This is a genomic window from Croceibacterium sp. TMG7-5b_MA50, from assembly GCF_039830145.1.
In the GTDB taxonomy this organism is placed as follows: Bacteria; Pseudomonadota; Alphaproteobacteria; order Sphingomonadales; family Sphingomonadaceae; genus Croceibacterium.
Map to the genome: position 1 here is coordinate 2,693,866 of NZ_CP156082.1, position 347,117 is coordinate 3,040,982.

Annotated in this window: 254 protein-coding genes, 4 tRNA genes and 1 pseudogene (1 of these 259 running past the window's edge); 138 read left to right on the forward strand and 121 right to left on the reverse strand. The window is 67.2% G+C overall.

Annotated features, from left to right (window positions below; genetic code table 11):
* Positions 1-163 carry the 3' end of a TonB-dependent receptor gene (locus V5740_RS12570; RefSeq protein WP_347302818.1) on the forward strand. Its footprint begins 3,071 nt before the window's first position, so only the last 163 of its 3,234 coding nucleotides appear in the window; the start codon falls outside the window, past its left edge; its stop codon occupies positions 161-163.
* 154 nt (positions 164-317) lie between these two features.
* On the opposite strand, the gene V5740_RS12575 is transcribed toward V5740_RS12570, so the two are convergent.
* Positions 318-1,130: an ATP-binding protein gene (locus V5740_RS12575; RefSeq protein ID WP_347302819.1), complete on the reverse strand. Its 813-nt coding sequence runs from the start codon at positions 1,128-1,130 to the stop codon at positions 318-320.
* Between the two features lie 26 nt (positions 1,131-1,156).
* Here V5740_RS12575 and V5740_RS12580 point away from each other — a divergent pair, with 26 nt between their 5' ends.
* Both V5740_RS12580 and V5740_RS12585 read left to right on the forward strand, forming a co-directional pair.
* On the forward strand, positions 1,157-2,098 hold the full coding sequence (locus V5740_RS12580) for an L-threonylcarbamoyladenylate synthase (protein WP_347302820.1): 942 nt from the start codon (positions 1,157-1,159) through the stop codon (positions 2,096-2,098).
* Positions 2,099-2,244: 146 nt separating this feature from the next.
* On the forward strand, positions 2,245-3,024 hold the full coding sequence (locus tag V5740_RS12585) for an SDR family oxidoreductase (RefSeq protein ID WP_347302821.1): 780 nt from the start codon (positions 2,245-2,247) through the stop codon (positions 3,022-3,024).
* Positions 3,025-3,070: 46 nt separating this feature from the next.
* Here the strand turns inward: V5740_RS12585 and clpA are convergent, their stop codons facing one another.
* Positions 3,071-5,431, reverse strand: a complete 2,361-nt coding sequence (gene clpA, locus V5740_RS12590) for an ATP-dependent Clp protease ATP-binding subunit ClpA (protein ID WP_347302822.1) — start codon at positions 5,429-5,431, stop codon at positions 3,071-3,073.
* Between the two features lie 192 nt (positions 5,432-5,623).
* The gene (locus V5740_RS12595; protein WP_347302823.1) at positions 5,624-5,842 is read right to left on the reverse strand and encodes a DUF1192 domain-containing protein; all 219 of its coding nucleotides are present in this window, start codon (positions 5,840-5,842) and stop codon (positions 5,624-5,626) included.
* Positions 5,843-5,955: 113 nt separating this feature from the next.
* Between V5740_RS12595 and V5740_RS12600 the strand changes: the two genes are divergently transcribed.
* The 5 genes from V5740_RS12600 to V5740_RS12620 all read left to right on the forward strand — a co-directional run bounded on the left by V5740_RS12600 (position 5,956) and on the right by V5740_RS12620 (position 10,444).
* Entirely contained in the window at positions 5,956-6,957 is a 1,002-nt protein-coding gene (locus tag V5740_RS12600) for an NAD(P)H-quinone oxidoreductase (RefSeq protein ID WP_347304526.1), read from the forward strand.
* Positions 6,954-7,580 (forward strand): glutathione S-transferase C-terminal domain-containing protein, encoded by a 627-nt coding sequence (locus tag V5740_RS12605; RefSeq protein WP_347302824.1) that lies wholly within the window; start codon positions 6,954-6,956, stop codon positions 7,578-7,580. Before V5740_RS12600 ends, V5740_RS12605 begins: the two co-directional genes overlap by 4 nt.
* Before the next feature lie 165 nt (positions 7,581-7,745).
* A complete protein-coding gene (locus tag V5740_RS12610; protein WP_347304527.1) occupies positions 7,746-8,585 on the forward strand; it encodes a UDP-2,3-diacylglucosamine diphosphatase in 840 nt (279 codons plus the stop codon).
* A gap of 12 nt (positions 8,586-8,597) precedes the next feature.
* Positions 8,598-9,638 (forward strand): glycosyltransferase family 1 protein, encoded by a 1,041-nt coding sequence (locus V5740_RS12615; RefSeq protein ID WP_347302825.1) that lies wholly within the window; start codon positions 8,598-8,600, stop codon positions 9,636-9,638.
* 95 nt (positions 9,639-9,733) lie between these two features.
* Positions 9,734-10,444 carry a DUF1013 domain-containing protein gene (locus V5740_RS12620; RefSeq protein ID WP_347302826.1) on the forward strand — a complete coding sequence of 237 codons (711 nt, stop codon included), beginning with the start codon at positions 9,734-9,736 and terminating at the stop codon, positions 10,442-10,444.
* Between the two features lie 28 nt (positions 10,445-10,472).
* Here V5740_RS12620 and V5740_RS12625 read toward each other — a convergent pair whose 3' ends face one another.
* On the reverse strand, positions 10,473-10,970 hold the full coding sequence (locus V5740_RS12625) for a DUF2141 domain-containing protein (protein ID WP_347302827.1): 498 nt from the start codon (positions 10,968-10,970) through the stop codon (positions 10,473-10,475).
* Positions 10,971-11,218: 248 nt separating this feature from the next.
* Between V5740_RS12625 and V5740_RS12630 the strand changes: the two genes are divergently transcribed.
* The gene (locus tag V5740_RS12630) at positions 11,219-12,412 is read left to right on the forward strand and encodes a glycosyltransferase family A protein (protein WP_347302828.1); all 1,194 of its coding nucleotides are present in this window, start codon (positions 11,219-11,221) and stop codon (positions 12,410-12,412) included.
* Here V5740_RS12630 and V5740_RS12635 read toward each other — a convergent pair.
* Positions 12,383-12,459: transfer RNA gene (locus tag V5740_RS12635), tRNA-Arg, on the reverse strand. The genes V5740_RS12630 and V5740_RS12635 overlap by 30 nt on opposite strands.
* A 93-nt stretch (positions 12,460-12,552) precedes the next feature.
* Here V5740_RS12635 and V5740_RS12640 point away from each other — a divergent pair.
* Positions 12,553-13,056 carry an MmcB family DNA repair protein gene (locus V5740_RS12640; RefSeq protein ID WP_347302829.1) on the forward strand — a complete coding sequence of 168 codons (504 nt, stop codon included), beginning with the start codon at positions 12,553-12,555 and terminating at the stop codon, positions 13,054-13,056.
* Here the strand turns inward: V5740_RS12640 and V5740_RS12645 are convergent.
* The gene (locus V5740_RS12645; protein ID WP_347302830.1) at positions 13,053-14,099 is read right to left on the reverse strand and encodes a DUF3667 domain-containing protein; all 1,047 of its coding nucleotides are present in this window, start codon (positions 14,097-14,099) and stop codon (positions 13,053-13,055) included. The genes V5740_RS12640 and V5740_RS12645 overlap by 4 nt on opposite strands.
* Before the next feature lie 116 nt (positions 14,100-14,215).
* Here V5740_RS12645 and V5740_RS12650 point away from each other — a divergent pair, with 116 nt between their 5' ends.
* A complete protein-coding gene (locus V5740_RS12650) occupies positions 14,216-14,449 on the forward strand; it encodes a DUF3072 domain-containing protein (RefSeq protein ID WP_347302831.1) in 234 nt (77 codons plus the stop codon).
* Between the two features lie 22 nt (positions 14,450-14,471).
* Here the strand turns inward: V5740_RS12650 and V5740_RS12655 are convergent, their stop codons facing one another.
* The 3 genes from V5740_RS12655 to V5740_RS12665 form a co-directional block, all read right to left on the reverse strand.
* Complete coding sequence (locus tag V5740_RS12655) at positions 14,472-16,001, reverse strand: family 43 glycosylhydrolase (RefSeq protein ID WP_347304528.1); 1,530 nt, start codon at positions 15,999-16,001, stop codon at positions 14,472-14,474.
* 89 nt (positions 16,002-16,090) lie between these two features.
* Entirely contained in the window at positions 16,091-17,104 is a 1,014-nt protein-coding gene (locus V5740_RS12660) for an alpha/beta hydrolase (RefSeq protein WP_347302832.1), read from the reverse strand.
* A gap of 10 nt (positions 17,105-17,114) precedes the next feature.
* Positions 17,115-19,940, reverse strand: a complete 2,826-nt coding sequence (locus V5740_RS12665; protein ID WP_347302833.1) for a TonB-dependent receptor — start codon at positions 19,938-19,940, stop codon at positions 17,115-17,117.
* Between the two features lie 174 nt (positions 19,941-20,114).
* Between V5740_RS12665 and V5740_RS12670 the strand changes: the two genes are divergently transcribed.
* Both V5740_RS12670 and V5740_RS12675 read left to right on the forward strand, forming a co-directional pair.
* Positions 20,115-21,455 carry a pectate lyase gene (locus V5740_RS12670; RefSeq protein WP_347302834.1) on the forward strand — a complete coding sequence of 447 codons (1,341 nt, stop codon included), beginning with the start codon at positions 20,115-20,117 and terminating at the stop codon, positions 21,453-21,455.
* A 92-nt stretch (positions 21,456-21,547) separates the two neighbouring features.
* Positions 21,548-21,892 (forward strand): cupin domain-containing protein, encoded by a 345-nt coding sequence (locus V5740_RS12675; RefSeq protein ID WP_347304529.1) that lies wholly within the window; start codon positions 21,548-21,550, stop codon positions 21,890-21,892.
* Between the two features lie 42 nt (positions 21,893-21,934).
* Here the strand turns inward: V5740_RS12675 and V5740_RS12680 are convergent, their stop codons facing one another.
* The 4 genes from V5740_RS12680 to V5740_RS12695 are packed head-to-tail and all read right to left on the reverse strand — an operon-like array spanning position 21,935 to position 26,357.
* Positions 21,935-23,488: a carboxylesterase family protein gene (locus V5740_RS12680; RefSeq protein ID WP_347302835.1), complete on the reverse strand. Its 1,554-nt coding sequence runs from the start codon at positions 23,486-23,488 to the stop codon at positions 21,935-21,937.
* Positions 23,475-24,503 carry a sugar kinase gene (locus V5740_RS12685; RefSeq protein WP_347302836.1) on the reverse strand — a complete coding sequence of 343 codons (1,029 nt, stop codon included), beginning with the start codon at positions 24,501-24,503 and terminating at the stop codon, positions 23,475-23,477. Before V5740_RS12685 ends, V5740_RS12680 begins: the two co-directional genes overlap by 14 nt.
* Positions 24,500-25,270 (reverse strand): 2-dehydro-3-deoxy-D-gluconate 5-dehydrogenase KduD, encoded by a 771-nt coding sequence (gene kduD / locus V5740_RS12690; RefSeq protein WP_347304530.1) that lies wholly within the window; start codon positions 25,268-25,270, stop codon positions 24,500-24,502. Before kduD ends, V5740_RS12685 begins: the two co-directional genes overlap by 4 nt.
* Before the next feature lie 58 nt (positions 25,271-25,328).
* Positions 25,329-26,357, reverse strand: coding sequence for a LacI family DNA-binding transcriptional regulator (locus tag V5740_RS12695; protein WP_347302837.1), 1,029 nt, complete (start codon positions 26,355-26,357; stop codon positions 25,329-25,331).
* 163 nt (positions 26,358-26,520) lie between these two features.
* On the opposite strand from V5740_RS12695, the gene V5740_RS12700 reads away from it, so the two are divergent.
* The 4 genes from V5740_RS12700 to V5740_RS12715 all read left to right on the forward strand — a co-directional run bounded on the left by V5740_RS12700 (position 26,521) and on the right by V5740_RS12715 (position 30,193).
* Positions 26,521-27,324, forward strand: coding sequence for a 2-keto-4-pentenoate hydratase (locus V5740_RS12700; protein ID WP_347302838.1), 804 nt, complete (start codon positions 26,521-26,523; stop codon positions 27,322-27,324).
* Positions 27,325-27,468: 144 nt separating this feature from the next.
* A complete protein-coding gene (locus tag V5740_RS12705) occupies positions 27,469-28,605 on the forward strand; it encodes a fumarylacetoacetate hydrolase family protein (RefSeq protein ID WP_347302839.1) in 1,137 nt (378 codons plus the stop codon).
* Positions 28,602-29,339, forward strand: coding sequence for an SDR family oxidoreductase (locus V5740_RS12710; protein WP_347302840.1), 738 nt, complete (start codon positions 28,602-28,604; stop codon positions 29,337-29,339). The genes V5740_RS12705 and V5740_RS12710 overlap by 4 nt, the downstream gene beginning before the upstream one ends.
* Positions 29,336-30,193, forward strand: coding sequence for an aldose 1-epimerase (locus V5740_RS12715; RefSeq protein WP_347302841.1), 858 nt, complete (start codon positions 29,336-29,338; stop codon positions 30,191-30,193). The genes V5740_RS12710 and V5740_RS12715 overlap by 4 nt, the downstream gene beginning before the upstream one ends.
* A 3-nt stretch (positions 30,194-30,196) precedes the next feature.
* Here the strand turns inward: V5740_RS12715 and mutS are convergent, their stop codons facing one another.
* From mutS to dksA, 5 genes are all read right to left on the reverse strand, one after another.
* Positions 30,197-32,794, reverse strand: a complete 2,598-nt coding sequence (gene mutS / locus V5740_RS12720; RefSeq protein WP_347302842.1) for a DNA mismatch repair protein MutS — start codon at positions 32,792-32,794, stop codon at positions 30,197-30,199.
* A 40-nt stretch (positions 32,795-32,834) separates the two neighbouring features.
* A complete protein-coding gene (locus V5740_RS12725) occupies positions 32,835-33,236 on the reverse strand; it encodes a DUF4112 domain-containing protein (RefSeq protein ID WP_347302843.1) in 402 nt (133 codons plus the stop codon).
* Positions 33,237-33,241: 5 nt separating this feature from the next.
* A complete protein-coding gene (locus V5740_RS12730; protein ID WP_347302844.1) occupies positions 33,242-34,759 on the reverse strand; it encodes an ABC transporter substrate-binding protein in 1,518 nt (505 codons plus the stop codon).
* Between the two features lie 71 nt (positions 34,760-34,830).
* The gene (locus V5740_RS12735) at positions 34,831-35,211 is read right to left on the reverse strand and encodes a PilZ domain-containing protein (RefSeq protein WP_347302845.1); all 381 of its coding nucleotides are present in this window, start codon (positions 35,209-35,211) and stop codon (positions 34,831-34,833) included.
* Positions 35,212-35,405: 194 nt separating this feature from the next.
* Positions 35,406-35,864, reverse strand: a complete 459-nt coding sequence (gene dksA, locus V5740_RS12740; RefSeq protein WP_347302846.1) for an RNA polymerase-binding protein DksA — start codon at positions 35,862-35,864, stop codon at positions 35,406-35,408.
* Positions 35,865-36,231: 367 nt separating this feature from the next.
* Between dksA and V5740_RS12745 the strand changes: the two genes are divergently transcribed.
* Complete coding sequence (locus V5740_RS12745) at positions 36,232-36,804, forward strand: HNH endonuclease (RefSeq protein WP_347304531.1); 573 nt, start codon at positions 36,232-36,234, stop codon at positions 36,802-36,804.
* Between the two features lie 78 nt (positions 36,805-36,882).
* Entirely contained in the window at positions 36,883-39,144 is a 2,262-nt protein-coding gene (locus V5740_RS12750) for an NADP-dependent malic enzyme (RefSeq protein WP_347302847.1), read from the forward strand.
* Positions 39,145-39,168: 24 nt separating this feature from the next.
* Here the strand turns inward: V5740_RS12750 and V5740_RS12755 are convergent, their stop codons facing one another.
* Both V5740_RS12755 and V5740_RS12760 read right to left on the reverse strand, forming a co-directional pair.
* Positions 39,169-39,948 (reverse strand): sulfite exporter TauE/SafE family protein, encoded by a 780-nt coding sequence (locus V5740_RS12755; RefSeq protein WP_347302848.1) that lies wholly within the window; start codon positions 39,946-39,948, stop codon positions 39,169-39,171.
* Between the two features lie 106 nt (positions 39,949-40,054).
* Positions 40,055-40,753 carry a tRNA (guanine(46)-N(7))-methyltransferase TrmB gene (locus tag V5740_RS12760; protein ID WP_347302849.1) on the reverse strand — a complete coding sequence of 233 codons (699 nt, stop codon included), beginning with the start codon at positions 40,751-40,753 and terminating at the stop codon, positions 40,055-40,057.
* A 116-nt stretch (positions 40,754-40,869) separates the two neighbouring features.
* Here V5740_RS12760 and V5740_RS12765 point away from each other — a divergent pair, with 116 nt between their 5' ends.
* From V5740_RS12765 to V5740_RS12805, 9 genes are all read left to right on the forward strand, one after another.
* Positions 40,870-41,541, forward strand: coding sequence for a glutathione S-transferase family protein (locus V5740_RS12765; RefSeq protein ID WP_347302850.1), 672 nt, complete (start codon positions 40,870-40,872; stop codon positions 41,539-41,541).
* Positions 41,542-41,742: 201 nt separating this feature from the next.
* The gene (locus V5740_RS12770; protein ID WP_347302851.1) at positions 41,743-45,240 is read left to right on the forward strand and encodes a TonB-dependent receptor; all 3,498 of its coding nucleotides are present in this window, start codon (positions 41,743-41,745) and stop codon (positions 45,238-45,240) included.
* A gap of 94 nt (positions 45,241-45,334) precedes the next feature.
* Positions 45,335-48,451: a sugar-binding domain-containing protein gene (locus V5740_RS12775; protein ID WP_347302852.1), complete on the forward strand. Its 3,117-nt coding sequence runs from the start codon at positions 45,335-45,337 to the stop codon at positions 48,449-48,451.
* Positions 48,448-49,443 (forward strand): pectinesterase family protein, encoded by a 996-nt coding sequence (locus tag V5740_RS12780; protein ID WP_347302853.1) that lies wholly within the window; start codon positions 48,448-48,450, stop codon positions 49,441-49,443. Before V5740_RS12775 ends, V5740_RS12780 begins: the two co-directional genes overlap by 4 nt.
* Positions 49,440-50,282 (forward strand): rhamnogalacturonan acetylesterase, encoded by an 843-nt coding sequence (locus V5740_RS12785; RefSeq protein ID WP_347302854.1) that lies wholly within the window; start codon positions 49,440-49,442, stop codon positions 50,280-50,282. Before V5740_RS12780 ends, V5740_RS12785 begins: the two co-directional genes overlap by 4 nt.
* 1 nt (position 50,283) lies before the next feature.
* Complete coding sequence (gene pelA / locus V5740_RS12790) at positions 50,284-51,585, forward strand: pectate lyase (protein WP_347302855.1); 1,302 nt, start codon at positions 50,284-50,286, stop codon at positions 51,583-51,585.
* A gap of 49 nt (positions 51,586-51,634) precedes the next feature.
* Positions 51,635-52,033 (forward strand): peptide-methionine (R)-S-oxide reductase MsrB, encoded by a 399-nt coding sequence (gene msrB / locus V5740_RS12795; RefSeq protein ID WP_347302856.1) that lies wholly within the window; start codon positions 51,635-51,637, stop codon positions 52,031-52,033.
* A gap of 115 nt (positions 52,034-52,148) precedes the next feature.
* Complete coding sequence (locus V5740_RS12800; protein ID WP_347302857.1) at positions 52,149-54,347, forward strand: PBP1A family penicillin-binding protein; 2,199 nt, start codon at positions 52,149-52,151, stop codon at positions 54,345-54,347.
* 14 nt (positions 54,348-54,361) lie between these two features.
* On the forward strand, positions 54,362-55,030 hold the full coding sequence (locus tag V5740_RS12805) for an HAD family phosphatase (protein ID WP_347302858.1): 669 nt from the start codon (positions 54,362-54,364) through the stop codon (positions 55,028-55,030).
* Between the two features lie 76 nt (positions 55,031-55,106).
* On the opposite strand, the gene V5740_RS12810 is transcribed toward V5740_RS12805, so the two are convergent.
* The 3 genes from V5740_RS12810 to V5740_RS12820 form a co-directional block, all read right to left on the reverse strand.
* Positions 55,107-56,636 (reverse strand): Do family serine endopeptidase, encoded by a 1,530-nt coding sequence (locus V5740_RS12810; RefSeq protein ID WP_347302859.1) that lies wholly within the window; start codon positions 56,634-56,636, stop codon positions 55,107-55,109.
* Positions 56,637-56,731: 95 nt separating this feature from the next.
* Positions 56,732-57,580, reverse strand: a complete 849-nt coding sequence (locus tag V5740_RS12815; RefSeq protein WP_347302860.1) for a protease modulator HflC — start codon at positions 57,578-57,580, stop codon at positions 56,732-56,734.
* The gene (locus V5740_RS12820) at positions 57,580-58,749 is read right to left on the reverse strand and encodes a protease modulator HflK (RefSeq protein ID WP_347302861.1); all 1,170 of its coding nucleotides are present in this window, start codon (positions 58,747-58,749) and stop codon (positions 57,580-57,582) included. Before V5740_RS12820 ends, V5740_RS12815 begins: the two co-directional genes overlap by 1 nt.
* A gap of 136 nt (positions 58,750-58,885) precedes the next feature.
* On the opposite strand from V5740_RS12820, the gene V5740_RS12825 reads away from it, so the two are divergent.
* The 3 genes from V5740_RS12825 to hemH are packed head-to-tail and all read left to right on the forward strand — an operon-like array spanning position 58,886 to position 63,136.
* Entirely contained in the window at positions 58,886-59,863 is a 978-nt protein-coding gene (locus tag V5740_RS12825; RefSeq protein ID WP_347302862.1) for an Mrp/NBP35 family ATP-binding protein, read from the forward strand.
* 4 nt (positions 59,864-59,867) lie between these two features.
* Positions 59,868-62,117, forward strand: coding sequence for a molybdopterin cofactor-binding domain-containing protein (locus V5740_RS12830; RefSeq protein ID WP_347302863.1), 2,250 nt, complete (start codon positions 59,868-59,870; stop codon positions 62,115-62,117).
* Positions 62,114-63,136, forward strand: coding sequence for a ferrochelatase (gene hemH, locus V5740_RS12835; RefSeq protein ID WP_347302864.1), 1,023 nt, complete (start codon positions 62,114-62,116; stop codon positions 63,134-63,136). The genes V5740_RS12830 and hemH overlap by 4 nt, the downstream gene beginning before the upstream one ends.
* A 9-nt stretch (positions 63,137-63,145) precedes the next feature.
* Here the strand turns inward: hemH and V5740_RS12840 are convergent, their stop codons facing one another.
* Positions 63,146-63,307, reverse strand: a complete 162-nt coding sequence (locus tag V5740_RS12840) for a DUF1674 domain-containing protein (protein WP_347302865.1) — start codon at positions 63,305-63,307, stop codon at positions 63,146-63,148.
* Between the two features lie 53 nt (positions 63,308-63,360).
* On the opposite strand from V5740_RS12840, the gene V5740_RS12845 reads away from it, so the two are divergent.
* Positions 63,361-64,650, forward strand: coding sequence for an RsmB/NOP family class I SAM-dependent RNA methyltransferase (locus V5740_RS12845; protein ID WP_347302866.1), 1,290 nt, complete (start codon positions 63,361-63,363; stop codon positions 64,648-64,650).
* A gap of 263 nt (positions 64,651-64,913) precedes the next feature.
* Here the strand turns inward: V5740_RS12845 and rplL are convergent, their stop codons facing one another.
* The 6 genes from rplL to V5740_RS12875 form a co-directional block, all read right to left on the reverse strand.
* On the reverse strand, positions 64,914-65,291 hold the full coding sequence (rplL, locus tag V5740_RS12850; RefSeq protein WP_347302867.1) for a 50S ribosomal protein L7/L12: 378 nt from the start codon (positions 65,289-65,291) through the stop codon (positions 64,914-64,916).
* Positions 65,292-65,370: 79 nt separating this feature from the next.
* Complete coding sequence (rplJ, locus tag V5740_RS12855; RefSeq protein ID WP_347302868.1) at positions 65,371-65,886, reverse strand: 50S ribosomal protein L10; 516 nt, start codon at positions 65,884-65,886, stop codon at positions 65,371-65,373.
* 321 nt (positions 65,887-66,207) lie between these two features.
* Positions 66,208-66,498, reverse strand: coding sequence for a hypothetical protein (locus V5740_RS12860; protein WP_347302869.1), 291 nt, complete (start codon positions 66,496-66,498; stop codon positions 66,208-66,210).
* A 73-nt stretch (positions 66,499-66,571) separates the two neighbouring features.
* Positions 66,572-66,796 (reverse strand): helix-turn-helix transcriptional regulator, encoded by a 225-nt coding sequence (locus tag V5740_RS12865; RefSeq protein WP_347302870.1) that lies wholly within the window; start codon positions 66,794-66,796, stop codon positions 66,572-66,574.
* The gene (locus tag V5740_RS12870; protein WP_347302871.1) at positions 66,796-67,347 is read right to left on the reverse strand and encodes a DUF2975 domain-containing protein; all 552 of its coding nucleotides are present in this window, start codon (positions 67,345-67,347) and stop codon (positions 66,796-66,798) included. Before V5740_RS12870 ends, V5740_RS12865 begins: the two co-directional genes overlap by 1 nt.
* A 21-nt stretch (positions 67,348-67,368) precedes the next feature.
* Positions 67,369-67,509: a hypothetical protein gene (locus V5740_RS12875; RefSeq protein ID WP_347302872.1), complete on the reverse strand. Its 141-nt coding sequence runs from the start codon at positions 67,507-67,509 to the stop codon at positions 67,369-67,371.
* A gap of 341 nt (positions 67,510-67,850) precedes the next feature.
* On the opposite strand from V5740_RS12875, the gene rpoB reads away from it, so the two are divergent.
* The 6 genes from rpoB to V5740_RS12905 all read left to right on the forward strand — a co-directional run bounded on the left by rpoB (position 67,851) and on the right by V5740_RS12905 (position 81,733).
* Complete coding sequence (gene rpoB, locus V5740_RS12880) at positions 67,851-72,032, forward strand: DNA-directed RNA polymerase subunit beta (protein WP_347302873.1); 4,182 nt, start codon at positions 67,851-67,853, stop codon at positions 72,030-72,032.
* A gap of 70 nt (positions 72,033-72,102) precedes the next feature.
* Positions 72,103-76,413 carry a DNA-directed RNA polymerase subunit beta' gene (gene rpoC / locus V5740_RS12885; protein ID WP_347302874.1) on the forward strand — a complete coding sequence of 1,437 codons (4,311 nt, stop codon included), beginning with the start codon at positions 72,103-72,105 and terminating at the stop codon, positions 76,411-76,413.
* 162 nt (positions 76,414-76,575) lie between these two features.
* Positions 76,576-77,688: an NADH:flavin oxidoreductase gene (locus V5740_RS12890; protein WP_347302875.1), complete on the forward strand. Its 1,113-nt coding sequence runs from the start codon at positions 76,576-76,578 to the stop codon at positions 77,686-77,688.
* A 39-nt stretch (positions 77,689-77,727) separates the two neighbouring features.
* On the forward strand, positions 77,728-78,144 hold the full coding sequence (locus tag V5740_RS12895; protein WP_347302876.1) for a hypothetical protein: 417 nt from the start codon (positions 77,728-77,730) through the stop codon (positions 78,142-78,144).
* A 37-nt stretch (positions 78,145-78,181) separates the two neighbouring features.
* Positions 78,182-79,513, forward strand: coding sequence for a glutamate--tRNA ligase (locus V5740_RS12900; RefSeq protein WP_347302877.1), 1,332 nt, complete (start codon positions 78,182-78,184; stop codon positions 79,511-79,513).
* 69 nt (positions 79,514-79,582) lie between these two features.
* The gene (locus tag V5740_RS12905; protein WP_347302878.1) at positions 79,583-81,733 is read left to right on the forward strand and encodes a TonB-dependent receptor; all 2,151 of its coding nucleotides are present in this window, start codon (positions 79,583-79,585) and stop codon (positions 81,731-81,733) included.
* A 9-nt stretch (positions 81,734-81,742) separates the two neighbouring features.
* Here the strand turns inward: V5740_RS12905 and V5740_RS12910 are convergent, their stop codons facing one another.
* On the reverse strand, positions 81,743-82,333 hold the full coding sequence (locus V5740_RS12910) for a DoxX family protein (protein WP_347302879.1): 591 nt from the start codon (positions 82,331-82,333) through the stop codon (positions 81,743-81,745).
* A 124-nt stretch (positions 82,334-82,457) separates the two neighbouring features.
* A complete protein-coding gene (pelA, locus tag V5740_RS12915; RefSeq protein WP_347302880.1) occupies positions 82,458-83,744 on the reverse strand; it encodes a pectate lyase in 1,287 nt (428 codons plus the stop codon).
* A gap of 368 nt (positions 83,745-84,112) precedes the next feature.
* On the opposite strand from pelA (V5740_RS12915), the gene V5740_RS12920 reads away from it, so the two are divergent.
* Positions 84,113-86,902 (forward strand): TonB-dependent receptor, encoded by a 2,790-nt coding sequence (locus V5740_RS12920; RefSeq protein ID WP_347302881.1) that lies wholly within the window; start codon positions 84,113-84,115, stop codon positions 86,900-86,902.
* A gap of 35 nt (positions 86,903-86,937) precedes the next feature.
* Here V5740_RS12920 and V5740_RS12925 read toward each other — a convergent pair whose 3' ends face one another.
* Positions 86,938-87,651, reverse strand: coding sequence for a FadR/GntR family transcriptional regulator (locus tag V5740_RS12925; protein ID WP_347302882.1), 714 nt, complete (start codon positions 87,649-87,651; stop codon positions 86,938-86,940).
* A gap of 247 nt (positions 87,652-87,898) precedes the next feature.
* Between V5740_RS12925 and V5740_RS12930 the strand changes: the two genes are divergently transcribed.
* Positions 87,899-90,349, forward strand: a complete 2,451-nt coding sequence (locus V5740_RS12930) for a glycoside hydrolase family 95 protein (RefSeq protein ID WP_347302883.1) — start codon at positions 87,899-87,901, stop codon at positions 90,347-90,349.
* A gap of 23 nt (positions 90,350-90,372) precedes the next feature.
* Here V5740_RS12930 and dcd read toward each other — a convergent pair whose 3' ends face one another.
* The 8 genes from dcd to trxB all read right to left on the reverse strand — a co-directional run bounded on the left by dcd (position 90,373) and on the right by trxB (position 101,743).
* Positions 90,373-90,927, reverse strand: a complete 555-nt coding sequence (dcd, locus tag V5740_RS12935) for a dCTP deaminase (RefSeq protein ID WP_347302884.1) — start codon at positions 90,925-90,927, stop codon at positions 90,373-90,375.
* Between the two features lie 38 nt (positions 90,928-90,965).
* Complete coding sequence (locus tag V5740_RS12940; protein WP_347302885.1) at positions 90,966-91,448, reverse strand: hypothetical protein; 483 nt, start codon at positions 91,446-91,448, stop codon at positions 90,966-90,968.
* Between the two features lies 1 nt (position 91,449).
* Positions 91,450-93,213 (reverse strand): rhamnogalacturonan lyase, encoded by a 1,764-nt coding sequence (locus V5740_RS12945; RefSeq protein WP_347304532.1) that lies wholly within the window; start codon positions 93,211-93,213, stop codon positions 91,450-91,452.
* A gap of 402 nt (positions 93,214-93,615) precedes the next feature.
* Positions 93,616-96,735 carry a bifunctional proline dehydrogenase/L-glutamate gamma-semialdehyde dehydrogenase PutA gene (gene putA, locus V5740_RS12950; RefSeq protein ID WP_347302886.1) on the reverse strand — a complete coding sequence of 1,040 codons (3,120 nt, stop codon included), beginning with the start codon at positions 96,733-96,735 and terminating at the stop codon, positions 93,616-93,618.
* Positions 96,736-96,792: 57 nt separating this feature from the next.
* Positions 96,793-99,138 (reverse strand): xanthine dehydrogenase family protein molybdopterin-binding subunit, encoded by a 2,346-nt coding sequence (locus tag V5740_RS12955; protein WP_347302887.1) that lies wholly within the window; start codon positions 99,136-99,138, stop codon positions 96,793-96,795.
* A complete protein-coding gene (locus V5740_RS12960) occupies positions 99,135-100,121 on the reverse strand; it encodes a xanthine dehydrogenase family protein subunit M (protein ID WP_347302888.1) in 987 nt (328 codons plus the stop codon). The genes V5740_RS12955 and V5740_RS12960 overlap by 4 nt, the downstream gene beginning before the upstream one ends.
* Positions 100,118-100,630, reverse strand: coding sequence for a 2Fe-2S iron-sulfur cluster-binding protein (locus tag V5740_RS12965; RefSeq protein ID WP_347302889.1), 513 nt, complete (start codon positions 100,628-100,630; stop codon positions 100,118-100,120). The genes V5740_RS12960 and V5740_RS12965 overlap by 4 nt, the downstream gene beginning before the upstream one ends.
* 117 nt (positions 100,631-100,747) lie before the next feature.
* A complete protein-coding gene (trxB, locus tag V5740_RS12970; RefSeq protein ID WP_347302890.1) occupies positions 100,748-101,743 on the reverse strand; it encodes a thioredoxin-disulfide reductase in 996 nt (331 codons plus the stop codon).
* A 216-nt stretch (positions 101,744-101,959) separates the two neighbouring features.
* Between trxB and V5740_RS12975 the strand changes: the two genes are divergently transcribed.
* The 9 genes from V5740_RS12975 to V5740_RS13015 all read left to right on the forward strand — a co-directional run bounded on the left by V5740_RS12975 (position 101,960) and on the right by V5740_RS13015 (position 120,045).
* Positions 101,960-102,487 (forward strand): MarR family transcriptional regulator, encoded by a 528-nt coding sequence (locus V5740_RS12975; RefSeq protein ID WP_347302891.1) that lies wholly within the window; start codon positions 101,960-101,962, stop codon positions 102,485-102,487.
* Between the two features lie 101 nt (positions 102,488-102,588).
* Positions 102,589-105,603 carry an alpha-1,4-glucan--maltose-1-phosphate maltosyltransferase gene (locus V5740_RS12980; RefSeq protein ID WP_347302892.1) on the forward strand — a complete coding sequence of 1,005 codons (3,015 nt, stop codon included), beginning with the start codon at positions 102,589-102,591 and terminating at the stop codon, positions 105,601-105,603.
* On the forward strand, positions 105,600-108,848 hold the full coding sequence (gene treS, locus V5740_RS12985; RefSeq protein WP_347302893.1) for a maltose alpha-D-glucosyltransferase: 3,249 nt from the start codon (positions 105,600-105,602) through the stop codon (positions 108,846-108,848). The genes V5740_RS12980 and treS overlap by 4 nt, the downstream gene beginning before the upstream one ends.
* Positions 108,849-108,853: 5 nt before the next feature.
* On the forward strand, positions 108,854-111,019 hold the full coding sequence (glgB, locus tag V5740_RS12990; RefSeq protein WP_347304533.1) for a 1,4-alpha-glucan branching protein GlgB: 2,166 nt from the start codon (positions 108,854-108,856) through the stop codon (positions 111,017-111,019).
* Positions 111,016-113,154, forward strand: coding sequence for a glycogen debranching protein GlgX (glgX, locus tag V5740_RS12995; protein ID WP_347302894.1), 2,139 nt, complete (start codon positions 111,016-111,018; stop codon positions 113,152-113,154). Before glgB ends, glgX begins: the two co-directional genes overlap by 4 nt.
* Positions 113,155-113,156: 2 nt before the next feature.
* Positions 113,157-114,854, forward strand: coding sequence for a malto-oligosyltrehalose trehalohydrolase (gene treZ, locus V5740_RS13000; RefSeq protein ID WP_347302895.1), 1,698 nt, complete (start codon positions 113,157-113,159; stop codon positions 114,852-114,854).
* On the forward strand, positions 114,851-116,866 hold the full coding sequence (gene malQ / locus V5740_RS13005) for a 4-alpha-glucanotransferase (RefSeq protein ID WP_347302896.1): 2,016 nt from the start codon (positions 114,851-114,853) through the stop codon (positions 116,864-116,866). Before treZ ends, malQ begins: the two co-directional genes overlap by 4 nt.
* Complete coding sequence (treY, locus tag V5740_RS13010) at positions 116,863-119,283, forward strand: malto-oligosyltrehalose synthase (protein WP_347302897.1); 2,421 nt, start codon at positions 116,863-116,865, stop codon at positions 119,281-119,283. Before malQ ends, treY begins: the two co-directional genes overlap by 4 nt.
* Before the next feature lie 102 nt (positions 119,284-119,385).
* Entirely contained in the window at positions 119,386-120,045 is a 660-nt protein-coding gene (locus tag V5740_RS13015) for a hypothetical protein (RefSeq protein WP_347302898.1), read from the forward strand.
* Positions 120,046-120,105: 60 nt separating this feature from the next.
* Here V5740_RS13015 and V5740_RS13020 read toward each other — a convergent pair whose 3' ends face one another.
* From V5740_RS13020 to V5740_RS13035, 4 genes are all read right to left on the reverse strand, one after another.
* Positions 120,106-120,498, reverse strand: coding sequence for a response regulator (locus tag V5740_RS13020; RefSeq protein WP_347302899.1), 393 nt, complete (start codon positions 120,496-120,498; stop codon positions 120,106-120,108).
* A 62-nt stretch (positions 120,499-120,560) separates the two neighbouring features.
* A complete protein-coding gene (locus V5740_RS13025; protein WP_347302900.1) occupies positions 120,561-122,978 on the reverse strand; it encodes an ATP-binding protein in 2,418 nt (805 codons plus the stop codon).
* A gap of 59 nt (positions 122,979-123,037) precedes the next feature.
* Positions 123,038-126,034 carry a S8 family serine peptidase gene (locus V5740_RS13030; RefSeq protein ID WP_347302901.1) on the reverse strand — a complete coding sequence of 999 codons (2,997 nt, stop codon included), beginning with the start codon at positions 126,032-126,034 and terminating at the stop codon, positions 123,038-123,040.
* Positions 126,035-126,140: 106 nt separating this feature from the next.
* Positions 126,141-127,433, reverse strand: a complete 1,293-nt coding sequence (locus V5740_RS13035) for an EAL domain-containing protein (RefSeq protein WP_347302902.1) — start codon at positions 127,431-127,433, stop codon at positions 126,141-126,143.
* Positions 127,434-127,513: 80 nt separating this feature from the next.
* Between V5740_RS13035 and V5740_RS13040 the strand changes: the two genes are divergently transcribed.
* Positions 127,514-128,470: an AEC family transporter gene (locus V5740_RS13040; protein WP_347302903.1), complete on the forward strand. Its 957-nt coding sequence runs from the start codon at positions 127,514-127,516 to the stop codon at positions 128,468-128,470.
* Between the two features lie 132 nt (positions 128,471-128,602).
* Here V5740_RS13040 and V5740_RS13045 read toward each other — a convergent pair whose 3' ends face one another.
* The 3 genes from V5740_RS13045 to V5740_RS13055 are packed head-to-tail and all read right to left on the reverse strand — an operon-like array spanning position 128,603 to position 131,524.
* Positions 128,603-129,223 (reverse strand): exopolysaccharide biosynthesis protein, encoded by a 621-nt coding sequence (locus V5740_RS13045; RefSeq protein ID WP_347302904.1) that lies wholly within the window; start codon positions 129,221-129,223, stop codon positions 128,603-128,605.
* Positions 129,224-129,254: 31 nt separating this feature from the next.
* Positions 129,255-129,440, reverse strand: coding sequence for a CstA-like transporter-associated (seleno)protein (locus V5740_RS13050; RefSeq protein ID WP_347302905.1), 186 nt, complete (start codon positions 129,438-129,440; stop codon positions 129,255-129,257).
* Positions 129,437-131,524, reverse strand: coding sequence for a carbon starvation CstA family protein (locus V5740_RS13055; RefSeq protein ID WP_347302906.1), 2,088 nt, complete (start codon positions 131,522-131,524; stop codon positions 129,437-129,439). Before V5740_RS13055 ends, V5740_RS13050 begins: the two co-directional genes overlap by 4 nt.
* A gap of 133 nt (positions 131,525-131,657) precedes the next feature.
* Here V5740_RS13055 and V5740_RS13060 point away from each other — a divergent pair, with 133 nt between their 5' ends.
* Genes V5740_RS13060 through V5740_RS13070 form a run of 3 tightly spaced genes read left to right on the forward strand, consistent with a single transcriptional unit; the run spans position 131,658 to position 134,475 of the window.
* On the forward strand, positions 131,658-132,725 hold the full coding sequence (locus V5740_RS13060) for a type III polyketide synthase (protein ID WP_347302907.1): 1,068 nt from the start codon (positions 131,658-131,660) through the stop codon (positions 132,723-132,725).
* Positions 132,722-133,411 (forward strand): methyltransferase domain-containing protein, encoded by a 690-nt coding sequence (locus tag V5740_RS13065; protein ID WP_347302908.1) that lies wholly within the window; start codon positions 132,722-132,724, stop codon positions 133,409-133,411. The genes V5740_RS13060 and V5740_RS13065 overlap by 4 nt, the downstream gene beginning before the upstream one ends.
* On the forward strand, positions 133,390-134,475 hold the full coding sequence (locus V5740_RS13070; RefSeq protein ID WP_347302909.1) for an FAD-dependent monooxygenase: 1,086 nt from the start codon (positions 133,390-133,392) through the stop codon (positions 134,473-134,475). The genes V5740_RS13065 and V5740_RS13070 overlap by 22 nt, the downstream gene beginning before the upstream one ends.
* A gap of 4 nt (positions 134,476-134,479) precedes the next feature.
* Here V5740_RS13070 and paoC read toward each other — a convergent pair whose 3' ends face one another.
* From paoC to V5740_RS13095, 5 genes are all read right to left on the reverse strand, one after another.
* Complete coding sequence (gene paoC / locus V5740_RS13075) at positions 134,480-136,708, reverse strand: aldehyde oxidoreductase molybdenum-binding subunit PaoC (protein WP_347302910.1); 2,229 nt, start codon at positions 136,706-136,708, stop codon at positions 134,480-134,482.
* A gap of 2 nt (positions 136,709-136,710) precedes the next feature.
* On the reverse strand, positions 136,711-137,664 hold the full coding sequence (locus V5740_RS13080; protein WP_347302911.1) for a xanthine dehydrogenase family protein subunit M: 954 nt from the start codon (positions 137,662-137,664) through the stop codon (positions 136,711-136,713).
* A 1-nt stretch (position 137,665) separates the two neighbouring features.
* Positions 137,666-138,298 (reverse strand): aldehyde dehydrogenase iron-sulfur subunit PaoA, encoded by a 633-nt coding sequence (paoA, locus tag V5740_RS13085; protein WP_347302912.1) that lies wholly within the window; start codon positions 138,296-138,298, stop codon positions 137,666-137,668.
* 136 nt (positions 138,299-138,434) lie between these two features.
* Positions 138,435-141,200 (reverse strand): glycosyl hydrolase 115 family protein, encoded by a 2,766-nt coding sequence (locus V5740_RS13090; protein WP_347302913.1) that lies wholly within the window; start codon positions 141,198-141,200, stop codon positions 138,435-138,437.
* 114 nt (positions 141,201-141,314) lie between these two features.
* Positions 141,315-142,262 carry an aspartyl protease family protein gene (locus V5740_RS13095; protein WP_347302914.1) on the reverse strand — a complete coding sequence of 316 codons (948 nt, stop codon included), beginning with the start codon at positions 142,260-142,262 and terminating at the stop codon, positions 141,315-141,317.
* A gap of 161 nt (positions 142,263-142,423) precedes the next feature.
* Here V5740_RS13095 and V5740_RS13100 point away from each other — a divergent pair, with 161 nt between their 5' ends.
* Together V5740_RS13100 and V5740_RS13105 are read left to right on the forward strand one after the other, a co-directional pair.
* Positions 142,424-143,194, forward strand: coding sequence for an SDR family oxidoreductase (locus tag V5740_RS13100; RefSeq protein WP_347302915.1), 771 nt, complete (start codon positions 142,424-142,426; stop codon positions 143,192-143,194).
* A complete protein-coding gene (locus V5740_RS13105; protein ID WP_347302916.1) occupies positions 143,191-144,153 on the forward strand; it encodes a glycosidase in 963 nt (320 codons plus the stop codon). Before V5740_RS13100 ends, V5740_RS13105 begins: the two co-directional genes overlap by 4 nt.
* A gap of 69 nt (positions 144,154-144,222) precedes the next feature.
* Here the strand turns inward: V5740_RS13105 and V5740_RS13110 are convergent, their stop codons facing one another.
* A complete protein-coding gene (locus V5740_RS13110; RefSeq protein ID WP_347302917.1) occupies positions 144,223-147,813 on the reverse strand; it encodes a TonB-dependent receptor in 3,591 nt (1,196 codons plus the stop codon).
* Between the two features lie 587 nt (positions 147,814-148,400).
* Between V5740_RS13110 and V5740_RS13115 the strand changes: the two genes are divergently transcribed.
* Together V5740_RS13115 and V5740_RS13120 are read left to right on the forward strand one after the other, a co-directional pair.
* Positions 148,401-149,609, forward strand: coding sequence for a glycosyltransferase (locus V5740_RS13115; RefSeq protein ID WP_347302918.1), 1,209 nt, complete (start codon positions 148,401-148,403; stop codon positions 149,607-149,609).
* Positions 149,610-149,717: 108 nt separating this feature from the next.
* Complete coding sequence (locus V5740_RS13120; RefSeq protein WP_347302919.1) at positions 149,718-150,914, forward strand: glycosyltransferase; 1,197 nt, start codon at positions 149,718-149,720, stop codon at positions 150,912-150,914.
* On the opposite strand, the gene V5740_RS13125 is transcribed toward V5740_RS13120, so the two are convergent.
* From V5740_RS13125 to V5740_RS13135, 3 genes are all read right to left on the reverse strand, one after another.
* Positions 150,901-152,010 carry a glycosyltransferase family 4 protein gene (locus V5740_RS13125; protein WP_347302920.1) on the reverse strand — a complete coding sequence of 370 codons (1,110 nt, stop codon included), beginning with the start codon at positions 152,008-152,010 and terminating at the stop codon, positions 150,901-150,903. The two genes, V5740_RS13120 and V5740_RS13125, sit on opposite strands and share 14 nt — an antisense overlap.
* Before the next feature lie 111 nt (positions 152,011-152,121).
* Positions 152,122-153,069: a UDP-glucuronic acid decarboxylase family protein gene (locus tag V5740_RS13130; RefSeq protein ID WP_347302921.1), complete on the reverse strand. Its 948-nt coding sequence runs from the start codon at positions 153,067-153,069 to the stop codon at positions 152,122-152,124.
* 156 nt (positions 153,070-153,225) lie between these two features.
* Positions 153,226-154,176, reverse strand: coding sequence for a glycosyltransferase family 2 protein (locus V5740_RS13135; RefSeq protein ID WP_347302922.1), 951 nt, complete (start codon positions 154,174-154,176; stop codon positions 153,226-153,228).
* 189 nt (positions 154,177-154,365) lie between these two features.
* Here V5740_RS13135 and V5740_RS13140 point away from each other — a divergent pair, with 189 nt between their 5' ends.
* Positions 154,366-155,190: an ABC transporter permease gene (locus tag V5740_RS13140; protein ID WP_347302923.1), complete on the forward strand. Its 825-nt coding sequence runs from the start codon at positions 154,366-154,368 to the stop codon at positions 155,188-155,190.
* Positions 155,190-156,467: an ABC transporter ATP-binding protein gene (locus V5740_RS13145; RefSeq protein WP_347302924.1), complete on the forward strand. Its 1,278-nt coding sequence runs from the start codon at positions 155,190-155,192 to the stop codon at positions 156,465-156,467. Before V5740_RS13140 ends, V5740_RS13145 begins: the two co-directional genes overlap by 1 nt.
* Here the strand turns inward: V5740_RS13145 and galE (V5740_RS13150) are convergent.
* The gene (galE, locus tag V5740_RS13150; protein WP_347302925.1) at positions 156,433-157,416 is read right to left on the reverse strand and encodes a UDP-glucose 4-epimerase GalE; all 984 of its coding nucleotides are present in this window, start codon (positions 157,414-157,416) and stop codon (positions 156,433-156,435) included. The genes V5740_RS13145 and galE (V5740_RS13150) overlap by 35 nt on opposite strands.
* Before the next feature lie 347 nt (positions 157,417-157,763).
* Between galE (V5740_RS13150) and V5740_RS13155 the strand changes: the two genes are divergently transcribed.
* Positions 157,764-158,792 (forward strand): glycosyltransferase family 2 protein, encoded by a 1,029-nt coding sequence (locus V5740_RS13155; RefSeq protein ID WP_347302926.1) that lies wholly within the window; start codon positions 157,764-157,766, stop codon positions 158,790-158,792.
* A 65-nt stretch (positions 158,793-158,857) separates the two neighbouring features.
* Here V5740_RS13155 and V5740_RS13160 read toward each other — a convergent pair whose 3' ends face one another.
* Positions 158,858-160,804 carry an acyltransferase family protein gene (locus tag V5740_RS13160; protein WP_347302927.1) on the reverse strand — a complete coding sequence of 649 codons (1,947 nt, stop codon included), beginning with the start codon at positions 160,802-160,804 and terminating at the stop codon, positions 158,858-158,860.
* A gap of 347 nt (positions 160,805-161,151) precedes the next feature.
* Between V5740_RS13160 and V5740_RS13165 the strand changes: the two genes are divergently transcribed.
* Positions 161,152-163,044: an acyltransferase family protein gene (locus tag V5740_RS13165; protein WP_347302928.1), complete on the forward strand. Its 1,893-nt coding sequence runs from the start codon at positions 161,152-161,154 to the stop codon at positions 163,042-163,044.
* A gap of 56 nt (positions 163,045-163,100) precedes the next feature.
* Here the strand turns inward: V5740_RS13165 and V5740_RS13170 are convergent, their stop codons facing one another.
* Both V5740_RS13170 and V5740_RS13175 read right to left on the reverse strand, forming a co-directional pair.
* On the reverse strand, positions 163,101-164,501 hold the full coding sequence (locus tag V5740_RS13170; RefSeq protein ID WP_347302929.1) for a lipopolysaccharide biosynthesis protein: 1,401 nt from the start codon (positions 164,499-164,501) through the stop codon (positions 163,101-163,103).
* Between the two features lie 29 nt (positions 164,502-164,530).
* Positions 164,531-165,583, reverse strand: a complete 1,053-nt coding sequence (locus tag V5740_RS13175) for a polysaccharide pyruvyl transferase family protein (protein ID WP_347302930.1) — start codon at positions 165,581-165,583, stop codon at positions 164,531-164,533.
* Positions 165,584-165,972: 389 nt separating this feature from the next.
* Here V5740_RS13175 and V5740_RS13180 point away from each other — a divergent pair, with 389 nt between their 5' ends.
* Together V5740_RS13180 and V5740_RS13185 are read left to right on the forward strand one after the other, a co-directional pair.
* The gene (locus V5740_RS13180; RefSeq protein ID WP_347302931.1) at positions 165,973-166,845 is read left to right on the forward strand and encodes a glycosyltransferase; all 873 of its coding nucleotides are present in this window, start codon (positions 165,973-165,975) and stop codon (positions 166,843-166,845) included.
* Between the two features lie 226 nt (positions 166,846-167,071).
* Positions 167,072-169,381 carry a hypothetical protein gene (locus tag V5740_RS13185; RefSeq protein ID WP_347302932.1) on the forward strand — a complete coding sequence of 770 codons (2,310 nt, stop codon included), beginning with the start codon at positions 167,072-167,074 and terminating at the stop codon, positions 169,379-169,381.
* A gap of 398 nt (positions 169,382-169,779) precedes the next feature.
* Here the strand turns inward: V5740_RS13185 and V5740_RS13190 are convergent, their stop codons facing one another.
* Positions 169,780-171,372: a hypothetical protein gene (locus V5740_RS13190; RefSeq protein WP_347302933.1), complete on the reverse strand. Its 1,593-nt coding sequence runs from the start codon at positions 171,370-171,372 to the stop codon at positions 169,780-169,782.
* Between the two features lie 154 nt (positions 171,373-171,526).
* Between V5740_RS13190 and V5740_RS13195 the strand changes: the two genes are divergently transcribed.
* A complete protein-coding gene (locus V5740_RS13195; protein ID WP_347302934.1) occupies positions 171,527-172,483 on the forward strand; it encodes a glycosyltransferase family A protein in 957 nt (318 codons plus the stop codon).
* Between the two features lie 35 nt (positions 172,484-172,518).
* On the opposite strand, the gene V5740_RS13200 is transcribed toward V5740_RS13195, so the two are convergent.
* From V5740_RS13200 to V5740_RS13225, 6 genes are all read right to left on the reverse strand, one after another.
* On the reverse strand, positions 172,519-173,814 hold the full coding sequence (locus V5740_RS13200; RefSeq protein WP_347302935.1) for an outer membrane beta-barrel protein: 1,296 nt from the start codon (positions 173,812-173,814) through the stop codon (positions 172,519-172,521).
* 112 nt (positions 173,815-173,926) lie between these two features.
* On the reverse strand, positions 173,927-174,517 hold the full coding sequence (locus V5740_RS13205) for a polysaccharide biosynthesis/export family protein (protein ID WP_347302936.1): 591 nt from the start codon (positions 174,515-174,517) through the stop codon (positions 173,927-173,929).
* A gap of 73 nt (positions 174,518-174,590) precedes the next feature.
* A complete protein-coding gene (locus tag V5740_RS13210) occupies positions 174,591-176,729 on the reverse strand; it encodes a polysaccharide biosynthesis tyrosine autokinase (protein ID WP_347302937.1) in 2,139 nt (712 codons plus the stop codon).
* 67 nt (positions 176,730-176,796) lie between these two features.
* On the reverse strand, positions 176,797-177,789 hold the full coding sequence (locus V5740_RS13215) for an NAD-dependent epimerase/dehydratase family protein (RefSeq protein ID WP_347302938.1): 993 nt from the start codon (positions 177,787-177,789) through the stop codon (positions 176,797-176,799).
* A 109-nt stretch (positions 177,790-177,898) separates the two neighbouring features.
* Entirely contained in the window at positions 177,899-179,263 is a 1,365-nt protein-coding gene (locus tag V5740_RS13220; protein WP_347304534.1) for a UDP-glucose/GDP-mannose dehydrogenase family protein, read from the reverse strand.
* A gap of 251 nt (positions 179,264-179,514) precedes the next feature.
* Positions 179,515-181,428, reverse strand: coding sequence for a hypothetical protein (locus V5740_RS13225; protein WP_347302939.1), 1,914 nt, complete (start codon positions 181,426-181,428; stop codon positions 179,515-179,517).
* A 366-nt stretch (positions 181,429-181,794) separates the two neighbouring features.
* Between V5740_RS13225 and V5740_RS13230 the strand changes: the two genes are divergently transcribed.
* The 5 genes and pseudogenes from V5740_RS13230 to V5740_RS13250 all read left to right on the forward strand — a co-directional run.
* Entirely contained in the window at positions 181,795-182,802 is a 1,008-nt protein-coding gene (locus V5740_RS13230; protein WP_347302940.1) for a hypothetical protein, read from the forward strand.
* 65 nt (positions 182,803-182,867) lie between these two features.
* Positions 182,868-184,220: a hypothetical protein gene (locus V5740_RS13235; protein ID WP_347302941.1), complete on the forward strand. Its 1,353-nt coding sequence runs from the start codon at positions 182,868-182,870 to the stop codon at positions 184,218-184,220.
* Between the two features lie 217 nt (positions 184,221-184,437).
* Positions 184,438-185,514 (forward strand): glycosyltransferase family 4 protein, encoded by a 1,077-nt coding sequence (locus V5740_RS13240; protein ID WP_347302942.1) that lies wholly within the window; start codon positions 184,438-184,440, stop codon positions 185,512-185,514.
* Positions 185,495-186,667: a glycosyltransferase gene (locus V5740_RS13245; RefSeq protein ID WP_347302943.1), complete on the forward strand. Its 1,173-nt coding sequence runs from the start codon at positions 185,495-185,497 to the stop codon at positions 186,665-186,667. Before V5740_RS13240 ends, V5740_RS13245 begins: the two co-directional genes overlap by 20 nt.
* A 104-nt stretch (positions 186,668-186,771) precedes the next feature.
* A pseudogene (locus V5740_RS13250) lies at positions 186,772-186,912 on the forward strand (IS3 family transposase); the annotation flags it as partial.
* A gap of 114 nt (positions 186,913-187,026) precedes the next feature.
* Here V5740_RS13250 and V5740_RS13255 read toward each other — a convergent pair.
* The 3 genes from V5740_RS13255 to V5740_RS13265 all read right to left on the reverse strand — a co-directional run bounded on the left by V5740_RS13255 (position 187,027) and on the right by V5740_RS13265 (position 189,990).
* Positions 187,027-187,117 (reverse strand) — tRNA-Ser (locus tag V5740_RS13255).
* A gap of 76 nt (positions 187,118-187,193) precedes the next feature.
* Positions 187,194-188,267 (reverse strand): ribonucleotide-diphosphate reductase subunit beta, encoded by a 1,074-nt coding sequence (locus V5740_RS13260; RefSeq protein WP_347302944.1) that lies wholly within the window; start codon positions 188,265-188,267, stop codon positions 187,194-187,196.
* A 226-nt stretch (positions 188,268-188,493) separates the two neighbouring features.
* Positions 188,494-189,990 (reverse strand): PAS domain-containing protein, encoded by a 1,497-nt coding sequence (locus V5740_RS13265; RefSeq protein ID WP_347302945.1) that lies wholly within the window; start codon positions 189,988-189,990, stop codon positions 188,494-188,496.
* Positions 189,991-190,123: 133 nt separating this feature from the next.
* Between V5740_RS13265 and V5740_RS13270 the strand changes: the two genes are divergently transcribed.
* From V5740_RS13270 to ftsH, 3 genes are all read left to right on the forward strand, one after another.
* Entirely contained in the window at positions 190,124-191,296 is a 1,173-nt protein-coding gene (locus V5740_RS13270) for an acyl-CoA dehydrogenase family protein (protein WP_347302946.1), read from the forward strand.
* Entirely contained in the window at positions 191,293-192,894 is a 1,602-nt protein-coding gene (locus V5740_RS13275; protein WP_347302947.1) for a carboxyl transferase domain-containing protein, read from the forward strand. Before V5740_RS13270 ends, V5740_RS13275 begins: the two co-directional genes overlap by 4 nt.
* Before the next feature lie 76 nt (positions 192,895-192,970).
* Positions 192,971-194,947, forward strand: coding sequence for an ATP-dependent zinc metalloprotease FtsH (gene ftsH / locus V5740_RS13280; protein ID WP_347302948.1), 1,977 nt, complete (start codon positions 192,971-192,973; stop codon positions 194,945-194,947).
* A gap of 68 nt (positions 194,948-195,015) precedes the next feature.
* Here ftsH and V5740_RS13285 read toward each other — a convergent pair whose 3' ends face one another.
* Positions 195,016-196,143, reverse strand: coding sequence for a M14-type cytosolic carboxypeptidase (locus V5740_RS13285; RefSeq protein WP_347302949.1), 1,128 nt, complete (start codon positions 196,141-196,143; stop codon positions 195,016-195,018).
* Positions 196,140-196,772: a DUF4136 domain-containing protein gene (locus V5740_RS13290; RefSeq protein ID WP_347302950.1), complete on the reverse strand. Its 633-nt coding sequence runs from the start codon at positions 196,770-196,772 to the stop codon at positions 196,140-196,142. Before V5740_RS13290 ends, V5740_RS13285 begins: the two co-directional genes overlap by 4 nt.
* A gap of 105 nt (positions 196,773-196,877) precedes the next feature.
* Between V5740_RS13290 and galE (V5740_RS13295) the strand changes: the two genes are divergently transcribed.
* From galE (V5740_RS13295) to V5740_RS13315, 5 genes are all read left to right on the forward strand, one after another.
* Positions 196,878-197,885 (forward strand): UDP-glucose 4-epimerase GalE, encoded by a 1,008-nt coding sequence (gene galE, locus V5740_RS13295; RefSeq protein ID WP_347302951.1) that lies wholly within the window; start codon positions 196,878-196,880, stop codon positions 197,883-197,885.
* An 88-nt stretch (positions 197,886-197,973) separates the two neighbouring features.
* Entirely contained in the window at positions 197,974-198,099 is a 126-nt protein-coding gene (ykgO, locus tag V5740_RS13300; protein ID WP_003046794.1) for a type B 50S ribosomal protein L36, read from the forward strand.
* A gap of 8 nt (positions 198,100-198,107) precedes the next feature.
* Positions 198,108-198,728 (forward strand): HAD family phosphatase, encoded by a 621-nt coding sequence (locus V5740_RS13305; RefSeq protein WP_347302952.1) that lies wholly within the window; start codon positions 198,108-198,110, stop codon positions 198,726-198,728.
* Between the two features lie 276 nt (positions 198,729-199,004).
* Complete coding sequence (locus tag V5740_RS13310) at positions 199,005-201,200, forward strand: hypothetical protein (RefSeq protein WP_347302953.1); 2,196 nt, start codon at positions 199,005-199,007, stop codon at positions 201,198-201,200.
* Positions 201,201-201,379: 179 nt separating this feature from the next.
* A complete protein-coding gene (locus V5740_RS13315) occupies positions 201,380-201,730 on the forward strand; it encodes an endonuclease domain-containing protein (RefSeq protein ID WP_347302954.1) in 351 nt (116 codons plus the stop codon).
* A 207-nt stretch (positions 201,731-201,937) separates the two neighbouring features.
* Here the strand turns inward: V5740_RS13315 and V5740_RS13320 are convergent, their stop codons facing one another.
* Both V5740_RS13320 and V5740_RS13325 read right to left on the reverse strand, forming a co-directional pair.
* On the reverse strand, positions 201,938-203,422 hold the full coding sequence (locus tag V5740_RS13320) for a YifB family Mg chelatase-like AAA ATPase (RefSeq protein WP_347302955.1): 1,485 nt from the start codon (positions 203,420-203,422) through the stop codon (positions 201,938-201,940).
* 48 nt (positions 203,423-203,470) lie between these two features.
* Positions 203,471-204,514 carry an LD-carboxypeptidase gene (locus tag V5740_RS13325; protein WP_347302956.1) on the reverse strand — a complete coding sequence of 348 codons (1,044 nt, stop codon included), beginning with the start codon at positions 204,512-204,514 and terminating at the stop codon, positions 203,471-203,473.
* A 93-nt stretch (positions 204,515-204,607) separates the two neighbouring features.
* On the opposite strand from V5740_RS13325, the gene V5740_RS13330 reads away from it, so the two are divergent.
* Together V5740_RS13330 and V5740_RS13335 are read left to right on the forward strand one after the other, a co-directional pair.
* Entirely contained in the window at positions 204,608-205,156 is a 549-nt protein-coding gene (locus V5740_RS13330; protein ID WP_347302957.1) for a GNAT family N-acetyltransferase, read from the forward strand.
* A gap of 142 nt (positions 205,157-205,298) precedes the next feature.
* Positions 205,299-207,731, forward strand: coding sequence for a TonB-dependent receptor (locus tag V5740_RS13335; RefSeq protein ID WP_347302958.1), 2,433 nt, complete (start codon positions 205,299-205,301; stop codon positions 207,729-207,731).
* 4 nt (positions 207,732-207,735) lie between these two features.
* Here the strand turns inward: V5740_RS13335 and V5740_RS13340 are convergent, their stop codons facing one another.
* Genes V5740_RS13340 through V5740_RS13350 form a run of 3 tightly spaced genes read right to left on the reverse strand, consistent with a single transcriptional unit; the run spans position 207,736 to position 213,692 of the window.
* A complete protein-coding gene (locus tag V5740_RS13340) occupies positions 207,736-209,220 on the reverse strand; it encodes an efflux transporter outer membrane subunit (RefSeq protein WP_347302959.1) in 1,485 nt (494 codons plus the stop codon).
* A complete protein-coding gene (locus V5740_RS13345; RefSeq protein ID WP_347302960.1) occupies positions 209,217-212,477 on the reverse strand; it encodes an efflux RND transporter permease subunit in 3,261 nt (1,086 codons plus the stop codon). Before V5740_RS13345 ends, V5740_RS13340 begins: the two co-directional genes overlap by 4 nt.
* A gap of 3 nt (positions 212,478-212,480) precedes the next feature.
* Positions 212,481-213,692 carry an efflux RND transporter periplasmic adaptor subunit gene (locus V5740_RS13350; protein ID WP_347302961.1) on the reverse strand — a complete coding sequence of 404 codons (1,212 nt, stop codon included), beginning with the start codon at positions 213,690-213,692 and terminating at the stop codon, positions 212,481-212,483.
* Between the two features lie 21 nt (positions 213,693-213,713).
* Between V5740_RS13350 and V5740_RS13355 the strand changes: the two genes are divergently transcribed.
* Positions 213,714-214,421 (forward strand): TetR/AcrR family transcriptional regulator, encoded by a 708-nt coding sequence (locus tag V5740_RS13355; protein ID WP_347304535.1) that lies wholly within the window; start codon positions 213,714-213,716, stop codon positions 214,419-214,421.
* Between the two features lie 52 nt (positions 214,422-214,473).
* On the opposite strand, the gene V5740_RS13360 is transcribed toward V5740_RS13355, so the two are convergent.
* Positions 214,474-216,612, reverse strand: coding sequence for a M3 family metallopeptidase (locus V5740_RS13360; RefSeq protein ID WP_347302962.1), 2,139 nt, complete (start codon positions 216,610-216,612; stop codon positions 214,474-214,476).
* A gap of 334 nt (positions 216,613-216,946) precedes the next feature.
* On the opposite strand from V5740_RS13360, the gene V5740_RS13365 reads away from it, so the two are divergent.
* Complete coding sequence (locus tag V5740_RS13365) at positions 216,947-218,695, forward strand: ABC transporter ATP-binding protein (protein ID WP_347302963.1); 1,749 nt, start codon at positions 216,947-216,949, stop codon at positions 218,693-218,695.
* Positions 218,696-218,711: 16 nt separating this feature from the next.
* Here the strand turns inward: V5740_RS13365 and V5740_RS13370 are convergent, their stop codons facing one another.
* The 4 genes from V5740_RS13370 to V5740_RS13385 form a co-directional block, all read right to left on the reverse strand.
* Positions 218,712-219,728, reverse strand: coding sequence for a glycosyltransferase family A protein (locus tag V5740_RS13370; RefSeq protein ID WP_347302964.1), 1,017 nt, complete (start codon positions 219,726-219,728; stop codon positions 218,712-218,714).
* Positions 219,725-220,789: a polysaccharide deacetylase family protein gene (locus V5740_RS13375; protein ID WP_347302965.1), complete on the reverse strand. Its 1,065-nt coding sequence runs from the start codon at positions 220,787-220,789 to the stop codon at positions 219,725-219,727. Before V5740_RS13375 ends, V5740_RS13370 begins: the two co-directional genes overlap by 4 nt.
* A 201-nt stretch (positions 220,790-220,990) precedes the next feature.
* Positions 220,991-221,743 carry a methyltransferase domain-containing protein gene (locus tag V5740_RS13380; protein WP_347302966.1) on the reverse strand — a complete coding sequence of 251 codons (753 nt, stop codon included), beginning with the start codon at positions 221,741-221,743 and terminating at the stop codon, positions 220,991-220,993.
* A 58-nt stretch (positions 221,744-221,801) separates the two neighbouring features.
* On the reverse strand, positions 221,802-223,055 hold the full coding sequence (locus V5740_RS13385; RefSeq protein ID WP_347304536.1) for an aspartate kinase: 1,254 nt from the start codon (positions 223,053-223,055) through the stop codon (positions 221,802-221,804).
* An 82-nt stretch (positions 223,056-223,137) separates the two neighbouring features.
* Here V5740_RS13385 and ubiG point away from each other — a divergent pair, with 82 nt between their 5' ends.
* Positions 223,138-223,872 carry a bifunctional 2-polyprenyl-6-hydroxyphenol methylase/3-demethylubiquinol 3-O-methyltransferase UbiG gene (gene ubiG, locus V5740_RS13390; protein WP_347302967.1) on the forward strand — a complete coding sequence of 245 codons (735 nt, stop codon included), beginning with the start codon at positions 223,138-223,140 and terminating at the stop codon, positions 223,870-223,872.
* A gap of 9 nt (positions 223,873-223,881) precedes the next feature.
* The gene (locus V5740_RS13395; protein WP_347302968.1) at positions 223,882-224,775 is read left to right on the forward strand and encodes a bestrophin family ion channel; all 894 of its coding nucleotides are present in this window, start codon (positions 223,882-223,884) and stop codon (positions 224,773-224,775) included.
* Between the two features lie 23 nt (positions 224,776-224,798).
* On the opposite strand, the gene V5740_RS13400 is transcribed toward V5740_RS13395, so the two are convergent.
* Positions 224,799-225,860, reverse strand: a complete 1,062-nt coding sequence (locus V5740_RS13400; RefSeq protein WP_347302969.1) for an SDR family oxidoreductase — start codon at positions 225,858-225,860, stop codon at positions 224,799-224,801.
* A gap of 92 nt (positions 225,861-225,952) precedes the next feature.
* Between V5740_RS13400 and V5740_RS13405 the strand changes: the two genes are divergently transcribed.
* A complete protein-coding gene (locus V5740_RS13405) occupies positions 225,953-226,333 on the forward strand; it encodes a helix-turn-helix domain-containing protein (RefSeq protein WP_347302970.1) in 381 nt (126 codons plus the stop codon).
* 73 nt (positions 226,334-226,406) lie between these two features.
* A complete protein-coding gene (locus tag V5740_RS13410) occupies positions 226,407-226,805 on the forward strand; it encodes a hypothetical protein (protein WP_347302971.1) in 399 nt (132 codons plus the stop codon).
* Between the two features lie 286 nt (positions 226,806-227,091).
* Here the strand turns inward: V5740_RS13410 and V5740_RS13415 are convergent, their stop codons facing one another.
* Entirely contained in the window at positions 227,092-228,009 is a 918-nt protein-coding gene (locus V5740_RS13415; RefSeq protein ID WP_347302972.1) for a LysR family transcriptional regulator, read from the reverse strand.
* Positions 228,010-228,150: 141 nt separating this feature from the next.
* Here V5740_RS13415 and V5740_RS13420 point away from each other — a divergent pair, with 141 nt between their 5' ends.
* Genes V5740_RS13420 through V5740_RS13435 form a run of 4 tightly spaced genes read left to right on the forward strand, consistent with a single transcriptional unit; the run spans position 228,151 to position 230,534 of the window.
* Positions 228,151-228,639 carry a cupin domain-containing protein gene (locus tag V5740_RS13420; RefSeq protein ID WP_347302973.1) on the forward strand — a complete coding sequence of 163 codons (489 nt, stop codon included), beginning with the start codon at positions 228,151-228,153 and terminating at the stop codon, positions 228,637-228,639.
* A gap of 4 nt (positions 228,640-228,643) precedes the next feature.
* Positions 228,644-228,898: a tautomerase family protein gene (locus V5740_RS13425; protein ID WP_347302974.1), complete on the forward strand. Its 255-nt coding sequence runs from the start codon at positions 228,644-228,646 to the stop codon at positions 228,896-228,898.
* Positions 228,895-229,788 (forward strand): aldo/keto reductase, encoded by an 894-nt coding sequence (locus V5740_RS13430; RefSeq protein ID WP_347302975.1) that lies wholly within the window; start codon positions 228,895-228,897, stop codon positions 229,786-229,788. Before V5740_RS13425 ends, V5740_RS13430 begins: the two co-directional genes overlap by 4 nt.
* The gene (locus V5740_RS13435; RefSeq protein WP_347302976.1) at positions 229,785-230,534 is read left to right on the forward strand and encodes a glucose 1-dehydrogenase; all 750 of its coding nucleotides are present in this window, start codon (positions 229,785-229,787) and stop codon (positions 230,532-230,534) included. The genes V5740_RS13430 and V5740_RS13435 overlap by 4 nt, the downstream gene beginning before the upstream one ends.
* A 96-nt stretch (positions 230,535-230,630) precedes the next feature.
* On the opposite strand, the gene V5740_RS13440 is transcribed toward V5740_RS13435, so the two are convergent.
* Positions 230,631-232,574 carry a TonB-dependent receptor gene (locus V5740_RS13440; RefSeq protein WP_347302977.1) on the reverse strand — a complete coding sequence of 648 codons (1,944 nt, stop codon included), beginning with the start codon at positions 232,572-232,574 and terminating at the stop codon, positions 230,631-230,633.
* Between the two features lie 89 nt (positions 232,575-232,663).
* Positions 232,664-232,984, reverse strand: coding sequence for a hypothetical protein (locus V5740_RS13445; protein WP_347302978.1), 321 nt, complete (start codon positions 232,982-232,984; stop codon positions 232,664-232,666).
* Positions 232,985-233,479: 495 nt separating this feature from the next.
* Here V5740_RS13445 and V5740_RS13450 point away from each other — a divergent pair, with 495 nt between their 5' ends.
* Positions 233,480-235,711 carry a hypothetical protein gene (locus tag V5740_RS13450; RefSeq protein ID WP_347302979.1) on the forward strand — a complete coding sequence of 744 codons (2,232 nt, stop codon included), beginning with the start codon at positions 233,480-233,482 and terminating at the stop codon, positions 235,709-235,711.
* A gap of 329 nt (positions 235,712-236,040) precedes the next feature.
* Here V5740_RS13450 and V5740_RS13455 read toward each other — a convergent pair whose 3' ends face one another.
* Together V5740_RS13455 and V5740_RS13460 are read right to left on the reverse strand one after the other, a co-directional pair.
* The gene (locus tag V5740_RS13455; RefSeq protein WP_347302980.1) at positions 236,041-236,250 is read right to left on the reverse strand and encodes a hypothetical protein; all 210 of its coding nucleotides are present in this window, start codon (positions 236,248-236,250) and stop codon (positions 236,041-236,043) included.
* The gene (locus tag V5740_RS13460; protein ID WP_347302981.1) at positions 236,247-236,720 is read right to left on the reverse strand and encodes a CBS domain-containing protein; all 474 of its coding nucleotides are present in this window, start codon (positions 236,718-236,720) and stop codon (positions 236,247-236,249) included. Before V5740_RS13460 ends, V5740_RS13455 begins: the two co-directional genes overlap by 4 nt.
* 431 nt (positions 236,721-237,151) lie before the next feature.
* Here V5740_RS13460 and V5740_RS13465 point away from each other — a divergent pair, with 431 nt between their 5' ends.
* From V5740_RS13465 to V5740_RS13480, 4 genes are all read left to right on the forward strand, one after another.
* Entirely contained in the window at positions 237,152-238,144 is a 993-nt protein-coding gene (locus V5740_RS13465) for a chemotaxis protein CheB (protein ID WP_347304537.1), read from the forward strand.
* Between the two features lie 64 nt (positions 238,145-238,208).
* On the forward strand, positions 238,209-241,760 hold the full coding sequence (locus V5740_RS13470) for a CheR family methyltransferase (protein ID WP_347302982.1): 3,552 nt from the start codon (positions 238,209-238,211) through the stop codon (positions 241,758-241,760).
* A gap of 1 nt (position 241,761) precedes the next feature.
* On the forward strand, positions 241,762-242,154 hold the full coding sequence (locus V5740_RS13475) for a response regulator (RefSeq protein ID WP_347302983.1): 393 nt from the start codon (positions 241,762-241,764) through the stop codon (positions 242,152-242,154).
* On the forward strand, positions 242,151-242,849 hold the full coding sequence (locus V5740_RS13480) for a Crp/Fnr family transcriptional regulator (protein ID WP_347302984.1): 699 nt from the start codon (positions 242,151-242,153) through the stop codon (positions 242,847-242,849). Before V5740_RS13475 ends, V5740_RS13480 begins: the two co-directional genes overlap by 4 nt.
* A gap of 88 nt (positions 242,850-242,937) precedes the next feature.
* On the opposite strand, the gene V5740_RS13485 is transcribed toward V5740_RS13480, so the two are convergent.
* Positions 242,938-243,678 carry an SDR family oxidoreductase gene (locus V5740_RS13485; RefSeq protein WP_347302985.1) on the reverse strand — a complete coding sequence of 247 codons (741 nt, stop codon included), beginning with the start codon at positions 243,676-243,678 and terminating at the stop codon, positions 242,938-242,940.
* Between the two features lie 251 nt (positions 243,679-243,929).
* Entirely contained in the window at positions 243,930-244,592 is a 663-nt protein-coding gene (locus V5740_RS13490; protein ID WP_347302986.1) for a hydrolase, read from the reverse strand.
* Between the two features lie 147 nt (positions 244,593-244,739).
* Between V5740_RS13490 and V5740_RS13495 the strand changes: the two genes are divergently transcribed.
* The 5 genes from V5740_RS13495 (at position 244,740) to V5740_RS13515 (ending at position 250,456) form a co-directional block, all read left to right on the forward strand.
* Positions 244,740-245,648 (forward strand): LysR family transcriptional regulator, encoded by a 909-nt coding sequence (locus V5740_RS13495; RefSeq protein WP_347302987.1) that lies wholly within the window; start codon positions 244,740-244,742, stop codon positions 245,646-245,648.
* Between the two features lie 236 nt (positions 245,649-245,884).
* Positions 245,885-247,729, forward strand: coding sequence for an amidohydrolase (locus V5740_RS13500; protein WP_347304538.1), 1,845 nt, complete (start codon positions 245,885-245,887; stop codon positions 247,727-247,729).
* Between the two features lie 35 nt (positions 247,730-247,764).
* Entirely contained in the window at positions 247,765-249,153 is a 1,389-nt protein-coding gene (locus V5740_RS13505) for an alginate export family protein (protein WP_347304539.1), read from the forward strand.
* Positions 249,154-249,171: 18 nt separating this feature from the next.
* On the forward strand, positions 249,172-249,867 hold the full coding sequence (locus V5740_RS13510) for a YoaK family protein (protein WP_347302988.1): 696 nt from the start codon (positions 249,172-249,174) through the stop codon (positions 249,865-249,867).
* Between the two features lie 19 nt (positions 249,868-249,886).
* Complete coding sequence (locus tag V5740_RS13515; RefSeq protein WP_347302989.1) at positions 249,887-250,456, forward strand: TMEM175 family protein; 570 nt, start codon at positions 249,887-249,889, stop codon at positions 250,454-250,456.
* An 8-nt stretch (positions 250,457-250,464) separates the two neighbouring features.
* On the opposite strand, the gene V5740_RS13520 is transcribed toward V5740_RS13515, so the two are convergent.
* Positions 250,465-250,962, reverse strand: coding sequence for a hypothetical protein (locus tag V5740_RS13520; RefSeq protein ID WP_347302990.1), 498 nt, complete (start codon positions 250,960-250,962; stop codon positions 250,465-250,467).
* A gap of 328 nt (positions 250,963-251,290) precedes the next feature.
* On the opposite strand from V5740_RS13520, the gene V5740_RS13525 reads away from it, so the two are divergent.
* The gene (locus V5740_RS13525) at positions 251,291-252,256 is read left to right on the forward strand and encodes an aspartyl protease family protein (protein WP_347302991.1); all 966 of its coding nucleotides are present in this window, start codon (positions 251,291-251,293) and stop codon (positions 252,254-252,256) included.
* A 50-nt stretch (positions 252,257-252,306) separates the two neighbouring features.
* Here V5740_RS13525 and V5740_RS13530 read toward each other — a convergent pair whose 3' ends face one another.
* The 3 genes from V5740_RS13530 to msrA all read right to left on the reverse strand — a co-directional run bounded on the left by V5740_RS13530 (position 252,307) and on the right by msrA (position 254,413).
* On the reverse strand, positions 252,307-253,326 hold the full coding sequence (locus V5740_RS13530) for a glycerophosphodiester phosphodiesterase family protein (RefSeq protein ID WP_347302992.1): 1,020 nt from the start codon (positions 253,324-253,326) through the stop codon (positions 252,307-252,309).
* Positions 253,327-253,343: 17 nt separating this feature from the next.
* Positions 253,344-253,685: an ArsC family reductase gene (locus tag V5740_RS13535; RefSeq protein WP_347302993.1), complete on the reverse strand. Its 342-nt coding sequence runs from the start codon at positions 253,683-253,685 to the stop codon at positions 253,344-253,346.
* A 191-nt stretch (positions 253,686-253,876) separates the two neighbouring features.
* Positions 253,877-254,413 carry a peptide-methionine (S)-S-oxide reductase MsrA gene (gene msrA / locus V5740_RS13540; RefSeq protein WP_347302994.1) on the reverse strand — a complete coding sequence of 179 codons (537 nt, stop codon included), beginning with the start codon at positions 254,411-254,413 and terminating at the stop codon, positions 253,877-253,879.
* Positions 254,414-254,519: 106 nt separating this feature from the next.
* Here msrA and V5740_RS13545 point away from each other — a divergent pair, with 106 nt between their 5' ends.
* The 5 genes from V5740_RS13545 (at position 254,520) to V5740_RS13565 (ending at position 257,301) form a co-directional block, all read left to right on the forward strand.
* Positions 254,520-255,347: a hypothetical protein gene (locus tag V5740_RS13545; RefSeq protein ID WP_347302995.1), complete on the forward strand. Its 828-nt coding sequence runs from the start codon at positions 254,520-254,522 to the stop codon at positions 255,345-255,347.
* Positions 255,348-255,349: 2 nt separating this feature from the next.
* The gene (locus V5740_RS13550; RefSeq protein WP_347302996.1) at positions 255,350-255,823 is read left to right on the forward strand and encodes a DUF4440 domain-containing protein; all 474 of its coding nucleotides are present in this window, start codon (positions 255,350-255,352) and stop codon (positions 255,821-255,823) included.
* 38 nt (positions 255,824-255,861) lie between these two features.
* Positions 255,862-256,728, forward strand: coding sequence for an N-carbamoylputrescine amidase (gene aguB / locus V5740_RS13555; RefSeq protein ID WP_347302997.1), 867 nt, complete (start codon positions 255,862-255,864; stop codon positions 256,726-256,728).
* A complete protein-coding gene (gene folK / locus V5740_RS13560) occupies positions 256,725-257,213 on the forward strand; it encodes a 2-amino-4-hydroxy-6-hydroxymethyldihydropteridine diphosphokinase (RefSeq protein WP_347304540.1) in 489 nt (162 codons plus the stop codon). The genes aguB and folK overlap by 4 nt, the downstream gene beginning before the upstream one ends.
* Positions 257,214-257,225: 12 nt before the next feature.
* Positions 257,226-257,301 (forward strand) — tRNA-Lys (locus V5740_RS13565).
* A 22-nt stretch (positions 257,302-257,323) separates the two neighbouring features.
* On the opposite strand, the gene kduI is transcribed toward V5740_RS13565, so the two are convergent.
* Positions 257,324-258,157, reverse strand: coding sequence for a 5-dehydro-4-deoxy-D-glucuronate isomerase (gene kduI / locus V5740_RS13570; RefSeq protein ID WP_347302998.1), 834 nt, complete (start codon positions 258,155-258,157; stop codon positions 257,324-257,326).
* 180 nt (positions 258,158-258,337) lie between these two features.
* Between kduI and V5740_RS13575 the strand changes: the two genes are divergently transcribed.
* Positions 258,338-258,411 (forward strand) — tRNA-Gln (locus tag V5740_RS13575).
* A 170-nt stretch (positions 258,412-258,581) separates the two neighbouring features.
* On the opposite strand, the gene V5740_RS13580 is transcribed toward V5740_RS13575, so the two are convergent.
* The 8 genes from V5740_RS13580 to V5740_RS13615 form a co-directional block, all read right to left on the reverse strand.
* The gene (locus V5740_RS13580; RefSeq protein ID WP_347302999.1) at positions 258,582-259,631 is read right to left on the reverse strand and encodes a DUF3616 domain-containing protein; all 1,050 of its coding nucleotides are present in this window, start codon (positions 259,629-259,631) and stop codon (positions 258,582-258,584) included.
* Between the two features lie 217 nt (positions 259,632-259,848).
* Complete coding sequence (locus tag V5740_RS13585) at positions 259,849-261,450, reverse strand: alkaline phosphatase D family protein (protein WP_347303000.1); 1,602 nt, start codon at positions 261,448-261,450, stop codon at positions 259,849-259,851.
* 10 nt (positions 261,451-261,460) lie between these two features.
* On the reverse strand, positions 261,461-263,644 hold the full coding sequence (locus tag V5740_RS13590) for a TonB-dependent receptor (RefSeq protein ID WP_347303001.1): 2,184 nt from the start codon (positions 263,642-263,644) through the stop codon (positions 261,461-261,463).
* Positions 263,645-263,784: 140 nt separating this feature from the next.
* Positions 263,785-266,061, reverse strand: a complete 2,277-nt coding sequence (locus V5740_RS13595; protein WP_347303002.1) for a hypothetical protein — start codon at positions 266,059-266,061, stop codon at positions 263,785-263,787.
* A 219-nt stretch (positions 266,062-266,280) separates the two neighbouring features.
* The gene (locus tag V5740_RS13600; protein WP_347303003.1) at positions 266,281-266,940 is read right to left on the reverse strand and encodes an alpha/beta fold hydrolase; all 660 of its coding nucleotides are present in this window, start codon (positions 266,938-266,940) and stop codon (positions 266,281-266,283) included.
* 45 nt (positions 266,941-266,985) lie between these two features.
* Positions 266,986-268,287 (reverse strand): CitMHS family transporter, encoded by a 1,302-nt coding sequence (locus tag V5740_RS13605; RefSeq protein WP_347303004.1) that lies wholly within the window; start codon positions 268,285-268,287, stop codon positions 266,986-266,988.
* A 34-nt stretch (positions 268,288-268,321) separates the two neighbouring features.
* Positions 268,322-269,812, reverse strand: coding sequence for a porin (locus tag V5740_RS13610; RefSeq protein ID WP_347303005.1), 1,491 nt, complete (start codon positions 269,810-269,812; stop codon positions 268,322-268,324).
* A complete protein-coding gene (locus tag V5740_RS13615; protein ID WP_347303006.1) occupies positions 269,809-270,882 on the reverse strand; it encodes an ABC transporter substrate-binding protein in 1,074 nt (357 codons plus the stop codon). The genes V5740_RS13610 and V5740_RS13615 overlap by 4 nt, the downstream gene beginning before the upstream one ends.
* Positions 270,883-270,983: 101 nt before the next feature.
* Here V5740_RS13615 and V5740_RS13620 point away from each other — a divergent pair, with 101 nt between their 5' ends.
* The 5 genes from V5740_RS13620 (at position 270,984) to V5740_RS13640 (ending at position 277,436) form a co-directional block, all read left to right on the forward strand.
* Positions 270,984-271,649: a response regulator transcription factor gene (locus V5740_RS13620; RefSeq protein WP_347303007.1), complete on the forward strand. Its 666-nt coding sequence runs from the start codon at positions 270,984-270,986 to the stop codon at positions 271,647-271,649.
* A complete protein-coding gene (locus tag V5740_RS13625; RefSeq protein WP_347303008.1) occupies positions 271,639-273,054 on the forward strand; it encodes a sensor histidine kinase N-terminal domain-containing protein in 1,416 nt (471 codons plus the stop codon). Before V5740_RS13620 ends, V5740_RS13625 begins: the two co-directional genes overlap by 11 nt.
* A 176-nt stretch (positions 273,055-273,230) precedes the next feature.
* Entirely contained in the window at positions 273,231-274,916 is a 1,686-nt protein-coding gene (locus V5740_RS13630; protein ID WP_347303009.1) for an ABC transporter transmembrane domain-containing protein, read from the forward strand.
* Positions 274,900-275,970 carry an HlyD family efflux transporter periplasmic adaptor subunit gene (locus V5740_RS13635; protein ID WP_347303010.1) on the forward strand — a complete coding sequence of 357 codons (1,071 nt, stop codon included), beginning with the start codon at positions 274,900-274,902 and terminating at the stop codon, positions 275,968-275,970. Before V5740_RS13630 ends, V5740_RS13635 begins: the two co-directional genes overlap by 17 nt.
* Positions 275,970-277,436 carry a TolC family protein gene (locus V5740_RS13640; RefSeq protein ID WP_347303011.1) on the forward strand — a complete coding sequence of 489 codons (1,467 nt, stop codon included), beginning with the start codon at positions 275,970-275,972 and terminating at the stop codon, positions 277,434-277,436. Before V5740_RS13635 ends, V5740_RS13640 begins: the two co-directional genes overlap by 1 nt.
* Here the strand turns inward: V5740_RS13640 and V5740_RS13645 are convergent, their stop codons facing one another.
* From V5740_RS13645 to V5740_RS13655, 3 genes are all read right to left on the reverse strand, one after another.
* Positions 277,437-278,900, reverse strand: a complete 1,464-nt coding sequence (locus V5740_RS13645) for a Gfo/Idh/MocA family oxidoreductase (RefSeq protein WP_347303012.1) — start codon at positions 278,898-278,900, stop codon at positions 277,437-277,439.
* 38 nt (positions 278,901-278,938) lie between these two features.
* Positions 278,939-281,941: a TonB-dependent receptor gene (locus V5740_RS13650; RefSeq protein ID WP_347303013.1), complete on the reverse strand. Its 3,003-nt coding sequence runs from the start codon at positions 281,939-281,941 to the stop codon at positions 278,939-278,941.
* A 152-nt stretch (positions 281,942-282,093) separates the two neighbouring features.
* The gene (locus V5740_RS13655; protein WP_347303014.1) at positions 282,094-283,476 is read right to left on the reverse strand and encodes a glycoside hydrolase family 88 protein; all 1,383 of its coding nucleotides are present in this window, start codon (positions 283,474-283,476) and stop codon (positions 282,094-282,096) included.
* A gap of 134 nt (positions 283,477-283,610) precedes the next feature.
* Here V5740_RS13655 and V5740_RS13660 point away from each other — a divergent pair, with 134 nt between their 5' ends.
* A complete protein-coding gene (locus V5740_RS13660; RefSeq protein ID WP_347304541.1) occupies positions 283,611-285,005 on the forward strand; it encodes a glycoside hydrolase family 28 protein in 1,395 nt (464 codons plus the stop codon).
* Here the strand turns inward: V5740_RS13660 and V5740_RS13665 are convergent, their stop codons facing one another.
* Both V5740_RS13665 and V5740_RS13670 read right to left on the reverse strand, forming a co-directional pair.
* Complete coding sequence (locus tag V5740_RS13665; protein ID WP_347303015.1) at positions 285,006-286,595, reverse strand: glycoside hydrolase family 28 protein; 1,590 nt, start codon at positions 286,593-286,595, stop codon at positions 285,006-285,008.
* Positions 286,595-289,687 carry a TonB-dependent receptor gene (locus tag V5740_RS13670; protein WP_347303016.1) on the reverse strand — a complete coding sequence of 1,031 codons (3,093 nt, stop codon included), beginning with the start codon at positions 289,685-289,687 and terminating at the stop codon, positions 286,595-286,597. Before V5740_RS13670 ends, V5740_RS13665 begins: the two co-directional genes overlap by 1 nt.
* A gap of 202 nt (positions 289,688-289,889) precedes the next feature.
* Here V5740_RS13670 and V5740_RS13675 point away from each other — a divergent pair, with 202 nt between their 5' ends.
* The 7 genes from V5740_RS13675 to V5740_RS13705 all read left to right on the forward strand — a co-directional run bounded on the left by V5740_RS13675 (position 289,890) and on the right by V5740_RS13705 (position 308,332).
* Positions 289,890-291,470, forward strand: a complete 1,581-nt coding sequence (locus V5740_RS13675) for a glycoside hydrolase 43 family protein (protein ID WP_347303017.1) — start codon at positions 289,890-289,892, stop codon at positions 291,468-291,470.
* Positions 291,471-291,592: 122 nt separating this feature from the next.
* Positions 291,593-299,320 (forward strand): autotransporter-associated beta strand repeat-containing protein, encoded by a 7,728-nt coding sequence (locus V5740_RS13680; protein ID WP_347303018.1) that lies wholly within the window; start codon positions 291,593-291,595, stop codon positions 299,318-299,320.
* A 155-nt stretch (positions 299,321-299,475) separates the two neighbouring features.
* Positions 299,476-300,051, forward strand: coding sequence for a sigma-70 family RNA polymerase sigma factor (locus tag V5740_RS13685; protein ID WP_347303019.1), 576 nt, complete (start codon positions 299,476-299,478; stop codon positions 300,049-300,051).
* Entirely contained in the window at positions 300,035-301,003 is a 969-nt protein-coding gene (locus tag V5740_RS13690; RefSeq protein ID WP_347303020.1) for a FecR domain-containing protein, read from the forward strand. Before V5740_RS13685 ends, V5740_RS13690 begins: the two co-directional genes overlap by 17 nt.
* Positions 301,004-301,092: 89 nt before the next feature.
* On the forward strand, positions 301,093-303,978 hold the full coding sequence (locus tag V5740_RS13695; protein WP_347303021.1) for a TonB-dependent receptor: 2,886 nt from the start codon (positions 301,093-301,095) through the stop codon (positions 303,976-303,978).
* Between the two features lie 28 nt (positions 303,979-304,006).
* On the forward strand, positions 304,007-305,608 hold the full coding sequence (locus V5740_RS13700) for an alkaline phosphatase D family protein (protein ID WP_347303022.1): 1,602 nt from the start codon (positions 304,007-304,009) through the stop codon (positions 305,606-305,608).
* Between the two features lie 111 nt (positions 305,609-305,719).
* Positions 305,720-308,332, forward strand: coding sequence for a TonB-dependent receptor (locus V5740_RS13705; RefSeq protein ID WP_347303023.1), 2,613 nt, complete (start codon positions 305,720-305,722; stop codon positions 308,330-308,332).
* 47 nt (positions 308,333-308,379) lie between these two features.
* Here the strand turns inward: V5740_RS13705 and V5740_RS13710 are convergent, their stop codons facing one another.
* The 6 genes from V5740_RS13710 to V5740_RS13735 all read right to left on the reverse strand — a co-directional run bounded on the left by V5740_RS13710 (position 308,380) and on the right by V5740_RS13735 (position 316,372).
* Entirely contained in the window at positions 308,380-310,086 is a 1,707-nt protein-coding gene (locus V5740_RS13710) for a beta-xylosidase (protein WP_347303024.1), read from the reverse strand.
* A gap of 20 nt (positions 310,087-310,106) precedes the next feature.
* On the reverse strand, positions 310,107-311,507 hold the full coding sequence (locus V5740_RS13715) for a family 43 glycosylhydrolase (RefSeq protein WP_347303025.1): 1,401 nt from the start codon (positions 311,505-311,507) through the stop codon (positions 310,107-310,109).
* A 120-nt stretch (positions 311,508-311,627) separates the two neighbouring features.
* The gene (locus V5740_RS13720; RefSeq protein ID WP_347303026.1) at positions 311,628-314,135 is read right to left on the reverse strand and encodes an FtsX-like permease family protein; all 2,508 of its coding nucleotides are present in this window, start codon (positions 314,133-314,135) and stop codon (positions 311,628-311,630) included.
* A gap of 43 nt (positions 314,136-314,178) precedes the next feature.
* A complete protein-coding gene (locus tag V5740_RS13725; RefSeq protein ID WP_347303027.1) occupies positions 314,179-314,859 on the reverse strand; it encodes an ABC transporter ATP-binding protein in 681 nt (226 codons plus the stop codon).
* Between the two features lie 2 nt (positions 314,860-314,861).
* Entirely contained in the window at positions 314,862-316,178 is a 1,317-nt protein-coding gene (locus V5740_RS13730; protein ID WP_347303028.1) for an HlyD family efflux transporter periplasmic adaptor subunit, read from the reverse strand.
* The gene (locus tag V5740_RS13735; protein WP_347303029.1) at positions 316,175-316,372 is read right to left on the reverse strand and encodes a hypothetical protein; all 198 of its coding nucleotides are present in this window, start codon (positions 316,370-316,372) and stop codon (positions 316,175-316,177) included. The genes V5740_RS13730 and V5740_RS13735 overlap by 4 nt, the downstream gene beginning before the upstream one ends.
* A gap of 150 nt (positions 316,373-316,522) precedes the next feature.
* Between V5740_RS13735 and V5740_RS13740 the strand changes: the two genes are divergently transcribed.
* The 11 genes from V5740_RS13740 to rodA all read left to right on the forward strand — a co-directional run bounded on the left by V5740_RS13740 (position 316,523) and on the right by rodA (position 329,482).
* Positions 316,523-317,908: a sigma-54 dependent transcriptional regulator gene (locus tag V5740_RS13740; protein WP_347303030.1), complete on the forward strand. Its 1,386-nt coding sequence runs from the start codon at positions 316,523-316,525 to the stop codon at positions 317,906-317,908.
* Complete coding sequence (locus V5740_RS13745) at positions 317,898-319,244, forward strand: HAMP domain-containing sensor histidine kinase (protein WP_347303031.1); 1,347 nt, start codon at positions 317,898-317,900, stop codon at positions 319,242-319,244. The genes V5740_RS13740 and V5740_RS13745 overlap by 11 nt, the downstream gene beginning before the upstream one ends.
* Before the next feature lie 117 nt (positions 319,245-319,361).
* A complete protein-coding gene (locus V5740_RS13750; protein ID WP_347303032.1) occupies positions 319,362-320,729 on the forward strand; it encodes an amino acid permease in 1,368 nt (455 codons plus the stop codon).
* Positions 320,730-320,908: 179 nt separating this feature from the next.
* Complete coding sequence (locus tag V5740_RS13755) at positions 320,909-322,687, forward strand: SLC13 family permease (RefSeq protein WP_347303033.1); 1,779 nt, start codon at positions 320,909-320,911, stop codon at positions 322,685-322,687.
* A 65-nt stretch (positions 322,688-322,752) separates the two neighbouring features.
* On the forward strand, positions 322,753-325,491 hold the full coding sequence (gene mbhE, locus V5740_RS13760; protein ID WP_347303034.1) for a hydrogen gas-evolving membrane-bound hydrogenase subunit E: 2,739 nt from the start codon (positions 322,753-322,755) through the stop codon (positions 325,489-325,491).
* A gap of 2 nt (positions 325,492-325,493) precedes the next feature.
* A complete protein-coding gene (locus V5740_RS13765; RefSeq protein WP_347304542.1) occupies positions 325,494-325,868 on the forward strand; it encodes a sodium:proton antiporter in 375 nt (124 codons plus the stop codon).
* Entirely contained in the window at positions 325,861-327,336 is a 1,476-nt protein-coding gene (locus tag V5740_RS13770; RefSeq protein ID WP_347303035.1) for a proton-conducting transporter membrane subunit, read from the forward strand. The genes V5740_RS13765 and V5740_RS13770 overlap by 8 nt, the downstream gene beginning before the upstream one ends.
* The gene (locus V5740_RS13775) at positions 327,333-327,668 is read left to right on the forward strand and encodes a Na+/H+ antiporter subunit E (protein WP_347303036.1); all 336 of its coding nucleotides are present in this window, start codon (positions 327,333-327,335) and stop codon (positions 327,666-327,668) included. The genes V5740_RS13770 and V5740_RS13775 overlap by 4 nt, the downstream gene beginning before the upstream one ends.
* A complete protein-coding gene (locus V5740_RS13780; protein ID WP_347303037.1) occupies positions 327,665-327,931 on the forward strand; it encodes a monovalent cation/H+ antiporter complex subunit F in 267 nt (88 codons plus the stop codon). The genes V5740_RS13775 and V5740_RS13780 overlap by 4 nt, the downstream gene beginning before the upstream one ends.
* A gap of 2 nt (positions 327,932-327,933) precedes the next feature.
* The gene (mnhG, locus tag V5740_RS13785; protein WP_347303038.1) at positions 327,934-328,290 is read left to right on the forward strand and encodes a monovalent cation/H(+) antiporter subunit G; all 357 of its coding nucleotides are present in this window, start codon (positions 327,934-327,936) and stop codon (positions 328,288-328,290) included.
* 64 nt (positions 328,291-328,354) lie between these two features.
* Complete coding sequence (rodA, locus tag V5740_RS13790) at positions 328,355-329,482, forward strand: rod shape-determining protein RodA (protein ID WP_347303039.1); 1,128 nt, start codon at positions 328,355-328,357, stop codon at positions 329,480-329,482.
* 10 nt (positions 329,483-329,492) lie between these two features.
* Here the strand turns inward: rodA and V5740_RS13795 are convergent, their stop codons facing one another.
* From V5740_RS13795 to V5740_RS13805, 3 genes are read right to left on the reverse strand one after another with little or no spacing between them, the layout of a single operon-like run.
* The gene (locus V5740_RS13795) at positions 329,493-330,827 is read right to left on the reverse strand and encodes an MFS transporter (protein WP_347303040.1); all 1,335 of its coding nucleotides are present in this window, start codon (positions 330,825-330,827) and stop codon (positions 329,493-329,495) included.
* Positions 330,824-333,682 (reverse strand): family 78 glycoside hydrolase catalytic domain, encoded by a 2,859-nt coding sequence (locus V5740_RS13800; RefSeq protein ID WP_347303041.1) that lies wholly within the window; start codon positions 333,680-333,682, stop codon positions 330,824-330,826. The genes V5740_RS13795 and V5740_RS13800 overlap by 4 nt, the downstream gene beginning before the upstream one ends.
* Positions 333,679-334,629, reverse strand: a complete 951-nt coding sequence (locus V5740_RS13805) for a dihydrodipicolinate synthase family protein (RefSeq protein ID WP_347303042.1) — start codon at positions 334,627-334,629, stop codon at positions 333,679-333,681. Before V5740_RS13805 ends, V5740_RS13800 begins: the two co-directional genes overlap by 4 nt.
* 240 nt (positions 334,630-334,869) lie before the next feature.
* Between V5740_RS13805 and V5740_RS13810 the strand changes: the two genes are divergently transcribed.
* The gene (locus V5740_RS13810; RefSeq protein WP_347303043.1) at positions 334,870-337,764 is read left to right on the forward strand and encodes a TonB-dependent receptor; all 2,895 of its coding nucleotides are present in this window, start codon (positions 334,870-334,872) and stop codon (positions 337,762-337,764) included.
* A 26-nt stretch (positions 337,765-337,790) separates the two neighbouring features.
* Here V5740_RS13810 and V5740_RS13815 read toward each other — a convergent pair whose 3' ends face one another.
* A complete protein-coding gene (locus V5740_RS13815; RefSeq protein ID WP_347303044.1) occupies positions 337,791-338,498 on the reverse strand; it encodes a FadR/GntR family transcriptional regulator in 708 nt (235 codons plus the stop codon).
* Positions 338,499-338,596: 98 nt separating this feature from the next.
* Here V5740_RS13815 and V5740_RS13820 point away from each other — a divergent pair, with 98 nt between their 5' ends.
* From V5740_RS13820 to V5740_RS13830, 3 genes are read left to right on the forward strand one after another with little or no spacing between them, the layout of a single operon-like run.
* Entirely contained in the window at positions 338,597-340,114 is a 1,518-nt protein-coding gene (locus tag V5740_RS13820) for an altronate dehydratase family protein (RefSeq protein ID WP_347303045.1), read from the forward strand.
* Positions 340,115-340,145: 31 nt separating this feature from the next.
* Positions 340,146-340,598, forward strand: a complete 453-nt coding sequence (locus V5740_RS13825) for an RbsD/FucU domain-containing protein (protein ID WP_347303046.1) — start codon at positions 340,146-340,148, stop codon at positions 340,596-340,598.
* Entirely contained in the window at positions 340,595-341,680 is a 1,086-nt protein-coding gene (locus V5740_RS13830; RefSeq protein ID WP_347303047.1) for a sialidase family protein, read from the forward strand. The genes V5740_RS13825 and V5740_RS13830 overlap by 4 nt, the downstream gene beginning before the upstream one ends.
* Positions 341,681-341,691: 11 nt before the next feature.
* Here V5740_RS13830 and V5740_RS13835 read toward each other — a convergent pair whose 3' ends face one another.
* Together V5740_RS13835 and V5740_RS13840 are read right to left on the reverse strand one after the other, a co-directional pair.
* The gene (locus tag V5740_RS13835) at positions 341,692-342,402 is read right to left on the reverse strand and encodes an anti-sigma factor (RefSeq protein WP_347303048.1); all 711 of its coding nucleotides are present in this window, start codon (positions 342,400-342,402) and stop codon (positions 341,692-341,694) included.
* Positions 342,392-343,018 (reverse strand): sigma-70 family RNA polymerase sigma factor, encoded by a 627-nt coding sequence (locus tag V5740_RS13840; protein ID WP_347303049.1) that lies wholly within the window; start codon positions 343,016-343,018, stop codon positions 342,392-342,394. Before V5740_RS13840 ends, V5740_RS13835 begins: the two co-directional genes overlap by 11 nt.
* Before the next feature lie 111 nt (positions 343,019-343,129).
* On the opposite strand from V5740_RS13840, the gene V5740_RS13845 reads away from it, so the two are divergent.
* The 4 genes from V5740_RS13845 (at position 343,130) to rpsT (ending at position 346,673) form a co-directional block, all read left to right on the forward strand.
* Complete coding sequence (locus tag V5740_RS13845) at positions 343,130-344,110, forward strand: ferritin-like domain-containing protein (protein WP_347303050.1); 981 nt, start codon at positions 343,130-343,132, stop codon at positions 344,108-344,110.
* Between the two features lie 49 nt (positions 344,111-344,159).
* Positions 344,160-345,215 (forward strand): ferritin-like domain-containing protein, encoded by a 1,056-nt coding sequence (locus V5740_RS13850; RefSeq protein WP_347303051.1) that lies wholly within the window; start codon positions 344,160-344,162, stop codon positions 345,213-345,215.
* Positions 345,216-345,349: 134 nt separating this feature from the next.
* The gene (locus V5740_RS13855; protein WP_347303052.1) at positions 345,350-346,270 is read left to right on the forward strand and encodes an LOG family protein; all 921 of its coding nucleotides are present in this window, start codon (positions 345,350-345,352) and stop codon (positions 346,268-346,270) included.
* Positions 346,271-346,412: 142 nt separating this feature from the next.
* On the forward strand, positions 346,413-346,673 hold the full coding sequence (gene rpsT, locus V5740_RS13860) for a 30S ribosomal protein S20 (RefSeq protein WP_347303053.1): 261 nt from the start codon (positions 346,413-346,415) through the stop codon (positions 346,671-346,673).
* Positions 346,674-347,117 lie beyond the last annotated feature (444 nt).

Genomic DNA, 347,117 nt, shown 5'->3' on the forward strand with positions numbered 1-347,117 from the left:
CCTCGCCGATATCCTGGGCCGCGACAACCTGCCCACCGTGACGGTGAACGTCATCAACATCACCAACGAACCGCTGTCGAGCTACTTCCAGTTTCCGAACGCGACCTACAACGAATACAAGCCGGGCACGACGTTCCTGCTCGGCATTCGCGGCCGGCTGTAAGCTGAATATCCTCCCCATGCGCAGCATGGGGAGGGGGACCAGCCGCAGGCTGGTGGAGGGGAGGGGCGCGGCGCCCGCAAGGTCGCGCATGCCTCTTCACCATTCGCTGCGCGGGTGGCCTCCTCCCCATCTGCGATGGGCAGGACCAGGATGCCTACGCCCCCTGCCGACCCGCCAGTTCCGTGACGAAGTGCATCGCGACCCGTCCCGACCGGGCGCCCCGGCGCTTGGACCATTCCAGCGCCTCGCCCCGGTCCCAGTCCAGGCCCTGCGCCTCGGCGTAGCCCGCCACCATGGCGAGGTAATCGTCCTGGTTGCAGGCGTGGAAGCCCAGCGACAGGCCGAACCGGTCGGCCAGCGCCAGCTGGTCATCCACCACGTCGCGCGGGTTCAGCGGGTCGTCCTGCTCGTCCAGGTGGCGCGCCACCACAGCGCGACGGTTGCTGGTCACCGCCAGCCGCACATTGGCGGGCCGCGCTTCGACCCCGCCATCCAGCCACGACCGCAACCGTCGTGGCCCGTCGCTGTCGCCGTCGGCGAAGCCGAGATCGTCGATGAACACGACGAAGCGGCGCTCCACCACCGCCAGCGCGGCGAATAGGTCGGCCAGGGTGGCGAGGGCGTCCGCCCCCACCTGCACCAGCGCCAGCGTGTCGCCGTGCGCGCCTTGCGCGGTGGCGACGCTGGCGCGGACCAGCGCGGATTTGCCCATGCCGCGCGCACCCCACAACAGCATGTCGTGCGCGGGCAGGCCGGCGGCATGGCGCCGCACATTCTCCGCCGCCGCCGCCTTCTGCTTGTCGATCCCCTGCAGCAGGTTCAGCGGCGGGGCGACGATCTGTGGCACGGCCCGTGCGCCGGCGCCCGTCCAGACATAGGCGGGTGCGTCCAGCCAGTCGGCGGCCGCGGGCGGCGGCGGGGCCAGCCGCTCCAGCGCGGCGGCGATGCGCTTCAGGGTGTGCTTCATCGCGCCGTCGCCTATAGGCTCCCCCCATGAGCGACAAGCCGCAGCTGCTTGCACCTGATACCACCGGCATCGCGCAGGCAGCGGCGTTGCTGTGCGCGGGCACGCCGGTCGCCCTCCCGACGGAGACGGTCTATGGCCTCGCCGCGCGGGCCGACCAGCCGCAAGCGGTGGCGGCGATCTACCGGGCGAAGGGTCGGCCGGAGTTCAACCCGCTGATCGTGCATGTGCCCGACCTTGCCGCCGCGCGCGCGCTGGCGGTGCTCGACGACCGGGCAGAGGCGGTCACGGCCGCGTTCTGGCCCGGCGCGCTGACGCTGGTCCTGCCGCTGCGCCCCGGCGCAGACGTCGCCCCCGCGGTGACTGCCGGACTGCCGACCATCGCGCTGCGCTGCCCGGCGCACCCGTTGATGCGCGCGGTGCTGCGGGAAAGCAGCCTGCCGCTCGCCGCCCCGTCCGCCAATCGCAGCGGCGGCGTCAGTCCGACCAGCGCCGCGCATGTCGCCGCATCGCTGGGCGACCGGGTGGCGGCGATCCTGGATGGCGGGCCATGCGATCAGGGCGTGGAATCGACCATCATCGCATTGCGGGCGGAAGGGCACTGGCAGGTGCTGCGCCATGGCCCGGTGACGCAGGATGCGCTCGCCGCCCTGCTCGGTCCACCGGTCCCGGTGGCGGACCAGCGGATCGAGGCGCCCGGCCAGCTCGCCAGCCATTATTCGCCCGGCAAGCCGCTCCGTCTCGATGCGGTCACGGCCCGGCGGGACGAATACCTGATTGGCTTCGGCCCGGTCGCCGGCGCCATCACCCTGTCCGCCAGCGGCGACCTGGCGGAGGCCGCCGCCAACCTCTACGCCGCCCTCCACGCCGCCGCCGCCGCACCGCAGCCCAGGGTTGCAGCGGCGCCGATCCCGGCAGAAGGAATCGGCGCCGCCATCAACGACCGGCTGCGGCGGGCCGCCGCCGGCTGACAGGGTGGCCTTGCCGGACCGGCGGCCCGCGCTATGCTGCGCCGGGTTCAGGAGTGTGTTGAGATGATCCAGCGTCACCGCTGATGCGGAAACAGGCACCGACGGCGGAACGAACCGCCTGATCGCACTCCTGATACGGGATCATCATGCCCACATTGCAGAACAAGATTTGCGTCGTCACCGGCGCCGCGCGCGGCATCGGCCTTGCCATCGCCGCCCGCTTCCATGCTGACGGCGCCGCCGTCATCCTCACCGATATCGACGAGACCGCCGGCCGGGCCTCCGCCGCCCGGATCGGCTGCCGGTTCGAACCGCTCGACGTCGGCGACGAAGCCGCCTGGGCGCGGCTCGCCCGAATCGCTCCCGTCGCCGATGTGGTGGTGAACAATGCCGGCGTGACCGGGTTCGGGAGTGGGGGCGCGTTGCACGACCCCGAACATGCCAGCCTGGCCGATTGGCAGGCGGTCCACCGCGTCAATCTCGACGGCACCTTCCTCGGCTGTCGCTATGCGATCGGGGCGATGAAGGCGGCGGGGACCGGGTCGATCATCAACATTTCGTCCCGCTCCGGCCTCGTCGGCATTCCCGGCGCGGCGGCCTATGCCTCGTCCAAAGCGGCGATTCGCAATCACAGCAAGACGGTGGCGCTGTATTGCGCGCAGCAGGGATGGCGCATCCGCTGCAACTCGATCCATCCCGCCGCCATCCTCACGCCGATGTGGGAACCGATGCTGGGGGATGGACCGGACCGGGCCGAGCGGATGCAGGCGCTGGTTGCCGACACGCCCTTGCGGCGCTTCGGCCAGCCGGAGGAGGTCGCCGCGATCGCGGCGATGCTCGCCGGGAATGAGGCGACCTATCTCACCGGCACGGAAATCAACGTGGATGGCGGATTGCTGGCCGGCTCCGCGGCCGCACCCGGATGACATGCGTCTGGCGGCCCCGGAACGTGTCCGGGGCCGCCATTCGCCATCACTCCTCGCCGGCTTCCAGGCCCGGCTCCTCCGCGGCGGAGGCGGCACCCCGGCGCTTCTTGCGGCCGGGCTTCGCCGCACCCGGCGCGGCCGGGGTCAGCTGGAATTGCAGCTTGTCGTCCTTCAGGCTGACATGGACCTCGCCGCCACCGGCCAGCTTGCCGAACAGCAGCTCCTCCGCCAGCGGCTGCTTGACCTTGTCCTGGATCAGGCGAGCCATCGGGCGGGCGCCCATCAGCTTGTCGTACCCGTTCTTGGCCAGCCATTCGCGCGCATCGGTGTCGAACTGGATGTGCACGTTCTGGTCGGTCAGCTGCAGCTCCAGCTGCAGGATGTACTTGTCGACCACCCGGCTGACGGTCTCCCGCTCCAGGTAATCGAACGGCACGATCGCATCCAGCCGGTTGCGGAACTCAGGCGCGAACATCTTCTTCACCGCCTCTTCCGCCGCCTCGACGCGGGTGCCGGAGCCGAAGCCGATCCCCTGCTTGGCCGCGTCCGCCGCGCCCGCATTGGTGGTCATGATCAGCACCACGTTGCGGAAATCGACGGTCTTGCCGTGGTGATCGGTCAGCCGGCCATTATCCATTACCTGCAGCAGGATGTTGAACAGGTCAGGGTGCGCCTTCTCGATCTCGTCCAGCAGCAGCACGCAATGCGGATGCTGGTCGATGGCATCGGTCAAGAGGCCGCCCTGGTCGTATCCGACATAGCCCGGAGGGGCGCCGATCAGCCGGCTGACCGAATGCCGCTCCATATATTCGGACATGTCGAACCGCTTCAGCTCGATGCCCATGATGTTGGCGAGCTGCTTGGCCACCTCCGTCTTGCCGACGCCGGTCGGGCCGGAAAACAGGAAGCTGCCGATCGGCTTGTCCGCATCGCGCAGGCCCGCACGGCTCAGCTTCATGGCGGTGGCGAGCACGTCGATCGCCTTGTCCTGCCCGAACACGACCCGCTTAAGGTCCTTCTCCAGGCTGGCGAGCACGGCCTTATCGTCCTTGCTGACGGACTTGGCCGGGATCCGCGCCATGGTGGCGATGACCTTCTCGATCTCCTTCGCGGTGATCGTGCGCCGGCGGCGGCTGGGCGGCACCAGCATCTGCATCGCGCCAACCTCGTCGATCACGTCGATCGCCTTGTCCGGCAGCTTGCGGTCGTTGATGTAGCGCGCGCTCATCTCCACCGCCGTCTTGATCGCATCGGGCGTGTACTTGACCTTGTGGTGCTCCTCGAACGCGCTCCGCAGCCCGCGCAGGATCTTGATCGTATCCTCCACGCTCGGCTCGTTCACATCGATCTTCTGGAACCGCCGCAACAGCGCCCGGTCCTTCTCGAAGTGGTTGCGGAACTCTTTATAAGTCGTCGAACCGATGCACCGGATCGCTCCGCTGGACAGCGCCGGCTTCAGCAGATTGCTGGCGTCCATCGCCCCACCACTGGTCGCGCCGGCGCCGATCACCGTGTGTATTTCATCAATGAACAGCACCGCCTCGGGCATCTTCTCCAGCTCCGACACGACCTGCTTCAGCCGTTCCTCGAAATCGCCGCGATACCGCGTGCCGGCCAGCAGCGCGCCCATGTCGAGGCTGTAGATGACCGCATCCTCCAGCACCTCGGGCACCTCGCCCTCCACGATCTTGCGCGCGAGACCTTCCGCGATGGCGGTCTTGCCCACGCCAGGATCACCCACGTAGAGCGGGTTGTTCTTGGACCGGCGGCACAGGATCTGGATCGTCCGGTCCACCTCCGGCCCGCGGCCGATCAGCGGATCGACCTTGCCATCCAGCGCCTTCTTGTTGAGGTTGACGGTGAACTGGTCGAGCGCGGATTCTTTCTTGTTCTTGTCCGGCTTCTCCTCGTTCTTCGCCTCCCGCTCCTGCCCGCTGCCGGTCGGCGTGCGGCCGTCGACGGGCTTGCCGCCCTTGCCGATGCCGTGGCTGATGAAGCTGACCGCATCCAGCCGGCTCATGTCCTGCTGCTGCAGGAAGTAGACGGCGTAGCTGTCGCGTTCGGAGAACAGCGCCACCAGCACGTTGGCGCCGGTCACCGTGTCCTTGCCGCTGGACTGGACATGCAGGATCGCGCGCTGGATCACCCGCTGGAAGCCGGCGGTCGGCTGCGGGTCGGCATCGTCCTGCGTCTTCAGGCTCTGATATTCCTGGTCCAGGTACTGGCGCACCACGTTGCTCAGTTCGTCAAGCTCGACGCCGCAGGCGCGCATCACCTCCGATGCCTCGGGATCGTTCACCAGCGCCAGCAGCAGATGCTCCAGCGTGGCGTATTCATGGCTGCGCTCCGTCGCGTTCTGCAACGCGGCATGCAGCGTCTTTTCGAGGTTCTGGGCGAAACTAGGCATAGAAGGGGTGCTTTCGTGCGGGGGTGCGGTCCGAAGGTCGGCGATAGGGATGAGGCGGGCGTGAATACCCGGCGAGGGGGACCTCGCGGCCGCTCGCGCACTCGCCTTTGCGCGCGGCGGCGTTCTCAACATGATGGAATATGGTGCGCGTTCGCGCCGCTGGAAGGGGGTGCGGGGCGGGGCCGCGCCCCATCAGTCGCCTGACCTTGGACTGAAGATCGAGTCGGCCAGTCGCCGGTGATCGGCCGAGCGCGCGGCATGCGCCTTCACGCGGGCGATCTCCGCCTCCAGCGCGGCGATACGGTCAGTCAACTCGTGCTGGGAGTAGCTGTCGAGCGGCTCCCCGGCCAGTTGGCCGGCATGCCCCAGGGGATGGCTGGGGCCGCGCGACAGAGGGCGGTCATCGTCCATTGCAGCGCAGCATCACCGCCCGCCCGCTTGCTGTCAATGGTCCGAATCCCCTACACGCACAGGATTGTTTCGTAAGAAAGATGCGCGCCGTGACCAGCCAAGTACCTGAAAAGATGATCGCCATCACCATCGACGCTGCGGCCGGCGGCGCGCCCGAGGCCCTGGTGCCAACCGATGCGCCGGTGCCGGTGCCGGGCGTTTGCGAGGTGCTGATCCGGGTGGCGCATGCCGGGGTGAACCGCCCGGACGTGCTGCAGCGGCAGGGCAACTATCCGCCGCCGCCGGGCGCTTCCGAGATACCGGGGCTGGAGATCGCCGGCACGGTCGTCGCCTTGGGCGAGGGCGCCGACCCCGCTCTGCTGGGGCAGGTGGTCTGCGCGCTGCTGCCGGGCGGCGGCTATGCCGAATATGCGGCGGCCGACGCCGGGCTGTGCCTGCCGGTGCCGGCCGGCCTGTCCCTGGCGGAGGCGGCCGCTCTGCCGGAAACGGTGCTGACGGTGTGGCACAATGTATGGCAGCGGGGGGCTGCGCAGCCTGGTCAGCGGTTGCTCGTGCATGGCGGCACCAGCGGCATTGGCACGACGGCGATCATGCTGGGTGCGCTGAAAGGCATGGAGGTCTTCACGACCTGTGGCAGCGACGACAAATGCGCCGCCGCGCTGGAGATCGGGGCCGACCACGCGATCAACTACCGCACGGCCGACTTTGCTGAGCGGGTGCTGGAACTGACCGATGGCGAGGGTGTGGACGTGGTGCTGGATATGGTGGCCGGCAGCTACACCCAGCGCAATCTCGACTGCATGGCACCAGACGGCCGCCTGGTGACGATCGCGACGCTGGGCGGCGCCAAGGTGGAGGTGAACATGGCCAAGGTGATGGTGAAGCGCCATACCCTGACCGGCTCCACCCTGCGCGCCCGGCCGGTCGCCTTCAAGGCGGCGCTGGTCGCCGATGTGCTGCAGCAGGTATGGCCGTTCGTGGTGGATGGAGCCTTGCGCCCGGTCATGGACGAGGGCTTCCCGCTGGCTCAGGCGGCGGCCGCGCACCGCCGGATGGAGGCGGGGGACCATGTCGGCAAGATCGTGCTCAACATGGCGCCGGAGGGGACGTCGTGACGCCCATCCTGCATGAGGATCCGGTCAGCGGCAATTGCTACAAGATTCGCCTCACAGCGGCGTTGACCGGACAGCCGATCGAGCGGGTCGCCTACGACATCCGCAAGGGCGAGACGCGCACGCCGGCGTTCCTGGCCGGCATCAACCCAGACGGCCGCATTCCCGTGCTGCAGGTCGGGGCTGAAGGCGCCTGGCGCTTCCTGCCTGAAAGCAATGCCGCCTGCTGGTGGCTGGCAACTGGCAGCGCGCTGATCCCGGCCGACCGCTTCATGCAGGCGGAGGTGCTGCGATGGATGTTCTGGGAACAGTACAGCCACGAACCCAACGTGGCGACGCTGCGCTTCTGGCGCCGCTATGTGGGCGAATGTGCGCTATCGGACGCACAGCGTGCCGCCATACCCGGCAAGCACGCCGCGGGGCAGGCGGCGCTGGCGCTGATGGACCGGCATCTGACCGGCCGCGACTGGTTCGTGGGCGATGGGCCGACATTGGCCGACCTCGTGCTTTACGCCTATACGCACCTGGCGGACGAGGCGGATTTCATGCTGGCCGACTACCCGGCTGTGCAGGACTGGCTGGCACGGGTGGCGGCGATGCCGGGTTACGTGCCGATGGAAGCCTGACCGACAAACGTCATACAGTCGCGGGACTGTCCACGAACTTGCCGCAGCGTGTCACATGCGCGTGCCATTGGCGGGCCCTGCAGGGCAGCAAGGGGCAGGCGTATGTTCGGCGGCTATCTGGAGCGGGAGGTGGGCAACAGCCCGATCGGGGACCTGATCCCCGCGATGCTGGCGGCGGAACCGGCGCTGCCCGAACCCACGAGCCCGGGGGAGCGGCGGCGTTATCGCACCATCTGGATCAGCGATGTGCACCTGGGCACCCGCGGCTGCAACGCGACCATGCTGCTCGACTTCCTGGACCGGACCGACAGCGACACGCTGTTCCTGGTCGGTGACATCATCGACGGCTGGCGGCTGAAGAAGAAGTTCTTCTGGCCGGCCGCGCATAACGAGGTCGTGCGCCGCATCCTTGCCCGCGCCCGCCGCGGTACCCGCGTCGTCTATATTCCCGGCAACCACGACGAGATGTTCCGCCAGTTCACCGGCATGAATTTCGGCGGGGTGGAAATCAAACGTGCCGCGTTCCACACCACCGCCGATGGCCGCCGCCTGCTGGTGACGCATGGCGACGAATTCGACGCGGTGATGCTGGCGCATCGCTGGCTCGCCTTCGTGGGTGACACGCTTTACGGCCTGATGATGGAGCTGAACCGGTGGACCAACGCGGTTCGTCGGCGGCTGGGCATGCCGTACTGGTCGCTCAGCAAGATGGCCAAGCACAAGGTCAAGAACGCCGTCGAATTCATCAGCCGGTACGAGGAGGTGGTGGCGCGCGCCGCACGCGACCGGGGCGTCGACGGGGTGGTCTGCGGCCATATCCATACGGCCGAGTTCCGCACCATCGACGGTGTTGAATACTGGAACGACGGCGACTGGGTCGAAGGCTGCAACGCGCTGGTGGAACATGCCGATGGCCGCATGGAGATCCTGCACTGGGCCGACGAGATGGAGCGCCGCCGCAACATCGAGGCAAGCGCCAGCGTCACCCAGTTGCGCGCCGCTTAAGGCCCTGCGGCCATGCGGATCGCAATGGTCACCGATGCCTGGGCGCCGCAGGTCAACGGCGTGGTCCGCACGTTGGCGGCGGTCACCGCGCAACTGCGTGTCGCCGGACACGAGGTCGGCATCGTCTCGCCCGATCTGTTCCGGTCCGTGCCCTGCCCGACCTATCCGGAGATCCGCCTGGCGCTGGCACCTCAGCGCCGCGTCGACTGCTTGCTGAACGAGATCCGGCCCGATGCGCTGCATATCAGTACCGAGGGACCGCTCGGCTGGGCGGCCCGGCATTGGGCGCTGCGGGGCGGGCGCGCCTTCACCACCGCGTACCACACGCAGTTTCCGGAATATCTCGCCCGGCGCACCGGCATGGACGCACGGCTGTTCTGGCCAATGATCCGCCGGTTCCACCGGCCGGCCGCCGGCATCATGGTGGCGACCGACACGATCCGCCAGCAGTTGCAGGAACAGGGACTGGCGCGGGTCCGGCCGTGGAGCCGCGGCGTCGATCTCGCCTGCTTCTCTCCGGACGTCGCCCCGCCGGACCTGTTCTTCGACCTGCCGCGCCCGATCCAGCTGTATGTCGGGCGGGTGGCGCCGGAAAAGAACGTGGAGGCGTTCCTGGCCAATGGCCATCCCGGCAGCAAGGTGGTGGTGGGCGACGGGCCGGCGCTGGCCCGCCTGCAGGCGCAGTTTCCAGCCGCGCATTTCCTGGGCCGGCAGAGCGGGGCGGCGCTGGCGGCCTGTTATGCCGGCGCGGACGTGCTGGTGTTTCCCAGCCGGACCGACACATTCGGGCTGGTGATGATCGAGGCGCTGGCCTGCGGCACGCCCGTCGCCGCATATCCCGTGGCCGGTCCGCTGGACGTCCTGAACGAGGCGAGCGGCGCCATGGCCGACCAGCTGGAGGATGCGATCGCCGCCGCCCTGACGCGCGACCGCGATGCCTGCCTGGGGCATGGCCGGTCCTTCAGCTGGGCAGCCAGCGCCGACCAGTTTCTGCGCGCGCTGGAGCCGGTCGGCACCGGCCGTGCGGCCGTGACCGGGGCGGCCTTCGCCTGATTATCTTGCCGCCGCGCCTGAAAGCGCCTACATCTCTCCGGTGACGGCCGCTCCGCGATGGGGCGGCCCTTTCTTTATCGAGCCGGAGAGCCGAAATGGCCCAGCCCACCCCTCTGATGCCTCATGCGACCGCCAGCTGGCTGGTCGACAACACCGCGCTGTCGTTCGAGCAGATCGCCGAGTTCTGCGGGCTGCACATCCTGGAGGTGCAGGCCATGGCGGATGACCTGACCAGCACCAAGTATACCGGCCGCGATCCGGTCCATTCTGGCGAACTGACCCATGCGGAGATCGAGGCGGGTCAAGCCGATCCGGCCTACCGCCTGAAGATGCACCGCGCGCCGGTGGATGTCAGCCGCACGAAGGGGCCGCGCTACACGCCTGTGTCGAAGCGGCAGGACAAGCCGGACGGCATCGCCTGGATCATCCGCAACCACCCGGAGATCAGCGACGCCCAGATCGGCAAGCTGATCGGCACGACCCGCACGACCATCGGCGCGATCCGTGATCGCAGCCACTGGAACATCTCCAACATCCAGCCCAAGGACCCCGTGACGCTGGGCCTGTGCTCCCAGCGGGAGTTGGACGCTGCGGTGGCGAAGGCGGGCAAGAACCTTCCTCAGGAAGACCTCGCCGATGATGGGGCCGAGCCGGTGGTCGCGCAGCGCGATGACCGCGCCCTGCTGATCGAGGAATTGCGGGCGGAACGTGATGCTGCCGCCCGCGCCGCCTCGGAAGCGGCGCAGGAGGCCGAGGCCGAGGCATGGCTGGAGGCGCGCCGCGCCGCGGAGGCGGGCGAGGCCTGATCCGCCCCGCCCCGCCGGTCCGCCTGGGCTACATGTACTTCATGGTGATGGTGATCGCCTTGACCTCACCCGCGGCGACCGGGAAGGCGGTGCGGGTATAGCTCGGCCGGCCAAGGTTGAAGATGTTGATGGACGGGTTGTTGCTCATGCCCCCGCCATCCGTGGTCAGGTCGGTCTTGCCGTTATTGTTGATGTCGTGCCGGATCGCGATGGCATAGGTACCCGCGACCGGCACCGGCATGCAGACCTGCATCGTGCCGGCGCGCGCAGGCAGCTCGATCCGGTTGACCCAGCGCCCGCTCTCCAGCCAGTCGGCCCGGATGCCCCGATAGAGCTGCACCCGCAGGGTGCCGCCACCTGACTTAACGCCTGATACCGTGATGTTCACCGCCGGTCCGGCACCTGCCCGGCAATAGGCGGTGTTGTGTCGCAATTCGTTGCGGAACTGGGCGGCGGCGGGCGTCGCCGTTCCGGCCAGCAGGCCGATCCCTGCCAAGGTGGCGACGATCGGGCGGAGAGTATTCATGGCAGACAACGCAAGGTTCCGTAAACTGTTGGGCAGATAAGGCGAGGGCATCAGGTACGTGCCGGCCACAAATCCCCGCGTCCCTAACGGTCGGAGACAAGTGATGGTGGCGCGATTGCCGCAGGGGCAGTGAACTCGTGCTTAATCGTGCATTCTCCAGATGGGCAGATCGGGGCAGACGCACTACACCTTCCACTCCGGGGGCCGTGCCCCGCGGCGAAATGTTCGCCTTAGATAGGGAAGGCCCAGTGGACCCGCAAATTCGTTTCACGCACTGGCCGGGTCCGCTGCCGCATGTGACGGTGGTGATTCCCGCGTGGAACATGGCGCGTTACCTCGCGCGGTCGGTCGCCAGCGCGCTGGCGCAGACCTGGCCGGCGCTGGACGTGTTGGTCGTCGATGACGGATCGACCGACGACACGCTCGCCCTGGCGGAGGCGATCGCCGCGCGCGAGCCGCGGGTGACCGTTCGCTCCTTCCCCAATGGCGGCGTCGCGCGTGCACGCAACCGCGGGACGGAGGCGGCGCGCGGCACCTATGTCGCCTATCTGGATGCCGACGATCTATGGCATCCGACCAAGATCGAGAAGCAGATGGCAGCGCTGCGCAGCCATGCGGACGATGACGGCTGGGTGGGCTGCTATGCCCTGTTCCGCATGGTGGATGACGGTGATCGCGTGCTGGCCAGCGGCTACGGCGCGGGGAAGCGGGGATCGTTCTTCTTCGATCACCTGCTCGTCAACCATGTCGGAAATGGGTCCAGCCTGCTGGTCTTGCGGGAGGCGGCGTTGGCGGTGGACGGATTCGACCCATCCTATGCGGAGGCGGGGATCGGCGGTAGCGAGGATTTCGATTTCCAGCTGCGTCTGCTGATGCGCTACAAGCTGGAATATGTACCGGAATACCTGGTGGGGTACCGCCTGCATGCCGCGCAGATGTCGGCCGACCAGACGCGCATGGCATTGGGTCACATCGCAGTGGTCGAACGCTTCGTCCATCTGGCGCAGCTGGACGGGCGGCAGGCGCAGTTCGCGCTGGTGGCGGCGAACCGCGCGGCAGCGATCGCAATGGCGCGCTCTGGCGATTGGCGCAACGCCGCGCGGGCGGCGCGGCAATTGTGGAGCGACGACCGCTCCGCCGCGGTGGGCTTCGCCGCGGAACGGCTGCGCTTTGGTGCGAAACGCGCGCTGGCGCGCCTGGGGCACAGCTGGGGCAGCCATGCACGGCTGTCGCCCCGGTCGTGGCATTTCGCTGAATGCGATCCCTTGCCCGGCATCCTGCCGGACGGGCGGCAGGCACGACCGGGATCGCCGCTCTACCCCGCGCCGCTGGATACCCTACAGGGCCCGCTGGCAGAAGACGAGGCGGTCGAGGACGCGATTGCCGCGTCGCCGGATCCAGTGGAAAGTGAGTGGCGCACCCGACAGGATTCGAACCTGTGACCCCTGCCTTCGGAGGGCAGTACTCTATCCAGCTGAGCTACGGGTGCTGGGTGGCCGTGCCCCTACATCGGCAGTGGCAGCGGGGTCAAACGCAATCGTGCAGGGCTTGACGTTGTTCTCCATGCGTTCCAGCAAGGGGCATGGTTGATTCCCTTGCCTTGTTCGCTGCCGGGGCCCTGCAGAACGATGCGGAGCGTCGATCGCGCGCGGTGACGCGGGGCATCTGCCGGCTGTTCGCCCGCAACGATATCTGGGTGCTGGCCGAAATGCCGCTGCGCAACGGCCGTCGGGCGGACCTGATGGGGGTGGATGCGCAAGGGCGGATCGTGATCGTGGAGATCAAGACCGCCCGCAGCGATCTGCTGGGTGATGGCAAGTGGCCCGATTACCTGGACTTCTGCGACCGCTTCTATTGGGGCCTGCCGCCGGAACTGGACCGGTCCGTGCTGGAAGGCGCCGATTACCGGCCTGATTGCTGCGGCATCATCGTTGCCGACGGCTACGATGCGGAAATCGTGCGCCCTGCCCCCAGCCATCCGCTGAACGCCGCCCGCCGGCGGGTCGAGGTGGAGCGGCTGGCGCGTGCCGCGCTGAGAAGGCAGGTCGTGGCGCTCGATCCCGAATGTGCGGCCTTCGGTTCTTAGCCCATCAGCCCCAGCACCAGCAGCAACGATACGAACAGGGCAATGATGACCTGGATGAACACGCACAGCGCCAGCGTGCGCCACAGGGCGGAGCCGCGCGACAGGCCATAGGCATGGCGCAGCTGCGTTGCGATGTGCCACACCGGGATTACCGAACCTGCCACGAACAGCCAGTCGAGCGTCACGCCAGCGATGCCAAGCACGGTCAGCACCATAAATAGCAGTGACATGAACGACAGCGAGTAGGTGACGAACACCGCGTGGTCATACATGCCGTAACGCGGCCGCCACAGGAACAGCAGCGCCACGAACGGGATCGATAGGGGGATCAACAGCCAGCTGAACTTGTAGCTGTTCGATTGCAGCTTGTAGAGGGCGAGGCCAGGATTCCGGCGTGCCTTGGCGATGCCCTTGTCCAGCCGCTTCCAGCCGGTGTGGACCTCCTCCAGCCCTTCGATCGTGTCCGGCCCGGTGCGTGCCGCCTCCATGGCGGTGATGCGGCCGTTCAGTTCGTCCAACTGCCCCTGCAATTGTGGACGCTGCGGATCACCGGCGGGCAGGGCGGCAAGGTCGCGCGTGACCCTGGTCCGATCCGCTTCCGCCTGGCTTTGTACCTGCTTCATCTGCGCCACCGCATCGTCCGGGAGACCAATGTCGGCCGGCGGGCTGAGGCCGATGATCTGGAACACCGCGAACATGATGAAGATGGTGAACAGGAACAGGCCCATCGGGGAGACGAAGCGCGCCCGTTCCCCTTCGATGTAGCGGCGAGTCAGTTGCCCCGGCCGGCGTAGCAGCAGCGGCAGCGTGGCGAAGGTCCGTCCTTCAAAATGCAGTGCCCCGTGCAGCAGGTCATGCAGGAAGGCGCCCGCTGTACGATGGACATGCGCCTGTTGGCCGCAGGCATGGCAATGGCTGCCGATCAGCGCGGTCCCACAATTGAGGCAGGCATGTTCCGCCGTGTGCCCGTCCGATGTCACCGGAGCGGAAGGCTCCGCCACCAATCCGCCGGCCGGTATGGCCGCCTGCAAGACTTCGCTCATGCCCCAACCCCCTGGCTGCAACCGCATGATACCGCCGGGCGGTGCCCTGTCGAGCGGAACAGAGGCGGAACAGGGTGCACATGTCGGCGTTGATGTCGACAAAGGAGCATCATGCCGTGATTGCAGAAAAGCCTGACGAGAACCCGAAGTCGCACCCGGTCTCCAATGCGGAGAAGGATCCGGACACCTGGACCACCGGTGACGAGCCAATGACCGGCGCGCAGGCCAGCTATCTCAAGACGTTGAGCGAGGAAGCGGGCGACGAAGGGCAGTACGACACCGAACTGACCAAGGCGGAGGCATCGAAGCGGATCGATGCGCTGCAGGAGAAGACCGGGCGCGGCCAGTAACGGCCACGCCCGGCTGAGGTCCTCAGTCCAGCGCGGTGAAGCGGAAATTGCGGAACCGCGCCTCTCCCGGCCCGGCGGCGTAGAGGCCGGGCCGCAGCATCAGGAAGCCGCCGCGCACATTGTGGTGGTAGCCCGACACCTCCATGCCGCGGTCGAACCGGTGCCAGGTCTGCCCGCCATCGCCGCTGGTATCGAACGTGATGATGTGGGCGTCGTTGGTTACGCGCAGCCGCATGCGCCGCCCGTGCGGATTGGCCGGGCGTCCACGCTCGATCCCGTATTGGTGGGTGACGAACCGCTGCTCGTCAAAGCCTAGCCCGGCATAAAGCTTGTCGTCATAGAACAGGATCAGGCCTGCCCGACCACCGGGCGCAACCTCGATATCGCATTCGAAGGTGTAGCGGGTATCGCCCGCCGTCAGCAGCAGCGGCGACCCGCTGGACGGTGCCTCCCCCTTGCCAGCCAGGTGCAGCGTGCCATCCGCCACCCGGATGCGGCTGGCCTCGTCGGCAGATGGGCGGAAGAAGGCCCACTTGCTGCCCAGCACGAGCGGCTGGGAGAAATCGTCCGACAGCGCCATGCCATGCGGCTGCGCGGCTCCGCCGCCTGGCTTGGTGATCGGCTGCGACAGGTCGCCGCCGGTCATGTCGAACCAGCCATCGTCGGTGAAGCGGACCGGATCCATCAGGCACTGCCGGCCCAATGTCCAGAACCCGTTCTCGAACCCGTGATAGACGGACCACCAGCTGTCATCGGGTGCCTGCACCAGACTGGCATGACCGCGTGACCACCACGCCTCCTCCGCGCTGGTGGTGCGCACCAGCGGGTTGCGCGGATGGTGTTCCCATGGCCCGTTGATGGATCGCGACCGGGCCGCGATCACCATGTGGCCGGTCGGCGGCCCGGCGGTGCCGCCCACCGCCGTCAGCATGTAGAACCAGTCGCCGATCCGATGGATCTTGGGCCCTTCCGGGGCGAAGCCTTCCACCACCCAGTCGGACGGATAGCGCCAGGGGTCGTAGACATGCTCCACCGGGCCGGCGAGCGAGAGGTTGTCGTCAGCCAGGCGCACACGGTCCCCGCCGGACAGGAACAGCCAGCGGCTGCCGTCCTCCCCCACCGCATGGCACGGGTCGATATGGTTCGGCAGGCCGAGCGGCACGGGGTCGCTCCACGGCCCCTCGATGTTCTCGGCCCAGGTGACGAAGGTGTCGTTCGGTTCCGCCTTGACCGGAATGAACAGGTAGTAGCGGCCGTTATCCTTGTGCAGCGATGGTGCCCAGACCGAACCGATATTGCGGGTGAGCGCCGCCTTCAGCGGGCGCCAGTTCACCAGATCGCGCGAATGCCAGATGGTGAGGCCGGGATAGGCGTCGAAGGTGGAGAAGGTCATGTAGTAATCCTCCCCATCCTTCAGGATCGCCGGATCAGGCCGATCGCCGGAAATCAGCGGGTTGAGGAAGGTACCGTTACCAAGATCGGACACGCGTTGATTGTCGAAGCCGCGCCGGTAAGCCTTTGACGACGGGGCGGGGGATGCGGTCTGCGCCATCGCGCCGCCACCCGGGATCAGTGTCGCAAGGCCGGCGGCTGCGGTGCCGGCGAACAGGGAACGGCGATCGGTCTGCATTCTCGTCTCCATCAACCCAGTGGTGTAGTGCGCGCCCAGGCGCGCCAGAGTTCGGGCCAGATCTCTACCGGCTTGCCGGTCGTGCCGCGCAGGCCGAAGCCGTGGCCGCCGACCTCGAATAGATGGGTTTCCACCCGGACACCTGCTGTCTTCAGCGCCTCCCGCAGGCGCAGCGTGTTGGCGACGGGCACGACGTTGTCGTCTTCCGCGTGGAGCAGGAAGAACGGCGGCGCATCGGCCAGCACGACACGGTCTGGCGAATGCGCCGCCTCCAGTTCCGGTGAGGGGTTCGGCCCCAACAGCAGGTCGCGCGATCCGGCATGGGCGATTGCCGGGTCCATGGAGATGACCGGATAGATCGGCGCCGCCGCGGAAGGGCGGGCGGACAGCCGGTCCGCCGCGTCGATCGGCTGGTAGGCCGGGTGGGCGAAGCGGGTCGACAGGTCGGCGCACAGATGTCCGCCGGCGGAGAAGCCCATCGCGCCGACCCGTTCGGGATCGACGCCGTATTCGGCCGCGCGGTGGCGGATCAGCCGGATGGCGCGCTGCGCGTCGGCCAGCGGCGCGTCTGCGCGGTTCTGCCAGCCATCACCGGGCAACCGATAGAACAGGACGAATGCCGTGAAGCCGCGCGCATTCATCCAGCGGGCGAGCTCGTACCCTTCCTTGTCGATCACCACGCGGGAATAGCCGCCGCCGGGCGTCAGCAGCACGGCGGCGCCGTTCGGCTGCTGCGGCCGGAACACCACCATGCGCGGCGTGGCGGTCCGCTCGACGTAACGGTCCGACAAGGCCGGGTCGGTCGAACGCTGCGTGATCTTTTCCGCCGGCAGCGGATCGGGCGCGCCGGGCACGCCGCCGGGCCATAATTCGATCACCTCCGCCGGATCAGGTGTCGGCACCGGCAGGTCGCTGCCGGGCGCGGTAGCCTGCGCTCCGGCGGCGGAATGGGTGACGATGGCCCCAGCCGACAATGCCAGGCTTGCTGCCAGCAGCGATCGGCGGTCGGTGGAGGCCATCGTCATTCTCCCGTTTTTACAATTGGACGCGTACGCCGGCCATGATGATGCGGCCGAAGCGGTTGTTCTCATAATTGCGGCGGGTGAAATCATCCACCCAGCGCTTGCGCGCCGCGTCCGTCAGGTTGGTACCCTCGACCGTCAGCGACACCTGTTCGGTCAGGTTGTAGCGGACCGATGCATCGACGTTCAGGATGTCCTCGAACCCTTCGAACACGTTGCGGTTGCCGCTGACGCCGTCGATGTACTCGTCCCGCCAGGCGAGCGAGGTGCGAATGGAGATCTTGTCGTTCTCCCAGTACAGGGTGCCGTTCGCCGCCTTCTTCGCCATGTCGAGCAGCGGACGGGTATACACCTCCGAGATGCCGGTCGGGTTGCCGCTGCGGTCAAGGCCTGTGCCGGCGGACGGAACGGTGTAGTCCACGTCGCTGTCGATCAGCGTGACGTTGCCGAGCACGCCGAAGCCGCCGAGGAACGTGCTGTCGGTGAACACGCTGAACGGCAAGTTGAGTGAGAACTCCACGCCGCGCAGGCTGCCGCCGGGATTGTTGATCTGCGTGCGATATTCGATCGGCACGTTGATGTTCGTGCCGCCGACGATCGCCTCGTACAGCGGTGTCCCCGGGGTCAGCAGCGATGTCGGCAACTGGCTGTCGGCAAAGGTGCCGTTCTGACTGCCGGCGATCGGGAAGTTGTCAATCTCCTTGGAGAAGACAGCGACGGAGGCCAGCGCACCGGGGGCGAAGTACCATTCCAGCGCCGCGTCATAGGCCATGGCCCGGAACGGCTCCAGGAACGGGTTGCCGGTGGTGATGCGGAAGTTGAACGGATCGACCGATCCGCCCGGCGTCAGCGCCCCCAGCGACGGACGGGTGATGACCCGGCTCATCGCGCCGCGCAGGATCAGGTCGTCGGTCAGGAACAGATTGGCGTTCAACGCCGGCAGGAAATCATCATAGTCACGCTCGACCGTTACCTGCTGCGTGCCGACGAAGCCGGTGGACGACTGGTCCGTGCGGACATAGCGCAGGCCCAGATTACCGGTGAAGCGCAGGCCGAAGAAGTCGCTGTCCCAGTTCGCCTGGACATAGCCGCCTGTTGTCTCCTCCCGCACGGAACGGGTATCGCCGGGGAAGGCGGCGGGATCGCGGCCGAACAGATTGACCGCATCGGCCGCGGGGCCGAGCAGCGGCACGACCCATTCATTAGTGTTGCCGGCCGGCTGTCCCGCGCTGCCCAGCTGGAACAGCTCGGCAATATCGGCGGTCACCGGCAGGCCGTACTGACCCGGGGCGCAGGCGTAGGCCGCGCAATAGGTGCTGTCCGCGCGATAGCCGATCGTGTCGAAGTCGAACCGGCGATACACGCCGCCCACCTCGAAGTTCAGCTCCGGCGTCGCCTGCCAGTCGATATTCCCGGACACGGTGCGGAACTTGTTGGTGGTTTCGGATGGGCGATCACGGAACTCAGCCAGCTGGAACTGCGCGGGATTGCTGATCCCGTTGTTCCCGAAGCTTAGCTGCGGGTTGTCCATGTCGCTGTAATCGTAGCTGTAGCCGTTGAAGTCACGGTCATCGAAGATGATCGTCGCCTCGCGCGTGATCGGCGCTTCCGACTTGGAGAAGCCGCCCAGCAGGTCAATCTTCACCGTGTCGCTGAGTTCGTGCTCCAGCCGTGCGGAGACCTGGTGAAATTTCGTCTCGCTCTCGCGCTGGTAACGCTCGGTCCGCACCCAGGCATTGTTGAACGTGCCGGAGATCAGGTTGTTGTCCGCATCGATTTCGTAATCGACGACATCGATGGTCCGCTCGTTGGAACGGAACAGCACCTCGCCCCAATATTCGTCACGGCTGGCCTTGAAAGTCGAATACAGGCCATCGACCGACAGCTTGGTGCGATCGGTTGGGGCCCACTGGACCGAACCCGTCAGGCCCAGCCGCTCACGGTCATGCTCCACCGCGCCGTAACGCGGAATGCGCGGGTGAAAGGCGAGGCCAACGGCGTTGCACGCACTGTTGGGCGTGTAGGTGGTGCCGGTATAGCACGACGATCCGCCGACGGAGCGGAACGCGCCTTGCGTCCAGCGCACGGAATTGTTGCCGAGTTCGCTGGTCTTGTACTGGGAATAGGCGGCCGACGCGCTAACGCCGAAGGTGCCGTCCTCGTTCGTCCAGCCGATCAGGCCGGCGAGCCGCGGCCCGGCATCTTCGCTGAGATCGTTGTAGCGGACCTGGGCGGACGCGACGGCGCTGAAGCCGGTGTCGAGCGCCAGCGGGTTGCCGGTGTTGAGGTCGACCACCGCGCCCAGCGATCCTTCGTCCAGCGACGCCTCGGCAGTCTTGTGGACAACCAGGCTGCTGAACAGTTCGGACGCGAAGACGTTGAAGTCGAAGCCGCGTTCACGGTTTGCGCCGGCATCGGCGGTGGCGGTGGCGACCGCCTCCATCCCGTTCACGCGCACGCGGGTGAACTGCTGCCCCAGGCCGCGCACGGTGATCGCACGCCCTTCGCCAGCCTCGCGCTGAATGGACACGCCCGGCACGCGCTGCAGTGATTCGGCGAGGTTGGTGTCGGGGAACTTCGCGATATCCTCCGCCACGATCACGTCGACCTGGCTGGCGGACTGCCGCTTGGCGGCGATGGCGGCGTCCAGCGCCTGCCGGAAGCCGGTGACGACGATCTCGTTCCCGGCGGCGGCGTCCACCACCTCGTCTGTCTCGTCCTGCTGCACGGACGCGCCCGGCGTGACTTCCTGCTGCGCCTGCGCGACCTGCGGCAGCGAGATTGCGCTGCCCAGCAGCAACGCAGCCTTGAGCTTGCCCGTGAATACCCGCTTGTTCATGATATGCATCCCACTTGTACTAGCGGTGTCATTAGAAAAGGGATGCAATGGGCCTTTCGGCCACGCTCCCAGGACATCCGCCACGCTCCATTCACCCGGTCTTTTCGGAAACCGGTGTCATTTGGTCTTGTCCGGTGCTGCCGTCGCTGTCAAGACTGACGGCGGGAGAATGCCATGAACATCTTTGCAAGATTGAGCCTGTCCGCAGCCGCCATAACCGGCGTGCTCTGCAGCCTGCCCGCAGCGGCCCATCCGGACGATCCGACCCAGGGCGGCACTGGCGGGCGGATCATCCGCGTGACCACCCTAGCGAAGGACGGCCCCGGCAGCTTGGCGGAAGCGCTGGCGACCAAGGGCAAGCGGATCATCGTGTTCGAGGTCGCCGGCGCGATCGACCTGGAAAAGTCATCGCTCACCATCACCGAACCCTTCGTCACGATCGCGGGCCAGACCGCGCCATCTCCCGGCATCACCCTGATGCGCGGCGGGATCGACGTGACCACGCATGACGTGATCCTGTCCAACATGCGCATCCTCAACGGATCGAACGGCGAACCGTTGCTGAGCGGGTGGGAGGCGGACAGCTTCTCCACCGTGGGCGCGTACAATGTGGTGGTGGAGAACAACACGTTCCTGTGGGCGGTGGACGAGAACATGTCCGCCAGCGGCCCGCGCTTCACCGGCGACACGGTGGAGGAATGGCGGGAGGGCACCAGCCACGATATCGTGTTCCGCCTGAACCTGGCGGCGGAAGGCCTGGCGAACTCCACCCACCCCAAGGGGGAGCATTCGAAAGGTTCGCTGATCCACGACAATGCCACCGGCATCGTGTTCGACCGCAACATCTGGGCCCACAATGTGGAGCGCAGCCCGCTGGTGAAGGGCGGGGCCCAGGTGCTGATGGTCAACAACCTGATCTACAACCCGCAGCACCGCGCGGTGCACTACAACCTGATGGACCTTGAGTGGGCGGGACACGAGCCTGTCACCGGGGAGATCACCGCGGTCGGCAACGTCCTGCGCGGCGGCAACGACACGGACGAGAACATGCCGTTCCTGATGCTGGGCGGCGTGGGGGACCTCGCCTATCATGCCAGCGACAACATCGCGGTGGACCTGCACGGCAACCCGCTGCCCGCCTTCGGCCGGTACGGCAACACGGCGGCCAAGCTGATCGAGGCGCCGCAGCCGCTGGCCAGCCTGGCAGGGTACGACATCATGCCCGCCGCCGATGTCGAGACTACGGTGCTCGCCACGGCGGGCGCGCGGCCATGGGATCGCGGGCCGCAGGAAGTGCGCGTGCTGTACTTCATCGCCGAAGGGCGGGGCGACGTGATCGACAGCGAGGTCGAGGTGGGCGGCTATCCCACGATCGCGCCGACCGCTGCCCCGTTTGTGGACCGCGACTGGGACCTTGCCACGATGCGGCCGAAGAACGGCGTCTATCCGGGCCAAAAGGAAGGCGCGCAGGAACATCTGTCGCCCCGCGACCGGGCCATGCGGGAGTCACGCTGATGCGCCGGTTCGCACCGCTGCTGGCCCTGCTCGCCAGCCCTGCCGTGGCGCAGGACCATGCCGCGGCGCCTGCCGCATCCTCCGCCCCGCCGATGGTGGTGGTGCGAGAGGCGGATGTGGAGAAGCGCGAGCCAGTGCCCCACGGCGCGATCGGCATGTCCACATCGTATCGCATCAGCGATGCGGCGCCGCAGCCGCGCACCATGGAGTTCCGCCGCCGTGTGCTGGACGTGGGCGCCGCCATCGGCGAACACCCGATCGCGCATGACGAGGTGTATTACGTCACCGTCGGCGAAGGTGTGGTGATCTCCGACGGGGTGGAGGCGACGCTGACCCCCGGCATGACGGCCTACCTGTACGATGGCGCCGTGGTCGGCATCCGTCAGGTGGGCGAGGAGCCACTATCGCTGATCATCGCCTATCCGGTGAAGAAGTGAGTGGACGGGCACTCCGGGGCTGACCGGGGTGCCCGTCGATTTTCAGGTGCCTGGCTGGATGTAGGGCGCCTTGGCCCATAGCTCCCGCTCCCACCGGCGCGGATCGCTGACAGCAGCGATGGATTCCTGCCCGACGACCAGAGTTTGCCGATCGGGCAAGGTGTAGGGCTGCCAGTCCACTTGGCCCGTACGGGCGAGCCCGGTGAATGCGCCCATCATCCGCCGGCTGATCTCCCGTGCACGGGCATCATTGCCGGAGAAACTGCCCTTCGCTTCCAGCGTGCCGAAGACGTAGGGTATGTCGTCCGTATGCGCGGCCCCGCGCAGCGGATCGACGGGGGATGGGCGGTCGAGCTGGTAGACCCAGGTCTTCTCCGCCCCGGCGGCGGCGCGCGCATCCGCCTCCAGCACCTGGCCCGGCCAGCTGCGCCCGGCGGTAGTCGCGGCGTAGAACGCCTGCTCCACTGTCCAGTCAGGATACTGTGCGCGATATTGCGCCGCGACCCAGCACGGATCGAGGTCGATGATGATGTTGGACGCCAGCCGCTCCGCCAGATTGTCCCAGGTCAGGCCCTGCAACACCGGCCCGCGCGGATTGATGAAGGCGCGTGTCTCGTCATGCGTGTTGCCCAGGATCATGGGAATGTCGTGCGACTGCGCCGGCGCATCGGGCCAGAAGGGGTGGCGCGGCAAGTGCACCATATCGAGCACCGGGCCGAAATAGACCCGCCCGCCGCGGATCGGGTCCTCCGCCTGCAAACCTTCCATCAATCGTTCCACCGGCATGGCCAGCAGCGCGTCGGTGCCGCCTTCGGCCACGCCGACCTTCGCCATGAAGGCGCGCATCCGTGCGGTGGCGTTGGCAGGTCCGGTGGCGGTGACCTGCTGCCCGCTCATGGTGGCGGCAGCGTGGAACAGGCCGGCGGCGGCGGGCATCGCCATCAGCGTGGCGATCTTCGCGCCCCCGCCCGACTGGCCGAACACCATCACGCGGGCGGGGTCGCCGCCGAACGCGGCAATGTTGTCGCGCACCCACTTTAGCGCGCAGATCAGGTCCAGCTGCCCCAGATTGCCGCTGTCGCGGAAGCGTTCGCTCCATGGGGACAGCCAGCCATAGCCGAGCACGTTCAGCCGCTGGTTGACCGTCACCACGACCACATCGCCATCCGCTGCCAGGTGCGGCCCCTGGGTCAATGGGTCGGTGACCGTGCCGGTGGTGTAGGCGCCGCCATGGAAGTAGACCATCACCGGCCGCCTGGCCGCGGGCGCGATCTCCGGCGTCCAGACGTTGAGGTACAGGCAATCCTCGCTCTGCGGCTCGTCCGTCTGGCCCTGCTGCGGCGCGATCGGGCCGAAGGCGGTGGCCGTCAGCCGCTCCGTAGAGGAAGGCACCGCAACGGGAGGTGCCCAGCGCGCCGCCGTGGCAAAGCGGATGCCGAGAAAGGCAGGTACGCCGCGGTCGACCAGCCCGGTGTAGCGTCCTGCCCGGACGGAGCGGCCGAGCCGCTGCGCCAGTGCCGGACCTGCTGCCAGCGCTGCGCCGGCCACGCCGCCGGCGATTACCGCGCGGCGGCTGATGCCGTCAGCGGCGGACATCGCCGCCGCCGTCGAAGGCGTCCAGCTCCGCCCGCGTGATTGCAATCGTGTCGCCCGGCACGCCGTGCTTCATCGCCGCCATGGCCAGCGCGCTGCGCGCCATTTCGCGGGCAGAGGCCCCTTCCAGGTAGCGCAGCAGCAGGCCCGCGGCGAAGGCGTCGCCGGTGCCGATACGGTCGACGATGTTCTCGATCCGCATGTCGTCGGTCTGCCAGTGGTCGTTCCGAAGATCGACCCGAGCCGCCAGTTCGTGCGTGGAGGCGGCGGCGACATGGCGCGCGGTGGAGGCGATCAACTTGAGCTTCGGGAAAGCATCGAACGCCGCCTCCGCCGCCTGCCGCCGCCGGTCGGGCCCATCGCCGCTGAACTGTTCGCCCAGCAGCAGCGAGATGTCGCGGTGATTGCCGATCAGCACCTCTGCCTCGCGGACGAGGCCGGTCAGGATCTCGCGCGGATTGCTGTCCCAGGCGGACCACAAGTTCGACCGGTAATTGCCGTCGAAGCAGATCGGCACGCCCGCCGCATTCGCCGCATCCACCGCCGCCTGCGCCAGCGCCACGCCGCCCGGCCCGAGAGCGGGGGTGATGCCGGAGATGTGCAGCAAGGCCGCGCCATCCAGCGCGCCGGCGAAATCGAACTGGTCGGGCGTCGCCGCGACGAAGGCGCTGTGGGCCCGGTCATACGTCACACGGCCCGCGATCGGGCCGGACGGCTGTTCGAAGAAGTACAACCCCATGCGCCCGGGTCCCGTGGCGATGCGGCTGATGTCCACGCCCGCCGATCCCAGCGCCCCGCTTGCCATGCGGCCCAGCGGATTGTCCGGCACCAGGCTGACCGCGCGCACCGGCCGGCCGAGGGAGGACAAGGCGATGGCGACGTTCGCCTCCGCCCCGCCGACATCGATGCCCAGCAACGGCGTGCGCGCCAGCGGCACCTGACCCGGCGGGGTCAGGCGCAGCAGCAACTCGCCAAAGGTGACGACCGGAGCGTGTGGGGCGGCGGACTGGTTGCTCACCGGCCCATCCAGCCGCCATCGACCGCCAGGACCTGACCCTGCACGTAATCGGCCGCCTTGCTGCCCAGGAACACGGCGGCGCCGCCGATGTCCTCCGGCGCGCCCCAGCGCCCTTCGGGGATACGTTCCAGGATCTGCCGGTTGCGCGTCTCGTCCGCCTGCAGCGCGGCGGTGTTGTTGGTGGCGATGTAGCCGGGGGCGATGGCATTGACGTTGATGCCCTTGGCCGCCCACTCGTTCGCCAGCAGCTTGGTCAGGCCGGCCACGCCGCTCTTGCTGGCGGTGTAGCTGGGGACTCGGATGCCGCCCTGGAAGGACAGCAGGCTGGCGACGTTGATGATCTTGCCACGCTCGCCCGTCTGGCTGGCCCAGCCGGTCATGTGGCGCGCCGCCGCCTGGCACAGGAAGAACAGCACCTTCAGGTTGGTGTCCATGACCGCGTCCCAATCGGCTTCGGTGAAGTCCAGCGAGTCCGCGCGGCGGATGATGCCGGCATTGTTGACCAGGATGTCGATGCGGCCGAACTTCGACGCCACCGTGTCGACCACGCCCGCGACCGGGGCGGTGGAGCTGAGGTCGGCGCCGACCAGTTCGCACCGGCGGCCCATCGAACGCACCTTGGCGGCTGTTTCCTCCGCCGCGCTGCGGCCGACGGCGGCGATGTCGGCCCCGGCGGCGGCGAGCGCCAGCGCGATGCCTTGCCCAATGCCCGTATTGGCACCGGTGACCAGCGCCACGCGGCCGGTCAGGTCAAACAAAGCCATAATCCATTCACTCCAAGGAAACCGGTGTCACAGACAGTGTAGGCGTGTTCGCCGGGTCAGATCAACCCGCCGGACCGCCCGGAACGGGCGGCTGGACGGAGGCGCGCTGCACCAGATCGGCGGGGAAGCGGCTCGGCTCGTCCGCTGCCCGGTCGGGCTGGATCAGCTTCACCGCGGCGGCCCGCGCCATCAGCGTGATGGGCCAGCGCACCGTCGTCATCGGCGGCCAGATATGCTTGGCGATCGGGGAATCGTCAAAACCGATCAGCGACAGGTCGCCCGGCACCTCCAACCCTCGACGCTGGGCAGCATGGAGGGCGCCCGCCGCCATTTCGTCGTTTGAGCAGAAGATGGCGGTCGGCGGCTGATCGACGCCCAGCAATTGCTGCGCGGCGAGCACGCCGGAATCGAATCGGTAATTGCCCGGTGCGACGTATTCGCCGGGGACCGGCAGACCGTGGCGGGCCATCGCCTCGCGAAAGCCAATTGCGCGTTCATGCGCGGACCGGAAGCCTTGCGGCCCCAGGATCAGCGCGATGCGGCGATGCCCCTCCGCAACCAGATGATCGACTGCGGCGGCGACGGCCTCCTGATCGTTGGAGCCGACCATGTGCGCGCTTTCGTCCAGCTGGGCTGAGCCCATCCGGACGTAGCCGCAGCCGACCTGCTGGCACATGCGGGCAAGATCGTCATTCTCGCTGATCGGCGGCAGGAACAGCACGCCATACAGCCGCTGGCGCTCGATAAAGCGGCGGCAATCGTCCACCAGCGTCGGCGAGTGGCGATCGACCGGGCGCACGACCAGCGCAAAATCGGTGTCGCGGATCACGTCGAGCACGCCTTCCTGCACGTTCAGCACCGTCTGCGCATTGGGATTGTCGTGCAGCAGTCCGATCAGGAAATTGCGCCGGAGCGCCAGTGCGCGCGCCTGCGGATTGGGGACGTAGCCCAGCTCGGCAATGGCCTGGTTCACCCGCTCCCGCGTGTCGGTACGCAGCAGGGGGGAGGCGTTGATGACGCGGCTGACCGTCTTCTTGGACACGCCGGCGACCCGCGCAACGTCATTGATTGTCGGCTGACCCTTGCTCATGGCAGTGCCGTTCTCCCCTCCGGCATGGTCATAGCCGCGGCAATGACCGATCCACAATCGGCATTGTTGAACTGCCAATCGCCCAACAAAGATTTTGACACCGGTTTCCGGCTGCGTCATCTGCCGTGGCATAAGTTTGACGGACGGGAAGGGACATTCCGCCATGAGCGGCGACCAGATCAGCGCAACCACCGGTGCGACCGAAATCGCGCGCGCCTTTGTCGATGCCCGGCGCGAGGGCATCTCGCTGCCGGCCTATCCGGGCGAGCGGCCGGAGACGCTGGCGGAAGCCTACGCTATCCAGGACCAGGCGCTGGAACTGTGGGGCGACCGGGCAATCGGCGGCTGGAAGGTCGGCAAGGTACCCCCGCAGCATCAGGAACGCCTCGGTGCCGACCGACTGGCCGGGCCGATCTTCACCGATACGATCTTCGAAGCGACGTCCGGTCTGTCGCTGCCCATCTTCGCCGGCGGCTTCGCCGCGGCGGAGGCGGAGTTCATGCTGCGCCTGGCCCCGCCGGCCGGCGCGACGCAGCCGCCGGCCACGAATGCCGAGGCACGCGGATGGGTCGATCAGGTGCGTCTCGGGATCGAGCTCGCCTCCTCCCCCTGGGCGGGCATTAATGCCGACGGGCCGTGCGTCACCGTGTCCGACCACGGCAACAATCACGGCCTGGTGTTGGGCCCGGTTCTGGCCGAGGCCGAGTGGGACCGCCTGGACGAGATCGAGGTGGCCGTGCTGTTCGACGATGACCTCGTCGCCACCGCCACTACCGCCACGATGCTGGACGGGCCGTTCGGCGCGATCCGCTTCCTGCTGGCGAACCTGGCGGCACGCGGCATCACGCCGCAGGCCGGCTGGTGGGTGTCGACCGGTGCGGTGACCGGCGTGCACGAGGTTGCCGCAGGCACGCAGGTTCGCGCGACCTTTGCCGGCGCCGGCGAGGTGGAGATGCGGGTCGGCTGATCAGCCGCTCACAGGGTCAACAACCAGTATCAGACGTTGCGAGCGACGATTACCTGTTGAGGCGCGTTGGTGATAGCGTTATCAAACCTCCTACTATTCACGGGATCGCTGCCGCGGGGCAGCCGCACTGTTGGGAGAGGGTGAATGAGGGCTTTTGATCCGGCTTCGCTGCCGGACGACCACGCCGGGGCTGTGCTGGCCGGGCGCGTGCTGCTGGCGGATGGGCCGGTGCCGGTCATCGTGCGCGGCGGGCAGGTGTTCGACGTGTCGGCCACCGCGCCGACCAGCGCCGACCTGTTCGACCTGGCCGATCCCGTCGGTGTCTCCGGCCCGCTTCTGTGCGCGGTCGAGGACCTGACAATCGGCGGTGGCCCCTACGAACTGCTCGCCCCGATCGATCTGCAATGCGTGAAGGCCTGCGGCGTCACCTTCGCGGTCTCCGCAATCGAGCGTGTGATCGAGGAACGCGCGCGGGGCGATGCCGGCGCTGCCGCGGCAATCCGGGCAGAGCTGGAGGAACGCGTGGGCGGGGGTATCCGCAGCGTGGAGCCGGGTAGCGAATCCGCCGCCCGGCTGAAGGCCGCGCTGATCGAAGCCGGCATGTGGTCGCAATATCTGGAGGTCGCGATCGGCCCGGATGCGGAGGTGTTCACCAAGGCACCCGTCCTGTCGAGCGTCGGCTGGGGCGCCGAGGTCGGCATCCGCAGCGATTCCCACTGGAACAACCCGGAGCCGGAGATCGTGCTGGTGGCCAATGCCGCGGGCGACGTTATCGGCGCCACGCTGGGTAACGACGTCAACCTGCGCGATTTCGAAGGGCGCAGCGCGCTGCTGCTGGGCAAGGCGAAGGACAACAACGCCTCCTGCTCCATCGGGCCGTTCGTGCGCCTGTTTGATGACGGCTTCACCATCGACGATGTCCGCAATGCGGAACTCGACCTGGTGATCGACGGGCCCGAAGGCTACCGCCTGCACGGGCACAGCTCCATGTCGCAGATCAGCCGTGATCCGCTGAACCTGGTCAAGCAGACGCTGTCCGAACACCAGTATCCCGACGGCTTCGTGCTGTTCCTGGGTACGCTGTTCGCGCCGGTGCAGGACCGCGACGATGCCGGGCGCGGCTTCACGCACAAGGTGGGTGATGTGGTGCGGATCACCACGCCGCGGCTCGGCACGCTGGAGAACCCGGTCACCACGTCCGCGGATGCCGCGCCGTGGAGCTTCGGCATCCGCGACCTGTTCCGCACGCTCGCCGCGCGGCAGCGGGCGGGTGCGGCATGAGCACGGCGACCTATCCCAGCCTTGCCGGCAAACGCGTGCTGGTGACGGGCGGCGGCTCCGGCATTGGGGCGGGCCTGGTCGAAGGCTTCGTGCGGCAGGGCGCGCATGTCACCTTCTTCGACATCGCGGAGGCTGAATCTCAGGAGCTGGTGGCGCGGCTGGATGGCAAGCCCGTGTTCGAGCGGGTGGACCTGACGCAGATCGGCCAGCTGAAAGAGGCGATCGCGCGGCACGGGCCCTTCGACGTGCTGGTCAACAATGCCGCCAACGATGACCGGCACGAAGTGGCCGATGTGACGGAGGAGTACTGGGACAACCGCATCGCGGTGAACCTGAAGCACACCTTCTTCTGCGCGCAGGCGGTGATCCCCGCCATGCAGGAGGCGGGCGGCGGGGTGATCGTCAATCTGGGCTCGATCTCCTGGCACCTGGGCCTGCCGGATTTGCCGCTTTATCAGACCTGCAAGGCCGCGATCGAGGGGCTGACCCGCAGCATGGCGCGCGATTTCGGGCGCGACAACATCCGTGTCACCAGTGTGATCCCCGGCAATGTCCGCACCCCGCGGCAGCTGCAATGGTACACGCCCGAAGGCGAGGCGGAGATCGTGGCGGCGCAATGCATGGATGGGCGGCTGCTGCCGCACGACATCGCCGCCATGGTGCTGTTCCTGGCCTCGGACGATGCGCGGCTGGTGACCGGCCACAGCTACTTCGTGGACGCCGGCTGGCGGTGAGCGCGCCGGCGATGGAACTTGCGGCGCATGGCTGGCGGATGGTGCTGCTGCCGGCCATCGGCGGCAGCATCGGCGCGCTGGAGCATGACGGCCGCGCCGTGCTGCGGACCGGCGGTGCCGCTGCCGATCACGTGCTGGAAACTGCCTGCTTCCCGCTGGTGCCATACGCCAATCGCATCGCGGACGGCCACTTCGCCTTCGGCGGTGCGGAGTACACGCTGCCGCGCAACTTCCAGCCGGATCATCCACACACGCTGCACGGCACGGCCTGGCTGCGCGGGTGGGACGTGGCGGAGGCGGGGAGCGATACGGCGCTGCTGACGCACACCCATACAGGTGACGAGCACTGGCCTTGGCCGTTCCGGGCGGAGCAGCGCTTGACGCTAGCGCCGGACCGGTTCTCGCTGGAACTGACGATGCAGTCCATGGCGGAACAGCCGGTCCCCGCCGGTGTGGGGCTGCACCCCTATTTCCCGTGCGCCGAGGCCACGCGCCTGACTTTCCATGCGGAACAGGCTTGGCTGGCGGACGGGCAGGACCTGCGCACCGATGCGGTTCCGGCGAAACGCTTCGGCGACTGGGCGGCCGGGGCGGCGGTGCGCGGCGACACGCTGATCGACAACAGTTTTTCCGGGTGGAACGGGCAGGCGGTGATCGGCCAGCATGACCACACGGTGCGCCTTGCGACAGATGGCGCGACCGACTGCCACCTCTATCGCCCACCGGCAGGCGCGTTCTTCTGCCTGGAGCCGGTCAGCCACCTGCCCGACGCCATCAACCGCGAAGGCATGGCGCTGCTGGCGCCCGGCGCCACCCGCACCGTCAGCATGACGTTGACGGTGCCGGACGAATAGCCGCTACTCCCCCGCCAGCCGGCGCAATTCGTACAGCAGATCCAGCGCCTCGCGTGGGCTCAGCGCATCGATGTCGAGGCCGTTCAACCGGTCACGTAGGGCATCGCTGCGTTCCTCCGCCGCCTCCAGCGCGGCGGCGAACAGCGGCAGTTCGCCCAGACCCGCCGCCAACCCGCCCGTTTCCGCCCGGCCCTTCTCCAGCCGGGCGAGCACGCCCTTGGCCCGCTTCAGCACCGGGGCGGGCACGCCCGCGAGGCGCGCGACCGCGATGCCGTAGGACCGGTCGGCTGCCCCCGGCGCGACCTCGTGCAGCAGGACCAGATCGCCCTTCCATTCGCGAGCGCGAACATGGTGGAGGCTTAGCGCCTCGCAGCTCTCGGCAAGACGCGCCATCTCGTGATAGTGCGTCGCGAACAGGCAGCGACTGCGATTGATGCCGTGGATCGCCTCCGCCACCGCCCAGGCCAGTGCCAGCCCATCATAGGTGGAGGTGCCGCGCCCGACCTCGTCCAGGATCACGAAGCTGCGCTCCGTGGCCTGGGACAGGATCGCGGCGGTCTCCACCATCTCTACCATGAAGGTCGATCGCCCGCGCGCCAGATTGTCCGCCGCGCCCACCCGGCTGAACAGCCGGTCGATCAGGCCGATGCGGGCGGAGGTCGCGGGCACGAAGCTGCCGCAATGCGCCAGCACCGCGATCAGCGCGTTCTGGCGCAGGAAGGTGGACTTGCCGCCCATGTTGGGGCCACCGATCAGCCACAGGCGATCGTCCGCGGAAAGCTGGCAATCATTGGCGACGAACCGCTCCCCCGCCTTGCCCAGCGCATCTTCCACCACCGGGTGCCGGCCGCCTGCAATCGCCAGGCACGGATCGTCCGCCAGAACAGGCCGGGTCCAGCCACCTTCCGCTGCGCGTTCCGCGAGGGCGGAGGCGACGTCCAGTCGGGCGAGTGCGGCGGCGGTCTCCGCGATCTGCTGCCTGGCGGCGCTGGCCCGCTCGATCAGCTCCTCGAAATGCGCCTCCTCCGCCGCCAGCGCGCGGCCGCCGGCCTCTGCGATGCGGCTCGCCTCCTCGTGCAGTGTCAGCGAATTGAAGCGCATCGCGTTGGCGGTGGTCTGCCGGTGCGTGAAGCCGCCTTCGCCGTGCAGCAGCACCTCGCCATGGCGGGTCGGCACCTCGATAAAATAGCCGAGCACGCCGTTGTGGCGGATCTTCAGCGCCGCGATGTTGGTCTCGTCGCGATAACGGGCCTCCAGCGCGGCGATCGCGCGGCGGGCATCGCCCGATGTGGCACGCAGGGCATCCAGCGCCGCGTCATAGCCCGGCGCGATGAAGCCGCCGCTGCCCCGTTCCGTCGGCGGGGTAGCGACCAGCGCGCGGGCGAGCAGATCCGTCAGCAGTTCGTGCCCACCCAGCGCCGGCAGCAGCTGGCGCAGCAGCGGCGGGTGGTCTGGCCGCGGCCCCAGCAAACCGGCGATCCACGCCGCCTCGCACAACCCATCGCGCAATTGGCCAAGATCGCGGGGGGAGCCGCGCCCGGCGACGATGCGCCCCAGCGCGCGGCCGATATCGGGCAGGGAACGCAGCGCCACCCGCAAGTCCGCCCGGCCGAGCGGATCGGCGCTGAACCAGTGTACCAGGTCCAGCCGCGCCTCGATCCCCGTGCGCTCGGCCAGCGGGGCGGACAAATCCTCACAAAGCAGGCGTGCGCCGGCGCCGGTGACGCAGCGATCGATGCTGGCCAGCAGCGATCCCGCCCGGCCCCCACCCTGCGCTTCCGTCAGTTCCAGGCTGGCGCGGGTCGCCGCATCCATGAACAGCGTGCCGGTGGCGGCGCGCGCCACGGGGGGCAGCAGCAGCGGCAGCGTGCCGCGACCCACATGGTCCAGATAGGCGAGCAGGCCGCCCGCTGCCGCCAGCATCGGCCGGGTGAAGCTGCCCCAGCCATCCAGCGTCGCCACGCCATGGGCGCTGCGCAGCCGCCGCTCGCCCTCCTCGCTGGTGAAGGCGGTGCGAGGGCGGACGATGCTGCCGGCGGGCGCGTCCTCCATCCCCTCGACCGCCAGCACCTCGCTCGGGCTCAGACGGGCGAGCGCGGCGGGCAGGTCGGCGGCGGCGCAATCCTCCAGTTCCATGCGGCCGGTGGAGATGTCGATGCCGGCGATGCCGATCCGGTCACGCTGCGCCGCCAGCGCCACCAGCAGGTTGGCGCGGCGGGGTTCCAGCAGCGCCTCTTCCGTCAGGGTGCCCGCCGTGACGAAGCGGATGATCTGGCGCGCGACCAGCGCCTTGGACCCGCCGCGCTTCTTCGCCTCCTCCGGCGTTTCCACCTGTTCCGCGATCGCCACACGGTTGCCCGCGCGGATCAGCCGGGCGAGGTAGCTTTCGGCGGAATGCACGGGAACGCCGCACATCGGGATAGGCGCGCCGTCATGTTCGCCGCGGCTGGTCAGCGCGATGTCCAGCACCTGCGCGGCGACTCGCGCATCGTCGAAGAACAATTCGAAGAAATCGCCCATGCGGTAGAACAGCAGGCATTCGCCCGCCTCCGCCTTCAGGGCGAGGTATTGTGCCATCATCGGGGTTGGGGTGTCGGCCATTGCCCCCGCCGCTACCCGCTCCGCGCTTGTGGGAAAAGCCTCAGCGCTGCTCGATTACCGGATGGTGCTTGTCGAGATGCTTGCGGATGATGCGCAGGTTGCGGGTGTTGGAGCGAAAGGCGAGGTCGAGGAGGTCGCCCGCGATCGGGACCAGACCGATCGCGCCGTCGACTGCGACATTGCCCGCCATGCGCGTCAATTGCCAGCGCGACATGCCCAGATTGCGGGCTTCCCATATCAGATACGATCCCATGGCCGCGGCGATCAGATCGCCGGCGACCGGCACCAGACCGATGATCGCGTCGAGCCCGACCGGCCGGTTGATGCCGGGAATCGTGAAACTGCGTTCCAGCACCCGTTCCATCGCCTCCACCCGTGCGCGCACCGAATGCGGGTCACGGCCGGTGGGAAGCGGCATGGGGCGGGGGCGCTGGGTTTCCATGGTCCCTATCTGTTGATCTGGGCCATCGGCGGCAAGGGGTGGAAGCCCCAGGCATTGGGGGTGTAGCCGGTCACGTTGCTGCGCACCTGCGACCAGCGGATCGGCTGGCCGAAGGGAATGAAGACGTTCGCCGCGGTCAGCGTCTCTTCCGCCTGCGCCAGCAATTGTGCTCTGGTGGCCGGATCGGCCGCCGCCATCGCATCGGCCACCAGGGCGTCCGCGGCCGAGACGCACAGCCCGCCGCTGCGCTGCACGCGGCAGTCGAACTGGTGCAGGAACCATTCGGGCGCGGCGTAGCGGGCGACGCGGTCCACCAGCATCAGGTCCGCCGACGGGTCGCCGGGTGTGCCGCGTTCCAGCACAATGCCGGCTGCGCCCATCTGGCTGACCAGGGCGGCGAACAGGCGATCAAGGCCGGGCAGATCGGCGGAGGGGGCGGGCAGCGCCAGCCGCAGACGTGGCCGCTGCCCGCCATTGCCGGCACTCCACCGGGCGACCCGCAGCGCGGCTGCCGCCTGCCGCGCGGCCAGCGTGGTGCCGGCCCACCGTTCCCCCACCAGCCCTGCATCCCCTGGCAGATCGGGCGCGACCATCCGGGTGGTGGGTGTCCACCCGCCGATGCCCAATTGCTCGATCAGCGCAGCCCGGTCGATAGCCAGCGCCAGCACCTCCCGCCCCAGATCGGTTGCCAGCAGCCCTTCGGACCGGCGGACCTGCAGGCCGAACAGACCGACGACCGGATCCAGCCGCACTGTCCCGCGCGACAACGGCCCGGTGCTGGCCAGCGGCCATTCGGCGATCCCGGCGCCGAGCACGACGTCGATCGTCCCCTCGGCAAAGCCGGACAATGCCTGTCCCATGGTCATCGGCTGCAGCAGCAGCGGGCGGACATGCTCGTTCCAGTCCACTTCTTCGGGCAAGCCGCGCAGTTCCGGCGGGCGCATCACCAGTACCGCCGATCGGCCCTGCTGCTGCAGCAGCATGTCGCCGGTGCCGCCGCCTTCGTGCAGCAGCACCATTTCGGGCTGGGCCAGCATCTGCAGCAGATAGGGCATCGGCGCGGCCAGGCGCAGTTCGACGACCCGCCCCGCCATGGCGCGCACCTCCTCCACACCTGCAAGATCGAGGCCGAGCGGCGTCCCGTCCAGCCGGCGCAGCGCGGCTCGCAGGCGGCGGCGGACGCTCTCTGCGGTGAGATCGGTGCCGTCCGGCCATTGCCCTTCGCGCAGACGGAAGATGAAGGACAGGCCGTCTTCCGTCACGATCCAGCGATCGGCCAGCGCTGGCACGACCTCCCCCGCGGCATTGAGCGTCACCAGCCCGGATTCGGTCGCCGCCCGCATGTGCGCGGCGGCGGACGTCAGGCGAAGATCGCGCGCGGTCGCCGCCCCGCCGCCGGCATTGCCGCCCTGGTCCACGAAGGCGATGTCCAGCGCGCCCTCGTTATCGCCACGACAGCCGCCCAGCAGCAGCGCGGGGGCAAGCAGCAGGCACGAAAGGCGAAGGACAGGCTGCGGCAGCACGATGCGTCCGGCTTACGGACGCATGACGGTACGTTCAACCACCCAGCCGCGCGTGCCGGGCGACTTGCCGGTCAGACGCGGCGCAGCTTGCTGGGATCGACCGTCGGCTTCGCCGCGGCGGGCGTGCGGGTATAGCGCGGGCTTTCCAACTCCGCCGTGTTGCCGACCGGGACGCGCACGACCGACGGATCGATCTCGTGCGTGAAGGCGATGCCGAAACGGTTCGCCTGCCGCCAAGCGACGGTTCCGCGAATCCAGCCGATATTGCGCAGCTCCACACTGATCGCCATGCCGCGGACGACGTCCACCGGCGCCTCGGCCATCATGCCGCCGGCCGACAGGTTGCGAACCCGCACCTGGTACTCGGTCTCCGTACCGCCTTCCTCCACCCGCAGCCGTGCGAGCAGAAACAAGCTGTCACGTTGGACCTGGCGTGTGTCGACATTGGTCATTGCGAACTTGTACTCCCGTGCACGACCCTGCGGCAACTCGCATGCGTTGTCCGCTTGCGGACCGTTGCCCAGCCGGTTCAGGCGCCTCCTCCGGCTCACAATGCCGGCATATAGTTAACGATTGCTGCAGGTGCCATGCGGCTGGTTGCGCATCGGCGATCAGGACTGTGCCGTTTTCGGGCGTCCTGCAGGCATCAATCGTCGCGGCTGACCTTCTCGCGCCGCTCGTGCGCCTGCTGCGCCTCCACCGTCATGGTGGCGATCGGCCGGGCAATCAGGCGGTTGATGCCGATCGGCTCCCCGGTGACTTCGCACCAGCCATATTCGCCCTCGTCGATGCGGCGCAGGGCAGAATCGATCTTGGCGATCAGCTTGCGTTGCCGGTCGCGCGTGCGCAGTTCGATGCCCCAGTCGGTCTCGCTGCTGGCGCGATCGGTCAGGTCCGCTTCCCGCAACGGACCGTCCTGCAGCGATTGCAGCGTGTTTTCCGACGCGGACAGGATCGACCGCTTCCATTCCAGCAGCAGGACCCGAAAGTAGTTCAGCTGTTGCGGCGACATGTATTCTTCATGGTCGCCAGGGGCATAATCCCGGTCCAGGGCCCGCTTGGCCTTGGCAAGGATGTCGATGTCGTCGCCCGATATCGCGGCCATTATGCGCTCACTCCGCCCCGCCCGCCGCCATGCCCCAGCCGCATGACGCTGCCCGGTTCAGGATCGGGAAGGGTGCCCGAACGTGCCCCCCGCCTGTTTCCCGTCTCCCGCCCGGTGCAGGCTGGCGCGCCTATAAGCGGGCCCAAAGGGGCGCACAAGCGGCAATGCATCGAGGCGCGGAGCGGAACAGATGTAGACCGCACGCCAAGTCCACAGTGCGGCAAGCTGTGGATAAACTGTGCACACCTTTGTGGATCGTCAGTGTGTAACAGGGTTGACGCTTGCCGGTGCAAGTGGTCCTTTCCGTAACATCAGGGAGGACACCGCAACCGTGTTCAAGGCCGAACTGATCGATCACGCCACCGCGCTGCGCGCCCGGCCGGACGATGCGCCGCGTTCGCTGGAAAATTGTCCGGCTCTGGTACTGAACGCCGACTATACGCCGCTGTCGTACTATCCGCTCAGCCTGTGGCCCTGGCAGACGGCGATCAAGGCGGTGTTCCTGGAACGGGTGGACATCGTCGATTCCTACGACCGGCATGTCCATTCGCCATCGCTCGACATGAAGATTCCCAGCGTCATCGCACTGCGCCAGTTCGTGCGGCCGTCCGAGTTCCCGGCCTTCACCCGCTTCAACCTGTTCCTACGCGACCGCTTCTCCTGCCAGTATTGTGGCAGCGGAAAGCATCTGACGTTCGACCATGTGGTGCCCCGCCGGCTGGGTGGGCGAACCACGTGGGAGAACATCAGCACCGCTTGCGCGCCATGCAACATGAAGAAGGGCGGCCGGACCCCGGCACAGGCCGGCATGCAATTGCGCCTGCGCCCGCACCGGCCGACCAGCTGGCAATTGCAGCAGCACGGCCGCTCGTTTCCGCCCGGCCATCTGCACGAAACCTGGCGCGACTGGCTCTACTGGGATGTAGAGCTGGAGGACTGATCGCGTACCAGCATGTGGAATACGCCCCTTCCCCCGGAGCGATGGCAGCGCTAACGGACAGCCGAACGGAGAGATAGCTTGTCCGAAAACAATATCAGCTTCACCGAACGCGAAGCGCTGTTCTACCATTCGACGATCCGCCCCGGGAAGATCGAGATCGTCGCCAGCAAGCCGATGGCGACCCAGCGGGATCTCTCCCTTGCCTATTCGCCGGGCGTCGCCGTCCCGGTGCAGGCGATCGCCGCCGACCCCGCCTGCGCCGCCAAGTACACCGCCCGGTCGAACCTGGTGGCGGTGATCTCCAACGGCACCGCCATCCTGGGCCTGGGCAATCTGGGCGCGCTCGCCAGCAAGCCGGTGATGGAAGGCAAGGCGGTGCTGTTCAAGCGCTTCGCCGACGTGGATTCGATCGACATCGAACTGGCGACGGAGGATCCGGACGCCTTCGTCAACGCCGTCGCGCTGATGGAGCCGACCTTCGGCGGCATCAACCTGGAGGACATCAAGGCCCCCGAATGCTTCATCATCGAGCAGGCGCTGCGCGAACGGATGAAGATCCCGGTGATGCACGATGACCAGCACGGCACCGCGATCATCGCCACTGCCGGCCTGCTGAACGCCTGCCACCTGACCGGCCGCGACCTGAAGGACGTGCGCATGGTGGTGAACGGCGCCGGCGCCGCCGCCATCGCCTGCGCGGCGCTGATCAAGGCGATGGGCGTGCGGCACGACAACGTCACCATGCTCGACCTCGACGGTGTGATCTATCGCGGTCGCACGCAGTCGATGGACCAGTGGAAGAGCGCGCACGCCATCGATACCGAGGCCCGCACGCTGGAGGAGGCGCTGGCGGGCGCCGACATCTTCCTGGGCCTGTCCGCCGCCGGCGCGCTGAAGCCCGAATGGGTCGCGAACATGGCGGCAAAGCCGATCATCTTCGCCATGGCCAATCCGGAGCCGGAGATCCGGCCCGAACTGGCGAAGGCCGTGCGCCCCGACGCCATCATCGCCACCGGCCGGTCGGATTATCCGAACCAGGTCAACAACGTGCTGGGCTTCCCCTTCATCTTCCGCGGCGCGCTGGACGTGCAGGCGACCACGATCAATGAAGAGATGAAGATCGCTGCGGCCGAGGCGATCGCCGCGCTGGCGCGTGACCAGGTGCCGGAGGAGGTTGCCGCCGCCTATGGCCGCAATCATCGCTTCGGCACCGAATACATCATCCCCGCGCCGTTCGATCCGCGCCTGATGGAAACGGTCAGCGCGGCGGTCGCGCAGGCGGCGATGGACAGCGGCGTGGCGCAGGCCCCGATCGAGGACATGGTCGCGTACCGCCACTCGCTGAAGGCGCGGCTGAACCCCACCACCAGCGTTCTGACCAAGGTGTACGAGGACGCGCAGAAGAACCCCAAGCGGGTGATCTTTGCCGAGGCGGAGGAGGAGGTGGTGCTGCGCGCCGCCATCCAGTTCCGCGATTTCGGCTATGGCACTCCGGTGCTGGTCGGCCGCACCCAAGCCGTGCGCGACAAGCTGGTGGAATTGGGCGTCCCGTTCCCCGATCAGTTCGAGATCGAGAACAGCGCCACCTCGCTCCACGTGCCGGCCATGGTGGAGCACCTCTATGCCCGCTTGCAGCGCCGCGGCTATACCGAGCGGGACGTGCGCCGGGTGGTGAACCAGGATCGCAACGTGTTCGCATCATTACTGCTGGCGCTGGGTGTCGGCGATGCGATGATCACCGGCACCACGCGGCCGTTTGGCCAGACCATGCGAGAGGTGCAGCTGGTGCTGGGCCCGAAGGCCGGGCACCTGCCGTTCGGCGTGCATGCGATGATCGGCAAGAACACGACCGTATTCCTGGCCGACACCACCATCAACGAACGCCCGGATGCGGCGCAGCTCGCCCACATCGCGCGGGAAACCGCCGCCTTTGCGCGGCGGCTGGGGCATGAGCCGCGCGTCGCCTTCCTGTCCTACTCCACCTTCGGCAATCCGTCGGGCAAGTGGCTCGAAAGCATCCGCGATGCGGTCCACCTGTTGGATGCGGAACAGCCCGGCTTCGAATATGAGGGCGAGATGGCGCCCGATGCCGCGCTGAACCCCAAAGTCATGGCGCAATATCCGTTCAGCCGGCTGTCGGCGCCCGCCAACGTGCTGATCATGCCGGGCCTGCAATCGGCCAATCTGTCGGCCAAGCTGCTGCGCGAACTGGGCGGCAACGCCACGATCGGCCCGGTGCTGCTCGGCATGGAAAAGCCGGTGCAGATCGCGCCGATGACGGCGATCGCCCCCGACCTGCTGACCCTGGCGGTGATGGCCGCCGCGGGCGTGGTGGGGTGACGCTCGCGGGCGGTTACGGCGCGCTCAGGCGGTGAGCGCGCTGTAGACGCCGTAGGCGCTGGTGGCGGTCAGGATAATCCCGACCAGGATCATCAGCTTCCTGGCCGGCACCCGCTTCGCCACGAGCGCACCGAACGGCGCGGCCACGACGCCGCCGATCAGCAGGCCGGCGACCGGGTTCATGAACTCGGCATCGAAGCCGTCGGTACCCAGGTGCCACAGGAAGCTGGCGGAAATCGTCATCGTCAGGAAGAACTCGGTCGCGCTGACCGTGCCGATCGTGGTGCGCGGCGGCGATCCCTGGATCAGCAGGTTGGACGTGACCACCGGCCCCCAGCCGCCACCGCCCGCCGCGTCCAGGAACCCGCCGGCAAGGCCCAGCGGCTCCACGATATGCGGCTCCTTGGGCTTCAGCGGGAAGCCGAAGCCGCGATACAGCAGGTAGAGCCCGATCAGGGTAAGATATGCCATGACGAACGGCCGGGTGATGCCCGCATCAAGGGATGTCAGCACATAGGCGCCCAGCGCGCCGCCGATGACGCCTGGCACCAGCAGCCGTCCGAACAGCCGCCAGTTGATGTTGCGGTGCAAGGCATGGCTGATGCCCGACACGCCGGTGGTGAAGGTTTCCACGATATGCGTGCCGGCGCTGGCCGTCGCGGGCGGCACACCCAGCACGCTGACCAGCAGGGTGGAGGAGATGACCCCGAACGCCATGCCCAGCGCGCCATCCACCAGCTGCGCCGCGAACCCGACCGCGATGAAGGGCAGCATGGTGGAGAAATCGAGTAGGCTCAGATCCATTTGTCTACCATGTTGGTGATGTTTGAACCTGTTTGCGGGGAGCGGTCGGGGCGCGAAAGATAGTTTTTCTTGGGGCCTGAACCGGGAACGAAATCGTCAGGTCGGATCAGCGCCGGCGATAGCGGAAATACCAGACCTCATGTCCCTGCGCCCGCGCCTTGGCCTCGTACCGGGTTTCGCACCATCCGCCCGGCCGCTGCTGGAACGATCGCGGACCTTCGGCCAGCCAGTCGAACTGGTGGGTGTGGCGGCGCATCACCATCAGCGCGTGCCGCAGGTAGATCGGATGGTCGGTGCCGAAGCGGAACTCGCCGCCCGGCCGCAGCTTGGCGGCGATCATGTCCAATGGCCCGTCATTCATCATCCGCCGCTTGGCATGGCGCGCCTTGGGCCAGGGGTCGGGATGCAGCAGGTAGGCGAAGGACAGCGCACCATCGGGCACCCGCGCCAGCACCTCCAGCGCATCGCCATGGTGCAGCCGCACATTGGCGAGGGCGCCGTCCTCCACATGGCCCAGCGCGGTGGCGACGCCGTTCAGGAATGGCTCGGCCCCGATGAAGCGGTGATCGGGCAGCAGGTCGGCGCGGTAGGCCAGGTGCTCCCCGCCGCCGAAACCGATCTCGAAATGCAGCGGCCCGTCGCTGCCGAACAGCGCCTGCGCCGTCACCGGACCATCCGCCGGGACCGCCAGCCGCGGCAGGAGCGTTTCGACCAACTGGTGCTGCCGGTCGCGCAGCGCCTTGCCCTTGGATCGGCCGTAAAGGCGGTTCAGCGTGGTGGGATCACCGGATTTGTAGGCGGTCATGGCAGCGCGCCGCTAACGGGCCGTTGCTCCGGGTGCAAGCGCCCGGCGTGCCGCAATGGCATGGCGGCATGAACGGTGCTGGCGCCGGCTCGTGCTTCATGGCAGGGACGGGGGCTATGTGGCAGCTGTTTGCCTTTCCCCTGTGCCCTTTCAGTCGCAAGGTCCGCCTGGCGTTGAGCGAGAAGGGTGTCGCCTACGAGATCCTGCGGGAGCACCCTTGGGATCCGTCCGACTTGTTCGGCCACGTGAATCACGCGCGCCGCACGCCGGCGCTGTGGCTGGAAGAGAAGAACCTCGCCCTCGCCGACAGTCAGGCGATCTGCGAATATTTCGAGGAGACGGTGGAGCGCAGCCCGCTGATCCTTGGCACCGCCGCGGCGCGGGCGGAGATCCGCCGGCTGGTCGCCCTGTTCGACGAGGTGCTGTACGCCGATGTCGTCCACCCGCTGCTGCACGAGAAGATGACGAAGCGCATCGTGCTGCGCCAGCCGCCAGATTCGCAGGCGCTGCGCGGCGCAATGCGGGCTGCGCACGAACATCTCGACTATCTGGATTGGCTGGTCGACACGCGTCGCTGGCTGGCGGGCGCGCAGCTGAGCCTGGCCGATTTCGCCGCCGCCGCGCAATTGTCGGTCGCCGATTACCTCGGCGGCCTGGACTGGAGCGGGCACGAGGGGGCGCATGGCTGGTATCGCGTCATGAAGAGTCGGCCGAGCTTCCGCCCATTGCTGCTGGAGAAGATGGAAGGCGTACCCGGCGCCAGCCACTACGCCGACGTGAACGCCTGAAGACAGTGGCCAATGGGCCGCAGTCTCGAGGTTAATTCCGGTCGTAATCGTTAACGTTGCACTCTTACTCATCTGCCTTGCGGTTGAAGGGTTGCGTTACCATTCGGCCTACGTACTATCGGTGTCATAGGAGCCGCTGACAGGTTCCATGGCAGGGCGGCAAGGTCATCAGACCTGCCGGTCAGGGAGAAGGATTGAGGGATGAAGGCATTGTCCGCCAGCGTTGACACCGGTGTCCGCTATCTTCTGGTGAGTGCTAGTGCCGGGGCGTGTGCCGTCGCGCTCTTGGCCGGCACGGCGCAGGCACAGACGGTGCCGCCAGCTAATACCGCCGGCGAACAGCCGGATGGGTCCACAGTGCCCGCCGATCAGACGCTGGGCGACCAGGCGGACGCAGTGGCTCCGGACGAAGGGACTGGTAACGATATCGTCGTGACCGGCTATCGCGCATCGCTGCGCAACGCCATCGAACAGAAGCGTATCGCCAACGTGCAGGTGGATGCCATCACGGCGGAGGACATTGCCGACTTCCCCGACTCCAACCTTGCCGAATCGCTGCAGCGCCTGCCGGGCGTCTCGATCGACCGCGACAATGGCGAAGGGCGTTCCATCTCCGTGCGTGGCCTGGGCGGCGACTTCAACCGAACCCGTCTGAACGGGCTGGAGGCGCTTGCGACTGCCGGGTCCAACGATGCCGGTACCAGCCCGAACAGAAGCCGCTCCTTCGACTACAACACCTTCGCCTCCGAACTGTTCAGCAGCCTCAAGGTGCAAAAGACCCCGTCGGCGGAGACGGACGAGGGTTCGCTCGGTGCCAATATCGACCTCGAGACGGGCAAGCCGTTCGACTATTCCAGCGGCGCGCTGGCCCTGTCGGTGGAAGGCAACTACCAGCAGAACTCCAAGGAATTCTCGCCGCGCATCGCCGGCCTTGTGTCCAAGCGGTTCATGGACGGCGACATGGGCTTCCTGATCTCGGGTGCGTACAGCCAGTCGCGCAACGAACTGGACCAGTATCGTCGCGGCGTCGGCTCTTCCGACTACCTCTATCGTGGCGCGGACTTCGCCGGCAACGAGACACCGCAGCGCGGCGGCTTCGCCGCGCCGACCGGGACCAATCTGGGCACCGCGATCACCAATCCGGAGGTCATCAACCTGCAGACCGGCTCCAACGCCGCCGCGTATGCCAACCTGTTCCCCGGCGCGCCATTCAACACGCCCGGCCGGTTTGACGATTCGCAGGTCCGCATTCCGGCGCTTGGTGCGCTGGAGCAGCAGAATGTGGAATATGAGCGGCTGGGCGTCACCGCGGCCTATCAATGGCAGGTCAGCGACCGCACCCGGCTGACGGTGGATGGCGTCTACTCCCGGTTTGAGAATACCAGCCGCTACAATCAGGTGTCGTCCGTCGGCCTCAACCGCAACAACACCAACGCGGCCTTCAACACGGCGGGCAACAACCTGACCCCCTCCGCCGCGCGTGCGCTTTATCCAGGCCAGTGCGTGCCGGCGACGGAAACCGACCTCACGCCGGCGGTGGATTGCGGGCAGCAACTCTACGGCACGACGCCCGCCTTTGCGACCTCGTTGAATGCGGCCGGCCAACTGGTGCCATCGGTACTGGCCCCATCGGCCATCGTTCCGGGTGCCGTGGCGGCGAATAACCCCGCCGACGCCAACATCTTCTCCACCAATCCCAACAACCTCGACCCGTACGACTATTACAACAATCCGGGTTCCGTCGGGTACATCCCGTCCAGCAATCGGCTGGCGTTCCGCGGGCAGCTGATCGGCCGTCCGGCGGTGAAGGTGCTTGAATCGGAGGTCAATAACGGCGTCGCCGAATACCTGGTGCTGCAGAATGTGGATTTCCGGTCCGCGCAGGACCAGAACAGCTACACCACCGAATTCCGGCAGGTGTCGGGCAACATCCAGCACGAATTCTCCGACCGACTGCGCGCGCAGGTGATCTACGGCGAATCCAAGTCGACCAACCGGTCGCAGGGTCTGCTGGTGGAATTCAACCGCATGGATAGCCCCGGCCGGTTCGTCTATGACGAGCGGGAGGGCGGCGACATGCCGGTGATCGATTTCGGTTTCGATGCCGCCGATCCGAACAACTGGGATACGGTGAAGGGCTTCTCCGCGATCCGCAACTACACCCGCGACACCACCAACAAGCTGTCCACCGGCCGGCTCGACCTGACCTACGATCTGGACGACATCTTCGTGTTGAAGGGTGGCATCACCCAGCGCAAGTACAGCTTCTTCACCGATCAGTACGAGCGGGTGAACGACCTGCTCAATCCCACGCTGAAGGAAGCGGGGGTGAACGTCGCCGACGTATCGGAGACCGTCCAGTTTGGTCAGGGCCTGAACGTGCCGGAAGGCACGGTGACGGAATTCGTCGTCCCCTCGATCGAGGCGTTTGACGAACTGTTCGATTTCACCTGCAATTGCGTGAACGAATGGGGCGACTGGCGCATCACGCGCAAGCGCAACCGCACGGCTAGCTTCGGCGTCGACGAGACGGATACCGGCGCCTACCTGCAGCTGGACTGGGATACCGAGCTGCTGGGCCAGCCATGGCGCGGCAATATCGGCCTGCGCGTCATGCGGACGGAAGTGGAATCGCAGGGCGAGACCACGGCCGGGCGCCCGATCATCGGGCGCAACGACTACACCGACTGGCTGCCGTCGCTGAACTTCGTGTACGAGCCGGTGAATGACCTGATCGTCCGCTTCGGCGCGTCCAAGGTGATGGCGCGGCCGCTGCTGGGCAATCTGTCACCGTCCATCTCGTCGATCTCCGTCCCCAACAATGGCGACAATACCGGCGGCTCGCTGACCATCGGCAATCCGCAGCTCGCGCCGTTCCGGGCCACGAATTACGACCTCAGCGTGGAATGGTACTTCGCGCCGGGCGGCCTGTTCTCCGTCGCGCTGTTCAACAAGGATATCGGCAGCTTCCCGCAAACGGTGAATTTCGAGGCGCAGCTGTCGCAGTTCGCCGACGCCGCGACGATCCAGGCGATCCGGGCGCAGTTCAACAACCCGTTCCAGTTGGCCTACATCGATGCCAACAATCCGTTCGTGGCGCGGCAATTCCGCGATGCGCCGGGTGGTTACCTGCGCGGCATCGAGGTCAATTTCCAGACCGACCTCACCTTCCTGCCGGGCCTCCTCAGCAACCTCGGTGTGCAGCTGAACGGCACCTACATCGACAGCGAGCTGACCTACATCCTCGACCCCGGCACCGCGACGATCCCGCAGACGGTGGATCAGGCGCCGTTCCTGGGCGTGTCGCCCAAGGCGGTGAACGGCACGCTGTATTACGAGACGGAGCGGATGCGCCTGCGCGTGTCGGGCGCCTACCGTGAAGGCTACAGCACCACCTATCCGCTGGCGGCGGGCAGTTGCGCGCCGGGCATCACCACTAGCCCGCTGCCGGCCAGCCCGAACGGGGCAGTCAGCTATTGCGGCAGCCCGCTGATCAACGACTTCGTGACCAGCGCGTCCACCTTCAACCTGGACGCCGCAGCCAGCTTCAACGTGACCGAATATCTGTCGATCACGGCGGAGGGGCTGAACCTGACCAACCAGACCAGCAACCGCTTCGCGTACCAGGGCAATCCGGTAGTGTCGCAATACGCCAGTTCCGGGCCGATCTACCGCGTGGGCGCCCGGGTCCGGTTCTGACACGCTTCGTGCCGGTGGCAGGTCCCCGCCAGCGGCAATCCTCGCGCCGGCGGCCATCGTGCCGCCGGCGGCTTTCCCCGACTGGAGATCACCGATGACCGGCACCCTGCCGATCACCCGCCGCGGCTTCGTCGCCGGCAGCGCCGGCGTGCTGGCCGCCGCGGGCCTGCCGTTCATTCCCAGCGTCCATGCCGCGCCGTTGCTGGCGGATGTGCCCGATACCGGCTGGCAGCTGTGGCTGGATCGGGATGCATCGTGGGAGCAGGACCGGATCTGGTTGCCGGCCGATGTCGATCTCGCCGCCTTGCCGCGCAATGCGCCGACCGGCGGGTGGGGCGCGCTGGGCAGCGTGGCGGCGAACACCGTGTCGCTGCCGACCACGGTGGAGGAGCATCACTGGGGTGTTGCCGGCCTGCGCTCATACACCGCCGACGAATACCGCTATGCGGAGGATGACAGCGTCCCGCAGAACGGCGCGTATCGCGGCGTGTCCTGGTGGTGGCGTGACATCGACATTCCGGCGGAAGCGGCCGGGCGCCGGGTGGTGCTCAATATCCGCGGCGCGCGCCTTCGGGCGGAGGTGTTCCTGAACCGGCAACTCGTCGGCTATTCTATCATGAGCGAGCTACCGATCCATTGCGACCTGACGGCGGCGATGCGCCCGGGCGCCGCAAACCAGCTCGCCATCCGCATCACCAACCCCGGCGGGCGGTATGACTGGCGCGATTCCACCACCATGATGTGGGGCGCGGCCAAGCTGTTCGCCTCTCACGGGTTCGGCGGGATCGATCGCGGCATGACGTTGAGCGTGCATCCCATGGATGCGCGCATCGCCGATGCCTGGGTGTTCAACACGCCCGATCCCCGCGTGGTGACGGCGCACATGGAAATCGCCTTCACCACCCCGCCTGCGAACATCGATGGGCTGCGCAGCCGTGCCACGCTTGCCCTGCTGGACAGCGCCGGCACGGAATTGCCGGCGCAGGTGACGCTGGAGAGCCTGACGCTCACTGGCAATGTCGCCACCGCCGTGTTCCGCCTGGCCAAGCCTGACGCCAGGCTATGGACGCTGGCCGACCCGGTCGTGCACCGCCTGCGCTTCGGCTGGGGCGATGACACGCGGTTGGCCGAATTCGGCTTCCGCTGGATCGGCATCGACGGCGTGGGCACCGATGCGATGCTGCGGCTGAATGGCGAGCGGGTGAAGCTCTATTCCGCGATCTCGTGGGGTTACTGGGGCTTCAACGGCCTGTGGCCCACGCCGGAGCTGGCGGAGCGGGAGGTGACGTCGGCCAAGGCGCTCGGCCTCAACTGCCTCCACTTTCACCGCAACGTGGGCAAGGAGGAGGTGTTCGCCGCGCAGGACCGCATGGGCCTGCTGCGGGTGATGGAGCCGGGCGGCGGGCGCCACGCCGTCGGCCGGGATCGCGCCGCGGGGGAGGAGCTGTCCTACGCCGACCGCTTCAGCGTGGAGTTCATGGTGGCCAAGTGCGTCGCCATGGCCCGCACCTTCCGCTCCCGCCCCAGCCTCGTTCATTACACGCTGCAGAACGAGATCGGCGCGAACCTCGCCAACCCCGATGTTGAACGCGTGCTGCGCGCGATCCATGCCGCCGATCCCAGCCGTTGCGTCATCCTGAACGACGGCTTCGTGGAACGCGGCGCGGCCCAGGCCATGCTGCTGCCCTACAGCGACCACCTCTACCGTTCCGACGTGGAGCAGCACGGCGGCTGGTGGGTCAATCACCAGGGCGCGGGCGACCAATGGTACGACAAGTTCTACCAGGGGCCGGACAATTACATCCACCGTCAGACCGGCAAGCCGTTCATCGTCGAGTTCGGCGAGATGCAGGGCTGCGCCGTCGCCGACAATCATGCCGCCATGGTGCGCGAGCTGGAGGAGCACGGGCAGAGCTACGATCTGGCCGACCACCAGGCGATCCTGCAGCGCACCGGCGCGTTCCTGGATCAATGGGGCTTCCGCCAGGCCTTCCCGACGGATGACGCCTTCTACCTGTCGGTCGGGACCAAGGTGTATGATGCGTGGGAGAACTACCACGAGAACATCCGTATCGGCGACAGCGTGGATATCGCTGCGATCAGCGGGTGGGAGACGACCGCGATCGAGAACCATTCGGGCATCGTCGACAATCTACGCGGCTTCAAGGCCGATCCGGAGATCGTCCGCCGCAGCCTGCTGCCGCTGCGCCCATGTGCGAAACAGCGGCGGCTGGTCTACGATGCGGGCGAGGCGGCCGAGCTGGACCTGTATCTGTTCAACGACACCAACCGCCCCGCACCCGGCGAACTGGTGCTGAGCGTGCTGGCCCCCGGCGGGCAGGAGCAATCGGTCGCGCGCTGGCCGGTGCCGGCGCATCAGCTCGACGTGTTCTCGCAATTGGTGGCGGCCGGGGTGAAGCTGCCGGCGTTCGATCGGCCCGGCACCTGGCAGGTGCGCTTCGCCCATTCGGGCGCGCGTGATGCGGTGTTCACCCGCGACCTGCTGGTGGTGCCGCCCGCGGCGCCGGTCTCGCGGCCGCTGCGCATCGCCGCGTCCGGCATCGCGCGATCGGTACAGCGGCAACTGGCGCAATTGCCGGGCGTCACGCTCGAACCGTTCCGCGCCGGCGCCACTTACGACGGGATCATCGCATCCGGCCTCAGCGCGGACGAGATCACCCGCCGCCAGGTGGGCGAACAGACCGGGCTGGAAGCGCGCCCACCCGGAGAGGAGGCGGTGACCCTGCGCGGCCAGATACCGGATGCCGTGCTGGCGGCGGTGCGCGCCGGCACGCCGCTGTTCGCACTGGTGCCGGAAGATGGGCTTGCCGAAGGTGTCGCGCGGCAGCTCGCCGTGCTGGGCCTGTTCGACTATCACGGGCAGGTCGGCACCTTGCGTGCTCCGTGGATGGGCAACTGGAATTACCTGCGCGCGCATCCTTTGTTCGCCGGCATCCCGGTCGATTGCGCCACCAGCGTGTACCATCAGGTGGAAGGGCAGCCGTCCAACGGCCTGCTCGTCACCGGCGAGGGCCTGGAGATCATCGCCGGCTACAGCCGCGACCATGACCGGTTCAACGGCGCGGCCACGCTGATCGCGCAAAAGCAGGGCATGCGGGTGGCGGTGCACCGTCTGCCCGACATGGTGGCGCCGCTGCAACGGCGGCTCTACGCCAATGCCGTGCGTTGGCTTGCGGGAGAGAATGCATGAGGATGGTGGCACGTTGGTGCGCCGCACTGCTGCTGATCGCCGGGTGGCCGACCGCGGCGCAGGTGGTACTGGACGTTTCGGCGGAGGCGCCCGGTGCCCAGCGCAGCGTGCAGGCGGCGATCGACGCGCTGCCGGCGGAGGGCGGGACCATCCGCATCGCGCCCGGCACCTGGCGCGAGAAGCTGACCATCGCCAAAAACGGCGTCACCCTGATCGGCATGGGGCGCCGGCCGGAAGACACGGTGCTGGTCTATGGCGACAGCAGCATCAGCGCGGGCGGCACGGGCAAGTCCGCCTCCATCACCGCCAGCGGCGATGACCTGGCGGTCGGCAACCTCACGATCCAGAACGACTGGTGGCTCGACCCGGCCCATCCGCCATCGCAGGCGGTGGCGCTGCTGCTGACGGGCGACCGCGCCGTGCTGCACCGGGTGCGGCTGCTGGGCCATCAGGACACCCTGTATGCCAACAAGGGGCAGGGCGGCCGCATGTCCCGGCAATACTTCTTCGACTGCTATGTCGAAGGGCATGTCGACTTCATCTTCGGCAATGCCAACGCCTATTGGGAGAACTGCCGCATCCACGGCCTCGCCGGGGCGGAGGTGATGATCACCGCGCAAAGCCGCAACGCGGCGGATGAGGACAGCGCCTATGTCTTCGACCGCGCCACGATCACCGCCGATCCCGCCGCCGGGCAGATCTGGTACGGCCGTCCATGGCGCGATTATTCGCGGGTGATCTTCCTCGACACACTGGTCGATGCGAACCTGCACCCGGACGGCTGGCGCGAATGGACGCCGGGCACCACCAACAAGCTGCCGACCACCTGGTACGCCGAGCACGCGACCGCCGGGCGCGGCGCCTCCCCCGCTACACGGGCACCCACCTCGCACCAGCTGACGGCGGAAGAGGCGGAGCCCTGGCGGCTGGAATCCTTCTTCGATGGTGACACCGGCTGGATCCGCGCCGGGTTGGAAAGGCTTCGCCAATGATGCTGCGCCCTCTGCTTGCCGGCCTGCTGCTGGCCTGTTCCGGAGCGGCAATGGCGCAGGAGGCGGCGCCGGTCGCACGGGAGTTTCCGCGCGACATCCGACCCGCCAAGATCATCCTGGTCGGCGATTCCACCACCGCCGTCGTGGGTGGCTGGGGGCCGAGCTTCTGCGAACGGCACGTCACCTCCTTCGCCGCCTGCCTGAACCTGGCGCGCGGCGGCCGGTCCAGCCGCACCTACATGCAGGAACGCTCGTGGGAGCTGGCCCTGAACGAGGCGCGGGTGCCCGGATACGACAAGGTCTGGGTGCTGATCCAGTTCGGCCACAACGACCAGCCGGGCAAGACCCGTTCCACCGAATTGGCGCAGGAGTTTCCGGGCTACATCCGCCGCTATGTGGAGGATGCGCGCCGCGCGGGTGCGATCCCTGTGTTGGTGACGCCGCTGACCCGCCGCATCTTCGAGGGCGGCCAATTGCAGAACGACCTCGCCCCGTGGGCGGAGGCGGTGCGCCGCGTGGCGGCGGAGACGGACACGCCGCTGGTCGATCTCAACGCCGCCAGTTCCGCGGCGGTGCAGCAGATGGGGGAGGCGGCGGCGGACCGCTTTGCGCAATTGCCGCCCGGCTCCACGCCGACCGGCACTGCACCCGCCCCCGCCACCGCTGCCGCGACGGAGGTGGACGACCTGCCGACTGCCGTGCCGCGCCTGTCGTTCGATCGTACGCATCTGGGCCGCGAAGGCGCCGACTACTTCGCCGTCATGATGGCGAAGCTGCTGGCGACAACCGTCCCGGCCATGCGCCCGCTGCTGATCCTCGACCCTGAACCGGAGGGCTGACATGCGCCACCTCACCCCATTCGCTTTGCTGCTGGCCGCTGCCGCCATGCCCGTCACCGCCGCCGTGGTTGGCACCACCGTGCCGCCCAAGTCGCTCGATGCCGCGCAGATCCGCGCCGCGCTGCCCGCCGGGCCGGCGCGGGCGACATGGCTCGCCTGGCTGCAGCAGTCCGAACAGGCGATGGTGCTGGACAAGGCGGTGCTGGAGGCGGAGCGGGCCGCGCTGCGCAAGACCGGGCGGCCGATCCCCGATCCGGCGCCGGAGGGGGACAGCGCCGCCAGCGCGCCGCTCGATCGGGATGCGGCATGGTATGCCGGGGCGGAGGCACGCGCCGTCGCCGACAACATCGTCAGCTTCCAGACGCCGTCCGGCGGCTGGGGCAAGAACCAGGATCGCAGCGGCCCACCCCGTGTGCCGGGTCAGGGCTGGATCGTGCATGACGGGAAGGGCGGCCCGTATCTGGCGCAGGACGGCGCCGGCGGGTGGAGTTTTGTCGGCACGCTCGACAACGATGCCACCATCACCGAATTGCGCTTCCTCGCCCGCGTGCAGGCGGCGCTGCCCGGCGCACCGGGGGAGGCCTATCGCCGATCCTTCCTGAAAGGGGTGCGCTACGTCCTGCGGGCCGAACTTCCGGGTGGCGGCTGGCCGCAGACCTGGCCGTTGCAGGGCCTGTATCACGACGCGCTGACGCTGAACGACAACCTGCTGGTGAACGCCGCCACCCTGCTGCAGGAGGTGGGACGCGGGGCCGAGCCCTACGCCTTCGTGCCGGCGGACCTGCGCGTCGATTCCGCGGCGGCTGCGGCGCGTGCGGTGGATGTGCTGCTGGCGACGCAGGTGCAGGTGGCGGGGCAGCCGACCATCTGGGCGCAGCAATACGACCCGCTGACCCGCCAGCCCATCGCCGCGCGCAACTTCGAACCCGTCGCGCTCTCCACCGGGGAAAGCGCCAACGTGCTGTCGTTCCTAATGCGGCAGGACCGCAGCGATCCGCGCATCGCCCGGTCGGTTGAGGCGGCGACCCGCTGGTTTGCCGATCATGCGCTGACTGACGTGGCATGGCGCGATGCGGGTGAAGGGCGCGGGCGTATGCTGGTGGCGGAACAGGGCGCCGGGCCATTGTGGGCGCGGTTCTACGACACCGCTACGGGTCGGCCGATCTTCGGCGACCGTGACCTCACCATCCATGACGACGTGGGGGAGATCAGCCTGGAACGGCGCAACGGCTATAGCTGGTTCAACACCAGCGGGACCAATGTCGCCCGCGCGCACGAACGCTGGGCCGCTGCCCGGCCCTAGCGGCATGACCCGCAGCCACCCATATCTCCCGCAAAGGAGACATGCCGCCATGACCGACAAGCTGAACCTGACCGATGCCGAATGGCGCGAACGCCTCAGCCCCGAACAGTACCAGGTGCTGCGCCATGGCGGGACGGAGCGGGCGTTCACCGGCAAGTACGACAAGAACAAGCAGGAAGGCGAATATCGCTGCGCCGGGTGCGGGCAGCCCCTGTTCGAATCGGATGACAAGTACGATTCCGGCTCCGGCTGGCCGTCCTTCACCCAGCCCGCGGCGGACGATGCGGTGGAGGCGCACCGCGATATCAGCCATGGCATGATCCGTACCGAAGTGGTGTGCAGCAAGTGCGCCGGGCATCTCGGCCATGTCTTCCCCGACGGTCCGGGGCCGGAAGGGCTGCGTTACTGCATCAACAGCGCGGCGCTGGACTTCCAGCCCAAGGAGTAGGCGGAACGTCGCCGCGCTTGCGTCCATCCCGTTAAGCCGCCATTCCGGCAGGCGGCCGCATGGCGCGCGGCTGACCGGGGCCGTTCTGGACCTGCTGGCAGGATAAAGGCTTTTCATGGCGCAAGCGCGGCGCAGGCGCTCCTCAACTTCTGGATCAGGCTCTTCCCGGTCAGGTCAGCGGCCGCCCCCGCCCGAACGTTCGCGCGCGGGCAAGTGGCTGCGGCGCATCCTGATCGGCGGCGGACTGGTCGTGCTGCTGGCGCTGATCGCCCTCGGCACCTCCGTCTATTTCGCGGCCCGATCCATGCCCAGCTACGGCTCGTTGATGAGCAGCCAGAACGGGCAGACCATCGTGGTCCGCGCGCGCGATGGCAGCGAGATCGTCAATCTCGGCCCGTCCTACGGCGAATGGCTGAGCAGCGACGAGATCCCGCAGGTGATGAAGGACGCGATGGTCGCGGTGGAGGATCGCCGCTACTACTCGCATCCCGGCATCGACCCGATCGGCCTCGCCCGCGCGCTGTACGTCGCCTGGCGCTATGACACGTCGGTCCGCGCGACCAGTACGATCACGCAGCAGCTGGCGCGCAACATCTTCCTCAATTCCAACCGCACCATGGACCGCAAGGCGCGGGAGGCGGTGCTGGCGCTGGCGCTGGAGGCGAAGTTCTCCAAGCAGCAGATCCTGGAGCTGTACCTCAACAAGGTCTATTTCGGCGGCGGCGCCTACGGCATCGATTCCGCCAGCCGCAAGTTCTTCAGCCATTCGGCGAAGGACTTGTCCGTGGGCGAAGCCGCGATCATCGCCGGCCTGGTGAAGGCGCCCAGCCGCTATTCCCCCACCGCCGACACCGATGCCGCGGTCGCCCGCGCCCGCGTGGTGCTGGACGCCATGCAGCGCTACGGCGCGATCAGTTCGTGGGAGGCGGAGGTCGATGTCGACGCCATCCGTCTGAAGGAGGAGGAAGGGCAGAACTCCATCCGCTATTTCACGGACTGGGTGCTGCCGCAGCTCGACCTGCTGCTGCCATACGACAACACCGAACCGGTGGAGGTCTGGACCACGATCGACCCGGCCATGCAGCGCGCGGCGCAGCGGGCGATCAGCGCCAATGCGCCTGGCGGGGCGCAGGGCGCGCTGGTCAGCCTGGACCGCGACGGCGCGGTGCTGGCGATGGTGGGCGGCACGGATTACGTCCGCTCCAACTACAATCGCGCGACGGAGGCGTTGCGCCAGCCCGGCTCCGCCTGGAAGCTGTTCGTCTACCTCGCCGCGCTGGAGAACGGCTACACCCCCGATGATGCGGTGGTGGACAGCCCCGTCACCATCAACGGCTGGAGCCCGCGCAACAGCAATGGCCGCTTCACCGGGCAGATCGATGTCCGCACCGCGTTCGCCTATTCGGTCAACACCGTGGCGGCGCAGCTCGGCAACGAGGTCGGCTTCTCCAGCGTCGCCGCCATGGCGCGCCGGTTCGGCATCACCACGCCCATCGCCACCAACCCGGCCATGGTGCTGGGCGCGTCCGAAGTGCGCCTGATCGACATGACGCGCGCCTTCGCCGCCGTGTCCGCCCGGGGCGAGTCGATCGAACCCTACGGCATCACCCGCGTCACCACCGGCGGCGGTGAGCTGCTTTACGCGCGGGAGCCGGAACGCCGCGACCTGCTGGTCCCCGAATATGTCGCTGCCGGCATCACCGACCTGCTACAGACGGCGGTCAGCACCGGCACCGGCCGCGCGGCGCAGATCGGCCGCCCGGTGGCGGGCAAGACCGGCACCACCACCAGCAACAAGGATGGCTGGTTCGTCGGCTTTTCCAGCGGCATCACCACCGGGGTGTGGATGGGCCGCGACGATGCGCGCGCCGTGGGCGGCCTGCAGGGCGGCACCGCGCCCGCCCGCGCCTTCGCCGATTACATGCGCGTCGCCGTAGCGAGCCGCCCGATCGAACAGTTCCAGACCGAGCTGAAGCTGCCCGGCTGGCAGCTCGAGCCGGATGACGAGTACCTGTTCGGCGGCGATCCGGAAGACGGCTACTTCATGTATGACGAGCAGGGTAATCCGATCGGCCCCTATCCCGAGGAACCGGGATATGACGATGGATCGGGCGTGGAGCTGCCGCCTGCCGGCGACCCCCGTCGCCCGGTGCAGGTGCGCCCTCCGCCACCCGGCCAGCAGCCGCCCGCCGCCGTGGGCGACGACTTCCTGGACCAGGCGCTCGGCCGGGAGGAATCCGCGCCGCCGCAGCGTTACCGCCGACCGCCCCCGCCGCGGGAGCGGGACGATACCCGCCTCTACACCTCCAACTAGGATCGGGTCGCCTGATGCCTGAATTGCGGCCGCCACAGGCGGTGATCTTCGACATGGACGGTACGCTGCTGGATACGGAGGCGGTGGAGCATGCCGCCCACGCCGCGGCGGCGAAGGCGATCGGCCGCGACCTGCCGGCGGACGTGCTGCTGCAATTCGTCGGCGTGCACCGTGAAGGCAACCTCGCGCGGCTGGCCACCTTGTGGGACGATGCGGAGGCGCCGCTCGCCTTCTACCGCGAATCCGACCGGCTGTTCGGCGAGATGTGGCGACGGGGCGTGCCGTTCCGTCCGGGCGCCATCGAGTTGCTGGACGCCTTGCGCGCAATCGGCCTGCCATTGGGCCTGTGCACCTCTACCCGCGCGCCCCACGCGCAGGAACGGCTAGCCGGCGCCGGCATCCTGGACCGGTTCGCCACGGTGGTGACGGTCAGCGACGTGACCAATCCCAAGCCCCATGCAGAGCCGTACCTCCTGGCGGCGGAGCGCCTCGGCGCTGACCCGACCGCCTGCGTGGCGGTGGAGGATTCGCCCAACGGCCTCGCCGCCGCGGCCGCTGCCGGGATGATGGCGCTGCTGGTGCCGGACCTGGCGCCGGTCACGCCCGTCACGCGCGATATGGCGACGGCGGTGCTGCCCGACCTTGCCGCCGTGGGCCGTTGGATCGCCGCTCTGCCGGGCTGATCCAGCCGCGCGATACGAAAAAGGGCGCCGCAGGTTGACCCCGCGGTGCCCTTCTGCCTGTCAGCGGAGGCGCGGTTTACTGCGCGCTCAGCCGCACCGGGATGGAGGTGGACGGTGCGCCCCGCGCCCGGACACGCAGCAGGATCGCTTCGCGCCCTTCGCTGCGGGCGGAGCGGATGGCCCCTTCCAGATCGCCGACGGTGGCGACGGGATTGCCGTTTGCCGCCTCGATGATGACGCCGCGGCGAATGCCCTTGCGCGCCGCATCGGCCGATTGCGCCGTAGCCAGCACCACTAGCCCGCGGGTGTCATTGGCAACGCCCAGCTGGCGCGCGATCACCGGCGTGATCGGCGTCACCTGCAGCCCCAGCGCCTGCGGCACCAACCCGTCGCCGCTCGGCGCCGGCTGCTGCTCGGGCGCTTCCTCGTCCATGTTGAACTGCTGGGCGTTCAGCTCCTCGGCACTCGGTCGGCGGCCGACAGTGACCTGCACGGTGCGACGCTGTCCGTTGCGGATGATCTCCAGCGGGATGCGCGTGCCGGGCGCGGTGTTCGCCACCAGGTAGGACAGCGACTGTTCCGGGGTGACTTCCTCACGGTTCACCGTCAGCACCACGTCGCCCGCCTGCAGTCCGGCCTGCTCCGCCGCCTCGCCGGGCTGTACGCCCTGGATGAACTCGCCACGGTTGGCGGCGATGCCCAGCGCCGCGGCCAGATCCTCGTTCATCGGCTGGATCTGCACGCCCAGATAGCCGCGCACGATTTCCTCGCCCGCGATCAGCTGCTGCACGATCGGTGCGGCGATGTCGGCCGGGATGGCGAAGCCGATGCCTACGCTGCCGCCGCTGGGGCTGAAGATGGCATTGTTGATGCCGATCACGTTGCCCTGCATGTCGAACAACGGCCCGCCCGAATTACCCCGGTTGATGGAGGCATCGGTCTGGATGTAGCGATCATAGGCGGCGCCGCCGCCAATGGACCGCAGCACGGACGAAATGATGCCGCTGGTGACCGTGCCGCCGAGGCCGAACGGGTTGCCGATCGCGACCACCCAGTCACCCGCGCGCGCGGCGGTAGAATCGCCGAACTTCACGAAGGGGAACGGCTCGCTGCGGGCAATCTTCAGCACGGCAAGGTCGCTCTCGGCATCATTGCCGACGACTTCCGCCTGGTATTCGTTGCCGTCGGGCAGCGTCACCGTTACCTGCTCCAGCTCCGCATTGCTGTCGGGCGGGTTGATGACGTGGTTGTTGGTGACGACGTAGCCGTCAGCGCTGATCAGGAAGCCGCTGCCCAGCGACTGCGCCTCCCGCGTCTGCTGCCCGCCCTGGTTGCCGAACATCCCTTCGAACGGGGTACCGGCGAAGGGATTGTTGTTCACCGTTACCCGCTGCCGGGTGGAGATGTTGACCACCGCCGGCTGCAACTGCTCCGTCAGGTCGGCGAAGCTGGCGGGGGCACCGGCGCGCGGGACGACATTGGTCATCCGTCCCGCATCGTTCTGCGCCACCTGGGCGCCGGCGGGGAAGCCGGAGATCAGCGAAAGGCTGGCGGCGCCAGCCAGCAGGGCGGCGGTGATACCGTAGGAATAACGGGCGGGCTTCACGTTGGTGGGGGTCCTCTGCGAAAATACGGCGGCCGGGACCGCCGATCAGGTGTGCCACGATAGCAGCACACCCGGTGAACTGCATTTGAACGCTGCTACTGGTTTCCGTTCCGGAATTGTCGCAGATAGTCGTTGTCGGGCGACAGGATGATGTTGCTCTCCCCCTCGCCCATCTCGAACGTGCGGCGGTACGACTGCATCGCGCGGTAGAAGTCGTAGAAGTCCGGGTCCTTGCCATAGGCATCGGCATAGGTGCTCGCGGCGTTGGCCTCCGCCGTCGCCCGGATGATCTGCGCGTCGCGCTGGCCGCCCGCTCGGATGGAGGCGGCCTCCTGCTCCCGATCGGTTTCCATCCGCGTGAAGGCGGCCTGCAACGGCGTGCCGTCGGGCAGATCGGCGCGCTTGATGCGCACGTCGATCACCTGGGCGCCATATTGCCGCGCCTGCCGGTCAAGCTGAGTGCGGATGTTGCTCATCGCGTTGCCGCGTTCGGGCGTCAGCAGGCTGGCGAAGCTGCGCCGGCCCAGTTCCTGCCGCAGTACGCTGGTCAGGATGGGAGACAGCTGCGTGCGCAGGTTCTCCTCCGTACCGGCATTGCGGACCATGGCCACCGGGTCGATGATCCGGAACCGGGCATAGGCATCGACCTGCAGGCGCTGCTGGTCACTGGACAGGACCTGCTGGCGCTCCATGTCGAGGTCCAGCACACGCCGGTCGACATACTGCACCCGCTCCAGGAACGGGATGCGGGCGGAAATGCCGGCGCCAGTGTCGCCGAACGGCACGTCCGGGCGGAACCGGTTGATGACCCGCACCGGCTCACCCGTGCGGACGACGACCGCCTGCTGCGTTTCGGGCACGATCACTAGGCTGCTCAGCGCGGCGACCAGCAGCACGGCGGCCGCGATGATGGCGAATTTGTAACGGCTCCAGACGACGTCCATCACTGGTCTCCCGGCTGGGTGCGGGCGGCGGGTGCGGGCTGCCGCGGCGGCTGCGGGTTGCGGCGGTTCACCTCCGGCAACGGCAGGTATGGGGTCACGCCGTTCGATTCGACGATCGTCTTGTTGGTCTTGCCCAGCACGCTTTCCATGGTCTCGTAATACAACCGCCGCCGGGTCACTTCGGGCGCCTGGCGGTATTCCTCGTAGATCTTGTTGAACTCGGTCGCGTCACCCTGCGCGCGGGCGAGCAATTGCTGCGAATAGGCTTCTGCCCGGTTGATTTCCGCATCGGCGTCCTGCTGTGCGGCGGACACGTCCTTGAACGCCTCCACCACCCGCTCGGGCGGCTCGGTCCGGCCGATGTCGACACCCTGCACCGCGATGCCGGAGCGATAGGCATCCAGGATCTGCTGCATCCGCGTACGCACCCGCTCCTCCACGGTGGCACGCCCGGCGCCGGACACGACGCTGTCGAAGGTCTGTTCCGCCACCGACGCGCGCATCGCCGCCTCGGCCACCTCGCGCAGCGTCTCCTGCGGTTCGGCAAGCTGGTAGCGGAAGAGCTTCAGGTCCTTGATGTTCCAGCGGATCAGGTAACTGAGGTCGACGAGGTTCTGGTCGCCCGTCAGGATCAGCTGCTCCGCATTGCCGTCAGGCATCTGCTCGGACTGGATGGAGGTCACGTCCGTCACCTCCACGTTCTGCAGCGGCCAGGGCAGCGTCATGTTGAGGCCGGGGTTCAGCGTGTGGCTGTACTTGCCGAAGGTGGACACGATGCCCTGTTCCTTGGGCCCGACCTGGTGGATGGACGTGGCGAGCACCAGCGCGGCGACCACGCCGCCCACGATGATCGGCACCCAGCTGCCGCCATTGGCGCGGCGCGGCATGCGGAAGCCGGGACCGCCCGGCCCACCCGGGCCGCCGCTGCGACGGCGCGGCCCTTCGGGGCCGCGATTGCGGAAGATGTCCTCTATGCTGGCCGGCCGGCGCGGACGATCCGCCCCGCCGGTGCCGCCTTCGCCGCCGCCGGGCAGCCATGGATTGCGCGGGCCGCGTGGTGGCGGGGTCGGGTCTTCGCTGCGCGGACCTTCCCCGCTGGACGGCTCCCCGCCGGACGGTGTTCCGTCACCTTCGGGCGTGCCGCCCCACGGGCTGCGCTTGCCCGCCATTGCCAAAGTCCACCTGCCCAACCGACCACGTCTGTCCATCATGCAAACATTTATAGAAGGCGAAGCGGCAAAAAACAGGGGCGCGACGGCGCATTTTCGCTGCAGCGCTCCGTCTGACGCGATAGAGGCGGCGCCCATGGCCGCCATCGACCCCGCTTCCGACCACCCGCTCGCCCGTGCCGTGCCGGCCGAACTGCAACCCCGCATCCGCTCCCTCCGGCAGGCGGAGGACGGCACCGTCACCGCCATCGTCGATGCCGCCGGGATGGATCGCGGCGCGGCGGGCAAGCTGCAGGAGAGGCTGGAGCAGGCGCTGGCCGCCGTGCCGGGCGTCGCCGCCGTGCGCGTGGCGCTGATGGCGGACAAGGTGGAGCGGCGGATCATTGCCGTCGGATCGGGCAAGGGCGGGGTGGGCAAGTCCACCCTGACCGCGAACCTGGCGGTTGCGCTGGCCCAGGGCGGGCTGAAGGTCGGTGTCGTCGATGCCGACATCTACGGCCCCAGCCAGCCCACGCTGCTCCATGCCGAAGGGGTGAAGCCCACCGCAACGGGGCAGCAGCTGAACCCGGTCGAATGCGCCTGGGGCCTGCGCATGCTGTCCATGGGCCAGCTTGTCGAGCCGGGCCGCGCCATCGCCTGGCGCGGGCCGATGGTCGGCAACGCGCTGGCGCAGATGATGGACGCGGCGTGGGGCGATACGCAGGTGCTGCTGGTCGACCTGCCGCCGGGCACGGGCGACGTGCAGCTGACCATGCTGCAACGTTTCAAGCCGGCGGGGGCGGTGATCGTGTCCACCCCGCAGGATCTGGCGCTGATCGACGCCACCCGCGCGCTCGACCTGTTCCGCACCGCGGGCGTGCCGATCGCCGGCCTGGTGGAGAATATGGCCGGCTATGCCTGCCCGCATTGCGGGGAGGTGTCCGATCCGTTCGGGCGCGGCGGCGCGGAGGCGACCGCGGCTGAGCTGGACGTCCCGTTCCTGGGCCGCGTGCCGCTGGCAATGGCGATCCGCGCCGCCAGCGATGCGGGCCAGCCGCCCGCCGCGATGGCGGGCGCGGAAGGCGACGCGTTCCGGGCGATCGCCGCGCGACTGGCGGGCTGGCTGAAGGGCTGAGCGGATGGTGACCCGGCGGCAGCTGATCGGCGGCGCGGCGGCCGGCGGCGGGCTGCTGCTCGCCTGGCAATTGCTCGACCGCGATCACCTGCCGCCGCTGCCCGGCCGTGATGGGGAGGCGGTGTTCGGCCTGTGGCTGAAGATCGACCGGCACGGAATCGTCACCGTCGCCATCCCGCAGCTGGAGATGGGGCAGGGCATCACCACCCTGCTGGCGCAGATCGCGGCGCAGGAACTGGGCGCGGACTGGCGGCAGGTCGCGGTGGAGCCCGCGCCGGTCAGCGCCGGCTACGCCAACCTGCCGCTGGCGGCGCGCTGGATCCCGCTGCGCGACCCGCTTGTACCAGCGCTGGCACGATCGCCTGACGATGCCCTGCTGCGCCGCTGGGCGCGCACCCACCGCTTCACCGCCACGGCGGAGGGGACCTCGCTTCCCGCCTACGAGCAGCCGCTGCGCGATGCCGCCGCCGCCGCGCGCGCCCTGCTGTGCATGGCCGCAGCGGAGCGGTGGAAGGTCGCGTGGGAGGAGTGCGAGGCGGCGGACGGCTTCGTCACGCACGAAGGGCGCCGTATCGGCTTCGGCGCGCTGGCCGATCGGGCGGCGGAACTCAGCCCGCCGGACCCGCCTCCCTTGCGGGCGGAACCGCCGACCGACCCCACCCCGGCGGGGGAGCCGACTGCCTTCCCCCGGCTGGACGCGCCGGCGAAGGTCGATGGCAGCTGGCTGTTCGCCGGCGACGTGCGCCTGCCGGGCATGCTGCATGCGGCCATCCGCCATGGTCCGCTGGACCGGGCGGCGCTGGGCAGCTTCGACCGCGCGGCCGCCGCGAACGTGCCGGGAATCGTCGGCGTGGTCGCGAACCGCCGCTGGCTGGCCGTGGTCGCGCGCGACTGGTGGAGCGCGGAGGCGGCGCTCGCCGCCATGGCGCCCCGCTTCCGCGCCGAGGATCCGGTGGACAGCGGGCGGATCGCGCAACTCCTCGACACCGCCTTGCGCGAAGGGGAGGGGCAGGAGGTCGCCGCCCGCGGCGCCGCTGAAGCGTCCGCCGGCCGCCCGACGCTGGCCCACCGCTACGACATCGCGCCTGCCGCGCATGGCACGGTGGAGACCGCCAGCTGCACCGCGCGGCTGGCCGATGGCCGGCTGGAACTGTGGCTGGCGACCCAGGCGCCGGAGCAGGCGCGCGCCGCCGCGGCGAAGGCGGTGGGCGTGTCGCTCGGCCGGACGGTCCTCTATCCCATGCCCGCGGGCGGCAGCTTCGACCGGCGGCTGGAGCATGAGCATGCGGTGGAGGCGGCGGTGATCGCGCAGGCGGTCGGCCGCCCGGTGCAACTGACCTGGAGCCGCTGGCAGGAACAGCTGCGCACCCGTCCACGTCCACCCGCCGCCATCGCGCTGACCGCCCGGCTCGGGCCGGATGGTACGCTGGCAAGCTTCGCCGCCCGCATCGCCACGCCGCCGGCGGCGCTGGAATTCGGGGAGCGCCTGCTGGAGAACCGCACCGCCTGGGCTGCACGCGAGGCGGCCGCGGGGCGTGCCGATCCGCTCGCCTGCACCGGCCTGCTGCCGCCCTATCGCGCCGGGCATGCCCTGGTGGAACATGTGCCCGTCACCCTGCCGCTGCCCGCTGGCCGCCTGCGCGGCAATGCCGACGGGATCACCTGCTTCGCCGTCGAGAGCTTCATGGACGAACTGGCCCGCGCCGCCGGGCGGGAGCCGCTGTCGTTCCGCATCGCGCTGCTGGGCGACGATCCACGGCTGGCACTGTGCCTGCAGCGCGCCGCGCGACTGGCCGGGTGGGATGGCGGCGCACCCGGCAGCCGGATGGGCCTGGCCTGCCATCGCATGCAGCTCGGGCCCGCCAGCGGGCGCATCGCGCTGGTCGCCAGCGTGGCGCCCGGTGGCGGCCACGTCACGCGCCTCGCCGCCTCGGTCGAGATCGGCCGGGTCATCAACCGCGATATCGCCCTGCAGCAGATCGAGGGCGGGCTGCTCTACGGCCTCGGCCTCGCGCTCGGCTCTGCCCTCTCCTACGAAGGGGGCGTCGTGCGGCAGGGGCGGCTGCGGGACCTCGGCCTGCCGCGGCTGGCCGAATGCCCGGAGATCGGCATCGACCTGCTGGAAAGCGACGGGCACCCGTTCGACCCTGGAGAGCTGCCGGTGGCGCCGGTCGCGCCGGCCATCGCCAACGCGCTGTTCGCCGCCACTGGCAATCGCCTGCGTGCCCTGCCGCTGGTAGGGAGCACAACATGACGCTCCAGCCGCAATCGCTGCCCCCCGCTCACCCGCCTGTCCGCACCGGCCGCATCGGCGTGCTGCTGGTCAATCTCGGTACCCCCGACGCGCCCGACACCCCGTCGGTCCGCCGCTACCTGGCGGAGTTCCTATCGGACCGGCGCGTGGTGGAGATCCCGCCGATCGCCTGGCAGCCGATCCTGCGCGGCGTGATCCTGACCACCCGGCCGAAGAAGAGCGCGCATGCCTACCAGCAGGTATGGACGGAGGCGGGATCGCCGCTGGCGGCGATCACCGCCGACCAGGCGAGCCGGTTGCAGCAGGCGCTGGGTGACGCGGTGCAGGTCGCCTGGGCCATGCGTTATGGCCGGCCGGCGATCGCGGCGGAGCTGCAGCGGCTGCACGATGCGGGGTGCGAGCGGATCCTGCTCGCGCCGATGTACCCGCAATATTGCGCCGCCACGACCGCCACGGTTGTGGACAAGGCTGCGGACAAGCTGCGGACGATGCGTTGGCAACCTGCGCTGCGCACCCTGCCGCCCTACCATGACGACCCGCTCTACATCGATGCGCTGGCGCAGGATCTCGGACGGCAGCTGGACGCGCTGGAGTTCGTGCCGGAGGTATTGCTGCTGAGCTTCCACGGCATGCCGCAACGCACGCTGGAGCTGGGCGACCCCTACCATTGCCACTGCCGCAAGACCGCACGCCTGCTGGAGGCGGCGCTGGCCCGCCCAGCCTTGCGCTGCGTCACCACTTTCCAGTCGCGCTTCGGCCGGGCCAAATGGCTGGAACCGGCGACGGATAATGTGCTGGCGGCGGAAGGGAAGGCCGGAACCAGGCGCCTCGCCATCGCCGCGCCCGGCTTCGCCGCCGATTGCCTGGAAACGCTGGAGGAGTTGGCGATCCGCGGGCGGGAGCAATTCATGGCGGCTGGCGGCGAGCAGTTCCATGCGCTCGACTGCCTCAATGCCGGCTCGCCCGGCATGGCCATGCTGGAGGCGCTCGTCAGGCGCGAGCTGTCCGGCTGGCTGTAACCGGGCGGATCAGGAGAAGTCGATCGCGATCCCGTCCTTGACCCAGTCGCCATACCGGGTCGGGCTCAGCTCGTCATGCTCAGTGCCTGGCTTGGGGGCCGGGGGCGGGGCGTCGCTCCAGTAAGCGGGCTTGGCGAAGCTGTCGGGTCGCTGGGTGGCACGCTCTGTCATATGAAGCAGTTGGGACGACTGGCCCTGACGCGCAAGGGCCATTAGGGGGTGCCATGGCCCAAAGCCCCACTCAAGAGAACCGCAGCAACAATCCTCCCGCCGCCGGCCTGCCCGCGCGCCGCGCCGCGCTGAAGCTGCTCGATGCCGTGCTGCGCCGTGGCGAGACGCTTGATCAGGCGGAGGCGGGCGCCCTGCGCGGGGTGCAGGCGCCGGCCGACCGGGCACTCGCCCGCGCCATCGCCGGGGAGACGCTGCGCTGGATGGTCGATCTCGATGCGCTGATCGACAGCGCGACCCGGCTGCGGCTGGCCGACGATGCCAAGGCGCGCGGTGTGCTCCGCCTGATGCTGGCGCAATGGCTGCGATTGGGCACGCCGCCCCATGCGGTGGTGGCGACCGGGCTGGACCTGCTGGCGGGCGGGCCACGGCGGCTGGCGCATGGCGTGTTCGGCGCGTTGGTGCGACAGGGCGCCGCTCTGCCCGACGTGCCCACCTTGCCGCCGCTGGTGGCGGAGCGGTGGGGCAGCCGCGCCCCGGCGATCGCCGCAGGTCTCGCCGTCCCGCCGCCGCTCGACCTGACGCTGCGCGATCCCGCCGCGACCGGCGAGTGGACCGAACGGCTTGGCGGCACCAGCCTCGCCCCCGGCCATGTCCGCCTGCCGCGCGGCAGCGCGGTGGAAACGCTGCCCGGCTTTGCCGAAGGGGCATGGTGGGTGCAGGACCTCGCGGCCTCCATCCCCGCGCGCCTGTTGGGTGCGGGTGACGGGCGGCGCGCACTCGACTTGTGCGCCGCGCCGGGTGGCAAGACGTTGCAATTGCTGGCGCAGGGGTGGGAGGTGACCGCCCTCGACATCAGCCGCCGCCGACTGGGCCTGCTGGGCGACAATTGCGCGCGTCTGGGCCTGTGGGCGAAGATCGTGGTGGCGAACGCCCTCGACTGGACGCCGGAGGAGCCGTTCGACGCCATCTTGCTCGACGCGCCCTGCACCGCAACCGGCACCGCCCGCCGCCACCCCGACGTGCTGCACCGCGTCAGCCCGCAGCAGATCGAAGGCATGGTGGACCTGCAGGCGAAGCTGCTCGACCGCGCCGCCGGCTGGCTGAAGCCCGGCGGCACGCTGGTCTACGCCGTCTGCTCGCTGGAGCGGGAGGAGGGCGAGGCGCAGGCCCCGCGCATCTCGCTGCAGGCGGTGCCGGTCACCGCGGACGAACTGCCCGCCGGTGTCTCGCCCACCGCAGAAGGCTGGGTCCGCACCCATCCGGCGCTGCTGTCAGACCAGGGTGGCATGGACGGCTTCTTCGTCGCGCGCTGGCGGGCGGGCGGGGTAGCGGCCACTGGGTAAGTAGCCACAAGGCAGCGCTGTCCTACACGGCGCGCATCTGTCATCGCGCGGGGTATGCCTCGCCACCCCCTCCAGCAGTCCGGATCCCGACCCGTCCGGCGTGTCATTCCGCCTGCCGCCGGCAGGCGTGGGAGGTGTCAACTTAGTGTCAACTTCCAGCACGGACGGATCGCCGACGCCCATGAAAAAGGGCGGCAACCCCACGGGGTGCCGCCCTTTTCCTGAACCGGGCCGGCCCTTGTGCAGGGCCGGCGCCAGGCCGATTACTTCAGCTCAATCGTGCCGCCGGCGGCTTCGATCTTGGCCTTGATGTCCTCGGCCTCGGCCTTGTTCACGCCTTCCTTGATCGGCTTGGGCGCGCCTTCGACCAGCGCCTTGGCTTCGGTCAGGCCCAGGCCGGTGATGGCGCGGACTTCCTTGATGACCTGGATCTTCTTGCCGCCGTCGCCGGTCAGGACGACGTCGAACTCGGTCTTCTCTTCCTCAGCAGCGGCACCGGCGCCACCGGCGGCCGGGGCGGCCACGGCAACGGCGGCAGCGGCGGAAACGCCCCATGCTTCTTCCAGCGCCTTGGCGAGCTCGGCAGCTTCCAGCACGGTCAGGGCGGACAGGTCTTCAACGATCTTGGCGATATCGGCCATGATAATACTCCGTTCGATAAGGTTGCCCCACGGGCCGGCCTATCGCCGTGCCCGTGGATATTCGCATTGGTGTCGCGGCTTACGCGGCTTCCTTGTCGCCATAGGCGGCAAAGACGCGGGCAAGCTTGGCGGCGGGCGCGGTGGTCAGCTGGGCGATCTTGGTCGCCGGTGCCTGCACCAGGCCGATGATCGTGCCCCGCAGCTCGTCCAGCGACGGCATGGAGGCGAGCGCCTTCACACCTTCGGGGTCGAGCACCTGCGCGCCCATGGAACCGCCGACGATCTCGATCTTGTCCGTGCTCTTGGCAAAGTCGACCACGGCCTTCGCCGCGGCGACCGGATCGGTCGAGTAGGAGATCGCGGTCGGGCCGGACAGGAAGCTGTCCAGACCCGAATAGTCGGTATCCTTGATGGCGAGCTTGGCGAGGCTGTTCTTCGCCACCTTATAGGTCGCACCCACTTCACGCATCTTCGTGCGCAGTACGGTCGACTGCGCGACCGACAGGCCGAGGTTGCGGGTGATCACCACCACGCCGGCCTCGCCGAAGACTTCGCTGAGCTGGGCGACCGAATCGGCTTTCTGCGAGCGATCCATGCCTTACTCCTTCACTTGTGGCTGCACGGCGGACACGACGGCCCGCCGGGCGACCGGCTGCGTTGTCCCGCACCGCCAGGGCGGCACGGGGCGGGTCCGTTGCGACAAGGGAAGGAGACGCCACGGTGGAACCGATGGCGCGAACGGGTGCGATGACCCGGTATGATCCTGTTCCCCATCTCGGCTGGCAATTAAGGGGCGAACCCCACCAGCTGTCTCGGACGGTCGATTCGGTGGACGCGAAAAGGCCCGCCGGATCGGGGCGGGCCTTTAGCGTGCCGGCGGCAAACGTCAAGCCGCGGCATGGCAGGCGGGCTGCCTTTACATCTTGTCGGCCTGGTCCTCCAGGACCTCCGCCTCGTTCTCCATCCGCTGGGCGGCGGCCGGGTTCGTATCCTCTAGCGCATCGGCCCGCTCGTCCAGCCGTTCGGAGGCTTCGTCGATCATCTCGCCCTGTGCTTCCAGCTGGCGGTCGATGACCTCGCCCGTAGCTTCGGCCTGGCCGTTCACATTGTTGATGTTGTCGATCTCCTCGCCTGCCTGTTCCGCCGGGCCGTCACAGGCGGCCAGGCCAAGGGCGAGCGGGAGCGCGCATAGGATCAGCTTCGTCATGTCTTCTAGTCCCCACTGCTTTGAAGCTGATACAACATATTGCAAAAGCAGTAGTTCCGGCGGACGCTCCTCCTCAGTGCCGGTCGTAGCCCAGGATGTCGCCGGGCTGGCATTCCAGCTCGCGGCAGATCGCCTCCAGCGTGGAGAAGCGGATCGCCTTGGCCTTGCCGGTCTTCAGGATCGACAGGTTGGCGAGCGTCAAGCCGATCCGCTCGCTGAGTTCCGTCAGTGTCATGCGGCGGGCGTGCAGCAGGTCGTCGAGCTTCACCACGATGTTCCCTCCTTCTTCCGCCGGCATCACACGATTCCTTCAAGGTCGGCGCGCATCGCGGCACCTTGGCGGAACACGCGGGCGAGGATGAACAGGGTGAGGATCAGGATCGGGCCGCTGAAATCCAGGCCGAAACCATGATCCGCCTGCACCGGGTCCGCGTCGGTCGCCGGCAGCATGGACACCAGGCGGTAGCCGACGCCCATCATGAACAGGCTGAGCATCTCGGCCCCCAGCATGATCCACGCCATCCCGGTCAGGCGATCGGCATTTGCCGGCACGAAAGGATCACCCTGCCCGACCGTGCGAATGATCCGGCGAAGGTTCTGAAGGAACAGGAACAGCAGCACCACGATCCCTAGCGCCATGATCAACAGCGCCGTGACCGGCACCAGCGGCAGCACGAATGCAGGATCCGCCATCTCGGTCCGGACGCCGGCGATGATGTCATCCCAGAAGAACTGGACCGCGGGAAGGGCGATGAGGAGGGCCGCAGTGGCCAGCACCAGCGCCGCCTGGAACAGCAGGACGATGGCATTGGCGATCGCGAGCAGTGGATCGATCTGACGGATGGACATGGTCATTACTCCCTCGGGCGATCAGGCGAGCAGCGGGGCGGCGGCAAGCAGGGGCTGGGCGGCGGATGCAGGCAGCAGCGCAATGGTGGCGATGAGCAGGGCGGCAAGTGCCGCGCCGGTATGGCGAATAGACAGGTTCATATCGATCTCCGGCAATGTCATTGTTGTTTATCGATACGTCAGGTCGGGCATATCGTCAATCAATAATATTGCTTTTCGATATGTCGCCGTAGCCAATGCCGGGATCGGGCCGGATGGTTGACCACCTGCGGGACTCCCCTTATATGCGCCCTCTGCCGGACAGCTTCGAGAAAGCCGGGCCTTGCGCGGGGGCCTGTGCGATGGATGGACATCCGGCACCCCGTGAGACGAAGCCAGTGCTGCCACGACCATCCCATGGGGGTGAGTCGCCGGGCGGCCTTCCGTGCGTCTCGCGTCCCCGCCAGCAAGATTCATCTGCCGGCGCAAGCGTGCCGGCTTTATCCGAAGAGGCACCACCCTTCATGGCCACCGACTTCTCCGAGGCGACCGGCACCAGCACCGGCACCACGATCGCCAGCAAGAAGAAGCGCATCCGCAAGATTTTCGGCGACATCCACGAAGTGGTGCAGATGCCGAACCTGATCGAGGTGCAGCGCGAAAGCTACGAGCAGTTCCTGCGCTCCGACGCGTCGATCGGCTATGTCTCGGGTCTGGAGAAGACCCTGCGCTCGGTGTTCCCGATCCGCGACTTCGCCGGCACGGCGGAACTGGACTTCGTCCACTACGAGCTGGAAGACCCCAAGTACGACACCACCGAATGCCGCCAGCGCGGCATCACCTATGCCGCGCCGATGAAGGTGACGCTGCGGCTGATCGTGTTCGAGGTGGATGCCGAGACTGAGACCCGCTCCGTGCTCGATATCAAGGAGCAGGACGTGTACATGGGCGACATGCCGCTGATGACAGAGAACGGCACGTTCATCGTCAACGGCACGGAGCGCGTGATCGTCAGCCAGATGCACCGTTCGCCGGGCGTGCTGTTCGACCATGACCGCGGCAAGACGCACAGCAGCGGCAAGTTCCTGTTCGCCGCGCGCGTGATCCCATATCGCGGTTCGTGGCTGGATTTCGAGTTCGACGCCAAGGACATCGTCAACGTCCGTATCGACCGCAAGCGCAAGCTGCCGGTAACGGCGCTGCTCTATGCGTTGGGCATGGATGGCGAGGATATCCTCAACCACTTCTATCAGACCGTGACGTGGAAGCGCGGCCCCAGCGGCTGGCAGATTCCCTTCGTGGCGGAAGCCTGGCGCGGCCAGAAGCCGACCTTCCCGCTGGTGGATGCCAAGACGGGCGAGGAGGTGTTCCCCGCCAACCAGAAGGTCAGCCCCCGTGCCGCCAACAAGGCGGCCAAGGATGGTCTGGAGACGCTGCTGATCCCGACGGAAGAGGTGTTCGGCCGCTATTCCGCGCGCGACCTCATCAACGAGAGCACCGGCCGCATCTACATCGAGGCGGGCGAGGAAGTTTCGCCGGAGAACCTCGAAAAGCTGGACGCTGCCGGCATCGACCAGCTGGAGCTGCTGGATATCGACCACGTCAGCACCGGCGCGTGGATCCGCAACACCATGCAGGCCGACAAGGCGGAGAACCGCGACGAGGGCCTGGAAGCCATCTACAAGGTGATGCGCCCCGGCGAGCCGCCGACGAAGGAGACGGCCGAGGCTCTGTTCGAAGGCCTGTTCTTCGATGGCGAGCGCTACGACCTGTCGGCCGTGGGCCGCGTCAAGCTGAACATGCGCTTGGGTCTCGATGCCGAGGACACCGTCACCACGCTGCGCAAGGAGGATATCCTTGCCGTGGTGAAGGAGCTGGTCGACCTGAAGGACGGCAAGGGCGAGGTCGACGACATCGACAACCTCGGCAACCGTCGCGTGCGTTCCGTTGGCGAGCTGCTGGAGAACCAGTACCGCGTCGGCCTGCTGCGCATGGAGCGTGCGGTTAAGGAGCGGATGTCGAGCGTCGACGTCAGCACCGTCATGCCGAACGACCTGATCAACGCGAAGCCGGCGGTTGCCGCGGTGCGCGAGTTCTTCGGCTCGTCACAGCTGTCGCAGTTCATGGACCAGACCAACCCGCTGTCCGAAGTGACGCACAAGCGCCGTGTCTCGGCGCTTGGGCCGGGTGGTCTGACGCGTGAGCGCGCCGGCTTCGAGGTGCGCGACGTTCACCCGACGCATTATGGCCGCATCTGCCCGATCGAAACGCCGGAAGGCCCGAACATCGGCCTGATCAACTCGCTGTCGACCTTCGCCCGCGTCAACAAGTACGGCTTCATCGAGACACCGTACCGCCTGGTCGAGGGCAACCGCGTCACCGGCGAGGTCAAGTACCTGTCGGCGATGGAGGAGCAGCGCCACACCGTCGCACAGGCCTCGGCCGAGCTGAACGGCGATGGCGGCTTCGTGGAGGACCTGGTGTCCACCCGCCAGAACGGCGAATTCGCGATGAGCCCGCGCGAGCAGGTCACGCTGATGGACGTGTCGCCCAAGCAGCTGGTTTCGGTCGCCGCATCGCTGATCCCGTTCCTGGAGAACGACGACGCTAACCGCGCGCTGATGGGCTCCAACATGCAGCGTCAGGCTGTGCCGCTGGTGAAGGCGGAAGCGCCCTTCGTCGGCACCGGCATGGAAGAGACCGTCGCGCGCGATTCCGGCGCGGCGATCTCCGCCACCCGGTCGGGCGTGGTCGATCAGGTGGATGCGACCCGCATCGTGATTCGCGCCAGCGGGGAGGTCGACACGACCAATCCGGGCGTCGACATCTACACGCTGCAGAAGTTCCAGCGATCGAACCAGAACACCTGCATCAACCAGCGTCCACTGGTGAAGGTGGGTGACGTGGTGTCGCAGGGCGACATCATCGCCGACGGTCCCTCGACCGATCTCGGCGAGCTGGCGCTGGGTCGCAACAGCCTCGTCGCGTTCATGCCGTGGAACGGCTACAACTACGAGGACTCCATCCTGATCTCCGAGCGGATCGTGAAGGACGACGTCTTCACCTCGATCCATATCGAGGAGTTCGAGGTGATGGCCCGCGACACGAAGCTGGGGCCGGAGGACATCACCCGCGACATCCCGAACGTGGGCGAGGAAGCGCTGCGCAACCTCGACGAGGCGGGCATCGTCTATATCGGCGCCGAAGTGCATCCGGGCGACATCCTGGTGGGCAAGATCACGCCCAAGGGCGAAAGCCCGATGACGCCGGAAGAGAAGCTGCTACGCGCCATCTTCGGCGAAAAGGCGAGCGACGTGCGCGACACCTCGCTGCGCCTTCCGCCGGGCGTGTCCGGCACGATTGTCGAGGTGCGGGTGTTCAACCGCCACGGCATCGAGATCGACGACCGTACCCGCGCGATCCAGAACGAGGAGATCGAACGTCTCAAGAAGGACAGCGAGGACGAGCGCGGCATCCTGAACCGCGCCACCTACAATCGTCTGCGCGAGATGCTGGACGGGCAGGTCGCCGCGGCGGCGCCCAAGGGCATCAAGAAGGGTACCGCGATCGACGGTGCGCTGCTGGACGGTGTCGACCGCCACGACTGGTTCAAGTTCGCGGTGGCCGACGACAACGTGCAGGCGCAGCTTGAGGCGGTGAAGGGCCAGTATGATGAGGCCGTGAAGCGCATCAAGGACAAGTTCGAGGACCGCAAGGAGAAGCTGGAGCGCGGCGACGAGCTGGCGCCGGGCGTGCTGAAAATGGTCAAGGTGTTCGTCGCGGTGAAGCGCAAGCTGCAGCCGGGCGACAAGATGGCCGGCCGTCACGGCAACAAGGGCGTCATCAGCCGCATCCTGCCGATCGAGGACATGCCGTTCCTGGAGGACGGCACCCATGTGGACCTGGTGCTGAACCCGCTGGGCGTGCCGTCGCGCATGAATGTCGGCCAGATCTTCGAAACCCACCTGGGCTTCGCCGCCCGCGGCCTGGGCATGGAGATCAGCCGGATGCTGGACGATTGGCGCGAGGCCAATCCCGACCCGCAGGCGGCGCCCCCGCCGGCGGCCATCGTGGACCGGCTGAAGGACATCTATGGCGACCAGTACCATGAAGACCTCGACAGCCGTTCCACGGCCGAGGTGGTGGAACTGGCCGGCAACCTGCGCACTGGCGTCCCGATGGGCACACCGGTGTTCGACGGCGCGCGGGAACAGGACGTGTCCGACATGCTGATCAAGGCGGGCTATGCCTCGTCCGGCCAGTCGACGCTGTATGATGGCCGCACCGGCGAGGCGTTCGATCGCCCCGTTACCGTGGGCATCATCTACATGCTGAAGCTGCATCACCTGGTGGACGACAAGATCCACGCGCGTTCCATCGGCCCCTACTCGCTCGTCACCCAGCAGCCGCTGGGCGGCAAGGCGCAGTTCGGCGGCCAGCGCTTCGGCGAGATGGAGGTGTGGGCGCTGCAGGCATACGGTGCGGCCTACACGCTGCAGGAAATGCTGACGGTGAAGTCCGACGACGTGGTCGGCCGAACCAAGGTGTACGAGGCGATCGTCAAGGGCGACGACACGTTCGAGGCCGGCATTCCCGAAAGCTTCAACGTGCTCGTCAAGGAGATGCGCTCGCTGGGTCTTAACGTCGAACTCGCCTCCATGGACGAGGGCGAGGATGACGACGGCCTGCAGATCGCGGCGGAGTGACAGGTGGCCGGGCGGCAGCGATGCCGCCCGCCGCTGTCCCAAGATTTTCCCCCTCATGGGATGAAAACAGATGAATGAACTGACCAAATTCACGAACCAGCTGGCCAAGCCCGAGACGTTCGACCAGATCCAGATCGGCATCGCCAGCCCGGAGAAGATCCGGTCCTGGTCCTTCGGCGAGATCAAGAAGCCGGAGACGATCAACTACCGCACGTTCAAGCCCGAGCGTGACGGCCTGTTCTGCGCGCGCATCTTCGGTCCCGTGAAGGATTACGAGTGCCTGTGCGGCAAGTACAAGCGCATGAAGTACAAGGGCGTGGTGTGCGAGAAGTGCGGCGTCGAGGTGACCGTCACCAAGGTCCGCCGCGAGCGCATGGGCCATATCGAGCTGGCCGCGCCCGTTGCGCACATCTGGTTCCTGAAGTCGCTGCCGAGCCGCATCGGCCTGCTGCTCGACATGCAGCTGAAGCAGCTTGAGCGGGTCCTGTACTTCGAGGCGTATATCGTCACGGAACCTGGCCTGACGCCGCTGGAGAAGTTCCAGCTGCTGTCCGAGGACGAGCTGCTCGACGCGCAGGACGAGTATGGCGAGGACGCCTTCACCGCCGATATCGGCGCGGCGGCGGTCAAGACCATGCTGATGGACCTGGACCTGGAGCAGGAGCGCAAGGACCTGCTGGGGGAGCTGGAGACCACCAAGTCGACGCTCAAGCCCAAGAAGATCATCAAGCGGCTGAAGGTCGTCGAAAGCTTCATCGATTCCGGCAACCGTCCGGAATGGATGATTCTGGAGGTCGTGCCGGTCATCCCGCCCGAACTGCGCCCGCTGGTCCCGCTGGACGGCGGCCGGTTTGCGACGTCCGACCTCAACGACCTGTACCGCCGCGTCATCAACCGCAACAACCGCCTGAAGCGGCTGATGGAACTGCGCGCGCCCGACATCATCGTGCGTAACGAGAAGCGCATGCTGCAGGAGGCGGTCGACGCGCTGTTCGACAACGGCCGTCGCGGCCGCGTCATCACCGGTGCCAACAAGCGTCCGCTGAAGTCGCTCAGCGACATGCTGAAGGGCAAGCAGGGCCGTTTCCGCCAAAACCTGCTGGGCAAGCGCGTCGACTACTCGGGCCGTTCAGTTATCGTGACCGGGCCGGAGCTGAAGCTGCACCAGTGCGGCCTGCCCAAGAAGATGGCGTTGGAGCTGTTCAAGCCGTTCATCTACGCGCGCCTCGACGCCAAGGGTCTGTCGATGACCCTGAAGCAGGCCAAGAAGTGGGTCGAGAAGGAGCGCAAGGAAGTCTGGGACATCCTGGACGAGGTGATCCGCGAGCACCCGGTGCTGCTGAACCGCGCGCCCACGCTCCACCGTTTGGGCATTCAGGCGTTCGAGCCGGTGCTGATCGAGGGCAAAGCGATCCAGCTGCACCCGCTGGTCTGCTCCGCCTTCAACGCCGACTTCGACGGCGACCAGATGGCCGTTCACGTTCCTCTGTCGCTCGAAGCGCAGCTGGAAGCGCGCGTGCTGATGATGTCGACCAACAACATCCTCAGCCCCGCGAACGGCAAGCCAATCATCGTGCCTTCACAGGACATGGTGCTGGGACTGTACTACCTCTCGATGGACCGCGAAGGCGAGCCGGGCGAAGGTAGCGTGCTGGCGGACCTGGCAGAGGTGCACCAGGCGCTGCATGTCGGCGCGGTCACGCTGCACACCAAGATCGTCAGCCGCGTTCCGCAGACCGACGAGAAGGGCAAGCAGTACATGGCCCGCGTGGAAACCACGCCCGGTCGCATGCTGATCGGCGAGTGCCTGCCCAAGAGCCACCGGGTGCCCTACAGCGTCATTAATCGCCTTCTGACCAAGAAGGAGATCGGCGACGTGATCGACCAGGTGTATCGCCACACCGGCCAGAAGGACACGGTGCTGTTCGCCGACGCCATCATGGCGCTGGGCTTCCGCAACGCGTTCAAGGCCGGCATCAGCTTCGGCAAGGATGACATGATCATCCCCGACAGCAAGGTGCAGCTGGTGGACGAGACCAAGGCGCTGGTTGCCGATTACGAGCAGCAGTACCAGGACGGCTTCATCACGCAGCAGGAGAAGTACAACAAGGTGATCGACGCCTGGAGCCGTTGCGGCGACCAGGTGGCGAACGCCATGATGGACGAGATCCGCGCGGCGCCGCTGGACGAGAATGGCCGGCAGAAGCCGATCAACTCGATCTACATGATGAGCCATTCGGGGGCGCGTGGTTCGCCGGCGCAGATGAAGCAGCTCGCCGGCATGCGCGGCCTGATGGCGAAGCCTTCGGGCGAGATCATTGAGACGCCGATCATCTCCAACTTCAAGGAGGGCCTGACCGTCCTTGAATACTTCAACTCCACCCACGGCGCCCGCAAGGGGCTGGCGGACACGGCGTTGAAGACGGCGAACTCCGGCTACCTGACGCGCCGCCTCGTCGACGTGTCGCAGGATTGCGTCATCGGCGAGATCGATTGCGGCACCGAACGCCTGCTGGAGATGCGCGGCATCATCCAGGGTGGCAGCGTGATCGCCTCCCTAGCGGAGCGTATCCTGGGGCGCACCGTGGGCGAGGACATCGTCAACGCCACCACCGGAGAGGTGATCGCCAAGGCCGGCACCCTGCTGGACGAACCGATGGTGAAGATCATCGAGGATGCCGAGGTGCAGGTGGCGAAGATCCGGTCGCCGCTGGTGTGCGAGGCGAAGGTCGGCGTGTGCGCCACCTGCTACGGCCGTGACCTGGCCCGTGGTACGCCGGTGAACATCGGCGAGGCGGTCGGCGTCATCGCGGCGCAGTCCATCGGCGAGCCCGGCACGCAGCTGACCATGCGTACGTTCCACATCGGTGGCGCGGCACAGGTGAACGAGACCAGCCATCTGGAATCGATCAGCGACGGCCGCGTGGAGTATCGCGACATCCCGACCATCACGGACAAGCGCGGCCGTCGGCTGTCGTTGGCCCGCAATGGCGAGATCGCGGTGATCGACGCCGAGGGTCGCGAGCGCGCCATCCACCGCGTGCCCTACGGTACCGTGCTGATGCACGAGAACGGCGGGACCGTGAAGGAAGGCGATCGCCTGGCCGAGTGGGACCCGTTCACCCTGCCGATCATCACGGAAACCGCCGGTATCGTCCGGTATCAGGACCTGGTGGAAGGCAAGACGCTGGAAGAGCGGGTGGACGATGCCACCGGCATCGCCCAGCGCGTGGTGATCGAGTACCGGGCGGCCGGCCGTTCCAAGAAGGAGGACCTGCGTCCGCGCCTGACCCTGCTGAACGAGGCAGGTGGCGAAACGGAGGCTGCGCGCTACATGCTGGCGCCCGGCACCACCATGTCGGTCGAGGACGGGCAGCAGGTCGAGGCGGGCGACATCCTGGCGCGTGCCAGCCGTGAAGCCGCCAAGACCCGTGACATCACCGGCGGTCTGCCGCGCGTGGCCGAACTGTTCGAGGCGCGGAAGCCCAAGGACAACGCGATCATCGCCAAGATCAGCGGCCGGGTGGAATTCGTCCGCGACTACAAGGCGAAGCGCAAGATCGCGATCATCCCGGAAGAGGGCGATCCGGTGGAATACCTGATCCCCAAGACCAAGGTGATCGACGTCCAGGAAGGCGACATGGTCCGCAAGGGCGATACGCTGATCTCGGGCTCCCCCGATCCGCACGACATCCTGGAAGTGCTGGGTGTCGAGGCGCTGGCCGAGTACCTGGTGAACGAGATTCAGGAGGTCTATCGTCTGCAGGGCGTGAAGATCAACGACAAGCACATCGAGGTGATCGTTCGCCAGATGCTGCAAAAGGTCGAGATCAGCGATGGTGGCGACACCACCCTGCTGCCGGGCGAGCAGCTTGACCTGGCGGAGATGCTGGAGGTCAATGCCGGCCTGCCCAAGGGTAAGGCGCCGGCGGCTGGCTTCCCCATCCTGCTGGGCATCACGAAGGCGAGCCTGCAGACACGGTCGTTCATCTCGGCCGCGTCGTTCCAGGAGACCACCCGCGTGCTGACGCAGGCGGCGGTCGAAGGGAAGAAGGACATGCTGAACGGTCTGAAGGAGAACGTGATCGTCGGACGCCTCATCCCTGCCGGTACCGGTGCGGGCATGAATCGACTGCGGGTCACCGCCACCAGCCGTGATGCCGCCATCCGTGCGCAGTGGAAGCGGGCGCAGGAGGCTCTGATCGCTGCCAATACGGCGGAGGAGGAGCACGCTGCCGAGCTGCTGCAGGGTGAAGAGGCGGCGATCGGCGACGATCCGCTGGCCCGGATGGAAGGGGAGACGCATGGCACCGATGCCGATGCCGGCGACTACCTGATCCAGAGCGACGAGACGCCTGAAAGCGAGCCCGACGCCGAATAAGCGTCGCAGCCGCGGCCAGGATCAACCCCGTCGGGCCTTTGGGTCCGGCGGGGTTTTTCTTTGCCCCGGCCAAGCGGTTGTGCGCTGCACCACCGCTTGATCCGGCGCGGCCACGGTCCACATACCGCTCGGTACGTAATTCTTTCTGGAGCCGATTTCCGCATGACCGACACCGCCGTCCTGTTTCAGCCGTTCCGCAGCCCCAAGCTGGAACTCGCCAACCGCATCGTCATGGCGCCGATGACGCGCAACAAGGCGCCCGACGGCGTGCCGGGTCCGGCGAACGCCGCCTATTATCGCCGCCGGGCGGAGGCGGATGTCGGGCTGATCCTGACGGAAGGCACGGTGATCGACCGGCCATCCAGCCGTAACCTGCCGCACATCCCGGACTTCCATGGCGATGCCGCTCTTGCCGGATGGCAGGTGGTCGCGGATGAGGTCCACGCCGCCGGGGGCAGGATCGGGCCGCAGATTTGGCACACCGGGGGCACGCCCAGCAGCGATCCTGATTACCGGCGCGGTCCGCTCGACAGCCCGTCCGGCCTCAATGGTCCGAACGATCCTGCCGGCGAGCCGATGAGCGAGGAGGCCGTCGCCGACACGATCGCCGCCTTCGGCCGCGCGGCCGGCGATGCGCAGCGGCTGGGCTTCGATACGCTGGAGCTGCACGGGGCGCACGGCTACCTGATCGACCAGTTCTTCTGGGCGGCGACCAACCAGCGCACCGACCGGTTTGGCGGCGCCACCATTGGCGAGCGTGCGCGCTTCGGCGCGGAGGTCGTGGCAGCGGCGCGTGCCGCGGTTGGGCCGGACTTCCCGATCATCCTGCGCCTCAGCCAGTGGAAGCAGCAGGATTACACTGCCCGACTGGCCAATGATCCGGCGGAGCTGGAGCAGTGGCTGGCACCGCTGGTGGATGCCGGCGTCGACATTCTGCACTGTTCGCAGCGGCGTTTCTGGGAGCCGGAGTTCCCGGAGCTGGACGGCGAAGATGGCCTGAACTTCGCCGGCTGGGCCAAGAAGCTGACCGGCCTGCCGACCATCAGCGTCGGCTCCGTCGGGTTGTCGGGTGAGTTCCTCGGTTCCTTCGCGGGCGAAGGTTCGCAGGTGACCGAGCTTGACCGGCTGATCGCGCGCATGGAGCGGGACGAGTTCGACCTGATCGCCGTCGGCCGCGCGCTGCTGGCCGATCCACACTGGGTGGAGAAGATCCGCGCCAACCGGGCGGACGAACTGCGGGACTTCGACGTGGCGGCGCTGAAGGAACTCGCCTGACGCTTGGCGGCGGGGCGGGCGGGGGGTAGGGTGCGGGTCATGCGCATCGCTCCCCTGCTCGCCCTGTCGACTGGCCTAACACTGCTGGCCGCGTGCCAGCCTGCCGATCCGCCCGGCAGCGCACCGGTGGTGAGCGCAGCCACCATCGCCGGCGAATATCGCGTGACCACGCTGGATGACACACCGGCCGACTTGCCGGAGCCGATGCAGGCGGCCATCACTCCGACCCGCATCGATGTGCGATCGGGCTGCGTCCGCTTTGCTTTCGACTACCAGCTGGAAGGCGATGTCCTCAACCTGACCCCCGCTCCGGTCCCCTCCTGCCGCCGCGCATTGCTGCCGGCGGAACAGAAGGTGCAGGACGTGCTGGCGACCGGGCCGACGATCACCCGTCTGGCTGACGAGAGCCTGAAGGTCGGCGGCGCGACGGCCAGCTTCGTTCTCGCGCCCGGCTGACCTTCCACGCGGGCCACGATCTGCTAGCGGGCGGGGCATGAACGTCACCACCCGTTTCGCCCCGTCCCCCACCGGCCGGCTGCATGTCGGCAATATCCGTACCGCGCTGCACAACTGGCTGCTGGCGCGGGCGGCAGGCGGACGCTTCCTGCTGCGCATCGACGACACCGATGCCGCGCGCAGCGAGGAGCAATTTGTCGATAAGATCCGTGCCGATCTCGCCTGGCTGGGACTGGTGCCGGATGGGGAGGAGCGGCAATCGGCCCGGCTGTCGATCTACGAGCAAGCGTTCAATCGGCTGCGTGCGGCCGGACGGATCTACCCGGCCTATGAGACGCAGCAGGAGCTGGAGCTGAAGCGCAAGGTGCTGCTGGGCCGCGGATTGCCGCCGATCTACGACCGGGCGGCGCTGCACTTGAGCGAGGCCGAGCGGGCGGAGAAGGAGGCTGCGGGCATCGCGCCGCACTGGCGCTTCCTGCTCGACCATGCGGAGCCGATCAGGTGGCAGGACGGTATTCGCGGCGCGCAGCACTTCGACCCGGCCGCCTTGTCCGATCCGGTGGTGCGGCGCGCCGACGGATCGTGGCTGTACATGCTGCCTTCCGTCATCGACGACATCGAAATGGGCGTGACGGACGTGCTGCGGGGCGAGGATCACGTCAGCAACACCGCCCTGCAGATCCAGATGTTCACCGCCATGGGTGCCGGGCCACCCCGCTTCGCGCACGAGGCGCTGCTGGTCGGAAGCGAGGGCAAGTTGTCCAAGCGACTGGGCTCGCTCGGCTGCGATGCGCTGCGGGATGACGGCATTGAACCCGAAGCGTTGCTGTCGCTGCTGGCGCGGCTCGGCACCTCGCAACCGGTCGAGCCACAGCCGGACATTGCGGCGCTGGTGCCCGGCTTTGACCTCGCAACGTTCGGGCGGGCGCCGGCCCGCTTCGATGCGGAGGAACTGGCGCGGGTGAACGCGGCTGTGATTCACCAATTGCCGTTCGCTCGGGTCGCCGACCGGCTGCCCGCAGGCATGGGGGCACAGGCGTGGGAAGCGGTGCGGCCGAACCTGCATCGCATCGGCGAGGCAGCCGATTGGTGGCAGGTGATCGAGGGGCCGGTGACCCCGCCCCCCTTTGATGAGGAAACGCGCGCGTTCCTGCAGCTCGCCGCCGATCTCGACAGGTGGGGCGATGATCCGTGGGCTGTGCTCACTGCGGCGCTGAAGGAGGCAACGGGGCGCAAGGGGCGCGCATTGTTCCTGCCATTGCGTCAGGCACTGACGGGCCTTGATGCAGGGCCCGACATGCATCGGCTGCTGCCGTTGATCGGGCAGGTGCAGGCGCGCAGGCGGCTGCTTGCTGCTGCAGCGCAATAATTTTGGCTTGGCAGCATGATATATTGATACTAGCGGGCGTGTAACAGAATTACATAGCGGACTCGCCTCATGCCTCGCCAACTGCTCCTTGCCGCGTCCTGCCTTGCCGGCAGTCTCCTCGTCACGCCGGTTCTGGCGCAGCAGCAGGTGGATGGTGATCGGGCGGAGGTATTGCGCGGACCGATCATCGTCACGGCCCCGGGACTTGCGCGACTGGACCTGCTGGCCGGGACCAGCGTGATCGAGGGCGAGGACCTGCAGCGCAACTTGAAGGGGCAGATCGGCGACGTAATTGCCAAGCTGCCCGGCGTCAGCACCACCGCCTTCGTCCCCGGTGCCTCCCGCCCGATCCTGCGCGGCCTTGGTGGCGACCGCGTGCGCGTGCTGGTCGATGATCTCGGCACGGCCGACGCCGGCAATGTGTCGGACGATCACGCCGTTACCGTCGATCCGCTGATCGCGCAGCGGGTGGAGGTGCTGCGCGGGCCGGCGGTGCTGCTGTATGGCAGCCAGGCGATCGGCGGCGCGGTCAATGTGGAGACCAGCCGCCTGCCCGACCGGGTACCTGATGCGCCGCAGGTCAATGCGCTGGTCGGGGCTGACACGGCCTTCAACCGCTTCCAGGGTGGGGCCAGCTTCGACCTGCCGCTATCGCAGAGCCTGTCGTTCCATGTCGATGGCGCATATCAGGAGACCGGCGACCTGGAGATCCCCGGCTACGCCGTGGCGCCCGACCTCCGGACCGACCTGCTGGCCGATGCGGCCGAGCATGCGGCAGAAGGCGAGGCGGAGGAAGCGGCCGAGCTGACCGAGGCGGCGAGCCGCCGGCGGCGGGTGCCCAATTCCGCCAGCGAGCAGAAGAGCGCCGCCGCCAGCCTCAACTGGTTTTCCGGCAATAGCAGTCTGGGTGCCGCCTTCAGCTGGTATGACACCGCCTATGGCGTGCCGGAGCGGCCCGGCGCGGGGCACGCGCACAGCGAGGAGGCGGAAGACCACGACCACGACCATGATCACGCTGAACACGAGCACGAGGAAGGGCACGAACATGGCGATGTTACCATCGGCATGCAGCAGTACCGGGGCGACCTGAAGGGCGTCCTGGACCTTGGCACCGGCTTTTTCGATGAATTGCGCACCCGCTGGGCCTACACCGATTATCGCCATACCGAGTTCGAGGGTGACGAGGTCGGGACCGTGTTCACCGTGGAGACCGTGGAAGGGCGCGCTGAGCTGGTCCAGACGCCGCGGGATGGCTGGTCGGGATCGATCGGCGCGCAGTACCTGCATACCGATTTCGGTGCCGTCGGGGCCGAGGCGTTCGTTCCGCCGAACGTGACCGAGACCTTCGCCCTGTTTGCGCTGCAATCAGTAGAGCTTGGCCTGGCCGAGTTGCAGGCGGGCGCGCGCTACGACAACACCTCCATCGATGTGGAGACGCTGGGTGAGCAGCGTGACTTTGACGGCTTTTCCGGCTCGCTCGGCCTGTCGCTGCCGCTTGGCGGGACCGGCCTGCGCGCGGGTGTCGTCGGCAGCCATGCGGAACGGGCGCCCACCACGACGGAATTGTTCGCGGAAGGGCCGCATATCGCCACGCAGCAGTTCGAGATTGGCAATGCCGATCTCGACAAGGAGCGTAGCTGGGGATTGGAAGGCTATGTCCGCGGCAGCTTCGGCGGGGCGCAGCTATCGGCGTCGGTATATCATAGCTGGTTCGACAACTTCATCTATCTGACCGACACGGGTGTGGAGGAAGATGGTCTGCCGGTGTCGACCTTTGCGCAAGGGGGCATGAACCTGTTCGGCGCGGAAGGGGAGGTGCAGTTCCCGCTGGTCGATACAAGCCGGTTCGATCTGGCGGCGGATCTGCGCGCCACCTATACCCGCGCCACGCTGGACGAAGGTGGTCCGGTGCCGCGCATCCCGCCACTCAGCCTGCTGGGCGCACTGCAGGCCGGCCTTGGCCCGGTGGACGCACGAGCGGAGGTACAGTGGTTCGATGATCAGGACCGTCTGGCCGACGGCGAGACGCCGACCGACGGATTCACCTTCGTGAACCTGTCGCTCGGCTATCACCCGCTGCCGCAGAACGAGAACGTGCTGATCCTGCTGCAACTCGATAACGTCTTCGCGAAGGAAGGGCGTAACCACGCCAGCTTCACGAAGGACTTCGTGCCGCTGGCAGGTCGTAACTTCCGGGTCAGTGCACGGATCAGCCTGTAGGCGACAAGCTCAGTACCGCCACCAGGCCCGGCGCTTGGTGTCCGGCACGCCGTCGCCATCCGTATCCACATAGCCGCCGGGCGTAGCCGGGGCGGTGACGAAGGGCCGGTCGCCCGCGCCGTTGGTGGCGCGGCCTTCCGCCAGGCCTTCTGCCCGAGCCTGGGCGAGCTCCGCCTCCCGCGCGCGCAGTTCCGCCTTGTGCGTCTCGATCTCGCCCTTACGCACGGTGCGGATATGGTCGTAGTGCCAGCGCATCTGGCCGTAGGCGAACACCGCTAGCAGGCCGCCGATGATTGCCAGGTTCTTCATGGCTGCCTGCGCCTGCATCGGATCGCTGATCTGCGCGTGGAACAGCAGGATGGTCAGCGCGGTGAAGCCGGCGAGCAGCAGCGAGATCAGCCGGCTTGCCAAACCCAGCGCCAGCAGCGCGCCCGCGACCAGTTCGAAGATGGCGGTCGGCAGCGCGAGCGATGGCGACAGCGTGCTGCTGGAGGCGATGTAGCTGGCGGTGCCGGGCAGGTCGGCCAGCTTCTGGATACCTGATACGAAGAACAGCGCACCCAGCAGGACGCGCCCGATGGCAACGGCGATGGCGGACATTGGCGATACTCCCCTTGATCTTTGTTGCAGGGGAACGCGCGGAATGCGGGTAAGTGCCTTTATGCCCGAATGACCCGCGCCACGCCTGTCGCCGGTTGGCAGGCGCGGCGGGGAGGCCGGTGCTCTACCGCTTCCAATCCTCATATTCGTCGAGCACACGCTGCGGCTGCGTGACCCACCAATTATAGCCGTTGCGCCGCCCTTCGGAGATGTTGTTCACGTCATCGTGGATGGTGCGGTCCTTGTCCCCGAAGATCGGCTGACCGGTGACGATGTCGTAATTGCGCGACCACAGCGGGCCGGCGCCTTCGCGCGGGAACAGCTTGCGCCCCTCGTTACCCACGCGCTCCCACGCGAAGCCACGCACGGCCGCCGATTGCAGCCAGGCGATGCCACCCTCGACGGAGGCGCGGATCGCGGGGCTGGGATCGGGCCGGCTCATCAGGAACTCCAGCACCTCCGTCGTCTCGCCGCTGGCAATGGAGCGCGGCTCGTAATTGCGGGCGGAGATCGGCTCCAGCGTCAGGGGATCGACCTGTTGCGGCCAGCCCAGCAGCGCGCCGTCGCGGCGGACCTGCGATGCCAGGATCACCGCCACCGCGCGATCGACCGCGCCGGCCGCCTGCTGGCGCAGGCGCTGGGGCACGAAATCATATTGCGGCTGGGCCGCCACCTCCCCCAGGAGCATCGCCGCCTTGGCCACCGCATTGTCGTTGAAGGTGATGCCGTCGTGGAAGCCGCCTTCCAGCGGCCAGTTCTGCGGCCAGCCGCCATTGGGATATTGCGCAGCCAACAGGTACTCGACCCCGCGAACGAAACTGGCCCGGTACGCGTCGCCCTCATCACCCGGCAGGGCGGCGGCGACACGCTGCAGGAAGCGCATCTCCGTAGTGGTGGCGTTGTTGTCCAGCGAGCCGACGAACGTCCAGAACCGATCGGTCGGGGCGTCGAAATTGGCCGGGTCCTGCGCCATAGTCTCCGCATCATTGGCGTAGCGCTGGCCTGGCAGGCGCGCTGGTCCGCGACGATCCTGGTTCTTGCTCCACCCGCCGGCCGGCGTCTGGAAGCTGACCACCGTGTCCGCGATCGCGCGCGCTTCCGCCGTGCGATACCAGCGCGCTGGTCGATCGAGCGGCATGGTGTCGCTGCCGCCACCTGCGACCGGCGGCGGCGGCGGGGTCTGGCCTTGCGCCAGTTCCGCCGGCAATGACTGGCGATCAATCTCCATCTGCAGCTTCGAGCGCAGCAGGTATGCGCGCCAAACGTCCTGCTGATCGTCGGGCAGGGTAGCGATCCGCTGCTCCGTCAAGGGCAGGGCCGGCTGGTTGATGGCGATCACCTTGCCCTGCGTGGCACCTGCATGAAGGGTACAGCCTGCGAGCAGCAGGGCGGTCAGAATGCGTATGGTCAAGCCTGTCTCCCGTGGCTCGTCCCGGGCGCGGCGCGACCGGGCTTCCTGTAAGCCGGACCATTTTCCCCGGCATGGCGACCAAGGCCGCAGCGTACCTGTTACATGTCATATAAGTGGATGCAAGAGAACCGCAGGGGATTGCGGGCTCCAGCGTTGCGAACGTCACCTTCCGCTCCCTACCCGATCAAGATGGGTGTGACAGGCTTGAAGCAGCGAACGAGACGAGCCGTGCATCCAGTGCGTTGCGTTGCGGCATCATGATGGCTTCATTCGGGAAAAACGAAGCCCGCTGCGCTTGTCACCGGTGTCAGGTTATCATACAGGTTCGGCAAGACCAGCTGTCAGGCTGGCGATCGGAGTAGCGAAACATGCCTGAATCCGCCACTTCGCGGGCCCGCCTGGGCCTGCGGGTATCTGCGCTTGCCATCATGGTGGCTGCCACGCCGGCGCTGGCGCAAGTCGCGCCGTTGCCAGGCGGCACCAGCGAGCAACCCGCCACGCAAGGCACGCCTCAGACGTCAGTGGACGCCGCGGCACAAGGCGTCTCGGGTGCCGACACGGCCAGCACCGATGCGGGAACGGGCGAGATCGTGGTCACCGGTTTCCGCGGCAGCCTGGATCGCGCACTGGATATCAAGCGGAACGAGGCGGGTGCCGTCGATGCCATCCTGGCGGAGGATATGGCCGACTTCCCCGACCTGAACCTGGCGGAATCCATCCAGCGGCTACCCGGTGTCACGATCGAGCGTGATGGCGGGCAGGGTCGCACGATCAGCGTGCGTGGTCTGGGTGCCGATTTCACCCGCGTCCGGATCAACGGGCTGGAGGCGCAGGCTGCGGTCGGCGGCAATCGTGGTCGCGGTTTCGACTTCTCGATCTTCGCATCGGAACTGTTCAACTCGATCACCGTGCGCAAGACGCAGTCGGCGGAGATCGAAGAAGGTTCGCTGGGCGCTACGGTGGACCTGCAAACCGGTCGCGCGCTGGACTTCGGCGCGGGCATCCATGGCGCGGTGGCGGGTCAGGCGTCCTACAACGACCTGTCCGAAAAGACCCTGCCGCGCCTTGCCGGCCTGTTGAGCTGGGCCAACGAGGACGAGACCTTCGGCGTGCTGGCGTCTGTCGCCTACAGCGAGCGGCGCCCGACCAGCGAAAGCTTCAACACCACGCGCTGGCAGAGCGGCAATCCGGCCGAGGCCTACGGCGCCGGCAACAATTTCGCCGGTTGCCTGACCTGTACCACCGACGCTGAGCGGTCGGAGGCTCTCTCCGCCTTCTACCCGCGCATCCCGCGCTACACGATCGGGCTGTTCTCGGAAGACCGGCTGGGCCTGACCGGGTCGGTGCAATGGCAGCCGACCCCGGACACCGAGATCGTGCTGGACGGCCTGTATTCGAACTTCAACCAGAGCGGGGAAAGCCCGAATATCGAGGCGATCAGCTTCAGTCGCGCCGCCGGCGGCGTGCGTGAGACGGTCTTGCGCGAATACGAGATCGATCGGGACAAGAACACGTTGTCCTATGGCGTCTTCGACAATGTCGATGTCCGCAGCGAGAATGGGACCACCCGCAACGAAAGCCGTTTCACGCAGCTGTCGCTGAACGCGCGTCACGCCTTCACCGACCGGTTCCGTGCCAGGGTAAAGGTGGGTACTTCGCACTCGCGCGCCCGCACGCCGCTATCTGTCGCTTACATGTTCGACGCGTTGAACGTGGACGGCTTCACCTACGATTTCCGCGACAATGATCGCCTGCCGAAGATCTCCTACGGTTTCGACGTGACCGATGGGCGCAATTTCACCCTTACGGAATGGCGGCGGAGCAGCGGAGGCGCCGACTACCGCCTGAAGACCGCCGCTGGTGCGTTCGAATACGACCTGACGGACGATCTCACGATCAAGGCGGGCGCCGAATACCGCACCTATGACTTCGAAACGTTCGGCTTCCAGCAGGAGGTGTCCGCGCTGTCGGGCGCCGACCGGGCCACGGACGTGACGAACTTGGGCAAGATCGAGACGATCGCCGGCGGGCTCGACATCCCGGCAGGAACCGACCTCAACTACATCGTCCCCGATATCGAGGCGATCAGCGCCGTCCTCAGCCGGTATGACGATCCGCTGGTTCCCGCGTTCAACGGTACGCGCGAGGTGGAGGAGAAGGATACGGGCGGCTTCGTCCAGGTCGACTTCGACACGGTGGCGGCAGGCTTGACGGTGCGCGGCAATGTCGGCCTGCGCTATTCCCACACCGACACGACCTCCTCCGGCTTCCTCAGCACGGAATATGTCGACGTGGACAACAGCTACAGCAACTGGCTGCCGTCCTTCAACCTGGCGGTCGAGCCGGCTGACGATCTGGTGGTCCGGCTCGGCGCGGCAAAGGTGATCTCGCGCCCTGGCCTGGGCGACCTGACCCCCGGTGGCACGCTGTCTACCCCGACCCGGCGCGTGTCCTACGGCAATCCGCTGCTGACCCCGTTTCAGGCGACGAACTACGACGCCGCCATCGAATGGTACTTCGCACCGGAGGCGTTGCTGGCGGCGGCGGTGTTCTACAAGAAGATCGACAGCTTCCCGACCTCCGTCACGGAGATGGTGCCATGGCGCAGCCTGGGCCTGCCCGACAGCTTGCTCGCCGGCTCGCCCGCCTCTCCCGACGAGGATTTCGAGGTTACCCGCCTAACCGACGGCAGCGGTGGCGAACTGAAGGGGCTGGAACTGCAGTACCAGCAGCCGTTCAGCTTCCTGCCCGGCGTGCTCGATAATTTCGGCTTCATCGGGAACATGACCTTTGTCGATTCAGAGGTCGATTACGGCGCGTTCGGCAAGAACCGGCTGCGCGGCCAGTCCAACTTCATGTACAATGCCACCCTGTATTACGAAGATGACCGGTTCAGCGCGCGGGCGTCCGCCGCTTACCGGGATGACTACCTGGTCGATTTCCCCGGCGGCAACGGCAACACCGAAGAAGGCGTCAATGCGACGCTGAACCTCGATGCATCCATCTCCTACGAGGTGGCGGACGGCGTGCGCCTGTCGGTTGAGGCGATCAATCTGACCGACGAGTACAACGACCGCTACGTCGATGTGACGAACCGCGTCTCCAACTATCGCCACTTCGGGCGCGAGTTCCTGTTCGGGGCGCGCGCTTCGTTCTGACGATCAGGGCGGGGTGGCGATGCCTGCGGGCGACGTCACCCCGTCGTCATCGCCGCGCCCAGCTCCGAATGGCGCGACAGGCTTTCGGTCATATGATGCCGCGCCGCGTCCCGCGCGCCGGTGATGTCCATGCGGACGATTGCGGCCAGGATCGCCTCGTGCTCGGCCCTGACCTTGGCGACGTAGTGATCGTGCGCCTCCCCCGGCTGGTCGCGCAGGTACAGGTTGCGGGGCGGCACCAGCCGTATGCCCAGAAAGTCGATGAAGCGGGCGAAGTAGGGGTTCTTCGTCGCCTGTGCGATCGCCATGTGGAACTGCGCATCCGCGCTGGCATAGGCCGCCGGGTCTTCGCAGACCTCCGCCATCTGCCGCATGGCCGCCCGCATCGCGTCCACATCGGCCTGGTCCCGGCGCGCTGCGGCCAGGCCCGCCATCTCCGTCTCGATCGCCAGCCGCATCTCCAGCAGGCGAACGATCTCGCCTAGTTCGCTCAGTTCCTCCCGCGTGACCTGGAAGGCACGATAGCGCGCACCTTCGGTCACGAACACGCCTGACCCTTGCCGCGACCGGGCGAAGCCCTGCGCTTCCAGCCGGGCGACGGCCTCGCGCACCACGGTGCGGCTAACTTCCTGGGTGGTCGCGATGCTTTTCTGCGATGGCAGTCTGGTTCCGGGGGCGATGGTGCCGCTGATGATCTCGGCCTTCAGCTTGTCGTACAGCTCGTCGGCGAGTGAAACGGCCCTTGCCATAGACAATCCTTTGCACTGGCGCCCGCGGCGCCGGGATCATGTCGTATCGCATTGTCAGGGCCATGAACAACGACTGTTAGAGCATCGGCCGAATGAGGCGGAACGCCCGAGGCATCACGCGAGCGCGCGGCATGCCGCTTGAATGCCGACCTGAACCAGTGACGCATATGGAAGTAGATTGCGTATATGAAAGAAGCCGTCCATACCTGCTGCCATAAACGGCGTAACGGGCGGAGAGGACAAGGCGATGGCAGGTTGGCAGCCACACATGGACCGACGGGACGCGCTGGCGACGTTGGGCGCCGGACTTGCGCTGGCTCCTGGCGGTGCGGCAGCGGTCGCCAATGCGGGATCACAGGCGACCGGTGGCTCGCCCGCCAGCGACAGTGTGCTTTGGTATGCGCAGCCCGCCGCCAGCTGGGTGGAGGCGCTGCCGGTCGGCGCGGGGCGCATCGGCGCCATGGTCCATGGCGGCACCACCCGCGAATACCTGCAATTGAACGAGGATACACTGTGGTCGGGCGGCCCCTACGATCCTGCCAGTCCGGATGCACGCGATGCCCTGCCGACTGCGCGTGAGCTGATCTTCGCTGGACGCTTTGCGGAAGCGGAGACGCTGCTGAGCGAGAAGGTCATGGCCCGCCCGTTGAAGCAGATGCCATACGGCACCGTCGGCTGGCTGGTGCTGACCCGCCTCGGCAGCGTGCCCGGCCCGCCGCCTTTCAGTGCGGAGCGGGCGATCCGCAGCGTGGTGACGCCGTCGGTCCCGCCCATGCCGCTGCCCGGCTACCGGCGCGAACTGGACCTCGACAGTGCGGTCGCCACCACCAGCTGGACCGCCGACGATGGCACGATCCACCGGCAGGACGTGCTCGCATCCCACCCGCACCAGGTGATCGCCGTGCGGATCACCGCCGATCGACCGGGCGCGGTGTCGCTGGCGCTGGCCTTCGTGTCGCCGAACAAGGACGCAGCCGTTGCCGCCGGGCGGGCGGGCGAACTGATGCTGTCGGGCGCCAATGCTCCGGCACAGGGGGTGGCGGGGGCGCTGACCTACAATGCGCGCGCATTGATGCAGCACAAGGGCGGTACGTTGCGGCAGGAGGGCGATCAGCTGATCGTGACCGGTGCTGACGAGGTGGTGCTGCTGGTGGCCATGGCGACCAGCTATCGCCGGTACGACGATGTCTCCGGCGATCCCGCCGCGATCACCGCCACGCAGATCGACCGCGCCCGCCCGCTGGGATGGCGCCGGATCGCGGAGGACAGCAGCGCCGATCATCGGGCGCTGTTCCGCCGGGTGTCGCTCGATCTCGGGCGCACGCCGCACGCGGACCTGCCGACCGATCAGCGCGTGCGGCGCGGGGGGGCGGGGGATGATCCGTCGCTGGCGGCGCTGTATTTCAATTATGCCCGCTACCTGCTGATCGGCAGTTCCCGCCCGGGCAGCCAGCCGGCCAACCTGCAGGGTATCTGGAACGATTCCACCAGCCCGCCATGGGGCGGCAAGTACACGATCAACATCAACACGCAGATGAACTACTGGCCGGCGGAGCCTGCCGCGCTGCCTGAATGCGTGGAGCCGCTGGTGGCGATGCTGCGGGACCTGTCCGTTACCGGCGCCCGCACCGCGCGGACGATGTATGGCGCCCGCGGCTGGGTCTGCCATCACAATACGGATCTGTGGCGCGCGACCGCGCCGATCGACGCGCCAAGCTACGGCATGTGGCCCATGGGCGGCGCGTGGCTGACCACACATCTGTGGGACCACTACGATTACGGCCGCGACCGCGCCTTTCTGCAATCGGTCTACCCGATCATGCAGGGTGCGGCACTGTTCTTCGTGGACACGCTGGTCCGCGATCCGCTGACCGGTGCCATGGTGACGAACCCGACCACTTCGCCGGAGAACCGACATGGCGGGATGAGCGCGCTTTGTGCCGGCCCGACGATGGATGCCGGCATCCTGCGCGACCTGTTCACCCAAGTGGCGGATGCGGCCGACATCCTTGGCACGGATGCCGACCTCGCGCGGCAATTGCGCGCCTTGCGCGAAGAGCTGCCGCCATTCCGCATCGGTGGGCAGGGCCAGTTGCAGGAATGGCAGCAAGATTGGGATGCGCAGGCGCAGGACATCAATCACCGGCACGTCAGCCACCTCTATACGGTCTATCCGGCCCGGCAGATCAGCGTGGAGACGACCCCCGACCTGGCGAAGGCGGCGATGCGATCGTTGGACATTCGCGGAGACGAGGCCACCGGGTGGGCGACTGCGTGGCGCATTGCCTTGTGGGCGCGCCTGCGCGACGGCAATCGTGCGCACGGCATCCTGCGGTTCCTGATTGGGCCGCAGCGTACCTATCCCAACATGTTCGATGCGCACCCGCCCTTCCAGATCGACGGCAATTTCGGGGGCGCCGCCGCCATCGCGGAAATGTTGCTGAGCAGCGCGGACGAGACGATCCTGCTGCTGCCCGCCTTGCCCGACGCATGGCCTGCCGGTTCGGTCAGCGGCCTGCGCGCGCGGGGCGCCTGTACCGTCGACCTGACCTGGCGCCGCGGCGCCCCTGACAGCGTGACGCTACGCAGCACGATCGGCGGACGCCGGATCGTCCGGTTCGGGGATGTGACCCGGGCACTCGATCTCGCGCCCGGTCAGGAGGTACGGCTGGCCGGGCCGCATTTGCGGCCGGCCTGACCGGCCGGCCGGACTACTGTACGCTACAGCTTGGGCAGGGTTACACCCTGCTGGCCCATATACTTGCCGGCCCGGTCAGCGTAGCTGACCTCGCACGGCTCGTTCCCCCGCAGGAACAGGAACTGGCACGCGCCTTCGTTGGCGTAGATGCGGGCGGGCAGCGGCGTGGTATTGCTGAATTCCAGCGTGACGTGCCCCTCCCACTCCGGCTCCAGCGGGGTCACGTTCACGATGATGCCGCATCGGGCGTAGGTCGACTTGCCAAGGCAGATCACCAGCACATCGCGCGGGATGCGGAAATATTCGACGGTGCGCGCCAGCACGAAGCTGTTGGGCGGGATCACGCAGACGTCCGTCTTGCGATCGACGAAGCTGTTGGCGGAGAAATCCTTGGGATCGACCACAGCATTGTCGACATTGGTGAAAATCTTGAACTCGTCCGCCACCCGCGCATCGTAGCCGTAGGAGCTGAGGCCGTAGGAGATGCACCCTTCGCGCTGCTGGCGTTCCACGAAGGGTTCGATCATGCCGGCGCCCTGCGCCTGTTCGCGGATCCAGCGGTCGGAGAGAATCGTCATGGCGGCGGGCATAGGGCCACTGGCGACGCTGGCAAGCGTCAGCCGGCCTTGCAGTAGACCTCCCCGCTGATGCCCAGATACAGGCACGGGCGGTCGCCCGCGCGTACCTGCAGCCAGTCGCCATCGATCCCACGGGTGAAATGAACCCGTCCGTCGCTGACGATGCCGTCATATGTCTCGGACCCGCCATCCCCGGCATAGGCCAGCACCAGTGCATACCGGTCGGGCGCGGTGCGTCTGACCGTCAGGCGGTTGCCGCCGGCATCGCCCCACTGCCCGACATAGGCGTCGGGCGGAGCGGACGCCGCGGCGGGCAGTGTGGGTGCCGTGGGCGGTTCCAGCAACGGTGTTGCCGATGGGCTCGGCAGCGGCGATCCGGTTGGGGCGGGCACCACTGCCGACGGGGCGGAGGTGGCGGTGCCGCCATCCCCAGCCCACCAGCCGCCGGGGCGCAGCAGCGCAATGGCAAGTATCCCTGCCAGCGCCGCACCTGCGCCCAGCCATGCCCGTGGCGACTGCATCCTACTTGCCGATCAGGTTCGCGCCATCGCCCAGATGGAAGCCGGGATGCGGCGGCTGGTTGTAGGCGACGTTCTGCCAGGCGATCGCCAGGCGGTAGACCGGATCATGCATCAGCGTTCGCAGGCGATAAGGCGTGGAGTACGGGGTGGCATAGATGCGCAGCTCCGTACCGTCTGCCGATGGCAGGATCAGCTCCTCCCGCCAGTCGCCCAGGATGTCGCCCGACAGGGTGGGCGTGGCCTTCGTACCGTTATTGCTGGTCATCCCGGTCGGCGACAGCAGCGGGGTGGCCGCGTTCGTCTCCCAGTTCCACTTGCTGATCGTGAAGCCGTCCTGCAGTTCCCGCAGCAGGTCGCCATCCCACCAGATTGCGAAGTTGATAGCGCTCGGCCGCCGGGTGCCGATCAGCTGCCCAGCGGAATTGTACAGGTTGTTGCTGCTGGCGGCCCATGCCTCCGACCCCGGATGACGCGGGTCGATGTCGATCGCGATACCGCGGCCAATGTCGCGGGTGGACGGGGTGCTCCAGATCACCTCCCCCGTGCGGGCGTCCAGCATGGAGGAGCCGACCCCGCCATTGCCACGATAATCCTCATGCACGCCGAACTTCTCCAGGCCCGGACGCGATGGCAGATGGTCGGTCACATGCATGGCATCGCCATGCTTCAGGTTGCTGTTCCACAGCGCCGCGCCAGTGTCGTCGACCGCCATCGCGCCATAGACGATCTCGTCCCGCCGATCCCCGTCCACATCGGCGATGGCCAGCTGGTGATTGCCCTGGCCGCGATACTCTTCGCCGGCCACGTCGCTGTCGAAGAACCAGCGCTGCGTCAGCTGGCCATTGCGCCAATCCACCGCCCACAGCGTGGTGCGGGTGTAATAGCCGCGGGCGAACACGGCGGACGGGCGGCTTCCATCCAGATAGGCGACCCCCGCCAGGAAGCGGTCTACCCGGTTGCCATAGCCATCGCCCCAGACGGCGTTCAGCTGGCTGGAACTGGGCGATAGCGTATCAGGATGGCGCGGCGGGTTGTAGTCGATCGTCGCCATGGCCGCACCTGTCAGTCCGTTGAAGACGGTCAGGTATTCGGGACCGGCGAGTACGTAGCCGTTGCTGTTGCGATAATCGGCAGTGGCATCGCCGATCACTTGCCCGGTGCCGTCCACCGTGCCGTCGGCGGTCTTCATCATGACCTCAGCCCGGCCATCCCCGTCGAAGTCATAGACCATGAACTGCGTGTAGTGGGCGCCGGCGCGGATGTTGCGGCCCAGGTTCATGCGCCACAGCCGGGTGCCATCCAGACGATAGGCGTCCATGTAGACATCGCCGGTATACCCGCTCTGCGAATTGTCCTTGGCGTTGGTCGGGTCCCACTTCAGCACGATCTCGTACTGCCCGTCACCATCCAGATCGCCGACGCTGGCGTCGTTGGGCATATAGCTGAAGGCTGCCCCGCCCAGCGTGCCGCCCGGCGGCGGCGACAGCGGAATGGAGCGGTAGCCCTCGCTCCATACCCCCGCGGCAGCGGATGGGGCTTGCGGCACGCCCTTCAGCACCGCACGCACGGTGTAGGTGGAAGCGGCGGTTCCGCCGGCATCGACCAGATTGGTGCGGTCGGCGATCGGCTGGGCATTCAGCAGCGTGCCGTCGCGATAGACGTTGAAGCGCGCGGCCATGCTGTCCGTGGCCATCATCCGCCAGGAGACGAGATTGCCCCCTTCAACCGCCGGGACGACCACGACGCCCCGGTCTAGTGCCTCCATCTGCCGCTGCTGCACGGTGACGGGCGTCCCGGCAAAGGCCGTGGTTCCGACTGCCAGCAGGCCAGCACTCGCCAGCAGGGTTCGACCGATCTTTGTGAAACGCATCACCACGCTCTCCCTCGTCGTGCCGGTCCGCGCGTCGCAGCCGGCATGGTCCATTGGCAGAAGCAGGGCGCACGCCCGCAACCCGCGAAGCAGGTTGCATCGGTGATTGTCTGACGGATGGAAGGTCGCGCCTTCTGATGCCATTACGGCACCAGGCCCCTGCGCAGACCTCCCGAACCCAGCTTCCTCTCGATTATGCGATTATTGTTACCAGCCTAATTGGCAGGGCAACGGCTGTCGAGCGGTTCTTTGCACTATGTGGTCGAAGTGGTCAGATGCTGGTGAGTTCGACAGACCTCAAAGGGTGGCCAGCAGGGTCGCATTTCCGCCTGCTGCCGTCGTATCGACGGTGGTCACCCGCTCCGTGGCGAAGCGGGCTACATAATGCGGCCCGCCTGCCTTGGGTCCGGTACCGGACAGACCTTCCCCGCCGAATGGCTGACTGCCGACGACTGCGCCGATCTGGTTGCGATTGACGTAGAAATTACCGACACGCGCGCGTGCCTCCACCAATCGGCGGTTCGCCTCGATCCGGCTGTGCAGCCCCAAGGTCAGGCCGAAACCGGTGGCGTTGATCTGGTCCACCACCTGCGCCAACTCGCCGGCGCGAAAGCGGGCGACGTGCAGGATCGGACCGAAATTCTCCGCCTGTAGGTCGCCGATCGCCTCAATCTCCACGATCGCGGGCGCGACATAGCTGCCATTCGCGCACGGTCCGGGCAGCATGGCCTGCCACACATTGCGGCCGGCGGCGCGCATCTCCGCCAAGTGATCGGACAGCTGGCCCTGGGCCTGCCGGTCGATCACGGGGCCGACGTCGGTGGCAAGCTCCGCCGGATCGCCGATCACCAGCGCATCGAACGCGCCGCGGATCATTGCCAGCATCGGTTCGGCCACATCCTCCTGCAGGTACAGGACGCGCAATGCGCTGCAGCGTTGCCCCGCGCTCTGGAATGCGGAAGCGATCACGTCACGCGCGACCTGTTCGGGCAGGGCGGAGCTATCGACGATCAGGGCGTTCTGTCCGCCGGTCTCGGCGATGAATTGCCCGATCGGGCCGGGCCGCATGGCCAAGGCACGGTTGATCGCCTGCGCCGTGGCGGTCGAGCCGGTGAAGGCGACCCCGGCGACGCGCGGATCGCCTGTCAGCATGCCGCCCACCCGCCCGTCACCGGGCGCCAGTTGCAGCACGTCGTCCGGGATGCCGGCCGCATGGCACAGCTGCACCGCGAAGCCCGCGATCAGCGGGGTTTGCTCCGCCGGCTTGGCGATCACGCTGTTGCCCGCAGCCAGCGCAGCGGCGGCGGGGCCGATGAAGATCGCCAACGGAAAGTTCCACGGGCTGATGGTGACGAACAGGCCACGACCATGCAGCCGCAGGCGGTTTTCCTCCCCCGTCGGACCGGGCAGGGGTAGGCCGGGGCCGCTGAAATGACGGCGCGCCTCCCCGGCGTAATAGCGCAAGAAATCCACCGCCTCGCGCAGTTCCAGCACCGCATCAGGCAGCGTCTTGCCCGCTTCGCGCCGGCACAGCTCCAGGATCTCGTCCGTGTGTTCCTCGAACAGGTCGGCCGCCCGGTCGAGCAGTTGGGCACGGTGCGCGCCGCCAGCCGCGTCCCACGCACCCTGTGCCGCGACGCCGCGTGCCAGCATGGCATCGACATCCTCCGCCTCCGCCTCCAGCACGTGGCCGACCAGCGCGCCGTCATGCGGGCTCATCACCGGCCGGGTGCGCTCGCCCGCGCCGGAACCGTCGACCAGCACCGTCGGCGTCGCCGCCCATTCACGGCTATCAAGCGCGGCAAGGCGGTCCAGCAGTGGGCGCCGCACCAACGGGTCGGCGAGATCGACACCCGCCGAATTGCGTCGGCCGGGAAAAATGTCGCCAGGCAGCGGGATCGACGGATTGCGCTGCGGCACCAGCGCCACCAGCTCCGCCACGGGGTCGGTCGCCAGGTCCGCTGCGGGGATGCCGGCATCGGCCATGCGGTTGACGAAGGAAGAATTGGCGCCGTTCTCCAGCAGTCGGCGCACCAGGTAGGCGAGCAGTTCCTTGTGCCCGCCCACCGGCGCGTAAATGCGGACCCGACGGGTGTGGCCTTCTGCGGCAAGGGCTGAATACACATCCTCCCCCATGCCGTGCAGCCGCTGGAACTCGAATTCGGGGCTGCCCTGTTCCCGCGCCAGCGCCTCGATCGCGCCGATCGTGTAGGCGTTGTGCGTCGCGAATGCGGGATACAGCACGTCGGCCGCTGCCAGCAGCCGGCCGGCACAGGCGAGATACGACACATCGGTCGCGATCTTGCGGGTGAATACCGGGTAATCGGGGAAGCCGCCCACCTGACTGGCTTTCACCTCCGCATCCCAATACGCGCCCTTGACCAGGCGCACCATCAGCCGGCGCCCATGCGCGCGGGCGAGCCGCGCGACCCAGTCGCACAGCGGCACGGCGCGCTTCTGGTAGGCCTGCAGCGCCAGACCGAAGCCTTCCCAACGGCGACCGTCCGCGCGCGTGAACAGCACGTCGTCCGTCACCAGTTCTTCAATGATGTCGAGGCTCAGCTCCAGCCGCTCCGCCTCCTCCGCATCGACGGTGAAGTGGATGTCCGCATCGCGCGCCGCGATGGCCAGTTCGCGCACGATCGGCACCAGCGCGGTTCGCGCCGCCTCCGCATGGAGGTAGTCATAGCGCGTATAGAGTGCCGACAGCTTGACCGAGATGCCGGGGCTATCAGCGACGCCCGCGCCGCTCTCGCGCGCCAGTCGGCGAATGGCACCGAAATAGCTGGCGCGGTATCGTTCGGCATCGGCGAAGGTCATCGCCGCTTCGCCCAGCATGTCGAAGCTGTGGGTCAGGCCACGGCGCCGCTCGGGCTCCGCGCGCTTCAGCGCTTCGTCCATGTCGCGGCCGAACACGAACTGCCCGCCCAGGATGCGCATCGCCTGCAGGGTGGCCTGGCGGATCACCGGTTCGCCCAGCCGTCCGACCGCGCGCCGCAGCGAATTGGCGATGCCCGCTGCCGCCTGGCTGCCGCGCAGCACCTGCCCCGTCAGCATCAGGCTGAAGGTCGCCGCGTTGACGAAGGTGGAGGAGGACTCACCCAGATGCTCCGCCCAGTCAATGCCGGCCAGCTTGTCGTGGATCAGCGCATCAGCCGTCTCCGGATCGGGCACCCGCAGTAGCGCCTCCGCCAGGCACATCAGCGCGATCCCCTCCTGCGTCCCGAGGCCGTAGCTCTGCAGGAAGGCATCGAGACCGCTGGCCTTACGGGCGCGCGCACCCTCGATCAGGCGGATGGCGAGGGCGCGCGCCTCACCATGCAGTGCCCGCGCGGGCGCCGCCTCCCGCAGGCGATCGGCGATGCAGGAGGTCTCTTCCTGGCGGTAGGCGGTGCGGAGCGCGGAACGGTCGATCATTGCGCGCCCTTGGACCTGCCGCAATCGCGCTGCAAGAGGTTGCATTTGTTCCTTGTCTTAGAGCAGCTTGTCCAACGTGATCGGTAGGTCACGGACCCGTTTGCCGGTGGCGTTGTAGATTGCGTTGGCAACGGCTGCGCCCACCCCGGTGATGCCGATCTCCCCCACGCCATGCGCACCCATCGGGCTGTGCGGATCGGGGATGTCAGTCCAGATCACCTCGATTGGCGGCACGTCCATGTGCACGGGGACATGATATTCCGCCAGGCTGGGGTTCATGATCCGCCCGGTGCGTGGATCGACCTCCGTCTCCTCCATCAGCGCCAGGCCCAGCCCCATGATGATCCCGCCGCGGAACTGGCTGCTGGCGGTCTTGGGATTGAGCACGCGGCCCACATCGAAACTGCCGAGCACGCGGCTGACGCGCGGCTCCCCTGTTATGGCGTTGACCCGCACCTCGCAGAAGATGGCCGAATGGCTGTGCATCGACCAGTGCATCGTCTCCATCGGCGGTGATGATGATGCCTCCACGCTGACCTCTTCCCGACCGGCACGGGCGAGGATGGACGCATAGCTTTCGTGGCGAGCGGGATCGCTTAGCGCGGCAAGCCCGCCCTCGAACCCGCCGACCTCCTCCACCGTCAGTCCGGCGAGGGGGGAATCATTGCCGGCCAGCTTCAGCAGTTCGGTCACCAGCGCCTTGTGCGCGGCGATCACCGCCGCGCCGATCGAGGCGGTCTGCTGCGATCCGCCAGCCAGCACTTCGCCCGGCAGCGTGTTGTCGCCATAACGGAAGTCCACTCTGTCCATCGGCAGGCCCAGCCGGTCGGCGGCGACCTGCGTCTGCACGGTGCTGGTGCCCATGCCCATCTCGTGCGCGGCGATGTCCACCTGCACCGCGCCATCACGCCGCAGCGTCATGCGCGCCGCGCCGCCGGGCATCCGGTAATAAGGGTAGGTGCCGCCCGCGCAGCCGATGCCGACCAGCCATTCGCCTTCGCGCCGGATACCGGGCGCCTGCCGCCGGTCCCATCCGAAGGCGGCGGCGCCGCTGCGCCACATCGTTTCGGTCTCCCGCATGGAGAAGGGCAGACCCTTCAATGGGTCCTTCTCCGGCTCGTTCTTCAGGCGCAGCTCGATCGGGTCCATGCCCAGCCGTTCGGCGAGTTCATCCAGCGCGATCTCCGTCGCGACCGTACCCACGGCTTCGCCCGGCGCGCGCATGAAGATGTTGCTGATGACGTCCAGTTCGACATGCTGCACGTCCAGCAGCATCGTCTCCGGCCCGTACATCGACATGCTGGCCAGGATAAATGGTTCGGGCATGGCGCCATGACCGGGCTGCAGCGTAGTGCCGGTATGGATCATGGCGGTGATCCGCCCGTCCTCCGTCGCACCCAGCGCCACGCGCTGTTCCGTTGGCGCGCGGCCTCCCACCAGGCGATACACGCCCTCCCGGCTCAGCGTGATGCGCACCGGGCGGCCCGCCAGCTTCGCCGCGGCGGCGCCCAGCACATGGTGGTGCCACATGCCCTTGCTGCCGAAACCGCCCCCCACGAACGGGCTGGTGACGCGGACCTGCGCCTCCTCCAGTCCGAAGATCTGGGCCATGCTCCAGGCGGTGTTGTCGACCATCTGCGTGGTGTCGTGCAGCCGCAGGATCTCCCGCCCATCCGCATCCTCCTGCCACGCGAGCGTCACCGCGTGGAGTTCGATCGGATTGTGGCTGTGCGGCGGCGTGGCGTAGGTGTGATCGACCTTTACCGGCGCGGCGGCGAACGCCGCCTCCGCATCGCCGACAGCGGCGTGCAGCGGGTGGCCCATGAACTGGCTGGGGATGGTGCCGCTCGCCTTCGCCTCGTCGAAGGAGGTCTTCGCCTCCTCCACCTCGTAAGTGACGGCGATCAGCGATTTCGCATGGTCGGCCTGTTCCTGCGTCTCTGCCAGGACCAGCGCCACTGGCTCCCCGTTCCAGTGGATGCGGGCGTCCTGCATGATCGGCGAACTGTCGCCCATGCCCGCCTTCGCGGCGGTCATGAACAATGGCGGGTCCTTCAGCCGCGGCGCATTGCGATGCGTCATCACCAGGATCACGCCGGGCGCCGCCTCCGCCGCCACGGTATCGATGCTGGCGATCCGGCCCCTGGCGATGGTGCTGTAGGAAAGCGCGGCGTAGCACATGCCCTCCAGCGCGAACTCGGCGGCGAAGGTCGCCTGCCCGGCCACCTTCTGTGGTCCATCCAGCCGGCTGACCGGCTGCCCGATATGGCCATGCTGGCGGCGGATCAGCGGATCGGGCTGGCCCCCCGGCACCCAGCTGTCGGGCGCCAAGGCAACCGCTTTCTCCATCACGCCGCTGACCGCGCCCTGCACCACTTGCTTGGCATCACCCAGAATGCTCATTGTCCGTTCTCCGCAAGGTCGGCCAGCGTCGCAGCGATGGTCCGCCGGGCAAGTTCGATCTTGAAGGCGTTATCGGCCAGCGGCCGCGCCGCGGCGAGTTCCGCGTCGGCCGCTGCCAGAAAGGTTTCCTCGCTGGCGCTGCGGCCTACCAGGTGCCCTTCCGCGACGCGGCAGCGCCATGGTCGGTGCGCGACGCCGCCCAGCGCCAGCCGCACACCGGAGACGAGGCCGTGCTCCACCTCAAGCGCGGCAGCGACGGAGACCAGCGCGAAGGCATAGCTCGCCCGGTCGCGCACCTTGCGATAGGTGGACCGGGCCGCCAGCGGAGAGGATGGCAGGGTGATAGCGGTGATCAGCTCGCCCGGCTGCAGCACGGTCTCGATATGCGGGGTGTCGCCTGGCAGCAGGTGGAAATCGGCCAGCTCCACGCTGCGCGGCCCCGTTGGCCCGTCCAGTTCCACGCTGGCGTCCAGCGCCGCGAGCGCGACGCACATGTCCGATGGATGCGTGGCGATGCAGGCGTCGGACGCGCCCAGGATCGCGTGGCCGCGGTGGAACCCGCCGATTGCATCGCAACCCTGCCCCGACTGGCGTTTGTTGCAGCGCGACCCTTCGTTGTCGTAGAAATAGGTGCAGCGGGTGCGCTGCAGCAGGTTGCCGCCCGCGGTTGCCATGTTGCGGATCTGTGCGGAGGCGCCGGCTACGATGGCGCGGGTCAGCACGGGGTAGCGGGTGCGGATCAGCCGGTGTTCGGCGATCGCCGTGTTCCTGGCGGCCGCGCCGATCCTGATCGAGCCGTCGGCAAGTTCTGTGATCGCCTGATCAAGCCCTGTCACATCGACCAGAGCGGCAGGCTGCTCGATCGTCTCCCGCATCAGATCGACCAGGTTCGTGCCGCCACCCAGGTAACGGGCGCCATCGGCAGTGGCGCGGGCGATCGCGGCGGCGGGATCGGCGGCGCGGGTGAAGGTGAAGGGCGTCATTCCGCCGGCTCCTTCTGCGCGAAGGTTTCCATGATCGCATCGACCATGCCGTTGTAGGCGCCGCAGCGGCACAGATTGCCGCTCATCCGTTCGCGCAGTTCGTCGGCGGTGAAGGGGATGTCGGTGGCCGACAGATCGCCGGTCACGTGGCTCGGCACGCCGCGGCGTAACTCCTCCACCATTGCCATCGCCGAACACAATTGCCCCGGCGTGCAATAGCCGCATTGAAAGCCATCATGCTCGACAAAGGCAGCCTGCAGCGGGTGCAGGTCGCCCGGCGTTCCCAGACCCTCTACGGTGGTGACGCTGCACCCGTCATATTGCACGGCGAGCGCCAGGCAGGACAGAATACGCTCCCCATCCACAAGCACGGTGCAGGCGCCGCATGCGCCCTGGTTGCAGCCCTTCTTGGTGCCGGTCAGCCCCTCATGCTCGCGCAGCAGGTCCAGCAGGGAGACACGGGGATCGGTCGGCGGAGCAACTGCACGGCCGTTGACGATGATGCTCATCGGGCGAAAGGTCCTCTGTCCCAGCCGGCCGAACTTTACCGGCCGGTACAGATTACCCAAACAGCTTAGCGGTGCAATGGTGCCCCGCGGAATCGTCCGCTGGACGCGCGTCTCGCGCTATTCGGCAGGCTCCGCCTGCCGTGCCTGGGCGGCCTGTTCGTTGCGGACAAATTCCAGCGTCGCCAGGAAGCGTTCGGCATCGAGAGCCGCCATGCAGCCGCTGCCGGCGGCGGTCACCGCCTGGCGGTAGGTATGGTCGGCCACGTCGCCGCAGGCGAACACGCCGGGGCGGTTGGTCTTGGGCGTCCCCGGCTCCACCACGATGTACCCGCTGTCGTCCATCTCCAGCTTGCCCTGGAACAGGCTGGTCGAAGGCGCGTGGCCGATCGCGACAAAGGCGCCGTCGCAGTGGAAGTCGCTGAACTCGCCGGTATCGCTGTCGGCCAATACCAGATGGGTGAGGCCGCCGTTCAGCGGATCGCCTTCGAAGCTCTCGACCCGCTTGTTCCACAGCACCTTGATCTTGGGGTGGACGAACAGGCGATCCTGCAGGATCTTCTCCGCGCGCAGATCGCCGCGTCGATGGATCAGCGTCACCTCATCGGCATGGTGGGTCAGGTACAGCGCTTCTTCCACGGCGGTGTTGCCGCCGCCGATCACAGCGACCTTCTTCCCGCGATAGAAGAACCCGTCGCAGGTCGCGCAGGCGGACACGCCCTTGCCGCCCAGCGCCTGTTCCCCCGGAACGCCCAGCCACTTCGCCTGCGCGCCGGTTGCGATCACCAGCACGTCGCCGACATATTCGTCACCGCTGTCGCCCTTTGCCCGGAACGGAGGGCCGTGTTCGATGTCCACCTCCGTGATGGTGTCCCACAGCATGCGCGTGCCGACATGTTCCGCCTGGGCCTGCATCTCCTGCATGAGCCACGGCCCCTGCACCACGTCGCGGAAGCCGGGATAGTTCTCCACATCGGTGGTGATGGTCAGCTGCCCGCCGGGCTGCAGGCCCTGCACCACGATCGGCTCCATGCCCGCGCGCGCGCCATAGATGGCGGCGGTAAGTCCCGCCGGGCCACTGCCGATGATCAGCATGCGGGTGGTGTGCGTGGTCATGTACGAAATCCCGTATCCGTCCTGTGATATGCCCCGGAGGGCAGGTGGCCCCTTGTGGCCATCTGATCAAGATGCGGCCGGCCCCGATGCGTAACAGCGCTGGACTTGTTAGCCTTCTATGTCCAGAGGGACGCAACGGAACAGTTGGGGATGGATGCTGCAGGTCCCGGCGCGGGTGTCGCGCCGGTGATTATGCCGTGTGCCACTGGATCGATTATGAGCGAAGACACAACCCCCCCGAACCCCTCTGCCGACACCGGCGGATCGACCTTCCCCGTCTATCGGGAAGGCGGGACCACCCCCGCCATCCGGCTGTCTATCAACCTGGTGCTGGTCGCCCGCCGTTGGCGCGCTTTGCTGGACGAGCGGTTGCGGACCATCGGGCAGAGCTCCGCCCGGATGGAAGCGATGAGCGCGATCATGAACGCGCCCGACCCCAATGCACAGATCGACATCGCCAAGCGGCTGCGCATCGAAGGCCCGACCATGACGCGCATGGTCGACACGCTGAGCCGCGACGGCCTGGTCGCACGCGAGCAGGCGCCGCATGACCGGCGGACCAACTACCTCAGCATCACGGACGAGGGGCTGGCCGCGCTAGAGCAGATCTTCGCCGTGGCGGACCCGATGCGCGACCGGATGTTCGCCGGTTTTTCGGAGGCCGAGATCGCCACGCTGAACGAGCAGTTGCAGTTGATGCTGGCCCGCCTGGATGAAGGGCTGCCGGCAGGCGAGCCCGAATAACGCCCACATCGTCGGCGTCGGGCAGAGGGCCGGAACGATGGCGGCAGGCGGATTGTTTGGAGCCAGACACCGCCTGACCCACTTTCCGGGAGACAATGCCCTTGCCCGCTGCCCCCCTGCAGATCGTCCGCGCTCTCGACCATACGCAGACCGGGGCCGGCGCGGCATCTGGTGATGGACCCGGCGACGGCTGGCTGATCGAACTGCCCGCGCTGTTCGATGCCGCGACCGATATGGCGATCGCCGAATGGGGCGCGGCCGCGCGCAAGGCGGGTGCCCAGCTGCTGCTGCAGGCGGATCCCGCGCGCTTCGCGTACGATCACCCCCTGGTATCCGCCAATCCGGGGGCATTTTCCGTCCGGACGGCCGGTGCTCCCGGTGCGGTGATCGACCCGCGCAAGCCGCTGCCGCTGACGGGGGAGGCGCGCGCCCGGCTGCGCGATCCCGCACGCCAGGACCTGTTTGCCGACGCGTTGGCCGCACGGCTGATCGAACTGGCGGGGCACGGCCTGGCAGGCTTGCGACTGGCGGCCGATGCGCTGCCGCCGGCCTTGTTCGCGGCCATGCGCCGGCAGGTGCTGGCAAAGGTTCCGGACTTCATCTTCATCGCCGGACCGGCGGGCGGGGACCGGGCCGCGTTGCTGGCTCTGGGGGAGGCGGGTGCCGACTACCTCGTTACCTCCCTTCGCTGGTGGAATGGCACGGCGCCCTGGCTGGTTGATGAAATCAATGCGCTTTCCCGCGTAGGCGGGCTGCTGCATGAGATCGGGCCCGACGGCACCGAGGCGCAGATGCAGTTGGCGCAGGCATTGGGCGGCGGGGTGATCGTGCCGACCGGCAGCGCCGCAGCGATCCGCCCGGCACTTGCCAGCAGCGGCCCGCTGGTGCGTCTGTCCTCCAGCTCCGATCCGGTGCTGGCACTGCTGCGCCCGGACGGTGCCGATCCGCGGTTGGCCTCACGGGCGGAGCTTATCCTCGCCAATGGCAGCGGCGCCGAGCAGGTCGTAACTCCGGCGCAGCTCTCCGCTGCTGGCGCCCGCTTTACCGGCAGCATCGTGCCGCTGACCCTGGCTGCGGGCGAGGTGCGCCGGATCACGATGGACGCTGCCGCCCCCATCACCTCCGCCCCGATGAGGACCGATCCGGCGGCGATGGCCGCCATGCCGCGGCTTGTGCTGGAAGGGATCGAACCGTCGGTGGAGGGTGGCGCCTTCGCGGTGAAGCGTGTCGTGGGGGAGGAGGTGGCGGTCACGGCCATCCTGTTTGGTGATGGGCATGAACAGCTCGCCGCCGAACTGCTGTGGCGTGCGGGCGATGGTGACGCCTGGCAGCGGGCCCCCATGCAGCAGCTTCCAAACGATCGCTGGAGCGCCCGATTCCCGCTGCAGCGCATGGGCCGTCATCTGTTCGCCGTCGAAGGCTGGCTGGACCGCTGGGGCGGGTTCCGGCGCGACTTCCGCAAGAAGGTGGATGCAGGCGTCGCGCAGGCTGTTGATCATGCGGAGGGCCGCGCGCTGGTGGCGGACGCCATCGGCCGTATGTCGGGCGCGGTGAAGCAGCAGCTGACCGGCCTGCTGCCGCAGCTGGAAAAGGCGAGCGAAGCTGACAGCGTGCAGCTGTTGCTGTCGGATGAACTCGCGGAGCTGATGGCGGCGGCGGACGACCGCCCGTTCCGCATCGTCAGCGAACCGCAGATCGTGGATGCGGAGCGGGTCGAGGCGCGCTTCTCCAGCTGGTACGAGATCTTCCCCCGCTCCATCACCGACAGCAAGAACCGGCACGGCACCTTCGCCGACGTGATCGGCATCCTGCCGCATGTACGCGACATGGGGTTCGACACGCTGTACTTCCCGCCCATCCATCCGATCGGCACGGCCAATCGCAAGGGGCCGAACAACACGCTGACGCCCGGCCCTGACGATGTCGGCAGCCCCTATGCCATCGGCAGCCCCGATGGCGGCCACGATGCGCTGCACCCGGAACTGGGCAGCTTCGCCGATTTCCGCAAGCTGGTCGCCGCGGCGCACGAACATGGGCTGGAGATCGCGCTGGACTTCGCCATCCAGTGCTCCCCCGACCATCCGTGGCTGCAGGAACATCCCGGCTGGTTCGCCTGGCGGCCGGACGGCAGCATGAAATATGCGGAGAACCCGCCCAAGAAGTACCAGGACATCGTCAATGTCGACTTCTACGCGCCCGACGCGATCCCGGGTCTGTGGCTGGCGCTGCGGGATGTGATCCTGCTGTGGGTCAAGGAAGGCGTGAAGACCTTCCGCGTGGACAACCCGCACACGAAGACGCTGCCCTTCTGGCAATGGATGATCGGTGAAGTCCGCGCTGCCCATCCCGAAACGATCTTCCTGTCGGAGGCATTCACCCGGCCGACCATGATGTACCGGCTGGCCAAGGTCGGCTTCAGCCAGAGCTACACCTATTTCACCTGGCGTGACCACAAGGCGGAGCTGACCGAGTATATCACGGAGCTGACGACGACCGCGCCGAAGGAGTTCTACCGCCCGCACTTCTTCGTCAACACGCCCGACATCAACCCGCACTTCCTGCAGACCGGCGGCCGCCCGGCGCACCGCATCCGCGCGGTGCTGGCGGCGACCCTGTCGGGCCTGTGGGGCGTCTATTCCGGGTTCGAGCTGTGCGACGCGACCCCGCTCGGGCCGGGAAAGGAGGAATACCTCGACAGCGAGAAGTACGAAATCCGCCCCTATCAGGCGCGCAGGCCCGGTGACATCGTCGATGACGTGACGCTGCTGAACCGCCTGCGCCGCGCGCATCCGGCCTTGCAGACGCATCTCAACACCCGCTTCTACGCCGCCGATAGCGACCAGATCATCTGGTACGGCAAGTCCGCGCCCAACAGCGGCGAGACGCTGGCCGAGATGATCATGGTCATGGTCAACATGGACCCGCACAACGCCCATGGCTGCACCTACGAGGTGCCGCTGTGGCAGTTCGGCCTGGCCGACGATGCCGCGATCGAGGTGGAGGACCTTGCCCACGGCAACAGCTTCCGCCTGTATGGCAAGAACCAGACCATCCACATCACGCCCGACGAGCCCTACCGCATCTGGCGCTTTACCCTGCCCAAGGACGCATCGTGACCGAACTCGCCCCGCAAACCGCCAGTGCCACCACCACCGCCGTCCTCGTCGACCCGGCGGACGATCCGCAGTGGTACAAGGATGCGGTCATCTACCAGCTGCACGTCAAGTCGTTCTTCGATGCGAACAATGACGGGATCGGCGATTTCGCCGGGTTGATGCAGAAGCTGGACTATGTCGCCGATCTCGGCGTCACGGCGATCTGGCTGCTGCCGTTCTACCCCTCCCCCCGGCGCGACGACGGCTATGACATCGCCGAATATCGCGACGTGTCGCCCGATTACGGCACGATTGAGGATGTGCGCGCGCTGATCGACGCGGCGCATGACCGCGGCATCCGCGTCATCACCGAACTTGTCATCAATCACACCAGCGACCAGCACCCCTGGTTCCAGGCGGCGCGCAAGGCGCCCCCGGGAAGCCCGGAGCGGGACTTCTATGTCTGGTCGGACGACGACAAGCTGTATTCGGGCACCCGCATCATCTTCCTCGATACGGAAAAGTCGAACTGGACCTGGGACGAGGAGGCGGGTGCCTATTTCTGGCACCGCTTCTACTCGCACCAGCCGGACCTCAATTTCGACAATCCGGCGGTCTTACAGGAGGTGCTGGACGTCATGCACTTCTGGCTCGATGCCGGGATCGATGGGCTGCGGCTGGACGCCATCCCCTACCTGATCGAGCGGGACGGCACGTCGAACGAGAACCTGCAGGAGACGCACGACGTCCTGAAGAAGATCCGCGCCGATCTGGACCAGCATTACCCCGGCCGCATGCTGCTGGCCGAGGCGAATATGTGGCCGGAGGATACGCAGCAATATTTCGGCCAGAAGGAAGAGGTGACGGAGGAATGCCACATGGCGTTCCACTTCCCGCTGATGCCGCGCATGTACATGGCGGTGGCGCAGGAGGACCGGTTCCCCATTACCGACATCATGCGCCAGACGCCCGCCATTCCGGGCGATGCGCAATGGGCGATCTTCCTGCGCAACCATGACGAGCTGACGCTGGAAATGGTCACGGACGCGGAGCGGGACTACCTCTGGAACACCTACGCCGCCGACCGACGCGCGCGCATCAACCTTGGCATCCGCCGCCGTCTGGCCCCGCTGATGGAGCGGGACCGCCGCCGGATCGAGCTGATGAACGCCCTGCTGTTGACCATGCCCGGCACGCCTGTGCTATATTATGGTGACGAGATCGGCATGGGCGACAACATCTTCCTGGGCGACCGGGACGGTGTAAGGACGCCGATGCAGTGGTCGCCCGATCGCAATGGCGGCTTCTCCAAGGCGGATCCCGCCACGCTGACGCTGCCGGCAATTCAGGACCCGCTCTACGGCTATGCTGCGGTGAACGTGGAGGCGCAGGAGCGGGACCGGCATTCGCTGCTCAACTGGGTCAAGCGCGCCCTGGCCGTGCGCAAGCGGTACCAGGCATTCGGCCGTGGGGAGCAGATCTTCCTGCGCCCGGCCAACCGCCGCATCCTCGCCTATCTGCGCCAGTTCGGTGACGAGACGATCCTCTGTGTCGCCAATCTGGGCCGCAATGCACAGGCGGTGGAGCTGGACCTGCACGAATATGAAGGCTTCACCCCGGTAGAGCTGACCGGCGGCGAGGCGTTCCCGGCGATCGGCCACTTGCCTTACCTGCTGACCCTGCCGCCCTACGGCTTCCTGTGGTTCGAGCTGACGCACGGCGACGCGCCTGCCTGGGCCAGTTCGGCGCCCTCGCTCGACAGCGAGCGGCACACCTTTGTCCTGCGGCCGGAGCTTGCCGACGTGATGCAGGGCGCCAGCCGCTCCATGCTCGAGGGCGACCTGCTGCCGGCCTATGTGGGGCAACGGCGCTGGTTCGGCGGCAAGGATGCTGGCGTCGATGGCCTGCGGGTGGTGCGCACCACGCCGATGCCTGGGGCGGACGACCTGCTGCTGGCGGAACTCGCCGTCACCAGCGGGGGTGAGGAAGCGATCTACACGCTGCCGCTCGGCATTGCGTGGGAGGGCGAGCGGACCGGCCCCTTCGCCAGCAATCTGGCGCTGGCGCGAGTCAGGCGCGGGCGCCATGTCGGCCTGCTGACCGATGGCTTCGCCACTTCGCAATTCGCCGCCGCGGTCCTTTCCGCGATGCGCGACGGGGCAGAGGTCGCATCGGAAGGCGGCACCTTGCGCTTTGCCGCGACCCCGGCCTTCGAGCTTGATCCGGATGGTGAACCCGAATGGCTGGCCGCCGAACAGTCCAACAGCACGGTCGTGGTAGGCCAGCAGGCGGTGCTGAAGCTGCTGCGCAAGCTGGCGCCGGGCGTCCATCCCGATGCGGAAATGGCCCGCCATCTGGGGGAGAACGGCTTCGCCAACGTGCCCGCCGTGCTCGGCACGGTGACGCGGGCGGAGGATGACGGCACCGAAACGCTGGTGATGCTGGCGCAGGCCTTCGTCTACAACCAGGGCGATGGCTGGCAGTGGACGCTGAATGCGCTGGAGCGGTTGTCGACGGACACCGACTGGTCGTTCACCAATTACGAGAACTTCGCCGCAAATCTGGGTCGCCGTCTGGCGGAGATGCATGCGGTGCTCGCCCGTCCGACCGACAATCCCGACTTCGCGCCGGAGATGCTGTCGGCTGCTAATGCGACAGCGTTGGGAGAGCGGGTGGTCCGTGAGGTCCGCCAGGCGATCGCGCGCCTCGCCGATGCCGATCTGCCGGAAGAGGCTCGGGCCGATGCGGAATGGCTGGCGGGGAAGGGTGATGCGATCGCCGATGCCGTCGCCAGTCTCGCCGCCACGGCGGAAGGGCAGCAGCGCACCCGCATCCATGGCGACCTGCATTTGGGGCAAGTGCTGATGACCGGGCACGACGTCATGATCATCGATTTCGAAGGGGAGCCGGCCCGGCCGCTGGAACAGCGCCGGGCGAAGGATCTGCCGGCCCGCGACGTCGCCGGCATGCTGCGCAGCTTCGACTACGCCGCAGCCGTCGCCGCCAGCAACCGGCCCGCAGCGTCCGACAGCCTGGAGGAGCGTGCGGGCGAGGGCGCCGAGATGTTCCGCCGCCGCGCGATCGAGGCGTTCCTGGAAGGCTATCACGGCAGTGAGGAGCGCGGGCCGCTGCTGCTGCTCTTCGTGCTGGAGAAGGCCGCGTACGAGATCGGGTACGAGGCGGCGAACCGGCCCGACTGGATCGGCGTGCCGACCCGCGGCCTGGCGCAGGCTGCGCGTGAACTGCTGCGGGAGACGGGCGAATGACCGACATGATGCCCGCCGCCGCGGCGGCCATGCTGGAAGGCCGGCTGGACGATCCCTTCGCCTTCCTTGGCGCGCATCGAGAAGGGTCCAGCACGGTGGTCCGCACCTTCCAGCCGGGTGCCGAGAAGGTCGAGGCGGTGCAGGGGCGCAAGGTCTGCCCGCTGACCGAAGCCGCGCCCGGCCTGTTCGCCGGGCCGCTGGCAGCCGAAGGACCCTATCTGCTGCGGATCACCTGGCCGGGCGGATCGGTGCAGGAGACGGAGGACCCGTATACGTTCGGTCTGGTCCTGTCCGATTTCGACCTGCACCTGTTTGCGGAAGGGCGCCACCTGGACCTGCCGCGCGTGTTCGGCGCGCAGCCGACCAGCGTGGACGGTGTCAATGGTGTCAACTTCTCCGTCTGGGCACCCAACGCCCGGCGCGTCAGCGTGGTGGGCGACTGGAACAGCTGGGACGGCCGCCGCCATCCGATGCGCGCCCGCCACCCAACAGGCGTGTGGGAGCTGTTCGTGCCCCGACTGGCGGTCGGCACCCGCTACAAGTTCGAGATCGCCGGCGCGGACGGATCGGTGGTGCAGAAGGCCGACCCGCTCGCCCGAGCCACCGAAGTGCCGCCGGCTACCGCCAGCATCGTCGCCGCCGCGCCCGATTTCGCCTGGACCGACAGCGACTGGATGGCGGAGCGTGCCCGTCGGCAGGCGGCCGATGCGCCGATCAGCGTGTACGAGGTCCATGTCGGATCATGGATGCGCGACCGGGGCGAGGAAGGCGAGGCGCTAGACTGGGCGGGCCTGACCGACCGGCTGGTGCCTTACGTCGCCAGCATGGGCTTCACGCATGTGGAGCTGCTGCCGATCATGGAGCATCCGTTCGGCGGATCGTGGGGCTACCAGCCGCTTGGCCAGTTTGCGCCGTCTGCCCGCTTCGGCAATCCGGAGGATTTCGCCGGCTTCGTCGATGCCTGTCACCGGGCGGGGATCGGCGTCATCCTGGACTGGGTGCCGGCGCATTTCCCGACGGACGCCCACGGCCTCGCGCGGTTCGACGGTCCGCCGCTGTACGAACATGCCGACCCGCGCGAAGGGTTCCACCAGGATTGGAACACGCTGATCTACAATCTCGGCCGCAACGAAGTGTCGGGCTTCCTGCTGGCGAGCGCGATCTGGTGGCTGGAGACGTTCCATGTCGACGGTCTGCGCGTCGATGCCGTCGCCTCCATGCTGTACCGCGACTACAGCCGCAAGCACGGCGAATGGGTGCCCAACGTCCATGGCGGGCGGGAGAATCTGGAATCGGTTGCATTCCTCAAGACCATGAACGGCCTCGTCCACCAGCGCTGCCCCGGTGCAATTACCGTGGCGGAGGAAAGCACCGCTTGGCCGGGTGTCTCCGCCCCGCTGGAGCATGGCGGCCTCGGTTTCGACTACAAGTGGAACATGGGCTGGATGCACGACACGCTCCAGTATTTCGAACGTGATCCGATGTATCGCCGCTGGCACCATGGGGAGCTGAGCTTCCCGATGGTCTATGCCTATTCGGAACGCTACGTCCTGCCGATCAGCCATGACGAGGTGGTTCATGGCAAGGGTTCGCTGTGGAACAAGATGCCGGGCGATCCCTGGCGCAAGAGCGCGAACCTGCGCGCGTACCTCGCCTTCATGTGGACCCATCCCGGCAAGAAGCTGCTATTCATGGGCTGCGAGCTGGGCGCCCCGGCGGAATGGAACCATGATGCCACGCTGCCCTGGCACCTGCTGGATCGGCCCGACCATGCGGGCGTCCAGGCGCTCGTTCGCGACCTCAACCGGCTATATTCGACCGAGCCCGCTCTACATTCGTTGGATACGGAACCCGGCGGCTTCTTCTGGCTTGTGCCTGACGATGCACACAACAGCGTGTACGCCTTCGTGCGGTCAGGCGGCGGCGGGGCTCAGGTGGCGGTGATCGTCAACCTGACACCCCAACCGCAGCATGGCTATCGCGTCGGCTTGCCGCAGGGGGGGCGCTGGATGGAAGTCCTGAACACCGATGCCGCCATCTACGGTGGCAGCAATTGGGGCAATGACGGGGTGGTGCTGGCCGATGGCGATGGCTGCCATAATCAGTCGCATTCCGCCGCAGTCAATATCCCGCCGCTGGGCGTAGTGGTGTTGAAGGCGGCGGGCGTTTGAGCCCGCTGCCCGACCGGCTGCAGGCGGGATCGCCCTATCCGCTGGGTTCCACGTTCGACGGGCTCGGCGTCAACTTCGCCGTGTTCTCCGCAAATGCGGATGGCATGGACCTGTGCCTGTTTGATCCGCAAGGCGGCAAGGAGATTGCCTGCCTGCCGCTGAACGAGTGCACGGATGAGGTTTGGCACGGCTATCTGCCCTACGCCAAGCCGGGCCTTCTCTACGGGTACCGCGCGCATGGCCGGTACGAGCCGGAGGCGGGCCATCGCTTCAACCCTAACAAGCTGCTGCTCGATCCCTATGCCAAGATGCTGCACGGCGATGTGCGCTGGAATGAATCGCTGCACGGCTATCGCCTGCGCTCCCCGCGCAAGGACCTGAGTTTCGACAAGCGCGATTCCGCGCCCGCCATGCCCAAGGCGGTGGTGGTGGCCGATCGGTTCGATTGGACGGGCGATATGCGGCCCAACGTGCCGTGGTCGGAGACGGTCATCTACGAAGCGCATGTGAAGGGCCTGACCCGCCTGCTGGAGGAGGTGCCCCGGCGCGAGCGCGGGACCTACGGCGCGCTGGCGCACCCTACCGTCATCAACCATCTGAAGCGGATCGGCGTCACCACGCTGGAACTGCTGCCGATCCATTCCTTCGTGCAGGACCAGCGCCTGCAGGAGGCGGGCCTCGCCAATTACTGGGGCTACAACACGCTGGGCTTCTTCGCGCCCGAACGCCGCTACATGGCGGGCGGCGGAGACGAGCTGCGCATCGCCATCCGCCGGCTGCATGCCGCCGGTATCGAGGTGATCCTGGACGTCGTCTACAACCACACCGCGGAAGGCAGCGAGCTGGGCCCGACGCTGTCGTTCCGCGGCCTCGACAACGCGACCTATTACCGGCTGGTGCAGGATCAGCCGCGTTACTGCGTCAACGACACCGGCACCGGCAACACGCTGGACCTCAGCCATCCGCGAGTGATCCAGATGGTGGCGGACAGTCTGCGCCACTGGGTGCAGAGCTACCATGTGGACGGTTTCCGATTCGACCTTGGCGTCACGCTGGGGCGCGATGGCAATAACGGATTCGACCCCCGCAGCGGCTTCTTCGACGTGTTGCGGCAGGACCCGGTATTGGGGCAAGTGAAGCTTATCAGCGAGCCGTGGGATATCGGCCCCGGCGGCTACCAGCTTGGCAACCACCCGCCGGGCTTCGCCGAATGGAACGACAAGTTCCGGGACGTGACGCGCAGCTACTGGAATGGCGCATCCGGCACTCGACCCGAATTCGCCAATCGCATCGCGGGCAGCGCCGACCTGTTCGACCGCCGCGCGCGCCGGCCTTGGGCCAGCGTCAACTTCGTGACCGCGCATGACGGTTTCACCCTCACCGACCTCGTCAGCTACAACGACAAGCACAACGAGGCGAATAACGAGGACAACCGGGACGGTCACAGCAACAATCATTCACGCAACTGGGGCGTGGAAGGGCCAAGCGACGACCCGCAGATCATCGAGACCCGCGACCGGGTGGCACGGTCCATGCTGACCACCCTGTTCGCCTCGCTCGGCACCCCCATGCTGCTGGGCGGGGACGAGTTCGGGCGCACCCAGAACGGCAACAACAACGCCTATTGCCAGGACAACGAGCTGAGCTGGTTCGACTGGAACCAGCTGAACAGCGAGCGCGGCCACGCGATGAGCGACTTCGTCCGTCGCCTGACCGCAGTGCGCAAGCATTACCCGCTGCTGCGCGCCGGCCACTTCCTGCACGGGGAGGAGGAGATCGCGCCGGGCGTGCTCGATATCGACTGGTTCGACGAGCGTGGCGAGCATCTGACGAACGACGATTGGCATAATCCCGAAGGGCGCGCCTTGCTGATGCGGCGGGTTCGACGGCGCAAGGACGGCGTGCTGCAGGCGGTGTCCATGCTGATGAACGGCGGTGACACGCCGCTCACCTTCACCCTGCCGAAGCCATCGCTGGAACGGCGGCTGGTGATCGACAGCGCGGAGCCATTGGCGGAAGAGCGCGTGGTTGGCGACACGGTGGAGGTGCAGGCCCATGCCGTCGTCCTGATCGTCGGTACGGAAAAGCACGGGGACGCGCCGCACGACGACGCCGATCCTGACGGCGGGGAGTGACCATGCACTGGGGACCGGAAATACTGGGCGACGGGCGCGCCCGCTTTGCCCTGTGGGCGCCCGATCGTGACGGCATCACGCTGGAACTGGATGGCGCCCCGTCCTTGCCGATGGCGGCTGCGGCGAACGGCTGGTTTGTCGTGGAGGCGCAGGCCGCCCCCGGCGCCCGCTACCGTTTCCGACTGGATGCCGATCTCGCCGTCGCCGATCCCGCGTCGCGCCGGCAGGCTGACGGCGTCCATGGGTGGAGTGTGTTGTGCGATCCTGCGGGCTATAGTTGGCAGAACGACTGGCAGGGCCGCCCGTGGGAAGAGGCGGTGATCCTGGAGGTTCATGCCGGCGTGCTGGGCGGCTTTGCGGGCGTGGCGGAGCGATTGCCGGAATGGCGCGACCAGGGCATCACCGCTGTTCAATTGATGCCGATAAACGCCTTCGCCGGTACCCGCAACTGGGGCTATGACGGCGTGCTGCCCTATGCCGTGGCGGAGGCCTATGGCTCACCCGACGATCTGCGCGCGCTGGTCGACCGGGCGCATGGGCTGGGGCTGATGGTGTTCCTGGACGTGGTGTACAACCACTTTGGTCCTGACGGGAATTACCTCAGCGCCTATGCCGCCGGCTTCTTCGACGAACATGCCCATACGCCATGGGGCGGGGCGGTCGCGGTCAGCAAGGACCCGGTGCGCCGCTTCTTCATCGACAATGCGCTCATGTGGCTGAGCGATTACCGGCTGGACGGGCTGCGCTTCGATGCGGTGCATGCCATCGCCGACAACGGCTTCCTGGACGACATGGCGCGGGAGATCCGGGCGGCGTTGCCCAATCGGCAGACGCATCTGGTGCTGGAGAACGAGAACAACGATCCCGATCGCCTTGCCCCCGGCCTGTACGATGCGCAGTGGAACGACGACTTCCACAACGTGCTGCACGTCATCCTGACGGGCGAGCAGGAGGGCTATTACAAGAGCTTCGCCGACAACGCGACCGAGCGGCTGGCGCGCTGCCTGGCGGAGGGGTTCATCTACCAGGGCGAGGATGGCGGCCACGGGCCGCGCGGCAAGCCCAGCGGGCATCTGTCGCCCGGCCACTTCGTCAGCTTCCTGCAGAACCACGATCAGGTCGGCAATCGCGCCTTGGGCGAACGGCTGATCAGCCTGACCGATGCTGACCGGCTGCGCGCCGCGACCGCGCTGCAATTGCTGTGCCCGCAAATCCCGCTGCTGTTCATGGGGGAGCCCGAAGGGAGCACGACGCCTTTCCTGTTCTTCACCGATTTCCATGATGAACTGGCCGATGCGGTACGCGAAGGCCGGCGCAAGGAATTCGCCCATTTCGCCGCCTTCTCCGATCCCGCCGCGCGGGAGGGTATCCCCGATCCGAACGACGGGATGACCTTTGCCCGCTCCGCGCCCGAACCCGGCCCCGACAACGCCGCCTGGCGGGCGTTCTACGCCGACCTGCTGGCGCTGCGTTCCCGGCATGTGGTGCCCGGCATAGCGGGTGCCCGATCGACGGGGGTAGAGGTGCTGGGCGATGGCGCCGTGGCCGCGCGCTGGCTGCTGGGTGATGGCTGCACATTGGGACTAAGCATCAATCTGGGTCGAGCCCCTGTGACCTTCCCCGGTGCGGAGGGCCGCGTCCTGCTGGAGCTTGGCGACAGCGGCGCACCCGACAGCTTCGCCGCATGGATCGCCAAATGAGTGCGGTCGCCGATCTGGCGCGTGCCGCCGGACTACAGCCCGAATGGGACGACGCCCATGCCCGGCCGCAGGTCACCGCGGACGAGGATCTCGCCCGCGTGCTGGCGGCGCTCGGCTATCCGGCGGGCAGCGGGGCGGAGATCGCGGCCGCGTACGAGAAACTGGCGGCGGAGCGCGCGCAGCGTGACTTTCTGTCCGTCGACCTGGGTGACGACCTGCTGGTCAACGATGTCGGTACCAGCCACGCAGACCTGACGCTGGAGGACGGCGGCGGCATGACCCTGCCGCTGGTGCCGCACGGTGACGGGCGGCTGCGCCTGGGAACGTCGCGGGTGATGACGACCGGCTACCACCGGCTCCGCATAGGAGCGCGCGACTACACGCTGGCAGTGGCGCCGCGGCGTTGCTTCAGTTTCGACGATGCGGCGCCCGGCCGCCGTTTGTGGGGCAGCGCGGCCCAGATCGCCAGCCTGGTCGATCCCGAACCGAGTGCGTTCGGTGATTTCGGCACGCTGGCTCAGGCAGCGCGTGCACTGGGGCAGGCAGGTGCCGATGCGCTGGCGATCAGTCCGGCCCATGCGCTGTTCCCCGCCGATGCCAGCCGGTTTTCACCCTATGCGCCATCCAGCCGGCTGTTTCTCAATATCCTCTACGCCGATCCGCGGCTGGTCGGCGGCGCATTGCCTGCGTCGGCAGGCGCGGGCGAGCTGATCGACTGGGAAGCGGCCATTCCAGCACGGCTGGCGGCTCTGCGCGCTGCTTATAATCTGAACAGTGACAGCGTGCGTCAGCGGGTCGCCCAATATGCGGCGAAGGGCGGTCGCGAGCTTGCGCTGCATGCGACCTTTGATGCGCTCCATGCCCACTTCTTCCACTCCGGGGCCGGCGGTTGGCAAGGCTGGCCAGAGCATTTTCACAATCCTGATGACGACACGGTGGGTGAATTCGCAGACGCACATGCGGACGAGGTCGGCTTCTACCTGTTCGCGCAATGGCTGGCGGAGGAGAGCCTGGCGCATGCGCAGGCCGCCGCCAAGGACGCAGGCATGGCGATCGGCCTGATCGCCGATCTCGCCGTCGGCATGGACAGCGGCGGCAGCCATGCGTGGAGCCGGCCGGATGACCTGCTGAAGGGACTTTCGATCGGCGCGCCGCCTGACCTGCTGGGGCCGCAAGGGCAGGATTGGGGCATCACCAGCTTCGCGCCGATGGCCTTGCAGCGCACCGGCTTTGCCGGGTTCATCGGCACGCTGCGCGCCGCGATCACACATGCGGGCGGCATCCGCATCGACCATATCCTTGGCCTCAACCGGCTGTGGGTGGTGCCCCATGGGCAGGCGTCGAAGCATGGCGCGTACCTGACCTATCCGCTGGACGACTACCTGCGCATCCTGGCGATCGAAAGCCACAAGAAACAGGCGGTGGTGATCGGGGAGGATCTGGGCACCGTGCCGGAAGGGCTGCGCCCGCGGCTGGCGCAGCGCGCAGTCCACGGCATGAACGTGCTGTGGTTCGAACAGGCCGACGACAAGAGCTTCATCCAGCCGCGCGATTACCGGCCCACCGCGGTGTCGATGACTGGCACGCACGACCTCGCCACCGTAGCCGGCTGGTGGAAGGCGCATGACATCGACTGGGCCTGGCGGCTCGGCCGGTCGGGCGCCGACAGCGAGGCTGCGGACATGCAGGCGCGCGATGCCGATCGCGACCGGCTGTGGCGGGCGATGCAGGACAGCGCCGCGGCGCAAGGTTCGCGGCCGGCGGATTGGGACCGCGACCCGGTGGTGGACGCCGCCGCCGCGCATATCGGCACCGCCTCCGGCCCGCTGGTGATCCTGCCGCTGGAGGACCTGATCGGATTGGAGGAACAGCCCAATCTGCCCGGCACCACGGACGAGCATCCCAATTGGCGCCGTCGCCTGCCCGCTCCGATACCGGAACTGCTGGACCGCCCGCAGATCGCCGACAGAGCCCGCCGGATCGGCGCGGCCCGCAAAGGACACATGGCTTGAGCATCCCCCGCGCCACCTACCGCCTGCAGCTGCACCGCGATTTTCCATTCAGCGCGGCGGAAGCCATCGTGCCGTACCTGCACGATCTCGGCATCAGCCACGTCTATGCATCCCCGATCACCACGGCGGTCGCGGGGTCCATGCACGGCTACGACGTGACCGACCCCACCCGGGTCAATCCCGAGCTAGGCGGGGAGGATGGCCTGCGTTCGCTGGTCGCCGCCTTGCGCGCGCATGGCATGGGCCTGATCATCGACATCGTCCCCAACCACATGGGCATCGCCGGGGGCGAGAACTCCTGGTGGCAGGACGTGCTGCGGAATGGCGAAGCAAGTCGCTACGCCCGCTTCTTCGACATCGACTGGACCGGCGGCAAGCCGCTGCTGCCGATCTTGGGCGCCCGGCTGGAAGATGTGCTGGCCGAGGGGCAGATCACCGTCGACCGCGATGGAGCCGAACCGGCCCTGCTGCTGTATGGCGAGCAACGCGTTCCGATCCGTGCAGAGGATCACGGCGATCTGCCGGCGGACGGGGATATCGGTCGCCTGCGGGCGCTGCTCGACCGGCAGCATTACCAGCTGGCCTGGTGGCGCACCGCGGATGACGAGCTGAACTGGCGCCGCTTCTTCACCGTCAGCGAACTCGCCGGTCTCCGGGTCGAGGACCCGGAGGTGTTCGAGGAAACGCACGCGCTCTACTTCCGCCTCTATGCCGAAGGGCTGGTGGATGGGCTGCGTGTCGATCACGTCGACGGCCTGGCCGATCCGGGCACCTATTGCCGCATGGTGCGCGAGCGGCTGGAGGCGATCCAGCGTCCGGCTGATGCGCCGGCCGGCCCGGCCTATCTGGTGGTCGAGAAGATCCTGGGCGCTGGCGAGAAGCTGCCGACCAGCTGGCAGGTGGACGGCACCAGCGGGTACGACTTCATGGAGGAGGTCAGCGCGCTGCTGCACGATCCCGCCGGAGAGGCACCGCTCACCGCGCTGTGGCACGAGTTCAGCGGACGCGACCTCACCTGGCATCAGGAGGAGTTGCTGGCGCGGCAGCAATTGCTGTCGTGGTCGTTCGATGCGCAGTTCCGCGCCTGTGCCGACCTGTTCGCAGACCTCGCCGCCGCACGACCGGAAAGCCGCGGCTGGACCACCGGCATGATGCGCCGCGCGATCGAGCGGCTGCTATGGGTGTTCCCGGTCTATCGTACCTACCGTCCGCGCGACAACGCACCTACGCAGGACGCCATGCTGGACCGCGTGCGCGCGGCGGTGAAGCCCTATGCCCCGCCGGGCGAGGCCGAGGTGGTGGAACAGGTGCTGCAATGGCTGGTCGAGCCTGCGGAAGGCGACCGGCTGCTGCAGGCGGCCCGACGCCGCTTCTGGCAATTATCCGCGCCGATCGCCGCCAAGGCGGTGGAGGACACCGGCTTCTACCGGTACTGCCGGCTGCTCAGCCGGACCGATGTGGGGTTCGACGCCGGACGCTGGAGCCAGAGCGCGGAGGAGTTCCACGCCGGCAATGCGGAGCGGGCCGAGCATTTCCCTCACGCGATGCTCGCCACTGCCACCCACGACCACAAGCGGGGCGAGGATGTACGCGCCCGGCTGGCCGTGCTGAGCGGCGTGCCCGATCTGTGGCGGCAGGAAGTGACCGGCTGGGACTGGCTGGCCGGCGGGGAGGGTACGAGCGTGGACCCGGCCGACCGCTACGCCTTGTGGCAGACGCTGTTCGGCGCATGGCCGGCCGGGCTGAACGTGGACGATGCCGACGGGCGCGCCGCCTTTGCCGAGCGCGTGAATGCCTGGCAGCAGAAGGCGCTGCGCGAAGGCAAGCTGCGCTCGTCGTGGGAGGCGCCGGACGAGGCTTACGAGCAGGTATGCGCCGACCTTGTGACCGCCGTGCTGACGGACGATCGCCATCAGCCGCTGGTACGGGCGATCGCCGCATTTGTGGACCGGGTCGAGCCGGCCTTCCGCGCGGTGGCGCTGGTGCAGATGGCCCTGCGGCTGACCGTGCCGGGGATGCCCGATACATATCAGGGGACGGAGCGCGAGGATCTGAGCCTGGTCGATCCCGATAATCGTCGTCCGGTCGATTACACGGTTCGCGAGATGGGCGGCCACTGGAAGGGTGACGTGCTGCGCCGTCTGCTGCATCTGCGGCGCGACCATCCGGCGATGTTCACCGGCGGCGGCTACCAGCCGGTGGAGGTCAGCGGTGCCAAGGCGGACCATGTCCTGGCGTTCCGCCGCGAAGGCGATGGCGAGGCCCTGATGCTTGCCTTCGCGCTGCATTGTTCCGCCGCGATCATGGATGGGGACGGCACCATGCCATCGGCCGAATGGTGGGGCGACACGCGCATCGGCGAGTTGCCGGCGGCCGAGGCATTCGCCGGCGGGCCGGTGCATGTGGCGCCGGCCTGAGGCATCCCTTTCGCAACCCTATGTCTCCGCAATTCTACGAACTGCACAGGGGGAGGAGCTGCCGGTAGGCTGACCAGTCATTGCAACAGGACGGTTCAGCATATGAGGGTATCGGCACTTCTTCTTTTCTGCGTCATCGCGGCCAGCCCGGCCGCGGCGCAGGATAAGGCCAGCCGTGTTATGCTGGGCGTGACCGGCGGCACGCTGGGCATCGGGCCGGAGGTGACGTTCCGCGCCTCTCCGGTCGTGGGTGTGCGCGCCAACGCGACCTTTCTCGGCTTCGGGCATGAGGTGGACTCGAGCGACATCACCTATGATGGCGACCTGGGGCTGAAGTCGGGCGGCGTGATGCTGGACCTGCATCCGCTGCGCAATGGCTTCCGCATCTCCGGCGGTGCGCGGATCGGCGACAACCGGGTGGACCTGCTGGCAACGCCATCGAGGAGCGTGCAGATCGGCAATGATGTTTACACCGAAAACCAGATCGGCACCGTGCGCGGCCATGTGGCGGCGGACGATTTTGCGCCCGTAGCGACGATCGGCTGGTCGGGCGGGCTGACGCGCGGGGTGAAGCTGGGGTTCGAGGCCGGCGCCATGTTCCACGGCACGCCGCGGGTGAACGACCTCGTCGTGACAGGGCCGTTCGCGAACAATCCCGCGGTGCTCGCCAGCCTGGTGGAGGAAGAGGCCGAGATCGAGAGCGATATTGACGGCTACAAGGTCTATCCGGTGGTGCAGGTGTCGCTCGGCTACGCCTTCTGACAATCACGCAAACGCGCGAGGTAGGGGCGCCGGTCCGGTCGGACCGGCGCCCTTGTCGTGTCAGTCGATCAGGAAATCGTCGTCCGTTACGCTGGGTACCAGCCGCGCCATGGTGTCGAGCAGCGTGGCCATGGCGACTGGCTTCACAATCACCTCATCCGCCCCTGCCGCCAGGCAGCGGTCGCGCAGGTCCGGGGCCATGTCCGCGGTGATGACCACCACTGGCGCCGCCTGGTTGGGGCCGGGCTGGTCGCGCAGCTTCCGAATGGCGGTGATGCCGTCCATGCCCGGCATGCGCAGGTCCATCAGCACCATGTCATACGGCGTGGCGGCCAGCATGCGCAGCCCGGTCTCCGCCTCCTCCGCTTCTTCCATGGCGGTGTCGACGACGCGCAGCATGTCACGCACGACACGGCGGTTCATGGCGTCGTCCTCGACAAACAAGACCAGCATTCATTGCACTCCATCGACCTTGCCGGGACGGTAGGCGACCAAGGTAAACAGGCTGTTGACCGTCACGCGACGGCGGCCAGCGGATGGGCGAAACTGTCTCTCAGCGCACCAAGCACGCGGGTGGCGGGCACCGGCTTCGCCAGCACGGTGGCGGCAGGCATGGTGGCGAAGGCCGGCAGATCGCCCTCGCCCGCCAGCACGATCGCCGGCACTCCCGATTCGGCCAGCGCCGCCAGCAGCGCCGGGGTGCAGCCGGCGCCGTCGGCCAGCAGCCCGTCCAGCAGGCCGTCGGCCAGCGAGTCTAGGGCAGCCGCGGCATCGTCCAGCGGCACTGCCGCCGCACAATGGGCGCGCAGCAATCCGGCGAGTTTCAGGCGCCGGGCGCCATCGGGATCGACGATGCCGATGCGTGCATCGGCAAGGCTGGCCGGCACGACGCGCGGTGCCGCCGCGACTTCGCGCAGCGGCAGTTGCAGGGTGAAGGTGCTGCCGATCCCCGGTGTGCTCGCCAGCGTGATCGCACCGCCCAGCGCCTCGGCCAGATTGCGGCTGATGGCGAGGCCCAGGCCCGTGCCGCTGAACTGGCGGGTCATGGCGCTGTCCACCTGGTGGAACGCCTCGAACACCGCGGCCTGGTCTTCCGGCGCAATGCCGATGCCGGTGTCCGACACCGAGAGGATCAGGGTGCCGGCGCTGCGGTCCGTCGCGGCCACCAGCCGTACCTCTCCGCTTGCGGTGAACTTGATCGCGTTGGACAGGAGGTTGTGCAAGATCTGCCGCACGCGCGCGCCATCGGTCTCGATCGCGCCGGCCGGCAGGTCCAGTTCGGCCACCAGCCGCAGGCCCTTGGCCGCGGCGCGCGCGCGCCACAGGGCCAGCGCATCGTCCACGATCGGGCTTAGGCGGGTGGGCGCGGGCTCCACCGTGATCTCCCCCGCCTCCATCTTGGCGAGGTCGAGGATGTCGTCGACCAGCACGCGCATGGTTTCGCCCGCGCCATGCACCAGTTGTACCTGCTCGCGCGTCTCGCCCGCCACGTCCGGGCGCGTCAGCATGACCTGCGTCATGCCCAGGATGCCGTTCAGCGGGGTGCGGATCTCGTGGCTGGTCATGGCCAGGAAATCGGTCTTGGCGCGCAGCGCGCGTTCCAGGTCGGTGTTGACGCGGGTCAGCACAGTGTTCGCGCTGCGCACCTGGTTGCGGCTGCGGCGGATCGACAGGGTGGTCCAGCCCATCAGGCCCAGCAGCACGGCGGCGCCCGCGCCCAGCAACGCGAAGATGGTCGTGCGGAAGGTGCCGCGCTGGCGTTCCAGCTGCACGTCGCGCTGCAACTGATCCTCGCGCAACTGGGCGATGCGCAGGTTCTGGTTGGCGAAGTCGAACTGCGCGGCCATCAGCTGCGAGCTGGCGGTGGCGGTCAGTTGCCGCGCCTCGCTGTCGATGCGGTTGAACGCGGCCAGGTGGTCATAGGCGCGCTGCACCTGCCCTTGCCGGTGGTAGATGCGTGCCGCCAGCTCGTGGAACTCGCGCGCGGTCATGTCGGTGCGGGAAAGGTCCCGGCCGGCAAAGGCCCGGTCCAGCAGCTCGACCGCGCCGGCATCGTTGCCGCGCGCCGCGGCGATCTTGGCCAGAACGCCGAACAGGGTCCAGCGCCATTCGGCGGCATCCGGCGTCTGGCTCAGCGTCAGGGCGCGATGGATGTTGCGGGTTGCATGGCTCAGCTTGCCGCCATCCACCTGCACCAGCGCCAGATTGCCCAGGATGCGCGCCTCCAGCAAGGGGCTGCCCAGCTTGCGCGCATCGGTCAGGGCGGCGGCGAACTCCCGTTCCGCCTCCTGCCAGCGGCCCAGTGTGCGCAACGCCTCCCCATTGTTGTTGTGCGCCGCCAGCGTCACCGCCGGGTCGTCGTCATACAGGTCCAGCGCCTGCGAGTTGTAGCGCAGCACCCGGCTGTAATCGCCGCCTTCGCCATACAGCTGAGCGATGTCCATCAGGGCAATGGCTTGGCTGCGCGGCTCGCCTGCGATGCGGAACACGTCATGCGCGGCCAGAAGGTCGGCCAACGCCGCCTGCACCTGCCCCTTGATGCTGGAGAGGGAGCCTCGCGCCCGCAGCAGGTCGCCCATCAGCTTGGTGCGCGGGGCATGCGCCTCGGCCAGTGCCAGTGCCTCATCGACCTCGCTCTGCGCCTCGGTCATGCGGTTGAGGCCGATCAGCGCCTCCGTCCGCAGCCACAGGGCCGTCGCCCGCGCGATGGCGCCCTGTGATCCGGGAAGAGCGGCGGCACGGACCAGCGCCCGGTCCGCCGCCGCCAGCGCCGTTCGCGGGTCGGCCATCATCGCCGCCTTGGCATCGGTGATCGCCCGGTCGAAGGCGGTGGCGGCGGCGGAGGTCGCCGCCGCGGAGCCCTGAGCCGGCACTGCCTGCACGGGTGCGGCGAGCAGGAGCAGGGCGGGCAGGAACAGGCGCGTGCTGGTCATCGCGCCATCATGGAGGCGGGGCGGTTAAGCCTTGGCAAAGGCTCGCCGCCCCGCACCGATCAGAAGCCGAGGCGGAGATTGCCGCCCACGGTCCATGATGCCCGGTCCACCTGCACTGCCCCCAGTTCCGCGCTGGTGAACAGGCTTGCGGCCCCGCGTCCGTCAGCGACCTCGGCGCCATACAGCGCCTCCGCTACCAGCCGGCGCTGTTCGGGTGCACCGATCCGGGCATCGCGCGCAACCAGGCCGATCTCGCCCGTCTGGCGGTCGATCACCTCCCGCTGACGGTACTGGAACGTGCCGTCCTCAGTCGTCAGCGGCTGAGCCAGTGACAGGCGCAGCCGGTCACTGCCGCCCAACAGGGCCTGCTTGGCGATGCCGAGCTGGAAGGCGGTGCTGCGGGTGTTCGACAATTGCAGCGCCGCATCACGCCCGCTGGTGCTGTTCGCCACTGTGCCGCTGGCGAACAAGCTGAACCCCGCCGCGAGAGCCGCATCGGCTGCCAGCGTCACGCCGGTGCTGGTGGCGCCGCGGCCGAAATCGCCGGGATTGACGGAACGAACGCCCAGAAAAGCGCCATCTTCCTGCAGCCGAGTGGCGGATGCGGACAAGGCGATCGCCTGCGCCGGCCGCCAGGTGAGCTTGGCCTGCGTGGCCATCGCACGGTAGTCGCCCATGCGTTCCAGCAGAACGGTGTCCGCCGGATCGAAGAACGCCCCTGCCAGGTCCTGCTCGATCGCGCGGTCCTGCCGCGTCACGCCGACTTGCAGGTCCACCCCGCGCATCAGCCGCACAGTGCTGGCGACATGCGCGCCGCCGCTGGCGAAGCCGAGCAGCGGGTTCGCGCCGCCGGTCTGCGGATTGAAGTCGCCCGTCATCTGCAGGCCGGCCGTGCCGCCCAGCAGCAACGCGCCGTCACCATGACCGAAGCCGACGGAGAAGGCGCTGTCGGGCGCGGTCAGTTCCATGCTGGTGCGCAATTGCAGACGGTCGATGCCCTGCGATCCCGGCACCTGCTGCTGCCGGCCGCGCATGGTGAGCGTCCAGCCATCAGCCAGCGGCGCGGTCGTCCCCGGCATGCTGTCGGTCAGCGCCGCGATGTGCCGGTTGCTGGCGCCGCCGCCAATCCATCCGATCATCCGGTGATAGACGAATTCCTGGAATGAACGACCGGCCAGGCTGGCGTTGAACAGGCGGTTCGTCAGCGGGATCAGGAAGTCACGCTCCGCGCTGTCGACCTTTTCGAAAGCGGTGAAGTAGGCGTCGCGTGCCGTCCAGGATGCCTGTACGCCATTGCGGCGCAGCGTGACGGCGGCAACCTCCTGCGTCTGGAAACCGTTGACGAGGTAGTATTTCAGGGTGCTGAAATCGAGCGGCGCCTGCGACGCCTCGATATCCAGCAGGCCATGGCCGTAGACCGGATCGACGCCCGGCGCGCCCAGGTCCTGTGCGCTTTCCAGGATGATCTTGGCCGTGGCGCGTGGTGCGTTCTTCAGCCAGGGCCAGCGATCATGCAGCAGCGCGATCGCACCCGATACCAGCGGTGCGGCGAAGGAGGTGCCGGACATGCGGGTGACGCCGCCGTGGCCGTCGGACACCAGGATCAGTTCGCCCGGCGCCACCAGGAAGCGGTTCATCAGAAGGCCGCTTTCCTTCAGGTAGTCCGCCTTCTCGAACGTACCGCGTCCGCGTGCCCAGACGGCGGTGTTCTTGCAGATGCCGCCATCGGTCAGGCACGCGGTGCCGGGAGTGTTGCTGAAGGGGGAGATCACGCCACCCGGCCCGACCGAACCGACCACCAGGAAGGTGGAATCGAGCGCGCCGTTCATTTCGATATTGGTCGGCTGAGCGACGCCGTCATTGCCGGCGGCGATGACGTAGGTGACCTTGTCCTTGTGGCTGTCGATCGACGAATGGCGGAACACGCCCCGCCATTCACCCGGCAGCACCTGTCCGCTGACGCCCAGCGACAGGTTGACGACGCTGGCCCCGGCACGGACGACCGCCTCGACCCCCGTGCGGACATCGGTCCAACTCGCGGTCATGGTGTGGTCGAACGGGTTGTAGGCGGCAATGCGCGCATCGGGCGCGATGCCCATCACGCCATGCCCGTCATGCGATGCGACCATCAAGCTGCCGACGGCGGTGCCATGCGGGTTGGCGACATCCTCGTACCCGCCGTCATACACCACCTTGGATGCGACATCGCTGTCCGCCGCGGCGAAGAAGTCGACCAGGCCGATCGTGGTATTGCGCCCGCCGCCCTGCACCTGCGTCAGCGCCGGACGCCAGTTGACCGCGTTCATCCAATGATCCGCGCTGTCGAGGCCGGAGAACAGCAGCAGATTGTCATGCCAGTCGAGCAGCATCAGCTGCCGTTCGACCGGTTCCAGCGTGGCGAGCGATTGCGGGTCCGCGGGATCGAGACCCCATTTGGTCCAGAACGCATCGGCGAAGCCGCCCGCGAAGGACTGGCCCGTCTTCGCGGTGACACGATCCCCCCAGATGCCGGCGGCGTCCTGCTGCATCTGTTGCAGCAGGCTGGCGACCGCCGCGTAGTCGCCGCTGGTGCCGGCCCCGGCCCAGGCCTGCAGAGTGGCGGTGCTGTGCGGGAAGAACTGGTCGCTGAACGCCCGGATATAGCCGGTCTGCGGCGACAGATCGCCGCCTTCCGGCGTCAGCGTGCCCCAGAACGCGCGGATGTAGCCGGTGTAGGGGTCCAAATCGCCGCCGAATGCGCGAATGTAGCCGGTATGCGGATCGACACCGCCCGCAAAGGCGCGGATGTAGCCGGTATAAGGCGTGATGTCCCCGTCGAACGCACGGATATAGCCGGTGTGCGGATCGAGAGCCCCCTCGAACGCGCGGATATAGCCGGTCTGCGGATCGACCGAATGGAAGGCGCGGATATAGCCAGTCATCGGCCGGATCGGCCCGGTCATCGCGGCGGCATTCGTGTCGCTGCTCTGCGCTGCCGCCGGACTGCCCGCTGCCAGCGGCAGCATCATCATGCCGGCCGTCGCCAGCAGCCCTACCCTGTTGAACCGTGTGCGCACCCGTGCCCTCCTGTTGCATGACCCGACTCGGCTGCGGGACATGGGATGATCATGGGCGGGCGCCGGTATGCGGCGGGCAAAGGATCGGGGTTAACGGCGGGTTACCTCAGCCCTGCGTGCTTCCACCCCGTACCAGCCGGACCGTGCCTGCCGGCGCGCGTCGCGCCGGGCGTTCCTCGCCCCGCGTGCGCAGGAAGGCGATCAGGTCGGGCAAGGGCACGGGCCGCGATATGTGGTAGCCCTGCAGCGCGTCGCAGCCCATCACCTGCAGCAGCGACTGGCACATGGCGTCCTCCACCCCCTCCGCGGTGACGGTCATGTCCATGGCATGGGCAAGGTCGATGGAGGCGCGCACGATCAACGGGTCGCGGTTGCTGCTTGTCAGCTGGCTGACGAACATCTTGTCGATCTTCAGTTCGTTGACGGGCAGCCGCTTCAGATAGGCGAGGCTGGACAGCCCCGATCCGAAATCGTCGATCGCCACCGGGATCTGCGCGGCGGCGAGCGCCGCCAGCGTCTCGATCGCAGCCTCCGGATCCTCGATCACGCTGGTTTCGGTGATCTCGATCCCGACCCGTGGGGGCGTCCCGGCGATCAGCCGCATCACCTCCGTCATGAAGGCCTGATCCGCTAGCAGCGGACCGGACATGTTGACGAACACCGTCAACGGCTGGCCCGCCGCCTCCAGCACGGCAAGGTCGCGCAGCACCTGGCGGATGACCCACAGCGTCACGTCGCGGATCATGCCGGTGCGTTCGGCCAGCGTGATCATGCGCAGCGTGTTGACCGCGCCGAACCGGGGGGAGACCCAGCGCAGCAGCGCCTCCGCCGACAGGTGCAGGCCGGTGCGGCAGTCCAGCTTCGGCTGGTAGACCAGCGTCAGCTCGTTACCGGCCAGTGCCCCCGGCAGGGCGCGCAGTAGAGCGAGGTCGTCGAGTTGCACCGGAATGGGCAGTGCGGGATCGACATGGCGGATGCGCCCGCTGCCGGCGTCGTCACCCGACAGGGTGGCGATTACCGCATCGAACAGCTCGTCCGTGATGGCGGCCTGCCCGGTCGGGATCGCGGCGAAAGCGACGGTGCCGGTCAGCTGGAAACTGACGCCGCCGATCTCCAGCCGGCGTTCCAGCAGTGTAAGGCATCCCGCCAGATCGTTGCGCGCGGCGGCGGCGTCGGCTGCGCGGAAGGTGAATTCGATGGTGTCATGCCCGATCCGGCCGACCGATCCCGCCTGCATCGCCGCCAGGATGCGGTCGGCGGCGCGAACCAGGATGCGGTTGGCGATCTCGAACCCGACCGTGCGACGGGCTGCGATGAACCGTTCAAAGCTCATCACGGCGAAGTACCGGGTGCGCCGGTCGGCATCGTGCCGGGTGCGGGGGGCCGATCTGCGCGTCATGTCCGCCATCGTGCGGCGGCAATGGTAAAGGGCGGGTTGACGCGGTGCCCTGCGCCTTTGCGCATCGGCGGGGCGCGGCTATGCGCACCGGCAGCGTGCTGGCGATCCTGTTCATCATCCTGCCGATCTTCGGGCTGATCGCTGCGGGCTGGGCGCTGCGACGGGTCGGCGTCTTCGGCGCGGGTACCACGGCCGAACTCAATCGCTTCGTCATCTGGCTGGCCCTGCCGGCGCTGATGTTCGACATCGTGGCGACCGCGCGGTGGGCGGATATCTGGCAGCCGGGCTATATCGGCGCGTTCAGCGGCGGGATCGCCGTGATCTTCTGCGCCACGATACTGGTCGGCCGCGCGCTGCGCCGGTCCCTGCCCGATGCGGTGGTGGACGGACTGAACGCCGGTTACTCCAACACCGCCTATGTCGGCTTCCCCCTGGCGGCAGCGGCGCTCGGGCCGGGGTCGCGCACGGGGGTGCTGATCGCCTGCATCCTGACCATGACCATCCTGTTCGCGATCTCCCTGGCGCTGGTGGAGTTGGGCCTGCACGGCCGCGGCGCAGGAGGCGGGATCGGCGCCATCGCGCAGCGGGTCGGCACGCGGCTGGTGCGCAGTCCGCTGGTAGTGGCGCCCGCAATCGGGGCGCTGGTGCTGGCGAGTGGTCTCGGCCTGCCGGCGCCGCTGCATGCCTTTGCCAGCCTGCTGGGCGCCGCGGCCAGCCCGTGTGCGCTGGTGGCGCTGGGGCTGTTCCTGGGGGAGCAGCGGCGCGAAGGGGAGCAGGCGCTGCCGACGGTGGCGGCGCTCACGGCGCTGAAGCTGATCGGCCAGCCGCTCGTCACCTGGGTGCTGGCGGTGCAGGTCTTCGCGCTGGATGCGCGTACGACGACGCTGGCGGTGCTGATCGCGGCATTGCCGACGGGCACCGGCGCGTGGATGGTCAGCGCCATCTATACCCGCGATCCGGCGGTGACGGCGAGGGTGCTGCTGGCGACCACAATCGGTTCGGTACTGACGCTGACGGTGCTGCTGAGCGTCATCTAGGCCCCTGGGCCAGCCGGAAGTTTACACTAAGTTGACACCTCCCGCGATCGCTCCTGCCGGCGACGGCGCTGCATCGGCAGATGGTTCACCGAACCGCTTGGGCGTAATTGGGCGGTGTAGGAAAGCGGTTTGTCACCCCCCGCTGGCACCGCTGCCCAGCATCGACAGGCCGAAGCCGATCGCGGCGATGCTGGCGGCAAAGGCGATCAGCATCAGCAGCCCGTCGCGCACCAGCATGGCGAGGCCGAAGGCGGCGATCGCCGCCATCGGCGCCGTGGTGGCGAGGGGGATAAGCTCCAGCGGGGGGATGGTGAAGGTGAGGCCGATGATCACCAGCGCCGCGATCTTCTGGAACAGGGGGCTGGTCAGCATCGGCAGGCGGCCGTGAAACCAGCGGTCGAGCCAGCGGGCGAGACCGCCCAGCTTGTCCGCCGCCTTCCTGACCTTTTCCGCCTTGGCGGAGCGGTTGGTGATGAAGCCGGGCAGCCACAGATGCTTGCGCCCCAGCAGCAGTTGCACCGCCGTGATGACGATCATCACCGCCAGCAGCGTGGGGAGGGTGGGGATGGAGCCGATCGGGCTGATGTCGATCAATGCCGGGATCAGCAGGAACGGGCCGAAGCTGCGCTGGCCCATGGCCTGCACCACGTCGCCGATGCTGACCTTGTCCTGCCGGTCGGCCAGTTCCTTCAGCCGGGCGAGGATATCTTCCACATTGTGGACCTCGCCGCCCTGTTCATCCTGTTCAGCCATTTCGGCAGAATGGCCAGCCCTGCGGAAGGTTTCAGCAGCAGCGCCCGCCGCCCTTGCCGCCGTAGCGGGCCTGCTGCCGGTCGCGGAAGAAGGCGGTGCGATCCATCACCGGCGCGCCCGGATGGTGCTGCGCCATGTGCCGGCAATAGGTGTCGTAATCGGGCAGCCCGACCATCGCGCGTGCCGTGCGCGCCAGCGTGGACCAGAGCGCGCTCACGCGGCGACGCCCGCGGCGTCGAGCGCGCGGTCTTCCGCCGTGATGGGTGCGGACGCGCCGCCGATCTCCTGCGTGGTCGGCCTTGCCGCCACCCGCGCAGCCAGTATGGTGCGGATCGTGAAGCCGGCCAGTGCCAGCACGATCAGCAGGAACAGGCCGACCAGCGCCGCATCGATCCGGTCGTTCAGCACGATCGCGCGCATTGCATCCATGTCGCGCGCCGGGGCCAGCACCTGCCCCCGGTCGATCGCATCGGAGAAGCGGGCGGCGTGGGACAGGAAGCCGATTGCCGGATCAGCGCTGAACAGCTTCAGCCACCCGGCCGACAATGTGCAGACCAGCAGCCAGACGGTCGGCACGGCAGTGACCCATGCGAAGCGGTCACGCTTCATCCGGAACAGCACCGCGGTGCCCAGCATCAGGGCAATGGCCGCGAGCATCTGGTTGGAGATGCCGAACACCGGCCACAGCGTGTTGACCCCGCCCAGCGGGTCGGTGACGCCCTGGTACAGGAAATACCCCCATGCAGCGACGCACAGCGCGGTGCACAGGATGCCCGCCACCTGCCCACGCTCCGCCACGAAGCGCGGGGCGGCGAGCGCCAGCAGGTCCTGCAGCATGAAGCGGCCGGCGCGGGTGCCGGCATCCACCGCGGTCAGGATGAACAACGCCTCGAACAGGATGGCGAAGTGGTACCAGAACGCCTTCATCGCCGGCCCGCCGACGACGTGGCTGAAGATCTCCGCCATGGCGACCGCCAGCGTCGGCGCGCCGCCGGCACGGCTGATGATCGTCGCCTCGCCCACCTCCTGCGCGGGGCGGGCGATGGCGGTGGCATCGATGGGGAAGCCCATCGCCGTGACCGCCGCCGCCGCGCTGATCGGATCGCTGCCGATCAGCGCAGTCGGGCTGTTCATGGTGAAGTAGATGCCGGGGTCGAGGATGGAGGCGCCGACCAGCGCCATGATCGCCACGAACGCCTCGGCCAGCATCGCGCCATAGCCGATCAGCGGCGCGTCCGTTTCCGCCGCGATCAGTTTAGGCGTGGTGCCGCTGGCGATCAGCGCGTGGAACCCGCTGACCGCGCCGCAGGCGATGGTGATGAACAGGAACGGGAACAACGCGCCTGACCAGACCGGCCCGCCGCCCGCGATGAAGCGGGTCAGCGGGGGCATCTGCAATGGCGGCGCCATGATGACGATGCCGATCGCCAGCGCCACGATCGCGCCGATCTTCAGGAAGGTGGACAGGTAATCACGCGGGGCCAGCAGCAGCCACACCGGCAGCACGGACGCGACCGCGCCATAGCCGATCAGCACGAAGCACAGCGCCTGCGGGCTGAAGGTGAAGGCCGGACCCCAGGTGGAGCTGGCGGCGACCTGTTCGCCATAGACGATCGCCAGCAGCAGGCCGACCAGGCCGATCAGCGACACCTCGCCCACCCGGCCCGGCCGGATCCAGCGGGTGTAGATGCCCATGCCGATCGCCAGCGGCACGGTGGCGGCGACGGTGAACAGGCCCCACGGACTTTCGGCGAGCGCCCGCACCACGATCAGCGCCAGCACCGCCAGGATGATGACCATGATCATGAAGGCGCCGACCAGCGCCAGCGTACCGGCGGTCTGCCCCATCTCCATCCGCACCAGTTCGCCCAGGCTGCGCCCGTCGCGCCGCATGGAAAGGAACAGGACGATGAAATCCTGCACCGCGCCGGCGAAGATCACCCCGAAGATGATCCACAGCGTGCCGGGCAGGTAGCCCATCTGCGCCGCCAGCACCGGCCCGACCAGCGGCCCCGCGCCCGCGATCGCGGCGAAATGGTGGCCGAACAGCACGGTGCGGTCCGTCGCCACATAATCGAGGCCATCCGCCCGCCGGATCGCCGGGGTCGGCCGCGCGCCGTCCAGCCGCATGACGTGCCGGGCGATGAACAGCGCATAATAGCGATAGGCGACGATGAAGCAGCCGAGAGCGGCGGTGACCACCCACAGCGCGTTGACCGGCTCCCCCCGCGACAGCGCGACCTGCGCCAGCGCGGCGAGGCCGACGGTGCCGATGGCGATCCAGGGCAGATGGCGCAGCATGGTCGTGTCTCCCGGTTTGCTCCCGCACATAGCCTTTGCAGATGGGCGGGCGGGGGCCAACCGGCAAAATCGCGTGGCGTCCGGCCCGTTGTCACGCCCCGTGCGTTGATGAGGTCACAGCAAGGGTCGATTATTGCAAGCTTTCCTCCACTCCATCGGCACCGCGGTGCCGCCCCATGATGTCCACGAGGCGTTTCTCGGCTGGGCGCGCCGGCAGCTCGCCGGCCGCCGGGAGGCCGCGTTGTTCGACCGGATGGCGGGGCGCGCCGGGATCGACCGGCGCTGGTCCGTGCTGCCCGATACCTCCTTCGATGCCGACGCCGACGGCTTCTACCGCGCGGACGAATGGCCCGGCACGGCCGCACGCATGGCGGTGTATGCCGAAGAGACGCCCGACCTTGCCTGCGCGGCAATCGCCCGCTTGGGGGAGCAGGTGCCGCTCACCGGCATCACCCATGTCGTGCTGGCGAGCTGCACCGGCTTCGTCGCGCCCGGCATCGACCAGATCATCGCCCGCCGGCTGGGTCTTGCCCCATCGGTGGAGCGGCTGCTGGTCGGCTTCATGGGCTGCTACGCCGCGGTGGCCGCGCTGCGCAGCGCGCGGCACATCGTCCGGTCGGAGCCGGCGGCGCGCGTGCTGGTGGTGACGGTGGAATTGTGCACGCTGCACCTGCAGGACACGGCGGAGCTGGAGCCGGTTCTGGCCATGCTGCAGTTCGGCGACGGCGCGGCCGCCGCGCTGGTGACGGGGGAAGCCGGGGAAATGTCAAAGGGCGGCCTGCTGCTTGACCGGCCGTTCTCCACCACGCTGGCTGACAGTCACGAGCTGATCCGCTGGGACATCACCGATCAGGGCTTCGCCATGCACCTGTCGGGCGCGGTGCCGAACCGCATCGCCGGCGCCCTGGCGGAGGAGGCGTTCGCCAGGGCGTTGGGCTGCGACCCACACGGAGTGGATGGCTGGGCCGTGCATGCCGGGGGCCGCTCCATCCTGGACGCGGTGGAGCGGGCGCTGACGCTGGACGGGCATGCGCTCGACCATTCGCGCGCCGTGCTGGCGGACAATGGCAACATGTCGTCGGCCACGCTGATGTTCGTGCTGCAGCGCTTGCTGGCGGGCCCGCCGGTGGCCAACGGTGTGGCGCTGGCCTTCGGGCCGGGGCTGGCGGCGGAGGGGCTGACCTTCCGCAGCGCGCCATGACCCTCGCCGTCCGGTCCACCCAGCCGGAGCTGATGGATGCGGACGACCTGCCGGCCGATACCTACGTGGCGGTGATGCGCGATCTGGCGCGGGTGAACACGGTCACGCTGGCGGCGCGGCCCACCTCGCGCTTCCTAGATAGGGCGGCACGTGGGCGAGGGAGTTTGCGCATCCTCGACGTCGGCTTCGGCGATGGCGACATGCTGCGCCGGATCGAAGGCTGGGCGCGGCGTCGCGGCATTGGCGTTGAACTGACAGGCGTGGACCTGAACCCGCGCAGCGAGGCGGCGGCGCGCGCGCATACGCCGGCGGGATCGCGCATCCGCTGGGTCACGGGCGACTATGCCGATCTGGCGGGGCAGAGGTGGGACGTGATCCTGTCCAGCCTGGTGGCGCACCACATGACTGATGAGGAGCTGATCGCCTTCCTCCGCTTCATGGAGCGGGAGGCCGCCATCGGCTGGTTCGTGAACGACCTGCTGCGGCACCGCTTCGCCAAGCGCGGCTACCCCCTGCTGGCGCGGATCGCGGGATGGCACCCGATCGTGCGGCATGACGGGCAGGTGTCGATCGCCCGCTCCTTCCGCCCCGCCGAATGGCAGCCGCTGTTGGCGGCGGCCGGCGTCACCGACGCACGGGTGCAGCGCGCCTTCCCCTTCCGACTATGCGTCGCACGCCTGCGCTGATCGTGGGCGGCGGGCCGGCCGGGGCCAGCCTGGCGCTGCGGCTGGCGCGGGCGGGGGCGCCGCACCTGCTGCTGGAGCGGAGCCGTGAGACGGGCGACGCGCTGTGCGGCGGGTTCCTCAGCTGGCGCACGCTAGCGATGCTGGACCGGCTGGGCATCGCGGCGGACGCGCTGAACCCGCAGCCCGTTACCCATGTGCGCCTATTCGCAGGCGGACGCATGGCGGAGGCGGCGCTGCCGCAGCCGGGGCGCGGCGTGTCACGCCGCCATCTCGACACGCTGCTGCTGCACGCGGCGGAGCAGGCCGGCGCGGGGGTGGAGCGTGGGATTACCGTGCGCGCGATCGACGGCCTCACCGCGCGGCTAGGCGACGGGGCGGAGCTGGCGGCGGATGCCCTGTTCCTCGCCAGCGGAAAGCATGATGTGCGCGGGGCGATGCGGCCGGAGGCGGCGCGCGGCGGCGATCCCACGCTGGGCCTGCGCGTCCGGCTTGAGGCCGCGCCCGCCATGCAGCGCAGCGTCGGCGCGGCGGTGGAGCTGCATCTGTTCGACCGCGGCTATGCCGGGCTCGTGGTGCAGGAGGATGGGACGGGCAATCTGTGCCTCGCGGTCCATCGTTCCCGCCTGACCGAGGCGGGCGGGGCGGACGGGTTGCTTGGCGCATGGGCCATGGAGAGCGCGCCCTTTGCCGAACGGCTGGCCTGGCGCATGGCGGGCGTGCCGGATGCGGTCGCCAACGTCCCGTATGGCTGGCGAGCGACCCGGACCGGACCCGGCCTGTTCCGGTTGGGCGATCAGGCTGCCGTGATCCCGTCGCTGGCGGGGGAGGGCATGGCCATAGCCATCGCCAGCGCGGAGGCGGCGGCGAGTGCCTACACCGGCGGCGGACCGGCGGCGGCGATCCGCCACCAGCAGGACTTCGCCCGCCGTGCGCACCGACCCGTGGGGGTGGCGCGCACGGCGTGGCAGGTGGCCGAGCGGCCGGCAGCCGCGCGGATCGGCGTCACGCTGGCGCGTGGCTTCCCCGCCTTGCTGCCGCTGATCGCACGGCTGACGCGGATCTGATCGCTCAGGCGATCTGCGGCAGGCGGTCCAGGTACTTGTCCAGTGTCAGCGGATATTCGCGCACGCGGATGCCGGTCGCGTTGTAGATCGCATTGGCGATCGCCGCGCCGGGGCCGCAGATGCCCAGTTCGCCCACGCCCTTCGCCTTCAGCGGGGTCGCCACCGCATCCGCCGTGTCGAGGAACACGACCTCCTGCTGCGGGATGTCGAGGTGCACCGGCACCTCGTACCCGGCGAGGTCGTGATTGACGAAGAAGCCGAAGCGGGTGTCCACCGCCAGCTCCTCCATAAGTGCGCCGCCCGCCGCCATCACCATGGCGCCGATCACCTGGCTGCGCGCCGACATGGGGTTGAGGATGCGCCCCGCATCGCACACCGCCAGCATCCGCCGGATGCGGGTGACGCCGGTGAAGGCATCCACCGCGACCTCCGCGAAGTGGGCGGCATAGGTGCCGATGTCGTAGTCCTGCTGGAACTTGCCGAAGGTGATGCCGTCTTCCGCCACCTGCGTACCGGCGTCGGTCAGCGCCCAGCTGCGGTCGCCCGCGCTGATCCGCCCGCCGGCGAAGGTGGCGCCGTCGGCGGCGAAGCCCAGCCTCTCGCCGATCTTCTGCCGCAGCGCCACGCAGGCGGCATAGACGCCCGCGGTGGAGGAGGCCGCACCCCATTGCCCACCCGATCCGGCGGCGGCGGGGAAGGCGGAATCGCCCAGCCGGACACTCACCCGGTCGAGCGGCACGCCCATGGTTTCCGCCGCGGTCTGGGCGATGATGGTGTAACTGCCGGTGCCGATATCGGTCATGTCGGTCTTGACCACCAGCGATCCGTCCGCCTGCAGCCGCACGCGCGCGGCGGATTTCTGCGTCGGGGCTCCACGATAGCCGGCGGCGACACCCATGCCCACCAGCCAGCGCCCGTCACGGTTCGCCGCCGGCGTGGCGTTGCGCCGCGACCAGCCGAACCGCTCCGCCCCATGGGTCAGGCAGCGGGAGAGATTGCGATCGGAATAGCGCTTGCCCGGGGAACCGGGCACCTCGCCGGTCGGCTCGTTGGCGAGACGCAGGGCAATCGGGTCCATGCCGGCCGCCTCCGCCAGCTCGTCCATCGCGACCTCCAGCGCCAGGTGGCCGACCGCCTCCCCCGGTGCGCGCATGGCGTTGCCTTCGGGCAGGTCCAGATGGGCCACGCGGCTGGCGATCAGGCGGTTGGCGCCGGCATACAGCACGGGGGTCTGGGCCGTCCCGTCCTCGCCCGACTGGCCGTCGAGATTGCCGGACCAGCATTCATGGCCGATCGCGGTGATCTTCCCGTCGCGCCCCGCGCCCAGCCGGATACGCTGGATGGTGGCGTGGCGGTGCGCGGTGTTGTTGGCGATCAGCGGGCGTTGCAGGGCGATCTTCACCGGGCGCCGCGCCTGCTTTGCGGCCAGGGCGGCGCAGACCGCATCGGCGCGCACGAACAGCTTCGAACCGAAGCCGCCGCCGATATAGGGCGAATCCAGCCGGATGTTCGCCTCCGGCATGTCCAGGATTTTGGCCATGGAGCGCTTGGACCAGGCGATCATCTGGTTGGACGTCCACAGGGTCAGCCTGTCGCCGTCCCACGCCGCGATGGTCGCATGCGGTTCCATCATCGCATGGCTTTCGTCGGGTGTGGTGTAGGTGGCATCCACCTTCACCGGCGCGGCGGCGAACGCACCGGCGAAGTCGCCGATCAGCTTCGGCGTTTGCTGGCTCTGCGGATCGCCGCCATCGCCCGCGCCGTCATCCTGCTCGTTCCCGTCAGCCGACGGGGCGACCCGGGCGAGGTCGAAGGCGCCGGACGCACGTTCATAGTCGGTGCGGATCAGCGCGGCGGCGGCGCGCGCCTGCTCGAACGTCTCGGCCACGACGACTGCGATCGCCTGGTGATAATGGGCGATGTCCCGCCCGCCGAACAGCGGGGCGACATTGCCCTGACCCTTGCCCACCGGCGCCACGTCGGGCGCAGCGACCACCGCGACCACGCCGGGCGCCCGCCGCGCCGCCGCGACGTCCATCGACGCGATCCGGCCCTTGGCGATGGCGGAGCCGACGATGTAGCCATAGGCCTGGTTGGCGACGGCATCGTGCCGTTCGTAGGCGTAGGGCGCCATGCCGGCGGTCTTCAGCGGCCCGTCGATGCGCGGGGTCGACTTGCCCAAAACAGTGGCATTGTCGAACAGGTTTGCCCCTGCGGGCTGGTTGAAGTCCATGGTCATCCCTTGGCGTCGGCCAGCACGCCCGCCAGCGTGCGGGTGGCGAGCGGAACCTTGAAAGCGTTGTGTTCGGTCGGGCGCGCATCGGCGAAGACGCGGGCCGTGACGGCGGCGGCGCCTTGCGGCATGGCGGCCTCTGCCGCCTCCACCCGCCACGGCTTGTGCGCGACGCCGCCGAAGGCGACGCGGCCAGTGCCGTCGGGCTGCACCACCGCCGCCACGGACACCAGCGCGAAGGCGTAGGACGCGCGATCGCGCACCTTGTGGTAGAAGTGCTGCCCGCCCAGCGGCCGGGGCAGGGTGACGGCGGTGATCAGTTCGCCGTGGACCAGCACATTGTCCTTCTCCGGCTCGTCACCGGGCAGGCGGTGGAACTCGCCGAAGGGGATGGTGCGGGTCTGCCCATCAGGCTGCACCGTCTCCACCGTGGCGTCCAGCACCCGCAAGGCGATGGCCATGTCGCCGGGATAGGTGGCGATGCACTTGTCGCTGGTGCCGACAACGGCGAGCTGGCGCGAATACCCCTCCAGCGCGGCGCAACCGCTGCCGGGGTTGCGCTTGTTGCAGGGCAGGTTGGGGTCGTAGAAATACGGGCAACGGGTCCGTTGCAGCAGGTTGCCGGCGGTGGTCGCCTTGTTGCGCAACTGTCCGCTGGCGCCGGCCACGATCGCGCGGGTCAGCACGCCATAGTCGCGCCGCACCCGCTCGTCCGCTGCAAGGGCGGTGTTGCTGACGAGCGCGCCGATGCGCAGCCCGCCCTCCTCCGTCGCCTCGATGGTGGAGAGCCCTTCGATATCCTGCACGTCCACCAGATGGGTCGGCCGCTCGATCTCCAGCTTCATCAGGTCGAGCAGGTTGGTCCCGCCGGCCAGGAACTTGGCGCCCGGCTTCCCGGCCACGGCGGAGGCGGCCTCCGCCGGGGTGGCCACGCGTTCGTAGGTAAAGGCGCGCATGTCAGACTCCCGCCACTTCGGTCATGGCATCGACGATGTTGCTGTAGGCGCCGCAGCGACAGATATTTCCGCTCATCCGCTCGCGGATCTCCTCCGCGTTCATGGCCGGCCGCCCAGTGATGTCGCCCTGCACATGGCTGGGGATGCCGGCGCGGATCTCCTCCAGCACGGCCACGGCGGAGCAGATCTGGCCGGGCGTGCAATAGCCACACTGATAGCCGTCATGCTTCACGAACGCCGCCTGCATCGGGTGCAGGTCGTCGGGCGTGCCGAGTCCTTCGATCGTCGTGACCTCGTCCCCGGTGTGCTGGACGGCGAGCGACAGGCAGGAATTGATGCGCTGCCCGTTCACCATCACCGTGCAGGCGCCGCACTGGCCATGGTCGCAGCCCTTCTTAGTGCCGGTCAGCTGGAGATGTTCGCGTAGCGCATCGAGCAGCGTGACGCGCGTATCCAGCTCCAGCTCCGCCGGCTTGCCGTTGACGGTGAAACGCACCGGTATCTTCGGCGGATCGCCGGCGGGCGCGCCGCCGTCCTGCGCCTGCACACTGGGCGCCTGCGTCAGCGCCACGGCGGCGCCGCTGCCCGCCAGCACCGTGCGGCGAGTGACCTCGAAATTGCCTGGACCAGTCATTGAACCCTCTGTCGCACCGGGTCGCGCGACGGCGACCCTCATCATCGGTTATGATGGAAAACGGTCGAGAACGGAAATGATCCATTCTCAACGAATGGATGAGCAATCCGCAGGTGTTCGGGCGGTCAGCGCAGGATCATGCCGTCGGACCTGCCCCATACTCGTCGATCGCCCCGTCGCCGCGCACTTCCACCCGGTCCAGCAGCACGCCGGGGTCCTGCGCGATGATCTCCACCCGGTGCTCGCCGGCGGGCAGGCGGGGCAGGGGGATGGCGCGCACGGCGGTGTTGGACAGGACGTTGGCCTTCCATTCCTCGCTGCGGCCATGAGTGGCGAAGTCCAGCATCGCGGCCGCCCCGCCATCGATCGAGACGGCGATGCGCACCCGGTCGCGCCCGGTCAGCATGTGGGCGGGAAGGGCCACGATCCGCAGTTCCGCATCCTGCTCCGCCTGCGTGGCGAAGCGGTAGGTAAGCGAGGCGCGGGCCCGGCCGGCGAGGTCGAGCCGGCTGCGCAGCGCGGTTCCATGGCTGCCGAGGCCGGGGACCGGCTCCCAATCCGGGCTGCGCACGCTCGCGGCGGGCAGGCTGATGATGCCGTTGATGGCCGGCGCGGGCTCCGCGGGCAGCAGGGTCGGGCTCAGCGGCATCTGCCGGTCGCCGCAGGTGATCGTGCCGCCGGTCACGGCATCGCTGCCATCGTAGGCGAGCGTGATCCGCGCCCGGTAGCCATTACCCTCGTCAAGTCGGCCGCCGGTGGTGGAGGCGGCAAGGCCGGCAGGCGTGGACAGCGTCCAGTCCGCCGCGCCGCCGCCGGTATACAGCGTGAACGCGCGAGTTGCCGGCCGTCCGTCAACGAAGGCGAGGTCGGTCATCTCCAGCCCGCAAGCCGTGCCCTGCGGCAGTGTGTAGCCAGGCCAGGCGGGTACCTGGAACACCGGTAGGCGGCGCGGGGCGGCGTCCATCATGCCGGCCCACTTGCCATTGCCCAGCGCATTGTAGGCGGCGGTATCCTCCGCGATGCGGTCCTGCGCCGCGCGGGCCTGCCGCGCCAGCGCATTCATGTCCGCGCGGGGCACGCCGGCATGGCGGCTGGCGACGCCGCCGGGGTCGGTCAGCGGCACCGGCGCCCGCTGCGCGCCCGCATGGACCGACGCAAGGTCCAGCTTCAGGATTCGTTCGTTGAGGCTCGCCGCCCCGCGCACGGGGTAGAGCACCAGCTGGAAGAAGGCGTCCTGCCGATCCGCCGGCAGCGTGGCGCCCAGTGCCTCCGCCCGTGCGACCAGCGCGGCGTAGGCATCCAGCCGCCGCTCCGCCTCAGGCCCGCCGGTGCGGACATAGGCACTGGGCTGGTTGGGCCGGGTCGGTTCCGTCTGGCCCCAGCCCATGAATTCGGGCCGACGTTCCCAGGCAAGGTCGTACCAGTCGCTCATGATCGCCGCGACCTCTGCCCCGACCTCCGCGCCGAACTGGCGGGTCGCCCAGCCGCGCAGGTGCTCCGCCGGGGTTTGGGCGAGACCGTCCGCGTCGAAGGCGAGGTCGAGGAAATACTGCGTCAGGTACTCGCCCGGCTTGATGTCGCCGACATTGGCGATCCAGATGCGTCGCGCGCCCGTTTCCCACGCCCGCTGCAATTGTTCGCGCACCAGCGCCGGGTGCGTGCTCGCCAGCCACAGGTAATCGTGCGGTCGGCCCCAGTATGACAGGTGGTAGTAGATGCCGTGACCGCCGCCCCGCCGCCGCTCGTCGACGTCGGGCAGTTGGTGGAGGTAGCCGTAATTGTCGTCCGGCCACACCAGCGTGACATCCTCCGGCACCTCCAGCCCGGCATTGTAGGTGTCGAGCACCTCCTTGTAGAGGGTCAGCGCCTGCGGCACCTCGCCCGCCGGGCGCTGCTGCACCCCGGCCAGCAGGTCGCGCTGCGCGGCGATCACCGCCGCGGTGGCGTCGCGCGCCTGTTCGGGGGTACTCGCCCCCTCCATCCCGCTGTCGTGCTTGCCGCGCAGGCCGATGCTGGTGATCGTCTCCAGCCCTTGCGCCTCGACCGCGCGTTCCTGCCAGTAGCGGAGCAGCGCGTCGCGGTTGGTGAACCAGTTGAACGGTCCACGCTCCGCCTCCTCCCATTCCCGCACATTGTTGCGGTGCATGGGTTCGGCGTGGGAGGTGCCGAGCACGATGGCATGGTCGCGCGCCGCGTCGGCATTGCCGGGCACCTGCCAGAACGGCCGGGTACTGTCGTGCATCGCCGGCCAGATGGTGTTCGCCTTCAGCCGCCACAGCAATTCGAAGATGCGGCTGTAGGTCTTGGGGCCGATGTCCCCCACCTCCGGCTCGTGCGTCCTCGCGGCCCATGGTTGCAGGCCCCAATCCTCGTCATTCAGGAACACGCCGCGATAGCGCACCGATGGTTCGGCGGAGCGGACGGGTCCTGCATCCACCGCCAGCCGGCTGGTGCGACGCGGCGTCACGTCGGCCCACCATTCCCACGCGGACACGCCCAGTTCGCGCGTCAGGTCGATCACGCCCCACACCGCGCCGCGTGTGTCCGATCCGGCCAGCAGCAGGATCCGTCGACCGGCACTGTCGGTGATGGCGGCGCGGCGATATTGCTCCCACCCGCCGGCAAGATCGGCGGTGTCGGCGGCGAACGGCGCCAGCAATGCGGCATCGTGCCGGCCGACCACGATGCAGGTGACGGTGCAGCGGGCAAGATCGGTGGCGATGGCGGGAGCCGCCCCGGTCAGGGCCGTCAGATCGCGTGCCAGCAGTTCGGCGGCGAGGCGCATGGCGGGATCGTCCGCATGGACGATGACCGGCGCTGCGCCGCCATCGAACAGCACCATCTCCGCCGCGCCCGCCGGTGCGGCCATGGCCAGGGCAGCCGGCAGCACCAGCCATCGCATGCGCCCGTCCAGCAATCCCGTTCTCCCGTATCCGCTCACGTCCCGGCCCTTGTGCGGGAGGCGGTCAGGCCACGCAAGCCGTGGTCTGATAATTGGTTGACCGGGCAGGGCGCCTCAGGGTTCCAGCAGCCGCGCCCACGCCTCGGCGATCTCGCGGTCGGAGGTCGGCACGTCGAACAGGATGCGCCTGCTCCTGAAGTCGATCGCAACCCGGCGGAGCAGCCGCAATTCCCGCATGCCGAGGAACATCGCGGGCCGATCCTCCAGGTCGAGCGCCTGGAAGGCGGGCGACTGGGCGAACACGATCGGCACCTTCGACATGGCCAGCCGGCCGACCTCCGCCCGCTCCGCAACGTGCAGATGTCCGTAGGCAAGCGTCCCGTTGATGTCGCTGAGCTCGGTCTGCTCCACTTGCTGCGCGCGTAGCCGGCGGGCCAGCGCCGCATTGCCGACGCTCAGCTGCGCGCCGGTATCGATCACGATCGCGGTGCGGACCCCTTCCACCGTGGCATCGGTGATGATGAGCTGGCCGGCCCGTGCACGGGCGCGCACGACAATCTCGTAACCGCGATTGCTCCTCGCTTCGCCGGCGGCCGCGATGCTCATGGTCCGGCGGACGAAGTCGAACAGCACGCGCTGGCCCTGCAGCGCGTCCAGGCCAAGCACTCCGTCGGTGCCGCCGATGTTCTGCCCGTCCACCAGCACCGCGCGCGGCACGTCGGTTCGCCGCTGGCCGATGCCCAGTCCGGTAAGCGCAACCGTGTGTGTGGTGACCCGGCTGGCCATGCCGATCAGGGTGGCCGGCCGCCGGTCGAACAGCGCCAGCGCATCGGCCAGTTCGCGCGACAGGACGGTCGCCTGCGCCCCGGTATCGATCAGGAAGCTGTACGGGCCGGCATCGCCGATCATCACGGGCAGGGTCGGACGGCTGTGGCGGTCGTAGCCAAGCTCCATCAACTCGGCCGCAGGCGCCGGCGCAGGCGTGGCGATGATCGGCTCCTGCGCGAGGGCAGGAATGCCGAGGCCGAGCACGAGCCCGGCGGTGAGCGCAAGAACGCGCATGATCCTCTCCTGCCCGGATCGCGGTGCCCGGGCTTGGCAGGAGAATACCATGGCTGCGGGCGCCGCCATACTGCCAATCTTGGCCGAAGAGGCGGCGTCAGCCCTTGCCGGAGGCCGAATGCGGCGGCCGTGAGTTTCCCCTGGCAAGGTAGCCAGGAGCTGTGACGGCCGTGCGGACCATTCTTGTAACCGGGGCGGAGTCCGGCATCGGTGCCGCCTGCGCCGCCGCCTTCGGCACATTGGCGGACCGGGTGGCGGTCCTGTATCACACCGACCTCGATGCTGCCGAGCGCACGGCCGATCTGGTGCGGCGAGCGGGCGGCCAGGCGATGACGGTTCAGGCCCATATCGACGATGAAGGCTCGGTCGGCGCCGCGTTCGATGCCGTGGAGACGGCTTGGGGCCCGGTCGACGTGCTGGTGAACTCCGCCGGCCTCAACATGAGCGGCGTACCCGTACGGACCATGACGCTGGATCAATGGCAACGCCTGATCGCCACCGACCTGACCGGCGCCTTCCTGGTCTCGCGCCGCTTCCTGGTCGGCCGGGGGGAGCAGGTGGGCGATGCGGCGATCATCCACATCTCGTCCATCCATGCCTATGCGGTGCGATCGGGCGGAGCGGATTATTGCGCAGCCAAAGGCGGGCTGTCGAACCTGGTCGAGACGCTGGCGATCGAGGAGGCGGCGCGCGGCATCCGCGTGAACGCGATTGAGCCCGGCATGATCCTGACCCCGATGAATGCGCGGGCGCAGGCGGACGAGGCTTACAGGCGAACGCTGGAAGGGAACATACCGCTGGGCCGGGCCGGCGAACCCGAGGAGGTGGCGGCCCTGGCGGTGTTCCTCGCCTCCGCCCAGGCACGCTACATCACCGGGGCGCGCATCCCGATCGATGGCGGGCTGTCGCTGATGCAGGCACTCGGCGCATGAACGGGCAGGAGAATAAGGGCAGCATCGACGATCCGCACCGGCGCGATAGCGTCCAGCCGGCCGAGATCGCGCTCGACTTCAACGTGAAGCGTATTGAGACGGTCACCATCGACGGCCCGCCCGAACTGATGCGCCGCGACCTGATGAGCCCCTATGTCTGGCGGGAGGATGACGGGCGCTGGGGCATGATGGTCCGCGCGACGGTCCGGCCGGGAGAGGTGCTGACGGACACCGGGCAGATCTGGGCCGGGTGGAGCGATGACGGCGTACGCTTCGCCATGCTCGACTCTCCCTCCATCGTGCCGGGTCCGGACGACCATGACGCTGGCGGGGTCGAGGACCCGACCGTGGTACGGCAGGCCGACGGCTATGTGGTCTATTATTCGGGCGTGCTGGCGGATCATGCCCGCGGGGAACTGTCCTATGCAATGGGTCCGTCGCTCGACCGCTTGCGCAAGAGCGGCGTGGCGCTCGCATCCTCCAAGTCGGAGAGCAACACCAAGGAGGCGACGGTCGATCGCTCCGCCGACGGGCGCTGGCGGATGTTTTACGAATATGCCGCCGATGCCGCGTCGCGCATCGGGCTGGCGATCGGGTCGGGCATCGCGGGACCATGGGTGGAGCAGCCCACGCCGTTCATGCCGCGCCACGACAGCTGGGACGACTGGCACCTGTCACCCGGACCGCTGCTGACCGACGATCCCGCCATGCCCGTGATGTTCTACAATGGCGCTACGCGCGACGCGCGCTGGCGGATCGGCTGGATCGCCTTTGACGCGAACTACGAACGCATCGTTGCCCGGGGGATCGAGCCAATGCTGACACCGCCGCCGGTGGACGATCGCAGCGCGACCGACATCGCCTTCGCCGCGTCGGTCGTCGTCGAGCAGGGGGCGATCTGGCTCTATTACTCGCTGGAGGACCGCCGCCTTGCCCGGGCGCTGATCCGGCGCAGCTAGCCTAAGCGTAAAGGGCGGTCCGCCGGCATCCGGCCGCGCGAGCGCGTGGATGCCGGCGAGTGGCCTGCGTCAGAGCGTGAAGCGCAGGCCGAAGGTGTAGATCGTCCCCGCGCCTGCATTGTACCCGCGTACCACGCTGGGCTCGTACACCCACAACCGGTCGGTCTCCCCGAAGATGTTCTGGATGCCAAGGTCGGCCTTGATGTGGTCGCCAAAGGCATAGGACGTCTTGAAGTCGACGTAGGTGGCGGCCTCCGTCCCGGCGAAGTCGTTGAACGGTGCGTTGCATACGCCGCCATTGTTCGTCGTCAGCCCCGGTACGCAGGTTCCCGACGATTGCGGGAAGGACGATGCGAACCGGTCACGCCAGCTATAGGTCACGCGCGCCTCGAACGGGCCGCGTTCGTAGAACACGGTACCGTTGAAGGTGTAGGGGGAGGCGAACGGCCAGGGCGCCTTCGCCAGCACGCCCGTCTGCGTCAGGAAGCTCAGCTCTGACTTGATGTGCGTGAAGTTGCCCTGCAGGCCGAAGCCGCTGAGGAAGCCCGGCAGGAAGGTGAGCCGCTGCTGGTAGGTGACTTCGATGCCCTTCACGAAGCCACCGGGGCTGTCGTTCACCGACGTCACCTGCCACAGGTTCTCGCCATTCAGGTACGCCTGCTGCGCGGGCAGCTGGGCCGCCGCAACGATCAGCGCATATTGCTCCGGTGACAGGAACTCGTCGAGCTTCTCCTGGAAGGTCTGGCTGCGCGGGAAGGAGCCGAGATCCTTGTAGAACGCCGCGACCGAGATCAGCGCGTCGCGTGCGAAGTACCATTCCACCGCCGCGTCGTAATTGGTGGAGCGGAACGGCTGCAATTGCGGGTTGCCGACGGTCACTCGGGGGATGCTGCCGGTGCTGTCCGGCGTCGCGCCCAGCGAGAACGACGTAATGCCAGGTGCCAGGTTGCCGAGCTGCGGGCGCGCCATCGTCTTCGCCGCGGCAAAGCGCAGGACCAGCGTGTCCGTGGGTTCGTAGTTGAGGTTGATCGACGGCAGCCAGTCGACATAGTCGTTGTCGGCGGTGGTCTCCTGCCCGGCGAGCACGCCGGTCGTGCTGACGGAGCGGCTGTCGAGCAGCGTCTTGGCGACGCGCAGGCCGACATTGCCGCGCAGCGGACGGCCGAACACGTTGACGTCGTAATTGGCCTGCAGGTACGCTGCCAAATCGCGCTCCTGCACAAACAGGGTGCCGCCATTGTCGCTGTTGAGGCGCCAGTCGCCGAATTCGTTCACGCAGTCGCATTCGTAACCGAACACGTCGGCGAAGGTCTGCCGGTCCGGGCTCCACCAGGATGTCGGCGTACCCTCCGGCACGTCGAGGCCCGCGCCCCAGTTGACGATGCTGCCCATCTGGCCGAGCGTCAGGTTGGCATATTGCGGCAGGTTCTTGTCGCGGCCGTACTTGTTCAGCTCCGCGATGGTCGGGATGACCGCCAGGCTGCGGCCCGCCTCCCGCTGTTCGTAGTTGAACTTCTTCCAGCTGAGGCCGAACGCCAGCTCGAATTCGGGCGCCAGCGACCACAGGAAATCGCCGCGTGCCGTCTGGTACCGGTTCTTGTTGTAGCGGAAATAGCGGGAGATGCCGGCATAGCCCTTGGCCAGCTCGCCGCCGGTATATTCCAGCGGGTTGGTGACGTCGAAGCCGGGGATGAAGGTCGGCATGTCGCCGCCCTCCCGCTCGTCGAAGATGTAGCCGTTCTTGTCCAAGCCGTAGACATCGGTGCGGCCGCCATCGATGCTCAGTTCGGACTGCGACCGGCCATACAGGAACTGCGACGTCAGGTTGTCCGACCATTCGTGATCGACGATGGCATCGATCTGGTAGAACTTGGACCGGTTTTCGGCGTAGGCATTGTTCGTCATCCAGTCGACGCGGTCGAGCGCAATGTAATCGGCCTGGTTCGCATCGTTCAGGTTCACGTCCCGCACCGCGACATGTTCCTTGCCGACGAGCTGGTCGTAGAACTGGATGCCGCGCCGGTCGACCGCGGCCCGCGCCGCATTGTACCCGACCGACAACGGGTTGTTGTAATAGTCGTAGGTGTCGAGGTTGTACGGGTTGGTCGAGAACGTCGTGGTGCCAAGCACGCCGGGCACCGAGATGTAGCTGCTGCCGTTCCACACCTGCGCGGTCGGCAGCACGCCCACCGTCGGATCGCCGAGGGAGCCGGCGCAGTTCAACGTCGCGGTGGTGTTGCAGACATTGGCGTAGGCCGCGCGGCGATCGACGAAATAGTTGGAGGGCGACTGGCCCGCGACATACGGACGCAGCCCCGTGGTGGTATTGGTCAACCCGATGGATGCGCGCGCCTGGTCGCCGTGGCGGTTGAGGCCGAACGGGCTCAGGATGCGTGATTCATTGTCCTGGTTGAACTTGGCGTACAGTCCGTCGACCGTGAAGCGCGTGCGGTCCGTCGGCTCCCATTGCAGCGTGCTGGTCAGGCCCAGGCGTTCGTACTGGGTCCGGCGCTGCTGCAGACCGACCAGCGCCGGCACGATGGCGGTGGGATTGGCATCCAGCAGCGAGAAGGCCGCCGGGTTCGATCCGAACATCAGCGAATTGGCATCAATGCCGTTCGCCACCTGGCCGACGCCCGACGGCGCCGGGGTCAACGGGCCACGGTCGCCCAGCGCGAAGCCGTAGTAGCAGTTCAGTGGCGAGGTGTTGGTGGTCGCGTTGACCGTGTTGACGGTTGTCGAACAGGTCGGCCGGACCGAACTGCCCGTACCGTTGCGCACCGGCCCTGCCAGGTCCGATCCGCGATAGTTGAATTCGAACTGGCCGGGATTGCGGTCGTACACGCTGATCTGGCTGTCGCGCTCCTGATAGGCGCCCGAGATCAGGAAACCCAGCGTACCGTCGAAGAAGGTATCGGAGAACATGCCGGCGATGCGCGGATTGTGGCGCTCGTCATTCTCGAAATAGGTGTCCTGGACGGACACCACCAGGGTGAGCTTGTCGTAATCAAGCGGCCGGCCGGTGTTGAGATCGACTGTGGAGCCGAGCGACCCTTCCTCCACCGATGCTTCGGCCGACTTGCGCACGGTCAGCTTGCTGAACAGGTCGGACGCGAACACGTTGTAGTCGAAGCCGCGCGTGCGGTTGATGTTGCTCTGACCCTCCTGCGAACCGGCGCTGGCGATCGTCTCCATGCCGTTCAGCCGGGTGCGGACGAAGTCACCGCCCAGGCCGCGCACGGTGATGGTGCGGCCCTCGCCGGTGCTGTCACGCTCGATCGTGATGCCGGGCAGGCGCTGGAGCGATTCGGCAAGGTTTGTATCGGGGAACTTGCCGACATCCTCCGCCGTGATCACGTCGATCAGCGAGTTGGACGCGCGCTTCTCGTTCAGCGCCTTGCGCAGCGATGCGGCGTAGCCGGTGACGACGATCTCACCGCTGTCGGTGGCCTGCTCGGCCGGCTCCTCCGGGTTGCGGGCGGCGTTGGCGGCCTCTTCCTCCTGCTCCTGCACACTCTGGCCCGGATCGGGCGTGGTCGTCGCCGGCGGCGCCGTGGTGACCTGCGCCCAGGCCGGTGCGCCGGTCAGCGCGATCGCCAATGCGGCGGCGGATACTGTCAGATGCGCAGCCGCACGGCTGCTACTAAAGATGTCGCCCATATTCCTCCCCCTCTTGCGCCCTCGAATCGTAAGGAAGCGCAAGGCCGTCTTTCGCAGCCATTTGAATGGCTGCCTTATCGTTCCGGCAGGAGCAACGTTTATTTGCGGTTTCGTCCGCTTCGGTTCGTTTCGATCCGGGAAAGATCCATAGGGTAGGCGCGCTGCGCAAGCGCTGCTCGCCCGTTCAGGCCTGCTCGGAACGGGTCACCTTGTTGTCGGGCAATGGGTATTCTCCTCCATGGGCTGGGTCACAGCCACCGATGGTGATCAGCGCTTCCATGTCGATCGGACGGTCTCCCGCCACCTGCGACAGGGGCGAGGTGCAGGCGGTCACCGCCGAGCCGGGACAGGCCAGCACAGCCGGAGGCCGTATGCATCTGTTTAATGCGGAGAGCTTTTCTTAACCTCTATTTGCTCAAAATGGCACAGTTTGAGCGGCCGGGCGTACCTCCTGCTGGTTGACGATCAAATGTCTGATATCGCACAATAGCGATTGCGCCTAACGCCCACCCCTATGCCCAGCTGCGACTGATGAGGGGTTTCAAGCGGCTGCAAAGAAGTAACCGGTCGCGAGGAGTTTCGCATCAATGTGGACAGGCTCATCTGGCGCCGACAAGTTCGTGGACGTGATCGCTCTGCCGGCCGATCCCGATACCGCCGTCACTGTGTCAAAGCGCACCTTGGCCATCTTCATTGCGGGTGACCTTCCGGTCGGGCAGGTCTGGCTTGCGCCCGGTGCAAGCACGGGGCTGCCCAGTGACATCGTCGACCGGGTGGCACGGCGCGGGGCGTCACGCCCGCAGCCGTTGCGACGCCCGACGACCAGCCTTGTCGTATGCACGCGGGACCGGCCGGAGGAACTGCGCCGTTGCCTGGCAAGCCTTGCCGGGCAGAGCATGCCGGCAGACGAGATCATCGTGGTCGACAATGCCTCCAAGGGGCCGCAGACGCGGCGTGTCGCGGAAAGTGCCGGTGTCACCTACGTGCGGGAGGATCGGCCGGGCCTCGATTTCGCGCGCAACAGCGGTGTTCTCGCCTCCACGGGAGAGATCATCCTGTATGCCGATGACGACACCGAGATCCACCCGCGGTGGATCGAGAACGTGGTCGCCGCATTCGATCGCCCGGATGTGGCGGCCGTCACCGGGCTGGTGCTACCCGCCACCCTGATCACCGAAGCGCAGTGGCTGTTCGAACGCGACTGGAGTTTCGGCCGGGGATACGACCGGATCGATTACGATCGTGACTTCTACCGGTCCACCCGCAGGCGCGGTTGTCCCGCCTGGACCGTCGGCGCCGGGGCGAACATGGCCTTCCGCCGCAGCGTGTTCGACCAGATCGGCCTGTTCGACGAACGGCTGGATGTCGGGCAGGCGGGCTGTTCCGGTGACTCGGAGTACTGGTACCGCATCCTCGCCGCCGGCCTGACCTGCCGATACGAACCGACGGCGGTTGTCTGGCACCACCACCGACTGACCATCGATGGCCTGAAAAGCCAGATCTTCCATTATCTGCGGGGGCATACGGCGGCGCTGATGGTGCAGTACGAACGCACCGGCGACATCGGCAATCTGTACCGGGCGTTCTTCGCGATGCCCCGCTACTATCTTGGCGGGTATGTGAAACGGCTGCTCCGTGGCGTAACCCCCAACACGCGCTTTCTGGGTCAACAGGTGAGCGGGGCCATATCCGGGCTGGTGTTCTATGCTCGCACCCCGCGTTCCGCGCGTGGCGAAGGGCGTCCTCCTCAGGAAGTGATGTCCGGCGCGGCAAGGACCGCGCGCCGCGCTGCCTGACGCCTGCGCGCTACGGGCACGGCGGGGCCTGCCGCCCGCCGATGCCCCGTTCGGCGCGGACCCGAAAGCCGCTGGTTGAAGGTGATCGACCGCCGTATGGCTGGAACCATGTCGAAGTGTACCGGCGCGGACCGGCCGAGCAACAGGCGGCGTATTGCCTTCGTGATCAACTCCATCGGCTATGGCGGGGCCGAGCGGGCACTGGCCAATATCCTGGAGGCGGGGCTATCGAAGCGGCCGGACTGGGATATCCACCTGGTCATCCTGGACGACATGGCGCATCGCCGACAGATGCCCGCCGGCATCGTCGTGCATACGCTGGACGCGCGGGAGCGGACCGGGCGTTCGATCAGGGTCCTGCGCACCTGCCTGGCTGAACTGCGCCCGAACCTGGTGGTGAGCTTCCTCGTCCGCGCCAATGTGGCATCCGCCTGCGCTGGCCGGCTGCTCGGTATCCCGGTGATCGTATGCGAACGGATGCACCTGACATCCCATTTTCGCCTGAAGTATCGTGGTTGGCGCCATCTTGCCGCCCGCGTCGCCCCGCGCCTGTGCTACCGTCTGGCGACCCGCATCCTGGGCGTTTCGGAAGGCGTCAGCGAGGATCTTGCGCTGAATTTCGGTGTCGATCGGTCCAAGCTCGCCACGATCAACAACCCGTACGACATCGCCGCCATCCGCCGCGACGGGGAGAAGGAGCCGGAGTTTGCCTTGCCTGACCGCTTCATCGTTGCGGCCGGCCGGTTGGAACTAGGCAAGAACTTCGCCGGCCTGATCCGGGCCTTTGCCGCTAGCCGTATAGGCGGGCAACTGGTCATCGTGGGGGAAGGGGGGCAGCGGAGCGAACTGCAACGCCTCGTCACGGATTTGAACCTGACCGATCGCGTGATACTGCCTGGTTACGCATCCAATCCGTTCGCCATCATCGCCCGTGCGAAGTTCTTTGTTTCCTCTTCTCTCAACGAGGGGTTCCCCAATGCGCTGGTCGAGGCGATGGTTCTGGGCAAGCCCATCGTCGCGACGGATTGCCCATCCGGCCCGGCGGAGATCCTGCGTGGTGCGGCGCCCACCGCCGCCGGCGAGGTCGCCCTGGCGGAATATGGCATGCTGGTCAGGCCTCAGGACGATGCGGCCCTTGCCCATGCGATAGACTTGATGGCGGCCAACCCCATGCTGGAGCGATACAGGCAGAAATCTATCCAGCGGGCCGGCGATTTTGCGGCTCCGATCATCAGCGGCCAGTATTGGCGGTTGTTTGACGGTGTCGCCGCGGGATCAGGCCGGGATCGCGCTAGTCAGCCATGATGGCGGTATACAGCGCGATGTGGTCACGCGCGGCAATCGACCAGTCCGTACGATGGTGTGCAATGGCTTCGCGCGACAGGTATGCGCTGTAATCCTGCACCGTCAGCGCGGCGGTGAGCGCATCGACATCGCCCACCGGCAGGTAGCATTGTGGTTCAAGCCCGAACTCTCGATGCGGCGGTATGTCGCTGAGCAGGATGGGAATCCCGGCCGACAGGGCTTCCGCCACCACCAGTCCAAAGCCTTCCATGTGGGAGGGGTGGACGAACAGGGCCGCCCCTTCGTAGAGTTGCCGAAGATCGGCGCCGGACCGATAGCCGGCGAACACGACGTTTGCCGGGGCCTGTTCCTGCAATGCCTCGGCATAGGCAGTGTTGCCCGCGGCAGATCCGACTATGGCAAGCTTGTACCCGTCGAGACCGGCACCGGCGAACGCGGCGACCAGTTCATGGAAGCCCTTGGTGGCTTCCAATCGCCCGACGGCCAGCAGGTATCGACCCGCTTCCAGATCGAGATCGTCCAGGACTGTCGAGGAGCCGCCGGTGGCTATATCATCGAGGCTGCCGGCATGGCGGATGGCAACGGTGCGGCGCCGGGCCGCCGGAACCCGTTGGAGGAAGTCGTCGCGGAGCCAGTCGCTGACGCAGACTACGCGATTGGCGAAGCGGCCGGCCAGCCGTTCCCCCGTCATCAGGAACAGGCGGCCCAGGTGACCCCACTTGGGGCGCTGGTAGTCGGGGGCGTGGTGGGTCACGACCGTACGGACGCGCAGCAGCCATGCCAGCGGGGTGAAGAATGCCGGCCCTATCCCGTGGATGTGGATGATGTCGGGCTTCAGCCGCAGCCAGGCATAGAGGATGGCCCATGCCGTATGCACCACGGTGTCGACGCCCCAGATGAACGGCGACCAGAGCGACAGCACCTGCGTGCCGCGAAAATCGAAGCGGTCTTCCGGTCCGTAGCCGCGCCGGATCAGCAACGTGACCCGCACGTCCGCATCGTTTGCCACGATCGCGGGATACAGGCGCTCGCACTGCGCCTCTATCCCGCCGATCACGTTGGGCACGCCGCGCAGCCCTATCACGCAGACGTGCATCACCGCTTCCCGAACGCTGCCGGGATGCGGCGACCGCCCGCCATCCTGTCAATCATGTGATCGGAGCCGCGCAAGGCACGACGCCATGATCGGGCGCCTTCATGACGCGGATTATCGCTGCGCCAGCAGAGAGCGGAAGTAGGACACGGTTTCCACCAGCCCGTCACGCAAGGCGACGCTTGGCGCCCAGCCCAGAGCGGTGCGGGCACGTTCAATCTCTGGCTGGCGCTGGCGTGGATCATCCTCGGGGAGCGGCCGGAATTCGATCGGGGATCGGCTGTCGGTCAACTCCACCACCAGTTCGGCCAGTTGCAACATCGTGAACTCACCCGGATTGCCGAGGTTGATCGGCCCGGTGACATCCTCCGGTGTATTCATCAGGCGGATCAGGCCGTCTATCAGGTCTGATACGTAGCAGAAGGAGCGGGTCTGCGAGCCGTCGCCATAGATCGTGATGGGAGAGCCGGACAACGCCTGGACAATGAAGTTCGACACGACCCTGCCATCGTCCGGCTGCATTCGCGGGCCATAGGTGTTGAAGATCCGCGCGACCTTGATCTCGAGCTGATATTGCCGGTTGTAGTCGAAGAACAGCGTTTCCGCACACCGCTTCCCTTCGTCATAACAGGACCGGAACCCGGTCGGGTTAACCTTGCCCCAGTATGACTCCGGCTGCGGGTGCACCTCCGGGTCGCCATACACCTCCGACGTTGACGCCTGCAGGACGCGGACGTGCAGCCTGCGGGCGAGGTCGAGGACGTTGATCGCGCCGTGTACGCTGGTCTTGGTGGTCTGGACCGGGTCGCGCTGGTAGTGCACCGGGCTGGCGGGGCAGGCGAGATTGTAAATCTCGTCCACTTCCAGATGGATCGGCTGCGTGACGTCGTGACGGACAACGTCGAACAGATCGTGCGACAGCAGGTGCCGGATGTTGTCGCGCGATCCGGTGAAGAAGTTGTCGAGGCAGATGACCTCGTTGCCGGCCGCGATTAGCCGGTCACACAGGTGGGAGCCCAGAAAGCCGGCGCCCCCCGTCACAAGTATCCGCTTCCGATGCATGCCTCGCCCCCTTAGTCACACCTGCCTGTGGCATGGCTGAAAGAGCAGAATCTTCAAGCGCCTGCGGCGATAGCGTCTCGACTTGAACCACCCGGTCGGCCAGCCTGGACAACCGGGAGCGCCAGCGGAGCCGACCGATGGACAGCGGATCGCCGCCTACATGAACCGGATATCCTTGAACACCTTGCGATCGTCCAGACGATACTTGAGGAAGCGGGCACCCAGTCTTGCGCGTTCTTTCGCGCGTCCGAGCACGCTGCCGTCACGGGTCTTTTCCTCCAGCACGGACGATGCGCGCTGCCAGTTCCGGTTTGTCAGCGATTCGCGTATCAGCCAGTCGATGTAGAACCGGCGGCCATAATCCAGTTCGTAGATGGAATGGGGGTGCCTTTCGAGCATCTCGGCACGCACGATCGCGTCGGATCGCAGCATCTGCGCCGCGTCGCCCGACATCGATCCTGCCAGTGCCCGGTAGCCGACAAGATGATCGCGGATCACGGTGAACAGGCTGCGTTCCGCAAGCAGCAGGTACAGCTTCCAGTCCTCGCACCCTTGTGCCCTTTGCGCCCGCAGGCCCGGGTCATAGCCGCCCGCTTCGATCACGAGATCGCGCCGCATCAACGCGCAACTGCCATTCCCCACGAAGTTGCCGACGAACAATTGCGGCAGCACATCGCCTTCATGGACCGGCCTGCCACCGCGGGAGGTGATGGTGCCATGTCCGTCGATCACCGCGCTCCAGCAATAGACTAGCCCCGTTTCCGGCCCGCCGGCGCGCATCGCCCGCATCTGACGTTCAATCTTGCGCGGACGCCAGAGGTCATCCGCGTCCACAGGCGCGACAAAGGCCCCTTGCGACACGTCCAGTCCGTGGTTCCGGGCTGCCGCCACCCCCCCGTTCTTCTGCGTGATGACGCGGATGCGCGGATCAAGGGCTGCCTGCGCCTCCGCCAAAGCGCGCGTGTCATCGGACGAGCCATCATCGACCACGATAATGTCGAGCGCCCGGTATGTCTGCGCGCGAACGCTTTCCAGCGTTTCCGTTATGGTCGCGGCCGCATTGTAGGCCGGTATGATTACGCTGACCAATTCCTCGCGCACGTCCACCCGCAACACTCCTCAGATTTGGCACAGCCATATTGATTGACCAGCGGTTCGGCCAAGTGATGAACCCTGCATTGTCTCATTACCATGCATGCGGCAGCGTCACAGGACAAGACAGGCAGGTCAGAGGGCGCTAGCAAGTTGCCGGGGAAATCCATCGATGTGATGGACGGCCGAGCGGGAAGCACATTGATGAGTAGCGGGCGGTCGGACGCACCCGGTATTTCCACGCGGACAGGCGCGGGTGCAGGTGGCGGCACCCTGGTGCGACTGTGGGATGTAATCGTCGTCCTCGTCACACGGGATTACAAGGGCCGGTACAAGAATACCGTCATCGGCCTGGGCTGGTCCCTCATCAGCCCCCTGATGTACCTGGCGGTTTTCTATACGGTTTTCCGGATTGCCTTTGCGATCTCCGTACCGTTCTACGCAACTTACGTCTTTATCGGCGTCCTTGCATGGATGTGGGTCCAGTCGGCGTTGAATGATTCTGTCGGCAGCATCACGTCGCGGCCGAACTTGATCATGCAACCGGGTTTTCCCGTGGCCGCGCTGCCGATTGCGGCGATCGCCACCAACCTGATTACCTTTGCCGCTGCCACTCCGGTTCTGATCCTGATCGCCCTGATCGAAGGGGCCGGGCTGCATGTATCGATCCTGCTTATGCCGCTGATCGCGGCGGTGCAGTTCCTGCTGATGCTGGGCTTCGCCTATATCGTCGCGGCTTTGAATGTCGTGTTCCGGGATACGCAATATATCCTGCCGGTGGTGCTGCAGCTTGGCTACTACATCTCCCCAATATTCTATGATCCGGCTTCCATTCCGGCAGAATACCGTTCCCTCCTCCAGCTCAACCCCTTGTACCATATCATCGCCGGGTATCGGGCCGTGGTGATCGACGGGGTGGCGCCGCAATTCCTGCCGCTCGCGATCGTGGCTGCCGCATCGATCGTACTGCTGGTCATCGCGCACCGCTATTTCATGCGCGCGAGTGCCAATTTCCTGGAGGAGATTTGATGCAAGGTCGCATTTCGGCCAGCGGTGTCGGCAAGCGGTTCCGCGCACGGCACGAAGACGCGCCCCGCACCGCCAAGGAGTGGTTGTTGCGCCTGGGGTCGCACAAGCGCTCGACCGACCATTTCTGGGCGCTGCGTGACCTGTCGATCGAAGTCCCGGCCGGCGAGATGCTGGGGGTCGTCGGCCACAATGGCGCCGGCAAGTCGACCTTGCTGCGGCTGCTGGGCGGCGTGATGCAGCCGGACGAGGGACAGCTGCTGACGGGCGGCCGCGTGGGGGGCATGCTGGCCCTGAATTCCGGCATGCACGAGGATCTGAGCGGTCGCGACAATATCCTGATCAACGGCGTCATTGCCGGGCTGTCACGAACCGAGATCAGGGAGCGACTGGACGAGATCATCAGCTTTGCCGAGCTGGAGCAGTTCATCGACAATCCGGTCCGCACCTATAGCAGCGGGATGAAGCTGCGTCTCGGCTTCGCCACGGCGGCTCACGTTCAGCCCGACATCCTGCTGATCGACGAGGTGCTATCGGTCGGCGATGTCGCCTTCCAGCAGAAATGCCTCGATCGCATCCAGTCATTCCGGGCCCGGGGCTGCACGATCGTATTGATCAGTCACGATCTGGGGCAGGTGGAAAAGCTGTGCGATCGCGTGCTGTGGCTGAGCGGCGGCCATGTCGCGGCACTTGGCGCAGCGGCCACGGTGGTGCCGGATTACCGCGTCACGATGATGAACCGGACGCGTGTGATGACCAGGGACGACTTTCCAACCGTGATCTCCACCGATGGGGTGACTCTCGAACCGATGAAGAACCGGTTCGGCTCCTTTGAAGCCAGGATCTCCGGGGTCCGTGTCAGTGGTCCGAATGGCGATGGCTCGAAGATTTTCTCGCCCGATCAGCCCATCGTCATCGACATCGACATCGACGGCGCCGGGCTGCAGAAGCGTGGCATCGTCGCCGTGGCGTTCGGAAATGACGAGCGCGGCAATCCGCTGGACCTGAATACGTGGGGCGAGGGCATCGACCTGCCCGAACTGGGTCAGCTTCGCTCCGTGCGGCTCACCATCGACAGGCTGGACCTCGCCCCAGGCGACTATTTCCTGACGATCGGATTGTACGAGGCAGGCTGGGCCTACGCTTATGATTACCAATGGCGTGTCTCCCACATCACCATCAGCAACGGCGTGGCCACCACCGGGCCGTTGAGCCCGCCTCGGCGGTGGGATGTCCAGTACCAGGTCAGGGATGCTGCAACCGGCTCTGTTGCCACCTGAGCGCCGTCTCCACGATGAAGTCGATGGATGATCGCGACGGCATCCAGCCGAGCTTCGCCTGGGCGCGGGCCGCCGAGGCCACCAGCATCGCCGGATCGCCGGGCCGGGGCGGGGCATGGACGACCTGCAGCCCGCCCCCTGTCGCCCGGTTCACCGTATCGGCCAGTTCCAGCACCGATGTTCCGGTGCCGGTGCCCAGGTTGAAAATCTCCACCCCGGTTGCATCCAGCAGCTTTTCCGCTGCCAGAACATGCGCATCGGCAAGGTCGGCGACATGGATGTAGTCGCGGATGGCGCTGCCGTCCCGCGTGTCGAAGGCGGTGCCGTTGACGCGGAAGACGCCACCCTCCTTCAGCGCGGCCGCGATGGCGAGGGGGATGGCATGGGGCTCCGGCTCATGCCGTTCGCCGATCTCCCCGTCAGGGTCACAGCCGGCCGCATTGAAATAGCGCAGGATCGTGGATGAGAAGCCATATGCCTGGCAGTAATCTTCCAGCATGCGTTCAATGATGAACTTCGACCAGCCGTACGGGTTGATCGGCGCCTGCGGGTGATCTTCATCGATCGGCAGGCGCACCGGATTGCCGTAAGTCGCACAGGTGCTGGAAAACAGGATCCGCGCCACGCCCTTGGCACGCATCGTTTCCAGCAGAGCAAGCGTCCCGGCGGTGTTGTTCGAGTAATAGAGATCCGGCTGCTCGACGGATTCCCCGACATAGGCGTAGGCCGCGAAGTGGGCGACGAGATCGGGTGCGTAGCGGTCGATCGCCGCGCCAACCGCGTCCCGGTCCGCGATATCCGCCTCCACCAGCGGGCCCCACTTCACCGCATCGCGCCAGCCCCGGCTTAGATTATCCAGCGTGACAACGTTCCACCCGGCTGCGGCGAACGCCTTGCAGCAATGCGAGCCGACATAACCGGCACCACCTGTCACCAGAACCGTCTTCATGCAGCCTCCATAAGTTTCAGGCGCCGTGCGCCGCATCCAGTCGAGCGTCGGATCGACCAGCCGGCTCCGTCAACCACGATACCCCGCGATCAAACCGACACCTCCCGCAGCCACGCCGAATTCGTCGCTTCACGCTACCACTTCCTCCTGCCAGCACCAGCGTCTATGGCGTGATTGTCTAGGCTGCGACATCTCACCCCAGGGGCGATACGCTGTTTGTCACGACGCGCTGTTTGGGCAAGGATCGGATGCAGGCGACCAATCGGGGTATGATGGCGATGGCGGCAATTGCATCACCTCCGCCCATGTCGTGCCTGCCGGACCTGCATGGGTGGGCAGGCTGAGCCGTGGGCACCTACGACCCCCAAGAGCTCGTTTCCGTAATCGTGCCAGCGTTCAACGCCGGTCATTTCATCCATCGCACGCTGCAGAGCATCGTCTCGCAAACACACCGGGCGATGGAGATAATCGTGGTGGACGATGGGTCGACCGACGATACTGCGGCCCAGGTGGAGCGATGGAGCCGCAGCGATCCGCGCATCCGCCTCGTCCGGCAGGACAATGCCGGCGTCGCAGCCGCGCGCAATGCGGGGATTGCGCAGGCGCGGGGTCGATACGTTGCCCCGGTCGATGCCGACGATCTCTGGGCTCCGGACAAGCTGGAACAGCAGTTGACCGCCGCATCGGGGGCCGACCGGACGATCGGCCTGGTCTACGGCTGGTACGTCCAGATCGACGAAGCTGATCGGGTAGCCCGCAAATATGCCGACATGCCAGATGCCGATGCGCTGTTGCCCGCGATGTGTCGCAACAACATCCTGGGGTCCGGCAGTCTGCCGCTGCTGCTGCGGGAAGCCGTCATCGAAGTGGGCGGGTACGACGCATCGCTGCGGGCGCGCAACGCGCAAGGGTGCGAGGATTACCGGCTCTATTTCAGCATCATCGAGCGATACGCGACCGCGATTGTTCCAGCCTATCTGCTGGGTTACCGTATCCATGGTTCCGGAATGTCAACGAATGTCGATGCGATGATGCGCTCCCGCGCCATCGTCACCGCAGAGATCGCGGAGCGCCATCCGCTTTGGCGAAGGAAGCTGCAGCGCGGCAATATCAGAGTGATGCGTTTTACCCTGTCGCGGCTGATCCGCCATCGGCGCTGGAATGAAGCGCGCGTTATGATTGCCCGGATGATGCGTCTGGATGCAGCCGGGACGATGGCCGAATTGGGCAGCGGGGCGTGGCTCGCCTGCCGCCTGCTCGCCACGAAGATCGCCCACGCAGCGGGTGCTGTGACCGAGCGGCGTTTTGCGATCGGGGCAATGCCCTATGTTCTCGACGAGGCGGCACCCCGGGGGCACGGCACGCGTCACGACTGACCGACGCGTTCCACTCCCGGCCGGGCTTCGCCGGCAGACGCCGGATGGTCCGCAGTGCTTGCCGTTTACTGCGTACGCTGCACGAAGGGCAGCATGGCGGCCGCCACCTTCTTTGACCCATAGACGCTGAAGTGCCCGTTATCGCTCATGATCGTCTCGCCATTTTCATAGACCAGACAACCATCCTTCCGGCACAGCACCTCCGCCGGGTCGAAGTAGTCTCGCGGCCCCACCATCTGCTGCAAGGTCCTGTTGGTCCGCCAATCGTTGCGCGGCTGCATGTAGAATGGCGCAAGCGGCTTGTCCCGCTGCTGCAGACGGTGGGCCAGATATTCGGGATTGGAGAAGCTGTATTCCGGGCTGTCCGCCACGATCATCACACGCAAACCCCACTTCCTCAACTGTCGCACGGTCTGCGCCACATCGCTGAGCGGCATGCCGCTCTCCTCGCTGGCATATTCCCAATGCCCTGACAGGATGACCTGCTGCACGCCGAATTGGTCGATGATGTCCGGCACCCGGGCATTGACCGCATCGCAATAGGGGCGCGGTTCGCCGGTATTGTGCAGCACCGGCAGGCACGCAGCGGACGAATACAGCAGGATGTTCGCATCGACGGGCGAAGATGCGGAGATGCCGTGCTTGTAATGGTTGGCATGCGAGTCCCCCCACAGCAAGGTGACGGGCGCAGCGGCCTTGCGCGTGATAAAGCAGGCATCCCCGCCCCATGCCTCTTCAGCGTCATTGAGAAAGCAATTTGCTGCCGTCGCCGCAGGCTGCGTCGTTTCCGTGATCTGCAGGTTGGCGAACCGCCGGGGCAGCCCGTCGGTCAGATAGAGGGTCAATCCGGCACCGGCGAGCGCCGCAAGCCCAATCGCGGATCCGATCCAGATCACCCGATCAGGAACTTTCTCGCGGTTGCGAACGGGCTGTTCGACAAATCGCCAGAACAGGGCGGCCAGCGCGATCATCCCGGCAAGCAGGCCCACTTTTTCCGCCAATGTGGCGGGTCGGATCAGCGCGTATTCGAAGAACACGATGACCGGCCAATGGACCAGGTAAAGCGAATAGGAGATGAGGCCGATGGCGATGAGCGGCGCGGTACCGACCAGCGCGCCCATCCGGGTTTCATGCGCGCTGTTGGCGTGGATGAACATCGCCGCACCAAGGCAGGGCCACAGGGCGTTGTAGCCTGGGAAGGGGCTGCTGGAATCCAGCCACACCGAAGCGCCCAGGATCAGCGCAATGCCGGTGGCCGAAAACATCTCCGCCTGCGCGGCGGAGCGGTGCGGCGGCACATAGCCGAGCGCAACGACGGAGCCGGCCAGCAATTCCCATGCGCGGGTTGGCAGCAGATAGTAATTGGCTTCCGGCGCGAGCCACACAGCAGCGATGCCGCCGGCGAATGACACCACCAGGAGCGCAAGCAAGGGCACCCGGTAACCACCCGGTCCTTTTTTGCCGAGCAGCAGAAGCAGCAGCGGCAAAAAGAGATAAAATTGCTCCTCGACGGCCAACGACCACGTGTGAAGCAGCGGCTTCAGCTCGACCGCGCCGTTGAAGTAGTCAATCTGCTGCCAGAACAGGACGTTGGACGAGAACGTCGCCACTCCGACCAGGCTAGTCCCCACATCGCGCAGTTCGTCCGGCATGAAGATCAGCAGGCCGGCGACAAGGACCAGCAGGCAAGTGGCGAACAGCGCAGGCAGGATGCGCCGTGCCCGGCGTTCGTAAAATTTCAGGATGGAGAACCTGTTCTCCTCCATCTCGCGCGCGATCACTCCCGTGATGAGGAAGCCGGAGATGACAAAGAAGACGTCGACACCGATGAACCCGCCGCTGAACAGACCGCTGCGCAGGTGGAACAAGATGACCGGCAGCACCGCCAGCGCGCGCAGCCCGTCAATGTCTCGCCGATGGCCGACCGTGGCGCGCGCAGCCGAAGAGCCGAATAGCGGCAGCGATGACGAGGGGCCTAAGGCCGAGGCACCTTTCATGGCAAGTTCATCCATCTATTACGGAGCGAATGCCAAATAAATAACAAGGAAGGCCTGCGTGAATGCACGCAAATTCAGGCAGATAACTTGGAATATCTATCGTCAGGCAAACAACGTCGAGCGTAAAACTTATTCAAGGCTTCAAAATCGCTTCCAAAGCTTCAACTATTAACCTATATGAGGGAGGTGTGGCTGCAAAGTGTTTTCTTGCTGCGCTGCAGCATGTCATCCCGGTCGGGGCACAGCCCGTCGCATGTGGCGCAACGTGATTTCTGCTTGGCAGGCCACCTTGCACGGACGGTTGAAGCGCCGGGCCTCACGCAAGGCGGCTATCTCGACCATGCAGCACAGTGAGGGATAGAATGAGCAGTCTTCAGCGGTTCCGCGGCGACATTCAGGGACTGCGCACGCTCGCGGTCATTCCCGTGGTGCTCTTCCATGCGTATCCGCACCTGATTCCGGGCGGCTACGCCGGGGTCGACGTATTCTTCGTCATTTCCGGCTATCTCATCTCCCACATTCTCCTTCGGGAGATCGCCGCCGGCCAGTTTTCCATCGCCCATTTCTACGTACGGCGCGTGAGGCGGCTTTTTCCCGCGCTCTACCTGGTGCTGGCCACGACGCTCATCTGCGGTCTAGTGCTGCTCCCGCCGGAGCAACTCGCCACGCTTGCGCGCACCACGCTGGGCACGATCTTCTTCGTCTCGAACATCGTCCTGCAGCGACAGACCGGCTATTTCACTGACAGTGCCGAGCTGAACGCCCTGCTGCACACCTGGTCGTTGGCGGTGGAGGAGCAGTTCTACCTCTTCTTCCCCATCTTCCTCTACCTTGTCTCGCGCTATTGGCGCCGGTGGCTCAAGCCGCTCCTGTGGCTGGGGTTGCTTGGCTCGCTCGTGATCTGCGAGGTGCTGCTGCGCACGGGTCACGCGTCACCGGCCTTCTACTCGGTCGCGACCCGCGCCTGGGAGCTGCTGGTCGGCTGCATCATCGCCGCAGGCCTGCCGAAGCCGCGCTCCGAGCGCATGCTTGACGTGCTATCGTGGGTTGGTCTTGCGCTGATCGCCGGGGCTTACGCGTTGCTAACCCCGACGTCGGTTTTCCCAGGCCTGGCGGCGCTACCGGCCTGCGTCGGTACCGCGCTGGTGCTCTACGCGGGCGAGGGACGGGACTCGGCCGCCGGCCGTTGGCTGTCCATCAGGCCATTTCTGTTCGTCGGCGGTCTGTCCTATTCGCTGTATCTGTGGCACTGGCCGGTCTTCGTATTCCTTCGTTGGGCGACGCTGAACGACGCTACGCCGGTCCAGCTGATCGCAGCTGTCGCCGTCGCCTTTGCCCTGTCCGTACTGAGCTGGCGCTTCGTCGAGCAGCCAATGCTGCGCCTCGCGCTTCCGGATCGCCGGGTGCTCGCGGGTGGGGTCGCGGTCATGGCCGTTGTCGCTGCTGCTTGTCTTGTCCTCATTGGAGGGCGCGGCCTGCCGAACCGCTTCGCTGACGAAGACCGCGCAATACTTGCCGCCGCCAAGGACAGCAATCCGCGCCGCTTGCAGTGCCACAGCAATGAGGAGGAGAAAACCGAAGTAAGCTATGCGCAAAGCTGCACGTTCGGAGCCGAGCCCGCCCGATATCAGGTGGCTGTCTGGGGAGACAGCTTTGGCGCCGAGCTCGCGGTCGCACTAGGCGAGAATTTGCGTGCGAGCGGCGGCCAGGTCATCCAGATCACCTCCTCCTCCTGCCCGCCTTCGGTCGGCTTCTTGCCTTCAAACCGTATCGGTTGCCCGGCGCATAACGCGAAGATACTTGATGCGCTCCTCCGCGATCCAAGTGCCACGCACGTCGTGCTGGTCGCGGATTACTTGATCTACCGAACGGACGATCCCCGTTACGGGGCCCGGTTTCTGCAGGGCTTCGCCGCCGCGGCGGAGCGGCTCAGCGCTGCGGGCAAGCGGCTGACCATCGTCTATCCTGTCCCACGGCAGCGATTCAGCGTGCCACTTGCGCTGGCGCTCGTCCCGGTCGAGCGACGCTCCTCATATGGTCTCGACGTCGCTGACTTCGATGCACAGCTGGGTTCGGTGACGGCCTTCCTCGACGAGCTGACCGCGCGCCTGCGCGCAGACTCCATCAAACCCGCTGACCGCCTGTGCGTCGAAGGCATTTGTCGCGCCTATTTGCCCGATGAAGGCGTTCTGTATTTCGACGACAAGCATCTAAGCCTGGCAGGTGCCCGCTTCGTTCTGGCAAGCGAGCGCTGAAACCCCGAACTCTGCAGGGTTTCAGCACCGCCCGGGTGCATTCCCTTTCAACCAGATCAGCCGCGCGCCTGCCTGACGATCTGGATTAACAGACGACGACGCTCTGGCATCAGGGCAATCAGCAGGCCGGTGTACAGGCATGCCAGCAAGGGGCCGAGGAAAAGACCGGGTATACCGCCGATGACGAACCTCAGCACCGAAAAGGTGATCGCTGCTGCCGGCAGGCCGATCACAGCGGCGGTCATGATGCCGTTTACGGCCAGTTTCCTCACATCGATTCGCGCCACGCTTTGTGCGGTCCACATCTGCATGGCCCAGAAAATGCCGTAGCCGATGGTGCCCCCCCACGCGACGCCGATGCTGCCGAAGGACAAGCCGCCGACGATGCAGGCGATGATGATCGGTTGGCCTACAAGGTACAGCTTGAACTGACGGCCAGACGCGCCGTAAGCGACGAAAATCCAGTATGGCACCTGTCCGAGCAGCTTGAACACCGCGCCGGCAGCGAGCGCCTGCGAGATCGGTGCCGCGGCCAGCCACGCCGATCCGAGCAGGATGCCGATGATCACATCCGCAGTCCCGGCCAAGCAGCCAAAGAACAACGCGCCCCCGGCAATTACGACCGTTTGCGCCGCGACGAGGTAGCGCAGGAACTGCTGGTCATCATCGACGATGCGAGCAAATACCGGCAGGCTGACCCGGCTCATCGGCGACATCATCTGGAGCAGGGGGGTGGTAACAAGCTGGAACGCCCGGCTGTACACGCCCAACTCGTAAGCGCCGAAGCGCATGCCGATCAGCACATTATCGACATTCTTGGACACATAGGCGAGCAATTGGGTGCCGGAGAGGCCCGCGCCGAAGCGGACGATATGCCGGATCGAGGTCGTGCGGCTGGGCCAGGAAGGCCACCATTGTGTCTTTGCAAGCTGGAACAGGAAGAAGGTCACGGACTGGACGATCGCCTGGGTAAGCAGTGCAGCCACGGTCGGCGTCTGCAAAGCGACCAGAATAGCCGCGGCCACGCCGACAGCCTGTGCGGTCAACTCGATCGCACCCATGGTGGAGAACCGCAGGTTGCGCTGCAGTTCCGCTTGCAGCTGCGTTGAAAGGCCGCTGATCAGGAACGTGACTGAAAGTATGCGGGTGATGTTTACCAGTTCAGGTTGATCGTAGAAATTCGCGATGGGAACTGCCAGCAAGAAGCAGATGGCCGCAATGCAGGAGCCAAGTAGGCCATTCACCCAGAAGAGGTTGGACTTTTCTTCATGTGACAGGTTCTTGAGCCGCACCGATCCGACCGAGAGTCCAAAATCTCGTAGCAGGCCGCCAATCCCAGTGATCGCCACGACCATGGACATCAGGCCGATCTCCCGTGGCCCCAGCAGGCGCGACAGGACAATCAGCGAGCCGATCTGCAACCCGGTTCTCAGCATTTGCCAGAACAGGGTCGTCATCGCGCCCCGCGAGGCAGATCGCGCCAGGCTCACCGGCGATCTCCGGCGCGCACGATCTTCTGCAGGCGCGCCTCCATCTCCCTTATTGCGCCTTTGGCGGCGGCGCGCTTCTCGCTCAGTTCTTCGGTCCTGGTGATTTGCTGGTCCAGCAGCCGGGCCGCTGCATCGTCAGTCGACGGCAGGACGGAACTAACATCCTCAAACCCGATCGCCTGAAAATGCCGCTCGATCTTCTCTTCCGGCCAGTCTGTCAGGCACAAGGGCACCGCACCTTCGTTCGCCGCGACGATTAGAACGTGCATGCGATCGCTGACGACGAGCCGCGCGCGTTGGTAGAGCGTGCGCAGGGCACGTTCCTGGGCCGCGTAATCTCCCGTCATCCACGGCATCGGAGCGACGCCGAGACGCGCGGCGATTTCGCCCGACCGTGTCTCGTCACGCCCGACCTGCGTTACGACTTGCACCTGTAGTCCATGCCGCTGCGCGAACTCACCGAGCAGATTGAACCAGCGGGCACTCGGCGATGGGCGATCCCCCCGCATGGACACGATCAGCAGGTTGCGATCGCCCTCCGATTCGTTCGTCGCCTCCTCGGCAAATGCCCAATCCGGCATGACCTGCCCAACGCCGAGTTCCTTGTGCGAGCGCACGTCACGCCATCCGATCAGCAGATAATCGCTGAAGGCGGCGCGCAGCGCGATGCGCCTAAGCAGCGGCAGAGAATGTCGCAGTCCGACACCCAGCAGGACGGTCCGGCCCCCGCGACGGGTGAGCAGGCGTCGCCGCAAATGACTTTTCAATTGTGACCGCACGGACCTCCAGCTGGTCTGCAATTCACCAGGCTTGTCAAAGAGGAGCACTGGTCCTTGTTTGGCGGCGGAGAGCATGGCCGACCACCAGAGGCGATGAGAGGAATAGTACTTCGCATCGGGAAATTGCAGGCTTTCGAGATATGCCGCGCTGTGTTCACCGGCAAAAAGATGCAAGGACCCGTAACTGGCTGCGGTTTGCAGATATTGTCTTCTCAGCACGATGTCGCCGATGTTATCTTCCTGACCGACAACCCTCGCAAACACCTGCATCTGCCGCCTCCAAACAGGCGCAGATCGGCTGCGCATCCGAATTACGCAGATGCAGCAAAAGACCATCGGGTGGCAAGCTGCCCGTGCTGAGAAATCCCGGTTTGCGACGCACGCGCCGAAGGAAAGCGTGCAAGGCACCCGATGGTGCATTGCGCAAAAGGAAGCAGAGCTTGTAACAGGTACGCTGTTCGTTCCGACCGTGGCGACGACCTACCTGATTCGAGGGGCCGGGTGAGCAGTAAGATTAGATCGAAGGGCATTGTCGGTCCGGGCGGGTGCGCTTCAGGCGCAAACTTGTGTCGTCTGCAGCGGGCGATCGGCCGCCTAAGCTGTGCATCGATTGCACCTGCGCAGCCAGCGCCCTGGGCTACCGTCGGGCGGCTTGACTGATGCAGGAACGGCCAGTTGTCAGCGTGATCGTCCCCGTCTGGAACGGCGAGGCAACGATCGAGGACACGATCCGGTCGCTGCTGCAGCAGAGCTACCCGGCAGCGGCAGTGCAGATCATCGTGGTGGACAACGGGTCCACTGACCGCACGGCTGAAATCATCGGCCGTTACCCGGAAGTGACCCTCTTGCGTGAGGAGAAGCCGGGCTCCTATGCCGCGCGAAATACCGGCCTGAAGATCGCCACGGGAACCTATGTTGCGTTCACCGATGCCGACTGCATGGCGCATGCCGCTTGGCTGTCCTCCGCCATCCCGCTGATCGAGGGCGACGCGCAGACCGGAATCGTGGCGGGCCGGATAGAGGTCATCCCCAGCGAAGGGGGATCGCAGCGGGCCTACCTGATCGAGAAGGAACTTTCGTTCAAGCAGCACGAGGCAGTCAAACGCGGAACATGCGTCACCGCCAACTGGGTGAGCCGCACCAGCGTCATCAGGGATGCGGGCGGTTTCGACGAACGGGTCAAGTCGGGCGGCGACTACCTGCTGTCGTCCAGGCTGTCCGGGCAGGGGCTGCGCATCGTCTATGCCGAGAACGCAGTGGTGTACCATCCCTCACGCGGCGACGTTTCCGAGTTGCTGAGAAAGCGGCGACGGGTCGCAGGCGGGGCCTGGGCGCGCAAGGACAAAAGCCTGTACCGGTTAATCCGCGCGGAGATCGCCGGATGCCTGCGCCGCCTTTCAGCCATGGCCCGCGCACCAGGCCTGCGATTGGGGCAGAAGATCAGCGTCATGCCGCTGGTGGTGCTGATGGCGACGACCTCCATCTCGGAGTTGCTGAGATTGTCCATGGGTGGCGATCCACGTCGGGCCTAGTCGGCCAGGCGCCTTTTTGGCTTTCCTACAGGCATATCCATCTTTAGCTGATCTTGGGTCTCGCGAAAAAGGAGGCCCCGATGCCCTACAACCAAACCAGCAATGAACGATTGTTCTGCCGTATTCCCGCCTCGCCGGCCGACGAGGTCGCCGCCACTCACGCCGGTTCCGAGAATCGTGTGCAGCACCAATCCTGCACTTCGTTCAAGTCGCGCGGAGTGGCGCCATGAGCGCGATCGATTTCGTGGCGCGTGCGATCGCCACGCAGGCCACAGCCGCGGTGCCGCAGACCTTTGCCGATCACCTGCGAGCAGCGGAGCGCACCGGGCTGAACCGGATCGACAGTATCGGTCATTCTGAAAGTGGGCTGGGCGCCGCGACTTATCTGAGCGACCTGCTGGCCGACGAGGCGCTGTTCCGGGACCATCCTGCGGCGGTGATCGCCATGGGCAAGGGCAAGTTCCTGCGCCTTGCGGGAGATGCGAGTGGCTATGTCACTCCCGAGCAGCTGGGCTGTCCGCGCTCCGCACCCGGCGTCAATCAGCAACCCTATATTCAAGCGGCGATCGCCTATGCCGAAGCCGTCGGCTTGCGCGGCGTGCTGCTGTCGCAGCCGCGTTACGAATTGTGGGCGCCGGTGCGGCCTGATGGCCTAAACTGGTTGCACCCGGCGGGATCGTGCCTGGTCGTGAGCAAGGGGATCGTCCTGCGCGGCAGCGGCGCGGGGCGCGTGATCTTGGAGTGTCGCAACGCCGTTGGCGGTCGCAATGACAACGTGGTGCAGCAGGCCGCCATTTCCGACTGGCAGGCGGATTGGCAACCGCGCGCCGCGAACGGCAAGGTGCCCTGGATCGGCAGCGCGATCCTGGTCGATCCCGCGGCGCCAGTCATCGATGAGCTCCTGATCGAGAATATCGAGATCGACGGAACTGCCGCCGAAGCTAGCGAGCCTAACCGGACCCATTGCGGGTTGCATTTACAGGGCAATGTTCGCCGCCTGCACCTGCGCGACTTCGCCATTCATGACTGCGCCGGTGATCTTTACGTTCGGAAGGGATCGTCGGAGCCGGCGGAGGAACTGCTCGAAAACTGCGTGTTCGCCGGTACCCCGGCCGCGGCCATCCTGTCCGTCAACTCGGGCCCCGGCCGCTATCTGAATGTCGTTGCGGGCCGGGCCGGCACGGTCGAGATCGTCAGTACCCTGGGGCATCACTTCAATGCCGTGCGGTTGCATGACATGCCTACCTGTCTGATCACCGGTAGCACAGATGGCGAGTTGCAAGCACCCGGACAGGAACAGCCCTACAGCCAATTCCATGAAGTGCTGGTCGAGAATGTGGCCGCCATGCAGCTTGGCGCCCACCTGCGCGGCCGCCTCAAGACTACCGACACGACAGTGGTGTTCCTCAATCGGGGTCGACTGGAAGATGTCGAGTTGGAGATCGATGCCTGGGCCGACCGCAAGGGCAACTTCGATGCCGTGACAATTGCCGGGCCACAGGACCGGGTCACGCCCATTCCGGGCAGCGAGACTGGCGCATTCTATGCCGTCCCATCCTTCCTTACGGTGCAGATCAGCGGCCGGCGGACCGCACGAGCGGCGCAGAGCGGCCATTGTGTCCGCACCCTGCTGGCCATGCAGGGCGGCCTGCTGGATCAGGACAGCGTTTCGTTCACGCTGACCGGAACCGCCGGGCAGGCTTTCGACCTAACCGGCACGGTACCGACGGGAGGAGCCGATCAAACCAGCCATCCTGCATTTCGCTGGCCTTGGTTGACGGTGAGCGAAAGCTTTCAGCCTTTGGCGCCGGCAGGTACGAATTTGACCGTGCCTGCTCCCGGAGCGTTCGACCTGGTCCTGCGTCCGGGCATCGCCAACAGCATCAGTGCCGCGGTCGAAGGCATTCATACGGCACGTCTGCTGCACCAGTTCGGCATGGCTGACGGGCAACGCGCGCGCATCAGTCTGTCCGATGGCGATGGGAAACGCATCATCCGCATCGCGCAGGCTGGCATGGGCGCCCGTTTGCCGGAAGACCGGCATCTTTGCCGGACAGGCGATTACATCGAGTTGCGTTGGGATGCGCATGCGCAGGTTTGGGTCGAAACAGCCTACTCCAGCAGCGAAAGCCGCGAACTTGGCGGCACGTTGACCATCGAGAATGCGCTTGAGGTGCAGGCGGGCGATGTCGCCTCCTTTGACATCCAAGTGCCAGGAGCGAACACCACCGACTGCATCACCGGGCTGGTATGGGGACAAGCGCGAACCGGCGCGCTTCAGATCAGTCCTGTTATCTCTGCATCTGGGCTGGTCACTGTCCATCTGCATAACCCGGCACTGACAGCCATCACCATACCGGAGGGTACGCAGGTGAACACCCTCGTGCGTAGAAACTTCCTGCCAAATCTGCCTCGGAACCCTGCCTTAAGCATCTACGGAATCGATGGGACGAGTGATGCACCTGTTGCCAACGTGATGAACTTGTTGCCTATGCTGCAGGCGATGGACCAACGGCTGACAGCCTTGGGTTACTAGAGCGGTTTCCGACCGCCGTGAGTCACGGATATTCACACGGGCGTGCAGATCTGAGTGTGCGCTGCACGCCTTCGGCGTCACAGTGCTGGCTGGGATGAAGGTCGGCATGGATTTGCGAACCGTTACCGATGAACCTACGGTCGCGCGCGACAACAGACCGGGCACGTTGTCGAGCAAGACCGTGGCGACATCCTGAGCCAGCGCGAGGCAGAGTTCGCAGCCGCGCCACCAGAGCCTCCATCACAATGGAGGCTCTGAAACAGCCCGCGCGCAAACCGTGGCACCGTTTATGAGTCTACCGCCGAGAAGGCTGTTGCTGCGCGCGGGTTCTTGCAAGTCCTTTGCCCCGGGGTCTGCTTGAAAGCCAACCACGTTGCATGGCAGAGCGGCCGGCTTGGTCAGGCAATCAGAAAAGAAAAGCCATCTTCGACATTGCCCTGGCCGGGATTGTAATAGGCGCCTTCGCCGCTATTCAGGAGAAATGCCGAGGCGGGCAGGTCGGGCAGATCAGGGGATGCCATGAACTGGACGTCGATGCCCGCCAAATCCGCCGGCGTGGCGATGTCTTGGTCAGAGGCCCAGGTCTCGGTCGCATGACCAGTCTGGGCGGAGCCGGTGTCCTGTAGATATCCCGCAAGAGCATCAGGGTCGTCTGCCCAGCTCACGTCCCGGTTGGTCGAGAACTCGAAGTTCCGGGACGAGCCGGTGGAGGCCAGCAAGTCGTGCGAGAGCCCCTCCAGCAGATTGGTGACGCTTCTGCCCTCGCCCAGAACGTCTTCGAGCAACCCGACCAAGCTAGGCAAAAGTCCTTCGCCGCCATCGGGTGCCGGACTCGGCTCATAAGATGATGATCCGGCAGGGGGCATGCGATCGACATCTCTTTCCGACAAGCCGGTCACGGGCCCGGAGGTGAGCCGGGCTCCTTCGGCCAGTTCGACTTCTGTATCAATCAGGTGGAGGGCACCGCCTTCGTTGTTGAACACGATGGTGCTGGTGCCGGCGTCTTCGAACTGGCTGTTGATGATCGTCACGTCGCCACCGGCACCCACCCACACCTGCCCCTGCGAAGTGGTGCCGCCAATCTTTTCGGGATCACGGCCGGTGGAATCGCGCATGACAATATCGTCGCCCCAGAGCCGGTAATTGCGCCCGTTGCCTTCGGACAATGCGTTGTCGAACACTACATGCGACGACTTGATGTCATATCCGCCATCCGCATTACCGCGGGCAACAGTGTCCCTGAAATAGATGTTGTAAGTTCCCCGTTCGGCAGAGAACCCGTCACCGTTCCAGTACTCCGTCGCGTCGCGGGTTTGGATCGCGTTTTCCATGATAACGCGCTGAAAGACGACGTCGTGGACCGTATCGTCCAGATGGACGCCCATGGCGAAATTGTCACCATCCTGCCGTTCGCTGTCGCCGCGAACATTCTGTATCAGCACATTATTGGTATCGTATTGCAGGCGTATGGCATTCTTAGAAAAACCAGATACGTCCACATTCTGAATAAGAAGTCCGCTAATCGTGGCTGTTTGTTCTTCGCCCGAAATGAGGTTCTCAAAAAATCGCCTGACGTTGTCAGCCTCCATATCCCGGACGGTAAGATTCTCGACATCGCCGATTACCCGTATGGCCGTTCCGGTATTCACGAAATGCATGTTCTCGAGCACAAGATTGTCCGCCCCGGCGGCGATGCGAAACAGTTCGTTGCCGTTCGCCTGTCCGACGGTCCAGTTCTCGGCCCGGCTCCCTTCGAAGACGGCAACTCCGCTCGTACCGTCGCGGTTGGTCGCCGTGATTGTCACCCCCGATCCGGTAATCGTCAGCGATCTGGTGGTGGTATAGGCGCCTTCATCCGCAGCTAGAACCACCGTGCCGCCTTCGCCAGCCTTGATCACGATGGAGTTGAGACTATCGATGGCCGCGGCGTTTGCCTTGCTGCTACCGCTCCGATCGCCCGAGCCGGTGGGCGAGACATATACTACTGACATTTGCCTTTCCTCTTCCAGTGGGTGGTGGAGCGTTGTAGCTAGTCGGCACGCTCCGAGCCGAACTCGCAACGGAGATGTGCCTGCTTACTGTATAAGAAAGCAGGCTTGGCCATGTAGTAATGTTGCGTATCTATAGAATCATAGTGAGGCCATAATGGACATCTCGGTCGTAATTCCGCTTTTCAATAAAAAGCCGCATGTCCAGGAAGCGATCCACAGTGTCTTGAACCAGACACTGCCCCCCCGTGAAGTCATCGTGGTGGATGACGGATCGACAGATGGCGGTTTGGATATTGTACGTGCGTTTGCAGATCCGCGGATTATCGTGCTGCAACGCTCTCCGCCGGGGCCCGGCGGCTATGCGGCTCGCAATCTGGGGATCGAGACGGCCAACGGGGAGTGGATCGCCTTCCTGGACGCTGACGATTGCTGGAAGCCCCGGCACCTGGCCGACATGGCGGCAGCGTGTGCGCCCCATGGCGAGGACGTCGGGGGCGTGTTCAGCCGGTACGTCATCAGCGGCGGCGACGGCGACAGGCTGAACCGCGCTGCACCGGACCTGCAGCATGGCGGCAAAGTCGATCTGGACGGATTGTTACGCGCTTGGCTGCGCACCAGGCGTTGCCCGATCTGGACGGGAGCCAGTGCCTTTCGCCGTGATGTCCTGCTGAAAGCGGGGTTGTTCCCCGCCGGGCGGGCGCGCCGTGGCGGGGATAAGGATTTGTGGCTGCGCGCCGCGGCGATCGCTCCGCTGGCCCACGTGAGCAATGCGAATGCCGTGTTCCGGCAGGACACGGTCAATCGGGTTTCGACCGGCACCGGGCATACGGACCTGCCGATCGTGGTGCAGACGATTCGGGCGATGATGCCGGTAATGCCGGCAGTTACCCGTCAGCTGCTGCGGCGCCTGTCCAATCAGGAGATCCTGATTTACGCACGATATGCGTCCCAGGCTGGAAGGGCAGTGGACACCAGCTTCTTCCGCGCGCTGTCCTATCCTGAAGGATTGCCGCACGCGCTGGGGATCATGGCCTTGCGGATCGGACGGCCGATATTGGGTCGGGTGCATCGACTGCTCCGCCCAGCCGCTCCGGTCCACAGAACAGCGTGACATTCACCCATGCCAACTGTGGGCATCGGTGAACGTCAAAGGGACGCGGTGAGCCCCACAGTGGCAATCAGGGAGTCGTAATTGGCACCCGGGCCAAAAGCGTCGCTGTCTCGCGTACGGTAATTCGCCGAGGCAGTCGCCTGGAAGCGGCGATTGATGAGCCAGCGCGTGGCAAACTCCGCGCCCAGAACCCTGGCATCGTTGTCCCGTTCGAAATAGTCCGCCTTCTCGTAGAACGCGCCAGCGGACAGGATCAGATTCCGCAGCAATTCATGGTCGGCGCCGAGGCGAAACTGGGTCGCCAGCGCGCCGGGCGAATTCACCAGCGCGAGCTGCCGGACGGTTCGCCGTGCCCGCAGGTTGATGGTGGTCAGTTGTGTGATCAGATAGTCGAGCCGGGTATCGATGGCCAGTGCGCCACGATTGTCCACGCTCGGGTCGCTGAAGCTTGCCTGGATGTAACCGGCCGATAGCCGGCCCAGCAGCAATGGCGTGATCTCGCTTTCGACACCCGCAAGCAATTCCAGCGTATCGACATCCCGGCCGGGGATAGATGGCACCGCATGCCGCCGCCATTCGTGGGTACCCGACACAAAGATGCGCGCGCCCGACGGGGTGTTGTAGCCGATCTGCGCGCCCGCCGTGTAGCTTTCGTAGTCCCGATCCCGGAGTGACTGCTCCACCCCGTTCAGTGTTGCGCTGTCCTCCAGGTTGAACTTTACGAAGGCACCGTTTGCGGACAGGAACCACCTGCCCATAGTGGTTGATGCGCGCAGGGTCGCCGTGGTGCGATCGGAAGCCACAGGCTGCAGTACGATCGCGATCTCGCTGGCAGAGAATTGATCGATCGCGCTTCGTTCCTGCGACAAGCCGACAGTCAGATCGGTTGCACGGGCAAGATCATACCGCCCAGTCAGACCAAGATCGTACGCGGTGAAGTCGCGCACGCTCTCGCTTGCGTAGAGGACCTGGCTGACGCTCGCCTCTGCACTAAGGCTGTGCCGCGACCATTGCGATCGCGCCCCCACGTTCGCCTCGGCGGAGGCGAACGCGTCGGAGGTTCCTTCTTCCGCGCGGTAGACATTGGAGTCGAACCCGGCCTGCAGATTTGCCGCGGCGTCTATCCTGAAGCCCCCGGCAAGCACGCCCAGAGGATCGTAGGCAGGGCGATTGCGCCCCGTGACCGTTACGCCTCGCGTGCCTCTGCTGCGCGGGACCACGGGTGACAGGGCGTTGTCGCGCTCGACTGCGGCCGGCAGACCTGGAGGGGGCAGCCTGAGGGGCTCTGGCCGGGGAGCCTGCGGCGTCGAACCGTCCTGCGCTGCCGCCATGGTGCTACATGCCAGCAAGCACGTCATCAAAGCGTAGACCATCGGCCTTGCCATCGAGCTTCCCCCCTCCTGCATGTATCTGACAATCACGTGGCGTCGTGCGCCCCGGCAATCAGAAATAACGCTCGCCCACACGGATCACGTCGCCGGGATTGATGGTCAGTGGCAAGCGCGGATCCGCTTCATATTCGGTATCATCGCCCGCACGCTGGATGAACACGCGGCTCTGATTTGCGCGATATGTGTAGCCGCCGGCCGTGGCGATGGCCCCCAGCAGGGTGACACCTTCGCGGGCCGGGTAGCTGCCGGGGCGTTCCACTTCACCCAGTACGAAGTAGGGCCGGAAGTCGAACACCTCGACAACGATGCTGGGGTTTTGCAGGTAACCGGCGGCGAACTGCTGCGTCAGCTGGGCTTCCAGTTCCTCGGCCGTCAGCCCAACGGCGGAAACGGCGCCGATCAGCGGCATGCTGACCGTTCCTGATCCTGTGATTTGGTATTCGCCGCTCAGTTCGGGCTGTCCGAACACATTGATCCGGACCTTGTCCCCCAGACCAAGCCGGTAGGCAGAGGCGGACTGTGCCGCGGCGGCGGATGTGATCGGAGGCGCGCTCCGACCGGCACAGCCGGCCGTGATGGCACAGGCCCCGCCAAGAACCAGGACCAGTAACAGTGTGCGAACAGTGCGCAGCAAGTCAGCCATGATTTTTCACTTCGCTCCCAACAAGGCGCCGTGCTGCCGATCGGACCACATGCAACACCATCACCATCAGTCGTTACGCCGACACAGCCTCATAGGCCTTGTAGTAATATCCGTCGGTCCCAAAACTGGCGGAAGCGCGCATGTTGACGAGCGTAAGCGCGGCACCCACGATTGTCGCCCCCGCCCGATCCAGCTCCTGAATGGCCAGCTTGCCCACATGAGCAGGGGTCTTGAGCCACTTCATGGCGAGCAGGGTGCCATTTGCCATCGCGGCGACGGCCCGGGCCTCAGCCACCGGGAGAACCGGCGCGCAATCGAGGATTACCAGATCGAAGAGACCTTCGAGTTGCCGGACAAGGTTCTCCATCTTTTCGGAAGCGAGCAGGCTGTAGTCGGAGGCAGTCGTCGGCCCTTGGCCCAGCAGGAATGCGCCGCTGGCCTCGTCCTGCAGCAGTGCGGCATCGAGCGGCGCCTTGTCCTTCAACACGTCAAGCAGGCCGGTGGGCTCGCCGGCGATCAGGCTGCGGGTGGCGGCGCGACGGCGAATGTCGCAATCGACCAACGCCACCCGTGTACCCTGGCGGGCGGCGGCACGGGCAAGGCTGACCGACAGGGTCGTCTTGCCTTCACCGGGCAAGCCCGAGGTTATCGCCAGCGACCGGACAGCCGGATTCACCTGGCCGACTTTCAATGCCGTCAGAATGGAACGGACCGATTCTGCGTACAGCGAGTCTTCATTGGCAAGCAGGTAGTCGGATGGCCCGCGCGGGCTCTTGTCGGAAAGTGTGACGCCCTTGACGGTGTTGAGGTTCGGCAGCGAGCTTAGTGCCTGGATGTTGAGCCCACGCTCCAGCTCCGATCGGCTGCGATAGCCGCGATCCTTCATCTCCAGCAGCATGGCCGCCAGGGCGCCAGCGATGAGGCCGCCTATGATGGCACCCACGGCGAAGGCCGGCAGGCTGGGGGAAGTCGGCAGTCCTGGCACCGATGCAAGGGCGATCACGTAGGCGTTGCTCTGCTCGGTCCCGGTTGCCGCGACGTTTTCCCGGTACCGGTCCAAGAGTGCCTGGTACAGTGAACGGGAGCTTTCGGCATCACGCAGCAACTCGTTCAAGCGCACGGATGCATTGTTCGCCGACAGCAGCGCGGATTGGGCATTGTTGATGGATTGCTGCAGCGACTGCGCCCTCTGGCGTGCAGCAGCGGCTGCGCTGGTATCAGTGGCTCGGGCACGGCTGACCTCGGCCGCGATGGCCTCGTTCACCTCGGCGAGACGCTGCCGGGCCGCGACGATGCGCGGGTGGCGCTCGCCAAGTTGCGTGCTCTGCTCCCGCAGTTCGGCGTTGAGCCGGGCCTGCTCGCCGCGAAGTTCGGTCACGATGCTGGAATCGGCGGTAGAACTTCCGGCAGTACCGCGTGCGCTTGCGGCCGCACGTGCATCGGCGGCTGCCTGTTCAGCACGGGCGGAGGCCAGTTGCGAATTGAGCGAGGAGATTGCCTCGCGCGAGGCGGTACCGTCCCCGGTGATGTCGGCCATGTTCGTGCGGGCGCGGTAATCGGCAACAGCAGATTCGGCAGCAAGGACGTCGCCCCGCATCTGTTCCAGTCGCTGGCGCAGCAGTTCCGTCTCGCGCTCGCGGCTGCGGGACCGAGCCGTACGGGTGCCGTTGATATACGAATCGATCGTTGCATTGACGATCGCGGCAGCCAGTTCAGGGTCTGCGTTGCTGTAGGAGATTATGATGGCATAGGACACGCCCTGGCGCTGAACTGACAGGCTGTTGCGGACCACGTTGATCGCACGAGACCGGGCCGCCTCAGCCGACGGAGCGGTTGCGCCTTCGGCGAACCCGAAGCCAGCCCGTCGGGCAAGCTGCAACTGGTCGACAACGGCGGCTGCCACGTCGGGGGACGTGATCACCTGCACTTCGGTGTCAACGGTGGCCGAGTCCACGACAAGCGGACGCGTCTCGTTCACCGCCACCACTTCTTGCACCTGGCGGTCGACCCCGACTCGCCCGGTCGCAGAGTACACACGATCCGACAGCAGGTAGGCGGCTGCGGCAAGGGCAATCACTACTGCCATGGCGGCCAGGATCGGCCAAAGGCGCCTGCGCAACACGGCGGCGATCTCGCCAAGGTCGATTAGGCCCCGCTCTTCCTGCACCGCAGGTGGGTAACTGCCATACGCGGGTTGGGCATTCATTTCCATGGTATACACCTTGCCGCGACGGGTTGTATTTGGATTTTCTTACGGTGCGTCATGTCAATCAAGCGATTCACGCATCTGCTGTGGCTTGATAATGCCCCATGTACCAGTCGGCAAACTTCTGCAGGCCTTCGGCTAGCATGACTTTGGGCTTGTAGCCGGTCAGTTCCGCCAGTCGCGACACGTCCGCGTAGGTGGCGGTTACGTCGCCCGGCTGCATAGGGCGCATGATCTTTTCAGCCTTGCGGCCGATCGCTGTCTCCAGCGCTTCGATCATCTCCATCAGTCCGACAGGGTGGCTGTCACCGATGTTGAGGATGCGATGCTGCCCATTCTCCGGCGGATTATCGAGCGCACCGACAATGCCGTCCACAATGTCATCAATATAGGTAAAATCCCGCGCCATGCGGCCCTCACCATAGACTTCGATTGCCTCGCCCCGAAGGATCTTCTGCGTGAAGCTGAAATAGGCCATGTCGGGCCGTCCCCACGGGCCATAAACGGTGAAGAACCGAAGCCCCGTCTGCGGGAAGCCGTACAGGTTGGCATATGCCTCGCTCATCAGCTCGCAACTGCGCTTGGTCGCAGCATAAAGCGAAACCGGGCTCGTGGCAGGCTCATCCTCCTTGAAGCCTGCGCCCCCGAGCGGCTTGTTGCCGTAGACCGAGCTGGAGGAGGCATAGACCAGGTGCACAAAACCGGGCGCGTGCCGGCACGCCTCCATAACCGCCAGATGACCGGCGAGGTTTGATCGCTCGTAAGCGAACGGGTTCTCGATGCTGTAGCGCACGCCCGCCTGCGCGGCGAGATGCACCACACGCTTGATGCCGTTATCGGCGATCAAGCGTGCCACTTCCTCCCCGTTCGCAACATCCATCCGGCGGAAGTCGAAGCTGTTACGCCCGGCGAAGGTCTTCAGCCGCGCCTCTTTCAAAGCGGGGTCGTAATAATCGTTCACGATGTCCAGGCCGATGACCCGCTCGCCACGGTCAAGCAACCGGTGCGCTGTCGCGTGGCCGACGAAGCCGGCAGCGCCCGTCACCAGAACAGGTTCGGTACTCATCAGCGGTTACATCCTTTTGCCAATCCGCCAAGAGTCACGGACAGTTCCACCAGCCTGCACTGGATCGGCACGAGCCGGCCGGTGGCCCGCCGGCTCGTGGCCTACCCGGTCAGGCGTTTTCCAGCCCGTGCTTTGCTTCCGGCAGCACATCGGTCCGGGCGCCCGGCTCGATCCGGCCGATGCCGATGCCCCGCAGGCCAGCCCGCTCGACCTCTTCGGCCGGGTAGACGTTGCGCAGATCGATCAGCAGCGGCTGCTTCAGCCCCTCCTTGATGCGCTTCAGATCCAGTGCCCGGAACTCGTCCCACTCCGTTACGAGCACCACTGCATCGGCATCCGCCGCCGCTTCATAAGGGTTGGCGGAAAACTCGACATTCTGCAGCATCGGCTTGGCCTGCTCGACACCTTCCGGATCGTAGGCACGAACCTTGGCCCCGCCGTCCTGCAGTGCTTGGATAATGGCGATGCTCGGCGCGTCGCGCATGTCATCGGTGTTGGGCTTGAACGTCAGGCCCAGGATGGCCACCGTCTTGCCGCGTACGTCGCCGCCACAGGCCTTGATGACCTTGCGCCCCATGGCGCGCTTGCGGCTATCGTTTACCTGCACGGTCGCTTCGACGATGCGCAGCGGCGTGTCGTTGTCGTCAGCCGTCTTGAGCAGGGCCAACGTGTCCTTCGGGAAGCACGAACCGCCGTAACCCGGACCAGCATGCAGGAACTTGGGCCCGATACGATTGTCGAGCCCAATGCCCCGCGAAACCTCCTGCACATCTGCGCCGACCTGTTCGCACAGATCCGCGATCTCATTGATGAAGGTGATCTTTACCGCCAGGAAGGCGTTCGCGGCATACTTGATGAGCTCCGCCGTGCGCCGTCCGGTGAAGAGCAGCGGCGCAGCCTTGTTCAACGACAACGGGCGGTAGATTTCACCCATAACCTGCCGCGCCTCGGGATCGTCGGTCCCGACCACGACCCGGTCGGGCCGCTTAAAATCCTCGATTGCGGCACCTTCACGCAAGAATTCCGGGTTTGACGCCACCATGACACCCGCATTCGGAGCGACCTCGGCCATGATGCGCTCGACCTCGTCACCGGTGCCCACCGGCACGGTCGACTTGGTGACGATCACGCATGGCTTGGTGATGTTTTCCGCGATCTCGCGGGCCGCAGCGAACACGTAGGACAGGTCCGCATGGCCATCGCCCCGGCGGGAGGGAGTGCCCACCGCGATGAACACGGCATCCGCATCCTTCACGCCCGCCGCCACATCGGTGGTGAAGGACAGGCGGCCGGCGCGCACATTGCTGCTTACCAGATCGGCCAGACCTGGTTCGTAGATCGGCATCACGTTCTGGTGCAGCAGCTCGATCTTGCGGGCATCCTTGTCGACGCAGACAACTTCATGACCGAAGTCAGAAAAGCATGCACCGGAAACCAGGCCGACATACCCTGTGCCGATCATCGTAATACGCATGTATTTTCCTCGCCGCCAAAAGCTACTTAGCAGGTGCAGCAAATCCGATGCGACGTCAATTGGCTTGCTCGAGAGCCATCCCGATGTGGGATGGCGGACACTTGGCGATTGACAAGGCGCCGTTGACCCGTCGGCTGGGTCAACGTCGCTTGCTCACGTTCCGGTTTACGGAACCGTGATCGGTTGGGTGCCTGCGCAGGTTATCGTCAGCGCGTGCGTGCCACTAGATGCGGCGATCGCCCGAGGGACCATCAGCCCGCCGTAATCGACGCGTTCGCCAGCAGCAGCCCAAGCGAGGGATCGCCGACATACGAAGCGCCCCGGCCGGCGCTTGCCGTGCTTAATGGGTTGACGCAGAACTGCGCTGCCACCGACGCGGTAACCGGCGTGGTGATCGCGATGCGGTACCACCCGTCGTTCAGGGGCACGATGGAAGCGAAGTTCGCCACCTCGTCGTTCGCCATTCGGCTCACTGCTCCAGCCCCTACCAATTCGAAATTGGCCCATTTGGCTGACGTTGTCCCTCCAAGCGCGCTGGGCAGCCAGAGCTGTGCATGGTTCCGCCCGTCAGGCTTCACGTCGACCTGGAAGCGGTAGGCTGTGCCCGCCGCCAACTGACCTCCGCTGGGCATGACGAGGTTGCGGGCACCTGTTGTCGCCGTTTCACGAACGCGGTCCGCAGTCACAGCCCCGGTAGCGGGGTTGGCGGCCACATTGGCTTCGATAGTCAGGCGGGTAGGGGCCCATGCTTCGAACTCGTTCGCGCTCACCGCGAACCCGACCGGGGACACGCTCGGCGTCGACTCGGGAATGGGCGCCGGCGCCGGCGTTGGCGTTGGCGTTGGCGTTGGAGTCGGAGTCGGGGCAGGAACAGGCGTCGGCGTCGGTGTCGGCGCCGACTCGGGGATCGGTGCAGGCGTTGGCGCCGGGGCCGGGGTGGGAAGGGGCGCCGAAACTGCGTCCGACACCAGGATCGGGTCGGAATTGCTCAAGGTGATCGTGCGGCCGTCGGGCAGCACAACGCGGCTGCCGATCGCCGCGCTGTTGCAGCGCGCCAGCACCTGGCCCGGCTGATAGGCGGCCATGTTCGTCAGCCGCACTTCGCCCACGAAATCCTCGAACAGGAAGATCGGCTTGTCGGGGGCGCCATAGCACTCGAACGTCTCGAAGATGCTGGGGCCTTCGGTCGCGCTGTCGATCTTGACGATCATGTGGGCCGTGCGCGGATTGATCGAGATGATCCGCCCGTGCCGGGTGGAGCCGCCCCAGATCTTGAAGTTCTGGCGCGCATCCTGGCAGATGACGTTGTGCATCCGCCAATTGCCACCCTTCAGGTCCACGCCCGTATCGGAGAAGTGGGCAAAGTAGCAGTCGCGGATCTCGCCGTCCGCATACCCGCCCTCGATGCTGAGACCATCCATGTTGCCGACCGCGCCGGCTTCGCTGTATCCATGGAAGCCATAGCACCGCTCGATCAGGAAGCCGGTGCCCGCATAGATGGGGTTCTCCCACAGCTTGCCGTGGAGGTTGATCATCGCTTCAACGTCCTTGTAGACGTAGTATGGCGAGCCGCACCAATACAGGTCGCGGAATGTCAGGTTGCTCAACGCTCCCCTGAACTTGAACATGCCGTAGCCGTCCGACCCGGCACCCGCTTGGGTCGCGCGCATCCGTTCAAAGGTGGCCCCGTTGATGGTGGTGTTGGTGGTCGTGTTGCGATCCCACCGCAGGGCCAACCCGCACCGGTCCATTTCAATGTCGGTCATCGTCATGCCCGAAAGGTCGTTGCTGGTCTTGGCGACGAGGTATACGCCACGGATGCGGTTGTTCTGCGAGGAGGTGAATCCGACCGGGGCTGACGGCTCCAGCCAGGCCTTGCTGGACGGGTTGATGTTCGGGCCAACGGGTGCCGGCAGGATCAGGTCGATCGATGGCACCGCGTCCAGGTAGGACAGGTGCGTGGGCTGTACCCACGGCCTCGGCGTGAACAGGCCCAGCTTGTAGGCATCGGCCTTGAAGCTGACCTTGGCGCTAGCGATGGAGGTAGCGTCAAGCAGGCCGTCGAATGCGTCCTCGCTCAGCTTGCGACCTTGCTCTGCAAGAGTGATCCGTCCGTCGAAGGTCTCCAGAATGTCGGAAACGGGTATGTTCGAGTTGAAAGCCATGGCGAGTTCTATCCTCTGCTTGCTGCACTTGGGGTGGAGCCGCGGACGTGGTGCGATGCGCCCGGCTTGCACTGCCGATTGGCAGGCGGGTCGCGGCCGCGGGGTCTTGCCCTTCGTCGGAGGTTGCGGTTCGTTGGGCTGCGACTGTCGGGGTGATCAGGTCGGGTGTCGTCGCCGCCGACGGAACCGGTCAGGCGGTGCCTCGAAGTCTCGCATTGGGCCTCTTCAACTAATGGCCCGCAAGCAGCTAAAGACAGGTTCCGATGTAGGAAAATGGTTTCTTGACCGATCCGCTCGCGCGGCGCTCAGGCTGGTTGCGAATGCACGATGGTCAAAGTCAGTCGGTATGGCTTTATGGATGTCAGCATGACGATCTCGATGCCGCGTCGCCGGGCGCTGGGCCTGCTTGCGATGGCGCCGGTGGCGTGCTGCGCCCGGGCGGAGCCCGATATACCTCGGCCGCCCGCGCCCGAGCAGCCGATTGCCCAACGCGGTAATGGTGGGGCCGGTGCGGGAACGCTCTTGTCCGGGGCCCTGAAAAGCGGCGCGGTGGACGCCGGCACCGACACGGCTTTCCGCATTCGCAAGGGTGATCCGGTAAGGGGCGTGAGGTTGCACGATCTTGTGACCGCCGCGTCGCCGGAATGGCTGCTGGATTGCTCGCCCCAGGGTAGCTTGGAAGACGCAATGATAGAGCGGGTGGCCGCACGATGCGGTCGCGGGTGCATTCGCATCCGTGGCACCAGCGCCCGGGTGCTGGTGCGCGACGTTCAGGCGGGCGGTTCGGTTATCCGGGATCGCAGGCGGCTTCCCGGCGGCATGGTGCTGTCGGGAGACGCATCCGATATCACGATCGAGCGTGTCTCGATGAGTGGCTTCCGCTCGCAATGGGCAGACGATCGGTACTGGAACGGCGATGGCTTCGCCACGGAGCGCGGGAACCGGCGCATCGTCATCCGCGACTGCAGCGCGATCGACAACACCGATGGCGGTTTCGACATGAAGGCTGCCGACTCGCAATTCGCGGGCATCAACCTTGCGCAAGGCAATGCGCGCAATTTCCGGTTCTGGAGCAGCTGGGAGGCCGCCACGCTGGTCAGCCTGGAGCCTGTCCGGCGCGGCGGCCGGGGCGGGCGGGCGCATTTCGGCATCTACGGCAAGCAGGCGGAACCGCGCACCCTGCGAATCGAACGGCTGGTTGCCCGGGCTGCCGGGGACAACCGTGCGCCGCTGTTCAAGGTCGAGGCGACTGGCCCGGTCACGGTCATCGTCGGTTCGCACGACCTCGCGCTTCCGCCCGGCACGCCCCTGTTGGACAAGGTGGATGACGCTGCGGTGGAGTTCGTCTGGCATTCGGGTGAACCGCGCCTGTGACCGCGTGCGTTTGCGTGATCATGGTGCTGCTGGCACGCAGCGCCTCCATGCTTTAGGACGCGGGTATGGAGAACGAGTTCGTTGGCGCAGCGCCCATGATGCCGGCGCTGGTGCTATGGCCGGTGCTGCTGGCCTTCGTGTGCGTGACAGCGCTTGTGGTCTGGAGGACTCCCTCCGCCGCCGCCCGCTTTGTGATCGCCGCGTTCGCGACGCGCTTCGCCGCCTCCGCGATCCCCTTCATCACCTTTCGGCCCTCTCCTGCGGGTCTGTCATGGAACGCGCTCATATCTGTGGGTCTGGTCGCGACTGGCATGCTGCTGGTCCGGCCATCGCGTCTGCGCCTGCCGGCGATGATCCCGCTGTACCTGCTGCTGCTGCTGATCGTCATCAGCGGGGTGCTGAACAGCCAGTATGCTGGCCTCGCGGACATGTTCGTGAAGTACATGCTGTTCGGCGTGATGCTGCTTCTGTCCGCCGACGCGGTCACGGAATTGGGGGACGAGCGGTTCCTCAAAACGCTCATCTGGCCTTTCGCGCTGCCGCTCACCCTGCAGTTGCTGTCCGTTGCGCTGGGGGTGGCGAAGGCGGCGGAAACTGATGGATCCACCAGCTACATCGGTGGCTACAACCATGAAGGCGCATTCTCCGTCATGATGGTTGCCGGGCTGACGATCACGTGCCTTGCCCCGCGATGCCACGCCTTGATCAAGGGACCACTGATCGTGGCGTTCACGGTCGGCATCGTGCTGGCGAACTACCGCACATCCATCCTGGGCGCCCTGCCATTGCTGGCGGTGACGTTGGCGACCGGGGGCACCCGCCGGTTCGCGGTGGCGCAGCGCCCCTTCATAGCCGGGCTGATGATGATAGTGGTGGCGGGTTGCGGCCTGCTGGTGGCTTTGGCAGGGCAGGAGCGGTTCAGTGACCTGACCGTCATCTTGGATCAGGGCGGACAGATCATCCAGCCCCCGGGAGATTTCAGTGAGGACGGGCGCCGATTACTGTCGGGCCGCGCCTACATCTGGAGCGAGTACCTGTATGCGTATGCGGACGGCACCCAGCTGCAGCAACTGCTGGGTTTCGGTCCGAATTCGTGGGTAGGCCGGTTCCGGCTCTATGCCCATAACACCTTGGTCTCAACCTTGTGGGAGCTAGGGGTGATTGGTGTCGGCGCGATGCTGCTGCTGTGGGGCTGGATGATCGTGCTCGCTGCCCGTATTCCCGGTACGAACAGGCTGCGGATCATGGCCGCACTTATCGGGTTCATCCTGCTGGCGATGGCGACCATGCCGATGTGGATGATCGAGGGTCTGATGCTGCTGGCCGTGCTTGGCGGCCTGACCATCGCGGGAACGCGGCAGCGTGTCCGGGCCGGGCCGCATGCACAGCTTCCACTCACCGGTGCCGCCTTCGGATAACCGCCGCGGCCGATGCGCAGCTGACGGTCATCCTGTCCCGATTTGGCTAAGTGGCGAGGGCGCTCTGGCGTTCGCCGGCATTATCCGATAGGGTTTTGTGCACTGCAGCAATTCACTGCGCGGCCGGGACATTGGGGGTTCCGGATCAAGGACGAAGGGGACGACATTGGCTGACTCAACTGCGCAGGGCCAGGCTGGGTCTGCGAGGCCGCTGGTCATGGTCGTGGGCGCACGTGGGATCCCCGATGTGGAAGGGGGCGCGGAAAAGAACGCGGAAATGATCTTCCCGCTGATCGCATCCCGCGGCTACCGCGTCATCCTGGTCGGACTTGAAGGTCTGGTGCAGCGCGAAACTTATCGCGGGGTCGAGCTTCACCCGGCGCCAAATCGCCGGCTGTTGAAGACAGACAAGCTGTTCTACTACCTCCATGCTGTAAAGCTCGCCCGCCGCCTGCGCCCGGACATCGTGCATATGCAGGGGCTCGGTGCCTCCCTGTTCCTGCTTGCGTACAAGGCGATGGGCGCGCGCACGGTGGTTCGCTACGGTTCGGCCGATTACACCCTGTCCAAATGGGGTGTCATCGGCAAGGCGGGCTTCTTCGCTGCGGAAATGCAGGCGCGGGCGGCAGACGCCGTCATCTCGGTTGCGCCCTCGCTCTCGCGCCGTCTCGCAAAGCACGGCATCTCCAAGAATGTCCGGCTGATCGGCAATGCAATCGACGTGCCGGCCGCCGGTGAGAGCACGCATCAATCCGGCACCGTGCCGCAGATGGCGAAGGGGCCGTTCATCCTCTTCGTCGGGCGGGTGACGATGCAGAAGAATGTTCATGGCTTGCTGGAAGGGTTCCGACTTTACCAGCAGCGAACCGGGAACACGCGGCATCGCCTGCTCCTTGCAGGCGGACTGGAGGATGAGGAATATGTCCGGTCGTTGCAGCCCCTGCTAGGCGACAATGTCGATCTGCTGGGGCGGTGCAATCGTGGGCAGCTGGAAGAGCTTTATGGGTCGTGCGACCTGTTCATCAACAGTTCCGTACACGAGGGTGCGTCCAATGCCGTGCTGGAGGCGATCAGCCGGAACTGCCCGACCGTACTGAGCGGGATTGCCGAGAACCGGGATTTCGGCCTGCCGGAACGCGCCTATTTCAACCAGGACGATCCGGCGGAGATCGCGGGGGCGATGGAGCGCGCGCTGGCCGATCCCGATGCCTACAGGGTCGATCGGTCCAAATTCATGACCTGGCCGCTGGTCGCTGAAAAGACGCTCAAAGTCTATGAAGAGATCCGGCGCTGACATGGCGGCGGTGGCTAAGCCGCGCGTCCTGTTCGTCATCAACTCGCTTGCGGGGGGTGGTGCCGAGCGGGTGCTGCTGACCTTGCTGGAAGGCTCCGAAGGGCTTCGGGATCGGGTCGATTTCTCCCTGGCCCTGCTCGATGACGAACCGCGTGCCTACTCACCCCCCGGCTGGCTCACCGTCCACCAGTTGGACGTGCGACGGTCGCTGCTGCGCAGCATATTGCAGCTTCGCCGGCTCGTCCGCCAGCAGAAGCCGGACCTGATCGTCTCGTTCCTGACCCGCAGCAACTTGGCCAGTACCGTTGTCGCCCGTGGTTCGGGCCTGCCCAACGTGATCAGCGAACGGGCCAACACCTCCGGGCATTTCAAGCCCACCCTGGCGGGCAACCTCTCCCGCCGGCTGGTTGCCGCCCTGTATCCGCGCGCTTCGCGGGTGATCGCCGTGTCTCGCGGTATCGCCGATGATCTGGTCCGGAACTTTGGCGTGCGCCGGGATCGGATGGACGTCATCGCCAACCCGCTGCCGGCTGATCGCGTGCAGCATCTGGCGCGGCAGGAAAGCGGCCTGTCGGTGCCGCGCCCCTTCTGCGTCGCGGTCTCGCGGCTGACGCCTGGCAAGAACGTGCGCATGGTGGTGGATGCGTTCGCCCGCTCCGGCCTGCCCGGATCGCTGGTGATCTTCGGTGAAGGGCCAGAGCGGGCGGCAATCGAAGCCGCGATCGAGCAACATGGACTGGCTGGGCGCGTGCTGCTGCCCGGTTTTGCCAGCAATCCTTTTTCAACCATGCGCCATGCCGACTTCTACGTCAGCGCATCCAATGGGGAAGGCTTCCCCAACAGCCTGGTGGAGGCACTGGCCCTCGGCCTGCCGGCAATCGCCACCAACTGCGCCTCCGGCCCGTCGGAAATCCTGGCGGACCTTTCGCGGGAGGAGGTCCATGGCCTAACCATCGCACCCTACGGCATCCTCACAGACACGAATGCTGTCGACCAACTTGCCGACGCGATGCAGGCGATTTCCGGCGAGGCGGAGCGGCTGCGCGCCGCAGGACCAGTCCGGGCCGCCGAATACAGCGTGGAACGCGCCTGTACCCGTTATTGGGAGACCATTGCGCACGCCCTCGATCGGCCAAGCCTCCTCTCGAGGTAACGGGCGGCGCTGCGCGCCATCCGGCTGATCGTGGAGACGGGCGGAGCAGCCCAGGGTCCGACGAAGCGTAGTGTCGTTGGGCAGGCTGCGTAGGGCCGACGCCGATCTACCAGCAGCCGCGCACCAGCGATCCCCTTCCGCGGCACCGGGCCCACACTTACCTGCTGCGCAAGCTGGTGATCGATTGGCCCAATTAAGTGTGCTGCGCCGGCGTGACCCACATCCCGATGCGTTGCGGGTTTTTCTAGCTGCTGGCGATCATGGGCTGGGCGACCCGCAAAAGCGCATGCGCACACCAAGCGCTAGTATGCAGAAATTTTAGGGAAGTTCATTCACCGACAGCCCCGAGGGCCGGGCTGTGGCGGAGACGGAGGGATTCGAACCCTCGGTACCCTGATAGAGTACGGTTCCTTAGCAGGGAACTGGTTTCAGCCACTCACCCACGTCTCCGGAAGCGGGGCCTATAACGAGGGGGAGGGCCGCTATCAAGCGCCCCTTCGCTCTATAGTGCCCCTAATCGACGCGGCTACTCCGCCGCCTGCATGCCGGCGGGGCCGAACAGGCCGAAACCCTCGTCCGGCGCACCGGCTGCGGGCTCCTCCGCCTCGTTGGCGGCAGAGCGGGCCTTCTGCCGGCTGTCAAAGCTGGACCATACATCGTTCCAGTTGCCGCGCGTCGCGGCCTTGGAATATTCCGTGGCACGGGTTTCGAAGAAGTTCGCGTGCTCCACCCCGTTCAGCAGCGGGGTCAGCCAGGGCAGCGGATGCTCGTCGATCAGATAGATCGGCTTCAGGCCCAGCTGCTCCAGCCGCCAGTCGGCGATGTAGCGGATGTACTTCTTGATCTCCTTGGCCGTCATGCCCTGCACCGGGCCCATCTCGAAGGCGAGGTCAATGAAGGCATCCTCCAGCCGGATGGTGGTCTGACACACATCGGCAATGTCGTCCTTCACCGCCTTGGTCAGGCATTGGCGTTCCTGGGTGAAGGCGTGGAACATGCGCGTGATGCCTTCGCAATGCAGGCTCTCGTCGCGGACCGACCAGCTGACGATCTGCCCCATGCCCTTCATCTTGTTGAAGCGCGGGAAGTTCATCAGCATGGCGAAGCTGGCGAACAGCTGCACCCCTTCGGTGAAGCCGCCGAACATGGCCAGCGTGCGGGCGATGTCCTCGTCATTGTCGACGCCGAAGTTCTGCATGTAGTCATGCTTGTTCTTCAGCTCGTCATACTCGAGAAACGCCCCGTATTCGCTTTCCGGCATGCCGATCGTGTCGAGCAGGTGGGAATAGGCGGCGATATGGACCGTTTCCATGTTGCTGAAAGCGGTCAGCATCATCTTGATCTCGGTCGGCTTGAACACGCGGCCGTACTTCTCGTGGTAGCAATCCTGCACCTCCACGTCGGCCTGCGTGAAGAAGCGGAAGATCTGCGTCAGCAGGTTACGCTCGTGATCGGACAGCTTCTGCGCCCAGTCGCGGCAATCCTCGCCCAGCGGCACCTCTTCGGGCAGCCAGTGCAGCTGCTGCTGGCGCTTCCAGAAGTCGTACGCCCACGGATACTCGAACGGCTTGTAGGTCTTGCGGGCTTCGAGAAGGGACATGGGCTGCAGGCCTTGTGATATGCGACGGATCGGCGTGGTTTGTACCACCTGATGTGGTCTCCGCGCCTCGTGCTGACTACATATAGTAGGCCGCAGGGGAGGCAAGAGTCGCATGCAGGATAAGGCCGATGCCACCTGCCGCAAAGGCCGGCGGGCCGGAGGGTGTGGACAAAACGGTGGACGGTTCGCACACCCGCCGTCGGGTGCGCTGCATGATGGGCGCCGTTCAGGGCGCGATGCAGGTCTTCGCAACGGTCAGCGCACAGACCAGCCCCTCGGGCTCAAACCGGCGTTCCCAGCTGCCGCCCAGCTGGCCGGTGATGCTCATCTCCACCAGCCGTGAACCGAAGCCGTCCATCCGCTCCACTGCGGCAGGTGCGGGACCGCCACGTTCCGTCCAGCGAAGCAGCAGGGTGTCGCCCCGGTCGTCGATGGTCAGGTCGACAACGCCATCTTCCGCACCCAGGGCACCGTACTTGGCAGAGTTGGTGGCCAGTTCGTGGAACACCAGTGCCAGCGGCGTGGCAGCGCGTGCGGCGATGGCGCTATCGTCGCCCACCACCCGCACGCGGCTTTCGCCCGCGGCGGTATAGGGCTGGAACAGGTCGCCCAGCAGACCCAGCAGCGTGTTGCGGTGATCGGCCCCGGTGGGGCGCACGTAATCATGCGCCCGGCCCAGCGCGCGGATCGTGCCGGTCAGCTCGTCGGCGAAGCTCTTGTGCTGCGGCTGCTTGCGCGCCGACAGGCTGATGAGGCCCGCCACCACGGCGAAGATGTTCTTGATCCGGTGCGACAGCTCGCGCGCCAGCAGATCGCGGCTTTCGGACTGGCGATGCACGCTGTCAATGTCGGTCGCGGTGCCGAACCAGCGCACGATCCGGCCCTCGTCGTCATGCACCGGCGCCGCGCGTGCCACGACCCAGCGGTACTCGCCATCATGGCGCCGCACCCGATGCTCCAACTCGTAAGGCTGGCCGGTGCGGATCGACTCGGCCCACTGGTCCTTGCAGCCGGGCAGATCCTCCGGATGGACGATCTCGCTCGCATCCAGCGTGGTGCAGCCCGTGAAGTCCTGCATCTGCTGGTTGAAGTAGGTGAACTGGCCTTCCGCATCGGCCGACCAGACCAGCGCCGGCACGCTGTCCGCTAATGCGCGCACCAGAAAATCGTGCCGCTGCACCTGCAGCAGCGCGCGCAGGTCGCTGCGCCGGGCATTGAGCCGCCGCATCACCGCCCGTGCCAGAACGGCAAGGCCATCCTGTTGGAACTGCGTCAGACCGGCGGGGCGGGCAGTGCTGTCGATCACGCACAGCGATCCCAGCGGCACGCCGTCGTCCGTCACCAGCGGCTGCCCGGCATAGAAACGGATTTCAGGCGCCCCGGTGACCAGCGGATTGTCGACGAAGCGCCCGTCCTGCGTCGCGTCGGGCACCTGCATGATCTGCCGTTCATGCATGGCATGCGCGCAGAATGACTGGTCGCGCGGGGTCTCACTGACATCGAGGCCGGTGCGCGCCAGGAACATCTGCGTGTCCGCCTTCACCAGGCTGACCAGCGATATCGGCGTGTCGCACAGCTGCGCGGCGAAGCGGACGATGCCATCCAGCTCCTCGTCCCCCGTCAGCGCATCGCTGCCGAAGCTGGCAAGCTCCGCCAACCGGGCATCATCCGGCGATTGCCCGGTCCGGCCGTCAGGCCAGGGCTCAAGATGCGTAGGTTTCACGGGGGGTATCTCTGGCACCTCATTACCAGAACCATCGGCCTCACCACAAGTCAAATGCATGCGAGGCGTTTGCGTGGGTGTCGCGCAATGGTATAAGGCGGCGCATAAAGAAAATTGCGAGAGAGGATTGCCAATGGCGAGAGCCACACCCCCATTCGACTGGGCGCTGCCCGACGATGCGGCCACCATCCAGGAGAGCGTCGCCCGCTTCGCTGACGAGGTGATCGCGCCGGTCGCCGAACGGACCGACCGGGAAGACCGCTTCCCCCGCGAATTGTGGCCTTCGATGGGCGAGATGGGCCTGCACGGCCTGACGGTGTCGGCCGATGATGGCGGGCTTGGCATGGGCTATCTGGAACATGTCATCGCGATTGAGGAGATCAGCCGCGCCTCCGCCTCCATCGGCCTCAGCTACGGCGTCCACTCCAATCTGGCGGTCAACCAGATCGCCCGTTGGGGCAATGCGGAGCAGAAGGCCCGCCTGCTGCCGCGCCTGATCAGCGGGGAACATGTCGGCGCCCTGGCGATGAGCGAGGTCGGTGCGGGCTCCGACGTCGTCTCCATGAAGCTGGCCGCCACGAAGGTGGATGGCGGCTGGAAGCTCAACGGCCACAAGTTCTGGATCACCAACGGCCCGGTCGCGGACGTGCTGGTCGTCTATGCCAAGACCGACGCCGATGCCGGGCCCCGCGGCATTACCACTTTCCTGATCGAGAAGGGCATGGCGGGCTTCGCCATCGGCCAGAAGATCGAGAAGCTGGGGATGCGTGGCAGCCCCACGGCGGAGCTGCTGTTCGACGATTGCGTGGTGCCTGATGCCAACGTGCTGGGCGGCGTCGGCGGCGGTGTTGCCGTGCTGATGAGCGGCCTTGATTACGAGCGCGCGCTGCTGGCGGGCGTGCAGCTCGGCATCATGCAAGCCTGCCTCGACGTTGTCATCCCCTATGTCCGCGAACGCAAGCAGTTCGGCAAGCCCGTGGGCAGCTTCCAGCTGATCCAGGCCAAGGTCGCCGACATGTATGTCGCGCTGCAATCGGCGCGCGCCTACACCTATGCGGTCGCCCGCGCCTGCGCCAACGACACCGTGACCCGCTTCGATGCGGCGGCGGCGATCCTGCTGGCGAGCGAGAACGCCTTCCGCGTCGCGGGGGAGGCGATCCAGGCGCTGGGTGGGGCGGGCTATACGCTCGATTTCCCGGTGGAACGCTACCTGCGCGATGCGAAGCTGCTCGACATCGGGGCCGGCACGAACGAGATCCGGCGTATGCTGATCGGCCGTGAACTGATCGCGCTGGACAAGGCATGACGGCGCCCGTCATCGCCACCCGGCTCGACCCTGACAGCCCGGAGGCGCTGGCCCGCGCCACGCACAACCGGGCGTTGGCGGCGGAGCTGCACGAGCGGGTCGGCCGCGCGGCGCTGGGCGGTGGCGAGGGCTCGCGCGCCCGCCATCAGGCCCGCGGCAAGCTGCTGCCGCGGGAGCGGGTGGAACGGCTGCTCGATCCCGGATCGCCGTTCCTGGAGGTCGCGCAACTGGCAGCGGGCGGCATGTACGGGGACGAGGTGCCGGGCGCGGGTATCGTCGCCGGCATCGGCCGCGTCTCCGGCCGGCTGGTGATGATCGCCGCCAACGATGCCACGGTGAAGGGCGGTACCTATTACCCGCTGACGGTGAAGAAGCACCTGCGCGCGCAGGAGATCGCGGAGGCGAACCGCCTGCCGTGCATCTACCTTGTGGACAGCGGCGGGGCCAACCTGCCGCATCAGGCGGAGGTGTTCCCCGACCGGGACGGCTTCGGCCGGGTGTTCTACAACCAGGCACGGATGAGCGCGGCGGGCATCCCGCAGATCGCCTGCGTCATGGGCAATTGCACGGCCGGCGGCGCCTATGTGCCCGCGATGTGCGACGAAAGCGTGATCGTCGCCAACCAGGGCACGGTGTTCCTCGCCGGCCCGCCGCTGGTTGAGGCGGCGACGGGCGAGAAGATCAGCGCGGAGGAGCTGGGCGGCGGCGACCTCCACGCCCGCAAGTCCGGCGTGGTCGATCACCTGGCGACCAGCGACGATCATGCGATCACCATCTTGCGCGACATCGTCAGCCACCTGCCCCAGCGCCCCGGCGCGGTGCTGGAACTCGCCGAACCACGCCCCCCGCTGCTCGACCCGGAGGACCTGTACGCCCTCATCCCGGAGGATGTGCGTGCGCCCTACGATGTGCGGGAGGTGATCGGGCGGCTGGTCGACGGGTCGGAGTTCCACGAGTTCAAGGCGCTGTACGGCACCACCCTGGTGTGCGGCTTTGCCCATATCTGGGGCGTGCCGGTGGCCATCCTCGCCAACAACGGCGTGCTGTTCAGCGAATCCGCCACCAAAGGCGCGCATTTCATCGAACTCGCCTGCCAGCGCGGTATTCCGCTGCTGTTCCTGCAGAACATCTCCGGCTTCATGGTCGGCGGCCGGTACGAGGCGGAGGGGATCGCCCGCCACGGGGCCAAGCTGGTGACGGCCGTGGCGACGGCGCAGGTGCCCAAGATCACGCTGGTCATCGGCGGCAGCTTCGGCGCGGGCAATTACGGCATGTGTGGGCGCGCCTATTCCCCGAGGTTCCTGTTCACCTGGCCCAATTCGCGGATCGGGGTCATGGGCGGCGAGCAGGCCGCCAGCGTGCTCGCCACCGTGCACCGCGATGCGGCCAGCTGGACGGCGGAGGAGGCGGAGGCGTTCAAGGCGCCGATCCGCGCGGAGTACGAGGAGCAGGGCAACCCCTGGTACGCCACCGCCCGCCTGTGGGACGACGGCGTGATCGACCCGGCGCAGAGCCGCGACGTGCTCGGTCTCGCGCTCGCCGCCTGCCTGGAGGCGCCGATTCCCGAAGCGGCACGGTTCGGCGTGTTCCGCATGTAACCGGCCGGCCGGGGCGTTCGCTTGCCATTCACCCACGCGGTCCTACATTGCGAATGACACCTTTCGAGGATTCTTGATGAGCACCAATCGCGAACCGGACGGCAACGGCTCCAATGGCCCGAACGGAGGCCCTGGCGGCAATCCGTGGGTCAAAAGCCTGCTGATCTGGGGCGGCATCTTCCTGGCGCTGCTGCTGGTCGTATCCATGTTCAACGGCACCGGCGGCAATACCGGTACGCAGCTGCGCTATTCCGACTTCCGCGAACAGGTGACCGAAGGCCAGGTGCGCGACGTGCAGATCGCGCCCGACCGGATCACCGGCACGTTGGATAATGGCTCCACCTTCTCCACCGTGCCCGTCCCCAACGACACGGAACTGACGCAGCTGCTGGACGCGAACGGCGTGTCCTATGCCGGCACCCCGCCGGAAGAGGGCAACCTCCTGCTCTACATCCTGGTGCAGACCCTGCCGTTCCTGCTGATCCTGGGCGTCGCGTTCTTCGCCCTGCGCCAGGTGCAGAAGGGCGGCGGTTCGGGCGCGATGGGCTTCGGCAAGAGCAAGGCCAAGCTGCTGACGGAAAAGCAGGGCCGCGTCACCTTCGACGACGTCGCCGGCATCGACGAGGCGCGCGAGGAACTGCAGGAGATCGTTGAATTCCTGAAGGACCCGCAGCGCTTCAGCAAGCTGGGCGGCCAGATCCCCAAGGGCGCGCTGCTGGTCGGCAGCCCCGGCACCGGCAAGACGCTGCTGGCCCGCGCCATCGCGGGCGAGGCGCGCGTGCCGTTCTTCACCATCTCTGGTTCCGACTTCGTGGAGATGTTCGTCGGCGTCGGCGCATCCCGCGTGCGCGACATGTTCGAACAAGCGAAGAAGAACGCGCCTTGCATCGTCTTCATCGACGAGATCGACGCGGTCGGCCGTCATCGCGGCCACGGCCTCGGCAATTCGAATGACGAGCGCGAGCAGACGCTGAACCAGCTCCTCGTGGAGATGGACGGGTTCGAGGCGAACGAGGGCATCATCATCATCGCCGCGACCAACCGGCCCGACGTGCTGGACCCGGCGCTGCTGCGGCCCGGCCGGTTCGACCGGCAGGTGGTCGTTCCCGTGCCCGACATCGACGGGCGGGAGAAGATCCTGTCCGTGCACATGAAGAAGGTGCCGCTGGCGCCCGACGTGAATTCGCGCACCATCGCCCGCGGTACGCCCGGCTTCTCCGGCGCGGACCTTGCCAACCTCGTCAACGAGGCCGCGCTGCTCGCCGCCCGGCGCAGCAAGCGGCTGGTTGCGATGGCCGAGTTCGAGGAGGCCAAGGACAAGGTCATGATGGGCGCGGAACGCCGCTCCATGGTGATGACCGACGACGAGAAGAAGATGACCGCCTATCATGAGGCGGGCCATGCCATCGTCGCCGTGCATGAGCCTGCGTCTGACCCGATCCACAAGGCCACCATCATCCCGCGCGGCCGCGCCCTGGGCATGGTGATGCGCCTGCCGGAACGGGACAATTATTCGTACCATCGTGATAAGATGCACGCGAACCTGGCGGTCAGCATGGGCGGCCGCGTGGCGGAGGAGCTGATCTTCGGCCACGACAAGGTGTCGAGCGGCGCGTCAAGCGATATCCAGTACGCCACCAGCCTCGCCCGCAACATGGTCACCAAGTGGGGCATGAGCGACAAGCTGGGCCCGCTCCAGTACGAGGATCAGCAGGAAGGCTATCTCGGCATGGGCGGTTCAAACCGGACCATGGCGGGCGCAGAGACCAACAAGCTGATCGACGAGGAGATCCGCAACCTGGTGGAAGGCGGCCATAGCCGCGCCCGCCAATTGCTGACCGATCACGAGGACCAGCTGCAATTGCTGGCGCAGGCGCTGCTTGAATACGAGACGCTGACCGGCGACGAAATCAAGGCGCTGCTGGAAAACGGCCGGATCGACCGCCCTGACCAGCCGACCGGCACCACCAATGTTCAGCCCGTGCGCGGCTCCGCGATCCCCAAGGCTGGCCGTCGGTTCAGCGGCGGCGACGCGGCACCCCAGGGTATCTAACGGACAGAGCGTATCTGATAACCAGACTGGCACGATGTTTCCCCAGGGAAACATCGTGCTGGTTCATTTCAGTTGAGCCATTCGGCCAGCGCCGCCAGGCAGTCCCGCGCCAGCAGCTTCGACCGCTCCGCGCTCCACCCCTGTGCCGGATCGGGCAATTCGGCATTGTCCTTGAACGGCATCTCCAGCGTCATCGCGCAGGCGCCGAAGCGTTCGGCCAGCTGGTTGGTGCTCATGCTGAGATTGGCCTTGCCCGCCGGCGTCTTGGGGTAGCCGACCTTTGTCTGGAAGTCGGGGCTGCGCCGGTCCAGGATCGCGCAATAGCGATCGTATTCGGCGCCCAGCTTCTCCGTCCATGACGGCACGCCATCATATCCGGCCATGAAGTTGGCGGCGATCGCCTCGTCCCCATGCACGTCCATGGCGAAGCGCACGCCGCTCGCATCCATTGCGTTCCGCACCGCCAGCACCTCGGGCGATCGTTCCGCGCTCGGCTCATGCCACTCGCGGTTGAGGTTCACCCCCACCGCATTGGTGCGCAGGTGCCCGCGATATGACCCGTCGGGATTGCAGTTGGGCACCACATGGATGCGGCACCGCTGCCGCAGCACGCGGGCGACCGGGTCGGCGGGGTCGCACAGGGCTTCCAGCGCGCCTTCCATCCACCATTCCGCCATGCTCTCGCCCGGATGCTGGCGGGCGAACAGCCAGACCGGGATGTCGCCATCCCCTATCACCAGGCAATCGATCGCGCGACCATCCAGCGAATGGCCGAGGCAGCGGTAGGACACGCCCTCGCTCGCCGCGGCTTCCGCGATCAGGTCGTGGTGCCGTTCCATGGAATAGGGCGCGAAATAGGCGAACCAGGCGAGGTCCCCCGCCGGAGTGTGGCGGATCGTCAGCGTGCCGTTGTCCTCGCCCGCGTTCCAGGAGGAATCGGCCCGGCCCCAATATTGCCGATCCTCTGACACCGCCGCCCGGTAATCGGGCCACCCGCCCGGATAGGCGGAGGCGTTGAGGCCGGTGATGCGCAGCACCACCTCCCGCCTGGCGGCACCGGCCACGCGGAAGTGGAACCACTGGAAGAAGTCGGACTGGTGGTCGCGCCGGATCGTCAGGGTGGCGCTGTTGCCGTCGATCGCGACGACTTCGATATTGCCGCTGTCGAACGCGGCGTCGATCTGGATAGAGGTCATCGGACCTCGGTAGTCGCTCCTGACTCGCCGGGGAAGCCCGCGAACAGCGCCTGCGCCAGCCGGCCGGCCGCCGCCTGTTCACCGGCATAGTCGCTGTTGGCGCTGGCGGTGAAGTTCGCGCGGCCTTCCCACAGCGGGGTGGCGCCGGTTGCCGGACGGATTTGCACACGCAGCTGGCGGTACAGCTCGTCCACATTGGAGCGGCCACCGCCGCCAAGATTGATGCCGACGCCCAGGCCCACGCCGCCGCCGCCCCATCCGCCGGTGGAGCCGCCGACACCCACGCTCACCGGGCTGCGCGCGCCGCCGCCACCCAGCGCCGGGTTCACGCCGCGCTCCAGTGCGATCTCCGCCACCTGCCCACCCGGGGTGCCCGCGCGCACCACGTTGTAGCCGAGCCGCGACAATTCGGCCGCGACCGCCTGCTGGTACAGGCTGAACTCCAGCGAATCGGCACCCGTGTCGCCAGGCGCGGCGACCACGGCAATGCTGCCCCGCCCCAATTGCGCCGGAGCATTGCCGGTGAAGCGCGTGACCTCCACCGGACTGACATAGGCAGGGGTGGTGCAGCCGGTCGCCAGCAGGGCGGCGGCGGCGGCGAAGGCGGCGGGCAGGGTGCGCAAGGTCATGCCTGGTACAACACGCCATCTGCGGCACGGTTGCAATTGGCATGCGAATTGATGCAGTGCAGCATCGGCGGTCGGCAACGGCCCGCAACATTGGGGAACAGGCAGATGAGCGATCCGATCCCGGTGCTGGTGACTGGTGGGGCTGGCTATATCGGCAGCCATGCCGTGCTGGCGCTGCGCGACCGGGGCTGGCCCGTCGCGGTTATCGACAATCTGTCGACCGGGTTCCGCTTCGCCGTGCCCGAAGGCGTCGCCTTTTACGAAGGGGACATCGCCGATGCCGACCTGCTCGCCCGCATCTTCGCGGAGCAGGGCACGCGTGCGATCATGCACTTCGCCGGTTCGATCATCGTGCCGGAATCGGTCAGCGACCCGCTGAAGTATTACGGCAACAACACGGTGAAGAGCCGCGCATTGATGCAGGCGGCGGTGGAGGCGGGCGTGCCGCACTTCATCTTCTCCTCCACCGCGGCGACCTACGGCATCCCGGAGAGCAGCCCGATCGCGGAGGACAGCCCCAAGCGGCCGATCAATCCCTATGGCTGGTCCAAGCTGATGACGGAGCAGATGCTGGCCGACACCGCCGCCGCGCATCCGCTGAACTATTGCGTGCTGCGCTACTTCAACGTGGCGGGCGCCGATCCGCAGGGGCGCAGCGGGCAGTCCACCGCCGGCGCCACCCACCTCATCAAGGTTGCGGTGGAGGCGGCGCTGGGGAAACGCAGCCATGTGGGCGTGTTCGGCACCGACTATGCCACGCCCGACGGGACCGGCGTGCGCGACTACATCCATGTCAGCGACCTTGCCGCCGCGCATGTGCTGGCGCTGGATGCCCTGGTGGCAGAGCCTGATCGGTCGCTGACGATGAATTGCGGCTATGGCCGGGGCTTCTCCGTGCTGGAGGTGCTGGATGCGGTGGACCGCGTGACCAACATGCAGATCGAGCGGGTGCTCAGCCCCCGGCGTGCGGGCGACCCCGATGCGCTGGTGTCCGATCCCGCCCGGATCAAGGCGACGATTCCGTGGCAGCCTCGCCATGACCGGCTGGAGGAGATTGTGGAACACGCGCTGGCATGGGAACGGCGCTTGGCGGAGCTGCGGCCGCAAGCTTGACTCGGGCTAGCCGCTGACATAGTTGCGGCCCGTTATTGACGGGCACCGGGCGTGGTTTCCGGTGCCTTTTGTTTTGCTGGAAGATATCATGAAGATCCGTAACAGCCTGAAGTCGCTCAAGGACCGCCACCGGGACAATCGCGTGATCCGCCGCCGTGGCCGGACCTACGTGATCAACAAGACCAACCGCCGCTTCAAGGCGCGCCAGGGCTGATTCGCACGATGGCCGCCGGTGGGAAGCCACAAGCGGTCGTCTTCGACATCGGCCGGGTCCTGATCGAATGGGACCTGGCACACCTGTTCGCTCCGCTGATCGACGATCCGGCGGAGCTTGAGTGGTTCCTGGCCAATGTGGTCACGGAAGACTGGCATGTGCAGCATGATGCCGGCGTCACGCTCGCGGAAATGGTGCCGGCGCGGCAGGCGGAATACCCCGACCATGCCGCGCTGATCGACGCCTATCGGCATCGCTTTCTCGATTCGATTCCTGGCGACGTGCCCGGCACCTTTGCCCTGGTGCAGCAGCTGCACGACAACGGCGTCCCCCTGTTCGCACTGACCAATTTCGGCGCCGAGTTCTTCGCCCAGTACCGCGCCACGCAGCCGCTGATGGCGCTGTTCCGCGACATCGTGGTCAGCGGTGACGAACGCTGCGTGAAGCCTGATCCTGCGATCTACGTTATCGCCGAACGCCGCTTCGGCCTGCCGGCGGACGCTCTGCTGTTCACCGACGACAAGCCCGAAAATATCGCCGCCGCCGATGCGCGCGGCTGGCACACGCACCTGTTCACCGGCGCCGACGGGCTGGAGCGGCGGCTGGTGGCGGAGGGGCTGCTGGACTGAGCGGCAGGCGCGCGCCGCCATCGCTGCTCAGGCCACGTCGCCCCGTCATCCATCCGTCAGGCTACTCAGCGGCGCTGCCAAATCCAGGTCGAAGCCGCCTTCATCATAGCGGCGCATGACCGTGCCCCCGGTCAGGCCCATGTCGCAGACCGTCCATCGGCGTCAGGCTGTTCTTCCACCGACGTCCCGGTTCCCCATTGGCCAGCGCCAAGGCGGATGGCCACGGCGTGCCATTGCCGCTTGCAGCGGGGCGGCGTGCGGGGCAGGGCGGTGGCCGTGCCCCATGCCGCTTCCACCGCCCGCCCGATGATCGCCGCGGCGCGGCTTCCCCTGTTCATCCTGGCCATCTTCACCGGAAGCCTGCTGCTGTTCCTGGTGCAGCCGATGGTCGCGCGCATGGCGTTGCCGCTGCTGGGCGGGGCGCCGGCGGTGTGGAACAGCGCGCTGGTCGTGTTCCAGCTGCTGCTGCTGGCTGGCTACGGCTATGCCCATCTGCTGGCACGCTGGCCCGTCCGGCGGCAGGCGGTGGTCCACCTCGCGCTGCTGGCGGTGGCAGGGCTGACGGTGCCGCTGCGACTGGCCGACCTGCCGCCGCCCGCGCCCGGGTGGGAGGTGCTGTGGGTTCCCGCGCTGTTCGCCGCCACCGTGGGGCCGGTGTTCCTGCTGCTGTCGGCCGGGTCCAGCCTGCTGCAGCGCTGGTATGCGGCAGGCGGGGCCGATCCGTATCGCCTGTATGCCATCTCCAACCTGGGCAGCTTTGCCGGGCTGATCGCCTATCCCTTCTGGCTGGAACGGGACTTCTCCGTCACCGGGCAGACCGCGATCTGGGCGGTGGGCTATGGCGTGCTGGTGCTGCTGGTGGCGATGGCCGCGGCGACACGCTGGCGGGTGGGGGCAGGACCGGTTGCGGCGGTGGACGTCGCCGCCGCGCCGATCGGGTGGCGGCGGATCGCGCTGTGGCTGGCACTGTCGGCCGTGCCGTCGGGCCTGCTGCTGTCCACCACCACGCTGCTGACCACCGACCTGATGGCCATGCCGCTGCTGTGGGTCATCCCGCTCGCGGCCTATCTGCTGTCTTTCACCGTCGCCTTCGGCGCGGGCGACAGCATCTGGCTGGCGATCCTGAACCGCTATGCCCCGGTGCTGCTGCTGATGATCGGCGGCCTCGCCATGATCAGCGGAGGGCAGGCGAACCCGGCCGTGGCGCTGGCGGCGGTCGCGCTGCTGTTCGTGCTGGCAGTGGCGCTGCACGGCCGGCTGTACGCGCTCAGGCCGGAGCCGGCCCGGCTGACGCTGTTCTACCTGGTGATGGCGACCGGCGGCGCGCTGGGCGGCATCTTCGCGGCATTGCTGGCGCCGGTCCTGTTCGACTGGGTGTACGAACACGCGCTGCTGCTGATCGCGGCGGCGCTGCTGATCCCACAGGCGGCGCTGGTGCGGCAGGTGGGCGATTACTGGCGCGGCGGACGCTGGCGGCATGTCGCGGCGGCGGTGCTGGTGGCGGCCGCCGCTCTGCTGGCGTGGCGGCTGGCCGATGCGGTGGAGGCGCGCAGCGGCGCGGATATCTTCCTGCATGTCGCGCTGCTGGTCGTGCTCGGCATCATCGTCACCGGCCACCGCATCGCATTCACCGCCATCTTCGCGCTGCTGCTGCTGGGCCATGGGGGCGTCTCCACGCTGGCGCTGTCCGCCAGCGGCGCGCGCACGCGCAGCTATTTCGGCGTCTACAGCATCACGGAGGCGGCGGATGGCCGGCTGCGGCGGCTGAACCACGGTACGACCATGCATGGGGAGCAATGGCAGGTGCCGGCGCGGCGGCTGGCTCCGACCGGTTATTACGGCGGCGACAGCGGCGTCGGTCTGGCGCTGGCGGCCGCCGCGCCCGATGCGCGGGTCGGCGTGGTCGGCCTCGGCGTCGGCACCCTCGCCTGCTACAAGCGGGCGGGGCAGGCCTGGACCTTCTTCGAGATCGATCCGGCGGTGCTGGCGCTCTCGCGGCAGGGGACCTTCACCTTCCTGCGCGATTGCGCGCCCGATGCCCGGGTCGTGATCGGGGATGCGCGGATCAGCCTCGCCCACGCGCCTGCGGGCGGGCAGGATTTGCTGGCGGTGGATGCTTTCTCCTCCGACGCGATCCCCGTCCATCTGCTGACGCGGGAGGCGTTCGCCATCTATGGCCGGGCACTGGCGAGCAATGGCGTGATGCTGGTGCACATCTCCAACCGCTATCTCGACCTTGCGCCCATGGTGGCGGCCCAGGCGCGGGAGGGCGGCTGGCGCGGCCTGCTGCGCGACGATCCGGGTACCGGCATCGGTCTCAGCCCGTCGATCTGGATCGCCCTGTCGCGTGATCCCGCCGCCTTGCAGCGCCTCTCGGCCAGCGGGCTTGGCATGTGGAAGCCGCTCCCCGCCCCAGCCGCGGAGGTGTGGACGGACGACCGCTCATCGCTGCTGGAACTGCTGCGCTTCTGACCGGGCACCGGGCCTCGAATCGGCAGGGGTGCGTCGTCTAGGTGGCAAGCGGACACTGCTTTTAGCCGAGGCGGCTTAATCCTCCCCATCGCAGATGGGGAGGGGGACCACCCGCAGGGTGGTGGAGGGGTATGGCACGGCGCACGACAGTCCTGAACGCCCGACGCTTACGCCGAACGATGACCAAGCCGGAGCTGATGCTCTGGGGCGTGCTGCGCACCCGCCCGGCGGGCCTCAAGTTCAGGCGACAGCATCCGGTCGGGCCCTTCGTGCTCGACTTCTACTGCCCGGCCTGCCGCATTGCTGTGGAGGTGGACGGCATCGTCCACGACATGGGCGACAATCCGGCGCGCGACATCGACCGGGATAGCTGGTTGCGACAGCAGGGGATTGAGGTCATCCGCATTGCCGCAGCAGACATCCTGAACGACCTGGACCGCGTGGCCGGCGCCATCGTCAGATGCTGCGCCACACCCCTCCACCAGCCTGCGGCTGGTCCCCCTCCCCATGCTGCGCACGGGGAGGACTGAAGGTCCGCTAAGGGGCGAAAGCCGCCATTCCGCGAATGAGCTGCCCGGCAAGCGCTGTCCTACACGGGGCATAGCTGTCATGGCACGCCCATGCCTCGCCAACTCCACTCATGCGCCATTCCCGCCAGCCGGGCGGCGCATCATTGCGGCCGTTAAGCAGCCCGGGGGAGGTGTAAACTTAGTGTCAACTTCCGGCGCAAACCCCTGTCAGGACAGCGTTTCGCGCCGGCGGTAGCTCAGCGCCTCGGCCACATGCACCCGGCCCATCTGCTCCGCGCCAGCAAGGTCCGCCACGGTGCGCGCGACGCGCAGCATGCGGGTGTAGGCGCGGGCGGACAGGCGCAGCGTCTCCGCCGCCTGCAGCAGCAGCGCGCGGCCGGCGGCGTCGGGCGTGGCGTGCTCCTCCAGCGCAGGCCCCTCCAGCTCTGCGTTGGCGCGTACGCCGCGCGCCAGCTGCACGCGGCGTGCATCGGCCACGCGGGCGGCGACATGGGCGCTCGGCTCCGCCGCGGCCGGGGTGGCGAGGTCGATGGCGCGGACCGGCTGCACCTCCACGGTCAGGTCGATCCGGTCCAGCATCGGGCCGCTGACCCGCGCCTGGTAATCGGCGGCGCAGCGCGGGCCCCTGCGGCATCCCTCGGCACTGCCGCAGCGGCAGGGGTTCATCGCCGCGATCAGCTGGAACCGGGCCGGGTAGCTGACATGCGCATTGGCGCGGGCGACATCGACGCGGCCCGTCTCAAGCGGCTGGCGTAGGCTGTCGAGCACCGGGCGCTGGAACTCGGGCAACTCGTCCAGGAACAGCACGCCGCGATGGGCCATGCTGATCTCCCCCGGCCGCACGCGCAGGCCGCCACCGGTCAGCGCGGCCATGCTGGCGCTGTGATGCGGCGCGCGGAACGGGCGGTCGCGGCTGATCCGCCCGCCCTCCAGCGCCCCGGCGACGGAGGCGATCATGGACACTTCCAGTGCCTCGGCAGAGGACAAAGGCGGCAGGATGCCGGGCAGACAACTGGCAAGTAGGCTCTTGCCCGAACCGGGTGGCCCGACCATCAGCAGGTTGTGGTTGCCGGCCGCCGCGATCTCCAGCGCGCGACGGGCGGTTTCCTGCCCCTTCACCTGGGACAGGTCCGGCCCCGGCCGCCGCTCCGCCACCTCGCCCGGCGGCGGGGCGGGCAGGGCGGCGGTGCCCTTCAGATGGTTCAGCAGGCTGACCAGATCGGGCGCCGCGGTGACCGGTACGCCGCTCGCCCAGCCGGCCTCCGCCCCCTGCGCCGCCGGGCAGATCAGGCCGCGTTCGCCGCTACGGGCATGCAGCGCGGCGAGCAGCACGCCGGGGCTGGCGACGATGCGCCCGTCCAGCGCCAGCTCCCCCACCGCGACGTATTCGCCCAATTGCTCCGCATCCGTGACGCCCATCGCCGCCAGCAGAGCAAGCGCGATCGGCAGGTCGTAATGGCTGCCTTCCTTGGGCAGGTCGGCGGGCGAGAGGTTCACGGTGATCCGCTTGGGCGGCAGCGCCAGGCCCATGGCGCTGAGCGCCGCCTGCACCCGTTCGCGGCTCTCGCCCACGGCCTTGTCCGGCAGGCCGACCACGGCGAAGCGCGGCAGGCCGGGCGCAAGCTGGCACTGCACCTCCACGGCGCGCGCCTCCAGCCCCAGATAGGCCACCGTGGATACCAGTGCGACCACATTGTCCCCCTTTGTTCCGCCTGCTTGTAACGGCGGGGACGGCGCTGTCTAGGCCACCACCGGCTCCAGCATCGTCATCGTGCCGGCGGCGGCATCGATGCGGCATCGGGCGCCGACGGGCAGTGGGACCTGCCGGCCGCCGCCATGGCCGAACAGCGGCGCATGGAAGGCGGGCACGCCCAGTGGGCCAAGGTGCTGGTCCAGCACCTCCACCAGGGTGAAATTGCCGTATCCGCCGGCATCGGTGCAACTGGTGCAGCGGCCGAACACCACACCCGCCACCCGCGGCAGGATGCCTGCCTGCCCTAATTGCGTCAGCATCCGGTCGATCCGGTACTGCGCCTCGTTCGTCTCCTCCAGGAACAGGATCGCGCCGGTGAAATCGGGCAGCCAGGGCGTGCCGGCAAGCGCGGACAGCACGGTGAGGTTGCCGCCGATCAGCCGCCCTTCCGCGGTGCCGGACGTTATCGTGACGGTTCGCGCGGCCCCGTCCACCAGCCGGTCCGTCGCCGGCGGGGGCGGGCCATAGGTCGGGGTGGCGGCGTCGAACAGCATGTCGCGCAGCGGTTCCCAATTGCCCAGTGGCCATTGCGAGGCGGCGTTGGGGCCGTGGATCGTGGCGAAGCCGACCTCCCGCGCCTGCAAGGCGAGGTGCAGCGCGGTGACGTCGCTGAAGCCGACCAGCGGTTTGGGATCGCGGCGCATCGCGGCATAATCCAGCAGCGGCAGGATCCGCGCGCAGCCCCAGCCGCCCCGCACGCTCAGCACCGCGCGCACGGCGCGGTCGGCGAACATGGCATTGACCCCGGCGGCGCGTTCGGCGTCAGTTCCTGCCAGGTAGCCGTGGCGGTGCAGGATGTTGTCAGCCATGCGCGGCATCAGCCCCATGGCGCGCACCGCCTCCACCGCGACCTCCAGCTCGGTACGGTCGGCCAGGAAGCCGGCCGGGGCGACCAGCCCGACGGTGTCGCCGGCCTTCAGCCGCGGCGGGCGGACCAGCGCCGGTGCCGCCCCTTGCGCCCGCAAAGTCGCGCCGCCCGCCAGCGTCGCCGCTCCCAGGGCGCCCAGCATCATCCGTCGAGAGAAATCCATCGGGCCCCTGTTGTCCTGCCGCATTGTGCGCGACACAAGACCAGCGGGCGGCGACGGGTGCAAGCCGCAAGGGTGAACAAGTAGGGGTCCGAGATGCAGCAGAGCACGTCAGCCGTACCGTCAGCCGATCTGCCGCTCCGCATCGCCACGATGGCGGACGCGCCGGCAATCGCCGAACTGATGGCACTGGCGATCCCGGCGCTGCTCGGCCCCTATCTGACGCCGGCGCAGATTGCGGCGAGCCACAGGGTCATGGGCCTCGACACGCAACTGATCGCGGACGGCACCTATTTCGTGGTGCATGACGGCGCCGCGCTGGTCGGCTGCGGTGGGTGGAGCCGACGGGCGACGGTCTATGGCGGGAACCACACCGGTGGGCGTGACGCCCGGCTGCTGGACCCGGCGACGGAGCCGGCGCGGATCCGGGCGATGTACACCCACCCCGACCATGCCCGCCGCGGTATCGGCCGCCGCGTGCTGGCCGCGGGGGAGGCGGCGGCGCGGGCGGAGGGGTTCGCCCGCGTGCGACTGGCGGCGACGGTCGGCGGCGAGAAGCTCTACGCTCGCTTCGGCTACCTGCCGGGACAGGCGTTCGAGGATGGCGGTGTGCCGCTGCTGCCGATGGAAAAGGTGCTCGTCTGATCCACAAGCTGTGTTCGCGTATGTGAAATTGCAATCGATATAGTGGATTGCGATGTGATAAGCTTCGCATTCGTGAATATGCTGCTACTATCCATGCGAAGCATCGGCTGATAGGTGCCCGGGCAAAAGGCAGGGGTCATATATGCGGATATTCGTCGGGACGGGCAGCGCGTTGGCGTTGGTCATGGTGGCACAGGCCGCAATGGCGCAGGTCACCGCAGTTGGCGATGCGTCCGGAACCTCGGAGGACACCGCGCCGGTCGCCCAAGGCAACGACATCATCGTCACCGCACAACGGCGCGAGCAGTCGCTGCAGGATGTCAGCGCCGCGATCACCGCCATCGGTACCGACCGACTGGCGGAAGCGCAGGTGAACAGCCTGTCGGACCTTCAGACCATCGTCCCGTCGGTGAACTTCGGCAACGACTTCAACCAGGCGAAGATCTTCATCCGCGGCGTCGGTGCCAACACCTCCACCACCGGCAACGCCACCGGCGTCGCGCTGCATGTGGACGGTGCGGTCGTCAGCCGGGCCGAGGCGCAGCTCACCAGCCTGTTCGACCTTGCGCGGGTGGAGGTGCTGCGCGGGCCGCAGGGCACGTTGTATGGCCGCAACGCCACCGGCGGCTCCATCAACCTCATCACCGCCAAGCCGTCCGACACGTTCGAGGGCTATGTTCGCGCGACCTACGGCAATTACAGCCAGCTCATCACCGAAGGGGCGATCGGTGGTCCGATCGTGCCCGGCATCGCCTTCCGCATCGCCGGCAAGACGGAGGATCGCGACGGCTTCGGCACCAATCCGGTCACCGGCAACGATGTGGACGACCTCAACCGCCGCATGCTGCGCGGGCACCTGCGATTCGAGCTGGGCACCGCGGCGGAGCTGCTGCTGACGGGCGAGTATTTCCGGCAGGACGACCATTCGGGCGCGGTCCATTACCTCGCCCCATCCTTCCCCGACGTGGCGCGGCTCGCCCCGCTGGGCCGGGGCGGTTATGCCACCCGGCCGCGTGATCTGGCGTCGGAGACCGATGTCGGCACCGATACCGAAAGCTACAGCTTCACCGGCACGTTGACTGTCGACCTGAGCGATGCATTGACGCTGACCAACATCGCCAATTTCCGTGATTTCGAGACCTCGCTGTTCCAGGACCTCGATCTGTCGGGCGTGGTCAACAGCCTGCAGACAACGGGCCAGCCGACCACCGTGCAGGAACGGCGGATCGACAGCGAGCAGTGGAGCAACGAGCTGCAATTGAACTACTCGGTCGATTACCTCGACTTGGTGGTGGGCGGGTTCTACTTCCACGAACGGCAGCGCCCGATCGACAATGTGGGCCTGGCGCGCCGCAACGGCATGGCCAGCAATATTCCGCTGCTGCAGGCGGCCGGCATCAGCCTGGACGAGGCGTTCGGCCTGTGCGGCTATCGCCCCGACGACGTGAGCGGCGGGACAACCGTGATCGCGCCCAAGCGGGTCTGCACCCGTTCCAACCTCGGCACCGATGCCTATGCCTTGTTCGGGCAGGCTAATGTTGGGCTGGGGCTGCTCAGCCCGGCGCTGGACAGCCTGACGCTGAAGCTGGGTGGGCGTTACAGCCACGAGACGATCGAGAGCGCCAACCCGTCCATCGTGATCGCCGCGGGCGGACGCGGGCCGGTGATCCGCTACACTACCGAAGGCACGTTCCGCGAACGCAGCTTCAGCGATTTCACCCCGGAACTGGGCGTCGAATGGCGCGCCACCCCCGACATCCTGCTCTATTACACCTACGCCGAAGGGTTCAAGGCGGGTAGCGGGGAGAACGCGGCCGGCAGCACCACCATCGTCGACCCCGAGACGATCCAGAACCACGAGGCCGGGATCAAGGCGACGCTGGCGAACGGCTTCGCGATCAACTTGGCGGCCTACACCTACGACCTGCAAGGGTTGCAGTTGAACAAGACCATCTCCGGCGGGCCGACCGGGTACCAGACGATCTTCCAGAACGCGGCCGAGACCACCGCCAAGGGCGTAGAGCTGGACGTGTTCGGGCAGGTGACGGACCGGTTCCGCGTCAGTGGCGCGCTGTCCTTCACCGATGCCAAGTTCCAGGATTACCTGACGCTGGACCCGCTGAATCCGGTCAACATCCTGACGCCGGGCGTGCCCGCCTACAACCCGGTGACGAACCCGGACCCGACCGCGTTCGGCGCGCCTGGAGGTGGCGAGATCCAGCTCGCCGGCAACCAGTTGCGCAACACGCCGCGCTGGGCCTGGAACCTGCATGGCGAGTACGACTTCGACCTGGCCGGCGGCACGCTGACCGCGATGGGCGATGTGTCGTACAAGAGCCGCATCTATTTCAGCGAGTTCGAGCGCGAGATCGAGAGTGCGCGCGCCTACACGATGGTGGATGCGAGCCTCAACTGGGCGGCGGATGCCAGCGGCGTCAGGCTGCAGGCGTGGGTGCGCAACCTGTTCGACGTGGACCGGGCGAGCAGCACCTTCGCCCTCGCCACCGGACGGCTGCTGGGCGTCACCTACCTGCCGCCACGCACCTATGGCGTGACGGTGGGCTACAGCTTCTGACGGATCAAGGCGCCGGGCTGTCCGGTGCCAGCATCCCGCCGCCTAGCGCCACGTACAGCGTCACCGCGTTGCTGCGGTAGGCGCGGCGCGTGGCCAGCAGCGATTGCTGGGCGGCGAACAGGCTGCGTTCCGCATCCAGCACCTCCAGGAAATCGGCGACACCTTCGCGGTAACGCAGGCGGGCGATGTTGGCGATCTGCTGCTGCGCAGTGACGCCGCGTTCCAGCGTGGCGACCTGATCGGCGAGGTAGCGGCGACCGGCGAGCGCGTCCGACACTTCGCGGAAGGCGTTCTGCACGGCGAGGTCGTATTGCGCCACCTCCTCGACCTCCCGTGCGCGGGCGAAGTCGAGCTGCGCCTCCCGCGCGCCCCAGTCGAAGATCGGCAGGCTGATAGACGGGCTGAACGACCATGCCTGATTGCTGCCCTGGAACAGCTCGTCCAGCTCCACGGAGGAGAAGCCGTAGCTGCCCGTCAGCGAGATGGTCGGGAAGAACGCCGCCCGCGCGGCGCCGATATTTGCCCGCGCGGCGATCAGCTCCTGCTCCGCCTGGATGATGTCGGGGCGGGCGAGCAGCAGGTCCGACGGCAGGCCGGCATCGATCTCCAGCCCGTTTTCCTGTTCCACCAGCGTCAGGCCGGGCGGCAGGGTATCCGGCACCCGCCCGCCGACCAGCACGGCGAGCTGGTTGCGCAATTGCGCCTCCGTCAGTTCCTGCGCCTGCAATTGCTGTTCGGCCTGGGTCAGCAGCGCTTCCGCCTGGCGGGTCGGCAATGCGCTTTCGACCCCTGCGCCCAGGCGCAGTTCGGCGATGCGCAGCGCGTCGCGCCGGGTTTCCGTGGTGCGCTGCGCCAAGGCGATCTGTTCGCGCGCCTCGACCACCTGGTAGTAGGTACCCGCGACATCGGCGATCAGCGACAGGTAGAAGGCGCGCTGCGCCGCCTCCGTCGACAGATACAGCGCGCGCTGCGCATCGGACAGGTTGCGCACCCGACCCCAGAAATCGAGCTCGAACGAGGAGACGCCGACATTCACGTCGTACCGGTCGATGGTGATGGAGCTGGGTGGATCTTCCACCACCTCACCCCCTTCGCCCGGCTCGTCCGTGACACCGCCGGTGCCGAAGCCAGGGATGGTGCCCAATGGCGTGCGCTGGCGGGTGTAGGTGCCGTTGAAGCCGGGCGCGGGCAGGCGGGCTGCGTCCTGAATGCGGAACTGGGCGCGCGCCTGCTCTATCCGGGCAGTCGCGGCGAGCAGGTCCCGGTTGTTCAGCAGCGCCGCCTCGATCAGCGCCTCCAGCCGGGGATCGACGAAGAAGCTGCGCCAGGGCAGTTGGTTCGCCACTACCGCGCCGTCGGGCTGGAAGGCGGGGTCGTAGGCTGCCTCCGTCGTCAGGCCTGGCCGCACGTGATCCGGTGCCAGGTTGATGCAGCCGGCGAGCGCCAGCGCCGGCAGGGTGGCGAGAGCCAGGGAGGGGCGGCGGATCATGCGGGCTCTCCGGCCGGGCGGGCAGGTGGCGGCGGCGTGGCGGCGCCGTCATCGTCCATGTGGCCGGCGGCCATCGGGCGCTGCCGGCTGAGATAGCGGCGCACCAGCAGGTAGAGGACCGGGATGACGAAGATGCCGATCGCAGTCGCGGCGATCATGCCGCCCATGACGCCGGTGCCGACGGCGATGCGGCTGGCCGCACCGGCGCCCGAGGCGATCACCAGCGGCACCATGCCCAGGATAAAGGCGAGCGAGGTCATGATGATCGGCCTGAGGCGCAGCTTCGCCGCCTCCTTCACCGCCTCCAGCGCGTTCTTGCCCGTGGCCTCCTCCTCGATGGCGAATTCCACGATCAGGATCGCGTTCTTCGCCGCCAGACCAATGATGGTGATGAGGCCGACATTGAAATAGACGTCTGCCGTCAGCCCGCGCAGCATGGAGAACACGACGGAGCCGAGCACGCCCGCCGGCACGATCAGCAGCACCGCCAGCGGCACGGCCCAGCTTTCGTACAGCGCCGCCAGCAGCAGGAACACGACCACGACCGACAGGCCCAGCAAAAGGCCGATCTGCCCGCCGGCCTGCTTCTCCTCGAACGAGAGACCGGTCCATTCATAGCCGATGCCGGGTGGCAGCTCCTGCGCCAGCCGCTCCATCTCGGCCAGCGCCGCGCCCGAGGAATAGCCGGCCGCCGCCTCCCCCGACAGGGTCAGCGCGGGATAGCCGTTGTAGCGGGCCAGCGTGGGGGCGCCGGCGGTCCATTCGGCGGTGGCGAAGGCACTGAACGGCACCAGTTCGCCCTGCTGGTTCGGAACGCGCAGGTTCAGGATATCCTCCGGCGTCATGCGGAACGGCGCGTCGGCCTGCACGATCACGCGCAACACGCGGCCCTGCCGGGTGAAGTCGTTGGCATAGGCCGAACCAAAGCTGATGGAGAGCGTGGCGTTCACGTCGCTGATGGCCAAGCCCAGCGCGCGGGCCTGCACCCGGTCGATGTTGACGCGCAACTGCGGCGTGGGCGCCTGTTCGTCCGGGCGCAGATTGGTGATGATGCCGCTCTCAGCCGCTGCGCCCAGCATCTGGTCGCGCGCGGCGGTCAGCACCTCGCGCCCGACGCCCTGCCGGTCCTGCAGCTTCAGCTGGAAACCGCTGGCATTGCCCAGGGCCGCGATCGGCGGGCGCTGGATGGCGAAGGCGATCGCCTGATCGAGCTGCATGAAGCGGCCCATCGCCCGCTGCGCCAGCGCGGCGGCGCTGTTCTCCGGCTCGGTCCGCTCGCTCCACGGGATCAGCGGCACGAACATCAGCGCGTTGTTCTGGCCGCGGCCATAGAAGCTGAAGCCGCGCACGGCGACGACGTTGGCGACTTCCGGCTGGTCCTGCAGGAAGCCTTCGACCTGCTCGATCGCGGCGGAGGTGCGCGCCTCCGTACTGCCGGGCGGGGTCTGGATCACGGCCACCAGTTCCCCCTGATCCTCCGTGGGGAGGAAGGACGTCGGCAGGCGCATGAACAGCAGCGCGGTCACCACGCAGATCGCGGCGAAAGCGGCCAGAGCGACCAACGGGCGGGACAGAATGCGGTCGTTGCCGCGGCTGTACTTGTCCGTCATCCGGGCGAACCAGACGTTGAACCGGCCGAGGATCCGGCTGCCGCCATTACGGGCCCGGTCCAGCCAGCCGCGCCAGCCGGGCCGCACCGGCCGCGCGGTCGCGCCGGCATGCGCATCCCCCTCGCCAGCCGGGGCGTGGCTTTCGCCCGGCGGCTTCAGGAAGGTGGCGCACAAAGCGGGCGTCAGCGTCAGCGCCATGAGGGCGGAGAAGAAGATGGAGATCGCCAGCGTTACGGAGAACTGGCGGTAGATGCCGCCGGTGGAACCGGGGAAGAACGCCATCGGCACGAACACCGCGATCAGCACCAGCGTGATACCGACGATGGCGCCGGTGATCTGGTCCATCGCCTTGCGGGTCGCGGCGACGGGGTTCAGCCCTTCCTCGTGCATGATCCGCTCGACATTCTCGATCACCACGATCGCGTCATCGACCAGGATGCCGATCGCCAGCACCATGCCGAACAGCGTCAGCACGTTGATCGAAAAGCCCGCCAGCCAGAGGCCGAGGCACGCGCCGGCCAGCGCGATCGGCACGACCAGCGTCGGGATCACGGTCGCGCGCCAGTTCTGCAGGAACAGGAACATGACCAGGAACACCAGCGCCATGGCCTCCACCAGGGTCTTGATCACCTCCTCGATCGACAGGGTGACGAAGGGTGTGGTGTCGTAGGGGATGGTCCACTGGACGTCGCCGGGCAGGCTGGCGCCAATCTCCTCCATCCGCTGGCGCACGCCCGCCGCCGCGTCCAGCGCATTGGCGCCGGTCGCCAGCTGGATGCCGATGCCCGCCATCGGGCGGCCGTTCAGCGTGGCGGAGAAGCCGTAATCGGATGCGCCCAGCTCCACCCGCGCCACATCGCGCAGGCGCACGGTGGCCCCGCCGGTCTCCGCCCGCAGGATGATCTCCTCGAACTGGCGGATGGCGGAAAAGCGGTTCTGGGTAATGATCGTGGCGTTGATCATCTGCCCGTCGACATAGGGCTTGGCGCCCAGCGAACCGCCCGCCGTCTGCGTGTTCTGTTCCTGGATCGCTGCCACGACCGCCGATGGTGACAGGTTGTAGGAAGCGAGCTGTTGCGGATCGAGCCAGATGCGCATCGCATATTCCGACCCGAACAGCAGCACGTCGCCAATCCCGCTGACCCGGCGCAGCTCGTCCACCACCTGCAAGGTGGCGACATTGCCAAGATCGGTGCTGTCCATTCCGCCGCTGCGGCTGGTCAGCGCGACGACCATCAGGAACCCGCTGTTCGACTGGCGCACGGTGATCCCGTTGCGGCGCACATCCTCCGGCAGGCGGGCTTCGACGGTGCTCAGCCGGTTCTGCACTTCCGTCTGCGCAATATCGATGTCGGTGCCCGCTTCGAACGTGACGGTGATGGTGCCCGCACCCGTCGATTCGCTGCTGCTGGCCATGTAGAGCAGGCCATCGACGCCGTTCAGCTGCTGCTCGATAATCTGGGTAACGTTCTGTTCCAGCGTCGCGGCGTCAGCGCCCGGATAAGTCGCGGTAATCTGCAGCGATGGCGGGGCGATGTCGGGGTACTGCTCGATCGGCAGCGCGCGCATGGCGATGATGCCGGCCAGCAGGATGCCGAGCGCGATAACCCAGGCGAAGATCGGCCGGTCGATGAAGAAGCGTGACATGGCTCAGTTGCCCTGTTCACCCTGGGTCGGCCCGGCGGCCGTCCCCTGCGCCGCCTGTGCCTGCGGCTGGCCCCCTGCCGGCTGCGTGCCGCGCTGTCCCTGCGGACCCGCGCCCGCACGACCGACCTGCACCGGCGCGCCATCGCGCAGCTTCTGCAGATTGTTGGTGATGACCACGTCGCCCGGCTTCAGCCCACCATCGATGATCCACTGGCCATCGATCATCTCGCCCAGCTCTACCGGACGCGCCACGGCCTTGCCGTTGACGGCCAGGAACACACTGCCCCCTTCGGGCGTGATGCTGACCGCCGATTGCGGCACGGCGATGCCGTTCGTCAGTTCGCCCACGGTCAGCCGCACGCGAACGAATTCGCCCGGCAGCAGCAGCCCTTGCGGGTTGGCGAACTCCGCGCGCAGCTGGACGGTACCGGTGGTGGCGCTGACCGACTGGCCGAAGAAGTCGATCGCACCGGCGACGTTGTAGGTGGTGCCATCGGGCAGGATCAGCTCCGCACGCACCGGATTGTTCAGCCGCAGCTCGCCCGCATCGATCATCCGGCGTAGCCGCAGCAGCTCCGCCGCGGATTGATCGAAGGTGGCGTAGATCGGGCTCATCTGCTCGATCCGGGTCAGCAGCGTGCCTTCGGCCTGCGTCACCAGCGCGCCTTCCGTCACCTCAGCCCGCCCCACGCGGCCGCTGATCGGCGCGGTGACGTTGGTGTAGCCGAGCTGCAGGGAGGAGGCGCGGACCTGCGCGCGCAATTGCGCGACATCGGCCTGCGCCTCCCGACTGGCGGCGAGCGCGGCGTCATATTCTTGCCGGCTAATCGCGTCCTGCGCCACCAGCGGGCGGTAGCGTTCGACGACGGCTGCGGCATTGGCGGCAGTGGCGCGGGCGCGTTGCAGGCTCGCCTCCGTCTGCGCCTGCGCGGCGCGCAGTTCGGACGGGTCGATGCGGAACAGCGGCTGCCCGGCCCGCACATTGGTGCCTTCTTCGAACAGGCGGCGCTGGATGATGCCGGTCACGCGAGCGCGCACCTCCGCCACCCGGACAGCTTCGATCCGGCCGGGCAATTCGATGATCTCGGGCAGGGCGCGGGAGCCGACGGTGATCGTCTGCACCGGCATGGCCTGCGGCGCGGGTGCGGCCGCCTCCTCCCCACAGGCGGACAAAGCGAGAGCCATGGCAGCGACCAGCGGCAGCGCGATACGCATCAGGGAACCTTCGGTTTGATTGTGCAGTTGCGGTGGTGTAATACGTGTTACACAACACGGGTACAAGCGGGATTAAGCGCGATCACACAGGTAGAGACGGAAACGCGCAACTGCGACCTTGAAGCGGACGGCGCGGGGCGCCGGCTAGACCGGCGGCGTGACGCGATAATCGCCTGTGCCGACCGTTTGTTCCTGCAGCAGGGTTTTGACCGCACGACGCTGGCCGATGTGGTCGAATGCGCGGGCGGGTCCCTGGCGACGATCTACAAGCTGTTCGGCAGCAAGAGCGGCCTGCTGGAGGCGGTGATGGAGTGCCGCGCGACATCCAAGGATGGATGGCTGCAGGGCATCGTCGATGCCGGCGACCCGCCGGTTAAGGTGCTGGAGATGGTCGGCCAGGAGCTGCTGTGCCGGTTCAAGGACCCGGCCGAGGTGGCGCTGTCACGTGTCGTGATCGCCTACAGCCTGGAGAACCCGGACTTTGCCCGGCGCTTCCACGGCCGCACGATCGCCATGGCGCGGGGGCACCTGACCCGGCTGTTCGCCCGTTGGCAGGACAGCGGCTACACCCTGAATGCCCCGCCCGGGACGCTGGCGGCGATCTTCCTGGGAATGTTCGTCTACGACCTGCATAGCCAGGCGATCAGCCACGGGGCCACGCCGGTGCCGGCAGAAGCCGACATCGCGGCCAAGCTGCGGGTGTTCTGTATCGGCGCGGGCCTGTGCTGAGCCCGGCGGGTCAGGTGCGGCACCAAGGCCCCACCTGACCCATGCCTGCGGGTCAGTCCGTGGGGAAGCCGCGGATCTTCAGCAGGGCGGTGACGTCCGGATCGCGGCCGCGGAAGTTGCGATAGGCCTCGGCCCGGTCAGTCTCGTTACCGGTCGACAGCAGCACCCGGGCAAAACGGTCAGCTGTCTCCTTGTCCCAGTAGCTGCCCGCCTCCTCGAACGCGGCCCAGGTGTCCGCGTCCATCGTCTCCGACCACAAGTAGCTGTAATAGCCGGCGGAATAGGCGTCGGACGAGAACAGGTGATTGAACTGCGGCAGGCGGTGCCGCATCACGATCTCACGCGGCATGCCGATCTCCGCCAAAGCGGCCGCCTCGAACGCGTCGGGATCGGTCACCGGCTGATCCTGCGTATGCAGCTTCATGTCGACGATCGCACTGGCGAGGTATTCCACCGTGGCGAAGCCCTGGTTGAACGTCGCCGCAGCCGTGACCTTGTCCAGCAGCGCCTGCGGCATCTTCTCGCCCGTCTGGTAATGCAGGGCGAAGCGGTCCAGCACCTCCCGCGTCAGCAACCAGTGCTCGTTCACCTGGCTGGGATATTCCACGAAGTCACGCGGCGTGCCGGCGAGGCCCGGATAGGTCACGTCCTGCAACATGGAATGGATCGCGTGGCCGAATTCGTGGAACAGCGTTTCCGCATCGTCCAGGCTGATCAGCACGGGCGCGCCCGCCGCACCCTTGGCGAAGTTGTTGTTGTTGGACGACAGCACGTTCTTGGCCGGCGGCAGGTCCCGCTGGCTACGATAGGTTGTCGCCCAGGCGCCCGACCGCTTGCCCGTGCGGGCGAAATCGTCGCGGTAGAACAGGCCGACCTCCGCCCCGTTCTTATCCGTCACATGCCACACGCGCACATTCGGCTCGAACACCGGCACGGTGCCACTGATCTCCTTGAACTGGAGGCCGTAGAGCTGCCCGGCCGACCAGAAGGCGGCGTCGATCATGTTGTTCAGCTCGAAATACGGCTTCAATTCCGCCTGATCGAGGTCGTAGCGGGCCTTGCGCACCTGCTCCTGATAGAAGCGGTAATCCCACGGTTCGATCGTGATGCCGGCATTCGCCCCGTCGGCGATCGCCTGCATGTCGCGCACCTCCTCGGCAACGCGGGCCGTGGCGGCGGGCCAGACGCGCATCATCAGGTCCATGGCGGCTGCCGGGGTTTTGGCCATGGTGTCCTGCATGCGCCATTCGGCATGATTGGCGAAACCAAGCAGCTTGGCCCGCTCGTCGCGCAGTTGCAGGATGCGGGCGATCGTCGCGTTGGTATCGGTCGTCCCGCCATTGTCGCCGCGGTTGACGAAGGCACGCCATACCTTTTCACGCAGCGCGCGGTCGCTGGCGAAGCTCAGCACCGGATCGACCGCCGAGCGCGTGTTGACGATGGCCCAGCCTTGCAGGCCGCGCTCCTCCGCTGCGGCGCGCGCGACGGCCTTCACGCTGTCGGGCACGCCCGCCAGCTCCGCCTCGTCCGTCACGGTGATGTAGGTCGCCTCGTCCGCCAGCAGCTTTTCGGAGAAGGTGGCGAACTGGGCAGCGAGCTGCTGGTTGATGGTGGACAGCCGCTCCTTCTGCGCTGCGTCCAGCTTGGCGCCCTGGCGCACGAAGGACTCGTAGGTCCGCGTCACCAGCCGCTGCTGCTGCGCGTCGAGACCGCTGGTCTCCCGCGCATTGTAGATCGCCTCGATCCGGGCAAGCAGCTGTGGGTTGAAGGTGATCGCGTCCTGCGCCGCCGCTTGCTTGGGCGACCATTCTGCATCCAGTGCCTGATAGGCGGGCTTGTTCATGTTGCTGGTCATCACGCCGAACAGCGCATTGACGCGGCCCAGCCGTTCGCCCGCCAGCTGCATGGGGACAAAGGTGTTGTCGAAGGTCGGCGCCTCCGGATTGCTGGCGATCCTCTCGTATTCCACCTGCCGTTCGGCCAGCGCGGTGGCGAAGGCCTGCGGGAATAGGTCCGGCTGCACCTGGTCCCACGGGGGCACGCCACCATAGGAACCTTCCCAGGTGGCGAGCAGCGGATTGGCGTCGGCAGCGGTCGCGGAAGCGACATTCGCCTGGCCCTGGGCCAGGGCTGCGGGGGCGGACAGGATCAGCGACATGGCAGTGGCGATACGTAGGGCAGAATGCACCATGAACTCCAATGGTTTACAGGTATGGCGAACAGCATAGGCGTTTCCGAGCGATGGTAAAGTTTGCAACCGGATCGCCGTGGCAGCCCTGTTGCGACAACGGGGCAATTGTTTGCTACCAAACCGTGATGTTGCAGACGGGCAGATGCGGATTGCTACCTTTATTGATCCAGGTAAACTCGTGATGCCTCCCGAAACGGCCGGGCGGCACGGGGTTGAACGGGGTACAAGTGGGGCGCAAAAGCGTGGCAGCAACCCGGAAGATCAGGCCACAGTGAGGAACCTGATACTGCGCTGGGTGCTGGCTGCCTGCCGTGCCTACCCCCGGCGTGTGGCGATGCTGCTGTTGTTGAGCGTGCTGGTCTCCGCCATGGACGGGCTCAGCATCGCCATGCTGGTCCCGTTGATCGGCACGCTGTTCTCCTCGCAAGGTGATGTGCGCGACAGTGTCGACGGGCCGCTGGGCGCGGCGCTGGACTGGCTGGCCGACCTCGCCGGGATGGATTACCGCCTATATACCATCACCGCAATCATCGTGGCGCTGGTCGCCACGCGCGTGTTGTTGACCTATGTCAGCGCGGTCAACGTCGCCCATCTGGGCAGCCGGCTCAGCCTCAATCTAGCCAGCACGATCCATCGGCGATTGCTGGACGCTGATTACCAGTTCCTGTCCGTCACCGACCACGGCACCATCATCAACACGCTGGATACGGAGGTTTGGAACGTCACCAACGCGATATTTGCCGTATTCGATGTTTTCTCCAACCTCTGCATCGCGCTGGCGCTGGGCGCGCTGCTGCTGCTGATCTCCCCCGAACTGACCCTGATCGCGGCACCGCTGGTCGGCGGCGTCTTCCTGGTGCGGCGCGCCTTCGACCCGCGGGTCCGCACGCTGGGCGATGCCAAGGTCCGCGGCGGGGAGGAATATTCGGTCCATTCCTATGAATTGCTGGACCATATGCGCATGACCCGCGCCTACGGGCAGGAGGAGGCGGTGCAGCGCGGTTTCGTGCGGCTGACGGATCGGCTGCTCGACATCGATGTCGCGATCACCCGGCTCACCTCCGCCATCGGCGGTGCGCAGGAGGTCGCGTATACCGTCATCGTCGTCGTGCTGCTGATCGTGGCTGTGCAGATCGAGATGGCGCAGCCCGCGCTGATTGCCTTCATCGCGCTGCTGCACCGGCTGCAGCCGCCGATCGCCGGCCTGAACCAGGCGCGAAGCGTGCTGGTGCTGGCGCATGCCTCGCTCGCTTCCGTGTCGCAGCTGGAGGAACTGCCGGCCTGGTCCGCCCATGCCAATGGCCGCGACCGGCTGCCGGCGCTGACCGGAGCCATCGTGTTCGACCGGGTCAGCTTCTCCTATGACGGGAAGTCGCACGAATGCCGGCCGGCGCTGGCCAATGCCAGCTTCTCCCTGCCGCTTGGCCGCGTCACTGCGCTGGTGGGCGCATCTGGTGCAGGCAAGTCCACGATCACCAACCTGCTATACCGCTTCCATGATCCTGACAGCGGCTGCATCAGCGTGGCCGGAACCCCGCTCGCGGCGCTGGACATCGTCTGGTGGCGATCGCAACTGGCCATATCTGGCCAGGACACGGGCCTGATCTCCGCATCCATCCGCGCGAACATCGCCTTCGCCCGGCCCGATGCCACCGATGCGGAGATCGAAGCGGCGGCCCGGGCGGCGGAGATCCACGATTTTATCGCCCGGCTGCCGCTCGGCTACGACACCCAGGTGGGGGAGCGTGGCGTGCTGTTGTCGGGCGGACAACGGCAGCGGATCGAGATCGCCCGCGCGCTGCTACGCCCCGACGCCATCCTGATCCTGGACGAGGCGACGAACGCACTGGACGCGGTGACCGAGGCGGAGGTGCTGGCGACGCTGCGCCGCCGGGCTGGCGACCGTACGGTGCTGGTAATCGCCCATCGGCTCGCCACCACGCGCCATGCCGATCATGTGATCGTGCTCGATCACGGACGGGTGTTGGAACAGGGCAGTCCTCTCGCCCTCCGGCAGAGCGGCGGCCTCTACAGCCGGATGGTCCGCCTGCAGGAACAGGGCAAGCAGCCGGACGCGGCTTAGCCGGCCTCCGTTTCTGTCAGGAGCCTTGCACCTGGAGGTTCGGCCGGCCGATCATCTGCCGAATGCGCCGCCGCAAGGGCGGCGGTACGCGGGAACGGGCGCGCCGGACAAGACCCCGCCACAGCCGGACGACACGCTTGGCCACGGGGATGTAGCCGGGCACGCGATATGGCCGCAATTGCTGTACAACCGCGCGTTTCAGGACCGGATCGTCAAGACCGATGCTGCTGAGATAGCCTTGCAGCCACCGCAGGTAGCCGGCGCGTGCCGGATGCCATGTCCCCGGATCGTATGCCCCGGTAGCGATCGCCTGCGAACAGCAGGAAGATGCGTGCTGGCGGTAATAATCCAGCACTTCGTCGATCACCACCACGTCATGCGCGGCGGTCATCTTGCTGAGGAACACCTGGTCTTCGTACAACCCGCGAAAGCTCGGCTCAAACCCGCCGATCGCTTCATAGGCGTCGCGGCGCACTAGCAGGCTGCAGATGCCAGGCAGGGAACCGCCGGAAGTGAGGATGAACTGCCGCAAGGCGGTCGGCGCGGGGATCAGTTGGCGTGGCGGCAGGTGCATGTTGCCTGCCTCATCCTCCCGTCCCAGATAGTTCGCGCCGGTGTCGGCCCAACTGTACCAGTACAGCGTGGGGCCATAGATCATGCCCGCCTGCGGGAATGCGTGGGAGACCTCGACGAACTTCTCCAACCGGTCGGGCAGCCAGATGTCATCCGCGTCCAGAAACGAGATATACTGGCCCCGCCCGGCCGCGACGCCGGCATTGCGGGATGCGCTCATGCCCAGATTGGCGTGATCGGGATGTTCGATGTACCGGATGCGGCCGGAATGCGCGGCGGCATAGCTCTGCGCGATGGCGGTGGCACCGTCCCAGCTGCCATCGTCCACCAGCACCAGTTCCCAGTCGGTGAAGGTCTGCGCTAGGATGCTCTCGATCGCCTCCGCGATGAACCTCTCGCCGTTGCGGAAGATCATCACCGCCGTAATCAGCGGGGGCGTGCTCAGCGGATCGCCGGTCATGCCGCGCGCGCCAGCAGCGCATGATCGTCCCGCAGCCAGCGGGCGAACCCGTCCGCATCGCGGTCCAGTACCTGCAGCCGGGGCAGTTCGTGGCGCAGTTGGCGGGCGGTTACGACGGCCGGGTGGCTGGTGCAGGCGATGGGAATGCCCAGTTCGGCCACGATCGCGCGGCTGGCTGCGTCATGCCGGCCAAAGGGATAGCTCATCCGGTCCACCGGGCTGCCGGCAAGTTCGGTCAGCGCCTGCTGGCAGCCGGCGATCTCGTCCCGTTGCCGCGCCGCGTCGTGGTCGGGCAGGCTGGGATGATGGCGGGTGTGGTTGCCGATGCGCACCAGCGGATGGCCGGCCAGCGCCGCCACCTGCTCGCGCGTGGCAGGCCGGCGCCGCTCCGGTCCGGCGAGCGGCATGCCCGCCCACAGCAGCACCTCGGCCACGGCGGCATCTTGATCCACCGGCGGCAGCGCGACAATCGCGTGCCACAGGTCCATGTAGAGCTGCTCGCGCCCATTGCGTGGCTCCTCCCAATCGGCATGCCAGCGGGTCGACGTAGGGGCGGCGGCGCTGTCGTCGGCGATGGCGAAGCGGCGCTCCCGCCCTGCCAACACGATCTCTAGCGTGGTGGGCAGGGTGCCGCTTTCCAGCACCGCCCGCCCCAGCGCGTCCCACCAGAATTCCCGGCTGCGGCCCAGCGCATCCGACACGACGAAGAAGGTGGCGGGGATGCCATGCCGTTCCAGAATTGGCAGCGCGACCTCCAGATTGTCGCGGTAGGCGTCGTCGAAGGTCACCGCCAGCCGGCTGCCCGTGCGGTCCAGCACCTCATCGTTGGCAAAGGCGGCCAGGTCGACCGCCGCGCCGCGCCGTGCCAGCAGCGCCATCTGCGCATCGAAGTGCTCCGGACTGACGCACAGGTTCCACGGATCGACCGCCTCGCTCGCCACCCGGTGGTACATCAGGATGCCCGCGCGCGGCCGCAGCGCGCGCACCTGCCGGCGGATCGGCCGGGCGATCCGACGCAGGGCGCGATTGTTGCGCAAGGCTGAGAAGCGTCTGGGTGTCATCCTGTGTTCTTTCCCGGTCCGCTCCTCGTCCACCACGAAGGCCACACTGGCGGCCCGGTTCCTGCAGCCCGTGCTGAGGTGCGGACGTCACAAAGGGGTGTCCACTACTTCAGCGCCGCCATCAAGAGGGTTAACGGGCGGTCGGGCCTAACGCTTGGGCCGTCATCTCATGGCTTTTCCGAACCCGTCGGCATCGGCGACTTATTTCGTCAGATCAGCGGCCCGTCGCGCGGCGATCGCGACGATCACCGGATATTGCTGGTCGAAATGGCCGAGTTCCGCTGGCTGCAATTCGGCCGCCGCCATGCCGTGCAGGAAAGCCGTCGCGGACAGGAGGTTGCCATACTGGCTGATGCCGACCTGCTCCGCCCCGAACACCGGCGCGCACAGCCGGCGGGCGGCGGCGGCGGACAGCGACCAGTACCAGGTGTCGTTCCAGTCGTCGTCGGCGATCTGGGTGATGCCGGGCACCGTGCACAGCAGCACGCCGCCCGGCTTCAGCACCCGATGAAGCGTGCGGACCGCCGCCTGCATGTCGAAGATCAGGTGCAGCGTCTGCGTCAGGATCACGCAATCGTAGGTCGCGTCCGGCACGCTGGCGCCATTGGTCAGGTCGTCGACATAGGTCGCGTCCGGGTGATCATCGACATGCAGCATGTCGCTCCGCCCGACGTCCTGGCCGAACTTTTCGGTATAGAGCCGTTCGCCGATCTCCAGCACGCGACCGGTGATCTCGGTGCGGTGGGAGTACAGGAACGTCTCGATATAATGGCGGTCGATCGGCTGCCCGCGGTTGAAGCCATATTCGCGGCACAGCGGTTCGTGGCTGCGCAGGTCGCCCATGAACACCTGCCCTGGCGGTGCGGAGGTGGCGCCGCGCAGCCAGGCGACCCCGCGTTTCGCCACCTTCACGAACCTGCGGCCGTGCCGCCGCGCCACTGTGTCACCCCTCATGCCTGCAATGCTATACCGCTCTGCAGCAAAGGGAAGGGGGGCACGTCGATCGGCGTTATCAGTCGTCTGCGTCCAGACCATAGGCGGTGTGCAGCACGCGGACGGCGAGCTCGGTCTCGTCCTCGTCGATCAGCACGCTGATCTTGATCTCGCTGGTGCTGATCGCCTCCACATTGATGCCGCGATCGGCCAGCGACTGGAACATGGTGGCGGCGACGCCCGCATGGCTGCGCATGCCAACGCCCACCACGCTGACCTTGGCGACCTTGGCGTCCACCACGATGCGATTGAAGCCGATGGTCGGACGCCGATCTTCCAACAGCGCCTGCGTGCGGGCGAGGTCGGCCTGCGGCACGGTGAAGGTCACGTCGGTCTCGCCCTTGTCGCGGCCGACATTCTGGATGATCATGTCCACGTTGATTCCGGCATCCGCCAGCGGGCCGAAGATCATGCTGACCGCGCCCGGCCGGTCGGGCACGCGGGTCAGCACCACGCGCGCCTCGTTCTTGTCGTGGGCGATGCCGGTGACCAGCTGCGTTTCCATTCCCCGGCTTTCCATGATTTCAGCCATTTCCTCATCCGAAACGATCATCGTGCCCGGCAGGTCATCCGCCGGAACGCCATCTTCCACAAAGCTGGACAGCACCTGCACGCGCACGCCGGCCTTCATCGCCAGGCTGACGCTGCGGGTCTGCAGCACCTTGGCCCCGACGCTCGCCAGTTCCAGCATCTCCTCGTAGGTGACGAATTCCTGCTTCTTCGCGCGCGCCACGATGCGGGGGTCGGTGGTGTAGACCCCGTCCACGTCGGTGTAGATGTCGCAGCGGTCGGCGCCGATCGCCGCGGCCACCGCCACCGCGCTGGTGTCGGACCCGCCACGGCCCAGCGTCGTCACCCGGCCCGTTTCGGCGAGGCCCTGGAAGCCGGGGATCACGGCGATCTCGCCTTCACCCATCGCCTTCAGCAGCGCGTCGGTCTCGATGCTGGCGATGCGCGCCTTGGCATGCGCCTCCACCGTGTGGATCGGCATCTGCCAGCCCAGCCAGCTGCGCGCCTTGCAGCCCAGCGCCTGCAGCGTCAGCGCCAAGAGGCCGCTCGTTACCTGCTCCCCGCTCGCCACGACCACGTCGTATTCGGCGGGATCGTACAGCGGGTTCGCCTCCCGGCACCAGTTCACCAGGCGGTCGGTCTCGCCCGCCATGGCGCTGACCACCACGGCGACCTCGTGCCCGCGCTCCTGCTGACGGCGCACGATATTGGCGACACGGCGGATGCGCTCGGACCCGGCCATGCTGGTGCCGCCGAATTTCATCACGATCCGCGCCAAGAATCCGTCCCTCTCGCAAGTCGGCACCATACTGGCGCCACGTCCGCCGCGCTGTTAGGGATGCGCCATGGGTGATGCAACTGTCGCAAATGTAACCATCCGCGACGCGGAGGCGGCGCATTTCGACCGTCTGGCCGCGGACTGGTGGAACCCCAAGGGCAGCAGCGCGATGCTGCACCGGTTGAACCCGGTGCGGCTCGGCTTCCTGCGCGATGCGATCGACCTGCACTGGGGCGGCGACATCCGCGACGCGCGTCCGCTGGCGGGCAGAAGCGCGCTGGATGTCGGTTGCGGCGCGGGCCTGCTGGCTGAACCGCTGGCCCGGTTGGGCGCGGCGGTGACTGGCGTGGACGCGGCGCCCGGCAACATCGCCGCCGCGAAGGCGCATGCGGCGGGCGGCGGCCTTGCCATCGACTACCGGCATGGGGAGTTGTCGGCGGTGCCCGGCATCTTCGACCTTGTCACCTGTATGGAGGTGATCGAGCATGTCGGCGACAAGCCGGCCTTTGTCGCCGAACTCGCCCGCCATCTGGCGCCCGGCGGCTTGATGGTCCTGTCCACCCCCAACCGCACCCCTGCCAGCCGCCTGCTGCTGGTCGGCGCGGCGGAGTTGGTCGGCGCCGTGCCGCGCGGCACGCACCGGTGGGATGATTTTCTGACGCCCGATGAACTGCGCGACCTGCTCGCCGCCGCTGGTCTGGTGATGGACCCGCCGCGCGGCATCGCCTTCTCGCCGGCGAAGGGCTTCCACCTGTCGGATGATCTGGCGCTCGATTTCATAACCACCATCCGCCACGTCTGAGCCTCAGGCATGATCGTCCGCGACAAGCCCCGCGCGATCGACCTCGTCTTCGCCATGCGCGGCTCTATCGTGCCGCACATCGCCGGGCGGGTGGGGCTGATGGTGCTGCTGGCCGCCGCGCTTGTGTGGATCGACCGGCACGGCACCCCCATGCCGCGGATCGACGGACTGGTGTTCTCCACCTTTGGCGTCGCGCTGTCGCTGTTCCTGGGGTTCCGCAACAACGCCGCTTATGATCGCTGGTGGGAAGCGCGCAAGCTGTGGGGCGGCCTGCTGGCCGACATGCGCAACCTGGCGCGGGAAGTGGAACTGTTCGTTGCCGACCCGACCGCGAGGGCCGATCTGCTGCGTGGTGCGCTCGCCTTCCTGCACCTGCACCGCGCCAATCTGCGGGGCCTGCGCGATGATCCGGTGGCGCAGTCGTTGGCCGGGAAGAAGGTTGCCTGCGCCGTCCATCCGCCTGACGCGCAGATGGATCTCGTCACTCGCCGCCTAGCGGCGGCTCATGCCGCCGGGGCAGTCGACGGCTTCGGCCTGCGGGCGCTCGATACCCGCCTCGCCAGCATCGCCTTGCAGCAGGCCGGGTGCGAGCGGATCGCGCTGACGCCGCTGCCTTACGTGTACTCCCTGTTGATCCACCGCACGATCTGGCTGTTCTGCCTGCTGCTGCCCTTCGCCTTCATCGACCCGGCCGGCTGGCTGACGCCGCTGTTCGTGGCAATCGTCGGCTATGTGTTTTTAGGCTTGGCCGAGGTCACGGAGGAACTGGCCCACCCCTTCGCCATGACCGCCAACGGCCTGCCGCTGGACACGATCTGCCGCGCGGCGGAAATCAGCCTGGCGCCGCATCTGGGGGAAGAACCGCCCCCGCCGCTGCGGCCGGTGCGGTTCTTCCTGGGGTAGGGCGTAGGCCCATAGATGAACGGTCAGGGGATCAGACGCTCCGCACGGAGTTGCTCGAATAAGGCGTAGAACGCGTCGTCGGTTGGCTGATAACCGGCAAAGCCCAGTCGCCGGCTCTTGCTCATGTCCGTCACCACCTCGATCGGTCGGCCGAGATCGGCGTCGGTATGCCAGGGGGATGCAAGGCGGCTCAGGTCCAGTTCCGCCAAACCCTCGCGCTCTGCAATCGTCCGCCATAGCGCGGCATCATCCGCCATCTGCTGTTCCAGCGGGCGCACGGTCCCGTCGAACGGCACCGCCTTCACGCCGAACCATTTGGCGATGCGCCCCCACATCCACTGCCAGCGGAAGAAGTCGCCATTGACGACGTTGAACGCCTCGTCATGGGCCGCCTCCGTCTCCGCAGCCCATAACAGATGGCGCGCCAATTGCCCGGCATCGGTCATGTCGGTCAGCCCGGACCATTGTGCGGCCGAGCCGGGGAAGGTGAATGGCCGCCCGCTTTCCCGGCACAGGCTGGCATAGACCGCCAGCGTCGTGCCCATGTTCATCGCGTTGCCGACCGCCAGTCCGATGACGGTATGCGGGCGATGCACGCTCCAGCTGAAGCCGTCGCGCGCGGCCGCGGCAAACACTTCATCTTCCTGCGCGTAGTAGAAATTCTCGACATCCAGCCGCCCTTGCTCCTCGCGGAAGGGCGTCTGTGGCAGCGTGCCCTTGCCGTAGGCTTCGAACGGGCCGAGATAATGCTTGAGGCCGGTGACCAGCGCGACATGGCGGGGACCGGTCGGCTTCGGAAGACCATCCAGCAGGTTGCGTACCATGGCGCCGTTGACGCGGATGTTCTCCGCCTCGCTATCCTGCCGCAGCCAGGTGGTGATGAACACCGCGTCGGGGTTCAGGTCGCGCAGGGCCGCGGCAGTTGCCGCCTCGTCCTGCAGGTCCGCCGCGAGCGGCTGCACGCCAGCCTGCGCCTGCGGGCGTCGCGCCAGGCCGTGTACCCTCCAGCCTTGCTCCACCAGCAGCTTTGCCGTTGCGCTGCCGATGATCCCGCTTGCTCCCACCACCAATGCCGTTTTCGCCATGCACGCCTCCTTCGTTGCCGGACAGCTAGGCACCGGACCGATCGGGTTCTAGACGGCACTATTTACGGCCCCAGGCACCAGGAGGTAACCACATGCGGCCCGGAACGCCCGACGACGAATGGCGTGAGGATTGCGCCCCGCGCCGTGTGCTGGAACTGTTCGCTACCAAATGGACCAGCATGGTCCTGCATACGCTGCATGCCCGCCATGCCGGGGCGGCGCGGACCGGTGCGCTCCACCGCAGCCTGCCGGGCATCTCCAAGAAGATGCTGACGCAGACGCTGCGCGATATGGAGCGAAGCGGTTTGCTGAAGCGGCACGTTCACAGCACGATGCCGCCGGCGGTCGAATATCGTCTAACCCGGTTGGGCCGCCGTTTCGTGGAGCCGGTGGAGCTGCTTTACGGCTGGGGTCGCGCCAATGCCGACGCGCTTGATCTCCTTGCTCCTCGTCCAAGCTCGCGGCGTACATAGGCAAGGGCGACGGCCACCGGGCCGACACCGCTATCGTAAGATCGGCTTTCCCGGCTGCAAGCAGACCCTTGCCATGCTGCCGAATGTAGCGCTTGCCCGCTCTTACCTGCCCACCCCCGATCGCCGGAACGCCCTCGGGCGCAACGTGGCGCAGCAAGGCTATATCACTGACGAACTGACCGAATATGCGCTGGACTGGATCGGCAGCCGCGGTCCCGGCAAGCCGTGGATGACGCACCTGGTGCATAAGGCGGTGCATGCCGAACCCATCTCGGTCGAACGGCACAAGGGCCGCTACGTCGAAGCGACCCCCCGCTATCCCGACAGCATGGCACCGGGCGTGTCCGGCCGGCCTATGTGGGCGGCGCAACAGCTGGCGAGGATGCCGGCATGCGGATGCGGGTGCGCGACAGCGGAGGCGCGGCGCACGCGGGCTTCCCGCCTGTCTTTTGAGCCGCCGATGACGCGCTGAGCAGGCCTGCCTTGAGGATCATGGAGCAACCACCACACATCTCGCCTTACGATTCTGTACCTCTGGGCGGCTGTGTGGACCGATGAAGCAGGCGGCTGGCGACCGCCCGCTCGAGCCGGGCGATCGCCTTGGAGACGTTGGCCGCTGACACGCCGAGCCGACGACCCGCCTCCTCCAGCGCCGACCGTCGTACCGGGTCGGCAAGGGCGGATTCCGCGTTGTTGAGGTGACCGATTCAAGAAGGGGCAGCCGACGCCCGGAATATCAGCGTTGGCGATCTCTCACCTTACCGATGACCAAGCCGCATCGGCTGCACTTCGCGGATCAGATCGATCAGCAGCTGCAGTCCGGCGGGTACATGCCGGCGCCCCGAGTAGTAGACATGAAAGCCGCTGCCGCTGCTTGCCCAGTCCTCCAGCACCGGCTGCAAGGCGCCGCTCCGCAGGTGAGGCCGCAGCGCCGGCTCGGAGGCGTAGATGATGCCGGTGCCCGACAGGCCGCAGGCCAGCATGGCGATGCCCGTGTCCACGGTCAGCGGCCCGGGCGTGGCGATGGCGACAGCCTCCCCATCCCGCTCGAACTCCCACTGGTACAGCTGGTCATTGCCGAGCCGTATGCCGATGCAGCGATGATGCCGCAGATCCTGCGGGGTGCCGGGCATGCCGAAGCGGTGGAGATAGGCAGGCGCTGCCGCCGCGATCCAGCGCATGTCGGGTGAAAGCCGCTGCGCTATCATGTCCTCTGGCACCGTGCCGCCGTAGCGGATGCCGGCGTCGAAGCCGTTGCCGACGATGTCGATCATCCGGTTGGTCACACCCAGGTCGATCTGCACCTCGGGATAGCGATCCACGAAGATCGGCAGCACCGGCTCCAGCAGCAGCCCAACCGCGTCTTCCAGCACATTGATCCGGATGCGCCCCGCCGGCGCCTCGCGGTAGCGGTCCAGCTTGCCCGCCGCTTGCCCGATCGCCTCCATCGGGTGCTCGATCATCGCGCGCAGATCTTCCCCGGCGGCCGTCAGGGTCACGCTGCGCGTGGTTCTGTTCAACAGTCGAACGCCACGCCGCTCCTCCAGCGCGCGCATGGCGTGGCTTAATGCGGAGGTGGTCACGCCCATTGCCAGCGCGGCGCGCTTGAAGCTGCCGTGCTGGGCAATGGCCAGGAAGTAGGCGAAGTCCGCCAGATCAGCTCGGCTCAACTGCATGACGCCCTCCTATAGCTTCTGTTGAGCATCGTTCACCAGTTCGTTGCCGCTGGCGCCGCTAATCGCATCCGTCGCCATCTCCTATCTTGTGGGGGAGGGCACTCGCCAGTGGCGTGAGTGGCCAAGAGGAAGGCGATTCCGATGACGAGGTTCAGCATTTGCCTGGTCGCGCTGCTGCTGCCGGCCGGCGTCGCACAGGCGCAGAATGGAGCAGGCGACATGACCATCACACGCAAGACAGACATGGAAACGACAGCCGGACCCGCAGAAAACTTCACCGGCACGGCGACGATCACCGGCCAATTCCAGCGGGAGGCCCCGTCGCGCGTTTCCGGCGCGATCGTCCATTTCGAGCCCGGGGCCCGGACCGCCTGGCACACCCACCCCGCCGGGCAGACGCTGATCGTCACCGAAGGCGTCGGCTGGACGCAGGTCGAGGGCGGGCCGAAACTGGAGTTCCATGCAGGCGACATCCTGTGGTGCCCGGCAGAGCACAGGCACTGGCACGGCGCGACCCAACATGACGCCATGACCCACATCGCGATCCAGGAAGTGATCGATGGCTCCCCCGTGACCTGGATGGAGCATGTGACGGACGAGGAATACCTCGCGCCGGTCGGGCAGGAGTAGATCGGTGCCGCACATCATCGTCAAGCTGTGGCCGGGCAAGTCGGACGAGCAGAAGCAGCGGCTGACAGCGGCCATCACGGATGACGTGACCCGGATCCTTGGGTGCGGCGAGGCTGCGGTCTCGGTCGCGTTTGAGGAGGTCGATGCCGCCGAATGGACCAGTCAGGTCTACGAACCCGACATCCTGGGCCGGTGGAACAATCTGACCAAGCAGCCGGGCTATGGCGAGCGGCCCGCCCGGCAGGAGAACGCACAATGATCCTGAACGAAACCGCCATCCTGGCTGATGGCGTGGCGATCCCGCGCCTAGGTCTTGGCACCTGGCGCATCGATGACGATGCCGTCGCCACCCTCGTGCGCGAGGCGGCGGCGATCGGATATCGCCATTTCGACACGGCGCAGGCCTATGGCAATGAGCGCGGCGTGGGCGAAGGGTTGCGCGCCAGCGGCGTGCCGCGCGACGACCTGTTCGTCACCACCAAGCTGGTGGCCGAAGCCAAGACCCATGCAGAAGCGCGGCAGCGGATCGACGGATCGCTGAAGACCCTGGGGCTCGATCACATCGACCTGATGCTGATCCACAGCCCGCAGCCCTGGGCAGAGTTCCGCAACGGCGGCAACTTCGACGAAGGTAACCTTGAAGCCTGGCGTGCGCTGGAAGAGGCGCAGCAGGCCGGGAAAATCCGGGCCATCGGCGTGTCCAATTTCGAACGCACCGACCTCGACAACATTCTGGCGCACGCCACCATTCGGCCTGCGGTGAACCAGGTGCTGGCGCATGTCGGCAACACGCCATTCGACCTCATCGCTTACTGCCAGGGACAGGGCATCCTGGTGCAGGCCTACTCACCGGTCGCGCACGGGGCCGCGTTGGGCCATGCCGATCTGGCGACCATGGCGGCGAGATACGACGTCGGCGTCGCCCAATTGTGCATCCGCTACTGTCTGCAACTCGGGCTGGTGCCGCTGCCGAAGACGACCAGCCTCGCGCACATGCGCAGCAACGCGGCGGTGGACTTCACGATCACGGATGACGACATGGCCACGCTGACCAGCCTGACGGGCGGGGTGGATTACGGGGAGGCCAGCGCGTTCCCCGTCTTCGGCAGGCCGCGGGTGGCTGCGGCTCCAGCGGAGACCGGCCGGTGAGCGCGCGGTTTACCGGCAAGGTCGCCTTCGTCACCGGGGCGGCCAGCGGCATCGGCCGCGCGACCGCCGTGGCCTTCGCTGCAGAAGGCGCGCAGGTTGCCATCCTGGACCGGACGGCGGATGCACTTGCCGCCACGGCGGACGCCGTGCGCGCCGCTGGTGGCGAGGTGCTGACGATCGCCGCGGACATTGCCGACCCGGCAGCGGTCGAGGCGGCGATCGGCCAGGTGGTCGCAAGGTTCGGCCGGCTGGACATCGCCTTCAACAACGCCGGTGTCGAGAACAGGCATGCTCCGGTCCACGCCATCGAACTTGGCGAATGGGACCGGATCCTCGACATCAACCTGCGCGGAACCTTTGTTTGCATGAAGCACGAACTGGCGCAGATGATGCGCCAGGGGGGCGGGGTGATCGTCAACACCTCCTCCGGCGCGGGTGTGCGTGGCGTGGCCGGCGGTGCATCCTACGCCGCGTCAAAGCACGCGATCATCGGCCTCACCAAATCCGCCGCGCTGGATTATGCACAGCAGAACATCCGGGTGAACGCCGTCCTGCCGGGGAACATCGAGACACCCATGATGGACCGCTTCACCGACGGCGATATCCAGAAGGCCATCGATCTCGAACCGGTCGGTCGCCTGGGCAAGCCGGAAGAGATCGCCGATGCCGTGCTGTGGATGAGCGCCGACCTAGGTGCGTTCGTCACGGGTGCGGCGATCTCGGTGGATGGCGGCTGGTCGCTCTGAAAGCATCGCTCGCTCGCTGCTGGAACTTGGCTTCCGATCTGGTCCTTCAGGGCTGGTCCCGCACTTACAGGACCAGCCCGGGCAGCAAGCCCCCTGTTATTCGGAAGCGCCGAAGCGCAGGCGCACGCCGCCGTTCAGCACGAAGCCTTCGAGCGGACCCCAGGCATCCACCGTCCAGCGGCCATCGGCGGCGCGCACCGGCCGCAGCAGCGGGTCATGCTTGGTCTGCCGCACGCCGAGCAGATTTTCGGCATTGAGGAACAGGCGGGCGTTCGCGACGGCGATCTCACCCATCAGTCCAATCTCGACATAGGGGCGGGAGCGGGTGCGGTACGGATTGTCGTCCAGTGACTGGCGACCTGTATAGTAAACCTCCAGACCAAGCCGTCCCTTGTCGTGCTGCTCCCACATGGCGATCAGTCCGGCCGTGTGTCGAGGCGTGAGCGGTAGCCGCCTGCGCCCGGTGCCGTCAGGATCGGTCTCGTCGGCATCCACATAGACGTAGCTGCCGGACAAGGTGAGATCCTGCCAACGGTAGCGCAGCAGCAGCTCCGTACCCCGTGACCTGGTGGTGCCCGGCAGATTGATCAGGCGCACCCGGCTTGACCCGCCGGACGGGTCGAGCGGCACCAGCTCCGTCGTGTTGCGCATGTCGGCCCCGAACAGCGTGACGTTCGCCTCCAGCGGACCCCGCCTGTAACCGAGATCGATCGACGCGTTCGTGGCTGTCTCCGCGGCAAGATCGCCAAGTGGAGCGAGGCGTGACAATCCCGCGGCCTCGATCTCCTCCACGAACGGCGTCGGCGCATAGAAGCCGCGCCCGCCGGACAGCCGGACGGTCCAGAAGCCCGGACGATAGAGCAGCGACAGGCGCGGGCTGAAGCGGGTGCCGAACTCGTCATGGAAGTCCACCCGGGCGCTGCCCGCCAGCGTGAGGGCCGGTGACAGGTCCTGTTCCAGCTGGCCGAAGATACCCGGCACGTCGTAGGCATAGTCGAACACGGGGAAGGTGCGCGACCGGAAGGTGTCGCGCTGATAGGCCACGCCGCCGATCCACGAGGTGCCGCCTGCGTTTCCGGAGAGGGACGCCTCGGCAAAGCCTGTGCGGTGACGGTCGTACTCCACGACATCGCCGAACAGGTGGCGATGGTTCTGGGTCATGCCGGAACTGCGCAGATGCACGCTCATGCTGTCGCTGATCGGGGCTTCCGCAACCAGCCCGATGTCGAAGCGGTCGGTATCCTGGGCCTGAGGAAAGGCGCTGCCGTCCGGCACGGTTCGCCCCTCCAGCGTGCCGCCCTGCCGTCGCTCCGTCATCGCACCGGCGGTCAGAAACACCCTCGCGCCGGCGGCGTTCTCCCAGAACAGCCGCGGGCGAACCGTCCACCGTTCGTAACCGGGCATATCGACCCAGCCGTCATCATCCAGATCCTGTCGGCTCTGACGGTGATAGCCGCCCGTCATGGAGGCGCTCAGCCCCTCGCCCAGCGGCGCCGCGACATAGGCGGTGGCGTCCTGGCCGTTGCGGGATGTCGCATTGAGCAGCACCTCTGCCTGAGGCGTGTCTTCTGGGCGCCGCGAGACCAGGTTGATCACGCCGGCGAGCGCGGACGGACCGTAGAGGGCGGAGGCCGCGCCCTTGATCACCTCGATCTGGCCGAGATCGGTCGGCGGGATCTGCAGCAGGCCCAGCGATGATGCCTGCCCGCCATAGAGCGGCAGGCCATCCGCCAGCAGCTGGGTATAGCGGCCCTCCATCCCCTGCACCCGGATATTGGCCGAGCCGAGCGCGGGCGAGGTGATCTGCACGCGCAGGCCGCCCGTCTCGCTCAGGATCGTCGCGACGTTGCCGGGGCGCATCAGGATCTTCTCCTCGATCTCCTCGCGGGCGATCACCTCGACGCGGACGGGTTCGTCCTGCACGCGCCGGCCGGAGCGGGTCGCCTGAACGATGATCGCCTCGCCCTCTTTAGGGGTGGACGGATTCGGCGGAGCCTGCTGTGCAGTGGCAGCAGCGGGCACCAGGAATGCTGCGCCCACAAGCAGGGCGCGATAGGTCTTAAACGGCAATGTCGGAAACTCCTGAGCACAATGTCAGCGAGCAGGCGGAAGCCTGCGGCATGCATTGCTCAGGCGGCGGGCGGTTCTATCGGCGGCGCCTGCGCGGCGGTCGTCAACGACCAGCTCGGCCGGGCGAAGAGCATCGACTGGCCGCGCCCAACGGCGCCTACGGCCGGACTCGGGCCGATGTCGGGTGCGACGGGGCAATGGTTGTGGCAGCCATGCACTGCATCCGTTCCGGGGTGACCGTCATCGCCATGATCGGGGGCACGGGCATGGGCGACCGCATCCGCGCCGGTCCACACCCCGCCATCCGCCTCCGCCGGCGACAGATGGAGCCCGCACCAAAGCACTGCCGCAGCAAGCAGGAGACGGAACAGGCCGGACATGCGGCAGCTCGTTAGCTGAGGCTGCGGCAGAAGCACAGCGTCTCCGCGACCCGCACATCCATGTCGCCTGCGCCGCCGCCCTGCCGTCAATGACAGTCTTGATGATCATCGGGAAGATGCCTCAGGTGGCGACAACGGTTTGGGGGGATGGAGGTGGGCGGTCCTGATGGCTGGGAATGCCGCAATGGAAATCTTCACGGTGTGCTGCCGAAGCAGGCGAACAGTCGCAGCTCTTCGCGTTTCTCAACTACACGACGCAGCGAACCCGATTCTACAGCCCTAGCCAGGTCGTAGAGATAGCCGCCTATGGCGAGGGCGGCCGCACGGAGGATGTCCTCGCCTGGCTGAATGAGGACCGTCTGCCGCCTTTGTGGGGTTGCCGGCCGGGGTCACGGCGGTCATTCACGGCTGGCCGGGCCCGGCCGCTCCGCCATCACGCTGGCGTAGCGCGGGCGGGCTTGGGAACTGCCATCATGATTACCAAGGTGAACCACGATGCCAGCCGATGACCCACACGGAACGCCCGCTGCCACCGGCCGACCGTGGCTGACGCGGCGGCATTGGCTGCTCGCCACCGGATCGGCCGTAGTGCATTTGGCGGCCGCTCGCATGGTGCCGGCGCGGGCGCAGGCCGGCAGCGGCGAGCAGGCCGTTACCCTGCGCGGCGATGCCGGCGGCCCGGTGTTCGACGGCATCGGCGTGGTAAATGGCGGGGGCGCCACCTCCGTGCTGCTGAAGGACTACCCCGAGCCGCAGCGCAGCCAGATCCTCGACCTGGTCTACAAGCCGAAATTCGGCGCCTCCGTCAGTGCGCTGCTGGTGGAGATACCGGGCGACGGCAATGCGACGCAGGGCTCCATGCCCAGCCACATGCACACGCGCGACGACCTCAACCACCGGCGCGGCTATACCTGGTGGATCATGCGGGAGGCCAAGCGCCGCAACGCGGCACTGACGTTGGATGGCACGGCATGGAGCGCGCCGGGCTGGATCGGCACCAGCGGCGAATTATTCGATCAGGATACCGACGGCTTCTACCGCGGCGATCGCGCGTTCTTCTCCCGCGATACGATCGACTATTACCTGAAGTGGCTCGATGGGCTCCACAGCGTGTGGGGGCTGCGGATGGACGCAATCGGCGTCCGCAACGAGAAGGGTGTCAGCTACGGCTTCGTCAAGGCGTTCCGCCGCGCGCTGGACGATGGGGGACACGCGCAGGTGCGGCTGCACGCCTTCGACAATTGGCCCGAATGGAAGCTGCGCTTCGTAGACGACATGCAGCAAGACCCGGAATTGCGCGACGCGATCGACGTGATCAGCGCGCACACCTTCTATTCCAACTTCCGCGCCTCCCCCCAGATGCAGCAGGCCGCCGCATCGATGGGCAAGCCGATCTGGAACACGGAGGATCACGTCTACCGCAAGGGCTTCGCGGCCACGATCGGCATCGTGCAGTCCTTCAATCACAACTACATCTTCAGCGGCGCCACCAAGGTGGTGAACTGGTACGACATCGCCGGCCTGTATCCGATCGAGCCCTATCCCGAAGACCCGGCCACCGTGCTCGCCCATTCGCCGTGGAGCGGGCATTATCGTGTGCGGGAGGCGCTGTGGGGCTATGCCCATTATGGCCAGTTCAGCCAGGTGGGCTGGACCTATCTCAATGGCGGATGCGGGACTCTGGATGGCGGCGGCTCCGTCATCACGCTGATGGCACCACGGGGCGGCGATTACAGCATCATCCTGGAAACCACCGACGCGCCTGCCGCGCAGCAGGTGCGCTTCCAGGCGAGCGAGGGTCTGTCAGACAGGCCGCTCTGCGTCTGGCGCAGCACCGCAGCCGAACAGTTCGTGCGCCTGGCGGACATTGCGCCGGTGAACGGTACCTTCACCATCCTGCTGGAGCCGGATGCGATCTACACCCTGTCCACCACCACCGGGCAGCAGAAGGGCGGCTTCACCGACATCCCCGAACCCGCGCCGTTCCCGTTTCCCTATCGGGAGACTTTTGAAAGCTACACAGCGCCGGAGGAGCACGGTTATCTGCCGCGCTACACCGCGGATATTGCAGGCGCCTTCGAGATCACCGATCGGCCGGATGGCGGTGGCAAGTGTCTGCGGCAGGTGGTGCCGGTGCCGACCATCTCGTGGGCGCCGGACTGGCAGCCTTACACGATCATCGGCGATGCCGACTGGGGCGATTACGAGGTCAGCACCGAGGTCTGGCTGAACCCGGGCGACACCGCCGCGGTGATGGGACGCATCAATCATGTCGGCACCGGCTACGGCTTCATCCCCAAAGGCTACTTCCTGGAGCTTGGCCATGACGGCGCCTGCCGCCTGGTCGTGATCCGCGGCAAGAAGGACCCCAAGGCGTTGGTCGGCGATGCCGAGCAGCAGGCGCTGATCCGCGCCGGCCGTGCGGAGGGCGAGGGCGGTGAGCGCGTACTGGCAGCCAGTCGGATGGCCGGCATCTCACCCGGCCGCTGGCACCGCCTGACCTTGCGCATGCAGGGCTCCACGATCACCGGTCTGGTGGATGGGCAGGAGGTGCTGACCGGGTCCGATGCGCTTTACGCGCGCGGCATGGCCGGCCTGCTTGCCGGCGGCGGCCGGGAACGGCTGAGTACCCCGTATTTCGCCACCCTGCTCATCACAGATGTGGGTGCCCCCGTTCCCCCGGCCACCCCGGCCGGCCCACGCCACTCGCCGATTTATGCGAGGTAAGGACCGCCTGAGCGCTGCCTAGGCAGCGTGATTGGCATCGCGTGCAACGCATTGCTGAACGCGCTTAAGGTCATGTGCGGTCGCGCAGAGTCGAACTTCTGCCGGCAAGTATTGACTGGCGCACCCACTCTTGCGTGCAGGCGCGGCTTGGGCTTCGATTTGATCGAGGAAGCCCTGTCTACCGCTCGAAGGCAGAGACGGCCGGTTTCCACCGACTTCGGCGTGTGCAGCGACATCTTGATTCCGCTGGACGTGAAGGTGGGCGACCCACCTGCCTTCCATGGCGCCCGATGGGCACGACCAGCCTCGCCTTTCGACCCCGCGGCACTTTACGCAGGCTCAATGATCCAGAGACCGGAAGCGCCCGACGTACGGCTGAGATTGCACAGCAGGCGGGTGCCCGCCCACAATTGCGCTCGGCGGCCGCACCCTTCGCGCTGGGCGACGATCAACGCATGGGCGGCATCCATCGCCTCGAACTCGACCTTGCGGGCGGAGCCGATCCCATCTTCGGCATATACCAGCTTGTACGTATTCACGTGCCCTGTTCCGTCACATTGAGGGTCGCGGCAGTCGGGTGACACACGCCGGCGCGGTGGCGGGCGCTCACGTGGTAGCTGGCGAAGTCCGCACCCACGCAATCATTGCGGATCAGGTCGGTCAGCGTGATCAGACCACACAGCCGGCCCTCCCGATCGACCAGCGCCACCCGGCGTATCTGGTGCGTCGCCATCAGCATGGCGGCAACGTGGGCGCCATTCTCTGCCTCGCAGCTATATACCTTGGACGTCATGATGTCGCTCACCCGCGACAGCCATCCATCCCGCCGCTCGGCAATGCCGCGCACCACCATGTCACGGTCGGTAACGATCCCGACCAGACGCTCCCCCTCGACCACCGGCAGCACCCCGATGTCGTGGTCACGCATCAGGCATGCGGCGTCCTCGATGCTGGTGTATGGCGAAACGCTGACCACCTCGGCAGTGATCACATGATTGTCGTAATTCACGGCCCCGTTCCTCGCTGTCGCAGGACCTTTGGTGGCAGCCGTGGTCGGCGCCTGCCTTAACGCGGGTATATTCCGGCTGCTTGTCAGCGACCAACCGTTCATCACGTGCGACAAACTGGCAGGTAAACCGTGCCGCCACGGCACAGGCAAGCCAAGTTGATTTACGTTATTGCGCGTGTGAAGCGCCTTGCACATCGTTCCCGGCGTGAACCGACCTCTCGCAACCACTGCCCATGCCGCCCGTCTCGTTGCGGTGAGCCGCGAGGCGCAGAGGCAGAGCGTGCAGGCTATCCGCCGGTCTTTGCGGCTGTTGCGCGATCCGGTCTACCCCGGCCGGTGTACCGCTGCTGCGGGGTCATGGCTGGAACCACAGGACGCGCCGCCCGCTGGTGCGGAGAAAGGCGAAGGTAACCCGCATGCCCCGCAGGAACATGATCGTCATCGGGGGCTCCGCTGGTAGCGGTCCTGTCCTGAAACGTCTGGTGGCTCAGATCCCCACCGATTTCGCCGGCTCGATCTTCATCAGTACCCATGTCCCGGCGGCCGGCCCGCCGATCATCTCCGGCATGATCGCCGCACATTCGGCGCTGCCGGTCAGCGAGGCGGCAGATGGCCAGCCGGTGGAGCCAGGCCGCATCTATCTCGCCCCGCCAGACAGGCACCTGCTGCTGCTGGGCGACACCATCCGGTTGGGGCTGGGCCCGCGCGAGAACATGACGCGGCCGGCGATCGACCCGCTGTTCCGATCAGCCGCGCTGGCCTACGGCGCGCGGGTGGTGGCGGTGGTGCTCAGCGGCATGCTGAACGACGGTGCTTCCGGCGCGGCCGCGGTCAAGGCGCGCGGCGGGACGGTGGTGGTGCAGCACCCGGTGGATGCCGAAGTGGACCAGATGCCGCTGGCCACGCTGGAAACCACGGAGGTGGATTACGTGTCGCCGGCGGCGGAGCTCGCCCGCACGCTGGAGCAGATCGCCGCCTCGCCCGCCGGGGAGGCGCCACCAGCGGACGATCTCCTGCGCCTGGAGGTCGAGATCGCGCTCGGCGCCCGCCTCGGCAGCCGCCACCTGCTCGACCTGGCGGAACCGAGCGCGCTATCCTGCCCGGAATGCCGGGGCGTGCTGTCCGAAGTGCGCGCCTCGCATCCGCTGCGCTATCGCTGCCAGATCGGCCACGGCTTCACCGCGGAGGTACTGGCGGCGCGGATCGACGAGGTGGAGGAGGCGGTCCGGGTGGCGATGCGGATCATGGAAGAACGCGTCACGCTGGTCGAACGGATGGCCCGCGATGCGCGGGAAACCGGCCGCCTCACGGTCGCCGAGCTGTATGAGACGCGGGCTGAGGAATATCGCCGCTATGCCGGAACGCTGCGGCAGGCGGCCCTCTCGTCGTTGAGGATGGGGGCCTCCCGCCCTCAGGATATCTAACGGCGCGACTATCTCCGACAGACGCCAGCGGCTAGGTTATCGGGATGACGGATGCGAAAGACTGATGACAGGCGATGACGAAGCGGCGACGACGGACGTGCCCGACGATACCAACGTCAGGCCGCTGGCGATCGTCGGCGTGGGTGTCTGCGCCGTATCGCTGGGATCTCTGCGCACCCTCTTTGGCGACATGGAGCCGGACCTTGGCGCGGCCTTCCTGATCGCTGTCCGCCAGCAGGACGGGCTGGCCGTGGACACGGTGATCCAAGCTGTGGCCGAGGTGACCGACATGCCGGTTGTCATCGCCAGCGATGGGGAGCCCTTACAGCCTGGCCATGTCCATGTCGGCGGGGCGGACGACATGATCACGCTGGCCGACGGGCATATCCACATCCGGCCGGCGCGCGAGCCGGTGGGCCAGCGCGGCACGGTAGACACGCTGCTGATTTCGCTGGCGGAACAGGCCAACGAGCATGCGATCGCCGTGATCCTGACCGGGCTGGGCCCCGATGGCGCGGCGGGCGTGGTCGCGACCAAGAAGTTCGGCGGGCTGTCGATTTCGGAAGCGGTCGGCCGCGACGGTGCCGATGCGGCTGGCACGAACAGCCCGATGGCGGTGACCGACCTGCATGTGCCGGCCGAGCAGATCGCGGCCGAGATCGGCCGCTACCTGCGCAATCTGCCCACCGTGGCCGGCGCCCAGACGGAGCGGGAGGGCGACCTCGATCCCTATGTTGGCGAAGTCGCGACGATCCTGCGCAACGTGACCAGCCACGATTTCCACGGCTACAAGCGGGGCACCTTCATCCGCCGCATCCGCCGGCGCATGCAGGTGACGCAGGTCGACAGCCTGGACGCCTATGTGGCCCTGCTGCGCAGCGACCGCGAAGAAGTGCAGAGCCTGTTCCAGGACCTGCTGATCGGCGTCACCCAGTTCTTCCGCGACCCGACCGAATTCGAAACGCTGGAGCAGGAACTGCCCGCCCTGTTCGAACGCAAGGGTCCCGAGGACGCCTTCCGCGTATGGGTGCTGGGCTGCGCCACGGGGGAGGAGGCCTATTCGCTGGCGATCCTGCTGCGCGAGCATATGGCGACCATGGCCACACCCCCCGAAGTCCAGATCTTCGCCACCGATCTTGATGCGCGCGCGCTCAACATCGCCCGGGCCGGCCGCTATTCGGCGGGGATCGCCGACCATATCCGGCCCGACCGGCTGGAACGCTGGTTCGTGCGCGAGGGCGACACGTTCTGCGTCAGCAAGGAACTGCGGGAGATGTGCATCTTCTCCCCCCACAACATCGTCAAGGATGCGCCGTTTTCGCGTATCGACATCCTGTCGTGCCGTAATCTGCTGATCTACCTGGACGTGGATCTGCAGAACCGGGTCATTCCGATCTTCCACTTCTCCTTGCGACCCGGTGGCGTGCTGTTCCTGGGCTCGTCTGAAAACGTCACCCGCCACCAGAAGCTGTTTGCGCCGATCAGCCGGCGCAACCGCATCTTCCGCCGACTGGAAACCGCCACCCGGATCGTCCCGGATTTCCCGCTATCCGCGCGGACACGCTCGCTTGGTTCTCCCGCGATCGCAGCACAGGCGATCCAGTTCGACGGGCGCCTGTCCGCATCCGTCAGCCGGCAGGCCGATGCGATCGCGGAACGCTACGCTCCCGCCTTCATCGTGGTCGATCCCAATGGGGAGGTGCTGCACTTCTCCGGCCGGACGGGCCGCTACCTGGAACCTAGCCCCGGCTCGGCGACGCTCAGCCTCGGCAACCTGGTGCACCGCGACCTACGGCTGGACGTGCGCACGGCCATCCAGCGCGCGGTTGCGGAGGGGCGGCGGATAGAGATGCCCCGCCTGTCCTTCCACCTGGATGACCGCGTCCTCGGCGTGAACCTGGTGGTGGAGCCGCTGTCCGGCAGCGAGAGCACGGCGCTGATCGTGCTGTTCCAGGATCTGGGCGTGGTGGCGGAAGGCGACAGCCGTGCCGGCGACCGCCTCTCCACCGACGAGCATGTGCAGCGGCTGGAAGCCGAATTGCGCGTCACCCGTGACCGGCTGCAGGCGACGATCGAGGAACTGGAATCCACCAACGAGGAACTCAAATCCTCGAACGAGGAGTACCAGTCGATCAACGAGGAGCTGCAATCCGCCAACGAGGAGATGGAAACCTCCAAGGAGGAGCTGCAATCCGTCAACGAGGAACTGCAGACCGTCAACAGCGAGCTGGCGCATCGCGTGCAGGAACTGGGCCGGATCAATTCCGACCTGAAGAACCTGCTGGAATCCACCCAGATCGCCACCGTCTTCCTGGATCAGGAATTGCGCGTGCGCAATTTCACGCCGGCCGCGACCGACATCTTCCACCTGCTGGAAACGGATGTGGGGCGTCCGCTCGACCATGTCGTCTCCCTGGTCGACTACCCCGAGCTGCACGACGACGTGCGGCGGGTGCTGAAGACACTGGCGCCGATCGACCGGCAGGTGGCGGCGGCCGCCTCCGGCCGGCATTTCGCCGTGCGCGTGCTGCCCTATCGCAGCATCGACAATTACATCAGCGGCGCAGTGGTCACCTTCACCGATCTGACCGCGGTGTATCAGGCGCAGGAGGCATTGCGGGAAAGCGAGCAGCGCCAGCAGGTGTTGATCGAAGGGGTGCCGCAGCTCGTCTGGCGGGCGGACGACGGCGGGAAATGGTCATGGGCCAGCCCGCAATGGACCAGCTTCACCGGCCAGTCGGAACCCGAAAGCCGCGGGTCCGGGTGGCTGGAAGTGGTCCATCCCGATGATCGTACCCTGGCGCGCACCGCATGGGACGGCGCGGAAGAACAGGGCGGGATCGATGTCGAGTATCGCATCCGCCGCGTGGCCGACGGCACCTATCGCTGGTTCCGCACCCGATCGACGGCGGTGCGCAACGATCACGGCGAGGTCGTGGAATGGATCGGCACCTCCACCGATGTGGACGACATGCGCAGCCTGCAGAAGCGGCAGGAAGTGCTGGTGGCGGAACTGCAGCACCGGGTGCGCAACATGCTGACCGTGGTGCGGTCGGTGTTCGGGCGGACCACGGATGCGGGCGGCGATCTGGAGGATGTCGCCATGCATTTCCGCGGCCGGCTGGATGCGCTGGCCCGCACGCAGGTGATCGTCACGCGCACGGCCCAGGGCGTCGCTGATCTGGAGGACCTGATCCGCGACGAATTGCTGAGCGTGGGCGCCAAGGATGGACCGCAGGTGCAGATCTCCGGGCCGGATGTGACGCTGGATGCAAAGACCGCGGAGTCGCTGGGCCTGGCGGTCCATGAACTGACGACCAACGCAGTGAAGTACGGCGCGCTGAAGGTCCCGAGCGCGGTGTTGAAAATAATGTGGGATATTAACCTGGATAAGGGTGGCAAGCGCCAGCTCGTCCTAAACTGGGTGGAGACCGGAGTGCCGGCCGTCCCCGCCACGCCAGCGCGCTCGGGCTTCGGTCGCGAATTGATCGAGGAGGCCCTGCCATACCGGCTGGGCGCGCAGACGGAGTTGGAATTCCTGCCCGGCGGCATCCGATGCACCATCTGCGTCCCGCTCGGCGACACCGAAGGCGGGGGCAGCCAACCGGAGAACTGACATGATCGACGGCCTGACCGGCAAGCGCGTCCTGATCGTGGAAGACGAATTCTACATCGCGTCGAACCTGCGCCGGTCCCTGCACGACCTTGGGGCGATCGTGATCGGCCCGGCACCCGATCTCGCAACAGCGCTGCCGCTGGCGGAGGAGGCGCTCGACGCGGCGGTGCTGGACGTCAATCTCGACTATGAACAGTCGTTTCCGGTTGCCGATCGCCTGCGCGAACGCGGCATCCCGTTCCTGCTGCTGACCGGCTATGATGCCTGGGCGCTGCCGGAATCCTACCAGGACGCCCCTCGCCTGGCGAAACCGTTCGCCACGAATGCGGTGGCAACCATGCTGGAGCAGGTGATGGCGCCACCACTCGTCTCCTTGCGGGAGGTATCCGGGTGACAGCTCTGCCGGCGATCGCTCCCGAAATACCCGCGATCCAGCGTCTCGCCGCGCTGGCGCCTCTGGACGAAGCGGCGCTCGACCTGCTGCGAACCGCCGCCCGGCAGCAGCGGGCAGTCGTCGCGAGGCGGGAGATACTGACAGAGGGTCAGGCGATTGGCCCACACCTGCTGCTGCTGAGCGGCTGGGCCGCACGGGTTCGGGTGCTGGAGGATGGGCGCCGGCAGATCCTCGCCTTCATCCTGCCCGGTGACTTCCTGACGCCGGAGCGTGATATCGCCCCGGCCACCGTTGTCGCCGTCAATGATCTGACGCTCGCACCGGCCCCGGACGTCACGAACATCCCCTGCCTGGAGGAGGCCTACCGATCGGCACGCCTGCAGGAGGAGTGCCGCATGCTCGCCCATATCACCCGCATCGGACAGATGAGCGCGCAGGAACGGATCGTCGACCTTCTGCTCGAATTCCATGATCGCATGGCGCAAGCCGGCCTGATCCGCCGCAACCGCTTCCCGGTGCCGCTGACGCAGGATGTCCTGGCTGACGCGGTCGGGCTCACTTCGATCCATGTAAACCGCACCTTGATGAGCCTGCGCCGGCGGGGCGATCTGGAATGGCGCGCGCGCGAGATGACCTTGCCGAACCTCGCGCGGTTACGGGCCATGGTGGGGCAGGAAAACACCAGCCCGCCGTGACCGGCGCAGCCGAGCCGCTCGGGCGGCGCGGCCCGGCCCGCCGCGCCGGTGGCTCCGCATGTCGAAGCCCCCGGCGCGGCATCTATCTTTATGCGAGCGCGCCTGCATCGGCGTTCAGGATCGCACCCGTGATCACACTCGCGGCGGGGCTCGCCAGGAACACGACAGCATTGGCGATCTCGCGCGGATCGGCATAGCGGCCGAGCGAGGTCATGCTCCGCTGGAAATCGGCGGCGTCCCCGCTTTCGGGATTGGCGTCGGTATTGGTCGAACCCGGCTGCACCAGATTGACGGTGATATTCTTGGGGCCAAGCTCGCGCGAGAGGCCGCGGGTGAAGGAGGTAAGCGCAGCCTTCGACACGGCATAGGGGGTGACGCCCGGAAAAGGGACCCGCTCGCCGAGGCCGGACCCGACGGTGACGATGCGCCCACCGGCCGGGAGGTGGGGAATGGCTGCCTTCGCGAACAACATCGGCGCGCGCACGTTCACGTCCATCTGCTTCTGGTACGCGTCCAGGTCGACCTCCGCGACATTGGCGTAGTAGCCGATCGCTGCACTATTGATGAGGATGTCGAGCCCGCCCAGGGTGCTCACGGCTTCGCGGACAGCGGCGGCGATCGCTTCGGGATCGGCGCTGTCGGCCTGGATGGCGACGGCGCGGCGACCGGTCGCCTCGATCGAGCGCGCTACCTGCTGCGCTTTCTCCGGCGAACTCTGATACGTGAACGCGACGTCCGCGCCATTTTCCGCCAGTACCAGCGCAATCGCGGCACCGATGCCGCGCGATCCGCCCGCTACCAGCGCGCGCTTTCCACTCAAATCGATCATTCCCATTGTCCTTCCGTGGACCGGGCAATCGTGCCCGTCAGATGGAGGTATGCGGCCACGATCGGTCACATACCGGCGTCGGACGCATTCTGGGGCTCGCAGATTCCGGTGCTTAGTGCTGTGGTTCGCCGATCTGTGTTGCCGGAAACGGAACGTGCAGGCGGCTGATGTTCACCCATGTCAGCCGGCGACGATGTCGGCACGACCGGGATGCGCCGGTGCGGCGCATCCCTGCCTTGCCGCTTCTCCGGTCAGACGCCGACGGTCGGCTCTGCAGCCACCGGCGTGTTCAGCAATTGCTGTTCCCACAGATAGGCGACGCCGCTGCCGCCGACGTGGTCGATCATGACCTGCGTCAACGGACCAGCCGTATCCACCCGCGCCCAGTCGCGCTGCCATTCGGCGGCCACGGCGAGCCAGGTCATCATGTTGATGCCGGCACCGATCATCCGCTGGATGGCCACTTCGTGCGCCTCCACCGACGTGCCGCCGGATGCGTCGGTGATCACCGTCACGTCCCAGCCTTCGCCGGCTGCCTGGATTGCCGGCATCGCAACGCAGACTTCGGTCCACAGGCCCGCGATGATCAGCTGCTTGCGCCCGGTGGCCTTCACCGCGTCGACGACAGCCTTATCCTCCCAGGTGTTGATGAAGGTGCGGTCGATCACCTCCTGACCCGGGAACACGTCGGTAACATGCTTGAAGATCAGGCCGCCACGCTCCGCGATCACGCTGGTCAGGATGGTCGGCACGCCGAAGACTTTGGCGACCTTCGCCAGCGCGGTGGTGTTGTTCACGACCGCCTGCGGGTCGTGACTGTTCAGGTTGGCCAGCTGGTATGGCTGATGGTCGATCAGGACCAGGACTGAATCCTCCGGCCGGAGGAGCGAGTCGAGACCGTTGCGAAAACTCATGGCCGTTCCTTTCCTGCAGAAGCGCGTTCTCGTCGCGGCGACAGCGCGACCCGGCCGGCCGCGTACCGCGATGGACCGAATGGCATTGCATTTCGGGGGCGGGTAGCTGCAGGTTATGTGCTGCTGTGTTGCAGATCGGGGAACGTCATGGATATCGAAGAGCTGCGGACCTTCGTGGAGGTCGCCGATGCCGGCAGCGTCACCGCGGCCGCCTTGCGGCTTGGCCTGTCCAAGTCGATCGTGAGCCGGCGGCTCGCCAGACTGGAGGCCGATCTGGGCGTGCAACTGGTGGCGCGCACCACCCGGGGCGCCGGCTTGACGGAGGCCGGCATCACCTTCCGCGAACACGCCGCCAGGATCAGCGCGGAGATAGAGATCGCCCGCGAAACGATCCTGCCGGAAGGTGAACTGCGCGGAACATTGCGGATCGCCGCTCCCGTGACTTTCGGGCCGACCCACTTCGCGCCCGTGATTGCCCGCATGGCGCGGCTCAATCCCGATCTGCACATCCGGGCCTGTTACACCGACCGGTTCGTCGATCTGATCGGGGAAGGCTTCGACTGCGCCATCCGGGTCGGCCATCTGACCGATTCCAACCTGCTGGTCAGAAAGGTCGGTTACACCCCGGCCCTCTATGTGGCGTCGCCCGACTACATCGCGCGTCACGGTGCGCCCGAAACTCCGGCGGAGTTCGAGCAGCACGATGTCCTGATGCAAGGGGCCGAAACCTGGCTGGCACTTGATGGTGACACTGTCATCACGCTGAAGCCGAAGGGCCGCTTCAAGGCGGACAATGCGGTCGCCCTCACCGCTGCCGCCCTTGCCGGGATCGGCCTTGCCGGCCTGCCGAGCGAGCTGATCGTGGATCATCTCAGGTCCGGCGCGCTGGTTCCGGTAATGCGGCAATATCCGCCGCCGACCCTGGGGATCTACGTGGTGCGCCCCCATGGCCTGCACCCTGCACGCAAGGTGCGGATACTGACGGAAATGATGATCGAGGCGTGCGAGGGTTTCTGCCGGGACATCATGCAGCGCGAAGCCGCAGAGAAATCATAACGCGGCGGACGCGTGCCGGTGTTGCATGAACTGCGACACAGATCGGCGAGATACGGCACTATCGGGACCGGAGCTGCCGATGCACCATCGGGCCGCAACGCGTCGATGGCGTCGGTTGGAAAGGATCATCCATGGACCGGCTTTCCCGCCGCGACACGCTTGCCGGTGTCGCGGCCAGTGCCCTGCTGGCGCCTGCCGCGCTGGCGCAAACCGATCGACTGCGCCGGAGCGACGCGATGCCCGACCTGATCCTTTTCAACGCGCGAATTGCCACGCTGGACCGGGCAAACCCGCAGGCGCAGGCGGTCGCCATCCGCGATGGGCGCTTCCTGGCGGTGGGCAGCGAAGGCGACGTGCGCGCCGCCGCGCCCGGCGCGGCGGAGATCGATGCCGGCGGGCGCCGGATCATCCCCGGCCTGATCGACAGCCACACCCATCTGATCCGCGGCGGGTTGAACTACAATCTGGAACTGCGCTGGGACGGGGTTCCCAGCCTGCCCGATGCGATGGCGATGCTGAAACGGCAGGTCGATCGCACGCCGGCACCGCAATGGGTGCGGGTGGTGGGCGGCTTCACCGAACACCAGTTCGCCGAAAAGCGCCTGCCGACGATCGCGGAACTGAACGCGGTCGCGCCGGACACGCCGGTCTTCATCCTGCATCTCTACGACCGCGCGCTGCTCAACGCCGCGGCGCTGCGCGTTGTCGGCTATACCAAGGATACGCCCGATCCGCCGGGGGGTGAGATCGTGCGCGACGCCGCCGGCAACCCGACTGGGCTGCTGCTCGCCCAACCCAATGCGACGATCCTGTATTCGACGTTGGCCAAGGGTCCCAAGCTGCCGCTCGACTACCAGATCAATTCCACCCGGCATTTCATGCGGGAGGTGAACAGCCTTGGCATCACCAGCGTCATCGACGCGGGCGGCGGGGCGCAGAGCTACCCCGACGATTACCGCGTGATCGAGACGCTGCACGATCAGGGCCAGCTGACCGTGCGGATCAGCTACAACCTGTTCACGCAGAAGCCGAAGGAGGAATTGGCCGACTTCCAGGGCTGGGTGGGGCAGCTCAGGCCGGGGCAGGGCGACGATACCTACCGCGTGAACGGCGCGGGCGAGATGCTGGTCTATTCCGCCGCCGATTTCGAAGATTTGCGCGTGCCCCGGCCCGACCTGCCGCCGTCGATGGAAGGCGATCTGGAGCCGGTGATCCGGTTGCTGGCGGAGAACCGCTGGCCGTGGCGGCTGCACGCAACCTACGACCAGACGATCGACCGCGCTCTGAACGTCTTCGAGAAGGTCGCGCTCGACGTGCCGTTCACCGGCATCAACTGGTTCTTCGACCATGCCGAGACGATCAGCGACCGCAATATCGACCGGATCGCCGCGCTGGGCGGCGGGATCGCGATCCAGCATCGCATGGCCTATCAAGGCGAGTATTTCGTTGGGCGTCACGGCGCGCGCGCCGCCGAACGCACGCCGCCGATCGCCCGGATGCTGGCGGCGGGCATTCCGGTGGGCGCCGGCACGGATGCGACCCGCGTGGCCAGCCACAATCCGTGGGTGTCGCTTCACTGGCTGGTGACGGGCCGCACCGTCGGCGGGCTGGGCCTGTATCCGGGCGCGAACCGGGTCAGCCGGGAAAAGGCGCTCGCCATGTGGACGCATGAGAACGCCTGGTTCTCCAGCGAGGCGGGCAAGAAGGGCCAGATCAAGGCGGGGCAACTGGCCGATCTTGCGGTTCTGTCGGCCGACTACTTTTCCGTGCCCGAAAGCGACATCGTGCATCTCCGCTCCGTCCTGACGGTGCTGGGCGGCAAGGTCGTGTACGGTGAAGGCGACTACGAACGGCTGGCTCCCACGATTCCGCGGCCGATGCCCGACTGGTCGCCGGTCGCCATGGTCCCCGGGTACCATCGCACCCCCGAGGCATCCGCCATGCTGGCGCGCGCGTGCGGCTGTGCCAGCAGCTGCGCGGTGCACGGCCACGACCATGCCGCCGCGCTCGGCTCCGCCGTTCCCGCAGCCGATGTGCAGGGCTTCTGGGGCGCGCTCGGCTGCGGCTGCTGGGCTGTGTGACCGGCAGGGGAAGGGCCGGCACCGTGCGCCGATGGATGCTCTGCCTGCTGCTGGCGTTGTGGACCGGCACGGCGCATGCGCAGGGGATCGAGGCGTGGCAGCCGCCGACGCTGACGACCGTCCGTTATGACGAGGATTGGCACCGGCTGGCCGACCCGCAGGAGCGGACCGGACGCTGGACGGAACGGTTCAAATATGTGCCGCTGGACGAGAACGCGACCTATCTGGTCACCGGACTGGAACTGCGCGCCCGGAACGAGAACTATCGCGCAAACCTGTGGGGCGGTGCCCAGGCGCCGGACGATGGGTTCCTGTGGCTGCGCGCGCTGCCCTATGCCGATCTGCATGCCGGCGCCGTTCGCGCCTTCGTGCAGCCGGTCGCCGCCTATACCATCGGGGTCGCACCATCCGCATCCCCGATCGATCGCACCGGCATCGACCTGTTGCAGGGGTTCGCCGACATCAGGATTGGTGCGGGGCGCACGGGCGATGCCGATGCTCTCGGCCTGACGATCCGTGCCGGACGCGAGCTGCTGTCCCTGGGCAACGAACGCCTGGTCGGCACCCGCTACGGCCCCAACGTACCGCTGGCCTTTGATGGCGTGCGCGCGATCGTCTCGCTGCCCGGCGCGGTGGTCAGCATCCTCGACAAGCGACCCGTGCGGCAGGGCTTGGATGACCTGGACGACCGGTCCGACCGCAGGCGCCGCCTTTCGGGCCTCTACGCGACGATTCCCCATGGCGCGGGCGAAATCGACCTTTACTGGCTCCGCTACCGCAACAGTGCGGCGACCTTCGCAGATGGCGCCGGGCGGGAGACGCGCCACAGCATCGGCGCGCGGCTGGGCGGTGCTGCCGGCGACTGGCACTGGGATGCCGAAGGCGTGTTCCAGCATGGCCGGCTCGGCACGTCGCGCATCCGCGCCTGGACTGGATCGGTCGAGCTGGGCCGCCGCTTCCCGGATGCTTCTCTCTCGCCCGATGCGCTGGTGCGGGTCAGCGTGATCAGCGGTGACCGGCGCGCGGGCGACGGGCGGCTCGGCACCTTCAATGCTCTGTTCCCGCGCGGCAAGTATTTCGGGGAGCTGTCGCCCATCGGCCCCGCCAATCTGGTCACCGTGACCCCGCGCGTGACGCTGGTGATCGCCGAACCGCTGACCGTGGCGCTCGCCGCCACGGGCTATTGGCGCCACGCCATTGCCGACGGGATTTACGCCATACCCGGCAACCTGATCCGGGCAGCCGGCAACAGCCGCGTGCGATCCATCGGGCAGGAACTGGAGGCATCGTTCAGCTGGCAGGCCTCGCCGGAGCTGGAGGTGTCGGGCGCGGTCTCCGCCTTTGCCGCCGGCGCCTTCCTGCGCGCGACCGGCCCGCACCGCACGGTCGGGCTGCTCGCCCTGGAAACCAACTTTCGCTTCTGACCCAGGATGCCCGCGACCATGCCAGATGCCGTCCGCCCGTCCCCGCTGCCATGGCTGCTGCTGCTGCTCTCGCTGACGACGGGCCTCGTCGATGCGGTCAGCGTGCTGGGGCTCGGCAAGGTGTTCACCGCCAACATGACGGGCAATGTCGTGTTCCTGGGGTTCGCTCTCGCGGGTGCGCCCGGCTTCGTCATCGCCCCCGGTCTCGTCGCGCTCGCCACCTTCATGGGTGGCGCGCTGGTCGCGGGGCGCCTCGGCCGGGCGATGGGCCAGCGCCCGCTCCGCCGTTGGCTGCTGATCGCCGCTGCGTTTGAGGCGGCCCTGCTCTGGACGGCGGCCGTCATCGCGGCGGGTTACGACGTGGCGGAGCTGGAGCCGCGCGGCGCGCTGTACGCGATCATCGGCGCGACTGCGATCGCGATGGGTTTCCGCAACGCCACGATCCGCCAGCTCAAGGTCCCCGACCTTACCACGACCGTGCTCACGCTCACCATCACCGGCATCGCGGCCGACTCAACCCCCGCTGGCGGCAGCAATCCGAACTGGGGTCGCCGGCTGGGCAGCGTCGCGGCGATCCTGGGCGGCGCGGCGCTGGGCGCGTTGCTGGTGGTCCGCACCGGATCGCTGGTCGTCCCGCTCTTCGTGGCCGGTGCGCTGGTGCTGGCGGGCACCGCCATGTGCGCGGTCCATCCCGCAGCACGCGTGCCGAGCTAGGCGGGTGGCCGGAACCGCGATGGACAGCAAGCGGCTGGAAGCGTTCACCGACGGGGTGATCGCGATCATCATCACGATCATGGTCCTCGACCTCGCGCCGCCACGGGCAGGCGATCTGACGGCGCTGCGGGACAGTGCGCCGATGTTCAGCGCCTACCTCATCAGCTTCGTCAATGTGGGGCTGTACTGGACCAACCACCATCACCTGATGCACGCGACCGAAAGCGTCGATGGCCGGGTGCTGTGGCTCAATCTGGCGCTGCTGTTCTGGCTCAGCCTGGTGCCGTTCGTCATCCGCTGGAACAACGACACCGACTTCGCGGCGGGGCCGACCGCGGCCTACGGCGTCGTGCTGGGGATGGCGGCGCTGTGCTACGAACTGACCGAACCGGCGATCATCGCCTTCAACGGGCCGCAATCGCGCGTGGCCCGGGCCATCGGGCGCGATCGCAAGGGTCTCGTCACCATCGGCCTGTATGTGGTGGCCGTGCCTGTCGCCTTTGTCAGTCGGGAGGCGGCGCTGGCAGGCTACATCGCCGTGATCGCGCTGTGGTTCGTGCCCGACCGGCGGATGGTGACGGGGGACTAGGCCCCCTGTCAGACGCTGATCTGCCCGCCGTTGGGGTCGGCCTTGATCAGATACTCACCGCCGTCCCGAAAACTGCGAACGGTGGCGAAGGTGTCTTCCATGAACTGCACGTAGGACAGCTTGCGGTTCTCGCCGCGCGCCAGGACGGCGAAGGGCGATGTCACCGTCCTGCCCAGGACGGTCGATGTATAGGTGAACGACCCGAAGATCGCGGCGCCGTTCCCGTTTTCGAAGGTGTCCTGGATCTGGAAGTCGTCCGTCGTCCAGTAACGGCCGACATCGACAAAGGTCTGCACCAGCCCCTCGGTCCCGTTGTTCGTCCCCGCCCAGGGCATGATCCGCTTCAGCTCGGCATGCTGGTAGTTGAGCGAGACATAGACGAAATCGTCAGTCGTGAACTGCCTGACGAAGGCGAGATCGGTCGGGTTTGACAGGATCTTCTGCAATACGGCCAAGGGTGACGTCGCCGATGCGGGTTCGGCGGTGGTGTGTGCACTTGCGGACATGGCGGAAACTCCCTGCTGCGTTGTTCTAGCCGATCGGAGGCGTTCTTCCGGGCATCTGTTGCCCGACCGGCCGCCTTTGCCGGGGACAATAACGGACACGCCGCGAGAGGTCAGACCCGCAGCCTGTCGCACTGTGTTGCGCAAGGTGGAACGCGGCCGGGAGGAAGGTCCGATATCGAAGGTCATGGTGGGCCGATCGGGCGCGCGACGTCGCAGTGCGCGCGACACAGTTGCGCGGCAGCCGCCGCTACCGCCCCGATCCCCGCTCCCCCAGATGGGCGGCTTCGCACTGCCGGCGCGGGATCGGCTTGGGACCACAGGAATGTCGATGATGATGAGATTGGATGCACTGGTCGGCGCGGTGCTGCTGGCGGGGGCCGCATCTGCGGCAATGGCGCAGGCGCCGCAGGCCGGGCAGGAGGTGCCGTCCTCGCCCGCCATCGCCGGCGATCGGCCGACCCGCGCGCCTGACAAGCCGGCGGCCATGCCGTTCGAACTGCGCGACAACCTGGTGGTCATCGGCGTGACGATCAACGGCCGCCCTCAGGCCGCCGTGCTGGACAGCGGCGCCGGCGCCGTGGTCATTGACCAGCGATTGACCGCCGCTCTCGGCCTGGCGGCGGACGCGCCCGGCGACGAGATTGCGGGCGGCGGCGCGGCGGCGCAGCAATCCCGGCTGGTCGACATCGCGACGCTCGACATCGGGCCGCTCGGCTTCGCGCACCTGCCCGGCCATTCGGCGGATCTTGCGCAATTGTCGGCATCGGCCGGGTTCCCGATCGACCTGCTGATCGGCGCCCCTGCCTTCCGGCATGGTTCGGTGCGCGTCGACTACGCGCAGCGCCTCGTCACCTTCGGATCCAGCGGCGGCACTTGCGCCGCCCCGATCCCGTTTACCCTGGTGGAGAATGTACCTGTCGTGGAGGCGGAACTGCGGCCTGCGCCGGGGGCGGAGCCCGTTCGCTTGAAACTGGTCGTGGACCTTGGCACCAGGCACCGGGCGGCGATCATCGGCGGTCCGTTCCTCCGCAGCGCGGCAGGTCAGGCGCTGATGGCAGCGGGTGCGGAGGGCAAGGTCGCGCATGGCGTCGGCGGTACGGTCGAGGGCGGCCTCGCCCGCGTCGCGGAATTGCGGGTCGGGGACGTGCGGTTCACCGGGCTGGAGGTGGCGCTGACATCAGGCGCGCCGGTGTTCGAGACGGGCCTGCTCGACGGCTCGCTCGGCGTTCCCCTGTGGCAGGCGGGCGCGATCGTCTTCGATTATCCAGCCGGAACCTTGTGTATCGAACGATGATGCAGCCACCTGGCGGCGGTGGATCAAGGGCGTAAGCGGACGTTGGGTCCCTATGGGGTCACGTCATGGTCGCGTGCCGCCCGCGCCCGGACGGCATCGGCCGGATTGTCGGTGAATACCGCATCCACCCCGGCGTGTGCCAGCATCCGCCACAGCGCCGCATAATCGCCCGCCGCCGCCGGATCGTCGCCCCGCCGCAAGGGTTCGGGCAGGAACCGGTTCTCCCGCCGCAGGGTCCAGCCATGCACCTGTAGGCCGGCCTCGTGGGCCGCCGCCACCAGCGGGGCAGGCGCACCGTCGGCTGTCAGCAGCAGCGGCAGTTCCGCACCCAGCACGTCGGCATGGCGGGCCATTGCGGCCAAGCCGCCCGGCGTCAGCATCGTGGCATAAGGCTGCTCCGGCCGGTCGGCGGGTGCGCCGGTCGCGCTGACCAATTGTACCAGCCTCAGGCCCGTCAGGGCATCCAGCCGTTCGATCGGGCCGACCTCGAAGCACTGGATCAGCGCCGGATCGTCGGCGCCGTCATAGCCGGCCGCCGCCAGTTGCGCCGCGCCCAGCGCGGCGATGTCATGACCCTGGTCCAGCAGGAAGGTCGGATGCTTGATCTCCGGCACCAGGCCGATCACCCGGCCCGTCTCCGCCTCCCGCGCGCGGACCAGCGTGATGATCTCCGCCAGGGTGGGGACTTGGTAAAGCCCGTCGAACCGGGTGTTCGCGGGCCGCAGTTCAGGAATCCGCTCCCGCGCGCGCAGAGTGCGCAGCTCGGCCAGCGTGAAGTCTTCCACGAACCAGCCGGTCAGGTCGGTGCCGTCGATCCGCTTGGTGGTGCGCCGGGCGGCGAATTCGGGATGGTCGGCGACGTCGGTCGTGCCGCCGATCTCGTTCTCGTGCCGGGCGACCAGTACGCCGTCCGCCGTAACCACCAGGTCCGGTTCGATATAGTCGGCACCGGCATCGATCGCCCGGTCATACGCGGCCAGGGTATGTTCCGGCCGCTCGCCGCTGGCGCCGCGATGCGCGATGATCGCCGGCTGCGCCGTGGCGGCGGCCAGGGGCAGGGTGCTTGCCATCAGTGCCAGCGCCAGTTTCAGCAGAGCGCCTGCTCCCACCGGTCGGGATCGAAGCCGACCAGCAGTGCATCCCCGCTGACCACCACCGGCCGCCGGATCAGCGATGGCTGCTCGCTCATCAGCGTCAGCGCCTTGCCATCGTCCAGGTCGGCGCGGGCGCCATCGTCCAGCTTGCGCCAGGTCGTGCCCCGCCGGTTGAGCAGTTCGTCCCAGCCGACATGCGCGGCCCAGCCGGCCAGCAGCGCCGGCGGGGCGCCTTCCTTCTTGTAGTCATGGAAGGTGTAGCCGATACCCCGCGCGTCCAGCCAGCTGCGCGCCTTCTTCACCGTGTCGCAATTGGGTATGCCGTAAACGTCCATGACTTGCCCCCTGCCGCCGGTTCGCGACACCGGCATGACAAGGCCCGGCGCCGCCGCCAAGCGGAAGCTTTCCTACAGTTCGCTGGCGCACTATCCCGCCGCGATGCCGCGCCCTCCGACAGCGGCCGCCCGTGCAACCTTGTCTGTCGGAGGTGTCAACTTAGTGTCAACTTAGCCGCGGCCGGCGACCGTCAGGCGTCCTGCCTGACCCGATCCGCGAAGCTCTTGCGCAGCTTCGCCAGCTTGGGCGGGATCACCGCCAGGCAATACGGGTTGCGCTGGCCCTCGCTCTCCCAGTAGTTCTGGTGGTAGTCCTCGGCCGGATACCACTCGGCCGGGCCTTCGATGGTGGTCACCGCCATGGTGCCGTGGCCCGCGTTCCAGCGCCCGATCGCCGCCTCCGCCTCGGCCCGCTGCGCATCGTCCAGCGGGAAGATGGCGCTGCGATACTGGGTGCCGACATCGTTGCCCTGCCGGTTCAGCTGCGACGGGTCATGCGTCTCCATGAACATGTCCAGCACCTGGGCATAGCTGATGACCGCCGGGTCGTAGGTCACGCGCACCGCCTCCGCATGGCCGGTGGTGCCGCTGCACACCTGCTTGTAGGTCGGGCTCGCCACCGTGCCGCCGATATAGCCGCTCTCGACCCCGCTCACCCCGACCACGTCGTTGAACACCGCCTCCGTGCACCAGAAGCAGCCGCCTGCCAGGATCGCCGTCTCGCTCATCGCATATCTCCTTCGTCTGCCGGTGCAGATGGGGTCGGCCAAGCCGCTTGTCATCCGCCGCGCGGCAGGTACTTTCGCGGCGTACCCTGCCAAGGATCCCCGCGCCATGAAGACCCTGCTGTCCGCCCTCCTCGTGTCCATGATGCTGCCCGCGCTGCCCGCCGCCGCGCAGGACACCCCTTCCATGACGCAGGTGCTGGCTGACGAGCGCCGGGTGCAGGACGCCCCGCGCGACCGCTACCGCCACCCGGCGCAGACCTTGCGCTTCTTCCAGGTGGAACCGGGGATGAGCGTGGTCGACTTCATGCCCAGCCCCGGCTGGTATTCGCGGGTATTGATCCCCTATCTGGGGCCGCAGGGCACCTATATCGGCCTCAATCCCCGCGTCGCGCCAGATGCCACCGGCTTCCTCGCCACACTGCGTGATTTCGCCACCACCCTGCCGCGCGACGCCGCCGGCTGGATGGGGCAAGCCCCCGGCGCCCGCGTGATCGGCGCCAATCTCGGCACCGTCCCGGCGGAACTGGACGGCACAGTCGATCGCCTGCTGATCTTTCGCGAGATGCACAATGTCCGGCGCAACGACTGGACGCACCAGCTGCTGTCCACCGCCCGCCGCCTGCTGAAGGATGACGGCATGATCGGCATCGTGCAGCACCGGGCGAAGGCCGATGCGCCCGCCGCCTACACGCAAGGCGACAACGGCTATCTGCGCCAGCAGGACGTGATCGCGCTGCTGGACAGCTACGGCTTCGATCTGGTGGCGGAGAGCGAGGTCAACGCCAATCCGCGAGATACCGCCGACTGGGAAGGCGGCGTATGGACCCTGCCGCCGAGCTATCGCGGCGCTGGGGAGGACGCGGCGAAGCGGGCCGAACTGGACGCGATCGGCGAAAGCGACCGAATGACGCTGCTGTTCCGCAAGCGCGCGTGACGATGCTGCGGGCTCTCCTGCCGCTTGCCGCCGCCCTGCTGCTGCCGGCATGCGTGATCGGCAACACCACGCAGGCGGGCCCTGCCGCGCTGGCGGACACGACAGTCCTCGATGCGATCGAGGGGGAGCTGGACCGTTCCGCCGCCGGCTGGAACGCAGGCGACATGGACGCCTTCCTGGCGGTGTACTCGCCATCGCGGCAGGCCAGCTTCGTGGTGGAGGACGGCCTGCTGCGCGGCGTGCCCGCCATGGCGGAGCGCTATCGCCGCAATTACGATTTCGGCGACGCTGCAAAGCGCGGGACTCTGTCGTTCGAGCGGCTGGACTTCCGCCCGCTTGGCCCGTCGCACGCGCTCTACATCGCGCGCTACCGGCTGACCTATCCGGGTGGGCAGGCACCCGCCAGCGGCGTGACCAGCCTGGTGTGGGAACGATATGCCGAAGGCTGGCGGATCATCGCCGACCACAGCAGCTGACTTGCCGCTGACCGGCCTCGCCCCTAACTGCGCCAGCCATGACCAGCCTCACCGTCGCCGCCCTGCAGCTCCAGCTCGACCTGGAGGCGGAACAGGACAACATCGCCGCCGTCTCCGCCCTGGTCGAACAGGCGGCGCAGGCGGGCGCGCAGGTGATCCTGCCGCCCGAACTGTTCGCCGGCGGCTATTTCTGCCGGGAAGAGGACGAGCGGTTCTTCGCCCTGGCGCGGCCTTTGGCGGAGCATCCCAGCGTGCGCGCCATGCAGACGCTCGCGAAGCGGTTGAAGGTGACGATCCCCACCAGCTTCTTCGAGCGTGAAGGCCATCACTACTACAACACGCTGGCCACGATCGGCGCCGACGGCGAGATCATGGGCACCTACCGCAAGAGCCACATTCCCGATGGCCCGGGCTACGAGGAGAAGTACTACTTCCGCCCCGGCAATACCGGGTTCAAGGTGTGGGACGTGCCCAACGATCAGGGCGGCGTCACCCGCATCGGCGTGGGCATCTGCTGGGACCAGTGGTATCCCGAATGCGCGCGGGTCATGGCGCTGATGGGGGCGGAGGTGCTGTTCTACCCCACGGCCATCGGCTCCGAACCCTATGATGCCAGCTTCGACACCAGCCGCATGTGGCGCCGGGCGATGGTCGGCCATGCGGTCAGCAATTGCATGCCGGTGGTCGCCGCCAACCGCATCGGGTGCGAGGCAGGGCAGACCTTCTACGGCCATTCCTTCATCACCGACGAATGGGGCGACCTCCTCGCCAGTTACGAGCGGGAGGAGACCGGCGTGCTGACGGCGACGCTGGACCTTGCCCGCGCGGCGCGGCACCGGGCCGGCATGGGCTTCTTTCGCGACCGCCGCCCGCAGCTCTATGGCCGCATTGCGGAGGATATCTGACCCACACCTATCTCCTCGCGCTCGGCTCCAACCAGCGGCACGCGGAACTGGGGAACCCGCGCCAGGTAGTCGCCGCCGCGATGGAGGAACTGGCCGCGCTCGGCACCGTCAGTGCCCGCTCCCCCGTGGTGGACAGCGCGCCCGTGGGCCCGTCGCTGCGCCGCTACGCCAATGCGGCGCTGGTGCTGGAGACGGACCGCTGGCCGCCCGCGCTGCTGGCCGTGCTGCAGGCGATGGAGCATGATTTCGGCCGCCGCCGCCGCGGACAGCGCTGGGGCGCCCGCGTGCTGGACCTCGACATCGTGCTGTGGAGCGGCGGCGAATGGCAGACCCATGGCCTTGCCATCCCGCACCCGCAGTTCCGCCACCGCGCTTTCGTGCTCCGGCCGGGAGCGGTCGTTGCGGGCGACTGGCGCGATCCGGTCAGCGGGCTGACCCTGCGTCACCTGGCGGCGCGCCTTGACCGCACCGGGCGCCTTGCCTAGGTCGCGCGGCGGGGGCCCTTAGCTCAGTCGGTAGAGCAACTGACTTTTAATCAGTAGGTCGCTGGTTCGAACCCAGCAGGGCTCACCACCCCCGCCAAATTTGGTCCCGCTCAGCGCAGATCCTCCACGCCGAGCAGGTCCATGTCGGTGTAGTCCATGTTCTCGCCCGCCATGGCCCAGATGAAGCCGTAATTGCGCGTGCCGCAGCCCATGTGGATCGACCACGGGGGCGATATCACTGCCTCCTCGTTGCGCATCACTAGGTGCCGCGTGCCGTCGGCCGGCCCCATGAAGTGGAACACGCGCGCATCGTCGTCCAGGTCGAAGTACAGGTAGATTTCCGACCGGCGGTCATGCGTGTGCGGTGGCATGGTGTTCCACACGCTGCCCGGCTGCAGCCGGGTGAGGCCCAGGCACAGGGCGGCGCTCTGGCAGGTGTGCGGCAGGATCAGCTGGTGGATGGAGCGGGCATTGGCATCTTCCACGCTGCCGCGTTCCAGCGTGGTGGAGTCGGCCAGGGTCAGGCGGCGCAGCGGGAAGGCGGCATGGGCCGGCACGCTGAGCAGGTAGAAGCGCGCGCCATCCCCGGCAAAGCTCACCTCCGCGCTGCCCATGGGCACGTACAGCGTGTCCAGCCGGCCGAGTTCGTGAGTCGCGCCGTCTACCGTCACCGTGCCCGGCGTACCGATATTGACGACGCCCAGTTCGCGCCGCTGCAGCAGCGGCTGGCCCGCGGCGCTCGGCGGCTCTGTCTGGATGGGCAGGGCCAGCGTGCCCGCGCCCGGCACCGCGCCGCCGATGATGAAGCGTTCGTCATGCGAATAGGTCAGCACGATCTCGCCCGCGCGGAACAGGTCCGACACCAGGTAGCGGTCGCGCAGATCCTGCTGGCTAGCGCCGTTCATCATCTCCGGATGCGTCGAATGGTACGTGCGTTCGAACAAGGCTCGCTCACTCCCCCAAGGGGCCACCCGCGCCCGTTGCGCGATGCGGCTTTTACCAACGGGTCATCGGGCACGGTCCCCGTCCTGTCAAACCCGCTTGCCGCCCGCATGCATGAGAGTGTCGGGCCAGCCTTTCCCCGCTTGACCTTGTCGCCGGCGCCGCTATTGGGGCGCCTTCCTTGCCCCGTCGTCTAAAGGTAAGACTACGGACTCTGACTCCGTCAATCGAGGTTCGAATCCTCGCGGGGCATCCACCTTCCTGTCCTTTACCAGCTGAACTTGCCCCCATGGGGCCAACCGGTTCGGGGCGAAGTTGTGCTGAGTGCTCTCGCGCTTTGGACGGGGTCGCCTGACGAAGGCACCTGCTGCCGATCCGAGGCTTGCGGACCAGGGCTCTAAGCCAGAGCGGATCCGAGCTCCAGGCTCATGACTCACCGCCCGCGTCGCTACCGTTCGGGAGGTGGAAGCGATCGCACCGCATGCTGCGTGATGCGGGATCAAGGCGGTCCGCGGCAGGAGTGTCGCACACCACCAGCAGGTCGCGCTTCCCGTCGGTCCCGTCCAGCAACACCAGTCCTTCGGGATGATCGTCGCCATGACCGAACGCGAGATCGATAATCCGTTCCGGTCTATGCCGGCGTACCATCTGACCATCCCGCGGCGGATCGCCGAGCCAATCCGTCCAGCGATACACGGCACATGGCCCATCAAGCCCCGTTGTCGGTCCGGCAAGGATCAGGAGATCGGCGCCATCGCGCTTCAGATCACGGATACCAAGACCATCCAGCTCGAGGAGCCGCTTGTGTAGCGGCCCCGCAATGGTCAGTCGCCCCGAAGGCTTGGCGACGATGTTCACCTCCAGTAGCACGGCATAGGTCTGGATCACCGGGCCGCGCATGCCGATCGCCACCCGGTCGCCCGCCGCGGCGATCCCCTCGAGATCGACGCCACCTTCCTTGGCGGCGATGCGGGTGAATGGCTTCAGAAGCGGGCTTTCCTTCATCATCTGCGCCAGGCGGTTGCCGCGCTTGGTCTGACGCACCATTCCCGCCCGGCGATTTCCGTCGGTTTGCACCGGTACCATCGCATCGGCCGTGTTCGGGTCCGTCGCCAGCGGTACCCGCGCGAGCAGGCAGCGCGGCCGGGTATCCTTCAAAGTCGCGAAGGCGGATATGTCGATGCAGTCGTCGCCCGCTCGACCGACCTTAAGCCTCGTTCGCGCGTGCGACCCGAGCACCCAGAGCCAGCCATCGTCTTCAGCCAATCCTTCGATATCGGCCTCTTCGGACGCATCAAGGTCCAGGATCGTATCGAGCGAGAAACGTTGATGACCTGCCCATACTGCGTCGCCGCGGCTCAACCGCTCGATGCAGACACCTTCATCGCTGCCAAGGAACAAGGTGTTTCCATGCCGAGCGGCGGCTGACAGATTGAGCGTCGGATCGTCGAGTTCCGCGCATTCGGCATCCAGCACCAGGCGCTCTTCCTCAGCGGGCTTGGTTGTGGAAGCCCAGGGCGAATGCGGGGCAGGGGATCTGGGCATCTATGGCTCCCACGGTAACCGGATCTGGCGTGGTCCCCTTATGACGCAGATCAGACCGAGGCACGAGACCGGCTTTGCGGGGTGAGCCGGGCCGAAGATCATCAGCGGACGGGCCCGGCTGATGGACATATCAGCTGGCGAGGCCGGATTAAGCGAGACCTGGTCGCCCCGCTTCCACGCTCCGCTGGTGCAGCACGCTTAGTGTGGCGCGCGGATCGGCCTTGTCGCTAATGGTCATGCAGCGCGCGTCCAGCCGGTCGGCGGTCATGTCGAAGCTCATGTAGCCGCGATGCTCCGAATCGAAAAAGGTGATCTGCGGGTTGTTCGGCATCGCGCGGCGGTAGAAATCCTGTGGTGGTCCGCTGGATGTAACCGAGCTGACCACGAACTCGGCCGCCACAGGTGCCTCGCCATGCATGTTCAAGCCATCCACCGCGAAGCGGTTGGCGTCGAACCCGCGATACAGATTGTTGCACCAGAACGAATGGTAGTCGCCGGCCAATGTCACCGGATTGGCGATGCCGCTGGACACCATGGTGTCCAGCAATCGGCGCCTTGCCGTGCCGAAGCCGTTCCATGTGTCGGTCCAGATCACCGGCCCGTCCGGTGTGTCGAACACCATGGGCGCGACCAGCAGGTTCTGCACCATCAGGTTCCAGCGCGCGCTGCTTCGCTGCCAGCCATCATACAGCCAGCGCTCCTGCTCAAAGCCGAGGAAGGTGCGGGCTGGATCCTCCAGATCGGGGCAATCGGGCGCGGTCATGTGCCCGCGGGCGCTGTCCAGCCCGGCGGTGCAGGCGGGGGCGGAGCGGTACTGGCGCCCGTCCAGCAGATCGAACTGGGCGAGGGTGCCCCAGTGCATCCGGCGGAAGATGGTGGTGCGCGTGCCCTGCCAGGTGCGCGATAGGCGCAGCGGCATGTTCTCTACAAAGGCGCGATAGGCGTTGGCGCGGCGATAAGCGAAGGCGGCTGGGGGCAGGCGCTCTCCCTCTTGCGACCAGATGCCCGAATAATCGTTCATCGTTTCGTGATCGTCCCAGATCGCCAGTGCGGGCGCGGCGGCATGCAGGGCCTGCAGATCCGGGTCGGCATGGTGCAGGGCATAGCGGCGGCGGTAATTGGCGAGATTGTCGGCGACCGGGATGTCGCCATATGATCGCACACGCCCGTCGCCTTCGGGTCGCCCGGCGCCTTCGTAGATGTAGTCGCCCAGGAACAGGGTAAAGCGACTTTCCTCCTCCGCCGCCATGTGGCGATAGGCGGAGAACCAGCCCTGTTCGTAGTGTGAGCAGGTGGCGGCGGTGAAGCGCACCGACTGCACGGGCGCGTCCGGCAGTGGCGTGGTCCAGGCGCGGCCGATCGCGCTGTTCACGCCTTGCGCATTGAAGCGGTACCAGTAGGGCCGGTCCGGCTTCAGCCCGGCCAGTTCCACATGCACCGCCCCGCCCATCAGGTGGCGCGAGACCGTTTCTCCCGCCTGCACGATCCGGCGGAAGCCGTCATCCTCCGCCACTTCCCAGCGAACGGGCAGGTTGTCGGGCGCGCCACCCAGTCCGTCTGGCGCGGTGATGTCGGGCGCGATGCGCGTCCAGATCACGAAGCCGTCCGGCCACGGATCGCCGCTGGCGACCCCTTGCGTGAAGGGATCGCTGGCGGCGAGCGCACGCCCCCCGGTCAGCAGTGCGGGCACGCCGATGGCGGCGCCCAGCAGGAACGAACGGCGACCGGTCGGGGCGTGCAGCAGGGTCATGGCAGGTGCCTCAATAGCTGTAGTTCAGCCGAACGCCGAACGTCCGCACCGGATTGGTGGACACCGTGCGGGCCGAGATGAAGCGGTTTCGCGTTTCCTGCACCTGCTCGTCAAACAGGTTGCGCACCCACAAGGTCACGGCGAATGCCTCGCCCGGCGGGGTCACGGACAGGTTGGCGTTGGCCAGCCAGTAGGCCGGGATGGTGGAGGCATCGGACTCGCTCCACCGTTCCGAGCGATAGTTCCAGTTGACCTCCGGCGTGACGGTCCAGTCCGCCAGCGGCACGGCCCAGGCGACTGACCCCTTGTAGTCGATCTTGGGCAGGTTCAGCCGGCGCCCGTTGTAATCCTCGTATTGGATGTTCGTGTACTGGCCCGTCGCCGGGTCCAGGGTGGCGGAGGTGGCAGCCATGTATTCGTCGAACTCGCCCATCTTGTAGGCGAAGTTCTGCACAATGGTGAGGCCGTCCACCGGCGCGGCGGTCAGCTCCACCTCCGCGCCATACAGATGTGCGCGCGGCGCATTGGTGATCCGGCCCACTCGCGATGCCCCAGTGTAGATCACGCCCTGCAGCTGGTAGTCGCGATAATCGTAGTAAAAGCCGGTCAGGTTCAGCTGCACCCGGTTGTCCAGCAGGTTGGACTTCAGCCCCGCCTCATACGCGACCAGCGTTTCCGGGTCGTAGGGATCGTTCTGCGACGGGATACCGGTATTGTAGGTGGTGAAGCCACCCGACTTCACCCCGCGCGAGATGCTGGCATAGGCGTGCGCCACCGGGCTGAACTGCCAATCCAGGGCGGCGCGGCCAGACCATTCGTCCATATCCAGGTCACGGTCCGATGTGGCGCGCAACTGATAAGCGGGGAAGATCACTTCCGTCCGGAAACCGTTCAGGCTGCGCGTCTCGTGTTCGAACCGGAGGCCACCGGAGAAGGTGAGCGTCGATGCGACATCGTACTCGACATTGCCGAAGCCGGCGGTGGTCGACACTTCCTGGTTGTAGCTGGTCGAGAAGATATTCCGCAGGGACGCGGCCTGCGTGAAGTCGGACAGGAAGCCGCCATCCACCGTCTCGAACGACTGGTAGGCGCCGACCAGCCAACGGAACGGGCGATCCTGGCGGCTTGCGAAGCGGATCTCGCCGCTTTCCACGTCGATATCGTTGAAGAAGTAGGTGCCCGCCTCGTTGGAGGAGGTTGCATCCCAGTCGTTGAACTCGCGGCGGGTGAAGTCGCGATGGGCCACGATGGCGGTCAACGTGCCCCAGTCAAGATCGCTGTTCACGCGCAGCTGCGTGCCCCAACCTTCGTTGTTGCGGAACGGCTTGGCGTCGGTACCGACCCCCAGCAGGCCGGCGAACGTGCCGGAGATGCCCCAACCGGTTGCCCGGTGATCCGTATCCGGCGGGTAGAACCGTCCGCTCGCATCGGTGAAGTCGTTCAACAATTGCAGGCCGCGCCCGTCCGACTTGTCCCGGCTGTAATCGCCTTGCAGGTCCACGGTGGTGATCGCGCTCGGCTCCCAACGCAGCTTGGCGCGAACCGAGTTGCGATCCCTGTCGCCGAGTTCCTCACCCGTGTCGCGGTCACGCTGCCAGGCACCGCCCTGCTGGCTGGATATGGCAATGCGCGCGCTCAGCGTATTGCTGACCGGGCCGGAGACGTAGCCCTCGGCATCGAACTGGTTGAACCGGCCATAGGACAGGCTGGCGCCGATGCGCAGGTCGCGGGTGGGGCTGCCGGTGATAACGCTGATCGCGCCGCCGGTCGTATTGCGGCCATAGAGCGTGCCCTGCGGCCCGCGCAGGACCTCGATCCGCTCGATGTCGAACAGGGCGCCCTGCGTCATGACGCCATAGGGCAGCGCCACCTCGTCCACATAGACGCCGACCGTGTTGGTGTTGTTGGCGGCGTAGTCCGTGCCGCCCACGCCGCGCAGGCGGAACTGCGGCTGCCCACCGCCGAACTGCGCATCGACCTCCAGACTGGGAACGCTGTTCTCCAGGTCGCTGACGGTCTGGATATTGCGCCGCTCCAGCTCTTCACCGCCGATCACGGTCAATGCGATGGGCACGTCCTGTGCGCTCTGTTCCCACCGTTGCGCGGTGACCGTGATGACCTCCAGACCCTCGGTGGTCGGGCGCGTGGCCGCGGCATCGGTGCTGGTCTGCGCATTCACAGGCAAGGCTGCCATCACGAGAGCTACTGCAGAGCAGCCTAACAATTGGTTATTCATCTAAGTGAAACTCGCCCCTTTGGTTCGCAGGGGCGCTTATGGTTGCTCCTTTACAGCTACATGACCGTCGCAAGAACGTACGAAGTCAGCTCTCGCTCTCAATCATCGGCCTGGCTCCAGGTAAGGACGACCCGCGCATCGGCGGGCACGTTGAACTCGATCCGCTCATCCGCGACCATGCTGGGCCGGATTGGATCTCCGCCAGCGGTCACCAGCTGGCATTCAGGCAGCTTCGCACGTCCGTGGCGCACGATTACAAACAGCGCGGTGCAGCCCTGCGTGCCGGTCAGCTGGATGCTGAGCGCACGATCCCCGGTGCGTTCCTTCGCAAGCAGGAAGTAGTTGCAGAACAGCCGGAACGGCGCGTCCTCAACCTGGTGGAAGGCGCGGGAGGCGAGCACGAAAGCCGCCCCCGCGCCATATACCTCCTGCCCCACCTGCCCGGGCTGGCTCCCGTCCGCATACAGATCCTCCAGCGGGAAGGAGAGCTTGTTGTTGATGTGACCGTTGCGGTTCTCTGTCGCCAGCACATCGGCGGGCAGGGCATCGGGGTAGTAGTACCAGCCGCGGTGCAGCACATACTTGCAGTACTCGCACACCAGCATGCGCACCGCCGGGTCCAGTTCCGGGCCGCTGTCGCGCACGAACTGCTCCAACGCGGCGAAACTGTCGAAGCACTCATACATCGCCATGTACGGCGCATCGTGCAGCGCCGTTGCGCCGAGGAAGTTGGAGTAGTGCTCCGCCGCGCCGATCTGGGATTCCCAGATCTCGCAATTGTGGAACAGGCTCGCGAGGTAGACGAGGGCCTGCTCGCGATACCGCGCGTCCTCCGTGATCCGCCACAGCCGCATGCAGGCAGCAGCGCCCCAGGCGGTGAGGTTCGCCTCGTATTCGAGTTCGAAGCGCATGCCCACGGCCGCGTCAATCGCCGCGCGCGCCTCGTCCAGGTAGCGTGCCTCGCCCGTAAGCTCGAACGCCTGCAGCATGACATAGGCGTAGAACCCGCCAACGTCGGTCTGGCCGTGCTCCTCGTCCTCCCGGGTGGCAGTGATCACGGAGAAGTCGCGTACATCGTACTGGATCGGCCAGACATACTTGAAATGATGCGCGGCCTTGATCGCGTAATCGATGGAGCGGAGGAAGAGGTCGCGGGCCCAGTCCTGCCCGTCCAACGCCAGCCGTGCGAGGTTGCGGAGCGGATGGTACAGGTACCAAGCATCGACCGCGTTGGCATCCTTGTCCTCGCCCACATTGGGCAGATAGCGGCGCAGGGTCCTCAGCCTGGGATCGTAGAACTTGCCCATGCCGGCGGCGAGCTCGTCCGCCAGCTCGATCGGCTTACCGGACCACGCCGCGAAGTCGTATAGCGAGGCCATGATGGTCATTTGCACCATGCTGTCGGGGTACTCGGCCGCGACATAGGGACGCACATAGAGGTGGCCGTAGCTGCGGCAGGTCGCGTCCGGCGCCTTCTGCAAATCCTTCAGCGTGCGCCGTGCGCGGTGCTCCCAATCGCGATAGCACGGACGCGGCAGGTCGAGCGCGCGATAGGCCTCGCCCAGCATCTGCAGGAACTGGCGTGCCTTCTCCTGCTCGCTCGTCGCGCCGAAATCGCGCAGGACGATGATTGCATCGCTCATCATCACCTCCTCCCCGGCCGGTAGCGGGTTGACCGGGGGAGTCCCGCTCTGCGGTGGGCACGGCGGAAGGTAGCCGAGTTCGGGCCATTCCCCGCCGACGACCCCCATCGGTTTCGTCCCGGTCGCGCGGAAGTAGGGGTTCAGCGCCGTCAGGTTCTGAAAGTATAGTACTTCGCCGAAGGCGGGGTCGTCCAGCGTCAGATAGACAAGCCCACTGTTCGGACCGCGCTGCGCGGCATGCACCGTACCATGCGAACCCAGCGGATCGTCGCCGGCATCCAGCGGGTAGAGATCGCGCGGGGCGAACGGCACCAGCAGCGGTTCGCACGGCATCAGGGTGGATCGCACGCGCAGGCGGTGGAGATCGTCGCCGCTGCCATCCACCTGCACCCGATGTGTGCCGAGCGCGCTCACCGCCTCCAACCGCAAGCCGTCTCCAGTGGTAGCGCGGACCTTGCGGACGGTCTCGAACCCACCTGGTGCATAGGCGGCGCGCACTGCCAGCCCTCCGCGCTCTGGCCGGCGTACCACCAGCCAGAGCGAGTCGGAGCCGTGCACCAGCTCTGCGCCGAAATCACCGACGGCGAAGCTTCCGATGATCTTGAGCTTGCCGCGCAGGTCCTGTCGCAACGCAAGGGCATAGAGGCTGGCGCTCCGGCCCGGCTGAGGCTCGGCCTCGGCCGCATCGCGATCGGCTGGAGCGGTGGCATGACTAGTCGACTGGTCGCTCATCGCCTTGTCCTTCCTGCAAAGGCAATGCGCGCGGCTCGTAGGTGATTGCCAAACTTACCTAGGTGAACAGGCAGGTCGTCCGATCGCTCGTACTTACTCCGCCATCGGGCCCGCGCGTCGCGCATCGGGCGCCGGAAAGTGGCTCTTCATACATAGTCATCTGGGTCCACCATCGCACGCGCGCGCTGCGGCGCCGAGCCGCCGCAATCAGGGCGCGTGTTACGCGGACAGCCACTGGCGCAGCAGCATGGTCACCTCACCCGGCCGCTCCATCGGCGGCAGATGGCCGCACTGGCGCAGCAGGTGGAAGCGTGCGGCGGGGATGCGGTCGGCCAGTTGGCGGGCATCTTCGGGCAGGCAGATGCGGTCGCGCTCACCCACCGCCACCAGCGCGGGCACCTGCACTGCGTCAATCGCGGGGCCGATGTCGGGGCGAGCCAGCAGGGCGCGCTGCTGCCGGGCGAACACATCCGGTCCCACCCGCTCCGCCATGGCTTGCACCGGGCCGCTGATGATGGAGGTCAGCGCCGGGTCGGCATGCGGCGCGATGGCGAGGCTGCCCTGTTCCGCCATGGTGCGCGGGCGCGACTGCATGCTGGCGCGGGTGCCGAACAGCGCGATGCGGGCGATCCGCCCTGGCGCCTGGCGGATCATCTCCAGCGCGACATAGCCCCCCAGGCTGACGCCCGCGACGGCAAAGTGCGGCGGGGCATGAGCCAGCACCCGATGTGCCATGGCCGCAAGCGTATCGTCCACGCTGAGGTCGCCGAGCTGCGGATGGCTGAGGTCGCCGAGATCGAGCACCTGCCGCGCCCATAGCTGCCCGTCGCAACCCAGCGCCGGCAGCAGGATCAGCGGTATGCGGTTGATGGTCACCATGCGGATTTCCCATGACTGGATCGGAAGGGAGCGGGCGGCATCCGGTCAGCTCACGAAGGGGAAGGCCAGCACCGCCATGCCCACCAGCGTCATGACCAGGCAGACCAGCGTGGCCGGGATCAGCGTGAACCTCTGATGGTCGGCAAGGTCGATGCCCGCCAGGCTGACCAGCAGGTAGGTGGACGGCACCAGCGGGCTGAGCAGGTGGACCGGCTGGCCCATCAGCGATGCGCGGGCGATGGCCATCGGCGACACGCCATAATGCGCCCCCGCCTCCGCCAGGATCGGCAGCATGCCGAAATAGAACGCGTCATTGCTGATGAAGAAGGTGAAGGGCAGGCTCAGCGCCGCGGTGATCGGCGCCATGTAGGGGCCCATCGCCGGGGGGATGATCCCGACGACGGCGTTGCTCATCGCCTCCACCATGCCGGTACCGGACAGGATGCCGGTGAAGATGCCGGCGGCAAAGATCAGCGACACGACCGACAGGACGTTGCCGGCATGCGCGGCGATCCGCTCCTTCTGTTCGGCGACTTGCGGGTAGTTGATGATCATCGCCAGTGCGAAGGCCAGCATCATCAGCACGGACAGCGGCATGATGCCGGACACCAGGCCCGCGAGCAGGGTGACGGTCAGCGCTGCGTTGACCCAACGCAATCGCGGCCGGCGTGCTTCCGGAAACTGGGAAACGGCCATGCCGGTAAAGGCGACCGGCTCGTTCGCCTTCACATGGCCCAGCCGGTGACGTTCCTTGCGGCCGAACCAAACCGCCAGTGCGATCAGGAAGGCAAGGCCCGCGATCATGCCGGGGATCAGCGGCAGGAACACGGTGGCGGGGTCCAGCTCCAGCGCAGATGCGGCCCGGGCGGTCGGCCCGCCCCATGGGGTCAGGTTCATGATGCCGCTGGTGCTCATCAGCAGGCAGCACAGGTACAGCCGGTTCATGTCGTACCGCTTGTACAGCGGCAGCAGCGCTGCGATCGTGATGATGTAGGTCGTGGACCCGTCCCCATCCAGGCTTACCAGCGCGCACAGGACCACGGTGCCGATCAGGATCAGCAGCGGATCGCCATGCACGACGCGCAGCAACCGGTTCACCAGCGGGTCGAACAGGCCGGTATCGGTCATGATGGAAAAGAACAGGATCGCGAACAGCAGCATGACGCCGGTGGGCGCCAGGTTGCGGATCCCCTCGATCATCATGTCGCCAAGGCCGGCGGAAAAGCCGGCGATCAGCGCGAAGATGGTGGGCACGACGATCAGTGCGACCAGCGGAGTCATCCGCTTCGACATGATCAGCGTCATGAAGGTGGCCACCATCAGGAAGCCGTAAAGGGCCAGGGTCATGGATTGTGTCCTTGATCGCGGATTGGGCGGGGCGTCAGAAGGTGACGCCGATGCGGGCGCTGACGGTGTTGCCGTCATCGCTGCCCGCGGCAGGCCCCGCGGTCTGTGTCGCGGGGGCTTCGGTGTTCCAGTGGATCGCGTTCAGCTGCAGCCGGGTGAAGCTGTTGAGATACCAGTTGGCCCCGATCGTCGCGGCCCAGCCGCGGCCACCGGTCGCGATGTCGGTGAAATCGAGGTTCTCGTACCGCGCTGTCAGCTCGATGGCCCCAGGACCGCCGTCGAACACCGGCCGCAGCACGCTTGGCTGGCCGAAACTGCCCAGCCGCGGATTGTAGGGCGGCAGGTCGCCGGTCACGAACCATCCGCCCGACAAGCTCCACGCTTGGCTGGTGAAATCGGGGCGCCCGCCATCCAGCCGCGCATGCCGCTGCCCGGCTTCCGCCATCAGCCATACCGGCCCGACATATCCACCCAGCTCCGCGCCGTAACCGGTGGTGCCGGTGCCGCCCAGCAAAGGCCCGGTAGAGACGCGCAGCGCGCCGTTGAAGCGACCGCCGATCACGGTGTTGCGGGTCAGCGTCCCGGCCACCTGGCTGAGCGATTCATCAAAGCCCCACAGGCCAATATGCAGCACGCGACGGGGTTCCTTCACCGGGTTCCAGTGGACCCGGCCCAGCGCCGTGCGGCTGTCGCTGACCGCCTGGTTGCCGTCCACCCGATCGCCCGTGATCGTCAGCGATGCGTGGCCGCGCGACCAGAACAGCCGCGGCATGATGCCGATACCGTAGAAGCCGCGTTGCGGGATGATCGCGGTCGCCACCGCCGTGCGTTCCATGAACGGCGTCGAATCCGATCCCGTCGACCCTTCGAAGCTGCGGTCGTTGAACAGGTGCCCGGCGCGGACGTCGTAGTCCATCCCGGTGCCGATCCGGTTGCGCCAGCCGATGAAGGCGGTGACGACATCCACCTCGTTTTCCGAGAAGTCGGATTCGAATTGGTAGAAGAACTGCGTGCCGACGCCGCCTTCGATGCCGAGGCGCAGAGCGCGCATGCCGGTGGTAGTGATGTTGCGCGCATCGACATCTGAGCCGAAGGTGCTGCTGACATCGGTCAGGATGCGGCCGCGCGGCTTGTAGGTGAAGATGCCGTCCGCCGAATGGAACACCGGCAGTCCTGCGCCCCATTCGGTGGTCACCCCGGCCTCGTTGGCGGCCTCCACCTGCGCCACGTTGCGTTCGGCCGGCCCCGGCGGGACGATCTGCGGCGCGAAGGGCCGGGTGACGGCGACGACCGGCGCGGCCGTGCCCTCGACCGGCACGGTCGCCTGCGGCGGTGCCGTGCTTGCCGGATCGGGCGGCACAGTCTGCTGCGCCTCCAGCCGGTCAAGCCGGCCGCGCAGGGCGGCGATCTCCGCCGCCTGCGCGCGCACCAGCGCCTCCAGGTCGGCTGTGGTCGGGGCCTGCGCCAGTGCGGGGGTGGCGGCGATCAGCGCCACCAGGGCGCTGGTGGTACGAAGCAGTCTCATCGGGCACTCGCCCCTTCGGCAAGGATGGCATCCCACTCGCCCAGCACGCGCCGGCGCTTCACGGGATCAAGGTTGACGAACAATTGCGGGCCGCCGTCGATCACGCGTGGCTGGGTCACAGGCAGGCCCTGGTCGGCCATGTCGGTCCGCACCGGCGGCAGCCACTCTTCGGCAAGCAGCGCCTGGCCTTCGGTCGATAGCATCCAGTCCAGGAACAGCCGGGCGGCGGCGGGATGCGGTGCATCGCGGGCGATGAACGCCACGCGGGAGGCGACCAGCGTGTAATCCTCCAGGAACACGACGCCGAGCCGTGGGTCAGTCTCCGCCCGCTCGACGGCGTAGGGGCCGACCACATTGTATGCGATCGCCGCACGGCCCGTGGCCACCGCATCCACCATCTCTGCCGTCGTGGCGACCAGCAGCGGATCGTTGGCGGCCAACCCGCGCACCAGGGCGTAGGTGTCGCGCGTCGCCGCCAGATCCTGCGTCAGGTACAGGTAACCGAGATCGGACCGCGCCGGATCGTAGGTGGTCACCCTGCCGCGCAGGTCCGGATCGCCGCTGGCCAGCAATTGCTGCATGGCGCGGTGGGTGCGCGGTACCCGGTCGACGGACAGGGCCTGGCGATTGTAGACCAGCGCGACCGGCGTGGAGGTGATGGCATAGCCCATGTCCTTCCACACCGCCTCCGCCGGAAGCGCGGACTTGTGGATGCTGGCATAGGCCTGCGCGTAGCCGTCGTTGATCAGCTTGGCCTGTAGGTCCATCGCCGACGACCAGACGATATCGATCGTCGGCCGTGCGGTGGCGGCGTCCGCTAGAACGCGCTGGTTCAGCGCGCTGGACTGCAGGTCCTGGTACACCACCTCCAGTTGCGGGTGCCGGCTGCGGAATGCCGCGATCAGCGGCGCCACGGCATCGGCATCGGCATTGCCCACGATGCGCACGGCGCCCTCGGCCTGTGCGTCCGCCTGCAGGCGAGTGGCGGATTGCGGCTGCAGCCACAGCCAGATCGCGCCGCCGGCGAGGACGGCGCACAGGACAATTCCGGCGATGACGGATCTGTGCATGGGTCAAGCTCCTCTCGCCCGCCGCATCTGTTGTCGGCTAAGCTGATAGGCGGCAGTTACACCGCGAAACTGTCATCGACCTTTCATGGGAGTTCACAGAATTGCGCATCCTGCTGGTCGAGGACGACGCTCCGCTGGCGCGCAGCATTGTCGCGCTGCTGCGCCCGGCCGGGCATGCGATCGACCACGTGGCGAGCGGCGCAGACGCGCTGATGGTGGCGGGGGACGAGCCCTATGGCCTGATCATCCTGGATGTCGGCCTGCCCGACACCGACGGCTTCGCCGTGCTCGACACCCTGCGCCGACGGGGCGAACGGGTGCCGATCCTGATGCTGACCGCGCGCGACGCGCTGGACGACCGGGTGCGTGGGCTGGACCTTGGCGCGGACGATTACCTGCGCAAGCCCTTCGCGCCGGAGGAGTTGGAGGCGCGGGTGCGCGCACTCGGCCGACGGCGCGGCGGCGACCCGGTGCCGCGGATCGTGGTGGGGGCGCTGACGATCGACCGGTCGCTGGGGGAGGCGCGTGTCGGCGACCAGGTGCTGGACCTGCGCCGCCGGGAATGGGCCGTGCTGGACGCGCTGGCCACGCGCGCCGGGCAGATCGTGCCACGCGACGTCCTGCTGGCCGAGGTGTTCGGCTTCGACGAGCCCGTCGGCGGCAACGCGCTGGAGGTCAACATCACCCGCCTGCGCGCCAAGCTGCCGGCGGACGGTCCGGCAATCCGCACGGTGCGCGGGCTCGGCTACCTTCTCGATGCCGGTTGAGCGCGATCTGCCGGCCAGGGGCCGCACGCTGGCCCTGCGTACACGGTTGCTGCTGGCGATGTTGGTACCGTTGCTGGCGGTCGCGGTCCTGCTTGGGCTGGCGGGCGCGACCCTGATCGCCGACGTGGTGCGCCGCGCGAATGACCGGGTGCTGGGCGGCGCGCTGGGTGCGATCGCCGATACTGTGCAGGTGGAAGGGGGCGCTGTCACGCTGGACCTGCCGCCCGCCGCCTTCGCGATGCTGCAGAATGCGCAGCGCGACAACATCTACTACCGCGTCGCCGTGGGCCGCACGCTCCTGACCGGTTATCCCGACCTGTCCGCGCCCGACATCGCCGGCCTGATCGCGGGGACACCGCGCTACCGCTATGCCCGGTTCCGGGGGCAGGACGTCCGTATCGCGGAGGTGCGGCGGGCGTTGCCCGGCGTCGCCGCGCCGGTGATCGTGCAGGTGGCAGAGACGCTGGACAGTCGCAGGGCGCTGCGCTGGCGGTTGATCGCGGCGCTGGTGGCGGGCGAGCTGGTGCTGGTAAGCGTGGCCGTATTGCTGATCCGCCCGGCCCTTGGCTGGAGCCTCAGGCCCCTTGCCACCCTCCGCGGCGCGGTCACGGCGCGCGACACCCGCGCCACGCCGGACCTGTCACCGCTGGAGACCGGCCCCTTGCCGGAAGAGCTGCGCCCGTTGGCCGATGCCTTCGATCACTTGCTCGCCCGACTGGATGCCGCCACTGCGGGGATGCGCCGCTTCACCGCCGATGCGTCGCACCAGATGCGGACCCCGCTCAGCGTGCTGAAGGTGCAGGTCGCTCTGGCCCGGCGGGGCGATCCGGACGCGTTGGGGGAGATCGCCGATGCCGCCGACCGGCTGGAACGGCTGGTGACCCAGCTGCTGGCGCTGGCCCGGGCGGAGGAGGCCGGCGCCTTGCCGCCACTGGAGGATGTCGACCTGCGCGAAGTGGCGATTGCCGTCATCAACCGCCGCATCGGGCAGGCGATCGACGCCGGCGTGGAGCTGAACCTGGTGGCAGCCACCGGCCCATTCCTGGTGGCAGCACATCGCACGCTGCTGTTCGAAATTGTGTCCAACCTGCTCGACAACGCTATCCGCTACAACCGGGCGGGCGGACTGGTGGTGGTCGTGATCGAGCGTGCGGCGGGCGCGACCACCATCGCGGTCGCCGATGACGGACCCGGTCTTCCCGCAGCCGATCTGGAACGGGCGGGCCAGCGCTTCGTGCGGCTGGCGAGCAGCGCGGGACGCGAAGGCAGCGGCTTGGGCCTTGCCATCGTCCGTTCCGCCGCGCAGCGGCTGGGGGCGGAGCTGGCGATCATCAACACCGATCCCGGACTGCGGGTCACGCTGACCTTCTCGCAACCTGACCGGGTCGCGAGAGCGGCCCGATGACGGCGGTTGTCGTGCCGCCGGTGCCCGGCTACGCCTGGCGGCGATGGTCGCACGCTGACGATGCGTGCTCACCGCCGGACGACGGCGGATCAGTCCGGTAGCACACCTTTGTAACTGGACCCGCCTTTCCGGCACGCTAGAGGCGACTGGCTTTCGGGAGCGCAAAGGACGAGAACGTGGCAGCTGAACGCTTGGGTTTCCGGGATGCGATCGGGTGGCTGACGGAGATCGTCGGCCCTGACAGCGCCTATATCCGGCTGGGCCTGATCTATACGGTCGGGATCAGCCTGCTGTCGCTCGCCACACCGATCTCCGTCCAGCTCCTGATCAACAGCGTGGCGCAGACCGCCATGCCGGCGCCGTTATGGGCGCTGTCGGGCGTGCTGCTGTTGCTGCTGCTCATCGTGGTGGCGATCAGTTCGCTCAGGGTCTGGATCATGGCGCTGTTCGAACGCCGGCTGTTCGCACGCGTGGTGGCGGAGGTGACGGTGCGTGCCGTCCATGCACAAAACCCGTTCTTTGCCGATTCCAAGCGCGGTGACCTGTTCAACCGCTATTTCGACCTGGTGGTGGTGCAGAAGGCCGTACCCAGCCTGGTGATCGGCGCCTTCACCATCGTGCTGCAGGCGATCGTCGGGCTGGTGATCACCAGCTTCTATCACCCGTTCTTTCTCGCCTTCAACCTGACGCTGGTCGGCGCGATCGCGCTGATCTGGCTGGTGTTCCGCCGGGGCGCCATCAACGGTGCCGTGGCGCTCAGCCATGCCAAGCACAACGCCGCGCAGTGGTTGCAGAGCGTGGGCGGGTCCAACGGGTTCTACAAATCGTCCCGCCATCTCGACTTCGTGATGGATCGTTCGGAAGCCTTCACTGCCGGCTACATTGGTGCGCACAAGCGATACTTCCGCTACCAGTTCGCCCAGACCATCGCCTTCTTCCTGGTCTACGCCTTCGCCAGCGCGGCGCTGCTGCTGCTGGGCGGCAACCTGATCCTGCAGGGGCAATTGTCACTCGGGCAGCTGATCGCGGCGGAGCTGATCCTGTCGGGCGTGTTCTACGGCATCAGCCAGCTGGGCTGGTATCTCGACACCTTCTACGACCTGATCGCCAGTTCGGAGGAGATGTCGCTGCTGTTCGCCATACCGCAGGAACCGCCGGTGGGCGGTACGGAAGGTGTGCGTGACGGTTCGCTGAAGTTGACGGACGTCCACCTGGAAGGCGCCCGCTTCGACCTGACCCTGGCTGCTGGGGAGCAGGTGGTGATGGTGGCTGCACCGCTGGCGGAACAACGGCTCGCACGGCTGCTGAAACGACATAAGCATCCCGAACGCGGGTTGGTGCAGATCGGAGGCGCTGATCTCGGCGCGCTCGACATGTACCGCTTGCGATCGGACGTGCTGGTGATGGATCGCACCACGATCGTGGACGTCACCGTGCGCGAATATCTGCAACTGGCTCGCGCCGGCGACGGCGGGGAACTGGAGGCGTTGCGGGTGGTCGGGCTGGAGCGCCGTATCGCCACCCTGCCGCAAGGCCTCGATACGCCGCTTGCGGCTTCGGGCCACCCGTTGAGCATCGGTGAGACCATGGCGCTCAAGCTGGCGAACGCGCTGCTGGTACGGCCGCGGGTGCTGCTGCTGGGCCAGATCTTCGACCTGCTGCCCCCCGAACGGCTGATGGCGGCGCTGGCGCATCTGCGGGCCCACGGCACCACGGTGTTGCTGAGCACGCTGCGGCCGGAGGATCTGCCGCTCGACACCTGGCTGTATCTCGGCATGGACCGGCAGCAGCGATGCGACGGGCTGGAGGAACTGCAGGAACTGGCGCGCAAGATGGAGGGTGCCGATGCCGCCGCAGCCTGAATACAGCGCCCATTTCAAAAGCCTGGCCGCACAGCGCCCGCCCCGTGTCGGCGTCGTGTTCGCCTGGATGCTGGCCATCGGGATCGGTGTGTCCGTCGCGGTGATGCTGGTGGTGCCGTGGGTGCAGACCGCCGTGGGACAGGGGCAGGTCGTCAGCCTGGACCCGCTGGACCGGGCGCAGGACGTGACCACGCTGGTCCCCGGCCGGATCGCGCAATGGTATGTCACGGACGGGCAGCAGGTGGCCGAAGGCGACCTCATCGCGCGGGTGGCGGACGTCGATCCCGACCTTCTGTCCCGCCTGCAGGCGGAACGGACGGAGGTTGAGGCGGAGATCGCCGCCGTGCAGCAGTCGCAGGCTGTCGCCAACATCGATGTGGGCCGTAACCGGCAATTGCTGGCCGAAGGGCTCGCCTCCCGCCGCGACTACGAACAGGCGCAGATCCGCGTGGCGGACGCCGCGGCACAGCTGGCGCAGGCGCGGGCGAAGCTGAACCGGGTCAATGTGGAGCTGAACCGGCAGTCGGCGCAGCTGGTGCGGGCGCCGCGGGCCGGGCGTATCCAGACGCTGAACGCCGCTGCGGGCGGCGGGCTGGTCACCGCCGGCACGGTGCTGGCGGTCGTCGCGCCGGAGGAACCGCAGCGCGCGGTGGAGCTGCTGATCAATGGCATGGACGTGCCGCTGATCCGGCCGGGCCGGCCCGTGCGGCTGGAATTCGAAGGCTGGCCGGCGATCCAGTTCAGCGGCTGGCCGTCGGTCGCCTACGGCTATTTCGACGGTCGGGTGCGCACGATTGACCCCAATGCCAACGCCACCGGGCTGTTTCGCGTACTGGTCGAACCGATGCCCGGGAAGCCAGACTGGCCGAACGCCCGCTTCGTGCGGCTGGGCGGCAAGGTGCAGGGCTGGATCCAGGGGGAGACGGTCAGCGTCGGGTACGAGCTGTGGCGGCAGATCAACGACTTCCCGCTGGAATTCGGGCAGACCGCCGCGGGCAATGGACAGATCGTGCCGGGCAGTCCGGCCGAAGGCGGCGGGGCGTCCGGCAACTGATGCGATGCACGGCGATCCTCGGCTGGCTGGCGGTGCTGGCCTGTGCGGGCACGGCGCGGGCGCAGGACATCGCCCCGCTGCCGGCGCCAGCCCTCGTGCCGGGTGACGCATCGGCCGTGGCCCCGTCCGGGCCCTTGCTGCTGGCGGAGGTGCTGCAATCCTCCGCCCGCACTGCCCCGCAGATCATCGCGGCGCTGGCGCAGGTCCGCGTCGCAGAAGGGCGCGCGCTGTCGGCGGAGGGGGCGTTCGACACCGTGTTCGAGGTGGACGGCGATGCCCGTCCGCTGGGCTATTACGAAGGGGCGGAGGTGTCGGCCCGCGTCACCCGTCCGCTGACCGACAATGGCGGTTACGTCTATGGCGGTTACGACGTCAGCCGCGGGCGGTTCGCGCCCTATTACGGCAATTACTACACAGACAAACTGGGTGAGCTGTCGATCGGCGGCCTGTTCTCCCTGCTGCGCGACCGGATGGTGGACGAACGCCGCACGCAGCGCACGCTGGCGGCGAGCGGGATAGACATCGCGCGGTTCGAACGGGAGCTGACGGCGCTCGGCGTGCAGTTCCGCGCGGTCAGCGCGTATCAGGACTGGGTCGCCACCGGTCTCAGACTGCGGGCCTACCAGGACCTGCTGGACCTGGCCGAAAGCCGGCGCGGCGCCATCGTGCGGCAGGTGGAACTGGGCGCCCGGCCGGAAATCCTGCTGACGGAGAACGACCAGAACCTCGTCCGTCGGCGCGCACTGGTCACGCAGGCGCGCGGGGAGTTCGCCGCGGCGGCCGCCGCGCTGTCGTTGTATTACCGCGACAATGCGGGCCAACCGCTGGTGGTCGCGGCCGACCGCCTGCCGGCGGATGCGACCGCGCTGGCCGGGGTGGCTGCGGCGGATGCCGACTGGGCGCAGAGCCGGCCCGAACTGCAGGTGCTGCTGGCGGAGATCGACCAGGCCAATGCCCGGCTGGCGCTGGCCGAAAACGACCTGCGCCCCCGGCTGGATCTGCGCGGCGACCTCAGCCAGGATTTCGGCGCACAGAGCCTTGGCGGACCGAGCTATGGCGAGCTGGAGGCGATCGTCGGCTTCCGCTTCTCCTTCCCGCTGCAGAACCGCGCCGCGCGCGGCCGGGTGGATCAGGCCCTGGCGGAGATCGATGCGCTGGAGGCAAGGGGCCGTTACCTGCGCGACCAGATCGCGGTGGAGGTGCGCGGCATCACCGTGCGGGTAGATGCGGCGCGCCAGCTTGCCGGCATCGCGGCGGAGGAACGCCGCTTGGCGGAGCGGCTGGCCCAGGCCGAACGGCGCAGGTTCGAACTGGGGTCGAGCGACTTCTTCCTGGTCAACCAGCGGGAGGAGACCGCGACCGACGCACAGGTCCGGCTGATCGATGCCCAGGCCCGCATCGCCACCGCGCGGGCGGAACTCGCGGCCGCCGTCGCCGACCGCGAGGCGCTGGGCCTGGTGCCGTGATCAGGTCCTGCGTGGCGGACGCGGCGGCATCGGCACGGGCTGGTCATGCGTCGGCATGGCCGGGAACTCGGGTGCCTGCAGCCCGCTGACCAGATCGGCGATGCGGACGGGCGATCCCGTCTCGAAACAACGGTTCGCCGCCACTCCGATCAGGATCGCGGCGGACCCGGCCCGCTCGTCCGCGCGGCGGAGCAGCGGATCGGCGGCCACGTTCGGATCGAAGATCTCCGCCAGCATCAACGTGTCGCCGCCACCATGGCCGCCGCTGCCAACGGTGGGCGTGATGTCGCGGGGATTGCCGCGCATGGGGATGATCCGCGTCTGGATCGCATCGCCCATGCTGCTGCCGTTCAGCCCCGATATGCCGGCCTGTTCGATCACCACATGCTCCAGCCGGCCCTTGGTGCCGTTGAAGGCGATCGTATAGCCCTCCCACGCGTTGAAGGCATTCAGGCTGTAGCTGAGCGTGGTTCCGCCGGCATATTTCACGATGACGTTCATCGTGTCCTCGATATCGATCGACGGGCGCCACACGCACTGGTCGCGGTGATAGCCGTCATACCTTTCCTTATCGAGGTACATGGCCTTCAGCGCCGGGTCCGCCTCCAGATCGAAGAAGAAGGTGCATTCCGCCTTCTCCGGGCAGGTATGGCAACGCTCATGCGGGCCGTCGAGGCCGAAGCGGCGCGCCATTGCGGGGGTGTAGAACTCGCGCTTGCCGACGGCCTGGACCTCCACCGGCATGTCGGACAACCACCAGTTGACGAGGTCGAAATGGTGGCTGGCCTTGTGGATCATCAGGCCACCCGACACCTGCTTCTGCGAATGCCAGCGACGGAAGTAGTCGGCGCCATGGGTGGTGTTCAGCAGCCACTGGAAATCGACCGACAATACGTCGCCGATCTCTCCCGCCATCAGCAGCTCCTTCACCTGGCTGCGATATGGGGCGTAGCGGTAATTGTGGGTCACGCGAATGTGCCGCCCAGTCCGTTCGACGGCATCAAGGATCCGCTGGGCCTTCTCCGCCGTGGTCGTCATCGGCTTTTCGGTCAGCACATCGCAGCCCGCCTCCAGCGCGCGGACGAGATATGCGTCATGCAGCGCGTCGGGCGTGGTGACGATGATGACGTCTGGCTTCTGTTCGCGCACCATCTTGTCGAACTCGTCGGCCAGATAGGCGCGCGGTGCGGGTGCGCCCGCCTCCGCCGCCCACTGGCCGACCAGCGCCATCCGGCCTGGATTGACGTCGACCGTCGCCACCAGCTCGGCATGCGCCTTGTGATCGCCCCAGATCGCCCGCTGGTACATCCGGTTGCGGCTGCCCACCCCGACGGAGGCGTAGCGCCGGCGCGCGCCCTGCGCCGCTGCCGCCCCCGGCATCGCGACCGTCGCCAGCGCGGCGCCGGCCGCGAAGCCGCCCAGTACAGATCGGCGTTGCACCGGCGGCAGCCCCAAATCCTTCATGCTTCATCCTCCGTCAGGGCTGCGGCCCGTTATTTTTCTTAGAACTTGACGTTCGCGCCCAGTGTGATGGTCCGGCCAATCCGCGTCTCGAACAAAGTGTCCTGCCGCACGCTGTCGATATACAGCGTGTTGCGCTCGTCCGTCAGGTTCTGCCCTTCCAGGATCAGCCGCAGATTGTCCGTCAGGTTGTAGGACGCGGACGCATCGACGAAGAAGGTGGAGGCGTTGGCCCGCACGTCGCTGTCGTTTGCGCCCGACGGGATGGCGCGGTTGAAGCTGTCGCGGTAGCTGGCGGTGCCGCGAATGCTGAACCGGTCATCCTCGTAATACAGCGTGCCGCTGGCCGAGTGGGTCGACAGGTCGATCAGATCGTCGGTCGTGGTCTGCGTCGGTACGCCATTGGCGCTCGCCAGGATGTAGTTGATCTCCGACTTGACGTAGGTGTAGCTCGCCAGGACGCCCAGGTTCGACAGGATGCCGGGCAGGAAGCGCAAGGGCGCCTGCGCGTTCACCTCCACACCGTTCAGCGGGCCGCCCGGCGTGTTGGTCGACCGGTTGACGGTGAACAGGTCGGCCGGGGTCGACGGTGTGTTGGCCAGCAATTCGTCCGGCAGACCCAGCGAGCTGTAGGGTACCTGGCTGGAAATCGCCTGGATGTAGGACTGGATGTCCTTGTGGAAGTAGGCGACCGAGAGCAGCGACCCTTCGGCGAAATACCATTCGAGCGAGAAGTCGAACGTGTTGGCCCGGATCGGGTCGAGGAACGGGTTGTTCACGTTGCCGGTGCGGGTGGCGACCGTCACCCCCGCCGTCGGCGTCAACTGGCCCAGCTCCGGCCGCGACAGCACCTTCGCTGCCGAGACGCGCGCCAGCAGGTCCGGCGTGATCTCCGCCACCAGGTTCAGCGAGGGGAGCCATTCGTCATAGCTGCGGTTCACGTCGCCGCGCTGGCCGACGGTCGGGAACGGGGCGCCGGCGGGTGCGGTGACCGGGATGAAACCGAATGAATCCTGGTCCGTGCTGACGTAACGTACGCCCACGTCGCCGCGGACGGGGATCGGCAGCAGGTCGGCGGTGTCGAAGGTCGCCATGATATAGGCGCTCTTGATCCGCTCCCGCACGCCGGACCGCGCCGCGCCACACTCGACCCCGCAATACTGGAAGCTGTCGAAGCCGAAGGTGTCCTGCCATTTCTCCGGATCGACGGCGGTGAACTCCGCCGGGGAGCCCTGGCCCAGCAGGTCGCCGAACCCTTCGATCTGCCGGGTGATGTCGCCGACCGTGGTGCCGGCGGGCAGGGCGCGGACCGCGACCTGGCTGGGGATCAGGTTGAAGCCCGTGGTCTGGTAATCACTCTCGCGCCATTGGGCGCCGACCTTGATCGCGACTTCGTCCAGAACGTTCCATTCGAGGTTGCCCTCGACCGTCTTGTTGCTGGTATCCTGCGTCAGCGGACGGCCGGCGGTGCTGAACCCGCCCAGCACGGTGAAGTTGTTGTCGGGGCTCGGCGCGTAGCTGAAGTTCGCCGGGTTCGCGACGTCGATGCCAAGGCCAAGCGTCGGGATCGTGCCGCCATCGCGGAAGTCGATCGCGAAATTGTCGACATCGATCGCATCGATGAAGGTCTGCAGGCGCAGCGGGCTGTAGAACTTGGAATCGGATGCGCCGATCAGGCCGGTGAACCGCAGATTGTCGGTGAACCGGTGGTCGATGTTGATGTTCACCTGTTCGAAGGTGGACACGAAGCGGTCGACCAGCCCTTCGGAACGGACGTCGACGCCGTCGAACAGGCCGTAGACGAGGGAGCCGTTGTCGTCGAACTGGATGTCGCGCACGGACGTCATCGGCTTGCCGCCATTGTTGGCGGTGCGGCCGAAGGAGATCGCGCCGATGTAATTGTCGCGCCGCTCCACGTCGAAGCGGGAATACAGGCCGTCGATCGAAATGTCGGTCCGGTCGCTCGGCTGCCACTGCAGCGACAGGGTGGCGCCGACGCGTTCCGCATCCTGTTCCGAATTCACATAGCGGGGGATGCGCGGGAAGAAGGCCCCGCCGCCCGGTCGGTTCGCGATACCCAGTCGGCTCTGGATCGCCTCATATGCGGCGACCGTGCTGGTGCGCGGATTGTTGGTGCTGCAATTGGCCGCATTGATCCCGCGCGTCGGATTGCTGGCCGGGTTCTGCGGCGTGTAGCCCACGGGGGAGCAGAAGCCGCCGTCAATGTAGGCGGGCAGGACGTTGACCGCGGAATAGCCGACCTCGCGCAGGTTGCGCTTGGAATAGGCGAGCGAGGCGAGCACCCCGACCGTGCCGTCCATGAACTGCTTGGATACCAGCGCCGATGCGCGCGGATCGATCTGGTCGCTGATCTCGTTGTAGATGCCGCGCGCCGTGGCGGTGAACACGAAATCGGTGTCGTAGTCGAGCGGGTGCGGTGCCTTCAGGTCGACCGTCGCGCCAAGGCTGCCTTCCTCCACATCGGCCGACGGGGTCTTGCGTACGGCCAGCGCGGAGAAGATCTCCGTCGGGAAGGCGTTGAAGTCGAAACTGCGGCCCGAATTGCCGGCACCGTAGATGTCGGATGCGCCGGTCTGCGACGTGCCCTCCATCCCGTTGATGCGCACGCGGGTGAAGGCAGCGCCAAGCCCGCGGACGGAGATATTGCGTCCTTCACCGCCATCGCCGCGGCTCAGCGCCACACCGGGGATGCGCTGCATGGATTCGGCGAGATTGGCGTCCGGGAACTTGCCGATGTCTTCCGCCACGATGCTGTCGATCGCGGCGGTTTCGGTGCGCTTTAGTTCCAGCGCGCTGTTCAGCGATGCGCGGAAGCCGGTGACGACGATCTCGCTGCCGTCGCCGGGCACCTCAGGGGTGGGTACGCCGCTGGCGCTGTCGCCTGCTGGTGCCTCCGGCTGGGATGGCGGCGTGGTCTGCGCGGTCTGCGCCAGCGCCGGTTGTACCAGCAGGGCGGTGGCGACCGCCAGGCAGGACACTGCGCCACGCGCGACCATACGACCTGTGATTGCAGGCTCTTTCATCCCAGCACTCCCCTCATCTACCCGCGTGTGCGGATTTTCCCTGGCGGATCCTTTTGTCGGATACCTACCATGCACCCGGTGTCAGAAATCGTTCTCCCGCTGTCAAGATGTTATGCGAACTATGTGAAATGCAGTGTCACTTATTGGCACGTTCAACTGGCCGTTCCGGCGGTGAACACCAGGCCCTGGCCATTGCCGCCATCCAGCGGGGAGCCGCCACGCAGCATGGCGATGACCTCGGCCCCGGCCAGCAACACCGGGCCATAACCATGCGCGGCCCGGACATGGCGTGGGCGATAGTAGTAGAAGGCGGGGTCGAACGCGACGCCGGTGCCGACGCAGACATCCTCCACCTCTCCGGCGGCGTTGATCTTGGTCGAAACGCCGTTCCACGCCAGCATCGCGACGGGCGCATGGGCGGTCCGCTCGATCCAGCCGCGGTTGACGCCCCGCGCAATGGCGAAGGCGTACATGGCACTGGCGGATGTCTCCAGGTAGCTGTCGGGGCGGTCGAGCAACTGGTGCCACAGCCCGGTGCCGGACTGCACCCGCGCGAGACCGGTGACATGCGCCCGGTACTGCGCCAGCACGGCGTCGCGGCCCGGATGATCCTGCGGCAGCACCTCCAGCAGTTCCACCATCGCCATCAGCGCCCAGCCGTTGGCACGGCCCCAGTGGAACGCCGGATGCGGTTCCATCCCCTCGGCCCAGGCATGCATGTACAACCCGGTCTCGGGCACGAACATCCGGGCGGAGAACTGCTGGATCTGGCGGACGGCATCGTCGAAGTAGCGCCGCTCCCCGGTCAGTGCCCCCATCTGCGCCAGCCCCGGCACGCTCATGTAAAGGTCGTCCAGCCACAGCGTGACCGGCAGGGGCCGCTGGCGCGCCAAGGTCTTGTCCGGCATGCGGAACTGGCGGTTGCTGATCCAGTCCAGGTACACGTCGATCTGCGGGCGGACGTTCGCGTTGGCGAGGTTCGCCCGCTGCGCCTTGATCAGCGCGGCCGACATGGCGCCGGAATCATCCAGCCGGTCGGGCGCCAGCATGTTGCGCACCGGCGTCGCGCGCGCATCGCCGCCCTGTGCGCGATAGCGAGCGGCGACGTCCGACACGAAGTTGATCCGCTCCGCCGCGTAATTGGTATAGCGCGGATCGCGGGTGATCTCCCCCGCCAGCAGCGCGCCGGCATAGGTCACGCCCCATTCGTAGCTGGTCAGCAGGAAGCCCGGCCGCAGCTTTGACTGGCCGTTTGCCGCATCCAGCGCGACGGAACGCCCTGCGCCATCCATCAGCCCGACCGGCGTGTCCTGTTCGATGAAGGCGAGCACGCGGTCCATCGCGGTCTTCACCGTCGCCTCGGTCGGGCGCAGATAGGGCATGGGATAGGCGGGCGGCAGGCGCGTCGGCGGATCGCCCTCCCGACTGACTGGGGTGCGGTCGGCACCGGTGGCGTCGGCCGCCAATTGCGCCTGTGCCGGGTTCGCTGCCAGCCCTGCGAGCAGGATCAGCCCTGCCGCTACCGATCGCACCATCAATCCCCCTCCATTGGCGGCTGAGCGCCGCAACTGGGAGCATAGCCCTCTCTTGCCCGGCTCAGCAATACGTTGCTAAGCTTTCCCAAATTGCTGATGCTGATGGACAAATTCACGGGGGAGCAGGGCTGTTGATGCCGCAAACGGATCGTCGCCATTTCATCGGCGGCAGCACGGCAGCGATCCTGCTGGCCGCCACGGCCCGTGCTGCGCCGGCTGACGACTGGACCCGGGCGGAGGCGATCGTCGCGCGCGTGCGGCCGCCGCGCTTTGCGGATCGCACGATCGATATCCGCGCCCACGGCGCCACCCCCGGCGGGCAGGCGTCCTGCACGGCCGCCTTCGCCGATGCAATCGCGGCCTGCGCGGCGGCGGGTGGCGGGCGCGTGCTGGTACCGGAAGGACGTTGGCTGACCGGCGCAATCCGCCTCCTCTCCGGCGTGGAGCTGCATGTCGCCGCGGGTGCGACCATCGCCTTCAGCACCGATCCCGCCGATTACCCGATCGTGCCCACCCGGTTCGAAGGGGTGGAGCTGCTGAACTATTCCCCGCTGATCTACGCCAGCGACGTGCGCGACGTGGCCGTGACCGGCACCGGCACGATCGACGGCCAGGGCGCCGCCTGGTGGAGCTGGAGCGGCGGCGCGCGTTACGGCTGGCGCGAGGGGCTGCCCAGCCAGCGCGCCGCGCGCGCCCGCCTGTTCGCCATGGCGGAGGAGAACCGCCCGGTGGCGGAGCGCCGCTTTGGCAATGGCGACTACATCCGGCCCAATCTCCTGCAGTTCCAACGGTGCGAGAACGTGCTGATCGAAGGGGTCACCCTGCGTGATTCCCCCTGCTGGAACGTCCATCCCGTGCTGTCGCGCAACGTGCTGATGCGCGGCGTGACGGTCACGGGCCTCGGCCCCAACAATGATGGCTGCGATCCGGAATCGGTCGACGGCATGGTGATCGAAGGCTGCACCTTTGACACGGGCGACGATTGCATCGCCATCAAGTCCGGCCGCAATGCCGATGGGCGGCGCATCGGCGTGCCCGCGCGCGACATCGTGATCCGCGATTGCACCATGCATGCCGGCCATGGCGGCGTGGTGATCGGCAGCGAGATGTCCGGCGGGGTCGAGAACGTGTTCGCGGAACGGTGCCGGATGAGCAGCCCGAACCTGTGGTACGCCCTGCGGTTCAAGACCAATGCGGTGCGCGGCGGCCGCATCGCCCATGTCCGCGCCCGCGACATCGATGTCGGCGTGGTCGAGCGTGCGGCCATCATCTGCGACTTCAATTACGAGGAGGGCGCGAAGGGCGACTTCGTGCCCGAGCTGGACGATGTGCTGGTCGAACGGCTGGTGGCCGAAAACGCCGTGCGGGTGCTCGACGCCAAGGGGCTGCCGCAGGCGCCGATCGGCCGGCTGGCGCTGCACGATTGCCGTTTCGACGGTGTGCGAGAGGAGAGCTTCGTGCAGCGCGTGACCGAGCTCGAACTGGTGAACGTGCGCGTCAACGGGGCGCCCGTCACCACGCTGGGGTGATCACCGCCTGTCCATGTCCGCCACGCCCCGGATGCCGGCGCTGCGGAACCGCCGGACATCATGCAGGGCAAACGCTTCCGCATCGCGTGGCAGGCGCAGGCGGAACAAGTCGGCATCCTCCACATCCTGCAGCCAGATGGCCGGGCGCGGGTCGGGTGCGGCGACCTGCACCTCCACATTGCTGAGCGCCAGGTTGCGCACGTGCCGCGCGAACAGGCCGGTCGCCGGCAGGTCGCCGAACATCGTCGCCTCGGGATAGCCGAGTTCGTTCTCCGGCGGCTGCAGCTTCGCCATCGCCGCCGGCGCGCCGCCCACCTGATGCAGCAGCGTGTCGCTGATCTGCACGTCGGTGATGGGCCGTTCGGCCAGCCCAGCGATGACGGCCGGCAATTGGCTGCCGCCGGAACTGACGAGGTTGCTGATCAGCACGCGCTGCACCGAGCCCAGCGGGCGCCCGGCAGGCCCGCGCATCCGCTTTCCCAGCCGCAGGAAGAACGCGCCATGCACGATCCCGCGCATGGTGATGTTGCTGATCGTCACATCTTCCAGCATCCCGCCATCGACGGTCTCCAGCGCGATCCCGCGGCTATCCTCGAACACGCAGTTCGTGATGGCGATGTTGCGGAAGCCGCCATTGCTCTCCGTCCCGAACTTGATCCGGCCATGGATCAGCGGGGCGAAGTCGGCCGGCATCTTGCGCCACGTGCCATCCAGGACCGAACCGATTTGGTAATTGCCGGTCACCAGGCAATCGCTGATCGTCACGTTCTCCGTCACGCGGGGATAGCCCAGCGCGAAGCTGGACTTGGGGCAGATCGCGTCGTCATACGGGGCGTTGACGGTGCAATTGGTGACCCGCACATTCTTGCAGCAATCGATGTCCAGCCCGTCGCGGTTGGTATCGATCAGCAGGTTGTCGATGGTGAGGTTGTCCACGCCGGTCGCCAGCAGCGCGAACCACCCGCCTTCCAGCAGCTTGAAGTCACGCAGCAGGACGTTGCGGCAATTCTTCAGCGCGATGGCCTTGTTGGCGGTGCCGGGACCCGTCGGGTCCTGCAACCAATTGTCCTTGCCATCGCCCCGGCCCAGACCCTTGCCCCAGATCAGCCCTTCGCCGGTGATCGCGACGTCATGCAGGCCATCGCCCCAGATGAAGCTGTTGCGCCAGTGGCTGTGGCCGAAATCTTGGAAGCCTGTCGCCCGCGGGTCCTGCTCCTCCGCCAGATCATACCCGTTCTGCCCGTCTGCCGGTGCAGGTGCCGCCAGCAGGGTGGCGCCCTGCGCCAGATGGAGCGTGATGCGGCTTTCCAGCCTGATCGTGTAGGCGGCGTAGGTGCCGGCGGGGAAATGCAACGTGCCGCCGCCGGCAGCCGCCAGTTCCGCGATGGCGCGGTTGATGGCGGGCGTGTCGATGGCGATGCCATCGCCCACCGCGCCGAAGCGGCGCACGTCCACCGCCCCATCGGGCGCCGCGCCGGTGCGGGATCGCGCGGCTTGCGCCCCTGCCGCCGTGGGACGCAGCAGGGCCGCGCTCGCCAGGGCCAATCCACCACCCAGGGCTGCCCGCCGGTCCAGCAGCGTCGCGCGCATCAGAACCGCACCGCCGCGCCCAGGAAGAATTCGGTGCCCAGCACGTCGTAGGTGGCGGTGTAGGTGTTGGCGTTCGGCCCCTGCGTGGTGATGGGCGGATTGTTGTCGAACAGGTTGTTGATGCCGCCGAACAGCTCGAACCGGTCGGCAGGGTTCCAGCTGAAGGACAGGTCGACATAGCCCTGCGCCGGCAGCCGGGGATAGGCGATGTTCTCCAGCGCGGGTGTCGTCGCCGAACCCTGCCGCAGCGGCACGATGTAGCGGTCGGTCGTGACCGGGCCGACATAGCGGTAGCGCAGGCTGAGGGCGACGTCCTCCACCGTCCAGGTCGCGCGGGTCAGCCCGCGCCAGCGGGGCAGCGGCTGGCCGCAGGCCGGGCCGAACGATCCGGCGCAGCGGTTCACGATGTCGGGCAGGGCGGCGACGGGCGTGGTGTCGAAGCTGTCCAGCCAGGTGAAGTCCGCCGCCAGGTCCAGCCGGCTGGTGCTGCCGATCGCCGGAAAGCCGAACGGCAGGTCGGTGGAATAGCGGGCGGCGAAGTCGATGCCGCTGGTCTGCAGCAGGCCGGTATTGGCGTTCAGCACCTGCAGGGCGAAGGGATCGTTGATCTCCCCGGTCTGCGGGTTGCGGCGCACCGCCTGGCAGAACTCGCTGCCGGCATCCTGGATCACCAGATAACACAGGTTCAGCGTGTTCTGCGCGCTTCCACCCAGGGCCGCGATCGCGCCTTCCAGCGTGATGTCGAAATAGTCGGCGCTGAGCGACAGGCCCGGCGCGAAGCCGGGCGTCACCACGATGCCGGCGGTCCAGGTGTCCGACACCTCCTCCTGCAGATTGGGGTTGCCGCCGAAATCGGCCGGGAAGATGTTGTTGGGCTGCACGCCGGCGCCGAACACCAGGTCCGCCGGCACCCCGGTGGCGATGCACAATTGGCGGATCGCATCGGTGCGTTCGCTGCTGTTGCCTCGGCCGGAACATGGATCCGTCGCCGCGCCGACCACCCGGTTGCGGCCGCCGAACAGTTCGCCGACGCTGGGCGCGCGGATCGCCCGCTGGTACTGGCCGCGCAGCAGCACGTCGGACACGGGCTGCCATTCCAGCCCGCCGAGATAGGTCCACACGCCCCCGACCCCGTCGAGATCGTAGGACGAGTAGCGGAAGGCCGCGTTGGCGGTCAGCCGGTCGAAGAATGGCTGGTCGCGCAGCAGCGGCACCCGCACCTCCCCGAACACTTCCTTCACCCCGACGCTGCCTTCGGTCGGCAGACCCGGGTTGAAGCCGGCGACGTCGCCTGACGACAGGAAGCTGTCGGGCACGAAGCGGGTGGAGGTCTTGCGCCATTCCGCCCCCAGGCTGAAGCCGAGCGCCCCGGCCGGCAACTGGACGGCGGTGCCGGTCAGGCTCGCCTGTGCCACCTGCTGCGTGGCGACGGTGCTGTTCGACGCGCCGATGGCGATGGCGGTGCGGCACGCATCGGACACGTTCTGGCCGAAGATGTTGCACACCGGCGCCGCGCCGCCCTGCGACAGCAGCGATGCCTGCAGGCGGCTGCGGCTGATCGCGTTCTGCAGCAGCAGCGTGCCTTCGCTGCGGCTGTAGGTGTAATAGGCATCGTACCGCAGGTCGGTCAGCGCGTTCTCGCCCAGCGATCCCAGATCACCCCTGACACCCAGCGCCACGCGGAACACGTTGCGCCGCTCCGTCGCCTGCCGCGGTCCGACCTCGACATAGCGGCGGCCCGCGGTGACCACCGCCAGCCCGTCGCCCGGCGTGGTCGTGCGCGTCGTGGTGCCGCTGGTGACGGTCGCGGGCCCACGCTCCGCCAGGTCGAGCTGGCGCAGCACCTCCTGCAATTGCGGTGTCAGATAGGGGTTGCGGACGTCGAACAGCGTGGGGCTGCCGACATTGGTCGGCGCAAGCTGCGCCGCGACTTCGTTGTTCGAGTAATGCAGTTCGAGATAGCCGGTGACGCTGTCGGTGAAGTCGTAATGGCCAAAGCTGTTGATCATCCACCGGCGCTGCGGCTGGCGCAGGTAATTGTCGGGGCCGAGATTGAAGTCGTCCTGCGGCGTCAGCGCCGGGCGTGCCGCGCCGCCGGCATCGTCGAAGGTGAAGCCGCGACTGCCCAGCCCGCTGAGGCCGGCGGCGGCATAGGCGGCGTTCAGCGCCGCATTGGTCCCGCCGAACGCCGGAATGCCGGAGAAACGCCCATTGGGAATGTCGCCGCTGCCCCCGCGGATGAAGCCCGGCTCGCCCCCGGCGGCGCGGCAGGTTTGCCCGGCCGGTGGGGAGAACGGCGTACCGGCGCTGCTGGCGCTGCCGCTGCCCGCCACGGTACAGCCATCGTTGAGGGAATCGAAGGCGAAGCTGCCGCGTTCGCCGCGGGTTATGGAGCCGCGATCGAGATAATTGCCCGAAACGACCAGGTTGCCGCGCCCATCGGCGAAATTGCCGCCCAGCGTCAGGTCGACGTTCACCACCGGCGTACCGGTGGGTCCGTCCAGATTGACTTGCCCGCGCGCCTCCACGCCCTCCCAGTCTTCGCGGATGATGAAGTTGACGACACCCGCGATCGCGTCGGAGCCGTATACCGCGCTGGAGCCGCCGGTGACGATCTCGGTCCGGGCGATCAGGCTTGTGGGGATGGTGTTGAGATCGACGACCTGTTCCGGGCCGTAGATCGCGAAGCGGCGACCGTTCACCAGCACCAGATTGCGCTGTGCGCCGAAGCCGCGCAGGTTTACGTCGGCGATGCCGCCCGGGACCGTGTTGCTGAACGCATTGCCGAGTTGCGAGCCCACGGCCTGCGGCAATTGCACCAGCGTCCGTTCGATATTCACGTTGCCCGCCAGCTTGATCGCCTCTTGGTCCACCACCGCCAGCGGGGTCGGCGAATCGAAGCCGTCGCGGGCGATCCGCGATCCGGTGACCACGATCGGCGTGCCTTCCGCGGTATCCTCGGCCGGGGTGTCCGATGCGGTGACGGCGTCCTGTGCGCGGCTGGCGCCTGCCGGCAACAGGCCGCAACACAGTGCGGCCAGCGTGGAAGTGCCAAGCAGCATCGTACGCACGTGGTGGCGCGAAAGGCTCATCAGATCTCTCCCATGCGACACGCGGTTCTAGTGATAGCGCTAGCGCCAGCACCTGCGTGTTCTACTATGTGGAAGACGGTCTGACAGGGTGGGAGATTGCTGTCAATCAGCACTAAGTTAGCGGTAACAATATTGGTGCCGCCATGCGCCAGCCCGATTGCCACGCCCGCACTCTCGCCTATGGTGACCGGGGAGAGAGAACATGCGCCACCTGATTGCCGCTCTTATGCTGGTTGCCGTGTCGGCGCCGCCGATCGCGGCGCAGGCGCCGGGCAGGACCTACGACAATCCGATCATCTGGGCGGACTACTCCGATCCCGACGTGATCCGGGTGGGCGACCGGTACTACATGGTGTCGTCCAGCTTCCACCTGTCGCCCGGCATCCCCGTGCTGGAATCGGCCGACCTGGTGACCTGGCGGATCGCCGGCCATGTGCTGCCGCGCCTGTCCTTCGCGCCCGGCTACGACATGCCGGGGCCGCACACGCTGGACGACACGATCAGCAAGCCGGTGGGCGGCACGCGCTATGCCGGTGGAGCCTGGGCGCCCTCCATCCGTCATCACGACGGCCGGTTCTACGTCTATGTCGCGACCCCCGACGAGGGCATCTTCATGATGAGCGCGACCGATCCCGCTGGCCCGTGGACCGCGCCCGTGACCGTCATCGACGAGCCCCGGCTGGAGGATCCGTGCCCGTTCTGGGACGATGACGGCAGCGCCTGGCTGATCCATGGTCGAGTCGGGGCGGGGCCGCTGATCCTGCACCGCATAACGCCGGACGGGACCCGCGTGCTGGACGACGGCATCACCGTGGCGGAGGACAAGGTGCGCCTGCCCACGCTGGAAGGGCCCAAGCTCTACAAGCGGGATGGCTGGTACTACATCTTCGCGCCGATCGGCGGCGTCTCGACCGGGCCGCAGGCCGTCGGCCGGGCGCGGTCGATCACCGGGCCGTATGAGTGGCGTGACGTGCTGCTGCCGACAGATGCCATCAAGGGGCCGCACCAGGGCGGTTATGTGGAGACGCCCGATGGCGCCGGGTGGTTCGTGCACTTCAACTCCACCGGCGCGTTCGGCCGCATCACGCACCTGCAACCCGTCCGGTGGCAGGATGGCTGGCCGGTGATGGGCGATGCCCCGGCGGGCGCCACCGGCGGTACGCCCGTGGCCCGCCACGCCGCTCCCGCCGTCGCGCCCGACGCCCCTCGCTTCGCGCTGCAGGCATCGGACGAGTTCGCCGACGCGCGGCTGGGGCTGCAATGGCAGTGGAACCACAATCCCGACAATTCCCGCTGGAGCCTGGCGCAGCGCCCCGGCTTCCTGCGGCTGGCGGCCGGCACCGCCGACCATCTGGTCACCGCGCGCAACACGCTGACGCAGATGCTGACCGGCCCGCGCATGATCGCCACCGCCCGGATCGAGCTGTGGCGCATGGCCGAGGGACAGCGGGCCGGGCTGACCATGTTCGGCGTCCGGCCAAGCTGGATCGGCGCGGTGCGCGACGGCGGCGTCACACGCCTGGTCTTCGCCAGCGAGGGGCGCGAAACGGCCGGACCGATCCTGCCGGACAGCGTGCTGCTGCGCGTGGATGTGGGGCCTGACCAGCGCGCGCATTATTCGTGGAGCACCGACGGGCGGGACTTCGCGCCCTTTGGCGAGGTGCTGGAACTCTCGCCGTTCTCCTGGTGGCGCGGTTCGCGCCCGGGCCTGTTCACCTTCACCCGCGCGGCCGAGCCGGCGGGGGAGATCGACGTCGACTGGTTCCGCGTTGAACCCCGGTAGAACCACGAGACACGGTTGACGATGGATTAACCGTTTTCGCCCCATCCCTCCCGCGTGGCCGACAACCGGGCTGCGGCATCAGGCCGTCCCGGTTCCCGTCGGTGGGTAGGGATTGGCGAAACGTGAAGAATCGGGTGAAATTGCTGGCGTCGACCGCCTTGGTGATGAGCGTGGCGATGGGCGTGGTGGATGCGCGCGCGCAGACCGCGACGATCGTCGATGGCGCGGGGCAGAAGGGTTACATCATTTCCGGCGACGTGCCGCCGGTCAACGGGACCGTGCGCCCGGCCGTGACAACGGTCGGCAACGATGCGCAGGCAACGGTGTTCACCAACTTCAACACGGAAGGCGGCGCCGGATCGGGCGGCGGCGGCGGCTTCGGCGGCGTGTTCTTCGTCGACCAGGGCGCGGCGCTGACGCTGAACAATGTCAGCTTCTCCAGCAACATCACCAAGGGCGGCGAGGGCGGCGGCGCGCCGATCTTCTCGGTCGCTCCGCAGGTCTTCTCACTGGCGAGCAATTCGGCCGACGCGGCGGCCATCCAGCTCTATTTCCCGCAGATCACGGCCAGCTACACCGGCGGTCAGCTGCAGATCACCGGCTTCACCATCGCGCAGGAAAACCCGCTGATCGGCATCGGCGCGGGTGTCGCGCTCGGCGGCGGCAGCGTGGGCGCGACGGTCGGCTCCATCACCACCGATGGCGCCGGCAACCAGGTCGTCCAGTTCGCGCAGCCGTTCACCTTGCCGAGCGACAATGTCATCGCCGCCAGCTACCAGGCGGCCGCCAACGGCGACCCGGCGGGCTATTACGTCAGCGGTTCGATCGATCCTGCCAAGCTGCTGCCGGGTGCGGCGGTGTACGGCACCGGCGTTGCGGCGGGCGTGACGGTGAAGACCGTCACCTATGACAGCAACCAGAAGGTGAAGAGCTTCACCCTGTCCGATGGCTCCACCGGCGCCACCAACATCGCGGTCGCATCGGCCCAGCAGTTCGAAATCACGCGCTTCGCCGCTTCCGCCGGCTCGCAGCTGTCCAACGTCATCGCCCCGCCCGCGGGCACTACGCTCGCCGGGTTCGAGGTGGGCATGACCGTGACCGGCAACGGCGTTCCCCCCGGCACCACCGTCACCGGCATCGATGCGGAAACCGGCGCGATCACCCTGTCCAACCAGGTCAACCTCAACACCGTCACTTCCCTGAAGGCGGCGTCCAACCCGGTCGTGTCGAATGGCGCGAATGCGGTGGTGAAGGTGAACTCCACCGCCGGCATGACCCTCGGGCAGACGATCAGCGGGCAGGGCATCCCGGCCGGCACGACCATTCTGGCGATCAACGATGACGAGATCACGCTCAGCAATGCGGTCGGCGCGGAGGGTCTGAACGCGATCGCCAAGGGCAAGATGCTGGTGACGCTGAGCCCGGTGGCCAGCATCGACACCGGCGCGCGCACCGTGACGCTGGTGTCGATCAGCGGCATGAAGATCGGCCAGGTGCTGACCGGCGATCCGTCGATCCCGGCGAATGCGGTGGTGACCGGGATTGATCCCGTCACCCGCACGGTCAGCTATCGCATCGATCCCTCTGTCGCCAATCTGGTGAAGGGCGGCTCCATGAACGGGATCGTGTCCGCGGGCGCGATCGGCGCCAATGGTGGCAACGGCCGTACCGCCAGCAACTTCAACGCGATCCTGAATGATGGCGAGGGGTCGAGCGGCACGAACGGCTACAATGCGGGCGCCGGCATCGCGGCCGCCGGCGGCAATGGTGGTTCGGGCGGCAGCGGCAGCAGCGGCGCGCCGATCAACACCGCGCTGGTGATCAACGTCGCCGATCTGGGTATCGAGGTCGGCATCAAGGCGGCGGAAGTCGCCGGTGCGCTCGCCACCTTCCCCCCGGGCGCCGCCCTGTCCGCCGCGCTTGCGGTGGAAACGGCGCGCGCGGGCGTGCTGCTGGCGAAGGCGATCGTCGATCTCGCGACCTGGAATGTCGATCTCGCCAACGGCAAGGTCGCCTTCGGCGGTTCCGGCGGCCAGGGCGGCCAGGGCGGTGACGGCGCGACCTTTTTTGGCGGCGGCGCTGGCGGCGGCGGCGGTTCGGGCGGCGGCGGTGCGCTGCGCATCACCGATGGCGGTGCCGGCGGTGATGGTGGCGACGGTGGCGCGGGCGGCTTCGGCGCGGGCGGCGGTTCCGGCGGTGCCGGGGGCGCGGGTGGATCGGGCGGGCAGAGCCTGTCCGGATCCGCGGGCGCCGGTGGCGAGGCGGGCTTCGGCGCGGGTGCCGGCTCGTCGGATGGTCGCGGCGGCGGCGGCGGATCGGGCTATGGCGGCGCGATCTTCGTGCGCGATGGCGGCGTGCTGCAGATCACCGGCGACGCGCTGTTCGACAACAATGCGGCGCTTGCCGGGTCGAGCAACAATGGTGGCCTGTCCGGCAATGCCGCGGGCAGCGACCTGTTCATGATGCGCGGCTCGTCCGTCACGCTCTCCCCGGGGGAGGGCAAGGTCATCACCTTCAACGGCACGATCGCGGATGACAGCGCTGCCAGCATCGGCGGCAGCTCCATCGCGTCGGGCTATGGTGCGGACATCCACATCGCGGGCGGCGGGCTGGTCCGGTTCAACAACGCCAACACCTATACCGGCACGACATACCTGCACGGCGGCACGCTGCGCGCCGATGATGGCGTGGGCATCCATGCCAACAGCCACATCCTGTTCAGCGGCGCCGGCACGATCGGCGGCGCGACCCAGCTTTCGACCACGGACGCGGGCACGCTGCTGACCTCGGGCACGATGACGCGCCGCGTCGGCGTGCAGCCCAACCAGGTATCGTGGACCGATGCCACGCAGACGGCGGGTGGCAGCGGCGGTTTCGCCGCGCTGGCGAACGGGCTGACGCTGAACTTCGGTTCCCTGAATGGCGGCCAGGGGCAGGACCTGACCTGGAACGCCGGTGGCTTCGTCCGCACGGCCGACACGCTGGTGTTCGGCTCCAACGCGGCGGAGGCGACGGGCGCCGTCCGCCTGCAGAACAACATCAACCTGAACGGGAACAACGGCAAGATCGCGGTCTATGACAATGCAGGGGGCACGGGCGATTTCGCCTTGCTGACGGGCAATGTCACGAACGGCTACCTGACCGCCAACAGCGTCAATTATGCGGGCCAGCTTTATCTGACCGGGCAGAACACGCTGCGCGGCATCACGGTCAATAACGGCCTCGTCTCGACCAGGCTGGGCGAGCAGTCGGGCCGCCTGATGGATGCGGCGCATGGCGGCTACGCCATCGTGAACGGCGGCACGCTGCGCCTCGCCAATGGGGAGAAGCTGACCAGCGTCACCGTCGGCTCCGCCGGTACCCTGCTGGCCGATGGCGTGACCAGCACGGCCGGGATCGCCAATGCGGGTTCGATCCGCTTCGGCATGGCTGCCACGACCGGGGACATCCAGAACACCGGTCGTCTGGTGTTCAACGACCTCGTCAACGCCGGCAACGTCGCCAACCTGATCGACGGCGCGAACATTGGCACGATCCTGCAGAACGGCGACATGACGGCCCTTACGGTGACCAACAATGGCACCTGGGCGATGAATGCCGGGCTGACCGCCGCGGGCGTGGTCTACAACAATGGCCTTCTCACCGTGACCGGCGACCGCACGCTGCGGACCGTCGCGTTCGTCGGCAATGGCGACGGCGCGGTGCTGCTGGGCGGCGTCGACGGAACGGCCGGGTCGCTGACGATCGAACAGGCGGGTTACGGCTCGTTTGCCGGTGTCTTCGCGGGCGAAGGCAGCCTGACCAAGACCGGTCTGGGCCGCCTGGCGCTGACCGGGCAGAACAGCTTCACCGGTGGGCTGGAGATCAAGGCGGGCGGACTCGAGACCTATCTGGGCGGCACCCTGGCGGACACGCTGGATGTGTCGGTGGCCGACGGCGCCTATTACCTGAACGGTACAGCCGATGTGATCGGCAACCTCACCAATGCCGGCCAGACGATCGCGTTCAACAATCTGGGCGTGGCATCGCTGACCAACGCCGCGACCGGCTATATGCGGGTCGACAACGGCTTCGTTTCGGCGGGCGACGTGACCAATGCCGGGTCGCTGTGGATGCACGATGGGTCGATCAGCCATGTGAAGGGCAAGCTGGTCAACACGGGCGAATTCGACAATCTCGGCCAGCTGCTGGTAGACGGGGAAGTCCGCAACGAAGCAGGCGCCAGCTTCGAGGTGTTCGGCTCCGGCGCCAGCCAGTTCGGCAGCCTGGCCAATGCCGGCACGATCCACGCCGCCCACTCGCTGACGGTCACCGGCGCGGTCGATAACGCGGCGACGGGTACGATCAACCTGCACACGGGCTCCGCAGCGCAGCTGGGCAGCCTGACGAATGCGGGCACCATCGTCAGCGACGATGTACTGACCGTGGCGGGCGCCTACACCCAGAACGCCGGCACGCTGACCGTCAATGCCGACCTCTCCACCGGATCGCTGTCCGGCGAAGGCGGCGACATCGTGCTGAACGGCGGGACGCGCATGCTGGTGAACCAGGGCGCCGACGGCAGCTATGCCGGCACGCTGACGGGCACCGGTACGCTGACCAAGACCGGCGCCGCCACGCTGACGCTGGCGGGCGGGGAGGACAGCATCGCGCCGACCTCGCTGACCGTGGCCCAGGGTCAGGTGATCGCGGCCAATGCCGACATCTTCGGCGATGCGCTGGCGGTGGGCGTCGCTGCACCGGGCGTGCTGTCGATCGACGGCAACCAGGCGATCGCCACGCTGGTGAACCAGGGCATCGTCCGCCTCAACGCCGACCTCGCCACCAGCGGCGGCACCGTGAATGACGGCCGTACGGAGGTGAGCGGCATCCGCCGGCTGTACACCACCACCTTTGCCGGCGCGCCGAGCGGCGAGGTCGTGCTGAACGAGGCAGCGGGGCTGACGATCGACCAGTCGGGCGACAGCACCTATGCCGGCATCTTCAGCGGCGCGGGCACGCTGGCCAAGACCGGCGCGGGCACGCTGACGCTGACCGGCGCCAGCACCCACACCGGCGGCCTGGCGGTGGCTGCGGGCACGCTCGACACCACCGGCGGCGGCACCCTGGCCGACACGCTGGACATCACGGTGGCACGCGATGCGGTCTACACCATCGGCACGGCCGACGTGGTCCGCGGCGTCACCAATGCCGGCACGCTGACGGCCAGGGCGGACTACGGCGTCGCCTCGCTCGCCAACAGCGGGACGGCCACGGTGGAGGCACAGTTCCTCGCCAATGGTGACGTGGGCAACAGCGGCCTGCTGGCGCTCGGCAGCCAGTCCGCCTCGCGCGTCGGCGGCAAGCTCACCAACAGCGGCACCGTCACCGCCGCCGGCACGCTGCTGGTGGACGGCGACCTCGCCAACGAGGCGGGTGCGCAGCTGCGGCTCGCCAGCGGCGGCGGCAGCCGGTTGGCCAGCCTGACCAATGCGGGCGCGGTCGATGCGGCGCACACGCTGGTCGTGACCGGCGCGGTGGCCAACGCCGCCTCGGGCTCGATCACCTTCCAGAACGGCTCGAACCCGCTGCTGGGCAGCCTGACCAACGCCGGCACGATCGTCAGCAACGACGTGCTGACCGTGGCGGGCGCCTACACCCAGAACGCCGGCACGCTGACCGCCAATGCCGACATGGCCACCGGATCGCTGTCCGGCGAAGGCGGCACCATCGTGCTCAATGCCAACCGCCTGACCATCAACCAGACGGCTGACGGCACCTACAAGGGGGCGATCACCGGCAGCGGGACCGTGACCAAGACCGGGACCGCCACGCTGACGCTGGCGGGCGTGGTCGACAGCTTCGCGCCGTCGCTGCTGGCGATCGAGCAGGGGCAGCTGACCGTCGCCAATGCCGGTTTGCTGGATGACGCGCTGATCGTGTCCATCGCGGCGCCTGCCACCCTGGCGTTGCAGGCCGACCAGACCATCCGCGACCTGACCGGCGCGGGCACGCTGAACATCGCGGACAACACCCTGACCCTTGCCACCGGCGGCAACTTCACGGGGCAGGTGAACGGGACCGGGCGCATTGCGCTCGCCTCGGGCGCGCTGAACCTCAACACCGCCGGCACGGTATCCAGCGCGTCGCTGACGGTGCGGCCGGGCAGCACGCTGAATGTCAGCAGCTCGACCACGCTGAAGACCGGCACGCTGAATGCCAGCAACAGCACGGTCAACCTGGCGGGCACGGCCACGGCGACCAGCACCACGCTCACCGATGGCAGCTCGCTGCACCTCGGCAACAGCATCGCGGTCAACATGCCGGGCGCGATCCTTGGTCACCTGACCAGTGACACGACGGTGATCGACGGCAATGCGCGGATCAGCGGCAACGGCACGGTCAGCGGCAGCACCCGCGTCGGTGGCAACACCCGCGGCGTGATCGCCCCGGGCAACTCGCCGGGCATCATGACCTTCAACGACCTGTCGCTGGGCAACAATGCCCTGGTCGTGATCGAGATCGACGGCAATGCGGGTGCGGGCGTCGCGGGCGGGTTCGACCGGGTGATCGTGGACGGCAGGCTGAACCTGTCGGGCACGTCGGTGCTGGCCCTGGACCAGAGCGGTGCGGGCAACAGCTACGAGCTGCCGGTCGGCACGGCGATCCAGGTGCTGCAGTATGCCCCGGGTGCCGTCAGCGGTTCGTTCGGGTCGGTGACGCAGGCAGGCTTCGGCCAGAACCTGGCGCTGAACCTGTCGAACGGCACGGTCGTCGGCATGGGGTCCTACACGCCGCAAAGCCTGTCGGACACGGTGGCGATCACCGCCAGCCAGGAAGGCGCGCTGTCCGCGATGCTGGTCAGCACGGCGGGCGGGGTACCGCAATACCACGGCGGCAACCTGCTACAGGCGCTGACCGCCAACGTGGCGGGCGAGCGTGAGGCCACGCAGGCGAGCTTCGCCCGCTGGTCGCCCGATGCTTATGCCGGCATCACCGACGGGATGCGCGCATCCATGATCGACGGCCTGGTCGATGTGGGCGACTACCAGACGCTGAATGCGGGCGAGACGGCGATCACCGGTGGTATCGCCGGCGGGGCGCTGCGCGGGATCGATCGGGACGGCTATGCCCGCAACCGGTTCCATGACACCGCCTACCAGATCGGCGTCAGCCACGACCTGTCCATGCTGCGGGTCAATGTCAGCTATGTCCATTCGCAAGGCGGTTTCCGCAGTGCGAACATGGATGCGGATCTGAACGGCAACCAGGTCGGGCTGAGCCTGTCGGCCCCGCTGACCGGGGACCAGGCGCTGCGCCTGATTGGCCGGGTCGCCTATGGCAGCTACACCGCGGACGGGACGCGCAACGCCATTGCCGGCGCTGCCCGCTTCGGCTCGGTGGATGCGGAAAGCGTCGTCTATGGCGGCGGCCTGGGTTACCGGCAGCAGTTCGGCCGTGTCTGGCTGAACACCTCGGCAGAGGTGCTGGGCATCAACCAGACGGTCGATGCTTTCGAGGAGACGGGCGAGAACGGGTTCGACCTGTTCCGGATCGCCAGGCAGCAGCGTGACACCGGCTTCGGCCGCCTGAACACGCAGCTTGGCTATGCCATCAGCCCGGCCGCGCAGGCGTTCGTGAAGGTCGGCTACGTCCACGAGTTCAAAGACGGACTGACCGCGATCGACGCCCAGACGGTCATCGATCCGGTCAGCGTGACCATGACCAATGCGGGCCTCGGCCGCGACCGGGTCGATGCCGGGATCGGTGCGCAGTACGACGTCACCCGTCGCCTGCGGATCGGTGTGGAGGGCAGCGCCGGCAATTACGGCAGCTACCGCGTCGGGGGCACCATCCGCCTCGTCATGTGACAGGCGAAACTACGGCCGGCGACGATGTTCGCCGGCCGCAACCGTTGCACCTTTCTGCCGGCCGATCACCCGATCGGCCGGCATTTGTGTCATCAGGCGGCAACAATGGTGGGATGATGGGCAGCGCTCCTTCCCATCAGGAGCGTTGCCGCGCAGTGCCTGCCAGGCCTGAAATCGTCCGCTGGATCGCGCATGAGATTTTGCCGCACGAGGCGGATGTACGGCGCTGGCTGGTCCGCCGCGTCGATGTCCACGCCGATGCGGACGAGATCATCCAGCACGCCTATTGCCGCCTGGCGGAGCTCGATTACGTCGGCCATGTGCGCAGCGGCCGGCGTTATTTCTTCGCCACCGCCCGTTCGATCCTGCTGGAACGGATCCGACGGTCGCAGATCGTCGAATTTCGCGCGATGACGGATTTGGACGAGTCATCCATCATGGATGATAGCCCATCGCCGGAGAGGATCGCAGGCGGCCGTATGCAATTGCAGCATGTCCTCGACCTGCTCGACCGGCTGCCTGCCGCTTACCGCGACGTCCTGTTGCTGCGCCGGCTGGAAGGGTTGTCGCAGAAGGAAGCGGCCGCAAGGCTCGGCGTGTCGGAGAATGTCGTCGAGAACAATGTGGCGCGGGGGTTGAGGATGCTGCTGCACGCGCTTGGAGAACAGGGCGTGAGCCTGTCGCCGGACCCATCGGCCGCCACGCGGAGGACCGATGTCCCACACCGATGAGGCGACCGCGTGGGCGGCACGCATGGATGCCGGGCCGCTGGCGGATGCGGACAGGATCGCGCTCGATCGCTGGCTCGCGGCGGATCCCCTGAACAAGGGGGCGCTGCTGCGGGCGCAGGCCATGCTGTGCCTGATCTACGAGGCGCCTGACCGCGCGGCCGAGATGGACGGTGGCCCCGCTGCCGTCGCTCCGCAGGCGGAGGCGCCGGGGATCGCGGCGCCTGCCCGCCGATGGCGCTGGCCCGTCGGCTTTGCGGCAACGGCGGCTGTGGCCGCCGCCGCCGCAACCCTGCTGCTCCTGCCCGGCAAGCCGGTCAGCGCGGATTATGCCACCCGTACCGGGGAGGTGCGGCGGGTGGCGCTGGACGACGGATCACGCGCGATCATCAACACCGCGTCGGAGGTCGAGATCGAGATCGGATCGACCCGCCGGGTGGTCACGCTGGCGCATGGGGAGGCGTGGTTCAACGTCGCCAAGGATCGCGAACGCCCCTTCACCGTGCAGGCAGGGCCGATCCGCGTGACCGCCGTGGGCACCGCCTTCGCCGTGCGGCGCAATTCCGGCTCCGCGACCGTCACGGTGACGGAGGGTCGGGTCGAGATCCGCAACACGGCCGATCCGCACCACATCGTGTCCGCCGGGGCGGGGGAGGCGACCACCATCGCCTTCGCGCCACGCCTGCCTGCCCCGCGCATCCGGCCTGCCCGCGAAAGCGCCTTGGCGTGGCGCGACGGCGACATCGTGCTGGACGGCATGACGCTGCAGGCAGCGGTGGATGAATTCAACCGCTACAATATTCGCAAGGTCACGATTGCTTCTCCACAGATCGCTCGCAAGTCGATGGTGGGGTACTTTCGAATAAACCAGCCCGAACAGTTTGCCGCCGCCGCTGCGGGACTGGTCGGCGGCTCGGTCGAGCAGGACGGTAACAATATCGTCATCAAACCGTAATTGTTGTGTAATGTAACTTTTTCTTCGCGAGTTCTGACGGAAGATACGGCCTCGTCCATCAAGGGTTCGGAAACCTTTGAGGGGGAAGAATGTTGTTTCGGGTCGTTCCGCTTCGTCTCGGCGTCATGCTGCTGGGCGCCACCGTTCTTGCCGGCGGCATGCCGGCAATGGCCCAGGTGGCGGCCGGGGTTAGGGAATTCGCGGTTCCGGCGGGGCCGGCCAGTTCCTCCATCCCGCAATTTGCCCGTCAGGCCGGCATCCAGGTGCTGGTGGAGGCCGATGTCGCCCGCGGCGCGCGGACCCGTGCTCTGTCCGGCGCGCTGGAGCCGCGGCAGGCACTGGCGCGGATGCTGGCGGGCAGCGGGCTGAAGGTCGCCAGCTGGCGGGGCAATGTCGTGACCCTGGTGGCCGAACAGCCGGCGGGCGAGGGGCAGGACACCCGCAATGTCGGGTCGGAGGAGATCGTCGTCACCGGGATCGCGGCGCCGTTCCGGTCCAAGGGCAATGCGACGACCATCGTGGAATCAGTCGTCTATGACGATGTCGAGACGCTGGCCGCCGATGGCTCGATCGCCGGCCTGCTGACCCAGTTGCCCGGGATCAGCACCGTGGAGGATGGCGAGTACCCGCGCTACGTCACCATTCGCGGCATCTCACCCGACCTCAACCATACCACCATCGACGGATTGACGCTCGCCACCGTGGGGGAGAGCGGGGCCGGCACGCGGCGGGTCAACCTGCAACTGATCCCCAGCGACCTGTCCGCGCGGGTGGACGTGTTCAAGACCTTCACCGCGGAACAGGATGCCGGCGCGATCGGCGGCGCGATCAACATCGTCACCCGCAGCGCCTTCGACCGGCGCGACCGGTCGCTGTTCGTGGATGCCTACGGCCTCTATCGGACGCGCGGCGGGGAGGGCGGCAGCAATTCCGTCGGCAATCCGGAAAAGCACTGGGGTGGCGGGATCAAGGCGAACTACGCCACCACGTTCGGCGCCAGCGACCAGTTCGGCCTCCTGGTATCGGGCCGCTACGACAGCACGCCGCGCAATTTCGCACAGAACTGGCAGAACACGAAGCGCTTCCTCAATGCCGATGGCGCGATCATCGCCCGGCCCGATCCCGCCCTGGGCTATAGCGGCCGGGTCGCCCCGGCGCATCTCGGCTACGGCACCTATGCCGACGTGTCGGAGACCTATGGTGGCTCGGCGAAGCTCGAATACCGGTCGCCCGACGATCGCGTGAATGCCAGCGTCATGGGCTACGATTACGTCCGCATCCAGGACCAGTCGACGAACATCAACCACATCGACTTCGTGCCGCTGGCGGATGGTTTGACCGATGATGGAGGGCGCGGCCGCATCACCCAGCTGGTCGAGAACTATCGCCACAACCAGTACCGGCGCGAGAACCGCGGCATCCTGTCGAGCGCCAGCCTGGAAACCGGCGCGACCCGTCTGACCGCCCGGGCAGGCCTGACGGAGGAGACGTTCCGCGACTGGGAGCCCTATGTCAGCATCCTGACGAACCCTACCGGCTACTTCCTCACCTTCGATACCCCGACCGATGCGATCCCGACGCTGGCGGGGATCGGCGCCCCGTCGGTCATCATGAACGCGCCCTACCGCATGAATGCGCAGCGCGACGTCTACAGCAATGCCCGGCAGGAGGTGTTCGACGGACGGCTGGACCTTGCCCACAACGTGGAGCGCGGATCGCAGGGCTTCGGTGTGGTCGCGGGCGTGGAATACCGCCGCCTCGACATGCGCAAGGATGTGGAACGGATCGATCATCGCGTCAGCGGCACGATCAATCCCTGGATCTATGACAGCGGGTACCGGCCGCCCGACAGCCCCCACTCCTTCGCCTGGCTGGACTACAACGGTTTCCGGCAGGAGAAGTGGGACAGCTTCCCGCTGGACGCCGCCGCCAGCTTCCACAACAGCCACGCGGCCGACTACCGCTATCAGGAAGAACTGGCGACCGCCTATGCCTCAGTCCACCTGAACCTGCCGGCGACCACCATCGTCGGCGGCCTGCGCTACGACCATGTCGACTTCACCGGCACCACGCCGGTGCTGACCGACGGCAGCGCGACCGGCGCGTTCGGGCGGAATGAAGGCGGCTACGACTACCTCCTCCCGTCGCTGAACATCGTGCACCGGCTGGGCGACACCAACATCCGCCTGTCATGGTCGGAGACGCTGGGCCGGCCGACGCCGGGGGACATCGCCCAGGCCGAGAACCGCGTGTGCGACGATGGCGGCGATGCCGGCGACGTCGCCTGCACCATCACCCGTGGCAATCCGGACCTGCGACCGCGCCGGTCCCGCAACCTGGATGCCACGGTGGAGCATTACTACGCCGGCGCCAACGGCATGCTGCTGCTCGGCTACTTCCACAAGCAGATCCGGGACGACATCTTCACCCTGCGGGAAGAGGCCGTGATCGATGGCGAGCTCTACGCCATCCGCCAGCCGCTGAACGCCTCCGATTCCCGGATGCAGGGGATCGAGGCGGCATGGGTCCATCGTGGCCTGCCGGTCGGCCTGGCCGATCACCAGATCGACGTGTCGGCGAACCTGACCCGGATGTGGGGCACGATGGACTATGTGACCGATGCTGGCAGCCGCACGGTCGACCGCCTGATGAACCAGCCGGACTGGATCGCCAACGGATCCGTCACGTACCGCATCCCGGCGCTCGGCGCGGGCATCCGGGTCAACGCCAATTACCGCGACGCCTTCCTGAGCTCGGTCGGCGCCAATCCCTGGCAGGACCAGGGCGCGGCCGCGCTGACCACCGTCAACCTCGCCATCTGGCACGACGTGACGGACGATCTGCTGTTCAAATACGAATGGAACAACGTGTTCGACAACCAGCCGGAGTTTCGTCTGGGCGAGCATGACGAGTGGGTGCGGCAGAAGAACGATTACGGCTCCGCCCTGTTCTTCCACGCCATCGTGAAGCTCTGATCCAACCGTGCCGACGAGGACCGATCCCATGACCGAATTCGACCGCCGCCGCCTGCTCGCCGGCCTGCTCGCCACCGGGGCGGGGGTGCTGGCCGGCCCGGCCGCCTTCGCGCAGGACGCGGCGGAGCGGCGCAACCTGCTCGACACGATGACCTTCGCCGTACCGCCCTTCCAGCTGGGCGTCGCCGCGGGCGATCCCGCGGCGGACGGCTTCGTGATCTGGACGCGGCTGGCGCCCGAGCCGCTGCAGCCCCATGGCGGCATGGTGATGGCGCCGGTCGCGGTGCAGTGGGAGGTGGCGCACGACGCCGCCTTCCGCACGGTCGCCGCCAGCGGCACGGCCATCGCCCACCCCGAACTGGCGCACAGCGTCCATGTCGAGCTTGCCGGCCTCCAGCCGGACCGCCCGTACTGGTACCGCTTCCGCTGCGGCGGGGAACGCAGCCTGGCCGGGCGGGCGCAGACCCTGCCGCTGGCCGGCGCGCCGAAGGACCGGCTGCGTTTCGTCGCCGCAGGCTGCCAGCATTACGAGGAAGGGCATTACACCGCCTGGCGCCGCATCGCGGAGGAGCCGATCGACTTCGTCTACCATTACGGCGATTACATCTACGAAGGGCGCGACACCGGGGCCGCCACCCGGCTGATGAACGGCCGGCCGTTCACGCCGCTGCGCCGCCATGTCGGGCAGGAGATCTACTCGCTTGACGATTACCGTCGGCGCTATGCCCTCTACAAGTCCGACCCGGACCTGCAGGCGGCCCATGCCGCCGCGCCCTGGTTCGTCAGCTTCGACGATCACGAGATCGACAACAATTGGGCGGACGGCCTGGACCAGGACGGCACCGCACCCGAAGTGTTCGCCTTCCGCCGGGCCGCCGCGCTGCAGGCGTGGTACGAACACATGCCGGTGCGCCGCGCATCCATGCCGGCGGGGGGATCGGTGCAGATGTTCCGCCGTGCGTCCTTTGGCGACCTGCTGGACGCCCATTTCCTCGACACCAGGCAATACCGCAGCGCACTGGGCAATGGCGGGCGCAACGGCCCGATGAACGATGACTTCCTCTCCCCCCGGCGCACCATGCTGGGGGAGCGGCAGGAACAATGGCTGTTCGCCGGCCTGTCGCAGGGGACCGCCCGCTGGCAGCTGATCGCGCAGCAGGTCATGCTGATGCAACTGGCCGTGCAGCCGGAGGGTGGGGGCGAGACGACCTATTCCGCGGATCAATGGTCCGGCTACCTGCATGGGCGCGAACGGCTGCTGGGGCACATCGCGGATCGCGGGCTGACCAATGTCGTCACCGTGTCGGGCGACGCACACCGCCACTTCGCCGGTGACGTGCTGCGCCATGGCGGGGAGGGGCCGCCGCTCGCCGCGGAGTTCCTTGCCACTTCCGTCACCTCCGGTTCGGACGGCGTCGGGCTGGACGATGCCTATCACCGCTCGGTCGCGGGCAATGACTGCCTGAAGGCCATCATCGACCGGCGCGGATACGTGCTGTGCGATGTCGGGCGGGACGTGTTCCGCGGCGAGCTGAAGGTGCTGGACCAGGTCATGCGACCGGACGGGCAGCTATCCACCTTTGCCACGCTGGTGGCGGAACGGGGCCGGCCGGGCCTCCAGCCCGCCTAAGCCACGCAACCCTTTTCACGATCCATTCGCCGGGGCGCTTCCCCGGCCGGGGCCGCGCGTCCGCCATCCCGGCGGCGGCGGCCGTCTTAAACCACGCAACAGGGGGACAACATGCAACGGATTTCTATGTGCTCGGCGCTGGCCTTGGCCGCGGCGCTGGCGACCCAGGCGGGCGCGCAGGACGGTGCCGCCGCAACCGATGACGGCGGCACGGGCAACGTGATCGAGGTGACCGGCACCCGCTACGGCTTCCAGCCCGTCGATGTGAAGCGGGACAGTCCGGTGATCGTCGATTCCGTCACCTATGACGATCTGGAGGCGCCAACGGGCGACAGCTCGATCGCGGCCATGGTGCTGCAGGTGCCGGGCGTCAGCTTCGAAGGCGACGGGGATGAGCCGCGCTACATCACCGTTCGCGGCCTGTCCGCCGATCTCAACGCCACCACCATCGACGGCCTGACCCTGGCCACTTTGGGGGAGAATGGCGGCGGCACCCGCCGGGTCAATCTGCAGCTGGTCCCGGCCGACATCTCCCAGCGGGTCGACGTCTACAAGGCGTTCACCGCGGAACAGGATGCGGCGGCGATCGGCGGCCTCACTAACATCGTCACCCGTTCCGCGTTCGGCACGACGACGCCCTATTACCTCCTGGACGCCTACGGCATCTATTCCACCTTCAAGGGTCCGGCGGGGGAGAACTCCGCTGAATCCGATGGTGGCCGCTTCGGCTATGGCATCAAGGCGGCGATGGCCGACCGCTTCGGCGCGGATGGCCAGTTCGGTATCGTCGCCACCGGCCGCTATCAGGAACGCGCACGCAATTCGAACAAGAACTGGACCGACCGCCGCACCTATTTCGATGCCGCGGGGAAGGTCATCGCCGGCCCCGATCCGGCGCTCGGCTGGGATGGCAGGGACGGCACCGGCAAGTTCGCCTTCGGCGACTATTCCAACACCATCACCAATGCCGGCGGATCGCTGAAGCTGGAATGGCAGGCGACCCCGGCCGTGACGACGTACCTGATGGGCTACATGTACAATCGCCGTGAAGCCTCGACGATGAATTCCAGCGACATGATCGGCAAGACGACCGGCCTGACGAACCGGACGGAGACGACCGGCACCGTGCCCGTCGATTACATCCAGTCGGTCGTGCGATCGAACCAGTGGGACCGCACCGCCAGCGGCCTGATCTACGGCCTGGACTGGCAGGCGGGCGACACCGGCAACCTGTCGCTGCGCGCGGGCTACACCCGCGAAACGTATCGGGATGACGAGAACTGGGTGCGCGTGCGGACGCGGCCGGGCAATGTGCTGTCCTATGGCTACAGCATGGAGGAACTGCCGCAACTGACCGGCATCACCGGCGATCCCTTCGCCAACGATTACGCCATCAACGGATCGAACATCAATTACAACCGCGCGTGGGAGGACGTGATCGACCTGCGCGCCGACTATTTCTGGAACGTCGATCCGTTCGCCGAAGGGTTCGGCTTCGTTGCGGGCGTGCGTTATACGCGGCTCGATCTGGAAAAGGACGTGGACAGCATCCGCCAGGTCACCGGCGGCGATGCCGATCGCTACATGTACGATCCCGGTTACGCCTATTACGGCAGCAACGGTCTGGTCCTGCCGTGGATCAATTACGACCGGTATTGGGCCGACACTCCGGCGGGAGATGTCGCCAGCTCCGAACGCTACAGCCGCATCGCCGACTATGGTTATCAGGAGGAGGTCGCGAACGCCTATCTCTCGCTGCACTACCGCCTGCCGACCACGCACATCATCGCCGGGTTGCGCTATGACGACGTTACCTTCACCGGCAGCGCGCCGCTCACCATTGATGGCGAACTGGTCGATCGCCTCGCCAATCCGGCCGGCGGCTATGCCAACTGGCTGCCATCGCTGAACATCACGCAGGACCTCGCCCGCGGGCTGAAGCTGCGCGGATCGGTCAGCCGCACGATCGGGCGGCCGACACCGGCCAACATCGTGCAGGCGGAAAGCGAGGTCTGCGGCGAAGCGGTGACGGGCTGCGTCATCACCCGCGGCAACCCGGACCTGCGGCCCCGCCGGGCGGACAATTACGACCTCGCGCTGGAATATTACTTCCCCGGCAACGATGCGCTGGTGGCGCTCACCGGGTTCCACAAGACCATCAGGGACGACATCTTCACCCTGACGACGGAGTACGAGGAGAACGGCCTCCTGAACCAGATCCGCCAGCCCCTGAACGCGGAGGCATCGAAGGTGTCTGGCGTCGAATTTGCGCTGGTGGACCAATCCTTCGGCTTCGCCCCGGACCTCGGTGCATCATTGAACGTCAGCCGGTTGTGGGGCCAGATGACCTACGCCGGCGACACCGTCACGCGAGAGATCGACCGGGTGCTGCAGCAGCCGGACTGGATGGCGAACCTGGCCCTGACCTGGCGCCTGCCCCAGGTGGACGGCGCGGTCAGGGTGACGGCCAACTACCAGGACGACTTCCTGACGGGCGTGGCGAACCAGGCGTGGGACGACTTCTACGTGAAGGGCCGCACCTCCGTCGACCTGTCCGCCTGGCACCGGGTCGGGCGGGACCTGACCTTCAAGTACGAGGTCGACAATGTGCTCGGCGCGCCGCCCGAATGGTACCACACGCGGAACCTGAATGGGACGCTGTCGCAACGCGACCATTACGGCCGCGGGTTCTACTTCCACATCGTCTACACGCCGGCGCGCTGATCGGCGAGTGATGGGCCGTCGGCTGGCGGGATCGTCAGCCGATGGCCTCAGGACCCCAGAACGACCAGCGCCACGCCCTGCCGGGGCAGGTCCAGCTCGAACCGTGCCGTATCGGTGCCTGGCACCAGCGCGATGGGTTGCGGGTGCATCACGGATGCCTCCTCCATCTGGCGGTACTGGTCGGCGTCGGGCGCCTGCGGGGACCCCATCTTCTGCCAGGCGGTGAAGGCGTTCGCGTTGTCGGGATCAACCCGCCACAGCGTGGCGCCGGTCGGGATCGGGCTGGCCAGCCCATCGATGGCGATGCTGATCCGGGCGGCGGGGCCGGGAACGTCGTCATCGTGATAGTGCCAGACCAGCAGCGCCACCTGCCCGTCGGCCGTGCGGGTGGCGATGGTGCCGACGTCCGCCTGCCCGCGCACGCCGTCGGCCAGGATCGCGTCGAGTGGAACCTGCGCATCGCTCGTGGCGTTCAGCCGCTCTGTCCCCAGTTTCGCGAACAGACGGAACACGTTTAGCACCGGCAGGTCGACGCCGTTGGTGGCGAGCTGGCGGTACCCGGCGAACCAGGGCTGGTCCTCGAACTCGAACGACCAGGACAGCACCCCTTCCAGGTTCACGTCGCGCCGCTCGGCCAGGTCCCAGATGCGGGCGAAGCTGGCGGCGGTGTAGCTGGAATACATGGTGCCGTTGCGATAGGCGTTCTGCGGCCCCGGGCAGGCGGCGCACCCTTCCGGATCGCTTTCCCCGATGACCACCGGCTTGTCCACCAGTGCCGGGACCGACGTCGTCTTGACGAAGCCCGCATCGACATTGCGCAGATGCGCGGCGATGCCCATGCGCACATGCCCGTCTACGAAGGTCGGCTGCCCCTTGGCATGGAAGGCGAGGAAGTCGGTGGGGGTGCCGGTCTGCCCGGTGGCGTAATTGGTGCCGGTCGTCACATGGCGCAGGAACCCGTCCATGAATGCCCCGCCGGCGCCCGCCGAATCCGGACCGCCCACCCGCGCATTCGGCAGCGCGCGGCGAACGCCGTCGATGGCGTAGTCATGCATCTTGTAGAATTCCTCCGGCGTCGCCTTCCAGTATGCGCCGTTGGCCTCGTTCCACACCTCGAAGTACCAGCGCTCGACCTCCTCCCGGCCATATCGGTCGATATTGTGGCGCGTCCATTGGTAGACCAGCTCGCGCCACTTGTCGTAATCCTTGGGCGGGTAGGCCCAGCCGGTGATGATGTGGTCGTAGGCGAAGCCCGGCCGCCAGCTGTGCTGGTACGGCGTCCCCGCCGGCGCGCTGGACAGCGCCTCCGGCATGAAGCCAAGCTGCAGGAACGGCCGCACGCCGCGCGCCAGGTAGGTGTCGATGATCCGGTCGACCACGGTCCAGTCATAGACCGGCTGCCCGTCCGCCGTTTCGGTATAGATGTTGGTGCTGCCCCACTTGAACGACGCCGTCCCGTCCCCGGTGTTGAGCAGGTTGTGCGCCCGGAAAAACACCTCTCCCGGCCGCAGCTCGCCCAGTTCGGTCAGCAATTTGCGGCCATCCTTCATGGTCGCGTAGTTCGGCTCGTCCGCCCCGAAGAAGCGCCAGACCGGCGGCAGCGTGCCGGTGCTGCGCGCGGCATCGACCTCGATCGACACCGCCCGTACCCCCTCCGCCTGCAGCGCAGCACCCGTTCCCTGCTGCGCCATGGCCGGTGCCGCGATGCCAAGCGCGAGACCGGCTGTGGCGATGATGACTGGCATGTACTTCATCAGTAAGCCTCCCCAGGAACTCAGCGGATCACCCATTCCCACACGGCCGCCCCGCCATCGGGGAAGACCAGCCGCACATATTGGGCGGTGACATCCAGTCGCGATCGGATCGGTGATCCCTGCTGCTCCGCCACGGCGGACACCGTCTGCCAGTTCTGACCATCCATCGATGCCTCGATCCCGAAGCGATAGGGGCGGTCGGCATATTCCGGGCGCAACTCGCTGCTGGCGAGCCGCCGCGCACGGCCGAGATCGGCGACCAGATGCAACGCTCCGCCTGCCGCAGGCTTCCACATGGTCGCGTAGCTGTCGTCCGCAGCGCTGGCCGGCCTGTGCAAGTTGCCGTCGCCCGATCCGCTGGCCGTCCATGTCAGCCCGCGTTCCCGTCGCGGAACGAAGCCCGCCACGTCGGTCCCATGAGAGGGCCGGATATTCGCGATGGTCCCGTCGGTCCGCACCTCCACTGGATCGACGACGATCTGGCGGAGCACTTCCTTGCGGCCCGGCACCCACGGCAGCGCCTGCCGGTGGTAGAGGATGTAGTCCCGCGCGCCGGAACGGAAGAAGGTATGATGACCGGGGCTGATGACGTCGCGGCCAATATCGGTCACCAGGATTGGGCTGTTCGCGGCCTCCCGGAAGGGGCCGAAGGGCGTGTCGCCCACGGCATAGCGGACCTTGTAGGTGTCGGTCGTCGTCTTCCCGTCGCTGTAGGTCAGCAGGTAGTGATCGCCCGCGCGGATCATCCGGGGCGCTTCGAAGTAATTGGCCGGCGTCACATCCACCGGCGTGCCGTCGAACGTCACCATGTCGGGCTTCAGCCGCACTGCGAAGCAATGGCCGTTCACCCAGTTTATGCCGGAGCCCCAATAGAGGTACGGTGTGCCGTCATCGTCGATGAACGCTTCGGCATCGATCATGTGGTATTCGGGCGCGAAAGACTTGGCGATCAGCGGCCTGCCGCCATTGGCATCGCGCCACGGACCGGCGGGGGACGGGGCGGTTCCGACCCAGACCTCGCTACCGACCGACACATACATGAACCATTGCCCGCCCGCACCCTGCACGACTGACGGCGCCCAGACCATGGCATCGCTGGAAGTCGGGCTGGTGGCAGCCGCCTTGGTCGGCCATGCGGGGGTGGAGAAGCTCCAGTCCCGGCCATTGTCAGACGTCCATAGGCCCAGGCGCTGGCCGCCCCAGGGATCGATCGTGGCGAATATGTACCAGCGCCCGCGATCCCGCACGATCGATGGATCGGCGAAGTAGCCGGGCAGCAGCGGGTTCGGGTTACCGGGTGCGCTCCACGCCAGCGCGTCGGCCAGCGGTGCCGTTGACGGTGCAACGCCGGTGGCGGCACATCCGGCAAGAAGGATCGCCCAGATGGCAGCGGCGCCGACCCGCAGGCCAAACTGAACCACGATGTCTCTCCCTGTCCCGCCCGACGTGGGTTTGCCCGACCTGCAGGATCAGGTGCTCCCGCTGCTGACCGGCAGTCTATGGTATCTTATTTGTCATACAAGAACTTTGTTTCCGGCGATCTATTCGTAGCGAAGCGCACCGACCGGGCTGGTCTGCGCGACGCGCCAGGCATGCGCACCGATCGTCGCCACCGCGATCACCAGTGCCAGCGCGCCGGCGAACAAAAACGGCGTTGGGCCAAGTGTGATACGGGTGTCGAAGCCGTTCAGCCAGTCGCGCATCAGCCACCAGGCGACCGGCCAGGCGATCAGGTTGGCGATGACGACCGGCCGGGTGAACTGCCACACCAGCAGCCGCACGATGTCGCCGGTCCGTGCGCCCAGCACCTTGCGGATGCCGATCTCCTTCGTTCGCCGTTCGGCGGTGAAGGCGGCCAGCCCGAACAGGCCGAGGCAGCCGATTATGATTGCGAGCACAGCGAAGGCGGCGAAGATCTGCCCGCGCGCCGTTTCCTGTTCGTATTGCTCGCGCACGATGTCATCGGCGAAGCGGCCTTCGAAGGGTACGTTGGGGATGGTGCGCGTCCAGACCTGCTCCACCGCTTCGCGGATGCGGGCGGGATCGCCGTCGAAGCGGACCATGATGTCGCCAAAACCCGCGCGGGTCATCGCATACATGATGGGCTGCACGGGGTCGCGGACGGAACGGAAGCGGGCATCCTCCACCACGCCGACGATCGTGATCGGCACCGCGCCGACTTCGGGAACAGTCATGCCGGCGCGCGCTTCCTGACCAATCGCGGCCTGCGGATCGGCATAGCCCAGTCGCCGGGCCGCCTCTCGCGTGACGACGATGTTCACCCCGCGTTGCGCCAGCGCCCGTTCCGCCGCCACGTCGATGGGCCAGGGGGTGGAGGCATCGTCGCGGCCGATCGCTTCGGAGAAGCCGCGTCCAGCCAACAGCTTCATGCCCATGGCCCGGAAGAAGTCCGCCTCGACGGAGTAGATGCCGAGGTCGACGGGCGTGTCGGAACCGGCGGTGAAAACCTGAGTGACGGAGTTGTTGCCGGGATCGATCGCAATCTGCGTGCGGGCCGCAGCACTCACGCCGGGCAGCCGCCTGATCTGTTCGACCACCTGTCTGTCCCGGCCCTCCACCCCGCGGAAGCCGAGATTGCCGACCTGCAGCAGCCCGTCGCGCACATAACCGGCATCGCCCGTCCGCGCATAGACGGTCTGCGCATAGATCACGGCGGTGCAGATGATGAGGGCGATCGACACGGCAAACTGGCCGATCACCAGCGCGTTGCGCAGGCGCCCCGATCCATGCGCATCCGCCGCGGAGCGGTTGGCCTTCAAGATGCGGGCAGGTTCGAACCGCGACAGGTAGAATGCCGGGTAAGCGCCCGCTGCAAGCCCCACCACCAGTGTTAGGCCGGCGGCCGGCAGTAGCACGCCACCGGTGCCGAGATAGCGTAGCTCCATCCCGGAATCGAGGAAGCTGTTGAACGAAGGCAGCAGCAGTTCCACCGCAGCGAGCGCAATGACCATGGCGATTGCCGTCACCAGCACCGCCTCCCCCAGGAACTGCCCGATCAGCTTGCCCCTGGTCGCGCCCAGCACCTTGCGCAAGGCGACTTCCCGCGCCCGCTGCGATGCGCGCGCCGTGGCGAGATTGGTGAAGTTCACACAGGCCATGCCGAGGATCAGCAGCGCCACCACTGCGAAGGTGACAACGGTGCGCCGGTCATTGCCCGGGCGGAGGGAGGCATCCTGAGCCTCCCCCAGATGGACGTCGGGCATGTTCACCAGCACGAAGTCCTCGAACTTGCCGGCATTGGTGACGCGCCCCTCGCTCACCTCGTCGGGGATGTTGCGCTTCTCCCATGCGGGCATGTTGGCGTTGATCAGGGCGGCATCCTGTGCCGAGCGCAGCTTGACGAAGTTCCATCCCTGCTGGTTGCCCCAGCGGGTCACCTGCCACATGCGATCGGCGAACTGGGTGTTGAGGTCAAAGCGGGCAACCGCGTCGGCGGAGAAGCTGGAGTTCTTCGGCCAGTCGCGGAACACTGCGGTTACGCGATAATCGACAGGGCCGGCATTGTCGTTGATCGTCAGCGTCCGGCCGAGCGGGTCGGTATCACCGAACCGGCGGCGTGCCTCGCTCTGGCTCAGCGCGATTGAGTGAGAGTCCGGCAGGGCTGTGGCGGCGCTGCCCTGGACAAACGGAACATCGAAGATCTCGAACAGATTGCCGTCTACCATCCGGAGATCCTCGACCTCTGACGCCTGCCCATCCTGGATCACGATGGGCGAGAAGGCCCGCACCCAGACGACGCTTTCGACCTGCGCAGGGTAGTCTTTCTCCAGTGCATGCCCGGCGATGATCTCGCTCAATTGCAGCTTCATCTCCTCGCCCCCGGTCTCGGTCGCCTGGTAGTGGGTCTGCAACTGGAACACCCGGTCGGCATCGGCCAACCAGTCGTCGTAGCTGCGTTCGTACCGGACATAGAGCAGGATCAGCATGCACGCGGCGAGGCCGATGGCGAGGCCGGCGATATTGATGAACGCATACATGCGCTGCTTCATCAGGGAACGGATGCCGACGGTGAGATAATGACGCCACATGGTGGGATGCCTCCCTGGAGATGCTGGGCTGTGCTGGGCGGGATCAGGCGGCGCGGCGCCGTTCCTGCAGGATGCGTCCGTCCAGCATGTTGACGACGCGGCTGGCGTAATCGGCGTGCGCTGGGGAGTGCGTGACCATGACGATGGTGGAGCCGGCGGCGTTCAGCGTCTGCAGCATGCGCATCACCTCCTCCCCGTGATTGGTGTCGAGGTTGCCGGTCGGCTCGTCCGCCAGGATCAGCTTCGGCTCGGCCACCAGCGCGCGGGCGACGGCGGCGCGCTGCTGCTGCCCGCCGGAAAGCTGGCTGGGGCGATGGCGCGCGCGATGGGCGATGCCGACCCGGTCCATGACCGCATCGACCCGCTTGCCGCGCTCCGCCGCCGGGACGTCGTGGTACAGCAGCGCCAGTTCGATGTTCTCGCGCACGGTCAGTTCGTCCACCAGGTTGAAGCTCTGGAAGATGAAGCCGATGCTGGCCTTGCGCACCCTGGCGAGCTTCGCCTCGCCGAGACCGGCGACTTCCTGCCCGTCAAAAATGTATGAACCGCCGGAGGGGCTGTCGAGCATGCCCATGACGTTCAGCAGCGTGGACTTGCCGCAGCCCGACGGGCCCATGATGGCGACGAACTCGCCCGCCACGATGTCGAGGTTGATCGCCTCCAGCGCGCTCGTCTCGATCGTGTCGGTACGGTAGGTCCGTGAAAGCGCGCGCATCTGCAACATCGTCAATCTCCTTCGATCTCGAGCCGATCCTTGTCGGCGAACCCGGTGTAGGGGGAGGTGATCACGCGCTCCCCGGCATCCAGCCCGTCCAGCACCTCGATCGCCTCCTCGTTGCGGCGGCCGAGGCGGACGGGGCGCTTCACCGCGGTGCGTCCATCGGGGGCGAGGACGAAGACGAACGCGCCGCGCGTCTCGTTGTAGAAGGCGCCGTTGCGGATCAGGCGGGCGGGCGTGGGGTCCGCCAGTGTCAGGCGCGCCTGCAGCGTCTGCCCGCGCTGGATATCCGCCGGCTCCGCATCCACGAATTGCAGGTCGATCTCGAACTGGCCGTTCTGCACCTGGGGGGAGATTCTGGTGACGCGCACCGGATAGGTCCGGCCACCCCATTCGATCGCCGCGCGTTGCCCCACTTCCACCCGTCCAAGGTAGAATTCGTCCACCCCGGCCACGAGCTTGTTGCGGCCCGGACTATCGATCTGGCCGACCCGCTCCCCCGGCTGGAGCGACTGGCCCGGCTGGATGGAGAAGCCGGACAGCTGCCCCGTGACCGGCGCGCGCAGGTTCAGCCCGTCGAGGCTGGCATGCGCGACCTCCAGGCTGGAGCGCAGCGATTGGGTGGAGGCGCGCTGCTGCGCGAGCTGGCTCGCCTGCAGCCGTTCGTCCGTGGCGCGGCTGCGGCGCAGCACTTCAAGCCGTTGCGCTTCGTAGCGGCGCTGGTCTTCCGTGTCGGCGAATTGCCGCGCGGCGACGAAGCCGCGTTCCGCCAGCGGAGCCTCCCGCTCGTACTGGCGCTGTGCCTTCTGGACGGCGAGTTGCGCCTCCATCACGGCGCGTTCGTTGGCGAGGCGGGTCTGCGCCAGCGCCAGTTCCTGGCTGCGCATGTTGTTGATCTGCTGCTCCACCTCGGTCTGACGGGCGAGGACGGAGAGTTGCAGCTCCGCATTGGAGAGGACCGCGATCAGCTGCCCCTTCTGCAGCATCGCGCCATCCTCCGCCACGACCTGTTCGACCCGACCACCTTCAATGGCGTCGAGATAGACCGTCAGCAGCGGGGTCACGCGCGCGCGCAGCGGAATGAAGTCGCGGAAGCTGCCATTCGTGACTTCGGAAATGGTCAGCCGGTCACGCGCGACCGTCTGGGAATTGCCGGCGGGTGCATAAAGCCAGAACAGTATGCCGAGCGCTGCCACGGCCGCGATGCCGAGCGCTAGCTTCACCGGCAGGGAGAGCTGGTGCCGCGCCACCACCCGATCCATCGCGCTGCCGGTGACTGCCCGATGCGTGGCCGCGGTTCCGCGGTCAAACTGCAGCATCGTCATGCAAGCGGCGGCGCCAGCGAGAAGACGAATTCGGCAGCGGTCTCGGCCCCGTGTCCGGAAATGAACGGTCCTGTCCGGAAATGGACAGGCTCCGTCGTCGGCCAGAGGGCGAGACTGGCGACCAGCACCACCACGAAGACGGCGAGCCACAGGATCGCCGGTGCTGACGGAGGGCGGACAGGAGGTAGAGACATGGAACTGGCTCCGGACAGGCAGATAAGCTTGCCCCGTGCTATTCACGAAGCGTGCCAGTCAGTCCGGAATGTCGTTCGTCGTAAGGTGTCGGCCGGTGGCACGGTTTTTGATTGTTCGTTTTCGAACGCCGATTGTACGAAAGCGAGCACATGAGGAGGGAATTCGGCAGCTGTCTCGTCGTCGACGATGATGAGGATATCCTCACGGCCGCGGCATTGCTGTTGCGGCAGATGTTCGATCGCGTGGTGACGGTGAGCGATCCCGAGGCTGCCTTCGTACAGGCGGCGGAAATCAGGCCGGACGTCATCCTGCTGGACGCGAACTTCGCCCGCGGGGCGACTGATGCCGCGGAGGGGCTGGGGCTGCTGCAGCGCTTCCTGGCGGCCGATCAGGACCTCGCCATCGTGATGATCACCGCCCATGCGGGCGTGTCGATCGCGGTGGAGGCGATGAAGTTCGGCGCCAGCGACTTCGTGTCAAAGCCCTGGTCGAACGAGCGATTGCTGGCGAGCGTGCGGACCGCCGCGACGCTTCGCCGTTCCCGCCGGACCGTGAACGCCGCACCGGATGGTGGGGCCGCTGCCAGCCTGCCCGCGTCGCCGCTGCTCGGCACGTCACCAGCGATGGCTCGCGTGCAGACGCTGATCTCCCGCGCGGCGCCGACCGATGCCAATGTCCTGCTCCTGGGGGAGAACGGCACGGGCAAGGAACTGGCGGCGCGGGCATTGCACCAGCAATCGCGCCGTGCCGATGCGCCTATGGTGACGGTGGACCTTGGCGCCGTGGCAGCGGAGCTGATCGATTCCGAGCTGTTCGGCCATGTGAAGGGCGCCTTCACCGATGCCCGAGCCGACCGCGTGGGTCGCATCCAGGCGGCAAGTGGTGGCACGCTGTTCCTCGACGAGATCGGCAATCTGCCGCTGCACCTGCAGCCCAAGCTCTTGACCGCGCTGGAACAGCGGCAGGTCACGCCCGTCGGCGCCAACCGCCCTGTGCCGGTCGACATCCGCGTGATCGCGGCCACCAACATGACACCGACCATGCTGCAGGACCCGCGCCATTTCCGGGAGGACCTGCTGTTCCGGCTAAACACGATCGAGATCGAACTGCCTCCCCTGAGAGAGCGGCCCGACGATGTGCTGCTGCTGATCGACCACTACCTGGCGCATTATGCCGAACGGTATCGGCGGCCGGAGCCGGCCTTGAGCGACACGGCGAGGCGCGCGCTGGCAGGCTATGCCTGGCCGGGCAACGTTCGCGCGCTGCGCCACGCAGTGGAGCGTGCGCTGATCCTGGGAAGGGAAGGAGAGGCGCTGGAACCCGCCGATTTCTCGCTCAGCCCTGCGCCTGCGCATGTCGCTCATGCCGCAATCGTCCGGCCCGACCGACTGGACGACCTGAACCTGGAACGGACCGAGCGGCGGCTGGTCGAAGCCGCGCTGACGAAGCACGGCTACAACATCTCCTCTGCCGCGGCGGAGCTCGGTCTGTCGCGTGCGGCGCTCTACCGGCGGATGGAGAAGCATGGGCTTTGATGCCCGCTTCACGCTTGCGCTGATCGGTTGGCTTGGCGCGACCTTGCTGGCCCTGATTGCGTTTGCGGCCGCATGCGTCACCCCTGACCTGGTGGCTGCGCGGCTGGTCGCTGGCTTGGCGGTCGGGGGTGCCGTCGCCGGTCTGTGGCGGCACATCAACCGGACCAACCGCACGCTCGCCCGCTTCATGGAAGCGCTGCGTTATCGGGAATTCGCCGCGCGATTCGATGGACGCGGCGGGGCCGAGTTCGCCCGGCTGGGCGCGGCGCTGGATGGCGCCATGCAGGACCTGCAGGGGGAGCGGCTGGCGAGCGAGCGGGAGCTTCGGTTCCTGGAGGCGCTGGTGGACGACACGCCGGTGGCCTTGCTGAAGATCAGCGCGAGCGACGGCGTGACCCCCGCCAACAAGTCGGCCCGCCGCCTCTTCGATGCCCACGACGGCATTCGGCCGGGGGATTTCGCCATCTACGGCGCCACCTTCGCCCAGCAACTGGCCGATCCGGTCGGCGGAAGGCACCAATTGCTGCTGCTGCGCCTGCGCGATGGCCTGCAACGCGCGATCGTGCGCACCGCCGCGCTGGAACGGCTGGGCAGCCCCATCCATATCGTCAGCGTGGAGCCGGTGCAGGGCACGCTCGACAGCGTGGAAGTTGCCGCGCAGACCGACCTGGTACGGGTGCTGACGCACGAAATTCTCAATTCCCTGACACCCGTCATGTCGCTGTCACGCACGCTGGACGTGATCCTGGACACGCCAGAGCCGGACCTTTCCAGCGCGCGCGAAGCGGCAGTTACTTTGTCGCGGCGGACGGAAGGGCTGCGCAATTTCATCGACAGCTACCGGTCGGTCGCGCGATCCCCCGAGCCACGGCCGGTCCGCTTCAACGCCGGACCATTCGCGCACGAAATGGAGCGGCTGTTCCGTGCCGAATGGCCAGGCTGCGAACTTGCGTTAGCGGCGGAGGAGGCGCTGACGCTGCACGCAGATCCCGACCTGCTGGCGCAGGTGCTGATCAACATCCTGCGCAATGCGGCGCAGGCGACGCGGCATCTGGCCAGGCCGCAGGTGCGGCTCACCATCGCCGCAAGCATCGCGGGCGTGCTGATCGAGGTGGAGGATAACGGCCCCGGCATCCCCGAAGGCAGCCGGTCCGACATCTTCCTACCATTCTACAGCACCCGACGCGAAGGCAGCGGCATCGGCCTCAACCTGGTGCGGCAGATCGCCGTCGCGTCGGGCTGGTCGATCGAGGTGACCGGCGGCGACCTTGGTGGCGCGCTGATGCGGCTGGGCCTGCCCGCCGCTCCGTCAGCGGCCGACGTGCGGCAGCGGTAACGGGCCAGCCGGGCCCGGTTCACCCCCAACGGTTGCGTTCACCCGCCTGCTGTCCGTAAGAGTCACGCTCCTCACAGGAGAGACATTATCACTGGAAGCTTGTTCCGCCGTAAGCACGTGACCCCTGACCACGGAGGGCAGCAGGCACTCGCCCGCTCTCTCGGCTGGCCGCATCTGATTGCCCTGGGGGTGGGCGCGATCGTCGGAACGGGTATCCTGACGTTGATCGGCGTCGGCGCGGACAAGGCCGGGCCGGCGGTGGTGCTGGCCTTCGCGGTGGCAGGGGTGATCTGCGCCTGTGCCGCGCTCGCCTACGCCGAGATGGCGACCATGATCCCGGCGTCGGGCAGCGCCTACACGTACACCTATGTCGTCATCGGGGAACTGCTCGCCTGGATCGTGGGGTGGAGCCTGATCCTGGAATATTCCCTGGTCGTCTCCGCCGTGGCGGTCGGCTGGTCCGGCTATGCTGCTCCGCTGCTGCGCGAGACGCTGGGTGTGCCCACCGCACTGATGCAGGGACCCGAACTTGGCGGGATCATCAACCTGCCGGCGGTCGCCATCATCGCCGTCGTCGCCGGCCTGCTGCTGCGCGGGACGCGGGAAAGCGCGACCGTCAATGCGGTGCTAGTGCTGGTCAAGATCGTCGCGCTGGTCGTGTTCGTGATCGTCGCCATGCCCGCTTTCGACACCGCCAACATGGTGCCGTTCAGCCCGTACGGCTTTGCCAAGACCATGGGCCCGGACGGGGTCGAGCGCGGCGTCATGGCGGCGGCGGCGATCATCTTCTTTGCCTTCTACGGCTTCGATGCCATCGCTACCGCGGCGGAGGAGGCGAAGAACCCCGGCCGCGATCTCAAGATCGGCATTGTCGGCTCCATGCTCATCTGTGTCGCCATCTATGTGGCGGTGGGCGGCGCGGCCGTCGGCGCGGTGTCCTATACCCGTTTCGCCAACAGTCCGGAGCCGCTGGCGCTGATCCTGCGCGAACTGGGCCAGCCGCTGGCGGCGCAATACCTGGCCGCGTCGGCGGTGATCGCGCTGCCGACGGTGATCCTCGCCTTCTTCTACGGGCAGAGCCGGATCTTCTTCACCATGGCGCGCGACGGCATGCTGCCGGCCAGCCTGGCGCAGGTGTCGGCGCGCGGCACACCGGTCAGGATCACGCTGTTCACCGCCGCCATCGTGGCCGTGCTGGCGGGCCTGATCCCGTTGGGCGAGCTGGCCGCGCTGGCCAATGCCGGCACGCTGGCGGCGTTCACCGCCGTGTCGGCCTGCATGCTGATCATGCGCCGGCGCGCGCCCGATGCCCGGCGCACCTTCGCCACGCCGCTGCCATGGCTGGTCGGCCCGGTGGCCATCGGCGGCTGCGCCTATCTGTTCTTCAGCCTGCCGGTCCAGACCCAGATCTGGTTCGGCGTATGGAACATTGTCGGCCTGGCGGTCTACTTCCTTTACAGCCGTAAGCGAGCGGTGATCGCCTGAGGCGAGCCGTCCGGAACATGGTCGCCGCCGTCACGTTGGCATTTGCGGCGGTGGATTGAACCTGCGCCTGACGCTTCCGCCCCGATCTGCGCAGCTTCCCGCCGCGCCCGTTCTAGAGACCACGAGATGCATGACCGCGCTGCCGCCCGTCCAAGTGGTTCGTCAGGACCCTGCCGGGCATGATCGCATCGATCCAGGGGTTCATTGACGCGCACAGTGCGGCCATCGGTCTGCTGATCCTGGCGGCGATGTTCGTCGAGTTCCTGCGGGAGCGGTTCCCCGTGACGGTTGTCGCGCTGATCGGCACCTGCGCGTTCCTGGTGACTGGGCTGCTGGACGCGGACGGTTTCTTCGGCACATTCAGCAACAGCGCGCCCATTGCGGTAGGCGCCATGCTGGTGCTGTCCGGCGCGCTGATGCGCACGGGAGCGATCGAGGCCGTCATCAACGTCATCGTCGCCCGGGCGACGCGCCGGCCCCGGCTGGCGGTGGTGGAGGTGTTCGCCGGCCTGCTGGTCGCCTCCCCCTTCCTGAACAACACGCCGGTGGTGGTGATCATGATCCCCATCATGTTCCGCCTGGCGGAAGCGACGGGAATCCCGGCGAAGCGGCTGCTGATGCCGATGTCGATACTGGCGGTGCTGGGCGGCTGCCTGTCGCTGATCGGCACCTCCACAAACCTGATCGTCGACGGCATCGCGCGCAAGGCGGGAATGCCGGCATTCGGCATCTTCGAGATCACGCCCTACGGCCTTGCTGGCGTGATCGCCGGCATTGTGGCGATCCTGTTGCTCATCCGCCTGCTGCCGAGCGATCCGGTGTCGAACGAGAATGCCGGGGCGGGCGCCGACTACCTGACGGAACTGACGCCAAGCGCAGGGTGCCAGTTGATCGATCGGCCTTTGCCGAGCCTGCCCCTGTTCAAGGGCGGTGTGAAGCTGCTGGGGCTGAGGCGCGGTATGGAGACATTGCGCCGCGGACTCGAAGATCGTTTCCTGCGGCGGGGCGACCGGCTGGTCGTACGGGCCAGCGCGGTGGAGCTGATGACGCTGCGCACCAGCCGCGATTTCGAGATCGGCATCGGTGGCCCGACCAGTCCGGCGGCCGATGTGGGCGAAGCGGTGGAGACGATGATCTCCCCCTCCCACCCATCCATCGGGCGGCGATTGGCGGACATCCCGTTCCTCAGCCGGGTGGGTGTCCGCGTGCTGGGCGTGTCGCGCCACAATCACCTGCCCGGTCCGGACCTCGGCAATGCGCGCATCCGGGCGGCCGACCGACTGCTCGTTACCGGGGAGCCACGGCAGATCCAGCAATTGCGGGAGAATCGCAACCTGCTGGGCGTAGATCAGACGCTGACCCGGCCCTTCCGCCGCAACAAGGCCCCGATCGCCATCGGAGCTTTGGCCGTGACGGTGGCGGTCGCCGCGTTCGATCTGGTGCCGATCTCCATCGCTGCGGTCATCGCCATCGGCGTCATCCTGGTGACGCGCTGCATTGATGCGGAGGAGGCGTGGTCGTCGATCGATGGTAACGTGCTGATCCTGATCCTCGCCATGCTGGCGGTCGGCACCGGGCTGGAGCAGGCTGGCAGCGTGGAGCTGATGGTGTCTTGGTTCACCCCGCTGCTCGCCACTGCGTCGCCCACGGCGCTGATCTTCGTGATCTACTTCGTGACGCTGCTGCTGTCGGAACTGCTCAGCAACAATGCGGTCGCCGCGATCGTCACCCCGGTGGTGATCCAGCTGGCGATGGATCTAGGCATCGATGCCCGGCCGTTGATCATCGCCGTCATGATCGGCGCGTCGGCCTGCTTCGCGACACCGATCGGGTACCAGACCAACGCGCTGGTCTACACCGCGGGTGAATATCGGTTCGCGGATTTCGTGCGCATCGGCGTGCCGACCAACATCATCGTGGGGGTGGCCGTGTGCCTCGCCATCGTCGCCCTCGGCTGAGCAGCCGGCAACAAGAATGTCGCGGATGGGCTGTTTTCCGCGCCCGAGTGCGGCAATAGCCCTGCATGTTCACGATTCTCCTGATCTCGCTGGTCGGCGCGCTGTTGATGCCGCTGTTCGCGCGCGTGATCGGCAAAGGTGCGGGCCTTGTCATCGCGCTGCTGCCGGCGGGATTGCTGATCGCCTTCGTTCGCCTCGCCGAGTTCGTGGAGCGGGGCTGGGTGCTGGGCGAGGGGCGGCAATGGGCGCCGATGCTGGGGCTGGACCTGACCTTCCGGCTGGACGGATTCTCCTTCCTGTTCTGCTTGCTGATCACGGGGATCGGTGCGCTCGTCATCATCTATGCCGGCGCCTATCTGACGACGAAGTCGCGGGTGGAGCGCAGTCGGTTCTTCCTGCTGATCCTCCTGTTCCTTTCCGCCATGCTGGTCACCGTGCTGGCGGAGAACCTGCTGGTCATGCTGATGGCGTGGGAGGCGACCAGCATCATCTCGTTCCTGTTAATCGGTTTCGACAGCCGCAGCGCGCGGTCACGGCGGGCGGCGTTGATGGCGTTGCAGGTCACGGCGTTCGGCGGGCTGATGCTGCTGGCCGCGGTGCTGATGATCGGGCACGTTCTCGACACCTATTCGATGGCGGTGGCGATCGACCGGGCCGACCTGCTGGCGGCGAGCCCCTATGGCGGCCCGATCGTCGCCTGCATCCTGATCGCGGCGTTCACCAAATCGGCGCAGTTCCCGTTCCACTTCTGGCTGCCGAATGCGATGCAGGCGCCCACGCCTGCCTCCGCCTATCTTCACTCGGCGACGATGGTGAAGCTGGGCATCTATCTGCTCGCCCGGTTCGAGCCGGTGTTCGCCGCGATCAGCTGGGGCCGGCCGGTCGTGATAACGGTTGCATGCATCACGATGCTGGTGGCCGCAGTGCAGGCGTTGCGGGCGGAAAGCTTCAAGAGTGCGCTCGCCTATTCCACCATCGCCTCGCTAGGCATCCTGACGCTGCTTGTCGGGCTGGACGGTCCGGCGGCGACGGTGGCCATGGTCGGCTTCCTGCTGTCGCATGCCTTGTACAAGGCGGCGCTGTTCTTCTGCGCAGGGTCGGTGTTGCACGCCACGGGGACGCAGCGGCTGCGTCCGACCAGCGGGCTGGTGCGCGTCCTGCCGCTGACCGCCGTGGCGAGCCTCGGCGCGAGCCTGTCAATGGCCGGCATTCCGCCGTTCCTGGGCTTCGTATCCAAGGAATTCCTGTTCGAAGCGCAGCTTGAGAGCAGCTGGGAGACGATCCCGCTGGCAGCGGCGGTGATCGTCAATGCCGTGATGGTGGGCGTGGCCGGGGTCGTCACCCTGCGGCCGTTCTTCCTGGGGCGGCGGGACGGTCAGGTCAGGCAGATCGATGTGCGCCACGGGGAAAGCTTCTCCCTGGTGATGCCGCCGCTGGTGCTGGCGCTGGCGGGCCTGATCCTCAGCCTGGAGCCCGACTGGATGACCCGCGTGGTACTTCGTCCGGCGGTGGCCGCCGTGTACCGTGCGCCCGTGCAGGTCGATATCGCGGTATGGCACGGCATCACTCCGATGCTGCTGCTGAGCGCGGTGGTGCTGACCATCGGGGCGCTGATCGTCCGTTTCTGGCGGCCGATCCACGCCAGGCTGCGGGCGATGGATCGGTTCGACACGCTGGCGGTGGAGCGGATTTGGGAGGCGAGCCTGCGCGGTCTGATCCGCGGCGCCAACGCGATCACGCAGGTGCTGCAGCATGGTGATCTGCGCCGGTATCTGCTGCTGGTGGTTGTCGGCGTCGCGGCGCTTGGCGCGTGGTCAATGGCCGCCGTGGGCCTGCCGCGCCTGCCCGTCGGGGACCCGATCCGGGTCGCCCCGGCGATCGTGGCGCTGGCCGGGCTGGGCGGGGGCATCGCGGCGACGCGCGCCGCCAGCCTGCTGGGCGCGATGATCGCGACCGGGCTGACGGGCTTTGCCATCGCGCTGACCTTCATGATGAACGGGGCGCCCGATCTGGCGCTGACGCAGTTCGCGGTGGAGGTGCTGCTGGTGGTACTGCTGACCGCGCTGCTGCTGGCCGTGCCGCTGGCGACGGCGGCTACTCGAAGCCCGCTGATGCGGCGGGTCGATGCGCTGGTCGCCTGTGCCGTCGGCGTCCTGCTGTTCTGCGGCTTCGTCGACATGGCGGCCGATCCGCAAGCATCCCCGGCAAGCGAGTTCTACGGCCGCGCCGCCTATCTGGTCGGCAAGGGGCACAATGTGGTGAATGTCATCCTGGTGGACTTCCGCGCGTTCGATACGCTGGGGGAAACCACCGTGATCGCGATCGCCGCGGTGCTGGCCCGATCCCTGCTGATGACGCGCGGGGGCACCGTGCTGGCAGGTCAGCCGCAGCCGGTGCATTTCTCCCTCATGGTGTCGGGCCGGGTGCTCAGCTGGCTGCTGTTCGCCGCGTCGCTCGTCATCCTGTGGCGTGGTCACGACCAGCCTGGCGGTGGCTTCGTCGGCGGGCTGGTCGCGGCGCTCGCCTTTGCGCTGCTGGCGCTTGCCTATGGCGTCGACTGGGCGGAGCGCGCCCTTCGGGTCCGCCCGCTGACTCTAGTGGGCGCCGGCATGCTGTGCGCGCTGGCGAGCGGCCTTCCCGGCGTGATGGCCGGACAGCCATACCTGACCCACCTGTGGTGGGAGCCTGATGGATGGCTGCCCAAGGTGGGTACGACGATGGTTTTCGACCTGGGGGTGTATCTGGTGGTGCTCGGCGCCGTGCTGACCTTCCTGTTCGGCCTGCAGCGGGAGGCGGCGCGATGACGATCCTCTATGCCTTCGTCGGGGCGGCGATCATCGCCTGCGCCCTGTTCATGATCCTGTCGCGCAATCTGGTGCGGGTGCTGCTGGGCCTGTCCATGTTGGCGACTGGCGCAAACCTGCTGCTGTCGCTGGCGGGCAAGATCCGCAGCGAGCAACCGCCGATCATCGCGGACGGGCAGCAGACCTTGGGCCAGGCGGCCGATCCGCTGGCCCAGGCACTGGTGCTGACCGCGATCGTGATCGGCTTCGCTCTGACCGTCGTCCTGGCCGTGCTGGTGCTGCGTGCATGGCGCGCGGAGAGGTCGGTGGATTCGCGGCAGGTGGAAGCAGCGGAATCCCTCGGCCCGCCGCAGGAGCGGGATCCGACGAATGCCTGACGCGCTGCTGGTGATGACCCCGGTGGCGGTGCCGTTCATCGGCGCCGTGCTTGCGCTGCTCGCACGCGGGCGGCCTGCCCTGACGAGGGCGGTCGGCCTGATCGCGCTGGCGGCGCTTGCGGCACTGTCGCTGGCGCTGTTCTGGCGCACGGCAGGGGGCGTGCGGCTGGTCGGCAGTGTCTTCGGCGGCTGGCCGCAGCCGTTCGGGATCGGCTTTGTCGCGGCGCTCCCGGGCGCGGCGCTGGTGCTGGTCACGGCGCTGGTGGCGCTCGCCTCCGCGATCTATGCACTTGGCGATATCGGGCCGCGTCGCCGCCGTTCCGGCTACGACGCGCTGATGCTGGCCATGATCGGCGCGGTGAACGGCGCCTTCCTGACGGACGACCTGTTCAACCTGTATGTCTGGTTCGAGCTGGCGCTGGTTTCCGCCCTAGGGCTGCTGACAATCGATCGCCGGCGCACGCAGATCGACGGCGCGATCCGCTACGCCACATTCGGGATGCTGGGCGCGACCTTCATCCTGCTCGGCATCGGGATGATGTATGGCAGCACGGGAACGCTGGACATTTCGCGCGCCGCGGCGGCGCTGGCCGATCAGCCGCGCAGTGCCGCCACCGTCATCGCCGCCGCGCTGCTGCTGGGCGGATTCGCATTGAAGGCCGGGCTGTTCCCCTTTCACCTGTGGCTGCCCGCATCCTACCACACGGCGCCCGTGACTGTGGCGGCGCTGTTCGCCGGATTGCTGACCAAGATGGGCTTCTATGCCCTGCTGCTGGTGTTCGCCGGCCTGTACGGAGTGGGTTCGGGCGGCCTTCCGGCGGAACAGCTCATGCCGGCGTTGGGCCTGATCGCGGCGGCGACCATGGTCGTGTGCGCGGCTGGTGCGTTGGCACAGACGGACATGCGGCGGCTGCTGGCCTATCATGTGATCGCGCAGGTCGGCTACATGATGGCGGCGCTGGCCCTGGCCACTCGCGAAGGGCTGGCGGCGGCGGTGTTCTACATGGTCCATTCGATCATCGTGCAGGCCAACCTGTTCCTTGGCGCCGGTCTAATTCGGCGCGCCAGCGGCAGTTGGGACCTGACCCGTACGGGCGGCATGGTGCGGCAGGAGCCGCTATTCGCGCTGCTGTTTGCGGTTCCGGTGCTGTCGCTGGCCGGCATTCCGCCGCTGTCGGGATTCTTCGCCAAGCTTATCATGATCCGCGAAAGTTTCGATGCCGGCATGCCTTGGCTCGGCGCGATCGGCCTCCTGGCCGGGCTGATGACGATCGTGTCCATGGCGCTGTTCTGGTCCGATGCCTGCTGGAAGGACCCGCGCAATGGCCGGACGCAGCGCCCCCTGCCGCGGAGCGGGCTGCTGGCGATGGGCATGCTGTCGGGCGCGACGCTGGCGATCGGGCTGGCGCCGGGCTGGCTGCTGAATGTCGCACGGCTCTCCGCGCGCTCCCTGGGAGAGCTCGGATGATTGCGCTGCGCCGTGCCCGGGCTGTGCTGATGCTGGTGGCGGTGTTCCTGTGGGATCTGGTTGTCGCCTCTCTGGGTGTGGCGCGCATCGTGCTGTCGCCGCGTATCGGTACCTCGCCCGCGATCATCGTGGTCCCGACCGAGCTGGAACGCCCATGGGCGGTGGCGCTGGCGGCGTACTTTGCCTCGCTGACGCCCGGCTCGACCTGCCTGCACGTGTCGGACGATCGGCGCCTGCTGTATATTCACGTCCTGCATACGCCCGATGCGGCCGAATGGGCGGCGCGTTTCAAGCGGCACTTCGTACGCTGGATCAGGGAACTGGAAGCATGACCGCCTTTGTTGCTGTTCTCGGCATCATGCTGGCTGTCGCACTGTGCCTGGCGGGTTGGCGCATGGTGCGTGGCCCAAGCTTCGCCGACCGCTTCGTGGCGCTGGACATGCTTACGGCAGTGGCCGTAGGCTTTGCCGCACTGACGGCGCTGACCACCGGTCGTGGCGCGTTCCTGGACATCGCGCTGGGGGTAGCGCTGATCAACTTCATCGCGACAGCGGGCTTTTCGGTGTTCCTTGAACGCAAGCGGAAGGGGGCCTGAACATGCTGGCGATGGTACTGCAGGGTCTGGGCGCGGCGTTCCTGCTGATTGCCGCGATCGGCGTCATCCGCCTGCCCGACCCGTTGCAGCGCATGCACAGCGCGACGAAGGCGGGCACGCTCGGCACCGCATTGCTGCTCGTGGGTGTGATGGCATCGGGGCAGGTGGACCGCAGTTCGACCGCTTGGCTGGCAATCATCTTCCTGCTTGTGACCTTGCCGCTGGGCGCGCAATTGCTGGCCCGCGGCACCTATCTGTCGGGAACGCGGCTGCAGGGGCTGGAGGACGATCCGCTGGCGGACGAGCTTGGCGACGTGCGCGACCAGCGGCATGACCATGCCGGTCGTGACCTCGGCTGAGCTTGACTCGGCACCCGCAGGTGTCGCCTGAAACCGTTATCCAACCCCTTTGTTCGATTGTGACATGATGCTCGGCTTTCTTCCCCGCCGCCTCGCGATCCTGCCCTGGAAGGTCATCTTCGCGATCACGGGCCTCAGCCTGTTCGGGACAGCCGTGCTGTATTCCGCCGCCGGTGCGTCGATGCAGCCATGGGCCACGGCCCACCTCATGCAGTTCGCCGTGTTCCTGGTGCTGGCGCTGGCGGTGCGGATGATGGGGCTCAATCTGCTGCGGCAGGTGGCGCTGCCCGCCTACGGTGCCTGCCTGTTCCTGCTGCTGCTGGTGGAGATCATCGGGCAGGTCGGCGGCGGCAGCCAGCGCTGGCTGTCGCTGGGGCCGCTGACGATCCAGCCGTCCGAGCTGATGAAGCTGTCCATCATCATGGCGCTCGCCCGGTTCTACGAGATGCTGCCCGCGGCGGAGACGGCGAACTGGAAGGCGACGGGTCTGGCCGCCGCGATCATGGGCGCGCCTGCCGTGCTGGTGCTGGTGCAGCCCGATCTCGACACGGCGCTGGTCCTGATAGTCGCGGGTGCGGTCGTGATGTTCCTGGCCGGTGCGCCGCTGCGCCTGTTCATGCTGGCGGGCGGGGCTGCGGCGGTTCTGGCGCCGCTGGCATATTTCTTCGTTCTCCAGCCATATCAGCAGGTGCGTCTGATCAGCTTCATCGATCCTGAATCCGACCCGCTGGGCGCCGGCTACCACGTCATCCAGTCCAAGATCGCGATCGGTTCGGGCGGCATCTTCGGCAAGGGTTTCCTGAAGGGAACGCAGGGACAGCTGCAATACCTGCCCGAACATCACACCGACCTCGTCTTCGCCACCCTGTTCGAGGAATGGGGCCTGTTCATTGGACTGGGGCTGCTGGCGCTGTATCTGTGGCTGTTCCACTGGGGCTACCGCACGGCGCGCAGGTCCACTTCCCGCTTCGGCAAGCTGCTGGCCGCCGGAGTCACGACGACCGTGTTCTTCTACGTCGCGATGAACATGCTGACCGCGACCGGGGTCACGCCGGTCATGGGCATCCCGCTGCCGTTCATCAGCCACGGCGGTTCGGCCATGATGACGATCATGCTGGCCTTCGGCCTCATCATGACGGTCGAGCGGGAAGAACTGCGCCTGCATGACGAGCGCGAGCAGTTCCGTCTGTGACCCGGTCCTGTCAGGAGGCGGGCGCGCCGGCCGGCAGGTCCGGCATGTCGGCGCTCGTGTCGTGGTCTGGCGTGATCGGCCGGCGTACCCCGAACAGGTAGACGAAGGCCGACGCCGTAACGACCGCAGCCCCGATAGCCAGCGCCGGGACGAAGCTGCCGCTGGCATCGACGACGAAGCCGGTCACGATCGGGGCCAGCGCGCCGCCGATGAAACCGCCGAAATTCTGCAGCCCGCCGAGGGAGGCGACCTGACGGGATGGGGCCACCGCGGACACCAGCGCCCATGATCCCACGCTGGCGACATTGGCCAGGAACACCGCGGCCGAGATGCAGGCGAGGGCCACGGCGTTGCTGGCCACCAGCGCGCCCGGCAGGGTGAAGGCGGCCATGCCGAACATCGCCGCCACGACCAGGTATTTGCGTCCGAGCAGGACGGAACCCGTGCGGCGCACCAGCCAGTCCGACAGCCAACCGGCGACAAGGCAGCCGATGAACCCGCAGAAGAACGGCACAAAGGCGGCGAAGCCCGACTTGATCGTGTCCATGCCGCGTTCGATCTGCAGATAGCTGGGCAGCCAGGTCAGATAGAGCCAGTTGAGGTAGACCGACCCGAAGAAGCCCAGGATCATGGCCCAGGTGGTGCCATGGCGGAACAGCGCGCCCCATTCCGCCAATGCCGGCTTGCGCGGACCATCGGCAGCGCCGTCATCGATGTAAGCGCGTTCTTCCGGCAGCAGGGCCACGTCGGCAGGGTTGCGGTACATGACCCACCAGATCGCGGCCACGAAGAAGCCGGCGATGCCCAGCACCACGAACATTTCCCGCCAGCCCCAGGCGATGATGATGAGGCTGAGCAGCGGCGGCGCCAGTGCGGTGCCGAGTGGGGAGGCGGCGTTGAAGATGCCGGTCGGCATGCCGCGCCGGTCGCGCGGGAACCAGTCGCTGACCACCCGCGCGGCGGCGGGATATTGCGGCGATTCGCCGACGCCCAGCACAACGCGCGCGCCGATGAACGCGCCGAAGCTGCGCACCAGTCCGCAGGCTGCCTGCGCGACCGACCACACGATGATGCCGATCGCCAGCACCACGCGCGGACGGAACCGGTCGATCACCCCGCCGATCGGCAATTGCGCCACGGCGTAGCTCCACGAGAAGGCCGACAGCAGGATCCCCATCTGCCCCAGCGTCAGCTGCATCTCTTCCCGAATGGCGCCGTTGGCGATCGAAAGCGCGCTGCGATCGAGATAATTGAGCGTACCTGTCAGCACCAGCAAGGCGAGGCCCGTCACCTGAAGGCGCCGGAGGCGGGCAGTATGGGCGGCGGGGGAACGGGGTGTGATCACCTGGGCAATCCTTCGAACGGAGCGGTGAAGCGGTACTGGCCCGAACCCACCACCAGCCGCAGGCCCGCTGCCTCGGCGCTGACAGGTCGGATGCCCGGTGCCCCGCGCAGACGGCGGCCACCCTCGCGAACCGCGTCGGGCGTGGCGGTGGGCACGATCACCGTCGCCTCGACCCCGGGCGGGACCAGCACGTCCATGGTCAGCAGCCCGCCGGCACGCTGCCATGCGCTGCGCACCTCGCCATGGATGGTGCGCAGGCTGGCGGTGGCGGAGGTCACGTCCCCGACCGGGCGTGGGGCGATCGTTATCGCACCGGCATCCCGGCGGCTGAAATCCACCTGAATCCCGCCCAGATACCCGAACAGCCAGCCCTCTCCGTGGCCCAGCATGAAGTGGTTGTTCGACTTGGTCGGATCGGCGTCCCACGCCTCCGTCAGCGCAGTCGCGCCGCGCGCGATCTGGTAGCCGTAGCTGGGGCTCTCCGTAACCGACATCATGTCGAACAGCACATCGTCGCGCCCATAGTGCGCCAGCGCGCGCACGACGTAGTGGAAGCCGACATCGCCCGCGGTCACCGCATTGGCGTTGGCCCGAACCGCCTCAACCAAGGCATCCAGCACCGCTGGTTCCCGGCCAGCCGGGACCATACCCAGCGCCAGCGGCATGGCGCAGGCTGTCTGGCTGCCCCGGTCGTAGCTGTTGCGCGCCGAATTGAAGAACCGCCGGTTGAACGCGACGAGCACACGTCGCGCCTGATCGGCAAAGGCCTGCGCATCCGCCGTATTGCCGAACAGTTCGGCAATGCGCGCGGTTGTCACCAGCGCCTGGTACCAGGTAGCCGACCCGGTCAGCGCGCGGTTCGTCAATTGCGAGGCGCCAAGGCTGCCGGGGCCGACATCGTACCAATCGCCCAGTCCAAAATCGACAAGGTCGCCTTCCGCCCGTCCGGCCAGGTAGTCGAGGTAGCGGCGCATCGCGGGGTAGCCGGTGGCAAGCGGCTGCGGATCGCCGTAGCTCTGATACGCCGCCCATGACGCCAGGATCACCGCCGCGCCCCATTCGGGCGAGTTGCGGGCATCAAGATCCCGGCCCTGCGCATCCAGGAACGCAACATATTCGGGCGCGATGCCGGGCACCATGCCATCGGCTCGCTGCGTGTCGTTGATGTCGTCGACCAGCTTTTCGTACAATGCCGCGCTGTCGCGATTGTACATGATGGTCGCGGCATTGAGGTGTGTCTGTTCCAGCCAGGCCAGCTTTTCGCGGTGCGGGCAGTCGGTCAGGATGCTGAAGGAATTGCTGACCACGGCCCGCTCGATCAGCGAATGGATCTGGTTGAACAGTGGCTTGCTGCAATCGAAGGTGCCGACCCGCGGCAGGTCCGAAAACAGGAACTCGCCCTGGATCGTCATCACCTGCGGTATTTCGGCTCCGCCGCCCGTCGGTATTGCGCCTTCGACTTGGATGTAGCGGAAGCCGTGATAGGTGAAGCGCGGCACGAACCGCTCCTCCCCCGACCCCGCCAGAGTGTATTCGTAAGTGACCCAGCGGCCCGGCCCGGCATTGAAGCTGCGCTGGAACACCAGCCCGTCCGGCCCCAGCACCTCCGCCGGGGTGAACCGCACCTTCATGCCGGCAGGCCCGCGCACGACGATATGTGGCCGGCCGGAGAAGTTCTGGCCGAGATCGTAGATGAAGATGCCGGGCTTCGCCTCCGTCACGGCAATCGTCGTGAAGCGTTCGTGGACGATTACCGGCGGGACGGCCTGGGCCTTCAACCGTCCCGCCGGGGCGCCGGCCGGCAGCACTGGCGTCCAGCCGGCAACAGAAGCGCCCGGCAGGTCCCAACCGACCTGTTCGCGCCGGGCGTCGACATCTTCCCCGCCATACATGGAGGAGAACAGGATGGGTCCGTCGCTCGTCTCCCACTCGGCGTCGCTGGCGAGATGGCTGGTGGTGCCGTCCGGGCGGAGGAGCGTCATCTGCAGCAGCAGCTTGGGCTTGCCGTAGCTGTCGACGAATTTGGACTTGCGGTCCGCCTTGCGTTCAACGTTGAACATGCCGTTGCCCAGCATCACGCCCAGCATGTTGTCGCCCGGCTGCAGCAGGTCGGTGACGTCATACGTCGAATAGAGAACAGTCCGATTGTATTCGGTCCAGCCGGGATTGAGCACGCTGGTCGTGACCGCGTGGCCGTTCACCGTCAGCTCGAAATGGCCCATTCCGGCGAGCGAGATGATCGCCCGCGCCGGTCTGTCCGGCAGGATGAAGCGGCGGCGCAGGAGCGGCAGCACCGTCTCCTCCGTCGACAACGGCCCATCGGGGCTTCGGCCACGGAAATGCGCCGGCACCACTCGGTCGGGTCTGGCGGCGATCCATTGTCCACGCCAGTCCGACGGGGCGAGCAGACCGGTGGCGAAGGTCGCGGGCGTGCTCCAGCGCGTGGTGCCCGCCTGATCGATGGTCCCGACCATCCAGTGATAAGGCGTGTGCGATGTCAGCGGCAGCGGGTCGTCCGGTTGCGCCCGCGGCAGGCGGGTCACCAAGTCGCCGCTGTCCCACACATCACCTTGTCGCTGCAGCAGCAGATCAGGCGTGCTGGCCACCAGCACGCGCATCCGCGCGGCATGCTGCCCGCGCCGATCACCCGCAGCCGCCAGTTCCCAGCAGAAGCGTGGCCGCAACGTATCGATACCCAGCGGATCGAACAGCCACTCGCACCGCAATCGTTGCGCCGAGAGGCCGCCGGACTCGTCCGCCTGTTGCGCCCGTACCGCCAGCGGGGTGACGGCCAGCGTGCCGCCGACCAGCGCCATGGCCTGCCGGCGGTCGACGAGCGGGACGATCCCTTTCACGCGGCGGCGCGCGACGCGGTCTTGGTAGCGGCGATCCTGGCGCGCGCGTTCCCGATCGCGGCGACGATGTTGTCGAGCAGGGGATCGATTGCCCACACCTGTTCGCGCACGTCGCCCGGCAAGGATCGTGTATGGGTGGAGGCGAAGGTGCCGATCCGCTGATGGTACAGCTTGGCGATGGTGGGATAGCCGAACGCCTCGCACATGGAGCCGAGCGCCAGCATTGGCGCGATCTCCGCCGCGATGTCGGGCTGCGCCTCCCCATGGTCGAGCAGCCAGCGATAGAGGTCGGGCGCGAAATTGGCGAAGATGCCGCAGAAGCCGCGCGCACCCGCCTTCATCGCGTCGAAAGCGATGGCGGCATTGGCGTTGCTGATCGCCAGCGGCGTGCCGGCGACGATATCCAACCGGCGACGGATGGTCGGCAGGTCGCAGGACACGTCCTTCAGCAGCACGAAGCGGCCGGTCTGCGCGAAGTGGCGCAGCTCCTCGTCAGTCAGCAGACGACGGGCAGGGCGCGGGCATTCGTAGAAGCCCAGCGGCAGGTCGGCCGGCACCTCGCCCATCAGCCGCTCCGCCCGCTCGATCAGCGTACCGGGAGTGCCAGGCGTTTCCAGCCGGTTGGTGATCAGGATCAGCGCATCGGCGCCGATATCCGCCACGGCGCGCAGATCGGCCGCTTGTCCGGCATGATCATCCGACACGTGGCCCGACACCACGACCGGGATACGGCCGCGTGTCGCATCGACGACGATACGCGCGACCTCCCGCCGCTCGTCACGGTCGAGGAAGAACATCTCGCTCGACAGGCAGACCGCGAACAATGCGCTGGCGCCATGGTCGATGTACCACTCGACCAGTCGCTCCAGCCCCTCGCGGTCGACCTGTCCCGCGTCGGTGAACGGCGTGATCATCACCGGGATCACGCCATTGGTCGGGCTGCCCATCCTCTTCCCTCCTGCCTGTTCCGCAGGGTTCTGGCCGCGCAAGTCATGCCCGCTGCGCCGTACCCTGTCAGTCAGCTATTGCCGCATATCAGCAGATGAACCGGCCCGGCACAAGGTCATTCTGACAGGATGCTGTCATTTCTCTTGTAAGTCACTGCGCATGTAGATTACAGGTTAGGTGACAGGATGCCACTGGCGCCGAAAGGCGGAACAAGGCGGCACAAAGTCAGGGAGACAGGCATGGGCAGGATGTCGACGGCGCGGCTTTACGGGGCGAGCGTCATGGTTCTGGGGGCGGTGCTGGTCGGCGCCGCCCCGACGATGGCGCAGCAGCAGACCGGTGGAGAGCAGCAGGCGCAGGTGACGCCGGCAGACGATGATGTGGAGGATACCGGCAGCATCGTCGTCACCGGTTTCCGGTCCAGCCTGGCCGCCGCATTGGTCGACAAGCGCGAGGCGAGCGGCGTGATCGACGTCATCAAGGCGGAGGATATCGCCAAGTTCCCCGACGCTAACCTGGCGGAGTCCCTGCAGCGCGTACCCGGCGTGGCGGTGCAGCGCGAAGGAGGCGAGGGGCGGACCATTTCCGTGCGGGGGCTCGGCGCCGACTTCACCCGCGTCCGCCTGAACGGGATGGAGGCGCAGGCGGTCTCCACCGGCCCCATAGGCCTGGTGAACCGCGGACGGGGCTTCGACTTCAACGTCTTCGCGTCCGAGCTGTTCAACGAATTGGTCGTGCGCAAGACCTCCTCCGCCCAGGTGGAGGAGGGATCGCTGGGCGCGACGGTGGATCTGCGGGCGGGCCGCCCGTTCGACTACCGGCGGGGCTTCACCCTGGTGACCACGGCCAAGGCGAACTACAACGACCTGTCTGAAAAGTTCAATCCACGGCTGGCCGGCCTGCTGTCTGACACCTTTGCCGACAGCACGATCGGCGTGCTGGTGTCGGGTGCGTACAGCAAGACGTTCAAGGCCAGCGAAGGATACAATTCCGGCCAGTGGGATACGATGGCCTCCAACGGCGGGTTCTGCGACCCGCGCCGCGTGCCCACCGCTACCAACCCCAGTGCCTGCTACAACCAGTTCCCCACCGGCATCACGCCCGCGCAGCTGACCTCCACCCAGATCTTCCACCCGCGCTTCCCGCGCTACGGGACCTGGGACCTAACCAACGAGCGGTACGGCTTCACCGGCGCGCTGCAATGGGTACCCACTGAGCGGACGCAGCTGTCGTTTGACGCACTGTACTCGCGCCAGCGGCAGATCCGCCAAAATTACTGGATCAACGCCATCGGCTTCAACCGTGGCCTGAACCAGCAGGGCAAGCCGGAGATGGTGTTCCGCCAGGCCGAGATCCGGGACAACGATCTGGTCTATGCCGTGATCGACAATGTGGACCTCCGGTCGGAGAACGAGCTGTTCGACGGTATCGCCACCTTTCGCCAATTCGGGCTGGAGCTGACGCACGAATTTACCGACCGCTTCAGCCTGCGTGCCCATGTCGGCGATTCCCGTAGCGAGCTGGACGAGGATCAGCTGCTGCTGCAGGCGGACCGGATCAATTCGCAGGGCTTCGTCATCGACATGCGCGACAGCAAGCGCCTGCCGGCGGTGAACTACAACTTCAACACGCTGGACCCCAACGCCTATTACATCGGGCCCGTGGTGAAGAGCCCGTTCAGCAATCCGGCTTCCGCCACGACGGGCCGCACCGGACCCGACCTGCGCATCCGCCCGCAATATGTGGAGAACCGCTTCCGCCAGGCATCGGGTGACCTCAGGTGGGAAGTCATGGACGAACTGACGCTGCTGTTCGGCGGCAATTACCGCACGTTCGAGGTCAGCTCGGACGCGCAGCAGCTGCGTGACGAGGCGGGCACGCCGCCGATCCCCGCCGGTACGAAAATCGCCGACTTGCTGATGCCGGTGCGCGGATTGCAGCAACTGGACGTGCCGGACGTGGTGCCGCGCAATTGGCTGGTGCCGAATGTGGAGGCGTTCGATCGGGCGTTCGGCATCCTGTCCAACGCCGGCCGTTACGAGCTGACCCGCGACATCCCCGCCGCGCGCGCCAGCATCTGGTCCGTCCGGGAGGAGGATACCGCCGCCTATCTGCAAGCGGACTTCAACGTGGAGATCGCGGGTCTGCCAGTACGCGGTGATCTGGGCGTCCGCTACGTCCATACAGGGCAGCGTTCCACCGGCTTCCAGGAGGCGGCGGGCACGGGCGTGCTCGTCACGGTGGAGCGGTCATACGAAAACTGGCTGCCCGCGCTGAATCTGGCGGTAGAGCCGGCGGACGAGGTGGTGCTGCGCTTCGCCGCTTCGAAGGTGATGTCGCGTCCGGCGCTTAGCCAGCTGATCCCCAGCGGATCGGTCAACGCCACCGGCGGTGGGCGGCTCGTGACTTCGGGCAATCCGTTCCTGGACCCCATCACCGCGGATACGTTGGACGCCACCGCCGAATGGTACTGGGCGCAAGGAGCGATCGCGTCGGTCGGCTTCTTCTACAAGGACATCGGCACCTACATCCAGACCTTTCGGGAGACGCGGCCGTTCAACACGTCCGGCCTGCCCGACAGTGTGCTGAACGGCACGTCGGCCTTGCCGACGGACCTGTTCGACTTCTCGCAGCCGGTGAACACGGAAGGCGGGCCGCTGAAGGGTGTGGAGCTGAACTTCCAGGCGCCGTTCCGCTTCCTGCCGGGCGCGCTGGCCAATTTCGGCGTGCTGGCGAATTACACCTACACCGATTCCAAGATCACCTACATCATCAATGCCACGACCGGCGCCACGTCGCAGCTGCCGCTGGTCGGCCTGTCGAAGCATTCGGCCAACGGCACGCTGTATTACGAGGATAGCCGTCTGTCGGCCCGCGCGTCGGCCAATTACCGATCCAGCTTCGTGCGCCAGGTGCCGACGCGCGGCGGGCAGGACAGCACGGCGACGGGCAGCCAGTTCAACGTCGACGCCTCCGTCAGCTATCGCCTGACGGACAGCCTGACGCTGTCGCTGGAGGGACTGAACCTGACCGATACCTATGAATTGTACTATGAGGACTCGGTCGCACAGCGACCCGAGGCATATCGCCATTATGGGCGGGAGTTCTATCTGGGTGTGAGGTACGATTTCTGATGTGGAACGGGACTGCCCTGCCAGCCTCAATGCCGGTTGGACGCCGCGCCGGAGCGGCTGATCAGGCGCTGCCGGCTCTGCCACAGGTGCCAGCGCATCGCGAGTTCGGCTGCCTTCTCGTCACGCGCGCGGATCGCGCGCAGGATGGCGGCGTGCTCCTCCACGTCCGTGACCGGCGCCTCCCCCGATCGGCTGAGCGCGAGGCCGGCGCTCATCCCCTGCACGATCACCTCCGCGATGGCGGCATAGGTCTGCGGAAAGAAGTCGTTGTTGGTCGCCTCCATGATGACGCAGTGGAAGGCATGGTCGGATTCGTGTGCCGGCGCCTTGGTCAGCGCGGCGATCCGGATCTCCTCGAAATGGCCGTCCAGCGCGGCGAGCTGTTCGGGCGTGCGGCGCTGCGCGGCCAGGGCGGCGGCCGCAGGTTCGAGGACCGAGCGAACTTCGAAGATGCCGATCGCGGGGGCCAGCGCCTCCCCCGGCAGGTACTGCACCAGCCGTTCCGCCGGGCGTGTGCGCAGATACGACCCGCTGCCCGGACGGGTGGCGATCAGCCCGTCGCTGTTCAGGCGGGACAGGGACTCGCGCACGACCGGGCGCGACACGCCGAAGCGGCGGGCCAGCGCCTCCTCCCCCGGCAGCTTGTCGCCTTCGACCAGCGCCTGATCGATTATCATGGCGATGATCTGGCCATAGATGCGGTCGGCAAGCCGACTGCCCGGTACGTCGTTCACGGCGATATCTCTCCTGCGGCCGGGGGGTGGCGGCGGCACCCCCTGCCATATGGCACGACGCCGCGTTTGTCAGGGCCGCGTCGGGCAATGGTGGCTGCATGAGCGAGAGTGACGCGGCGGTGATTCGGTTGCATGCCGATGACGACGTGGCGGTGGCCACGGGCAAGCTGCCGGCCGGGACGCCGGTCGCGGGTGACGCAGGCGTCTTGACCCGCGCCGCCATACCCGCCGGGCACAAGGTGGCGCTCCGCGCCATCGTCGTCGGATCACCCGTCAGCAAATATGGCCAGGTGATCGGCGTCGCGACGCAGGACATTGCCGCCGGCGATCATGTCCATACGCACAATCTGGCGATGTCTTCGGCCCGCGCCGGCGCGGAACGGCGTGAGTGGCGACCTCCCGCCCAGCCCCCTTGCAATTTCATGGGTTTTCGTCGCTCCGACGGGCGTGTGGGTATCCGCAACTACGTCGCGGTGCTGACTTCGGTTAATTGTTCGGCGACGGTCGCCCGCCACATCGCGGAGGCGGCCGAGCGGCAGGGCCTGCTCGCCCGGTTCCCCAACGTTGATGGCATCGTGCCAATTACCCATGCCAGCGGCTGCGGCATGGCCTCGTCGGGCGAGGGGTACGACGTGCTGATGCGTACGCTGTGGGGCACGGCGGCCAACCCCAACTTCGCCGCCGTGCTGGTGGTGGGCCTCGGGTGCGAAGTGCTGCAGATTGCCCGGCTGACGCAGCAGGCTGCATGGCGGCCGCAGGCCTCCGTACGCTCGCTGACGATCCAGGACACCGGCGGCACGCGCCGTTCGATCGAGCGTGGGCTAGGGGAATTGGCGGACATGCTGCCGGAGGTGGACGCGCAGCGCCGGACGGAGGTGCCCGCGGCGGAACTGGTGGTGGGACTGCAATGTGGCGGGTCTGATGGCTGGTCAGGGATCACGGCCAATCCCGCGCTGGGCCATGCGGTCGACCGGCTGGTCGCGCTGGGCGGCACGGCGCTGCTGTCTGAAACGCCGGAAATCTACGGGGCGGAGCATCTGCTTTACGCGCGCGCCGACGATGCCGTTGCCGCCAAGCTGCGTGCGAAGCTCGACTGGTGGGAAGAGTACACGACGCGCCTCGGCGCGGAGATGGACAACAACCCGTCCCCGGGGAACAAGGCCGGTGGGCTCACCACCATTCTGGAAAAGTCGCTGGGCGCCGTGGCCAAGGCGGGGACCGCACCACTGGTGGATGTGATCGGTTATGCGGAGCCGGTCCGGCGGCGGGGTCTGGTGTTCATGGACAGCCCCGGCTTCGATCCCTGCTCCGCGACGGGGCAGGTGGCATCGGGGGCGACGATGATCGTGTTCACCACGGGGCGCGGGTCGGCCTTCGGCTACAAGCCATCGCCCTCGATCAAGCTCAGCTCCAACACCGCCATTTACGAACGCATGCGCGACGACATCGATCTCGATTGCGGCTCGATCGTCACCGGCGGCGCGACGATCGCCTCCAAGGGCGACGAGATCCTCGACCTGATGCTGGCCGTCGCATCGGGGAAGCGGACCTGCAGCGAGGAACTCGGTTATGGCGGCGCCGAATTCGTGCCGTGGCAGATCGGGGCGGTGATGTGACGACATTGATGACGGAATTGTCGGAGGCACCATGCTGATCGGTATCGACCCGCTGCTCGGCCCCGAACTGCTGGCGGTCTTGCGAGCCATGGGTCATGGTGACGAGATCGCCATCGTCGATGCGAACTTCCCCGCCGCGGCCACGGCGCGTCGCCTGATCCGTGCCGACGGCCTGCCGCTGACCCGGATGCTGGGCGCCATCCTTGGCGTGCTGCCGCTCGACCGGTCGGACGAGGCCGCCTTCACCATGCAGGTGATCGGCGACGCGACCGCTGTCCCGGATGCGGTCGCCGACATTTGCCGGCTGGTGGCGGCCGCCGGGGACACGCGCCCGGTTGGCACACTGGAACGGCATGCCTTCTATGCGCGCGCCGCTGGATGCTTCGCCATCGTGGCGACTGGCGAGACCCGCCTTTATGGCAATGTGATCCTGCGCAAGGGCGTCGTCGAAGCGCCCGGCCTTTCTGATGGAGATGATGCATGACGAGCCGGCGGACCCTGATAGTCGGTGCCTGCGCACTGGCGCTGCTCCCCGTGATCTCCATGGCGGACGAAGCGCCCGCAACCGCCGCCCTGCCGTCGGCCGTGCAGGCGATGGAGTTCATCTACGACGAGGCGCCTTACCCGCAGAGCCACGCCTCCACAATTGTGCAGACCCGCACCGGCACCATCGCCGCCGCCTGGTTCGGCGGGACGCATGAACGCCATCCGGACGTCGAGATCTGGTTCGCCCGAATGGAGGGCGATGGCTGGGGCACGCCGGTGTCGGTGGCGGACGGCGTGCAGGCCGACGGCAGTCGCCTGCCGACCTGGAACCCCGTGCTGTTCCAGGAGCCCGCCGGCCGGCTGATGCTGTTCTACAAGGTCGGGCCAAGCCCGCAGGAATGGTGGGGCATGCTGCTGACATCCGACGATGACGGTGCGACCTGGAGCGAGCCGACCCGCCTGCCCGACGGCGTTCTGGGCCCGATCAAGAACAAGCCGGTGATACTGGCGGATGGCACCTGGCTGTCGCCGTCCAGCACGGAGGTAGCCGATGGTGGGGGCTGGACCATGCACTTCGAACGCAGCACCGATGCAGGCCGGAACTGGACGGTGATCCCGGTGGCCGAGCAGGCGCATGTCTTTGACGCGATCCAGCCCAGCGTCCTGTTCCTGCCGGACGGACGGTTGGAGGCGGTCGCGCGCACGCGTCAGGGGGTGGTGGCCGCGACCTTCTCCACCGACAACGGTTTGAGCTGGAGCGCGCCGATGCCGGTGGACCTGCCCAATCCCAATTCCGGGACGGACGCTGTGACCCTGGCCGATGGGCGACAACTGATCGTCTACAATCACTCGGCCCATTCGCCGCAGACGCCGGGCAAGGGTGTGCGTTATCCGATCAATATCGGGCTGTCTGATGACGGTGTGCGTTGGCGCAATGCGCTGACGCTGGAGGATGCGCCGCTGCAGCATGGCTATGCCTATCCCGCCGTGGTGCAGGCCCGGGATGGCATGGTCCACATCACCTACACCTATGATCGCCGGCGCATCCGGCACGTGGTGGTCGATCCTGCGCGCCTCTGACCGGGACCGGGTCAGGTCGGTTGTAGCGCGCCCGAGGCGATGACCTCTCCCGTCGGGGTGCCGGTGGGCGATCCGCCAAGGGGCTCGATGGAGATCGCAATGATCTCGTCAGCCTGCAGCGACAGGTCCGCATCGATGCGGATCGGTGCCCGCTCGCCCGCGGTCAGAAGGCCTAACGCCCGCGGCACGTTGTCGCTGCCGATCCGCCACAGCTCCGCCGCGCGGTCCTCCGGCACGGAGATGGTGGCGGTCAGCCGCAGCGTACGGGTCTGGCGGTCGAACACCGCCGCGACGGGCTCCCGTGCGGTGCCTTCGCCCGGCGCGAGGATCGCCACCAGCGGCGGGGCGGCCGGTGTGACGACCGGGACCCTGACTACGCGCTCGATCGTCCTGGGCGCCGGCACCAGCAGCACCGCCGCCAACGATGCTGCTAGCGCGCCGGCCAGCGCACCACCTGCGAACCACGGCAGCCGCCGTCCGCCGGTGGCTGTCGGCGCGGCGACCGGCGTCGCCAGGCCGGCCTCGATCCGGTTCCACATATCAGCCGGTGGAGCGGCCTCGGTACCAGCGGCGGACAGAGCCCCGCACCGTTCCCGCCACCATGACACTTCTGCGGCGAAATCAGGCTCCGCCCGCAGGCGTGCCTGCGCAACGGCGAGGTCGGGGCCTTCCAGCAGGCCGAGCGCCAGTTCGGCGGCGAGTGTCTGATCGTCAGGCGACATCGGTCAGGCACTTCCGCAATTGCAGCAATCCACGCCGCACGGTGCTTTTCATGGTGGCCAGCGGCACGCCTTCGCGCCGGGCCAGATCGCTGTAGGTCAGTCCGCCCAGGAACGCCGCCCGGATCGCCAGGCGCGGCTTGTCGTCCAGCACCTCCAGGCATTCATGCAATTGCCGGGCATCTTCCTCCGCGATCAATATCATGTCGACCGGCGGCGCGTCGTCGGCCTGTTCGGGCGTCCTCGTCCCTTCGGCGTCCCACTCCGGCTCGGCCACGACACGGACGTTGGCACGGCGCCAGTCGATCGCGCGATTGCGGGCGATGGTCGCCAGCCAGGTGATCGGGCTGGCGCGGCCGGCCTCGTACCCCGGTGCCCGCCGCCAGACCAGCAGGTACACCTCCTGGAGCACGTCCTCTGCGGCCTGCCGTTCGCCGCAGATGCGCAGGCAGATGCCGAACAGCTTGGCCGACGTCATCTCGTAGACCTGGCGGAATGCGGACGTATCCTGGAGGCCGGTGGCGATCAGCGCCCGCTGCAGGGCGGCGCGGCGGGACTGGTCAGGCGGGGCCGGCGATGATGCGACAGGTGCGGTAAAGCCGTCACTTTCCGTCGCCATCTGCTTTTCTGCTCACAATTGCATCCGCAACGATATGCGGTTCGTAACTTACAATGCCCGCACGCGTAGAACCGTTCCCCCCAACCCGATGCGGGTAACAGGGAGAAGCCAATGACGTCGCAGCAAGAGCAGGTGATTGACGCCTTTGAGGCGCGGGCAGAGCGACGTGCCGATCGCCGCGCATTCTTCACCGCCGCGCTGGGCGCCGCCGCTGTCGGTTCCGCCTTCGCCTATTCCGATCCGGCGGCGGCGCAGTCGGTGACGGATGCGGACGTGCTGAACTTCGCGCTGAACCTCGAATATCTGGAGGCGCAGTTCTACCTCTATGCCGTCAATGGATCGGGCCTGCCGGCGAACCTCACCACCAGCGGATCGGGCGCGGCCGGCGGCACCGTCACCGGCGGCGCGCGGGTGGACTTCACCAGCGATCCGCTGACCGGCGCCTATGCGCGGGAGATCGCGGCGGACGAGCAGGCGCATGTCGCCTTCCTGCGCACCGCGCTCGGGTCCGCCGCTGTGGCGATGCCGAACATCAACATCTCGGGTGCGGCCGATGGCCCTTTCACCGCAGCGGCGCGAGCGGCCGGCGTGGTCCCGGCAGGGGGTGTCTTCAATCCCTATTCAACGCCCGAGAACTTCTTGTTGGGCGCCTTCATCTTCGAGGATGTGGGCGTCACCGCCTACAAGGGTGCGGCCCCGCTGCTGACGAACAAGACCTTCCTGGAGGCGGCCGCCGGCATCTTGGCGGTGGAGGCATATCACGCCGCGATCGTCCGCACGACGTTGTACGGCAAGGGCATCGAGGCGCTGGTCACCGCGACCGAGCAGATCTCGACCGCGCGCGATACGCTGGACGGCACGCCGGCCGACGACGCGATCCGCGGGATCGGCGCGGATGACGATCAGGGCATCCGTCCCAGCGGCAGCGGCGCGACGCTGACCGCCAACATCGCTCCGCTCAACAACAATGGCCTCGCCTACAGTCGGACCACCGGCCAGGTGCTCCGCATCGTCTACCTCAATGCGGGTACGACCACGATGGGCGGCTTCTTCCCCAACGGCGTGAACGGCACGATCCGCTCCACCACCTGAGCGGCGCTTCGCCGATCCGTTCACGACCAGTTTACAGGGAATTCACACCATGATCGATCCGAAGACCGCACTCGAAATCCTCGCTGCCAGCGACGTTCGCCGCACAGCGCGGCGCAAGTTCCTCAAGATCGCCGGGGGCAGCACTCTGGCCGTCAGTGGTGCGGCCATGCTGGCCGGCTGCTTTGACGACGACGACGATGAAGACAACAATCCGACGCCCGCACCAACCCCGGCACCGACCAGTTCGGCACCGAGCGACAGCGACATTCTGAACCTGGCTCTCAACCTCGAATATCTGGAAGCGCAATTCTACGCCTTTGCCGTCACCGGTGCGGGCCTGCCAGCCAACCTCACCGCCAGCGGCTCGGGCGCAGCGGGCGGTACGGTAACCGGCGGCGCGCCGGTAAACTTCTCTGGCGACCTTGTGGTCGGCGCCTATGCGCGGGAAATCGCCGCCGACGAACGCGCGCATGTCGCCTTCCTGCGCACGGCCTTGGGCAGCGCCGCGGTGGCGATGCCGAACATCAACATTTCCGGCGATGCAAACGGCGCCTTTACCGCGGCTGCGCGCGCCGCCGGGGTTATCGGTGCGTCGGAGACGTTCAATCCCTACGCCTCGGTCGAGAACTTCCTGCTCGGCGCCTATCTGTTCGAGGATGTGGGCGTCACCGCCTACAAGGGCGCCGCACCGCTGCTGACCAGCAAGGTGTATCTGGAGGCGGCGGCCGGCATCCTAGCGGCGGAGGCGTATCACGCCGGGCTGGTGCGCACGGTGCTGACCGCCAAGGGTATGACCACCACCTCCCTCGTCACGGCGGCGGGACGGATATCGGACGCGCGTGATGTGCTGGACGGCACGCCGGGCGACGATCCGATCAAGGGCATCGGCAACGATGGCGACCAGGGTATTGCGATGACGGGCAGTGGCGCCACGCTGACGTCCAATATCGTGCCGGCCAACGTCAACGCCATCGCCTACAGCCGCACCAGTCCGCAGGTGCATAACATCGTCTACCTCAACGCCACCGGCGCCAACCGGAATGGCGGCGGGTTCTTCCCCAACGGCACCAACAATCCGAACGCAGCGTTGCGCGTCGGATTGTAAGGGCCGGATGATCCAACAGGCAGGGCGGCCAGCCCGTCCTGCCTGTTCGGTGCCGGCGCGCGCTTGAATGCGGCGTTTCCGCCCCAATATGCCCGCCTTTGATAAAGCCGGCCTCGACCGGCACGGGGAGCGGCATGGCACGCGACAATTCTGAAGTGACAGGGGCATCGGGGATCGACGCCGAGGACGAGGCGCAACTGGGCGACCGGAAGTTCTACCGTGCGGAGCAGGAGGCAGATTTCGCCGACCAGCAACCGCAGCATACGCCGCAGACAGCCCATCCCGCCTACCGTCTCGCCTTTCGCGATACCGATTTCCTGCTGCGCGACGAGCTGCGGCCCGTGCGCTTCCAGCTTGAGCTGATGAAGCCGGAGATGCTGCTGGACGAGGCGCGCGTCGGCTCCACCCTGGTGATGTACGGCTCCGCCCGCATCCCGCCGCCCGAATCCGTCGAGATCGCGCTGGCCGGGGCGAAGGATCTGCCGGCGGACGAGCGCGAGGTGGTGGAACGGCTGGCGGCTAAATCGAAATACTACACCGAAGCGTATCGTCTGGCCCGTGCCGCGACGGAACGTTCGATCATCGAGGATGGGCGTCGGCAATTCGTGGTCTGTTCGGGCGGTGGCCCCTCGATCATGGAGGCGGCCAATCGCGGCGCGTCCGATGCGGGCGGCGAATCGATCGGTCTCAACATCGTGCTGCCGCACGAGCAGGCGCCCAATCCGTATGTGACGCCGTACTTGGCGTTCCAGTTCCACTATTTCGCGTTACGCAAGATGCACTTCCTGATCCGCGCGAAGGCGGTGGCGGTGTTCCCGGGCGGGTTCGGCACCTTCGACGAGATGTTCGAGCTGCTGACGCTGATCCAGACCGGCAAGATGAAGCCGATCCCCGTATTGCTGTTCGGGCGGGAGTTCTGGACCCAGGTCATCGACTTTGACGCGCTGGCGCGCGAAGGTGTTATTTCGCGTCGTGATCTCGACCTAATCACCTGGTGCGAGACAGCGGAAGATGCCTGGCGCGCGATCGCCGAATTCTATCGCCTGGACCGCTGACCTTGACCGGAGGCGACGGCTTGGCTAAGCGCGCCGCTTTCCTGCGGGTCTTGGCCCGGGGTGATTCTGCAACCACAATCCATGCTTATCCGGCCCGCGTTCGAATTTCAGGGGGCGCGCCGGCAGGAACACAAGGACGAACATGGCCAATACGCCGCAAGCCCGCAAGCGCATCCGTCGCAACGAAGCCCGTGCCGAGATCAACGGCGCGCGCGTCAGCCGTATCCGCAGCTTCGTGAAGAAGGTTGAGACGGCGCTGGCCAGCGGCGACAAGTCCGCTGCGCAGACTGCCCTGCTGCAGGCGCAGCCGGAACTGGCGCGCGGCGTTGCCCGCGGCGTGGTCCACAAGAACACCGCCGCTCGCAAGATGAGCCGGCTGAGCAAGCGCGTCGCCGCGCTCTGAGACCAGGCTGATTCGGCACTCTGTCGGGTGCCGGATGGGCCGGTCACGGAACGGAAAAAGAACGGGGTCGGTGGTCTGCCACCGGCCCTTTTTCTTTGTCCGCGAGCCATAGGCCCGGCTGCTGCGGCGACTCCGCACAAATCCGCGATTCGCCAAAGTGTCACATGCAAAAGTGTGTTAAAACAGGCACTTGAACGTACGCCTGCGGCTTTGCGGGTGGTCAATGGCCTATTTTTGCATTTATTTGAAAGCCGGCTCTTGCCCGCTCCGCCGCCCGCTTCATAACGGGCGACGGACCGGGGCGAAGCTGCGGTTCCATCATGGAAGATGTGCTGCGATCTCCCCCGCTGTCCTACGCGGTTTGCGGGAGGGGCGGAGCATTGCCGGGCGTCCGGCGGCCATGATCGGATACCGTATCGGGCAAGATGAAGGGGCAGGAAGCCG

Excerpts from the sequence above, each read along its gene's own strand:
- V5740_RS12575 (WP_347302819.1), bottom strand. The coding sequence starts at position 1,130 with ATGAAGCACACCCTGAAGCGCATCGCCGCCGCGCTGGAGCGGCTGGCC.
- V5740_RS12580 (WP_347302820.1), top strand. The coding sequence starts at position 1,157 with ATGAGCGACAAGCCGCAGCTGCTTGCACCTGATACCACCGGCATCGCG.
- V5740_RS12585 (WP_347302821.1), top strand. The coding sequence starts at position 2,245 with ATGCCCACATTGCAGAACAAGATTTGCGTCGTCACCGGCGCCGCGCGC.
- clpA (WP_347302822.1), bottom strand. The coding sequence starts at position 5,431 with ATGCCTAGTTTCGCCCAGAACCTCGAAAAGACGCTGCATGCCGCGTTG.
- V5740_RS12595 (WP_347302823.1), bottom strand. The coding sequence starts at position 5,842 with ATGGACGATGACCGCCCTCTGTCGCGCGGCCCCAGCCATCCCCTGGGG.
- V5740_RS12600 (WP_347304526.1), top strand. The coding sequence starts at position 5,956 with ATGATCGCCATCACCATCGACGCTGCGGCCGGCGGCGCGCCCGAGGCC.
- V5740_RS12610 (WP_347304527.1), top strand. The coding sequence starts at position 7,746 with ATGCTGGCGGCGGAACCGGCGCTGCCCGAACCCACGAGCCCGGGGGAG.
- V5740_RS12615 (WP_347302825.1), top strand. The coding sequence starts at position 8,598 with ATGCGGATCGCAATGGTCACCGATGCCTGGGCGCCGCAGGTCAACGGC.
- V5740_RS12620 (WP_347302826.1), top strand. The coding sequence starts at position 9,734 with ATGGCCCAGCCCACCCCTCTGATGCCTCATGCGACCGCCAGCTGGCTG.
- V5740_RS12625 (WP_347302827.1), bottom strand. The coding sequence starts at position 10,970 with ATGAATACTCTCCGCCCGATCGTCGCCACCTTGGCAGGGATCGGCCTG.
- V5740_RS12640 (WP_347302829.1), top strand. The coding sequence starts at position 12,553 with ATGGTTGATTCCCTTGCCTTGTTCGCTGCCGGGGCCCTGCAGAACGAT.
- V5740_RS12645 (WP_347302830.1), bottom strand. The coding sequence starts at position 14,099 with ATGAGCGAAGTCTTGCAGGCGGCCATACCGGCCGGCGGATTGGTGGCG.
- V5740_RS12655 (WP_347304528.1), bottom strand. The coding sequence starts at position 16,001 with ATGGCGCAGACCGCATCCCCCGCCCCGTCGTCAAAGGCTTACCGGCGC.
- V5740_RS12660 (WP_347302832.1), bottom strand. The coding sequence starts at position 17,104 with ATGACGATGGCCTCCACCGACCGCCGATCGCTGCTGGCAGCAAGCCTG.
- V5740_RS12665 (WP_347302833.1), bottom strand. The coding sequence starts at position 19,940 with ATGAACAAGCGGGTATTCACGGGCAAGCTCAAGGCTGCGTTGCTGCTG.
- V5740_RS12670 (WP_347302834.1), top strand. The coding sequence starts at position 20,115 with ATGAACATCTTTGCAAGATTGAGCCTGTCCGCAGCCGCCATAACCGGC.
- V5740_RS12675 (WP_347304529.1), top strand. The coding sequence starts at position 21,548 with ATGGTGGTGGTGCGAGAGGCGGATGTGGAGAAGCGCGAGCCAGTGCCC.
- V5740_RS12680 (WP_347302835.1), bottom strand. The coding sequence starts at position 23,488 with ATGTCCGCCGCTGACGGCATCAGCCGCCGCGCGGTAATCGCCGGCGGC.
- V5740_RS12695 (WP_347302837.1), bottom strand. The coding sequence starts at position 26,357 with ATGAGCAAGGGTCAGCCGACAATCAATGACGTTGCGCGGGTCGCCGGC.
- V5740_RS12700 (WP_347302838.1), top strand. The coding sequence starts at position 26,521 with ATGAGCGGCGACCAGATCAGCGCAACCACCGGTGCGACCGAAATCGCG.
- V5740_RS12705 (WP_347302839.1), top strand. The coding sequence starts at position 27,469 with ATGAGGGCTTTTGATCCGGCTTCGCTGCCGGACGACCACGCCGGGGCT.
- V5740_RS12710 (WP_347302840.1), top strand. The coding sequence starts at position 28,602 with ATGAGCACGGCGACCTATCCCAGCCTTGCCGGCAAACGCGTGCTGGTG.
- mutS (WP_347302842.1), bottom strand. The coding sequence starts at position 32,794 with ATGGCCGACACCCCAACCCCGATGATGGCACAATACCTCGCCCTGAAG.
- V5740_RS12725 (WP_347302843.1), bottom strand. The coding sequence starts at position 33,236 with ATGGAAACCCAGCGCCCCCGCCCCATGCCGCTTCCCACCGGCCGTGAC.
- V5740_RS12735 (WP_347302845.1), bottom strand. The coding sequence starts at position 35,211 with ATGACCAATGTCGACACACGCCAGGTCCAACGTGACAGCTTGTTTCTG.
- dksA (WP_347302846.1), bottom strand. The coding sequence starts at position 35,864 with ATGGCCGCGATATCGGGCGACGACATCGACATCCTTGCCAAGGCCAAG.
- V5740_RS12755 (WP_347302848.1), bottom strand. The coding sequence starts at position 39,948 with ATGGATCTGAGCCTACTCGATTTCTCCACCATGCTGCCCTTCATCGCG.
- V5740_RS12760 (WP_347302849.1), bottom strand. The coding sequence starts at position 40,753 with ATGACCGCCTACAAATCCGGTGATCCCACCACGCTGAACCGCCTTTAC.
- V5740_RS12765 (WP_347302850.1), top strand. The coding sequence starts at position 40,870 with ATGTGGCAGCTGTTTGCCTTTCCCCTGTGCCCTTTCAGTCGCAAGGTC.
- V5740_RS12770 (WP_347302851.1), top strand. The coding sequence starts at position 41,743 with ATGAAGGCATTGTCCGCCAGCGTTGACACCGGTGTCCGCTATCTTCTG.
- V5740_RS12775 (WP_347302852.1), top strand. The coding sequence starts at position 45,335 with ATGACCGGCACCCTGCCGATCACCCGCCGCGGCTTCGTCGCCGGCAGC.
- V5740_RS12780 (WP_347302853.1), top strand. The coding sequence starts at position 48,448 with ATGAGGATGGTGGCACGTTGGTGCGCCGCACTGCTGCTGATCGCCGGG.
- V5740_RS12785 (WP_347302854.1), top strand. The coding sequence starts at position 49,440 with ATGATGCTGCGCCCTCTGCTTGCCGGCCTGCTGCTGGCCTGTTCCGGA.
- pelA (WP_347302855.1), top strand. The coding sequence starts at position 50,284 with ATGCGCCACCTCACCCCATTCGCTTTGCTGCTGGCCGCTGCCGCCATG.
- msrB (WP_347302856.1), top strand. The coding sequence starts at position 51,635 with ATGACCGACAAGCTGAACCTGACCGATGCCGAATGGCGCGAACGCCTC.
- V5740_RS12800 (WP_347302857.1), top strand. The coding sequence starts at position 52,149 with ATGGCGCAAGCGCGGCGCAGGCGCTCCTCAACTTCTGGATCAGGCTCT.
- V5740_RS12805 (WP_347302858.1), top strand. The coding sequence starts at position 54,362 with ATGCCTGAATTGCGGCCGCCACAGGCGGTGATCTTCGACATGGACGGT.
- V5740_RS12815 (WP_347302860.1), bottom strand. The coding sequence starts at position 57,580 with ATGGACGTCGTCTGGAGCCGTTACAAATTCGCCATCATCGCGGCCGCC.
- V5740_RS12820 (WP_347302861.1), bottom strand. The coding sequence starts at position 58,749 with ATGGCGGGCAAGCGCAGCCCGTGGGGCGGCACGCCCGAAGGTGACGGA.
- V5740_RS12825 (WP_347302862.1), top strand. The coding sequence starts at position 58,886 with ATGGCCGCCATCGACCCCGCTTCCGACCACCCGCTCGCCCGTGCCGTG.
- V5740_RS12830 (WP_347302863.1), top strand. The coding sequence starts at position 59,868 with ATGGTGACCCGGCGGCAGCTGATCGGCGGCGCGGCGGCCGGCGGCGGG.
- hemH (WP_347302864.1), top strand. The coding sequence starts at position 62,114 with ATGACGCTCCAGCCGCAATCGCTGCCCCCCGCTCACCCGCCTGTCCGC.
- V5740_RS12840 (WP_347302865.1), bottom strand. The coding sequence starts at position 63,307 with ATGACAGAGCGTGCCACCCAGCGACCCGACAGCTTCGCCAAGCCCGCT.
- V5740_RS12845 (WP_347302866.1), top strand. The coding sequence starts at position 63,361 with ATGGCCCAAAGCCCCACTCAAGAGAACCGCAGCAACAATCCTCCCGCC.
- rplL (WP_347302867.1), bottom strand. The coding sequence starts at position 65,291 with ATGGCCGATATCGCCAAGATCGTTGAAGACCTGTCCGCCCTGACCGTG.
- rplJ (WP_347302868.1), bottom strand. The coding sequence starts at position 65,886 with ATGGATCGCTCGCAGAAAGCCGATTCGGTCGCCCAGCTCAGCGAAGTC.
- V5740_RS12860 (WP_347302869.1), bottom strand. The coding sequence starts at position 66,498 with ATGACGAAGCTGATCCTATGCGCGCTCCCGCTCGCCCTTGGCCTGGCC.
- V5740_RS12865 (WP_347302870.1), bottom strand. The coding sequence starts at position 66,796 with ATGCCGGCGGAAGAAGGAGGGAACATCGTGGTGAAGCTCGACGACCTG.
- V5740_RS12870 (WP_347302871.1), bottom strand. The coding sequence starts at position 67,347 with ATGTCCATCCGTCAGATCGATCCACTGCTCGCGATCGCCAATGCCATC.
- V5740_RS12875 (WP_347302872.1), bottom strand. The coding sequence starts at position 67,509 with ATGACATTGCCGGAGATCGATATGAACCTGTCTATTCGCCATACCGGC.
- rpoB (WP_347302873.1), top strand. The coding sequence starts at position 67,851 with ATGGCCACCGACTTCTCCGAGGCGACCGGCACCAGCACCGGCACCACG.
- rpoC (WP_347302874.1), top strand. The coding sequence starts at position 72,103 with ATGAATGAACTGACCAAATTCACGAACCAGCTGGCCAAGCCCGAGACG.
- V5740_RS12890 (WP_347302875.1), top strand. The coding sequence starts at position 76,576 with ATGACCGACACCGCCGTCCTGTTTCAGCCGTTCCGCAGCCCCAAGCTG.
- V5740_RS12895 (WP_347302876.1), top strand. The coding sequence starts at position 77,728 with ATGCGCATCGCTCCCCTGCTCGCCCTGTCGACTGGCCTAACACTGCTG.
- V5740_RS12900 (WP_347302877.1), top strand. The coding sequence starts at position 78,182 with ATGAACGTCACCACCCGTTTCGCCCCGTCCCCCACCGGCCGGCTGCAT.
- V5740_RS12905 (WP_347302878.1), top strand. The coding sequence starts at position 79,583 with ATGCCTCGCCAACTGCTCCTTGCCGCGTCCTGCCTTGCCGGCAGTCTC.
- V5740_RS12910 (WP_347302879.1), bottom strand. The coding sequence starts at position 82,333 with ATGTCCGCCATCGCCGTTGCCATCGGGCGCGTCCTGCTGGGTGCGCTG.
- V5740_RS12920 (WP_347302881.1), top strand. The coding sequence starts at position 84,113 with ATGCCTGAATCCGCCACTTCGCGGGCCCGCCTGGGCCTGCGGGTATCT.
- V5740_RS12925 (WP_347302882.1), bottom strand. The coding sequence starts at position 87,651 with ATGGCAAGGGCCGTTTCACTCGCCGACGAGCTGTACGACAAGCTGAAG.
- V5740_RS12930 (WP_347302883.1), top strand. The coding sequence starts at position 87,899 with ATGGCAGGTTGGCAGCCACACATGGACCGACGGGACGCGCTGGCGACG.
- dcd (WP_347302884.1), bottom strand. The coding sequence starts at position 90,927 with ATGACGATTCTCTCCGACCGCTGGATCCGCGAACAGGCGCAGGGCGCC.
- V5740_RS12940 (WP_347302885.1), bottom strand. The coding sequence starts at position 91,448 with ATGCAGTCGCCACGGGCATGGCTGGGCGCAGGTGCGGCGCTGGCAGGG.
- V5740_RS12945 (WP_347304532.1), bottom strand. The coding sequence starts at position 93,213 with ATGGAGGCACTAGACCGGGGCGTCGTGGTCGTCCCGGCGGTTGAAGGG.
- putA (WP_347302886.1), bottom strand. The coding sequence starts at position 96,735 with ATGATCGACCGTTCCGCGCTCCGCACCGCCTACCGCCAGGAAGAGACC.
- V5740_RS12955 (WP_347302887.1), bottom strand. The coding sequence starts at position 99,138 with ATGAGCATTCTGGGTGATGCCAAGCAAGTGGTGCAGGGCGCGGTCAGC.
- V5740_RS12960 (WP_347302888.1), bottom strand. The coding sequence starts at position 100,121 with ATGACGCCCTTCACCTTCACCCGCGCCGCCGATCCCGCCGCCGCGATC.
- V5740_RS12965 (WP_347302889.1), bottom strand. The coding sequence starts at position 100,630 with ATGAGCATCATCGTCAACGGCCGTGCAGTTGCTCCGCCGACCGATCCC.
- trxB (WP_347302890.1), bottom strand. The coding sequence starts at position 101,743 with ATGACCACGCACACCACCCGCATGCTGATCATCGGCAGTGGCCCGGCG.
- V5740_RS12975 (WP_347302891.1), top strand. The coding sequence starts at position 101,960 with ATGAGCGAAGACACAACCCCCCCGAACCCCTCTGCCGACACCGGCGGA.
- glgB (WP_347304533.1), top strand. The coding sequence starts at position 108,854 with ATGATGCCCGCCGCCGCGGCGGCCATGCTGGAAGGCCGGCTGGACGAT.
- treZ (WP_347302895.1), top strand. The coding sequence starts at position 113,157 with ATGCACTGGGGACCGGAAATACTGGGCGACGGGCGCGCCCGCTTTGCC.
- malQ (WP_347302896.1), top strand. The coding sequence starts at position 114,851 with ATGAGTGCGGTCGCCGATCTGGCGCGTGCCGCCGGACTACAGCCCGAA.
- V5740_RS13015 (WP_347302898.1), top strand. The coding sequence starts at position 119,386 with ATGAGGGTATCGGCACTTCTTCTTTTCTGCGTCATCGCGGCCAGCCCG.
- V5740_RS13020 (WP_347302899.1), bottom strand. The coding sequence starts at position 120,498 with ATGCTGGTCTTGTTTGTCGAGGACGACGCCATGAACCGCCGTGTCGTG.
- V5740_RS13025 (WP_347302900.1), bottom strand. The coding sequence starts at position 122,978 with ATGACCAGCACGCGCCTGTTCCTGCCCGCCCTGCTCCTGCTCGCCGCA.
- V5740_RS13035 (WP_347302902.1), bottom strand. The coding sequence starts at position 127,433 with ATGACGCGCAGATCGGCCCCCCGCACCCGGCACGATGCCGACCGGCGC.
- V5740_RS13040 (WP_347302903.1), top strand. The coding sequence starts at position 127,514 with ATGCGCACCGGCAGCGTGCTGGCGATCCTGTTCATCATCCTGCCGATC.
- V5740_RS13045 (WP_347302904.1), bottom strand. The coding sequence starts at position 129,223 with ATGGCTGAACAGGATGAACAGGGCGGCGAGGTCCACAATGTGGAAGAT.
- V5740_RS13055 (WP_347302906.1), bottom strand. The coding sequence starts at position 131,524 with ATGCTGCGCCATCTGCCCTGGATCGCCATCGGCACCGTCGGCCTCGCC.
- V5740_RS13065 (WP_347302908.1), top strand. The coding sequence starts at position 132,722 with ATGACCCTCGCCGTCCGGTCCACCCAGCCGGAGCTGATGGATGCGGAC.
- V5740_RS13070 (WP_347302909.1), top strand. The coding sequence starts at position 133,390 with ATGCGTCGCACGCCTGCGCTGATCGTGGGCGGCGGGCCGGCCGGGGCC.
- paoC (WP_347302910.1), bottom strand. The coding sequence starts at position 136,708 with ATGGACTTCAACCAGCCCGCAGGGGCAAACCTGTTCGACAATGCCACT.
- V5740_RS13080 (WP_347302911.1), bottom strand. The coding sequence starts at position 137,664 with ATGCGCGCCTTTACCTACGAACGCGTGGCCACCCCGGCGGAGGCCGCC.
- paoA (WP_347302912.1), bottom strand. The coding sequence starts at position 138,298 with ATGACTGGTCCAGGCAATTTCGAGGTCACTCGCCGCACGGTGCTGGCG.
- V5740_RS13090 (WP_347302913.1), bottom strand. The coding sequence starts at position 141,200 with ATGCGATGGCTGGTGCTGCCGGCTGCCCTGGCCATGGCCGCACCGGCG.
- V5740_RS13095 (WP_347302914.1), bottom strand. The coding sequence starts at position 142,262 with ATGCGCGTTCTTGCGCTCACCGCCGGGCTCGTGCTCGGCCTCGGCATT.
- V5740_RS13105 (WP_347302916.1), top strand. The coding sequence starts at position 143,191 with ATGAACGGGCAGGAGAATAAGGGCAGCATCGACGATCCGCACCGGCGC.
- V5740_RS13110 (WP_347302917.1), bottom strand. The coding sequence starts at position 147,813 with ATGGGCGACATCTTTAGTAGCAGCCGTGCGGCTGCGCATCTGACAGTA.
- V5740_RS13115 (WP_347302918.1), top strand. The coding sequence starts at position 148,401 with ATGTGGACAGGCTCATCTGGCGCCGACAAGTTCGTGGACGTGATCGCT.
- V5740_RS13120 (WP_347302919.1), top strand. The coding sequence starts at position 149,718 with ATGTCGAAGTGTACCGGCGCGGACCGGCCGAGCAACAGGCGGCGTATT.
- V5740_RS13125 (WP_347302920.1), bottom strand. The coding sequence starts at position 152,010 with ATGCACGTCTGCGTGATAGGGCTGCGCGGCGTGCCCAACGTGATCGGC.
- V5740_RS13130 (WP_347302921.1), bottom strand. The coding sequence starts at position 153,069 with ATGCATCGGAAGCGGATACTTGTGACGGGGGGCGCCGGCTTTCTGGGC.
- V5740_RS13140 (WP_347302923.1), top strand. The coding sequence starts at position 154,366 with ATGAGTAGCGGGCGGTCGGACGCACCCGGTATTTCCACGCGGACAGGC.
- V5740_RS13145 (WP_347302924.1), top strand. The coding sequence starts at position 155,190 with ATGCAAGGTCGCATTTCGGCCAGCGGTGTCGGCAAGCGGTTCCGCGCA.
- galE (WP_347302925.1), bottom strand. The coding sequence starts at position 157,416 with ATGAAGACGGTTCTGGTGACAGGTGGTGCCGGTTATGTCGGCTCGCAT.
- V5740_RS13160 (WP_347302927.1), bottom strand. The coding sequence starts at position 160,804 with ATGGATGAACTTGCCATGAAAGGTGCCTCGGCCTTAGGCCCCTCGTCA.
- V5740_RS13165 (WP_347302928.1), top strand. The coding sequence starts at position 161,152 with ATGAGCAGTCTTCAGCGGTTCCGCGGCGACATTCAGGGACTGCGCACG.
- V5740_RS13170 (WP_347302929.1), bottom strand. The coding sequence starts at position 164,501 with ATGACGACCCTGTTCTGGCAAATGCTGAGAACCGGGTTGCAGATCGGC.
- V5740_RS13175 (WP_347302930.1), bottom strand. The coding sequence starts at position 165,583 with ATGCAGGTGTTTGCGAGGGTTGTCGGTCAGGAAGATAACATCGGCGAC.
- V5740_RS13180 (WP_347302931.1), top strand. The coding sequence starts at position 165,973 with ATGCAGGAACGGCCAGTTGTCAGCGTGATCGTCCCCGTCTGGAACGGC.
- V5740_RS13185 (WP_347302932.1), top strand. The coding sequence starts at position 167,072 with ATGAGCGCGATCGATTTCGTGGCGCGTGCGATCGCCACGCAGGCCACA.
- V5740_RS13190 (WP_347302933.1), bottom strand. The coding sequence starts at position 171,372 with ATGTCAGTAGTATATGTCTCGCCCACCGGCTCGGGCGATCGGAGCGGT.
- V5740_RS13195 (WP_347302934.1), top strand. The coding sequence starts at position 171,527 with ATGGACATCTCGGTCGTAATTCCGCTTTTCAATAAAAAGCCGCATGTC.
- V5740_RS13200 (WP_347302935.1), bottom strand. The coding sequence starts at position 173,814 with ATGGCGGCAGCGCAGGACGGTTCGACGCCGCAGGCTCCCCGGCCAGAG.
- V5740_RS13205 (WP_347302936.1), bottom strand. The coding sequence starts at position 174,517 with ATGGCTGACTTGCTGCGCACTGTTCGCACACTGTTACTGGTCCTGGTT.
- V5740_RS13210 (WP_347302937.1), bottom strand. The coding sequence starts at position 176,729 with ATGGAAATGAATGCCCAACCCGCGTATGGCAGTTACCCACCTGCGGTG.
- V5740_RS13215 (WP_347302938.1), bottom strand. The coding sequence starts at position 177,789 with ATGAGTACCGAACCTGTTCTGGTGACGGGCGCTGCCGGCTTCGTCGGC.
- V5740_RS13220 (WP_347304534.1), bottom strand. The coding sequence starts at position 179,263 with ATGCGTATTACGATGATCGGCACAGGGTATGTCGGCCTGGTTTCCGGT.
- V5740_RS13225 (WP_347302939.1), bottom strand. The coding sequence starts at position 181,428 with ATGGCTTTCAACTCGAACATACCCGTTTCCGACATTCTGGAGACCTTC.
- V5740_RS13230 (WP_347302940.1), top strand. The coding sequence starts at position 181,795 with ATGACGATCTCGATGCCGCGTCGCCGGGCGCTGGGCCTGCTTGCGATG.
- V5740_RS13235 (WP_347302941.1), top strand. The coding sequence starts at position 182,868 with ATGGAGAACGAGTTCGTTGGCGCAGCGCCCATGATGCCGGCGCTGGTG.
- V5740_RS13240 (WP_347302942.1), top strand. The coding sequence starts at position 184,438 with ATGGTCGTGGGCGCACGTGGGATCCCCGATGTGGAAGGGGGCGCGGAA.
- V5740_RS13245 (WP_347302943.1), top strand. The coding sequence starts at position 185,495 with ATGAAGAGATCCGGCGCTGACATGGCGGCGGTGGCTAAGCCGCGCGTC.
- V5740_RS13260 (WP_347302944.1), bottom strand. The coding sequence starts at position 188,267 with ATGTCCCTTCTCGAAGCCCGCAAGACCTACAAGCCGTTCGAGTATCCG.
- V5740_RS13270 (WP_347302946.1), top strand. The coding sequence starts at position 190,124 with ATGGCGAGAGCCACACCCCCATTCGACTGGGCGCTGCCCGACGATGCG.
- V5740_RS13275 (WP_347302947.1), top strand. The coding sequence starts at position 191,293 with ATGACGGCGCCCGTCATCGCCACCCGGCTCGACCCTGACAGCCCGGAG.
- ftsH (WP_347302948.1), top strand. The coding sequence starts at position 192,971 with ATGAGCACCAATCGCGAACCGGACGGCAACGGCTCCAATGGCCCGAAC.
- V5740_RS13285 (WP_347302949.1), bottom strand. The coding sequence starts at position 196,143 with ATGACCTCTATCCAGATCGACGCCGCGTTCGACAGCGGCAATATCGAA.
- V5740_RS13290 (WP_347302950.1), bottom strand. The coding sequence starts at position 196,772 with ATGACCTTGCGCACCCTGCCCGCCGCCTTCGCCGCCGCCGCCGCCCTG.
- galE (WP_347302951.1), top strand. The coding sequence starts at position 196,878 with ATGAGCGATCCGATCCCGGTGCTGGTGACTGGTGGGGCTGGCTATATC.
- ykgO (WP_003046794.1), top strand. The coding sequence starts at position 197,974 with ATGAAGATCCGTAACAGCCTGAAGTCGCTCAAGGACCGCCACCGGGAC.
- V5740_RS13305 (WP_347302952.1), top strand. The coding sequence starts at position 198,108 with ATGGCCGCCGGTGGGAAGCCACAAGCGGTCGTCTTCGACATCGGCCGG.
- V5740_RS13315 (WP_347302954.1), top strand. The coding sequence starts at position 201,380 with ATGACCAAGCCGGAGCTGATGCTCTGGGGCGTGCTGCGCACCCGCCCG.
- V5740_RS13325 (WP_347302956.1), bottom strand. The coding sequence starts at position 204,514 with ATGGATTTCTCTCGACGGATGATGCTGGGCGCCCTGGGAGCGGCGACG.
- V5740_RS13330 (WP_347302957.1), top strand. The coding sequence starts at position 204,608 with ATGCAGCAGAGCACGTCAGCCGTACCGTCAGCCGATCTGCCGCTCCGC.
- V5740_RS13335 (WP_347302958.1), top strand. The coding sequence starts at position 205,299 with ATGCGGATATTCGTCGGGACGGGCAGCGCGTTGGCGTTGGTCATGGTG.
- V5740_RS13340 (WP_347302959.1), bottom strand. The coding sequence starts at position 209,220 with ATGATCCGCCGCCCCTCCCTGGCTCTCGCCACCCTGCCGGCGCTGGCG.
- V5740_RS13345 (WP_347302960.1), bottom strand. The coding sequence starts at position 212,477 with ATGTCACGCTTCTTCATCGACCGGCCGATCTTCGCCTGGGTTATCGCG.
- V5740_RS13350 (WP_347302961.1), bottom strand. The coding sequence starts at position 213,692 with ATGCGTATCGCGCTGCCGCTGGTCGCTGCCATGGCTCTCGCTTTGTCC.
- V5740_RS13360 (WP_347302962.1), bottom strand. The coding sequence starts at position 216,612 with ATGGTGCATTCTGCCCTACGTATCGCCACTGCCATGTCGCTGATCCTG.
- V5740_RS13365 (WP_347302963.1), top strand. The coding sequence starts at position 216,947 with ATGCTGCTGTTGTTGAGCGTGCTGGTCTCCGCCATGGACGGGCTCAGC.
- V5740_RS13370 (WP_347302964.1), bottom strand. The coding sequence starts at position 219,728 with ATGACCGGCGATCCGCTGAGCACGCCCCCGCTGATTACGGCGGTGATG.
- V5740_RS13375 (WP_347302965.1), bottom strand. The coding sequence starts at position 220,789 with ATGACACCCAGACGCTTCTCAGCCTTGCGCAACAATCGCGCCCTGCGT.
- V5740_RS13380 (WP_347302966.1), bottom strand. The coding sequence starts at position 221,743 with ATGAGGGGTGACACAGTGGCGCGGCGGCACGGCCGCAGGTTCGTGAAG.
- V5740_RS13385 (WP_347304536.1), bottom strand. The coding sequence starts at position 223,055 with ATGAAATTCGGCGGCACCAGCATGGCCGGGTCCGAGCGCATCCGCCGT.
- ubiG (WP_347302967.1), top strand. The coding sequence starts at position 223,138 with ATGGGTGATGCAACTGTCGCAAATGTAACCATCCGCGACGCGGAGGCG.
- V5740_RS13395 (WP_347302968.1), top strand. The coding sequence starts at position 223,882 with ATGATCGTCCGCGACAAGCCCCGCGCGATCGACCTCGTCTTCGCCATG.
- V5740_RS13400 (WP_347302969.1), bottom strand. The coding sequence starts at position 225,860 with ATGGCGAAAACGGCATTGGTGGTGGGAGCAAGCGGGATCATCGGCAGC.
- V5740_RS13405 (WP_347302970.1), top strand. The coding sequence starts at position 225,953 with ATGCGGCCCGGAACGCCCGACGACGAATGGCGTGAGGATTGCGCCCCG.
- V5740_RS13410 (WP_347302971.1), top strand. The coding sequence starts at position 226,407 with ATGCTGCCGAATGTAGCGCTTGCCCGCTCTTACCTGCCCACCCCCGAT.
- V5740_RS13415 (WP_347302972.1), bottom strand. The coding sequence starts at position 228,009 with ATGCAGTTGAGCCGAGCTGATCTGGCGGACTTCGCCTACTTCCTGGCC.
- V5740_RS13420 (WP_347302973.1), top strand. The coding sequence starts at position 228,151 with ATGACGAGGTTCAGCATTTGCCTGGTCGCGCTGCTGCTGCCGGCCGGC.
- V5740_RS13430 (WP_347302975.1), top strand. The coding sequence starts at position 228,895 with ATGATCCTGAACGAAACCGCCATCCTGGCTGATGGCGTGGCGATCCCG.
- V5740_RS13445 (WP_347302978.1), bottom strand. The coding sequence starts at position 232,984 with ATGTCCGGCCTGTTCCGTCTCCTGCTTGCTGCGGCAGTGCTTTGGTGC.
- V5740_RS13450 (WP_347302979.1), top strand. The coding sequence starts at position 233,480 with ATGCCAGCCGATGACCCACACGGAACGCCCGCTGCCACCGGCCGACCG.
- V5740_RS13465 (WP_347304537.1), top strand. The coding sequence starts at position 237,152 with ATGATCGTCATCGGGGGCTCCGCTGGTAGCGGTCCTGTCCTGAAACGT.
- V5740_RS13470 (WP_347302982.1), top strand. The coding sequence starts at position 238,209 with ATGACAGGCGATGACGAAGCGGCGACGACGGACGTGCCCGACGATACC.
- V5740_RS13475 (WP_347302983.1), top strand. The coding sequence starts at position 241,762 with ATGATCGACGGCCTGACCGGCAAGCGCGTCCTGATCGTGGAAGACGAA.
- V5740_RS13485 (WP_347302985.1), bottom strand. The coding sequence starts at position 243,678 with ATGATCGATTTGAGTGGAAAGCGCGCGCTGGTAGCGGGCGGATCGCGC.
- V5740_RS13490 (WP_347302986.1), bottom strand. The coding sequence starts at position 244,592 with ATGAGTTTTCGCAACGGTCTCGACTCGCTCCTCCGGCCGGAGGATTCA.
- V5740_RS13495 (WP_347302987.1), top strand. The coding sequence starts at position 244,740 with ATGGATATCGAAGAGCTGCGGACCTTCGTGGAGGTCGCCGATGCCGGC.
- V5740_RS13500 (WP_347304538.1), top strand. The coding sequence starts at position 245,885 with ATGCCCGACCTGATCCTTTTCAACGCGCGAATTGCCACGCTGGACCGG.
- V5740_RS13505 (WP_347304539.1), top strand. The coding sequence starts at position 247,765 with ATGCTCTGCCTGCTGCTGGCGTTGTGGACCGGCACGGCGCATGCGCAG.
- V5740_RS13510 (WP_347302988.1), top strand. The coding sequence starts at position 249,172 with ATGCCAGATGCCGTCCGCCCGTCCCCGCTGCCATGGCTGCTGCTGCTG.
- V5740_RS13515 (WP_347302989.1), top strand. The coding sequence starts at position 249,887 with ATGGACAGCAAGCGGCTGGAAGCGTTCACCGACGGGGTGATCGCGATC.
- V5740_RS13520 (WP_347302990.1), bottom strand. The coding sequence starts at position 250,962 with ATGTCCGCAAGTGCACACACCACCGCCGAACCCGCATCGGCGACGTCA.
- V5740_RS13525 (WP_347302991.1), top strand. The coding sequence starts at position 251,291 with ATGATGATGAGATTGGATGCACTGGTCGGCGCGGTGCTGCTGGCGGGG.
- V5740_RS13530 (WP_347302992.1), bottom strand. The coding sequence starts at position 253,326 with ATGGCAAGCACCCTGCCCCTGGCCGCCGCCACGGCGCAGCCGGCGATC.
- V5740_RS13535 (WP_347302993.1), bottom strand. The coding sequence starts at position 253,685 with ATGGACGTTTACGGCATACCCAATTGCGACACGGTGAAGAAGGCGCGC.
- msrA (WP_347302994.1), bottom strand. The coding sequence starts at position 254,413 with ATGAGCGAGACGGCGATCCTGGCAGGCGGCTGCTTCTGGTGCACGGAG.
- V5740_RS13545 (WP_347302995.1), top strand. The coding sequence starts at position 254,520 with ATGAAGACCCTGCTGTCCGCCCTCCTCGTGTCCATGATGCTGCCCGCG.
- V5740_RS13550 (WP_347302996.1), top strand. The coding sequence starts at position 255,350 with ATGCTGCGGGCTCTCCTGCCGCTTGCCGCCGCCCTGCTGCTGCCGGCA.
- aguB (WP_347302997.1), top strand. The coding sequence starts at position 255,862 with ATGACCAGCCTCACCGTCGCCGCCCTGCAGCTCCAGCTCGACCTGGAG.
- V5740_RS13585 (WP_347303000.1), bottom strand. The coding sequence starts at position 261,450 with ATGACCCTGCTGCACGCCCCGACCGGTCGCCGTTCGTTCCTGCTGGGC.
- V5740_RS13590 (WP_347303001.1), bottom strand. The coding sequence starts at position 263,644 with ATGGCAGCCTTGCCTGTGAATGCGCAGACCAGCACCGATGCCGCGGCC.
- V5740_RS13595 (WP_347303002.1), bottom strand. The coding sequence starts at position 266,061 with ATGAGCGACCAGTCGACTAGTCATGCCACCGCTCCAGCCGATCGCGAT.
- V5740_RS13600 (WP_347303003.1), bottom strand. The coding sequence starts at position 266,940 with ATGGTGACCATCAACCGCATACCGCTGATCCTGCTGCCGGCGCTGGGT.
- V5740_RS13605 (WP_347303004.1), bottom strand. The coding sequence starts at position 268,287 with ATGACCCTGGCCCTTTACGGCTTCCTGATGGTGGCCACCTTCATGACG.
- V5740_RS13610 (WP_347303005.1), bottom strand. The coding sequence starts at position 269,812 with ATGAGACTGCTTCGTACCACCAGCGCCCTGGTGGCGCTGATCGCCGCC.
- V5740_RS13615 (WP_347303006.1), bottom strand. The coding sequence starts at position 270,882 with ATGCACAGATCCGTCATCGCCGGAATTGTCCTGTGCGCCGTCCTCGCC.
- V5740_RS13625 (WP_347303008.1), top strand. The coding sequence starts at position 271,639 with ATGCCGGTTGAGCGCGATCTGCCGGCCAGGGGCCGCACGCTGGCCCTG.
- V5740_RS13635 (WP_347303010.1), top strand. The coding sequence starts at position 274,900 with ATGCCGCCGCAGCCTGAATACAGCGCCCATTTCAAAAGCCTGGCCGCA.
- V5740_RS13640 (WP_347303011.1), top strand. The coding sequence starts at position 275,970 with ATGCGATGCACGGCGATCCTCGGCTGGCTGGCGGTGCTGGCCTGTGCG.
- V5740_RS13645 (WP_347303012.1), bottom strand. The coding sequence starts at position 278,900 with ATGAAGGATTTGGGGCTGCCGCCGGTGCAACGCCGATCTGTACTGGGC.
- V5740_RS13650 (WP_347303013.1), bottom strand. The coding sequence starts at position 281,941 with ATGAAAGAGCCTGCAATCACAGGTCGTATGGTCGCGCGTGGCGCAGTG.
- V5740_RS13655 (WP_347303014.1), bottom strand. The coding sequence starts at position 283,476 with ATGGTGCGATCGGTAGCGGCAGGGCTGATCCTGCTCGCAGGGCTGGCA.
- V5740_RS13660 (WP_347304541.1), top strand. The coding sequence starts at position 283,611 with ATGCCGCAAACGGATCGTCGCCATTTCATCGGCGGCAGCACGGCAGCG.
- V5740_RS13665 (WP_347303015.1), bottom strand. The coding sequence starts at position 286,595 with ATGCGCGCGACGCTGCTGGACCGGCGGGCAGCCCTGGGTGGTGGATTG.
- V5740_RS13670 (WP_347303016.1), bottom strand. The coding sequence starts at position 289,687 with ATGAGCCTTTCGCGCCACCACGTGCGTACGATGCTGCTTGGCACTTCC.
- V5740_RS13675 (WP_347303017.1), top strand. The coding sequence starts at position 289,890 with ATGCGCCACCTGATTGCCGCTCTTATGCTGGTTGCCGTGTCGGCGCCG.
- V5740_RS13690 (WP_347303020.1), top strand. The coding sequence starts at position 300,035 with ATGTCCCACACCGATGAGGCGACCGCGTGGGCGGCACGCATGGATGCC.
- V5740_RS13695 (WP_347303021.1), top strand. The coding sequence starts at position 301,093 with ATGTTGTTTCGGGTCGTTCCGCTTCGTCTCGGCGTCATGCTGCTGGGC.
- V5740_RS13700 (WP_347303022.1), top strand. The coding sequence starts at position 304,007 with ATGACCGAATTCGACCGCCGCCGCCTGCTCGCCGGCCTGCTCGCCACC.
- V5740_RS13705 (WP_347303023.1), top strand. The coding sequence starts at position 305,720 with ATGCAACGGATTTCTATGTGCTCGGCGCTGGCCTTGGCCGCGGCGCTG.
- V5740_RS13710 (WP_347303024.1), bottom strand. The coding sequence starts at position 310,086 with ATGAAGTACATGCCAGTCATCATCGCCACAGCCGGTCTCGCGCTTGGC.
- V5740_RS13720 (WP_347303026.1), bottom strand. The coding sequence starts at position 314,135 with ATGTGGCGTCATTATCTCACCGTCGGCATCCGTTCCCTGATGAAGCAG.
- V5740_RS13725 (WP_347303027.1), bottom strand. The coding sequence starts at position 314,859 with ATGTTGCAGATGCGCGCGCTTTCACGGACCTACCGTACCGACACGATC.
- V5740_RS13730 (WP_347303028.1), bottom strand. The coding sequence starts at position 316,178 with ATGACGATGCTGCAGTTTGACCGCGGAACCGCGGCCACGCATCGGGCA.
- V5740_RS13735 (WP_347303029.1), bottom strand. The coding sequence starts at position 316,372 with ATGTCTCTACCTCCTGTCCGCCCTCCGTCAGCACCGGCGATCCTGTGG.
- V5740_RS13740 (WP_347303030.1), top strand. The coding sequence starts at position 316,523 with ATGAGGAGGGAATTCGGCAGCTGTCTCGTCGTCGACGATGATGAGGAT.
- V5740_RS13745 (WP_347303031.1), top strand. The coding sequence starts at position 317,898 with ATGGGCTTTGATGCCCGCTTCACGCTTGCGCTGATCGGTTGGCTTGGC.
- V5740_RS13755 (WP_347303033.1), top strand. The coding sequence starts at position 320,909 with ATGATCGCATCGATCCAGGGGTTCATTGACGCGCACAGTGCGGCCATC.
- mbhE (WP_347303034.1), top strand. The coding sequence starts at position 322,753 with ATGTTCACGATTCTCCTGATCTCGCTGGTCGGCGCGCTGTTGATGCCG.
- V5740_RS13770 (WP_347303035.1), top strand. The coding sequence starts at position 325,861 with ATGCCTGACGCGCTGCTGGTGATGACCCCGGTGGCGGTGCCGTTCATC.
- V5740_RS13775 (WP_347303036.1), top strand. The coding sequence starts at position 327,333 with ATGATTGCGCTGCGCCGTGCCCGGGCTGTGCTGATGCTGGTGGCGGTG.
- V5740_RS13780 (WP_347303037.1), top strand. The coding sequence starts at position 327,665 with ATGACCGCCTTTGTTGCTGTTCTCGGCATCATGCTGGCTGTCGCACTG.
- mnhG (WP_347303038.1), top strand. The coding sequence starts at position 327,934 with ATGCTGGCGATGGTACTGCAGGGTCTGGGCGCGGCGTTCCTGCTGATT.
- rodA (WP_347303039.1), top strand. The coding sequence starts at position 328,355 with ATGATGCTCGGCTTTCTTCCCCGCCGCCTCGCGATCCTGCCCTGGAAG.
- V5740_RS13805 (WP_347303042.1), bottom strand. The coding sequence starts at position 334,629 with ATGGGCAGCCCGACCAATGGCGTGATCCCGGTGATGATCACGCCGTTC.
- V5740_RS13810 (WP_347303043.1), top strand. The coding sequence starts at position 334,870 with ATGGGCAGGATGTCGACGGCGCGGCTTTACGGGGCGAGCGTCATGGTT.
- V5740_RS13820 (WP_347303045.1), top strand. The coding sequence starts at position 338,597 with ATGAGCGAGAGTGACGCGGCGGTGATTCGGTTGCATGCCGATGACGAC.
- V5740_RS13825 (WP_347303046.1), top strand. The coding sequence starts at position 340,146 with ATGCTGATCGGTATCGACCCGCTGCTCGGCCCCGAACTGCTGGCGGTC.
- V5740_RS13830 (WP_347303047.1), top strand. The coding sequence starts at position 340,595 with ATGACGAGCCGGCGGACCCTGATAGTCGGTGCCTGCGCACTGGCGCTG.
- V5740_RS13835 (WP_347303048.1), bottom strand. The coding sequence starts at position 342,402 with ATGTCGCCTGACGATCAGACACTCGCCGCCGAACTGGCGCTCGGCCTG.
- V5740_RS13840 (WP_347303049.1), bottom strand. The coding sequence starts at position 343,018 with ATGGCGACGGAAAGTGACGGCTTTACCGCACCTGTCGCATCATCGCCG.
- V5740_RS13845 (WP_347303050.1), top strand. The coding sequence starts at position 343,130 with ATGACGTCGCAGCAAGAGCAGGTGATTGACGCCTTTGAGGCGCGGGCA.
- V5740_RS13850 (WP_347303051.1), top strand. The coding sequence starts at position 344,160 with ATGATCGATCCGAAGACCGCACTCGAAATCCTCGCTGCCAGCGACGTT.
- V5740_RS13855 (WP_347303052.1), top strand. The coding sequence starts at position 345,350 with ATGGCACGCGACAATTCTGAAGTGACAGGGGCATCGGGGATCGACGCC.
- rpsT (WP_347303053.1), top strand. The coding sequence starts at position 346,413 with ATGGCCAATACGCCGCAAGCCCGCAAGCGCATCCGTCGCAACGAAGCC.